General features: G+C 49.4%; 301 protein-coding genes, 6 tRNA genes, 1 other RNA gene and 2 pseudogenes. 134 read left to right on the top strand and 176 right to left on the bottom strand.

Annotation, left to right across the window (positions count from 1 at the left end; translation table 11 throughout):
• Positions 1–181: 181 nt before the first annotated feature.
• From QOL41_RS10375 to QOL41_RS10330, 10 genes are all read right to left on the bottom strand, one after another.
• Positions 182–2,125 carry a preprotein translocase subunit SecA gene (locus tag QOL41_RS10375; protein ID WP_283429696.1) on the bottom strand — a complete coding sequence of 648 codons (1,944 nt, stop codon included), beginning with the start codon at positions 2,123–2,125 and terminating at the stop codon, positions 182–184.
• Entirely contained in the window at positions 2,125–4,173 is a 2,049-nt protein-coding gene (locus QOL41_RS10370) for a hypothetical protein (RefSeq protein ID WP_283429695.1), read from the bottom strand. The genes QOL41_RS10375 and QOL41_RS10370 overlap by 1 nt, the downstream gene beginning before the upstream one ends.
• Before the next feature lie 114 nt (positions 4,174–4,287).
• The gene (locus QOL41_RS10365) at positions 4,288–19,440 is read right to left on the bottom strand and encodes a calcium-binding protein (protein ID WP_283429694.1); all 15,153 of its coding nucleotides are present in this window, start codon (positions 19,438–19,440) and stop codon (positions 4,288–4,290) included.
• Positions 19,441–19,496: 56 nt separating this feature from the next.
• Entirely contained in the window at positions 19,497–20,612 is a 1,116-nt protein-coding gene (locus QOL41_RS10360; protein ID WP_283429693.1) for an FISUMP domain-containing protein, read from the bottom strand.
• Between the two features lie 17 nt (positions 20,613–20,629).
• The gene (locus tag QOL41_RS10355; RefSeq protein WP_283429692.1) at positions 20,630–21,055 is read right to left on the bottom strand and encodes a hypothetical protein; all 426 of its coding nucleotides are present in this window, start codon (positions 21,053–21,055) and stop codon (positions 20,630–20,632) included.
• Between the two features lie 14 nt (positions 21,056–21,069).
• Positions 21,070–21,906: a hypothetical protein gene (locus tag QOL41_RS10350; protein ID WP_283429691.1), complete on the bottom strand. Its 837-nt coding sequence runs from the start codon at positions 21,904–21,906 to the stop codon at positions 21,070–21,072.
• The gene (locus QOL41_RS10345; protein ID WP_283429690.1) at positions 21,903–23,027 is read right to left on the bottom strand and encodes an AAA family ATPase; all 1,125 of its coding nucleotides are present in this window, start codon (positions 23,025–23,027) and stop codon (positions 21,903–21,905) included. Before QOL41_RS10345 ends, QOL41_RS10350 begins: the two co-directional genes overlap by 4 nt.
• Positions 23,020–23,385 carry an HNH endonuclease gene (locus tag QOL41_RS10340; RefSeq protein WP_283429689.1) on the bottom strand — a complete coding sequence of 122 codons (366 nt, stop codon included), beginning with the start codon at positions 23,383–23,385 and terminating at the stop codon, positions 23,020–23,022. The genes QOL41_RS10345 and QOL41_RS10340 overlap by 8 nt, the downstream gene beginning before the upstream one ends.
• Positions 23,386–23,402: 17 nt before the next feature.
• Positions 23,403–26,867 (bottom strand): P-loop NTPase fold protein, encoded by a 3,465-nt coding sequence (locus QOL41_RS10335; protein ID WP_283429688.1) that lies wholly within the window; start codon positions 26,865–26,867, stop codon positions 23,403–23,405.
• A gap of 76 nt (positions 26,868–26,943) precedes the next feature.
• A complete protein-coding gene (locus QOL41_RS10330) occupies positions 26,944–27,282 on the bottom strand; it encodes a DUF3467 domain-containing protein (protein ID WP_283429687.1) in 339 nt (112 codons plus the stop codon).
• A gap of 95 nt (positions 27,283–27,377) precedes the next feature.
• On the opposite strand from QOL41_RS10330, the gene QOL41_RS10325 reads away from it, so the two are divergent.
• The 3 genes from QOL41_RS10325 to QOL41_RS10315 all read left to right on the top strand — a co-directional run bounded on the left by QOL41_RS10325 (position 27,378) and on the right by QOL41_RS10315 (position 31,158).
• Positions 27,378–28,868 (top strand): peptidase associated/transthyretin-like domain-containing protein, encoded by a 1,491-nt coding sequence (locus QOL41_RS10325; RefSeq protein WP_283429686.1) that lies wholly within the window; start codon positions 27,378–27,380, stop codon positions 28,866–28,868.
• The gene (locus QOL41_RS10320; protein WP_283429685.1) at positions 28,868–29,665 is read left to right on the top strand and encodes an efflux RND transporter periplasmic adaptor subunit; all 798 of its coding nucleotides are present in this window, start codon (positions 28,868–28,870) and stop codon (positions 29,663–29,665) included. The genes QOL41_RS10325 and QOL41_RS10320 overlap by 1 nt, the downstream gene beginning before the upstream one ends.
• A gap of 320 nt (positions 29,666–29,985) precedes the next feature.
• On the top strand, positions 29,986–31,158 hold the full coding sequence (locus QOL41_RS10315) for a TolC family protein (protein WP_283429684.1): 1,173 nt from the start codon (positions 29,986–29,988) through the stop codon (positions 31,156–31,158).
• 7 nt (positions 31,159–31,165) lie between these two features.
• Here the strand turns inward: QOL41_RS10315 and QOL41_RS10310 are convergent, their stop codons facing one another.
• From QOL41_RS10310 to QOL41_RS10285, 6 genes are read right to left on the bottom strand one after another with little or no spacing between them, the layout of a single operon-like run.
• Positions 31,166–31,756, bottom strand: a complete 591-nt coding sequence (locus QOL41_RS10310) for a hypothetical protein (RefSeq protein ID WP_283429683.1) — start codon at positions 31,754–31,756, stop codon at positions 31,166–31,168.
• The gene (locus tag QOL41_RS10305) at positions 31,749–32,993 is read right to left on the bottom strand and encodes an ATP-binding protein (RefSeq protein ID WP_283429682.1); all 1,245 of its coding nucleotides are present in this window, start codon (positions 32,991–32,993) and stop codon (positions 31,749–31,751) included. The genes QOL41_RS10310 and QOL41_RS10305 overlap by 8 nt, the downstream gene beginning before the upstream one ends.
• 23 nt (positions 32,994–33,016) lie before the next feature.
• Positions 33,017–47,575 carry a calcium-binding protein gene (locus tag QOL41_RS10300; RefSeq protein WP_283429681.1) on the bottom strand — a complete coding sequence of 4,853 codons (14,559 nt, stop codon included), beginning with the start codon at positions 47,573–47,575 and terminating at the stop codon, positions 33,017–33,019.
• Positions 47,576–47,606: 31 nt separating this feature from the next.
• Positions 47,607–48,752 carry an FISUMP domain-containing protein gene (locus QOL41_RS10295; protein ID WP_283429680.1) on the bottom strand — a complete coding sequence of 382 codons (1,146 nt, stop codon included), beginning with the start codon at positions 48,750–48,752 and terminating at the stop codon, positions 47,607–47,609.
• Between the two features lie 15 nt (positions 48,753–48,767).
• Entirely contained in the window at positions 48,768–51,044 is a 2,277-nt protein-coding gene (locus tag QOL41_RS10290; protein WP_283429679.1) for an NACHT domain-containing protein, read from the bottom strand.
• A gap of 10 nt (positions 51,045–51,054) precedes the next feature.
• Positions 51,055–51,465: a YunG family protein gene (locus QOL41_RS10285; RefSeq protein ID WP_283429678.1), complete on the bottom strand. Its 411-nt coding sequence runs from the start codon at positions 51,463–51,465 to the stop codon at positions 51,055–51,057.
• 303 nt (positions 51,466–51,768) lie between these two features.
• Between QOL41_RS10285 and QOL41_RS10280 the strand changes: the two genes are divergently transcribed.
• From QOL41_RS10280 to QOL41_RS10250, 7 genes are all read left to right on the top strand, one after another.
• The gene (locus QOL41_RS10280) at positions 51,769–52,062 is read left to right on the top strand and encodes a hypothetical protein (RefSeq protein WP_283429677.1); all 294 of its coding nucleotides are present in this window, start codon (positions 51,769–51,771) and stop codon (positions 52,060–52,062) included.
• A gap of 173 nt (positions 52,063–52,235) precedes the next feature.
• A complete protein-coding gene (locus tag QOL41_RS10275; protein ID WP_283429676.1) occupies positions 52,236–52,652 on the top strand; it encodes a hypothetical protein in 417 nt (138 codons plus the stop codon).
• Between the two features lie 44 nt (positions 52,653–52,696).
• Positions 52,697–53,248 carry a uracil-DNA glycosylase family protein gene (locus QOL41_RS10270; protein ID WP_283429675.1) on the top strand — a complete coding sequence of 184 codons (552 nt, stop codon included), beginning with the start codon at positions 52,697–52,699 and terminating at the stop codon, positions 53,246–53,248.
• A 51-nt stretch (positions 53,249–53,299) separates the two neighbouring features.
• Positions 53,300–54,751 carry a GAF domain-containing protein gene (locus QOL41_RS10265; RefSeq protein WP_283429674.1) on the top strand — a complete coding sequence of 484 codons (1,452 nt, stop codon included), beginning with the start codon at positions 53,300–53,302 and terminating at the stop codon, positions 54,749–54,751.
• Positions 54,752–55,811: 1,060 nt separating this feature from the next.
• Positions 55,812–56,102, top strand: coding sequence for a DUF7724 family protein (locus QOL41_RS10260; protein ID WP_072813196.1), 291 nt, complete (start codon positions 55,812–55,814; stop codon positions 56,100–56,102).
• 67 nt (positions 56,103–56,169) lie between these two features.
• Positions 56,170–56,385, top strand: coding sequence for a DUF3791 domain-containing protein (locus QOL41_RS10255; RefSeq protein WP_072801212.1), 216 nt, complete (start codon positions 56,170–56,172; stop codon positions 56,383–56,385).
• 54 nt (positions 56,386–56,439) lie between these two features.
• Positions 56,440–56,670, top strand: a complete 231-nt coding sequence (locus QOL41_RS10250; RefSeq protein ID WP_072801211.1) for a hypothetical protein — start codon at positions 56,440–56,442, stop codon at positions 56,668–56,670.
• A gap of 152 nt (positions 56,671–56,822) precedes the next feature.
• Here the strand turns inward: QOL41_RS10250 and QOL41_RS10245 are convergent, their stop codons facing one another.
• The 12 genes from QOL41_RS10245 to QOL41_RS10190 all read right to left on the bottom strand — a co-directional run bounded on the left by QOL41_RS10245 (position 56,823) and on the right by QOL41_RS10190 (position 67,229).
• On the bottom strand, positions 56,823–57,038 hold the full coding sequence (locus QOL41_RS10245; protein WP_073054022.1) for a hypothetical protein: 216 nt from the start codon (positions 57,036–57,038) through the stop codon (positions 56,823–56,825).
• A 1-nt stretch (position 57,039) separates the two neighbouring features.
• On the bottom strand, positions 57,040–57,525 hold the full coding sequence (locus tag QOL41_RS10240; RefSeq protein WP_073054020.1) for a DUF3990 domain-containing protein: 486 nt from the start codon (positions 57,523–57,525) through the stop codon (positions 57,040–57,042).
• Positions 57,522–57,737 (bottom strand): DUF3791 domain-containing protein, encoded by a 216-nt coding sequence (locus QOL41_RS10235; protein WP_073116476.1) that lies wholly within the window; start codon positions 57,735–57,737, stop codon positions 57,522–57,524. The genes QOL41_RS10240 and QOL41_RS10235 overlap by 4 nt, the downstream gene beginning before the upstream one ends.
• Positions 57,738–57,897: 160 nt before the next feature.
• Positions 57,898–58,353 (bottom strand): ATP synthase subunit C-like protein, encoded by a 456-nt coding sequence (locus tag QOL41_RS10230; RefSeq protein ID WP_072799628.1) that lies wholly within the window; start codon positions 58,351–58,353, stop codon positions 57,898–57,900.
• Positions 58,354–58,371: 18 nt separating this feature from the next.
• Positions 58,372–58,827 carry an ATP synthase subunit C-like protein gene (locus QOL41_RS10225; RefSeq protein WP_088627882.1) on the bottom strand — a complete coding sequence of 152 codons (456 nt, stop codon included), beginning with the start codon at positions 58,825–58,827 and terminating at the stop codon, positions 58,372–58,374.
• Between the two features lie 39 nt (positions 58,828–58,866).
• Positions 58,867–60,795 (bottom strand): V-type ATP synthase subunit I, encoded by a 1,929-nt coding sequence (locus tag QOL41_RS10220; protein ID WP_283429673.1) that lies wholly within the window; start codon positions 60,793–60,795, stop codon positions 58,867–58,869.
• The gene (locus tag QOL41_RS10215; RefSeq protein ID WP_088627880.1) at positions 60,792–61,424 is read right to left on the bottom strand and encodes a V-type ATP synthase subunit D; all 633 of its coding nucleotides are present in this window, start codon (positions 61,422–61,424) and stop codon (positions 60,792–60,794) included. Before QOL41_RS10215 ends, QOL41_RS10220 begins: the two co-directional genes overlap by 4 nt.
• 1 nt (position 61,425) lies before the next feature.
• The gene (locus QOL41_RS10210; protein ID WP_072799621.1) at positions 61,426–62,727 is read right to left on the bottom strand and encodes a V-type ATP synthase subunit B; all 1,302 of its coding nucleotides are present in this window, start codon (positions 62,725–62,727) and stop codon (positions 61,426–61,428) included.
• Positions 62,720–64,477 carry a V-type ATP synthase subunit A gene (locus tag QOL41_RS10205; protein WP_283429672.1) on the bottom strand — a complete coding sequence of 586 codons (1,758 nt, stop codon included), beginning with the start codon at positions 64,475–64,477 and terminating at the stop codon, positions 62,720–62,722. Before QOL41_RS10205 ends, QOL41_RS10210 begins: the two co-directional genes overlap by 8 nt.
• Before the next feature lie 17 nt (positions 64,478–64,494).
• Positions 64,495–65,052 (bottom strand): DUF2764 family protein, encoded by a 558-nt coding sequence (locus QOL41_RS10200; protein WP_283429671.1) that lies wholly within the window; start codon positions 65,050–65,052, stop codon positions 64,495–64,497.
• Between the two features lie 7 nt (positions 65,053–65,059).
• Positions 65,060–65,662 carry an ATPase gene (locus QOL41_RS10195; RefSeq protein WP_173654862.1) on the bottom strand — a complete coding sequence of 201 codons (603 nt, stop codon included), beginning with the start codon at positions 65,660–65,662 and terminating at the stop codon, positions 65,060–65,062.
• A 271-nt stretch (positions 65,663–65,933) separates the two neighbouring features.
• A complete protein-coding gene (locus tag QOL41_RS10190) occupies positions 65,934–67,229 on the bottom strand; it encodes a bifunctional folylpolyglutamate synthase/dihydrofolate synthase (RefSeq protein WP_283429670.1) in 1,296 nt (431 codons plus the stop codon).
• Positions 67,230–67,387: 158 nt separating this feature from the next.
• Between QOL41_RS10190 and QOL41_RS10185 the strand changes: the two genes are divergently transcribed.
• The 3 genes from QOL41_RS10185 to QOL41_RS10175 all read left to right on the top strand — a co-directional run bounded on the left by QOL41_RS10185 (position 67,388) and on the right by QOL41_RS10175 (position 73,034).
• Complete coding sequence (locus QOL41_RS10185; protein ID WP_283429669.1) at positions 67,388–68,113, top strand: endonuclease; 726 nt, start codon at positions 67,388–67,390, stop codon at positions 68,111–68,113.
• Positions 68,114–68,218: 105 nt separating this feature from the next.
• A complete protein-coding gene (locus tag QOL41_RS10180; RefSeq protein WP_283429668.1) occupies positions 68,219–71,293 on the top strand; it encodes a glycosyl hydrolase family 28-related protein in 3,075 nt (1,024 codons plus the stop codon).
• A 13-nt stretch (positions 71,294–71,306) separates the two neighbouring features.
• Positions 71,307–73,034 carry a hypothetical protein gene (locus QOL41_RS10175; protein WP_283429667.1) on the top strand — a complete coding sequence of 576 codons (1,728 nt, stop codon included), beginning with the start codon at positions 71,307–71,309 and terminating at the stop codon, positions 73,032–73,034.
• Here the strand turns inward: QOL41_RS10175 and QOL41_RS10170 are convergent.
• Positions 73,031–73,231, bottom strand: coding sequence for a type II toxin-antitoxin system Phd/YefM family antitoxin (locus tag QOL41_RS10170; protein ID WP_163437251.1), 201 nt, complete (start codon positions 73,229–73,231; stop codon positions 73,031–73,033). The two genes, QOL41_RS10175 and QOL41_RS10170, sit on opposite strands and share 4 nt — an antisense overlap.
• 25 nt (positions 73,232–73,256) lie before the next feature.
• Here QOL41_RS10170 and xseA point away from each other — a divergent pair, with 25 nt between their 5' ends.
• Positions 73,257–74,555, top strand: coding sequence for an exodeoxyribonuclease VII large subunit (gene xseA, locus QOL41_RS10165; protein ID WP_283429666.1), 1,299 nt, complete (start codon positions 73,257–73,259; stop codon positions 74,553–74,555).
• On the opposite strand, the gene QOL41_RS10160 is transcribed toward xseA, so the two are convergent.
• Positions 74,556–74,975 carry a type I restriction enzyme HsdR N-terminal domain-containing protein gene (locus QOL41_RS10160; RefSeq protein ID WP_283429665.1) on the bottom strand — a complete coding sequence of 140 codons (420 nt, stop codon included), beginning with the start codon at positions 74,973–74,975 and terminating at the stop codon, positions 74,556–74,558.
• 348 nt (positions 74,976–75,323) lie between these two features.
• Between QOL41_RS10160 and QOL41_RS10155 the strand changes: the two genes are divergently transcribed.
• From QOL41_RS10155 to QOL41_RS10135, 5 genes are read left to right on the top strand one after another with little or no spacing between them, the layout of a single operon-like run.
• A complete protein-coding gene (locus QOL41_RS10155; RefSeq protein ID WP_173652953.1) occupies positions 75,324–76,625 on the top strand; it encodes a pyridoxal phosphate-dependent aminotransferase in 1,302 nt (433 codons plus the stop codon).
• An 8-nt stretch (positions 76,626–76,633) separates the two neighbouring features.
• On the top strand, positions 76,634–77,698 hold the full coding sequence (locus tag QOL41_RS10150) for an ABC transporter ATP-binding protein (RefSeq protein WP_283429664.1): 1,065 nt from the start codon (positions 76,634–76,636) through the stop codon (positions 77,696–77,698).
• Between the two features lie 4 nt (positions 77,699–77,702).
• Entirely contained in the window at positions 77,703–78,617 is a 915-nt protein-coding gene (locus QOL41_RS10145) for an ABC transporter permease (protein ID WP_173652951.1), read from the top strand.
• The gene (locus QOL41_RS10140; protein ID WP_283429663.1) at positions 78,610–79,446 is read left to right on the top strand and encodes an ABC transporter permease; all 837 of its coding nucleotides are present in this window, start codon (positions 78,610–78,612) and stop codon (positions 79,444–79,446) included. Before QOL41_RS10145 ends, QOL41_RS10140 begins: the two co-directional genes overlap by 8 nt.
• Positions 79,443–80,504, top strand: a complete 1,062-nt coding sequence (locus QOL41_RS10135) for a polyamine ABC transporter substrate-binding protein (RefSeq protein WP_283429662.1) — start codon at positions 79,443–79,445, stop codon at positions 80,502–80,504. Before QOL41_RS10140 ends, QOL41_RS10135 begins: the two co-directional genes overlap by 4 nt.
• Before the next feature lie 100 nt (positions 80,505–80,604).
• Here the strand turns inward: QOL41_RS10135 and QOL41_RS10130 are convergent, their stop codons facing one another.
• Positions 80,605–81,408, bottom strand: coding sequence for an exodeoxyribonuclease III (locus QOL41_RS10130; RefSeq protein ID WP_283429661.1), 804 nt, complete (start codon positions 81,406–81,408; stop codon positions 80,605–80,607).
• Positions 81,409–81,610: 202 nt separating this feature from the next.
• Here QOL41_RS10130 and QOL41_RS10125 point away from each other — a divergent pair, with 202 nt between their 5' ends.
• The 9 genes from QOL41_RS10125 (at position 81,611) to QOL41_RS10085 (ending at position 91,106) form a co-directional block, all read left to right on the top strand.
• Entirely contained in the window at positions 81,611–82,204 is a 594-nt protein-coding gene (locus QOL41_RS10125; protein ID WP_173652948.1) for a hypothetical protein, read from the top strand.
• Positions 82,205–82,340: 136 nt separating this feature from the next.
• Positions 82,341–83,228 carry an MBL fold metallo-hydrolase gene (locus tag QOL41_RS10120; RefSeq protein ID WP_283429660.1) on the top strand — a complete coding sequence of 296 codons (888 nt, stop codon included), beginning with the start codon at positions 82,341–82,343 and terminating at the stop codon, positions 83,226–83,228.
• Positions 83,229–83,269: 41 nt separating this feature from the next.
• On the top strand, positions 83,270–84,013 hold the full coding sequence (gene trmB / locus QOL41_RS10115) for a tRNA (guanine(46)-N(7))-methyltransferase TrmB (protein ID WP_283429659.1): 744 nt from the start codon (positions 83,270–83,272) through the stop codon (positions 84,011–84,013).
• Positions 84,014–84,051: 38 nt separating this feature from the next.
• Entirely contained in the window at positions 84,052–85,695 is a 1,644-nt protein-coding gene (gene recN / locus QOL41_RS10110) for a DNA repair protein RecN (protein ID WP_283429658.1), read from the top strand.
• A 12-nt stretch (positions 85,696–85,707) separates the two neighbouring features.
• Positions 85,708–86,865, top strand: a complete 1,158-nt coding sequence (gene pgsA, locus QOL41_RS10105; protein WP_173652944.1) for a CDP-diacylglycerol--glycerol-3-phosphate 3-phosphatidyltransferase — start codon at positions 85,708–85,710, stop codon at positions 86,863–86,865.
• A gap of 50 nt (positions 86,866–86,915) precedes the next feature.
• A tRNA-Met gene (locus QOL41_RS10100) sits at positions 86,916–86,989 on the top strand.
• A gap of 88 nt (positions 86,990–87,077) precedes the next feature.
• The gene (gene dnaG / locus QOL41_RS10095) at positions 87,078–89,282 is read left to right on the top strand and encodes a DNA primase (protein ID WP_283429657.1); all 2,205 of its coding nucleotides are present in this window, start codon (positions 87,078–87,080) and stop codon (positions 89,280–89,282) included.
• A 103-nt stretch (positions 89,283–89,385) separates the two neighbouring features.
• Positions 89,386–90,132 (top strand): Fe-S cluster assembly ATPase SufC, encoded by a 747-nt coding sequence (gene sufC, locus QOL41_RS10090; protein WP_072799571.1) that lies wholly within the window; start codon positions 89,386–89,388, stop codon positions 90,130–90,132.
• Positions 90,132–91,106: a SufD family Fe-S cluster assembly protein gene (locus QOL41_RS10085; protein WP_283429656.1), complete on the top strand. Its 975-nt coding sequence runs from the start codon at positions 90,132–90,134 to the stop codon at positions 91,104–91,106. Before sufC ends, QOL41_RS10085 begins: the two co-directional genes overlap by 1 nt.
• On the opposite strand, the gene QOL41_RS10080 is transcribed toward QOL41_RS10085, so the two are convergent.
• The 14 genes and pseudogenes from QOL41_RS10080 to surE all read right to left on the bottom strand — a co-directional run bounded on the left by QOL41_RS10080 (position 91,103) and on the right by surE (position 110,076).
• Positions 91,103–92,392, bottom strand: a complete 1,290-nt coding sequence (locus QOL41_RS10080; RefSeq protein ID WP_283429655.1) for a bifunctional diaminohydroxyphosphoribosylaminopyrimidine deaminase/5-amino-6-(5-phosphoribosylamino)uracil reductase — start codon at positions 92,390–92,392, stop codon at positions 91,103–91,105. The genes QOL41_RS10085 and QOL41_RS10080 overlap by 4 nt on opposite strands.
• Before the next feature lie 50 nt (positions 92,393–92,442).
• Entirely contained in the window at positions 92,443–92,889 is a 447-nt protein-coding gene (locus tag QOL41_RS10075) for a rhodanese-like domain-containing protein (RefSeq protein ID WP_283429654.1), read from the bottom strand.
• Positions 92,886–94,145, bottom strand: a complete 1,260-nt coding sequence (locus tag QOL41_RS10070) for a PAS domain-containing protein (RefSeq protein WP_173652940.1) — start codon at positions 94,143–94,145, stop codon at positions 92,886–92,888. Before QOL41_RS10070 ends, QOL41_RS10075 begins: the two co-directional genes overlap by 4 nt.
• A gap of 2 nt (positions 94,146–94,147) precedes the next feature.
• Positions 94,148–94,906: a hypothetical protein gene (locus QOL41_RS10065; RefSeq protein ID WP_283429653.1), complete on the bottom strand. Its 759-nt coding sequence runs from the start codon at positions 94,904–94,906 to the stop codon at positions 94,148–94,150.
• Positions 94,906–95,664: a lamin tail domain-containing protein gene (locus QOL41_RS10060; RefSeq protein ID WP_283429652.1), complete on the bottom strand. Its 759-nt coding sequence runs from the start codon at positions 95,662–95,664 to the stop codon at positions 94,906–94,908. Before QOL41_RS10060 ends, QOL41_RS10065 begins: the two co-directional genes overlap by 1 nt.
• 136 nt (positions 95,665–95,800) lie before the next feature.
• Complete coding sequence (locus QOL41_RS10055; protein ID WP_283429651.1) at positions 95,801–96,721, bottom strand: M23 family metallopeptidase; 921 nt, start codon at positions 96,719–96,721, stop codon at positions 95,801–95,803.
• A 169-nt stretch (positions 96,722–96,890) separates the two neighbouring features.
• Positions 96,891–97,655: a Nif3-like dinuclear metal center hexameric protein gene (locus tag QOL41_RS10050; protein WP_283429650.1), complete on the bottom strand. Its 765-nt coding sequence runs from the start codon at positions 97,653–97,655 to the stop codon at positions 96,891–96,893.
• A 53-nt stretch (positions 97,656–97,708) separates the two neighbouring features.
• Positions 97,709–101,632: an ATP-dependent RNA helicase HrpA gene (hrpA, locus tag QOL41_RS10045; protein ID WP_283429649.1), complete on the bottom strand. Its 3,924-nt coding sequence runs from the start codon at positions 101,630–101,632 to the stop codon at positions 97,709–97,711.
• On the bottom strand, positions 101,629–101,769 hold the full coding sequence (locus QOL41_RS10040) for a hypothetical protein (protein ID WP_012820363.1): 141 nt from the start codon (positions 101,767–101,769) through the stop codon (positions 101,629–101,631). The genes hrpA and QOL41_RS10040 overlap by 4 nt, the downstream gene beginning before the upstream one ends.
• Positions 101,770–101,771: 2 nt before the next feature.
• Positions 101,772–102,686, bottom strand: a complete 915-nt coding sequence (rfbD, locus tag QOL41_RS10035; protein ID WP_283429648.1) for a dTDP-4-dehydrorhamnose reductase — start codon at positions 102,684–102,686, stop codon at positions 101,772–101,774.
• A gap of 320 nt (positions 102,687–103,006) precedes the next feature.
• A pseudogene (locus QOL41_RS10030) lies at positions 103,007–104,284 on the bottom strand (glycoside hydrolase family 11 protein); the annotation flags it as partial.
• Positions 104,285–104,811: 527 nt separating this feature from the next.
• Positions 104,812–106,425, bottom strand: a pseudogene (locus tag QOL41_RS10025) (glycoside hydrolase family 11 protein); the annotation flags it as partial.
• A 151-nt stretch (positions 106,426–106,576) separates the two neighbouring features.
• On the bottom strand, positions 106,577–109,279 hold the full coding sequence (gyrA, locus tag QOL41_RS10020; protein ID WP_283429645.1) for a DNA gyrase subunit A: 2,703 nt from the start codon (positions 109,277–109,279) through the stop codon (positions 106,577–106,579).
• Complete coding sequence (surE, locus tag QOL41_RS10015; RefSeq protein WP_283429644.1) at positions 109,279–110,076, bottom strand: 5'/3'-nucleotidase SurE; 798 nt, start codon at positions 110,074–110,076, stop codon at positions 109,279–109,281. Before surE ends, gyrA begins: the two co-directional genes overlap by 1 nt.
• Before the next feature lie 71 nt (positions 110,077–110,147).
• Here surE and QOL41_RS10010 point away from each other — a divergent pair, with 71 nt between their 5' ends.
• On the top strand, positions 110,148–110,906 hold the full coding sequence (locus QOL41_RS10010) for a TrmH family RNA methyltransferase (RefSeq protein ID WP_283429643.1): 759 nt from the start codon (positions 110,148–110,150) through the stop codon (positions 110,904–110,906).
• Positions 110,907–110,941: 35 nt separating this feature from the next.
• Here QOL41_RS10010 and QOL41_RS10005 read toward each other — a convergent pair whose 3' ends face one another.
• Positions 110,942–112,138 carry a PD40 domain-containing protein gene (locus tag QOL41_RS10005; RefSeq protein ID WP_173652929.1) on the bottom strand — a complete coding sequence of 399 codons (1,197 nt, stop codon included), beginning with the start codon at positions 112,136–112,138 and terminating at the stop codon, positions 110,942–110,944.
• 166 nt (positions 112,139–112,304) lie between these two features.
• Between QOL41_RS10005 and QOL41_RS10000 the strand changes: the two genes are divergently transcribed.
• The gene (locus tag QOL41_RS10000) at positions 112,305–113,696 is read left to right on the top strand and encodes a glycoside hydrolase family 5 protein (protein ID WP_283429642.1); all 1,392 of its coding nucleotides are present in this window, start codon (positions 112,305–112,307) and stop codon (positions 113,694–113,696) included.
• A gap of 50 nt (positions 113,697–113,746) precedes the next feature.
• Here the strand turns inward: QOL41_RS10000 and QOL41_RS09995 are convergent, their stop codons facing one another.
• From QOL41_RS09995 to QOL41_RS09970, 6 genes are read right to left on the bottom strand one after another with little or no spacing between them, the layout of a single operon-like run.
• Positions 113,747–115,180, bottom strand: coding sequence for a hypothetical protein (locus QOL41_RS09995; protein WP_283429641.1), 1,434 nt, complete (start codon positions 115,178–115,180; stop codon positions 113,747–113,749).
• Positions 115,174–117,903 carry a TIGR02171 family lipoprotein gene (locus QOL41_RS09990; RefSeq protein ID WP_502846880.1) on the bottom strand — a complete coding sequence of 910 codons (2,730 nt, stop codon included), beginning with the start codon at positions 117,901–117,903 and terminating at the stop codon, positions 115,174–115,176. Before QOL41_RS09990 ends, QOL41_RS09995 begins: the two co-directional genes overlap by 7 nt.
• Positions 117,904–117,906: 3 nt before the next feature.
• Positions 117,907–120,627 carry a TIGR02171 family lipoprotein gene (locus tag QOL41_RS09985; RefSeq protein WP_283429639.1) on the bottom strand — a complete coding sequence of 907 codons (2,721 nt, stop codon included), beginning with the start codon at positions 120,625–120,627 and terminating at the stop codon, positions 117,907–117,909.
• Between the two features lie 3 nt (positions 120,628–120,630).
• Positions 120,631–123,375, bottom strand: a complete 2,745-nt coding sequence (locus QOL41_RS09980) for a TIGR02171 family lipoprotein (protein ID WP_283429638.1) — start codon at positions 123,373–123,375, stop codon at positions 120,631–120,633.
• Positions 123,376–123,410: 35 nt separating this feature from the next.
• Positions 123,411–124,157, bottom strand: a complete 747-nt coding sequence (locus tag QOL41_RS09975; protein WP_283429637.1) for a transglutaminase family protein — start codon at positions 124,155–124,157, stop codon at positions 123,411–123,413.
• Positions 124,147–126,123 (bottom strand): alginate O-acetyltransferase AlgX-related protein, encoded by a 1,977-nt coding sequence (locus QOL41_RS09970; protein WP_283429636.1) that lies wholly within the window; start codon positions 126,121–126,123, stop codon positions 124,147–124,149. The genes QOL41_RS09975 and QOL41_RS09970 overlap by 11 nt, the downstream gene beginning before the upstream one ends.
• A 170-nt stretch (positions 126,124–126,293) precedes the next feature.
• Between QOL41_RS09970 and QOL41_RS09965 the strand changes: the two genes are divergently transcribed.
• Genes QOL41_RS09965 through QOL41_RS09950 form a run of 4 tightly spaced genes read left to right on the top strand, consistent with a single transcriptional unit; the run spans position 126,294 to position 130,065 of the window.
• Complete coding sequence (locus QOL41_RS09965; RefSeq protein ID WP_502846882.1) at positions 126,294–127,565, top strand: chloride channel protein; 1,272 nt, start codon at positions 126,294–126,296, stop codon at positions 127,563–127,565.
• A gap of 3 nt (positions 127,566–127,568) precedes the next feature.
• On the top strand, positions 127,569–128,477 hold the full coding sequence (locus tag QOL41_RS09960; RefSeq protein ID WP_283429634.1) for a radical SAM/SPASM domain-containing protein: 909 nt from the start codon (positions 127,569–127,571) through the stop codon (positions 128,475–128,477).
• Positions 128,478–128,495: 18 nt separating this feature from the next.
• On the top strand, positions 128,496–129,320 hold the full coding sequence (locus tag QOL41_RS09955) for an arginase family protein (protein WP_283429633.1): 825 nt from the start codon (positions 128,496–128,498) through the stop codon (positions 129,318–129,320).
• Positions 129,307–130,065 (top strand): pseudouridine synthase, encoded by a 759-nt coding sequence (locus QOL41_RS09950; RefSeq protein WP_283429632.1) that lies wholly within the window; start codon positions 129,307–129,309, stop codon positions 130,063–130,065. The genes QOL41_RS09955 and QOL41_RS09950 overlap by 14 nt, the downstream gene beginning before the upstream one ends.
• Here QOL41_RS09950 and ftsE read toward each other — a convergent pair.
• From ftsE to QOL41_RS09880, 14 genes are all read right to left on the bottom strand, one after another.
• Positions 130,062–130,751, bottom strand: a complete 690-nt coding sequence (gene ftsE, locus QOL41_RS09945) for a cell division ATP-binding protein FtsE (RefSeq protein ID WP_283429631.1) — start codon at positions 130,749–130,751, stop codon at positions 130,062–130,064. The two genes, QOL41_RS09950 and ftsE, sit on opposite strands and share 4 nt — an antisense overlap.
• Before the next feature lie 3 nt (positions 130,752–130,754).
• On the bottom strand, positions 130,755–132,050 hold the full coding sequence (locus tag QOL41_RS09940) for a peptidylprolyl isomerase (RefSeq protein ID WP_283429630.1): 1,296 nt from the start codon (positions 132,048–132,050) through the stop codon (positions 130,755–130,757).
• Positions 132,050–132,874, bottom strand: coding sequence for a hypothetical protein (locus QOL41_RS09935; protein WP_173652915.1), 825 nt, complete (start codon positions 132,872–132,874; stop codon positions 132,050–132,052). The genes QOL41_RS09940 and QOL41_RS09935 overlap by 1 nt, the downstream gene beginning before the upstream one ends.
• 47 nt (positions 132,875–132,921) lie before the next feature.
• Positions 132,922–134,340, bottom strand: a complete 1,419-nt coding sequence (locus QOL41_RS09930; protein WP_283429629.1) for an MBOAT family O-acyltransferase — start codon at positions 134,338–134,340, stop codon at positions 132,922–132,924.
• 3 nt (positions 134,341–134,343) lie between these two features.
• The gene (locus tag QOL41_RS09925) at positions 134,344–134,742 is read right to left on the bottom strand and encodes a hypothetical protein (RefSeq protein WP_088628707.1); all 399 of its coding nucleotides are present in this window, start codon (positions 134,740–134,742) and stop codon (positions 134,344–134,346) included.
• A gap of 35 nt (positions 134,743–134,777) precedes the next feature.
• Positions 134,778–135,812: an FISUMP domain-containing protein gene (locus QOL41_RS09920; RefSeq protein ID WP_173652913.1), complete on the bottom strand. Its 1,035-nt coding sequence runs from the start codon at positions 135,810–135,812 to the stop codon at positions 134,778–134,780.
• An 83-nt stretch (positions 135,813–135,895) separates the two neighbouring features.
• Positions 135,896–135,968 (bottom strand) — tRNA-Asn (locus QOL41_RS09915).
• Between the two features lie 133 nt (positions 135,969–136,101).
• The gene (locus QOL41_RS09910) at positions 136,102–137,121 is read right to left on the bottom strand and encodes a pseudouridine synthase (protein WP_283429628.1); all 1,020 of its coding nucleotides are present in this window, start codon (positions 137,119–137,121) and stop codon (positions 136,102–136,104) included.
• A 51-nt stretch (positions 137,122–137,172) separates the two neighbouring features.
• A complete protein-coding gene (locus QOL41_RS09905; RefSeq protein WP_283429627.1) occupies positions 137,173–137,808 on the bottom strand; it encodes a nicotinate-nicotinamide nucleotide adenylyltransferase in 636 nt (211 codons plus the stop codon).
• Positions 137,809–137,831: 23 nt separating this feature from the next.
• Positions 137,832–138,437, bottom strand: a complete 606-nt coding sequence (locus tag QOL41_RS09900; RefSeq protein WP_283429626.1) for a hypothetical protein — start codon at positions 138,435–138,437, stop codon at positions 137,832–137,834.
• Between the two features lie 7 nt (positions 138,438–138,444).
• Complete coding sequence (locus tag QOL41_RS09895; protein ID WP_283429625.1) at positions 138,445–138,852, bottom strand: hypothetical protein; 408 nt, start codon at positions 138,850–138,852, stop codon at positions 138,445–138,447.
• A gap of 14 nt (positions 138,853–138,866) precedes the next feature.
• Positions 138,867–140,027 carry a ribosome small subunit-dependent GTPase A gene (gene rsgA, locus QOL41_RS09890; protein WP_283429624.1) on the bottom strand — a complete coding sequence of 387 codons (1,161 nt, stop codon included), beginning with the start codon at positions 140,025–140,027 and terminating at the stop codon, positions 138,867–138,869.
• Positions 140,017–140,292 (bottom strand): hypothetical protein, encoded by a 276-nt coding sequence (locus QOL41_RS09885; protein ID WP_283429623.1) that lies wholly within the window; start codon positions 140,290–140,292, stop codon positions 140,017–140,019. Before QOL41_RS09885 ends, rsgA begins: the two co-directional genes overlap by 11 nt.
• Before the next feature lie 305 nt (positions 140,293–140,597).
• Entirely contained in the window at positions 140,598–141,677 is a 1,080-nt protein-coding gene (locus tag QOL41_RS09880; RefSeq protein WP_283429622.1) for an FISUMP domain-containing protein, read from the bottom strand.
• A 172-nt stretch (positions 141,678–141,849) separates the two neighbouring features.
• On the opposite strand from QOL41_RS09880, the gene QOL41_RS09875 reads away from it, so the two are divergent.
• From QOL41_RS09875 to purF, 4 genes are all read left to right on the top strand, one after another.
• Entirely contained in the window at positions 141,850–142,743 is an 894-nt protein-coding gene (locus QOL41_RS09875) for a geranylgeranylglycerol-phosphate geranylgeranyltransferase (RefSeq protein WP_283429621.1), read from the top strand.
• A 720-nt stretch (positions 142,744–143,463) separates the two neighbouring features.
• Complete coding sequence (locus QOL41_RS09870; RefSeq protein WP_283429620.1) at positions 143,464–144,621, top strand: hypothetical protein; 1,158 nt, start codon at positions 143,464–143,466, stop codon at positions 144,619–144,621.
• Positions 144,622–144,631: 10 nt separating this feature from the next.
• Complete coding sequence (locus QOL41_RS09865; RefSeq protein ID WP_283429619.1) at positions 144,632–144,775, top strand: hypothetical protein; 144 nt, start codon at positions 144,632–144,634, stop codon at positions 144,773–144,775.
• Positions 144,776–144,987: 212 nt separating this feature from the next.
• The gene (gene purF / locus QOL41_RS09860; protein WP_283429618.1) at positions 144,988–146,373 is read left to right on the top strand and encodes an amidophosphoribosyltransferase; all 1,386 of its coding nucleotides are present in this window, start codon (positions 144,988–144,990) and stop codon (positions 146,371–146,373) included.
• A gap of 55 nt (positions 146,374–146,428) precedes the next feature.
• On the opposite strand, the gene QOL41_RS09855 is transcribed toward purF, so the two are convergent.
• On the bottom strand, positions 146,429–147,349 hold the full coding sequence (locus QOL41_RS09855) for an NAD-dependent epimerase/dehydratase family protein (RefSeq protein WP_283429617.1): 921 nt from the start codon (positions 147,347–147,349) through the stop codon (positions 146,429–146,431).
• Between the two features lie 218 nt (positions 147,350–147,567).
• Here QOL41_RS09855 and QOL41_RS09850 point away from each other — a divergent pair, with 218 nt between their 5' ends.
• The 4 genes from QOL41_RS09850 to QOL41_RS09835 are packed head-to-tail and all read left to right on the top strand — an operon-like array spanning position 147,568 to position 150,548.
• Positions 147,568–148,602 carry a D-alanine--D-alanine ligase family protein gene (locus QOL41_RS09850; protein ID WP_283429616.1) on the top strand — a complete coding sequence of 345 codons (1,035 nt, stop codon included), beginning with the start codon at positions 147,568–147,570 and terminating at the stop codon, positions 148,600–148,602.
• Positions 148,603–148,604: 2 nt separating this feature from the next.
• On the top strand, positions 148,605–149,255 hold the full coding sequence (gene tsaB, locus QOL41_RS09845) for a tRNA (adenosine(37)-N6)-threonylcarbamoyltransferase complex dimerization subunit type 1 TsaB (RefSeq protein ID WP_283429615.1): 651 nt from the start codon (positions 148,605–148,607) through the stop codon (positions 149,253–149,255).
• A gap of 17 nt (positions 149,256–149,272) precedes the next feature.
• The gene (gene rimI, locus QOL41_RS09840; RefSeq protein WP_173652899.1) at positions 149,273–149,716 is read left to right on the top strand and encodes a ribosomal protein S18-alanine N-acetyltransferase; all 444 of its coding nucleotides are present in this window, start codon (positions 149,273–149,275) and stop codon (positions 149,714–149,716) included.
• Complete coding sequence (locus QOL41_RS09835; RefSeq protein WP_283429614.1) at positions 149,709–150,548, top strand: ElyC/SanA/YdcF family protein; 840 nt, start codon at positions 149,709–149,711, stop codon at positions 150,546–150,548. The genes rimI and QOL41_RS09835 overlap by 8 nt, the downstream gene beginning before the upstream one ends.
• 13 nt (positions 150,549–150,561) lie before the next feature.
• Here the strand turns inward: QOL41_RS09835 and QOL41_RS09830 are convergent, their stop codons facing one another.
• From QOL41_RS09830 to QOL41_RS09795, 8 genes are all read right to left on the bottom strand, one after another.
• Positions 150,562–152,346, bottom strand: a complete 1,785-nt coding sequence (locus QOL41_RS09830; RefSeq protein WP_283429613.1) for a glycoside hydrolase family 9 protein — start codon at positions 152,344–152,346, stop codon at positions 150,562–150,564.
• A 65-nt stretch (positions 152,347–152,411) separates the two neighbouring features.
• Positions 152,412–153,239, bottom strand: a complete 828-nt coding sequence (locus QOL41_RS09825) for a deoxyribonuclease IV (protein WP_283429612.1) — start codon at positions 153,237–153,239, stop codon at positions 152,412–152,414.
• A gap of 6 nt (positions 153,240–153,245) precedes the next feature.
• A complete protein-coding gene (locus QOL41_RS09820) occupies positions 153,246–156,323 on the bottom strand; it encodes a hypothetical protein (protein ID WP_283429611.1) in 3,078 nt (1,025 codons plus the stop codon).
• A 35-nt stretch (positions 156,324–156,358) separates the two neighbouring features.
• Positions 156,359–157,960: a FecR family protein gene (locus QOL41_RS09815; protein WP_283429610.1), complete on the bottom strand. Its 1,602-nt coding sequence runs from the start codon at positions 157,958–157,960 to the stop codon at positions 156,359–156,361.
• 131 nt (positions 157,961–158,091) lie between these two features.
• Entirely contained in the window at positions 158,092–158,421 is a 330-nt protein-coding gene (locus tag QOL41_RS09810; protein ID WP_173652894.1) for an SUI1 family translation initiation factor, read from the bottom strand.
• A gap of 9 nt (positions 158,422–158,430) precedes the next feature.
• Complete coding sequence (locus tag QOL41_RS09805; protein ID WP_283429609.1) at positions 158,431–161,883, bottom strand: MFS transporter; 3,453 nt, start codon at positions 161,881–161,883, stop codon at positions 158,431–158,433.
• 104 nt (positions 161,884–161,987) lie between these two features.
• Positions 161,988–169,991 carry a cadherin repeat domain-containing protein gene (locus QOL41_RS09800; protein ID WP_283429608.1) on the bottom strand — a complete coding sequence of 2,668 codons (8,004 nt, stop codon included), beginning with the start codon at positions 169,989–169,991 and terminating at the stop codon, positions 161,988–161,990.
• 434 nt (positions 169,992–170,425) lie between these two features.
• On the bottom strand, positions 170,426–174,982 hold the full coding sequence (locus QOL41_RS09795) for a cadherin repeat domain-containing protein (protein WP_283429607.1): 4,557 nt from the start codon (positions 174,980–174,982) through the stop codon (positions 170,426–170,428).
• A 189-nt stretch (positions 174,983–175,171) separates the two neighbouring features.
• Here QOL41_RS09795 and ffs point away from each other — a divergent pair.
• Both ffs and QOL41_RS09785 read left to right on the top strand, forming a co-directional pair.
• Positions 175,172–175,268: signal recognition particle sRNA small type (ffs, locus tag QOL41_RS09790), an RNA gene on the top strand.
• Positions 175,269–175,312: 44 nt separating this feature from the next.
• A complete protein-coding gene (locus QOL41_RS09785; protein ID WP_283429606.1) occupies positions 175,313–175,930 on the top strand; it encodes a histidine phosphatase family protein in 618 nt (205 codons plus the stop codon).
• Between the two features lie 66 nt (positions 175,931–175,996).
• Here QOL41_RS09785 and QOL41_RS09780 read toward each other — a convergent pair whose 3' ends face one another.
• Together QOL41_RS09780 and QOL41_RS09775 are read right to left on the bottom strand one after the other, a co-directional pair.
• Positions 175,997–177,013: a DUF5683 domain-containing protein gene (locus QOL41_RS09780; RefSeq protein WP_283429605.1), complete on the bottom strand. Its 1,017-nt coding sequence runs from the start codon at positions 177,011–177,013 to the stop codon at positions 175,997–175,999.
• A gap of 27 nt (positions 177,014–177,040) precedes the next feature.
• Entirely contained in the window at positions 177,041–177,802 is a 762-nt protein-coding gene (locus QOL41_RS09775) for an FISUMP domain-containing protein (protein WP_283429604.1), read from the bottom strand.
• Positions 177,803–177,988: 186 nt separating this feature from the next.
• Here QOL41_RS09775 and QOL41_RS09770 point away from each other — a divergent pair, with 186 nt between their 5' ends.
• The 3 genes from QOL41_RS09770 (at position 177,989) to QOL41_RS09760 (ending at position 180,564) form a co-directional block, all read left to right on the top strand.
• Positions 177,989–178,540 carry a CinA family protein gene (locus QOL41_RS09770; protein WP_173652887.1) on the top strand — a complete coding sequence of 184 codons (552 nt, stop codon included), beginning with the start codon at positions 177,989–177,991 and terminating at the stop codon, positions 178,538–178,540.
• Between the two features lie 40 nt (positions 178,541–178,580).
• A complete protein-coding gene (recA, locus tag QOL41_RS09765; protein ID WP_173652886.1) occupies positions 178,581–179,681 on the top strand; it encodes a recombinase RecA in 1,101 nt (366 codons plus the stop codon).
• 112 nt (positions 179,682–179,793) lie between these two features.
• Entirely contained in the window at positions 179,794–180,564 is a 771-nt protein-coding gene (locus QOL41_RS09760) for a hypothetical protein (RefSeq protein ID WP_283429603.1), read from the top strand.
• Here the strand turns inward: QOL41_RS09760 and QOL41_RS09755 are convergent.
• A complete protein-coding gene (locus tag QOL41_RS09755) occupies positions 180,484–181,329 on the bottom strand; it encodes a hypothetical protein (RefSeq protein ID WP_283429602.1) in 846 nt (281 codons plus the stop codon). The genes QOL41_RS09760 and QOL41_RS09755 overlap by 81 nt on opposite strands.
• Positions 181,330–181,540: 211 nt before the next feature.
• On the opposite strand from QOL41_RS09755, the gene QOL41_RS09750 reads away from it, so the two are divergent.
• From QOL41_RS09750 to QOL41_RS09725, 6 genes are all read left to right on the top strand, one after another.
• A complete protein-coding gene (locus tag QOL41_RS09750) occupies positions 181,541–181,981 on the top strand; it encodes a hypothetical protein (RefSeq protein ID WP_088628739.1) in 441 nt (146 codons plus the stop codon).
• Between the two features lie 136 nt (positions 181,982–182,117).
• Positions 182,118–182,879 (top strand): triose-phosphate isomerase, encoded by a 762-nt coding sequence (gene tpiA / locus QOL41_RS09745; protein ID WP_073053882.1) that lies wholly within the window; start codon positions 182,118–182,120, stop codon positions 182,877–182,879.
• 29 nt (positions 182,880–182,908) lie between these two features.
• Positions 182,909–183,292, top strand: a complete 384-nt coding sequence (gene secG, locus QOL41_RS09740; RefSeq protein WP_173652883.1) for a preprotein translocase subunit SecG — start codon at positions 182,909–182,911, stop codon at positions 183,290–183,292.
• A gap of 37 nt (positions 183,293–183,329) precedes the next feature.
• Positions 183,330–183,413, top strand: a tRNA-Leu gene (locus tag QOL41_RS09735).
• A gap of 151 nt (positions 183,414–183,564) precedes the next feature.
• Positions 183,565–184,902 (top strand): UDP-N-acetylmuramoyl-L-alanine--D-glutamate ligase, encoded by a 1,338-nt coding sequence (gene murD / locus QOL41_RS09730; protein WP_283429601.1) that lies wholly within the window; start codon positions 183,565–183,567, stop codon positions 184,900–184,902.
• Between the two features lie 522 nt (positions 184,903–185,424).
• A tRNA-Leu gene (locus QOL41_RS09725) sits at positions 185,425–185,508 on the top strand.
• Between the two features lie 140 nt (positions 185,509–185,648).
• Here QOL41_RS09725 and QOL41_RS09720 read toward each other — a convergent pair.
• Positions 185,649–187,847 carry a carbohydrate-binding protein gene (locus tag QOL41_RS09720; protein ID WP_283429600.1) on the bottom strand — a complete coding sequence of 733 codons (2,199 nt, stop codon included), beginning with the start codon at positions 187,845–187,847 and terminating at the stop codon, positions 185,649–185,651.
• 159 nt (positions 187,848–188,006) lie between these two features.
• Here QOL41_RS09720 and tgt point away from each other — a divergent pair, with 159 nt between their 5' ends.
• Complete coding sequence (tgt, locus tag QOL41_RS09715; protein ID WP_163438496.1) at positions 188,007–189,143, top strand: tRNA guanosine(34) transglycosylase Tgt; 1,137 nt, start codon at positions 188,007–188,009, stop codon at positions 189,141–189,143.
• A 110-nt stretch (positions 189,144–189,253) separates the two neighbouring features.
• Here the strand turns inward: tgt and QOL41_RS09710 are convergent, their stop codons facing one another.
• Together QOL41_RS09710 and QOL41_RS09705 are read right to left on the bottom strand one after the other, a co-directional pair.
• A complete protein-coding gene (locus QOL41_RS09710; protein WP_283429599.1) occupies positions 189,254–191,950 on the bottom strand; it encodes a cellulase family glycosylhydrolase in 2,697 nt (898 codons plus the stop codon).
• 214 nt (positions 191,951–192,164) lie between these two features.
• Positions 192,165–192,899 carry an SDR family NAD(P)-dependent oxidoreductase gene (locus QOL41_RS09705; RefSeq protein ID WP_173652879.1) on the bottom strand — a complete coding sequence of 245 codons (735 nt, stop codon included), beginning with the start codon at positions 192,897–192,899 and terminating at the stop codon, positions 192,165–192,167.
• A 249-nt stretch (positions 192,900–193,148) separates the two neighbouring features.
• Here QOL41_RS09705 and QOL41_RS09700 point away from each other — a divergent pair, with 249 nt between their 5' ends.
• From QOL41_RS09700 to QOL41_RS09670, 7 genes are all read left to right on the top strand, one after another.
• Complete coding sequence (locus tag QOL41_RS09700; protein WP_283429598.1) at positions 193,149–194,801, top strand: SLC5/6 family protein; 1,653 nt, start codon at positions 193,149–193,151, stop codon at positions 194,799–194,801.
• Between the two features lie 220 nt (positions 194,802–195,021).
• Positions 195,022–198,348 carry an MFS transporter gene (locus QOL41_RS09695; protein WP_283429597.1) on the top strand — a complete coding sequence of 1,109 codons (3,327 nt, stop codon included), beginning with the start codon at positions 195,022–195,024 and terminating at the stop codon, positions 198,346–198,348.
• A 116-nt stretch (positions 198,349–198,464) separates the two neighbouring features.
• On the top strand, positions 198,465–198,971 hold the full coding sequence (locus QOL41_RS09690; RefSeq protein ID WP_283429596.1) for a RidA family protein: 507 nt from the start codon (positions 198,465–198,467) through the stop codon (positions 198,969–198,971).
• A gap of 353 nt (positions 198,972–199,324) precedes the next feature.
• Complete coding sequence (ilvB, locus tag QOL41_RS09685; RefSeq protein WP_283429595.1) at positions 199,325–201,043, top strand: biosynthetic-type acetolactate synthase large subunit; 1,719 nt, start codon at positions 199,325–199,327, stop codon at positions 201,041–201,043.
• A gap of 11 nt (positions 201,044–201,054) precedes the next feature.
• Positions 201,055–201,552 (top strand): acetolactate synthase small subunit, encoded by a 498-nt coding sequence (ilvN, locus tag QOL41_RS09680; protein ID WP_072799415.1) that lies wholly within the window; start codon positions 201,055–201,057, stop codon positions 201,550–201,552.
• Between the two features lie 164 nt (positions 201,553–201,716).
• A complete protein-coding gene (locus QOL41_RS09675; RefSeq protein ID WP_283429594.1) occupies positions 201,717–202,403 on the top strand; it encodes a hypothetical protein in 687 nt (228 codons plus the stop codon).
• Entirely contained in the window at positions 202,400–203,491 is a 1,092-nt protein-coding gene (locus tag QOL41_RS09670; RefSeq protein ID WP_283429593.1) for a radical SAM protein, read from the top strand. The genes QOL41_RS09675 and QOL41_RS09670 overlap by 4 nt, the downstream gene beginning before the upstream one ends.
• On the opposite strand, the gene QOL41_RS09665 is transcribed toward QOL41_RS09670, so the two are convergent.
• Positions 203,488–203,901, bottom strand: a complete 414-nt coding sequence (locus QOL41_RS09665; protein WP_072799409.1) for a hypothetical protein — start codon at positions 203,899–203,901, stop codon at positions 203,488–203,490. The genes QOL41_RS09670 and QOL41_RS09665 overlap by 4 nt on opposite strands.
• A gap of 328 nt (positions 203,902–204,229) precedes the next feature.
• Between QOL41_RS09665 and QOL41_RS09660 the strand changes: the two genes are divergently transcribed.
• From QOL41_RS09660 to QOL41_RS09640, 5 genes are all read left to right on the top strand, one after another.
• Complete coding sequence (locus QOL41_RS09660) at positions 204,230–205,543, top strand: CobW family GTP-binding protein (protein ID WP_173652873.1); 1,314 nt, start codon at positions 204,230–204,232, stop codon at positions 205,541–205,543.
• 83 nt (positions 205,544–205,626) lie between these two features.
• Positions 205,627–205,827 carry a twin-arginine translocase TatA/TatE family subunit gene (gene tatA / locus QOL41_RS09655; protein WP_072797201.1) on the top strand — a complete coding sequence of 67 codons (201 nt, stop codon included), beginning with the start codon at positions 205,627–205,629 and terminating at the stop codon, positions 205,825–205,827.
• 11 nt (positions 205,828–205,838) lie between these two features.
• Positions 205,839–206,567 carry a twin-arginine translocase subunit TatC gene (gene tatC, locus QOL41_RS09650; protein WP_283429592.1) on the top strand — a complete coding sequence of 243 codons (729 nt, stop codon included), beginning with the start codon at positions 205,839–205,841 and terminating at the stop codon, positions 206,565–206,567.
• Positions 206,568–206,782: 215 nt separating this feature from the next.
• Positions 206,783–207,616 (top strand): TIGR02147 family protein, encoded by an 834-nt coding sequence (locus tag QOL41_RS09645; protein ID WP_283429591.1) that lies wholly within the window; start codon positions 206,783–206,785, stop codon positions 207,614–207,616.
• A complete protein-coding gene (locus QOL41_RS09640) occupies positions 207,603–209,126 on the top strand; it encodes a hypothetical protein (RefSeq protein WP_283429590.1) in 1,524 nt (507 codons plus the stop codon). Before QOL41_RS09645 ends, QOL41_RS09640 begins: the two co-directional genes overlap by 14 nt.
• 15 nt (positions 209,127–209,141) lie before the next feature.
• On the opposite strand, the gene QOL41_RS09635 is transcribed toward QOL41_RS09640, so the two are convergent.
• The 10 genes from QOL41_RS09635 to QOL41_RS09590 all read right to left on the bottom strand — a co-directional run bounded on the left by QOL41_RS09635 (position 209,142) and on the right by QOL41_RS09590 (position 226,503).
• Positions 209,142–209,807, bottom strand: coding sequence for a radical SAM protein (locus QOL41_RS09635; protein WP_283429589.1), 666 nt, complete (start codon positions 209,805–209,807; stop codon positions 209,142–209,144).
• Positions 209,808–209,816: 9 nt separating this feature from the next.
• On the bottom strand, positions 209,817–210,146 hold the full coding sequence (queD, locus tag QOL41_RS09630; protein WP_173652868.1) for a 6-carboxytetrahydropterin synthase QueD: 330 nt from the start codon (positions 210,144–210,146) through the stop codon (positions 209,817–209,819).
• A 1-nt stretch (position 210,147) separates the two neighbouring features.
• Positions 210,148–210,801 (bottom strand): 7-cyano-7-deazaguanine synthase QueC, encoded by a 654-nt coding sequence (queC, locus tag QOL41_RS09625; protein ID WP_283429588.1) that lies wholly within the window; start codon positions 210,799–210,801, stop codon positions 210,148–210,150.
• Between the two features lie 75 nt (positions 210,802–210,876).
• The gene (locus QOL41_RS09620; RefSeq protein ID WP_283429587.1) at positions 210,877–212,241 is read right to left on the bottom strand and encodes a glutamate synthase subunit beta; all 1,365 of its coding nucleotides are present in this window, start codon (positions 212,239–212,241) and stop codon (positions 210,877–210,879) included.
• A gap of 7 nt (positions 212,242–212,248) precedes the next feature.
• Positions 212,249–216,667, bottom strand: coding sequence for a glutamate synthase large subunit (gene gltB / locus QOL41_RS09615; protein ID WP_283429586.1), 4,419 nt, complete (start codon positions 216,665–216,667; stop codon positions 212,249–212,251).
• A gap of 223 nt (positions 216,668–216,890) precedes the next feature.
• Positions 216,891–219,242 carry a ferrous iron transport protein B gene (gene feoB / locus QOL41_RS09610; RefSeq protein WP_283429585.1) on the bottom strand — a complete coding sequence of 784 codons (2,352 nt, stop codon included), beginning with the start codon at positions 219,240–219,242 and terminating at the stop codon, positions 216,891–216,893.
• Positions 219,242–219,481: a FeoA family protein gene (locus tag QOL41_RS09605; RefSeq protein WP_072799394.1), complete on the bottom strand. Its 240-nt coding sequence runs from the start codon at positions 219,479–219,481 to the stop codon at positions 219,242–219,244. Before QOL41_RS09605 ends, feoB (QOL41_RS09610) begins: the two co-directional genes overlap by 1 nt.
• An 11-nt stretch (positions 219,482–219,492) precedes the next feature.
• Positions 219,493–219,912, bottom strand: a complete 420-nt coding sequence (locus tag QOL41_RS09600) for a metal-dependent transcriptional regulator (RefSeq protein ID WP_283429584.1) — start codon at positions 219,910–219,912, stop codon at positions 219,493–219,495.
• Positions 219,913–220,169: 257 nt separating this feature from the next.
• On the bottom strand, positions 220,170–225,758 hold the full coding sequence (locus QOL41_RS09595; RefSeq protein WP_073053848.1) for a M26 family metallopeptidase: 5,589 nt from the start codon (positions 225,756–225,758) through the stop codon (positions 220,170–220,172).
• Positions 225,759–225,786: 28 nt separating this feature from the next.
• Positions 225,787–226,503 carry a RipA family octameric membrane protein gene (locus QOL41_RS09590; RefSeq protein WP_073053846.1) on the bottom strand — a complete coding sequence of 239 codons (717 nt, stop codon included), beginning with the start codon at positions 226,501–226,503 and terminating at the stop codon, positions 225,787–225,789.
• A 538-nt stretch (positions 226,504–227,041) separates the two neighbouring features.
• On the opposite strand from QOL41_RS09590, the gene QOL41_RS09585 reads away from it, so the two are divergent.
• Complete coding sequence (locus QOL41_RS09585; protein WP_283429583.1) at positions 227,042–228,031, top strand: virulence RhuM family protein; 990 nt, start codon at positions 227,042–227,044, stop codon at positions 228,029–228,031.
• Positions 228,032–228,109: 78 nt separating this feature from the next.
• Here the strand turns inward: QOL41_RS09585 and QOL41_RS09580 are convergent, their stop codons facing one another.
• From QOL41_RS09580 to QOL41_RS09565, 4 genes are all read right to left on the bottom strand, one after another.
• Positions 228,110–229,510, bottom strand: coding sequence for a hypothetical protein (locus tag QOL41_RS09580; protein ID WP_199220933.1), 1,401 nt, complete (start codon positions 229,508–229,510; stop codon positions 228,110–228,112).
• A gap of 233 nt (positions 229,511–229,743) precedes the next feature.
• The gene (feoB, locus tag QOL41_RS09575) at positions 229,744–232,491 is read right to left on the bottom strand and encodes a ferrous iron transport protein B (RefSeq protein WP_283429582.1); all 2,748 of its coding nucleotides are present in this window, start codon (positions 232,489–232,491) and stop codon (positions 229,744–229,746) included.
• On the bottom strand, positions 232,491–232,775 hold the full coding sequence (locus QOL41_RS09570; RefSeq protein ID WP_072799378.1) for a FeoA family protein: 285 nt from the start codon (positions 232,773–232,775) through the stop codon (positions 232,491–232,493). Before QOL41_RS09570 ends, feoB (QOL41_RS09575) begins: the two co-directional genes overlap by 1 nt.
• A 48-nt stretch (positions 232,776–232,823) precedes the next feature.
• Positions 232,824–233,261: a metal-dependent transcriptional regulator gene (locus QOL41_RS09565; protein WP_088628100.1), complete on the bottom strand. Its 438-nt coding sequence runs from the start codon at positions 233,259–233,261 to the stop codon at positions 232,824–232,826.
• 424 nt (positions 233,262–233,685) lie between these two features.
• Here QOL41_RS09565 and QOL41_RS09560 point away from each other — a divergent pair, with 424 nt between their 5' ends.
• From QOL41_RS09560 to QOL41_RS09535, 6 genes are all read left to right on the top strand, one after another.
• Positions 233,686–234,714, top strand: coding sequence for a helix-turn-helix transcriptional regulator (locus QOL41_RS09560; protein WP_283429581.1), 1,029 nt, complete (start codon positions 233,686–233,688; stop codon positions 234,712–234,714).
• Positions 234,715–234,862: 148 nt separating this feature from the next.
• Entirely contained in the window at positions 234,863–235,978 is a 1,116-nt protein-coding gene (locus tag QOL41_RS09555; protein ID WP_283429580.1) for a hypothetical protein, read from the top strand.
• A gap of 49 nt (positions 235,979–236,027) precedes the next feature.
• Entirely contained in the window at positions 236,028–237,110 is a 1,083-nt protein-coding gene (locus QOL41_RS09550; RefSeq protein WP_283429579.1) for a hypothetical protein, read from the top strand.
• Positions 237,095–237,706 (top strand): hypothetical protein, encoded by a 612-nt coding sequence (locus QOL41_RS09545; RefSeq protein WP_283429578.1) that lies wholly within the window; start codon positions 237,095–237,097, stop codon positions 237,704–237,706. The genes QOL41_RS09550 and QOL41_RS09545 overlap by 16 nt, the downstream gene beginning before the upstream one ends.
• 11 nt (positions 237,707–237,717) lie before the next feature.
• Positions 237,718–238,095, top strand: a complete 378-nt coding sequence (locus QOL41_RS09540) for a hypothetical protein (RefSeq protein ID WP_283429577.1) — start codon at positions 237,718–237,720, stop codon at positions 238,093–238,095.
• Positions 238,095–238,505, top strand: a complete 411-nt coding sequence (locus QOL41_RS09535) for a hypothetical protein (RefSeq protein WP_283429576.1) — start codon at positions 238,095–238,097, stop codon at positions 238,503–238,505. The genes QOL41_RS09540 and QOL41_RS09535 overlap by 1 nt, the downstream gene beginning before the upstream one ends.
• On the opposite strand, the gene QOL41_RS09530 is transcribed toward QOL41_RS09535, so the two are convergent.
• Together QOL41_RS09530 and QOL41_RS09525 are read right to left on the bottom strand one after the other, a co-directional pair.
• On the bottom strand, positions 238,489–239,466 hold the full coding sequence (locus tag QOL41_RS09530) for an ORF6N domain-containing protein (RefSeq protein WP_283429575.1): 978 nt from the start codon (positions 239,464–239,466) through the stop codon (positions 238,489–238,491). The genes QOL41_RS09535 and QOL41_RS09530 overlap by 17 nt on opposite strands.
• A gap of 121 nt (positions 239,467–239,587) precedes the next feature.
• Positions 239,588–240,322: a hypothetical protein gene (locus QOL41_RS09525; RefSeq protein WP_283429574.1), complete on the bottom strand. Its 735-nt coding sequence runs from the start codon at positions 240,320–240,322 to the stop codon at positions 239,588–239,590.
• 271 nt (positions 240,323–240,593) lie between these two features.
• On the opposite strand from QOL41_RS09525, the gene QOL41_RS09520 reads away from it, so the two are divergent.
• Positions 240,594–240,914 carry a hypothetical protein gene (locus QOL41_RS09520; RefSeq protein ID WP_283429573.1) on the top strand — a complete coding sequence of 107 codons (321 nt, stop codon included), beginning with the start codon at positions 240,594–240,596 and terminating at the stop codon, positions 240,912–240,914.
• Positions 240,915–240,993: 79 nt separating this feature from the next.
• Here the strand turns inward: QOL41_RS09520 and QOL41_RS09515 are convergent, their stop codons facing one another.
• From QOL41_RS09515 to QOL41_RS09470, 10 genes are all read right to left on the bottom strand, one after another.
• Entirely contained in the window at positions 240,994–242,409 is a 1,416-nt protein-coding gene (locus QOL41_RS09515; protein ID WP_283429572.1) for a phospholipase D-like domain-containing protein, read from the bottom strand.
• A gap of 92 nt (positions 242,410–242,501) precedes the next feature.
• Positions 242,502–242,843: a hypothetical protein gene (locus QOL41_RS09510; RefSeq protein WP_283429571.1), complete on the bottom strand. Its 342-nt coding sequence runs from the start codon at positions 242,841–242,843 to the stop codon at positions 242,502–242,504.
• A 5-nt stretch (positions 242,844–242,848) separates the two neighbouring features.
• The gene (locus QOL41_RS09505) at positions 242,849–244,096 is read right to left on the bottom strand and encodes a VWA-like domain-containing protein (protein WP_283429570.1); all 1,248 of its coding nucleotides are present in this window, start codon (positions 244,094–244,096) and stop codon (positions 242,849–242,851) included.
• Positions 244,093–245,163 carry an AAA family ATPase gene (locus tag QOL41_RS09500; RefSeq protein ID WP_283429569.1) on the bottom strand — a complete coding sequence of 357 codons (1,071 nt, stop codon included), beginning with the start codon at positions 245,161–245,163 and terminating at the stop codon, positions 244,093–244,095. The genes QOL41_RS09505 and QOL41_RS09500 overlap by 4 nt, the downstream gene beginning before the upstream one ends.
• Positions 245,164–245,165: 2 nt before the next feature.
• Positions 245,166–245,825 carry a hypothetical protein gene (locus QOL41_RS09495; protein ID WP_283429568.1) on the bottom strand — a complete coding sequence of 220 codons (660 nt, stop codon included), beginning with the start codon at positions 245,823–245,825 and terminating at the stop codon, positions 245,166–245,168.
• Between the two features lie 16 nt (positions 245,826–245,841).
• Positions 245,842–246,513, bottom strand: coding sequence for a hypothetical protein (locus QOL41_RS09490; RefSeq protein ID WP_283429567.1), 672 nt, complete (start codon positions 246,511–246,513; stop codon positions 245,842–245,844).
• Between the two features lie 154 nt (positions 246,514–246,667).
• Positions 246,668–248,749, bottom strand: coding sequence for a heavy metal translocating P-type ATPase (locus QOL41_RS09485; RefSeq protein WP_283429566.1), 2,082 nt, complete (start codon positions 248,747–248,749; stop codon positions 246,668–246,670).
• Positions 248,750–248,752: 3 nt separating this feature from the next.
• Entirely contained in the window at positions 248,753–248,977 is a 225-nt protein-coding gene (locus QOL41_RS09480) for a DUF1490 domain-containing protein (RefSeq protein WP_072799370.1), read from the bottom strand.
• A 198-nt stretch (positions 248,978–249,175) separates the two neighbouring features.
• Positions 249,176–251,422 (bottom strand): TonB-dependent receptor, encoded by a 2,247-nt coding sequence (locus QOL41_RS09475; protein WP_283429565.1) that lies wholly within the window; start codon positions 251,420–251,422, stop codon positions 249,176–249,178.
• A 320-nt stretch (positions 251,423–251,742) separates the two neighbouring features.
• Complete coding sequence (locus QOL41_RS09470; protein ID WP_283429564.1) at positions 251,743–253,083, bottom strand: DUF4374 domain-containing protein; 1,341 nt, start codon at positions 253,081–253,083, stop codon at positions 251,743–251,745.
• Positions 253,084–253,395: 312 nt separating this feature from the next.
• On the opposite strand from QOL41_RS09470, the gene QOL41_RS09465 reads away from it, so the two are divergent.
• The 10 genes from QOL41_RS09465 (at position 253,396) to QOL41_RS09420 (ending at position 265,291) form a co-directional block, all read left to right on the top strand.
• The gene (locus QOL41_RS09465; RefSeq protein WP_088628104.1) at positions 253,396–254,232 is read left to right on the top strand and encodes a helix-turn-helix domain-containing protein; all 837 of its coding nucleotides are present in this window, start codon (positions 253,396–253,398) and stop codon (positions 254,230–254,232) included.
• Between the two features lie 2 nt (positions 254,233–254,234).
• Positions 254,235–256,019: an ABC transporter ATP-binding protein gene (locus QOL41_RS09460; RefSeq protein WP_283429563.1), complete on the top strand. Its 1,785-nt coding sequence runs from the start codon at positions 254,235–254,237 to the stop codon at positions 256,017–256,019.
• The gene (locus QOL41_RS09455; protein ID WP_283429562.1) at positions 256,012–257,742 is read left to right on the top strand and encodes an ABC transporter ATP-binding protein; all 1,731 of its coding nucleotides are present in this window, start codon (positions 256,012–256,014) and stop codon (positions 257,740–257,742) included. Before QOL41_RS09460 ends, QOL41_RS09455 begins: the two co-directional genes overlap by 8 nt.
• 89 nt (positions 257,743–257,831) lie before the next feature.
• Entirely contained in the window at positions 257,832–258,398 is a 567-nt protein-coding gene (locus QOL41_RS09450) for a DUF3793 family protein (RefSeq protein ID WP_173652852.1), read from the top strand.
• Between the two features lie 41 nt (positions 258,399–258,439).
• On the top strand, positions 258,440–258,868 hold the full coding sequence (locus QOL41_RS09445) for a flavodoxin (RefSeq protein WP_073317487.1): 429 nt from the start codon (positions 258,440–258,442) through the stop codon (positions 258,866–258,868).
• A gap of 104 nt (positions 258,869–258,972) precedes the next feature.
• Complete coding sequence (locus QOL41_RS09440) at positions 258,973–260,094, top strand: cysteine desulfurase family protein (protein ID WP_283429561.1); 1,122 nt, start codon at positions 258,973–258,975, stop codon at positions 260,092–260,094.
• 20 nt (positions 260,095–260,114) lie between these two features.
• Positions 260,115–260,975: a tRNA 2-thiocytidine biosynthesis TtcA family protein gene (locus tag QOL41_RS09435; protein WP_073318846.1), complete on the top strand. Its 861-nt coding sequence runs from the start codon at positions 260,115–260,117 to the stop codon at positions 260,973–260,975.
• Positions 260,976–261,060: 85 nt separating this feature from the next.
• On the top strand, positions 261,061–263,412 hold the full coding sequence (locus QOL41_RS09430; RefSeq protein ID WP_283429560.1) for an efflux RND transporter permease subunit: 2,352 nt from the start codon (positions 261,061–261,063) through the stop codon (positions 263,410–263,412).
• A gap of 93 nt (positions 263,413–263,505) precedes the next feature.
• Positions 263,506–264,483, top strand: coding sequence for a hypothetical protein (locus QOL41_RS09425; protein ID WP_283429559.1), 978 nt, complete (start codon positions 263,506–263,508; stop codon positions 264,481–264,483).
• 19 nt (positions 264,484–264,502) lie between these two features.
• Positions 264,503–265,291, top strand: coding sequence for a ZIP family metal transporter (locus tag QOL41_RS09420; RefSeq protein ID WP_283429558.1), 789 nt, complete (start codon positions 264,503–264,505; stop codon positions 265,289–265,291).
• 8 nt (positions 265,292–265,299) lie between these two features.
• Here the strand turns inward: QOL41_RS09420 and feoB (QOL41_RS09415) are convergent, their stop codons facing one another.
• Together feoB (QOL41_RS09415) and QOL41_RS09410 are read right to left on the bottom strand one after the other, a co-directional pair.
• On the bottom strand, positions 265,300–267,348 hold the full coding sequence (gene feoB / locus QOL41_RS09415) for a ferrous iron transport protein B (protein ID WP_283429557.1): 2,049 nt from the start codon (positions 267,346–267,348) through the stop codon (positions 265,300–265,302).
• Positions 267,349–267,350: 2 nt separating this feature from the next.
• Positions 267,351–267,602, bottom strand: coding sequence for a FeoA family protein (locus tag QOL41_RS09410; RefSeq protein ID WP_283429556.1), 252 nt, complete (start codon positions 267,600–267,602; stop codon positions 267,351–267,353).
• A gap of 158 nt (positions 267,603–267,760) precedes the next feature.
• Between QOL41_RS09410 and QOL41_RS09405 the strand changes: the two genes are divergently transcribed.
• The 3 genes from QOL41_RS09405 to QOL41_RS09395 are packed head-to-tail and all read left to right on the top strand — an operon-like array spanning position 267,761 to position 272,139.
• On the top strand, positions 267,761–270,136 hold the full coding sequence (locus QOL41_RS09405; protein WP_283429555.1) for an efflux RND transporter permease subunit: 2,376 nt from the start codon (positions 267,761–267,763) through the stop codon (positions 270,134–270,136).
• A gap of 15 nt (positions 270,137–270,151) precedes the next feature.
• Positions 270,152–270,928, top strand: coding sequence for an outer membrane lipoprotein-sorting protein (locus tag QOL41_RS09400; protein WP_502846881.1), 777 nt, complete (start codon positions 270,152–270,154; stop codon positions 270,926–270,928).
• 2 nt (positions 270,929–270,930) lie between these two features.
• A complete protein-coding gene (locus tag QOL41_RS09395; RefSeq protein WP_283429553.1) occupies positions 270,931–272,139 on the top strand; it encodes a DUF1302 family protein in 1,209 nt (402 codons plus the stop codon).
• 142 nt (positions 272,140–272,281) lie between these two features.
• Here QOL41_RS09395 and rhuM read toward each other — a convergent pair whose 3' ends face one another.
• Positions 272,282–272,605, bottom strand: coding sequence for a RhuM family protein (rhuM, locus tag QOL41_RS14265; RefSeq protein WP_283429552.1), 324 nt, complete (start codon positions 272,603–272,605; stop codon positions 272,282–272,284).
• 380 nt (positions 272,606–272,985) lie between these two features.
• Between rhuM and QOL41_RS09385 the strand changes: the two genes are divergently transcribed.
• From QOL41_RS09385 to QOL41_RS09365, 5 genes are all read left to right on the top strand, one after another.
• Positions 272,986–273,786 carry a hypothetical protein gene (locus QOL41_RS09385; protein ID WP_283429551.1) on the top strand — a complete coding sequence of 267 codons (801 nt, stop codon included), beginning with the start codon at positions 272,986–272,988 and terminating at the stop codon, positions 273,784–273,786.
• 8 nt (positions 273,787–273,794) lie between these two features.
• Entirely contained in the window at positions 273,795–274,499 is a 705-nt protein-coding gene (locus tag QOL41_RS09380) for an FRG domain-containing protein (protein ID WP_283429550.1), read from the top strand.
• 189 nt (positions 274,500–274,688) lie between these two features.
• Positions 274,689–275,351, top strand: coding sequence for an energy transducer TonB (locus tag QOL41_RS09375; protein ID WP_283429549.1), 663 nt, complete (start codon positions 274,689–274,691; stop codon positions 275,349–275,351).
• Between the two features lie 38 nt (positions 275,352–275,389).
• Complete coding sequence (locus QOL41_RS09370; RefSeq protein ID WP_173652846.1) at positions 275,390–275,971, top strand: MotA/TolQ/ExbB proton channel family protein; 582 nt, start codon at positions 275,390–275,392, stop codon at positions 275,969–275,971.
• The gene (locus tag QOL41_RS09365; RefSeq protein WP_088628117.1) at positions 275,972–276,367 is read left to right on the top strand and encodes an ExbD/TolR family protein; all 396 of its coding nucleotides are present in this window, start codon (positions 275,972–275,974) and stop codon (positions 276,365–276,367) included.
• Positions 276,368–276,395: 28 nt separating this feature from the next.
• Here the strand turns inward: QOL41_RS09365 and QOL41_RS09360 are convergent, their stop codons facing one another.
• Together QOL41_RS09360 and QOL41_RS09355 are read right to left on the bottom strand one after the other, a co-directional pair.
• On the bottom strand, positions 276,396–277,424 hold the full coding sequence (locus QOL41_RS09360) for a nickel/cobalt transporter (RefSeq protein WP_283429548.1): 1,029 nt from the start codon (positions 277,422–277,424) through the stop codon (positions 276,396–276,398).
• A gap of 13 nt (positions 277,425–277,437) precedes the next feature.
• Entirely contained in the window at positions 277,438–277,995 is a 558-nt protein-coding gene (locus QOL41_RS09355) for a DUF1007 family protein (protein WP_173652844.1), read from the bottom strand.
• Between the two features lie 166 nt (positions 277,996–278,161).
• Between QOL41_RS09355 and QOL41_RS09350 the strand changes: the two genes are divergently transcribed.
• From QOL41_RS09350 to carB, 6 genes are all read left to right on the top strand, one after another.
• Positions 278,162–279,400 (top strand): FISUMP domain-containing protein, encoded by a 1,239-nt coding sequence (locus QOL41_RS09350; protein WP_283429547.1) that lies wholly within the window; start codon positions 278,162–278,164, stop codon positions 279,398–279,400.
• Between the two features lie 143 nt (positions 279,401–279,543).
• The gene (locus QOL41_RS09345) at positions 279,544–281,664 is read left to right on the top strand and encodes a glutamine synthetase III family protein (RefSeq protein WP_283429546.1); all 2,121 of its coding nucleotides are present in this window, start codon (positions 279,544–279,546) and stop codon (positions 281,662–281,664) included.
• Positions 281,665–281,842: 178 nt separating this feature from the next.
• Positions 281,843–282,040: a hypothetical protein gene (locus QOL41_RS09340; protein ID WP_283429545.1), complete on the top strand. Its 198-nt coding sequence runs from the start codon at positions 281,843–281,845 to the stop codon at positions 282,038–282,040.
• Complete coding sequence (gene carA, locus QOL41_RS09335; RefSeq protein WP_283429544.1) at positions 282,037–283,215, top strand: glutamine-hydrolyzing carbamoyl-phosphate synthase small subunit; 1,179 nt, start codon at positions 282,037–282,039, stop codon at positions 283,213–283,215. The genes QOL41_RS09340 and carA overlap by 4 nt, the downstream gene beginning before the upstream one ends.
• Positions 283,202–284,866, top strand: coding sequence for a CTP synthase (pyrG, locus tag QOL41_RS09330; protein ID WP_283429543.1), 1,665 nt, complete (start codon positions 283,202–283,204; stop codon positions 284,864–284,866). Before carA ends, pyrG begins: the two co-directional genes overlap by 14 nt.
• Positions 284,859–288,122 (top strand): carbamoyl-phosphate synthase large subunit, encoded by a 3,264-nt coding sequence (carB, locus tag QOL41_RS09325; protein ID WP_283429542.1) that lies wholly within the window; start codon positions 284,859–284,861, stop codon positions 288,120–288,122. Before pyrG ends, carB begins: the two co-directional genes overlap by 8 nt.
• Positions 288,123–288,203: 81 nt before the next feature.
• On the opposite strand, the gene QOL41_RS09320 is transcribed toward carB, so the two are convergent.
• A complete protein-coding gene (locus QOL41_RS09320) occupies positions 288,204–289,697 on the bottom strand; it encodes a glycoside hydrolase (RefSeq protein WP_283429541.1) in 1,494 nt (497 codons plus the stop codon).
• Positions 289,698–289,844: 147 nt separating this feature from the next.
• On the opposite strand from QOL41_RS09320, the gene QOL41_RS09315 reads away from it, so the two are divergent.
• Both QOL41_RS09315 and QOL41_RS09310 read left to right on the top strand, forming a co-directional pair.
• Complete coding sequence (locus tag QOL41_RS09315) at positions 289,845–290,426, top strand: flavodoxin family protein (protein WP_173652836.1); 582 nt, start codon at positions 289,845–289,847, stop codon at positions 290,424–290,426.
• A gap of 10 nt (positions 290,427–290,436) precedes the next feature.
• The gene (locus tag QOL41_RS09310; protein WP_283429540.1) at positions 290,437–291,549 is read left to right on the top strand and encodes a cation diffusion facilitator family transporter; all 1,113 of its coding nucleotides are present in this window, start codon (positions 290,437–290,439) and stop codon (positions 291,547–291,549) included.
• Here QOL41_RS09310 and QOL41_RS09305 read toward each other — a convergent pair.
• From QOL41_RS09305 to QOL41_RS09280, 6 genes are all read right to left on the bottom strand, one after another.
• Complete coding sequence (locus QOL41_RS09305; protein ID WP_283429539.1) at positions 291,524–292,168, bottom strand: DUF4405 domain-containing protein; 645 nt, start codon at positions 292,166–292,168, stop codon at positions 291,524–291,526. The genes QOL41_RS09310 and QOL41_RS09305 overlap by 26 nt on opposite strands.
• Complete coding sequence (locus tag QOL41_RS09300; RefSeq protein ID WP_283429538.1) at positions 292,156–292,668, bottom strand: flavodoxin; 513 nt, start codon at positions 292,666–292,668, stop codon at positions 292,156–292,158. Before QOL41_RS09300 ends, QOL41_RS09305 begins: the two co-directional genes overlap by 13 nt.
• A gap of 72 nt (positions 292,669–292,740) precedes the next feature.
• Positions 292,741–293,976, bottom strand: a complete 1,236-nt coding sequence (locus QOL41_RS09295; protein ID WP_283429537.1) for a carboxymuconolactone decarboxylase family protein — start codon at positions 293,974–293,976, stop codon at positions 292,741–292,743.
• Between the two features lie 8 nt (positions 293,977–293,984).
• Positions 293,985–295,184, bottom strand: a complete 1,200-nt coding sequence (locus tag QOL41_RS09290) for an alpha/beta hydrolase (protein ID WP_283429536.1) — start codon at positions 295,182–295,184, stop codon at positions 293,985–293,987.
• 18 nt (positions 295,185–295,202) lie between these two features.
• Positions 295,203–295,691: a cyclophilin-like fold protein gene (locus tag QOL41_RS09285; protein ID WP_283429535.1), complete on the bottom strand. Its 489-nt coding sequence runs from the start codon at positions 295,689–295,691 to the stop codon at positions 295,203–295,205.
• A 16-nt stretch (positions 295,692–295,707) separates the two neighbouring features.
• On the bottom strand, positions 295,708–296,247 hold the full coding sequence (locus QOL41_RS09280) for a flavodoxin family protein (RefSeq protein WP_283429534.1): 540 nt from the start codon (positions 296,245–296,247) through the stop codon (positions 295,708–295,710).
• A 205-nt stretch (positions 296,248–296,452) separates the two neighbouring features.
• On the opposite strand from QOL41_RS09280, the gene QOL41_RS14260 reads away from it, so the two are divergent.
• The 3 genes from QOL41_RS14260 to QOL41_RS09265 all read left to right on the top strand — a co-directional run bounded on the left by QOL41_RS14260 (position 296,453) and on the right by QOL41_RS09265 (position 298,217).
• A complete protein-coding gene (locus tag QOL41_RS14260; protein WP_283429533.1) occupies positions 296,453–296,674 on the top strand; it encodes a hypothetical protein in 222 nt (73 codons plus the stop codon).
• A gap of 164 nt (positions 296,675–296,838) precedes the next feature.
• The gene (locus QOL41_RS09270; RefSeq protein ID WP_283429532.1) at positions 296,839–297,726 is read left to right on the top strand and encodes a LysR family transcriptional regulator; all 888 of its coding nucleotides are present in this window, start codon (positions 296,839–296,841) and stop codon (positions 297,724–297,726) included.
• 2 nt (positions 297,727–297,728) lie between these two features.
• Positions 297,729–298,217: a GNAT family N-acetyltransferase gene (locus tag QOL41_RS09265; protein WP_283429531.1), complete on the top strand. Its 489-nt coding sequence runs from the start codon at positions 297,729–297,731 to the stop codon at positions 298,215–298,217.
• Here QOL41_RS09265 and bioD read toward each other — a convergent pair.
• The 4 genes from bioD to bioA are packed head-to-tail and all read right to left on the bottom strand — an operon-like array spanning position 298,214 to position 302,236.
• Entirely contained in the window at positions 298,214–298,924 is a 711-nt protein-coding gene (bioD, locus tag QOL41_RS09260; protein ID WP_283429530.1) for a dethiobiotin synthase, read from the bottom strand. The two genes, QOL41_RS09265 and bioD, sit on opposite strands and share 4 nt — an antisense overlap.
• A gap of 8 nt (positions 298,925–298,932) precedes the next feature.
• On the bottom strand, positions 298,933–300,144 hold the full coding sequence (gene bioF, locus QOL41_RS09255) for an 8-amino-7-oxononanoate synthase (RefSeq protein WP_283429529.1): 1,212 nt from the start codon (positions 300,142–300,144) through the stop codon (positions 298,933–298,935).
• On the bottom strand, positions 300,141–300,890 hold the full coding sequence (locus QOL41_RS09250; protein ID WP_283429528.1) for a 6-carboxyhexanoate--CoA ligase: 750 nt from the start codon (positions 300,888–300,890) through the stop codon (positions 300,141–300,143). Before QOL41_RS09250 ends, bioF begins: the two co-directional genes overlap by 4 nt.
• A gap of 35 nt (positions 300,891–300,925) precedes the next feature.
• Complete coding sequence (bioA, locus tag QOL41_RS09245) at positions 300,926–302,236, bottom strand: adenosylmethionine--8-amino-7-oxononanoate transaminase (protein WP_283429527.1); 1,311 nt, start codon at positions 302,234–302,236, stop codon at positions 300,926–300,928.
• A gap of 141 nt (positions 302,237–302,377) precedes the next feature.
• Between bioA and QOL41_RS09240 the strand changes: the two genes are divergently transcribed.
• On the top strand, positions 302,378–303,691 hold the full coding sequence (locus QOL41_RS09240) for a GGDEF domain-containing protein (protein WP_283429526.1): 1,314 nt from the start codon (positions 302,378–302,380) through the stop codon (positions 303,689–303,691).
• 114 nt (positions 303,692–303,805) lie between these two features.
• Positions 303,806–305,245: a vWA domain-containing protein gene (locus QOL41_RS09235; protein ID WP_283429525.1), complete on the top strand. Its 1,440-nt coding sequence runs from the start codon at positions 303,806–303,808 to the stop codon at positions 305,243–305,245.
• Positions 305,246–305,321: 76 nt separating this feature from the next.
• Here QOL41_RS09235 and QOL41_RS09230 read toward each other — a convergent pair whose 3' ends face one another.
• Complete coding sequence (locus QOL41_RS09230; RefSeq protein WP_283429524.1) at positions 305,322–306,242, bottom strand: porin family protein; 921 nt, start codon at positions 306,240–306,242, stop codon at positions 305,322–305,324.
• Between the two features lie 356 nt (positions 306,243–306,598).
• On the opposite strand from QOL41_RS09230, the gene QOL41_RS09225 reads away from it, so the two are divergent.
• Both QOL41_RS09225 and QOL41_RS09220 read left to right on the top strand, forming a co-directional pair.
• On the top strand, positions 306,599–306,940 hold the full coding sequence (locus tag QOL41_RS09225) for a P-II family nitrogen regulator (protein WP_173351032.1): 342 nt from the start codon (positions 306,599–306,601) through the stop codon (positions 306,938–306,940).
• Between the two features lie 31 nt (positions 306,941–306,971).
• Complete coding sequence (locus QOL41_RS09220; RefSeq protein ID WP_173654702.1) at positions 306,972–308,246, top strand: ammonium transporter; 1,275 nt, start codon at positions 306,972–306,974, stop codon at positions 308,244–308,246.
• A gap of 178 nt (positions 308,247–308,424) precedes the next feature.
• On the opposite strand, the gene QOL41_RS09215 is transcribed toward QOL41_RS09220, so the two are convergent.
• The 3 genes from QOL41_RS09215 to QOL41_RS09205 are packed head-to-tail and all read right to left on the bottom strand — an operon-like array spanning position 308,425 to position 309,900.
• A complete protein-coding gene (locus tag QOL41_RS09215; protein ID WP_283429523.1) occupies positions 308,425–308,760 on the bottom strand; it encodes a hypothetical protein in 336 nt (111 codons plus the stop codon).
• A 12-nt stretch (positions 308,761–308,772) separates the two neighbouring features.
• The gene (locus QOL41_RS09210; protein ID WP_283429522.1) at positions 308,773–309,357 is read right to left on the bottom strand and encodes a hypothetical protein; all 585 of its coding nucleotides are present in this window, start codon (positions 309,355–309,357) and stop codon (positions 308,773–308,775) included.
• Positions 309,358–309,369: 12 nt separating this feature from the next.
• A complete protein-coding gene (locus QOL41_RS09205; protein WP_173654704.1) occupies positions 309,370–309,900 on the bottom strand; it encodes a sulfurtransferase TusA family protein in 531 nt (176 codons plus the stop codon).
• A 130-nt stretch (positions 309,901–310,030) separates the two neighbouring features.
• On the opposite strand from QOL41_RS09205, the gene QOL41_RS09200 reads away from it, so the two are divergent.
• Positions 310,031–311,596, top strand: coding sequence for a glycosyltransferase (locus QOL41_RS09200; RefSeq protein ID WP_283429521.1), 1,566 nt, complete (start codon positions 310,031–310,033; stop codon positions 311,594–311,596).
• On the opposite strand, the gene QOL41_RS09195 is transcribed toward QOL41_RS09200, so the two are convergent.
• Positions 311,586–311,795, bottom strand: a complete 210-nt coding sequence (locus QOL41_RS09195; protein ID WP_283429520.1) for a PilW family protein — start codon at positions 311,793–311,795, stop codon at positions 311,586–311,588. The genes QOL41_RS09200 and QOL41_RS09195 overlap by 11 nt on opposite strands.
• 101 nt (positions 311,796–311,896) lie before the next feature.
• On the opposite strand from QOL41_RS09195, the gene QOL41_RS09190 reads away from it, so the two are divergent.
• Positions 311,897–312,100, top strand: a complete 204-nt coding sequence (locus tag QOL41_RS09190) for a hypothetical protein (RefSeq protein WP_283429519.1) — start codon at positions 311,897–311,899, stop codon at positions 312,098–312,100.
• 50 nt (positions 312,101–312,150) lie between these two features.
• Here the strand turns inward: QOL41_RS09190 and QOL41_RS09185 are convergent, their stop codons facing one another.
• The 3 genes from QOL41_RS09185 to QOL41_RS09175 are packed head-to-tail and all read right to left on the bottom strand — an operon-like array spanning position 312,151 to position 315,885.
• On the bottom strand, positions 312,151–313,041 hold the full coding sequence (locus QOL41_RS09185) for a hypothetical protein (protein ID WP_283429518.1): 891 nt from the start codon (positions 313,039–313,041) through the stop codon (positions 312,151–312,153).
• Between the two features lie 22 nt (positions 313,042–313,063).
• Positions 313,064–314,173, bottom strand: coding sequence for a hypothetical protein (locus QOL41_RS09180; RefSeq protein ID WP_283429517.1), 1,110 nt, complete (start codon positions 314,171–314,173; stop codon positions 313,064–313,066).
• Entirely contained in the window at positions 314,170–315,885 is a 1,716-nt protein-coding gene (locus QOL41_RS09175) for a type II secretion system protein GspD (RefSeq protein ID WP_283429516.1), read from the bottom strand. Before QOL41_RS09175 ends, QOL41_RS09180 begins: the two co-directional genes overlap by 4 nt.
• Before the next feature lie 274 nt (positions 315,886–316,159).
• Here QOL41_RS09175 and metK point away from each other — a divergent pair, with 274 nt between their 5' ends.
• A complete protein-coding gene (metK, locus tag QOL41_RS09170; protein ID WP_163438204.1) occupies positions 316,160–317,350 on the top strand; it encodes a methionine adenosyltransferase in 1,191 nt (396 codons plus the stop codon).
• Between the two features lie 73 nt (positions 317,351–317,423).
• Here metK and QOL41_RS09165 read toward each other — a convergent pair whose 3' ends face one another.
• From QOL41_RS09165 to QOL41_RS09150, 4 genes are read right to left on the bottom strand one after another with little or no spacing between them, the layout of a single operon-like run.
• Complete coding sequence (locus QOL41_RS09165; protein WP_283429515.1) at positions 317,424–318,287, bottom strand: hypothetical protein; 864 nt, start codon at positions 318,285–318,287, stop codon at positions 317,424–317,426.
• Between the two features lie 2 nt (positions 318,288–318,289).
• A complete protein-coding gene (locus QOL41_RS09160) occupies positions 318,290–322,384 on the bottom strand; it encodes a C25 family cysteine peptidase (RefSeq protein WP_283429514.1) in 4,095 nt (1,364 codons plus the stop codon).
• A 40-nt stretch (positions 322,385–322,424) separates the two neighbouring features.
• Positions 322,425–323,306 carry a hypothetical protein gene (locus QOL41_RS09155; protein ID WP_283429513.1) on the bottom strand — a complete coding sequence of 294 codons (882 nt, stop codon included), beginning with the start codon at positions 323,304–323,306 and terminating at the stop codon, positions 322,425–322,427.
• A gap of 8 nt (positions 323,307–323,314) precedes the next feature.
• The gene (locus QOL41_RS09150) at positions 323,315–323,989 is read right to left on the bottom strand and encodes a hypothetical protein (protein ID WP_283429512.1); all 675 of its coding nucleotides are present in this window, start codon (positions 323,987–323,989) and stop codon (positions 323,315–323,317) included.
• A gap of 39 nt (positions 323,990–324,028) precedes the next feature.
• Between QOL41_RS09150 and QOL41_RS09145 the strand changes: the two genes are divergently transcribed.
• Together QOL41_RS09145 and QOL41_RS09140 are read left to right on the top strand one after the other, a co-directional pair.
• Complete coding sequence (locus QOL41_RS09145; RefSeq protein ID WP_173652999.1) at positions 324,029–324,520, top strand: peptide chain release factor family protein; 492 nt, start codon at positions 324,029–324,031, stop codon at positions 324,518–324,520.
• Positions 324,521–324,665: 145 nt separating this feature from the next.
• Positions 324,666–325,892: a lamin tail domain-containing protein gene (locus QOL41_RS09140; protein ID WP_283429511.1), complete on the top strand. Its 1,227-nt coding sequence runs from the start codon at positions 324,666–324,668 to the stop codon at positions 325,890–325,892.
• A gap of 53 nt (positions 325,893–325,945) precedes the next feature.
• Here QOL41_RS09140 and QOL41_RS09135 read toward each other — a convergent pair whose 3' ends face one another.
• Positions 325,946–326,401 (bottom strand): hypothetical protein, encoded by a 456-nt coding sequence (locus QOL41_RS09135; protein WP_163438216.1) that lies wholly within the window; start codon positions 326,399–326,401, stop codon positions 325,946–325,948.
• Between the two features lie 100 nt (positions 326,402–326,501).
• Here QOL41_RS09135 and typA point away from each other — a divergent pair, with 100 nt between their 5' ends.
• On the top strand, positions 326,502–328,334 hold the full coding sequence (gene typA, locus QOL41_RS09130; protein WP_173652997.1) for a translational GTPase TypA: 1,833 nt from the start codon (positions 326,502–326,504) through the stop codon (positions 328,332–328,334).
• An 87-nt stretch (positions 328,335–328,421) separates the two neighbouring features.
• Here typA and QOL41_RS09125 read toward each other — a convergent pair whose 3' ends face one another.
• The 10 genes from QOL41_RS09125 to radC all read right to left on the bottom strand — a co-directional run bounded on the left by QOL41_RS09125 (position 328,422) and on the right by radC (position 340,309).
• Complete coding sequence (locus QOL41_RS09125) at positions 328,422–329,306, bottom strand: fibrobacter succinogenes major paralogous domain-containing protein (RefSeq protein WP_283429510.1); 885 nt, start codon at positions 329,304–329,306, stop codon at positions 328,422–328,424.
• A gap of 73 nt (positions 329,307–329,379) precedes the next feature.
• The gene (locus QOL41_RS09120) at positions 329,380–330,123 is read right to left on the bottom strand and encodes a hydroxymethylpyrimidine/phosphomethylpyrimidine kinase (protein WP_283429509.1); all 744 of its coding nucleotides are present in this window, start codon (positions 330,121–330,123) and stop codon (positions 329,380–329,382) included.
• Positions 330,124–330,136: 13 nt separating this feature from the next.
• Positions 330,137–331,444 carry an MgtC/SapB family protein gene (locus QOL41_RS09115; protein WP_283429508.1) on the bottom strand — a complete coding sequence of 436 codons (1,308 nt, stop codon included), beginning with the start codon at positions 331,442–331,444 and terminating at the stop codon, positions 330,137–330,139.
• Positions 331,445–331,508: 64 nt separating this feature from the next.
• Entirely contained in the window at positions 331,509–333,143 is a 1,635-nt protein-coding gene (locus QOL41_RS09110) for a GGDEF domain-containing protein (protein WP_283429507.1), read from the bottom strand.
• An 87-nt stretch (positions 333,144–333,230) separates the two neighbouring features.
• Positions 333,231–333,716, bottom strand: coding sequence for a dihydrofolate reductase (locus tag QOL41_RS09105; RefSeq protein WP_283429506.1), 486 nt, complete (start codon positions 333,714–333,716; stop codon positions 333,231–333,233).
• A gap of 18 nt (positions 333,717–333,734) precedes the next feature.
• Positions 333,735–334,547 carry a thymidylate synthase gene (locus QOL41_RS09100; RefSeq protein WP_173652992.1) on the bottom strand — a complete coding sequence of 271 codons (813 nt, stop codon included), beginning with the start codon at positions 334,545–334,547 and terminating at the stop codon, positions 333,735–333,737.
• A 19-nt stretch (positions 334,548–334,566) separates the two neighbouring features.
• Entirely contained in the window at positions 334,567–334,806 is a 240-nt protein-coding gene (locus QOL41_RS09095) for a hypothetical protein (protein ID WP_173652991.1), read from the bottom strand.
• 26 nt (positions 334,807–334,832) lie between these two features.
• Positions 334,833–336,488, bottom strand: coding sequence for a sensor domain-containing diguanylate cyclase (locus tag QOL41_RS09090; protein WP_283429505.1), 1,656 nt, complete (start codon positions 336,486–336,488; stop codon positions 334,833–334,835).
• Between the two features lie 212 nt (positions 336,489–336,700).
• The gene (locus QOL41_RS09085; protein WP_283429504.1) at positions 336,701–339,424 is read right to left on the bottom strand and encodes an OmpA family protein; all 2,724 of its coding nucleotides are present in this window, start codon (positions 339,422–339,424) and stop codon (positions 336,701–336,703) included.
• Positions 339,425–339,604: 180 nt separating this feature from the next.
• Entirely contained in the window at positions 339,605–340,309 is a 705-nt protein-coding gene (radC, locus tag QOL41_RS09080; RefSeq protein ID WP_283429503.1) for a RadC family protein, read from the bottom strand.
• A gap of 122 nt (positions 340,310–340,431) precedes the next feature.
• Here radC and QOL41_RS09075 point away from each other — a divergent pair, with 122 nt between their 5' ends.
• Positions 340,432–341,265 (top strand): CvfB family protein, encoded by an 834-nt coding sequence (locus tag QOL41_RS09075; protein ID WP_283429502.1) that lies wholly within the window; start codon positions 340,432–340,434, stop codon positions 341,263–341,265.
• Here QOL41_RS09075 and QOL41_RS09070 read toward each other — a convergent pair.
• A complete protein-coding gene (locus QOL41_RS09070) occupies positions 341,262–341,885 on the bottom strand; it encodes an OmpA family protein (protein WP_283429501.1) in 624 nt (207 codons plus the stop codon). The two genes, QOL41_RS09075 and QOL41_RS09070, sit on opposite strands and share 4 nt — an antisense overlap.
• Before the next feature lie 195 nt (positions 341,886–342,080).
• Here QOL41_RS09070 and QOL41_RS09065 point away from each other — a divergent pair, with 195 nt between their 5' ends.
• The 4 genes from QOL41_RS09065 to QOL41_RS09050 all read left to right on the top strand — a co-directional run bounded on the left by QOL41_RS09065 (position 342,081) and on the right by QOL41_RS09050 (position 347,324).
• A complete protein-coding gene (locus QOL41_RS09065; RefSeq protein ID WP_283429500.1) occupies positions 342,081–343,139 on the top strand; it encodes a hypothetical protein in 1,059 nt (352 codons plus the stop codon).
• A gap of 45 nt (positions 343,140–343,184) precedes the next feature.
• Positions 343,185–344,135 (top strand): YihY/virulence factor BrkB family protein, encoded by a 951-nt coding sequence (locus tag QOL41_RS09060; RefSeq protein ID WP_283429499.1) that lies wholly within the window; start codon positions 343,185–343,187, stop codon positions 344,133–344,135.
• A 144-nt stretch (positions 344,136–344,279) separates the two neighbouring features.
• The gene (locus tag QOL41_RS09055; RefSeq protein WP_283429498.1) at positions 344,280–344,864 is read left to right on the top strand and encodes a hypothetical protein; all 585 of its coding nucleotides are present in this window, start codon (positions 344,280–344,282) and stop codon (positions 344,862–344,864) included.
• Positions 344,865–344,942: 78 nt separating this feature from the next.
• Positions 344,943–347,324 carry an excinuclease ABC subunit UvrA gene (locus tag QOL41_RS09050; protein WP_283429497.1) on the top strand — a complete coding sequence of 794 codons (2,382 nt, stop codon included), beginning with the start codon at positions 344,943–344,945 and terminating at the stop codon, positions 347,322–347,324.
• 28 nt (positions 347,325–347,352) lie between these two features.
• Here QOL41_RS09050 and QOL41_RS09045 read toward each other — a convergent pair whose 3' ends face one another.
• From QOL41_RS09045 to argJ, 4 genes are all read right to left on the bottom strand, one after another.
• Positions 347,353–348,093: a hypothetical protein gene (locus tag QOL41_RS09045; RefSeq protein WP_283429496.1), complete on the bottom strand. Its 741-nt coding sequence runs from the start codon at positions 348,091–348,093 to the stop codon at positions 347,353–347,355.
• A 93-nt stretch (positions 348,094–348,186) separates the two neighbouring features.
• Positions 348,187–349,200 (bottom strand): SDR family oxidoreductase, encoded by a 1,014-nt coding sequence (locus tag QOL41_RS09040; protein WP_283429495.1) that lies wholly within the window; start codon positions 349,198–349,200, stop codon positions 348,187–348,189.
• A 20-nt stretch (positions 349,201–349,220) separates the two neighbouring features.
• Entirely contained in the window at positions 349,221–350,399 is a 1,179-nt protein-coding gene (locus tag QOL41_RS09035; RefSeq protein WP_283429494.1) for an iron-containing alcohol dehydrogenase, read from the bottom strand.
• 203 nt (positions 350,400–350,602) lie between these two features.
• Positions 350,603–351,820 carry a bifunctional glutamate N-acetyltransferase/amino-acid acetyltransferase ArgJ gene (argJ, locus tag QOL41_RS09030; RefSeq protein WP_073317811.1) on the bottom strand — a complete coding sequence of 406 codons (1,218 nt, stop codon included), beginning with the start codon at positions 351,818–351,820 and terminating at the stop codon, positions 350,603–350,605.
• A 99-nt stretch (positions 351,821–351,919) separates the two neighbouring features.
• On the opposite strand from argJ, the gene greA reads away from it, so the two are divergent.
• Entirely contained in the window at positions 351,920–352,384 is a 465-nt protein-coding gene (greA, locus tag QOL41_RS09025; protein WP_073317814.1) for a transcription elongation factor GreA, read from the top strand.
• Between the two features lie 3 nt (positions 352,385–352,387).
• Positions 352,388–353,359: a DNA polymerase III subunit delta gene (gene holA / locus QOL41_RS09020; protein ID WP_283429493.1), complete on the top strand. Its 972-nt coding sequence runs from the start codon at positions 352,388–352,390 to the stop codon at positions 353,357–353,359.
• A gap of 92 nt (positions 353,360–353,451) precedes the next feature.
• Here the strand turns inward: holA and QOL41_RS09015 are convergent, their stop codons facing one another.
• From QOL41_RS09015 to pyrR, 9 genes are all read right to left on the bottom strand, one after another.
• The gene (locus QOL41_RS09015; protein WP_283429697.1) at positions 353,452–354,963 is read right to left on the bottom strand and encodes a secretin GspD/PilQ domain-containing protein; all 1,512 of its coding nucleotides are present in this window, start codon (positions 354,961–354,963) and stop codon (positions 353,452–353,454) included.
• A 5-nt stretch (positions 354,964–354,968) separates the two neighbouring features.
• Entirely contained in the window at positions 354,969–356,807 is a 1,839-nt protein-coding gene (locus QOL41_RS09010) for a hypothetical protein (protein WP_283429492.1), read from the bottom strand.
• Positions 356,804–357,403 (bottom strand): type IV pilus inner membrane component PilO, encoded by a 600-nt coding sequence (locus tag QOL41_RS09005; RefSeq protein WP_173652977.1) that lies wholly within the window; start codon positions 357,401–357,403, stop codon positions 356,804–356,806. The genes QOL41_RS09010 and QOL41_RS09005 overlap by 4 nt, the downstream gene beginning before the upstream one ends.
• Positions 357,396–358,019 carry a PilN domain-containing protein gene (locus QOL41_RS09000; RefSeq protein WP_173652976.1) on the bottom strand — a complete coding sequence of 208 codons (624 nt, stop codon included), beginning with the start codon at positions 358,017–358,019 and terminating at the stop codon, positions 357,396–357,398. Before QOL41_RS09000 ends, QOL41_RS09005 begins: the two co-directional genes overlap by 8 nt.
• Entirely contained in the window at positions 358,019–359,164 is a 1,146-nt protein-coding gene (pilM, locus tag QOL41_RS08995) for a pilus assembly protein PilM (RefSeq protein WP_173652975.1), read from the bottom strand. The genes QOL41_RS09000 and pilM overlap by 1 nt, the downstream gene beginning before the upstream one ends.
• 98 nt (positions 359,165–359,262) lie before the next feature.
• Positions 359,263–360,168: a PilZ domain-containing protein gene (locus QOL41_RS08990; protein WP_283429491.1), complete on the bottom strand. Its 906-nt coding sequence runs from the start codon at positions 360,166–360,168 to the stop codon at positions 359,263–359,265.
• A 189-nt stretch (positions 360,169–360,357) separates the two neighbouring features.
• Positions 360,358–361,644, bottom strand: coding sequence for an amidohydrolase family protein (locus QOL41_RS08985; protein WP_283429490.1), 1,287 nt, complete (start codon positions 361,642–361,644; stop codon positions 360,358–360,360).
• Positions 361,631–362,590, bottom strand: coding sequence for an aspartate carbamoyltransferase catalytic subunit (locus tag QOL41_RS08980; RefSeq protein ID WP_173652972.1), 960 nt, complete (start codon positions 362,588–362,590; stop codon positions 361,631–361,633). The genes QOL41_RS08985 and QOL41_RS08980 overlap by 14 nt, the downstream gene beginning before the upstream one ends.
• A gap of 1 nt (position 362,591) precedes the next feature.
• Entirely contained in the window at positions 362,592–363,152 is a 561-nt protein-coding gene (gene pyrR, locus QOL41_RS08975; protein WP_073055677.1) for a bifunctional pyr operon transcriptional regulator/uracil phosphoribosyltransferase PyrR, read from the bottom strand.
• Positions 363,153–363,329: 177 nt separating this feature from the next.
• Here pyrR and QOL41_RS08970 point away from each other — a divergent pair, with 177 nt between their 5' ends.
• From QOL41_RS08970 to mqnE, 4 genes are all read left to right on the top strand, one after another.
• Positions 363,330–363,875 carry a peptidylprolyl isomerase gene (locus QOL41_RS08970; protein ID WP_073317843.1) on the top strand — a complete coding sequence of 182 codons (546 nt, stop codon included), beginning with the start codon at positions 363,330–363,332 and terminating at the stop codon, positions 363,873–363,875.
• An 88-nt stretch (positions 363,876–363,963) separates the two neighbouring features.
• Positions 363,964–364,036: transfer RNA gene (locus tag QOL41_RS08965), tRNA-Ala, on the top strand.
• Positions 364,037–364,157: 121 nt separating this feature from the next.
• Positions 364,158–366,197 carry a M23 family metallopeptidase gene (locus tag QOL41_RS08960; protein ID WP_283429489.1) on the top strand — a complete coding sequence of 680 codons (2,040 nt, stop codon included), beginning with the start codon at positions 364,158–364,160 and terminating at the stop codon, positions 366,195–366,197.
• A gap of 1 nt (position 366,198) precedes the next feature.
• Positions 366,199–367,239 carry an aminofutalosine synthase MqnE gene (mqnE, locus tag QOL41_RS08955; RefSeq protein WP_283429488.1) on the top strand — a complete coding sequence of 347 codons (1,041 nt, stop codon included), beginning with the start codon at positions 366,199–366,201 and terminating at the stop codon, positions 367,237–367,239.
• Between the two features lie 120 nt (positions 367,240–367,359).
• Here the strand turns inward: mqnE and ettA are convergent, their stop codons facing one another.
• Complete coding sequence (ettA, locus tag QOL41_RS08950; RefSeq protein ID WP_072797119.1) at positions 367,360–369,054, bottom strand: energy-dependent translational throttle protein EttA; 1,695 nt, start codon at positions 369,052–369,054, stop codon at positions 367,360–367,362.
• Positions 369,055–369,180: 126 nt separating this feature from the next.
• On the opposite strand from ettA, the gene QOL41_RS08945 reads away from it, so the two are divergent.
• Positions 369,181–370,260, top strand: a complete 1,080-nt coding sequence (locus QOL41_RS08945) for a BamA/TamA family outer membrane protein (RefSeq protein ID WP_283429487.1) — start codon at positions 369,181–369,183, stop codon at positions 370,258–370,260.
• Positions 370,261–370,356: 96 nt separating this feature from the next.
• On the opposite strand, the gene htpG is transcribed toward QOL41_RS08945, so the two are convergent.
• Positions 370,357–372,243, bottom strand: a complete 1,887-nt coding sequence (htpG, locus tag QOL41_RS08940; RefSeq protein WP_283429486.1) for a molecular chaperone HtpG — start codon at positions 372,241–372,243, stop codon at positions 370,357–370,359.
• 184 nt (positions 372,244–372,427) lie between these two features.
• Here htpG and QOL41_RS08935 point away from each other — a divergent pair, with 184 nt between their 5' ends.
• Complete coding sequence (locus QOL41_RS08935) at positions 372,428–373,270, top strand: hypothetical protein (protein WP_283429485.1); 843 nt, start codon at positions 372,428–372,430, stop codon at positions 373,268–373,270.
• Between the two features lie 80 nt (positions 373,271–373,350).
• Here the strand turns inward: QOL41_RS08935 and QOL41_RS08930 are convergent, their stop codons facing one another.
• Entirely contained in the window at positions 373,351–374,193 is an 843-nt protein-coding gene (locus QOL41_RS08930; protein ID WP_283429484.1) for an undecaprenyl-diphosphate phosphatase, read from the bottom strand.
• Positions 374,194–374,228: 35 nt separating this feature from the next.
• Between QOL41_RS08930 and QOL41_RS08925 the strand changes: the two genes are divergently transcribed.
• Together QOL41_RS08925 and QOL41_RS08920 are read left to right on the top strand one after the other, a co-directional pair.
• On the top strand, positions 374,229–374,942 hold the full coding sequence (locus QOL41_RS08925) for a polysaccharide deacetylase family protein (RefSeq protein ID WP_283429483.1): 714 nt from the start codon (positions 374,229–374,231) through the stop codon (positions 374,940–374,942).
• Positions 374,943–375,008: 66 nt separating this feature from the next.
• A complete protein-coding gene (locus QOL41_RS08920; protein ID WP_012820053.1) occupies positions 375,009–375,893 on the top strand; it encodes a phosphoribosylaminoimidazolesuccinocarboxamide synthase in 885 nt (294 codons plus the stop codon).
• A gap of 159 nt (positions 375,894–376,052) precedes the next feature.
• On the opposite strand, the gene QOL41_RS08915 is transcribed toward QOL41_RS08920, so the two are convergent.
• The 6 genes from QOL41_RS08915 to QOL41_RS08890 form a co-directional block, all read right to left on the bottom strand.
• Positions 376,053–376,739, bottom strand: coding sequence for a hypothetical protein (locus QOL41_RS08915; protein ID WP_283429482.1), 687 nt, complete (start codon positions 376,737–376,739; stop codon positions 376,053–376,055).
• Entirely contained in the window at positions 376,705–377,805 is a 1,101-nt protein-coding gene (locus QOL41_RS08910) for a glycosyltransferase (protein WP_283429481.1), read from the bottom strand. The genes QOL41_RS08915 and QOL41_RS08910 overlap by 35 nt, the downstream gene beginning before the upstream one ends.
• Complete coding sequence (locus tag QOL41_RS08905) at positions 377,802–380,291, bottom strand: NPCBM/NEW2 domain-containing protein (protein ID WP_283429480.1); 2,490 nt, start codon at positions 380,289–380,291, stop codon at positions 377,802–377,804. The genes QOL41_RS08910 and QOL41_RS08905 overlap by 4 nt, the downstream gene beginning before the upstream one ends.
• 27 nt (positions 380,292–380,318) lie before the next feature.
• Positions 380,319–381,977, bottom strand: a complete 1,659-nt coding sequence (locus QOL41_RS08900; RefSeq protein WP_283429479.1) for a bifunctional diguanylate cyclase/phosphodiesterase — start codon at positions 381,975–381,977, stop codon at positions 380,319–380,321.
• A complete protein-coding gene (locus QOL41_RS08895; RefSeq protein WP_283429478.1) occupies positions 381,967–383,721 on the bottom strand; it encodes a sensor domain-containing diguanylate cyclase in 1,755 nt (584 codons plus the stop codon). The genes QOL41_RS08900 and QOL41_RS08895 overlap by 11 nt, the downstream gene beginning before the upstream one ends.
• Before the next feature lie 236 nt (positions 383,722–383,957).
• A complete protein-coding gene (locus QOL41_RS08890; RefSeq protein WP_283429477.1) occupies positions 383,958–384,785 on the bottom strand; it encodes an HAD family hydrolase in 828 nt (275 codons plus the stop codon).
• Between the two features lie 59 nt (positions 384,786–384,844).
• Between QOL41_RS08890 and QOL41_RS08885 the strand changes: the two genes are divergently transcribed.
• Positions 384,845–385,804 (top strand): DHH family phosphoesterase, encoded by a 960-nt coding sequence (locus QOL41_RS08885; RefSeq protein WP_283429476.1) that lies wholly within the window; start codon positions 384,845–384,847, stop codon positions 385,802–385,804.
• Here the strand turns inward: QOL41_RS08885 and QOL41_RS08880 are convergent.
• Both QOL41_RS08880 and QOL41_RS08875 read right to left on the bottom strand, forming a co-directional pair.
• Positions 385,799–386,407: a LysE family translocator gene (locus QOL41_RS08880; RefSeq protein ID WP_283429475.1), complete on the bottom strand. Its 609-nt coding sequence runs from the start codon at positions 386,405–386,407 to the stop codon at positions 385,799–385,801. The genes QOL41_RS08885 and QOL41_RS08880 overlap by 6 nt on opposite strands.
• Positions 386,408–386,412: 5 nt before the next feature.
• On the bottom strand, positions 386,413–386,898 hold the full coding sequence (locus QOL41_RS08875; protein ID WP_173654559.1) for a zinc ribbon domain-containing protein: 486 nt from the start codon (positions 386,896–386,898) through the stop codon (positions 386,413–386,415).
• 57 nt (positions 386,899–386,955) lie between these two features.
• Here QOL41_RS08875 and mraY point away from each other — a divergent pair, with 57 nt between their 5' ends.
• From mraY to QOL41_RS08860, 3 genes are read left to right on the top strand one after another with little or no spacing between them, the layout of a single operon-like run.
• A complete protein-coding gene (mraY, locus tag QOL41_RS08870; RefSeq protein ID WP_173654558.1) occupies positions 386,956–388,104 on the top strand; it encodes a phospho-N-acetylmuramoyl-pentapeptide-transferase in 1,149 nt (382 codons plus the stop codon).
• A gap of 5 nt (positions 388,105–388,109) precedes the next feature.
• Complete coding sequence (locus tag QOL41_RS08865) at positions 388,110–389,447, top strand: UTP--glucose-1-phosphate uridylyltransferase (RefSeq protein ID WP_283429474.1); 1,338 nt, start codon at positions 388,110–388,112, stop codon at positions 389,445–389,447.
• A complete protein-coding gene (locus QOL41_RS08860; protein WP_283429473.1) occupies positions 389,434–390,264 on the top strand; it encodes an LpxL/LpxP family acyltransferase in 831 nt (276 codons plus the stop codon). Before QOL41_RS08865 ends, QOL41_RS08860 begins: the two co-directional genes overlap by 14 nt.
• Here the strand turns inward: QOL41_RS08860 and QOL41_RS08855 are convergent.
• Positions 390,261–390,992, bottom strand: a complete 732-nt coding sequence (locus QOL41_RS08855; protein ID WP_283429472.1) for a substrate-binding periplasmic protein — start codon at positions 390,990–390,992, stop codon at positions 390,261–390,263. The two genes, QOL41_RS08860 and QOL41_RS08855, sit on opposite strands and share 4 nt — an antisense overlap.
• A 259-nt stretch (positions 390,993–391,251) precedes the next feature.
• On the opposite strand from QOL41_RS08855, the gene QOL41_RS08850 reads away from it, so the two are divergent.
• Together QOL41_RS08850 and QOL41_RS08845 are read left to right on the top strand one after the other, a co-directional pair.
• Complete coding sequence (locus QOL41_RS08850; RefSeq protein WP_283429471.1) at positions 391,252–391,722, top strand: Smr/MutS family protein; 471 nt, start codon at positions 391,252–391,254, stop codon at positions 391,720–391,722.
• A 78-nt stretch (positions 391,723–391,800) separates the two neighbouring features.
• Positions 391,801–391,874, top strand: a tRNA-Pro gene (locus QOL41_RS08845).
• A 393-nt stretch (positions 391,875–392,267) separates the two neighbouring features.
• Here QOL41_RS08845 and QOL41_RS08840 read toward each other — a convergent pair.
• The 3 genes from QOL41_RS08840 to QOL41_RS08830 all read right to left on the bottom strand — a co-directional run.
• Complete coding sequence (locus QOL41_RS08840; RefSeq protein ID WP_173654553.1) at positions 392,268–392,483, bottom strand: CopG family antitoxin; 216 nt, start codon at positions 392,481–392,483, stop codon at positions 392,268–392,270.
• Complete coding sequence (locus QOL41_RS08835) at positions 392,480–392,794, bottom strand: BrnT family toxin (RefSeq protein ID WP_173654552.1); 315 nt, start codon at positions 392,792–392,794, stop codon at positions 392,480–392,482. The genes QOL41_RS08840 and QOL41_RS08835 overlap by 4 nt, the downstream gene beginning before the upstream one ends.
• A gap of 477 nt (positions 392,795–393,271) precedes the next feature.
• Positions 393,272–393,684, bottom strand: a 413-nt coding sequence (locus QOL41_RS08830; protein ID WP_283429470.1) for a fibrobacter succinogenes major paralogous domain-containing protein, incomplete at its 5' end; no start/stop codon positions are given.

The following is a 393,684-nucleotide window of genomic DNA, read 5'->3' as shown; positions in this document are numbered from 1 at the left end:
CCTTGTCTTCAAAGATACCGCCAAAATTTCAAAAGCGTATCACCCAAAATGCCCGTTTCCGACGAAAAAACAAAAATTAAGGACAAAGTGTAATTGAGTACAAACTAACTAAAAACTTTGTCTGGGTTGCATTATTTTTTGTAAAAGTTGTGTCACGGCGATGTGTAGATTCTACACAGTCCTACACGCCGTTCCCACTGAAGCCGAGAGAATCTTCCAGCCAGGTGTCTGTCCGCTGCACCGAAAGGCGACTTTTCATCGCTTTTCTGCCCGCCGAATACTGCGCCCACCTCACGGCGAGCGCAGAGAGCCGTCCGAGATGCCGCATAAGGGTCCACAGCGGTCCCGGCAGGTTCCGGCGCAGCACATCATCCTCGAAACTTGCGTAGTGGCTTGCGCTGCCGGGGTCGCCCTGCCTTGCGGCGCGCCCGAACAACTGCCGGTCGATTCTGGACGACGGGTTACATTCCGTGGCAATCACGTGCAGTCCACCAAGTTTCTTTACCTTGTCCGGTATCTTGATATCCGTGCCACGCCCGGCCATGTTTGTCGCGACAGTTATCGCGCCCAGGCGTCCGGCACGTTCAATGATCGCGGCCTCGTCGTCGCTACGCACGGCATTTATGACGCGGCATTCAAGCCCGAGAGCCGTAATCATTTCGGCCAGCGTTTCGCTCTCGTCTATATCCTTCGTCCCAATAAGCACGGGGCGGCCCGTCGCATGGACATTCATCACTTCACGGACTATGGCGACTCGCTTGCTTTCCTTTGTAGAGAAAATCCTGAGCATGGAAATCTTGCGAAGACAGCGGCGATGGTTCGGGACGCAGAGGACCGGGGACCCGTAAATAGTCCAGAATTCACCGAGGGCCTCCTTACCGGTCCCCGTCATACCCGAGAAATTCTTGTACAGCCTAAAGAATCGCTGGAAACTCATTCGGGCCTCAGTTTCCTTGAGCCCCGAAAGTTCCAACCCTTCCTTCAGTTCTATCATCTGGTGAAGCCCGCCGTTCCAGGAACGCATGGGCATCTTGCGGCCCGTGGACTCGTCCACGATTACGACCTTACCCTCTTCCACGACATACTGGCGACCGGCTACAAAAAGGTACCGCGCCGTCAGCGCCTGGCGAACCAGGTTCTTCAGGAATGCAGCCTTTGAAAAGCCGCTCGACGCGGGGCCTTCTAGCCATTCGTCCATGTCCGTCAAGAAATGGATTGTGCGCAACTTGCCATCGACAAGGAAGTCGATTCCTTCCTGCAACTTTCCCGAAAGTTCGTAGGCCTGCCTACAGCTTTCGTTAAAGCCCTCGTTCTTGTTTTCCCTAGAAATAATCAACGGGGTCACGGCCTCGTCAATCAACACGTTATCAGCCTCATCGACAATGGCGGTGCATAGCCCCCGCTGCACCACTCCCCTGCCGAACTCCCCGCCCTGCAAGCTAAAACGGTCCAGAAGCCGCTTCGAAAAGTTCTGCATCTTCCCCATAGCGATACGGTCCCGCAAGAAGTCGGCCAGCACTTCCTTCGCCGTAGAGTAGGTAATCGCGGCGGCATAGCCCGCCCTTCGTTCTTCCGGCTTCATCGCACCGGTCACGGCTCCCACGGTAAGGCCACAATAGTCAAACAGCGGCTTCATTATCTGCGCGTCGCGGCTTGCCAGGTAATCATTGGCGGTTATCACATGGCACGGCATACCCGACAAGCCGCGCACCGCGGCACACATGGCGGCGGTAATCGTCTTGCCCTCGCCGGTGGACATCTCGGCGATATAGCCACGATAAAGGCAAAGGGCACCCGCAATCTGCTCCACATAAGGCCTATACCCCATCGTCCGGAAAGCGGCCTCCTGCATCAACGCGAATGCCTCGCAAAGAGTCGAGTCCTTGACGGGGCGCTTGAGCAGGGCGGCAAGCCCTTCTATCCGCCCTTTCAGCTCGGCGTCAGACTTTTCCGAAAGACTGCGGCCAAGGCTGTCTATTTTCCGTGCGGTCCGCAGAATACGCCTGATAACGGAACGACGACTCTTGAAACGGCCGACCAGCCTGAAAACAAAGGCGTCAATACCCACGGGAATCTTCTCCACGCGTTTCAACGAAGTAAGCCTGTAGTCGCCAGTCAAGTCCATCACATCTTATAATACTTTTGCAACGCCTGCCGTACCTTGCGTATCCCCTGGACGGCCAAGGGAGCATAGCCAAGCTGAATACGAATCTTGCCCGTCCTTCCGTGCAGACGGCGAACATCCATCGAATCGGGCATCTCGGCCCTTACAAGGTAAACGGGTTCCGCCGTCTGTTCCGAATACCCGTCGCTCTTCGTCTCGACTTCCCCACCCCCGAGCCAACCCAGCGCATTCGAGGGCAAGCGGTCTTGCGCACTGGGGATAGCCATGGCAGAGACAACCTTCAATTCCTTAAATACATCGCCGTGCAGGCGCACCGACGCGCGAACGGGCTTGTCCGTAAACAACCTTGCGCCATCTTCCTGGTTTACCACTGCCAAAAAATCGAACGCGGTCGTATCAAGCAAGATGCCCAGCGAATCGCCCTTGCCTACCCAGCGCCCCTGATAGTCCTCGATGCCGGGCGCACTCCAGATTCCGTCCATCCCCGCGACAAGTGCAAGTTCGCTCTCGCTCCTTTCGAGTTCCTCGAGTTCCTGCTTCAATACCGAAAGCCGCTTTTCGAGCGGGTGCATGTCCTCGGGGGCCTCGTTCAGTGCACGGTAATACATCTGCCGCGCTTCCTGTATTTCGGAACGCTTCGCCTCGGCGGCATACTTGATTTCCAGATTCTCCAGGAGCACGAGCGTGTCGCCCTTCCTTACCGCACTGTAGCTTTCGCGGTATAGCCTGGTGGCAAAGCCGCCCTCGTTCGCTATGGTGTTCTCGTAATGGCGGGCTTCCAGTACGCCCGGGGCCGTAAACGTATCGGGAACGGGCAAGTAGAACAGCGCCGCAAACAGCAGGGCGAAAAAGGCTACCGTCAAGACTGCCGCACGGTTACGGACCTGCGAAAGCCCCGGCCCCCAAAAGACATACCTGAAAAATTTGCCTACCGGAATAACCACCATGGTAAGGCAAAGCAGCACGCCCATGACAAACGAAAGTATCAGGTAATGCGCCGATATGGCGACGATGAACCCCGCAAAGAGGAAAAACCTGTAGACAGCGCTGGATATCCCGTAAACCGTGTATATCACCTTCTCGCCCGCCCTGAAGGCGACCGGTTCCGCGTCGCGCTTACGGAAGGCATATCGTTCCAGAAGGTACTGCAGATGCCGTACGGAATGCTGTTGCAGGTTCGGCATGTCCAGCAGGTCGGTCAATATGTAGTAGCCGTCAAAGCGCATGAGCGGGTTCACGTTGAACAGCACCGTAGAGACCGAGCAGATGATGAACACGTTGTAGCAGAGCGCGCGGGCCGTGCCGCCGCCCAGGTTCGCCCAGAGTATGAGCGCCACCGAGGCTATAAAGAACTCGAAAAGCATTCCCGCGGCCCCCACAAAGGCACGGTGCCGCTTCTTGCGGAAAGACCAGCTCGCCGTGGCATCTACATACGGCAGCGGCGCAAGGAGCATGAACATCACGCCCAGCGTGTGGACCTCGCCGCCATATTTCTTGACGACGCTCGCATGCCCGAACTCGTGGAACAGCTTCACGAACACGGTACACATGTACACCCAGCCAATGTTCGACGGAGCCAGGAACCCCGCGCTCTGGTCCTTGAGTGCGTCGAAGTTCTCGACACCGTACTTGACGGCGACAATGACCGTCGCAAGCCACACCAGCATCATCGGCGTACTGAGCAGGATGCGGATTAGCCACCGTAAACGGTTCAGGAGCGGGTCGGGGTCGAATACCGGTATTCGCAGGAAAAAGATATTGAGCAAGGTGGACTTGACCTTCTTGCGGGTCTTTTTCTTGTCGCGGTCGAAAAGTTTCGTGCCATCTTCCACGCCGTCATAAAGCAGCATGTTCGCCTGGTAAAGCTGCGCGAGCATCTCGATGACTTCGCCCTGGCCCGGGATGTCGCCCTCGCCGCTTTCCAGCATGCTGTTCCAAATCTCGCCCACGGTCCTACTCACGGAAAGTCGAGAAACAAAGGAATAGGCCCCCTGCGGCAGACGAAAATACTGATTCGTGAACGGCTCGTAGAGCACATACCACAACACGCCCCGATATATCTGGCGGTGAATGCGGACGCTCGAACGGAGAGCTATACGGCTCCCCGCAAGGCGGTACCACGACTCGTGGAAAATCTTGCGCTGACGGTCCTGTATCACTTCTTAGGCCCCGATAGAAATCACGGCGGTGCCTGCGGTGAGTGCAGTCACGCGGATTTCGTAGCGGTTATCGCCATTGGGTGTGTCGGGTATATCCACGGTGAAGTAGTAACCCGGCTGCGTGGTAGCCGTCATGGTAGTGCCGTTCACGTCCCATTTCCACTCGAGAGCGGGAACGCTATGGCCCTGACCATCGGCGACCATCACGATATTCGGGTGCCACCACTGGTTGCCGGGCCAGGTGTCGCTTACCAGCAACACCGTCTCGCCCTCGGCAAAGTTTACCACTTGGGCACCAGAAGAAATGTCAATCGTCTGCGAAATCGTGCCCGGAGTCACTTCCTGCTGTATGGTCCAGTCCTTGTCGGTCGTGTCCGTAAAGGTGTCGGTCGCCCCGTTCTCGGAGGTTTCCGGGGTGACGCCCAGCACATCGCCATCCTCGAACTTGTCCTGGATGTCATCGGCGTCGGCATCGTTGTTGCCCAGGAAAACCTCGGGCGTCGATGTCGTCACCGTATGCTGTTCCAGCATGATTTCCACGCTGGGGGCGAACACGCCCACGGGGTTGTTGTGTTCGAGGATTATCGAGGCGTTGTCGCCAAGGGCAACGTCGTCGCCATCGCCCATGGTAATCGTATCGCCGAAGTCGCCGCCGACAATCACGTCGCGGTCCTTGCCCGTCAAGATGGTGTCGCCCGTCTCGACAGGTTCGTCGTTCTCGTCCAGCGGGATTTCCACTGCCGCGCCGTCATAATACATGCTCTCGGCCTCGATGGCGCGGTTCGCGTAGTCGGCCAGGTTCTCGTTGCGGGCGAACGGCGTGTCTATATCGAAAGTCACGCGGGCGTCGTCACCAAAGACCAGGTCCTTGTCGTGGTCGCCGCCCACGGCGATATCCTCTTCGCGGTTCTCGCCCGCCACCACCTGCACGGCAGTTATCACGGGCAGGTTCAGCGGCCACTGGTTCGTGTCGGTGAACAAGTTGCGGATTCGCACCTCGAAAGTCGAGGAGCTCACACCGTGGAACACCACGTAGTTGCCAACCAGGCGCATGTCGGGCGCAACCTGCGAAAGCAGTTCATCGGCAGTCGGGGCGGTTGCGCATTCCACAAGGCGGTAGTCGCCGTCGAAATGGCTACCGGTCCAGTCGTTCAGGTAGTAGTGCTGGTCGGGCGTAGCACCGCCCACCTGGTGGCCCCATACATCGAACAGGTAGTTGTAGGTGTCCGTGTTCTGCTGGTCGCCGCCGAGGTACACATACACATCGCAGGGTGCACCGTCCGCGAAGGAATCAAGGTTCGTAAGCGTGAGCTTGATTTCCTGCTGCTGTTGGGCCGCATAGTAGGCGTTGAACAGCTTGGAGTTCGAGGTGTCGCCGTCAAGCTGGGCATCATCCTTCGGCATCAGGCTCGAGTTCTGCGTTCCGTCGCCCACGGCAGTATCGTAGGCAACAAGTGAAATGCCTATGCCGTCGTGCGTCACGGGGTCGTTGGTGTAGTTCTCGCCAACGACATGCAGGCCGTTGTTCTTTATGTAGAGGTTCGTCCAGTCGTTATCCGCGACAACACCCGCCGTCTCGTGCGGGATAAAGTCGAACACCTGTTTGTCGTTTTCATAAACGGGTTGATTATTTTCATCAAGCACAGGGATATAATCACCAGGAGCGACTATCTCGCTTGCGGTCGCGTTCTCGCGGGTAAAGTTGAACGATGCCACCTGGATTCCGTCGAGCATCGTTTCTGCGGCGGCTGTCGCGCCGGATTCGATGTGGTCGGCCCCCTGGCCGCCTACCACAACATCGTTGCCGTTACCCGTGTAAATATGGTCGTTGTAGTCGCCCGCCACCGTGCGTGAATCAAGCGACTCGGCAAGCGATAGCGTAGAGGCCGTGGCCTCGGAGCTGTCGCGGTCGGTGAACACCATCTTGGCATTGTCGCCGAACACAACATCGTTGTCGTAGATGCCGTAGCGCTCGTCGCCGTAGGTCGTCAAGGTGTCGCCACCCGTGCCACCCACCACGATATCGTCGCCACCGGAAGTGTAAACCGTGTCGGCTCCGCCATGGGCAATGTCGGTAGAGGCGGCCACATCCTGCGCGTGGAGGGTTCCCTTCACCTGGATGGCGGCTATGCCCGGAATGTCCTTGCCGTTGATGTTGTCGAGCGTGTAGCCGTCCTCGATAATCACGCGGAAGTTGTCGGCGGCAACACCCGCTGGAACCTCGAACACCACGTAGTTGCCCGTGGTGTCTATCAGCACGGCATCATCGCCCGTCAATTCTCCAGAGAGAACCGCCGCATTGTGCGCAAGGTCTGCCAGAATGTCCTCGGCGCTGGTATATTCGGAACGCTTGTAGGTGCCGTTGAAGTTGGAACCGGCGCAGTCGTTCACGTAGAAGCTCTGCAGGGCAACTGTCGAATTCCCTACATACAGGCTCACCTTGCGGATGCTCTGGCCTTCCCAGGAGTTCGCGTCGGGCATGTCTAGGTAAACGGCCACGTGATAGTCGGTAAAGTACTGAGCTAGGCCGTCTACGGCGACTTCGAGCCTGTTGTCGCACTGGTTGCCAGGGGCGGTCGTCATGTAGCCGCTGTTCATGAGTGTCGCATCGGCATCGGTAGAGGCGTTCGCGAAGTTGTGGCCGTAGGCCTGCAGGTTGATACGGTTGTCGGTGCTCGTATTGCGGTGGCTCTCGATGCCGCCGTAGCTTACGCTCACGGCGCTTGCGCGGGTGTTGTCGTCAAAGCGCACAATCTCGCGGTCATCGTTGCCGTAGGTCCCGGCGAGGCTACCGCCCACATTGTTCCAGTTCGCCTTCGCGAAATCTGCCGCACCCGCAACATCTTCCGAAGAAAGCCCCGTCTGCGAGGCACCCATGAAGTTGAACGAGAGCGTTGCCTCGGTGCGGGTTTCGGGAACATTCTCCTGTTCAAGGGCTTCCGCCAGGGCGGCATGACCGCCAAAAGTGGCATAGCCGTCATCACCGAATACAAGGTCGTTGCCATCGCCAGTCGAAATGACTTCATTCTCGTTTTCGTGCTCGCTAATATCCGCAGGAACGGTTCGTGTTGCGTTAACCCCGCCGAAAACGACATTCCTGCCGTCGGCAAGGGTTATCACGTCGTTCCCGCCCTGGTTTTCCGTCACCGTGCGGGCAATGCTCGGGCCGCGGCGAACACCGTCGGTCTGCCAGTAGGCTTCGGAATCCTTGTTCTTGCCTGTAGCATAGTCGGAACCGTTTTCGCTCGGCGTATAGGTATTTCCTTCACCCTTTACCGTCACTCCCGAGCCGTCGTCGCCAAGGCGCGTCACCACATTGCCATTCTCGTCATGATACAGCACCTGGCCACGGTCGCCGAAGACAAGGGAACTGTCGCTGCCTATGTCAATGGTGTCATCACCAAGGCCACCGAACACGATAAGGCCTTCCTTGGTTACGTCCTCGCCGGAAGCATCCACGGTGTCGTTGCCCTCGCCAGCGTTGATCACCAATTGGTCATCTTCACCATTCTGGTAACTGTGGACATTAATCGTGTCGCCACCTTCGCCGCTGTTCATCACAGTAAAGGTCTGGAATCCGTCCTCGCGGTAGATGGACTTGTAGATATCCACCGTGTCCGCGCCCGTACCCAGGTTAATTTCTCCATATTCCATATTGCCAAAAGCAATATTCTTCTTTACATCCTCGGACGTGTTTATATGCTTTTGATCAGTATGTTCAAAATGAATCGATTCTGAATCGGACGCAAGCAAAGCATCTTCTGACAAAATTACCTTCGGATTGCTTACAGACGCAGAATCAGTTTTAGAATCAATCAAGGCTTTTGTTGAACTTTGGGCATCGTAAGGATTATCCATATTGTTCACAAAAATTCGGTCAACACTTCGTGTTTCGTCGAAAGAGTCCTCTTCACTAGTAGAAGAATCCCCCTCAATCGTCTTAACATCATTCTCCGCAGCATCATCAGGATGTTCATTCGAAGGAATAACATACCGCAGCATAGATACAGATTCACCGATTGATTCCGGTTTATACCCGGCGCCATCTTCTAACACTTCTCCCAAAATATTTTCTATAGTTCTTTCACCAATAGGCACCAACGTTGGATTGTCGCTTTCGGCAACATCATCATCGATTGCCCCAACAGTCACAAGAAAATACCCTTTACAACGGTCTTTTGTGAACTCAACATAAATTTCATCAAAAGCCGTATTTCCTGTTGTTGCATTTGTAATCGAGAAAATTTCTGATTCAGCATTTTCTTCAATATACACAATGCGTCGTATTTCTATTTGTTTAGTATACCTTAGATTTTCAGGAGATTGTTTATCTCCCTCCCTATAATATGGTGTCAAAACTGTATTAATGGTAACTTTGACAGTTTCAGTGCCTACAAGGTCTTCACCATCTAGGCTAATGGCATAAGTGTCAACACCGTCGCCTTCTTCAACATCTGTAGAGCCATTCGTTTGCGAAATAACGACTTTTCCACATGTAGAATCAGGATTCTCCTTGGAACCAAGTTCGCTAAAATTAGCCGCACTCAAAGATTCCCAAGCGTATTTTTCATCTGTAACATTTATTTGCTTTCTTTGAGCAACACTCAAGCAACCAGACACCGTTACAGGCAAACCTGTTTTATTAGAACAGATTATAACCTGACTTCCTTCAATTCTATAAAAATAGCCTTCTTCCGAATAGCCTCCATTTCCATCAGCCACTCGATTACTAGAAATAACATGGTCTTCACCCACAAGGAAATCAACCGAACGATTCTCATCTACAAAAAACACTGCATTTTCGGGAGTGATTTTTCCATCTGTTCCACCAACCCAATAAGCTGCACGATACAACAATGTTGCACCATCGAATTGAGATGTAACGTCAAGATTGTTTTCATCGAATATTTTAATAGTATTGTCTATTTGCTTAAAATAATGGCTATGGTTATAAGATTCTTCATAAGTCAAATCATATGATGTTACGTGGTCTGACAACTGTATTTGCAACTCAGATACACCATAAATATTAGACTTGAGTTCTAAAGAATTGGTCTCTTCGTTATAATCCAAGCATTCCTTTATCCAGCAAAGAACAAAGCCGGGTTTACTAGAATCCCACGCATTCAAAGTCAATTCAGAATTGCCGTCGTTAAGGCTATAAGAGAATCCATCTACCGAATCATTTGTATAAGGATTTAATGTAGTCGTTGAGTAATCAGTACCCAAAACTAAATAACCCAAGTTATCAGTTTCATACTTAAGATTAACATAGCTTGTGTTGTCTAACTGCATCGACAAAGCGGTGTAATTGACAAACAATGTTGTCCCTGCGGGAATAGCATTGTTAACCCATCTTACTGTCAAAGCATTTTGCGCCATATGATATTCAAATTCAATATCATCGGGCATCCCTTCATACCAGACATAAAAATCTTCAACTACAGCAGACGAATGTAGGCCTATAGTAAAAGATTTATTATCCGCTTCATCCTGAGAGATAGTTCTTGTTAGAGTTTCTGTAAATGCATTTCTATTTAAATCAATCGAGTTTCCTGATTCATCAAAACGTTCTGTTTTACGATCATCTTCCAGGAATAGAATAACGTTTCGGCACGGATTCACTTTTGTTGTCGGTTCACAAGCAACACCATGCAACAAAGCAATATGATCGTCTCCTTCGCGAATATTATCAGACAAAGCAATCAATCTGACAAACTGAGCACAATTGTAATTTGTTGAATTAAATCTTAGTGTTACCGAACTTGCTAGAGCACCGTCAGCATCAACTAAGAAGACACCACGTTCGGCCTTTGCAAAACTGTCATTAGGCATCTCTGGCGCATAGACTGTAATGGCAATTTCTTCTCCTTGCGCTGGGGCGCGAGAGAGTTTAATTCCATAAACAGTCGTTACACCATTCCCCTCCCTGATAACGGCATGGGGTTCAGAAACTAAATTGCCTTGTTCATCTGTAAAGAGAATATCAACAACAGTCCGAGTTTCAGCAGCATAAATGTCGTTGTCCCGGATATTTACAGCTATCGAATCTGTTTTTTTCTGACGATATTTGTCCGTATTTGATTCAACCGTATGAGAAATTATCCCACTATGTCCCTTATAGTCAATGTTATCAACCATAATATAAGGCAAATCACTCTGCGAACCGCCATTATAGAAACTATCGTTACCTTCATTCCCGTTTAGATAAACAACAGAGTTTTCAAGAGTGTCTAGTACGTAAAATTCATCATCTCCAGCACCACCATAAGCATTTTGATTTTCTATGCTCACGGCCTGTAGATTTACACCGGAAGACTGTATCGAGCCCTCTGAAATCACAAAGGTATCGTCAGCTTCCGTTCCGGCAACACTCATCGTATCGTTGCCGGCACCGCCAAGAAGTGTAACAGGAGCATTTTGCACTATGCCATCAGGATTACCTTCAGCATCGGCCTTTTGGAATGTTGCAACATTAAATGTGTCGTCACCCGTACCGCCAGAAAGTGATATGGCGGCACTAGTATGCAACATATTGAAGGTATCATCTCCAGAGCCTCCATAAATACTTGTCGAATGTTCAACGCCATTACTTAAATACCCTTGTGTTGTTAGCGTTGTAGCGAAACCATCTAGTTGCTGAATATTATTTTCTTCATTCGGCAAACGACCTGTTTGGAAAAGTTGGCCGACATTTATTGTATCATTTCCTGCACCGGCATCAACAGCAATAGCAGTTAGAGTTCCATCTATCGTTATATTGTCTTTTCCAGCACCCGTATTAAGATTCAATTTCTCAACGCCTCCATTATTGCGAACATTCCAGAAATTGATTCTTTCAATTTGGCTTTTTTCTGCTTTCGGATTATCTGTTGGCGATAGTTCTTCCTCATCTGGCAAAAGTGCAACAAAACCCAATTTGGCATTAGTTGAAGCATTTATTTCATTCGGTTCTGATCGACGAACAAGAACATCATCGGCTTCTAAAGTTCCATTTACGGTTAAAATATCGTTGATATCAACACCCGATTCAATGATATTGGTATATGCCCTATTATAACTTCCCATAAAATTAATTTCATAAAGGTCATCACCACTTTGGCCGTCAACGATATCGGAACCATTGCCAGCAATAATGGAATCATTTCCACCAACAGTTTCTGCCAAGGCGTTGAAATCTATTTTGAAATTGTCTAGGAAAGATTTAACTGTTTCACCAAAGACAAGCTTATTATTTTGGCCTTCTGTCCCGAACCAATTTGCAGAGGCGCTTAAAGCCCCAGCATTATACCCAGCCCAACCGTCATCACCAAACACGATATCATTTCCGGCACCACCCTCAAGGGTATCATTCCCCTGACCACCGTAAAGGATATCTTCACCAGAACCACCCATTATACGGTCATCACCGGCATCACCGTCAATAAAATCATTATCGGCACCGCCATCTATCACATCGTTACCGCCAGAAAGCACTTCGTTTTCCAGCAAGTCAACATTATTTTTTCCATCATCACCAAAAATTACATCGGAGCCATTCTCACCATAAATGAAATCAGTGCTGTTGGACAGCATCCCTGAGCTAGATTTCAAAGTTGCACCATATTGGGAAAGCGTACTTATGTAATGTTCCTCAGGTGTTCTCAATGCAATTTCATTATTCGGATCAAATAATGGATGCGAACCTTTCTTGAATTCCTTGGAAACGTAGACATACGGCAGAATTCCACCTTCATCGGTCGCAATAACCATATTAGAATTGTAAGGAGTATCACCGAATATTAAGTCATCTCCGTCGCCACCATGAATCGTATCGATGCCATTGCCTCCAAATACGATATCATTGCCCTGACCTGCAATAATTTCATCATTTCCAGCAAAACCTTCAATCCAGTCGTTACCGGCACCACCATAAATATGGTCATCACCATCACTTCCGTATATCAGGTCGTCTTCACCTTCGTCGAACAGGTCGTAGCGACTTGCCACAGGCAAATCCGCTGCGCTTATTTCAATGCGCCCCCGGTCACCGAACAAATAATTCAAGCCTGTTCCGGCATAGATTATATCCGCTCCTTCGCCTCCAAAGACAAAATTCTTACCAGAGCCTCCAGTCAAGACATTTCCCGAAACGTCTCCGTCAGCAGGAAGAGTTTCTGCAAGAAGTACATTCTTCTTATTCTTGTCCATTACATAGCGGCCGGTTTCGCCGAAAATAAAATTATTTCCGCTACCCACAGCTCCGGTTATGCGGTCAATACCTATACCGCCCACCAGCATAGCATTAAAGCCTTCTGCCAGCTTCAAACTAGAAGCATTGATAACATCATCTCCATCCCCACCATAAACAATGACATCAGCTTCAATCTCCAAAACACCCGATGTAATCGTTATATTATCCTTGCCCTGACCGGCATAAACACAGATTCCCTTCAAGGGTTTATCCGGTTCTTTGTCCAAGTCAAAATCATATGCCTCGGAGTTATTCCAAGAAACAGTCCCCTTTCTTGCGCCGGTAAATGTAATCGTCACATCGTCATTACCATCAGCAAGATTTTCGTGGACACGGTTAGACGCATACTCACCTACATTTACAACAAGGTAATCGCCATTGTCTGAAACAAGGACAGGATTATCGGACTTTCCCGATTTAGACGCTGTATCGAACAATTCGAAGGCTCCGCTGCTCCACAAGGTCCATTTTTTACGACCGAAAAAGTAATCCAGGTAGGCATAGGCCTCTGCATCAATAGTCGCCGATGCATCGAATATGTAAATTGGATTCAATTCCCACATGTCAGCAAGTTCACCCATACGGAGTTTGCCGTCATTATTCGGGTCATTGAAATCAAGATTTACATCAAAGTTCAATCCTACATTGATACCCGCGCGACCGGCAACGCTCGCCCCGGCCACAACACCAGAATGGAATATCACCTCGGCTGTATCCTTGCCGTTTTCGTTCCAGTCGGCAATGTAGAACCCGTCAAGTAATAGGCCCATGTTCTTGTAGCCGCTATCCTTCCAGCGGCTTAGTCCATGAGTATCGTAACCGAATGTCAAGTCGATACAAACACCAAAATTAAAACCGATATCAGCACATAGAGGGCCAACAATCGGATAACTATTTTTCCAGTCGAAATCAAACTTGAGGGGCGACATATTGTAAGTGACAAGCGTGGCATCGCGCCCGAAAAGAAGCCCCCCAATTTCAGTCAACGGATTTTCGAGTATAGGGAAAGCCCACCCCCTACCGCCATTAACCGATAGCGACGATGTAGACATAGCCCCAGTAGTCGAGTCAAAATTAGGCAAATCAAAGCCGTTCAATGCATTTGCAAATTCTTCCAAGCCTCTAATTGAAATTGAATTGCCGCCTAGTGTAAATGTTTCACGCAACTGCTGAACATAGGCATCAATATTCTTGCTAGCACCAGAAAGGAAATCTAGAGAAGCATTATTTGCATTTTCTCTAACACTACGTTCCGTACCCGTATAGGAATTTTCTTTCCACAGTACAAAGTCAGGCAATTCCACAATAAGGTCTTCATTTGTTCCGTTACCGAACTGTTGCACCAGATTATTCAGTTTAACAATGTCATCGATAAATCCGAAATCCATATCATTCTTGGAACCATACATTTTTATTAAGTCCAGCACGGTTATATGCACTTTACCGGCAGGCAACTTATTCAACACTGGTATTTCAGATTGAAGGAATTTAATAAGAGGCTGAATAGGTTCAATGACCTTCTGTATATTTTTCAGCACCGGAGCAAGAGTTTTGTTGATGAATGACCCGCCCTTGAATTTCACTTTCTTGAACGAGAGTTCATTCAAACCATTCGAAGCAGCCCCCGTCTTGGCAGACCAGTCAATGTAAATGTCCACATCCAATTCAGGGAACATTTTTCCTGCCGAAAGTGTAAGCTCCCATGTCTTCTGAAGTTCAGCATCTATTTCCGCTTTCACGGAAATTCCCGAACCAACATTGTGAACGTCGACTTGTTTTCTCTTGCCTTCATTCAAATCAACATTCAGTTCAACTCCAAATCCACCTTCTAAACCATTTTCAGATTCATCGCGCAATTTCATTTTCATGAACCCGAGCGTTCCATCAACCTCAAAGTCATTCTTCGTATTCACGTTCAGCGTAACTTTAAAGTCATTACCGTCGTCAAGCAACAAAAATGCGCCTTTATCCTTCGAAATTCCAAATCCGATATCAAGGCTCCATGTAAGAGAAATCCTAAGTCCTCCTTCAGAGCGCAAACCGAGCCCTGGGAAGCCGAGATCAAAATCAGCATCAGGATCTAGATCATAGTTTCCACAAATTCTAATACGCCAGTAGGCCTCATCAGTGTTTTCATAATACTGAATTCCATTATAGAACTTATTGAAAAACATGCCGGCCCACTTGTATTGTTCCAATTCCGTGTCAGAATCGTTGGAACAATCTTCTAATTCCCCAAGTATATTAGCACCCTTCAACAAGTTGTAAAGTTTGAAAGCCACCATTTCGGCATTCAAATTTTGCGCCTTGTTCACAAAATTTCTAAACGGTTCTATAAAGGACTCATCCAGTTTTGTAAGACTATCCGCAATTCCTACAATTCTGTCCCCAATAAAAGGGATATTACGCACAGAATCACGCAAAACTTCCTTGTTAATACCGCTGATTGCACGACGAAGAACTTGTGACAAGCCATCGGACACAAGCCGAACCTGTTCAAAAAGGGATGTTACATTGAAATCAATATTCACCTGGGTAGCATCCACCCACAAACCGGTTTTACCGACAGGGTTAGATAAAATTCCTACACTCGGAACAAGTTTAGAGACCGCATCTGTTTTTAAATCAACTGAACCTGTTCCGTTTTCACCACAACCAATTTCAATATAGCCGGCTTTTTGCCCCAGTACACTTAGATTTATTTTTCCTTGGGCATTTACATTCGCATTGTCAACTGACAAACCGAATACACTCTCATTTTCATTAAGATTCACACCACACGAAAAATTTAGGAAGATGTTACTTCCCTCAACAATTTCTACCAGCGGGGCCCGCAAGTCGCCTATATACAGATGCAGGTCCCCTGCCAGCGGATTTTTTTCGATGCTGGCAGTAGCATCAATCAGTTTCTGTGCAGTACCATTTATTTCGACGGGAATAAAATTCACCTTTACCTTTCCATCGACAGTCGGATCATATTCCAGCACCATACTAATCTGGAAAGCAAAAGAAACATTGAGATTTACATCCAAGGCTCCCCCAATATGAACTTCATTCGAGCCGATGTCATTTAGGACAAACTTTCCATTCTTGACTTCGTACTTCCAGACAAAATCCATCTGGATGCGGTGTTTTTGTTCCTCACCTTCCGCAACCTGCAATACCTTCAGGTTCGAAACAGACATGCCAATTCTGTCCAGCAACTGGGTCGCAAAATCCTGGACAGTGAGTCCATTGACACTTGCTAGCACACGACGGAATTCATCTAGTTTGGCACTGAAGCCGCACAAATCAGCAATCGACTTTCCTATAAAGGGAATTTCTGCAGTGAGAATATCCGATTTATCAAAAAGGGAGTTTCCAACAACGGGATTTCCTTCCGTATTATACCCCAGTAAATTTTTCGCAAAAACAGAAGCAGCCGTTTTCATTGCACTGCCAAGTTCAACTCCGTTCCACGTTTTTAGCGCTTCCTCAGAAACATTTGTAACATCCCAATTCAGGGCTGTTGCAACGGATAAATCACCGTTCAAATTCTGTATCGTATCATTGACGGCAACAACATTGTTTACTAGTCCAAAACTACCTAGATTAAATTTATCTGTTCCATCAGAATTAATTGTGATGGAATTTGTCGTTCCCAATAAAGGCGTCTTAGTAACCCTCCAGTTACTAACACCAAGAAATGTCTCAATTGAAGAAGAAATATCGGAGAAAAGAGTCTTTATTGATTGGACAAATGTTGAAACTGATGAAGTGAAAATGTGTTCTAAGACATCCCTACATTCATCCAAATTTTGCAGCATCACAACAATTTTTTCCAACGCAGCAGCAGGATTATTCGTAAACTCCAAAAAAACAGAACTATATCCACAAGGTATTTCTCCTAGAATGTCACTAACATCATCTAGCACTCCTTTTTTCTGGTTTTCATACCCCGCTACAATACTCCCGTATTGTTGATTGACATAATTCCATACATTTTCAATTCGGTTACCCAGACCCCTTGTGGCATTAACAAAGCCATCGATTGACGATAGCAAATCAACATAACTACTTATATTGGTTGTAGTCAAGGCCGTTCCGTCAAAGACCTTGTCCAAGCAAGTTGTCAGCGTGTTATATGCATTTTCAAAATCGGTAGCAAGCGTCGCTATACTCTGATGTATTGCAATTACATCGGTATCAGGCAGTTGCGCAAGTCCCTTTGTATCGTCATACTTCAATTCCAGCTGATGCCCCATATTCACGCCGTTTGCAGAGAAATGCTCTCCAAGCATTCCCACGCGGGCATCAATATCCACATCACCTGTGAGTCTATTTTCCAACACAAGGTCAAATTTTTTATACTTGGCGGCATCAAGGGCACTCAAAAGCAAAGCATCCAGTTCGAAACGGGCTCCGTCGTCCGCCCTGCCCACCAAACCAAGAACTGAACCAAGTGTTCCCCCAACCACTTCCACGGAAACAAGATTGCAGCCATCAGCGCCAACAAGGCGTGTTCCATCAAACACTATCTTATTTTGGCAAATTTCACATATTTTTGCAATAATCGCGTTTAAACAAAGGCTAGCCTGTTCTGTTTTGGGCAAACCGTTATACCACAACGCCAAATCAACAAAATATTCTTCAGCTGGGGTAGAGGTATTTTCAATGGTAATTTTCAGGCAAAAGGCTGAACTTATTTTTGAGGTTACTCCAGAAATAAAAAGGTTGTTGTTGCTAAAGAATGTCCCCGACACATCAAACGACATATTATCTTTGCGCTCAATCGCAAACAAGCCGTCTTTGAACGAAGCACTAAATATACCGTTATCAATTCCAGCCAAATTCTCATTTATTTGGCTAACAAATGTTTCACGGTCAAGATTATCGGAAGTTCCAATTGTTATCGTTTCTACATTGCCGTCAAAAGTGAGGACAATGTCTCCACCCTTAACATCAATAGGTGTATTTTCGACAACTTTCACATAGCACGAAGTAAAGGCCGAAGAATCCAATTTGACACTTGTTATATCACATTCACCTTTTTTTACAAGGAAGATTTTGCCACCAACATTATAGACATGAATGTTCACACCATTTTCTATAAATGTTGCCTGAATGGCAGAAACCAACTCCTCTTGGGTTTTCGCATAAAAAGACTCACTCGAAGCATCCCATTCCAGTTTAAATTCTTTATTAATACTAGCGGGCATTGCAAGACTAAAACCGCCAATATACCCTTCGGTCGCCGACACATTTTCATACAAGCTAATTCCAGTACGAGCATCAGAATATGCTAGCGCACCATCGGTCTTTAAGTCAAACCGGTTGTCAACAGCAACAGATTGCCTTCCAAAGAAATCAAGAATATTTTCTTCGGCTACGACATCTTTCAAGAAGGTCGTCCCATCCGCCCTCATTTGCGCGGTCAAGTCGATGGATAAAGTAAACTCCAGAATTGCACTAGTCAGCAAAGCAAGAGACTCATTTCTTGTTACTGTAAATCCAAGCCTACTTAACTCATCAACAGCGATGGATACATTTTGCGGAACTCCCGGTGGCACACTCAATTTGAACGAAAGCAAGAGTTCATCGCCGTTCAATTCTATCGGGGTCGCCACATAACTTTTCATTATTTCATGCAATTCTTGCAACGACTTAGGAGGCTTGTTCAAAAGGTTATTCAGAAGCGTCGGCAGTTTTGCATACTCAGTAGCATTTTGGCTAAGAACCCCCGCAAAGGAATCATACAGCAACGGTACGGGATTATCTGGCGTAACAGACGAATTTCGGTTCAGCCACGCAGAGAGGTCAGAAAGTTTATGCAAGATGAGCCCCATTGTGGCCTGCTCAATACTTTCGACATCGGCAGCCCCCACCCAGGACCATACGTGAGTATTTTCATCACAAACCAGTTTCACACCAGTCGAACTAACTAGCCCGGAAATACGGGACGACTCAACCACATCGAAGTCTAAGTCTGCCTTGAAAATTTCATTTACCCCAGCAGCAGAAAGTCCCAATCCAACAGAGTAATCCGGCACGCTCTCGTCGACATCGGCAATCGATTTGTATTCGAGAACACTCCCATTTGCCTGAAGAAATGCTTCAAGTTCGGCCTTTCTTTCAGAATCAGATTCGTCATCAACATCTTGCTGCGTATATTGTCTAAAATGAGCGGCAACAGAAACAGTCTGATTAATGTATTCTGGATTAGATGCTCCATCAAGTTTTACGGAGAACGAGGCATTTCGGTCAACATTGTGGCCCCCGTCTACATTTACACCCTGCAAGTTTGTTGCCACATTTGCAAATCCAGTCACATTCGCAGCAATATCTGGGTTCGTAGCCATCTCATGTTTTACGATACTGACTACAAGGCTATCAGATTCAGTATCAACACCAAAAACATAACCAGAACTACTTGCCAAAGCATTCAAATACACAGCCATTTCAGCGGCACTAAATTTATGCTGATTTACAGCAGAATCAAGGCTATTTATTAGACTCTGCTTTTCCTCGGCACTTGTATTCGGGTCATTTATACCATTAAAAGGAGCCGTATTCAGCAAGCTTTGTCTATAGCTACTTTTAGCAATTTGGGAAGCAGAGCTCATAACCTGCTTCAAACTTGCAATATCGCTTGCATTTAAAGACAACAGGCTTGCAGCTTGATTTTCGTCAATCAAGTCAGCGGCTTTGGCAACTCTAACTTCTCTCTTAGAAGAATCCTCTACAAACAGGGTGCGGATGTTCGTATTTGCCCATTTTTGATAGTCTGAACTCGAAACAAATATACTTGCGGCATTTACATCCAACTGGAGTGCTTCCTGATTCCAGTCATCTGCCGTAGCATCCATCATCAAACGAGGTTCAAGAGCTTCCGCCCTATAACTGTTGCAAACGTTCTTTTTAGACTCTTTATTCATCTTGGACATACAAACCCCTTAGGTCTTCATGGATAACAATTTTCTGTAAAAAGTAAAAATACTTATCAATAATCCCTTACACAACGGACATAAAAATAATTACCGTTCTTTACAGCAGTACTGCTATGCTTCGCATAATTTTTGCTTAAATCTTCAACAAAAATCCATGACGAATCTCTTTCGACTGGATAATGAAAGGTTGCCAAGCCCCAGTTTTCTCTGTAAGATTTCATCTGGTACAACACCGACATACCTGTTGAATTCACATATTGCTTATTCAAAGTCCAATTCACCTTTGAAGCCAAATCTTCCCCTGCAGATGAAGTGAAGTTTTTCCATTCATAGGCATTCATTATATGCCAACCCTCCGGACACAAACCCTGATGTATCCTAGTGTCTCCACCTACGGTATCCTTCCAAAGCACTGAGTCGTACTTGGCAGACAAGGCCATTGCTTCGCTCCAGGTGTAACGGCCGCCCCAGCCGTTGTTGCAGAACCATTCGTCATTCAAGTCACAATACTTTTCCACCTTAGTGTCATCGTGTATTTTTATACTAGTATCAATCATCTCACCGTAATTCAAGTTCTGGGCGAACACCTCAATTAAAACATCGTCAACAAGTCTTCCGTCATCACCGCGCAAGTGGAGAATCGTCGTCTTATACACCTGATGGTCTCGCGGATCTTCGAATTCACTATAAACAGGTTCGTATTCTGTAGCAAACAAACTATCCATCACAGGGTATTCTTTGGGTTTTTCGATGTAGATTGTTGTATCTAAAACCCAATCGTTGTTTTCACAGCGATAATATTTTACACCCCAATCTTTAACAACAGTATCTCTTTCATTTTCATTACAACGGATATGAACATAAGAACTACTACTTGACAAAGAATCGTCTCTCTGGGATGACGAACTAGTATCGTTTTTTTTACTAGACGAAGACGAACTATTTGATTTGGCATCACTTGATACCATAGCATCCTTTTCATCAGAGGATTCAATCTTTTTAGAAGAACTACTTGATTCATCTTCACAATCTTTACAGATTGAAGATGAAGAATCAACCGCTGCGTTTTCATCCGGTCCGTTGCTAGAGGCAGACGACGAATCGTCACATCCCCAAAGGGCAATTCCGCTAAACACGGCTAAGAAAAGTAGTGTCTTGAACTTGTTCATAATTTGTACTCCTGTTATTAAACTTTCGTGTCGCCCTTGCCGCCCAGGTTGTCCGGGTCTATGGAGAGCAGGGCTTGAATATCCGCAGCGCTCAGCGGTGCGGACTGTTGTATTTCAAAATTTTTCTGTGGGTTTATTATCAAGTCCTTGTTTACGGACTTGACTATTTCGCCGGAATCTTCTGCCACATACAGCCCCGTCTCGGGGTTACGGACAAATTCCGTGTTAGCAAGCTGCCTGATACTCGCCTTGGTCAAGAAGTCGGCGTCGTTTGGGGTCACATTGACGGGCTGTTCTATCTCGCCAATCACCGCCGGGGCCTCGATAACGGCTTCGAGCTGTTCAATGCCGTCCGGTGTCAAGATAACGCCGGGTGCGCCATCCATCATCTGTCGCCGTTCCAGCGACTCGATTATAAAGGGATTTTCTTTGTTCTCTTTCATTCTTGCCAAAACTTTTATGTTCCCTCAAATAGTGAAACATTATTATGATCGGCCCAGCCTTTTAAATCAGAATAAAGGGCAGACTGTTTAAAAGACTCAATGTCGTAGCATTGAGGCAAAAATTCCTTCAAATGAGGAATAGTCGCTAAGCAATCTAATAAAGCAAGAAAATCATGCCCATTACAAACCAACGCGAAATCTTTTAAATCACAAACATCTTTAAGATTATCAAAATCGTTCCTATCTTGCTCCGTTCTTCCTTCAAAAAAGGAACTATCTAGCTCTACTAAAGCGCCCTGTTTAAGAACATGGGCTTTATCGTCTCTAAAACGACCTATTTTTAATTTCTTGTTGAATGAATAACCAAACTCTTTAATGTCATTAAAGATTCGATAACATCCTATAGCTCTAGCAAGCGGCTTGACGTTTTCAATTTTCTGTTCAATACCAGAATCTTTTTGTTTAAGTAACAAAACAACACCATTGGTCTTGAGCATTTGCATTTCAATATCACGCTGATCTGTCAAGAATACATTCTTTTTTAACGTATAAGCAGGCAAGAAGTCGATAGAATCTCTGTCTCTAATTCCTATAATTTTTTCATAATTTTCGTTTAATATTGTATCTACGATTTTTTCAACATTCTTACAACTCTTTCTTTTGTTTATCGATGATGACCGGACATTTAAGCGATCTGTTGAAAAGAATTTGCTATAAACCAAAACATCAGGTTCATCTTCAACAATAACCCACATCGCTTGCATATGCGAATTGATACTTTGGTGAATGGCACCTAAAGTGTCGCCAGGACGGTTTGCTTCCGTCACTTCTTGCAATGGAGCTTGAATCATTCTGCCTTCCTCAGTTGACTCTTTTCAAACAAGTCCTGCGACATATCCCATCTTTGTTCAAAAATGTTGGAATTATGGGTGCAGATAATGAATTGCAAATCACTCCATTTACAAAGTTCCTTGATGACTTTGGGAAACTCAAGAATCCAAGACATATGCATGGAATTTTCAGGTTCATCAACAAGAACTAAAGTATGCTCGTTTGATTCAAATAGCATTTTATAAACAAGCATCAAATATTGGCGTTCGCCAGACGACAAATCATCCAAATCAATAATTGAATTGAATAAATCATTCAGTTTAAACCGAAATCCATCATTCTCGGATATTGAGATTTTCTTGTTGACAAATTCATACCGATTTATAAGTTCCATAAACTTTTCAAGTTTATCAACTTCATGCTTAATAGAATACTCATCGTTCAAGAGATTTTCAACAATTGAACCATATTTTTTGACATCTGTCAAGAATTCAGAATTCAAGCCGAATCCGAGCATTTTGTCAACTAGAGGAAATTTCAAACCTTCGATGGGTTCATTCACCGGGAATTCATTTTTGAGTTTGCTCTTTAGAAAATCCCCTATTTTATCAGAAAGAATCGACAGATACTTAATGAAAGAATCATTACAAGTCTTCACAGGAGACTTTCGGTTTCTTTTGGGAAGATTCTTTTCTATGACACGTGTATCTGGAATGTACAAGATTTTCTTTTGCGAGAGAATCATCTCGACAGAGTGGTCCCCGCTCTTTTTCGGTGTGTAGAACTTACCATCACGCCCCTTTACAGAAACCTGCAATGTTTTTTGGCCTTCAAACAAAATGTCTAAACGAACATCAAGGTCATCTTGTTCATCTGAATCATCATTTTGTATTATCTGCCACTCTTCTTTTGTTACGCTTAAGGTTTTACCGTCCATTACACATTCAAAAGAATCGAACGGCAATGCCGCCATTGTCTTCCAATCGGCACCATACAGAGCGACCAACAGTTTCAAAATTGTCGTTTTACCAAATCCATTCGGTCCCGTAATATACTTTACAGCAGGTCCGTTTTCATTAGTAAAGTCTAATTCATAACTGAACTGATGCAATAAGCCTTTTACTGTCATTTTTTCAAGCATTGGGCGCTCCATACTTAGAGTTCAAGAGTTCCATCTTATTCTTATTCACACGCAATACACGTTCTTGCTCAACATTTTTATTTCCACGAGCAGTCACAACAGATTTATATGAAGGGTAATCAACACCTTTGCTTCGGTTATTCTTAAAATGTAGCGGTCTTTTGTTTTCAGGATCATCGCCGCCGCCTAAAGCCTGGGGATAAATATGGTCAACTTCCCACCCGAATTCGGCATCTGTTTTGCCAAACTGATCTCGCGCAATCCACGCACCGCAGGCATCCTTCCTAAACTTGGAAGGGTCATAGTCCGGCACTTTCCGGCCTTTTTCCCAAACAGCATCAATTTCTTCTTCGGTCATAACAAAAAACCCATCGTTTAAGATTCTTCACCATCATTGTCATCTACGGCATTTTCTAACGAATCAAAATCTACATTAAAAAACTTACATAGCGACTCAACAATTTTCAATTGACCTTCTTCTGCTTTACCTTTTAAAGATTTCAGGAGTTTTATCATAACATTCGCATCATAAACTTTTGGAACAAATCGTTTATCAAGTTTATCTATCAAAGCAACAACAAATTCAAGTTGGCTCCACTTAGCATCTTCGACAAGATCCTTTATAATCTTTTCTGCATCTAGATGTTTTCCGATTAACACATCATAGTCTAACTTTGTGACAAGGAAATCTCTTATTTGAGGGTGCACGACAAAATTTCGCACAATGATTTCATTCACAACTTCGCCAGATACATACCTCTTGAAAGAATCACTCATACAATCATAAAGACCAGCCAAATCTTCCGTTGTTAAACAGTCAGCATTTTCAGCACTCATTGCCGACTTGACATACTCTTTAAAAGCATCTGCAAAATCATTTGATAATTCTTCTAGCGGTTGCTCATCAAGTTCTTTGCACCTTCGTACAATATCCAGAAGTTCGGTATTGCCATTCAATGCATTAGACCAACCATCCTTTTTCGTCGTGGCAAGTTCACGTTTCACCTTTTCAACAACAGTTGTAGAGTATTCGCTTTCCAAAAGAATTTTGCACGCACTTAAACAAGTTGTTATAGGAGTCTCTGCTTTCTGCACATTTGCCACTAAATGTGCAGATTTTTCAAACTCAGCCAACAATCGCATTCTTACGCTTTCATTATCTGAATATTCATATTCAATAGCGTTGGCAAAACATTCAAAAGGTTTATCGGTATTGAAGAACCAATGTTCCTCATCCTTCAACTGCTTTTCAATGATTCCACCAATCAATTGATATGTATGATTCTTCGCAAGGGACCAAATAAAATCAGATTTTTTCGTCGCATTTATTTTTTTGCAAAAATATCTTACAATTTCATCATTCTTCTCTTTAAAGACAGCCTTAGTAGAATTATACCCATTTAGCGACTGTCCCGTAAATTGAACTTGGGGCGAAATCAAATCGTCGGTATATTTAGCCAATAGGTATGCAGCTCTCAATTTCACACGTTCTTTTTGAGACACCGACACATAGTACCAGAAGTCGGGTCTATTCAGTAAAGATTTTATAGCGTCACATTCTTCCTTCAATTCATAACCTTGCAATGCTGATAAAACCTCAACACACTGTACAAAAGCATCCGTATTCAAAACATTATTCTGAGGCCTAAAAACAATCAATTTATTTATCGCCTGCAAAGTTTTATTCCATTGCAAGCAGCCAGAACTGCACGCAAGAATAATAGGAAATTTAGGCAACAGCGCTAATTCTGGGGAGTTCGGTACAATTTTTTGGGAATAATCCTCATCCAAAGAATCTGTACTTCTTACAAATTTTCCGAATTTTGACGATCTTTCTATCCCAACGGCATCCGCGACCTGTTGGAAATGTTTCATTCCTAATTGTCTGTAATCAATATAAATTAAATCATGGTCGTCAACAATGTCATAAACCTGTTCAATAGAATCAACAACTTTTTCTACAGTTGATTTATCTTCATCTCCTTTGAGAAGTTCATGTTGCATTGCAACATATTTTTTTGACAACTGATACAGCGAATCGTTTTCCGAGTTTTCTTTCACAATCTGGAAAATGGCACATAAATCATCAACTGAGGCAATTTTATCCATTTGGTTGCATATTTGGTCGCAATTACGAACAACAAACCGCAACAAATCAGCTTCTAGTTTTCCCTCAAATGTTTTCATTAACAAATGCATATAATTTTTGCAATCATATTTATTCTCTGCCAAAATATTTTCAACAAAAATCTTCACAGCATGTTCATGATTGCGGACTAACTTTTGTAGCTTTTCTTCATTTCTCTCATTCAATGCATTTAGAACAGGATCTTCTATAAGAAGTTCCATTCCTTTTTCACCATTCACATTAAAGAGAATTGCACACAACTCTTTTTCGATATCCGTTTTTTCTTTTACAAAACCAAGCACCTTGTTTTCAGACAAAATACTCCGATCCAACAAACCTTTTTTGATTTCATCTGCCGACTTGGATTTCAAATACTTCAAATCAATATAAAAGCACAAGGATTCTAAAGAGGCATTTCCCTTATGCAAGGGGTATAGAAAACCAACTTGGTTCACATATGTTTTTATTTCGCGGGGACTAGGCGCATCGCTAATGCTTACTCGACCTCGCTTAAGCATTTCCAGCACACACGACATTTGATCTTCACTGAAACTATTTTCTAAAGAATCATGTATAATTTTGTCAGCATAGTTTTCCCATCCTTCAAAAAGCATTTTCGGGACTTCAATTCTTAACTGGAAACTTTTATCAAAAAATGATTTAGAACAAAGAACGTTTTTCTTTTTATCTGTTTCCTTTGAATCACCACTTCCGTTAGGTAATCCTTCTTTCTCGCATTCAGTTTGCGACCTATCTTTTTTATCCCACAACAATCTTAATCCAGACTCGTCATAAGGAACAACAACCCAAACATCACTCTTGCAAGACTTACTTCTTTTTAAGTTATTCGATTCTACAAATATCTGAAGAGTTGACCAAATTTTCAGAGCATCTTCAGGATTTATTCTATCCAAATTATCTATAACACAAACAACATTTTTAAACCCTTTTTCATAAGTTTTTCCAAGGAGTTGTTCAAAAAAATTCTCAAATTCTATAGAGGTCTTTTCCGGTTCCCTTGTTGTTTCATTTGTCATAGATTCAGTAGTATCGGTCGACCAAAAAACAAGCGTAAAATCTTTATTAACTTTTTCCTTTGTTTTTCTTTTCTTCCACAACTGAACAAGCAATTGACCTAAATAAGCGACTAATGCAATTAATGCTGGAAGAAGAACTAATAAAACACCTAATACAAAAAGTATATTTAACGAAGCATCAAGGTCTATCGTTAGATTATCACAACTATTATCTATAAATAAAAATCCTATAGGCACAACAAAGACAAGCAAAAAAGCGCATAGCTTTCCAATACATCCCATTACAGGCTTTGTTTCTATTGTCTTTGTTATAACTCTATTGCTTATTTTATCTTTTAGCTCTTGTATAGAATCATCTTTTTCACAACAATTCTGCAGTTGCTGGGCAAAACTTTCAAGAAATGCTCTGCGCAAGAAATCGCCCTCATGCGCCCACGAATCCATGTAGAAAACGAAAGTCTCTTTCGTTTCTTCCAGTTTCTTTCTTAATAGATTTACAACAGTCGATTTACCAGAACCCCAGCTTCCTTCAAGACCAATGGTCAACCCCTTGGTTGCCGACTTCGTTATCAATTCAAAAAGTCTGTCGGCAATTCTCTGGTGAGTTCCATCTTTTAATAAATCATTATCGGAAGCAGAGTCATCCATAACTCTAAAATCAAATGATTCACTCATTGTAAATCCTCTTAAGAAATTTGCTCCTCCCCCTCCCCCAAAGAGATTGGACCTTGGGGGGCGGTCGGGGCGGGCGTTACTTGGCCGACTTGCCAGTGGCCTTGGCGGCCGCGGAGGCGGCAGGGGCTGCCGCCGGGGCGGTGTTCACGCCGATGTCGAGCGGGCCGTACTTCTTTTCGTAGGCGCGCACGGTGGCGCTGAGCATAATGGCGAGGCGCTTTGCCGTGTAGGGGTTCATCACAATTCGGTCGGAGATGGCGACATCGACCTTTTCCTGGTTCATCTGCCATGCGCGATTCACGCCGAGAATCATCATCACCTCTTCGCGTCCGGCCACCACGTTGGTCGCGTTCACGTAGGTGGTGCGCATGTCCTTGTCGTTCCATTCGATTTGCGGCTGCTTGTTTTCTGCCATTTTGCAATTCCTTTGTTTTTAAGGTTAATGTCTTTTGGATATTTAGTAAAATGGAGGGCCTTTTACTAGATTTCCGAGGCATATCAAGGGGTTTTATGAACCTAGTTAAACTTTGTACATCCTTTGTCACGGTGCTTGCCGTGGCGGCTCTCGTTTCGGGCTGTTCCGTGTCCGATTCCGAGGACGACGAATACTCCAAATGGACCTTCTCGGGCAGTGTCGTAAGCGGCGCAAACGGGCTTGGCCTCGAAGGGGCCACCATAGACTACATGGACGGTTCCGGCAAGCAGAAGACCGCCTATACCGACGAGTCGGGGGCATTCTTCATAGACGGCCTGCCCTACGGCCAGCACACCTTCACCTTCAGCCACTACACGGTTGACAAGAAGGACACGCTTTACTACGCCCCCAAGATTATCACGGTGGCATCCACGGGCGAATCGAGCTACATGGAGGGCGTGGTGGCGAGCGGGTCGCGCGTCGTGCGGCTTTCGCCGCTGAACGCGGGAATTTCCGGCGAACTCTATGTGCAGGAAGAGGCCACGGGCGTAAAGTCGCCCGCCACCAAGGTAAAGCTGCGCCTCGCGCACCAGGACACGGCCTTCGTGAACATCGCCCCCGAAACATTCTCCGCCGCGACGGATTCGCTCGGCCGCTTCACATTCAAGAAACTCCCCGCCGATTCCGGCCTCACGCTCTCGGCGGAACCCTTCACCTACAAGGGCAAGACCTACCGCTTTTCGAACACGGCGCTCCCCCGCCTGCGTTCCGACGCCGTGCACGACATGGGCAGAATCTTCCTCGTCCGCGACACCCTCAAGGAGAGCGCCCCCGTCATCGTATCTTCAAACGTAATGGACAACAACCGCATGGGCTACAAGAACCTCTCGCCGCTCATTACGCCCTACTACGTGTTCAGCGAGGCGCTCAGCAAGGAGAACATTTCCGTAAGCCTCGCGGGCGATTCAGCGACAGTCCTCATGCCCGAAATCAAGGGCGACACGCTGTACCTGCGCCACACTGCCCCCCTTGCCGCCGAGAAGTCCTACTCCGTGAGCATCGTGGGCTACACCAAGAAGGGCGAAAGGCTGACCGTAGACCTTTCGGGCGACGCGGCCTTTACCACGAACCGCGGGCTTTATGCCGTCACGAGCAACGCCTGGGCGGCAAGCAGCCGCTACAAGGCGACATTCTCGGTAAACGACACGCTCTGGGTCAAGTTCTCCGACTCGCTCGCCACGGTCCAGTGGAGCAAGGCTGCAAAGGTCAAGAAGTCCATCTACGCCGACAACGAGTCCCCCAATGCCGACGCCTGGATCAAGGCCGACACGCTGTTCGTCAAGATGTTCGAGACATTCGACGACTCCCTTGCGGCGGGCGACACCGTGGGCATGAACATCACCGCCCACGCAAAGAACGGGCTCTACTTGCAGGGGCTGACGGTGCTCACCGAGCTTTCCAAGGCACCCGAGTCCAGTTCGTCCGAGGCATCCAGCTCTTCCGAGGCTTCAAGTTCGTCGGCAGAGTCCAGTTCATCGGTTGCGTCTAGTTCGTCTTCCAGTTCCTCTAGCGCGGCGGCAGACTGATGCTCGGCAAGGCACTTTTTACAGCACTCGCCCTCGCTGCATTCGCACTTGCGCAGCAGGGGTTCGACGGCGTCACGGAACCCATCAACCAGGCCCGCGTCGGATTTACCGTGTCCGGGAAGATTGACAGCATCTGGGTCAAGGAAGGCGCGTTCGTGCGCAAAGGCGACACGCTCATGAACCTCGTGAACCGCGAGGAACGGCTGCGCGTCCGCATCACGGGTATCACGGCAAACGACTCCTCGGCAGTACTCTCGGCCAGGGCAAAACTCCAGGCCTACAAGAAGGACCTGGACGCGACCCGCAACCTTTTCGAGAACAGCAACTCCGTAAGCGCGGAACAGGTCTGGGAAAAGCAGATGAACCACGACGTGGCCGCAGCCGAACTCACCTCGGCGCAAACCGAGAGGGAACGCGCGAAGCTCGAACACGATGTCGCCCGGGCAGAACTCGAAAAGCGCGTTCTCACCGCCCCCTTCGACGGCGAAATCGTTTCCATATCCAAGAACAAGGGCGAAAGCGTCGAAGCCCTGGAACCCGTCATCGAAATCGCGGACGTGCGCACCTGCCGCATGGTCGCCTATGTGGTGGCGAACAGGGCGGGCAAGCTAAAACCCGGCCAACAGGTAAGCCTTTCGCTCGACGGGCGCAAGCAGGTTCGCCGCAAGAAGGGCACGATCGAGTTCGTGTCGCCCGTGGTGGACAAGTCCAGCATGCTGCGCACCGTGAAGGTCATATTCGACAACACGGACCTGGCCGTCGAGCCGGGTGTCACGGGGAAAATCCTGCTTAAATGAGTTTCCGCGCCGTAAACATCATCGCCACCCTGGCAGTAGTTGCCGCCCTTGCCGCCGAAGAAAAGGGCGACTCGCTGTACCTGGATTTCGGGACTGCCCTGCAGGCCGTGCTCACGAACAACGCCGACGTGACGGAAGCGAAGTTCGCATGGCTCTCGGAATCCGAGGCGGCCACGGGGGCCTACGGCAAGTTCGAGCCAAGGCTCGTGGGCCGCGCGTTCAAGGAGACCGCCGAGCGGCCCGGCGCACTGTTTACGGAAACAAAGGAAGAATACAAGATAGGCGTGCAGGGGGCGCTCCCCACCGGCACCGAATATAACGTGGGGTTCAACCAGGCCACCTATACGCACAGCGACTACACCTCGGAACTCTATTTTGGCGGGGAGCTGCGCCAGCACCTGCTGAAGGACGGCCCGCTGTTCTTCTCGGCCACGAACGAGCTGGAACAGGCAAGGCTCCGCAGGGAACTCGCCTACCAGAAATACCGCGACGCCCTGAACGATGTCCTCGAAAAGTTCTGCGACGCCTACTGGAACTACTACTACGCCGACCGGTTCCTGGCCTCGGCCACCGAGTCGGCCCGCGTGGCAAAGGACATCGTGGAAGATGCGGGCAAGCGGCTCAAGCAGGGTCTGCTTTCGCCCCTTGACTATAGCAAGGCCGTGGCGGAGTATTCCGACCGCGAGTCGGCAAGGCTCGACGCACTCGACAAGCTGCGCGGCGCAAGGCTCACGCTGTTGCTCACGCTGTCGTCCGGCGAATACATCCACGACCCCCGCCCCATCGCCATGCGCCCGGACCTCGCCCCCGATTCGGCGGCAAGGCTAGATTCGCTCACATTCCTGGATTCCATGTCGCTCATGCATCCGGGCTACCTCTCGCAAGGGGCCGAGGTCATGCTCCGCGAATCGGAACTTTCGGCAAGGCGGGCCGACTGGCTCCCCACCGTGGACCTCGTGGGCAATTACGGCATAAGGAGCAGGAACGACAAGGCCCGCGAGGCCGTGAGGAACTTCAAGACCGAGGGCAAGCGCCAGACCGTGCTTGCTGGCGGTATCGAGGTAAACATACCGCTGTTCGGCGGCGTTGCCGAGCGGCACCGCATATCGGCACAGAAATACAGCGTGAGGGCCGCCCGTACAAGGCTCATGCTGTTGCAGGCGCAAATCTTCGAGGAATACAGGATTCTGCAGAATAGGGCGCAAGAAATCCGCGAACAGTGGCGCTACGGGCAGATTGCGGTGGAATACCACCAGAAGGAACTCGAAGAGGAATTCAAGAAACTCGCCATGGGCAAGAGCAACTACCGCGAAATTTTCGAGGTGGAAGAGGACCTGCGCGAAGCGGAGCGCCGACAGCTCGAAAACATGCGAACACTCCGAATCATCGATGTCCGGCTGATGCGGGCCACGGGCAAACTGCTACTGCAGAACGGCCTGGAAACCTGGAAAAACGATAGACTCGTGCTGCGCGAAGACCTAACCGCAGAATAGGGCTAGTCTATATTTCCGTTTCCGGGATTCTGACAACGCCCTTATCAAGAATCAAAAGGTCTTTCTCGCCAAGCAAATTTATCTTATATTTCTTCAGCCACTTCAGTTCTTCATCCTGGCTTGCCGTGAAGGACCTGAAAGGCGATTTATCGCTATGGTCTGGAACAGATATATTGAGAAAACTCTTGCAGTGGTTTCTATCGAAGATTTGCCGGCTTTCCAAAAGCGACCAGGTTGACTTAAGCTGTTCGTAAGCCTTATCGACATTTTCCTCAATGTTATGGGCTCTACAATACTTCAATTCACAAAGAAGTAAAAATCCACCATCGACAACATCTCTCGGTTTGAAAAGGCATTCGCAATTCTTCTTTTTTTTAGGAAAGAAATGTGGATGCTCTTCAAAATTAACACCATAGATTACAACATGTTTGGGATTCTGCAAATGGAATGACTTTATATCGTCAAACTCGGATTCCGAGACGCAGACACCCTTTTTTGCGCTCTCCGGTTCGAAACGCGTCCGTTCCGTATAATCGGCGACCCACACGTCATTTTGATATTCGTGGGCGTGTTCAAATTTATCAACAATGTTAGCCATAGTATGCGGCATAGTTGGAAAATTCGTTCATCACACGCTTCATTACGCGGTCAAAGTAATTGCCTCGAATGAGTCCATCTTCATCTTGTAGCGGGGTTACAGTCCCATCACGTAATTCCCATGCAGCTACATTTTGGGGATCTACAAAACAATCCTTTCGGTCATCATCCTGCAATCTGTCGCGAACAATATATCCAAGCATATAATTGTTAATCGCATATAAAAGGTAGGGACTGTGCGTCGCAATAAACAATCCGTCAGAATGCATCGAAGCATTTTTCAGAAGACTTTGCACAAGTTCAACCTGCGTAAGCGGGAATAGATTCTGCTCGGGTTCTTCCAGGTATATATCCGAATACGCAGTTCGAGTAAAGTTCTCGTATAGTTTCAAACATTCCTTATAGTCTTTTTGAGACTTAAAGGGCAATGTCAAGCGACCGACTTTTCCAAAATATCGATCGTCTTCACTTGCAAGCACTTCCAGGGATTTTTTGTAGCGTTTTTCGTATATATGGAAAAGCACCGATTCGTTTTCACTATCACTTACGATATTGGAAGGCAACTTGGCAGAATACTGTTCATCAAAAAGGAACTTCAGGTAAGCCCACATTGGGATAACGGACTGCAATCCACTAGATGCATTCGTCAAGTTAACCTTGTTCCCATCACCAAGCAAGACATAATCCCTAGATGCTTCCGCATCATAGTAGTATTTGACATTCAAATCTAAAATATCAAGCATATTGCCAGGACTATACATGCCCCTGACACCATTCCAGTCTGCGATAAAGTTTCGGATATTCGTATTATCGAACTTTACCTCAAACCAGTTGGGAATAGCCGCAACAAGATTTCTTTCCGAGGGTATATAAGAAATCTTACTTCGCTTGTATCGCCAACAACCTTCAAATATAGTCAAGTCAAATGTCGATTTACTGAAATCGCAAATAAAATGAACATAATCGGATTTATATTCAATAAGACTTCCATAACGGATATAACCATCCAGTTTATGGAATACGATTAGATTATCAATGACATAGCTAAAGTTTGCAAAGCCATTTTTCCCCTGTTCCAGCAAGATGCGTTTTTCTGCCCAGGCACAGAAACAGGCTATTTTCAAAATGCAGCTTTTTCCTGCACTCTGTGGACCAATTACGACGTTTATCTTTTTCAAGTCCAAAGAAACACTTTGTATCGGACCGATGTCTTTTATTACCAATTTCTTCATATGCATTTGCGCTCCAAAATTAGTAAAAACTACCCGATAGAAATGACGGCGGTGCCTGCGGCGAGTGCGGTCACGCGAATTTCGTAGCGGTTATCGCCATTGGGAGTGTCGGGAATATCTACGGTGAAGTAGTAGCCTTCCTGCGTCGAGGCCGTCATAGTTGTGCCGTTCACGTCCCACTCCCATGCAAGGGCGGGGACGCTATGGCCCAGACCATCAGAAATCAACACGATGTTCGGATTCCACCACGGATTGTCCTTGCCGGGCCAGGTGTCGCTTACCAGCAGCACCGTTTCTCCCTCGGCAAAGGTAATCACCTGCGCACCCGAAGAAATGTCAATCGTGCGCGAAATCGTGCCCGGAGTCACTTCCTGCTGCACGGTCCAGTCCTTGTCGGTCGCATCGGTGAATGTATCCGTGCCGCCGTTTGCAGACGCTTCGAGCGTCACTCCCGGCACATCGCCATCCTCGAACTTGTCCTGGATATCCCCGGCATCCACCGTGGGCGAACCCAGGTATGCCGCAGTGTCGGCCTGGTAGTTGTTGCTTTCGAGCACAGTTTCCACATCGGGGCGGAACACGCCCACGGGGTTGTTGTGCTCCAGCACCAGCGAGGCGTTGTCGCCAAGGGCGACATCGTCGCCCGAGCCGAGTGTCACCGTATCGAGCCCTTCGCCCGCCACCACCACGTCGCGGTCCATGCCCGTGTAAATGGCATCATCGGCACCGAGGGCATAGAGGCCATCGTCAAGCGCCACAGAAGAAGCCCCGTTCACCCGGTTGATGTTCGCGAAGTCCGCGAGGTCTTCCCCGGCAGCATACGGCACATCCATGTCGAAGGTGAGCGCAGCGCTGTCGCCAAATACGAGGTCGCGGTCATGGTCGCCACCCACGGCGGCATCGGCCCTGCCCGAGCCCGCCACCACCTGGATGGCCGCAATCACCGGCATGTTCATAGGCCACTGGCCGCCTTCCGTGTGCAGGTTGCGGATATACAGGTCGAAGGTATCGCCCGCAACACCGTGGAACACGACGTAGTTGCCGATGAGTTCCACCATGGGGGTGGCTCCCACGGCAAGGTTCGCGAGCGCATCGCTACGGTTCCTACAGGTCGCCTCGCGATAGTCGCCGTCAAAGGCGTGACCCTTCCAGTCGTTCAGGTAGCGGCTACCATCCTCGGAACCCTGGATTTCGTAGATGTGGCTGTGGGCGTCCGTGTCGGAGTCGTCAGCACCCAGGTACACATACACATCGCAGGTCCCGCCCGCGCCACGGAACGAAGAAAGGTTCGTGAGCGAAACATGGATGTCCTGCTGTTGCTGGGCGGCCGTGTAGCCCGCGAACAGGCGGCTGTTGGCCGTGTCGCCGTCAAGCTCCGTAGAGGTGCGGAACACGAGGCTCCCGTTCTGGCCCTGGTCAGTCGTTCCCGAATCGTACGATGTCAGGGATATGCCGACGGAACTGTCTGTGACCGTGCCGCCGTCGCTGTAGCGCAGCACGGGCGTAGTCGAGTTCTCGTTACCCTCGTGCGTGTACAGGTGGCCGTTGTACAGGTAGAGGTTGTTCCAGCCCGTATCGTGAACCACGCCCGCATGGCCCGAGGCCGTGGTAGAATCGCCCGCGTCGCGGGTCGTGAAGTTGACGCTCAGCACCTTGCGGCCTTCCACCGTCGTATCCTTGAGCTGTTCCAGGTCGCGGATGGCGGCAGGGCCGTTCGCGGCGTCAAGGCTTTCCACCGTAGCCTCGTCACCATAGAACGCCTGCGCGATGCCCAGCTGCGTGAGTTCGAACTGGCTACCCGCAAGAATCTTGTCGCCACCGAGACCGCCCACAACGGTGTCGTTGCCGTCACCCGTCACGATACGGTCGTCGAACGAGACTCCCTGCACAAGGTCGTCCGCGTCAGGGTCAAGGCTACGGGCAGACGACACCATGGTATCGCCAGTGCCTAGGCGGTCCTCGAAACGCACCTCGGCGCTATCGCCGAACACAAGGTCGTTGTCACGTATGCCGCCCGCAAGTTCGCCGAAGGTCGCCATGTAGTCGCTACCGGCACCGCCCACGACGATGTCGTCGCCGCCACCCGTCGAGACGGTATCGTCACCGCCGAGGTTCAGCTGCGTAGACACGGCCACATCCTGCGCATGCAGGTCGCCGCGCACCTGTATGGCCGCAATGCCCGGCAAGTTCTTGCCGTTGGGGTGCTGGTCGGGGAACGCGTCCTCGATAACCACGCGGAAGTTGTCGGCAAAATTGGCCGCAGACACCGTGAACACGGCGTAGTTCGCGTAGGTTGCCGCGGATGCCGTCGTGGCTGTGGCCCGTTCGTAGCCGCCGTCAAAATTTTCGCCTTCGGCATCGTCCACATAGAAGCTCTGCAGGGCAGCACTGGAGTCGCCCACATACAGGCTCACCTTGCGGACGCTGTGCTCGTACGCGGAATGGGAATCCGGTATATCCAGATAGACCACCACCCTGTATTCCGTAAAGTACTGGGCAAGGCCATCCACCACGACTTCGAGCCTGTTGTCGCACTGGGCGTTCGGGGCCGTGGTCATGAGGCCCGCGTTCATCAGCGCCGCATCCGCGTCGGTAGAGGCGTTCGCGAAGTTGTGGCCGTAGGCCTGCAGGTTGATACGGTTGTCGGTGTCCGTATTGCGGTGGCTCTCGATGCCACCGTAGCTCACGCTCACGGCGCTTGCGCGGGTGCCGTCGTCAAAGCGCACCACCTCGCGGTCGTCGTTGCCGTAGGTGCCCGCAAGGTTCCCGCCCACGTTGTTCCAGTTGGCGCTGCGGTAGTCGTCGCCATGGGTCGCATTCAGGGCACCCGCCACGGCGGCAGAATCAAGCCCAGTCTGCGAAGCTCCCTGGAAGTTGAAACTGAGGGTCGCCTCGGTGCGAACTTCGGGAGCGTTATCCTGCCCGAGGGCTTCGGCAATAGAGGCATGCCCTCCGAAGGTGGCATAGCCGTCATCGCCGAATACAAGGTCGTTGCCATTGCCAGTCGAAATGACTTCATTCTCGTTCTCATGCTCGCTAGCATCCGCAGGAACGGTTCGTGTTGCGTTCACTCCTCCGAAAACGACATTCCTGCCGTCGGCAAGGGTTATCACATCGTTTCCACCCTGGTTCTCAGTCACCGTGCGGGCAATGCTCGGGCCGCGGCGAACACCGTCGGTCTGCCAGTAGGCTTCGGAATCCTTGTTCTTGCCTGTCGCATAGTCGGAACCGCCAGCATTCCATTCTTCATCTTCCTCATCAACGCCGGGTGTACCGGTCCTGTCGTCGCCGAGGCGGGTCACCACGTTGCCGTCATCGTCGTGGTACAGCACCTGGCCACGGTCGCCGAAGACAAGGGAACTGTCGCTGTCTATGTCAATGGAGTCATCACCAAGGCCACCAAACACGATAAGGCCTTCCTTGATCACATTCGCACCGGTAGCAGCCACGGTGTCGTTGCCCTCGCCAGCGTTGATCACCAGCTGGTCGTCTTCGCCATCCTGGTAGCTATGGACATTAATCGTGTCGCCACCTTCGCCGCTGTTCATCACGGTAAAGGTCTGGAATCCGTCCTCGCGGTAGATGGACTTGTAGATATCCACCGTGTCCGCGCCCGTACCCAGGTTGTATTCCCCGTATTCCATGTTGCCGGTGTTGATACGGTTCTCGTCGGTTGCCGCCAGGTCCTTATGGGTAAAGCGGAGCGACTCGGAGTCCGAATTGAACCATTCCGTGTCGGCCTGTTTTTGCACATCGGGCAGGGAATTGAGAATAACCGGCGAACCGCCCGCCACCGGAATCACGGACTGGTCGATGGTCCCGACAGATTCCAAAGCCTGAAGGTCGTTCTTTACGCCCGCCTTGGCATTTCCCATGTTGTTGGTGAAAACACGGTCCACGCTCTGGCTCTCGTCAAATTGCGCTGCGGCCTGGGCAGCCGCGGCCCAGGCGGCAAGGTCTTCGGCGGATGCCGCATTTTTCTCGTCGTTGGTTGTCGGCGTCGTCGAAGTACCGTAACGGAGCATCGCGGGGCCGACATCGCCAAGGCTGAACTCCTTGCCCATGCCGTCTTCGTACAGGGCGCCCTTGATGTTTTCAATCGTGTTGTCCTGCATGTGCTGCGCGATTTCTTCCTTGGAGACATTCTGGAAGGAATTCTCCTCGTCATAAATCGTCACCTGCGGGTAAACGATAGAGCCGTCCACCGGCTGGAATGATACATTCCCCTTGAGGGAAACCGGCTTGAGCGAGACCTTGTCAAGGATAATTATCTGGGTGCCCGCAGTCCTGTAGACATACCTTGCATTGTCCGCGTCTATGGTTCCAAGCAGACTCTCGGCACATACGGAATTTTTCGTCCCATCATCCGCAGACGTAAATTCAAGCATATCGGTCATGCCCTCGGTACTGTAGGCCATCTGGACAATGCTTTCGTCATCCAGCAAGACTTCGCTATGCTGGTAGTTGAAATAAATCCTCGTGCCGGGCGTCAATCCCAGAGAATTTATATTTATTTTCAGCACATCTTCATCGATGGACAATCTCCCCGCATCAATGAAGACGGGTGCCCCGTCCTGCATATACCAGGCACTTATCCCGCTCGTAGCGGGAGGCAATGAAAGGTTATCCACAGCGACTTCATTCCCAGTGGAGGCAGTCACAACGACTTCCTGCGTTACCGAGAACTTGTTGTCAACGGTCGTTTGCGTACCGGGTTCGTCAAGGAACACCAGTGCGTTCTTGCAGGTTTTCACCACGGACGCTTCGACATTCGTCTGTGTCGCGGTCAGCGACACATTGTGCAGCAGCGAGAAGTAGTCGTCCCCTTCGCGTACCGCATCGCCTATGGCCTTCACCTTTACCAACTGCGGGGAATTCCAAGCGACAACGCCGTCGCCCGTCGCCGTGGCGGCGAACTTGAACGAGAGAGACTTGCAAAGATTTCCGCTTCCGTCCACAAGCCAGATTTCGCGGTCGCCGCGTCCATGCGCTTCCGTGGTCGCCCCGGGAGCGAACACCGTCACCGTAACGGTCTCGCCCGCCTTGGGAGCCCTATCAAGTTTCACCCTGTAGGCATCAACCGCATTTCCGTTTTCGGGCAATACGGCCGTAGGCGTGTCAAGCACCTTCGTCGTGTCGTTCGCGTTCACGAACACGACATTGATGGCTCCGGAATCCACCGCGGTCGCCGTCAGGAACGCGGGCATGTCGGCGGAACCCACGCCCCCGTTGTAGAAGCTGTCGTTGCCCTTGTTGCCGTAGAGCTTCGTTATTTCCTTCGTTTCAGAATCAAGCACATAGAAGGAATCGTCGCCGTCGCCACCGTAGACATTCTTGTCCTCGATGCTCACCGTCTGCACATCGATCCCCTCGCCGAAAATCCGCCCATGGGAAATCACAAAGGTGTCGTCCCCTTCGCTTCCGGCGATGCTCATCTTGTCGATACCCGCTCCGCCAATCAGCGTGACCGGGCCGTTCTCGACAATCGACGTGGTTTCGTCTTCATGCTTTTCCTGGAACATGGCGACATTGAACGTGTCGTTGCCAAGGCCACCGGAAAGCGACACCGCCGCCTTGTTGTGCAACACGTTGAAGGTGTCGTTACCTTCACCACCGACAATGGATGTTGCGTGTTCTACGCCGTTGCTCAGGTAGCCCTGGGTCGTCTCCGTCGTCCCGAAAACATCCTTGGGCTGCACGTTGCTGAGATTTGCGTCGGTCGTCCGTTTTGAATCGAACATCTGGCCAACCGTTACCATATCGTTACCGGCGCCAGCATCGATGGAGATTGTAGAAAGTGTCCCGTCAATGGAAATCTTGTCGTCTCCGGCACCGGCATTCACGGCGAGGTTTTCGACGCCGGTCTTTTCGACCCCCACGTTCCAGAAGTTCACGCGCTCGATCTGGGTCCTGCTTGCAGGGCTGTTCGGGTCGGTCTGGATTTCCGGCAGCGATGCCACCATACCCAGGCCGAGGTCCGACGCGCGAATCAGGAATTCGTCGGCATTGACGGTTCCGTTGATGGTCAAGGAATCGGACGCGTCATTTTCACCCGAATCCATCACGTTTGTATAGGCGCGGTTACCGCCCCCCATCATGTTCACGATGTAGGAATCGTCGCCGCTCTGGCCGTCCACGATGTCGCTGCCATTCCCGGCAATAATCGTGTCGGCCCCGCCACTTGTATTCGACTTCGCATCTGCCTTGATTCCGAAATTATTTACGAAAGAATTGATGGTGTCTCCAAATACGAGGCCCTGATTCTTTCTCGCTTCGCTATCTTCCTGATAGGCAAATAAATCCGAAGTCCCCTTCTGGTCTGTCGCAAATCCATTAATTCCGTCATCACCGAACACGATATCATTCCCGGCACCGCCATCGAGAATGTCGTTACCCTGGCCGCCGTAAATGACATCTTCGCCGGAACCGCCCGTTATGCGGTCGTCACCGGCATCGCCATCGATAAAGTCGTTATCGGCGCCACCTTCGATAACATCATTACCACCCGAAGCAGATGCTCCGTCTGCACCGTCATCGCCGAAGATGATGTCAGAACCATTGCCGCCGTAAATGTAATCCGTTGAATTAGACAGGCCCTCATTATCCTGGACTTTGGAAAGTTTACTTAAAATTGCAGATTCTATCTTGGTTGTATCATACGAGTCATTAGTTTTTAGTTCCTCTTCATTTAACCCAAGTATTTTTGATAGAACCGTAAGTTTATTAACGTTTATTTGTTCTCCTGAATAAACAATGCTTTTAATTTTTTCAAAAGGCAGATTAACAAAATGCTGTTGAGGTGTTGTCAGCACCAAGCCTGCACTGGAGAACAACGGGTGAGATGATTTACTATCATAGTAATCCGAAGAAAGATAGTCATAAGGCAGAATACCTACTGTATCACCAGCACCAGCAATCACCATGTTCGGCTCGGCAGGCGTATCGCCAAATATGACATCTGCTCCATCATACCCATAGATTTTATCAGTTCCGTTTCCGCCGATTAAGATATCATTTCCTTGGCCACCATAGATTTCGTCATCACCTTCAAGACCTTCAATCCAGTCTGTTCCGGCACCGCCATACAGTTTATCGTCATTAACGCTACCATATATTAAATCATCGCCGCCTTCGTCAAACAAATCATAACGGCTAACTTCGAGAAGATTGTCTTCGTTGTATTCTATTCTACCACCATCGCCAAACAGATAGTTCGTCGTTTCTGCGAAATCTCCGGCATAGAGTATATCACTACCTGCCCCACCGAAGATGAAGTTTTTCCCCGCTCCACCAAACAAAACATTGGTTTCCGCAGAAGCTACATCGGGATAGGCCTCGGCTAGTTTTACCTTATCGTCGTCCTTTACAAATCGCGCGATCTCTCCAAATATGAAGTTGTTTCCTAAACCACCAGCACCTTTGATAACGTCAAGGCTGCCATTTCCAATCAATATGGCATTTCCATCCGCAGCCAAACTCAATCCGGAAGCATCAATTAAATCCTCACCGTCTCCGCCATAGACAACAACATCGGCAGAAACATTTACATCCTTCGAAGACTTTATTGTGATTGTGTCACGGCCTTTTCCCGCATAAACGCAGATGCCTTTCTTGGGATTACTTGAGTCTTTGTCAAGACTGATTTCTTCGGATGAATAATTTCCCCAAGAAACTTTAAACTTTTTCGCGCCCGTAAATTCAATCGTTACGACATCATCGCCATCGCTCAGATTACCAGAATTCCTACCTGCCGCAAAATCACCAACATTTACAACAAGGTAATCTCCATTGTCTGAAACAAGTGTTGGCGTATTAGATTTTTTAGAAGCGGTATCGAATAATTCAAACGCATCGCTGCTCCACAAGGTCCATTTTTTGCGACCGAAGAAATAATCCAAATATGCATAGGCTTCCACTTCTATATCAGCAGAAGCATCGAATATCATTATCGGGTTCGTCTTGAGCATATCCGCCATTTCACCAAGGCGAATTTTCCCGTCATTATTCGGGTCCTTAAAATCAAGATTCACATCCAGATTCAAGCCTACATTGACACCAGCCCGGCCCGCGATACTGGCTCCAGCCGTAATACCCGAATGGAATACGACCTCAGCAAGATCCTTGCCGTCATCATTCCAGTCAGCAATATAAAAGCCGTCAATTAAAGCCGCATAATTCTTGTAGTCACTCTCTCTCCAACGACGCAATCCGTGTGTATCATACCCAAACTCCAAGTCAATGCAGGCCCCGAAATTAAAACCAATGTCGGCACATAGCGGTCCCACAATCGGGTAACTATTTTTCCAGTCAAAGTCGAACTTTAGCGGTGACATGTCGTATGTCACCAAGGTAGATTCCCTACCCAGGAAAAGACCAACAATTTCAGTCAATGGGTTGGTAAGAATCGGGAAAGCAAACCCGCCGCCACCACTTGTTGAAAAAGAAGCACTCGCAGAAGATGAAGCTCGAGGGTTTTCATTAATAACGCCGTTCAAGCCACTCATAATGTCGTTAAATTTACTTTGATAGTTTCCCCAGTCAAAAGTATTCGTTGCAGAAGAAAGAGTAAACGTTTCTCGAAGCGTTTGTATATACGAATCAAGATTGTCCGAAAATCCATTGAGGAAATTTATGCTGGATATATTTGCATCAGATCTTTTTCGCCTATCTCCATTACTAGAATCATAACCATCAGCATCTTCATATAAAATTAGATCAGGCAACTTCAAGAGCAAATCATTACTCAAATTATTGTTTGAGCCTTCATTGAATAATTTTACAATTCTATTAATTGCGATTATGTCATCCAAGAATCCAAAGTCCATATCGTTCTTGGAGCCATACATCTTGATAAGGTCAAGGACAGTAATCCGAATCTTGCCAGCAGGCAACTTGTTCAAAACAGGGATTTCAGCCTGCAAGAAATCAATTAACGGCTGTATGGGGCCTATTACGCTCTGAATCCTTTTGACCACAGAACCAAAAGTATTCGAAATAAAACTTCCTGCATCAAAGGTGGGATTACTCAGCGACAACAGTTTGAGACCATTATTTTCGCCACCACCAATTGAAGCGGACCAGTCAAGATTCAATTCAGCAGTCAACTTCGGGAATGCACTCGATCCATCCCCTATACCCAATTCTAATTCCAAACCATCAATATTAACACTTGCAAGCAAGTTTGCCTCTACAGAAAGTTCTGATGCGAGGCTATAGATGTTTATTACAGAGTCTTTTCCATAGTCATCTTTGCCATCCGTCTCAGCATCTACTGTTTTGTCATTCCTTCCATCATTCAAATCAACGCCAAGGTATGCAGAAGCCCCTGTAAAATTATGGCCCGTCGCCGTCATCTGTAAAAAGCCCAACGAGCCATCTATTTCAAAGCCATCGTTCGTACTAACTGTAATCCAGACCTTCAAGTCGTCACCGACATGATTCGTTAAACCTTCTTTATTTTCTTCGTAATCGACACCGGATGTAGACCTGTTAAGAGTCTTATTTTCACCTTCTCCACTCCAAAATTCTTTTCCATTGGACAACAGGATAAACGCTCCTGTATTTTTATTGACACCAAATCCAATATCCAGCATCCATCCCAAGGTAATTTTAAGTCCACCTTCTGAACGGAGACCTAATCCAGGGAAACCCAAATCAAAATCAGCATTGCGGTCCAGTTCGTACTGTCCACCTAAACGCAAGCGCCAGCCGGCCTCGTCCTCATTCTTATAATACTGAATTCCATTATAGCAATGAGTAAATTGCTTGTCAGCCCATGTTTCTGTCGCACCATTTTCCAAATTTGCCAAAGGCCTGTCTAATTCCGTTGCAAACAGATTGTATTGACTTAAAATATCATACAACTTCTCGGCAATCACGACTTCATCAACGTTTCGGGTACTATTCAGGAATTTACGGAGCGGCTCCACAAAATCGGAATCCAATCTGGTAAGACAATCCGCAGCGGCAATGATACGGTCCCCGATAAAAGGCACATTTCTCATTGAATCACGCAAGACTTCGCTATTCAAGCCACTAATCGCCTTGCGCAAAAGTTGCGAGAGCCCATCGCCAACCAAAGCCAGGTTGTCGAACAGGTTAAAACGGGAAAGAGATATATCCAATTTATGTAAATCAACATAAATTGGAGAATTACCTTTTATTGTATCGGCTTCTTCGTCCGTTTCGCTTAAGTAAATCAACTGTGGCGTTAGCGAGGACAAGTCACCTAAATTCAGCAGATTTATGGAATTATTCCCGTAACTTGAGCCAATCTCAATGGAACCTGCGTCCGCCCCAAGCAAAGAAAGGTTAAGCAGACCATCAACTTTCAGGGAAGCTTCCTTACATTCAAAGAACGTATTTGTTCCAAAACCAAACTTACAAGATGCTTCGACATCAATATAACTACCTCCCGTTATTTCGAGAAGCGACAAGGATTGTTCTCCATCAATATTAACATTAATCTTACCAGAAAGTGGATTTTGTGCTATCGTAAAAGAGGCATCTACCAACGGATTTGTTTGATCGAAGACAATTGATACGTTTCCATTCGAGTAAACAACTTTCGCCTGCAAATTAAAATTCAAGTGACCGTTTAAAGTCACATCAATTCCGCCTCCAATAAAGGATGAAGGGCCACCGAGATTTCCTAGTGTAATTTTCTTATCCATTATGGCATAGGACCATCCAAAATTCAAAACGACGGCATATGTTTCGTTAGATTCAATCATCGACAAAACACAACCTATACCAGTTCTAGCAGACAACTGTTCCACAAAATCTTGGAGAGTAAGGGATTCAGCCTTGTTCATCAAATTATACAGTTCATACAATTTTGTATCAAGGCCAGCTAGTTCTATAAAGGAATGGTCAATGAATGGAATCTTCGAAGACAACAAACTTTCTGAAACAAGACCATCAAAAGTTGTTGAAGTTTCACCTATTTTAGGTTTACCCAAAAATTTTTCACCAAATTCATTTCCCAACAAGTTTAAAACATCATGAGCAGAAGTAACAGACCAAGCATCTAAAACATTTTGGTTAGCAAGAACACCATTGCTCAATGAAGAAACATTATCAGAAACAAGTTCTTCAACAGAAGATAAATCACGTAAAGAAATTGAGCCCAATTTGCACGAGTCTACTTCTTCAAGAACTAAGGTGCCGCCTTGTGTTTTTGACACGATGACGGAAGCACCTTGTTCATAGTCACTCTTTATTGTTTGAACAACCGACAACAAAGAAGTCTTAACATCATTCAAAATCGTAGAAACATCTAAAGAGTTTATATCCTCAATAATCCCCTCTAGTTCCTCCAAAAGGTTGGAAAGATTTGTTAGATTAAGCGACTGGTTAGAACCAACTGGATTAGCAAGAATCTGTTTAAAAGAATCAACATTTATACACTCGATACACTGACATACATTTTCAAAATCCGTCACAAATCCGTTGTATGATTGCGCTAGAGACTGTATAGCTGAAGTATAGGATTTATATTTTATAGAATTGAGATTATTCCAAGAATTATCAACAATTTGTTTAAAATCATATATTGAACTTTGGAACTGTTCAATAGTGTTTATCAGTTGAAAAAAAGTTTCCAAAGATGAAAGGGTAATTGGGTTTAAACTTAAATTCGATGCCAAGCTGCAAAGATTGTTGTAAGACGATACTACTTCATCAAATTTTTTATTTATTATTTCCTGCGTAGCATTCAATCTATAGTCAGGCAACTCAAAGGATTCATTAGCACCCGGCTCCGCATTTATAGACAATGTAATCGTATGTTCTAAATTCACATTGTCTTTTTTAAACTGGCTACGTATGAGTCCTAGATTAGCGTCTATTTCGGCATTACCAGTCAAAGTCTGTTCAAAACTTAATTCAAAATTCTTGTATAAAATCGATTCTTCTGCATCAAGTTTCCAAACATCAACAGTGAAATCTGCAGGCACATCGGCGGTATTTTCGCCAGCAATCCCAAGCAACGACGCCAAAGAGAACCCATTACAATTTTTTATCGACTTTATAGTATAACTGTTTGTCCCCGCAATTTTAAGTGTATTTTCATCAAAGGACAAAACGTCTGATACAGTCTCTTGGTCACCAACAAAAGATGTTCCACAGATTTTACTTAACAGGTTACCTACCGTTCTTTGTGACAATCCTTCCGATGACAACCACCAATCATCGAAGTTGACATTAGCCTTAAATTCTTTATTATCATTATCTCTTTCGACAATAATTTCTAAACATGAATTATTGGATGTCAGATTTTGAACAAATCCTATTTCACTTAAATTTGAGCCACTGACGGTAAAAGAACTTGCACAATAGGCTCCCGTTGTACGGAACGCGACCTTACCATCCCTAAGTTCTGCCACAAATTTTTTATCATTTCCTTGAAGATCATTTAGACATTGGTTTAATACACGAACCACATCCTCCTCATTTTTCGCCCCTGAAAAGTTTGGACTTATTACTACATCATCTACGCCACTTATACTGAGTGTTATTGTCCCAGCCGAAGGAATTGCTATAGGCATTTTTTTTGAGACTTCAACAAATACCGGTTGCGTGGAGCTTTCATTTATTGTAGCCTTCTCATCATCAACTTCTAGAGATGCTACATAAAAATCTTTCGCCAGATTGGTAATAATAAGATAGTTACCGACATAGCGAACAGTTGCTTTTTTATGTTCTAGATATTTCTCGTTAGTCGCTAATTCAGCCTGAATTGCTGACGCCAATTCTTCTATGGACCCAGAAGCATGGAAGCAGAAAGATTGCTTTACATCGGAATCCCCGTTCTTCTTTAAAATCAGCTCAATTTCCTCATCTTCATTTACAGCTGCTAAAAAATCGCTGTTGAAAGTAATATATGCATCACTATAGGCATATGCATCCTTTGGAGTTGTCGATACGGTAAAATAAATTCCCTGGACATCATCCTTGGCTTTATAGGTAGAACTATCAGGGAATGCAAAACCCAGCCCATTATCAGCAATGACGCAGTTCGTTCCAAAAGTATTTTCAAAAGCATTTTCGTTCAGGAACTCTACGATTTTTGAATCTTTTGACACCTTGCTACTCGAAACATCTCCTAAATCAACAACAAGGTCAAAACTTAATATAATGTTTTTTGTAGTCAGGTCAAGTGATTTATTATCACGGACAACAAAACCACGATCGGTAAGGGCCTTTGTCGCCAACGAAACTACCGTTTCGATTTCCGCATCAACCAGTTGCGTTTGGTCCGTCGATCCAGGCATTTGCAACTTTAATCTAAACGGAATAACTAACTTTTTCGAAGTTGAATCGTATGTTAAAAAAGTGTAAGAAAATTTTTGTGCGCACTGATACAAGCCTACCAATGTCGAAGGTGCTTTTTCAATAACTTCACTCAGCAGTTTCGGTAGACACGCATTCTCAGAGGCGTTTTGGTTCAATATTCCATTGAAGGAATCGTATAGCAAAGGTGTCGGATTCTCGGAAGTTGCAGTAGAATTTAATTGCAACCATTGTGAAAGGTCCGAAAGTTTGCGGAGCACCAACCCCATGTCAAAATTTTCTAAAGCCGCTATAACATTATCATTCCATTTCCAGACCCGTTGCGATTCATCATATATCAATTTGACATAGACATTCGAGAAGAGATTTTCTTCATTGGGGCCTTTAAGAATCTGTGTTGTAGAATCGTTTACAATACCGGTATAAAAATTCAAGTCGCCAGAATGGGTCTTTGTAACTTTTTGAGAAACACTTCCAAGATTCATTCCTACTTTGGCAGAATAATCCGAAACATCGTCATTTGGAGAATCTGCAACTGATATATAATTGAACGCATTCCCCTGTGTTCCGTAGTAAGAAGGATTCTGTTCCAGGCCGTAGTCATCCTCCAAATCTTCTAGGTCAACTTGATTGGATATAATCTGCTTAAAGGCTATTTCTGCATTGAGATTTGGTTTCGTTGTATAGGAAACACTTTCTTGCCCATCAAATTTGCAGCTAAAGGAACCTGTCACATGCAAGGCTTTTTCTGAATCCAGTGGAATAAGTTTAAGGTCTACGCCCGCAAAATTCTTCAAGTCCGCAATAAGGAACGTGTCATCTGGCACCTCATAATACTTGTTGAATGTTGCGCTTACGGTAAAATCATTCGTTCCACAAGATATTGTAAATTGCCACCCATCCTTGTCGTTTAGAGTTCCATCAAGTTCGTCAAAGACATCTGCGGCAGAAACAACAGATGTGGAATCGAGATTATTATCAGCCAACACCCGATTCCATGCAGCACCGACCCTATCCTTGACCCAGTTCATCCCTGTTTCAAGTATATTTTCATTATCCAGAAAATCCTTGATGGACGCAAAACTCATTTCACCCGAGTTTTCGTCCTTAAGTGTTACGGTATCAATTTTGGTAGACTCCCACTTTTCATAACTAGCCGAAGCAGACTCAACAACATCATAACCACTGGACAGAATTTCACTACCCCACTGGTTACCATCCATCATCCAACGGGGTTCAAGTGCCTCTATTTTGTAATTGTTTAGATTCTTGTCGTTCGGATTTTTCTTAGCCATGAGTCTGCTCCGTTCTTTATTTTTCTTGTTTTTACCTTAAAAAAGTATCGCCTTCGTCTTGTACACAGCGAATACTCATAAAACCATACTTTCTTGCTGAACTTACTGTGAAATAATCAATGGCCAAATCAACTACTCCGCCATTACTCTCAGACTTTTCGTAGGGAATCCAAAAACTGGCACCTTTATTATAAGGGTATTCATCGCCTTCTGGCAGAACGGACATTCCATAAGGATTATTCCCGCTCTTCTTTTCCCATACGGCATGTGACAATAGAGAATAAGTCATATTTAGGCCGTTTGTGTAGGCAAAGTGTTTCCATTCGGTTTCCGTCATCACATGCCAACCCGTCGGGCATACCCCCTGAACTTTTTTGCTAAGGTCAATGTTGCACTTGGGGTTATCTGCAACACCAACGCTGTCACACACCTTGGGGAGTCCCATAGCCTCGCTCCAGGTGTAACGGGCACCAAAGTAGTTGTCGCAATACCAGGGGTCATCCTTGTAGCAGCGTTTTTCGACCTTGCTGTCATCAAATACTGTCGTGGTGCTGTCAATCATTATTTCTGCGTAATTCAGGTTCTGAGCCATTACGGTAAAACTGTCTATTACAGTTCCACCATTCTGCTGGAACTTTTCATAATATTTGGTAGTCTTGTAAACATTGTTATCACGCAAATCTTCGTACGTGCCGTACGCTTTAAACTCCGACCCAAATACGCTATCCATATTCGGGTAAACCTTGGGCTGTTCTATTACAATTTTCACAATTGAATCCGTTCTCCACATATCATTTTCGCAATGTTTGTAAAGAGTGCGCGTCTCTTCATACAAGGTATCAAGCATCCCTTCTTGACATCTGCGGTAAGTCTGGGAACTACTGCTACCCGACTTACCACTTGATGAAGAATTCTTCGAATCCGTCGATAAAGCAGAAGAACTAGAAGTCGTTTTCTTACTGCTAGACGACTTGTCTTTTTCCATATTTTCGTTACTAGACCCATTCGACTCCGCTGACGCTCCGCTCAGGGTGACACTCGAATCAGGCGACTCTACAGACGAACTGGAAACACCTGTTTCATCGGAACTAGCCGACGAAGAGTCATCGCAAGCCGAAAGCGCAAACATCGCAAACGCGACAGCACTCACCAGGCCAATTTTCTTAATCGTTTTCATTTCTTACTCCTGTTATTAAACTTTCTTTTTAGCTTTAACCGTTAAAGGTTCATTGTAAAGGGTTTTCAAGAATCCCTTATCGGCAAAACCATTTTTTTTCAATTTGTTAGTCATTTTCTTAATGTAAGTCGTCGCTTTTTCCGACAAGTCCTTTTCGGATTTAACTTCATGGAAAAGCCCCAGCTTAATCTGGGCAGGCAACTTATTTTGCATATCGAACAAGAAATCTGTTGGCTTGTCGATTTTTAATGTCACGCGAATCATAGAAATAAAGAACAGCGTGTAAGCATCGGGTTCGGTAATTTTATTCGAGTCTAAATCCACCAGATATTTTTCGATGGCATCTCTAAAGAAATTGTAGGAATATAGATTCCTCATCAGCATTTGGAAGAACCACAGAAAATTCATCTCCGAAAAACGCAAAAATGGGCAATCGGCATCCTTTTTCATTTCAAGATAGATGTGACCAGACTCATTGAATGCGCTAGACAAAGTTTCAGATATAACATCATATGGTGTATTGTATGCTGCCAAAAGGAAATTCGGCGCAAAAAACAGCTTCATCATTTTTTCAAACGTGTTACTGCATTCGAGATCCTTGAACGCCTTAATTTCATCAGGGCAATCTTTCAGACATCCGTAATAGAAATAATAGACATTTTGCCAATTCAGAGTCAGCATTTGCTTGTTGATAGGGAGAGTCTTTTCCAGAGCCTTCCTTCTAGCATACAGGAATTCCAAAATTGCACGGTGCTTGAACGAAAAACATCCATCATATACCGTCACAATGCCAGAATTATCCACTAAATGTCTATATAGCAGCTCAACAACCAATCCGGTGTTGCGCTCATTTACATATTTTACAAAGAACCCTTTCGCCTCATCTTCGCCTATTTGCGTAAGGGAGTTGTCGAACATGTATATCGCAATATCGGTCGCAATAGCATCGAGAGCTTCATACTGTTTTTGGGCTAGCAAGCCCTTTTCGACATCCCATCTTCCCAAAGACAACTCTACAAATTTCTGGAAAAGTTCGGGCAATGTAGATGGCAAATCTTTCACATCGTTTTTTAATATCTGAGCAAGTAGAATCGCCGTAATGGGGATTTTCGCAATATCCTTAAGCAAATCATTACTGCTTAAATCCGAGAACACCCTATTCGAAAGATTTTCTCTTTTGCAAACATTCAAAATGTAGCGGATTATTTCTGTTGTAGATAAAGGACGTATTTCCAATACACGACAGTCGCTCTTAAGTCTTTCTTCTTTTTGAAATAGCGGCGTTATGTTTCTAGTCGCCAGGACCGCATTCGCATTTTTCGATTCTATTTTTTGATAAAACTTGAATAACTTTTCAGCTTTTTCACGATCAGGAAAGTTTGCTTCGTCAACACCATCTATAAGGAACAGGTACTGGCCATCATCTTGCAGTTCATCCTGAACACTCTTTTCTATTTCATTGAGAACAACTTCGTCTGCATCGAGTCTATATTTGGTGCATAAATCCTGATATGTCAAATAAATCGGAATCAACGGGTGTTCATCATTCTTTTGGTCACACAAATCAAGGCCAATCTGATGGAGCATGCGAGTTTTGCCAGAACCAAATCCCCCCTCAAGCAGAATCATTTTCCTTTTTTTGGCGCACTCCAAGACATTTACCTTCTTCGGCGGGTCATTCTTCTGCTGGTTGCTATTGTATTCGGCCTTTCGTTCAACAACAGTTTGTCTTAAAGAGAATTCTCCTAAATTTTGGGCAAGGGAATTCCTTGACATCATATCCACAAAATACTGCCGTTTCGTCTGCAAGAAGGTATTTGTCGAATGATGCGGTTCCAACCAATCATCACCCATATACAAATCACTTAATCTAACTACTTCTTGATAATCCCAAAATTCAATATTCAAGTTATCGAATTTTTTATTTATATAATCTCTTGCATTCTTTGAGATGGTATTATTTGTAATTACCCAAAAACTACGGACAGAAAACTCTTCACCATTTTGATTTTTTCGGTCTGTTGTCGATTGAGAAATTTGTCGTTCAACAACATCAAGTGAGTTTGTGATAGAACCGGACTTAACAATTACAGCAACAGCATATTCCCTCTTAGTAACACTATTACGTGTCATAACTATAAAATCAGCACCTTGCTCATTATTTCCATGTGTATAATCGTAGGAATCAATAGCAGCCTCTTTTTGCATAGCCGCAAAAAGCCGGTCCCTTAGAAAAGGATGAAACTGTTCAACTTCTTTCTTCAAGGATTGGATATATTCTTGTTTCGTCATAAACAGCCTTTTATTTCCCCTCAGCATTTAAAGGATATTCCATTATAGCAGCAATCTTTCTTTTCAGGTTTTCATAGCGTTGCTTTCGATTAAATCGGCTATGAGTTCTCAGCTGTCGAAGAGCAAGTCCTTCCACCTTATTGCCCTTTCCATAGGCAACAGGACCATCAAACTGAGCGGCAGTCAGGTCAACAATTTTGCCATCAATAACATTGAAAAAATGCGCGCCCTTAGCACCGATTGACTCGTCGCCGACAATCTTGTAAATATCACCGCCAAACAAATCCTGCACGACACATGCCGTCGGCTCACATTGTCCCTTGCATGGGATATTCTTATTCCACGAACCAGGATAACAGGTGTCCTCGGCCCATACCCGATTCAGGACATCCTTCAATTGGTCCAGTTTAGCCGCATCCATAGAATAACAACTCCTACCGCAAAAAGCGATCCAATTAAACATAAAAATAATAAAGAAGTAATCTTTTCCAGCCTCAATCACCCCAAACGAGGGTAAAACACCCCCTTATTCACCCCACACCCCGCCCTGCAGTCCGATTTTTTTTGTATACCGCTGAAACGTGGGCGTATTATAACCGTATTCATTTTTCAATTAGCGTGACACACGTCACACAGCAAAGTTTTTTTGAATAAAGTTATTGGATTTTCATCAATAAAAAGACATTTTTAGACTATAAACTAAACTCAGCAACAAGGAGTATTTATGGCTGAAAAAGTAAGGATGGTTATTACACTTGATTCCGATTCAGATTCTTCAACAACGGATCAAAGGGAAGAAATACTCGCAAGACATGGCTTTTTTAAATTAACTCCAGAAAAGAAAATCCGTCTACCTGAATCAACCTATATAGGTTTAGTTTCTTCGACGGAAGCAGGAAAAAAGAAAGTTGATGCTATATGGAAAGAGCTAGAAGATTTCGGTCTCGAGCCCCGGAGAATTTTCGGGGCAAACATTGGAGAATGGCAAGTATATCGAAGTGAAAAAGACAAAGATTAGTTTTTTCTAAGGCCCTGCTATAGCAGGGTTCTTTTTTCTACCCCCTTGCCATCATACCTGTTTTTTTCTATTATGCGATAGGCTAGTGAGCTGATTGTAATACCACGAAATTGTGGAACAGGGCACACTCCATTAACAGAATCCTATACCTAAATTTATTAGAGAGGTAAAATATGTTTTATGGTATTGGAGCCGCATATTCTAGCGGCACAGAAGACCACACATCAACCTTCATCAGCAAAGGCATCGCTTGTATTGGCTGGGACAGCAAGGACGCTCCGGCGTTTCACGAAATGCTTCGCCAGATAAATATAGGGGATATCGTCTTCCTTAAGTCGTTCAGTCCCAAGGCAGGACTTTATATCAAGGCCATCGGCTTCGTAACATCTTCTAAGATACTGCAACCTAGCGAGACCGATAATCTTGGCTACGCAAGGGAAGTTGCCTGGAAATTTCACGCAACAAGGCAAAGTAACTGGCTATGGCTTGGCCGACTTCAGGACAAATACGATTTCATGCGCGGTGGCACCATGTACATCGAAATGAATCCCGATGTTCAGGCAAGAATCATCGCAGAACTATTGAAATAAAATATAGGGGCTAGTAAACTAGCCCCTAATCTGTCTTAAAAGGAATGGAAATGAAACATCATCCCTATTTCGAAAATTTGAACAGTTCTACAGCAATCACAGCCGTATTCTCCTGTCCTGGTCGGCTTGAAGAGAAAAAGGGACTGCCCTGTGCTGGTAAAACAGGCAAAGCGCTAGACTTTATTCTTAAACATTTACACTTTCAAGGATTTCGCCTCAAACGATCTTTAGTCGGAATAACCAACGCTTGGGATAAAATTGAATACAAACGCAAAACAGAGCGGAGTGAAGCAAGCAATGAAGAAATCGTAGATTCAAACAATATTGCACGCCTTAACAGGGATCTTTTAACAACAAAATATGCAATTGCATTCGGTCAAAAAGCTCTTTTAGCTCTTGAACTTGTCAAAAAGACGTACCGTCCCGATTTGATAATCATTAAATCAATTCACTTATCTCCCCGAAACATCAACTTCATGATAAAAACAGACATTGATGGTAATGAACTAAAAAAAGGCGAAAAAGGCAATACGGAAAAAAGATTGGCCGTAATTACAACAGAAATCAAAAAAAATTCTGGCAACCTATTTTCGTAACACAAATTCGTTTTACTATTATTACCACCCAAACACCCTAACCGACAGCCAATGACCGCAGAAAAACAGGAAAAGCCGCAGTTCGACCAGGGCGCCATCATCAAGGCGCTGCAGAACGCGTTGCGCACAACCAGTTCCAAGATCGGGCAGATGAACGAAGTCCTGGACATCGTGCGGGTTGTCGGCGAGGCGAAGACTTTCAAGACGGCGGCACTCGCACTCGCGGGCGAAATCGCCGACCGCCACCACGCCGAAAGGGTGAGCATCGGCATGGTCAAGCACGACTACGTGGTGCTCGCGGCCATAAGCCACACCGACCATTTCGAGGGCAAGATGCAGGTGGTGCGCGACCTGGAGTGCGCCATGGAAGAGGCCTACGAACAGGACGCCAGCATAGCCTACCCACCCCCAGACGGCGGCACCCCGCTCGCCACCCGAATCCACGAGTACTACAGCAAGACTTACGGCGTGGGGCAAATGCTCTCGGTCCCGGTAAGGCGGGGCGAAGAGACCATCGCGGTAATCACCTGCGAACGCGGGGCGCACCCCTTCGACGACGAGGAGTCCGCCCAGATCCACCTGGTCGCAACGCTCACTAGCGCAAGGATAGACGAACTCTACCGCAAGAGCGGCTGGTTCGGCAAGAGGCTCGCCCGTGCCGCGCGGGAGGGGTTCGCCAAGCTGCTGGGCCACGAACACACCTGGGCAAAACTGCTGGGAATCCTGCTTACGGCGTTCGTGCTTTTCGCGGCACTGGTGCCCATCCCCTACAGGGTAAGCGCCCCGGCCATGCTCAAGACCGACCACATCACCTACCTGAGCGCCCCCTTCGACGGGTTCATCCAGAGCGTGAAGGTGAAGCCGGGCGACATCGTGTACAAGGGCGACGAACTCTTGCGACTCGACCAGAAGGAACTCAAGCTAGAAGAGGCCGACCTAATGGCCCAGGAACAGGACAACCGCCGCGAAATACAGAAGGCCCAGGCGAACAGGCAGCTGGCCGACCTGCGCATACAGCAGGCCAAGCTCTCGCAGACACTGGCGAAATTAAAGACGGTGCGCTACAAGCTCTCTCGCTCGGTGGTGCGCTGCGAATCGGACAGCGCGGTGGTCATCGAGGGCGACCTGCAAAAGCGCGTGGGGTCGCATGTGAACCAGGGCGGCGAGCTGTTCCAGCTGGCATCCATCGAAGAAATCTACATGGAGGCCGACGTAAGCGAACTCGAAGTGAACAACGTGCGGCTTGGCGGCGAGGGCTTCATGGCCATCAAGAGCCGTCCCGATTACGTGTACAGGTTCCGCACCACGCTCATGAACCCGACGGCAAGTGTCAAGGACCAGGAGAACACCTTCGCCGTGCGCGGCGAGTTCGTGCGGGCGACTCCCCCGTGGTTCCGCCCAGGCATGACAGGTATCGCGAAGATTTTCGCCGGAGAACGCACACTCTGGTGGATTCTCTCGCACCAGGCAATCGACTACTTGCGCCTGAAACTCTGGTGGTAAAAGGGGGCAAAAGCCCCGAAAAGCAGCCCAAAAGTGTGGTTGGAGGTCCTGCAAATGTCCAAGTGCCATTGTCACTTTGTATAAGCAGCTTCCGCAAATGCTCAAACAAGAATTTCACATTGTAAATGCAGCTCCAGCAAATGCCCCAGCACCATCACCTAAGCGGTGAAGGTGCTCCAGCAAATGCTCAAGTGCCTTTACACAAGTGGTGTTGCCCCTCGGACGTTTGCCCGAGCCCCTTTACACAAGAATGCAACACGCCCCGGCAAAAGTCCAAGCACCTTCTTCACCTTGTAAAAGCATCTCCCGCAAAAGTTCAAGCGCCTTTGCACAAGTGGAAAAAGCGCTTATGCAATTGTCCGAAGACCTTTGCACAAGTGGTGAAACCACTCGCGCAAAAGCCCAAGCAACTTCATCACCGTGGTAATGCCACTCCTGCAAACGCTCTAGCATGAACCTCACTTTGTAAATGCTGCTCCTGCAAATGCCCCAGCACCATCACCTAAGCGGTGAAGGTGCTCGGCCAAATGTTCAGGCTTCTTCGTATAAGTGTAAAAGACACTCCGGCAAAAGACCGGGCCGTTTTGCACAAGTGACAAAACCGCCCGGACATTTGCCCCCGCAGCTCAACACAAGTGACATTGTAACAAAAGCAAAAGTTCAGGCAACACCCCCACTATGTAAAAGCCGCTCCCGCAAATGCGGAAGCGGCTTTACACAATTGTAGGTGGTTTTTAGGCAAAAATGAGGTTAAACACACCCAGATTTTCAATTACGATTTTTCTCAACATTTTCCGTCCAGATTAAAAAGCGAAGTGGATAATACTCTTCCAACAAAGCGTTTCGTTCAAACAGGTTTTCTGTACGCTGTATAATCTTTGAACGGTAAGCAAGCGCTTCCTTTCGATCAAAATAATCCTTCAAATATTTTTCAAGCCCAGTCAGAATATACCTCTTTTTACCATTGAATATACCTTTTTTACAGGAATCGTGCAAGCGAGCATTTAGTCAGACCCCTAAGGCTATTGACTAAGCCCGCCAATTAAATTACATTTCAAATATGGTCAATTCTAAGGCAATCCTGTCAAATGACGGATGTTACATATCCTTCTCCTTTAACGGACGGACTATACGGTTCAAGGGGCCGTATAGCCTTGTCAAGATTGCAAAGGTGAAGGAATGGGACAACGGCTACCTGGTGGTCGATGCCGTATATAGCCAGAACAAGGACAAACTCGTCGAGGACTATATCGACCTGGTCCCCATCCTTGAAGACCTTTACATCGACCCGAAAATTTTCTTGCAACCGATAACATCTGTCGAGGTGGACAATGTCCGAGCAACAGCTTAATGAAATCGCCAACTACAGTTTCACCGTTACAGACAACGGCGATGTCAAGATGTATATTATCTAAGAAATGGACAAGAAACTGATCAGATATACCGTTGCATGCGTCAACGAGTTCGCCGCAAACAAGAGCCTCACCGAAAAGCAGGCTTTTGATTATCTATGCAATCACGGAGCGATGGATTTCCTTGTCGAATTCTACGATGTGGAGCATACACTCTCATTTGAAGACGCCATCAACGACCTGACGCTAGTCAGCCAACAGAACGGAGGGAAGATACAGTGATTCTCTTCCTCTCAGAAAAAGCGATTGCGTTGTTGAAAAAGAAGGAGTCGGCCTATGTCTAAGCCAAAAATGCTTGCTGAACTCATAACGGGAGACATCATCTCGTATGTGATGGAAGACCAGAAACTCTCTCTCATCGAGGCTATGCGTAGGTTCTACGCTTCTGAAACATTCGCCAAGTTGGTTGACCCGGAAACCGGGCTTTATCTCGAAAGTTCTCCCTATGTCTACGACATATTCAAGGCGGAACAGGAAAACGGGAAACTGACTCAACTCGAAGTCTAGCCTAAGCAGGCTCCTTACGCGGCCAGCCTTTTCAACCTATACTCTACCGGGCTCAGGTACCCGAGCGTGCTATCCGACACCTTTTCCGACATTCTTTCCGAAATTGCCCTAGCGGACAATGACGGATTCGCAGAGATTATCTCCAAGATGGCTTAACCTCCCATATCAACAAGTATCTGCACCAAGACCTTATAGTCCAGATACTGGATTCCATCTTTCCCTTGATGGATTTTGTCAGCCAGTTCGCTGTTATAATACATATCCATCGCCTGTTCTAGCGAACAGTTCTTCACCTGCGCAAGATGCGCAATAATGCGCTCTTCTAAGCGTTCCTGATAGACTTTTTCCAGAACATCTTCGTCTACCATTTTACACCTCTTCGCAACCCTTGTATTTCAGGACCGCATCAATAGCCTTTTGCGTGATAAAGGCGATCTGGTCGTAAGTCGGATAAGCCTTTATTTCCTTCAATGCCCGCGGCATATCCCAGATACCGGAGTGATACATATCCACTACACGGAAAACCTTGTCATTTGCGACCTTGCCCATAATTACATCGTATTGGGCATATTCCAAGGAACCATCGCGACATTTGCACACGAAATCAATCCATTCCTCTAAATCATCGGGGAACGTCTTAACGGAGAGTGCGGCAGGGACATCGTCCATGTCATAGACATTCAATATCGGCTTCAGGTTCCCATCCTTTAGAATATCGATTTTCCTGTGCGCCCAACGGACAGCCTGTTCACGCACCGTCGTGACATAGAATCCCTTTCCGAAATCAAGCGGTCGAAAAGAATGCTCAACATCCGGCTTGTCAACAACAACGTTCGAACCATGATAGACGATCATATGGCCACCTTACGGACGTTCAGATATTCTTCAATATCGCTGACGACGAAATCAGTGCTCTGCGTATGCAAAATTTCGTAATTGGGAACAAGGAATTTCTGAATACAGCCTGATTCAGCCAGCTTTCGATACACAAAAGACGGCAAACGATTCCACTTGTTTGCGCAAGCGTGAATCATATACACGACAAATTCAAAAGATTCCTGAACCATGGTCTAATCCTAATTGTTTTTCGCAGTCCAATTATAAAAAAAGGGTGCGGGGCATTGCCCCGCTATTTTCATTGCTTAGGAGTTCCTTCGACTTCGTTTCCTTCGGCGGTTCGGCAAGCTCACCGACCTTAGGAAACTTCGCTCAGGATGACACTTTGTCCTACGACACCAACATCATCGAGAACACCATGACGAACAGTGCGACGGTTTCGCCGACGCCCAAGACCATCAGGTAGTTCACCAGGCCCTTGCCAGTTTCGCCGAGGGCGTTGCAGGCGTCCGCAGCGGACTTGCCCACGTACCAGGCGCTGGCCATCATGCCGATGCCACCGAAGATGCCGACACCCAGGTATGCAGCCCAGTTGGCCGGGGCCGCCTGGGACTTGTTCAGGATGTACATCATCAGCAACATGCCGTAGATTGTCTGCGCAATCGGCGCGCCCACGAAGATGAGCAGCGTAAACAGCGCGTTCTTACCCTTGAGATACGCCTTCTTCCAGGCCCCGATGGCCGCCATGCCGGCAGTCCCGCAGCCCAGCGCAGAACCCACCGCGGCAAGGCCCAGGGCCGCCACCGCGCCGAGTTTCGCGAGCGTTAAAAGTTGAGCTTGATCCATACGTGTTACCTCGCTGGATTAAAGCACCATCATGGAGAACACGAGAACGAACAGGGCCACGGTTTCCACGATACCGAGCACCATCAAGTAGTTCACCATGCCCTTGCCGGTTTCACCGAGAGCATCGCAAGCCACAGCAGCGGACTTGCCCTGATACCAGGCAGAAGCCATCATGCCGAGACCGCCGAAGATACCGGCGCCGAGGCAGCCGCCCCAGTTGGTAAAGCCGTTTTCGGCTGCCTTGCTCAAGATGAAGTTCATGAGCAACATGCCGTAAATCGTCTGGGAAATCGGGGCACCCACGAACACCAAGAGTGTGAAGAGAGCAGACTTGCCCTGGGCATAAGCCTTCTTCCACATCGTGATGGCGGACATACCGGCCGTTCCGCAACCAAGGGCAGAGCCCATAGCCGCAATGCCAAGCGCAGCTGCAGCACCCATTTTAGCGAGAGTCACCATTGTATTCGGTTCCATTGTTTTTTCCTCATTAAGTAGCGGGAATCATCCCTTGGTTTAATTTTTCTGCTTGGCGAAGGGCGCGAACGCGAATCCGCTCCATTCCTGGCCAAGTCCATTTGAAAATTCGAGTGTATTCAGACGTACCGCGTGGACCGCGACGCCCATGACCGCAAGCGCGATGTTCAGGCCATGCACGAAGAGCAGCAGGAAGGCTGCACCGGCGATACCGACAGCGGAGCCGAACAGCGGCGAAAGCATGTCGTTGAACGCTTCGGCAATGGCCGCACCGGACATGCCCACAGCGAACAGACGGATGTAACTGATCACGTCGGTAAAGCTGTTCACCACGTCAAGCACAAGCATCGGGATGCTGATGAAGTCCTGTTTGAGGCGCTTCGGCGGAACGGTAAAGAGCACCAGGAGAACGGCTTCCACGATGAACATCGGGATGACGAACTTCGGCATATCGATACCGAGCACCATCTGGCACGCAAGGAAGAACATCACCCAACAGCCGATAAGCCAGCCCACCTGCGCCATGAACGTAGAGTCCTTGCGCTTGATGCGCACGCACACGTTCCAGATATGAGCGATACTCAGGTGGACCACGGCGATGCAGAAGCAGAACAGCTGGATATGCTGCATCTGGGAGGCACCTGCTGCCTTCGGCACGAAGCTATCGGGCAGGATCGTGATCGACTGGGCAAAGGCCTTGTAGGCTTCGAACTTCGCAGGGTCAGTCGGGGCACTAGTGCGGATCCAGAGCATCGCGTTCTTCAGCGGTTCAGGCAACCAGCCGTAGTTGGTGATGTCCAGGTAATACGTCCACCCCGCAAGCGCCGGAGAAAGTCCGAGGAAACTTGCGTTGATGACACCCCACACGATGGTGGCGATGCTCATGAGGTAGATAAAGTGGAAACCAGCAGGGTTTGCCTTCGGCATCTTGGAGCGGGCAAAGAGTGCCAGACCGAGGAACAACAGGCCGTAAGCCGAGTCGCCCACAATCATCGCAAAGAAGATGCTGAAGAAGCAAAGGAACACGGCCGACACGTCCACTTCCTTGTACCCCGGCGAAATGCCGATGATGTCGTACAGGAACTGCATGGGACGGCTGAGCTTGCTGTAGGTCAACAGCGTCGGGATATCGTCGTCCTCGGCGGGGTCGTCCACCAGGAGGCCCCAGCCGTGTTCGCGGGCGGCCTTCTCGAGTTCGCCGACACGCGGAGCCGGGCAGAAGCCCTGCACGGCAGCGACGTTCTTGTCGCCCACCATCGAGGCTTCGGCTTCGACCATGCGGTAGTCGTCACCCACTTCGAGGAGTTTGTCTTCGATAGATTCCCTGACGCCCGAAAGTTCACCCAGGCGTTTTTCAACGCGGGCAAGCGTTTCCTTGGCTTTCGCTTCCATTTCGCGGTATTCGGCAAGCGATTTTTGCGGCATCGTGAGTTCGGTGAAGTTACCCTTCACGGCGACAGGGGCTTCTCCCCTGCTCACGACAGCTACATACTTGCCGTTTTCATCCTGACCGAATTCTTCGATGGAACCTTCGCCATCGAGTTCGAACGGGATTTTACCGTCATGGAGCTGGTACAGTTTGACATAGATACCCTTCGCCGCGAGTGCTGCTGCCGTTGCGGGGTCCAGGTTCTTGAACATGGAAAGTTTAGTGAGTTCCTCTTCGGCCTGTTCCTTGTCGATTTCCGCTTGCTTGCTTTCGGCAACCAGGTTCTGGATTTCATCGATAAGGCTTGCTGCCGGAGCGGCTTCCTTCACGGGAGTCACACCCTTCGGGGCCTTTTCGGGCACCACTTCCAAGGCCTTCTGTACGCGGTTCATTTCGCCGCGGGCCTTGTTCAGCTTGGCGCCTGCTGCCGCCTGCAAGGGCGTGAGGTGCAAAATTTCAAGCGTACGGAGCGCCTGGAGCGTCTCTTCAACTGCACTTGCAACCGTCAGCACCGTCACTTTCTTCATAGGAGTAATCATGCGGCGGCCTCCTTCGCGAGTGCATCCTGGGCAGCGGTACGGGCGGTAGCCTTACCCTTAGCAAGCTTGCTGCGGGCAACGCCACTGGTCTGCTGGTCGCCCAGGAAGATGTTGATGACGCGGATATTTTCCTTCGCCTCGGGAATCTTCACCTTTTCGAACAGGTTCACGCGCTGGCTCGTGGTACGCAGTTCCTTAGAAAGAAGCTCGTACTGCTTTTCGAGCACGCGGCGTTCCAGACGCAGCGAAATCAGGCCCTGAAGGCTTCTGATACCGTCGTCTAGCCACACGGGCGTGGTGAAGAAATCCGGAATGGCGATATTAAAGTCTACCCCGTCATATGTCGGAATCTTCACGCCGGCGATGTTACCTTCGCCCTGGCGCACTTCCTTCACCGACAGGTACTTTGACCATTCGATGGGTTCGGCAAACAGCGAAATCCAGGAAGCCATGCTCTTGCGGAGCTTGTCCTCCTCTTCTCGCTTAGCCATCACCCTCTCCTGGAGCGTGCGCATTTCCATCTGCAGCTGCTGCTTTTTCAAGAGCAACGTCGGCAGATAGCGCTGGAAGCGCTTCAATGCGTCGCGTTCCGCCTTGAGGGCGTTTTTAGTTAACTTGACCTTCGCCATATTACCCCTTCTTGGGCCAATATTCGTTGATCATCTTGGTCGGAATACCCGTTTCTTCGGGTGCGAAACAGTCAGCAAGGATTTCCCAGCCAAGGTCCAAAGCCTTTTCCAGCGGAATGTTGACGGAAAGGTCCATCATTTCGCTTTCGAAACGCTGGCCATACTTCAACAGCTTCTGGTCCCAGTTACTCATGTTGAAGCCCATGGACTGCTTTTCCAAAGTTTCCTTGTAGCTTGCGTACAGCTGAATCATGGTGTTCATGATGGTACGGTGGTCGCTACGGGTCTTGCCGTTCACCTGCTGTTTCAAACGAGACAGAGAACCGAACGGTTCGATACGGCCCTTACGCAGGTAGAACTGACCTTCGGTAATGTAACCGGTGTTATCCGGAACCGGGTGGGTCACGTCGTCGCCAGGCATGGTCGTCACAGCCAGAATGGTGATGGAGCCAGAACCTTCGAAGTCCACAGCCTTTTCGTAACGGCTAGCAAGCTGAGAGTAAAGGTCGCCGGGATAACCACGGTTCGACGGAATCTGTTCCATCGTAATGGCGATTTCCTTCATGGCGTCGGCAAAGTTCGTCATGTCGGTGAGAAGCACGAGCACGTTCTTGCCTTCGGTAGCGAACTTTTCAGCCACAGCCAAAGAAGCATCCGGCACGAGCAAGCATTCCACGATCGGGTCAGAGGCGGTGTGCATGAACATCACCGTACGGCTCAAGGCACCATTCTTTTCGAGGAAGTCCTTCAAGTACAGATAGTCATCGTGCTTCAGGCCCATGCCGCCGAGGATAATCACGTCCACTTCGGCCTGCAATGCGATACGGGCCAAGAGTTCGTTATACGGTTCACCGGCGATAGAGAAAATCGGAAGCTTCTGCGAAACCACGAGTGTGTTGAACACGTCGATCATCGGGATACCCGTACGCACCATCGTCTTCGGGATGATACGCTTTGCGGGGTTCACGGAAGGGCCACCGATAGTAATGCGTTCGCCGTCCACTTCGGGGCCGTTATCACGGGGCTTACCGGCACCGTTAAACACGCGGCCAAGCAAGGCTTCGCTGTACGGAACCTTCATCGGTTCGCCAAGGAAGCGTACTTCGGAGTCGGTCGAAATACCACGGGCACCTGCGAACACCTGCAAGTCCACCATGTCGCCGTCAATACGGATCACGCGGGCAAGGGATGTTCCGAACGAACTTGTCACCTGGGCAAGTTCCTGGTTTGCTACACCTTCGGCACGGAGCGTAATCACGGAACCGGCGATGCGTTCAATACGATGGTATGCCACATTATGCATTAGCGGAAACCTCCTTCACGGAAGCAAAAATACTTTGTTCAAGATCCTTGAATTCCTGGGAATCGAACTTGACGCGGTTCCAGTCCTTCGTCGACTGAGTGAGCTTAAGGAAGAACGTACGAGCGACGTCCTTTTCGCTGAACTTCATCGGGGTCTTGAGAATGGTGTAAACCTTGTCGAACACGTACTTCTGACGTTCAGCAGAGCAAGCGGCGTCGATTTCGTTATAGGCGTCCTGCTGCAGGTAAACGGCATCGAGGTATTCGGACTTCAGGTAAATCACGAAGTCGTCGATAGAGGTACCTTCTTCGCCCACCACCTTCATCATGTTGTTCACGTCCACGCCGTTTGCGAGGATGTGACGGGCTTCGGCAACCTTCTTGGAATCGATAATGCCTTCGTACTTGGACCAGGAATCCAGCGGGTGGATTGCCGGGAAGCGGCGCTGGTCGGAACGTTCACGGGAAAGGCCGAGGAATGCGCCCACCACCTTCAAGGTAGCCTGGGTCACCGGTTCTTCGAAGTTACCACCTGCAGGCGACACGGAACCGCAAATCGTCACGGAACCGGTAGAGCCGTCCTTCAGGCGAACCACGCCACCGCGTTCATAGAAGGCAGCGATCACGGATTCGAGGTAAGCCGGGAAGGCTTCTTCGCCCGGAATTTCTTCCAAACGGCCACTCATTTCACGCAGAGCCTGAGCCCAACGGGAAGTCGAGTCAGCCAAGAGGAGCACGTTCAGGCCCATCTGGCGGTAGTATTCGGCGAGAGTCACGCCCGTATACACAGAAGCTTCACGAGCAGCCACCGGCATCGAAGACGTGTTACAAATAATCAGCGTACGTTCCATGAGGGACTTGCCGGTACGCGGGTCAATCAGTTCAGGGAATTCGCGGAGGGTTTCCACCACTTCACCTGCACGTTCACCGCAAGCGGCCAAGATCACGATATCCACGTCAGCGTAGCGGCTCATGAGCTGCTGGAGCACGGTCTTACCGGCACCGAAGGGGCCCGGCGTACAGAACGTACCGCCCTGCATCACGGGGAAGAACGTATCGATAATGCGCTGCTGCATGGTCAGCGGCTTGCTCGGACGGAGACGTTCTTCGAAGGCCTTGATCGGCATCTTCACCGGCCAGGTCTGCACCATGGTCACGTCCTGGGTTTCGCCCTTGTCATTCTTGAGCTTGGCAACCACATCTTCAACCACATGTTCGCCAGCGGCAGCGACCGATTCCACAGTCCACTTGCCGAGCAGGCGGAACGGCACCATAATGCGGTGCGTGAACACGCCTTCGGGAACAGTGCCGAGCGTATCGCCAGCAACAACCACATCGCCCACCTTAGCGACCGGGGTAAATGCCCACTTCTTGTCGCGCGGGAGCGCCTTCAAATACTTACCACGCTGCAGGAAGAAACCGCATTCATCAGCAAGCTTCGGGAGCGGGTTCTGCAAACCGTCAAAGACCTGGGTCAAAAGGCCGGGGCCAAGTTCTACGGACAAAAGTTCGCCAGTGAATTCCACCTCGTCACCCGTCTTGAGCCCCGTGGTGTCTTCGAACACCTGGAGTTCGGCGTAGTCACCGCGAATACGGATGACTTCGCTCTTAAGGGGGATAACTTCGGACTTGCCGTCCTTGTTTTTCTGGGTAAGCTTGGCATACGCCACTTCGTTCTGAGACACGGCGGTTTCGAACTTGACACGGATCAAGTTTCCGTTCACGCCGATGATTTTTCCGATACTAGCCATTGAAAATGGACCTCCGGTCATTCCTGCTCCACCGTAGAGGCGTATGCAGGATCGTTTGCATTAATAACATTCAACACGGCGCTGTCGCCTGCAGCTTCGGTCAGGCGAGCCCAGCGTTCACAAATTTTCAGCTTGATAGCATAAGCGTAAACATGCTTGACGGTACCCTCGCCCACACCTGCAAGCGAGTCCACAAGCCAGAAACGGGCCTTGTCGATATCCTGCTCTTTTTCCATAGGATTCGACTTGGCAAACGCGTCCTGAATCATCTTTGCGAAAGTGACATCGTAGCCCGGGAAGGACTTGTCCGTAAAACGGACATCGGGACCCCACGCCGCAGCGCGGAGCCTACCCGAAACGTTCTTCATCTGGATTTCGTGGGCCTTGTAGGCACGAACGAATTCGTCGTCACATTCTTCGCATTCACCGTCATCGAGAAGGGCGTCCAAAGCGGAGATTTCCGAATCGGACAGCACACCGATGCAGCGGTGACGGAACTCTTCCATGGAGAGAGGCGGAACATCGCCCATCTCAATCATCGGAAGAGAGGCCATCAGGTAAGAAGGAGAGCTCATCGCTAACCTACTTGGCCTGGGCAGCGGCGTTTACAACGCGGGAAAGTTGCGGACGGAGCAGGGCCGAGAGAGCATCGGCCATGGCCGCTTCAGTAAATTCGTGAGTGACTTTGCCGCCATCGAGCTTAACGCGGAAGCCGAACTTGACACCCTTGTCGCTTTCGACCTTAACGCCGGCGGAAAGCTGCTTGGCAAATTCGCCCATCACAAAGGAACTGAGCTTGCGGGCATCGGCGTCAGAGAAATCTACTTCGATGTCGGAAGAATAGTTCTTAGCAAGGGTCAAAAGCATGGACTTCACGGTGGATTCGTCGAGGGACTTTTCCACCTGGAGGTTCAGCAAATCCATAATCATCTTTTCAAGGTTCTTGCCTACCGAAAGCAGGAGGTCGCGGGCAGACTGTTCCAGAGTGCGTTCGCTGCGTTCCGTAAACGCTTCGGCGTCCTTATCGGCCTTTTCGAGCTTGGCGCTCGCTTCGGCTTCTGCCGCCTTTACGATTTCTGCCGCTTTGTCCTTGGCGCGGGCAATGATTGCCGCAGCCTCGGTTTCTGCTTTATCGACAGCATCTTTCTGGATGCGTTCCATAAGGTATTGCAAGTCTTCTGCCATATATATCATCTCCAATGACGTTCCAAAGGATTTTGGATAGCAAAAAATGCACCAAAAGAGCCTTTTGGGAAAATTTTGATACTAATATACAAGTAATTTGGGCAAAAAGACGAAAAAAACGGCAAATTTTTTGAAATAATGGATAAAAATCACGTTTTGGGCGATAAAAACGCAAAAAATGCGAAAACTAAAGTTTACAAGGAAAACTTTTGGATTTACAAGAATTGTTTTGGAGCCAAAACGGTTTACAGAAATTGTTTTCTACGCAAAATTAGCGGTGTTCGTTAGTCGAGGGCTCAAGGCCACGAAAAAACGCCAATCCGTCAAAATCGTCCTTGAGAGCCTGCACCGTTTCACCTATCATATAGAGGCTACCGGTCACCAAAACGGGGACATTTTTATTATCTGCGTAGGCAGTCTCGGCGACCTGATCCAAAAATTCGCGACTGAGTTCGCCTTCGCTAGCCACCTTCAAACCCAAATTCGAAAGTTCTGATCGCAAATCGTCCAATTCACGGAAACGCGGATACGGCGTCTTGGTAATATGCCAGTGGCTTACAAACGGAGACATCAACTTGAGCATCTCGCCCACATCTTTATCCTTGAGAGCCCCGAATACACAATGGAACTGGACTCCCGGATAATATTGAGCGAGCGTTTCGACAAGACGACGCACCGCATGGGAATTATGAGCGCCATCCAGAATGTAGCGGACTTCTCCGTTCTTGTCGGCGAGTTGCTGCATGCGCCCCGCCCAAGAGCGGGTTTCGAGAGTCTTGAGGGCCAAGGCTTCGTCATAAGGACGGCCGGCGCCCTTTATAAAGCTTTCAGCGGCAGCCAAAGAAAGGCTTGCGTTTTCAATGTAATGGCGGCCCAAATTCGGGAGCTTGATGTCAGTCCGAATTTCAGGAACGATACATTCAGCACCAAGTTCACTTGCATAAGCACGGGCTTCTGCCAACAATTCTTCGGAAAGGCCTCCGACCACAAAAGTCTTATTGCGACGACGGTCCGCTTCTACAACAGCCATCTTTTCTTTAAGAATAGCGCTTTCGGTGGGGCCCAAGACTTCGGTGTGTTCAAGCCCGATACTCGTAAGAACCACGATATTACCACATGCCACCGCCGTACTGTCCAAGCGGCCGCCCATACCCGCTTCCATCGAAACAACATCTACACCCTGCTCAGCGTAATACAAAAACGATACAAGCGTCAAGACCTCAAAGAAGGTCGGTTCCACCTGCACTTGTTCTGCAGCGGCCTTCACCTGGAGGAGCAAACGGTTCAAATCAGAATCGCTAATGGGATTGTCGTTTACACGAATACGTTCGCGAAGGCTTACCAGATGCGGGCTCGTGAATAGCCCCGTCTTAAAACCATGTGCCTGCAAAATGCCTGCGAGGTAATAGCTCGTAGAGCCCTTGCCGTTGGTACCGACGATATGGATTGTCTTGAAAGAGCGTTCAGGATTTCCGAGAGCGTTGCAGAGTTTGCGAGTCGATTCAAGCCCCGGCACCATGCCAAACATGAGCCTAGAATTCAAATAATCCATACCAAGCGATTGCATGCGACAAATTTAAAAAATGTGTAATGTGTAATGTGTAATGTGTAATGGCAAAACCACTGCCAACTGTCAACTTCCTACTGTCTACAATTCATTTCACACCTCACATTACACATTAGAATAGTTATCTATATTTCTTTTCGTTACTACATGGTTTTTATATGAAAAGTTTTGGAATTATACTGCTTTTGGCGGTTTTTATCGCTATTGCCTGGTCGCGCGTAGACCCGACAGCAGCCCCGCAGCATTACAACTACCGCGACGCGAGCAAGCAGCTAAGGCGAGTGTACTACGGGGAACTGCAAGAAACCCTTTACTGCGGTTGCAAATACGATGACAAGAAGAACGTCGACTTTTCAAGCTGTAACTTCAAACCCCGCGAAAATCCAAAACGCAAGAGTTTTAAGCGCGCTGAGCGCATTGAATGGGAGCACATGGTAACCGCCCACAACATGGGACAACACCTCCCCTGCTGGCGCGACGGAGGCCGCAAGAACTGCAGCGCGAACGATACGACCTTCAAGATTATGGAAGGCGACATGCACAACCTGTACCCCGCCATTGGCGAAGTCAACGGGGACCGCAACAACTTTATGTACAGCCAGTGGACCAACAATCCCGAACCCATGTACGGCGGTTGCAAGACCATCGTTGATTTCAAACAAAAGAAGGCGCAACCCCGCGAAGAAGCCCGTGGAATCATTGCCCGAGCCCATTTCTACATGGAAAAGACCTATGGCGTTAATTTGTCCAAGCAGGACCGCAAGTTGTTCGAGGCTTGGGACAAATTATACCCGGTAACCCCCAAAGAATGCGAGCGAGACCGCCGTATTTTTAAGGTTCAAGGCGATCACAACCCGTTTGTACACGAAAAATGTCCTAAATAATGAAATTTTATAGTTAAAAAACGAAAAAATACGTTTTTAATTATTGATTTTTCAATTTTAATTCTTATTTACATTTATTTATATATATTTACAATCGAGGTTAGTATGTACAGGACCCTATTTTATTTTATTGTCTTTTTTGCGGTTTCCGTAGTTGCCCAGGTGGAATTCCCCATGGCATCGAATATCGTCAATGTGACCAAAGACCCGTACTATGCAAAGGGCGATGGTAAGACTGACGATACCGAAGCTATCCAGAGGGCTTTGAACGATCACCCCGATGGTGACTATATTATCTATTTGCCGCATGGTATTTACAAAATTACGGACCAGCTGACTTGGCCTGTTACTAAAAAACAGGAATCTTCCAGCCGCCGTACCATTTTGCAGGGGCAAAGCATTGGCGGCACCATTCTACAATTGGCAGACAACACCTTCGGGTTTGATAACCCCGATTTTCCGAAGGCTATGATTTTTACAGGAGAAGGTCCTGGTCCCAAGTACAGAAACGCAATCCGCGATATGACGATCCGTACCGGTAAAGGAAACCCGGGCGCAATTGGTATTCAGTTCAACGCCGGAAACCAAGGAACAATTCACAACGTCAAGATTTATTCTACCGACTCGTTAGGCGTGTACGGTATTGACTTAGGCTTTACCGAAGGTATCGGTCCGCTTCTCATTAAAAATGTTGAAATCCGCGGTTATAACATCGGTATCTACGCCAAGGGCGAAACAGGCACCGCAACGCTTGAACACGTGACCATGGGTGGTCAGAGAAAATACGGTCTCGAAAACGAAAACATGAACCTCGCGGTTCGTGCACTCCGATTCAAAGGCTACGTTCCTGCCGTATTCAACCACGGCGAATTCGCCATGATGAGTTTGATTGATGGTTTGCTGGAATTCGACAGCGGTAACAAGAAGGTTAAGCCCACTACCGCTATCTTGAACGAAAGCCACCTGTTTGCCAGGTCCATGAAGGTTTCTCGCTACAAGACCATGATTCAGTCCAAAAAGAAGGGCTACAACGAAGAAATGATCCAAGGCGAAATCATTGAATTTTCGACCCAGGAAACCAAGCAGCTTTGCCACAGCCCCAAGCAGTCTATGCGTTTGGCTGTTGCAGAAACACCGGCATACCCGGAACAGAAGCCTGACAACTGGATTACCATTGCCGGTGACTACGGTGGAAAATCGAACACCGGTTCCGATGACTCCAAGGCAATTCAAGACGCTATTGATGACGGCGCAGAAACGCTGTACTTCCCGCCGGGAGGTCGCTGGACGATTAACCGCGACATTTATATTCGCAACCGCATTCGCCAGATTATCGGTATCGAAGGCCGCATTGACGGTAAGGGCAAATTCATTATCGAAGCCGGCGCATTCAACGAACTGACGATTGAAAGATTTTCGGAATTCGGCAGCGGCATTATCATGAAGGCCAAGCGCAACCTGCTCCTGAAGAACATGATGGTTCGCTCGCTTGAATCTTCTGAAATTGGCGGCGGTGAAATTTACCTGGAAGACGTAACACTTGGCACCATTCAGTTGAACTACCAGAAGCTGTGGGGACGCCAGGTCGCCTTGATTGGTGATACCAAGGGTCCGAAGATTACCAACAACGGTGGTCACATTTGGATTCTCGGACTTACGGCCAAGAAAGGCAACACAATTATCCAGAACTTCAACAAGGCTCATGCCGAACTGATTGGTGTCGAAATCGTCGCAAGTGACAAGGCCAAAGACCGCCCGATGTTCATTAACGACAACTCCGGTCTTTCGATTTCTGGCCTTCGCGAAACGCTTACCCGCGGTAACGCCTACCCCACGATTGTTGAAGAATCCAGAAAGGCTTCTAACATCAAGTCCTTGTACGGCAAGGATCTGAAGCATACTCCGAATGGCGGTGTATTTATCCCGCTGTTTACCGGTTACGCTCCTAAGCTTGGCGCAAACGAAAAACCGAAGGCATTCATTCCTGACGAAATGGTGATCGTGCAGCCGAACCTGCTCAAGATGAAGGGTTCTGTGATTGACGATGGCCGTGGCGATGGTCTTTGCGAAGACCCGGTGCGCTGGAAGAAAGGCCTTGGACCGGGTAATGTCGTATTCTCTGATAGTATGGCTTACGAGACCGACGTTTCGTTTACCGCGAGCGGACGCTACAACATTATCTTTACGGCCGACGACGGATACCAGACGGGTTCTGACACCGGTAAGGTTTACGTGTTCGACAAGCACTACACCACGCTTGATAACAGCGGCGACGGATTCCCGAGCGGCAAGGGTGCAGCCACCTGGATTTCGGAATTTGACAATTACAGCCCGCACAATACCGACCCGGAACTGCACGTTGCAAACGTGTCTAGCGGAAACGCCGGAAAGATTTATCTGCGATTCGATTTGTCTTCGTTGCCGGGCCCGCTGTTCGACGCAGCCCTCAAGTTGGAATTCAACAAGGATTCCATCAAGAAGCCGATTCAGCTGAACATTTTCGGTCTGAAGGAAACGTCGAAGGACATGAACTTTGGCGACCAGAAGTTGGGCGTCGATTGGGCAAGTTACGAACTCACTTGGGAAAACGCTCCGGCTAACCTTACCCAGCAGAAGGGCGGCCAGTTCAACATCCGCAAGAATTCTGGCGGTGGCGTTGACACCAAGTACGCCGACTACCTCGGCCTTATCACCATTAACCCGAAGGCTCCGCTCGGCGCATTCCTGCGCACTCCGACATTGACCGAATTCTTTAAGCGTAAGCATGCATCGCAGCTTTACACGTTGATTCTTACCGCAGTCGATTCGGGCGAAACGATTCTCCCGTCGGCAGCCATGGGCAAGGAATTCGCACCTTCGCTCTTTGTCGGTTACTTCGATAATTCCCGCTCTGTTGGCGGTAAAGCCATGGACGGCGGTTACACGCTGACCAAGGTAAACATTGACATTTACAGCCTGGAATGCGATTTCGACCTGACGGTCGGTTACCCTCAGTTTGTGCAAATCGAAATCGTGAACGAGTTCGGCAAACGAATGCTTACGGTTGCCGCCCGCGATCTCGATGGCGAAAAGAAAACCCATTTCAAGTTCAAGGCGATGGCCTTCCCCACCGGCAAGTATGTCTTGCGCGTTATTGGCGAAGCATTCACCGCCGAGCAGCAATTCTATATCCTGAACTAGGAGACAATAACCTATGCAGTTCAAGAAATTCTTAAGCCTTAGTGCAGCATTGTTCATGTCCGTCGCCATGACCGCTTGCGGCGACGATTCCGGTTCATCGGCATCTTCGGACGAAGACTCCAGTTCTTCAGTACCCTCGTTCAGGTCGAGCAGTTCCCTAAGCACTCGCGCGGACATCGACTACAAGGACACAATCAAGCTTGGCGACACGCTGCGCCTGTATGTAGACCTGTTCAAAGGCGACAGCTCTAAAATGGACGAAAGCGAAATCTACCTTGACAGTTCGGCAACGACTCTGCCGATGTACTTAGGCGAATTCCCGAAAGGAAGCCGCATCAAGGTGTACGCAACCACTTCTAAAATCAAGAACGAAGCGATTCGCATTAAGAGCGAATATGGCGACTACCTGCAGGCCACCAAGGCTGCCCCCAAGACTGCCGACCGAAAGGATTCCGTTTACAGAAACGCTTTGATTCCTAGTTACGGTGCAGACACCAGTGCCACCTTCAGAGATTCCAACACATTCGTCACCTTCAGCAACAACCACTACTATATTGAAGTCGAAGGTAAATTCAACGATGAATCCAGCTTGAGGCTCAAGGTCCAAGTTGATTCCGCCTACTACAAGTACACTGGCGAAGACGAAAAAGTCTCCATGAAAATGTCTGACACTCTGCGCGGCATTCTCTTGATTGACAATGCTCCCAAGGAAGTGTCTATCGCATTCTCCGCTAGCGAAGGCTACAGCGTAAACCTGACGACCGTTGGCGAAAACATTATCCTGTACAAGCTTACCGATGGCGACAAGGAACTTGGTTCTTCGAAAACCAACCTGGACACCATGCTTGTTCCGAACGATTCGGTCAACTGGTCTATCAAGATTAAGCCCGAAAGTTTCTCTAGCATTTGGACCGGTCCCTTTGCCACATTCGAAGCAACCACTAAGGCCCGCGAATTGGAACAAGGTGAATACTTCTCCAAGCCGGACTCAATCAAGTATCCGGGCGAAGCCTATGAACGCACCCGCCCGAAAGACGACATTGGCATTTACAAGTACAACCTGCGCCAAGAACAATTCGTTTGGATTGGTGACTACAAGAAGGGCGACTCGCTCATTATCAATCACTGGATTGCAAACTATAGCGACAGCAACTACACGAGCCCTGTGACCTACGAAATCTTGGACAAAGACAAAAAGGTTCAAGGAAGCATCAGTAGCGTTTATGGCGGTAGCTTCAAGGTGACCGACAAAATGCCTGAAGGTCCTTACTACCTGCATTACCTGCGCTTAAATTCGAACCCGCTTGACCGTGGTATTCCTGACAGCTTGCTTTATGTATTGCAACTTTACACCATGGTACAGCAGCCGGGTCTTTTGAAATCCATGAACTTCTTCGATCTTGAAAACGAAAAGGTCTTGGAAAAAGAAATTTATGCCGTGGGAGACACGCTGCGATTCAAGGATTTCACATTCCAAATGAATCAGCATTCTAGCAGCAATTGGAAAGAAATCGGTTCGGATATCGACTGGTTTGTGCCTTGCGCATCGCTCGATTTCTTGAACAACAGCAGTAACTATAAGGCTTCTGCTTGCGATGGCGAACAAGAAATTTCGTCGGATTACCTGATTGTCCTTGAAAACGGCATCGGAAATACGGCTGAATTGATTGCCCAGAGTGTTGCCGATCCTTCTATGCGCGACACACTCAAGATTTCGATTATTACAAAAGCAGAAGACTAATCTTCCCAGATTTGATTCGGAAGTTTACCGATATCGCGAAAGTCTAAAAGCCCTGCCGTCGGAGCGTTCACGTTTACCAGACGCGCCAGGGGTTTTCCCGCACGTTCTATGACGATTTCTTCGTCTTTGAGCGAGACTTGGTTCAACATCGAGCCAAAATTCTGGCGGACTTCCATGGCTGAAACAACTTTAGACATGCCCTAAAAATAGTATATTCTGCGCATGGAAACCGAAAACAAGTCCTACTCCGTTACGCAATACATGAAAGCCTTGAAGCAGAAGGTAGAATCTACCCCTGCCGTATGGGTGCGTGGCGTGATTACCCAGATTAACGAAAAATCGAAAGTCGTTTACCTGAGTATTGCGGACTTTGAAGAAGGGAACGTGAACCCGCTCGCGACCGTGCCGCTGTACTGTTTTGCGGCCAAATATGCAGCGATTCGTGCAAAAATTGAGAATTACCCGCAGCCTTTTACCTTGAAAGAACAACTCAAGGTGAGCTTTTTGATCAAGGCTGACCTGTACGTTCCTTACGGCAAGTTGCAGGCCCAAATTTTGGACATTGACCCAGTTTACACGCTGGGCGAACTTGCGCTTACCAAAAGTGCGATTCTAAAAAGGCTTGCGCTCGAAGGCCTGCTCGAAAAGAATAAGGCTTTGGAGCTTGCCGACGTCCCCATTCGCGTGGGCCTGATTACAGGTGAAGGCACTGCCGCTTACAAGGATTTTACCACCAAGCTCGCAGAATCTCCTTTTAACTTCAAGGTGAAAACGGTTTACGCCAAAATGCAAGGTGCCGACACCGAGCCAACGGTTCTTGCCGCCCTCGAAGAACTTGCAAAAGATTCAGAACTTGATGTAGTTTGCATTATCCGAGGTGGTGGAAGCAAGACTGATTTGAACTTTTTCGATAGCGAAGCCTTGTGCCGCGCCGTCGCGAACTTTCCGCTGCCCGTATTCACCGGAATTGGGCATGAAATTGACCGCAGTTTGTTGGATGAAGTCGCTTATCAATCCTGCATTACGCCGACCGATACCGCCAAGCGCTTGATTGACCGCGTTGCAGACAGTTGGAACAAGATGCTTTCGCTTGCTCAAGACATTGCGTTACAGACAAAAGAAACGCTTGTCGCCGTCAACCGCGACTTGACAAACAAAGGCAACCGCTTGCAGCAAAAAGTAAACGCCCTCATTCAAAAAGAAGCAATGAAGTTATCGCTCTACAAGGGCAACTTGCAGAAAGACTTGCAATTTATCTTTAGAGGCGAGCGCGAACGCATTGCCCGCGACAGCGAAGGTCTGCACCAGGGTTCCCGTAAAATTCTAGACCTTGAAAAGTCGAAATTCAGCCTCTTCGAGCTCCGCGTGAAAAGCGCCGACCCTGAAACAACGCTTTCAAAAGGCTACACGCTTACGCTTGATGCCAACGGCAAGTTCATCCGTAACAAGAGCCAGCTCAAGCCCGGCGACACGCTGACAACACGATTCAAAGATGGATGCGTACAGTCAGTTGTAAAGTAGCTACGCCGTAAATTCCGGCAGTTTTTCAATCTTCTTGAAGCGCTTGGTGGTTGCATCCAGCGCAAAGTAGCGTACAGCATCGCCCAAAGAAAGCATCACGTACTTGGGCGTAAGCACCTTTAAATACTTATTCAATTGCACCTGCAAAGCCTCCCAAGTGTATTCGCCAGGAGCCTTGCATTCCACCAAAAGCCACGGGTGCTTTAAATCGCCAGACGCCTTGAAATCTTGCACGAGCAAATCAACACGGTCATCTGTCGAAGGTTCCACCGTCGAAAGCGCAAACTCCACCGCTATCAAATTCTGCGGCACCTTGACCTCGTCCATCAAAAAGCGAATCGTCGCCTGACGCACGTGTTCTTCGGGCGTAGCGGGCACCTCTTTTTGGCGAATGGGGTCGTAAAGCATATCGTGGAGCATGTCTGCAAAAATAAAAAATTACCCACTAAACCTTGACAATTTCGCATAACTGAAAGTATATTTAGGCCATGAACAAAATCTTTGGACAGAACATCGCAGCAGCAGCGAAAGCAGCAAGCCCGGCAGCAGCCCGAGCTATTGTGGGGCTGTCCAGAGAAACCAAAATCTGTAAAGCGTAACGCTAAAATCCAGATAAAAAGTTTCAAGGGCAGCCCCGTAAATGGCTGCCCTAATTTTATACCTAAAACTAACCCCAAAACCAGAAATTAAACGAAAATTCACGATTTTATTATTCTATAATTACGCCGTAAAACAAGTGAATTTTCGACAACTCCACAGGAGCTAAAAATGCGCAGAAGATTATTGAGCGAAGGTGCCAAGGAACTCTCTTACGAAATCCGTGAAATCGTGAAGAAGGCAAACCAGCTCAAAGCACTCGGCCTCCCCATCCACTGGGAAAACATCGGTGACCCGATTGAAAAGAAGTGCCAGATTCCCGATTGGATCAAAGATATCGTTGTTGACCTCGCCCGCACGAACCGTAGCTATGGCTATTGCCCGTCTAAGGGTATGCTCGAAACCCGCGAATTCTTGGTGAAAGAAAACAACAAACTCGGCGGCACACAGATTAACGTGGACGACATCGTGTTCTTTAACGGCCTCGGTGACGCAATCGCTACCATTTACAGCCTTTTGTCGATGAACACCCGCATTATCGGACCTGCCCCGGCTTACAGCACGCATAGCTCTGCCGAAGCGGCACACGCCCACACGGCCCCGATTACCTACCGCTTGCAGCCGGAAAACCACTGGTATCCGGACCTAGAAGAACTTGAAAACAAGGTGAAGTACAACCCGAGCATTGCAGGCATTCTGATCTTGAACCCGGACAATCCGACGGGCATGGTTTACCCGCTCGACATTCTCCAGAAGATTGTTGACATTGCAAAGCGCTACAGCCTGTTCATTATTTGCGACGAAATCTACAACAAGATTACGTACAATGGAGCCCACGCTTACGCTCTCGCCGAATACATCGGTGACGTTCCGGGTATCGCTCTCAAGGGTATTTCTAAGGAATATCCGTGGCCGGGCGCTCGTTGCGGTTGGGCTGAATACTACAACCGTGACAAGGACGAACAGTTTGACGCCTTCTGCCGCGCTATCGATAACGCCAAGATGGTGGAAGTCTGCTCGACCACGCTCCCGCAGATGACGATTCCGCGCGTGCTGGGTGATCCGCGCTTTATGGAACACCGCACGGCCTTGAACGAAAAGATTGGCCGCCGCAGCGCCATCATCAACGAAATCCTTTCGGACATTCCGGAACTGTATTTCAACCCGACCTACGGTGCATTCTACAACACCATCATCTTCCGTGAAGGAACGCTGAACAGCCACCAGACCTTGAAGATTGACAATCCGATTATCAAGAAGAAAGTGGAAGAATGGTGCAGCAAGACCAACAACCTGGACTACCGCTTCGTTTACTACCTGTTAGGTGCGAAGGGCATTTGCGTTGTGCCGAGTACAAGTTTCTGCACTGACCTCAAGGGCTTCCGCGTGACGCTCCTTGAAGAAGACGAAGAAGAACTGCGCGAAGTGTTCACCACGATTCACGACGCGATTGTAGAATACCTGCATTCGTAGTCGGGCGTATGGAATCTTTCGACTTACAGATTAAAGGCGTTAAGAAAAGCTTTGGCGATAAAGCGGTTCTAAAAGACATCAATGTTTTTATTGAAGACGGTCAGTTCGTAACACTGCTCGGCCCTTCGGGTTGTGGCAAGACGACACTGCTCCGCATTATCGCTGGCTTTGAAAAAGCCGACGCCGGTGAAGTGATTCTTGGAGGCAAGGTCATTTCGAGACGTTCTCCGGCCAAGCGCCCGATTAACACGGTGTTCCAGAGCTACGCTCTGTTCCCGCACTTGAACGTTTTCAACAACATTGCCTTCGGTCTTAAAAGCCAGAAGGTCGCCAAAGAGGAAATCGAACGTCGCGTAAATGCGATGATGAAGATTACCAACATTGTCGACCTCGCTAAAGAAATGCCCGCCACCTTGAGCGGCGGCCAAAAGCAGCGTGTAGCACTCGCCCGCGCTCTGGTGAATGAGCCCGACATTCTGTTGCTTGACGAACCGCTTTCGGCACTGGATGCAAACCTGCGCAAGAAATTGCAGGCCGAACTCAAGGAAGTTCAAAAGAAGACGGACACCACGTTCATTATGGTCACACATGACCAAGACGAAGCAATTGCAGTGTCCGATCGTGTGCTTGTAATGTACAACGGAGAAATCATCCAAGATGGAAGTCCCGAAGACGTTTACGAACATCCGGTCAATCGCTTTGTTGCAACGTTCATTGGCGAAGCAAACATTCTGGAATGCGAAAAGGTATCTGACTTCTTTGTGAAAACCGCTTTCGGCGAACTTGCAGTCGATAAGGCTCCCGCCTGGAAAACTGGCGGAGTCGCCATTCGCATGGAAGACATTCATGTATGCACGGCCGGCGAAAATTTTGCAAACAACGTATTTGACGCCAAAATTCTAGAGAGAATCTTCCGTGGCGACTACTGGGAATTAATTGCAGAACTACCTGGAGCAAACGGAAATCAGCCGACTCAACTCCGCGTGATGACCGACCCCGACGAAATTTACAACCCGGGGGACCAGGTAAAGCTCTACATGGAAACGCAATACCTTCAAGTTCTGACGGACTAGCAAAATGGCTTCCAAAACAAAGATCGAGGTTTTCGAAGGCAAGCTCACCACGCGCAAACGCATGCGCCGGTTCGGATTGCTTTTGACGACCCCGGGAATGCTGTGGCTCTTGGTATTCCTTTTGCTCCCGACCTTGTTCCTGATTGTAATGGCATTTGCTCAGCGCGGTTCCTACGGAACCATCGACTGGTCTTTTTCGCTTGACAACCTGAAGAAACTAGTCGGATTCAGTAGTTTCGGCTGGTCAGCAGACAACCTCTTGATTATCTGGCGCAGTCTTAAAATCGCCGTCATTACCACATTGCTTTGCCTGATTATCGGGCTCCCGATGGCATTCTGGATTGGCGCGCACAAAAAAAGCACCGCTACCCTATTGCTTGCACTTGTCATGGTTCCCAGTTGCACGAACCTGGTGATTCGCACGTACGCTTGGATGCTTTTGCTCGGAGCTCAAATGCCCCCGACTTGGTTTGCAAGGACTCTTGGAATCATCGGTGAAGCGGAATCGCTTTACCCGGGAACCTTTGCCGTCTATATCGGCATGGTCAGTTGCATGCTCCCGTTTGCGGTTCTCCCGCTGTACACAAGCGTCGAGCGCTTGGACTGGGGAATCGTGGAAGCAGCCCGAGACCTTTACGCAAAGCCCTTGCGTACCTTCTATCATGGCATTCTTTCGCAAATGATGCCAGGCATTGTCGCCTCGGTGGTGTTAACGCTTGTGCCGACTCTTGGCATGTATGTGGTAAGCGATTTGCTCGGTGGCGCCAAGTTCATTCTGATTGGTAACTTGATTCAGCAACAGTTCTTTGGAACTGCGCTCGACTGGCCTTTTGGCGCTATGCTTGGAATCGTGCTCATTATTTCGAGCGTTGCAAGCCTGATTGTATTCAAGAAGACGGGAGGAAAGAGCTTTGTCTAGAAAAATCCCGCTATACGCCCGTCTGATTGCTTACCTTGGCATGGCACTCTTGTATGTGCCGCTCTTGATGGTTTTAATCCAGAGCTTTAACGCCAACAAGCACGGCCAAACTTGGGGCGGATTCACCTTCGATTGGTACGCCAAGCTCTTTGACAATACGCTTGTGCAGACCGCAACCGTGAATACTATTATTCTGGCGGTTGTCAGTACCCTGATTTCTACACTACTCGGAACGCTCCTTGCCATCGGTATTCACCGTACACCCTGGAGCAAGAAAACGCAGGAATTCTTTGACTTGTCCATCAATATTCCGGTCGTGACGCCGGACATTCTGATGGCCATTGCGCTTGTTTCCGTGTTTGCCCTGTTCCGTAGCCTTACAAGCGTTTTCGATCCAGGCATGTTCACTCTGATTATCGCGCATGTGACTTTCGAAATCAGCTTTGTGGTTCTTGTAGTGCAAAGCAGGCTTTCAAGCATTGGTCGCGACCAGATTGAAGCCGCCCGCGACTTGTACGCTTCGACAGCAGGTGCATGGTTCCGCGTGATTTTGCCGCAGCTTTCAACGGCCATCATCGCTGGAGCGCTCCTCGCCTTTACGCTGTCGCTTGACGACTTTATTATCAGTTTCTTTGTGAGCGGACCGCAATCCCAGACGCTGCCCCTGTTCATTTACGGGTCCCTGAAGCGCGGCGTTTCGCCCCAGATTCACGCCTTGTCAACCATTATTTTTTCTCTGACGCTATTTGCGATGCTTGCAGCAGCCCTCAAGGGACAATGGAAAGAAAAAAAACTAAAATTAAAGAAATCAACGAAGGAGCTCGTATGAAAAACCTTTTTGCATTAGCCCTATTCGCCCTCCTTTCGGTAGGCATTCTTGCGGGTTGCGATGACGAACAGAAGCAACACCCCAAAACTGTCACCGTCATGATTTACAGCGAATATATCGATCCGGAAATGATTACCGATTTCCAGATGAAGACGGGTTACAAGTTGCAGTTGGAACTGTACGAAGCCCAAGAAGAAATGATTGGCAAGCTCCAGGCCGCAGGCACAAGTCAGTACGACGTGATTATCGCCTCGGACGTGGTGATTCAGCAAATGATTCACCTGGGCCTTATCGCTCCGATCGACACAAACAAGATTGCTAACCGCGTGAATGTGGCCGACCAGTTCAAGAGCCCGAGCTACGATCCGACCAACACCTACACGCTCCCCTACCTCTGGGGTACCACCGGTATTCTTTACCGCGACACGACTATCGACCCGAACAACGTCAGCTACAAGATGCTCTTTGATGCCAAGCAGACTAAGGGTAATTTTAGTTTGTTAGAAGAATCCCGTTCCATGCTTTCGATGGCTCTCCAGGCTAAGGGCTTTGATGCCAACAGCGTGAAGCAAGAAGAAATCAACAAGGCTGTCGAACTGATTCTTGACGCCAAGAAGGACCCGCACTTCCTTGGATTTGACGGATCCGTGGGCGGCAAGGACAAAGTGCTTTCGGGCATGGACTGGGCCGCTATCGTATTCAACGGCGAAGCCATGGCCGCCATCGACGAAGATTCGACGCTCCAGTTTGCCATTCCTACCGAAGGCAGCTTTATGTGGGTAGACGCCATGACACTCAGCTCCAAGTCTCCGAACGTCGACGGCGCATACGCCTTCATGAACTACATTCTTGACGCCAAGATTGGCGCACAGCTCGCCAAGTTCATCAACTATGCGACACCGAACAAGGCTTCGCTCCAGGTGATAGATGATGACTTCAAGAACAACCGCGTGATCAACCCCTCCCGCGAAGAAATCGACCGTATGGTCTTCTTGCGCGACCCGGGTGACGCAGCCAAGCTGTTTGACGAAGCTTGGACAATCGTCAAGACGAGATAGTTTTGAGGACGGGCCCAGGGCCCTCTGAATAACGAGCTATGAGCAAAGGGCACCCTAAGGTGCCCTTTATTTTATAGTTATAGCAAAGCCATCAAGCGGCTTAAACTTCATGACTAATGGGAAGCGGCGGGAACGGCGGTTCCAGTTCAATGCTAATCGGGCAATGGTCCGAACCCATCACATCCGGGTGAATTTCGGCATTGAGAACATTGGGGACAAGACCTTCGTCTACAAAGGCATAGTCGATACGCCAGCCCACGTTACGGCTACGAGCGCCAAAACGGTTTGACCACCAGGAATAACGGTCACGTTCTTCGGGGTGCAGCAGGCGGAACGAATCCACAAAGCCGTTTTCGACATACTTGTCCATCCAGGCACGTTCAATCGGCAAGAAACCGCTTATATTCTCGTTTTCCTTGGGGCGAGCAATATCGATTTCCTTGTGGCAGGTATTGTAGTCGCCCAGCGTGACCACATGCTTTCCGTCGTTAATCCAGCGCTTGCAGTTTTCAAGGAAGGCATCGTAAAAGCGCAACTTGTAATCCAGACGATCATCGCCCAGGCCACCATTCGGGAAATAAATCGAATTCAAGACCCAATCCGGGAACACGAGCTGGAGCACGCGGCCTTCTTCATCGAATTCCTCGATATCGAAGCCATAGTTCACGCGGTCAGGTTCAATTTGGGTATAAATGCCTACGCCACTGTAACCTTTCTTGCGACGGCAAGGGTTCCAGTAGGCAAAGTAGCCGTCGGGGTTTGCCACTTCTTCGGGAATCTGGTCTACCTCGGCACGGACTTCTTGCAAGCACAAGATATCCGGCTTCGTTGCAGCAAACCAGTCCGTAAAACCCTTTTTAAGGGCAGAGCGCAACCCGTTCACGTTCCAGCTATAAATATTCATGTTATACCCAATTCTTAATCCGCGGCAAAAATACATTTTTTTAGCAACACTAGAGCGTAAAGATGATTTTAAAGCCCCAAACTCCAATATTTCAGCCTAAAAACGGACTAAAGAAACAAAAAGTTTACAATCAAAAAGTGAAAAAAATCAACTTTCTCAAGAAATTAAATGCAAAACGAAATAATAAAATTATATTTAAAGTATGAAATTCTCATTCTTGCTATTCTCTAGTATCGCTATAGCTACTCTCCTTTCCGCCTGTGCCGGTTCAAACAACAGCAACACTAGCGAAAGCCTGGAAGTTCCTACCAATATGCCCCCCATCTGCCGTGATATCGACTTTGTGGAACAGCCTGACATGCGCGAGATGTGTGGAGTCCGTACGGTGCATACCTTTGCCTATAAGAACATTCCGCAGCAGCGTTACCTGATCAAGCCGCAAGAAACATCGATTGTAAAGACTGGCAACGAATTGGAACTCCGTTTCCAGAACTCCCTTCCCCTCAAATTGGAAGGCCCCATTAACGACGAAATTGAATTTTCCCAGCAAAAACGCCTCGAAAAAATCAAGAATTCCTACGATTATCACGAAATTTACAACAAGGGTGCCCAGCGAATCCGCATTTTCAAGATGGGCATTCCGACCGACAAGGGAAACGTCTACAATTTCTGCTTCCGCATTCCCGAAAAGAAGGGTAACGCCCGTACCCGTAGCGTAGCCATGGGTAACCACATTGAAGCTTTGAGCTGCGAAGACTTCGACAAGCTTATCGCAGAAAACGCAAAGACCAAGTAGTCGACAGAGCTTACTTAGTAGAACTTAGGAAGCCTACAAAAGTGGGCTTTTCTTTTTTATTAAAATAACAGCTTTTTTCTAGGTGCCATGTTCTAAGCTCTAAGCTCTAAATTTCTACATTTGGCGTAGAAAATTCATGGCAGAAAGTAAATACATTCATAACGCCTTAAAGCAGGTGCACGTAAGCACTTCGTGCACGTCTGTTGTCGGTTTTTCGATTTCGGGGCTTGCGACCTACATTCAGCTCCCGGAACTAGATTTTTGCATTGATATGGGCGAATGCCCGCTTTCAGCAACCTCCTTGAATCACGTATTCCTGACGCACGCGCATGGCGATCATGCTCGTTGTCTGATGCGTCACCATAGCCTGCGCAAAATGATGGGCGTGGAACGCGAAAGCATTTATTATATGCCCGAACGCATTTGCGACGGAGCTCGCGACTGGATTCGTGCCGAGGCCATGTTCGAAGGCGTGCCCGAAAACAAATTCCGCTATCCCGAAATTGTCGGCGTGAGCGCAGGTGAACTCCAGTTTTTGGAACACCGTAAAGACTTGGCGCTCGAAGCGTTCGAAGTCAAGCACTCGATTCACGCTATGGGCGCCACCTTGTACCATTACAAGAAAAAGCTCAAGGATGAATACTTGGGAAAGACTCCCGACGAAATCATCAAACTGCGCGAGAGCGGTACTGAAATTACACGCGAAGTGTACGATCCACTGGTCAGCTTTATGGGCGATTGCATGGGAGAAAGCCTGCTGGAAAACCAACGCGTATTCCAGTCGAAAGTGCTGATTACGGAATGCACATTCCTTGCCCCCGAAGACTATGAAATGAGCCACAAGAAGGGCCACACACACATTTGCCAAATTGCAGATGCGCTGAACCGCATGGGCGACCAGGTGAAATGCGAAAAGATTATCCTTGCACATTTTTCGATGAAGTATTCCGAAAAATACATTCGCGAAATGATTGCAAAGGAAATTCCGGAAAAGTTTTTGGATAAGGTTGTAGCGTTTATATAAAATGTGAAATGTGTGATGTGAAATGTGAGATGAAAGAATTTATGGCAAACGAAGAAGTATTGAACGAAAGCGAAGAAAAAGTGGAAAAGGACGTGGTGATTCCTGAATTTTACCGCGACTTGAAAGAAGACCCGGAATCGAAGGGCCTTTGGCATTACGTGTTCCGCACGCACGGCGACCGTAAGCCGATTGCAACGCCTGATGGACTCCCCCACAAGCTGGACTTTAACTGGAAAGACATGTTCCCGAATATGGGCGACCGCGTGGAAGTCGAAATCGGAAGCGGCAAGGGCGGATTCCTTTCGGAATATGCTCCCAAGCACCCGGATACCGTTATCATGGGCAGCGAATGGGACTACACTTGGGCCAAGTTTGCACAGCGTAAGATGGACAAGGCAGGAGCCCTCGCCAACGCCACCATGCTCCGCGGCGACGTGTTCTTCTTTTTGCGTGACTGCGTGAAAGACAACACGGTAGATGCATTCCACATGTATTTCCCGGACCCGTGGCCGAAAGAACGCCACCACAAGAACCGCCTTTTGCGCCCGGACTTTTTGGTAGAAGTCGCCCGCGTGTTAAAGCCCGGCAAGCGCATTTTCTACTGGGGAACCGACCACCAGGAATACAACGAAGTTGCGCTCGAAGTTTTCGACAACTTTAAGGGTTGCAAAATTCTGGAACGAAACACCGCAGAACCTACCGAAGGCATTATGACCGGCTTCGAAAAGAAGTACCGCAAGGAAGGTCGCCCCATCTACCGAAGCGTTGTTGAATTCGAAAAATGACACTTAGTGTCAAGCTAAATTGCTAATTTATTTGCCGTATGTTAAAGCACCTGTCGATTAGTGGATTTACTTTGATTGCTCAAGCGGAAGTTCCGTTCCGCGATGGTTTTACTGCGATTACCGGCGAAACCGGTGCCGGAAAATCGGTGCTTTTAAAGGCGCTCCGCATTGTATGCGGCGACAAAGCGCAATCGACTATGGTGCGTACCGGCGAAGAAAAGGCTGTTGTCGAAGCCACATTCGACATTGCAAACGAGCCGCAGGTCAAGAAAGTCCTTGAAGAACTGGAGCTCGACAGCGACGACGAACTGATTATCCGCCGCGAAATTCAGGAAAACGGCAAGAGCCGCGCCCGTGTGAACGGAGCCGTAGTGGCCCTCCCCGATTTGCAGCGCCTGGGCGAAGAATTAATCCAGATGCACGGTCAGAGCGAACAGCTCTTGCTGCGCGACATTCGCACCCATACGCAGATGCTCGATGACTTTGCCGGAAACGGCGAACTGCTTGCCGAATACACAAGCGAATGGGCCACCTGGAACAAGATTCAAGACGAAATCAAGGCAACCGAAGAACGCGCGAAAAACTTGGCAGCCCAAAAGGACTTTTTGAAGTTCCAATTCGATGAGCTTTCAAAAGCAGCCCTGAAAGAAGGCGAAGAAGAAGCCCTCGAAGAAAAGGTGAACAGCGCAAGCAAGCAAGAAGCCGAAACCCGCTACTTGAACGACATTCAGGGAATGCTCGGTGGCGAAAACGGACTTTTGGACCAAGTGCAGATTTTGCAAGCCAAGATGCGTTCGCTTGCCGCAAAACTCCCGGACTACGAAGATTATCTGAAGTCGCTTGAAGAAGTGACTGACCCGTACGAAAGTGTTTGCAAAGACTTGTTGAGGTTGCACCCTTCGGCAGCCATGAGTGCCGCCGACATTGACCGCGCCAATGCCCGCATTGCCCAAATTCAGAAACTCAAGCGCAAGTACCGCACCGATGTTGCGGGCCTGATTGCCTTGACCGCACAACGCAAAGAAGAACTTTCGAGCCTCGAGAACTTGGACGCCGATTTGGAAGAACTTTCCAGGCAATCCAAGAAGGCACTCGAAGCACTGCAGGCAACCGCCCTCAAGCTGACGACTTCTCGCCAGAATGCAGCAGCCCGTTACGACAAGGCCGTTAGCGACATTCTGAATACACTCGGCATGCCGAAGGCGATTTTTGCAACATCGATTACCATGCAGGCTTTGTCGCCGAACGGTGCCGACAAGATTGAATTTACGCTCGCCCCAAACCCCGGCGAAGGATTCAAGAGCCTGCAAAAAGCGGTTTCGGGCGGCGAACTGTCTCGCGTCCTGCTTTCGATCAAGAGCGTGATGGCCGACCTCGACCGCGTGCCCCTCTTGATTTTCGACGAAGTGGATTCTGGAATCAGCGGCGAAGTCGGCAACAGCATCGGCGAAGCATTAAAGAATTTAGGCCAGCACCACCAAGTGCTCACGATTACGCACTTGCACCAGGTGGCAAGCCGCGCCAAGAACCAACTCGCGGTCAGCAAAGAAGAAATCGATGGCCGCACCTACACGCATGTGGTTGAACTCGACCACGATGGACGCATCAAGGAACTTTCTCGCATGCTCGGCGGCGAATCTGACACGATTCGCGAACATGCAAGACAACTTTTAGAAGTTTGACAGAGGCTTTAAATGACACAAGAACAGACATCCGATATTAGACTTCGCACACGCATTTGGAGCGTTATGCGCGCGATGGTTTTCATAGCCGTCATCGTCTTTATCTGGATGGGCATGGCCAAGACCGCCACCGCCCTAGTAGCAATCGCCCTGATTATGGGCTGGGTTAATTTGTACCAACTGCGTTCGCAAGAAATTGAAAAGCCCTATTATAGACTTTGGCTGAACGTGGTTGACGGTTTTCTTTCGTTCGTGGTGATGACCAGCATTTTCGTGCGCGACTTGCTCCAAAACGATCAAACCGAAAAATTGCTCGCCGTCGGTTGCGTATTCTTGCTTGCCCGCCTTGTCGCCCACACACTCTTTAGCCTCGGCGTTCTTCGCGAAGGAAAGTCTCTCCCCCGCAAGCGTCGCTGGAGCAAATTGTCAAACATTGCGATTACGGTAACGATGGGCGTGTACCTGCTGAACCTCGAAGATTACCAACAAATTTGCATGGTAACCTCAATTCTCTTGATTATCGCCTCGACTGTTGCATATGCCTATTGGTATTACCGCGATCCTGCTCACCGTAAGCCGCTTTCGATTGCAAGCCAGCTGACCATGAGCCGCATTGTGTTGACCCCGTTCTTCTTGTGGGTTTTCTTCTACGATAACGATTTGGATTACAGCAACAACAGCCTCGTTTTCAAGAGCCTTTCGTTGGTGATGGTGCTTGGCTTTATGCTGACCGACTTTTTAGATGGCTACCTCGCCCGCAAACTCGGTGAAGTGAGCACACTCGGCAAGTACTTGGACCCGTTCAGCGACAAGATTTCGAACATGACAATATTCATGTGCTTTATCGCTACAGGGTATGCTCCGGTGTGGATGGTAGCCCTCATTTACTTCCGCGAATCGAGCGTCGAAACTCTCCGTACGCTTGCCGCAAGCGAAGGTTTGATTATGCCGGCTCGCCGTAGTGGCAAATGGAAAACGGCTCTCCAGGGTATCGGTATTGTCGCCATTTTGCTTGGTGCCCTCGATCCGATGGAAGCAATTATCCCCAATTATCAATCATTCTGGGCAATTTTCCCGCAAGCTGTGATGGGCGTCATAACCGCAATTACCATTATTAGCGGTATTGATTATTTCGTCGCTAGCAAGCATATTCTGAAAAAATTCGTGTAAAAAACCCTTGACAGGGCTATAAAAATTTACTATATATGGTGCAACCTCGACGCGGGGTGGAGCAGTTGGTAGCTCGTCGGGCTCATAACCCGAAGGTCGCAGCGTTCAAGTCCTGCCCCCGCTACTAAAAAAGAATCCGGTTCTTCAAGAACGGATTCTTTTTTTATGTTTCTGTCAAAATTTTGACGGCGTTTTCTTGCTAAATTTGGGGCGTGGCGTTCTATTCTAACGAAATCATTCAGCAACTCAAAGCCCACGCAGATATTGCGTTGGTCATTGAGAATTTTGTTCCGCTGAAACGTTCCGGAAATGGCCGCTACTTGGGTGTCTGCCCCTTTCATGATGACAGAAGTCCTTCCATGAACGTCAACCCAAGCTTGGGAATTTATAAATGCTTTGCTTGTGGAGCAGGCGGTGACGTTTTCAAATTCGTGCAAGAACACGAAAAAATGGATTTTAAGGGGGCCGTGGAATGGGTCGCAAACTTTACCGGTTTTGCACTCCCCCAGCTAGGCGCCCCCGAAGACAGCGAAAAGACTGAAGAACGCGCCATGGTCCGCAGGCTGAACGAACTTGCCTGCCAATGGTTCGAGCAGCAACTCGCCCTTTCTCCCAAGGCACTCCAGTATCTTGCCAGCCGCCACATTACCGACGAAACCCGCAAGCTATTCCACATCGGTTACGCACCGGAAGGTCGCGAAGGCTTTATCGGGTATGCGGTCAAGAATGGTTTTTCGCCGCTGGACTGCGTTAAGGCGGGGCTCGCTGTCGAAAAAGAAAATGGCGGAATCTCGGATAAGTTCCGCGATCGCTTAATGATTGCAATTCAGAACCTTTCGGGCGTGATTGTCGCCTTCGGTGGCCGCGACCTCTCCGGAAAGAGCCACGCCAAGTACATGAACAGCCCGGAATCGGCGCTGTACCACAAGAGCGATATTCTATTCGGTTTGCACCAGAGCCGTCAAAGCATTGCAAAAGAAAATGCGGTGATTATCGTAGAAGGCTACTTCGACATGATTAGCCTGTATCAAGGCGGCGTCACGAACGTGGTGGCAGCCTCGGGAACGGCTTTGACCGAAACACACGCGAGCATTCTTGCCCGATACGCCAACACCGCCTACCTGGTATTCGACGGTGACGCTGCCGGCCAGAAGGCTACCCTCAGAAGTTTGGAAATTGTCTTGCCCAAGGGAATTGCACCTCGAGTGTTTGCGCTTTCGCGCCCCGATGGCACCAAGATTGACCCCGACAACTTTGTGAACGAACGCGGTGCCGACGCATTCCGCGCCGCTTTGCGAGATTCCGAAGACTGGCTTTCTTATTTGGCTCGCCAGCACGACATGCAAAGCCCCGAAGAACGCGCCCGCTTTGTGACTTACACCAAGTCGCTTGTAAAAAGCATTACCGACCGCGAACTTCAAAACCAGTATGTGAAGCTGATTGCGGAACGATTCAATACGAGCCGTTCCTTGGCTCAAGTAAAAAGCTTGAAGCCGCAAAAAGGCCCCGAAGAACGCCGACCGATGGCAGTAAACGCCGCCCCCGGCGCACCTGAAGTGATTCCGCAACTAGAGCAGGCCGCATCGCTTGACTGGGCAAGCATTCCGCCCATGGAAATCCGTTTTGCGAACTTGGTGCTTCGAAACCCGACGCTGATGGACCGCGCGCTGGAATACTTTGACATGGACTGGGCCGCAAGCGGAGTCCGCATGTTTGAATCTCCGGTGGTCGAAGAATTCGTGAATTCAGCCATTGCGCTTTACGCCGAAACTGGCGCAGTTTCGCCGCAGCTAATGTACGAAAATGTATCGCCCACGCTCAGGCTCTTTTTGGAAGGCTTGCCCGAAGAAAAGTGGAAGACTCCGCAAGAAATCATCGAATTTTACCAGACGCTAACCGTATTTTCGACCAAGCTTTGCGACAGACAAAAGCACATGATTCCGCTGACCAGCAACGAAGCGGTTGAAACGCGCATGCAGATGTCCAAGTTTACGCAGGGCATGCAAAAGTTGAACGCCCTGTTCAACGCCGAAAAGATTACGATTGACGCCTTCGCCGATCAAGTGGTACGCAGCAAGACTCAGCTGATACTGTTCCAGTCGGTGATTCAGGGCGCCCCGATGCCTGCGGCACCAACCGTGATTACACCGACCTCCATTCAGGCAACGCCCGCACCGGTTCAGACTGCACCTGTCCAAGCAGCCCCTGCACCGCAGTACTCGCAACCGAGTGCCCCTACATTTGCAGAAAATGTGCCGCAACCCCCTGCTGAATTTGCGCCTGAAAATTATTCCGAAGAGCAAATGCCAACCGACGAACCGCCCGAGGGCTTTGAGCCCCCGCCGCCCGAAGACGACGAAGAATATTCTTACGGCGGTGACGACAACATGGGCAATGACTTTGATGACTTCGGGTAATCTGTTCATCTGATTATAAAAAAAATTGATAAGACACAGGCCGCAAGTTTTTCTAAATTTGAGCCGTAAAAAAATGTTCTAGCGCAATAGCGCCGGAGGAATTATGCTGTCCATCAAGAACCTGAAAGCTAGTATCGAAGACGGAACCCAAATTTTGAAGGGTATCAATCTGGAAGTCAAACCGGGCGAAGTCCATGCCATTATGGGCCCCAACGGTTCCGGCAAAAGTACGCTTTCGAAGGTGATTGCAGGCCACCCCGCCTACACCGTGAATGACGGCTCCGTGACGCTCGATGGCAAGGACCTGCTTTCGATGGAAATTTGCGACCGCGCCAATTCCGGCCTGTTCATCAGCACGCAGTATCCGACCGAAATTCCGGGCGTGAACAACGTGGAATTCTTGCAGATGGCGCTCAACTCCAAGCGCGCCTACCTCGGGCTCGAACCGCTCGCCGATGCAGACTTCAAGAAACTCTGCGAAGAAAAGATGGCCATGCTCGAAATGGATGACCGTTACCGTGACCGCGGCGTGAACGACGGCTTTAGCGGTGGCGAAAAGAAGCGCAACGAAATTCTGCAGATGGCTATTTTGGATCCGAAGGTATCGTTCCTCGACGAAACGGACTCGGGTCTCGACATTGACGCTCTCCGCATTGTGGCTCATGGCATCAACCAGATTATGTCGCCCGAAAAGGCCGTGATTCTGGTGACGCACTACCAGAGACTTCTGGACTACATCAAGCCGACTTACGTGCATGTGCTGCGCCACGGCAAGATTATTCTTTCGGGCGGTCCGGAACTCGCCCTCAAGCTCGAAGAACAAGGTTACGACTGGATTGAGGAAAACTAATGGACGCCATTACCCGCATTAAACAATTGGGAATGCCGCGTCGCAATAACGAATTGTGGACGTTTTTCCCGGTCAACAAGATTCAGGCTCCTGAATTCCCGAGTGAATGCACTTGTGACGAAGACTTCGCAAGCGAAGACGACTTTGCCGCCCTTTTGCCGATTGCCTGCAACGCCCGCCAGCTCGTGAAGACTATTGATGACGGCGAAAACGAAATGGCGATGCTCAAGTGCAACAACGACTTCGGTCGCACGGTTTTGAACATCGGCAAGAACGCAAAGGCTAGCATTGAAATCCTTGACAACAAGGTGATGCATGAAATTTGCGCGGAACGCTTCGATATCAATGTCGCTGAAGGCGCCGAACTCGAAATCTTTTTTGCGAACCCCACTAACGACTTGCCTTTGACCTTTAGGCATTTCGACATCAAGCAGGCCGCGAATTCGACGGTGCATTTCGCAAACGTTTTGCAAGACAGCGGCATTGGCCGTATTAGCGCCCACGTGGAACTGAACGGCGAAGGAGCAAACTTCGATTACCGCAGTTTGAATATTCTGAAGGGTACAGCCTCTAAGCACCAACGCCTGACGATTTTGCACAACGCTCCCAGCACGGTGAGCACGCAGTTCGTGCGCAACATTCTCGACGAAAACGCTTACGCCAGCTACGACGGCCAAGTGGTCGTTGGTAACAATTGCAGCCAAGTGAATTCGAGCCAGTTGGTGAATACGATTCTCTTAAGCGACGGCCCCAGCGTTTCCGTGAAGCCGGTGCTCAAGATTTACCACGATGACGTGGAATGTACGCACGGCAATACCGTGGGCGAACTCGACAAGGATCAGATGTTCTATTTGACAAGCCGCGGAATTCCGGCTGACAAGGCCCGCGAAATGCTGACTAAGGCATTTGCGAAGGAATTGTTCCTGGAATTGCCTGATGGGGCCGCGAAGAAACGCTTGATGCAGGCGCTCTAGCGCGAGTACACAGTCAACACGTCGGGCCCGAGCATGAAGGATTCGCGGGCGACGAGGGCTGTGGGAAGTTCGGGATAAGTTAAGCCGTCGGCGCCGCTGGATTCAAGCGCACGATCGACCGCGGGGTCGGAAGATTGCCATAAATCGAGGCGATTCCAGAGACCGCATTTAAAAATTTCATCAGCAAGACGAGCGCCAGGTTCTACCATGAGGCGGTGCATGCCGCGGGCGGAGAGATTCGCATGCATCTCGTGCCAGTTGGCAACGAAGGACGCATTACTTAAAGCGACGACTTCAACTGCGAAATTTTCAGCAGCCGGCGCTGCCCCCACATTCTTTAATTTCTCAAGATTTTTTTCAAGCGCGGGCTGCGGCACGCATGTAAAGACAATGGGAGCCTTGCCTTCTTCTACAGGCGCCTGGAATATGCGAAGGGTAGCCACTTCGGCTGCGGTAAATTCATGATGCCCGGCCCAGATGATTTTGACAGGATTGTTCCCTTGGGCAAAACGGACATCGAGCGAAGGGTTGTCGGCAAGTACGGTGCCTGCGCCCACCAGGATTGCATCGCTCATGGCGCGAAGTTCATGATTCCAGCAATTGGCGCCTTGAGCGGTGATCTTAAGCGACGCATTGCACGCAGCACCCTTTGCACCGCCACCTACAACCGCCCCCATGTAGCCTTCTTGCGAAATGGCGGATTTTAATTCTACAAAAGTCGCCTTGTTGCGCACGAAATAGTCATACGCTTCGAAGAATCGTTCGATTTCGTGAAAGACCATGCGAGCTTCGGCAAGCGCCTCGGCGCGAGTCTCCGGCTCCCCCATGACTGTTGAATTTTCTGAAAGCACCTTGCAGCCGTCATGGGAGCAAGAATCATCCCAGCCACTTTCAACAATAGCACGCTCGCAAGCATCCTGGCCTTCAAAGACCTTGATTCCAGCTTCTTCGAGAATGGCTCGGCTCTTGCCGCGCACCACCGGATTCGGGTCGGCATGCGCGAAGTAGACTTCTTTGATGCCAGCATCGATGATTGCCTTTGTGCAGGGGGGCGTGCGGCCATAATGGCAGCAAGGTTCCAGCGTTACATAGATGGCCGCCCCGCGGGCGAGTTCGCCCGCGTCACGCAGCGCCATCACCTCGGCATGAGCATTCCCAGGGCGCTGTGTACGCCCCTTCCCGACGACGATTCCGTCTTTAACGACAACGGCGCCCACGGCAGGATTCGGTCGGCTAATCCCGACCGAGAAGAGTGAGGTCTCAAACGCTAGCTGTAAATAATTCATATTCAAGATTGCTGATCCCGGCCTTCGCCGGGATGACGAGGGCAACAGGCTTACTTCTTCGGGAATGCGTTGAAGCCTCCGAGGACGTTATACACGCGGGTGTAGCCCTGGTCCATCAGGAACTTGGAGGCAGCTTCGCTACGACGGCCAGAACGGCAGTAAATCAGCAAGTCCTTGTCCTTCGGAAGTTCGCCGAAACGGTTTCTCAGTTCACCCAGCGGAATGTTCACTGCATACGGAGCATAGCCTTCGTTCAATTCTGCAGCATTACGCACATCCACGTAAATACCACCGTTGGCATTCATTTCGATCGCCTTGGCCCAATCAACAGACTGGATACCGGCACGCACCGCCGCATCAGACGGAGCCGGAGCAGGCTTTGCAGCAGGCTGTTCAGCAACCGGCTTTGCTTCCACCTTCACTTCTTCGGCCTTCTTTTCTTCACAACCTGCGAAAATGAACATCGAGGCCACAGCAAGTATCATTAACTTTTTCATTTTTTCTCCATAAGAACGTTATTTACTGAATTAAAATCGTTTTCGTCCAACTGCAAATACACGCCCAACACGCGATACGTGTATCCGTCATCGCGTTTGAGAGGTACTGCATTGAACCACAAAAGACGCTTTCCCACACCGAAAGGACCTTTCCAAGATTTAGAAAGTCCCTTTTCGAAAACTTCTGAAAGAACTCCATGGAACAGCGTGAAATACCGGGGGCGAACCACTTCAAGCAAGCGCTTACCTTCGATTTCTTCGGGATTCGGGCTACCGAACGCAAGCGAAAACGCCTGGTTACAGCCACAAACCTTATAGTCTCTATCAATCCAGAACATGCGAATATCCGGGAACGCAAGGGCTGAAACCTGAGTCGCTTCACTCACGCCGGAACCTTCGACCATCGAATTTTCAAGGTGCATGTCCAAACGACGCGCCGTACCGCGGAATACGATTTTGGCGTTTTCTTCGGTATAAAGGCGACCACAGAACGCATACCAGTCCAACTTGCCGTTTTCACCCAGCAAGCGCAGACGCACCCCGTGATTTTCGCTGGAATTCTGACCCGTGGCACGGAATTCCACAATGCGCGCGTTCAAGTGCTTGTCAAAGAAGGCGTAGTCGTCATCGGGCATCATCGCTCGAATATCCTGAACGCCCTGCGTTCTCGGAATCGCACGACCTTCGTCGTCTACGAGCGGAGTCAAGAAGGTAAACGTACGGGTATCGACATCCATCGACCACAAAAAGTCGCCCGTATTCTGCAAAAGCATGTCGACCTTTTCTTTCAATTCGTCACGCTGGGTTCTCGATTCCACGTCCAAAGTCACGTTCGTGAGCAAAAGCACCATGTGGACATCGGCCCCCTGCTTTTGCATACTTGCACGAATTTCGTACCAGTTGATACCGTCCCCCACGTCTTGCGAAAACACAAACGGAATGTCGGGATAAGCATCCAGGCCTTTGACGTATTCCAAAAAGCGCTTGTACTCCGAAGCCGAAAAAATCTTCTTAAAAGACCTCTGGCGCAAAATGGAATTATAAAGCGGGTCCGAAATATAGGTCGGGGTAGCATCGATCAAACGCCCTTCTTTAGAGACAATCACCAAAAAGTCGCTAAGATAGCTTGCAAAAATGGAATAAATCTTTTGCTTGCTCAGCAAATCCCTAATCAAGAGAACAGATATCACAAATGCTGTTATGACCAACAAACAGAAAAAGGATACAGCAATGAGAATACTTACAGATACCTGCATATTTATAATATAGTCTTTTTTCTTATGGATTTAGAGATAGAAAAGCCAAACCAATCCCATAATGAGCCGGCATTGCCGTACGCCCCCGAAAAGTTCCAGTTCCCAATCGAAAACACAATCGAGACCGACATGGCAAAGTCCGGAAACCGGTATACCGAATAAATTGCGAAATGCTCAAACTTCAGGTAATCACCCACATTGAGCGATTTACCATCGAATTCAACAAACGCCCCAATGCGCGAGCCTTCAAAGCGAAGAGCCAACGCATAATCAAATTCAAAATACGAATCGTGATTCAAAAGAGACAACATCGCCGAAAGCGACAGCGGACTTCTGACCAAAGTAGCCCCCGCCTTGTAACGATTGCTGGTCCACGATTCACCCGCAAAGTCATCCCCTTTTGGCACCCAGTCGATAGAAAGCCCGTAGCCGACTCCCGCGACAAAGCCCACACAATCTTTCGAAAGACTTGCTACCGAGAAATCCCATTCCGAATAAACTTGCCTGTACAAAGAATCCATTTCGAGGTACGAGCCCGAAAAAGCGAGGCGGTAGCGGTCATAGTCGCCGGAGCGCCCCCATCCGAATTCGCCGCCTACCCCCACCACCGAGAGCGAGACCGCTGGCACCTGGGCGTAGGCGACTTCAAAGCCCGGGTCAGCCACCTGTGCCGGATTTTCCATAAGATTTTCCATCAGCAAAAAATCCTTGGCGCAAGCGATACATGCTAGCCAAGCAATCAAAAGAATCAGCCTTCGCATTACGGCCTCACCAAAAATCCGACCAATTGCTCATAGCGGCCCGAAGCGAGTGCGATATAGGCAGCGCCTATACCCACAAGGCGGTCAAGCGGCACATTGACCCAAGCGTTGGAATGCGCTGGCACGGTTGTTTTCCACTGCTCGCGGCCGGCCGAATCTAGCAGCCGAAGTGCGACCGGGAATTCACTTTCGACATAAACCCGAAGCGGAGTCTTGTTTACTCGCACCAAGCGCGTCGATAGCCGGAATGTAAAGGGAGCCTGGTTGCCCGATTGCGTTTTCTCGCCTTTGTCTGCGGACCCACCCCAAAGAATGCTCCGGTCCGAGTCACGAGCGCTTTGGTAGCCCGGCGTGTTTTCGGCCCTGCCGGTGCGCGGGTTAAACCCCGAGGGGCAGGTTACGATCGACTTGTCCCAGGCAACGCTATCGATAATGGAGTCACCCTTGCAAATGGCAAGCGAGCCCGCCGTGTTGTTCAGGTAGCCCATGGCATACTGAATCAGGCGTACATCCTTAAACCCGAGGTATTCGCGCAACAGGAGCGTATCGCGGGTGAGAAGCACGGTTTCGAACGGAGCAATCGAGTCGTGCTTGTTTTTGCCCGTAAGCCAATTCTTGGCCCGGTTGCAAAAGCGGAATTCTTCGAGAGGTTGCGGAGAGTCGGAGGCGTTGTAGACTTCGACCCATTCCGGTTCGGGCTCCGCGGGGCAATGGTGCACCTCGGTAAAGTAGAGTTTTGGAATATCAGAAAACGCCACGCCTACAAAAAGCGCGACAAATAACGCGGTTAGACGCAGACATGCGCCAAATGGATTCATGGGACCCCTAAGGGGTTACTGCTCTTAGCCGACAAGCGGCGCCATATTTTAGGAGCAGGGCGTTACCCAGACACCGTTAGTCAACGGTATATTCGTTGGGCAACATATAGGCAAGCGGGTTAACAGGGCTATTATGAACCCAGACCTCGTAATGGAGGTGCGGACCCACAGAGCGGCCGGTGTTACCCATATAACCAATCACCTGGTAACGATGCACATACTGATCCGGCTGCACAATAGACAGCTGCATGTGACCGTAGCGTGTCTTAATGCCGTTTCCGTGGTCAATCGTGACAAAGTTACCGAAGGTCGAACTCAGCTGGGCAACTTCCACCACGCCATCGGCAGGGGCGTAAATCGGGGTCCAGCGTTCGTTTGCAATATCCACACCCTGGTGCATCTTGCCGACTTCACCCGTCACCGGATGGATACGGGGGCCGAAAGCGGAAGCGTAGCGACCGTTAGTCGGAGAAATGGACGGAATGAAGCGCCACATGTAATGCTTCTGGTCCATGAACTTGTTCAGAGTACGGAAAGACGAGTCGTTGTTCGCAAGCTTGCCCTGGATACGTTCGGCAGTTTCATTCAAAATGGACATGCGTTCGTAAACCGGAGATGTCTTGCGAAGCAAAAGGGAGTTCGGGCTTACAGAACCTCCGGTACCGAGTTCGCGGGAACCCTTGTCCTGGGTCGGCAGTCCAAAGCTTGCGTAAAGGCGGTTTTCGTCGGAGAAGAAAGAAGCCGTGGTGTTCGACAGGTAGTCGAGGGTCCCCTGAATCTGGGACATTTCCTTGTCGAGCTTCTGGCGTTCGTTCAACTGGTGGTTCAGGACGCCATCGTAAATCGTGGTCGAGACCATCTGGACGATAAACAACAATACACCAATCACAACGAAGACACGAAGCACAGGCCATGCCTTGAACAAGAACACCGGCATGTGCACGGTCATCGACTTCGAGGAGTTCTGGAAGTGTATGGTTGTCTTGTATAAATTCACGGGCGAAAAGATAGTAAAAAGGTCTTTCGTGGCAATGTAAAATAGTGTGATGTGGCACACTCAACGGCCTTTTCATGCCAAAAACGCCATTTTTGGGCTAAAATCGCCAAAAATCCGTTAAAAACGGAACAAAAAAGTAATTTTACGAAAGTTGTAAAAACGGCGTTTTTTACACTTCGTTATCGATATCGATGAACTTGGCCGGGATACCCAGTTCGGCCTGAATTTTGGCGGCGAGGGCCCGAACACCGAAAATTTCGGTACGGTGGTGACCGCAACTGAGCAGGTTAAAGCCGAGTTCTTCGCAAGCGATAGGAACGGCTTCCTTGATTTCGCCGGTCACGAAAGCGTCGCAACCGAGGGCGATTGCTTCTTCGATGGCAGGAGCACCTGCCGAACCACTGCAAACGGCCACCTTCTTAATAGAAGACTTTCCGTACATCAGGGCATGCTGCACCCCATGTTCAAACACCGTTTTCGCCTGGTCCACGAAAGATTGGCTAGAAACAGGTTCGGTAAACTCGCCCACGACTCCGATGGTGCGTTCACCTTCCCACAGGAACCCTTCCACATTTTGGAGCCCGAAAGCGTTGGCTATCAAGATGTTATTCCCCACTTCCATGTGGCCGTCAAGCGGCAGGTGGAAGCCGTAAAGCGAGATTCCGTTCTGCATCAGGCGGCGCATGCGCTCGCCAAACTTGCCCACGAGCCTGCAATTTTCGCCCTTCCAAAAGCCATTCGGGTGGTGGACGATAATGCAGTCGGCCTTGTTTTCGATGGCAGCATCGATCAAGCGGTCGCGGAAAGAGACCCCCGTAACGATTCGGCAGACCTTGTCGGAAGCTTCGACGCAAAGTCCGTCGACGCAATAATCCTTGAAGAGCTTGGGTTCAAGCAGGTTGTCTAGCCATGTCGAGAATTCGGAAATTTGCATCGGGGACCTCTTTTTGCTTAAAATATAAATATCGGGCACGGGAGTCGCGGGAACTAGAGTCGTCCGAAGCGGCCCTTGAGTTTCGCGAGGGCATCGACTTCGATTACTTCTTCAGAATCGTCGCCCTTGCGCTTAAACTTGAGCACTTCAAAACTTTCGAGCAAGGCGCTGGCCTGCAGGTAGAGTTCCGGATACTCGGGGTCGTCTTGCGAGAGGCGTTCCATTTTCGAAAGCAGGTCGCGAGCGTTTTTGAGCTCGTGGTCCTTCATGAAGCGAGCCTTGAGGAAGGGCCGGAACTTTTCGCGGAGGGACTTGACCGAAAGGTCTGGGCGGTCCGCAGACTGAGGCGTGACGACGGAAGTACGGCTGTTCTGGCCGTCAGGAGCGCTGATTTGGGAGGCGAGCGCGCCGGCGAGGGCGGAAATTCGCTCGAAAAGCGTGTTTTCTGGGCTATCGGGCGAATAAAGCGCGATGATTTTGGCGATAAACTTGTGGCTCGCGGTCAAAGCGGCGATGGCGTCGCGGGCGTGGTCGCCACCTTGGCGCATGGCGACCGAGAATTCGCGAAGAATGTCCCAATAGGCAACGAAGGATTCGGCGCCGAGCAGGGCCGACTCGTAAGTCGCACGCACTAGGGCGAGGCGCACCTCGTCATCTTCGCTGCGCGAGGTCGCAGCGAGATTCTTGAAATCGTTGATTTTCTTGCCGCGGGAAAATTCCAGGCCGGTAAAGCGCACACAACGGTTAGCATCCAGGTTGTCGGCGGCAAGCGACTTGAGCACCCAGGCCTTCAGGGCCGTCTTGAATCCGTCGGAATAGAGTCCGCCGGTTTCGAGCAGATTCAGGCGGTCGGTAATGAGGGCCTGCGCGGCGGCTTCGGACGCGGTTGCGTCGACCGAGGAATTTGCGCGACCTTCCACCCGCTTGCGGAAGTTCTGCCAGAAGGCGGATTCTGCCGGAGTCATGAGGGCCGATTCGCCGAGACGCCAGCCAAAGCGCATGTCGCCCAGCGCAAAATCGATGCCGAAGGTCACCACAATCGGGCGGACCGCAGCAAACAAATTGAAACTCCCCCATTCCGGATTAATCTCGCAGGCAAATTTCTCCGGGAAGCCAGTCTTGAAAATCTTGGCATGCAAGCGCAGGTGATTTTCCTTTTCGGGCGTCACGGTCGGAATGTCGCAATCGAGTTGCTTGATTCCGGCAAAGACTTCGTACAGCGAGACCATGGGCGACTTGTGCGGAGCCGCCTTCAGGCGGTCACAGAAAGCATCGTCAATGAAAGTCCGGCGATTTTCGAGTTGCTTTTTAGCGGCCTTGGGCATTTCGCGCACGATGGATTCAATCATCCATTCGCGCCATTGGTGAATGGAAAGCGCCAGTTTCGCAGGCGTCAGCTGCGGAATCAAGTCATAAGGCAGGTCCAGCGTAATGCCGTCATATTCCTTGGTCGCATCAAAGACCATCTCGCCCACGACCATGCGACTAGAACCGTCGAGACATTCGATTCGGAACTGTTCAAGGGAACCGCCGAGCTGCGGTTCCTGCGGCTTGGGGCCCTTTTTCTTGTCACCCTTCGCCAAGGCATCGAAGGCGCGATTGCTGAAACCCGAATCTGTGTAGCTGACACCTGTTTCGTTCTGGTCCAGCCAGAATTTGGCGTCGAATTTCAGGAACTGGTCAGTATGTTCGCGAATGTAGTCCTTAAGCGTTTTGATGGAATTGACCCGCGGGGCAATGCGCACGTAGTAATCGACCAGGGCGTCTTCGCTGGGGGCCAACCCGAATTGGCGTTTGCGAGCCTCGAGCCCGTGCAAGTCTTCGACCACGCGCTCGTTGTGGGTCATGAAGGCAAACGGGCGTGCCATTTGCCCGAGCACCACAGCCTCGCGCCAAAAGATTTCGGCACATTCGTCCGGATTCACGCGAGCGTAATCCACTCGGTGCCCGCGACTGATCACAAGGCCCCTGAAGCTTACTTCTTCGACCGCTTCCACAAATCCGCGTTCCTGATTCCAGGTCGGCATGAACCAGCGGCGTGTGCAGAACGGTTCTGCCACCTGCATAATCCATTCGGGCTTGATTTCGGCACCCTTGTTCAAGAAGATGCGGCTCGTTTCGCGAACTTCGGCACTAAAGAGCCATTCCACACTCTTGCCGTAAAGGTCACTGCCCGGGAACACATGGGTTTCGCGCCCGCTCACTAGGCGGTAGCAACCGTTTTCGATATCGCGACGAGCAACGCCCCCAAGGAATCCGGAAAGAAGGGCAATGTGCAAGTTGTCGGCATGGAAACTGTCGAGCGGGCATTCACGCTTGTCGAACTTGACTTCGAGAATGCGGCTGAACTGGTCATACAAATCAATCCATTCGCGACAACGCAAGAAATGCATGCTGAACTTGTCGCAGAATTTGCGAAGCTTGTTCCAAGATTTGCCATCCCATTCGGCGCAGAAGGCATTCCACATGCTTACAAAAGTCAGAAAATCGCTTTTGTGACCCGCAAATTTGCGGTGCAGCTGGCGGATTCGGGTACGTTCCGGCTCTTCGCCGGGGACAACGCGCGGGTCCTGAATGCTAAGGGCCGAGCAGACGATGAGCGCCGGCTGCAAAACGCCGGATTCTCGGGCCCGCAAAAGTACAGCCGAAAGCGAAACGTCCATCGGGAGCCGCGTCATTTCGCGGCCAAGCTTAGTCACATGACCGCTGGAATTGTCCGCAGTCAACGCGCCGAGTTCAAAAAGCGTCTTGTACGCGCCGCGGAATGCCGAATGCGGCGGCGATTGCAGGAACGGGAAATTTTCCAGTTCCAGCCCGAGGCTGCGCAATTGCAAAACGACATTCGCGAGATTACTGCGCCGGATTTCCGGCTCCGTAAACTCGTCTCGCTTCTCGAAATTCTCCGGCGAATAAAGTCGAATACATACGCCAGGCTTTACGCGCCCCGCGCGCCCTGTGCGCTGCCGGGCACTCGCCTTCGAAATTTCTTCGACCGGGAGCCCCTGGATTCTCGACTGCGCATTGTATCGCGAGATGCGGGCCATGCCCGTATCGACCACGTAGGCAATTCCCGGAATCGTGAGTGAAGTTTCAGCAATGTTTGTGGCAAGCACTACACGAGTCTTGCCCGAATTCTTGAAAATGCGGCGCTGTTCTTCGGGACTCATGCGTCCGAAAAGCGGGAGCACGTCGAAAGTTGCGCTATCCAGTTCGTGCGCAAGCTCCCCCGCTAAATCTTGAATGTCGCGTTCGGTCGGCAAGAAGCACAGCAAATGGTCGCGATGGCGAGATTCCAAATCCAAAATCGCGTCGCGGGCTTCTTCAATCAGGCCCGAATCACCCTTGCCCGAAATATCGCGACCGAGCACACCGCCGTCGGCATCAAAATAATACTCGATGTCGACCGGGTACATGCGGCCCTCGGCTTCGAGCACGCAACTGTTGTCGTAAAATTCTTCGAAAAGCTTGGCATCGAGCGTTGCCGAGGCCACAATCAGTTTGAATTCAGGGCGGGCCTGCAAAACCGTCTTGAAAATGCCAAGCAAGATGTCGATATTCAGCGAGCGTTCATGCGCTTCGTCAATCACGACCGCCGAATACTGGTGAAAGAGTCTGTCGCGGCGGAATTCCTGCAGCAAGATACCATCGGTCATGACCTTGATGGGAGCATCGCTCTGGCCTTGTTCCCAGAAACGAATCTTGGTACTCACAAGCGTTTCGTCTTTCAGTTCTTCACGCAAGCGGTCCGCAATCGAGATTGCAGCCAAGCGCCTCGGCTCCGTGACGCCAATTTTGAATGATTGCGTTTTCTCACTCGAGTTTGCGAACCACTCTAACAAAAATTTCGGGAGCTGCGTCGACTTTCCAGAACCGGTGTCTGCCTTAACAATCACCACCTGATGCTTTTCGAGCATCTCAAAAAATTCTTCCCGATGTTCAACGACGGGAAGCTCTGGGTAGTCGATTTTTAGACTCATTCCTTAATATGTCCGCACTTGTCGCAGGTCAGCTTGTAGCTGTTATCGGGGTCAACGACCATCACGCCGTCACATTCCGGCACTTCGCACGGGAGCTCGCCCGGCATGACTTCGCGGTAAGTTTTCTTTTCTTCCATCGTTAGCCTCCGATTTCCTTGAGGTAACGAGCGAGGGCGTCTTGCCAAGTCGGGAGCGGCTTGAAGCCGTTTGCAACGAGTTTGCTCTTGTCGAGGCGGCTGTTGAAGGGGCGCGCGGCCTTGCTCAGACCATATTCAGCTGTGGTTACCGGCAGCACCTTGGTAGAAAGGCCGGCCTGCTTGTAGATTTCGCAGGTAAAGTCGTACCAGCTGATGAATCCGCCTTCGTTGGTGGCGTGATAGTAGCCGTACTTTTCGGTTTCGTTCATGTCGATGAGCAGGCGCGAAAGGTCCAACGTGTAGGTGGGCGTACCGATCTGGTCATTCACCACGCGCACGGTATCGTGAGTCTTGCCCACGTTCAGCATGGTCTTGATAAAATTCTTGCCGTTCAGGCCGAACACCCAGGCGATTCGCACGATGAAATACTTGGAAAGCGTATTGGCGACAGCGAGTTCGCCTTCGAGCTTGGTCTGGCCGTAAACGTTGAGAGGCTTGTAATCCTTGCAATCGGGCTGCCAGGGCTCCGTGCCCTGACCGTTGAACACGTAGTCGGTGCTGATGTAAGTCATCTTGCAACCGAGGCGTTTGCAGGCATCGGCAATGTTCTGCGTACCGCCGGCATTTACCGCGCGGACCTTCGCCACGTTGGCATCGTCTTCGGCCATGTCGACAGCAGTCCATGCGGCACAGTGAATCACGGCATCGGGCTTGATTTCAGAAAGAGCCTTGTCGACGGCGACAGAGTCCGTAATGTCGAGCTGCACGTAAGGCATGGTCGTAACAGCAGAACCGTCGGCGACACCGCTGTAGGCAGGCGCCATATCGGAGCCCACACCCGTGTGCCCACGCTTTGCAAGTTCATTCATTACATCGTGACCCAGCTGGCCACCAACACCTGTCACAAAGAATTTCATGATTTATACCTCTTTGCGCTAATATAGAAAAACACCCCGCATTTGCGGGGCGCCTTTTCATCCACAATATAGGAGCATTTGGATGTTAAGTATTAGCGAGTTACACGCACCAGATTAAGCTTGCTACCCTGCTTCACCATATAGACACCGGTCTGCTGGAACTTAGCAAAGAGAGCGTCAGCGATGGAAGCACCGGCGGCAACATCAACCTTGCCGAGAGCGCGACCCTGCATGTCAAATACCTGATAGGTCTTGCCAGCTGCATTCAGACGGAGGTCAGCTGCGATAGCCAGCGGTTCGCCACCATCCTTGCTGAACTTCACGTAGTCAACGTTGGTGTTGTCGTTGGCAATCGTGATGCGAAGAACATGCTGACCCTTGGTGAGCGTAGCCTTACCGGTAGCGTCTTCATAGGCATCCCAATCGTTGCTTGTACCCGTGAAGGAGAGCGAAGCTATCTGCTTGCCATCGATAGCGAGGTTCAACTTGCCAGCACCGGAACCATTCGAAACAGAAGCCACGATATCGTATTCGCCATCTTCAGCAACATTCACAGTATATTCCATCCACTGGTCAGCAGTCGTGTAACCGAGAACCTTGCCAGTACCGCTAGAAACAATACCGATATTGCTGTAATCAGAGCCACGATAGGATGCATCAATGCCTTCTGCAGTGCTCGGAACACTAGAGCCACCGTAAGTAGAATCCTGGTTACCTTCGTCAAAGTTTTCGGCTTCGATGGTGCCCGGAATAGAAGCCGGGGTACCACCAAACGCCTTGCGTTCGATCGGCTTCGGCGGTTCAGGCGGAACATAGGAACCCACATAAACCCTAGCATGCGGGAAGTCCATGTGACCGCTGCGAACTTCACCATTCACGTTACCAGCTTCACCGAGCACCTTGGCTTCGTAAAGCTTACCCATGGTCAGGCCCATCTTTTCCCACTGTCTCATGTGTTCGGAAATATTGATGGTACCGCAATCGCGCGGAGAAGTACGCACGCTGAAATACTGATAGAACGTGACGTTACCGGAGTTCTTAATAGCCGGACCCGTACGAGTGTTACGATAAACCGTATAGGTACCGCCGTCAACATTAATAGTACCCTTTCTTTCGTTACCAATCCAGCTACCCGGCATATCATTGGCGAGGGTATTGTCAATCACGTAGTATTCCACCAACTGGCTAGCCGTTCCGGGAACGCCTTCCATCCAGCCGTAAATACCGATGTAGGAATAACCCACATTCTGTGCATTGTTCTTGATGAGCTTGAATTCGGCAATCATGTCACCATCAAGCTGATCGTAAGTCTTGTTACTGCCGAGGGAAAGACCCGCGCGGCAGAGATAGTCCTTAGCACCGGAAATGTTACATTCCATGGAACCGTCGCTATAGAAGGTTGCATCACCACCATAGCCGTTTTCGTCCCAAAGTTCGTAACCGATATCACCGATTTGACCGGTCTTGTTCGAAGAGACCTTCACAGACTGACCCGAGTGTGCAGCGGTGCTGCAGAAACTTTCAGTCTGAGCGAAAGCACTGGTTGCAAGCCCAAAGGCAAGCACCAAGCCTGTTTTAACAAAAAGATTGGTTTTCATAATATACTCCTTAAGAAAATCCCGTTCAACCTCTATTCCAAAGTTATATCCATTTGGTCTAATTTGGAATAGTCCCCATATAAATGGCGTTGTTGTAAAAAACAACACCAAATCCACAATTTTTACACAAAAAAGCCAATTTTACGTCAAAATACGGCATTCTTTTCGTGTATATAAAAAACGCCCCACAACAGTGTGTGAGGCGCCTTCTTCCACAAAATTTGGAGTTTTTTTCGGGATTTTCCTGAAGATTGTGGAAAATCTTAGCGGTTGACCCTGACCGTGTTCAGGAAGCTACCCTGCTTGACCATGTACACACCCGGCTTGTGGAACTTGGCGAACAGCACATCCTTCATGTTGCTGCCGGCCTGCACTTCCACATTACCCAAGTAACGGCCCTGCATGTCGAGTACCTGGAACTTGCCGCTGATTTCGTGCACTGCAAATTCCACCGGAGCGATACCGATAGTACCCTTGCTAGAAGAGCTCTTCACCTTTTCGCTAGAGCTAGACTTCTTTTCGTCCTTGCTGGAACTGGACTTCGGAGTTTCAGAAGAGCTGGATTCTTCCACGGCAACTTCAAGAGGATGCTTCTTGTCGGTCATCTTGAAGTAGGAGACGTCGAACGAACCCGAACCGCCACCGGCTTCAACGAGCACCTTGGCTTCGTACATCTTACCCATCTTCATGCCGAGTTCTTCCCACTTCTTGAAGTGAGCGGTAATATCGATATGGCCGCAAGAACGAGCTCCCTTACGCTTGCTGAAGAACTGCGGGAAGGTCTGGTCACCCTTGATAGAGGGGGCGTTGTAGCGCATGTTCTGATAAACTTCATAGGTAGCGCCATCAACCGTGAACTCACCCTTCTTGGAACCCAGAAGATTTGCACCCGGTTCGCTGAACCAGTCGTCCACGATGTAGTATTCTACGAGCGGATCAACCGTCCAACCATAGATACCGATGTAGTTGTAGCCACCGGCATTACCCTGCTTACTCCAATTGAAGTATGCATCGATGGGGCCAACATCACTGTATGTCGATTTTTCGTCATACTTGAAGCCGACACGGGCAAGGAAGTCGTTGGTGCCGTTCCAGCTGGCCTTGTAAGTACCATTGTCGTAGAACGTCATGGAGTTGTTGCCGCCCTGGTACCAGATTTCATAGTGGTACGGAGAGCTGCCGACATTACCCGTCACGCTCGAATTGTTCTGGCCCTGGGTCCTCGTTTCCTTGCCTTCGTGACCCATCTTATCCTTACAGGCGTCAATCTTACCAGAAACAGTGCTGCCACCCTTAGAAGAGCTGGACTTTGCTACAGCAGCAGAAGAGCTAGACTTCGGAGTGTCGCCACCACTGCTGCCATTAGACACATAGACCTTGGCATGGGGGAAGTCCATACGACCGTTGCGGACTTCGCCATTCACGTTACCGGCTTCACCAAGCACCTTGGCTTCGTAAAGCTTACCCATGGTCATGCCCATCTTTTCCCACTGTCTCATGTGTTCGGAAATATTGATGGAACCGCAGTCACGCGGAGAAGTACGCACGCTGAAATACTGATAGAATGTCACGTTGCCGCTATTCTTAATAGCCGGACCCGTACGGGTATTGCGGTAAACCGTGTAGGTACCGCCATCAACCGTAATGGTACCCTTTCTTTCGTTACCAATCCAGCTACCCGGCATGTCATTGGCGAGGGTATTATCAATCACATAGTATTCGACCAGGTTACTAGCAGTTCCGGGAACGCCTTCCATCCAGCCATAAACACCGATGTAGGAGTAACCCACATTTTGAGCCTGAGTCTTCACGAGCTTGAATTCGGCAATCATGTCGCCGCCAAGCTCCTTATAGGTCTTGTTACTGCCGAGGGAAAGACCTGCACGGCAGAGATAGTCCTTGGCGCCCGTAATGGTACAATCCATGGAACCATCGCTATAGAACGTAGCGCTACCGCCATGGCCGTTTTCGTCCCAAAGTTCGTAACCGATATCACCGATTTGACCGACTTTGTTCGAAGAAATCTGCACAGATTGGCCAGAATGTTTAGCGTTGCTGCAGAAGTCCTGAGCATAAGCTCCGGCTACACCCAAGGTCAAAGCCAAACCAACTTTGACGCCAGATTTGAATAGAGTTTTCATTTTAGTCTCCTATCAAAAGATCCTCTAACATCAAAAATATATCCGGCCCCATCTAATTCAACTTTATATATAAGAATTGCCGTTGTTCCTAGAAACAACGGCAAAAGATTTACAAAATGCCGAATCCGGCGTAATTTAGCGGAATTTGAAGCTATTCTTCGTCAGAAGAAGGAACTCCAATCTGCTGTTCCGGCTTGTCTTCGATCTTTTCGACAGAATCGTCGTCGACTTCGACGCCTTCCACCTTGTCGAAGGTTTCCTTCGCCTCGGCGCTATCTTGTTCGATATCCTCGACGCTCGGGAGTGCGGTAGCATCTTGCACCACATCGCCTTCGCGCAGGCTGATGGCCTTGACGCCCTGAGCATTACGGCCCGTGAGGCGGATATCGGCTGCCTTGATACGAATTACCTGGCCTTCGCGGCTGGTAATGATCAAGTCGTAGTCGTCAGCGACACTTTCGACGAATACGGCGGCGCCCACCTTATCGGTCACGTTCAGGTTGCGCACGCCCTTGCTACCGCGACGGGTAATGCGGTAAGTCGAAGGTTCGCTGCGCTTGCCGTAGCCGTTTTCGGTAATGGTCACGATCTTGTTGCCGGCCTTGAGCCACAACAGAGAAATCACTTCGTCGCCTTCGGCCAAGGTAATGCCCTTCACGCCGTGCGTGCCGCGGCCCATGGCGCGGAAGCAGCTGATCGGGAAGGTCACGGCCTGACCGTTCTTGGTCGCAAGCATCAAGAGGTCCTTCGGAATCGGGCGGCCTTCGATATCTTCGGCGTCTTCGGATTCCTCGGCGATGGCGGCCTCGGCAGCCTGTGTTTCGGCTTCAGCATCGGCTTCTTCGCCTTCGGCAGCCTGGCTAGCCTTGAAGTCTTCGGCAGACATGCCCACGAGCTGAACCTTCACCAATTCATCGTCTTCGTCCAAGCTGATGGCGTTCACGCCCGCTTTACGCGGACGGCTGAACAACGTGAGGTCCATCTTGTTGATGACACCCTTCTTAGTCGCAAACACGAGACAGAAGTAACCACCGAACTTGCGCACCGGCACAATCGCCTGTACCTTTTCGCCTTCGGTAAGACCGATAAAGTTGATAATCGGGCGGCCCTTGCCGTTGCGGGTTCCTTCGGGGAGTCGGTAAACCTTGGTCCAGTAAGCGCGACCCTTGTTCGTAAACACCAGCAGGTAGCTGTGGGTGCTTGCGGTAAAGATCTGTTCGACGTTGTCTTCTTCCTTGAGAGTTGCGCCGATAATGCCCTTGCCGCCACGGTTCTGGGCCTTGAAGGTATCGATCGGCAAGCGCTTGATGTAGCCTTCGCGGCTGAGCGTAATCACCTGTTCTTCTTCGGCAATCAGGTCTTCGTAATCGTAGTCATCGACAGCATCTTCGATAGAAGTACGGCGGTCATCGCCACACTTGTCGACGATTGCATCGAGACGGTCGAGCATAATCTTCACGCGGCGTTCGCGCTTTTCCAAAATATCCTTCAAGTCGGCAACGGTAGCAACGAGTTCGTTGTATTCGTTTTCCAACTTTTCCAAGTTCAGGCCCGTGAGCTGAGCAAGACGCATGTCCACGATAGCCTGGGACTGGATTTCGTCGAGGTTGAAGCGGTCCTGCAAGGCAGTCTTCGCAGCTTCGGTCGTCGGACTCGACTTGATAATCTGCACCACTTCATCGATGTTCTGCGTTGCAATACGCAGGCCTTCAATAATGTGGAGTCGTGCTTCGGCCTTGTTCAAGTCAAACTGAGTAGAACGCGTAATCACATCCAAGCGGTGATCCACGTAAACCTGAATGAGTTCCTTAAGCGTCAGGAGCTTCGGCAGGTTGTTGACGAGCGCCAAGTTGTAAATGCTGAACGTCGTCTGCAGCTGCGTATTTTTGAACAAATTGTTCAAAACAACTTCAGCCACCACATCCTTGCGCATTTCAATCACGATGCGCATGCCTTCGCGGCTAGATTCATCGCGGATGTCGGTAATGCCGTCAACGCGCTTGTCCTTCACGAGTTCTGCAATCTTCTTACAGAGTTCGGCCTTATTGACCATGTAAGGAATTTCGCTCACGACAATGCGCGGCTTACCACGGCTATCGACATCGATTTCAGTACGAGCACGCACGCGCACGCGGCCGTGTCCCGTCAAATAAGCATCGCGGATGCCCGCGCGGCCACAAATCACGCCGCCGGTCGGGAAGTCCGGGCCAGACACATACTGCAAAAGATCTTCGCCAGAAATATCCGGATTTTCAGCCACCGCATGAATTGCATTTGCAATTTCGCGCAAGTTATGCGGAGCCATAGAAGTTGCCATACCCACGGCAATACCGGTGGTACCGTTCACCAGCATGTTCGGGAGAGCAGACGGCAAAACCTTCGGTTCTTCCAAAGATTCGTCGAAGTTCGGGCCCATGTCCACGGTATCTTTTTCCAAGTCTTCCAACATGAGCGCACCCATGTTGTTCATCTTGGCTTCGGTGTAACGCATAGCGGCAGCGCCGTCACCGTCGATAGAACCGAAGTTACCTTGACCGAACACCAGCGGGTAGCGCAGCGAGAAGTCCTGCGCCATACGCACCAAGGTTTCGTACACGGCAGAGTCGCCATGCGGGTGGTATTTACCGATCACGTCACCCACGATACGGGCAGACTTCACCGTCGGCTTGTTCGGCACCACGCCGAGCTTATGCATACTGTACATCACACGGCGGTGCACCGGCTTAAAGCCATCACGCGCATCAGGCAAGGCACGTGCAACAATCACGCTCATGGAATAGCGCAAGTAGCAATCCTGCATGTCCTTTTCAATCAAGGACCTGATTTGCGAACCTGGTACCAATTCTTCTGACATTAGTTTTCCTCTATCATTTCACTTATTATTTTCAAACTTTCTTCGTCGGTCTGGTCGATACGGTGGGGCGTAATCGTCGCATAGCCCTGATTCAGCAGATAGTCGTCGCTATCCTTAGGCTGTTCATCCCACAGTTTATCGCCATCCAGTTGCCACAGTCCATTTTCGTGGGAGTAGTGGTCAGTAAACATTCCAAGAGCCATCTTGGTTGCCTTAAACCCTTTAAAGGTTTCGGCGGTAGCCTTTGGAAAATTCACGTTCCAGAAAACGCCTACGGGAATCCGTTCGAACAAGCGGTCCTTGACCACCTTCACGGCAAATTCCTTTGCGGTTTCGAGCATATTTGCAGTCGTGCCACGGAGAGAAAGCGCAATGCCCGGCACACCCCAAAGAGCCGCTTCACGAGCGCCTGCGACCGTACCCGAATAGAGCGACGACACGCCGGAATTTTCGCCGAGATTCACGCCCGAAAAACACACGTCAAAATTACCCGGACCGACCCCCTCGGTGGTTAGCCCATGAGCAGCAAAATGGCCCAACGCAAATTTGACACAATCAGCAGGTGTTCCCGACATGGAATACGCCTCAATTGACGCATTTTCCGGAATTTTCACTTTTTTGACCGAAAGCCCACGCCGAACTGTAAAGGCGTGTCCTACCCCGCTCTGCTCCACTTCGGGCGCAAAAACGCACACATCCGCATAAGGGACAAGCGCACACGCCAAAGCGAGCATATAGCCACTCTGGATTCCGTCATCGTTCGAGATGAGGACACGTGTCTTCGGGTAGTCTTGCATGTAAGATAAAAGATAGAAAATTTACTCAAAAATGGGGGTTAAAAACCGCTCCATTAGCTATCTTTTTGAGCATGTTTTCCGAGAAAAAATTCCTAGCGACAAAAGAGACTTCTAAGGCCAAACGCATGGCCGAATTACTGCGCGTAATCATCCTGCAATTGGGCGATGATGTCCCCCGCGCCAAGCGTGAATTTGATACTTACGCCGAATGGATGAAGCTCCCCGAAAGCGAGCGCCTGACCGGCAAGAATCAGGCCCAAATGATTGACCTGTACAAGACTTTCCGCACTCGTGCCGGGCTCGGGTTTGAACGCGATGTTTACTTGGAACAAGAGCCGGGCGACCGCGAAGTTGCCAACGAAGCCCCGCTCCCGTTTGCCGTACTCGTGCACAATCTGCGCAGCGCCTTCAATGTCGGTTCCATCATTCGCAGCACAGACTGCTTCGGGCTCGAAGGCGTGCACCTGAGCGGTTACAGTTGCGGACCAGACCATGTGACAGTCAAGAGTGCTGCCCGCGGCTGCCAGGAATGGATTCCTATCAAGCGCTGGGAATCGCCCTTCGATTGCGTCAAATGGCACAAGGAAAACGGCTACGAAATCATAGCACTTGAAACCGGCGAAGACATTCCGAGTATAAACAACGTAACATGGCCCGAAAAAGGCCTCATTATCCTCGGAAACGAAGAATTAGGAATCGCTCCGGAACTGATGGCCGAAGCGACAATGAAGGTGACAATCCCGATGGCTGGCCGCAAGGCGAGCATGAATGTCGCCGGCGCCTACGCCATTATGTGCTTTAAGATTCGTTCTGATAACAGTTCGAAGTAAACAGTCTTAAAATTCTTCCTACCGTCTACTGCCTACTACTTAGCCAGCGACTTCACTGCTTCTGTCAAACGATCGATGGCCTGAATCAGTTCGTCCATCTTGGCATCGCTCACGCCACCAGCAATTGCTGTTGCTGCAGCCTTAGAAACGGATTCTACAGCCTTCGCAGATACCGATTCCTTTACCGGAACCTTGCCAAGCCAAATGTCCGGCCAGCGGTCATTACCGGTGTGGTAAGTAATACGCGTTGCCGACTCAACCGGTTCGCCAATCTTCCAGATGTACAGTTCGTAGTCGAACAAGTCGTGATCGTGACCCTTGTCGGTCGCACCCCAAACGAGCCACTTGCCATCCGGAGAGAGACGCGGGAAATATTCGTGACTGCGGCGACCAGGCAGGTCCATCAACTTCACATTCTTCGGAATGCCAAAGAAACCGACCTTTTCAATCTGCTTGCCATCTTTAGCGCTGAACCACAAAATTTCACTCGGAGCAGCCGTGCCACCGTTACCCGTCGGGTTCACGCGGTAAAGCTTGCTGCCGTCAAAGTTCCAGTCAATCTGGCAACCGTCGCCAGACTTAGTCCAAGCATTCTTCGAAAGATCCCACACGCCCGTTTCGCGCATGGAACCGCGAAGCGTAATGGCCAAATGCTTGCCATCGGGGCTCATGTTCGGTTCTTGCAGAATCACGCCGGATTTATTGAAGGCCTTTTCGCCATCAAGCACAAGCGTTTCCTTCTTGCTTGCAAGATCCATCGAGAACACCTTGCCTGCACGGCTAAACACGATAGACTTGCCGTCGGGTCTCCAAGTGCCCCACGTGGCGTTGTCCACAACCTTGCGAGCGTTTTCGCCCGAAATGTCGACCATCCACAAGTCCCACTTTTCCGGATAGTTGGCATCGTTTTCAGGCACCCAACCACCCTTACTGCGGTTAAAGAGCACCGTAGAGCCATCCGGCGAAATGCGCGGGAACCAGTCCACGTTGTCACCCTGCGTAAGGGCACGGGCATTCGTACCGTCGGCATTCATAATCCAAATATCGTGATGGCTATTCGCACGGCTCGTGGCCCATACAATCGCGCCTTCAAGCTTACCCTTGAGGGCCGAAAGAGCCTTTTGTTCGTCAGCGGTAGGATCAACGGCAGCGCCAGTCGGAGCCCCCTGCTGGGCAAATACAGTCGAAAAAGCCAATAAGGCCGGAATAGCAAACTTCATCACATTCTTCATACCTCGCAATCTAGTAATTTCCGCCCCAAAAACCGCGAAAAAATGGCACATTTGGCCTCAAAAAATTGACCACGCTCACATATTACACAGGCGTAAACAAAAAAGAAGTTCTTTTTTCGCCTTTTTCCGCGTTTAAAACCTATTTTCTAAAAAAAGGGATGTTTATATGAAAAAATTACCGCTAATCGCATTTCTGTCGTCGATGGCTCTGTGCACTTCGTTTGCAGCAGCCCAAGACATTACCCCCACCCGCGTGGGCCCTGTTAGCCAATACGGTCAGTTGATGACCGGCAAGAACTCGCAAGGCAAGGGCCGCATTTATGGTAGCTGCGAAGGTGTAAAGGACGGCGCCGAAGTGCAGGTACGCGGTATGAGCCTTTACTGGAGTTTGATGCCGCAGGCCGTCGAATTCTGGAGTGAAGAAGCAATCTCCACCATGGTTCGCGACATGAACATCCAAATTGTGCGTGCCGCCATGGCCACCGGCAACGAAGACTGGAGCAATGGCTATCAGGGCTACGGCAGCGATCCCAACACTCAATTGAGCTTGATGAAAACCGTTGTCGAAGCGGCTATCAAGAACGACATTTATGTGATTATCGACTGGCATTCTCACAATGCAAATGAACAGACCGAAGCGTCCAAGAACTTCTTTAAGCAAATGGCGCAGACCTATGGTAAATATGACCATGTGATTTTCGAGCTGTTCAATGAACCCACCGATATTGCTTGGGGCACCATCAAGACCTACGCAGACCAGGTGGTTTCCGTGATTCGCGAATACTCCGACAACCTGGTTCTTGTGGGCACCCCCAAGTGGGACCAGAACCCGCAAGCAGCCATCGGAAACGAAGTCAACGACCCGAAGAAAAACACAGCCTATACCTTGCACTACTACGCCAATAGCCACTGCTGGAGTGGTCAGTACGACTGGGGTGGAACTTGCGAAGGTACCAACGGCGAAGAAGCCATTAACGCAGGTCTTTCCGTATTCGTTTCGGAATGGGGCACTGCAGATGCTAGCGGCGGCGGAAACCCGGATCAGGGTCGTAACCAGAGCTGGCAGGAATACATTAACAAGCACCAGCTTTCTTGGGCAAACTGGTCTGCATCCAAGATTAGCGAAGGTACTGCCGCATTTGAAGGTTCTTCAACCAAGACTTCGCTTCAGTACACCACTTCCGGTAACCTCGTAAAAGGCTACCTTGCCACCAACCCCACAAGCTACACCAAGTGCGCAGCTAACGGCGGCAACAATGGCAACGAAAACCAGGGTGGCAACAACGGCGAAAACAACGGCAACAATAACGGGAACGGAAATGAAACTCCGATTTTCGTGAAGGCCAATGTGAATTTCAACGTTTCGTTCTCGGACAATGCATTGCACATTGCTGGCGCACCGATGACTGTCGAAATCTACAGTTTGAAGGGTGACAAGCTTATGGCAATCAACAACGTGAGCGGCACGCTTTCGCTCGCCAAGCTCCCTGCAGGCAAGTACTTTGCACGAGTTCATGGAAACGCTACGAACATGGTTCGCGCCTTCCAGATTAAGTAATACCAATCAAACGAGAGAGAAAGGGGTCCGACCTTCGGGTCGGACCTTTTTTATTTATCAAACACAGCGAAGTATTCGTCGCGGTAGGCCAGGTGCCAGCGGGAATCGCTATCAAGGGCAAGCATCAGCTTATCCCAGCGGGCGTAATACTGCAGCGGGAATAGGGCACGGTCAATGCCTAAAGAATCGGCATCATGCATGAACAACGCCGGATCTTGGGCGTAATTCAGATACCGTTCAAATAAATCTGCGGTCTTAAGGATGAACCTGCCATCGATATAAATAGAGTCGGCGGGATTCGTTAGCGCCATGTAACCGCCGGCGCGGTCATCGTTAAAAAGCCTGCCCGAATGAGGATTTTTCGCCATCCATTCTGCGGCTTGCACAGGCACACGCTGGTAAGCAACCATGGAATAGTCGTAAGCCGAAAGCGAACGAGCCCAAAGACCCAAAATAAAAGCAAGAGAAACAAACGCAATCAAATAATGTGGAATGTGAAATGAGTGATGAAAAATGGATTTATTCATTTTTAATTGTTCATTATTCATTGATAACAGCACAGGCAAGAACAGAACAAAGTTGCGTTCGGCAACAAGCGCGAGAATCGCCATGGCAAGCATCCACAAAGATTTTACGGAACGCCAATTCATGCCAGCAAGTATTATCCCAACAAGGCTCAGCACAATCATTGCCGTCGAAACAATCCTATTCTCCCCCGCCATCAAGAGCGTTATAGGAGAACGATTCTCGGCAATTTGACTTGCAAATATCGCAGCAGATTGAGTAAGACCAAGCAAGCGGTCCAACAATCCAAACGGATACAGGAACAACGCCCAGCCTTCGCGATGCAAGAACGGCATTATCCAAAGAAACAACACAAAAGCAACTTGCGGTACTGCAAATTTCGCGCAAAGCCTCCTCTGCTTTTTTGATTCAAGCAAACTGGCGCACAATACTAACGTCGCAAAAATCGGGCCCAAGACATAAAGCCCCTGGCACTTGCACCAAATCCACTGAACAGCAAGAATCAGCGCCGCGCACGCAATCCGCTTTATACCGAACCGAGATTCGCGCCATTCTTTGGCTAGCCACGGAACCGCATTCCAGTAAACGCCAAGGAACAAAAGCGAAAAAAGAACCGGGCGAACCTCGAACTGGTAGCGGAAAATGAACAGTAGGATAATGGTTAAGGCAGAAATTGCCGATGCTGAACCTTGTTCAGCATAACAGTGACGGGGTCGGCGAAGGAAAAGCCAAAAGACGATTCCCCACAAAAGCGCTTTGAAGGCAACCAAAAGCGGTGCGCCTCCCAAACCATAGACAAAGCCTACGACCAGTTGAAAGTACTCATGCACATTCACAACGGGCGTGCGGACAGGCGTCCATGTAGTCACCCACTCGCGAGCACACGCCAAATGCCACCAGATGTCGGTATCAGTCAGCGGGAAAATCGCAAGCAGTATGACAAAAATGGCTATTACCATTTCAACGTTTTCAAAACAGAATCCAGGCGTGCTGTCATTTGAGCGGCACCGAGATAGCTCAAGTGATCACGATTATGCGCCATATCGTCGGTATAATCATGGTCACCCATTTTATTTTCATCCATCAAAACAAAATGCTTGTTTTCTTTGCTATAAGCTTGCAAAGATTCAATCACTTCCTTCGCGACGCTACGCTGCAAGCCATACAAGCCGAGCGCACCCGTCTTTTTGTACTGCGGGGCCTGCGGGAAAATAATACCGATTACATAAATGCCCTTGGCTGACGCCATGTCCACAAAGAACTTCAATTCTTCAATGCGGTCATTGAAGAACTTCATTTGCTTTTTGGTATAGACAGAATCGTAAAAGACTTCAATCGGGTCGGCATCCCAGCCGCGGGAAATGGCCATCGACGTACCTCTATCTGAAATTTGATGTTTCACATCTGTTTCAGCCGGATACGAATTTTCAACAGCAGCAATCAAGTCTTCTGGAACGCCATCCTTCCAGAATTGGTGATTGGCATCGTACATGTAACCGGGTGCAGAATAAAGCATCAGCGAAAGGAAGTCTTCGGTACCGCGCCAGCTATCGATATCAAGCGAGAATACCACGGCCTTCAAATGTTCCGAATGATTCATTCCGTAGTTGGTCGCAAAATACATATCGCGAACAGGGTCGATTCCAGGAATAGCCCAGTTGAACATATTCCATTCCGGGAACATATCGGCATCGATACCCATTTCCATTCTGGAGCTACCCACTAGCAACACATTCGTGGTATTCAAATTTTTCCAATACAATTCCATTTTCACGCGATGCTTGGACTGCGAATTAATATGGTCTTCGGACAAGTACATTCCAGCGCTATCCAAGTCAAGCGACACACCGTCACCCGTAGCAACGCGCTTTTTAAACCAGAATGCAGGGTGCCAAAGTTCATCGCCTTCGGCCAAGTCCACAACACTGCCATCAGACATATCGACAAGTACGATTTTGGTATGAGCGCCATTTGCATTCGTAAGCGTCGCCACCACCAGATTATTGCCGCTAGGAATCCATTCGCTATGGTCAAACGAATAACCCTTCGGGGCAGCTACCGACTGAATCAATTTGCCCGTGCTGTCTGCCACAAGAATGCGTTCATGCGTACCATACTTGGATCCGACAAAATCACGCCCGGTCTTGCCGCCAAAATCAAGGAACAAGGTGCGCTTGCTGCTATCTTGGGCAAGCGAGGCATTACACGCCTGTTCTTCATTATACCAGATAACGCTAGATTTGCCCACTCGTGCGCGAAGGAGTCGAGCGCCAGTGACCGCCAAAGAATTGTCTTCGCTAATGCCACCATGATAAGCACCATCAAACAGCTTCTGCGGTTCGCCAAATTTACCGTTTGCAAAAGTCACCTGCCAAGTCGAAGCTGCTTTGAAATCAGACTCATTCTTGTTGTTTCCGGCGTCAGTCACATATACGATTGCGGTATCACCATTTTCAAGTACACGCCAACGCGGAATTGCCGCACTTTCGACATCAAGCTTTACAAGATTCGAGCCTTCGGCATCCAAGTCGCGGACATAAAGCGCCGACTTGCCAGCAATGCCTTCGAGACCGGTAGAAAAAGCCACCTTTTTGCCATCAGGAGAAATATCCGGATGATAGACACTCAAGGAATCCTGAATTTCTTCAACCGTCAAGGCACCACCCAAATAATCAATATAGGCAAGGTTTCCCGTCAAATCATTTCGGAAAGCAAGCTTCATTGCATAAGTCTTGGTAAACGAGCGCAGTGTAGAAGAATTTGCCAGCGGCACCACGCGACTTACTGCAGCCTTGCCATCAGAACCCATCCACAACGCATTGGGAATGGCGCCATAGGCCAAACGGAAGCCCACATAATTAGCTCTTGTCGAAGACGTTACCGTATATACGTCGCCGCGGCTAAAGAGCGTGATAGAATAGGCCGGATTGCGGTTACTTCCGCCTTTGAGAATTCTCTGACCGAGTGAGCCGCCATCGGGTGCGCCCACATAGTTTGTCACCGTTGTATCGCGGAAATTTCCAAGCCAGTCATTGATCCATTCCATTACGTTTCCCGCCATATCGCAGGTTTCATTTTCAGCCGTATTTTTTCCGCAAACGCGATGCACCTTGTAATCAGAATTTTCGGCTGTCCAAGCCTGCGCCGGATTCCAATTTATGCTAGCCACCAAGACCCATTCCGCTTCGGTCGGCAAGCGATAAGCATTCACTTCGGGATGGAAGGCAAAGCCTTCGAGATTAGAGCAATGTTTGTCAGAATCATAAACGATACTGCTATAGGTGTAAGCGGTATCAAGGCCTTCTTTTTTACTACGTTCATTCGCGAAAAGAACGGCATCATAGTAGCTCACATTCATTATCGGCAAATCATTATGATCACAATCTATAGAATACTCTTGAGATTCCATGAGCGACTTGAATTCACCACAGGTCACTTCGCTTTTGCCAATGGAGAATGGATAATCCAGAATGACCGTCATTTGCGGGCGTTCATTCGACTTGGCCAATTCATTCGTTGTACCGAGAACGACTCGAGCATCGTAAACAGGTATGCGAAGCATTCCCGAAAGAGTGTCAACGGTAATTCCGTTATTGACGGTTTCGGTATAGCCCACAGAATTGGAGCAAGCCGTTACAAGGCAAAGGATACCGCAAATTAAAAGCGAATACATTCGGTACATTTTTTAATCCATTTCCTTTAAAAGTGAATCCAATCTTTCGGTCAATTGACGAGCGCCCAATTCGCTCAGATGATCTGTATTGACAGCCATTTCATCTGAATAATCGTGGTTTCCCATTTTATTTTCATTGAGCAATATAAAATTCGAATGGGATGCTTCCAACTGTTCCAAAGATTTCAAAGTTTTTTTCGCGACGGTTCTTGTCGGGCCGTAACGACCCCATGCGCCTGTATTGCGATATCCCGGATTCTGCGGGAAGATAATGCCAACAACAGCAACATTTTTCTCTTTTGCCTTTTCGACAAACGACTTCAAGCGTTCCAAGTTCCATTCTATCGCTGTCGGCAAAACATACTGCCAAGTCGAATCCTTTTCAACATCGGGATTGCCCCAAGAACCAGACAGATTCGCCGCAAAGCCCATCGTTTTATAATAGGTTGCATAAGCATCGCCACCGACCATAGCGTTATTCACTGCATCGACAAAAGCATACGGGATTTCGTCTTTCCAGAATTGATGATTTGCGTCGTACACAAAACCTGGAGTCACATCAAACATTTCGTGCGTGTATTCCGTTGTCACCTGCCACAAATCAATATCCAGCGAGACAACGACCGCTTTCAATTTGGGCAAATGGAGCAAGCCATAGTTTTCAGCGACATAGAGAGCCGCATTCAAATCATTTCCGGGATGTCCCATATTGAGAGTCTTTCCCGCCGTAACATTCAAGGGAATCAAACCGTCTTCTATTCGGGAACTACCTACGCCCAAGATTTCGATACTATTTATGTTTTTCCAGAAGAGACTCATCTTGATACTCATGACCTGATGGTCCCAACTTTGCCCTTCTACATAGTACACGCCGGCACTATCCAAATCTAACAGCACATCGTCTTCGGGAACAAAACTTTCTTTAAACCAAAAACAAGGGTGCCAGAGTTCGTCGCCTTCGGCAAGTTCTACAAAGCTATAGTCTTCCAGATTGACAAGAGCAATCTTTGTATGCGCACCGCTCGCATTCGTAAACGTTACTATCGCCAGTTTGCCGGAATGCTTGACCCATTCGCTATGATCAAATGCATAACCTGCCGGAGCTGCAACAGACTGAATCAATTTGCCCGTACTGTCAGCCACAAGAATCCGTTCATGCGTGCCGTATTTTTCGCCCACAAAATCACGCCCGGTCTTGCTACCAAAATCAAGGAACAAGGTTCGCTTGGAGCTATCCGACGCAAGCGAGGCATTGCATGCCTGTTCTTCGTTGTACCAGATTGTGCTAGATTTACCCACTCGTGCGCGAAGGAGCCGAGCACCTGTTACCGCCAAAGAGCCGTCTACGCTCAGGCCGCCATGATACGCGCCATCAAACAATTTCTGCGGTTTTCCAAATTTTCCATTCGCGAAAGTCACCTGCCATGTCGAGGTCGCCTTGAAATCAGACTCATTCTTGTTGTTTCCGGCATCACTCACATATACGATTGCGGTGTCGCCATTTTCAAGCACTCGCCAACGCGGTATCGCCGCACTCTTGACATCAAGCTTTACAAGGTTCGAGCCCTCAGCATTCAAGTCGCGAACGTAAAGCGACGATTTGCCAGCAACCCCTTCAAGCCCAGTACAGAACGCCACCTTCTGTCCATCCGGCGAAATTTCAGGATGGTAAGCATCCAAGGTATCCGCAATTTCAATCACTGAAAGAGAGCCACCCGCATAATCGATGTAGGCAAGATTTTTCGTGAGGTCATTCCGGAACACCAACTTGCTGCGATTCGTACCGACCACAGACCGAACCGTCGAAGTTCCAGCCAAAGGAACCACCCTATTTTCAGCAACCTTACCGTCGGAGCCCATCCATAGCGCATCAGGAATCACACCAAAAGCAAGTCTAAAGCCGACATAATTGGCGCGAGTCGAAGACGTCACCATATAGACATCGCCACGGGAATAAAGCGCAACGGAACGAGCCTCATTGCGGAAACTTCCGCCTTTCACCACACGCTGGCCAAGCGAGCCGCCATCGGGTGCGCCCACGTAATTCACCACCATCGTATCACGGAAATTGCCCAACCAGTCGTTGGCCCATTCCATCGCATTTCCTAAAAGGTCACAGGCTTCATTGTCTGCCGAAGCAAACGAGCAAACATCGTGCAACTTGTAATCGGAATTATCAGAAGTCCAGCCCGAAGCCTGATTCCAATTCAGGCCAGCGACATAAACCCATTCCGCTTCGGTCGGCAAGCGATACCCTTGCTTTTCGGGGTGATAAGCAAAACCTTCCAAATTGGTGCAATGCTTTTCCGCATCAAAAGAGGCTGCCGTATACGTGTACACCGAATCAAAGCCTTCCGCCTTGCTGCGCGCATTCGCAAACAAGACAGCATCATAATACGTCACATTAGTTGCCGGAATATTGTCGCCTTCACAATCCAGCAAAGCTCCGACCGACTTCATCAAGGAATTGTATTCGCCGCAAGTTACCTCATGTTTGCCAATCGAAAAATCGTACTGCAGCGACACGCTCATTTGCGGGCGTTCGTTAGTTTTTGTCGCATTATCGTTCGAACCCAGCACAAGATTCTTCTGTTCCATGCGAACAGCAAGCATGCCTTCAAGGGAATCCACTTCAAGAGCTGACCCTGAATTTTGTTGTGAATATACACTTTCAGAATTGGAGCAGGCCGCAAAAAGCGCGCCGAGCAGCAACAACAAAAGCATCCTATTCATCATTTACCTCAAGGTCTTTATGAACTCATAAAGTCGTGTAGATATCTGAGAGGCCCCTTTAATGCACAGATGGTCTGTATCCCCAGCCTTTTCGTCTGCATAATCGTGGTCACCCATTTTATTCTGGTCAAAGACTCTAAAATGCGGATACGTTTTTTGCATATTCTTCAATTCTGCAATCACTTCTTTGGCAAGGCTTCTACGCATACCATAGCGACCAAAGGCACCTGTTTCCTTGTATTTGGGGTTCTGCGGGAAAATAACGCCCACCACAAAAATTTCCCTATCTTCGGCCTTTTGAAGAATATCCTTCAGCACGTTCATGGAATTTTCAAGAGCTTCCGGATGTTCGTCGAAAAACATGGAATCCAATTCGATTTTAACATCTCCCCATGCCTTGCACTTCGAGCCCGTATAAAGGCCTCGTTCATCCAAATAGTACGCTTCCCCTTCGACCGAAAGATAATTGGCAGTACATTCCATCAAACCCTGCGGATATCCGTCTTTCCAATAATCATGATTCTTATCATAGACATAGCCGGCGTACTGCTTGTATTCGCTTTCAAAGAAATTTTCGTCTTTGTCCTTGTACCACAAATCGATATCTAAAGACAGAATAATGTACTTCAAGTTTTTCACATGGGGGAAGATATAGTTGTCCAAATAATCCCTCGACATGTATATGGAATTAGGCGTTTGAGCCAAATTGATGGTGAAGTACTTTCTGCCAAAGAATTTGGGCGAAATAGAAAGCAACGGACGCGAAGAACCTAACACAACCACACTTGCCGAATCACGATACCGCCACAGCAATTCCATGTTGTAGCGCATGTAAATGCCTTCAAGGTTGTCGCCTTCATGCATATACACACCGGCACTATCTTCGTCCACCTCAATCTTAGACCTATCAAAAGCTTCAGGAACCCACAAGCTGGGTTGCCACAAGTCATCACCTTCCACCAAATCCACAATGCTACTGTCAGTCAAGTTCACCAAGGCAATTTTCTTATGCATGCCATTGGCATCGGCCAAAGATACCACCGCAAGGTCAGAACGACCATGAACCCATTCGCTATGATCAAACGAATAACCATCCGGAGACTTCACAGACTGAATGAGTTTACCCGTGCTATCCATCACTAACAGACGTTCATGGACTCCATACGATTCGCCCACAAACTTCCGGCCCGTTTTTCCGCCAAAATCCAAGAACAGCATTTTCTTGGAACCGTCTTGTGCCAGCGACACATTGCAAGCCTGTTCGCCGTTATACAAGAGCGTATCTTTAGCATTCTTCACAGTAGAATTGGAATCTGCAATCTTTGCACGAAGCAAACGCGCCCCTGATACCGCCAAGCGATTGTCAACACTGATTCCGTCATGATAGGCACCATCCATGATTTTTTGCGGTTTTCCAAAGCGGCCCTTCATGAACGTAACCTGCCAAGTAGAAGCCTTCTTGAACGAAGTTTCATCTTTATTATTTCCGGCATCGGTCACATAAACAATCACGGTATCGCCATTGGGCAAAACACGCCAACGCGGAATCGCGGCATTCTTGACATCTAACTTGTTAAGATAATTCTCTGACAACGAAAGCATTCTGACATAAATCGCCGAGCTGCCGGACACGCCTTCCAAGCCTGTACTGTAGGCGACATAACGTCCATTGGGAGAAATTTCCGGATGATACACATCAACACCATCTGCAATTTCTGCGGTATAAATCGTCCCAGAAGAATAATTCAAGTAATCGAGAGCGCTGTTTAGATTGTTTCTAAACGCGAGAATAATTTTGTATGACCCCAAAATCGATTTTAACGTACGCTGATTCACTAACGAAATCACGCGTTTGGAATTCACCAGGCCATTATAGCCCATCCAGACCGCATCAGGAATCGAGCCATATGCCAAACGGAAACCGACATATTCGGCACGAGTCGAAGAAGTCACGGTATAGACATCGGTACGGCTATACAAGTTCATGGCCGACGGCATGTGGCGATAGCTACCGCCTTTCACTATTCTCTTGCCTAGGTTTCCGCCATCGGGAGATCCGGCATAATTGTAAATGGTTGTATCCCTAAAGAATCCGAGCCAGTCATTGACCCATTCCATGGCATTGCCGGCTAAGTCGCAAAAACTGCTAGAATCGTCATTCTTGGTGCAAACTTCATGCAACTTGTATTGAGAATTTTCAGCATTCCAGCTATTTTGCGGATTCCAATCACGGCCAGCCACCAAAACCCATTCTGCTTCGGTCGGCAAGCGGTAAGCATCTACATCGGCATGGAAATTAAAGCCTTCCAAGAAAGTGCAGTGACCGTTACCATCGACCTGTTTGCTCGTATAGGTATACACCGTATCCATGTGCGCTTTCTTGCTTTTTTCATTGGCGTACAAAACGGCATCGTAGTACGTCAAGTCCGTCGCCGGCATTTTTTTGTTTTCACAAGAAAGAGTCAAGCCCTGCGATTTCATCAAGGAATTAAATTCACCGCAAGTGACTTCATGCTTACCCATCGAAAACGAGTAGTCGATTTTCACCCTCATCCGCGGGCGTTCTTCTACATTGGCATTCGTGTCATTGGTTCCCAGCAAAGAATTCGCATTTGATGCGGATACGCGAACCATTCCCTCTAAATCATCGTCAGAAAAATCGAGAAAAGCACTCCCCGAAGTCGAATTGCCATCAAGAGAGCATGCGAAAAAAAGCAAAGATGTCAATAATAAAAAAATGACCCGCATTTGCTAAAAATAGCAATTTCGAGTCCAAAATTCGCTTACAAATGGTCTGGTAAGCGGCTTTTAGCAATCTCTTGGTTGGCCTTGATGCCCGGATATTCCGAAAAGAACTCCTCGGCCATGCGATACCAAGTGAGCGCACGTCGCAAATCGCTGTCTAAGTACAGGTTTCCCATGTTGAAAGCGGCAAGTCCCACAAACTGCGAGGGCGTAAGCGGTTTGAATTCAAGCCCAGTCCAGGGGCCAGCCTTGTACTTTTCTCGGTACTCGGCGTCAGTATAGCTATAGCCTTCGCGGTTGGGTTCCAGATTGATTGCCGTCGAGGAATCCGCGCCGTAGCGCAGGAACACATGCCCCGGGAGCATGATGACAGAAAGTGGCAAGTTCCGCGCTTCGGCAAGCATCATCGCAAGCCAAGAAAGGCCCATGCAGCCGGACTTTTTCATTTGCAGCACATGCAGCGGGAGAATCGCTTCGGCGGAAACGGCAGCATCACCTGCGCCCGCAAATTCAAGTCCCCAGTATGTCCAAAGCAGGCTTTTCAAGCTCCATAAGGTATCGCCGGTAGTCGCAAGCGAACTGTCGAAATACGCAAGTCCCCCATTCCAGAGTTCAAGCGAGTCAAGGCAACCCGGCATGCGGTCCTCAAAAGAACACGCCGCATCGCGAAAGCCCATGGTCTCGGCGCGCCCACTCCAGAGCACTAGCGCTAACGACGCCGCAAAAACGACGATTAGCACAGGCCAGAACAGGCGCTTTGCAAGACGCGATAATTTAGAGAGCATCCCACTCCATGGGAGACTGCCAGAAGTCGCGAGCCGTCATCATGTAAATCACGAGGCGCTTGCTCTGCATATCCTTCTTCATTTTCATCATGCGGTGATACACGCCCGGGCCGCCGCCCCAACTAGTAAGCACCTGCACATCGAGCCCCGTTGCGTAAGCCAAGAGCGAGCCCGGGCCGCCCGATTTTTGGTCGACCGATTCAAACACGCCCGTAAAGGAATCTCCCATCAAGAGAATCGGGGAATTCTTGCCGCCCTTGTAGGCTTCGGTGCCCTTGAAGATTTTCATTGCAGGCAAAGTATCTGCCGGATATTTAGACTTTTCGGCATCGGGCAAATGCGCCACAAGATCGCCTTCACGTACCGTTTTCGTTTCTTGCAGGTTAAGCGAACCAGGTTGTGCTCCCGATTCGGCGTACCAAGAATACTGCGTCACGCGGCTAGCCAAGAGTTCCATGGCAGCAAGCATACCAGGCAAGGACCAGTGCGTATCGTAACGCTGGTAGCTGTAATGCGGCGGTTCATCGCCCGATTTCGCGGCCATCAAGGCCGGGTAAAGGTCAAGCACATCGAGCCCAGCAGCAAGCATTTCGCGAGTGAATTCGCGACCAGCCGGATTCACGCAAAGGTCAGCGGCAGTGCCTTCGACCAAGCGGTCGCCATAAATTTCTTCTTTCACCGGAACCGGCACCACCAAGAGCTGCACATTCAAGGAATCCAGATACTTCTTGAGTTCCAACAGACGCGGGAGCGGATTGTGCAAACTGTCCTGACCGGTTATTTTATCTGCGAGCAGGTAGTTGGCGTTACGTCTGAACCAAAGCATATCGCCACCGGCCCAAGCGTTCTGTTCCTTCGGGAGTTTCTTGAGCTTTTTCGAGAGCGCATCGCGGAACTTTTTCGTGTCCGCATTCACAGGGCACGTTCCTTCGAGCGAAGCAAGCGTTTCGAGCCTGAAAGCAGAACTTGTATCGAGCGTGCGGTTCACCGGCACCACCTCGCCCGCTTCGGCCAAAGAATCTGCCGTACGCTTGGCGCGCAAGGCTTCGTCATTCATGCGGAAAGCAGGCACTTCAAAAGCAATCCACATCGGCGTACCCATCGGGTTTCCGCGCATCACAGCGAAAGGCCTATTCTTGTCACCTTCCCAGGTCGCACCTGCCGTATGGGGTTCCAAGTCCGTATTCAAAGTCGGATACCAGTAAGAAGACAATGTACGAGCCCAGTTCATGGCGTCGTCAATGTTCATTTCGCCAGTCAGATAATAATTCAGGATTTCAGCAGTTTCACCTGTAGAGCTTAACTTCAGTTTGCCGTAGAACACAGAACGTTCTGTCCACATAGCGGGCATCACTTCGACCCACCAATCTACCGAGCCATCGCTCAGAGGAACGCCCCACATGCGGGTTACCGTCTGGAAGGCTCTGAATACATCGGGTTCGTTCCACTTGACCGCTTCAATAGAATTCAACATCTGCGAGAGCGAATCATTTCCGGTCTGTGCGTATAGAATTTTCGCAAGCGGTTCCCAAGCCAAAGGCTGACGGCCCGCAACAGCGGCAGGTTCATATTCCGAAAGGGAATCCAGCATCGGGAAAGGATATTCTGCAAGCTTTGCCGAAGCCATTTTGCCCGTATAGTTTTCAGGCTTTTCTTCTTTGCCCGCCAAGCGAATCGGATTATTGAAATACGCTGCAAAATCAAGCGCCGCAAGAGTGGGCTTGTTAACCACACGCACCTGCTTGTCTACACTCAGAAACTTCATTTCAAACACGGTCACCGGAGTCGAAGGCTGAGGCGGAAGTGCTGCCGGGCGCTCCGCAGACACGCTCTCGGTCGCGGGTGCATTAGCATCAGGCTTGTTCGAAGCGCACGAAGAAAGTGCTGCCACCAAGAGCGACGACGAAAGCATCGCCAAAGAAATCTGAGTCAATGAAAATTTTTTAGAGCGGGATTCCAATTTCATATTTCAAATATACTAAATCTGCTTTTCGGACTAAATTTCTAAATTTACCGCGCAATCAAGGATTATCCATGAATTTTAGAGATTTTGGCAAATACAACCAGTTCAAGGAACAATTCGCCAGCATGTCCTCCGAAATGAAGGAGCAAATGATGCAAATGGCAAAGGAACAAATGAAGGCAAGAATCCGCGCATTTGTTCAAAAATGGCTATCGCTCCCGATTTTAACGGTTGTTGCAGCTGTCATAGGTGCAATTGTTGGAGCTCTTACAGCTTTCTTTGGGCAGGTGCTCTTGGCAGTGAGCGCAGTACGCGATGCCAACCCGCTTTACTGGATTCCGGGACTCGCCTTGATTGGTGTTGTGATTGTACTGGGTTACAAAAAATTTGGCAAAGGCACCGAACGCGGCATGGACATGGTTTTCGGGGTCGCCCACGGTAAAGAAAGGGAAATTCCGCTGCGCATGATCCCGATGGTCGCGGTGAGTACTTGGCTTACTCATTTGTTCGGCGGTAGCGCCGGCCGCGAAGGCGTCGCGATTCAAATTGGCGCAACTCTCGGGCACAACATCAGCAAAAAGATTCATATTGAAAACGCAAGCAAGATTCTGCTGATTGCAAGCATGGCCGCAGGCTTTGCCGGGCTTTTCCAGACACCGCTTGCCGCCATTGCGCTCGCGCTCGAAGTTCTGCTTGTGGGCTACTTGAATCTGTCGGCATTACTCCCCGCAACGGTCGCGGCATTTACAGCCTACAAGGTTTCCGAAATGCTCGGGCTTGAAAAGTTCTCCGTTGATTTGAGCACGCTTTTCCCGGATTGGAATGTCGCCGGACTCCTGTGGAATGAAAACGGATTGAATATTCAATTTGTACTGAAACTTACTTTGCTCGGTGTTCTTTTCGGCATTGTCGGTGGCGGTTTTGCCAAGTTGCTTTCGCTCGCCAAGAATCTCGCCGCAAACAAGTTGCCAAATGCATTCAAGCGCATCGCCTTTGTCGGCATCGCTATTAGCCTTCTTTTGCTGTTGTTCTGGCAGGGCCGCTATGCGGGCCTGGGCACGAACCTGATTGATTTCTGCTTTACAAACGGAGCCGCCGTTGGCACGACGGTTTTTGCCTGCGACTGGATTCTGAAATTTGCACTCACGATTGCAACAATTGCCGTCGGGTTCAAGGGCGGCGAAGTCACGCCGTTGTTCGCCATCGGCGCAACCTTTGGCGCTTGGGTAGCCGCCATGGTAGGCGTGCCCCTGCCGCTCGCAGCTGCCCTTGGTTACGCAGCCGTCTTTGGCGGAGCGACCAACACGCTCTTGGCACCCATCTTCATTGGCGCCGAGATTTTTGGATTTGACACACTGCCCGCATTCTTTATCGTATGCGTATTCGCCTTCGTTTGCAACGGCGGACAAAGCATTTACGCCCAGAAAAAGCTGAGACTCAAGTAAAGCATGAACGCGGTCTATATTGAAATCACAAATGTTTGCAATTTGAATTGCAGCTTTTGCCCCTGCGGAAAGGATTCTTCTGAGAATTCGCAAGGCAAACGTGATTTCATGAGTTCGGAACTATTCGAACGTTGTATTGCAGAATCGGCGACCATAGCTGAAAATGTCTACTTTCATGTGCTTGGCGAACCCACGCTGCATCCGGGATTCGGCCATTTCCTGAAAAAACTAGAGACAACTCCTCTCAAGCTGAACTTGACCACAAACGGCACCACCATTGCACGCACCGGCAAGCTGATTCTTGCCTCCCCCACCGTGCGACAAGTGAATTTTTCAACGCATGCCTATGCGGAACTTACGCCAGAGATAGCCTCGCGCCACCTTCAAGATGTCCTCGACTTTTGTAAGCTCGCAAACGCCGAACGTCCGGACCTGTATATCAATTTAAGACTCTGGAACGTAGGCGACGACGCCAGCGACACATGGAATCGAATCATGATTTCCAAGGTCAACGAAGCTTTCGGAAATGCATCAAGCGGCGCAGAACCTCGCCAACAAATTTCGCTGGAGCATTTCTGCAGTCGGCACAAGAGTTTCCCCGTCGTCGGAAGAATTTACCTGCATCAAGATTCCCGATTTGAATGGCCCGAGTTAGACGAGAGACGCGCCAAATCTACCGCCGGTTCATGCCGCGCCCTCGATACCCACATTGCGATTCTGCACGATGGCCGCGTTGTCGCTTGCTGTCTCGACCATAGCGGGCAAATCACGCTCGGGCACATTGCCGACCAAAGCCTCGCCGAAATTCTCGAATCGCCTGCCGCCAAGAGCCTCCGCGAAGGATTCGAAAAACACGAATTGCGCCACCCGCTTTGTCAAAGTTGCACCTTCTGCAAGCGCTTTGGAAAATAAGTTTATATTTGAGTCAACATGCCAATCGTTACCGTTCAAGATTTCACAGGCGTTTACGCCGAGCAGCCTTTTATACAAGGGTTGCGGGAGTCTGCGGCTACCGACAAGAATATTCATTGGTTTGATTGCACTCAAGTTGACGGCACCGACTGCTACTGCGATGACGAAGCGCAAGCCATTCTCCTTCAACAAATCGAAAGCGTTGGCAACGATTCCTTCGGCATTCACTTTTTCGATAACGGCAATTACCACTACATGAGCAAACTCTGGACAGACCAAGTTCAGGAACCTTTTGACCTAGTGGTATTCGACCACCACCCCGATATGCAACCGCCTAGATTCGAAGGAATCTTGAGTTGCGGTGGTTGGATTAAAGAAGTTCTGGACCACAACAAGTTCGTGCAGAATGTAATCGTTATCGGAGTCGCCGACCACCTAGTCGAAGAAATTCGCGAAGACCTTTCACAAGCAAACTCCGCCGAAATACTGAACCGCGTCACCTTCATCCGCGAAAGCGAACTAAATTCATTCGGGAAAGATCCTTCGGCTTCGCCCTTATGGGCTTCGCTCAGGATGACACTTCCGTGTCACATCAGCATCGACAAAGACGCCCTCTCTACGGCAGAGGCCGCTACCAACTGGGATCAAGGTTCTCTCACCTACGACCAACTGGCCGAAACGCTCCAGATTCTCGCCCAAAATCGAAAAATTCTAGGCATCGACATTTGCGGAGAACGCGCCCGCGACATAGGATTCGAAGACACCGCCACAGCAGACGCTCTCAACAACGCGCTAAACGAGAAACTTTTCCGCTTACTCACGGGACTCCATGGCATTCAATAACCGCAAACCCACAAAGCAAGGCGCCCACGGCGTTGCCCGCGTCATTTCCAAACGCGGCTATTGCAGCCGCAGCCAAGCCGAAAAGTTGGTGCGCGAAGGCCACGTGTTTCTCCGTGGCAAGCCTGTGCGCGACCCCGAATCACCTGCCTACGAAAACGACGAAATTCTCGTTGACGGCGTCCCCGTTACCGCAAGCGAGTTCGTCTACTTCGCCATGAACAAGCCTCGCGGAATCGTCACCACCGCAAGCGACGAAAAGGGCCGCAAGACCGTGATGGATTTATTCCGCGAACAGTTCGCCAAGATGTACCCCGGCAAGCCTATGCCGCACATCGCTCCCGTAGGCCGCCTCGACGCCGCAAGCGAAGGCTTGCTGCTGTTTACTAACGACACAGCCTGGGCGGACCGCGTCCTCACCGACCCCACACACCTCAAAATCTACCGCGTGCAAGTCAAGGGCAAGCCTTCCGCCGCCGAACTTTCACAAATGGAAAAAGGCTTCAACGTTCCGCCCCGCGTCTTCGGCGAAAGCGAAGAATTCATGCACGCCGAACGCGTCACACTCGCAAACGAAGGCGAAAAGAACTGTTGGCTTGAAATTACTTTGTCCGAAGGCAAGAACCGCGAAATCCGTCGCATGCTGGCCCACCTCGGCTATGAAGTCATGCGCCTCATGCGCATTCAATTCGATAAGTACACGCTAGGTGATTTAAAGCCCGGCGAAATCCGCGCCATTCAAGTTTAAATCAAATCTCTATTCAAAAGTTCGCCGTGGTCAAGCACCAAGCGGCGGAACGGGCTATTCAGATAAAAGTCCGGGTTATGGGTTGCCATCACCACAGTTGTACCGCGGGCATTGATTTCCTTGAAAATCTTAAAGACTTCTTCAGCGTTTTTCGGGTCCAAGTTACCCGTCGGTTCGTCAGCCAAAAGCAGGTACGGGTTATGCACCATTGCACGTGCAATCGCCACGCGCTGCTGCTCACCGCCCGAAAGCGTATACGGCATGGCAAAGCGTTTCTGACTAATGCCCACCAAGGCCAAAGCATCGAACACCGCCGCATTGATCAACTTGCTGGGGGTTCCCACAATGCGGAGCGCAAGCGCCACATTTTCAAACACATTGCGGTCCGGCAACAGCTTAAAGTCCTGGAAGATAATTCCCATCTTGCGACGAAGCGCTTGAATCTTGTTATCAGGTGTATTCTTGCTGTCATACAGGCAGTCGCCCGTAAACTTCACCATCACCTGGCCACCGCGTTCTTCGTCCGGACGTTCGTCCATGTAAATCAACTTCAAGAGCGTCGACTTACCAGCACCAGAATGTCCGGTCAAGAAAACAAATTCACCTTTATGAATACGCAACGTCACATTGGAAAGCGCCTTCCAATTATCCTCGTAAGATTTAGTGACGTGGTTAAAGTGAATCATGCGCTACTCAGTCATGCGGATTTCAATATGGACTTCTTCGCGCCACTTTTTCACCAGAGCTTCGAGCTTCTGGTTTTCAAGGTGCGTTGCAGCCATCTGCTCAATCTTGCCGTAATCTTCATCCAAAGTCAAGTCGCGCGTCTGGCGAGAATCATCCAAACGGAACAAATGGTAAGCGCCATCAATCAGCACCGGTTCCGAAATTTCACCCACACTCAAGTTAGCAACCGGTTCCACATAAGCCGGTTCCATTTCATTACGCTGGAACCAACCGAGGCGGCCGCCGGCAAAATTGCTGGACTTGTCTTCACTAAACTTTCTAGCAGCTGCGGCAAAAGCTTCCGTCGTCTTGATTGCATTTTTCAAAGAATCTGCACGAGCAAGAACCTCGGCAGAATCCTTGGCAGTCGGAATCGTGCGAAGCAAAATCTGGGCAGAACGCACACCGTCTTCTTTACGGCCAAGCACGCGGGCAATGTGCCAACCAAGCTTGGTCTTGATCGGGTTCGAAGAATACTGGCCATTCTTCAGCATTTCAAGCGTACGTTCAAACACCGGGTCCAGCTGGCCGCGCTTAAAGTAACCGAGGTCGCCCCCCTTTGCGGCAGACGAATCCTGCGAATGCGCCTTCGCCAAAAGCTCAAAGCTCATACCCAGGTTCAACGTATCAATCAAGGCTTCAGCAACTTTCTTTACCGAATCAACGATCATGGAATCCGGTTCAATCGGGAGCTGAATGTGGCTCAAGAGCACACAGTTAAACTGCTGCGGAATAGAATCCTTGTATTCTGCAAAAAAGGCATCCACTTCTTTCTTGGTCGGAGAAATCGCACCCACATGGCGCTGACGCACGCGAGCCATTTCAATATGGTTACGAATCTGTTTCGAAAGCTGGTCTCGGTACTGCGACATGCTAATACCAAGCTGAGCACGAATCGCCTTTTCAAGCGTAGCAAGGTCCGTATTCTGGCTTGCTGCAAGCTGCGACAAGTGCGCATTCACGCGCTGGTCCACTTCGTTATCGGTAATCACAATGGAATCGCGATCAATACGGCTCAACAAGACCTTTTCTTCTATCATCTGGTCAAGCACATACTTACGCTGGTCAGCTTCGGACATTGCCGAGCCTTCGGGCGTTTCTTGAAAGCGGTACAAATGGTTCAAAAATTCAGAACGCATGATCGGCTTACCGTCGACCACGGCCGCCACCCCTTCCATCAACACGGGTTCAGCCATGGCAAATGCGGCACAAGCACTCAGTACAGAAACAAAAAGTTTCATTCCAGCAGGAAACTTCATTACTTTTCCTTTTCACTAAAAACATTCATCTGCGAGAAAATCGGACGGACCTTTTTCCATTCCTTTTTCAAGCGAGAAAGCACCGTCTTCTGGTGTTCAACCCAGGCGCGGGCAGCCACATCTTCGGCCACTTCGGCGTAGGGCAGCACATCAGCAGAATCGAGTCGAGACAGAATGACAGCGGCCTTGAGCTGACCACCGCAAAGCTTCACCTGAGAAAGCTTGCCGAATTCCACATCGGTAAACGACGGGATAAGGCAGCTATCGGGGCTAACGGCCACTGTATCGAAGTTTTCAATACGCTTGACCATCCAGCTGTTAGCGGCATAGGTTTCATAAGTCAGCTTTCTGTGGCCCTTGTAATACATTTCAGCCATCTGCCAATCCTTAAAGTAAAGGATAGAGCCAGTAAGCAAGTTACGACCGCGGACAAAGAATTCCGGATGGGCGTGATAGTAATCCAACTTTTCGGTATCGCCGAGCATCATGGTGTCGGCAAACGTCTGCAGGTAGTAATCCACCGTCAACTTGCGTTCGGTACGCCTAATCTGTTCCTGCAGGGCAGAATCCTTCCAAAAGCCCTTGGCCATTGCTTCCTGGTAAATGGTTTCTTCGTCGATCCAATGTTCCAGGAAAGTCAACTTTTCGCGGTCAGTCATGTAATCCCATTCAGGGACAAGACGGTAAACGGCAGACTGACGGAGCTTGGACTCCCCTACCGATACGACAACCGGATCATCTTCGGAAAACGGACTGTTACAGCCTGCAAAAACAGAGAGAAATGCAAGGCCGGCTACACTCAAAAAACGGGTTAAATATTTCATGGGCTTAAAAATAGAAAATTAAGTATTCGCTAGACTAGGACATTTGACTAGAATTGGAAATACAAAAACGGATTGTAACTCTGAGTAAACAAAGCAAGGATCGCCACCACAAAAATCACCATGGCCACCGCTACGCGCTGCGGCGACACCTTGTCGCACCAGTCATAGCTGCGGAACTTCCAGAACGAAAGCATAAAGGCTAGCGCCATAAAGAACTGGCAACTCGGCGTAAAGATTTCTGCCGAAAGAATCGCATCGGTCGTGCTCACCGCATTCAAGCCAAGCATGCACTTCCACATGCGCCAAGCTTCGCCAATGCTATCAGCACGGAACAGCACCCAGCCAAACAACACGATAATCTGCGTAAACGTCAGCTGCACTACCTTAGGCAGTTTGTAATAAAGGGCCTGCTTGTTATTCGCGCGTTCCACAATCATAAAGAATGCATGGTAAAGGCCCCAGCAGACAAACGTCCAGTTTGCCCCATGCCATACACCGCTCACGAACATCACTAAGAACAGGTTAAAATAAAGTCGGAACTTGCCCACGCGGTTTCCGCCCAGCGGAATGTACAGGTAATCGCGGAACCAGCTCGTCAAAGAGATATGCCAGCGTTTCCAGAACTCCGTAATGCTTCTGGAGCGATACGGACCATCGAAGTTACGCGGGAAATGGAACCCCAGCATGAGCCCCAGGCCAATCGCCATGTTCGAATAGGCCGAGAAGTCAAAATAAATCTGGAACATGTACGCAAGCGAACCCCACCAGCTGTTGAGTACGCCCGGAGCATCAGCCGCAAAAACGCGGTCAGCAATAATGCCTACTTGGTTTGCAAGGAAAATCTTTTCAGAAAAACCAAAGCAGAAAAACACCATGCCGCGCACAAAGTTTTCAAGCGTATGCGTGCGCGTTTCAAGTTCTTCGGCCACCGTATTGTAACGCACAATCGGGCCTGCCACCAACTGCGGGAACAAGGCCACATAGCAAGCGAAAGTCGCAAAATTCTTGACCGGAGGCGCGGTTCCACGCCACACGTCAATCGCATAACTCATGGACTGGAACGAATAGAACGAAATACCCACCGGCAAAAGGACTGTCATGACCGAGAACGGTTCACAACCAAGCTTGGTCACCACATCATTAATGACCCCCATGCCAAACATGTAGTACTTAAAGTAAGCAAGAGCACCAAGGTTTACCGCAACTGCAACCCCTAGCGCCAAGTTCCGCTGCAACTTACCTGCACCCGGAGCCGAAATAAAACGCCCGGCAATGTACACCACCAAGGTGCAGCTGAACATCAAGAACACAAGCCACGGTTCAAGCCAGCCGTAAAAAATGTAGCTGAAAATCGTGATGAAAAAATTCAGCGTCGAATGCTTTGCATGCAGCTTGTGCAACACAAAGTAGCCGACCAAAAACGTCGGCAAGAAATAGAACAGGAAAATCTGGGAAGAAAAGACCACGAACTACTCGTTTACTTCGATAGCAAGGTAACGCGGAGATTCGTCGTCAAAGTATTCGTCTTCGACAGCGCCGTCCCAATTGCCTTCGAGCGGCACGAGTTTGAGCTTATGCTTGGCCTTGGCCTTGAATTCGCCCACATTGCCCTTAGACTTGTCAGCCATTTTGTCCTTGACCTTACCGCGAGCAATCAGCGGGTTGTAAACGCCAACCAACACATCTTTGGCATCGAGTTTGCCCGATTCCACCTTCAGCACCTTGTACTTGAACACGTACACATAGCTGTACAAGTCGTTACTCGGCATCTTGCCCGGAATTTCGGTCAAGCGGCCTTCAATAGCAATAGGGTCAGCCACGGCAAAAACCGCAGCGGCAAACAGAATGGCAATCAGTTTTTTCAGCATAAAGCCTCCAAAAAACAATATAGAAAATCTTGGAACTAAGAACCCGAATCCTCGCCCGCAACATCGGCGTCTAGAATACAACGGACAGACATTCCCCAATCGACGCTATAAGCCTCCCAATAAGAATACAAATCGCTCCTATCATTCAACAGGCAACGATATTCGCAGTCTTTAGAAGTCCAATACACGCCATGAGCGCCACCACAAATGTAAACCTCACCAAAATAACGGCTTGCAAGGCCCGAAAAGCCAAACAAGTCCGACCCCATTTCATTTGTCCAACTTTTAATGGATTTTAAGCTATTACCCACCTCGGTGCTATCCCCAAGTTCATTAGCCACATAGTCTTCAAGTTCATCCCATTCTTCGGGACTCGGCAAATGCCAGCCTTTCGGGCATACGGTCAAAGCTTCACTCTGGTAATAAAGTCGCCCAAATCGCGAACAATAATAATCGTAATCATAGTAGCATGCGCTTTTTTCAGTGGCGTAGTTCAAGTTCTGCGCCATCCAAGTCTGCGAACCAATTTTCACCGTACGGTACACCTGGCTATCACGCGTATCGAGATACCAGCCATACATACCGCTGCCAAGCATTTTGGAATTCAAGTAATCCGTTGTCACACAATCGTATTCAGCGCAATCGTATATCACAGTCAAATCAATTCCCGCAGAGCCATTCGACGAAGAACTTGATGCCGAAGAGCTTGAATCAGAAGATTCTGAAACCGATGAACTGGAAACCGAAGAACTAGAATCAGACGTGCTAGAATCAGACGGATTAAAACTAGAAGAACTCAGAGTCAACACGCTAGAAGAAGACGAATTCTTTTTCTTATTCGTTTTGCACAAAAAATTCGATTCCCGTTTTTCCACAAGAGTCAGCTTATCATAATACACATCGACACACGAATCCAGACGATAGTAGTCAGGAATAGAATCTAAAGCCAAAGAATCTTGATTATCGCGGTCGCCAACAGGATTACTCGACACAGAAGAACTATCGGAATCGCCACAAGCCACCAAGGCAAGTGCGACCAACAGCATTCCATACCGCAAAAAACGATGCATCCTGTACTCCTTCTTTAAAACGGACATCCCTTCCACAAGCAATATAACAAAAAAGGTTCCGACTTGCATCGGAACCTTTTTCACTGCTTCACTTGGACTCGAACCAAGGACAACGCGATTAACAGTCGCGGGCTCTACCAACTGAGCTATGAAGCAATTTGGTTTTGCCTTTGAGATTGCTCTCATCGACGGCACCAAATATAGATATTCAGAATATTTCGTCAAGGGGTAAGGGCGAATTTTTTGCGTTTTTTTTGAAAAAAATCATTTTCGTGAGATTTTTTTCGACTTAAGCATTCTTTTTTGCGTTTTGGACAAGCTCAGCCATGTCTGCCGGGTAGTCTTCGCAGTCGAAAACGCGAGATTCTTTCCAGTAAGGCAACTGGATTTCGACCTTGTACGCATAAAGCATCTGCGACTTGCCGCCGAGGGCCGCCAGGTCTTCGGCGCTAAGACCTTCTTCGGAATTGTCGACAGAAGGATCGCGTGACCAAGAGCGAGACATTTTCTCGTAGTAAACGCCATCAAAGCTGTATAAGCGGTCGCCCAGAATCGGGAACCCGAGCTCGGCGAGGTGGGCACGAATCTGGTGCTTGCGGCCCGTCAAGAGTTCCGCCTCCACCACCGAGTACTTCGACTCGCCTGCCACCGGCTGCGAAAGCAGTCCCTCGCCCACCTTTCTAAAGCGCGTATGGCAGGGTTTGCCATCGGCAAAGTGGTGCATGCGGAGCCGCAAGCGGTCCGCGGGGTCTTCGCGCAAAGGCATCGTGCAGTCTACAAGTTCAGACGAGAAGTCCCCGCGCACAACCGCCATATAAAACTTTTTTAGCAAAATGCGGTCCAGATTCTTCTGGAATCTTGCCGCCGACTCCGCATACTTCGCAAACAGCATAAGTCCGCCCGTATCGCGGTCCAAGCGATGCATGGGGGTCGCGGTCTCGTAGTCAGTCCCGCGACGCACAATCGCCGTAAAGGTATTGTAGAATATATGGCCCGTATGGTGCACAGGCACGCCCGCAGGCTTTGCCACCAGCATGAATTCGTCGTCTTCGAACACGACTTTAAAATCCGTCGGAACTTCAGGCTCAGTGTAGTTCGTTACGTGGTAAACCACCTTGTCGCCGCGATGCGCAATAGTTTCCAGATTCGCAGTTTCGCCGTTTACCGCCACAAAGCCGTTCGCAATCTTTTCGCCCCACAGTTCACGACTGTGGTAAGTAAAGCGCTTGCAAAGCGAATCGAGCAACAGCCAGCCTTCATGCTCCGGCTGCACAACGCTCTCAAAGTACATATCTGAAGGTACTGGCATAAGAAAAATCAGGCTACAGGGTTCAAATGTGGGATGTGGAACATCACACATCTACTCTCTATACAAATTGTGTTGCTTTATATACTCATACACCTTCGGGTGCAAGCCCTTCGGTTCTTCGCCACACAACAAAGCCTTGCGAATCGCGGTACTCGAATACACGCCTTCAAAGCCCTGCTCGGGGCCAAGCCACAGCAAGTCCGCATAGCCTTTCGCCTTGTGCGCCACCATGTCCGGCTTCGGGTAACCGTTACGCGCAAACACAATCAGTTCAATATCGCGCAAAAGCAAGTGGCCGTTGTAATTCGTGCCGAAAAAGTTCATCGGGTCGCGCCAATGCGGAATGCCATCATACGTATCGGCACCGGTCAGCAAGCGAAAGTTAATGTCCGGGAATTTTTCCTTAAGTCCGCACAAGAACACGTACGAACCACGAAAGTCACCCTGTTCAATTTCCAAGTCCGAAAGAATCAGCCGCGGGTCGCCTTCCATGGCGAGTTCCAACATAGCAAAGCGGTCTTCGGGGCTAGCATTCAGTTTCTTGTCCCAACGGTCAGGGCTTGGCATAAACCAAACCTCGTCACAAAACCCTTTTTGCAGACAAGTCTTTGCAACCCTAATATGGTCCAAATGAACCGGATCGAACGCTCCCCCTAAAACAGCAACATTCTTCTTATAATCAGACAAAACAAATTCCTAAGATAAATTCACTAATACACGTACGCCGAAAAGCCCAAGTTCAACTGAATACGGCCACCATGAACCTTCTTGTCCAAGAACGGATCGTAATGCGTCAGCACCCAGCGGTAAGCGACTTCGGCAAACAACATCGTCTTCGAGAAAATGGAAAACATCGAACCAAAGCCCGCGCCCCATTCATTCCAAGCCACATCGCCCATGTCACTCAGTTCCTTCACGCGCGAATAAGAGCCCATCAAGTAGACTTCACCCAGCAGGTGCATACCCAATTCGAAATCGATTTCCGAATGGTCCACCTGATAATCGTCGTCATCCGATTCCTCTTCGTAGCCGTACATGCCGTAGCCCACGCGCAAGAATGCCAGCCCCGGATACCAGAAACCAATAAACGGTTCAATCTGGCGCAGTCCGATACCGCGGTCAGAGCCAACACCCGTGCCCGAGCCAAAGCCAAGCGCACCGCCCACAACCAACGGCGTACGGATTCCGTTCAGCAATGGTCCTGCCGAAGCTCCCGTGGCAGCACCCGCTGTCGGGGCAACACCGGCATTCGTCTGCGACCAGGCCGGCACACAGGCAAATAGCGCAAATACGAGCAGGGCGATTATCTTTTTCATAGGCACCTCACGATACGGCAATTACCGCCACTCCAAGCCCCATCAAGACATTCACCGCGGCATCTACCTTGGTAATCTTGAAGAACTTCGGACGAATCGAATTTTCCTTGAAAATCTGCGAAATTTCCAAATGCGACAAATACATCGAAACCGCAAGTTTCACAAATACGGCTCCCACGACCCAGTAAGCAAAATCCGAAAGGTAAGTCAGCACGATAAACAAGACCGAAAGGGTTCCCGTCAACACGAAGTTCGAACGCCGTACAGCGCCTTCGTCCGAATCGTTTTCCAGCGCCATCGCCTTGAATTCCTTGACCTTTTCGCAAATTGCCTCGTAACTCGTCACCAACTGGTGAAGGTTATAGCCCACCAGCACAATCGACGCGACCAAGGTAATCTTAATAGCAATATCCATTACAACACCCAAACCTAATTCCTAGAATTCAAAATTCTCAAATAACTCGCATAGCGGGCTCGCGAAAGCTTACCCGATTCCACCGCCGCGCGCACCGAGCAGCCCGGTTCTTTCAGATGCTTGCAATTGCTGTACTTACAAGTAAACAAGTCACCCTCGAAAAATCCCGGGAATATCTTCGCCAAGGTCTCGCCGTCCATGTCATCGTCACCGTCGGCAAGACCAATGCTCCTAATCCCCGGCGTATCGATCACGTAACCGCCACCCGGAAAATCGAACAAGCTCGAAGAAGTCGTCGTATGCCTACCCTTTCCGTCGCGTTCACGCACGGCACCCGTTTCAAGTTCCGCACCCGGCACCAAGGCATTCACCAGCGTCGACTTGCCCACGCCGCTCTGTCCGCTGAACACAGACGACTTGCCCAGGAGTTCCTCGCGCAGGCGTTCCAGGCCCACTCCCGTCTTCACGCTCACGGGAATCACCTTGTCCACAATGCTCATGAAGTCGCGGATATCATCGTTCAGGTCGGCTTCGCCATTCGGTAGCAGGTCCATCTTGGTCAGCACCAGCACGAACGGCAAGTTATTCAGGTTCGCCGCCAGTAAAAAGCGGTCCATAAATCCGTAGTTGAATTCCGGCTGCGTCACGCTCGCGACAATCACCACCTGGTCAATGTTTGCCGCCAGGGTGAGTTTACGCCTAAAGCTATCGCGGGGGCCGGGGCGCTTGAGTTCGCTCTTTCGCGGGAGCACTCGCACCACACAATACTTCTGCGAGCCAACGCCTTCGCCAGAATCTTCATCTTCGTTCACCTGCCCCAAAAGCACGCGGTCACCCACCGCCGGGAATTCCCCCAGCGCCTTCGAAGTCGTCGCACGGTACATGGCCGTGACAGTCCCTTCTTCCGGCAAGCGCACTTCGCATGTGCGGCGGTGCACTTCGACCACCAAGCCCTCGACGCAATCCTTCTCGTCGATCTTTTCGAGCGGGTCCTTGATTTTCTTGATACGGGGATTCTTGAATTCGCGACTGAAACGCTCCTTGACCGGGCGCTCGTCTACCACGCCCGATTCCAATTCACGCATCACGTCAATACGCCTGCTGCGGTGATCGCGGCGGGTCGGCTTTACGCGACGGAGCGGTTCCGGTTCGTCATCGAATTCGTTATTTAGCATCTTTCTTGCAATTTAAAAAATCCGGAAGCGTTTCCTGGAGTTCTTCTTCTGAAACAGGCCTATCCTGACGAATGGACTCCATCAAAAAATGAATCGCCTTGAGTCTTCCATTACATTTTTCGATACAGTTGTCGTAAAAGCCCTTCGTTTTGTAGTCGCCCTCGACCACGCGCTCGGACGCATACAAGAAATGCTCCACGCAAATCGAAAGTTGCTCGGCTTCCGCCCGCAAGTCCACAAGATTGCTTTTGGTAAAAAACGGCATACCGCAAATATAGCAACAAAAGGGGGACGCCTCCTGCCCGATTGTCATGCCGGGCATGGACCCGGCACCTCCTTTGATGAATGAAAAGGGAGAAGTCTCTCCCTGGTTCGCACTTCGTTGCTCTCCACCCTCTCTAGCGGGGGCACCCCGCAACGCCCCGTCCCAATTGTCATGCCGGACCCGATCCGGCACCTCCTTTGATGCTAGCTAAAAAGGCCACACGGATTGGAAATGCCTAACGGCAATTTTTACAATATAATTGTCACACTGATTCGAAATCACTAACGTGATTTCTTGTTAAGACTTTATTGAATGAAAGTGTCGCCTTCATCCATTACGCAACGGACGTAAAGGGACCCATATTTTGAGCTCGCTGAAGAAGTACTGAAACCATTGATCATAAACGCACCGCCCATTTTAGGTTTTTCTTTAAATTCATGGGCCATCCAAAACATGCTGTTTTGAGAATCATACGTTCCATCCCCATAAGGCAACACAGACAATCCACTAGAGTTCGTATTTCTATCGTTCTCCCATACAGCACGGGACAACAATGCATAGCTCACGTCTATGTCTCGTGGGAACGCAAAATGTTTCCATTCAGCTTCATTCATCACATGCCAACCTTCCGGACACACTCCCTGCACCTTGGCATCGTCGCCAAGTTTAACATTGCATTTTGAGTTATCAGCAACACCGACACTATCACACACTTTAGGAAGCCCCAAAGCCTCACTCCAAGTATAAAGTCCACCAAAATAATTGTCACAATACCAAGGATCATCGTTGTAACAACGTTTTTCCACTTTTGAATCGTCAAAAACAGTCGTTGTACTATCGATTATCGTATCAGCGTAATTCAGATTCTGAGTCATCACCGTAAAAGAATCAATGACAGTAGTGTTGCCACTTTGGACCTCCATATAGTATTGAACCGTCTTGTAAACCTTTCCATCACGAGGATCCCTAAACGAGCCATAAGTCACAGCCGGATTAAACACGCTATCCATGTTCGGATAGACCTTGGGTTTCACCACATTCACCGTAGAATCAAGAACCCACTCATTATCTTGACAACGATAATAAAACACTTTAAAAGCCGTTTCACTTATAACAGTATCACCTTCTTCACATTGTTTAAACAAAATCGCAGAACTGCTGCTAGAATTTCGCCCGCTACTACTCGATTCAACCACACTCGAGCTACTATTCTTACCACTTACGGAACTAGAAGATTTCTTTTCTGTTGCCGAGGAACTGGAACCAAGGGCCTCATTGCTACTTGACGAGATTTCACCGATTGGATCGGGAGCGGAGCTACTAGATTCACCACTACAAGCGACAAACAAAACTGCCGAAAGCAACAGCGCAGCAAAATATTTCACAGAAGACCTCCGGTAACCTCATGAATTCGGACTAAGCAAATTTAGTTTAATGTCACACGAATTCGATTTTGTTAACACAAAATCTATTTATTTTCTGAAATGCCGTTAGGCATTTCGAATCAGTGTGATTGTATAGTCATTTCATTTCATCAAATATTTCTATATTCACACCATGCTTCTAGCCCTCGTTAAAATGTCTCGGCCGGTGAACATCGTGATTGCAATGGTCACGCTTGTGATCGGCTACTACCTGCTTTCGGCGTTGCCCACAACGACGGGCGGTATCGAATGGTTTCCGCTTGTTTTGCAGGCTCTCGGTTTTGCATTTGCGATTGCATTTGCGAACATCCAGAACGACATTTGGGACTTGGATAGCGACCGTCTGAATCGCCCGGAGCGTCCGCTGGTGAGTGGAAAGGTTTCGGTGGCGGCGGCGCAGAGGGCGTGGATTATTCTTCTTGTGCTCACGGTTACGGCGGGCCTTGCCGACAGCCTGATGACCAAGACGAACTTCACGGCTTGCATTTTCTTTGTGCTGCTCAGCGCGCTTCTGGTCGCCTACAACAAGTGGCTTAAGCACATCCCGCTTTTAAAGAACATGACGGTCGCCTTTCTTTGCGCGACTCCCCTGATTCTCTGCCTGTTCTACCCCACGGGCCTCAAGGAATCCATCGAATCGACGCTTGGAATTTCGAACAAAATCGGACTTCTCTACCCTGCGATGCTGTTCGCAATACTCCTCACGACCGCCCGCGAAATCTACAAGGACCTGGAAGACGAAACCGGCGACCTCAAGGCAGGCATCATGACGTTCCCGCTGATTGCAGGCGCCCCCACCGCAAGGCGCCTCGCCGGCCTCATTTGCCTTTTCACCTGGGCCATTTTACCGCTGCCTGTCGCGCAGGGTTACTACCCCATGCTCTTCTTGATTATCACCGGAATCGCCTTTACTCCCGCCGTCATCGCGATTCTCGTTTTTGCAAACAAGCGTAACTACCGAAACGCTCAAAAACTGGTGAAAATCGCCATGTTCGCAGGCCTTATCGCCCTCGTCGTGAGCTGTTAAAAGCCTCCTTACTCTAAAAATCAAAAAAAGTACTTTATCCAAAGCCAAAACGGTAAGTTTTTTGTAACTTTTACCCGTATTTCATTATTTTAAGGAGGAAATATGAAAATCACAAAGTTAATCCTGACATTACTGTTTTTACCCCTTGGAGCATTCGCCCTAGACCCCCCGATAGAACCGATCGAAACGGTGAAAGTTTCCAGCGAAGACGATTTTGAACATCGTTCTACCTTTGACGGCTGTTGGTCACTACAAAAAAACACAGACTACATATTAACCCAAGACGTAAAATTGACAAGATGCCTTCACATCGGAGCAACCATTCGCCTAGATCTCAACGGCTACAGGCTATCACGTAATTTAGATAATCTTTTTGTTACAGAAAAAGCATTGATTTTCCGTGTCGATAGGACACTTATCATCGAAGACAGCAACAAGAGCGAGAACAATAGAGGCATAATAGCAGGAGATTTCAACATTAATACCGGCATCCCTGCGATTCTCGTTAATGATAACGGCAGTGCCTTCCTGCTATCAGGAATAATCAATGTTACGGAGGAAAATCTGGCCATCGACTTACACGGGTCCCTTCAAATAGATGGGGGGAGTGTTTATTCCTATGGTACAGGTATAACCGCTCATTCCGGCTCAAAAGTTGAAGTATTCAGCGGATCTGTCAACGGAAACAACAGAGGTATAGTCGCAAAAGAAGGATCCAAAGTGACTCTTGCAGGAGGATCATTCAATACTAACTCAAACTATGCTGTAGAAGCTTTTGAAGACATCAATATTTCTGGCACTCCATATTTTCCCGATTACAACGCGCTGGTTCTCTCTAACGGAAAGAAAATCAATATTGTAGGCGAATTAAAAGATAAAGCCCTCATCAACGTAGATATCGCAGAGTCCTTGACAGACAAAAATCCCAAAATTGCTCTTTCCGGACAATCGGAATACATCACCAATGATGCTATCAACAATGGAATATTCAACCATCTCGTGGCAAAAACAAGCGACTACAAACTTTACGCCTACAACAACACGCTCATGATGAAAAAAGATTATCCCGCCATCCGATACATCACCGAAGACGGAAAAACAATCGCATTCATCGACGGCGACTACTACGGATCCGTCGGCGACGTCGAAGAGAAACACGTAGACTCCGTCGTTTTCGAAAGAAAGTTCCCTCTTTCGGCAAATGGATACTCCACAATCATGCTCCCCTTCGCAGTCAACCTGAATCAACTGAGCGGAGTCAAGAACATCTACGATTTCCAGGGAGTCGAAGAAGTCAACGGAAAATTGGAAGTTCAAGTTAAAAACTTAAAAGATGGATCCGAAGACATCAGCCAAGTAAAAACCGAAGCTTATAGACCGTACCTCATACAGATGGAATCTGAAACCCTCGTAATTAAAGGCGCCGTAGATATAGCTGAAACACCTAAAACACTCACCCCTGCAATCGGTAGAGGAATCTGGTTTATTCTTGCCAGCGATGAATTCATGGAATTTACACCAGAGCATCTTATTAGTGACAATATTTACGGGTTCAACGATCAAGTCACTGAAGATTTTAAAACTGCCGGCCAGTTTGTCAAAGTCGGTGCCGGAGCCACACTCGCCCCCTTCCGTGCATTCATATTCACAAGAGATATTTTCACTCCAGAACTCAAGGAAAAGAATCGCCCTGCCACCATGGACGTGGTCATTGTCGAAAGTACCAACGGCAACGAACATACGACAGCTATCGGGAGCATCAATACTCGTTCCAGCGAATTCAAGATGAACCGCGACTACGATCTTAAGGGCCGCAAGCTGAATGGCACGCACCAGGCCCGCGGCGCTTACTACGGCAAGAAAGTCTTAAAGAAATAAGGAGAACTCCATGAACAAAGAACTAAAGAAAAATTATAGCGCCCCCGAAATGAAAGAAATCAAGCTCAACAACCAGGCCAACTTGTTGCAAGCAAGTTATGCAGGTCCACTTTCTGGACTAGATTCCTCATCGGACAAGACGGACATGGCATAGCCCAGTTTTACATAAAACGTAAATTCTACAGAAAGGTTTTACATCCGTTGTAAAACCTTTCTTCTTTTTATTTAGGAATTTGGCGTTTTTGAGCCAAAATCGCCAAAATGGCACATTTTTTGCTTAACAAGGGCGGCCGTTCCCTTGCTTGCACCCGTCCGGGTGGGCTGTGACCTTCGAGGTAGAGGGGACATACATTTCAAAGAGGCGTTATGCTCGACGAATTGCACGAAGAATGCGGCGTGATCGGCATTTACAATGGCGACACTGTCGTAAGGAATATTACCATGGGGCTTTACGCCCTGCAACACCGCGGGCAGGAAAGTGCCGGATTCGCGGTCACCGACGGAGACAAGATTCGCGTCCGCAAGTCAATGGGACTTGTATCGACCCTTCTCCGAGAACACGACATCAATGAATTTGACGGCTTTGCAGGCATTGGCCACGTGCGTTACAGCACCACAGGCGCCTCAACGCTTGCCAACGCGCAGCCGATTTTGGTGAGTTGCAAATGGGGCCAGATTGCAGTCGCCCACAACGGAAACATCACTAACGCCGCCGAGCTCCGTGCCGAAATGGAAGCCGACGGTCATATTTTTCAGACGACATCCGATTCCGAAATTCTTCTGCATGAAATCGCACGCACCCAGGCCGATGACCTGGGCGATGCCATCAAGAAGGCCGTCGCAAAATTTACCGGCAGTTTCTGCCTCGTTTTCATTAGCAAAGACACCATGTACGTCGCCCGCGACGGATTCGGATTCCGCCCGCTGTCGCTTGCCCGCATGGGTAAAGCCTGGTGCGTCGCCAGCGAAACTTGCGCCTTCGACTTGCTGGGCGCCCACTACATTCGCGACATTCAGGCAGGCGAATTCCTGACCATTACCAAAAACGGGCTGCATTCCGAACGCTTCGTGCAAAAGGATCGCCTCGCCCACTGCATTTTCGAATACATCTACTTTAGCCGCCCCGATTCCAAGATTTTTGAACAGAGCTGCGATAAGGTCCGCCGCAAAATGGGCAAGCAGCTCGCCAAGGAATGCCCGGTGGATGCCGACATCGTCATCTCGGTGCCCGACAGCGCCACTACCGCTGCTCTCGGCTACGCCCAGGCGAGCGGCATCCGCTTTGAAATCGGCTTGCTCCGTAACCACTACGTGGGCCGAACCTTCATTGACCCCACGCAGAACGTGCGCGAACAGAAGGTCAAGCTCAAGTTCAACCCCATCGAGGGCGTGCTCAAGAACAAGCGCGTCTGCGTCGTGGAAGATTCCATTGTGCGCGGCACCACGCTCAAGATCCTTTCCAAGATGCTGCGCGATGCCGGCGCCTTAGAAGTGCATATCCGCATCGCATCGCCTCCGGTGGCACACCCGTGCTTCTTCGGCATGGATTTCCCAAGCCAAGGCGAACTTGCCGCAAGTTCCATGACGCCCCCCGAAATCGCCAAGATGCTCGGTGTCGAAAGCCTCGGCTACCTGAGCGTCGAAGGCATGAAGGAATGTACCGGTGAAGGCGAAAACTACTGCGCCGCCTGCTTTGACAACGACTACCCCGATTACATCGGAATAGACACGACAAAGACCCGCTGCGGTTAAAAAGGAAAAGCGAGAGCATTTGCTCTCGCCTTTTTTATTTCCGTCTAATTCTAAATTAAATCTGGTTATAAGTCCACTTGACGTGATCGAGCATGAACTCGTGAGCATCAAAGACGAGCCCGAACTGTTCCTGAATCTTGCTCACGTCAAAGAGCATGGGTTCGTCACCCCAGCCAAGGTCGCTTTCAATGATTTTGGACTTGCAACCAGGTTTCATCGAAACCATCATTTCGGCGATTTCCTTCCAGCTCATCCAAACTTCACCAAGACCGAGGAAGATTTCTTCGTTCTTGTCGGATTCAAGAAGGCTCAGGTAAAGCTTTGCCTGCTGGCTTGCATGAATGAACTGCGTTCCATCATTCTTGATGATATTGATGTCGCGGTTTTCTTTGACAGCCTGTGCCATCGAGAAGAATCTGCGGTCCGGCTGAGAACAGCCATCGGGCCAAGCAGGGTTTCCAAACGTGTAACCCGGGCGAATAATGTTGCGGGTCATCTTGACTTCAGGGAACTGGGTTCCGTAGCCATGAGTAAAGCCAAGCACAAAGGCTTCGCCAGCGGCCTTGGTGGCACCGTAAAGGTCCATCGGCAAGTTACTCGTCACTTCGCGCATCGAGGGGCGCATACGGCCCATTGCCGCGGTACTGCTAGTATAAATAAACTTTTTGCAACCGGCCTTTGCCGCATTTTCAAGCAGCATCACCGTTGCGCGGGTATCGTTAGCAAGCATCGTGCTCGGGGTATCGCCCCAGCCGAGTGCAATGTGAATGCAGGCGTCGCAGCCCTGCAGGCCTTCTGCCATGATATCGAAATCGGTCAAGGCGCATTCCACGAACGAAACATGGGGATTTGCCTTGAGGGTCGGGACCTTGTTGGGGTGTCTTGTCGCAATGACGACTTCGTGGCCATTTTCCAAAAGGGCCTTGACCACATAATGTCCAATGAACCCTGTTCCACCTGTAACGAATACTCGCATACATATACCTCTCTAATACCTACAAAATACAAACCTTTTGCAATACAGGCAACCTGGTTTATTAAAAAATGTGGAATGAGTGATGTGGAATGAGAAATGAGCTATTCATTGTTCATTATTAATTACTCATCTCACATTTCACATTAACCACCGTCTACCGCCTACTGTCTACTATTTTACTACATTATTCACAAAGATTTTTACTAAAGAGGTTTACGATGGCTCGTATGCGCGTATTGGTTTTAATGGGTGGCCCGTCCACCGAACATGATGTTTCCGTTGTCAGTGGCACCGGCGTTGTTCGTGCCATGAACCCGGACCGTTACAACATCCACCCAGTGCTCATCGACAAAGACGGCACCTGGCACTGGTCTTCCCGCGAACTTTCCCCGTACCAGAAGGACAATTTCTCGGTCAATTACTTCCGCGGACTCGAAGGCTCTGCCGCAAACTGCAAAAAGAACCCCGCCCTTTCTGAACTCCCCGATGCAGACATCGCATTCCTCGCTCTGCACGGCAAGTGGGGCGAAGACGGCCACATTCAGGCTTTGCTCGAAAACTGGGGCATTCCCTACACCGGTTGCGGTCTCCTCGCATCAGCCCTCGCCATGGACAAGGTGAAGTCCAAGGAAATCTATAAGGCCAACGGCATTCCGACCCCGCCGTACCGCGTGATTTGGAAGCACGACTTTACCGGCGACACGCTCGTATCTGTTTCTGACGAACTCGGATTCCCGCTGGTAATCAAGGACCCGCTGGGTGGTTCCTCTATCGGTATCGGCATTGCAAAGGACTTGGACGAAGCCGGCAAGATCGCCCAGGATTTGTTCAAGGATTCCAACCGCCTGCTCTGCGAAAAGTTCATTGCCGGCGAAGAAGCTAGCTGTGGCTACATCGAAGGCGAAAAGCCGCTTCCGCCGACCGAAATGCGCATGACCACCCGCGAATACTTTGACTTTGAAGCCAAGTACAACGGCGAATGCAAGGAAGTCACTCCGGCCGAATTCGATCCCGATTTGACAGCCCGTATTCAGGAACTCGTGAAGAACGCCCACTATGCCTTGGGCGGTGCCGGCTACAGCCGTACCGACGTCCGCATTACCAAGGACAAGCAGCTGTTCGCCATCGAAACAAACACGCTCCCGGGCATGACTCCCACGTCGCTCTTGCCGCAGCAGGCTGCCTGCAACGGCATTACCTACAGCCAGCTGATTGACTTGATTATCGACAAGAGCCTCTACATCAAGCGTTAATCATGACCTTCGACTTATTTGTAGATACTTCGCGCAAGGGAATCTCGATGGCGCTCCTTGAATCGGGCGCCGCCGACCCCCGTTACTTTGAATCCGTCGACGAATCGGCCCGCGGAGAAACGGCATCGGCCATGCTCGACGCACTGCTAGACAAGGCTGGTGCCGCGCTCGACCAAGTCACGCGAGTCATGGTCACGCTCGGCCCGGGCTCTTTCAGCGGACTGCGCACGGGAGTCGCCTTTTGCGAAGGCTTAAGTTTTAGCGGCAAGCGCAAGCTCTACGGCGTTTCTACGCTGCAAGCCCTCGCCTGCTTTGCCGACGCATCCGAAAATGCTGCCGTCGAAAATGCGGCAGTTGTTATCCGCGCCCGCAAGGACTACTGGTACCTGCGCCTTGCCAATAACGAAAGCTTTATCGAAACAAAGCAAGTGGTCGACGCCCTCAAAGCAAGCGCTGTAAAAACAGTCGTGGTCGACGAAGCAGCCCTTGCCGACGAAACGCTCACAGCCGTATTCAAAGAAATCGGAGCTACAACGGTTCTCGACAAAGGCCGCCCGCTAAGCGCCTGGGCCAAACTCTTTGATTCGGTCACCCCTAGCTTGATGCTCGAAGCAAACTACATTCAGCCCTCGTACTTCGAAAAGTTGCACTGAACCGCCTAGGACACGCAATGTCTATTCGCAAAATGAATTCCGCCGACATTCCTGCCGTACTGAGGATTCAGGGCGAACTTGCGTTCCAAGATTGGAACGAACGGCAATACGAGCAAGAAATCAAAGCGCCCTACACCTACGCGGTCGTATACGAAAACGAAGGCGCCATTGAAGGCTACGCCGTATTTCATTTGCTGGGTGCAGATTCCGAGCTCTTATCGATTGCCGTAAGCGAAACGGCACAGCGCAAGGGTATCGGCACGCAGCTTTTGCACGCAGGGCTTTCGCAGCTTGATTTAGACAAGTCCGACTGTTGTTTTCTAGAAGTTCGCGAAAACAATATCAAGGCCCGCAACTTCTACGAAAAACACGGATTTAATTTATTCGGAATCCGAAAGAAATATTACGCCGATGGCGAAAATGCGGCGCTCTACCGCACCGAAGGAGCTCAAATTGGCTAAACTACCCACTAAAAAACAGATTCAAAAAAAGAGAATCATTTACAGCGCCATCGCTGCAGCATTTGTACTCATGGTCATCGTATTCTACATGATTATGACGCATAGCGGCCACTGGCTTGTCGATGACGACGAATTCGAACATGTAAAGTGGGCTGTCGTTCTCGATGGTCAAAGTGCCGACATGGAACGCATCGATTTGGCCGCAGACCTTGTTGCTAGCGGCAAGGTGGACTCCGTGCTGATTCTTGGCCGTCGCATTCTCCGCACACGCAGCAATGCCGAATTCTATCTGGAAGACTTTTTACGCCTCGGACAATTCGATAGCAACGCCGTTTTTATCGCACGACATGATGACCCGTCGACCATTGGCGAAGCATTCACCATTGTTCCCTGGCTCAAAAAGCACAATGCCGACACCGTGTTGCTCATTACGGGCGCCGCCGCCACCCACCGCGTCAAGCGCATTTTCCAAACACTTTCGGGTGACACTCCGATATACTTGACAACCGACGTTCACCATTACCAATACAACGCAGACTCTTGGTATTCAAGCCGCGAATCTCGTAAGGAATGGTTGCGCAACTGGTTGTCCCTTGCAGCCTCTTACTTCGATCTGCTCCCGACAGGGATTCTTACCGCAGCCGATTCGTTCTATTACAGGCCGATTGTGTCTGCCAAGGAATACGAAAACGAAAAAGATCCTATCGTAGACCTGCAATCGCTATTGCCCAAGGTTAAAGAAAAAGCAGAACCGGTTGCAGATACAACCGCAAAAGATACAACTGCAGTCAAGAACGATTCTACTGCAAGTAAGAAAGATTCTAGCAAATAACCCTAAAAGGGAATTAGCAGGAAAGTAACGCAAGAACCGCTGTGAGCGGAGCGTTCCAGTTAATGGCGGTTTCGTTACTTGCAAACGAACAACGTTCATCTGTATACGAAAGGCCAGACTGTTCGCCCGGATAATGCGGCACAATAAGCGGCGAGCGATGCATGTCTTGGCGGTCGCTGTTAATGCCACCCACCAAAAGTCCCGGAATCGGTTCTTCAACGCCATCGGAATGACTCAAGCGGTGATGCGGATCCTTGGGCGAACTCCAAGCAGAACCAGTTACAAAGCTCACGTCTACCGGATTACGGCCATAAATGTAGTTCACCAGTTCGCGGCACCAGAAATCAAGCGATGTTCCGCCCAAACTCGGGGCCCAGCGTTTTACAATCGCAAGCGTCAAGGCATGGTTTGCAATATCGCCATTACTGCCCCAAATGAATTTGCGCATCGGAACGCCATAGGCATCGCTCCGTTGCAAATCAATGATTTCACGGGCTGTCATGTTCAGCGTCGTGCGAGCAAAAAGCCGGAATTCCTTGTCAGTATCCTGCAAGGCAAGCGCTATCCAGCCCAAGTTCTGTGTATCACGCCAGTCCAGAGCAGACTTAGGCGGAATCACTTTCATGTCTTCTAAAAGAATCGGTCGCAAGCTTTCGGCCGAGACGCCTTCAATGGCTTCGCCGCGGGCCAGCAATTCGCGGTAAAGCATAGCGCGGGCCCAGAAAAATTCGTCTTCGGCGTGTTCGTCACCGTAACCGCCACTGCCTTCGGTATTGTGCGGCCAATCCACAAACGGGCGCGACACAGCCCAATTGTAGGCCTTTACCGCGGCTTGCAGGCAGCGTTCTGCGAACGCCGTATCGCATTGGCGATACACGCGCGAAGCCGCCGCCAAAGCTCCTGCAAAATTCAAAGTCGAAGTCGTAGACTTTCCAAGAATCATGCGCTTTTGCGACATGTCAGAATCACTCGGCGAAACAAAGCCATCCCAATGTTCGGGCGTCACCTTGAAGAATACACCGCCATCGGTATCCTGCATGCGCAAGAAGAATTCAAGTTCGAAACGCACTTCGTCCATCAGGCTGTACATTTTTAGACCATCGGGTCCGACAATCGGTTGCGCCGAATGCACAGCCTTATAAGCACGGCTATCGCTTGAAGAAATTTCCATCAATTCGCAAGCAAGCAGCAATGTCGCAACAGACACGCCGCCATTCACAATGTACTTGCCATAATCGCCGGCATCATACCAGCCACCATGAGCATTCCAAGTTCCTTCGCGGTTCATGCTCGGGTGGAACCCAATGCAATCGTCCATGTGTGCAGCAGGTCTCGCCCACTTGCCTGCAAAATCAGCAGTCAAATCGAAACCACTGCGCTGGTAGTAAAAAGACTTGATATTGGCCAACAGCTGGCGATAAATCCATTCCGTCGAAATTTCAAACGGCTCGGTTTCAAAAAGCAGTTTTTCGCCTTCGGCTCCACCCTTACGCAAAATCTGGATCGTAAAGCGTCCCGGTTCGATAACTTTTGAAAAATCACCCGACCAGAGGTTTTCGCCCGTATACTCGCAAGTTCCGATATGGTCAAAGGAATCCTTGGTAAAAGAGCCTTCCCATACGGCGGAAGATTCAGAACAGAGCACATGCCTTATGACACGAAACTTATATGCTTCCAGGCTCCCACAATTAGGTTCAAGCTCCTGGGGGTTCACAAAGAAAATCTTTGCGGAATCAGGAGCGTAACCGACATGGTTATAGCGAACTGGAATCTTCATACCATAAGAATAGATATTCATACGAACAATCCCTAGTTCACGTGTACACAAATCTGTTTACCGCCGAAACCGCACATAAAACACCTCTAGCCTGAGCTCTTTCGAACTATAGCAATTTCCTTGGCATATCCAGGTAATTCATTCGGTGTTTCTAGGTAAAAAGGCAAATTTTTAAGTTTCGGATGATTTACAATCCGTAATAGAGCGTCCAAACCAATAAAACCACCCCCAAGAACCTCATGACGATCCTTATGGCTTCCCATCGGGTTCTTGGAATCGTTCAAATGGATGGCCCGCAAACGATTTAAACCAATCGCCTTATCAAAATCGGCCAAAACATCGTCCAAGTGGTCCACGATATCGTAACCGCCATCAAAAACATGGCAAGTATCCAAACAAACGCCCAGCTTGTCCGAAAGTTCCACGCGGTCAATAATCGCCCGCAGTTCTTCAAAGGTGCGCCCCACCTCGGAGCCCTTCCCGGCCATCGTTTCCAAAAGTACCGTCGTCTTTTGCGTCGGCGTCAAAATCTGATTCAGGGCTTTCGAAATCAGGTCTATTCCCACCTCGACCCCCTGCTTGACGTGGCTTCCCGGATGAAAATTGTACATCGCTCCCGGGAAATGGTCCATACGGAAAAGGTCGTCTTTCATGACGTCAATCGCATACTGCCTAAGGCCTTCGTCTGCAGCGCAGGCATTCAGCGTATACGGCGCATGAGCCAAAATCGGACCAAACTGTTTTGCCTCCAGCAATTTCACCAAGGCCGCAGCATCCGCCTTGTCAAACGGCTTTGCTGCACCACCACGCGGATTACGCGTAAAGAACTGGAATGTATTTGCACCAATAGAAACTGCGGTCTCGCCCATGGCAAGAAAGCCCGCAGACGAAGAAAGATGACAACCGATGTACATAAGTAATTAGAAATCGTAATTCAAGGCCGCTATGATATAGAAATCCTTGTACTGGTCAGCCTTGTTATCCGGACGATAATTGAATAGAACGCCCACAGTCCAATCAGAATACAAGGACTGGGAATGATGCACACGCAGTTTTGTAGAGGCATCTATATCCAATTCCATTTCATCATAATCCGTATCATCGATTTCGTAACTCAAGAAATTCTGACGAATACCGCCACCCATTGAAAGTTCAAGGAGTTTCGGGCAAATCGTAATATCCATGTTGTCCATGAAGTTCCATTCAAATTCACTCATGTCGTTACGATTATAAAGCTTGTACCTAGGTGTCAAGGCCATCGTATTCTTGAAACCTTCGAACGATGTTGTCAACGACATCGGGAAACGCTGTTCCAAGTAATCGCTGCCATGGAAATAATACCCTAAAATACCATAGGTTTCATTCGTGAAGCTAAATCGAGAAATTTTATCCTTCTGCACAAAGTCAGACATATCCTTAAACACGATCAAAGCCGTTCCCAACTTCAGCATATTCTTGCTCATTTTGTAGGACCACCCCAATTCGAGGGTATGCTTCATCAACTTTTCTTCGAACTGAGTCGCCAAATATTCTTCGTTCGAAAGCGCATAATAGTTCGCCCATCGAATCGAATCGATAACAACCGTATCCAAACTATCGGCAACCTCGAAAGTCGAGCGACCAGGAATTTCCTTGAACCACGGATCATTATAAATGCCAGACGAAGCAGAATAGTTGGCATACAGACGCTGCGGAGTATTACGAGTCCTATAGTTGAACGAATACTTGAACGAAAGACCCATTTTTTCATTCAACTTAAAATCATTCTTCAAGTAACCATCATGAATGTAGAGCGTTCTCACCGGGTCTTGTTCATGTTCTTTAAGCCAACCGCTTTCAGCACCCGTAAGTCCTAACTGGGTTCCTTCACCCAAGCCAAATACGTTGTAGTCATCACCTTGACCAGCAGCATTTTCAACATTCATGGTATAACCAAAACCCAAGTCCCAGAATTCATAAACCTTGTGTTTCAAGTTACCGCCAATCATACGCGTATTCTGCAGCAAGCCATCAGAACCGGCGCTGTAATACTCGCTTCCCACATATCTAAAGAAACCTTCAACAAAGGTTTTCGAATTCGACCACTGGTAAGCGCCCGAGAACGCCAAGTGTTCATGTCCCCAGAAATCACCACTTGCAGGGCTAACATCATCGGTATGAATCCCTTTTGCCACATCCGAGGCCTTCGCCAGCAATCTTTTCAATTCAGCACGCATTTCAGTTGGCGTCATCATGGAATTTTCGCCAAAGATTGATTCCAACTGGCTCCTACTCAGCGAATTCACTTCGTTCACATTGTTCATGAGCTTGTTGAGCAATGCAAAATTAGACGCATCCAGTCCGGCTTCTGAAAACACCTGGTTGATCGCACGAATCTTGGCGGCATTCGCCGTATCGGCAGCCCCCATCGCAATTTGACCATTCAACTTGATATCACCTGGGTAAAACAACCAGTTTCCATCAGCAAAGATGTTTCTCGAAGAAATCACCGGGTTCATGGTATTCGTATTCGCATCCATGCCGTCTCTCAGGAACGGGTCTTCCACGTAATCTTTGCTTCCAATAAAGCCCAAGGTTCCATTAAAGCGTCGGTGCATATTCCAACGGACCTTGCCGCCAGCAACCATTCTCTGCGCTTCGGCTTCACCATCGTCAATGTAGTCCTTGTACACATCATAATTGCGTTTACCTGGTAACTTAGGTGCTCTCACTTCACCGGCAAAGACTGACCCAACAAACATCGGATCGTATGCAGTTCTCTTCATCAGGTTTATATCGTAACTAGCACCAAAAGCGCTAACTCCTGCCAAATAAAGGTCACCGCCGTTTGCATAAAAATCACCCAGTACCAATCGTTGCATATCGTCGGTATAGCTGGCCTGCAACTGGTAAATTTTGAAATTGTCCCATGCATCGCTCGATACATCGGCTACAAATTCAAAAGTTGCCCCCGTAGGCGATTTCATCAACAAGTTCGCATTGATGTTGGTAAAGAAACCCGGCACCTGGAAATAGTTGATATAACGTTCGCCCGGCAACACCGAATCCCCTTGCGACTCGTACGTTTTACCCGAAGAATTATGGCGAGTCATCACCTTATGATAGCCAATTTCGATACCCACATTACCCGAAACATTCCAAGAAGAATCCACGGTTTCCTTTTGCAAGGCTGAAAACTTCATGGTATTTGCATAAGGATTATTGGGATGTTCGCGCAATTGGTCAAAATAGTCTTCCACGTTGCTCGAGAATAGCTTCTGGTTGTTCTCTAACGCAGGTCGTACATTTTGAGGAGGAATGTCGGCAGAAACATAACCAATTTCGTTACCTTCAATAGTCGAATTTCTTTGTTTGAAATCGTTGTCACCGAAATCAAGTACAGCCACTTCGTTTACGTTCAGCTGCGAACGTTTTAAATTGACCGAAGAGCCTTCACCCGCAACAATCGCTATGTTGTTACCCGACAGCGTAGACGCATCGATATCGACGGCTGCATCTTGTACCGCCCACACGCCCACATTCGGGCACTTTTCAATTTTGGACCACTGCATATCGAAAGAACCGTTGCGCACATAAACTGCAGCACGTTCTACATTCGAAATGATACCGTCACGAACTTCTAGAGATCCGCTTTCCACAGAATAGCCGTACACCGCATTTTTAAGATGCGTCCCCTGGATTTCAGAAGGTTTAACGCCCGTAATCGAGACACCATTCCACAGAGCACCATCTTCGGCAGAAGTCATCAAAACGGGATTGGCATTTTCACCCATCACGGCAAGCGAGCCCCCGCGAACGTCGATACCCGTTCCTGCAGAAAAATAAAGTACCGTACCGGCTTCTACAATCAAGGCCTTTCCTTCTGGAACCACCAAAGTTTCCTTCACCAAGTACGGAGAACGATCCTTTTTCAAGAATCCGCTGACATCTCCCCCGATAACGCTCCCTTGCCCGGGTTCCCTATCAACGGCAAAAGCACTCACTTGGAGTGCTGCCATAAATATTATCGTTAAGGTCCAATCCCTTAATTTCATTAACGAACCTCGTATTCCTTCTTAGCTCTCGATATGTAGCCACTCTTATGGACGACTTCGATATCGATAATATTTCTCGTGCTACGTGAAAGCGTTACAGGAATCTGGTAATCCAAGGTATGGATTTGCGAGAGCGATTCCTGCAAGATAACCTTCCCGGCTTGTCGGACCGTTACCTTGTATAAATATTCAGGATCGTTTTCGGGAATCCGGATTCTAAACTGCAACGTTTGCGTAATACGGTCAACAAAATCTTGCGGCGGAGGCGGGACCTTCAAGATTTCTTTCGGGCCTCCTAAGACATCAATTGGGAATCGTTTGTTCGGATAGCAACCCATTTTCTTTGAAACTTCGGTTTTGTTTCCAGCCTGGTCTTCAACACGAACCACATATTCATGACGGCCCTTCTGCAATTTCAAACGCTTTTGGGCGTTCTTGGTAACCGTTTCTTCGGACACCTGGCTGCCATCGGATTCAAAAGCCAACAAGGCGGCATCGTTTTTCATTTCACCCACCGACACATTGGCCACGCAACGCAAGGAATCGTACGAAGCAATTACAACCGAAGGAGCCTTGGTGTTCACTTCTGCGCAAGCCTTGTTGACATGCAGGTCTACCGTTTTGGAGCTGGTAATGCCGGCGCCCTTGAATTCAAGCGTAGCCTTGTCTGCAGTCCAAAGTCCGTTTTCATCGCTAATGACAATCTTTTCAGAGAACGAATGGGCTTGGCCATCGGTTGCATGAATCAAGTTGTTCGACGTATAACCCTTTCCGACCTTCAAAACCAACGAAGCGTTTTCATCGGCCGTGCGATACGAACCGTCAATCGAAAGGCCTTCTTCGCAAACATCAGCCGGAGAACCGGTCGTTACAATAAAGCCATTTTCCGGAAGCGTCGTTGCAGCCTTCTTGGCTTCTTCTTTCAGTTCTTCCTGGAACGTGGAGTCAGCCTTCTGCAATTCAGTCTGCAAATCCTTTACAGACTTGGACTTGTCTGCCAAAATCTTGCTCAAGCGCTTGGCAAAGCGAGCTTCACCCGAAGACGCAAGCTTTACGACCACCAGGGAATCCCTGCCGAAAGTCGTTTCACCAGCACCAATCATAACGGACTGGTCAGAGCCGTTGGGCGTAATTTCGAGTTTACCCGTCTTCAAACCGGCAAAGAAAACATCTTCGCCACCAATGTAACCTTCGGTACCGCGGATCGATGCAGTTGCTGTCCCGGTCTTAAAGATAAACTTCGATTTTTTGCTTTTAAGTTTATGAACAGCAAAGTTCAAGAAGCCTTTTTCAACGTCAATCTTGGTTTCAAATCCGCCTTCATCGTTAGGCTCAAAAAGGGTTTCCATTTCAACAACGGATTTTTCGCCGATTCTAATGGCGCTGCCGTCTTGGAGGCCGATAGTAACTTCGGATTCCTCGCCGGTGCGCACCTTATCAGTCTGATAAACCTTAGCGCCGTTTCCGATCGGTTTCCACAGGTCTTGTTTCGCCTTCCAACGTTCAACAGTACCCACCTTCATACGGGCAGTACCCACTGCCGGAGCCGAGAAAACCATTGCCGGAATCACGGCAAGAACCATCATTGTACGTAGAAACATTTTGCCTGAAACAGAAATACTGAACATTATTTTGCCCCTTTCTCTATCAAGACAAAAGATATTCTTTTTTTTTACAAAAAGCACCGACTTTTTTTATTTGGTGATATAAATCATGCCCAAAATAGGCAATTTTAGCCACCGGCGAGTTTTACCGTATACCCGCGCTTTTCAAGCTCCGTTTTAAGCAGATTTCGCTTGTCCCCCTGGATTTCAATCACAAAATCCTTGACCGAGCCGCCTACCCCGCACTTTTGCTTGAGTTCGCGGCCAAGTTCCTTGAGTTCAGGTTCATCAAGCGGTACTCCGGTCACTACACTGGCCATTTTACCGCCGCCTAGGCGCTTTAACTGGATTCGCACCACGCCATCGCCCTGCGGGCGTTCAGCCTTGGGCTTTTCCTGCTTAACGCGGCCACCCAAAGCGGTAGAATAAACCAATGTAGAACGTTCCTCTATACCCATTACCAACCTCTATTCGTTTTTAAGTCCAAGTCTTTCCATAGCAATCTTCTTGCCGGTCTGGAAGTCACACTTTCCGGAGCCCAACTTGGGCAAATCATCGAGTTTGAGCACATAAGACGGCTGCATGAGCGGCGGGAGTCCCACCTGCTTGAGCCTATCCTTGGCCTCGTCTTCAGAAATATCGCCTGCAAACAACAGGGCAATCTTTTCGCCCTTGGAGCCATCGGGCACGGCCACCGTAAAGTGGTCCACGCCCTCAAAGAACGTGGTTTCCGAAATCTTGAAGTCGACCGAGCCCAAGCTCACCATTTCACCGCCGAGCTTTGCAAAGCGGCTGTAGCGGTCCACAATCGTCAGATAGCCGTCTTCGTCCACATGGCCCTTGTCGCCCGTCTTGTACCAACGGCGACCGTTAATGATTGCAATCGCCTGCGCCGTCTTTTCGGGGTTCTTGAGGTAGCCCTTCATAATCTGGGCACCGCCAATCAAAATCAAGCCATCTTCACCAACGGGCAGTTCTTCCATGGTATCGGGGTCCACAATGCGGAACTGCGTACCCGGCAGCGGTGCGCCCACGGTACCCGGCTTGTTGCCCACAAGAACGGTCTTGTAGTCATCCATCAAGGTGTCCTTGGTATTCACGGCAGCCACAGGAGTCGTCTCGGTACAGCCGAAGCCTTCAAAGATTTCAAGTTTGAATTTGGTGCGGTAAAGCTGGCGCACGTCTTCGCGAATCTTTTCGGCACCGGCGTAAATGCGGCGCACGCTTGCAAACATCAGCGGGTGTACCGCGCGGTTCACACCCCACATGCGCAGGAACGTGCCCGTCGCCACCATGAATGACACCTTGAACTGAGCACAAATACGCGACACAAGCTTTGCATCGGTCGGATCAGGGCAGGTGGCCACCGGCACACCTTCAACAAGACAAAGCATCGTCGTAATCGAAAAACCGAACGCATGGAACAGCGGGAGCGAACCCAAGAACACGTCGTCTTGGCAAGGGTTCAGCACGCTTTCGCACTGTTTAATGTTACCCATCAAGTTGTAATGCGTGAGTTCCACGCCCTTCGGCCTACCTTCGGAGCCCGAACTAAAGATAACCGTAGCCACATCATCAAGCGTCACTTTCTTGAAGAATCTTAGTTCCAAGTACCAAGCCGGCAACACGAGCACTCTCAAGAAGTTGAGAATCAAGGCACTCTTCGGAATCATTTCCTTCAGGTCTTCCATGTAGTACACTTTGTACTTCGAAAGCAGAATGTCCATGTTAATGCCCTTCTGCTTCAACTTTTCGACAAAGACCTTCGCGGTAATAATGCTCTTGACTTCGGCAACACCACAGCAATAGTCCATGGTTTCGGGCGTATTGGTGTAGTTCAAGTTGTAAACCGTCTTACCGCGCACCAGACATGCCATGTTTGCAATAATACCCGGGCCCGAAGGCGGAATCAACACACCCACCTGCTTTTCGCCGGTAGTTAATTTATCAATAACCTTGGCAAAAGAAAGAACCGCAGTCGTAAGCGTATGGGCAGACAAGTGCTTGCCGTCGGGGCTATACACCGACGGGCCACTCCCCACCTTCTTTGCCGTACGAATCCAAGCAGAAGCCACCGGACGAAGCTTGCGGATGTAAGTTTCCCAAGCGGTAATAGAAAGTTCCTGCACGGCGCGCTTAATCGTTACGGGGTCCGCTTCAAGCGGGAGTTCGTTACCAAAAGCAACCGTCACAATACGTCCACCCGAATGTACCAAGTCCTTAAAGCCTGCATCGGCCATAGAATACGAACTACCCCACAGGCCCTGCACATAGAACGGCAACAACTTAACCTTAGGCACATCGCGAATAGCCGCCGAATAATCAAGTCTAAAGCGGTTCATGTTACCGGTCGAAGTCATTGCGTTTTCGGGGAACATCACAACAGCTTCACCACGCAACAGCGCACGGCGCGCACTTTCCATCGCAGGAGCCGGGTTCGAAATATCCAAGTTGATCGTCTTCATCTGCGAAAGCAGCAGGCGCACATACCACTTTTCATACGGTCTGCGCGTAATCACAAAGCGCATGGGCCTCGGGCTTGCCATCTGGATCAGAGCCCAGTCGATGTACGAAATATGGTTACCCACCAACAGTACCGGGCCTTCCCACGGAATATTCTGTACGCCCGACACCAAGAACTTGTAGTGAATCGAAAGCGCCGAACGCAGTAACTGACGGAGCAATGTATGCGGCATGGCCCAAAGAGCCCACACCGTGCCAGCCAAGCAGAAAATACCCAAAATAAAGAACAAGTCCATGCGCCCAAAGTTCAGGTACTTGAGCGCCACCATCAAAAGCACGTCAAAAGCGATAATGCAAATGTTCTGCACCGCATTGCTAATCGAAAGCACATGACCAGCCGAGCGCGGCTTGGTATTATACAGGAGCATCGCAAACATCGGGAGCGCATAAAGCCCGCCACAGAAACCGAGCAAGGCAAACGCAACCGCATTGTAGGGTCGCGGAATAAACGGAATAATCAGAATCAGGGCTGCAGCGCCAGCCGTACCCAGCGGAATAAGGCCCATTTCAATAAAAGCCTTGGACATGCGCATAGCGTAGTAAGAACCAACCACCAAGCCCACAATCGTGCCCACAATCGCATAGTTCGCCTTCAAATCCTTATCGAACAGCGAACCCGAGCCGAACATTTCCTGCACAATGAACAACAGCAAGAAGATCATGACCCAGAACATGGAAAGGCCAATAATCGACTGGCGGAGCGCACGGTTCTTCCAAGCCTTCCTGAACTTGCGGCGGGTAAAGGCAAAATTGTAGTAGCGGCTCCAGGGGAATTTCATTTCGGCATCGTAGGCGCCAATCGAGGGCAGCATAAACGCAAACACCACGCCCAAGAGTTCAACACCCGCAATGCCAGCAATAATCGGGAGCACGCCCTGCATCAAATGGGCAAAATCCAACGTCTGCGGAGCAATCTGTTCAAACGCAACCGCGGTCGCCGCTGCCGACAACAGCAAGCTTACAAAGGTAACGATACTGAACCAGCCAGCCCCATTTGCCAGCATACGCACGCCCACCAATTCTTTAAGGTAACCGCTCTTTGCCGGCGAAGCAATCGCTTGCAGCACAAAGAAAAGGGCCGCAGCCGCAAACACAAAAGTCATACTCCCAACATACGACGCAACACCAAACACACCCACAGCAGGCAAAAGCAACAGTGAAATAATGCGCAAAACGCGTTCTTTAGGATATTTATCCGAAAAATAGCCGGCAGGTGTTACAAGCAGCACGCAAGGCAAAAGAATCAAAAGGTGCAAAACTATAAACGAGCTATCGCTTGATTCAAATAAATGTAAACGGTTAAGCACCAATTCCATGAGGGCAACGAGGGCCGTGGTCGAAGCAACCTGTGAAAAAACGACCCCGTAAAAAGCAAAAGAACCTTGATGTTTTTCCATTTCTAATTCCTTGGATTTATGGGGTAAAAGATACACTTTTTGCATGTAAAAAACAGAAAACCCCGGCCTAGCCGGGGTTAAATTCAAGGTCTTTATTTTAGCGATTAATTTCTCGGACGGCGGTAACCGAAGGACTTCAGGAGATCATCGCTATTCTTCACGACATCGCCCTTACGCTTTGCAGAGGAGCTAAAGCCATCACCAGTCTTCTGTTCCTGTTCATAGCTGTAGTCCGAAGCCGGGAGCGTACAACGGAGCTTAGAACGCAGGGATGCTTCAACCTTATAGACGTAGGCACCCGTTGCATACAGCTTACCGTTATCAGCCTTCACATAGCCATCCTTATCCGGTTTCTGTTCAAAGTACATCTGGAGTAAGCCAGCGTCATCAGTGAACGTCGGGTCATTCAGATCCTGCTTGAAGCTGAAGTAATCCACGAAGTTACCGAGCGAGGTGTACACCCAGATCTTGACGCTCAGCTTGGAATCGTACAAGTTGAACTGGCTGAAATCGGTCGGAACCTTGGTACCGTCTTCGCAGTACTTTTCAACGTATTCTTCAGCAGAAATCTTGTGGCTATTCTTGGCATCAACGCCTTCAAGCGGAATCATACCGTCAGAAGTCATCAAGTCATCCATCGTTGCAAGGCCACGAACACCGTACACGACCGGGAGCTTGATATCCATGGCGAGAGTCGGGCCCAAATGCTGGGTATCCTTGCCTGGATACGGTTCCTTGCCGCTACCCTTCTTCGTCTTGAACGAGCCACCGATCAAAGTTTCCACTTCTTCTTCGGTAGTCGGGTTCTTGATGCTCACAGCAAAGGTCTGACCCTTCTTCGGAGCATGATCGGCATAGTATTCTTCAACCTTTTCCTTGTCCATTTCGGTCACCGGATTCACAACAGAGATATCAACACTCTTGCTATCCTTCATGATCACAGCCACCGTATCAGAAGCTTCGTTACCAGCCTTGTCGCGGAAGAAGCGGACAATGGGGTTCAAGCCCTTTTCAAGGCCCTGCATCGTCAAGGTATCCTGCTTGACACCGTTAACAGTCCAAACCACTTCCACGTAGTTGGAACGGATCACCTGGCCCTTACCCGGAGACAAGATTTCGACAACCGGGAAGGTCTGGTCAAGCACGATGAACACAGATTCGATAGCGAAGTTGCCATAGATGTTCTTATAGGTGTAGGTCACGGAGTAACCGATATCGCCTTCGGCGTTCTTGACCATGTTACCCTTTTCGTCGATAGCGTAGGACACCACCGTCGGGCTGCCCAGCTTATCGATGCTTGTGGTAGTCACCGTAAAGATACCTTCGCCCACATTCGGGTTCTTAACGCAGGTCGAATCCTTCTTACACTTCTTCGTAGAGTACTTGGCAGTAGAAGCGCCCTGTACCATGAGTTCGCCGGACGGACCCTTTGCAAGGATTTCACCCGTCATAGCGTCGGCCTGGTAAGAAAGTTCAACTTCACGCTTGCCAATCTTGGTCTTATAGGTAACGGTGATAATTTCGCGAGACTGAGTCTTGCCCTTTTCATTCGTTACCGGAACCAGAATCGGTTCGCCATTCTTGTCGAGCATGTAAGACACCGTCACCGTATCGTTACCGACAACCTGGTTGTAAGAAACCTTCACGGCAGAATCGTTGACCAATGCGCGGGTCACAGGGCCGGTCGGGGTTTCATCAAGCATCAGCTTGCTGTCGGCAATAGAGCTCATCTTATTCAGGAGAGCGTTAGACACGTTAACCGGTTCCAAATCCACTTCGAGAGCGAACGAAGTATCACGCTTGTTGGCAGCATCCTTCACGTGCACGAACACGGAATCACGCGGCTGGTTGACGTAGATTGTAGAATCCTTTTCACCGGTATTTTCAACAATCGTGAACACGTTTTCGGCGTCGATATGCTTGATCTTTGCAGAAACTTCGACAGACGGAACATCGTTGTTGTACATAATGACAACCGTATCCTTGCCCGGGAAGTCCTTCTTCGGATCCTTGTAGGTAATGATAATGACGTTCTTGCCCTTCTTGAGCGTGGTATCCACAGATACGATTTCGTCATCCTGGCGCCAGGTAAGCACACCCTTCTGGACGTTCGTATAGACCGTATCCGGGTAAGTCCAGGTAGAATCAACGTTATCGTACTGAGTGATAATCACCTTAGAGTATTCAGGCACGTTCGTCACGTTAATCTTGACCTTGGCGGTATCGGCAAATTCGCCGTCATCCACCTGGACATAGATTACGTAATCCTTCTTGCTTTCGTAATCCAAGGTATCCTTCAGAACCAGCACACCCGTCTTCGGGTCAATCTGGAATACAGCAGAGTCACCGTCCACAATCGTGTAGGTCAGCTGGCTGAATTCCTTCTTCTTATCCGGATCGGTAGCCTTCACCGTATCAATCACAGACCATACCGTGGTAGATTCCGGCACAGCAATCGTCTTATCCGAAATAGAAGGCGGTTCGTTAATGTCGTGGATGTTGACCACGATAGTCTTCGTGGTGGTAATCGGACCATTCTTGGCAGAAATCAACTGGCACTTGCAGTTATCATCGTACAAGCTGTCCGGAACATTCACCATGTCAGTGATAGCGACATCGATCTTAACAGTCGGATTCTTTTCGTAGTCAAGACCGGCACACTTGTTCTTTTTAACCGTAATTTCACCCGTAATGTTGTCGATTTCGAAGCAACCGGTCGGATCCTTCGCAATCTTGAAGGTCATTACGGTATCGAAACGGTCAACGTCAGACCACTTGATGGTATCGACAACGGTACCCTTCGGCGAATTTTCGTCGACACCGATAGTATCGGTCAGAACCACAGGCGCTTCATCCAAGTCAATCAACTTGACAGGAATCTTCAGGTCAGTGTATACAGTCCTGAGGGTTGTATCGCCATACGTCATGTACACCCAATACATGGAGTCCTGACCGCAGGTATACTGACCGTTTTCGCAGTCAAGCACAACATTCGCGCGAATCATGACACGCATCAAGTCCGTAGAGTCCTTGTCGAGCCAGAACAAAGAGGTATCACCACCCGTCATCTTGAAACCGTTATCGTACAGATCCGGGTTCCTAGACATGGAGTCGATATCGCTCGGGTGTTCCACGTGACCAAGGGAATCATTGATCTTATTGTTTTCGGTAATAACGAGCGGCCATACATCGAACAGCGGCTTTTCATTTTCGTCCGTCACGCGAATCTTACGATAAAGCGTATCGGCCAGGCCCTTCGGGTCAGTCACGACAATACCCATCGTGTATTCCGGATCCGGATCATTACGAGAAGTTGCATTTCTAAGAGCCTCATAGTCAAGCAGCTTTTCGTCCTTGACGCGAACCGTAATCACATGTTTTACAGAGTCGTAAGCAATCGTAAATAGGTCGGAACCCTTCTTGCTCACACTCGAGATAGAAGAACCTGCGTCGAACCAAGTTACCTTAGCACCAGTAGCATGGTTGGTATCTTCGTCGGCAACATGATACTGGAACAAGATCATACCCGTCGGAGTAATAATCTTCTTTGTTCCATTCGGATTGTCGGGGTTTTCCCTGACACCAATGGTAAGAATAGAATCCTTACTCTTGACGCCACGGTCTGTAGTATCGCAGACGGCAACGCAGAGAGTATCGGAATCGTCATCGCCATCCGGGACAGGACCGTCAATGATAATCTTCGGCTTTTCATTGACATCCTGAATGTCAACCGTCACCTTGGCGGTATCGTACAAGCAGGCGCCATCATACTTGCCAGAGGTCGAATCAAATTCGCAGTTTGAAATCAAGACATTGAACACGTACTTATGAACGGCCAATTCGTAGTCCATCTTGGACGGATCATTTACCTTAACCTTGTTGGAATCCATCACGAATGCGAAGGTGGAATCCTTACCGATAATGGAGTATTCCAAGTGGCCAAATTCCCTGACATGCTTGGTATCCGGTTCAGAGACATCCAACTTGCCAATGACCGTACCCTTCGGCAGGTTTTCTTCGGGCTTCAGGTCAGCATCTTTAGCCTTCGGAGCTTCGTTCACGTCGACAACCTCGATAATACGACGGATGGAGTCTCCCATACCGGCCGGATCGTCAGGGTCGCTAACGTAAATCGTAATCGCATGTTTGTCCTTGACCTTTTCGTAGTCGAGCTTGCTGCCATCCTTTACGGATACCACGACTCTCCACTGGCCTCCAACCTTTACCATTGCAATCTTGAACAGGCTGTCAGCACCAGACTTATTTGTATTCTTGAAGGAGGCTACCAGCGTATCCTTGTGGCCAGTTCCAACGTCTTCGTCAGAAACCAAGTAGTCGATAATCTTGTAACCAGTCGGAACATTTTCCTTTACGGCCAGAGTCAAGACAGAATCGTGAGTATGAACACCGGTGCAATTCGGACCCTTGCAGAGCGAATCCACAATGTCGTGGCAATCTGGGCCAGTGCATACGGTGCAGCTGTCACCCTTACAGTCAGGAATAATTTCCGTCTTTTCAGGTTCGTCGGTCACAGAGAGCGTCACCTTGGCGGTGTCATAGAGGCAGGCGCCAGTATACTTGTTCGTCGAAGTATTCAGTTCGCAGTTTGCCACCTGGACATAGAAGGAGAACTTAGCCGTAGGCTGCAGAGCTTCATAATCCAAACGGCTAACATCGGTCACGACAATTTTATTGGATTCCATGTCGAACGGGATATTCTTTGCAACACGGTCAATAATGGAGTATTCGAGGTGACCGAATTCCCTGACATGCTTAATATCCGGGTCAGTAGCCGGCAACGAACCAACAACAGTCTTGTTAGGCGTATTTTCCTTAACAGAAATCGTCGTATCCTTGCTTGCAAAAGCCGGTTTTTCGTTCACATCAACAATATTAATCGTACGGTCAATGTAAGCAGTCTTGCCATCTTTATCCTTAATAGTCACTCTTACATTGTAAATCGTGTCTTTAATTGTTTCATAGTTGATATTGCTCTTCACCACAATCTTCAACGAATCACCACTAGTGACAGCCTTGAAGTAGTCACCAGCCTTGCCACCGCTCTTCCTGTCTGCAAGCCAAACGGAGTCCATGTTTTTAGCCTGGTCCTTATCTGGGTCAACAATCTGGAATGCATGAACGAGAGTGTTCAAAGCCGTATTTTCCTTCACATCATACGGACCGTTACAATTCGTATCGCCCGTATAGCACTGGATTTTCGGATCTTCCGGAACATTCTGAATTTTCACGGTAACCAAAGCAGTGTCATACAAGCAAGACTGCGTATACTTACCCGTCGAAGCGTTCTTCAAGCAGTTGGCAGTTTCCACTTTAAACGAGTACACAATACCATCTTCGTGATTCATCTTTGTAGAATCGCTTACATAGATGGTCGAGTCTGTACTATAGCCTGTACCGCCCTTCATTGTGAACGGAACCGGATTAGAGGCATCAGGAATAATTCTATACTCAAGATGGCCGTACTTCGTAACATTCTTGGTATCAGGATCTTTAGCCTGGACAACGCCAACCGAGGCATTCTTGCCCAAGTTTTCCTTCGGATACAAGGTGAAATCTTCTCTTGTAGTACCGGTAAAGCCATCATTCAATCCACGAACACCCGTGATTTCCGGAGCTTCGTTAACGTCGTTAACGACAAGCTTCTTTGTAACAGAATCCTTTGCACCATCATGATCCGTCACAATAAGTTTTACAGTATAATAAGACTTTACGGTTTCATAATCCAGCAAGCTAGCATCATTAACCGCAACAACTAACACCATTTTTCCGGTCGCAGGATCTTCCGTCGGATGAATCGGTGTTTTGAACAATTCTTCTGCAGTCGGCTTGCCAGTCACATTGTCGATTCCCACCAGGGTAACAGACAATTTCGATGCATCGTCAATCCCGTCAACATCAACGACTTCAATTTTAGCGGAACCACCCGTAGTAACATCGAAAACAAGAGTACCACTCGGCGTATTTTCATCCACTTCGAGATCATGACCATCATCAATGATATGCGGAGGTTCATTGACATCAAGCACCTTAACAATGACATGAGAGATTGTATCCAAGCAATTCAGCGTCCAAGCACCATTACTTGCCTGTTCGCAGTTTTTAACTTTCACATCAAAAGTAAACTTGTAGTCCTGATCTTTCAACGCTTCGTAATCCAACTTTGTAGAATCACGAACAGTAATTACACCCGTCGAGGAACCCACATTAAACGGAACAGAGGTATCAACCAAGACATATTCCAAATGACCGAACTTCGTAGGATTCTTGGTATCAGGATCCGTAGCCTTCACAGTACCAACAGTAGCATTTTTCTTCGGGTTTTCTTTAATGCTAAACGTAGTATCAGAAACAGCCGGCTTTTCGTTCACGTCAATCACGTTAATGGTACGAGTCGTAGAATCACTAATAGTTCCGTTATCATCCAAACGGAATGTAAGCTTGAAAGAAGTTTTCGTCAACTCTTCGTAGTTAAGATCAGCAGTCTTAACAGACATCACAATATAAGCGGTATCATAGACATCAGAATTTTTGATGGCTTTCTTCACCAATTCAAAGTTGAATAAGGATTTTGCCGCAGTCGCGTCACTACCATCAACAATAAGTTTGAAATTATCAATATCAGCAGCGGCGACATCAACATTCTTGATAGGAATCGTTGCAAATACAGTCGTTGCAGCCGTATTTTCATTAACATTATATGAGGACACCTTATCATTAAATTCAGGGCCATTCATGTCTACAATAGTCAATTCAAACGCACCTTCACGCAGTGTGTCACCTGGCATAACAGCGCCAGTCAAATCATAAATTCTTAGGACAAGCTTTTCATCGCCTTCCTTATCGGTATCCTTGGCCACGTTTATATAGACCTTCGTATCCGCAGACGGGACAAGCGAATTCATCGGAATCATAACAGATCCCCTTTCTCCCTTAGAACAAATCGGGAATTTCGCTTTCTGCGTTATATTAAAGTCATTCTTATTAGCATATCCACTTTGATTCATATCTACATCAAAGCAATACTTGAAATGCACATCAACCTGAGCATTAGAATCAAGTTGTATAGGAACTTCGACATCTTCTCCATTTTCAGGGAAACGGCCTTTAGCAAGAGCAGTCGGATCCAATGTATCCGGATCAAACGGAACAAAGCGGAAACCAGTGCCATCAAATTGAGCATCGATCTTAACAGTATTTGCAAGCAATTGACCAGCTAAAGTCATATGCTGTTTGATATAGATTTCCTGAGACGATATAAAGGTTCCTTCCATGGAGTCCTGAGCAACCAAAGCTCCCCATGACAAATTACCGCCTGTATAAATCAGCAAATTACCTGAATAATCCTCATTCTGCACAACGGTTGCATTAGTAGCAGACCACTCTTTTGAATTCGCATTATATGTTGGCAGAGCACCCCACGAACCGTTCCATGTAGCATTCTCATTCATATATACAATACGAATCTTGGGATGCGCAGATCCCATATCTAGGCCATATTCACCCACAAAGATTCGGGTTAAACGGCCACCATGCGGCATTCTTACAACAAGGACACTGTTATTTTCAAACTTAATACCCTTTATGTAGTAATCATACGATGCCGGATCAGAAGCACTTGCTTTAGGAACATCAATAACCCTCAGGTTATTATTCAGAACCATCGAATCATGTTCGGCTATAGGACCAGGAATAGTAGGGATTGTCAGTTTTTCGTTAATATAATACTTGTCTTTTATCGGACAAGAGCTATATGTATTGTAGCCGCCAACAAGCGCAGTGTAATCAGCAAAAACACTGCCATCTAGGCACTGCGTTCCTTTGACAACGTTCGGTGCATCCCAGCTTGCTACAGGCGATTTTTCAATACCTCCGGTAACCAAAACAGGTCCCGTAGAAAGCGTATCTTGACCATTACTTAAAATAATCTTTCCACCAATCAAGACTGGTCCACCAATAGTATGTTTTTTGTTGGCACCACCCATATCAAAGTTGCCGTCAGCGGTACCAAACCAGCCCGAACTATCCGTAACAAAGATTTCACCGCCCAAGAAGGTAATGCCATGGGCGCCGAACACCTTATATTTCATTAAATTGTTCCAAAATGCTTGTTGGGCATCATGAGAAGATCCAGCATTTGCAAAATGGAACGGTTCAAGATCCGCTGCAAGAGCGGGGACCGACATAGCCAGTGCAATGGCTAAATTTATTAGCTTTTTCTTTCCAAACCACATATTTTTACTCCAATAAGGAATGAGTATAATACACCCCTTAAATATTTCCTACATAAAAGATACAAAACTTTTATAATTATTACAATACCATATTTAAATAAATCGTATACAAATCATACATTTTATCAACAGGAAACTCACTTTTTATCAAAAACGCAATATTTTGTGACACGAGGCACGCTTTTTTGCACGTAAAAAGCCTTGCTTTGTAAAAATTTAAAAACAAAATAAACGGGAACCATATAAAAAACCCGGCTGAACCGGGTTCTTTCATTTATTCAGAAAAAGATTTACTTGTTTGCAGGGCGCTTGTAACCGAAGGGTTTCAGGAGTTCGTCATTCGACTTAATGACATCGCCCTTACGCTTGGTCGAAGTACCGAAACCGTCGCCCGAGTTCTTCACCGGATTGTATGACTGGTCCGGAATAGTACAACGTAACTGGTTACGCAGGTTAGCCTCTACTTTATATACATAGGCGCCCGTAGCAAGCAGTTTCTTGTTCTTGGCATGTACGTAACCATCCTTGTCCGGTTTCATTTCAAAGAACATCTGCAGAACGCCAGCTTCGTTCGTATAGTCCGGATCGTTCAATTCCTGAGTGAAATCGAAGAAGTTCACAAAGTTACCCAGCGAGGTATAGACCCAAATCTTCATGCGCAATTTAGACTTGTACAAGTTAAACTGGCTCAAATCGCTCGGAATTTTGGTTCCATCTTCGCAGAAACGGCTCACGTATTCTTCCACAGTGAATTCCTCGTAGAATTCCTTGGCGTTTTGGTCGAGTTTAGACGTATCGATTCCGATACCCTTGCTCGAAATCTTGCCATTCGGGAGGATCAAATCATCCAGTGTTGCAAGACCGCTAACACCATTCACCGTCGGGAGCTTGACATCCATGACAAGGGTCGGTCCCAAATGCTTGGTACCCTTGACACCCGGATACGGTTCCTTACCGCTACCTTCCTTGGTCTTGAAGCTGCCACCAATCAAGGTTTCCACTTCTTCTTCGGTCGTGGGGTTCCTGATGCTCACAGCAAAGGTTTCACCCTTCTTGGGCGGGTTCTTGGCATAGTATTCGTCTACTTTATCCTTGGAAACAGTCGTTACGGGCTGTTCCACCGCAATTTCGATATCCCTACTATCCTTCATAATCACGACTACAGAATCGTAGACTTCGTTACCGGCCTTATCCTTGTAGAAGCGCACAATGGTGTTCACACCCTTTTCAAGCCCCTGCAGAACAAGCGTATCCTGCTCCACGCCATCAACCGTCCACTTGACATTCACGAAGTTGGAACGGATAACCTGCATTCTGGTCGGCGAAAGGATTTCAACCACAGGAACTGTCTGGTCGAGCACCACAAACACAGCCTGCTTGGCCGCATTGCCATACTTATCTACATAGGTGTAAGACACCTGATAGCCGCGGTCGCCATCCGGGTTCTTGACCATGTTGCCCGACTTGTCGACAATGTAAGTCAATTCAACAGAATTTCCCGTTTTGGCGTCAACATATTCATAAGACACCTTGAAGATTCCGCTAGACTTGTCAACGTTCTTAGTCGGAATAAAGCCACCGTTGCCATCGACATACAGAGCTTCACCCGTAACGGCATCGGCCTGGTAAGAAACGGTCACCGTCTTGCCGTCAATCACAGTCTCGTAAGAAACGGTAATGACTTCAATAGAATCAATCTTACCCTTTTCGTTTACAATAGCCTGCTTTACAACGTTACCCTTCTTGTCAGTCACGTAGCTGACCTTAACCTCGGTACCAGCCACCTTGGCAGAATAAGTCTTCTGGATATAGGAGCCGTTAATAGGCGTACTGGTGGTATTCGGGTTGTCGATATCAAGCGAAACAGTCTGTTTTGCCACATTCGAAAGGGCATCGTAAGTCTTTTGCGGAACATCGATTTTCTTGCTCAAGTCAACGGGAATCGTGAAACGAGTCGTATCGCTCTTGCTCTTTTGCGGATCGTTATCCACAATCGTCACAGTAATTTCATTCACGGTGTCCTTGACATACACGTTCGTGTCAGAAGAAGCAGTCTGTTCCACAATCGTATAGATGTTGCCGCCCAAGTTCGCATCGGTTGCAGCAGAGATAGTCACCACCGGCGAAATATCGCTGTAGTACACGATTAGGCAATCTTCAGCACAGCCTTCGAAGCCATCGACATCGCAGACTTCCTTGCAGATTTCGTTTCGGCCCGGCACAAGCGTCGTATCGCCGCAAGTCATGTTTTTACGGTTTACTTCCCAGCAGACATTCAAGCTGTCTTCGTTCGTATAAATCGGGTCTTCCGGTTTAATCCAAGTCGAATCTTCGTTGCTGGCTTCAACAATTTCGACCAGCGGCGACGGGATATCGCGGACATTCACCGTGATAATCTTGGTATCATATCCACCATGCTGGTCTTCGACCTTGACACGAATCGAAATGACCGGAGTCTTTTCGTAATCAATGTCAGAACACTTGAGCGTAACAACGCCGTCTGTAGACAAATCAAAGCATTTGCTCGGATCGTTAATAAGCGTCCATGTCAAGACAGTATCGTCCAAATCATAATCGATAGCCTTCAAAGTATCAACCACGGTACCCTTCGGGCTATTTTCGGTAACGCTGATGGTATCCGTCGTAATCTTCGGATTTTCATTTACGTTACGGATATTGATTACCACAGGCTTGATAACAAAGAGCGTCGGGTCGTTCTTGTCAGCCAGCTTAACTTCGATTGTGTAAGAATCCGGTTCCGTTTCGTAGTCGAATTCCTTCTTGGTCGTAATCACGCCAGTCGGAGAAACAGCGAAGAAAGCGGTATCGCCACCCACTGCAGTGAACACGTCTTGCCTGAATACGGGCACAGAGTCGTTTTCACCCCATTCAAGAGTACCAACAACCGTTCCCGGGGCTCTGTGTTCATCGACTTCAAATTCCTGGTCTTCCAAAATCGGATCTTCGTTGACGTTGCCAATCGGAATAATAATCGTCGTATCGGCCTTCATCTTATTGTCAACATCTTCTACGTGAACTTGAATATCGATATACTGAATCTTTTCGAAATCAAAGATGGTAGAATCCTTGACCAAAACATAACCGGAATCCGTTACCGTTACATAATCGCTATAATGGCTAGTATCGCTTATGCTATACACGCAAGCGGGGCAACCAACAATACCGTGAACACCGCGCAGGGTATCAATCACAGTACCATTCAGCGGATTTTCGTTAACCGCATGCAACGTGTCTTTTTTGAACTTGAGCGGATCAAGGTCAGGATCGCTGATTTCCAGAGTGATGTAACCATCATGAGAACCGTCCTTCAGCGTTGCTGCATTCAGGTTCTGAATGATAATTCTAAAGGTTTCTTTTCCCGGCTTGCTGTCAGTACCTTCATCAATTTTGTCATCGTTGGCGACCAAAATGATGGGGGTTCTCAAATTCTTGCTACCGACATCAAAATAGGCCTTGCCAGGATTGACGCATTCCGTCCCATTGAACAACGGAATATTTTCAGTAGTGATATCAGCGCGAGCGGCAAGACCATTGGGGTCTTTGCCATCTACAGTTCCCTGGAAGTCAAAGCAATATTCGAAATCAATAAGCGTCGTCGCTTCTTTGTCCAGAGCAATCTTAACCGTATCTTGCTTGTGCCCTTCGACCAAGTAAGTCTTTACGCCTTCCGCCGTCTGCAAGACAGGAGGATCGAACGGAACATAGCGGAAGGACTTACCGTCAAATTCATGACCTGTTTCAAGCCAATTTCCCAAAAGCTGACCAGCAAGAGTCAAATTAGAATTGACATTGATGGTGCCTTTCGACAAGAAGGATCCTTGATAGAAAGCAGCATTGCCATTCATTGATGGCCATGTAAGATCATCCTTGCAATGGAATAAAACGTTGCCTGCATAATCTTTGTTTTCAACCATCACAGAGTCGGTTATATTGGACCACGAGCCAATACCTGTTGTATCATACAAGGCTCCTCCGTCTACATAAACAACCTGTATTTGCGAGCCAGAACTTACTTTTACGGTACCATTCATGAAAATGCGTGCAAGACTTTTCGAAGACTGCATACGAATATGCAACTTTGCATTATCCTGCAATACAATGCTTCCATTAATGTACAAGTCAAACATATTCTTAGCATTAGCTTCTGCCGGCACATCAATTGCATAGGTTTTTCCTGCAGGAACAACAAAATCTTCTACATACAACTTTGGTTTAGCGGGAAGCGCAGGAACATCAGGAATCGTAAGATATGTAGGAACTTCAGGAATGCTATCGTATGAACAATAACCGATCTTTGCAGAGCCTCCCTGAGAAAGGCGACCAATTGTAACAACTTCGTCCTTTACAAAAGTCGCTCTACTTTCAACACAATACGTGCCAACGAAGTTACCTCCATTCTGCCCCACAGCGAAATCTCCAGTCGTACGTACGGGGCCACTCAAGAATCTATCCGGACCATCACCAAAATTGATACTACCACCAATGTAAATTGGGCCACCAAGATGATGATCTCCATTTATCAGGTTCATATCTCCATGAGCGGTACCAATGGCGCCATTGACATCAGGTGCTTCAGCATGTCCCATCTTAATGCCAAAAGAACCCCACATCTTGAAGGTCATCAGTTTATCCCAATACTTTTGATGACGAGCCTTCAATGCGGTATCCATCGTAGCTGGATCGCTCACATTTGTGAGATCCGTATAATACGTGGTAAGGCTATCAAAAACCAACGGTTCAACATTTGCAGCAGAGGCAACCCCCGCTACAATCAGAACGAGCCATAACTTGTTTAAAAAGTTTTTCACGTTGTTTACTCTAACCATCTTTTACCCCCTGTTGTATTACAGGATTTCAACTCCCGATTCAAAAAATACATAAAAAAACTTTACACAGGTTACTTTTTTTTCACAAAGCTAGCCTTTTTCATGGACAAATCGTCCACTTTTGTTCCGAAAATTTGTTTTTGCCGCTTTCCCTTGACAAAAATCACGACATATTGCTAAATTGCGGGTTCCTAGGCCCTGCGCAATGACTATTTGCGGGCAACTCGCCAGGGCGAAAGCAGCAACGGACTTGTGAATTTTTATGTGCTCAGGTCGCCTAGGATTTCTTTTTAAGCCCTGCAAAGGGCCTTTTTCTTTTGTAAAGGTTTTATGATTCTTTGGACTATCCGCCACACCAAGCCCTACAATCCGAATGATGTCTGCTATGGCAGGCTCGATTTTGACGTATCCCCCACTTTCGAAGAAGAAAGCGACGGAGCATTGAAGGCTTTGCTGGATGCCGGCGCAAAGCCCACGCGCATGTTCACAAGCCCCCTCAAACGTTGCCTGAGACTCGCCGAAAAGGCCGAAAAAGCGACAGGGCTTACTATGGAAAAGCGCGAAGAAATCATCGAAATGAATTTTGGCACCTGGGAAGGTCAAAAACTGACAGCAGTGCCCCGCAAAGAAATGGAAGCATGGGCACGCGACCTGCGCGGCTACCGCTTTGAAGGCGGAGAATGCTTTTACGACATCGACCGCCGCGTGCAGTCCTTACTGGACACTCTCGACGACGACGGCGAATTCCTGTGGATTTCGCATGCGGGCGTTATCGCCGCCTTGCAGCATTTTGCCTGCGGGCTCCCCGACGACAAGTTCGTGGAAGGCGCATTCAGCTACGCTATGGTGACCCGTTTTGAATTCAAGCGTAACGCCGACGGACATTACCGCGGCACGTTCACGAAGATTCATGACGGCATCCAGATGCAGCCGCTGAAAATTGGATAGAGGAAATGTGGGATGTGAGATGAGAAATGACTAATTACTCATTACACACTTCACATTACACATTGATTAAAAGTCAAAGGACATAAGGGCCTGGACGCCGCCTTCAAGGCGCGGCAATACGGCCAAGTGCATGGGGTTGTCAAAGTCGCTCAACAAGGCGTCGACTGCCGCATCACCCATGGAATACAGATAAAGTAGTGCAAGCGCCCAAATGTACTGGTTACGATTCTTGCGGTAATAGGTCACACGCTCACAGACACGTTCATATTCGTCGGAAGACGTACTTTCGAGTTCTACCACATGCTTGCGGTCTAGGTAGTATTCCACCATGTTCTGCGAGGTCCAAATGCTTGTCGCAGAACCGATGAACGCCATATACAAAAGCCCCTGTTTGCCGAATTCGCGGTTATACATTTGTCCAAAACCGGGAATAATGGACCATAGCAGAGCCGTTTTCATGCTCCTGAGTTCTACGCTGCGATAATTGTTATTGTACCAGATTCCAAAAGCATCAAAGAAACTATACAGGTAAAGGCCGTACATCCAGGCGGTTTCTGCCTTGCGCAGGTCTTCTTGTTCCATTTTCTTGTCGCTTTTTTCATGTACGCGTCCAATAAACTCGCTACGTTTGGAATGGAAATGCGCCAAACTATCGCGATTCTTTTCGTGAAGCATCTTTTCGGTGTAATAGGCCACGGAATCTTTGAAGGGTTCAGCCTGTTCAAGGACTCGCTTATGCTGATAGCTCTTGTTTGCTGTTACTTCGTAAAGCAACAAAAGTTCGATACCCGTGATAAAGCCACCACGTACATAATGTTCCGTATAATACTGGCCACCACCCGGGAATAGCGCAAACAACATGGTAAGCGGCAAAGAATTGCGCTTGGTCGGAATATCCCATTCGTTTACGGTAAGCGTATCGATAGCGACAATGCCCGTTTTACCCTTTTGCAAAGGATCGCTCGCCAAGGTATCGGCAGATTCTTCTGTCTGCGAAGAATCCGCCGGAACCGTCTGCGCACTAGCCCCCGCAGCAAACGCGAGGCATACAAACAAGATTATAGCAAGCAGACGATTTGACATCGGCTTGACAATATAGAAAAAGATGACCTAATCCTTGACGCAGCGAACAGACTTGAAGCTGGCCTTTTCTTCAGGTAACACATAAACGTAATATCCTAAAATAAGCAAATCCGCATAATAGGCTTCATCGACACTGTCGCCAAGCAGATTTACCAAGTATTCCGTAGCTAGCCAAAAATCACTTATGCCACCGACCCCCATAAATTCGCCACCTTTATGCTTTACTCCTGCCGGAAGAGCTGAAAAACCATACGGGTCCGATCCACCCCAACCCTTGGGAATTTTGACAGTCAAGTCAGAATCCATTTGGGATACGATAGAATCTAGAGAAGCAGCGGAGCTTTCGCTTCTAGGCCAACCATTCTTCGAAATAAGGTTTACGGTTGCCGAATCCATTCCACCTGTTTCAGCCAACAACATATTCCACTCCGTTGTATCGGGCAAGTGCCAACCAGACGGGCAAACATCCTTAGCGTCTTTCCACGCATAGAGCCTTCCGTACTTGGAGCAACTGTCGGCGACATTGTTAAAGCAGGCAGAATTCGCCGTTTCGTAGTTCATATTCTGCGCAAGCCAGGTCTGCGAACCAATTGTAGTCGTCTTGTAGACCTGACCGTCACGAGCATCCGTCACCTCCCCATACGGATAGTCGGGATTAAGGTAGTTCGCCGCAACATCAGAAGTTTTAGCCGGATTATCAGGTGTATCAGACGCAGAGGTAGAAGAATCATCTCCGCAAGCAGCAAGAAGTGCCGCGCAGGTCAAGAGCGCGTATTTTAAGCAATTCATCATTGTTCTCCTTTATATTTGTTTGTTCAAATATATGTTTTTTTCAATCTTTGGCAATAATTTTTCATTTTTTAGCAAAGGAACGGCATACCGAGGTTCCAAAAGGTATATTTTCAAAAAAATTTCAGGTTTTTACCTAATTGTCATTTTATGACACAAAATAATTCTAAATTACGGAGTATGAAAATGAGCGATACAAAAGATTTTGATCTTCAAAGCGAAGGCTTCGAAAACAAGATTTCCCTGCTGGTCAAGGCCATCAAGGATGCGCTCATCGCACGGGGCGAAATGATGGCTACCGCCGAATCGCTCACGGGCGGCCTTGTGGCAAGCAGCATCGTGAACGAGGCCGGATCCTCGGCTGTACTTGCCGGCGGCATTGTCGCTTACCAGAACGAGGTTAAGGAAGCCTTGCTTGGGGTACCCCACCAGGTGCTCGAAGAAAAGGGAGCCGTTTCTGCTGAAACCGTAAAGGCTATGGCCGAGGGCGCCCGCAAGAAATTCGGTTGCGAATGGGCAATTGCAACCTCTGGTATTGCAGGGCCCACCGGAGCAGAACCCGGCAAACCTGTTGGTACAGTGTGGATGGCTGTCGCCAATAGTTTGCAAAATGAGGCTTTTTGTAAAATTTTCGAAGGAAACCGCACAGAAGTGCGCCAAAAAAGCGTGTATAGTGTGCTGGGCAAGCTACTTTTTTTATTGAATAACCAAAAAAGCACTTGCACAAGTGAACACTAAATGTTATATTTAAAAACGAAAAAACAAAATGGAGTCAAACATGGCTAAGAAAACAACAAACACCCCGACTAGCAACCTTTCCGCAGACAAGGCCAAGGCAGTAGAAGCCGCCATCGCCCAAATTGAAAAGAATTATGGTAAAGGTTCCATCATGGCACTCGGCCAGCAGCCCGTCGAAGACATTCCCGTTATTCCTACGGGTTGTATCCAGCTCGACATGGCCCTTGGCGTAGGCGGTTTCCCGCGCGGCCGTATTATCGAAATTTACGGACCCGAATCTTCCGGTAAGACAACCCTTACCCTGCACGCCATTGCCGAAGCCCAGAAACTTGGCGGTGTGGCAGCCTTTATTGATGCAGAACACGCTTTTGACGCTGTCTACGCCCGCAAGCTCGGTGTGGATATCGAATCGCTCCTGGTTTCCCAGCCGGATACCGGTGAACAGGCCCTCGACATTGCCGAAACCCTCGTGCGTTCCGGCGCCATCGACATCATCGTGATTGACTCTGTGGCAGCCCTCGTTCCGCAAGCCGAAATCAACGGCGAAATGGGCGACAACCATGTGGGTCTGCAGGCCCGCCTCATGAGCCAGGCCCTCCGTAAGCTCACCGGTATTCTTTCCAAGTCCAACACTTGCATGCTGTTCATTAACCAGCTGCGTATGAAGATTGGCGTGATGTTCGGCAACCCCGAAACCACCACCGGCGGTAACGCCCTGAAGTTCTACGCCACCCAGCGTATCGATATCCGCCGCATTGCAGCCATCAAGGACGGCGAAGAAGTCATCGGTAACCGCACCCGCGTTAAGGTTGTCAAGAACAAGGTGGCCGCTCCGTTTACCCAGTGCGAATTCGACATTCTGTACGGTTGCGGTATTTCTCGCGAAGCTTCTATCCTCGACCTTGCAACCGAGCTCGACATTATCCAGAAGAGCGGATCATGGTTCAGCTACAACAACGAACGCATTGGCCAGGGTCGTGAAAACACCCGCCTGTTCTTGAAGGACAACGTGGACCTCTGCAACGAAATTGAGCAGAAGATCCGCGAAAGCATGAAGGACGTCGAACTGTTCAAGCTGAACGAAGGCGATGCCATCGAAGCTGATGACGACAGCGAAGTCAGCGTAAGCGACGACGCATAGTCCCCTACCCAAACATTTTCTTCCTGAAGAGCAACAAACCCTGGCCTATCCTTTAGCCATTGGGATGGGTCGGGGTTTTCCTTTGTGCAAATAATTTGCTATTTTGTACGCCATGTTCAACAAAATAAGAAGTGCGATGATTGCGGTTGCCGGAGCGGCAGTTTTATGCCAGGCCCAAACCTCTTGCCCGCACTTTTTGTTGGAAAACCCGATGGTCGTGAACATAGAAGGCTTTTTCATTAACGAAAAGCTGTCCCGAGTGTCGCTCGATGTCGAATGGAGACACCATCCCGAAGCGCTCGACACCTTCTTTGTGAACCAGCCTGACCGCCCGCCGTTCAACTTTATTACCGCCGGCGAATACCGTTACATGGAATTCCCGAATATAAAGGTCAAAAGGCAGCTGGGCACGCACCATTTGAAAGAACATATCGGCGAAACACCCCTGAAACTTGACGACATGGAACTTTTGGCCAACGGGCAGTTCCTGTGCCGAGATTCGACAATCCAGAAGCCGAACATCCTTTCGACAGCATTCTCAATGGCCTGGTGGAGCCTTGTCGCAGACAGCCTTCCGCACCCGACAAAGGTGGCCATGAACGGAGTGCATCACGAAAAGCGAATCTTCACGATTCGCCAGTGGCGCAATTATTCTGGAGAAATGCTCCCGACTTTGGTGAAAGTCGAAAATGAAAGATATAGCGGCGAACTATGGATTCGTTCAGCCTACACCGTACAGGCATTGCAGGCCGACCCGCTCAAGAACAGCGTAGAAGGCAAGCCGAAACCGCCACTGCCGGATTTATTTAGAAAAATTCCTGTGAAAGGGGAAAGAAAAATACCCCTGATACTCAAGCTGAACCAAGAACTGCTGCGCGAGTGATCCATCGTAGAAGCGCTTTTCGGTGCGATTCCAACCGCCCACTTCCAAGATTAAATTCTGTAAGCAGTTGTCCCAGAAGAAATGGACACCGAGCATAGCCTTGCCATAACCAAGGGATTCTTTCTGAACCGTATTCTTTTCGCGCAAGAAACCGGTCTTGTAATAATTCGATTCAAACAACGCCGCAAAATGATCGTTTATGGGAATACGTCCGTAAGTATCGAGAACTAGCACAAAATCGCGGCTGAACACGGGAATGTTGCGGCGATAGTCGTAGCTTTTACCCTCGAAATCGGTACTGATATCCGAAAAGATGTAGTGGAACTTAGCACCAATAATGGAGCCTCTCGGGAAAGAATAACTAACGCTCAACGCCATATCAAGCGACTGGGTATAGTCATAGGCGGCATCATCTTCGTAAATATTGTCTACAACATAGTCGGCGTTCCAGGTTTCTGCAATGCGACCCTCGCCTACCACTTCGGCGGTGACCATTTCCAAATTCGAGCGCAGATAGATGTAGCTTTCATAGACGACATTCAATTCAAATTGCGGATTGGTCTTGAACGGGCGAAGGCCAATTCCAGCAAGATAGCCCGCGTAAAACGGGGATATTTCAATAGCGCCATCCATGCGCAGGTATGTCGGCAAGCGCCCTAGGCGTTCACCGTAAGCAAGTTCACTGAGCGGTTCCAACCAGGAATAATGGAGCATGGACGTTGCCTGCGGAAGCCACTGTCCCCACACAAACGGCGTATTGCCCATGATACTCCAAGAAAGGTTTGGCCCATAGCGGAAACCAAAATTCGCATTTTCATTGAAACCATCAGCAAAAGACGCGATGTTACAAGTAAAAAAAATTATAGAAAAGGCCAATAATTTCTTAAAATAAGTCATTTCGGAATAAAATTTAAAATAATTTCCCCATTTGCGCCATAAATTCTTATTTTGTAGGCATTAATTTATAGGAGTCACAATGAAACTCTCTCATATTTGCTTGCTTGGCGTGAGCGCCCTGATGTTCTGGGCCTGTGCCAACCGCTATTCCTCCCCCATTCTGATCGAACGCGGTGAAGGTCGTAACGAATACGAACGCGAATACTTTGCCGTTAAGGAAAGCATGGGTATCGACAAGCGCCTGAAAGACGTGTTCAAGCAGGGCTATATCGAAGAAGGCATGACCAACGACATGGTGAACCTCTTGTGGGGACCTCCTGACCACGAAAAGACCACCGAAAAGCAGAGCATTTGGGAATACTACACCCGCGAAGGCGAACTCATTACCCGCCTCTTTTGGAAGCACCCCGACCAGGCTCGTTTGAAGGGCTACGAAGAAGAATGGATTCTGGAAAAGATCGAAGGCGACCGCTACGGTGGATCCCCGGCTCCGACCTCCAAGCATTCCTCCAACTACTAATTTAAGTGGAGATTCCCGCTTTTACGGGAATGACATAAGCAATTTATGCGAAAAGATACGCCCTCGGACTACCGGGGGCGGTCTTTTTTTACTAAATTTAGGCGCGTTAAATTTTAAACCTCTCAAGGAGTTAATTATGCGTCAGTATATCATCGCTGGTAACTGGAAGATGAACAAGACCGTTAGCGAATCCATTCAGCTCGCTAAGGATATCGTGGAAGCCGTCAAGGACGTGAAGAAGACCGAAGTGGTCATCGCCCCGACTTACCTCGCCGCCGCTAAGGTCGCCGACGTCATCAAGGGTTCCAACGTGAAGCTCGCCATCCAGGACATTCACTGGAAGGACCAGGGCGCATACACTGGTAAGGTTTCTGTGGACATGGTCAAGGAAATCGGTGCTGAATACATCATCATCGGTCACTCCGAACAGCGTCAGTACTTCCACGAAACCGAAGAAACTGTGAACCTCAAGGTCAAGAAGACCCTCGAAGCCGGTCTGAAGCCGATCATCTGCATTGGCGAAACCCTCGACCAGCGTAACGGTGGCATCCTGAAGGAAGTCCTCGGCCTCCAGATCAAGGGCGCTTTCAAGGACGTTTCTGCTGAAGACGCCGCCAAGTGCGTTCTCGCTTACGAACCGGTTTGGGCAATCGGTACCGGCGTTACCGCTACCGACGAACAGGCTCAGGACACCCAGGCCTACGCTCGTTCCGTTGTGAAGGAAATTTACGGCGAAGCTGTTGCTGAAGGCATGCGCATTCAGTACGGTGGTTCCATGAAGGGTGCAAACGCTGCCGGCCTCCTCGCTCAGAAGGATATCGACGGTGGTTTGATCGGTGGTGCAGGCCTCAAGGCTAACACCTTCAAGGAAATCATCGACGCAGCTGAAGCTCGCTAATTAAAACTTAAAACCAAGGTAAAACGACTATGACAACACTCTTTTGGATTGGTATCGTTCTGCACGTGTTCCTGTGCCTCTTCCTCATGTTGCTCGTTCTGGTTCAGAACGACAAGATGGGCGGTCTCGCAGGTCTCGGTGGCATGACTTCCCAGTCTGCTTTCTCTACCGCAGGTGCCGCGACCTTCATCCAGAAGTTGACCCGCGTCGTGGCCGTGATCTTCTTTATCGTCGTGTTCGCCCTCGGCCTGATTACTGCTAAGCAGGACCAGGCTGTCGAAGAATCTTCGATGCAGAAGGCTACCCGCGAAAACGCTGCTCAGCAGCAAGCCCCGGCTCCGGCACTTCCGGCTGACTTTGCAGCACCTGCTGCTCCGGCTACCGAAGCTCCGGCCGCTCCTGCAGCTGAATAAGGATTTGTTTGGCGAAGCTTAGGCTCGCCAACAGCCTGCGGTCGTGGTGGAATTGGTAGACACGCTAGCTTGAGGTGCTAGTGGGAGCGATCCCATGACAGTTCAAGTCTGTCCGACCGCATTACGAAGTCCGCCCTTGTGGCGGACTTTTTCGCTAGGCAAAAATGTTAGATTTCTTGGCATGAAGTGTTTTCTGACAATTATTTGTTTTGTACTGAGCTCTTGCTTTTGCTGGGATATTGCAGAAATCAAATGTATCGACAGAGAAGAATATGAATTCTAATCTTATAGCCCCCGTAGGTGTTTTAGGTTTTGGCGTCGAAGGCCAGAGCACGTTTAATTACCTTGTACGTAGCGGTATCAAAGATATCGTGGTCATGGACAAGAATCCGGTGAACCTGCCGGAAGTACCCGCCGGCGTGAACGTAAAGGTTTGCAGCGGAGAAAACTACATGGACGGTCTTAAGGACTGCGTGACCGTGGTGCGTTCCGCAGGCGTTTACCCGATGAGCCCCGCTCTGTTCAAGTTCCAAATGAACGGCGGCCTGATGACAAGCCAGATTCAGTTATTTTTAGAACAAACTAAATCCAAGAAGGTTGTAGGCGTTACGGGTACGCTCGGCAAGGGCTCTACCGTGAGCATGATTAGCCATATTCTGACCAAGTGCGGCGTAAACAACGAGATTGGCGGCAACTTCGGTGTGCCGGCGCTTGATTTATTGAAGAACGAGACGGCAGACCGAGTGAGCATTCTGGAACTTTCAAGTTTTCAGTTGATGACATTGTCCTTGTCGCCGGACGTAGCTGTGGTGCTGCGCGTGTCGACCGAACACTTGGATTGGCACCAGAGCGTCGAAGAATATCGCGATGCGAAGGCTAACTTGGTTCGCTGGCAAAAGCGTGACGGAGCATGCGTGTACTTGAAGGACGCTGCTCCGACGGCAAAGATTGCAAGCGAAAGCCCGGCTAAGACAAAGTACGCCGTGAGTCTGAACGATGACGGAGATGCAGTGATTGAAGGCGCCACGCTCACGATTGACGGCACAAAGCTTTATCTGTCGGACTGCAAGGTACGCGGCATTTACCAGCTCGAAAATATGGCAGCGGCGACCCTCGCTTGCAAGGCCTTGGGAATCAAGGTGGCAGACGCGTTCGAAGCCCTGAAGAGCTACGAAACACTCCCCTTCCGTATGGAATTCAAGGGCGAAAAGAATGGCATCGAATTCTACAACGACAGCTACGCCACCCGCCCCGACGCGACGATCGCCGCGACCGCAAGCATGAAGCGCCCCTTCGCGCTGATTCTCGGAGGCTCCGAAAAGAATGCAGACTTTACCGAACTCTCGCAGATTCTGGTGAATGAACGCCCGAACCTCAAGCGCATCGCGCTCATCGGCGCCACAGCGCAGCGCATGCTGGACTCCTTGCAGCAGGCCGGGCTCAAAATCACCGCAAACATCTTCCCCACTCTGGAAGAAGCATTTGCAGACAGCTTGCAGATCGGCGAGGGCGGCACCGTTATCATGAGCCCCGCCTGCGCAAGCTTCGGACTGTTCAAGAACTACAAAGTCCGCGGCCAAGTGTTTGACAAGCTCGTCGCAGATTTGTAATTCGGACAAACATGTTCCTCTTCAGACCGCAAGAGGAGATCCCGTCCCCGTTCCGAGGACCATATCCTCTGTGTGGCTCGGCACTTTAGTGCCGCTACCAATTTATTATGACAACACAGCCACCGATGTAACTTGGCTTCATAATACTCCGAACTTTGTTCGGTTAGTATTATGCCAAGGTACTCTAAGCAGCAAAGCTGCAAGTGGCTATTGTCATCTACGTGCGGGAAGACAATATGAAGAAACAGTCTTTTATTAGACTGCTTTTCTTGTAGCGAGATAAATAATAAAGAGAAACAATAACGAACCGTGTAGATAATAAAGCGTCGGCCAACGTAAAGGAGGGTGCAGGGAGGGAACCGTGCGGCCTTCGCAACTCCGAGCTGGGTTCCCTCCCGCATATAAAAAAAGAACTTGTTTTCTTAAAAGAATTTTTTTTGATTTTTTTGAAAAAAATTCATCCTTACCCCTTTACAAGCGGAACGAATTAAACTAAATTTGGGCTGTTCCGCTAAGGACCACGCGGTCGTGGTGGAATTGGTAGACACGCTAGCTTGAGGTGCTAGTGGGAGCGATCCCATGACAGTTCAAGTCTGTCCGACCGCAGAAGAAAGACTCAGTGAAAACTGAGTCTTTTTTCGTTTTATACACCACAACTTTTGAGCCGAACAGTCTCTATACAAAAAATCCTCCCGGCACCGAAGTGCCAGGAAGACTGTTGGAGGTGTATGTAAGCTTGCCGTGAATTACTTAGTCGTATTCACCATGAAAGTCTTGCCGCCCTTTGCCTGCTTGAGCATGTAGACACCCTTGGCAAAGCCAGCAGCGCTGAGAGCCTTCGAAGCATCCATGCGGGACAGGTCAACCGTACCGACCTTCACGCCGGTGAGGCTGAACACGTTGTAGGTCTTTTCAATCTTGTTCTGGAGCTTGACAGCGGTAATAGCAGTCGTATTTTCCGGAGCATCCTTACCCGCCACAAAGTTGAAGTAGTCGATATCGAACCAATCGCCCGTCACTTCGAAGCGGAGGATATGTTCGCCTGCGGGGAGCGTCAGGTTAGCCTTCACCTTGGTAAAGTCATCCCAGCTAGAACCAGAGACCGGAACTTCAGCCACTTCATCGCCATCGATAGAGAGCTTGAAGCCTGCAGTCGAATTGTCAGTGGCAACAGAAGCGTACATGGTGTAATCACCAGCTTCCTTCACGTTCACGGTGTATTCGAGCCATTCGCCAGCCTGGTTGTAACCCACCACTACGCCGGTTTCTTTTTCGTAAAGGTCAACGCCGGTGCCTTTGCGCAATTCGCTATCACCATGGTTGTCAGAATCGTTTTCGGCATAGGAATCGTTGCCTGCGCCATAACCCGGTTCGTCGAAGTTTTCGGCTTCAATCTTGCCCGGAATATCCCAAGCCTTGCCGCCGAAAGCAGTCTGCGGTTCAGGTTCACGCTTGGTGCCCTGGAATTCCCATTCCAGAAGACCCATGGTGGAATCCTTAGAACCCTTGAACACGAAGAAGAGTTCATCGACAACACCAGAAAGGCCGCTCATTTCGCAATCGTTATCAACATAAGAGTTCCAATTGCCGGTCTTAGCGAGTTCGCAGGTACCAGCGAGCGTACCACTCACAGAACCCTTATGGATTTCAACCTTGTTGCCATCGCCCACGTTGGCGGCCTTGATGCGAAGGTTCTGGGCTCCATTACCGAAATCAACGCCAGAAACGCGAATCCAGGATTCCTTGGTAGCAAGCGGAGTCAGCACATGTACAACGGGCTTACCCTTGGTCCAGTCGGTACGGCTGCGCACATTGCGCTGCTTGGAACTGGTGAGAGCCTTGTAGGTATTATAGGGGTCAAAATTCTTGATTTGCTTGGGACCTTCACGGGTAAAGGTCAGCTTGTTCATCCTGTCTCCACTCCAGGTGAGTTCATCAATGGACACGCTTCTGTGGTTTTCCTTGTTCGGGCTATTAGTGCATTGGCCCGACTGGGTGCAGGAACCCGGATGTTCATCCGCAGTCACCAAGCGGCGGTCATGGTACACGGCGTACCACTTGCCCTGGAATTCAGCAAAGCCCTGGTGGTTGTTGCCGCCCTCGTTATGAGCATCGGGCACAGCACTGATTCCGGGGATAACCGTACCAACGAACGTGTAAGGGCCCGTAATCTTGTCAGCCATGCCGTAATCGATCACCTGAGGAGGCGTATTGAAACTCAAGTAGTACTTACTCCCCTTCTTGTGGATATAGGGAGCTTCGAAGGAATTCTGAGCACTGACGCGCGTCAGGGAATTCTTGTCGATGGTAATCTTGCCATTGTTTTCGGTAAACTTGATGATGTCCAGGTTGTTGCCATAGGGGCGCTGACCGTTTTCGCCACCGCCGAAAATCACGTAACCCGTGCCGTCATCTTCAATGAAAATTCCCGGATCGAAACAGTGTGCAATGCCGTCGCAGCCACCAATCACGCTGGAGCCATAGGATGCAGCAATGTAGTTCACGCCATGGGTTTCCTTGACGGGGTCGGTATAAGGGCCGTCGATGCTTGTCGCAGTAAGCATACCCACGCCGCTAGCGCCGTTGGGGTAAACGATGTAGATTCTACCCTTATGGACAGCGATACCAGAAGCCCAAGTATTGTTGGGGTAATCCCCAAATTCGCGCTTGGAGCGGAAAACCATGCCGTGGTCGGTCCAGTTTTTCATGTCCTTGGACGTAAATGCATTAAGGCCCACGATATCGTAGTCGTAATTCTTCTGGGGACTGTAGTCATCCACATCGGTCAAGATGTAGAAGGTACTATCGTCGGCTGCAGCCGAAGGGTCTGCCAGGTAATGGTAAGTTGAAATCGGGTTGTCGGCATAAGCCATTGTAGCCGCTAACCCAAAAGCGGCTGCACCCAAAGAGCGCACCCAGGGGTTCGTTTTAAAAAAACTTAACATATAATCACTCCATGCGGGAGTCCACACACGCGGACCCATCCAAAGGTAAAATTACCCCTTTTTTGCGTAAAAATCCGTTTATTATCAATATTGCTATGGATAAATTGACAATAGCCCTCTATAGGAAAAAACGCCTGATTTTTCTATATTAGCGAACCAATGAACCGTTTTGAACTTCTAAAGACCTCCAAAAAGTCAAAAGCGCGTCTTGGCGTTGTCCACACTGATCATGGAGACGTGACGACCCCCATTTTTATGCCCGTGGGCACCGAAGCGACCGTAAAAGCGGTCACTCCAGCGCAGCTTAAGGACATCAAGGCCGAAATTATCCTTGCAAACACCTACCATTTGTACCTGCGCCCGACCACCCCGCGCATTGCAAAAGCAGGCGGAATTCACAAATTTATGGCCTGGGACGGCCCGGTTCTTACCGATAGCGGTGGATTTCAGGTCTGGAGTTTGAAGGATTTGCGCAAAATTACGCCCGAAGGCGTGGAATTTAGAAGCATTTTAGACGGTTCCAAGCACTTTTTTAGCCCAGCAAGCGTCATGAATGCCCAGCGCGAAATCGGCGCGGACATCATTATGGCCCTCGACGAGTGCACTCCGTACCCGAGTACCGCTAAAGAGGCCGAACATAGCCTGAATTATACCCTGAAATGGACCGCCGAGGCCATGCAATGGCTTAAGGAACACCCGCCCATTCACGGTTACGACCAGCAATTCTTCGGAATTATTCAGGGCGGCATGCACAAAAACCTGCGCAAGCAGGCTATCGAGCGCATTGCAGAGCTCGGCCCCGACGGCTTTGCCATGGGAGGCCTTTCTGTAGGCGAACCGACCGAGACCATGTACGAAATTGCCGACTTCTGCACCGACATTTTGCCGCAGGACCATGCCCGCTACGTGATGGGTGTGGGCACGCCGTGGAACTTGCTCGAGCTCATTGAGCGCGGCGTAGACATGTGCGACTGCGTGATGCCGACCCGTAATGCCCGAAATGGCATGCTGTTTACCAGCGAAGGCGTGTTGCGTTACAAGGCTGCCCGCCATGCCGAAGAATTCGACAAGCCGGTCGACCCGAATTGCGACTGCTACTGCTGCCGTAACTTTAGCCGAGCGTACTTACGCCACCTGCACCACGCAGGCGAATCGCTCGGATTCACGCTGGCAAGCATTCACAACCTGCATTTCTATTTGCACTTGATGCGCGAAGCCAAGCAGCACATCGCCGACGACACCTTCGAGGAATGGAAGAAGGAAAAGTGCGAAATTCTGCAGCGCGATTTGCAGTAATTTCAGGCAAAAAAAGCTGATGCTGAACTATATTCAGCATGACAAAAACCCCGGTTAAAACCGGGGTTTTTGTTAAAAGAGGATTCCCGGCGCTAGGCCGGGGATAAATCTTAGCGGATGCTGATGCGAGCAGTCTTGGCAATGCCAGCAGACTTCACGCGGACAACATAGTTACCGCGGTTCATGCCCTGGAAGGACACCTGATGATTACCGGCGGCACTTTCGACGCGGTTCATCACCATGTTACCCTGCATGTCGAACACCTGGATGCGAGCAGCGCCAGTGGTCACCACGTTCAGCATATCGCCGTTCACAGTGAGCTTGAGGTCGCTTGCAGCCTTGCGAGACACGCGGACACCTGCGGCAGAAGAGACGCACTTCAGGTCATCCACATAGAGGTAGTTGAGTTCCGGCTGGAATTCGTCAGAGTAACCGAGAGCACCGATGACTTCCCAGGAGATTTTCTTGACGTTAGCCCAGTTGAAGTCAACCTTAGTTTCAGTCCAGCTCGGCTGCTTGAATTCGGCCTGAGCGAAGGTAATCGTGGTCCATTCAGCAGCTGTTTCAACCCTACGGTTATGGAAGGCGAAGTCAGTCACCTGACCGTCCTGAAGCTTGATGGTATGACCGTTACCCTTATAGCGGTAGCTGATAGCCGGGCAGTTGGTCAGGTCAACACCCTTAGAGGTGTCAGCGTTCAGGTTAACACCAAGAGCAACGAACGGATCGTACGAGAGCGTACCGTCTTTCCAAGAAATTCCTTCGAGGCCAACAAAGCCCTTCGTGCCGTTAGTAGCATCCTTGGTACCCGGGAACACAACGACATAACCCGGAAGAGCCGGATCATAGGTGTTGGTAATTGCAGACTGTCCACCGCCTTCAACGTCGGTGTAAGCGTACCAAGTACCAGTGGTATTGAGAACTTCATCAACGTCTTCAACGTCATCAATAACCAGAAGGTCAGTAATCACCGGAGCAACAGAAGAAGAAGACAGAGTCGGAGTGCCGCTGGAGCTGGACTTGCCACCCTTGCTGCTGGAGCTAGACTTGCCACCGACAGAAGAGGAAGAAGACTTCGGAGTATCGCCAGCACCACCGCTAATGGCGGAAATGGACATGCCATCGCAACGTACGTCATCCACATAGAGGTAATCGAGAGACGGCTGGTTCTGAGCATCCGGGACATTCAGCACACCCTTGACTTCCCAAGCGAGGCGCATGACCTTGTCGAGGCCCTTGTCCTTGAGGTTGAAGTGCTTGTCGTTATCGCCCCAGTCTTCCTGGTTGAACTGATCCCAAGTGAGTTCCACTTCCTTCCATTCTTCGGAAGCGTCCTTGTTCACGTGGTGGAAGTTCCAGTTGGTCACGAGAGAGGTTTCGAGACGGAAGTTGTGGCTAGCGCCCTTGAACTTGTAGCTGATGGACTTGCAGGACTTCATGTTGAACACGGTGGTGTCCTTCGTGAGGTTCAAGCCGAGGTCAGCATACGGAGCGTATTCGTAGGTACCTCTAGCAAGCTTGATACCCTTCATACCAACCATGTACTTAGAGGTGTTCTTGCCACCATCGGACGGAAGGAGAACGTCATAGACTTCCTTGCCGAAGTCATTTTCCCACTTGGCATTGGTCAAGGTAGACTTACCAACACCATTGGTGCCGCTTTCGCCAGCATCAGTCCATGCAGACCAGAAACCACCAGTATAAGCATAATGGTCATTATCTTCCACGTCATCGATCAAATCGGTCTTTGCGCCGTTAGCAACACCGGTAGAGAAGCCGGAGTTACCAGAGCTGCTACCGTTCTGGAGGCCGCAATCCTTGTAAGACTTGCCCTTGTTCATCCAGCCCTTAACCATGTTACCGGAGGTGGAGTAAGAAAGGCCGTTATCAAGGTTAATCTTGTTAAATGCTGCAGAACCTTCGTTCACAGCAGAAGCGGACCAGTTTGCCCAAGAAATCTTGTTCTGATCCATCCAGGAAATCCACTTTTCGCTTTCACCCTGGTTGGCACCGCCGTTACCATCGGCAGAAACGGTACCCCATTCCGTTGCAAACACCGGAACGCCCTTGCTCATGGCACTTGCTGCAGACTGAGCCTTGTCACCGTTAGCAGGGTGGGTGGCTGCGTAGAAGTGAAGCGTACAGCCGTAGTTTTTATCGCTAAAGGAGCCAGCACATTCAGCAGGATTACTGGACCAACCTGTACTACCGATAAGAATCAGGTTGTCAGAGTGCTTACGAATGGCAGAAATAACCCTATCAGCATGGCTCTTGACTTCGCTCCAGCCACCGGTGGGTTCGTTCCAGACTTCGAAAATCACGTTGTTGTATTCACCGTAGGTTTCTGCGGCATAGTCAAAGAACTTGACAGCATCATCGGTATAGCCCGTAGAGCTTTCGATGTGCCAGTCGATAATCACGTAAATGTCGTTTTCAATGGCAGCGTTCACCACGTTCTTGAGGTAAGCCTTCTGCAGGTCTTCACCGCCAGTGATATAGCCACGACCCTTGTCAAAGCTGTTGCTCACACCCATAGCAAAGCGGAGCACTTCGATGCCCATGTCCTTCACCATGAGGTTCACTGCTTTTTCCGTGTAGAAAGCAGTTGCACTATCAGCAGCGGAACTCCAGAAAAGGCTCATGCCCTTCACCTGGACGGCTTCATTTGCATACTGCGGGCAAGAACCCGAAAGTTTACTGCCATTTGCTTTAAGTTCACCGTAAGTGCTTACAGGACCCACCCTGCTCGCACTGATTGCCATGGCGGACACCGCAGCCATGGCCATGATTGAAAGAATCTTTTTCATTCTTCGTGGCCCTTTTTGGTTTATGTGTAGACCAATCCCTTATAAGTCCCAAAGAAAAAATAGTAAAGCAATGCGTAATTTCCTTGTAATATTTTTTATAACAAAAAATGAGCCCAATAAGCGCCGTTTCCTTAAACATCTTTTTACAAAAGAAAGTCCCACCCGAAGGCCGGACTTTCTCCATTGTAAAATTTCAAACACCTCGATTTTACAATTACTCTACAGACTTGCCCTTTTCAACAGCGTCGGCAAGGGACATGCCTGTAAATTCCTGAGCACTGAACCAGCGGCCACTCTTCTTGTCGTCGAGCAAGACAGACACCATGGAACCCGGAATCACGGTTTCGGGAGCGTTAGGAGCATTCGGGCCACCGAGATCGGTGCGTAACCAACCCGGATCCATCACGTTCATCATGACATCGGTACCGTTCAACTTGCAGGCAAAATCCTTGACAAATTTTGTCAAAGCAGCCTTGGCGCAGGCATACGCCATGAGTTCAGGTTCGTTCGCAATGCCGCTTGTGGTAAGCTGCATACGGCCAAAACCACGCTTGATCATGCCCGGCAAGAAGTGATAGGCAATCTTGATCGGAGCAAGGAAGTTCACGGCGAGAGCCTGGTGGAAGTCTTCCATGGTATTGGTCAGATAATCGGTAAAGTAATGACTCATGAGGCCCGCGTTATTGAACACGATATCGACCTGCACGCCCCAAGAATCAATTTCAGAGAGGGCTGCGTCGATTTCACAAGCGACTTCGAGGTTGCAACCCACTGCACGGCATTCGACACCGTACTTCTTGATTTCGGCCATCACCGGTTCGGCGTGAGTCTTGTCGCGGCCCTGCAGAATAATGTTGGCGCCAAGTTTTGCCATTTCGATAGCAGTAAGGCGGCCTACCCCACGGCAACCACCCGTAATCAAGGCCCATTTGCCCTTAACGTCGATCATAAGTCATCCTTTTTAATGTTTAACGAGGGGTTACCCCACCCTCTCGGTTTATGGATATAAAGATAAACTTCAACGGTACAAAAAGCACCGTTTTTTTCAAGAAATCTGTATACAAGAGTAAATACACTCGATTACTAACGTAAAACAAGCGCTTTTTTATTGTGCCACACGGATTCGAATTTGCTAACGCAAATCAGAGTCAAGCAGAGAAATGCTAAATTTGTTCCAAAAATTTAAAGGATGTGAAAAATGAAAAGCTCTAGAGACAACTGGGGTTCGAAGCTGGGTGTGATTCTCGCGGTCGCGGGTTCCGCCGTCGGACTCGGCAACTTTTTGCGTTTTCCGGTACAGGCAGCCACAAACGGTGGCGGCGCATTCATCATTCCGTACCTCATTGCCTTCTTACTTTTGGGCATTCCCCTTTCTTGGATGGAATGGACGCTTGGCCGCGCTGCCGGTAACAAGCACCATGGTACCGCCCCGGGCGGATTCCACTATATTCTGAATAAGAAGCCCTGGGCCAAGCACCTGGGTTCGCTCGGGCTCTTGCCCCCGCTGTTCATCAGCTTCTACTATATCTTTATCCAGTCCTGGATTTTGGCGTTCACCTACTACTCTGCCACAGGCAAACTGATGGAAGTGGTCGCCGGCGGTTACGAGCCCATGAAGGAATTCTTCGGCAACTACATTATGCTGAACACCAAAGTCGGCCCTGTTCCTGCCGCCATCCTCTTCTTCTTGATTACGTTCGCCTGCAACATGGGACTCCTGTCGTTCGGCGTGCGCAAGGGCATCGAACGCGTGAACAAGATTACCATGCCGATTCTTTTGATCATGGGCATTATCCTCGTGGTGCGCGTGCTTACCATTAGCGATATCGGTAAGGGCCTTGCCTTCGTGTGGAACCCGAACCTTTCTGAAATTCTTAACCCCGCCGTTTGGCTTGCCGCCTCCGGCCAGGTATTCTTTACCATGAGCCTCGGTATGGGCATTGTCTTCTGCTACGCAAGCTACCTGAAGCCCAAGGAAGACCTGGTGCTTTCGTCCTTGACCGCAAGCGCCACCAACGGCTTTGCCGAAATTATCCTCGGCGGAACGATTGTGATTCCGATGGCCGTGCTCATTGCCGGCAACAATATTGAAGAATGCGCGAAGCTCGGCACCTTCGGCCTCGGTTTCCAGACCATGCCGTTCGTGTTCGGCCAGCTACCCTTTGGCGGATTCTTCCAGACGCTTTGGTTTGCGATGCTCTTTATCGCAGGCGTCACCAGCGCCATTTCGATTATCCAGCCGCTGATCAGTTTTTGCGAAGACGACCTGAAGTTTAGCCGCAAGGGCTCCATTACCGCTACCGGTACCGTGACCTTCTTGGGAGGCCTTGTGGGTATTTTCGGCCTTGCCGCAGGCGCGGTCGACGAGCTCGACTTCTGGGGCGGAAGCTTCTTGCTGGTGGTTCTCGGCACGATTCAGGCATTCATCTTCTCGTTTGTGCTCGGTCGCCGCAAGTCCGACGTGATTGGCGAAGACGGCAAGCCGGAATGCGAAGCTTTCGCATTGATGAACGACGGCGCCGCATTGAAACTCCCCCGATTCTTTAGGCCGATCATTATGTACGTGTGCCCGATTTACCTGGCAGTCGTGCTGGTCGCCTGGATAATTCACGATGGCATGGGCGTGCTCTTGTTAAGCAACGTTCCGGCCGATGCCAAGGTGACGTTCCTCGGTAGCGAATTCTCGCAGATTGGCTTTACTTGGGGCGTTCGCGGATTCCTGCTCGCCCTCGTGGTGCTTTTGAACATTGCCATCTACTACGCCTGGAAGGAGAACGGCCCGGCCAGAAAGACAACCGTTCTCCACAAGCAGAACATGACTGTCGGCGATTCCGACAACGAGGAGGCATAACATGGAATTTTCTACGAGCGGCCTGATTTTTATGACCCTTTCGTGGGCAGGCATTATCGGAATGTGCACCTTCTGTTTTTACAAGGTGTTCAAGAAAAAATAGACGAAAGAACGGACCTTCGGTCCTACAGACTAGAGACGAAAGACTACGATGAAACTTACAAAGTACCAGAGTTCCATAGCCTATTTAATTTTTGTTTTTTGTAGCATTTTTGTGCAAATGGGCTTGTTTGTTCATTTCCAGCGGTGGCTTTCGTTCTCGTTCGAGGGGTCTGCCTTCTGGTGGCGCAGCATGCTGTTGCAGGTAGCCATTTTTGCACCGAGCATCTTTATGCTCCCGGCAGCGAGCTACTTTGCGGGCCGATTCCACAAGGGCCGCGTCATGGCGTGGTCTTCGGTGGGCATGCTCGCCTCGGTAATCGCAATCGTGGTTTGCTATGTGGCAGGCGCAGAATGGGTTGCCTACGGGCTTCTCGGTCTGTACGGAATTTTCCTTGCAGTACTCAGCCCGGCTAAGCTCGGCATCATGAAAGAAATGGTCGAAAGCGAAGATTTGGTCAAGATCAACTCTTGGTACATGGCCCTTTCGGTTCTCGGCACCGCTGCCGCAGCCTTCTTTGCCATGGGACTTTCGGGCAGACCCGATTCTCCGGTAAGCATTGATTTAACGCTCTGGATTTATCTTGGCTTAAGCGTCGTGACAACGATTGCGGGATTTTGCATCAAGGTCGGCGAAACCCATGACAGCCTCAAGATGCGCTCCCCCATGCGCAACTTCTCGGCCACCTGGAGCCACCCGATTGTACGCCTTTCAATTCTCGGTCTTGCCGCCTTCTGGGGCGTGACTCAGATTTTCTTGATTTTGATTCAGAACATGGCCGACATGCTCAGCACCGCGGTGATTCCGGTTTCCATGTTCATCGTGACCGCCGGCTACGTGGTTGGCGCCTTCTCTGCGAGCAAGGCATCCAAGGGTTTTGTGGAAACGGGCCTCATTCCGTTCTCTGCTGTAGCCTCCGCCATTACCATGTTCGCGCTCCCGCTGGTACAAAACGGTTGGATTCAAGCGGCCTTATACGGCGTGATTGGTTGGTGCGCCGGTTCCGCCTTCGTGATTCTGCGTACCGTGATTCAAAGCTTTACGCGTCCGGATACCGCAGGCCGTATTCACGCTGTGGCAAACGCAATCCAGATGGCTTTGCTCGTGCTGATTATGGGCGGTCAGACTCTGCTCTTGATCTTTACGCCGATTACGCTTGATTACTGCTTCATGATTTTGGCAGTGATTCTTGCTCTCTGCTTTATCGCAAACCTCAAGAACAACCCGATGGCCCTTTTGCGCGCTACACTCCGCTTTGCATTCTTCTTTGTATTCCGCTACAAAGTGAAGGTGATGGGCGTGCAGAACATTCCTGAATCGGGCCCGGTTCTTTTGGTGGGTCCGCACTTCAGCTTTATTGACTGGGCAGTGCTTCAGATTGCAAGCCCGAGACCGCTCCGTATTGCAAGCAACCGCAACACTTTTGCCGATTGGTACCAGCGTTGGTTCTTCCACGGGAACTTCCTGATTAGCATTAACCGCCGCGATCCGGCGCCCGCTATGGAAGAAATCCACAAGGCTCTTTTGAACGGTGAAGCCGTCGTGATTTTCCCGGAAGGCGAAGTATCGAAGACTCCGTTCGTGTCGACCTTCTCGTTGGACTATTCCAAGGCAATTGAAGGCACCGAAGCTCCGATTATTCCGTTCTACATTCAAGGTCTTTGGGGCAGCCGTTACAGCCACGCCAGCGAAAGCGTGAATCGCCCGCAGTCCTTTAACCGCATCATTAGCGTCGGTTTCTCGAAGCCGCTGCCTACTAACGCAACCGAAAAAGAAATCCGCCACGACCTGGAACTTTTGGATACCGACATTTGGAACATTGCCATGGACCATTCCGCCTCCATTGTTCCGCTGTGGTTCAAGGCCATGCGCAAGCGTCGTAGCCGTATGATTTTGATTGACCCCGCCGGTAACCATGTGAACGGTTACGGAATGATTCGCTTGTGCCACTACCTCGGTAAAGTAATCAAGTCTGTCACCAAGAACGACAAGAATGTGGGCTTCATGATGCCCACCAGCCGCGACGCCGCACTCGGTATCATGTCCATTCTCGGCGTCGGCAAGACGACGGTGAACCTGAACTATTCTGCTCCGGTGGATACGATTCTCGGATGCATTGAAAAGGCCGACCTTTCTACCGTAGTGACGACTCGCCCCTTCTTCGACAAACTTTGCGGCAAGAACCCGGCCTTCAGCCAGATTGCCGGCAAATGCCAGATGATTTATCTGGATGAAGAAGAAGCCAAGATGTCGACGGTTTGCCGTTTTGTTTCGGCATTCATTATCCGTGCATGCCCGGCAGCCATTTTGCGCCGTCTGTGGTTTACCTCGGCCAAGCTCGATGACGATGCCGTGATTCTGTTCAGCTCGGGTTCCGAAGGCACGCCGAAGGGTGTTGAACTCACCCACAAGAACGTGATTTCCAACGCCCAGCAAGGCGACCACATTATCAAGCTGCGTCGTACCGACGTGATGACCACCTTGCTCCCGCTGTTCCATTCCTTCGGCTTCACCATGACCTTCATGATGCCGCTGTTGGATGGCGTGCCCATGGTGCTCTGCCCGGATCCGACGGACATCAAGACGCTCGCCCGCGTGTGCGCCCAGTATAAGACAACCATTATGATGGGTACGCCTACGTTCCTGCGCGCTATCGCCATTAACCGCTGGGTCCACCCGATGTGCTTGGATTCTCTGCGCTATATCATTGCCGGTGCTGAAAAGCTCCGCCCCGAAATGCGCGAAACCTTCAAGCTCAAGTTCGGTAAGGATGTTTACGAAGGCTACGGTTGTACGGAACTTACGCCGCTTGCCACCCTGAACGCCCCGAACGTGTTACTGGACGACTTCTTGACCATGGAAAAGTGCAGCGACAATTCCAGCATCGGGATGTCCGTGCCGGGAGCCATTTGCGCCATCATCGATCCGGAAACCAACGAGTTCTTGCCCAATGGCGAAGAAGGCATGTTGGTGGTGACCGGTCCGCAGGTGATGAAGGGATACCTGAAAGACAAGGAAAAGACCGACGCTGTGGTCATCAACATCAATGGCCGTCGCTGGTACAAGACGGGCGACAAATGCAAACTCACTCCGGACGGATTCGTACAGATTCTCGGCCGTTACAGCCGCTTTGCCAAGCTCGGTGGCGAAATGATTTCGTTGACGGCAGTGGAACTACGCATTGCAGAATCCAAGGTCATGGAAGATTGCGAATTCGCCGTTACAGCCGTGCCGGATTCCGCCAAGGGCGAAAAGATCGTGCTCCTGGTCAAGGGCAACGTGAACGCCGAAGACGTTTCTCGCAACCTCCGCAAGGCAGGCATTCCACCGCTCATGCAACCGGGTGCGGTATTTGTCGTAGACAACATTCCGAAGCTGGGTTCCGGCAAGTGGGACTTCAACGGAATGAAGAAAATGGCCCTGGAGCTTGTCGAAAAGAAAGCCTAGCCCCATATAACGCAGCTCTTACACGGCAATTTGTATACACCATACAAATTGCTGTTCTTTTTTTTAGATAAAATTGTATATTATGGTTCATTGGAGAAGAACGCCAAGGAGAAAAAATGGATCAGATTGTTAAAAAGGTTCAAGAATTAGGACTTACACTTCCCAAATGTCCGGCACCTCTTGCCGCGTACATACCAGCCACCCGCAATGGCGACACTATTTATGTTTCGGGCCAACTGCCCTCGATTAACGGAGACTTTTCAGCTTTCTGTGGCTCTGTTCCGACCGAAGTTTCTGTTGAAAAGGCCGCCGAAGGCGCCGCAATTTGCCTCATGAACAATGTTGCAGCCGCCCTCACGCAACTCGAAGAAGGCGAAACCCTTAGACTCGTGCAGATGCAAGGCTTTGTGCAGTCTGCCGAAGGATTCCACGAACAGCCCGCCGTACTGAACGGCGCCAGCGAACTTGCCGTGAAGATTTTTGGCGAAAACGGAAAGCATGCCCGTACGGCAGTAGGCGTATCGAATTTGCCCAAGAATGTGGCAGTCGAAATCAGCTGCACCTTCCAAGTTTTAAAGGCTGAAGCCAAGTTCAACGGCCGTTACGGCTGGATTGAAGGCTAAAAAAATCGTTTTTTCATAAAAAGCACCCTTTTCAAGACTCTTTCGGCCTCCGAAAGGGTCTTTTTATTTAGACTTTACCACAAAAACGCACGATTTACTTTATTCAAAATTCAAATTTAACCAAACTTGCATCAAAAACACACAGATTTTCACAGTCAAAAGCAAAAGACTTCTCAAAAATACACCTAAAATAGGCAAACTTTTTAGAATGCACAGCACAAAATTTTACAACTTTTCAAAAAATCTTAAAAATTTTTAGATATTTTAGAGTAAATCTCTTGCCACTAGGGGGTATTCGTTCTATATTTCAGCCATATTTTTAAAACAAGAACCTAATTTAGATAGGAAAAGTTATGGCAAATTCTCCATTAAGTGGCGCAGAGGTGATTATTGAATGCCTCAAGCGCGAAGGAATTGATACCATTTTCGGTTATCCCGGTGGATCGGCCATCCCGATGTTCGATGCCATTCTGGATTCCAATATTAAAGTAGTGTTGACCCGCCACGAACAGGGTGCTACCCACATGGCCGACGGTTACGCTCGCCAGACCGGCAAGGTCGGCGTTGCTCTCGTCACTTCTGGTCCGGGCGCCACCAACACCTTTACCGGTATCTACACCGCCCTTATGGATTCTAGCCCGATTGTGGTTCTTGCCGCTCAGACGACTACTCCGAACTTGGGTAAGGACGCCTTCCAGGAATGCGATACCAGCGGTATGACTTTTGCAGCCGTGAAGCATTCTTACTTGGTGAAGGATTCCAACGATTTGCCGCGCATTATGAAGGAAGCCTTCCACATTGCACGCAGCGGCCGTCCGGGCCCCGTGCTTATTGACTTGCCGAAGGATGTGACTGCAGGCCCCTGCACCGCTCCGTTCACCGACAAGATGGACCTTCCGGGTTACAAGATCCCGAGCTACGCTTCTACGGAAAGCATCGAAAAGGCTGCTGAATACTTGAAGAAGTCCAAGAAGCCGCTCTTGCTCGTGGGCCACGGCGCTATGATTTCTGGCGCTAGCCGCCAGGTGAAGGAACTCGCCGAAAAGCTGAACGCCCCGGTGTGCTGCACCTTGCTCGGCCTTGGCACCTTCCCGACCGACCATGAACTTTCTCTCGGTATGCTCGGCATGCACGGCACCGTGTACGCCAACAAGGCCGTTCTCGATTGCGACTTGATTCTTTCGATCGGTAGCCGCTGGGACGACCGTATTACCGGTAAGCTTGACGTTTTCTGTAAGGACGCCATCAAGATGCACATCGATATCGACCCTGCCGAAGAAGGCAAGGTGTTGCAGCCGGATGTGTTCATGTGCGGCGATGCAAAGCTCGTTTTGGAACAGCTCTTGCCGCTGGTGGGTAAGCTCGACACCGCCGAATGGGTGAAGACTTGCCAGTCTTGGAAGAAGCGTTTCCCGCTGACCTACCCGAAGCAGGGCGGTCTGCGTATGCAGCATGTGATTCAGACGGTGAGCGACCTCACTCAGGGCAAGGCCATCGTCACGACCGACGTGGGCCAGCACCAGATGTGGGTGGCACAGTTCTTCCACACCAATTATCCGCGCCAGCTCCACTCCAGTGGCGGCGCAGGCACCATGGGCTTTGGCCTTCCGTCTTGCATTGGCGCCGCTTTCGGCAACGAAACCGGTTGGCCGGTGGTGACCTTCTGCGGTGACGGTGGTTTCCAGATGACCGAAGCAGAACTTGCAACGGCCGCCATCCACAAGCTCCCTATCAAGATTTTCGTGATGGATAACAAGTACCTGGGCATGGTGCGCCAGTGGCAGGACATGTTCTACGACAAGCGTTACAGCTGCGTGGACATGAAGGGCAACCCCGACTTCGTAAAGCTCGCTGAAGCTTACGGCATTCTGGGGCTCCGTATCAAGCGCAGCGCCGACGCCGAACGCGTGATTCAGAAGGCTTTGGAATACAACGAAGGCCCGGTGCTCATCCACTGCGAATGCGAAAAGGAAGACAACGTGTTCCCGATGATTCCGGCCGGTGCTCCGATTACGAGCATGATTACCGAACAGCCGAAGACTCAACTTGAAAAGCCCACGGGATCGACCTAAGGAGATAAGCCATGTTAAAGGATAAAGCACATTCTATTAGTTTGTTAGTTGCAAACCGCCCGGGCGTGCTCGTGCGCATCGCCCTCGTGTTCTCCCGCCGTGGTTACAACATCGATTCTCTGGTGGTCTCCCCCACGCTCGACCCGAACTTTAGCCGCATGAACATCATCGCTCACGGCAATCCCGAGATCTTGATGCAGATTATCAAGCAGCTCGAAAAGCTCGTGGACGTGGTGCAGGCCAAGGACCATACCGATACCGACGCCGTGGAAAAGGAACTCGCACTGATCAAGGTGCGTTGCACTCCGGACCAGCGTACCGAAATTCTGCAGCTTTGCGACCACTTCCACGCCAACACCGTGGACATGACCGCTACTTCGATGATCATCCAGATCACCGGAAACAGCCAGAAGGTCGACACGCTCAAGAGCCTGTTGCAGAAATTCGAAATCGTCGAATACATTCGCACGGGTAAGGTTATCATGTTGCGTGGTGAAGAGCAGACGTAGCGGGAAAAAAAAGACCGCTCGGCTTTCACGCCAAGATTTCAAGAAATCCGCCTCAAAAGGGCGGATTTTCTTGTATTTGGTCACAGGTTTTTGCAAAACAGCTTTTCTTATAGAAATCGGGGGCTAGTTTATATATATTTTGATTTGATGGAAGGAGTTCTGCTATGAAAATCGAGAAGAAAATCGTCAAAAACAGCGCGAAGCTCAGTTTGGCCGCCAAGAGCGCCATTGCCGCCTCGTTCGGCATTGCAGCCGTTGCATTGACCGCTTGTGAAGAAAGCGGCTCCGTCGCGGCTCCAGAGAGACCCGATCTTGAGAATCCCGACACCGGAGCACCCAAAACCGAGACTCCGAGCAGTTCGAGCGTTGTCGATATTCCTCTGAGTCATGAAGCTCTTAGCAGTTCAGCTGTCGAAGCACTTTCGTCTGCAGCAGAACCAGATTTTCCTCCTCAAGCAGGAGTCATTCCTCCAGACGATCTCTACCCAGAATCCAGCTCTTCTTCTGAAGCTAAGCCACTGAGCAGTTCATCTTACGATGAACCGTATCCGCCTCCTGAAGCAGGCGTTATCGAAGCTCCCGATGAAAGCGACTTCGAAAGCAGTTCTTCGAGCGAAGTGAACGCGCAAAGCAGTTCCGCCGAAGAACCGGTACCGCTCGCCGGCGATCCCATTGTAGAAGAAAGTTCTTCGAGCGAAGTAGAACAGCCCTCCAGTTCGTCCACCGGCCAGGAATGCCGCGAAGGAGACCCTTCCTGCATCAACATCCACATATGCACCGATCCTAAAAATCCAAAGTGCTTGATTACGAGCATGGTAACGACCTTCGAACAAGACGACATCATTACATGAACTTAGTTCTATGCCTTACGGAACAGTGCAACTTGCGCTGTTCCTATTGTTATTATAAGGACACGCAATCTGCCCGTCATAACGTGATGGACGACGAAACGCTCGAGCAAGCGATTCGCGTGGGGCTAGAACGCAGCCTGTTTTTCAAGCAAACTTATTTGAACATTACTTTTTTCGGTGGCGAACCGTTACTGCGCAAAGACGCCATTTTCAAAGGCGTGAACATCGCCAAGGCATTCCTTGCCGAAGCCATAGACAAAGGCGAAGCTCCCAGCAACTTTAAGCTCAACTTTGCCGTCAACACGAACGGCACGCTTTTTGACGATTCTTTCTTTGATTTTTGCGAACGCGAACATTTCCGCATTTACCTTTCGCTGGACGGCCCGGAACATCACCACAACATAGCACGCCGTACCGTAAATAACGGCGGCAGTTTCAAGGACATCGAGAAACACATCCCGCGATTCGTAAAGCTAGGTGCAGTCGCCTTAAGCACAGTGACGCGCGCCCACATCGAGACCCTTGCCGAAAGCGTCAAGTGGTTGCACGAGCAAGGATTCAGAAGCCTTACTACAAGCGTCGACTTTGACGGCAAATGGACCGGCGAAGATTTTGACAGGCTTGCCTTACAATACCAGAAGATGGCGTTGTACTGGAAGGAATGCCGCGAAAAAGGCGACAAGATGTTCCTGGGCACGATTCAAGACAAAATAAAGCTGTACCTTTCAAATTTGCGATACAGGCAATATTCTTGCCACGTATACAACGGCGCCATTGGCGTTGCAACCAACGGCAATATGTTCCCGTGCACGAGGTTCATTACCTCGAACGAGAACCCTCCTTACTTACAAGGTAACGTCTTTACCGGATTCGACGAAGACGCATGCGAACAAATTAAGCAGTTCTTGGACAACGACAAAAAAGAATGCGAAGGTTGCGACATACGCTACCGCTGCTGCGCACATGAATGCGCCTGTACTTCTTTTTACAGCACCGGTTCTATCGAAGGCGTATCGCCTGAAGTCTGCACGCACGAAAGAATGCTTGCACAAATCTGCGACAACTTAATGATTAAAAACTTGGATTAGAAGCCGAGAACGGCTTCGGAAATTTCGTTAGCTTCGTCGGAATAATCGTCGGCGTAATCTGGATTAAATTCGCCCCAGCCATCGCTGACTCCGCAACCGACACCAACATCTAACGACGACCACTTGAATGCGGCAAATACACGCTCAAAGCGTTCCATAAGATCAGCAAAGAAGTCTTCGGGGAGTTCATCTTCGATGAGTACGGAACCATCCATTGCCAAGAGTTCGCCTTCGGGCAATTCTTCGAAGCGGCATTCGTACTCGTCCATCATCACGTCGTCTACCGAGTACCAATCGCCACTATCTTCGCTGGGCAGATCCATTTCGGGATACTGCTCCATCAGGGCATCATATACGGCGGAAAGTTCGTCGGTCGTTCCAACGAAACGCATCAGTATTCGACAGTTCATAGAATCTCCATTCTTTAAGCAAATATAGCCGTTTTTGCGCAAAAAACAGAAATTTGGCCACAAAAGGAGTCCCAAACGCCACCAAAACGGCAAAATGGAACTTTTTGTACCATGCAACAAATTCAAATCACACAAAAAATGCAAAAATAATAAAATAATAAGAAAAATTTCAGTTAACCTCTTGTCACACCCCCCAAATTTTTATATCTTATACAATAGAACTCTTTGTTCTCCTCCTAACCCCCAAAAAACTAGTCCGGCTCTGCTGGGCTAGTTTTTTTATGCAAAAAAGCCGAAATTCGCCCATTTTACTAAATTTTAAGGTACTATGAAAAAGTCAGTACCTATTACGCTGCTCACCGGCTACCTCGGAGCCGGAAAAACCACCCTTCTCAATTTTGTTCTCAACAACCAGCAAGGTTACCATGTCGCCGTGATCGTGAACGACATCGGCGAAGTGAACATTGACCAGACGCTCATCGAAAAGGGCGGAAACATCACTAAAGAAGATTCCGGAAAGGTTGTTCCGCTGTCGAACGGCTGCATTTGCTGCTCCCTGAAGACCGACCTTTTGGAACAAATTGCCGAACTGTTGGAAATGAACAAGTTCGACTATATTCTGATTGAAGCGAGCGGTATTTGCGAACCGATTCCTATCGCACAGACCATTTGCATGGCCGGCGCCCAGTTGCAGAGCCGCGACGGTCGCCCGCTCCCCTGCCATCTGGACAACATCGTGTCTGTGGTTGACGTAGCACGCCTTGCCGACGAATTCGCCGGCGGACAGAAACTGCTCGACAAGGATCTCGAAGAAGAAGACATCGCCAACCTACTAATTCAGCAGATTGAATTCTGCAACACCATCGTGATGAACAAGGTTGATAGTTTGTCTAAAACCGACCTTGAACACGTGAAAGCCGTGGTTCGCGCCTTGCAGCCTGAAGCCAAGATGATCGAGACGAATTACGGCAAGGTCGAAATGAAGGATATCTTGGACACCAAGCAGTTCGATTTCGAAAAGGTCGGCAACTCCGCCGCTTGGGCCAAGGAACTCATGAAGGAAACGTCTCCCGAAGACGAAGATGATGACCACGACGAACATGAACATCACCACCATCATGACCATGATGATGACGATGACCATGACGAACACGAACATCATCACCATGACCATGATGAACACGACCACGATCATGAAGACCATAGCCACTGCGACCATGAACACGGCGTGTGCCATTGCGGCCACCACCACGACAAGGACCATCCGCATGGTGACGAATACGGCATCAGTACGTTCGTGTACGAACGCCGCCGTCCGCTGATTCGCGAACGCTTCGAAGTGTTGCTCGACGACTATCCGACCAGCATTATCCGCACCAAGGGTCTCGTGTGGTTCGAAGACGAACGCGATAACAGCTACCTGTTCGAACAGGCCGGCAAGCAGGCTTCTGCCCAGAATTTCGGACCTTGGTTCGCCAGCGAAAGCGAAGCCGAACAGAAGCGCATTCTGCGCGAAAATCCGGACCTGCTCAAGGTGTGGGACGAAAAGTACGGCGACCGTATTATTCGTCTTGTCTTCATTGGCCAGCACATGGACAAGAAGAAGATTATCGCCGCAATGGATTCTTGCTTGGGCGAGTAATCTACTAGAATAAATTAAATTCAAGGCACCCCGATTTTATCGGGGTGTTTTTTATATTATATTTCACAAAAAAGGAAGGTAACATGTCTATCGGAATTCCTGAAATTATCTTGATTGTGGTCGTTGTGCTTTTGCTGTTCGGTGCAAAGCGCATTCCTGAACTCGCCCGCTCGCTCGGCAAGGCCCAGAACGAATACAAGAAGGCAAAGGATGCCCTGAAGGAAGAAGCCGAAGACTTACAGAAGACTGTCGAAAAGGCTGCCGAGGCCGAAGACAAGAAGTAAATTCGCTTAGAATGCAAGACGCGGAATCTAGTTTAGTTTCTCACCTGGAAGCGCTCCGGCGAGCGCTGATCCGTTCTTTTGTAGCGCTTGCGATTGGCATTGTCCCGCTCTTTTTAGCTTCGCCCTACGTCCTAGACTGGTTTTGCGAACAAATTACCTTACAGAGCGGAATCACGCTGCATTACTTTTCTCCGATGGAAGTATTCCTGCTGCAGCTTAAGATTGCAGCTCTTTTGGACGTCGTTTTATTTTCGCCTTATATCGCCTGGAACATTTGGCAGTTCGTGCTGCCAGCACTTTACGAAAAAGAAAAGCGGTTCATTCGCTCGATTGTTTGGCTTACGAGTGTGCTCTTTATAGCGGGCGTCGCGTTTTGCTTGATTGTCTGTTTTCCGTTGATTGTGCAGTTCGGCATGAGCTTTGCGGGCAAAACCCTTACGCCTGTATTTGGCGTTTCGAATTTGATTTCGCTTGCGCTCTGGCTTTCGCTTGCGTTCGGCTGCATGTTCCAATTCCCGCTGGTGACGTACGCCTTAATTCGCGGTGGCATCGTGAGCTACGAAACCGTTTGCGACAAGCGGCCCTACGTTGTCATTGGCATTCTCGTAATAGCGGCATTGCTCACGCCGCCCGATATTTTAAGCCAGATTATTCTGGGCGCACCAACTTACCTGCTTTTTGAAGCCGGACTTTTGGCCGCAAGGCGCTTTAAAAAGAAATCTCCTGACCAAAACGCCTGATTGCGTTTTCTCATTTCGCCGAGGACCATCCAACAAATGTTGCATATAGAAAGCAAGTGATGCATATACAGCTCAAATGTTGCATATAGAAAATAATTTTAGAATAATTGACAAAATCTTGTGATTTTTCTTAAAAAACTTAACTTTTGTTGCATAAAACTATTGACAAGGGTGTAAAAAAGAGATATATTCTTGGTGTAACAGGATGGAAAACAATGAAACCGATAACTGAATACACCGACTTTCGCCAACTGATGTTGGACTACTACGAAGACCGCAAGCGTCGTTCCGCGTTTTCGTGGCGTGATTTTTCGAAGGCCGCTGGATTTACCTCGTCGTCGTACATGAAGGTCGTGTGCGATGGCAAAAGCAAGCTGAGTAAAATCGGCGTGGAACGCACCGGGGTCGCCATGGGCCTCGTGGGATTTGAAATGGAGTATTTCCGAGCCCTCGTGGAATTTGGGCAGGCCGGGACCGAGGCGAAGAAGAAGGCTGCGTACGAGAGCATGCTTTCGATTGCCAAGGTTCACAAAGTCCGCGTGATGGAAGGCGACCTGTTCGAATTCTACGATTCCTGGCAAAACCCGGTGGTACGCGAGCTTGCACCCTTGATGCCAGGAGCAACCCCCGGCGAGATGGCCAAAATGTGCTATCCCGAAGTTTCGGCAGCCGAAGTGCAGCAGAGTCTGAACTTCTTGACCAAAGCGGGTCTCCTAAAGAAGGCCGGAGATTCCTTTACGCTGGCCGAGACATCGATCAAGGGCACACCGGACGCCACGCGACTTGCTTTAAGGGGTATGCATCGCATGATGTCCAAGCTCGCCACGCCCGCGATTGACCTCCCTGCTGACGAACGCAACTTTAGCGGCGTCACCATGGGAGTGTCGCGCGAAAGCTACGACCGCATTGTCAAAGTGTTGGACGAATGCCGTCGACAGATTATTGCGATTGCCGCCGAAGACAAGAGCATCGAACAAGTTTACCGTTTGAATTTACAATTATTCCCGCTTACTAAAAGCATAAAGGAGAGCAACAATGAAGAAGCTTAACATTTGCATTGCGGGCGCACTCGCCCTTCTCTGCACCAACTGCGGAGATTCCAATAGCGTAAACGTTTCGGGCACCTCCGAAGACGTGAACGAAGTCGCTGACAAGGGTTCCTCCAGTTCCGAACAGGACAAGTCCTCTAGCTCCACCGACAAGCTGGCTTTGAGCAGTTCCAGCGGAGAAACCCATACCCCGCCTGCGGGAGGCAATTCGCTGGACGCATACGTGGAAACCTTCGGCCTGCAAAACAAGGTGCGTTTTGACAAGGCTGTGATAGCTGTCAGCACTGGCCCCTACTTGCTCAAGCAGCAGCCAATGGACGGCTCCGATCCTTATACGGAATTTGAAAAGGAGGGCGTTGCCAAGTTCACGCAAGAAAACATCGGTGAAATCGAGGAATACTTCCCGAATGCAGCCGAAACTTACGCCACAACGGTTGACGCCATCAAGAACGGCACCAACGAATGCGCCCTCTATTCTTACAACAGTTACGGTAGCGAAAAGTACACCGGTCTCGTTCTGGAATACGTATCGTCCGACACCTTGAAGGTTACCGGCATTGCCGCCAAGAACTGCGAAGAGACTACTAAAGACATGTTTGTTCGATTCTTGGTCAGCTACTGCGGCGACCTGAACCAGGAACCGGTAATTATCGAAAATACCGTAGAATCTAGTGTTAAGAAGGAGCAGTGCCCCGCAGTTGACAAAACTGAATGGGTTGGCGAGAGTTCTTCTGCGGGTGTCACGAGCTCCTCTTCTGAAGTGGCACCGGGATCTTCCAGCTCCAATGAGGTTGTCGAAACGTGCAGGCACATTTCAGATAACGAAGCATTGAAGCAAGGTGCCAATTGCAACTCCAGTACCGACACCGAAACCGTTATCGATTGCGTTACCGGCAAAGAATACATTTGTGCTGCAAATTACTGGACTTTAGCAGAGATTTGCGCACCGGGCAGCGATTGCGACGGTGACGGCATTCCTGACGGAGTTCGCAGAATCGACTTGGAGCCCTGCGATACCGACACATTGCTCTATTTCTACGGACGCAGTTACCAGTGCATTGAAAACAAGTGGGTGTACCTGCCGCCTCCGGGCCCGGACAGCACCTATTCCCAGGCACGTAACGCCTCCCTGCAGCGCCGTGAAGGCCCAGCCGTAGCCCCGAGCGCCGTAATGGTAAAGAACGAAGACAATACCATTACCATTCGCGATGACGGGTACAACGCTTCCAATAACTTTGTTATTGAAGATGTTTACACGGAACTTTCTGGCGACACCGTAATCGTAGATGTCATTTACCCTGACGGGGCAAACGTAAGTTCCTTTGAAATAGGCGTACTCACGTTCACCGTCAGCAAGGTCTACGCAAACGTCAAGTACGTCAAGTACAAAAACGGAGAAAGAAGCGTCCAAACAATTCGCGAAGTAACAGAATTGCTCCCCTGCGCAAACAACGGATCCTGCCAGACATGCGATCCTGACAAGGATTGCGATCCCATGGTGGCCTGGTAAAATTAACCTAAAACGCTACACACCACGCATGTCGGGGTTCCAGACAACTTTATGGAGTTGCACCTGGAACCTCGCATTGTTTTCGGTCATTATCTTACTGTCAACCATCCATTCGACAATCTGTTCGTTTGGAATGGAGCCAAAAACCGGCGAGATATAAATATGCGGCATCCGTTCAGGCAAAAGTTGCGCCACGACTGATTCCGCTTCTTGCAAGTCTTCGATATTACCGACAACAAATTTCAAGACATCATTTTCGCAAAGTGTCTGCATGTTCTGAATTTTCATTTTCGCCGACATGCCGCTGCTTTTGCATTTCCAGTCCATCGTGTAAAAGAGTCCGGGAAGCCGCCATTTACAAGGAACGGTCCCGTTCGTTTCTACATTGACTTCAAAGCCTGCGTCGCTGAATTTCGAAAGAAGTTCACTCGCACCCTCGTGAATTAACGGTTCGCCACCGGTAAGCGTAACACACTTTACGCCCGATTCAGTACGGTACGATTCTACCGCCATCAAAACCTCATCGGCGCTCATTTGTTTGAAGTCATCGCCTTCGACCGCATACATGGAATCGCAGTAGGCGCAACGCAAGTTGCAGCCGTGTAAGCGTACAAATACAGCGGCTTGCCCTGTTCGAAGACCTTCGCCTTCGATACTTTTAAAAATTTCAGAGACTTTCATGACAAGCCCTTAGCGTTCGTATTCGACGAGATTGCCTTCGCTTTCTTGAATCTGCACCTTGTAGCAATGCGGGACCTGTTCACAAATCCAACGGGCCATATTTTCGGCTGTCGGATTCAAGTCCATTACATCGTTCAAGAACTTGTGATCGAGTTGTCCCTTCACAATTTCCTTGATGTGCGAAAAATCAACCACCATCCCGTTTTCATCGAGCGTTTCGCTTTGGCAAAACACCGTGATAATCCAGTTGTGGCCATGAAGTCCGCGGCACTTGCTTTCGTACGGGAGCGTGAGTTTGTGAGCCCCGGAAATTTCCATTCGTTTGATGACTCTGTACATTCTACGCCTCGTATTCTGTTGTATCGTTTATGCCCGCTTCGGCAAGGGCTTCCTTGCGTTCCAGGCAGGTTCCGCACTTGCCACAATGGATTTTTCCACCCTTGTAGCAAGACCAGGTTTCACTGTAATCGATACCGAGCGATTTACCCTTGCGGGCAATGTCTGTTTTGGAGATATTCGTGTACGGAGCGTCAATCGTAATGCCCGCGTAAGTGCCAGCAGAAATGGCCGCAGACATGTTTTTGACGAACGATTCACGACAATCCGGATAGATTGCGTGGTCGCCAAAATGATTCGCCATCATCACCTTGGAAAGATTACGGCTTTCGGCAAGGCCCGCGGCCACGGAAAGCATAATGCCGTTTCGGAACGGGACCACCGTCGACTTCATATTTTCGCTATCGTAATTGCCCTCGGGAATCGCATCGGCCCCCGACAACAGCGACGACGTGAAATAGTCGTGCATGAACTTGAGCGGAATCGTGATATGCGGGATTCCGAGGCGTTCGCAATGCATGCGAGCGAAAGGGATTTCCTTGTCGTTATGGTTTCCGCCGTAATCAAAAGATACGGCGAGCGCAATTTCTGCGGCTCGCTCGTATAGCAAGGTCACACTGTCCATTCCACCGGACAAGACCAACAAAGCATTTTTCATTGAGGCTCCTAGTTTTGTTTATAGTCAGGATGGATTTCGAACTGACTCGCCTCAAAGATAGTAACTTACATTGCTTTATACAAGTCCGTTTACGACTCGTTTAGCATCGGCCATGGCACGGACCACAAGGGACGCGCCATTTGCGCAGTCGCCGACTGCGTAAATGTGGCGAGCGGGGTCCGGAATGATTGCGGTACGCGGCGTGAGCTGGAGGCCCAAATCGTTCACGATGCCTTCGGCCGGAACCCCGGTAAAGCCCATGGCGAGCACAACTAGGTCGGTTTCGATGACTTCGGTAGAATTCGGGACTTCGTTCGGCTTGAGCGGGCGGCCCTGCGGGGACATTTCCCATTCCACGCGGACAGCTTCGACGCCTGCGACGCGGCCATCTTTCACAATGAACTGCTTGGAAGACACATTCCAGCGGCGTTCGCCACCTTCATGCTGGGCGTAGCTGGTACGCAGCATGTACGGCCAATCCGGCCACGGAGTAGACGGAGAACGTTCCTCAGGCGGCTTGGGCATGAATTCCACCTGGAGCACGCTTTCGCAGCCTTCGCGGATCGCCTTGCCCACACAGTCGTTACCCGTATCGCCACCGCCAATCACCAAGACCTTGCGGCCCTTGGCGCTGAACTTTTCAGGATTCGTTTCGCCAGGCTTGTTTGCGCCGTGCAAGAAGTCGAGCGCAAGGAAGATTCCTTCGGCTTCGCGGCCCGGGATTTTCAAGTCGCGGGCGTTCGGCGTACCGATAGCGAGGAAGACTTCGTCAAAATTCTTGTGGATGTATTCGGCAGAGATGTCCTTGCCGATTTCGGTGCTGCAAACGAACTTGATGCCGGCTTCTTCGAGGAGCTTGACGCGGCGATCGATAACGGACTTGTCGAGTTTCCAGTTCGGAATGCCGTAGCGTAAAAGACCGCCCACCTTTTCGCGTTTTTCGTAAACGGTAACGGCGTAACCCTTGCGGCGGAGCGCTTCGGCAGCAAAGAGGCCTGCAGGACCCGAGCCGATAACTGCAGCGGTTTTACCGTTCCATTCTGCAGTAGGGAGCGTTACGCGGCCTTCTTCGAAGGCGGTTTCGATGATGTACTTTTCGATTTGGCGAACCATCACCGGGTCGTTATGCACATTGCCCGTACAAGCGGATTCGCAAAGTGCGGGGCAAACGCGGCCCGTAAATTCGGGGAAGAACGCCGTCTTGCTGATAACGTTGTAGGCACGTTCCGCATTCCCTGCTGCGACAGCCGCATTGAATTCGGGCACCAGGTTACCAAGCGGGCAACCCGCACCGTGACAGAACGGGATTCCACAACTATGGCAACGTGAACCCTGCTGCACGATTTCGAGAGAAGTCAACTTGCGTTCGACTTCGTTGTTGTCCTTGATTCGCTCTTCGACAGGGCGGTAAACATCTGCAATTCTTTTAATTTCTTCCATATATACCTCAGCCCTTCTTTGCCAATGCGTTACGATAGTCGACCGGGAAGATCTTTACGAACTTCGGACGTTCGCTGTTCCAGTTTTCAAGGATGCGCTTACCCTTTTCGCTACCCGTTGCCTGAACGTGCTGTTCAATAAAGTCAATGAGTTCGCGTTCGCTGTCAGTACCGGCAAGCACACTTTCAAGGTCCACAGAGCCCACGTTGCAGCTCAGGTCGAAGTGACCCGTTTCGTCGTACACGTAAGCAAAGCCACCCGTCATACCTGCGGCGAAGTTCACGCCTACGCGACCGAGCACGACCACGCGGCCACCCGTCATGTATTCGCAGCCGTGGTCGCCCACGCCTTCGCTTACCAGGAGCATACCGGAGTTACGGATACCGAAGCGTTCGCCAGCGAGACCGTTGATGAACACCTTACCGCTAGTACCACCGTAACCGATGACGTTACCGGCAATGACGTTGTCTTCGGCCTTGAAGGTGGCGTTGTGCGGCGGACGCACGATAATCTTACCGCCCGAGAGACCCTTACCCATAAAGTCGTTGGCTTCGCCTTCCAAATCGAGCGTGACACCCGGAGCAAGGAAGGCACCGAAGCTCTGGCCCGCGACACCCTGAAGGTGAATGCGAATCGTATCTTCGGGAAGGCCCTTCACGCCAAAGTGTTCGTCCACTTCGCCAGAAAGTTCCGTACCCACCGTACGGTCGGTGTTGTGCACCACCGTGCAAAGTTCCACGGCAGTACCCTTTTCGAGGGTTTCCTTGACGAACGGCAAGAGTTCGCGGCGGTCGAAGTTGACCAGTTCTTCCTTGACATAGTTCTTGTCGAAGGACTTGACGCCACCCTTGACGGTTTCGAAAATCTTGGAGAAGTCGAGGTTCTTGGCCTTGTAGAAGGCGATGGCAGAATCCTTTTCGAGGAGGTCGCTACGGCCGCAGGCTTCTTCGAGAGAACGGAGACCGAGGCTTGCGAGGATTTCGCGGACTTCGTCGGCGATGAAGAACAGGAAGTTTTCAACGTATTCCGGCTTGCCCGCAAAGCGCTTGCGGAAGTCCGGATCCTGCGTTGCAATACCCATGGGACACTGGTTCGTATGGCACTTGCGGTCCATCACGCAGCCAAGGCTAACGAGAAGGTTCGTAGCAAAGCCGAATTCTTCGGCACCGAGGAGTGCTGCCACCACAATGTCGCGGCCCGTCTTGAGCTGGCCATCGACCTGGAGCTTGATACGACCGCGCAAGTCGTTGAGCACAAGGGTCTGTTCCGCTTCGGCAATACCGAGTTCCCACGGAAGGCCGGCATGCTTAATAGAGGTGAGCGGAGATGCACCCGTACCGCCATCGTGGCCGGAAATGAGCACCACGTCGGCATGAGCCTTGGCAACACCAGCGGCAACCGTACCCACACCCACTTCGGACACGAGCTTTACGGAAACACGAGCCTTCGGGTTGGAGTTACGCAGGTCGTAAATGAGCTGAGCCAAGTCTTCGATAGAGTAAATATCATGGTGCGGCGGCGGAGAAATCAGAGACACATTCGGCGTACTATGACGGATGCGAGCCACAAAGTCGTTCACCTTGTGAGCCGGCAGCTGGCCACCTTCACCGGGCTTTGCTCCCTGAGCCATCTTGATCTGCAAATCCTTTGCATGGCGCAGGTAGTCAATCGTGACACCAAAGCGGCCAGACGCAATCTGACGAATAGCAGAGCTACGAATGTCACCGTTAGGAGCCGGAGTATCGCGATCCGGGTCTTCACCACCTTCACCGCAGTTGCTCATGGCACCGATACGGTTCATGGCGATAGCGATGGTTTCATGAGCTTCAGGGCTCAAAGAACCAAGGCTCATAGCGCCTGCCACAAAGTGCTTGACAATGGATTCACGGCTTTCGACTTCGGAAATGTCGATCGGAGTCGCATCCTTGAACTTGAAGAGGCCGCGGAGCGTTGCCTGACGTTCGGACTGATCGTTAATGAGCTTGCTGTAAACCTTGAACTTTTCGTAGTCGCCGCCCTGCACAGCCTGACGGAATGCAGCCAAGGACTGCGGAGTCCACAAGTGCTTTTCGCCTTCTTTGCGGTAAGCGTACTGGCCGCCGGACTGAAGCACCTTGCTTGCGTCGGCAAAGGCAATCTTCTGGCGTTCGCCCACTTCGGTAGCGATTTCTTCGAGACCGATACCTTCGATGCGGCTTGCGGTACCCGGCAGGAACTTTTCGACGAGTTCCTTGTTCAGGCCAACTGCTTCGAAAATCTGGGCGCTGCGGTAGCTACGGAGGGTAGAAATACCCATCTTCGACATAATCTTGAGGAGGCCCTTGTCAACAGCCTTCACGTAGTTGGCGGCAGCAGTGACCGGATCCACATCGAGGTCGCCGTTGTGGCACATGTTAGTAATGCTCTGGAAGGCCAGATACGGGTTGATGACCGTGGCACCGAAACCGAGCAACAGGGCAAAGTGCATGACTTCGCGGACTTCGCCGGACTGCACCACCAGACCGATTTCAGGACGTACGCCAGCTTCTACGAGGGCGCGGTTCACGCTGGCCGTAGCAAGCAGCGACGGAATAGGCACGTAGCCCCAATCGACGTTCTTGTCGGTAAGCACGATGATATCGAAGCCCTCGTTCACGGCACGCACGGCATCGCCAGCAAGGTTCTGCAAGGCAGCCTCGAGGACTTCCCCATTGCCACCGAGCGGGAACTGCATCTTGAGTTCCTTGGCCTTGAAGGCCTTATCGCCGATGTTTTCAAAGCGGCGGATTTCGTCTTCGGTCACGATCGGGCGCGGAATCTTGATGAGGTGCGCCTGTTCCGGAGTTTCTTCGAGGATGTTGCCGTGGTTACCGATGTAGGTCGTAAGGCTCATCACCAATTCTTCACGAATCGGGTCAATCGGCGGGTTCGTCACCTGAGCGAACAGCTGCTTGAAGTAGTTGAACAGCGGCTGCGGCTTGTCAGAAAGCACGGCGAGAGCGGCGTCGTTACCCATAGAACCGATAGGTTCTGCACCGTTCTTGGCCATGGGCTGCAAGATGATGGAGAGGTCTTCGGCAGAGTAACCAAAGCGCTTCTGCTGCACCAGAATATCGTCAGGAACGTCGGCCGGGTTGATTTCGCTAAAGAGGCCGCGAACGCTCATCTTGTTTTCGGCGACCCAGCGGCGGTACGGCTTGCTACGGGCCACGTAAGCCTTCATTTCGGCGTTCTTCAAGATGTGGTGATTTTCGAGGTCGAGGTAAATGATTTCACCGGGTTTGAGGCGGCCCTTTTCTTCGACTTCGTCATCCTGCAGGTCGAGCACGCCCGTTTCAGAGGCCATCACGAAGAGACCGTCTTTACATAAAGTGTAACGTGCCGGACGAAGGCCGTTGCGGTCGAGGATTGCACCGGCATTCACACCGTCGCTGAACGCGACGGCAGCAGGGCCGTCCCACGGTTCCATAAGCATGGATTCGTATTCAAAGAAGCCACGCACGTCGCGGCCGAGGTAATGCTTTTGACCCCATGCCTGCGGCAAGAGCATCATCATCGCATGCGGGAGGCTACGGCCCGCAGCGACGAGAAGCTCAAACATGTTATCGAGGCTGGCAGAGTCGCTCTGGCCCGGCATAATGAGCGGCAAGAGCTTCGGCAAATCGTCACCGATGACTTCGCTCTTCAGGAGCGGTTCGCGAGCGCGAAGGCTGTTCAGGTTGCCGCGCAGGGTGTTGATTTCACCGTTGTGAGCGAGGTAACGGAACGGATGAGCCAGCGGCCAAGTCGGGAACGTGTTGGTAGAATAACGCTGGTGAACGAGAGCCAAGGGGCTTTCGAAATCGAGATCGTTCAGGTCCTTATAGAAGCCTTCGATCTGGCTTGCGAGCAACAGGCCCTTGTAAACGATGCTCTTGCGGCTGCAGCTGCAAACATACACGCCCTTGCAGGTCTTTTCGACCAAGCGACGCACCACATAAAGCTTGATATCGAATTCTTCGTTGGTCTTGAACTTGGAGCCGTCAAAGAACACCTGGCGAATGTGCGGCAAGGTTTCGCGGGCCGTGTGACCGATGGTAGCGGGGTTCACCGGAACTTCGCGGAACTGAATGACATCTACACCTTCAGATTCGGCAACACGCTTGATTTCGGCATCCAAAGCATCGGCGGCAAGCGTGTTTTCCACAAAGTACATTGCCACGCCGTAACGGGCCGGAAGACTCGGGTACAGCTTGCGGAAGAACTTATGCGGCATAGAAAGCAAAAGGCCAGCGCCGTCACCCGTTTCAGGGTCGCCACCAGCCGCACCGCGGTGCATGAGCCTTTTCAAGACCGTAATACCCTGCAACACAATCTGGTGCGAGGCAACATTATTAATATTGGCAACTAGGCCGACACCGCAGGCGTCGTGTTCGTTGGCCGGATCGTAAAGTGCTTGAGCGTTCATAAATAATCCTTGTTTTTACTTTTTTGCGCTCCGTATTTGCAAAATCCGTGCCAAACAGACAAAACACCCGTCAATTATTGAAAAAGCGGTCAAAAATGTAAAACGAAAGCCGAATCCTAAAATTCAGCTAAATTTTCGATTTCAAAAATTGTAAAGAATTACAGCATTTTTACAAATTTCGTAAACGCCCGTAAATCAGACGCAAATTGCGCGAGAACGGGCGTTATTCGAACACTTTCTTCTTGCGCTGGTCACGGCCAATCAGCACGAGGCTCACGACCACACCGGCGAGGAGTACCACCGAGGTGAAAATCCATGCGGTAGAATGCCCGCAGGTCACCTGGAAGAACAGTACCGAGAGACTCCAGCCGATAACCGTCTGGAAAACCATCATGAGCGTTCCGTAGAAGCGCCCGAGTTCGCGGAAGGCGGTTCCCATGGCGGCAAGGCACGGCACATAGAGCAAGATGAACAGCAGGTAGGCCAGCACCTGAAAACGCCCGAGATTGAAATGCGCCTGCATCGTCTTGTACGCCCCTTCGTTCCCGGCACTTTCGGATTCATCGATGGCATCTTTGACGCCCAGCGGGTTTGCAATCGAGGTAAAGACTTCTACCAGGTTCGCCGGGACACTCACGAGAGCTTCTTTCACCGTCGATTTCAGACTAAAGCCTTCGTCCGCGGCAGTTTCTTCCGGGGCCGCGTCGGCAGCAGCAAGCGCGCCCGCCTCCTCCGCTTTTTCGGCAGCGTTAGCAGCGTCAGCGTCGCCCGTGCCCTCGATGGCATACAGCGAATTGAGCGTTCCGACAATCGCCTCTTTCGCGAAGAGCCCCGTAAAGAGCGCGACAGATGCAGGCCAGTTGTCGCGTTCAACACCGAAGGGTTCGAACACCGGCGTAATCACCGTTCCCACGGCGCTCAGCACCGACTTTTCGTTGTTGTCGTTGCCGAAACTTCCGTCCGTGCCGACGGAGCCCATAAAGCCGAGCACCGTCACCATAATGAGCACGACCTTGCCCGCGCGGAAAACGAATTCCTTGAGGCGGAGCCATGCGTGACGGAAAAGGTTACGCGCCTTGGGCAAATGGTAAGGCGGCAGTTCCATGATGAACGTCGATTCCTTGCCCATGAAAACCGTATGGCGCAAGAGCAGGCCGTAAATCAGCGCAATCACGATGCCCGTCAGGTAAATCCCGAACACGAGCGTGCCTGCGCTTTCGCCGAAGAAAGCCGCACCAAATAGCGCATACACCGGAAGGCGCGCCCCACAACTCATGAACGGCACCAAGAACAAAGTAAGGAACCTTTCGCGCTTGTTTTCGAGCGTACGCGTGCCCATGAGCGCCGGCACCGAACAGCCAAAGCCAACGATCATCGGCACGAAAGCCTTTCCCGGGAGCCCGAGGAACCGCATAAAGCGATCCGCCACAAACGCCGCACGCGACATGTAGCCAGAATCCTCGAGGAACGAAAGGCAAAGGAACATGAAGAAAATGACAGGTATGAACGTCGATACCGTCTGGATACCCGTACCGATGCCGTTCGCCAACAGCGCCACGACAACGCCCGGCGCACCAATCTTCGTCAGAAGTTCCGTCATTCCGTCCACGAAAATTCCGCCGAACAGGATGTCGAAGAAATCGATGAACGCGCTGCCGACCTTCACCGCAAACCAGAACACCAGATACATGGCAATAAGGAAAAGCGGTATTCCTAGAATACGGTTCAGAAATAGTTTGTCGAGCTTGTCGGTCCGCGTGCGCTTGGTAGTATTGTCGCGGATGACGGCCTTCGCGATGTCGCGGGCATAGGAGTAGCGGGAATCGGCCAGTGCAAATTCCACCTCTTCGCCCAAGTCTTCTTCAATCTTGTCGTGCGGGATTTCGACACCGAGTTCGTCGGCAAGTTCCTGCACTCGCCCGCTATGCTCCAGGTACTGCACCGCCGTCCAGCGCGGGCTTGCGCCAAGCTTGTCGGCTACGGGCTTGAGCGGCACCGCAATTTCTTCAATCAGCTTTTCCAGAACTTCGGAATGCTTGACCGCCTTCGGGAGCGGAAGCTCGCGGCTGTTATGCAGCAACTTGTGCAAGTCGTTCACGAATCCTTCGCAGCTCTTGGGCGAAACCGCCGTAAGGCCAATCGCCGTCACGCCGAGAATTTCTTCGAGCTTGTGCAGGTCCACATGGATGCCGCGACTCGCCGCGATATCCATCATGTTCACCGCCAAGACCATCGGCACGCCCTTTTCCATCAGCTGGCTCGTGAGGAACAGGTTGCGTTCCAGGTTCGTAGCATCTAGAATGTTCACGACCAGGTCCGCCTCGCCCTTGAGCAAGTAATCGAGAGCGGCGCGTTCGTCTTCAGAATTCGCAAACAGCGCGTAAATACCCGGCAAGTCCACCACGCGAATCGTGTGGTTGTCGAGCTTGAACTGGCCTTCCTTCTTTTCGACAGTCACGCCAGGCCAGTTGCCCACAATCTGGTTCGAGCCGGTAAGCGAGTTAAAGAGCGCCGTCTTTCCGCAGTTCGGATTGCCTGCAATCGCAATCGTGAAAACTTCTTTCTCGATAGGCATCAGACTCTCCTCAACTTGAGCACATTGGCTTCTTGTTTGCGGAGCGAGAGCCTGTACGAAAGCACGCTCACCTCGACCGGGTCGCCGAGCGGAGCCACCTGCAAAACCTGCAGCACCACGCCACGCACAAGCCCCATCGACAAAAGTTTGGACTTGTATTGAGAATCACCCGTGTTGTATCCAATAATTTCGGCCTTGTCGCCTTTTTTTAGTTCCGAAAACTTCGGTTCGTTATTCATACACCAACGATTTACTTTTTCTTAGATTTAGCGGCGTTCGGCTTTTTCGCCGATTCATTGGGCGTGTTCACAAATTCCTCGATTTTCTCGAGAGTCTCCGCCGAAAGAATGTGTTCCATGCAGCAGGCATCCTTGTCGGCAATCGCCTCGGACACACCGAGCTTAATCAGGAAACCCTTCAGCAGGATGTGACGGTTCAGAATCTGGGACGCCACAAGCGCACCTTCCGACGTGAGTTCGATGCCGCTGTACGGTTCCTGCGTCACAAGGCCCAGCTTCTTGAGTTCGATTACCGCCTTGGCAACCGACGGCATCTTGACCTTGAGCGCCGCCGCAATGTCGCGGACACGGGCAATCCCGTTCGCAAGGCGCAGCATGTGCACCATTTCCAAGTAGTCTTCAAGGCTCTGGCTTAACTTTACTTGTTCCATAGGACGGCTCCGATTAGACGAAAAACACACCTTATATATTAGTCAACGCTAAATTTAGAAAGCCACGGCTAATTAGTAAAGGCTAAGCTATGGAAATTGGGGGTAAAAAGGGGTGTTACCCGGCTCGTCCCTCGCCGGGTCGGGCTATACTCGCTTCGCTCACCGAGCCTTGCAAGCAAGTCTCCGCCCTTCGGGCGACTATCCCTAACGCAAAAGGGCGGACATGACGTCCGCCCAAACTTCGCTTTTGTTGGGAATTATTTTACGCTAATTCTCTGAACATGATTTCCGATTCGTATCATATAATTACCTGCTTGCGGTACGGCAATATTGAAATTGGCAGATTCAACATAGCCGTTCTTCAACACACTCCCCTGCACATCAAAGATTGCATAAACAGAGCCTACCGGAGCAGTTGAAATCTGAATATTGCGAGAAATTACGCTTACAGACATTTCCAAATTAGCAAATTGATTATCCATTATTCCGGCCAACTTCGTACTATCGAATACCGCATGATAGGCAGCCTCGCCAACAACTTTCTCTATCTTAGGGGACCAACCTGTAAATTCATAGCTGTAATTCTTTGTCGAAGCCTTTGTTGGTGTTTTGCCAGTGTATTTTGGCGAATCTCCATAAGCAATAGAATCTTTTTGCAGGGTATCTCTGCCATTCACAAAAGAAATCTGATACATTCTAATTGTACTGTCGAATACAGCCTTGTATTCAGCATCTCCTGCAACGGAAACAAGCGTTGGGAACCATCCCTTGAATTGGTATGTATAAGCCGTACTCATAGCTTTTTTAGGATTAGATGTCTTCAAAACCGGCATTTTTCCATATTCAATTTCAGAAGACTGCAAAAGACTATCTTCGCTATAAAAACTAATGGTGTATTTGCGAATTGTGCTATCATAGACTGCTTTATAAGAAGCGCTACCAGCAACCTTTACAATTTCGGGAGACCACCCTTTGAAGGTATATACATATTGAGCGGATTCTTTCTTTGGCAAATCTCCATCAAATTGAGGTAGATCCCCATATAGCAATGTATCTACCTGTAAAGTATCTTTGCCATATGTAAATACAATCACATTTCTCTTAACTGTTAAAGGAATTATTGCAGTTGCAGTAAGGTGATTTTGTGCATCCGCAGGAACGAATGTAATTTCATAGCCTTTATTTACTACATCCGGAATCACATTGGATTCAGACCAGATAAAAGAGCCATCCACATTGGCATCGCCGCCGTCAATTATCGCATCTGCCAATGTTTGACCGAAATAGACATCCTTTGCAGTCGGTAACTCTAAAATTGTCGAAGGGGCCTTTTCAATAATAAAATCAGCCTTTGCGGAACCAGAGTAATTACCCGTAAGAACGGCCTGAACAGAGCCCTTCCCCGCGTTAATGTTATTAGTGTAAAATAATCGATAATCTATCGGGTTTATCACGGTATCGGCAACTAGCACTGAAATATTTGGCGTTATAGAATCTCCATTATAAACCTGATTATCTATTGCAGCGATAGAAACAGCTACGTTTACTGGAGAAATCTCAAAAGAAACAGGTTTACACCCTGAATACGTCCCAATTCCACAAATATTTATTATAGCAGTTCCAGCATTTACATTATTTTGGTATGAAACCGTATAATCGGTTCCTTCATATAATGCTGTTCCGTACAATGTTATAGACTTCACAGCAGGCTTTTTTTCTTTGCCGTCATAAACAAAATCTTTAAGCGAAGCTGTTTCCACAATCGCCTCGGCAAGAGTTCCTACGAACCATGATAATCTTGGGTAAGACTCTCCGATAATTCTCCATGTATCTATAAAGTCCCAATTTCCATAAGTAGACGATGATTGCATTGCAGCAGTCGTTTGTGCTGGAGAATTAGAAATTGTGGCGATTCCCGTCTTGCCTTCAAACGTAAGATTACATTTTTCGCTATCAAAATAGGAATCCGCTATTTCCATAGAGCCATTTACATAGCCTACAATACAACCTGTATAAACGGGACCATCTTCAATGCCTTTTACCGAGCCACTTACATATGTTTCGGAAACAGACCCCTTTCCATAGCCAATCAAGCCACCGATATAGAAGTTTCCCACTTCATCGGCTGGATTTCCATAATATGAACCAGTTACATTTCCCTGAGCATAACTCTGCGAAATACTTGTTCCATCAAATCGACCGACAAGTCCCCCTAATTTTGTCGTTCCGCTAACATCACCTATAGCCAATGATTTTGAGATAGAGCCTTTATAAGCATACCCGACAAGACCACCCAAGTTATCGTTACCGGCACTAGAATTGTCAACATCGCCAATCACATTACCCGTTGCATACGAACAAGAGATATTTCCATAGGAACTTCCAATCAAACCGCCAACGTTATCGTCACCTTTGACATTTGCAGTCGAATAGGAAGAATCTACTCGACCATTCACGACTCCGACAAGACCTCCCACTTGGTAAATGCCTATTACAGAATCGCCAATAAAGTAGGATTTAAAAATATCACTTTCCGCAGATCCAGCAACGCCACCGACAGAATCTTTTCCAAAAGCATTTCCAATAAAAAAGGAATTTTCAATACTACCACCTTTTCCAACAATCCCTCCCACATTATTTACACCAACAACATTTCCCTGTTTGTGACAAACATTATTTATAATTCGAGAATTTCCTGCTATGCCACCAACAACATCTCCTGAAGCGAAGACATTTCCTTCTGACGACGAATTCGTCACCTCCCGAGCATATCCAGCTAAGCCTCCTACAAGTTTTTCGCCTGTAATATCCCCACCTATATGAGAAGACGAATCAATTTTTGTAACCGCATAGCCAGCAACACCCCCAACATATTCGCCAGATCCTTTAACATCGCCAATAGAATTGGACATTCTTATCGTTCCCGTATATCCCGCGATTCCTCCGACATAATTTCCGCGTCCATACACATTCCCTTTTGAATATGAATTTTTTAAATACGAAGCATGACCGACCAGGCCACCCACATACGAGGCTCCCTTTACATCGCCATTGATATGATAGATTGAATCAATTGGGCTAATGCTGCCAATCAGAGCTTTACCCGCAACTCCACCTACATAATCACCGGAACCAACTACTAGCCCTGAAGAATGAGTATTTCGCAAATACCCTGCCCCATTTTTTGTTTTAGATGAAATAAATCCTACGGCGCCTCCAACATAGTTTCCACCCATCACATCACTCTCTGAAAAACAATCAACTACATATGAAGCATATCCTACGACGCCGCCTACATAATCGGTTACGCCCGAGACATTTCCTTTAGAATAAGAATTCTCAATTTCTCCAAACAATAATCCTGCAACACCACCGACAAATCCCATTCCTTCTATATGTCCTTCTATATGAAACGAAGAATCTATATGCATACTATAATGTTCTTCATCTGGATAATCGGTCCTTCCCAACAATCCTCCGACATAATCATGTTTACCAACAACTCTACCTTTAAAATGTGATTTATAAATTATTCGAATTGGGGTATTTGAAATTTGTTTATAAAGAATAGTATCTGCATAAAAATAATCGGTTCCAACTAATCCACCGACAAAATTTTTACCATATACATCCCCCGTAGCATACGAATTCTGTAAAACTTTGATTTTTCGAGATTCATGAGTTGAGACCGCATTGCCATCTGATTGAAAAGCATAAAAATTCAATCCAACCAAGCCGCCAACATAATCGCATTCGCCAATCACAGATCCTTCCGAAAAGCTATTCGTTATAGATCCGGTCAATTGTCCAGCCAATCCTCCAACGTAGGAGATCCCATTTATACTACCATCCATATGATGTACTGACTCCATCAGCAAGAAGGAGTTTTTGACGCCATAATTATAATTTGATTTTCCAAGAACTCCTCCAACATAATTCCCCTCAGCCGTTACCGTCCCTTTAGAATAAGAATTATACATCACTTTGGTTATTAACGATAATGTTGTTATAGTATCTACGGTCGTCGAATCGCCATTGTAAATAGAGTCTAAACCCACGAGACCTCCCACATAATTTTGTCCTCGAATATCACCTATTGCATATGAGTTTCGCACAACATGAACAATTGTATCTCTGTCTGTTTTGCTATAGAAATAAGAATGTCCAACCAACCCTCCTATATAATTCTCACCCTCGACATTCCCCAATGAATGCGAGTTGAAGATTGTTCCCGACGATTGACCAACTAAACCACCTATGAAATTGTTTAATCCCGAGACATTCCCCTTTGAATAAGATTCTGTTATGGATGCTAAAGCAAAACCAACTAGACCACCAACATAGTCAATACCACCTACATTTCCTTCTGAATATGACGAATCAATCGTTCCACTAGCATAGCCGGCGAGACCACCAACAAAGTTATCTTCGCCCACAACATTTCCTTCTGAATATGACGAACGTATTCGGTTTGCATTTCCTACTAAGCCTCCTACATAGGCATGACCAGTTATGTCACCACCAATATGATAAACTCCATTCAACAAACCTTTTGAAAAACCAACAGAGCCGCCAACATATTCAGTTCCATTTACATTTCCCTTTGAATGCGACGAATCAATCGTCCCTCTAGCATAGCCGGCGAGACCACCAACAAAGTTATCTTCGCCCACAACATTTCCTTCTGAATATGACAAATGTATTCGATTTGTATTTCCAGCTAATCCACCTATATAGGCGCGACCGGTTATGTTACCACCCGTATGATAAACCGTACTTAACAATCCCTTTGCAGATCCAACTACACCACCAACATAACTTGAATCTCCTATAACATCTCCTTCTGCATAGCTAGTATATATTGAATTACTAAAGCCGGCTATTCCGCCAACATAATGACCACTTCCAATTACATTTCCCACGCAATGATGAACATTTTTTATCTCTTCTGAAATTCCCGCAATTCCTCCTACATAAGAAACACCCCTCACAGAACTTTCTGCGAAGCTGTTATTTACAGAAGAACATTGTCCAACCACGCCTCCAATGTAGGAACCTAAGCCAACAACATCACCACCTTCGTGATGGGAACCAGATATCACTGCAGACGCGCCAGCGATTCCACCAACATAATTACGACCTTGAACATATCCTTTGTCGTGAACGCTAGATTCAATTTCATCAACATAACCAGCAACGCCACCAACAGAATCTATTCCCAAAACACGACTTTCCACAGAACTTGCATTTAATTTTCCCGTTGAGAAACCTACTAAGCCTCCAACACAATTGGCTCCTGACACATTCACCTTACTATGTACATTCGTAATGATTGCGTTTATCGCATATCCCGCAACAGCTCCAACATAATTTTGGGCAGTAATACTTCCTGCAACTAAATCAAGGTTACTCACCTTTAAATGTTCTGTGTATCCAAAAAAGCCCGCATAATCATTTCCATTCTTAATGTACAACCCGAATATTTTGCGATTATTTTTCCCTGCTAGCGCATCAAATTCTCCCCTAAAAGGATTTTTTTTAGTTCCAATAGGAGTCCATTCAGTGTGAGAAATATTATACCATGAAGTATCTCCGATTCCTGCAGTATCATTCAAGAAAATATCAAATCCTAAAGTAATTGTTTTACCATCAAAATCAGATGTTCCCTCATTCACAAGCTTTGCAAGACCTGCGAGCTGTTCCGCAGTGGTCAGGTTATAAGCTTGCGCCCCGGGTTCATACCAAGAAATATCGGCTGAACCATCCCAAATTGCGGGTGCAGCATTCAGCACGCCAATCCATGTGGCACAAACCAAGGCAATCTTTTTGATTTTTTGCATCATCATAGAAACCTCTTGTATAAAGGTTAAGCGTTTAGGCTTTGTTGCGACAATTTGGGGGAAGTGGAGACTCCACAGAAAAATGCTCTCTAGTTGTACGCTTCAATTTATAATGATCTTCTACATTGTCTTTTATTTTTTCCCGAATACGCCCACAAACGATTATTGAAGCAAAAACAACGCAGAAAATTATCAGATACACTACAACTGGATAAAAAACGAACAAAAATTGGAAAATTTCTGTAATCTGTTTGGACGCAAACAATAGAATTATCGAAAAGAACCAGCCAATAATCATTAATTCGACAAAAAGCATAGTCAATTTCTGCGTCGAAAAACTTGATGGTTTTGTTAAAATACAGGAATCTTTATTGCAATCATAATACAGCCCATACACAAAACATGCTTCGTGAACAGAGAGACCACTGTTTAAACGTTCTTCATAATATTTAACCACATTAATCCAACTTATAATCCAGGAATAGTACCCTTTTACACTGCACAACCATAAAATGGATGTAATCATTCCCAAACAAGCAACTAACACAGCATATAGTTTGCAATCACCCTTTCCTAACAAGGTATAGAAAGCTACAAACAATGCACCAGTAAATATTGCGTATAAATTCACATATTTAACATAATGGTTATAAAAAGCATTCCTTCCTTCTATAGCCTTTTCGTAAAATTTCCACAATTCTTCACGATTTTTTTCGTTCTCAGATTTCACCATTTCTACTTTGAACGGCATACGGCATTCCCCTTCATTAACGCATAGAGATTAACTCTGGCGCAAAGAACCCAGTCAATTTTAGGAACACAAAAAGGCGTGAGTCGTTGCATTTACCACATTGAGGCTCGGGAAAGGGCCCTTACACGATAAACGCAAACGACCCACGCCCCGAAAGGGCTGTTGCCCATTGGTCATGCAACCAAAGGCCGACTAAAAGTCGGCACAGCAAACTGAAACACACCGCAAAAACGGCGTGCCTGCGTGAGCGTTCGCCTTGTCCTCGTGTAAGTTGAAATTTTCCCGATTTCAATGTGAGAACAAGAGCTAAAACTCTATTTACTTTCAAAAATACATAAATATTTACAAAGTGAGCGATAATTACAGAAGAAAATACCATCTAAGCACAAGAATAGGCAAATTTCGGTAAAATCATCGATTTTGGCATAGTCCAACTTGGAATAGTATTGTATATTTCATTCTGCGTCGGAAGTACTGACGCTTTTTTATATCCCCCGACAGGGGCCCGTTACGGGGCATGCGTTCCATAGGTAAGGCTATGGGAAAAACCAAGGAAAATGGAGATTCGTTGAATCCGATTGCGAAATCGGATTCTGGTGAAATCGTCCTTTACCAGCCGGAAGGTGAAGTCCGCTTGGAGGTGCGCGTTGAAAACGAGACGGTCTGTCTCACGCAGGCACAGATGGCACGATTATTCGAGAGAGATCGTTCCGTTATTGCAAAGCAAATCAAAAACGCGTTCAATGAAGGCGAATTAGATTCCAAAGTGGTATGTGCAAATTTTGCACATACCACTCCGCATGGCGCAATCAAAGGGAAAACACAATCTTCGGAAGTCGTCCTATATAATTTAGATGTCATCATTTCCGTCGGCTATCGAGTCAAGTCCATTGCAGGAACACGTTTTCGCCAGTGGGCAAATAAAATCCTGAAAGACTACATGCTCAAAGGTTATGCCGTAAATCAACGAATGGTTGCGACTGGAATGCAGATCGCCAATCAGTTTCAGGAACAACGGCAATTAATTGAAAACCAGGGAACGAAACTCGAAAATGTGGACAATCGTCTTTCGACCGTTGAAAAACATATTGATTTCTTTGTCAAAGCCGTCCAAACACCCACAGGAGGCATCCTTGCGACAGGAACTCGGTTTGACGGACTTGTTCTGATTGCTGATTTGGTGAAATCCGCGAAGCGGTCCGTGGTGTTTATCGATCCATATGCAAATCTCGAGGTTTTAAAATTTGCCGCAATGCGTGCGAAAGATGTTAAGGCTGTCATTTATTCCGCACGTATCACTCCCGAATTTAAGGCAGCCAAGGACATGCACAATAAGCAATATCCCGACTTAGAACTGAAGACCATGCGCACTATTCACGATCGATTTTTGCTTGTGGATGATACGGTTTATCACTTTGGAGCCTCGTTCAAGGACATGGGTAATGAAATGACGGCTTTCAGCGTTTTGAATTTCGTGACGCCAGAAGAAGTCATCGCCAAAATCCAGGCAAGTATGAAGGGGAAATAAGCCCGCCATTCCCCTTCACATAAAAAAAGGACCGCGGCAAAACGCCACAGTCCCCTTTTTGCGCATTATGCGAGGTAATTAGAAGCTGTACACCGTTTCAAGACCGAAACGCAGAGCGTCATCGTCTTCGTTATCCTGCACGGCAACATCCACCATGCCGAAAGCGGTGATTTCCAGGTTTTCGACCGGAGTGATGTAGACGCGGGCACCGACATCGAACGTAGCAGCGGTATCGTCATCATCATCCAAAGTGTGCGTGTGGTATTCTACAGGAATGCCAACCTTGATGAATTCAGCAAACTTGAAAGCCGGTTCGGCGTACAGGAAGAAGTATTCCGGGATTTCGCCGTTATCAAGGTCGCTAGCATCCTCGGCTGCATCACCTCTGTCGATGAGGGCGTAGAAGGCAGTCGTCTTGATATCAAACATACCCACTTCGAAAGTCGGCTCAACCAAGAAGGCGTGGGCAGTAGAAGTCCAGTCCTGACCTTCCACGACATCACCGTCGTCCATCAGGTAATCAGCATGGAAACCATACACAGCCCTGAAGCCAAAGCCACCGAGAGAGAGGCCCGCTTCTACACCGGCATGGAGTTCGTTATGCTGAGTGGTCTGGAAGCTCTTGTAGTCCACATACGGACGCAAGTGCTGACCGGCATAGTCGAATTCGTAAGCGGCGTGGACATCGTAAACCTTGGCACCATCTTCGTCGGCCCAGTCGTTACCGCCACGACCAAAGCCAAAGCCAAGAATAAAGCCAGCCAAGTCAATTTCAAAACCACGGATATCATGTTCCTTCATGCCAGCAGCATTGTCAGCAGGATCATCGTAGTCATAGTAGGCAACAAATGCACCTTCCGAGAAGGTCAGGTCACCCAGCTTGACGGCGAAGAATTCAGCCGGCTGATACTGAATGTAGGCACCATTGTAAATGGCAAACGGATCCGTCGTTTCACCATCGGCTTCAAGACCCACGAAAGCAGACCACTTTTCATTGAACTTGACTTCAAAATTCAGGTCAAAGGTAGAAGCATAGGAATGGTTCAGGTCTTCATCTTCCAAGACATTGCCCGTGTAGATGTCAAATTCAACTTCGCCATTATACTTAACTTCCATCTTGGCTTCAGAAGTACCTTCGCTCATGCTGGCCTTGAGCATGTCGAAAGCGTTACCGGCAGCGTCGGCCACTTCGCCCGGGTTTGTATTTTCAGCAGGAGCAGATTCAGCGGATTTTTCTTCTTCAGCAGGAGCGGCAGCGACAGGCTGTTCAGCCGGTGTTTCCTGTGCCGGAGCGACGACAGGGGCTTCCTGAGCAGGAGCGGCCTGAGTTTCAGCAGGGGCTGCAGCAGGAGCTTCAGCAACAGGGGCTGCAGCGGGGGCTTCGGCGGCAGGGGCGGCTTCCTGAGCAAATGCAGACACTGCAAAGAAGGAAGCGGCGGCAAGGCCGAACAAAAGATTAGACGTCAAACGATTCTTCATTTTTCTCTCCCTTGACGGATTTATTTTCTGTTTTTGTAACACTCCGTCAGGTTTTTTACAAATAGTGCTACAAAAACGCTTGGCTATCGCCTTCTGTGTGCTATTATTGCAAAATGCGTGCCAAGATGTTTCAGTTTAGTTTCACAAATTAGACAAATCTAATTCAAGCTTTTTAATTAAGGGCTGGCAGGTTTTGGGCCTACCAGCCCTTAATGGTTCTTGATTCTAAAAGGTTAGTCTTCGAATCTCTTTTCCTTATTAGCCTTCATGCCGAAGAGTTTGAGGAAGATTCCCGTACCCACAAGAGCCACGATAGCGGCAACAATCCACTTGGTATCGCCTCCAACCGGCACCTGGTAAAGGAGAACAGCCACAGCCCAAGCAAGAATCGTCTGAACCGTTGCCATAAGGATAGCAAGGCCGAGGCCGATTTCACGGGCTACGACACCCATTGCAGCAAGGCAAGGTACATAGAGCAAGATAAAGATGAGGAATGCGAACACCTGCCAGTTAAAGCCATCCACCGGGTTACCGTTCTTATCCGGATTGTGGAAGTAAGAGCGGAGGTTAGCGTAGATGTCGGCGGTTTCGGAAAGGTCGCCTTCTTCGAGAGCACCCATTTCGTCTTCGTCGAGCGTGATGCCAGCAGCAGCGAGCTTTTCGAACACGGCTTCGCGGGTCTTTTCATCCTCTTCTTCTTCGCCGAAGGTAGCGATGGCAGCAAATTCTTCGCAGGTCAGCACCTTGGCATCAGTAATCTTGTCGAGAGTTTCTTTCTTGAGTTCGGCAGCTTCCTGGCCTTCCAATTCACCGGCGGTTCCGAGAATGTCGGTAAGCGAGCCGATGACTTCAGAGAGATTTGCCGGAATCGAGCCGAGAGCTTCAAGTACGGCACCCTTGATATCGGGAGCGCCACCTTCTTCCTCTTCTTCGGCGGGGCATTCGTCTACACCGGCGATAAGCACCTTTTCTTCTTCAGCCTTTTCTTCAGCAGGTGCTTCGGCAGCTTCTGCAGGAGCAGCGGCACTGTCAGCAACAGCGGCAACCTGTTCCGGAGCCGGGGCTTCAGCAGCCGGAGTTTCTGCAGCAGGTTCTTCTGCCTTCGGCTCTTCTGCAGGAGCTTCTGCATTTTCACCCGCCATAGAATACAGCGAATTCATGGTACCGATAACGGCTTCCTTGGCCAAAAGACCCGTGAACAAGGACACAGAGGCCGGCCAGTTTTCCTTTTCGACACCGAACGGTTCGAACACCGGCGTAATCGCCTTACCGATTACAGAGAGCAAGCTATTTTCGGAATCCCCGTTACCGGCTGTAAATTCAAAACCTGCCGGTTCATCGGCCGGAGCATTTTCGTCCACAGACTTCTCCACAATGCCGAAGCTGTTGAGGAAGCCAAGTATTGCAACGGCAAGCGTAATCACCTTACCAGCACGCCAGATGTAGTCGCGCAGGCGCTGCCAGCAGTGAATCATCAGGGACTTGAACTTGGGCAAGTGATACGGCGGAAGTTCCATCACAAAGTTGCTGGCCTGGCCCTGGAACAGGGACTTCTTCAAGAAGAGACCGTAAGCAACAGCGAACAATACACCAGCAAGGTAAAGCAGGAACACGACCGTGCCAGCCATCTTGCCAAAGAATGCAGCAGCGAACAGCGCATACACAGGAAGGCGAGCGCCGCAGCTCATGAACGGCACCAAGAAGATGGTGAGGAAACGTTCACGCTTGGATTCCAGCACGCGAGAGCCCATAATGCCAGGCACGCCGCAACCAAAGCCCACCATCATCGGCACGAAGGCGCGACCCGGAAGGCCAAGGAATCTCATGAAGCGGTCTGCAACGAAAGCGGCACGAGCCATGTAACCCGAGTCTTCCAAGAACGAAAGGCACAGGAACATGAAGAAGATGACCGGAATGAAGGTCGAAACCGTCTGGATACCGGCACCGATACCGTCGGCGAGAATAGCGGACACAAAGCCCGGCGCATGGAGAACATCCGTGAGCACGTAGCCGAGACCGTCCACAAAAATTGCACCAAACAGTACATCAAAGAAATCAATGAATGCAGAACCGATAGTGACTGCTACCCAGAACACCAAATACATGATGACAAGGAAGATCGGGAGCGCCGCCCAGCGGTTCAAAAGCACAGCATCAAGCTTATCCGAGAAGGTCTTCTTCTCGCGTGCAGCGACAATTGCCTTGCCAGCCACATTGTGCGAAATGGAATAGCGGTTTTCGGCCATTGCAAATTCCGGTTCTTCACCAAGAATCTTTGTAACGTCAGCCTTGTTAATCTTCACGCCAGCTTCGGCAAATTTGTCGGCATAGCTGTTTTGGTTGCCCAAATACATGAGCGAAACCCAACGAGCGTCCGCATCCAAGAGCTTTGCGACCGGAGCCACCTTCGGTTCCAAGACCTTAACGGTTTCTTCAATCTTGTCACCATAAACCATCTGTTTCGGGAGCGGCATCGGAGATGCCAGCACATGGCCCATCTGGCTAATGAAATTGGTGACGCTCTTTTCGCTCACAGCGGAAAGCGGAATGCACGGCACGCCGTAAACGTCAGAAAGCTCATCGAGATCCAGCTGGATTCCACGATTTTCGGCGATATCCATCATATTGACGGCAATCACCATCGGGATATGCATATCGGCAAGCTGACTCGTGAGGAACAGGTTACGTTCCAGGTTCGTGGCATCGACGATGTTGATGATCAAGCTTGCTTCGCGGCTAAGCAAGTAATCGACAGCAGCGCGTTCGTCTTCGGCATTTGCGAACAGAGCGTAAGTACCCGGAAGGTCCACCAGGCGAATCTGACGGTCACCCAGTTCAAAATAACCTTCTTTCTTTTCGACAGTCACGCCGGGCCAGTTACCCACATGCTGACGGGCACCCGTAAGGGCGTTAAAGAGAGCCGTCTTACCGCAGTTCGGGTTACCGGCAATAGCAATCGTCAAAAGTTTTCTAGCAGCCATTATACCCTCCTCAGCTTGAGCACGTTCGCTTCTTCTTTACGGAGCGAGAGTCTATAAGAAAGCACGGCCACTTCGATCGGATCGCCGAGCGGGGCAGCTTGCAAGACTTCGATCTGAACGCCACGCACAAGCCCCATCGAAAGAAGCTTGGACTTGTAGCGAGAATCGCCTTCGTTATAGCCGACGATTTCCACCTTGTCGCCCTTTTTGAGTTCCGAGAACTTGGGCTCGGTACTCCACTTTTTCGTTTGCGACTTTCCGCCGCAACCACAATTACAGCTCATATCATCCTCATATAAAAACGGGAAAACTCTTGAGCGGAGCCTTCCTGTTTACTTTGTGTTTTTGACAACCCTTAGTTTTTTCACCGAAGAAACTTTTGCCGAGGCAATCGCATTCGACGGTTTCACAAAATCTTCAATCTTACCGAGCGTTTCTGCCGAAAGAATATGTTCCATACTGCAGGCATCCTTATCGGCAATCGCCTCGGACACGCCCAGCTTAATCAGGAATCCCTTCAGAAGAATATGACGGTTCAAAATCATGGCGGCAACGCGTTCGCCCTCTTCGGTGAGTTCTACACCGCTGTAGGGTTCCTGCCTTACAAGGCCCATCTTCTTGAGTTCAACCATGGCCTTTGCGACCGACGGCATTTTCACGGCAAGAGCCGCCGCAATATCCTTGACGCGGGCAAGCCCGTTCGCCAAGCGCAACATGTGCACCATTTCCAAGTAGTCTTCTAAACTTTGAGTTAGTTTCGTATGGTCCATTTTAACCAGCCTTATTTAGACGCGGCTAATATAGTTTAATAAATCTAATTAGGCAAGGCTAAAATTATTATAGGAAGCGTATTTATTTAGATTAAACTAATATTATAAAAAAAATTTACATTATTTTCGCGATTTTGCCCTTGTTTTTGTAGTTAGTTTTATCTAACTTTTAGTTAGCCAAGTCTAACTCTGATTGTTGCCATAGCATTCAGATGCGGGCTTGCTAGGTTGAATCAAAAAATCCAATTCCCTCTTTTGTGTCTCTTTGGGAATAAAGGTGCCCCCGCTCAAGTAGCTCTGAGCAGGGGCATTTTTGTTTACTATTCAAGTTGTCCTACATTTTTCACCAAAAAAACGCAAAAGCAGAAGCATCGCGACATCTTTTGTCGCAGTAATAAGATATATTAAGTTTTAGAGGTTTATTATGGCAGAAATTACCCGCGGCGAACGCACCGTCCAGCTTTTTGCGCTCCTGATTTCGAATCCGAGCAGAGCCTACACCATCAACGATTTGATGGCCGCATTGGAGATTCCTGAAAACGAGCGTCGCAATGTGCAACGAGATATGAATTTCCTTGCCTCCATTAATGGAGGCGCCTATATCCGCGTGAGCGGCGACCGACGAGCCTACCTTTATCAATCTGCAATTAAATCGGCGGACAACCTGTTGTTCCCGAATTTTGAAAACACCATGCTGCATTTCGTGTTCCTGCAGCGCATCGCGAATATGTACCCCGCCGCAAGCGAGACTGTCACGGATCTGCTTGAAAAAATCCAGAAAAGTCTGCCTTCGAACGAAAAAAAGGCCGTGGAACAGCTCGCTCAAGACCTGAATTCGCGAATTCTTTTTGCGGGAACCCCTCCCATGTTCGAGGAAGATTCCAGCGAAAAACTCAAGGTGATTCTGCGGGCGATTCACGAACGCCGAAAAATCCTCGTCACCTATATCAGCGAAACTGGGAATATCCCTCATATGCGGATTCCGCTGATGGTCATCTTGTACCAGGGCGAAATCTACATCGGTTGCGAGTCGCAGTCGCATCCTGGCGAGACTTATACACTCAAATTCCGTCGAATTCAGAAGGTCGAACTCACCAAGGAAACCTTTCAGGACAACCCAAAGACTCTTGAAATGTTGCGCAAGCGTGTGCAGCTCGGTTCTGCCATTTTTGGGCCGCAAGACCCGAATGCCGAAGATGTCGAAATCATTTTCAAGGATGATGTGCAGGCCTACCTTGAAGAAAGACCTTTCCAAAGATCCATGAAAGTGGAAAAACTTCGCAATGGTCGCCTACTTGTCACGATGAAAGCTCTCAACGACGATCTTCTTTTCCGCTGGGTACTCTCATACGCCGATAGTGCCGAAGTCATCAAACCTATTTCGCTCCGCAAAAAGCTCCGCGACTTTTCGTTTTTCCTCGACAGCACCTACCGCCAAAACCCCTGGCGGTAAAGCAAAAAAACATTCTAGAGCCTCGCAAAAACAATGGCTTCTACTTATCATGCCCGCCTAATGCGTTTTTTTTCACGCCTTCAAACACGACATTATTTGTCGCAGTAAAAACCTATTTTGATGATATATCAAAATAAGGAGCGCAAACATGAAAAATGCAAAGAAAGTTGACGGCAAGGTTTACGAAGGCAACCCCCTGATGAACCTGATGCATGACTTTTGGGATGCCAACAACGGGGAACGCCTCGTGGCGCTTCCATCGCTGAATGATAATGTCCCAGGGCTTTTTGACGGTTACACATCATTCATTGAAGACGAAGATGACGAAGACCCTGATGATCCTGATTCGTTAGAGATGAGTCGAATTGAAGAAGGTTCTAAAATCCGGATTTTGACGGATGTCCTCAACAATCCAAATTGGAGCACACTTTGGGACTTTTTGCAATATTCTGATATCGAAATCAGACATATCCAAAATCTGAATATGCTTCTATTCGTTCATCTTGGAGAAAAGCAGGCCTTCAGCATCGTGAGCCCAACACCTTGCGACGGTTCTTATGATGATTTCGAAGACAATTCCATTGCCACGAAAACCACAGATTACAAACCATTCCAAAGATTATTCGATAGCTTTTGGGAAGATGCCGAACCGATTACGGGTGAAAAGATTGAGCATTTTAACAGGCTATGGGGCGACGATAGAGAAGATTCTGACAAAGAACTCCTGCAACACACCTATTTCCTTTTGCCTGAGGGGAAAAAGGATGATTCTGAATTATGGGAGGAACGGGATGAAAGCGCAATAAACCGTAGCATCTTCAGCGGCGAAATAGAACGTGGTGACTCCGACATCTATAGTTTCGCCTATTTCGTGGGCATCAAGATTCCCAAAGATGCGGAACAAATCGTCATTTGCCACATGGACACACAGACGAAACATATCAAACACGACCAAACCTTCCGAGTTTTCGGAAACAATCCCATCCGAGAAATAGACGAAACCCTTGAATCCTATTACCCGGAGCATGGCTTTTCCATTGTTCAAAAATGGGACAAAGATTCGTCCGTTGCGGATACTTACCCACGCCCCAAACGCTACTACAGCAAGAATATCTATATGGCAATGGATGTATTTGATTTTCATTTCGAAGAATACACCAAGAAAATCGAAAATGCGCTAACCAAGAAATTCCAAACGGACGCTGCATTTGCCGACTCGCTCAAGGAAACATGTTTCGTAAAATGGAGCGAGGTAATACCGTGATGTATTAAACATTTACGACAGCATTTATCGTAGCAAAAAAGGGGACATTATGAATATCTGTGTAGATGATGACGCCTGCAGTCGATTGGCAAAATTTTTCACGAAGGATGACGAAGAACGAAGGATTTGCATTCCTAGCCTAAATTTGGGAACCTTATCTACACCCGGCAAAGAAAATACTCCCGTTCATCCTGATTACTCTGCAGGAATGACACTTTCGGTTGGCGCTGGGAAATTGCGGATATTGACGGACATTTCAAACAATGTCGATTGGAAACTATTGAGACAATTGATTTCCACGAAAAACGTCGAAGTTCGTCACTGCAGATGCGTTGACATGAGCCTATTTCTTCTTCCGCAAAGAAGATATGGCATGACGCTCGTGAAAAAATATAACGACAGCTATTCGGTGGGTTACTTTGAAGATGAAATAGTCTTATTTGAAAGCGATGCATTTGATGGCGAGAAACACAATCGATTGTTTTCGATGTTCGTTGAATTATGGAATTGGGCAGAAACAATCACGGTACAGAAACTGGAGATGTTTTTGGCTCTTGCTCAGAAATCTCCGAATTTTTCGCTATCAGGAGATGAAGTTCCCGCAGGTACATATTTAATTCTATCTAGTAAAGCGGATGAGGCTTGTTATCATGGTGTATTTTGTTCTCGATTAAAATACGAGTTATCTTCATTAGAGGAAACAGTCTCGTTTCCGTATATGATGGGATTGGATATTCCAAAGAATGCCAAGTATATAATCCACTGCGATTGGATTGCTGAATCAAAGAGATTATCTATCAATTGGATATATGCTGTAAATACGACTAATTCGCTTGATTTTGATAATTTTCTATGGAAGCATGTTGACGGTAAAGAAGGAGAATTTGTTGTCATCAGACCAAATTATATTGATGACGATTCTTCAATATATCCTACTCGAACATACCATTTTGAATTGCCTTCCCCCAAAATGGTTACACAAAAAATTCTCATGCTGCACGAAGTCAATTGCCGAAAGCGGGACGAGAAACGCCTTGAGCTCCTGCTGAACAGAAAGTTTAAGATGGAAAACGGATTTAAGGATTGTCTTTTAAATAAACCATATAGGGGTACACAATGCAATTCGATTTAATTAAATCTTTGGGCGATGGAGAAAATCAAGTTGATTACGGATTCATCTTCGGCGGCAATCGACAGAAAATTCTGCTGATAAAAGCTGGACAAGATGGTTCCATTTACGGGTATCGCAACAAGTACTTGAAACTCGCTTGCGAAATGCGGGACCTGTACGGGTTTTCGGTAGTTTGCGCATCTACTCCATCATCGGACATAATCCAAATGATTCAATTTGCCGAAGTGGTAAAATCTGAATTTGAGATTAGCGGGCAGACACAAATCTATTTTATGGGAATGTCGATGGGCGCATCCATCGGGTGCATAGGCCGAGCGCTGTTCCCAGAAATCAGCCGTTTTCTATTGGTGAACCCTCCGCTCATGATAAACACAACTAGGATATGCCGTAGCGCCAAGGCGTTTGATGGCGACATGATGATATTCGTTTTCGGAAGTCTTGACCCTTCGACACATTTAGCAGGCCTTCTCAAGCTCCACGAACGTGAAAACATGCACGTTGTGGTTGTGCCAGGGCAAGACCATCATTTTTCAAGAAATGAATTTCGACTAATAGAGTTGATGAAGTTGCTAAATTCTGAAGATAAATTAAAATAAGGAGTTCAAATATGAACACTATTATGACATCGACACAAAAATACAACGACTTGAAATCGCTAGTAAAGCGTTCGTATGCAGACGAAAAAGAACGGAACGAGATGTGGGAATATATCGCAGGCTACATTCTTGCGAACAATGGGAACGAGATCCAGGAAAACAATTTAGAGGCGTTTTCGCGGCTTACCGAACATAAAGGGCTCCTTGCCCACATCGACATCGTTGTCGACGCCACGGATCTTGACAAAAGAGCCGTAGAAATGGAAAAAGCCTTCTTAGACGCCATTGACAAGGCGTGGCCAAACCCGTGGGTTCTTATCTGCTATGGTAAAACCATCGGAACCGACCACGAACTTAACCGATTCTTCTATATAAAAAAGGAGGGCTGATGAAAGTTTTCATCTCCGGTTCAAAGTCAATTTCGGCATTGTCCGAAGAAGTGAAATCTTTACTTGACGAACATATTGCCCTGGGTACAGAATTTCTTGTAGGAGATTGTTACGGCGTTGACGTTGCGGTACAAAAGTATTTGGAATCCAAAGGGTGCGGTAACGTGACCATTTATTGCAGCGGTGAAACGCCAAGGAACAACTATGTTACAGGTGCAAAAGTGCGTTCTTGCGCAGAAGCCGCCAAAGGCCTTACAGGAAACGCATTCCAGTATGTGAAAGACATCCAAATGGCGCAAGACTGCGATACGGCTCTCATGGTTTGGGACGGAAAAAGCAAAGGCACCGGCGAAAACATCCGCCGCATAAAGGAATTGAAGAAACCGTACAGAATCATAACTGAGGCTTGACGGATAATTTTTCCACCAAAACATGATAAATTTCCGTGTTTTCAATCTGCATGATGGTAGTGATTTTGTTGCCCGCATCTTTACTTGAAGCGCCGCAGTGGAAAAGTTTTTCTCCTCTTAATCCGTAGTCCAGAAAGATATAGCGGTCGTGGAATTTTTCTTTCGTTTCTTTCTTATTGAATTTAACATCAGGGCGCGCCTTCAAGAAATCCTTCTGAATCTGTTCAGTCAGTGATTCGTAACCATTTTCATCGCTATAGATCGTTACGGAAACGCCCTTGGCGATTCCGCGCAGCAGGTCAAGCGTCTTTACACCGACATAGTCATCGATAATCGTGATGGACTTCTTCGCCATACCGTAAATTTGCGTATAGGCGACATCAGCGTCCAGCCTCCGCCCATCCAAAATCAAGAAATGCTTGAAAGTCGAAGGATCGACAAAATTTTCCATAACCTTCTGAAGGTCGGACTGAATGTCCGCAATATCCTTGGTATTCCGTTCCGTTTGCACGGCAATTTGGGCAATGCCGTCATAACCCAATAAATTCCGATTTTCCGCAATGATGTAGTCCTTCATCTGCTTAAAAAGACGGATAAGAGCCTTGCTTTGCGCCGTCGCTCGCTCACCTTTAAGAACGGTCATAAGCATGTAAATGCCTTGCTCAGTAAAGGCGTAAGGGCTTGTTTTTGAATATTTTCCCTGTTCTAGGGTCAAAAATTTTGACCCTAGAATTTCACGGTATTCATTTCTACACAGCTGAAATCGAAAGTCTTCATCAAATTTTTCGATATTATTCTTAACCTGTTGGTTAAAAGCCTTCGTACTATATCCATAAATTTCCGCCAAGTCGGCATCAAGCATGACCTTGAGCCCGCGAATTGTATATATCCGCGACTTGAGCATATTTTCGTCTATCAGGGAAAATTCGGATTTGGCAATCGCCGTTACATCGTTCTTCATCTAAACTCCTTCTCGTCTACATGCAAAAAAGACGAGACTACACACTTGTTCACTACAAATATAAATTCATGGATGACGATTGTCAAGGGGAACAACAATTAAAGGAGGAAATTTTTGCACCTCAAGATTTTTCTTGTAACTGAATCGTTATCGGGAGCGGAATTTCTTTTAAGAAGTTTTCCGTTTGTTTCAAGATACCTTGCAAAGCCGGGATTCGTTCTAGATAATTTTGAGTGTTGAAATCCATTTCGACGGTGTATTCGTCATTAATTGAGACTTCTAGCGAAAAGGTATTTTCATTTTCGGTCAAATTCCAGGAGTACTTTGAAGATTCCATAATGTGCGAAACCGTCGCACGGATTGTATCCCGTGCGATTTCTTCCAGCTTCCGCTCTTTTTCGATCTCGGTTATGATTCTTGAAGACTGTTCGCAGTAACTTGGAAATTCCTCGATGAAATTTGCGAAATTATCGAGAGTGGCGCCGAGGTCACATTGACAGCGCCGAAAAGGGACGTTGAACGCTTCTATATCCGCATACTCAAAATGAATGCTTAAAAACTCGGCCTCGCAATTCACGATAAGGCCGATAGATCCCCGCCCCTCAAAAGATTTCGAAATGCAGATGGCCTGCGTCTTATCGCATTCGCGATAGCCCCTGGATTCTTGCTTATAAGAAATTTCGAAGCCTCCATTTGGCCGCGTCTTTTGCAAGCGAACAAAAGCCGCATAAACACCATCCTTATCCGGGAAGATTCCGTCGGTATTGCAGGCATAAATCTTCTTGACAAGCGGCTGCCAGAAATTATGACAAGCGTCGGATTTGGACTTGGCGGAATTTTCTGAATGATTATGCATAGAGTAGGTTGGAGAAGTGAATAGACATCTTCAAAATACATACTCTACGCGACAAATAGAGACGTTACGAAAAAAAATGATTATTACTGTTGTAGTTTTAATAAAAATTTTCTATTTTGTATATTAAGCAACAATTAGCTGCTTTAAACATATTAAAATACAAACATATTTAACGACAACTCGTTAAAATCAATATAGCGTTTCAATATAGGATAGCATTTATTTTATGAAATAGATGCTAGTTGTGTAACTTTATATAAAGGGGTCTTTTATGATTGAAACGAATCCGATGAAGTCGGCTATGCAAAGACAAAACGAATATATTCTTCATTTCCATTTTTTGGCTAATGGAAAATCGCAGAATATCAAGGACATGCTTTACAGAAACGAAAAAATTAGAGTAGCATCCATCAACCCAAAGAATCTCGTGTATGCCATCACGACATATCATAAAGAGATGTGGCTCATTTTTGAGAGCCTAAAGAGCCTTATGGAAACGGGCGAAGCGATGGCTTATGAGTGTAAAGATGACAATATGCTTTGTGATTGTTTCGTTAAGCCGAGAAAAGTGGTCACTATTTATATAAATTAGTTCCTTGAGTGCTCGCTATTTTCGAAACGGCAACCAAGATTACCTTGGTTGCCGCTTTAAAGTTAACAAAGACTAATGATTAATCCCAAACTTCATTCAGTTCATTAGACAAATCCATCATTTCATCGCCATCTCCCTTAAAAAGATTATATATATTTTTAGCAATATAGTTTGAATCTCTTCTAAATTGTACATTCTCCCAAAAAGAATCTAGGAACTCCAATTTAGTGGTAGGATCTTCAAAGAAATTCGGCATGGGCGTAATAAAATAACAGCCAGAAAGGTAGAGACTCTTATTTTTTTCATAGTAACGCAACTTTGTTTCTATATGATCAACAATTTTAGCTTCAAAATAATCTCTCCTTGATTCAGCCAATCCGACATCATCAAAAGCTTTCATCAACCTTTTATGCACGTCATCTGTTAGTTTTTTTTGATTGTTTTCAAGCGCTCCTTTAATCACCTCTTTAATTTTTTTGTAATCATCCTCTTTTTGTGGATTTTTTATTAAAGAATATATTTTAGCAATAGCTTCTTGAGGAACCCAATATCCAAAGCATGTTTCTATTGAATTTGCTCTTATTGAAATACGATGTTTCTTTTGTGATGTTGAGTCTGATTTTTTTTCTTCCTCTGAATCATCATTAAATTCATCTAACCCCTCGACACCCAAAACAGCGGCCATATCAAGAGTTTTTTGATTTTTTATATATTCAGTGTTCTCTGTAGTATTATTGATTTCCTTTCTCCAATCGTCATTCGAAAAACCTAAAGAAAAATTACGACTGCACTTAAAAGCCAAATAGCCAGACAACAAGCAATCTAACACACTTGTTGTTTGTTGTCCGTAATTTGTCAAATCAAGTTTAAAGTTTGCCCCTTCCTTTCGTTTTTGGTTTTGCAAAGCCCTAATATCAATAAGGTTGTCTTTATCACTTAAAATGAAATCTATATAGTTTTCAACAGCATTTTTTGTTTCATCATCATATATATCAGCTAAAATTTCCTCGTTGCATTCAAATGCATTTTGACTAAGATTGGCGCTTCCCAAAAGGCATGTAGCCCCATAAGCAGATGAATAGCGAATACTTTTAGAGAAATAGATTTTAGAATGCAATAAAGCAAATTTCGTATACAAGTAAACATTTTGCCGTTGTCCCAATCGAACGCCCATTTTATCATCTAATAACGCTTTCACTTGAACATCCCAATTTTCCTTAGAGACTCCAGTTGCACAAAGAATAACATCAGTAGACCGATTTCTCCCGGTTAAATTTTTTAAGAAATCATTTAATTGATTTATACCATAATAGCAGCTAACAACTTTGACAACTTCCTTTTCTTTCATTCGATTTGTTAATTGTTCAAAAGAAAGACTTTGTATAGTCTTCAATTTTTTGAGTTTCTCCGTTATTAATTCTTTTTTCTGTTCATCCTCATCGGAATTAACGAAGGAATTTATATTGTCTTTATTGAAATTGACACTATAAAGCATGGTAGCACCTCTTTTTCTTCTAAATCTATACTTATTTTCCTCCAAAAACTCAAGAAAATTACTCCAACATGGAATACATTTTGTTCACCATATTAAATCCGCGTATTCCCTGTTTTCCAATCGATGTTTCGGCCACAATTCCTAATGTTCACTGCAAAGGGGACTTTTTCAAACACCTGATAAATTTGAGCGATAATAGTCAACTGTTCGGGAATTATTGTCAGAAAATTATTTTCGTTAAGGTTAATCTCAATCATCTTTCGTCTTTTCAATTTCACCTGTAACACATAATGTTTTCTTGTAACGTCATAATATAGGTTCCATATATACCCAGCAGAAGCCATCATTTGCGGAATGACGGCATTGATATTCTGCTCCATTACATCCACAATTTTCTCTTCCTTTGCCTCTTCCAGTTTTATAGGATTTTGCACTTATTTCATTCATTCCTCGGTATGTAAGTGACTCGGTTCCGTTTTAATTTTCTAATCCATCCGCAGTTATCTTTATACGCATTTTTACTACAAAGGACCCACAATACATCAATAGGGCGCTTAGTTTTGTAAACGGGAAGTTTGGCGTATCCATCGGTAAAGAAAATCAACCCGTCATATTCCGGATGGGCGCAATAGTAATCCGCAGCCGGCTGAAAACTTGTTCCTCCTCGCCCTACAACTTCAATAGCTTTGCAGGCCTTTTTAAAAGGCTTTATGTCACCTTGAATATTTGCATCAAATTGGAGGACATCCACTTTTTCGACACCATACTTGAAAAATCTATTGAGTACCGACAAAAAGAAAGAAATGCTTCTATCTGTTACGGAACCGCTTACATCAATAGCAATGAGCAAATTTGTCGCCAGTTTATAACGATTTCCCATTGCATTGAATCCGAAACGACGATTAGGCCGCATCCGCGTAAGATATCGCTTGCTTGAAATTACCGAAGTTTTAAATGTACTTAACATTTTACGGTAATCCATATCCACTTTTAGGCTCACCTTAATAAGGCTCTGCATTTGACCGGGAACAGTGCCCCACGTATTATTCGCCAAAGCGACTTCAATTAAGTCATTTATAGCGCAGCAAGATTCATCGTCTTCTTCCCAAAGTCCCGCTATTTGTGCATTGTGGATATTTTGCAGATTTTCATTCGAGCCGCATTCTACTTTACCGTTTCCCTTTTCATTGGAATTGATTTCATATTCACTATTTTCACTTTGCGATTGCTTTTTTTCTGCATGGTCTCCAAAATTTGCCCCATTTGTTTTCGTCGAGGGATTTTCTTTTAATAGACAGTAGTATTCTTCAAAACATAAACCAGTTGGCAAAGAATATTCTGTTCCACTCATTTGATCTTTAATTACTTTCGGAACTTCATAAACATCGGCAATAGTAACATTACTCGCCATGGCAAGCAAAGCCTTTTGTGCAAAAGGGGGCTGCCGTTGGTAGGGGTGTTTTAGTAGTATTCGGAATATTTCAATTTTCAAATATTCCTCCAACATTTCGTCAGATGTTTTGTCAAGAATTTGAGGCGAAAACTCAATTTTTCGATTTCCAGTTCGCATAGGAACACTTATCTCAGAATTCTCGCATAATTCATGGCTACAGTATGCGACAAAAAGTAGAGGTTCCGTCAAGAACCACTCTTCACTTATTTTCTTGATTCTTTCAATAGCGGTCATATTGATTTTACGAATGACGTTATTTCTTTGAACAATTCAGGACAATGCATAATGATGAATGTCATTGCAGTGGGATATTGCGAAGATGAAAACTGATTGGCAAAATGAGCCTGAGCCTCTCGTTTTTTCGTGTCTGTCAGAAAAGAAAAATATGCCAACAGATTCTTTGAGACCACACTTTCGTCATTTTCTGCGAAGCCCTTAGTTTCTATAAAGCGGAATAATTCCTCGTTGATGGTCGCTAATTCTGGAGTTGTGCATTTCTTCAGAGTTGATTTGATGTTCGCGAAGGATCCAAGCAATATTTCCTTTGCATTTGGCAAAAGTTTTTGATTAAAGAATGCGAAGAACTTTGATGCCGCAGGCATTCCGATAATTCCCGCAACAACGGTCTTTAACAGTGGTTCCGCTTCGTTTTGCTGCAAAATTTTAGACACTCGCTCCCAACCTCTTCGGTCAGGAGATTTTTCTAGTCCTTGATCTTCTCGCGAGAATTCCTTTCCGTCAAGCATTTCGGGGTATCTTGAAATAAAGTCAAGTACACGCTTATCTAAGCCTGCTTTTGTCGCCCACAACAACCATTCTTGAACAGTGGGCAGAAAATTGTAGATGTTAAAACGACTTACTAAAGCGGGATCGAGGTCGGTTAATTGATACTCCTCACCGTCATTGACCGCGCTGATGACCCGAGAACCTTCAGGAAGTTTGCGACCTGCAAGCGTACAATTTAGCGTCAAATCCATAATCGTCTGCAATACTTCTGGACGGGCACGATTGAGTTCATCTAAAAAGAGAACGACTGGAGTCCCGTCTGTCGGGAACCAATATGGGGGCATAAAATACGTTTTGCCCGTTTTTTCGTCAAGTCGCGGGAGCCCAATCAAATCGCCTGGGTCACTCATCTGACCAAGGAAAAGAATGACAACTTTTTCACCCCGTTCGGCAAAGAATTTCTCCAAAATCTGCGATTTTCCAATACCATGCTTCCCCGTAAGCATGATATTTTGTGATGCTGGAGTAATTTCTAGAATTTTCTGTAACTCTAATGCGTTAATCTGTACAGGCATATTTACGGTTCCAATTTGTTGTAATTCGGGATGGGTAAATCGTAGGGCAGGATGCGGCTGTCATCATCGCCTTTGACTTCGTTGTTGAATGCCCCGATGACGCTCATCCAGTTGTTCGTGCACTTGTCGCTAAAGATGCTTCTGCATTTTGTTTTCAGGAACTTCATGAGCATCTTTTTCTCAACATCGTTCAGGAACCAAATGGATTTGTTGTACGAGGAGCCCAATTCGTATTTGGGTTCTAGAAAGGAGATGCGTGCACACTTGGTCGCGAGTCCTCGGCGCCAATGGTTGTACAGCGTGAAATACGGCTTTTTGCCGGGGCCAATGTCGATGACGGCGCGAAGATCTATATTCAGATTCTTGCTCCAAGCCCCGTTACAAGACATCATGTTGTATTCCGAAAGTTGTAATTTGCCATCGGGCGAATAGACATTGATTTGCCGTTCAGATTCATACTCCAAATCGTCATTGACGGGCAGGAACATGATGGAAAAACTATAGACCGGGCAATAGAAATCTCCGCCCTTGACGTAATCCCGCAGAACTTTTTTGGCGGTGCGTAGCGACGTGAAAATTCCCAGGTCATGGTCAACGGTGTCGTAGCCCAGCCCATTCGGCAGTATCGTTGCCGCCAACTGATAAATGTATCGTCTTCTCATAGCACCTCGCTTTTGTTTAAAATCTCAATGTGTAGCTCACTTCGAATTGTTCCGGTTTCATGTGGACCATGTCGTGGAAGGTGTAGAGGCTTGATTCGCTGTCGTAGAGGAGCGAGTCGAGTTCCCAGGTGACATCGTCTTTGACGAACTTGTCAATGAATTGCAATTGTTTCCAAGCAGGGACGAGGTAGACTTTGTGGCGTTCGGAATAGTGTTCGTTCGTGTTGGAGCAGGTATTGATGGAACCCCAGTTTGCGTACCAGAATAGCAGATCGCTGATGTACTCGTGTTCGCCGGGAATATCCCAGTCGTTCGCAGGGCAGATTTCCGATTCGAGTTCGTATTCCCTGTACCACTTGTGATTTTGCGCGGTGAGTGCGGCGATGTCCCTTTTGGTTGCCTCGAAGGTGCGGGCAATACTTCGATGTAATTCCCGGAAACGCTGGTCGAGCGCGATGAGCTTTTTCATGTTCGAGTAGGTCCAGCGGAATTCCTTGTTCAGCTTTTTGTAGCGGTCATTCAAGAATTCGGTGTGGATTCTGGTTTCGAAAAGTTCCTGTTCGAGCCTGTTTTGGGGCTTTTCCTTTTTCCATTTCTCGACACAACCGCGCTTGCGACCGTTATCGAAGTCGCGGTAGAAATTTTGGAGAATATCCCACCGCGGTGCGCGTGAAAGAATCCTTGTCATTGGAGCTCCCTTTTGGAGTTTTTTAGTGAAATCCGTTATTCACTAAAAATAGCCTGTGACTGCGACAAATAGCGTCGCAAAAGAATGCATCCGTAAACAACACGAAAAAGGTGGTACAACACCACCTTTTGACGAGATTTTATAGATTTCGAGGCTATTTCTGCTTCAACGGCGTCATGCTCTTGGCACAGATTCCCATGGTCGAGAGGTTGTGCAACAAGGCCGAGGTCGAGGGCGCCAAGAAACCGAAGAAGCCTGCCGCCAGTAACGACGTGTTGAAGGCCACAATAAAGCGGTAATTCGCCTGGATACGTTCCATAAGCAGCGTACTCAACGTACGGAGTTCGGCGAGATCGCGCAAATCTTCGCTGCGGAGCGTCACATCTGCCGTTTCGCGGGCAATATCGCTGGCGTCACTCATAGCAACCGACACATTCGCGGCGGCAAGGGCGGGCGCATCGTTAATTCCATCGCCCACCATAATCACGCGGCGGCCTTCCGCCTTCATCTGTTCCACATAGCGGTGCTTGTCTTCGGGCAGCACCTGCGCAAAGAAGGTGTCAATGCCCAAAAGTTGAGCTGTACGTTCAGCAGCTTTCTGGCTATCGCCAGTAATCATCGCCACATGCTTGATTCCGCGTTCGCGGAGCATGCGAACCGCTTCGGCAGCTTCATCACGCGGAGGGTCGCTAATGCAAAGTACGCCCGCAAGGTTTCCGCCAATGGCTAGGTAAATCACAGAAGCGGCTCCGGCGAGTTCGTCAATCTTTTTCTGTTCCGCCTCGCCCACCGCGATTTTTTCGTCTTCGACTACGAAATGCTTGCTACCGATAACAGCGCGTTCGCCATCGAGAGTCGTCGCGATTCCATGTGCCACAATGTACTTCACGTCAGCGTGTTCTTCTTCGTGGTCGATTCCCCTTTCGGCAGCCCCGCGCACAATGGCGCGCGCCATGCTATGCGGGAAATGCTCCTCGATGCAAGCGGCGATGCGAAGGATTTCGTCTTCGCTGCGGTTTCCGAACGGAATAACACGTTCAAGTTTCGGTTCCGCCTTGGTGAGAGTTCCTGTCTTGTCGAAAACAATGGTATCGGCAAGCGCAAATTCTTCCAGGTACTTGCCGCCCTTCACGGTCATGTTGCGGTCAGCGGCTTCGCGCAGCGCAGAAATCACCGAAATCGGGGTCGAAAGCTTGATGGCGCAAGAATAATCCACCATCAGAATCGAGACGGCCTTAGTGATGTTGCGGGTAAACAAGAGCGTGAGCCCGAAACCGAGGAAACTGAACGGCACAATACCATCAGCCAAGCGTTCAGCACGGCTCTGGATAGAAGCCTTCAAGTCCTCGGAGCGATCGATAAGCTCGATAATCTTCTGAATCTTGGTATTGCCACTCACGGCACGCACCGACACGACAATCGAGCCCTCATCTACGATGGTGCCCGCAAAAACGGACTTTCCGACCGTCTTATGAACCGCCTGCGATTCGCCCGTCATGGTCGCTTCGTTCACAAAGGCATCGCCTTCGGTAACGGTTCCATCCACCGGAATCATGCTGCCGGAACGCACACGCACAAGGTCGCCCACCTGAACGTCCTGCATGCGCACCTGAACATCGACACCATCGCGAACAACCCACACCTTGTCCACCTTCACGGCAAGACTTGCAGTAAGGGCGGTGCGGGTACGCGCCTTAGTATAATCTTCCAAAAGGCTACTTACGTTCAGCAAGAACATAATGGTTCCCGCCGATTCGTAATTGCGCTGCAGGATGCTCGCTCCGATAGCGGCTCCATCTAACACCTCGACAGAAAGCTTTCCTTCACCAAGGCAATTCAAGCCCTTAGCCACAAACTTGAGGCCCCTGTAAATCAGGTGCACCGTGCGGATAGGAGCCGGAATAAACAACTTGGCCAAGTAACGCCGCGCAATCATGAACGCGAGCTTATTCTTGAAATCCGTATCAAGAGCCTGCAGCTGATATTCGGTATCGGGTTCGATTTCCGGAAGATTTGCAATGTTCAGATTTCGAACGAAATCAATCACCTGTTCACGATAGCCATCTTCGTATTCCAGCAGAATACCGCCGTTTTCCGAATGGACTACCGCTTTCTGGACATAAGGTTCACTCACGCATACCATGTGGATGCGCGGTTCATGCATTTTTTCAAATGCGTAGGCCCCCGCCCGAAAGCGGATTCGCCCCGGCTGATCGTAAACAATCTTGAATTTCATGGATTACTTCGCTTCTGCTTCTTTCTTTGCGTCGTTGCAGATGTCGGCAGCTTCGTCCTTCATGTCTTGGAAGGTGGCCTTAGCGTCGGCAGTGAACTTCATGCCCTGAGCAAGTCCCTTGACGGCATATTCGCGAGTCTTCGGAGCCTTGAGGATTTTCTTTGCAATAGCGGAGCCTACAGCACCAGCCATCACCAACCAGAACTTTTCATTTTTCCATACGGACATAGTTTACTCCTTTTGTTGATTGTTTGTTACTATAAATCTATCTCTTTTTACTTCAAAAAGCAACTTACACACAAACTAATAAACAGACTTAGAGCCTTAGTCCCATAAGCTTTCCAAGCGACTAACAATGTTGCAAATTTGAAATTTAGTTGACAACTTGCAACTTAGTTAGTAGCGATACAACTTAGTTAGAAAGAACTACCTAAAACTGTATCTAATCTTAGTCGCGAAAGTGCGTCCCGGTTTAGATTCTCCATACTTATCGTAAACGGTTTCGTCCATAAAGTTATCGACTTCAAAGCTCCAGGCGAGTTTGTTTTCCCACACGGAATATTCAATACCTAAATCCTGCGTGAACGACGCATCGATTTTTCTACTCTGGCGGGAACTGACTTTCCAGCCGTAATAGTATTCATCGGTGTAATTTGCAGCCCACCAGAACTTGACAAAATCGTTCTTGTTGAGTATATCACCCATGTGGAATTCGGCCATATAATTCATAAAGAACCGAGGAATGTTCGGGATGATTGCATCTTCAAGAATTCCCTGCTTGGCGTTATAATCTATATTGCGCAAATCCTGGAAAGTCCAGTTCGTTCCGAGCAGCACCCATTCATTCACATCGAGTTTTGCGTCGCCTTCGTAGCCCCAGCCGCGAATCGGGTCCATGTTAAAGTACGGCACCGACATTTGTGAAGTACCCATATAATGGATGCGGTTCTTGTAATAGGAATAAAACACGTCTCCGTCAAATCGGAATCGTGCAAACAACGGGATTTCCTGCAAATCAAGAGACAGTCCCACGTTAAAATTGTCAGCTTCTTCGGGCTTGAGATTTGTCGCGGCACTCACGCGCACCCCATCGCCAAAGAGTTCGTCAGGCGTGGGCAAGCGCACCGCATGCTGGTAAGAGCCCTTGATTGAAAGCGGCTTTACAATCCTAAACATCAAGCTTTCATCGTAACTGAAATCCGTATAATCGTTCGATTCTACAGAAGCCTGCTGCAACAAGCTCGTCGATGTGTTAGAAATTTCAGCCTTCAAGTAGTGAAATTTGAAACCAAGTAAGTTCTGCAACCTAGAATCAAAGAAATTATCTTCAAGCGAAAGGCCCGTCGTCACAGAAATCGTCTTTCCAGGGAAACCGGCCGTATTAAAGCCAACCATTTCGGAGCCCACATCATCTTCAGGGTCTTCCTTATGATACCTAAAAAGCGTATTCCAGTAAACAATCTGATTCTTGAAGAACTGATAATCCAGATTCAGCAAATCATTGAAATCGTACGACTGAACAGTCCTCAATTTTGGGAGTCCCATTGACGAAAGTTCGCCCACATTCTTCTTGGCGGTATCGCAGCTATACCAATTGCGGCAATGCACTCGGCTCGTATCAATGACTTTATTTTCGCCATATCCGAACGAAAAATGATTACCCAAATTCAGGTCCTTCACAAAGATGTTTTTCTTATCGAGCCCAAAAGTCGCACCGAAATTATAACCTTCGGACATTGCGTCCACAATACGATTTACATCGCCTTGAATTTCCTTTTCAAACGCACCGTAGCTTACGCCCAGCGAAACCTGGTCAAACCAAGCATTCATCAAGTTTGCAAAAGCCTGTACATTGTAAGAGGTGTAACGGTCGTGATCGCGAACAATGCTCGTATCTCCGCCCGTAGAACTTTTCATATAAGGCGAAGTAAATTTGTAATCGTTGTCGGAATGGTTAAAATACCCCGACACCCCCACTTCCAAGCCTGCGCCACCCACAATACTATCAATTAAATGGCTCGCCGTTACAGAGGCCTTGTGCGTATTAAAACTCGAAAGGCTGTAAGAAGCATCAATCGAATTGGCAGGACGTTTCTTGGTAATAATATTGATAGCACCGCCAGCACCATCTGTTGCAAAACGCGCCGGAACATAGCCCTTATAGACTTCAATATCGGCAATCTGATCAATAGGAATATCGTCGAGGCCCAAGTTGCCCTGTGTTTCGACAGGGACACCGTTCACGAGCACCTTGATATTCTTGCCTTCCATGCCGCGAATGTTGACTTTGCCTTCGCTACCCATGCCACCCGACTTACGGACCTTCACGCCCGAAGCTGAATTGACCGCCTTCGAAACAGTCTTGCTGGTATTCTGCATTTCAGCAGCATCAATCGTCGCAACCGATTCGGCCTTTTTTGCCTGTTTAGCCTGTTCCGCTTCTATTTCAGATTCCACCGAAAGTTCATCTAGCTGAGTGACCCCCGACGCACTTGTTTGTGCAGGGGCATCTGAATTCGACACATTTGCAGACTCCGAATTTTCTGGAACAGTTTCTTCTAGAAAATCGTCTATCGAGGTAATTTCATCATCTTGAGCACGGACCGAAACCGCACCAACCGTAGCAAATATAAGGGCAAGCGTAGCTGCTTTGTAAATAAACATCTTTTTCATCGCAGCGCAATTGAGCAAATTTTCGCTCAAAATTCTACTCCAAATAGGCTGCTAAAAACCCGAATAGTTTTTTCCTTTTCATAAAGCAAAATTCGCCAAGCCGAGTGTCGCGGGCAAGAGTGCGCAAATTTATTCAAGCATAAGCCATTTATGGACTTATATTTGATAAATGCAGCCACGGACGCGAAGCGTCAACTTTACTTGCACATGACCGAGGCGCAAGATTTTGAATTTGCGAAGCAAATAAAAATCCGCTCTCGCCTGAGCAAGAACGGAAGTTTGTGTTTATGAGGATATTGAGGTTTTATGGAGATTTTTTCTTACTTGAGTGGCACGATCCACATCGGAATCGGTTCCACCGTAGCAATCTTTTCGGCCTTTTCCGTCTTCGGGTCATAACGGAAGTAGGCATTGCCGTCTTCTTCAGTAGACACAGCAAAAATCACGGTACCGTCTTCATCAATGTACTTACCGTAGCTAGCCCAGCTAGAAGAATAGCCGATCGGCAGAGCCTTCATAGTCTTCTTGGCAAGATCGATTTCCACCGGCTTGCAAGTGTTATTGTGGTAGCTATCCATATCGGTCCAAACCTGCTGCAGGTCCACCATCACGTTCAAGAATGCATAAACCTTAGTTCCATTAGCGTAGGTAGTGGGGCTCAGGTACTTGAAGTTACCCTTCTTGGTAACATCATCGATAGCGACTTCCTTAGTTACGAGCCAAGCATAATCCTTATCGAACTTGGTTTCACCCACCTTGATACGCAGGAAACCGTCAACCTGGCCCGGAGCGTAGCCCCAAGAGGCGTTACTGTAGCAGTAAATGTAACCATCAGCGACGATGAATGCCTGATTCTGAGAATCATCAAGAGAGCCCACAGCAGCAACGCGGTCATCTTCGGCCACGGCAATCACGGAATCCTTTTCGACGTCAATAATAGCGACTTGAGCCGTATTACCGGTAGCATAGTCGCTCACGTTCTGCAAGAGACCGACATAGAGGCGACCATCCACAATCACGCCAGTACCCGGGCTCACCACGAGAGCGTCATCACCCTTGTACTTAGAAAGGTCTATTGCGCCAGTGGTTTTCATGGTCTTCGGATTGATGATAAGGAGCGAATCAAGCATGCCGCCCAAATAGGCCTTTTCTTCGTTCACAAAGTAAATGTGGTTCACCCAAACGCCCGGGAGCGTGAGTTCAGCAGACTTTTTACCAATCTTGTTGTTGGCATCGAGGCTGTAGCGGGCAATGGAACCGATGTCAAGGTCTGCAATGAACAGAGATCCATCGTAATAAACGACACCTGCGCGGGTGCCGACTTCAATATAGTCCTTGCCCAAATCACCGGTGTGATCCAGAGACATGGTGCCAATGAACATCGTTTCGCCCGAAGCGATCGATGTAGCGAATTCACGCTTGTATTCGCCCTTGTCTTCTTTCTTAGAGCTGCTGGACTTGTCCTTGCTATCGCTAGATTTAGCTTCGCTGCTGCTGGACTTGCCCTTACTGCTGCTAGATTTGTCCTTGCTATCGCCGGACTTTTCAGTCGAAGAGGAAGAGAGTTCCTTGTCGTTGTCAGAGCTTGCCGAAGAGGAATCGTCGCAAGCAACCAGCATACCGAGCGACACAATGAGCGCCGCCAAGAATCTTTTTTTCATATTAGCTCCTGAAATGGTGCGGAAAAACCGCGTTTGTTAATTTTGCGGAGCATTTTAGAAATGTCTTTGGAGCGGTTCTACTCCAAACGGAGGTGGAAAAATCCGATTGGATTTTTAAGGGGGAAATCGTCTTTTTCGTTTTGTGTTAACTCCATTCAGTCATTTTTCACTCCATTCAGACGCTCTTGCAATAAAATTTTTCTATTGCCGTCACAAAATTAGCCTTGACGAAGTTTCGTTTACTAATTAGATTTGGCTTACTTTTTAAGACTAGACTAACAAAGCCGGTTTAAAGAGATTTTTGAGGGAAATATGTTGAATATTAACGGAATTGAATGGTTGCACAAAGTCGGGTGCTACCATACAACGCTTGAAAGGGATCCGCTCCTGGTTCTTGAATTTTGCCGAAAGGGGCAAATCAGCTGGGCCGGCGGAGCACTCCCCTGCAATCAGCTGAAGGCAGGAGAAATGCTGGTTTACGACGCGTGGACTTCGGGAGCGCTAACGCGTTCCGCCGATTACTGCGGCGACCGCATTTTGTTCTTTGAAGAATCGATAAAGTACATCCGCGAACATTTTGCAGGTTTTCTGATTGACATCAAGATGCTCGCACAGAAAATGTGCCGACCGGGCCGACCGTTTATCGTCCACACTAAAGAAGAAGTGGCCAGCGCCTTCGAAAAGATCGACAACAAGTCAAAGAATTTGCAGGCGGAATATGGCAGGCTCGCCATTTTGGAGCTTTTGCTCACCCTGAAAAACCTAGACACGCAGCGAGAATCCATTTGCCGCGAATGCAATTTATCTTCGATGCAAATTGAAAAAATCTACTGCATCCGTTCTTTTATCTGCGAAAACATGGACAGTCATTTCACCATCGAGGAACTTTCCAACAAGTTTGACATGCCGCCTACCGCAATGAAACTCTGCTTCAAGAACGTGTTCGGTTTGCCGGTATTCACTTACGCTCGCCGCGAGCGCATGAAACTGGCAGCCAAGCAACTTCGCGAGTGCGACCGTGGAATTCTCGAGATCGCAGGCGAAGTCGGTTACAATAACGGGAGCAAGTTCGCCCACGCCTTCCAGGATGTGATGGGCATGACCCCCAAGGAATACAGGAAAAAATACAGGATGACAAACGTCGCATAATTATGAAAAAGACATTCTCTAAACTCTACGCTTACATGGGTTCGCGAAAACCGCTGTTCCCCTTAGCATTGATTCTCTCGGCATTGAGCGCCATCGCGGGGCTCGTGCCGTTTTTACTGATGTGGCTCATTGTCCGCGAGGTGATCTCTGGCGGCGACATGACGAACATCAAGATTTTTGACTACTCCATCGGAGCGGTTCTCGCCTCGGTCACAAGCGTATTGCTCTACTTTGCGGCCCTCGCCTGCTCGCACATGGTAGCATTCAGGCTCGAAGGCGACCTGCGTCGATTCGCCATGAAAAAGTTGATGTCAGCTCCGCTTGGATTTTTCGACAAGAACCCGACGGGCAAACTCCGCAAGATTATCGACGACAATGCTGCAATTACGCACACCTTCGTCGCGCACGAAATGCCCGATATTTCGGGCACCATCCTGATTCCCATCGTGGCGCTTGTGATGATGTTCGTTTTCGATTGGCGACTCGGCCTTGCCTCTTTGGTGCCTATCGCCTACGCCTTGTTCATTTTGGGTACCCTTGGCCGCAGGGGAACCAAGTTCATGGAACGCTACATGCAGGCCCTTGAAGAGATGAACTCCGAAGCAGTGGAATACGTGCGCGGGATTCCCGTAGTCAAGGTTTTCCAGCAGACGATTTTTTCATTCAAGAGTTTCTACAACAGCATCGTGACTTACCACAAGATGGTCACAGCCTATTCCAACAACTGGAAGGTCCCTTACTGCATCTACACGATTCTCGTGAACGGATTCGTGTTGTTCCTGGTGCCGACGGCAGCGCTCATTATCGGTAACGACGGCGATGTAAAACTCACCATCGTGAACATGATGATTTACGTATTGGTTACGCCGCTATTCTCGCAGTGCGTGATGCGCAGCATGTACCTGAGCAATGCCACGAACCAGGCGGGAATCGCGGTTGACCGCATCAACGATATCGCCCGCACCAAAGATTTGGAGGTTTGCGAAAATCCGGTACCGATGCAAAAGTTCGATGTGGAATTCCAGAACGTGAACTTCACCTACCCCGATACCGACAAACAGGTATTGAGCGACATTTCGCTCACGGTACCGGCGGGCCACACGGTAGCACTTGTCGGGCCTTCGGGCGGCGGCAAGAGCACGATCGCAAAACTCCTACCGCGCTTCTTCGATGTCGATAGCGGCGAAATTACTATTGGCGGTATTCCCGTAAAGCAGATTGATCCGAAGGAACTGATGAAGAACGTTTCGTTCGTGTTCCAGAATACGCGCCTTTTCAAGATGAGCATTTTGGACAACGTTCGTTACGGCATGCCCGATGCGACTCTTGAGCAGGTAAACAAGGCGCTTGATCTTGCGCAGTGCCGCGAAATCATTGACAAGTTGCCTGCTGGCATTAATACCGTTATCGGAAGCAAGGGAACTTATCTTTCGGGTGGCGAGCAGCAGCGAGTGGTACTTGCGCGCGCCATTTTGAAGAACGCCCCCATCGTGGTGCTCGACGAGGCAACCGCCTTTGCTGACCCCGAAAACGAACGCCTGATTCAAGAAGCCTTGCACAAACTGGCCGCCGGCAAGACCGTGCTGATGATTGCCCACAGGCTTACAAGCGTGGTGAACGCCGACCAGATTATCGTTGTTGAAGAAGGCGAAATCGCTGAACGCGGAACGCACAGCGAATTACTTGAAAAGAACGGCATTTATGCCAAGATGTGGGCCGAATACCAGCAGTCCGTCACATGGACCCTCGACAATTCCAAGGATAATGAAGGAGGCGAAAATGTATAAGTGGGTTCAGAATACTTTTGCTCTTTCGGAAGAAGGCTCGCGCACGTTTGTCCGTGGCGTCGTCTGGACATTCCTGCACTTTGTTTCGCTAATGTTCCCGATGATGATGCTCTTTTATTTTTTGATGGAGCAGATGGGCATTGGTGAATTTGCAGGCAAAACTCCGCACGGGACCTTGTTCTATGTGGGAATTGCTGCAGTCCTGTTTATCGTGATGCTTGTCATTTACAGGTTCTCGTACAGCGCGACTTACAGTAGCGTGTACGACGAAAGCATGCGCCGCCGCGTCTCGATTGCCGAAAAACTCCGCAAGTTGCCGCTCTCCTTCTTTGGCAAGAAGAACCTTTCGGATTTGACGTCGACCATCATGGACGACTGCAATGCGCTCGAAATGATTTTCTCGCATGCGGTGCCGGAACTTTTCGCCGCCATCGGAAGCGTCACCATAATTGGCATCATGCTGTTCTGCTACAACTGGAAAATGTCTATCGCGCTTTTCTGGGTGGTACCCGCAGCGGCATTGCTCATTGCGCTTTCCAAGAAAATTCAGGACCGCTGGTTCGAAAATTCATATAACGCCCGCCGCGTGATTATGGAAGATATCCAGGAAAGTCTCGAAAACGTGCAGGAAATCCGTTCCTACTCGGGCGAAGCCGCCTACCTCGACCATTTCGACAAGGACTGCATCAAATACGAAAAAACGCAGATGGATTCCGACGTGAAGGTGGGTTCGTTCCTGAATTCGGCGCAGGGCATTCTCAAGATGGGTCTTGCCACGGTGCTGATTACAGGCGCAAGGCTTTGGACCAAGGGCGAAATCGACGTGTTTACCTACCTGGTGTTCATCGTATGCGCGGCGACTGTCTACAATCCGGTTTTCCTCGTATTCAATAACCTCGTCGAACTGTTCTTCGTGAACGTGCGCCTGCGCCGTTTCCGCGAAATGGATCAGATGCCCATACAGCATGGCGACACGGAATTCACTCCCGCCAACTATGACATCGAATTCAAGGATGTCGATTTTAACTACAACGAAAACAAGCAAGTTCTGAAAAAAGTTTCGTTCACCGCAAAGCAGGGCGAAATCACCGCACTTGTGGGGCCGAGCGGTAGCGGAAAGACAACCGCCGCCAAAATTGCCGCACGATTCTGGGACATTCAAGGCGGAACGGTAACGCTCGGCGGCCAAGATATCAGCAAGATTGACCCCGAAACGCTCCTCAAGAACTTCTCCATCGTCTTCCAAGACGTGGTGCTGTTCAACACGAGCATCAAGGACAATATCCGCATCGGTAAGCGCGGAGCAACCGACGAAGAAATCCTGAAAGTCGCAAAACTTGCCGGCTGCGACGATTTCGTGCAGAAAATGCCGCAGGGTTACGATACCGTCATCGGCGAAAATGGCGACACGCTCTCGGGCGGCGAACGCCAGCGCATTTCCATTGCGCGCGCCCTGTTGAAAGACGCTCCGATCATCTTGCTCGACGAAGCAACCGCAAGCCTCGACGTAGAAAACGAATCCAAGATCCAGCGCGGTATTTCGCAGTTGGTAAAGGGCAAGACCGTCATCATCATCGCACACCGCATGCGTACCATCGCAAACGCCAACAAGGTCGTGGTGCTGCAAGACGGTCACATTGCCGAAACAGGCTCCCCCGCCGAACTCAAGGCGAAAGGCGGCCTCTTCAGCAAGATGCTTGAATTGCAAATGAACAAAAATTAATACAAAATTAGCCTTGACAAACTTCAAGGCTTTTTTGTATATTTGTTAGAGAAATCTAACTTTACAATTTATTTGTAGTTTGCAATAAAATGAACCGTCTTTTAGATCACCGTCTCGTTCGCCAATGCGCACCAACACTCGCTGGGCTCAAGGTCGGAAGCCTATTCTGCATGGAATCTTCACCCAGCGAAACGCTGTGCAAACAACTCGCCCACTGGAACAAGGAACTCAACCCTCGCGGCGTGTGCGTGCGCGTTATCGCAGAACGCTGCGGTCGCAGTTTTATCTACGTCTATCGCGAAGACGCCCTGCAAAAGCTTATTGCCGAGCCGGAAATCCGCCATTTTCTCGCCGCCTACGGCTACACAGACTTTAGCACCGACTGTGCACTCGCATACATGACGGCGCGCATCCGCAAATGCCACTGTTTTCCGCACGAAGTCGGACTTTTCTTGGGCTACCCCCTCGAAGACGTGAAAGGGTTCATTATCAACGGCGGCAGGAATAGCAAATATACGGGCTACTGGAAAGTTTACGGCGATGTAACCGAATGCGAAAAACGGTTCGCCTGCTTTCGCAAATGCTTCAACGTGTTCAACAAACTATTTGAAAAAGGCTACTCGCTGCCGATGCTGACCGTCCGAAACGCAGCGTAGCCCATAATCTTAACCTCTTTAAATCACCTAGGAGAATCACAATGGAAAAAATTGCAGTAATCTACTGGAGCGGAACAGGAAACACCGAAATGATGGCAAAATACGTTGCCGAAGGTGCCAAAGCAGCAGGTGCCGAAGCCGACGTGTTCAGCGTTTCGGATTTTTCTCAGAATCAGCTGGCTGAATATGCCCGCTATGCTTTGGGTTGCCCCGCCATGGGCGCCGAGGAACTCGAAGATTCCGAATTCCAGCCCTTCTACGAAGCCGTCAAGCCAGCACTTAACGGCAAGAAAGTTGCCCTGTTCGGCTCTTACGGCTGGGGTGGCGGCGAATGGATGAATCCGTGGAAGGCCGACGCTGAAGCCGCTGGGCTCGTGCTTGTGGCAGATCCCCTCGCCATCGAGAACGCCCCCGATGACGCCGGCAAGACAGCTTGCCAGGAACTCGGCAAGACTCTCGCCACCGCCTAAAATGACATTTTCTTTTTTATAGTGTTTTGGTTAGCTTCAGCCCCGACGGAACAACATTCCGTTGGGGCTTTGCCGTTCCCCATTTTTCTATCTTTTTGGTAGTTATGTCCTACTTCGACTACACGGCAAATACCCCGGCATGCGAAGAAGCCTTGCAACGATTCTGCGAAGTTGAACGCAGGTTTATCGGCAACGCCAATTCGAATCACGAAGCAGGGCATGCAGCAAAAGCATTTCTCGCCCAGGTGACCGATTCCATCGCGAAACTTTTGGGCGTAAACCCCGACGAAATCATTTACACCTCGGGCGCCAGCGAAAGCAACAATACCGCCATCCGCGGCATCGTCCAGGCCAAGCGCCATGTGGGCAAGCACATCGTCACGAACCCGCTGGAACATTCTTCGGTAAGCGCAACGCTCACGGCCCTGCAAGAAGCGGGCTACGAAATCGAGATGGCAAAAATCGGCACCGACGGGAAAATCGACCTGGAAGACTTGAAGAGCCTGCTCCGCAAAGATACGGTGCTTGTGACGGTAAACGCGGTCGATAGCGAACTCGGGACGGTACAACCGCTGGAAGCCATCAGCAAAATTGTCCGCGAGTTCCCGAGCTGCAGCCTTCACGTGGATGCAACGCAAGCCATCGGCAAAACGCCTATAAACCTGAATTTGGCAGACACGGCAAGCATCGGCGCGCACAAGTTCTATGGGCTTTCGGGCAGCGGGCTTTTGTACAAGAAAAGCGGAATCGCCATGGAACCGCTCATTTACGGCGGAGCAAGCACCACCATTTACCGCAGCGGCACCCCGACACTCGCGTTGGACGCATCCCTCGAAACGGCACTGTCGCTTGCCGTGGAGCATTTCGAAGAACGATTTGCCCGAGTCAAGGAGCTGCGAAAGATTTTGCAAGAAAAACTCTGCGGCTATACGAAAGTCCGCATCAATTCCCCCGCAGACGCTGTTCCGCACATTTTAAACCTGAGTGTCGCGGGAGTCCGCGGGAACATTTTCCAGAAAGTTCTTTCCGACAAAGGAATTTACGTGTCGGTCAAATCCGCCTGCAGCGTAGATGCGCTCCCCTCCCGCGCCGTTTTTGCCGTCTGCCGCGACCGCAAAAATGCTTTGAACTCCTGGCGCATAAGCCTTTCGCACCTCACCACCGAAAAAGAAATCGACGAATTCATGGCCGCATTCGACAGCTGCTACAAGGAACTTTGCAAATAAACGCAAAAAAGGTAATGAAAATGGCAAGAGAACTTTCATTTGTCCAAAGCGTAGAACGGAGCATTTCGAAAACATACCGCGAAAGGCTCTGGACGCCATTCATTACCGCCATCAAGAACTACAAGCTCATCGAAGAAGGCGACAAAATCGCCGTCTGCATCTCTGGCGGCAAGGATTCCATGCTCATGGCGAAGCTCATCCAGATGCTTCACCGCCACAGCGACGTGAAATTCGACGTGGAATACCTGGTGATGGACCCCGGTTACAACGAAATCAACCGCCAGAAAATCGAAAGCAACGCAAAGCTCCTGGAAATTCCCATCACCGTTTTCGAGACGAACATTTTCGATGTGGCAAACAACACCGAACGTTCCCCCTGCTACGTTTGCGCCAAGATGCGCCGCGGCCACCTCTACCACAAGGCAAAAGACCTAGGCTGCAACAAGATTGCGCTGGGTCACCACCTCTCCGACGTCATCGAGACCACCGTCATGGCGATGTTCTACGGCTCGCAACTGCAGGGCATGATGCCCAAACTCCACAGCCTGAATTTCGGCGGCATGGAACTCATCCGCCCCATGTATTGCATCAACGAGCAAGACATTATCAACTGGAAAAATTACAACGGGCTGCAGTTTATCCAGTGCGCCTGCCGCTTTACCGAAAGTTGCACCGTCTGTGACAACGGCGGTGGCGGTAGCAAGCGCCAAGAAATCAAGGCGCTCATCAAGCGCCTCAAGCGCGAAAACCCGAACATCGAAAAGAGCATCTTCAACAGCCTGCACTCCGTCTGCATCGAGACGTTCCCCGGCTACAAGGCCGGCGGCGAACTGCATTCGTTCCTGGACGATTACGAGGAACGCTTACCGCAGAAAGGGTAAACGAGCCGTATTTTTTGAGTCCGTCCATTTGGAGTAGAAAAAACAGCGCTAAGGCTCTATTTTTCCCTCAAAATTTGAGGGTTTTATGCAAGTTTCTCGTGTCAATAAGGTTTTTGCCCGAGTAGGGCGTTTTCAGGTCAAGTTTCGCTGGCTGATATTGCTGGCGACGGTTATTGTGACGGTTTTAGCATGTCTCGGCTTGCCTCGACTGCAGATGACGAGCAGCGAAGAGGAATGGTTTGACGACTGGGACAAGGTAAAGATTGACCAAGCGCATTTTAAAGAAAAATTCGGCAGCGATGATACCTACATGGTGATGGTCCGCGCCGACGACGTGTTCGCACCAGAGGTGTTGCAGGCAATTGACAGGCTTTCCCGCAGGCTCGAAAACGAGGTGCCCTATGCCGACCGCGTGGTTTCTCTGACGCACAATTTGTCGATTCCGGTCGCAAACGACGAGGGTTTCGAAGTCAAAGACCCGTTCGAGAGCGGCATTCCCGAGGACCCGCAGGAACTGGAAGCGAAAAAGCAACTGATTCTTTCCCGTGAATCGCTCGTGAACAACATCGTCTCGGACGACGCGAAAGAAACATGGATTATCCTCTCACTGAAATCTTACGAAGGCGGCGTCGATTTCGGCAAGGACAGTATCGCGCCTTTCGCCCGCGAAGTCATTTATTCCGACGAATTCAAGAGCGACAAGTTCGAGATACTCCCGACAGGCATGAGCTACACCGAGATGGAAGAAAACGAGGTCATCTCGCGTGAATGCGCCATGCGTATCGGTTTCGGATTCCTGGTGATGCTCGTATGCCTTATCTTGTTTGTAAGATCGTTGCGCGGCGTGGTGGTGCCCGCGATTGCAACGGTCGGCGGCATCGCCTCGGTACTCGGCATCAACGCCTGGCTCGGTGTTGTTGGCGACGAAAGCATGGTCGCGCTCCCGGTGCTTTTGGGCATGGCACTTTCGGTGGGCTACTCCATCCACTACATCAATTCATTCCGCATGCATTTTAGGCGCACGGGCAACCGCCGCGAATCCGTGATTTGCGCCGTCGAAGAAACGGGCTGGCCCATCCTCTTTACGGTCATTACTACGGTTGCATCGCTGATTTCGTTCCTGTTCGCAGGCATCCGCCCCATCCGTTGGATTGGCGGGATTTCGGCGGGCATCGTCACGATGGTTTATCTGTATGTCATCATCCTAATTCCGATTCTCATGAGTTTCGGCAAAAACGCGAAACCGAACCCGACGCAAGTAAAATCGGCAGGAGCCACCAAGGCAGACATCCTCTTTGAATTTTTCGGGCGCAAGGTTTGCAGACACAGCTGGATTGTCGCAACGATTTCGGCTGCAATTATGCTATTACAAGTTCCGGGCATGATGCACATTGACGTGAACATGGACTACACCGAGACCATGGGCGAAAAGATCCCCTTCGTGACGCGGCTCAAGGACATGCTCAGCGGAAAGCTCGGAAGTCTTTACGACTTTAACGTGATGGTGGAATTCGAGAACGACGATGCGCTCAAGGATCCCGCCAACATGAAGCGCATCGAAGAACTCGAACAAAAGCTCGGTACGCTCCAGCTCACGAAAATTTCGGGCGACAAGCCACGCGTACAATCGGTGACACGCCTCGTGAAAGAGATGAACCGCACTTTGAATGCCGACAGCATCGAATATTACAAGATTCCCGATGCGCAGGACATGCTCACGCAATTGCTGTTCCTGTACGAAATTTCGGACCCGGACGCTCTCTTTGAACGCATGGACGAAAATTACAAGATGACTTACATCCACATAGAGCTTGCAGGCTATGACGCAAATAAAATCGTAGAAGACCTGGATTCCGCCAAAAGCTACGGCGCACAGATTTTCCCCGACGCGAAAGTTTCCGTCGTGGGCGAAGTCGTGAACTACGCCGAAATGAACGGCAAGCTGGTCGGCGGGCTATTGCGCTCCTTCGGCGGGTCGTTCGTGATTATCGCCATCATGATGATTCTTGCATTCGGGAGCATCAAGGCGGGCCTTATCGGGATGATTCCAAACGTCGCGCCCGTCCTCCTGATTGGCGGCGTCATGGGCTATTCGGGCATGCCGCTCGACATGATAACGATGATCGTGATGCCAATGATTCTGGGCATTGCCGTCGACGACACCATCCACATGAACAACCACATCAAATACGGCTTTGAACGCACGGGCAGCTACAGGCACGCGCTACTGCTCTCTTACCGCGAAATCGGAAAGACCATGGGCATGACCACCTTCATTCTTTGCGCAATGTTCTTCGTGTTCATCTTCAGCCCCATGGGCGCGCTCCACAACGTGGGCCTGCTTTCTATCGTGGGCCTCGGTGCCGCACTCATCGCCGACTACACGCTCACCACCGCCCTTGTTTACCTCACAAAACCATACGGAAAAGGACGATAGAACAATAGTTCCCTTTTATTCTTCATAAATGCAAACGATCTGTTTGACAAACAAGTTAAAAAAGCATATTTTTTGGATATAAGGAGGACAAATATGAATCGCTACATTTATCTGTTAGCATCAACTTTATTCTTTTTCGCCTGCACTGACGACAACGGCACAAGTTCACCGGAAAATTCTGAAAAAACAGAATACCAGCAGGTGTCTATAGACAAAGAGAACCACCGCATCACTGTAAACCAGGACGCTCACTCCGAGGAATATTGCATTTTACACCAAGGATCCTTTAACTGGGGCGAAGTTTCTTATGAAGCGAATCAAGACTCAGATGTAACGACCTTCGAGATTCACGGCGACACACTTGTCGTTTTCTTCTATGGCAATACGGATGATCCGCACTACTACCTTGGCGCTTCTACCGATAAAATTTATGGTACATGGAAGAATATTAATTGCTCTAAATATCAAGACAAAACAATTTGTCAGCCTCAAGAGGAGCGCGACTTTAGAGAACAATATGACGAATTCATTTTGACTATTTCCGAAAATAAATTTCAGGAAGAAATTGTATATAAGCCCGCATATTTTAAATATGACGACTACATGAATTCTGTATACCTTCCCAACCTTTATGCGGCTCTTGAAAACGATTACACATGGCCATCTATCGGCATGTTCGGCACTTTGTTTTCTCCCGAACAGACATCCTACATAAAGGTTATAGAAAAAGAACACAACATCGATGTTTTAGAGCAAACAAAAACAGCGAAAAAATTCAAGTTGGGCGGAAAGACATATGAGGTCAAGGTAAAGGATGTAGAACGGGATTCTTTGGACTACAAGGTCGCTATCAGCGTAAAATCGGGTGACAAGGAATGTACGTACGAAGAACGTCAAGTAAACGTGACGAAGAAAAACTGCAAGGACCAGACTACAGAAGGTTTACAAGACTACGATGCCGACAGGGTCTTCAATGAAGAGCTTGCCATCAAGGGAACAATCGTGTACACGAAGGGACTCGATGAATTTGACAAGTGCATTAATGAAATCTCGGTATACTACGGAAGATAAAACATAATATCATTTCAGCATGAACGAGCCCATATTACAAATTGCCCAAGGTCTTGCCATCCCGTTCTTAGGGACGGTTTTCGGAGCCGCCTGCGTATTCTTTATGAAAAAGCAGATGGGGCAAAATCTCAAGCGGGGTCTTCTCTCTTTTGCGGCGGGCGTCATGGTGGCGGCCTCCGTCTGGAGCCTACTTTTGCCCGCCATCAGCGCCAGCGAATCCATGGGAAAACTGGCGTTCATCCCGGCGACGGTCGGATTCTGGGCAGGCATTTTGTTCCTGTTTGTTTTGGATAAAATAACACCTCACTTGCATTTGGGCAGCGCCACGCCCGAAGGCCCCAAGGCAAAACTCAAGCGCACGACCATGCTTACGCTGGCGGTAACTTTGCACAACTTGCCCGAGGGAATGGCCGTCGGCATCGTTTTCGCAGGCTGGCTTTCTGGGAATGTCGCCATCACGCTTTCGGGTGCGTTTGCGCTTGCCATAGGCATCGCCATCCAGAATTTCCCTGAAGGGGCGGTGGTTTCGCTCCCGCTCCGTGCCGAAGGGGCTTCCCGCAAAAAGGCTTTCGCACTTGGCGCGCTTTCCGGAGCGGTAGAACCCGTAGGGGCCTTAATCACGCTGCTTGCGGCTGAGGCGCTCTCGCCGTTCATGCCCTACTTGCTCTCGCTTGCGGCGGGCGCCATGATTTATGTTGTCATCGAAGAAATGCTCCCCGAAGTCAGCGAAGGAGAGCATTTTGACGCGGGCACCATCCTTTTTGCCGTGGGTTTCACGCTCATGATGGTGCTCGACAGCGCGCTATAAAATTTCACTTAGAAAATCAGCAATCCGATGTGGTAGCCGACAAAGGCAAGCCCAAGCGAAAGGGCGAGATAGTAACCCATGATGGTTGCTAGCCACTTGAACGAGCCTGCCTCGCGGTAGGTCGTGCCCATCGCCAGCACGCAGGGAACATTGAACATCGACGCAAACAGGAACGCGAGCGCTTCGGGCTTGGTGATGGTACTTGCAAGTGCCTCGCCCAAGTTTTCGCTTGCAGCCACGCGGGTCACCAGCGAGAACGCCTCTCCAGTGAGGTTGAAGAGCGTGCTCATGATACCGAGCGAAGCTTCCTTACTGAACATACCGCCCAAGTAAGAGACGAACAATTCCCAGCGCATTCCGAAGAACATCGTTACCGGCTCAATCGCATTGCCTATCTTGTACAGGAGCGTATTTTCCACATTCCCGTCGCCTGCGTAAGAGAGCGCCCAGAAAAGAGCCGCCACCATCAGGATCATCTTCAACGCCTTCTTGAAAATTCCCCAGGTGCTGCGCCCCACCATCGCAGCGATCATCTTCCAATGCGGCTTGTGATACGGCGGCAGTTCCATAATCATGCCCACGCGTTCATTCTGCGGGACAAGCTTTTTACCGAACAGGCGCGAAGACAGGTAGAAACTGGCGAAAATCAGTGCCACGTAGCCGATGCCGAACAGCGGTGCGGCCGACCCGAAGAAAGTCGACGCCAGGAACAGCACCACTGCCACCTTGCTCCCGCACGGAATCGCCCACAACAAAACGAGCGCAAGCAGGCGTTGTCCGCGAGTATCAAGCACGCGCGTACCGCAAACTGCACCCGCCGTGCATCCAATTCCAGAGAACAGCGGCATAATCGCCTTACCCTGCAGGCCCAGGCGCGAAAGCCAGTTGTCGAACGCATACGAGAAACGCGCCATGTAGCCGATTTCTTCGAGAATGCGGAATACGAAAATGATGGCGAAAATGAAACTCGTCATACAAATCGTGATGCAAGTTCCACCGACGAGCACCAGATTGATGAACGAAATCACCACAGGCCAGACGCCAAGCGCGTTGCCAACACGTTCTACGAGCGACTGCAATACAGGCTGCATTCCAAAACCGATTCCCATTCCGGGGAACGCGAGAATCATACACGCAATCAGCGACACAACCATGATGCCGAATGCAAAGAACTTGCCCTTGATATGGTGCGTGGCAATGCGGTCCCACTTGCTAAAGACTTTCTCGATGGACTTGGGCGTCGCCGATTCACGCACAATCTTTGAAACCCAGCGATACTTGGCTTCACCAGTAAGAATACCACCGTCACGCCCTTCTTCGCTATCGAGGATTGCATCAATCGCATTCTTCCTAGCGAACGGAAGCATTTCATTCACGACACCGCAAATGAGCTTGTCTTTTTCGAGGAGTTTTTCCACAATCCAGATTTTTTCACATACACCGTATTCAAAATCGCCTAAAGCCGCTTCGATGCGGCTAATGAGACTATCCGTTTTTTCAGCAAGCTCTCCCCCGCCAACGAGTTCCTCGCGCAGGCTCCCGCTATCAAGGCAAACAGGCGTCTTGATGGCCGAAACCATCTTCTTGAAAAATTCAGGATAACGTTCCGTTTCGGCCGCGCTGAAACCGAGCACCGGAACGCCGAGGCGCTTTTCAATCGCAGCCACATCAATTTTCTTGCCCGCCGCTTCAGCCACATCCATCATGTTGAGCACCAACATCACCGGCATACGAATGCCCACAAAATCCGCCAGCATGTAAAGGCTGCGTTCCAGCTGCGAAGCATCCACCAGAATGCACACGAGGTCCGCCTTGCCGCTCTGAATATAGTCGCGGGTAACGACTTCTTCTTCGGAGTTCGCCGAAAGGCCGTAACTACCCGGAAGGTCAACCACCTTGTACGTAACACCATCAAAAACAAAAGAACCTTCGGCCTGTTCCACCGTTTTGCCGGGCCAGTTGCCCACGCGCTGGTGAAGTCCCGTAAGGTTGTTAAAAAGTGTCGATTTACCGGAATTGGGCTGTCCGAGCAAAGCAATAGTCTTGATTTCGCTCATCTTTACGATTCTACCTTGACAAAAATCTGTGAACATTCTTTATGGTTGACAGCGATAACCGTATCGCGGCAAAAAACGAGCACCGGCGAGCGCCCGTCATTCTTGAGGAGCGTAAAGGCGGAACCCGGTGTAAGCCCGATGGAAACGATTCTTGAAATAAAGCGGGAATCGCCCTCGATCTGGGCGACCGTCCCGCAACGGTTTTCGCCCATTTCGGCGAGACTCAAACGGTCAACAAATTCAGCGTTTTTCATGCGCCAAAAGTAGCCGAAAAACGCTCAAAAAACCGCTCCAAATAGGTTTTGAATACTCCGAGGGGATTTACAACCCATTCGGTTTTAAGCAAAACCATTTGGAGTAGAATTTTTAGGCCAATCTCCCTATTTTTGCACCGCAAAAAAAAGAGGATACAATGAGCCTACCAAAGATCAACATTGAAAAAATCAACGAGCGATTCGGCCGTTTTGGCGAATTTTTGCTCGGTCACCGCGCCATTTTGCTGGTGGCGTTTGTCGTTTTGCTTGCGGTTTCGATCGTGGGCATGAAAAAAATCTACGTCGAAGCCTCGTGGGACAGCTACTTTATTGAGGGCGACCCGATGCTTGTCGAAACGGACAAGTTCAAGGAAACTTTCGGTAACGACTATTTCGTGGGCGTGCTGGTCGAAAGCGACCATTCCATCTTGACGCCGGACAACCTGAAGCTTTTGCGCGAACTTTCGAACGAACTGCGCGACAGCCTCTCGTATTCCGACGGCAAGGCGACTTCAATTGTCGATTTGGAATACATGCTCGGCACCGAAGAGGGCATGGAAATCACGCAGATTGTGCCCGAAGAAATCCCGACAGACGAGGCTGGCATTGCTGAAATTGAGAAGCGACTGGCCGACAAGCCGGAACTGGCGAAGAAGCTGATTTCAAGTGACCGCAAGCAGGCCTTCATCAACATCAAGCTGCGCCCCTTCCCTGAAGATTCCGTGTGGAAGGCCGAAGGCGAAGCGAAGGGCGAAAAAGCAGAAGCGCCCGACATGCAGACGGGCCGCGAAACGGCTGAAATCATCGCGAAGGAAAAGTATGCACCGCTGAACCCGCGTGCAACAGGCATGCCTTACTTGAGCTTCGAGAAAATGACCTACATCGGTCAGGAAATGGGCCGCATTTTCATCATGACGATTCTCTGCGCCATCATCGTGATGTTCTTGGTGACGCGTTCGCTGCGCGGAATCGTCTCTCCGTTGATTACGACATTTGCTGGCGTCATTATGACTTTCGGTCTAGTGGGTTACCTTGGCCTTTATATGGACGTAACCAACATCATGGTGCCCGTGATTTTGGCGTTCGCCGTTTCGATTGCATACAACATTCACATCAATTCTTTCTTCCGCAAGAACATGATGCTTACGGGCAAACGCAAGGAATCGGTGCTTTACGCCATGCGTGAAACGGGCTGGTCGGTGCTGTTCTCTGGCCTTACCACCATCGTGGCGTTGCTCTCGTTCCTGTCCGTGATGCTTAAGCCCATTCGCTCTGTGGGCATTCTCTCGTCGATTGCGATTGCATTCATTCTGCTTGTAGCACTGACGGTTTCGCCGATTCTCTTGAGCTTCGGTAAAGACAAGAAGCCGAACGCCAAGGTGCTTGAACGCGGCGACACGCGCATGGGACTCATTCTTGATTCTATCGGCAAGTTCGTACTCGGTCACGGCAAGCCGATTGCGATTGTATTCGCCATCGTAACTGCAATTTCTGCTTTCGGGCTCACCAAGATAGAACCCGCCTTTGACGTGGAACGCACCATGGGCCGCAAGGTCGAATACGTGAACAAGATGCTCTACGTGGCAGAATCGGAAATCGGAAGTTTCTATTCGTACGACCTGGTGATTGACTTTGGTACAAACGACAAAGCCAAGGAAGTCGAGAATCTGAAAAAGCTCGAACAGTTGCAGGATCATGCCGGCAAGTACCCGCTCACCAAGCGTTCCACCTCCATTCTTGACATCGTCAAGGATTTGGACCGCACGCTGAACGAAAACCGTCAGGAAAAATACGCCATTCCCGAAACCGAAGAAGAAGTCGCTCAGTTGCTTTTGCTCTACGAAAACGCGGGCGGCAGCGAAGCGAGCTACTGGATGGATTACGATTACAAGAAGCTCCGCCTGATGATTGAAATTTCGAGCTACAACTCCAACGAACTCCAGAAGGAAATCGAGGACTTGCAGAATTTCGCACGCAAGCTTTACCCGGACGCAAAAGTGACTGCCGTGGGCAACTTGCCGCAGTTCACCGCCATGCAGCAGTACCTGGAAGTCGGCCAGATGACATCGTTCCTGATTTCTGTAGTCATCGTGGCTGTCCTTTTGATGATCGTTTTCGGCAGCATTCGCACGGGCCTTATCGGCATGATTCCGAACATCGCTCCGGGTATTTTCGTGGGCGGCTACCTCGGACTCACGGACATTCCGCTTGACATGATGACCGCGACGCTCATCCCGATGATTATCGGCCTTTCCGTTGACGATACGATTCACTTTATCAACCACGGGCATGTAGAATTTGACCGTACCCACGATTACCGCGAATCGATTCTCAACGTATTCCGCACGGCAGGCCCGGCCCTCGTGATGACGTCGATTATCATGGTGGCGACCTTTGCGGGCTTTACCACCTCGGCCGCAACGCAGATGTTCAACTTCGGCTTCGTGGTGTTTATCGGCCTTGTCTCGGCATTGCTCGCCGACCTGTTCGTAACACCGCTTTTGATTAAGAAATTCAAGATTTTTGGAAAATAGGAGAAAATCATGACAATGAAAATTGCAAAAACAGCCGCGACAATCGTTGTCGCATTAAGCGCCATGGTGTGCGCAGAAACTTTAACCGGCCGCGACATTATACAGAAGGTACACGACCGCCCCGATGGCGACACGCGTAGTTCCGAACTTTCGATGACACTCGTAAACAAGAGCGGCAGCAAGCGCGAACGCAAGATCACCTCGTTTGCTATGGACGTGGGCAAGGACACCAAGCAGATTATGTTTTTCCGCTACCCCAACGACGTGAAGGGCACGGGATTCCTGACTGTCGATTACGACGACATCAACAAGGATGACGACAAGTGGCTTTACCTGCCTGCCATGAAAAAGACGCGCCGCATCAGCGGAAAGAGCTCCAAGACGGACTACTTCATGGGTTCCGACTTTACCTACGACGATGTGGGCCAGCGCAACATTGACGAAGACACGCATACATTCGTGCGCGAAGAAAAAGTCGATGGCATAGACTGCTGGGTCGTGGAATCCGTTCCGAAAAAGGGCGACGAAATTTTTTCGAAGAAAATTTCCTGGATTCGCAAGGATTGCTTGATTGCCGCCAAGGTGGAATACTACGACAAGCTTGGCAAACTGCACCGTTTGCTGAAGGTCGAAAGCGTCGTGCAGGTGGATGGTTTCTGGGCTATCGGCAAGATGACCATGGAAAACGTGCAAGCCAACCACAAGACTATCCTCGAATTTGGCGACATCAAGTTCAACATTCCGGTTGACGCAAAGACATTCACCGTTCCGCGCTTGGAAAGAGGACTCTAGCAATGTCTAAATTCTGGTGGTTAGCGATCGGAATGGCGGCAGCGACCGCCTTCGCCCAAGAAAGTCCGTTTCAATTCAACGGGTTCGTGGATACGTATCATGCGGTGCAGACAAAGCATCCGCACGACTTTACGACGTCGCGGACACGCCTGCGTGCTGAATTACGCGTGGATTACGAGAACGCCTACTTGTTCACCAGCCTAAATGGCGTGCATAACAGCATTCTCGAAGACCGCACCGGAATCCAGCTGCAAGAAGCGTATTTTAACTACCAGAATGACTTCGTAGAATTCAAGGCGGGCCGCCAGATTGTCGTGTGGGGCGTTGCCGACGGACTCCGCGTTACCGACCTGATTTCGCCTGTTGATTACACCGAATTCATGTCCAGCGATTACGACGACATGCGCATGGCCGTCGACGGTTTCCGCATCAAATACCCTGGCGAGCGCGCGAATGCCGAAATCGTTTACGTGCCCGTACCGCGATACTTCCAGATGCCCCTCGGCGAAGACAATCCCTGGCGTCCAAATCTGCCCGAGAAAGCAGGCCTCGATTTTCCTGAAGGCCCCGATGCCAAATTCAAGAACGGAGACTTCGGAACGCGCGTTTCGTTCTTCCTCTCGAATTTGGATTTCTCTATCTCGGCGCTCCATACGCACAACCAGTCGCCCGTTTCTGTCGTAGAACCCGTCAGCATGGATTCTGTCGTCATTCACGGCATTCATGAATCGATGACGATGATCGGCGGCGACATGTCGATGCCTATCGGCGAATTCGTGCTGCGTGCCGAAATCGCAGAATACTTTGGCGAAGCACTCGGTTATGCCAACAGCCTCGATTACGCCCGCAAGAACACGTTCAATGCGCTCGGTGGTATCGATTGGTACGCCGGTGACAACTGGACTTTCATGGTGCAGTATTTGCACAAGTACATCGCCGACTATTCGCACAACTTGGCCGCCGAAAAAAATTCTTCTGAAATGACTTTTCGCATTTCAAAGGAACTGCTGAACAACACGCTCAAACTTTCGCTCTATGGCGTATTCGACATCGACAACCTCGGCTACTACTGCCGCGCCTCGGGCGACTACGCCGTTACCGACCAAGTCATGATTTCGCTCGGTTACGACCACTTTGGCGGCAAGCGCGGGCAACTCGCAGGCTACGACAAGAACCGCGAAATCTGGGCGAAAGCGAAGTATTATTTCTAAATGATTGTGGGGGGAGGGAGTCCCCCTCACTCCAGCCCCCGGCCCCGCCCTCATAGTCGTCCCCTTCGGGAACATGATCAAAACCCGCCCCAGCCGGGTCTTACGCTACCCCCACTGCGGGGACACCCCGCAACGCCCCGTTTTATTTTCCTTTGGTGCTTTCGTTCACTTTTTCAATGATTTCGTCCGGTGTCACAAAGTTCAACACTCTGTACGCCGAAAATTCCACGCCCATACCCTTAAACATATGCCGTTCAACTGAAGAAAGACGGTCATCCACATTGCTTATTCGTGTCTCCTGGTTGTCAATGAGTTGCCTTTGTTCCTGCAGATGTTCTGCAATTTGCAGGTCTGTAGCAATCTTCCGCTGATTCACGGCGTAACCCTTGAGCATGTAATCCTTCAAAACCTGGTTCGCCCAACGCCGGAACTGAATTCCTCGATGTGTATTGACGCGAAATCCCACAGAAATAATATTGCCTTTATCTTTCTCATAGTAGTCCTTTGAAGTTAAAATTCAATTCTTCAGTCCATATACTATACACACTTTTTTAAGCCTACTTTAGACTTTTTTTCGAAAAAATTTTACAATGAATTAAAAATGGCTTGTTTGACAGGGGTGAATTTTCCAATTTGGAATAACTTGATAATACGCCCCCAAAAAACGAGGCAGATTAAATATTTTTGTACAACATCCCCGTTTAGATGTTATATTTAAAGAGTAAAAGAGTTTAACTCTTGTTCTTTGGATGAAATTTCGACAATTTCAATATCCGATAAACAAAACGGATAGAGTTTGTTGTTGAATAAGAAAAACTTCAAAGAATCAAAGCGATGAAGGGTTTTATGACTAAAATATTTACTTGGATTAGGTTTAATAAAAAAAAGGTTTTCTTATTTGGCATATTTATTGTGCAAATAGTTATTATTGGTTTTCAAAATAGTGAACTGAATCTTGTTAAGAAAGAAAAAGACATCTCTGAAAAAATTATCGACAGTCTGACAAAAGACTGTCAAGAAACCAAAATAGATTTTGAAAGGAAGAAACAAAGCTATACGGAATCTATAAATAATCTAAATGAAACCATAATTAATCAAAAGAAAGAAATCGAAAAATTAAACAACATTTTATCAAATAAAGGGATAGGGGCTTTATCGGAAGAAAATCCGTATCAACATTCTGAGAATGCTTTATGGCCCACAGAAATTAAAGGGTACAAAGCTGTAGGAAATCCTACTGTAATTTATCAGGGAACTGACACAACATTCATTTCATATGGCTATAAATTTACTTTAGACAGTGTTTATTTAGCTCTGCAATATACGGATTATTACAGATTAGGCTCCAGCGTTGATTTTGTTCTAACGGCTGCTGATGAAACTTACTTAATAATTCCTGTAAGTGTAGAAGGAAAGTTCAAGTATGATTCATATAGATACCCTTTCCAAACAAAAAATATTGTGGCAAAAACATCTGTAAAACGTAAATGGACTCAATACGAATTGCGATGGATTAAGCAACATTATGATACTATAGCATCTATAAAAATATCGCCATGGCGGTATAGACGATACGGAAGTAAAAGTGATTGTTCGAACCATCAACGAATTCGTGTAAGCGACATTCCCGGATGTGAATACAATTGAATTGTTTTATGCAAATCAAAACTGCGGATATATTAGAAATAAAAAGTATTATTCAACCAAGTTGCAATCGACTCTGTCGAGGACAGTCAAATGAAGAGTGGCCACTAAATTGTTCTTTTTTTAGAAACAATCCAGATGAATATGTTACGTGTCAAGATTTATTTGGCATGACTTGGAATGCTTCAGATGAAAACCTTCTAAAAACCACGTTCCCTTCTATTTTAGATAACAGTGCAATTAAAGCTTTCCCCCATCTTGGTTTTTTGGTGCAATTGCAACAAAATTACAACCGTTCTACGCCATTATTAGATGTATCGTACGACATCTTTATGCCTTTATTTTGTGCATGTGGTGGGGGAAAAGAGAATATGGATAAAAATGGAAAAATTTTTATCATTGAGTATTGCGAATATGCCAGTGTATATGGTAAGCTAGATAATCCTGAAATGAATGTATTAAACAATGAAAATATGCCTATATACAATGATAGAATGCGTATACAATCCGGCGCTATGATTAAAACATGTGTTTTTTTAGGCGGAAAATTACACTTTTGCGATATTTCAAAAGCTAATAATAAGCGAGTGTGTGAGTTCATAATACCTAAAGAATTAAAACCACTAATATTAAAAAATTTGAAATGCGAGTTAAAAACAAATGATTTAGAAGAATACTTTTATGGTTATATAACTAAATCCCCACCTCAAAATTAGATAATCTTCTTTTATAAAAAAATCATCATTTTTTTGTAAGATTCTCTACAATCAATTAGATGTGGATCCCTTCGGATTTTCGCAAGTCTATTTGGAGTAGAAAAAACGGGCTGAATTTGCTCAATTTGGCTCGCGATGAATTTTTTCAAAAAAAATAGCGGTCAAAAAAATCCCTATTCCGCGTTTACGATGCGGCGTGTATTCTGCTTTGGCATTGTTATCGCCGTATTGCTACATGCGGGCTTTTACGCCTGGGGATTCCTGAAGCGAACGCAGGTGGTTACCACCCGCGAAGACGCCGAGGTGATTCATGTGGAGCAATTACTGCTCCAACCGCCTCCACCCCCGCCCGAAGTCAAGAAAATCGTGAAGAAGGTGGTTCGCGCCAAGATTATCCCGAACATCGTGCAAGATACCGTGCCGGAACCTGAACCGGAGCCAAAGCCGGAACCGATCGTGGTGACAGACGCGGAACCTGTTGTCGAAGCACCCGCAGAGCCTGTGGCACCACCCCCGCCGCCACCTCCACCACCACCGAAGCCTTCGAAGGATTCGCTGATGAAGGTGACAAAGGCCTACCTTATCGGGCTTTCCAAGGCTTTTGAAAAGCAAAAGGACTACCCCGCTACAGCCCGCCGCTTAAAGCAAGAAGGTACCGTGCGCGTGCAGTTCACTGTCGCAAAGGATGGAAGCATCAGCGGAGCAACCGTTTCGAAACCGTGCCCCTATTCTTCACTGAACGAAAGTGCGCTTGCCGCCGTGCAGGCCGTGCCCAAATTTGATCCGATTCCAGCTGTACTTGGCAAAGACACCTGGAAAATGGAAATCCCCATTAAATACAACCTTCACTAATAAAGGAGATTCCCGGTCAAGCCGGGAATGACAAAACAATGAACTACATCTTAGACTTTATCCAGCAGGGCGGCGTTATTGCCTACGTACTCGTAGCGATGAATTTCGTCGGTTATTCCATCATCGTATGGAAAATCATTTCGCTGATTCTCTTTAACAGGAGCATCCGCAAGCGCCTTCCGTCCAAAATCCTGCACCGCGTGGTAAGTCACAATACCGACCACCACATCATTATGGAAAGTATCCGCACCGAAATTGCGCTCGCCTTCTCGCCGCTGCAGAAGGGCATGACCACGATTGAAAATATCGCCAGCATTTCTCCATTGCTCGGCCTTTTGGGAACCGTGTTCGGCATTTTCAACGCCTTCAGCGTCATCGCCGTTTCGGGCCTTTCTGACGCAGGTGCATTCGCTACGGGCATCAAGCTCGCCCTCATTACGACGGTGATTGGCCTTGTGGTCGCCATTCCGCACGTTATCGCCTTCAACTACCTGAACGCAAGCATGGAATCGGAACAGGACAACGTAGAAAACGATGTGCTCTTGCAGCTCGGTCGCATTCTCAAGGAGAAGGACCACATTCGTTCTCATAGCGCCGATTCCGCAAACGAGGATGCATAAATGGCCAAGCGCACCCGCCGAATCCGCCCCGACATGACGCCGCTCATCGACTGCGTCTTTTTGCTGCTGGTGTTCTTTTTGGTGACATCGGTATTCAAGCAAGACGAATCGGTGCTCAAGCTGATTCTGCCCGAAACGCAGACCGAAACCAAGCGCGACACGCCCGAGGGCCTGTACATCGAGCTTTCCGAGACAGAACTCGCCTTTAACGGCCAGCGCGGCACACCCGACGAACTCCGCGAAAAAGCCGCTGCGGTGCAGAATAAGAAATCCCCTGTCGCCATCAAGATCGACAAGGGAACCACTTACGAACGCATCGCCGTTATCCTCGATATTTTACAGGTGCAAAAGCTGTACAATATCCAGCTGATCAACGAGATGGAAAGCGCGGAATAGAGCCGTTTGCGGCGCCACTTATAGTTTACTACACGCGGCCCGCGAACTGATTCGTAAACAGCAACAGCCCCGAAATAAAGATAATGACACCGCCTGCGAGAGTCGCGACGGTGTATATTTTTGTAGCGATATGGGTGTGGGCACTCCCCTTGTCAATTCCCTTGCGGAAGGCGACAGCCGCAATACCGAAGGCCACATTCGTAATCGTCATGCCAATGCAAATGACAAGCGCGCCCAAGAGCGAAAGCGCCACCATCGAATTCAGCAGGCAGAAAAGCACAATCAGCGCCACAGCCGGACAAGGCACAATTCCCGTAACGGCGGCAACACCCAGGATTTCACGCCAGCGGGCAATCGGCGGCAATTTAGACTCCGCGCTTTTCCCATCCTGCACAACAACGCCCTCCGCAGACTCAATTCGCGCATCACATCCGCAGCCCTTGTGCGACTTGAACACATCACGAATCGCAAGCACCACCAGCAACACACCCGTGAGCATAATCAACACATAGCTCGCCCGTTCAATTCCGATGCGCCCCGTTTCAAACGCCGAAAACACCGTCGCTTTAAAAATCGCATACAGAATCAGCAGCAAGAGAACCGCACTCATCGTGTGCGTCACCGTAATGCCTGCACCAAGCGCAACGCCCTGCCGCCAGCGACCACGACGCGCAATAAAATATCCGACCACAATCGACTTTCCATGTCCGGGTCCAAGCGCATGCAGCATGCCGTACACCAGGCAAATCGCGAGGAACTTCCAGATGGCATCCCAGTCGCCGCTTTTCATCGCCGAAATCGCCGCCGTCAACTTTTCGCGAAGGACCTTCTGTTCCTCCGCAATCACCGTATAAATAGACCGCGTTTTTTCCGTCTTTTTTTCAGGCACCACAGCAGATTCCGCAGCAATAGGTTCCGCAGGCGCCACCGATTCGACAGTCGCTTCCGTCGCAGCAGGCGCATCTCCCCCGCCCACGTCAAAGCGCTTTTTCTTGACAGCCGCCGAAGCCGCCACCGCAATCAAAAGGACGAGCAAAAATACAATAGACTTTTTCATAAAGCACCAACCATCACTTTTTAAACCTTAAAAAAAGACCTTCCGTATCGCTTCTAAAAGCACGGAACAGTGTCAGCCCGCGAACCTCGTCAGGAAAGAATTCGACATCTAACCCATCAGGCGCATCGACATCCGCATTTTCCATATCCGTTGTCATCTGGATATAATTCGTCTGGTCACTGATTACAATTACAAGCATCGTGTAATCCGAAGTTGCCGGAATCGAGAATACAACCTTAAAGTCCAACACCAGTTTTCCGTTTTTCATTGCAGCAGAAAAGCCTTCGATTTTTCGGACTGGCAGGAACTTACTATCAACCGTTACATAGTTAAAATAGCCGCTTTGCTGCAACGGGTCGAGCACGAGTTTTTTTACCTCGTCAATTTCTTTCCCTGTAATTTTACTGTCGCCATTTTCATCTGCCGAAGCAAACATGGCTGCACTGTACACCTCGTCAAAGGACCAATGATTTTGGACCCCTGTAAAGGCATCTTGACTGAATACAGCCTTAATAGACACATCGGCAAACACGTGCGGATGCGCCTCGGCCATGACAGCCAAGCCAGTCAATAACAGCAAAAAATAAGCTAGACGCCTTCGCAAAATTTAACCTCAATTTCAATCTAAATATATAAAACAAAATTTTACCTTTTTTTAATCTTATTCGCAAAAAATCCTTATATATATTGAATTAGCGTTTTTTATATTTTCCTCCCGTCTTTTAGTTTGGGGTTACATGTTACGTTTTTTGATTACCGTTTTAGTCGCTGTTTCTTTGTCTCATGCGATTACCTCTATCCCCATAAACGGAATCAAGGCGTCTGCCACTTTACCTGACCTTGGCCAAAAGAGCTACCGCCCCGAAAACATGATCATGAAAAAGAACGTACACCCGTTCTTTCAGGTTTGGGCAGCCAAGTTCAATAACAAGCCCATCACTTTGGAATTTCTCGTAGAGGCTCAGGAACTCGACGTCATTACCATTTATAACGGGTACATGCGCGATTCATCGTCTTACACGAACTACAGCCTCGCCCAGAACATCCGAATTTACCAGAACAGCACAGACAATCTTGTAAAGTCGTACACGCTTGCCCAACCCAGATGGGGCGGCTACAAGATCCATCGCCCCGACATCATCGTCTTTGAAAAACCGCTCAAGAACGTTTACAAGATTATCATTGAAATCGAGAGCATTTACCCGGGCAAGCTTTATCAAGACCTCTGCATCGCCTTAGTCAAGTTCTGGGGATTCCCGAGACTCCCGCGCAAGCTAAAAGCAGGCCAAATGACCGACCCGCGCGACGGACACATCTACGGAACAGTCAGCATCGGCGACCAAACCTGGATGTCGGAGGATTTACGCTACAAGACTCCCGGAAGCAGGCCCTTTGCCGACCCCACCAAGCCGAATTTGAGACTGCCTATCGATGCGGGCCTAGAATACCCGGAATCTGACATCGATAACGGAATTTGCCCCGAAGGCTGGAGACTCCCGACCGAAGCCGAATTTGCAAGCATCAAGGACAAGCTCCCTGCATCGGCGACCTATGACGACCTTTTCTCAGCCGCAAACCACAAGCCATTCTACGCGATTTACGAAAAAGGTAAATCCAGCACCGATCCTGCCCTCAAGACCGACGTCGAAGAATTCTTTTATCCGACCAATGTCTACGGCCTGAACTTTTCTAGACTGACACGCCGCTATTACGACCAGCAATGTATCGAAGAAAGCGGTGAATTGTTCGCTTTTGCCTCTTACTGGACCGCAGATGCAAAGGATATCCCCCTTTGGCCCGATGAAAACGGCAATGTCGAGGTCAAGCCCTTAAGGTTTTACAGATTTGGTGGTGCAGACTATTGCGAAGCCATGCTTTGCCCCGAAAACTACCATTTTGTCCGCTGTATCCAGGCAGACGACCCTCCCAGTTTTGAAAAGACGCCTTCCGATTTTACAGATTCCGTAAACGAATAAACAATTTTTCAATTTCTGAAAAACTCCGAATTTTTGTAACAGGCTAAAAAATGGCGATTCTGCAAAGAAATCGCCACTTTTTGACTTTGGCACGCGTTTTGCTTTTATGGCACCGAAAACAAAAAACATAATAGGAGATTGCCATGAGCAACGAATACAGATTAAAAGCTATCAAGGAAATCGCCAGCGAAAACGCTGGTGCCAACCTTCCCGCAGCACCCGCAAACATCGACTTCTACGGCGAAGACGTCTTCAACGCCGAGGCCATGCGCGCATATCTTCCCAAGGACATTTGCAAGAAGCTCTTCGCCACTATCGATGGCGGCGCACCGCTTGACCCGAGCATCGCTGGCGAAGTTGCTCATGCCATGAAAAAGTGGGCTATCGACCGCGGCGCCACCCACTTTACTCACTGGTTCCAGCCTCTTACCGGTTCCACCGCCGAAAAGCATGACTCCTTCCTCGAACCCGAAGATGGCAAGGCAATCCTCGCCTTCAGCGGCAAGAACCTGATCGTCGGCGAACCGGACGCATCTTCTTTCCCGAGCGGCGGCCTCCGTTCTACTTTCGAAGCCCGCGGCTATACCGCTTGGGATCCGACCTCTCCGGCCTTCATCAAGCGTCACGGCAACGGTGCAACGCTCTGCATCCCGACCGCTTTCTGTAGCTATACTGGCGAAGCCTTGGACAAGAAGACTCCGCTTCTCCGTTCTATTCAGGCCCTCCAGAAGTCCGCCGACCGCCTCATGGGTCTCTTCGGCGTTGCCCAGCAGAAGGTCACCGTTACCTTGGGTGCCGAACAGGAATACTTCCTGATTGACAAGCGCTTCTACCTGCAGCGCCCGGACCTGTACCAGGCCGGTCGTACTCTGTTTGGCGCCGCTCCGGCAAAGCACCAGCAGATGGAAGACCACTACTTCGGTAGCATTCCGGCACGCATTTTGAACTTCATGAACGAAGTGGAAAAGGAACTCTGGAAGCTCGGCATTCCGGCAAAGACCCGCCACAACGAAGTCGCTCCGGCCCAGTTCGAACTTGCTCCGATGTTTGAAGAAGTGAACCTCGCTTGCGACCACAACATGCAGATTATGGAAGTGCTCCGCCAGGTTGCTGACCGCAACGGTCTCGTTTGCCTGCTGCACGAAAAGCCGTTTGCCGGCATCAACGGTTCCGGTAAGCACAACAACTGGTCTGTGAACTACGGCAAGACCAACCTCTTGAACCCGGGCAAGGACCCGCACCAGAACGCCATCTTCCTCACCACGCTCTGCGCTGTGATCTACGCTGTCGACACCCACGCCGACTTGCTCCGTATGGCTGTTGCTAGCGCCGGTAACGACCACCGTCTCGGTGCCAACGAAGCTCCTCCGGCAATCATCTCCATGTACCTCGGCGACCAGCTCGCCGACGTTATCGACCAGCTTGAAAAGGGCGATCCGAAATCCAGCAAGCAGGCCGGTGCCCTGAAGCTCGGTTCCGACACGCTCCCGCCGCTCCCCCGCGACGCTACCGACCGCAACCGTACTTCTCCGTTCGCCTTCACCGGCAACAAGTTCGAATTCCGTGCTCCGGGTTCTAGCCAGAGTTGCTCTGAACCGAATGTCATCCTCAACACGATCGTGGCCGAAGCCTTCGACCTCATCGCCGACAAGCTCGCCAATGTTCCGGCCGACAAGTTCCACGAAGAACTGCAGAATCTGTTGCAGAAGATTGTCAAGGAACACAAGCGCGTTATCTTCAACGGCAACGGCTATACCGACGAATGGGTGGAAGAAGCAGCCAAGCGCGGCCTCCCGAACATCCGCACCACCATGGAAGCCCTCCAGGCTCTCAACAAGAAGGAAAATGTGGCCCTGTTCGAAAAGTATGGCGTATTCAACAAGCGCGAACTCGACTCCCGTTACGAAGTCAACATGGAAGATTACCACAAGAAGATTCACATCGAAGGCAAGATTGCATTCGATATCGCGAAGAACGTGGTGCTCCCGCAGGTACTCTGTGCATACACTAACGCATTGAAGACCAACGAGTTAGCTAAGGGCCAGGGCTTCTACGCAGTTGACGGTTACGCTCGCGAACTCGGCGAAAAGCTCAAAGAACTTGATGCCGCAGTCGCCCAGATGGAAACCGCTCTCGGCGAAAAGCACGAAGTCATTCTCGACGCTATGGCAAACCTCCGCATTATCGTGGACAAGATCGAAAGCATCGTGCCCGACGAAAAGTGGCCGCTGCCGAAATATCGTGAAATGTTGTTCATTTACTAATCGTACTCCAGAACCTCATAATAATCCGAACCTCAAAAATGCAATTCGTCGGCCTCGCGCCGGCGGATTGCTTTTAAAAAGGCAAATTTTACAAAAAGTGAAACAGCGTGTGCTCTTAAAAAAATCTTCTAAAATTCCCCTTCAACACAGAATAAAGAATTACTATATTTTGAGCCCGATGAAAACATCGGAATCCATCGAGGCACACATGAGTACCGCCGTTGCAGGAATCTCGCAACGCAACCAGGCGACTCTCTCTGGATTTCACAAAATTTTCCTTTTTTCTGTTTTTTATCGTCTTTATCGTTTGGCAAAAGCTTCTGGCTTTTGCCTTTATTTTTATCCGGATTTTAACTACACAACGAGTACATTATGACTGATAGATTCAACTGGAAAGCGAAACGCGAAAAGAAGGCGTTTCTGGCACTGGCAGACGGAACCGTTTTTAGGGGCTACGCCTTTGGCGCTCCCACCGACACCGTCGGCGAAGCCGTGTTCAACACCGGTATGGCCGGTTACAAGCAGATTTTGACCGACCCCTCTTACGCGGGTCAGTTCGTGGTGTTCACCACTGCCGAAGTCGGCGCCTACGCCGCAAACATTGAAAAGTCCGAATCTCGCGACGTGTTCCTGAACGGAATTGTCGTGAACTCGTTGGATGAAGTCAGCCCGGAACTGAAAGAAGAAAGCTTGCACGAATACATGCGCAAGCACAACAAGCCGGGCATTGCAGGCGTCGATACTCGCGCCCTCACAATCCACCTGCGTGAACATGGCGCCCAGAAGGCTTACCTGCACGTAGACTGTTCCGACATCACTGAAGAAGAAGCCATCAAGAAGGCCCAGGAATGGATCGGTCTGGACGGCCAGGACTACGCAAGTAAGGTTTCTGACCCGAACGGCTACGTTCTCAGCACCGAAGGTGACTTGCAGGTGGTCGCACTCGATTTCGGTATCAAGACGAACATTCTGAGAAACCTGGTAAGCCAGGGCATGAAGGTCACGGTGCTTCCAATTACCGCCACCTACGAACAGATTATGGCCAAGAACCCCGACGGCGTGTTCCTTTCGAACGGTCCTGCCGACCCGAACAGCCTTCCGCAGGTGGTCGCCGTTGTCAAGCAGCTCTTGGGCAAGATTCCTCTGATGGGCATTTGCCTGGGTAACCAGCTGCTCGGCCTCGCCTTGGGCGCAAACGTTTCCAAGCTCAAGTTCGGCCACCACGGCTGCAACCACCCGGTCAAGAATGTGAAGACCGGCGCAGTCGAAATCACGAGCCAGAACCACAACTATGCGATCGATGCTATTACGCTCCCCGAAGAAGTCGAAGTCACTCACATCAACCTGAACGACAACACGGTCGAAGGCATTCGCCACACGCAATTGCCGGCATTCAGCGTGCAGTACCACCCGGAATCTGCTCCGGGCCCGAACGATTCTCTCTACCTGTTTAGTGAATTCAGACAAATGATCGAAGAATTCAAAGCAAAACAAGTCAGCACCCCCAAGCCCGCAGAAGTCCCCAAAGAGGTAAAAAATGTCCTCCTCTAAAGCTGCCGCAAAAAAACAGACCAAGTACATTTTCATTACCGGCGGCGTGGTCAGTTCGCTCGGTAAAGGCATCACCTCCGCTTCGCTCGCACTCCTCCTCAAGAGCCGCGGCTACAAAGTGTTCATGCAGAAGCTCGACCCGTATCTGAACGTAGACCCGGGTACCATGAGCCCCTACCAGCACGGCGAAGTTTTCGTGACCGACGACGGCTACGAAACCGACCTTGACCTCGGCCACTACGAACGCTTCGCTGGCGTGCAGTGCTCCAAGGCATCGAGCTATACCTCAGGCCGCATCTATTCTTCCGTACTCGCGAAGGAACGCGCGGGCAAGTACCTCGGCGGTACGGTGCAGGTCATTCCGCACATTACCAACGAAATCAAGGACGCCTTCCGTTCTGCAGCCGAAAGCGGCGCAGACATCGTGCTCTGCGAAATCGGCGGTGTCGCAGGCGACATCGAATCTCTCCCGTTCCTCGAAGCTGCAAGACAGTTCCGCTTCGAAGTCGGCGTCGAAAACACTTGCTTTGTTCACCTGGTTCTCGTGCCTTACTTGAAGGCTGCAGGCGAACTCAAGACCAAGCCTTCGCAGCACTCAGTTGCCGAGCTCCGCAACATCGGTATTTTCCCGGACATTCTCGTGTGCCGCACCGAAATGACAATTCCGCAAGATCACTTGGACAAGCTCGCGCTCTTCTGCAACGTGAAGCCCGAATGTGTAATCGAAGAAAAGGACGTGAAGGACTCCGTTTACGCAGTTCCCCGCGAACTTTCCAAGCAGGAACTTGACCTCCGCGTGCTTGAACAGCTCCATCTGAGCGTACACCCGATTATCCACTCCGAATGGGACAAGCTCGTCAAGAAGGCAACCCAGCCCAAGTACGAATGCACCATCGCGCTTGTGGGCAAATACATCGCCATCCGCGACGCCTACAAGTCCGTGCACGAAGCCTTGCAGCATGCCGGCATGGAACACAACGCCAAGGTAAAGGTGGAATGCATCGAGGCCGAAGAGCTTGAAAAGAATCCGAACCTCATCAAGAATGCCGACGGCATCTTGATTCCGGGCGGGTTCGGTAGCCGCGGCGTGAACGGCAAGTGTGTTGCCATCAAGTATGCCCGCGAACACAAGATTCCGCTGCTGGGAATTTGTCTCGGCATGCAATGCTGCGTGATTGAATTTGCACGCAACGTACTCGGCTGGAAGGACGCCAACTCCACGGAATTCGACGAAAAGACTGCCCACCCGGTCATCGACCTGATGGACGAACAGAAAAACGTCACCGAAAAGGGCGGCACCATGCGCCTCGGCGCTTACCCGTGCAAGCTCATGAAGGATTCCAATGCTGCCAAGCTCTACAAGAGCGAAAAGATTAGCGAACGTCACCGTCACCGCTACGAATTCAACTACAACAGCGAATTCCGCAAGGAACTCGAAAAGGCCGGCCTGAAAATCGCCGGTACATCGCCCGACGGCAAGCTCGTTGAAATGGTGGAAATCAAGAACCACCCCTACTTTGAAGCCTGCCAGTTCCATCCGGAATTCAAGAGCCGTCCTACGGCACCGCACCCGCTGTTCAGCGGACTTGTAAAAGCAGCACTTGCTCAAAAGAATAAGAAAAATGTGAATGGAGGCAAAAAGAATGCCTAAGCGTACCGACATCAAGAAAATCATGCTCATTGGTTCTGGCCCGATTGTGATTGGCCAGGGCTGCGAATTCGACTACTCCGGCGTGCAGGCCTGCAAGGTGCTGCGCCGCGAAGGTTACGAAGTGGTGCTCGTGAACTCCAACCCGGCCACCATCATGACCGACCCCGAAATGGCCGACCGCACCTACATTGAACCGCTGAGCGTCGATATTCTGCACGAAATCATCCGTCGCGAACGTCCGGACGCATTGCTCCCGACACTCGGTGGCCAGACCGCTTTGAACCTCGCCATGGAACTCAATGAACGCGGCATTTTGGACCGCTACCAGGTGGAACTCATCGGTGCAAAGGCCGAATCCATCCAGCGCGCCGAAGACCGTCACCTGTTCAAGGAAGCCATGCTCAAGATTGGGCTTGACCTCCCGCGTTCCGGTTCCGCACACTCCATGAGCGAAGCAACCGCTATCGCCAACACCATCGGCAGCTGGCCGCTGATTATCCGTCCGGGCTTTACCCTCGGCGGTACGGGCGGTGGTATCGCCCACAATCCCGAAGAATTCGAAACCATCGTGAACCGCGGTCTCGACGCCTCGCTCAACAACGAAGTGCTTATCGAAGAATCGCTCCTCGGCTGGAAGGAATTCGAAATGGAAGTCATGCGCGATAAGAAGGGCAATGCCGTTATCGTGTGCTCTATCGAAAACCTCGACCCCATGGGCGTGCATACAGGCGACTCTATCACGGTTGCTCCGATCCAGACCCTTGATGACCGCGCTTACCAGGCCATGCGTGATGACTCCCTGAAGGTCATGGAAGCTATCGGCGTGGAAACCGGCGGATCTAACGTTCAGTGGGCAATCGAGCCCAAGACCGGCCGCCGCATCATCATCGAAATGAACCCGCGCGTGTCCCGTTCTTCTGCTCTTGCTTCTAAGGCAACGGGCTTCCCCATCGCAAAGATTGCAGCATTGCTCGCTGTGGGCTACACCCTCGACGAACTCCGCAACGACATTACGCAGACGACCCCGAGCTGCTTTGAACCGGCACTCGACTACGTTGTGGTCAAGGTTCCGCGTTTCACCTTCGAAAAGTTCCCGAAGGCCGATTCTACTCTCGGCACCCAGATGAAATCTGTGGGCGAAGCCATGGCTATCGGCACCAACTTCAAGCAGGCCATGCAGAAGGCCCTGCGCTCTCTGGAAACAGGTTACGGTGGATTCGGTTCTTGCGCCAAGTGCGAACAGTTCAAGGCCTACGACAACGAAAAGCTCACCGCCGAAGTGGCACGCCCGAGCGCCGAACGCATCTTCGTGCTGTACGAAGCCTTCCGTCGCGGCTGGAGCATCGAAAAGCTCTACGAACTCACCAAGATTGACCGCTATTTCCTCCGTCACTTGGAAGAACTCGCCTACTTCGAAGACGAAATCAAGGCAGCCAAGTCTCTCGCCGGCCTCGCCAAGAACCTCCCGCTCTTCCGCCAGGCCAAGGAATTCGGCTTTAGCGATATCCAGATTGGCTACATATTCCACAAGCGTCCCGAAGACGTTATGGAAGTGCGTAAGCAGATTGGCCTCAAGCCGAGCTACTACTCCGTAGATACTTGCGCCGGCGAATTCGAAGCCATTACTCCGTATTACTACAGCTGCTACGCCGAAAATACGGAACCGGTTCGCACCATCATGGGCAACCGCGGCAAGAAGCGCATCATGGTGCTCGGCGGTGGCCCGAACAGAATCGGTCAGGGTATCGAATTTGACTACTGCTGCTGCCACGCCGCCTTTACGCTGCGTCGCGAAGGCTACGAAGTCATCATGGTGAACTCGAACCCCGAAACGGTTTCCACCGACTACGACACCTCCGACAAGCTTTACTTTGAACCGCTCACGCTCGAAGACGTGATGGGCATTTACGAACGCGAAAACTGCGCGGGCGTGATTGTGCAATTCGGTGGCCAGACTCCGCTGAACCTCGCCATGCGTCTCAAGAAGGCCGGCGCAAACGTCGTAGGTACAAGTCCCGAAGACATCGACCTCGCCGAAGACCGCGATTTCTTCAAGCAGCTGGTTGACAAGGTCGGCATCAAACAGGCCGAAAGCGGCATCGCCCACAACGTGGAAGAAGCCCTCGCCATCGTCGAGAAAATCGGCTACCCCGTGCTTGTGCGTCCGAGCTTCGTTCTCGGCGGCCGCGGCATGGTGATCGTCTATAAGGAAAAGTACCTCCGCAAGTTCGTGGAAGAAGCCGCCGCCATTGGCGAAGGCAAGCCGATTCTTATCGACCGCTTCCTCGAAGACGCAACCGAACTCGACGTGGACTGCATCAGCGACGGCAAGCACACCGTGGTGGGTGCCATCATGGAACACGTGGAACCCGCAGGCATTCACTCCGGCGACTCCGCAAGCGTGATTCCGCCCATGACGCTCTCCAAGGAAATCCAGGATAAGGTTCGCAAGTACGCCAAGGAATTCGCAAAGGAACTCCACGTGGTCGGCCTCATGAACATGCAGCTCGCCGTGAAGGATGGCGAACTCTACATGATCGAAGTGAACCCGCGCGCATCCCGTACGGTGCCGTTCGTTTCCAAGTCCATCGGCGTCCCGCTCGCAAGCTACGCCAGCCGCTGCATGCTCGGCGAATCCCTCGAACAAATCGGCTTTACCGAAGAAGTCCACGTGCCCTACGTGAGCGTCAAGGAAGCCGTGTTCCCGTTCGTCAAGTTCCCGGGCGTGGATATCACGCTTTCTCCGGAAATGAAGTCCACCGGTGAAGTCATGAGCCTCGATCGCGACCGCGGCCTTGCCTACCTCAAGAGCCAGCTCGCTGCAGGCAACAAGGTGCCGAGCGAAGGCAACATTTTCGTCTCGCTCAAGGACGAAGACAAGCAAAAGGCCGTCCCGCTCATCAAGCGCCTCGTGGACATGGGCTACAACATCTACGCCACCCGCGGCACCTCGACCCTTCTCTACAACGAAGGCATCAAGACCCGCGCCGTGTTCCGCATCTCCCGTGGCCGCCCGAACCTGCTCGACCTTATCCACGATAAGGAAGTGCAGTGGATCGTGAACACCACCGAAACCGGCGCCGAAGCCATGGTCGACGAAATCCAGATGCGCTCCAAGGCTGTGGTCTCGGGCATTCCTATCACCACGACCATCGCCGCCCTCACCTCTACCGTGGAAGGCCTCATGGACAAGCACGACTTCGGCCGCTTCGAAGTCTGCAGCCTCCAAGAATACCATAGACACGTGAAGAAGTAAACCACGCCCTTTAATACCAAAAGCGCAGACTCAATCGAGCCTGCGTTTTTTACTTTAACTAACCCTATATCTTGAATTGGGCTATTTCAAAACCATATGTTGCGTTTTGGTATTGCCACGTTTGACCATGTACACGCCGAAGCTTAAGCCAGCGTTTGTCATGGCGTTGCGGAGTTCACCGAAACATTCGACCTGGAATTCGCCAACAAACGCTCCAAGCGGGCTAAACACCTTATATGTGCTTTGGAGGCTTTGGGGGGCAGAAAATCCGAAGGCGATAGCCTCTGTAGAATCTGCGGGCGGTTCCACCTTTGGTTCCTGCCACAGAATGAATTCGACTGTCGTTGCACTGCGGGCCGGAACGCTGTAACTGCACTTTGTATCGTCAACCTGAACTTCGTCACCTTCCTTGAGGTTATTGTTGTCGTCGGTAACGTAGGGCTTGAAACTTCCAATTTTCGTGTTTCCGAAGTCAAAGTCCGCCTTGAATTCCTCATTCTTGGAATTGAGAATGACGACTGCAATTTTCGTCTTGAGGGAGTCGCGGTAGGCGGTGACTTTTACATCTCTTTCGGGATTCTTTGTGGCATCAATTCTCCAGGAGCCGGGGCGGGCGAAACGGCTGAAGTTCCCCATAACCCAAAGTCGCTTGGTGGGCTCCACGTTGTCGGGGTTGCCTTGTCCTTGCGGCCAGAGGGCTCCGTTGCCACAACTGGCTTCACTGCAGGAATAAATCCACCAGAAATGCCAGGCGTTCATGTTCGCAATAGTCAGGGCGTCATGGATTACACCTGCAACGCGGAGAGCACTTCCCATGCCCACGTCTTCCTTGTTACTTCCAAGATCATAGACTTCGGTTTCCCAGAATTCTTTACCGGCTTCGTGAATTTCAGGGTATGCGGCCGGATCTCCACCGTATTCGTGCGTTCCAAAAATGTCCGTGTATTTCAGGGCAGCGGGATAATTGAAGAAAGCTTTTTTGTAATTGGGAAATCCGTACCAGTTGATGGCTTCGGTACCAATAATTTTGATGCCCGTGGTATCAAGGGTGGGGCCGAGGTAGTCGCCGACCCAACGCGCCAATTCATCGGGTTCATAGTGGTTATCGCCAGTGCCGTCGGGTTCGTTCTGCGACGAAATTGCATATAAGTTAACACCAGCATTTCGCATATCTTGCGTAAACTTCAAGATGGTGTTGGCCCAGTCTTGGGCGTGATTGAAATCCAAATGCTTTTTGTCACCGTCGTAATTTACGGTGTATTTGGATGTCCATGGGGCTGCCCAGACCTTGACGCCGTATTCACTCGCCTTTTTTGCGATACTTGTTTCGGAGGTAGTGCCGTCCGGGGCGATGCGGATACGGTGCAGCGTAAGCCCTGCGCCACTGGTAGAGTCCCAAAGGAAGGCTGCGTTCTTGTCGGTGATAGAGCCAGCCCATGCCGAAGCGGCTCCAAAGCCACTGATACGCTGGTATTCTTTGTCCATGTCAACGTTTATCGTTGCAGCACTAGCAAGAGTACCCCAAAATGCGATGGACCCCGCAAAAAGAGAAAATCCCTTTATTGAAACCGTCATAAAACCTCCCAATTGAACTTTACTTACTATAAAATATGTTGAAAAATTCACTTTATTTACGGCTAAAATCGAATTAGCTTTGATAAAATGACAATAGAATGTTGTATCTTTCAACAGGTATAAAAATCAAGCTCACCGGAGTTTATCATGAAAGTCGTCTTGTTCAACGGCAGCCGTCGCGAAAAGGGCTGCACCTACACCGCACTGAACATTGTCGCGAGCGAACTCAACGCCGCAGGCATCGAAACCGAGATCTTCTTTGTCGGGGGCCGCGTGCTCAAGGGCGAAACGGAAGCTGTTGTCCACGAAGCCAAAGAAATTCTGAAGTCCGCCGACGCGGTGGTCTACGGCTCTCCTGTTTACTACGCCTCACCCAGTGGCGAAATGCTGATGTTCCTCGACAGGCTCTACGGCCTCGCCGAAGCGGAACTGCTTTTCAAGCCCGCCGCCACAGTCGCATCGGCACGCCGCGCAGGCACCAGCGCCACCCTCGACGCACTGAACAAGTACCCCACCTACGCGCAGCAGCCCTTGGTGACCTCGCGCTACTGGAACATGGTCCACGGCTCCAGTCCCGAAGACGTACTCAAGGACGAAGAAGGCGTACAGATTATGCGCGAACTCGGCCGCAACATGGCTTGGCTCCTCAAGAGCATCGAAGCGGGCAAGCAGGCGGGCATTGCGCAGCCTGTTGCCGAAAAGAAAATTTATACGAACTTCATCCGCTAAGAGTTTTCACATGAACGAAGCAGAAAACCGTCAAAAGGTCATTGTCCGGACAAGCATCATCGGCATCGCTGCAAATATCGTGCTGTCGGCATTCAAGGCATTCGTCGGCTTTGCCACAAACTCCATCGCCGTGACTCTTGATGCGGTGAACAACCTTTCCGACGCGCTGTCTTCGGTCATCACAATTGTGGGAGCCAAGCTTTCGAACAAGTTGCCCGACAAGAAGCACCCGCTGGGTTACGGGCGAATCGAATACCTGAGTGCAATGGTGGTCGCGGCAATCGTGCTTTACGCCGGCGGCACCTCGGCAGTAGAATCCGTCAAGAAGATTATCCACCCCGAAACAGCGGACTACTCCACGGCTTCGTTGGTGATTATCGCCTCGGCGGTGGTGGTAAAACTCGTGCTCGGGAAATTCGTGAAGCGCCAGGGCGAGCGCGTGAATTCGGGAGCGCTTGTGGCGTCGGGTGCAGACGCACTGTTCGACGCCATCCTCTCCCTTTCGGTGCTGGCATCGGCCATCGTCTTCATTCTCACGGGAATTTCGCTTGAAGCCTACGTGGGCCTCGTAATTTCAGGATTCATCATCAAGTCGGGCATGGGAATGCTGATCGAAACCCTGGACGACATTCTAGGCAAGCGCGCCGACGGCGACCTGGTCAAGAAAATCAAGGCGTTGCTCACCGAAGAACCGCAAGTCCACGGTGCCTACGATGTCATCCTCAACAATTACGGCCCAGACAAGTTCCTCGGTTCCGTGCACCTGGAACTTCCCGACACCATGACAGTCGAAGAACTCGACGAACTCACCCGCAGGGTGCAGGCTCGCGTGCACAAGGAAACCGGCGTACTTCTGACAGGCGTGGGCGTCTATTCCTACAACACAAAGAACGATGAATCCGCCAAGATCCGCAGTAACGTTTTGAAGCTGGTAAAAGCACATGAATGGGCTTTGCAGCTCCACGGATTTTACGTAAACTTCGAAGAAAAAGCAATCCGTTTCGACGTAGTCATGAATTTCGAAATCAAGCCGCAAGAAGGCCTCGACATCCTTTACAAGGAAATCGGCGAAGCCTACCCCGACTACGACCTGCATATTAACGCCGACATAGACGCGTCGTAACAGCCATTAGGCTTGCGAACAGCGCCATGATGGCGATGTAGTCTAGCGCGAACAGCAAATAGCCGCGTTCCAGATTCAGGAAGAAGAATGGTTGCTGGAGTGTAAGGTATTTCCAGAGGCCGCGGGCCGCAAATGCATATATTCCGTAAGCAGCGAGCGCGAATGTTATGCCCGTTGCGATCTTTCCACGGATAAACAGCGACAAGTGCAGCCCGATATGGAGCGATACAAAAATAAGGTACCAGTGACTCGCAAGCATGTGGGCGTTACGAGCAAAACTTGCTCCACTTTCAATGCCGAGCCAAGAGAATACATGGTTCGAAAGCATCACGCCGCTAATCATCAAGAACAAGACGCACACGATAACGCCTGCGTTAATGACCGTCCGCACGATTCGCAAAGCGTTGTACTTTCCCTTGAGCATTCCCTTAATCCACGCGCGATTCCAAACAATGTGAACCGCCCATAGGATAAACAAGACAACGCCCAAGATTTCGTGAACTAGTCCACTATCCAGCACTTCGCCGAAAGCATTATAAAAAAGACCGTTCCCACCCATCAAAACGAGGGTGAGCACGGCCATTGCGATATCTAATGTACGGCGGGCTATTTTACCCACTTGTCCACTTCCTTCTGCGCTTTTTCGCGTTCATTCTGTGCGACATGCCCGTAGATGGCGAGGCCCGCAGTCACGTTCGCGCCGGTCACCTTCTTGAGCTTGGCGACTCCCGAAAGACCGCTGCCTTCGTGCGTCATGAACGGGTGAATCGTCTTGCCCTTCAGATTGTACTTTTCGAGGAAGGTGAACATGGGCATCGGCATCTCGCCCCACCACACCGGATACCCGATGTAGATTTCGTCGAAGTCCTCGGGATTCACGTTCACGGGCTTAATCGCCGGGCGAGCATCCTGCGTGAGTTCCTTCTTCGCGACATTGATACAGTCGTCGTATTTCTTGGGGTATCCCTTTGCGGGTTCCACGTGCAAGAGCGTGCCGCCCGTCTTTTTCGCAATCATCTCGGCAATGATTTCGGTGTTGCCCTTGGTGATTGTTCCGACACCATAGTTTTCGTCTGCGCGCGAATAATACGCGACCAAGATTTTCTTTTCGGTAGCCATAGTGACTCCAATGAGGAAAGTTAAGAGGATGAGGATTGTGCGTTTCATAATGGTTGCTCGCGGTGAAGGTTACTATTGTAGTTTACTATAATCTTCGTCGCTTACAGGTTCAAGCCATTCATTGCTGGTGCCTTCGCCGGGGGCTTCGAACGCGATATGGCTAAACCAGGAGTTTTTCTTTGCGCCGTGCCAGTGCTTGACATTCGCAGGGATCACTACGGCATCACCCGGATTCAGGCTTACGGGAGCCTGTCCCTCAATTTGATACCAGCCACTCCCTGCCGTTACAATCAGCACCTGACCACCACCCTTTTTTGCATGATGGATATGCCAGTTGTTGCGGCAACCCGGTTCAAACGTGACATTGTTCATCGGGAACCCTGACTTGGCATCCGTAACAGAATTCAAATATGAATTTCCGATAAAGTATTTGGCGTAATTCACATTGGGTACACCAATCCCGAACTTATTCTGCTTTGCAAATTCCACCGAATCGCTAACGATGTTGTCTTTTGCAGATTCAACAGCCAAGACCTTTACACTACCTTCAGCCGCAGCCTCCTTCAAAAGGCGTAGCGCATTCAGAGTACGCGGGTATCCGCAATAGGGCAAACAGGTATAAATCGCCTGTTCCACGTATTCGGCCGTGCGAATCTTGAGGTTCGCACCGATATGCGCCTTGAGCTGCGGTTCTGTTCCCAAGTTCACGAGCATCACCATCGTCAAGAGTTCACGAGTTTCAAGGTCAAGCCCCTTGCGGGTATAGTAATCGCCAAAGCAGTTGCTCGCCAAGAAGTAATTGATAGTCGGCATCCCGTCCTTTCCGTTTTTCGCCATGTCGCGGAAAGTCTGGCCAAACAGCGTCCCCTGCGCATCTGCACCCGCCTCCAGGCGGGACTGCGCCGTCACCGTTGCTCTGTATTCGTCCACCTTCACGTTCTTCGCCTTGAATACGCCACGGACAATTTCCACCGCATCGGCAACACGCGGGAACCCCGAATACGGAGCACACTGGTAAACCGCTTCCAGGATTTCCTCGGGCGAAACCCCCTTGGCAAGTGCCGTCGCGACTTCTTCGGCAAGGAGCGTTCCCGACTGCTGCACCGTAAGCGACACGATGCGGATGAGTTCCACTTCACGCATTTTGACTAGCGGAGTCTTGCCCGGGACCTCACTTTCGATGAAGTTGTCCATAACGGCACGCATTTCGGCATCTTGCGAGAACGCCTTCGATTCGCCCTTGCAACAATCGCATGCGGCAAGCATCGCGCCCAATCCAAGAATTCCCATAATTATTCCTTTTTTCATGCCGCATCCTACTTCAAATTTGCCTTGAAGAATTCTTCCATTTTGTCGTAAGGAATCCTGCCGTTCACATCGTCGTAGAGGTCGGTGTGGACTGCGCCCGGGAGGATCAGGAGTTCCTTGTTGCCGACGGTCAGGCTCCAGTTCTTCGCAGGGTCAAGCTTTGCGGGGACCTTGACCTTCTTGCCGGTCATCTTTTCGAAAGCACCTTCGCTGAAGTAGCGGCTGTGGGCTTTTTCGCCATGAATCACGAGCACGGCACTTTCGATTTCGTTGGCATAAGCGAGCAACTTTGTATTCAACAGAGAAGTTGCAGCAGACTTTATCCAACCAGTATTGCTGTTAAGCGAACGCTTGTGATAGCCACGAGGTGTCTTGTAGTAGTCGTAGTAATCCTTCACAAAGAAGGGGGCGTCAGCCGGGAGCGGGTCTACCACACCGCCAGCGAGTTCGTATTTGCCTTCCTTGAATTCCTTGGTGCGTTGCGCCATCAAAGCCTTGCGCATTTCGTTACGAGCCTTAGCGTTATTGGCAGATTCAAAGTAACCGTTGGCGGTGACGCGGCTCATGTCGTACATGGTTGAAGCGACGGTCGCCTTGACGCGAGTATCGATTCCGGCGGCATTGATTGCCATGCCGCCCCAGCCGCAAATGCCGATGATGCCGATGCGTTCCGGATCAACGTCGTCGCGGGTCGAAAGGAAATCTACGGATGCCATGAAATCTTCGGTATTGATGTCCGGGCTGTTCATGTAGCGCGGCTCGCCGCCCGATTCGCCGGTGAACGACGGGTCGAAAGCGACGGTCAAGAATCCGCGTTCAGCCATGTGCTGCGCGTAAAGCCCAGAGGATTGTTCCTTGATGGCACCGAACGGGCCAGAGACCGCGATTGCGGGGAACTTGCCGTTCACCTTGAGGCTCGTGTCCTTGGGCACGAACATATCGGCGGCGAGTTCAATGCCAAAATGGTTCTTGAAAGTGACCTTGGAATGTTCGACCTTGTCGCTCTTGGGGAAAACCTTGTCCCATTCGGCGGTGAGGTTAAGCTTATTCATATCTTTCTCCGGTGCAGGTTGAGCAGTTTCAGTTGTGGGCTGCGCGGCCGGCGTTGCAGCTCCCTGCGCAGCATTGTTTTCTTTTTCGGGGCAGCACGCCATCAGGGCGCAGGCGGAAACCACGGCAAACGCCGCTTTTAAGAATTTGGATTTCATGTTTTTCTCCTTGTGTTTTTATTTTATTGAAAAAGTTACAGTTGCATTGCCGTCACCAAGAATCTGCTTTAAGCGAGTCTTGTTTACGTTGTCAATTTTACCAAGCCGTGTAAAGTTCCAGAAATTCTTGTCGTAATATATGGTTATGGATTTCCCTTGATACAAGATAATGTCGCCGGCATCGGTGTCGATTTGCGTATCGTTGCGCGGGAAACTTTGCGGTAAATCCGCCACCTTCTCAAAGTTGCCGTAATCATGCATATCAAGCGTCAAGTCGCCCTGCGTAAGGAATTCTGCGAACGCCTGCGCCGAAGAATTTTCTGTAAGCGTCGCGGTAAAAGTCGTGTCGTTCACGCGAATTTTGAGTTTCATCGAGGTTTCCGTTGTTGCTGGAATTTTTTCCACTTGCGCAGATGTAGTTTTCGAATCGGCTTGTGTCGGGCTAGACGCTGCATCGCTGGAACAGGCCGCAAACAGAAGGACAATTATGGTCAACAGGTATTTCATAAAAATGCTCGTTTGACTAAACTTTACTTCCCATTGCGTACACTTTCTTCAAAAGTGTAGTGCGTTCCTTGACATCGCCGGGATTCTCGGCACCGGTAGCGCAGATACCGCCCTTGAACTTCACGCCGTCAAAACAGGCTATCCAACCGCTGATGCCGCGCTTCGCGATGTTCATCGCCTTCTTGTCAGTATCGGCAGCGGATGTAAGCAGGTAAATCTCGCGGAACTTGTAATCACTTACATAAAGGGAATTTGCGCGATCGAGCATCGTCTTGAGCTGACCGCTCATTTCGTAATAGTAAATCGGCGTCGCGAACACAATGACTTCGGCCTTCTTCATCTTCGTAGCGATAGCGTTTGCATCGTCATTGATGACGCACTTGCCCTTCTTCTGGCAGGCAAGGCAACCCGTGCAGAAAGCAATCTTCTTGCCCCGCAGCGAAATGACTTCCACCTTGTTGCCCGCCTCGGCGGCACCCTTCGCAAATTCCTGTGCCATGGCCTCGGAATTGCTCTTGGTACGCAAACTGCTCGAAATCACTAGAACGTTTTTCATAATAATCTTCCTTCGGGATTGTCATGCCCGCGAAGGCGGGCATCTTCCTTTACACTCATAATATAACTTATTTGCCATGCAATAGCAAATACTTATTTACTATCATTTGCTATGCTTTCTAGGCATAGATATAAACAAAAAGAAACCGACCCAATAGTAAACAACCCCGATTTTAATGTTACGGAATTCAGTAACATTAGATTCAATGCCGGTAGCAATGGTTATGTTCTTTCCGCCAAGCAATGGATTGAGCGGACAAATGCAATCGGGCTTATTTCAAGTGCCGGTCATTATCCGTTCTAATCAAGGAAGGTTTGCCTCAGCCGGAGCGATTGCAAAAACTGAATCAGATTGCGATAAGCCAGATGACGGTATTAGAATCCATCGGAGAGAACAAGTTGCTGAAATGAGTGATTGGGTTGACTGATTTCAAACTGTTTAAAGAAAGCCGGGGCTGCAAGCAGGGGGATGCTTCCCCCTCAAAAATCAACCTATGCCTTTTAGGCATAATAATGTATATTGTATAAAAGAAACGCTTAATGGATTCTATCGCCTCTTCGAGGCTCTAGAATGACATTTTAGGAAAAGGCTATGGAACTACGGACTCTTAAATACTTTTTGGCGGTGGCCGAGCAGGAAAGCTTTTCGCAGGCGGCGAACAATGTGCTGTTTGTGACGCAGCCGACGCTTTCGCGCCAGATGCAGGAACTCGAGGAAGAAATCGGGGCGCAGCTCTTTGTGCGCAGTAACAAGAAGACGACGCTGACCGAAGAGGGCTTGCGTTTCAAGAAGCGTGCGCAAGAAATCATGGAGCTCGTGAAGCATACCCAGAAGGAATTTGCCGAATCGAGTAAGGAAGAAATCTCGGGCGATGTGTATATCGGCGGCGGCGAAACGAAGGCGTTCAGCATCATTGCGGCGGCTTGCAAGCGCATGCAAAAGGAGCATCCTAAAATTTGCCTGCACATCACCAGCGGCAACGCCCAGGATGTGACCGAGAAGCTGGACCAGGGGCTCTTGGACTTCGGACTTTTGGTGGAGCCTGTTGACAAGTCGAAATACGAATTCGTGGAACTCCCTGCAAGAGACACGTGGGGGCTGCTTGTCCGTAAAGATCATCCGCTTGCGAAAAAAGGCTTTGTGACGGTACACGATTTGGAAAATATTCCGCTACTGGCCTCGCGACAGACTATGGCGATGCGGGAGTTCTCTGGTCAACTTGGGCGAGATGTCAATTCGCTTAATATCATTGCAACATACAATCTGATTTATAACGCATCTGTTTTTGTGGAACAGGGACTTGGAGCAGCTTTCTCGCTGGAAGGCCTCGTGAATACGGGCGGCAAGAGCAAACTCGCTTTCGTGCCGTTCACGCCATTGCGCACTAGTGGTCTCGTGGTCATATGGAAAAGGAATCCCGTATTCAGCAAGCCCGCCGCGCAGTTCCTCAAGTCCTTGAAAGCGGAATTGGAGAAATAATCATGCTCAAAATCGAAGCCTACAACGAAAAGTATATCAACGAAGCCATTGCAATCTGGAACGACATCGTCGAAGACGGCATCGCATTCCCGCAAAAGGAACCACTTGACGCGCAAACGGGAGACGCCTTTTTCAAGTCGCAGTCGTTTACGGGTATCGCCATCGACACAGACTCCGGCGAAGTGGTCGGACTGTACATTCTTCACCCAAACAACGTGGGACGTTGCGGACACATTTCAAATGCGAGTTACGCCGTCAAGAAGAACAAGCGCGGCCAGCACATCGGCGAATTTCTCGTGAAGGATTGCCTCGCCAAGGCAAAGGAAATCGGCTTCAGGATTTTGCAATTCAACGCCGTCGTCGCGACGAACACCTCGGCGCTCAAACTCTACAAAAAGCTCGGATTTACCCAGCTCGGCGTAATTCCCAAGGGATTCCTGCTCAAGGACGGGAACTACGAGGACATTATCCCGCACTATATCGAACTTTAAAACGGTTGAACGCCTAGGTCAGTGTCGCCGTCTTTGATTTTCACAAGGATTTCAAGGTCCGTCAGGTCTTGCATCATGCGGATGTTATCGTCTTCCATTTCCAGGTTTCCGCTAGAGCCGTAGCGGTTTACGATGAGCCCACGAATGTCTAGGCCGCGGCTACGGGCATATTCTACCGTGAGCACGCAGGCGTTAATGGAGCCGAGCGCCGCCGTCGTCACCACGAGAATCGGGAGGTTCACAGTCTTGATAATGTCTTCAAGGAAAATCTTCTGGTCATCATAGCGGATGGGGCAAATGATTCCCCCGCTGCCTTCGGCAAAAATGAATTCGTGGCGAGCGCAGGCAGCATCAAAATCGGCTTTGACCTTCGTCAACTCCACGGGATTCCCTTCTTTGCGTGCCGCGAGATGCGGAGAGACAGCTTCTTTATAGACATAGCTCACGAGCTGTTCTTGCGAATCAGAGAGACCTGCAATGCGTTTCACGTAATCGGCGTCACCGGCAACCCATTTGCCGTCGCGGAGTTCTGCGCCGCTGAGGGCAGCCTTGTAGTAGCCCGCATCGATGCCGGAATCGCGCCACTTTTTAACGAGAAGGGCGGTCACAAATGTTTTACCGACATCGGTTCCGGTCGCTGTAACGAAATATCCCTTGGATTTAGACGAAAGACGAGAGACGAGAGACGAGAGATTTTTGAGGGTCATATTTTTAATCAAAGCTTTTTTATGATTTGAGCGATGGTTGTTGCTGCGATCTGGAGTTGTTCTCGCGTATGTGTAGCCATCAGGCTTGCACGCAGGCGGGCTTGCCCCTTGGCGACTGTCGGATAACGAATCGCAGGAATCAAGATCCCCTGCTCCTGAAGTTTTGCAGAAATCTGCATCGCCTTCGCTTCGTCACCGATGACAATCGGCACAATCGCCGATGGAGACTGTTCTACGTTCACGCCTTCGCGTTGCAATGCTTCGCAGAAAAATTTCACGTTATCGCGCAAATTTTGAACGCGTTCAGGATGCGTGTCGATGTAGCGCAAGTTATTGCAGGCTGCTGCGGCAACAGCAGGAGCCATCGCGGTCGTGAAAATAAAGCTGCGAGACTTGTTTTTTAGAAATTCAGTCAACTGCTTCGGACCCGCCACGAAGCCGCCTTCGGCGGCGACGGCTTTGCTCAATGTTCCTACGGTTACATCGGCGTGAGCACAGCCGTAGTGTTCGGCAAGTCCGCGACCGGTCTTGCCGAGCACGCCCGTGGCGTGTGCTTCATCAATCATCAAGAGACAATCATTTTCTTTCGCAATGCGTATGAGTTCCGACAGATTCGCAAGGTCGCCGTCCATACTGAAAACAGCATCGGTCACAATAAGCTTACGAGGGGCCGGCAACGCAGACTCGCCCGTTCTAGACTTTTCCGCTTCTTGAATCACCCGCTGCAAATCCGCCATATCATTATGCTTATAGACAAAGCACTTGGCACGAGAAAGGCGAATACCGTCGATAATGCTGGCGTGGTTCAGTTCATCGCTAAAGATAAAGTCGTTCTTGCCGCACAAAGCCGAAATCGTGCCGACGTTCGCCATGTAGCCCGTATTGAACGTAATGGCAGATTCTTCGCCCTTGAATTTGGCGATAAATTCTTCCAGTTCCTGATGCGGAGTTTTGTTGCCCGTCGTAAGCCGAGCGCCGCCGCTACCTGTTCCCCACTCCAAGACAGCCTGGGCCATCGCCTGCTTAAGTTCATCGATGTTGGCAAGATCCAGATAAGAATTGGACGCCAGAAGAATCTGTCCCTGCAAAGCGCCATCGGGCATACGGATTTTCACCCGCGACGATTCAGGCGTCTCCATCAAGCGCATCGAGCGATAAGTGTTATTCGCCCGCGCCGCTTCCAAAGCGTCTTTCGTAAAAATGTCAAGAATGCGACTCATGCTCCGACATCCACCAAAACTTTTTTCTTCTGCAAGTACTCGATGCATTCTTCGGCAGAAGCCTTACGCGAATCAAACAAGAAAATGCGACCTCCGTTTTCGTCGCCCATTTCCTTCATCTTCATGATGCGCACATAGCCGAGTTCCTTGCTCGCGACATAGCCCGTCACATAATTCGGGTCATCACTCACACAAAATTCCGCCACCATTCCGGGCGCATTCGCCACCTTGGTCGCAAGTACAATCGCTTCGTTAAAATGATTCTTGCAACCATCAACTTCGCTTGAACGCAACGCATCCATGTAAGTCGCACGCACACCGCGTTCGTGGTCAGGTTCCAGACGCTCGCCCGTCGCAATGTCGTAAAGCATCGCACCACGCATCGGGAATGTAGCGCGCAAAAGTTCCTGCAACTTTTCGCGAAGCCCGCAACCAGAACCCATCAGCGGGGTAATCAGTCCAAAAGCCTTGTCCAGTCCTTCCTGCCACGTATCTACATCGATACGCGTCACGGGCAAAGCCTTCAAAATCCGGATATCATTTTCGCAAACCTTTTCGATTTTCACGTTGATAAAATCCGGGTCGCCCTTGGAATGCGTCATGGCGCGTCGCACCATCGCCGTACACACAGCCTCTACGGAATCCCGGCCCACAATGCGTTCTGCACCGGAAATATGCTGTTCGTGTTTCTGTTCGCCTTCGCCCACTTGCTGCGAGGCTCGCATTTTCAAGCTATAGTATTCCATTCACTTTGTCATGCCCGGCATGACCGGGCATCTCCTTATTCGTGAAATTCATCTTCACCTTCTACGACAGGCGCGGGTTCACAATCACCAATCATCTTGATGGCTTCGCAAATGCGGTCAACTTCAGAATCGGTCGTAATAAGCGGAGGCATCGTATAAACGTAATTGCAGAAAGGCCTGAGCCACACGCCGGTTTCGCGAATCACGCGCAGAATATCGTTCGCCGAAGGTTTCGCCTTCAATTCCAAGACACCGATAGCGCCAAGCACTCGTACATCGGCCGCATTTTCAAGCGCACGGAGCGGTTCCAGATTCTGCTTCAAGCGCTTTTCGATCCGAGCAACGCTCGTGGCATAATTGCGACTTTCAAACAGCGAAAGCGAAGCGATTCCCGCGGCACACGCCAACGGGTTTGCCATATAAGTGGGGCCATGCATAAAGGCAGGAATTTTGCTATTCGTAATTGTTTCAGCAACCTTCTCGGATGCAACGCAGGCAGCCATCGTAATGCTTCCACCCGTAAGCGCCTTGCCGATACACATAATGTCCGGCTTAATGCCAGCATGCTCCATCGCAAAACGCGGGCCCGTGCGGTAAAATCCCGAAGCAATTTCATCCAGAATCAACAGGATGCCATAACGGTCGCAAAGTTCGCGAAGCGCCTTCAGGTAGCCTGCGTTATAAAGCCACATGCCGTTTCCGCCCTGAAACACGGGCTCGCAAATCACGGCAGCGATTTCATCCTTATGTTCCTCGACAACGCGTTCCATCGAAGCGAAATCAGATAGATTCCAAGCCTCGTCAAAGCGGCAGTTCGGGCGTTCCGCAAAATAATGATGCGGCATGATCCCGCGGAAAAGCGTATGCATTCCGTCAGGGTCAGAAAGCGCCATCGCGCCAGCAGTATCGCCGTGGTAGCCGCCCTTCAAGGCGACCAACTTGCAACGCTCCGAGCGGCCCAGCGAATGCTGGTACTGCACCGCCATCTTGGCGCTACATTCCACGGCGATGCTTCCCGAATCCGCAAAGAAAATCTTGTTGAGACCTTCCGGCAAAAAATTCACCAGTTTTTCGCCGAGTTCAATCGCGGGCTCGTGCGTAAAACCGCCGAACATCACATGGCACATCTTTTCGCTCTGCTTCTGAATCGCCTCGACGATTTCAGGGGCATTATGCCCGTGCGCCATGCACCACCAACTCGATACCGCATCAATCAGTTTCAAACCGTCGGCCGTTTCAATCGTCGTTCCATGAGCGGATTTTGCAAGGAACCTGGCCGGAGTATTCTTCAGCGCCGCATACGGGTGCCACAAATGCTCGCTATCAAAATCAAGTAGCCTGTTCATTTGCGGCCAAATATAGAAATTTCCCTACATTTTCCCCCAAAAAGGACATTATCCCGCATTATATAGAGCTTTAAAACGGTTGCACCCAATTTTCCCCATTGAAATGAATATATTTTTATAGGTATCTGGAGCAATGATTTTATGGACAATTACAAAAAATTTGTAGCAGACCTTCCTGTGAACTCTGCGGAGTTTTTCACAGCTATAACTCACGCCGCCACAGAACTGTACATTTCGATGCATGTACTTGATCTTGAGACCAATACGGCGTTCCCTATCAAGAGTAACGAATTCATCGACAAGTTCATGAAATGCGGTAGCACTCTACAAGAAAGTATTACCAATATCATGACGAACCTTGCCTGCCCAGAAAGTGTTGAAATCATCAAGAACTTTACAATCCTTTCAACATTGCCGGAGCGCCTGAAAGATACAAATGTTATTTCAGAAATTTTCCATGGAAAGATTCACGGTTGGAGCAAGGCGATATTTGTACGCGTTGGTGACGATAAGCCACTACGTCGAGTCCTATACCTTGTCGAAAACGTGAACGCACAAATGACAAAGCTGGAACAAGAGAAAGAACTCTTGGAACAGAACCGAAAGCAACAAAACATGATCAACGCGCTCATGAACGGATACGCCTCCGTTGCCAGTGTCGATTTTGTAACGGACAAGGTGGAAATTTTCCGCACTAGCGATCGAATCAAAAGCGCTATTGGCTCTACGAAAGAACCACCGACCTTCAAAGCACTTGTTGAAAAGCTCCTCAACACGACGGTTCTTGAAGAAGATCGGGACAGTCTCAGAAAAGTGGCTGACGAATCCTATATTAAAGAATACCTGCCAGTCGGCAATAGTTTGTCAAAAATATTTCACAACGAACACGGTCAGTATGTTGAAATGAAGGTGGTGCGAACTGGCGAAGAAACAACCGTATTCGGTTTTACCGACAAAACTAACGAAATCACAGAAATCAACGATAAAATCTACAGGGATTCGTTGACTCAAGTGATGAATCGTAAGTATTTCGACGACAAACTCGCATCACAGAATTGCCAAGCGGTCGTAATGGCAGACATTGACTTTTTCAAAGATGTCAATGATAATCACGGCCACCAGTGTGGTGACGTAGCCCTTACCGCCGTAGCATCGATACTGAGTTCATCGGTTCGTAATTTGGACCACGTCGTACGTTATGGCGGCGACGAATTCTTAATCTCGTTCAAGGGCATCAGTCATGAAGTGCTGAAAGTCAGACTTGAACAGATGCGTGCCAAGGCAGAAAAAATCGTACTGAAAGATTACCCGAACGTAAAGTTAACGATGAGCTTTGGCGGGACATTCGGCGACGGAACCGTTTCGGACATGCTCTCTTTTGCCGACAAGGCGCTCTACATATCAAAGAAAAAACGAAACTGTGTTTCCCTAGTTCCGTTTGAAGAAAAAGGTTAAGTCGCCTTTAGACACATTTCAGTGTCAAAAGTCACGGCATTTTGCATAATGCGGCAAGCATCTTGGACTTCGCCGCTTTTTTATTTAATTTAAAGAAAAAACCGGAGGGAAACCATGCTTACCCGCAAATCCAAATTCTTTTTAATGGCAGGAATTGCCGCCTTGTGCATATCCTGCAGCGACGACAGCAACAGCCTAAACGCTAGCGACTCGGGCAAAGACGACGACAAAGTCGCCGACAAAACAGTCATCCCCAATCCAAACATTGAAACGGCAGACGGCGCCACCTTTGAAACCAAAGGTAAAAGAGCTTACAACGACTATGGCACCTTCGAAGAGGCTACAGTCGCTTACGACTCATACGATGGTGATGCCAAGATGGTCCGCACAGTCGACGTCTATACGACAGACGCGCCTTCCGTCGCTCCCGGAAGTATCGCAGATGAATACATTCCCTCAGACTACGCCCCCGGCGAATATGGCGGAGACATCGGCGGAGAATACGGCGGCGAATTTAACGGAAAAACCTACGGCCTGCTCACGGCTTCTGAATGGAACGATTTGGACAATTGGAGTGCCTGGGGTGAAATCTTGACAGGCGAATTTTCCACCAAAACTGGCTACTGGAAATTCTACCCGCACACACTCGCTGCAGTAAAGGTGGTTGACGAAAACGGCACCGGTTTGGCCAACGTTTCCGTAGAACTTCTTAACGGCGATGACGTAGAATTTGCCACCAAGACCGACAACTCAGGCCTCGCCTACTGCTGGGTAAAATTATTTGAAGACGCTACCCAAGAAACCGTAAATGCCGAAGACTTCTCGTTGAAAGTCAACGGCAAGGTTTCCGAAGCCCCCGTCGAATTTTCCCTCTTAAGCGGCGAATTCAAGATTAACACGATTACCAGCGACGCCAAGCAAGCCGACGCCAAAGCAGATGTAGCCTTTATTGTTGACGCCACCGGCTCCATGGGCGACGAAATCCGATTCCTCCAATCGGACGTGAGCTACATTATAGACCACGCCTCTTCGGAAACCAATGTTGCATTACGTACGGCTGTCGTATTCTACCGTGACGAAGGCGATCAATACCTTACCCGCGGCAAGGACTTTTCCACCGATGTAGCAAACACGCAGGCATTCATCGGTGAACAGAGCGCTAACGGTGGCGGAGACTACCCCGAAGCCGTGCACTCCGCACTCGAAGCCACGTTGCAGAACTTCTCCTGGAACGAATCGGCCCGCGCACGCATCGCCTTCTTGATTCTTGACGCCCCTGCACACCATCAGGACAGCATCATCGAAAGTCTCCAAAAGTCCATTACCTTCTACGCCAAGAACGGCATCAAGATTATCCCCGTAGCCGCAAGCGGCGTCGACAAGGACACTGAATCCATGTTACGATTCTTCGACATTGTCACGGGCGGCACCTACGTATTCCTCACCGACGACAGCGGTATCGGCTATTCCCATATCGAAGCTTCCGTGGGCGATTCCGACGTAGAAAAACTCGCCGACCTGATGTTACGACTGATCAAGAAATACGTAGAATAGTTCAAAATTTACGCAACAACCAAAAAAAAGAAGCCTCCTTTGCGGAGGCTTCTTTTTTGTCAGATACAAGACCTTATTACAGGAACCAGTAGCCAATCACGAGCTGAACGGCCCAAACCTTAGAGTTGTTTTCGATAACAGCGGGCTGGGTAGTAGCGGTAGAATTGGGCGGATAAACCAGATCCTTGTTGTCCTTATGGAGGTTGGTCAAGTCATAGACAACGCGGAGACCGACATCGTAGTTCTTGTTGTGCATTTCGAAGGTTGCACCGAGGCCGAACACCAAGGAAACGAACATCGATTCAGAAGACCAGTTGAAGTCCGTGTCATCAGAAGTGATTTCCTTACCATCGGCATCGCTCCAAGTGCGATCGCTGCCGCTACCCAAGTTGAAGGCGAGCTGAGCACCAGCTTCAACATAGAAGAAGTGAACCGGGTTGAAACGGAAGGTCACCGGAATATCGAGGTCGAAGATGTAAAGGTTCAATTCTTCCTTCACATAACCATAGTACCAGGTGTAGAATTCATCCTGAGTCTGAGAAAGGAAACGGAAGGTGAACTGGAGTTCCGGAACAATGCTGAACATGGAGTTAATGTGAATCTGGGAGAAAAGACCGAGTTCAACATTAGCGCCTGCCCAACCATCGTTGGGGTCTTCCGCGCCAAGCTTAGTGTATTCACTAGCCTCCGGCGTATCGTGCAAGCCGTTAAAGCCGATACCCAAGCGCCAAGCGAGGTTGAAAGCCTTGTCAAAGAAGGGATTGCCAGAAGAAGAATTGCTGGACTGCGTCTGAGTTTCAGTACGCACTGCAGCAGGTTCTTCCTGCGGCTGTACAGGATTGCCGTAACCATCGTCTTCTTCAGTATCATAGGATGCGGTCTTGGTGGCGTATTCGACCTGATCATCCTGATCCTGAGCATAATCGTCATCCTGGGCAAAAGACTGTACCCCCAGGCCAAGAACGGCGACTAACGAGGCGAAAAAGATGTTCTTCATAGGGAACTCCATAAATAGTGTTATTGTTCTTCTATGTTAATTTCTTATGAAATCAACGTGCAAACTAAATGTAACTTTTTTTGCATACAAAATTCAACAGCAAAAGAAAAGTTCTTTAAAATGTTTTTTACAAAACAGGCTTTACATTATTTGAATTCTCTCCCAAATTTGTAAAAGCAAAATCTGTAACCGGCCCCCGATTAGCAGTCCAGCCCATCATTCCATTTTCATTTTCAGGGGCTTTTTTAGTGATTTTTCATCAAAATCGGGCATTTTTCGCCTTTCTCCAAATTTTGGCACGACATTTGCAATAGGTTGGGCAAAACAAGAAACAAACCCTAACAAAGGATAGGAACATGAAGCTAATCACAGCTTACATCCAACCCGAACGATTAAACATCGTAAAGCAAGAACTTTACGAAAACAAGATCTACAAGATGTCTGTCACGAACGTGCTTGGCTGCGGTCAGCAGCGCGGTTACAACCAACGTTTCCGTGGCGTGGTGACCGAGGTTAATCTGCTCAAAAAGATCTGTTTGAAGATTGCAGTGAACGACGAATTTGTCAAGCCCTGTATTGACGCCATCATCAAGGGCGCACGTACAGGCGCCATCGGCGACGGCAAGATTTTCGTCACGGAACTCGAACAGTGCATCCGTATCCGCACCGGCGAAACTGGCCCCGAGGCAATCGGATAATTCAAACAAATCAACACAAGGAATTTAAACAATGAACGAAGCAGCAACTGTCGTACCTGTCAGCGACGCCATCTTTATGACAGAAAACATTTGGATCATGATTAGCGCCATGCTGGTGTTCATCATGGGCCTGGGCTTTGCCTGTGTCGAAGCGGGTCTTGTTCGTGCCAAGTGCGCGGCCAACGTCGCTTTCAAAAACATCGCGGTTCCCGCCATAGGTATCACGATGTACGCCGCCATCGGCTTTGCCCTCATGTACCCCGGAACGTTCAACGCGATCTCCGGTGTACTTGGATTTGCCGGATTCGGCATCGGTGACTGGGCTGACCCCTCTAAGTTCACCGCCGCCTACAACGGTCACTTCACCCTCTTCACCGACTGGTTGTTCCAGGCGATGTTTGCAGCAACCGCGGCTACCATTGTCTCTGGCGCTGTCGCCGAACGTGTGAAGCTGAACTCCTTCCTCGTCTTCACCATCATCTACGTGGCCTTCGTCTACCCCATCGTGGGTAGCTGGACATGGGGCGGTGGCTGGCTTTCTTCCATCGGCAAGGCCGGTTTCCATGACCTCGCCGGTTCTACCCTGGTTCACTCCGTGGGTGGTTGGGCAGCTCTCGCTGGCGTCATGATCCTTGGACCGCGTATCGGTAAGTATGTCGGCGGTAAGGTGCACGCTATTCCGGCCCACAACATTCCGCTCGCAACCATCGGTGTGTTCATGCTGTGGTTCGGTTGGTGGGGATTCAACGCCGGTTCTGCTCTCTCCGGCGACCCGAAGGCTACTAGCTGGATTCTCGTGACCACGAACCTCGCCGCTGTCGCAGGTATCATTACCGCAACGCTCACGAGCTGGATTGTTTCGAAGAAGCCGGACGCCACCATGGCCCTCAACGGCTGCCTTGCAGGCCTCGTCGCTATCACTGCCGGTGCAGACGTGGTTTCCCCGCTTTCTTCTTGGATTATCGGTGCCATCGCTGGTGTGCTCGTAGTCGGTGCAGTCTTCATGTTCGACCGCCTGCACTTGGATGACCCGGTCGGTGCTCTCTCGGTTCACCTGGTAAACGGTGTGTGGGGTACGCTCGCTGTCGGTATCTTCGATATCACTGGCGACTACACCCTCGGCACTCAGGCCATCGGCGTGATCGCTTACGCGGTTCCCTGCTTCGGTGCAGCTAGCCTCATCTTCTACGCCATTAAGAAGACCATGGGCCTCCGCGTTACCGAACGTCAAGAACTCCGCGGCCTCGACCAAAGCGAACACGGCCAAGAATCTTACAGCGGATTCCAAATCTTCAGCAACATGTAATCCATACACTCTAGCAAAACGGATACATCAAACGACCCTGGCGTTTGCCAGGGCCGTTTTTTTATAAAAGCGATAGAATCGAGCGGTCTTTGTGAGCGAAAAACGCCCGGTATTAACCGGGCGTGTTCGCGAGAGCGAGGCGATATCACATTCTTGTTTATGCGATAGAGCCGAGCGGTTATCTTAATGCCTTTCTTGCAGAGCGCATCAAGTTCTTCAGCTGCTTCTTGTCGAGCTGCGGAACCTCGGCATCCTTCTGGGCGCGAGATTTGGGAGCGCAGTCTTCGCAAAGGTGCTTGGTCACGGTTCCAAAGCTTGCAGCACCATTGCTGACGCTCGTTTCCTTAAAGCGGTACGGGCGAAGCAGAGCCTCTTTCTTGCACTTGTCGCAAACACCCATCTTGGGTTCTGCGGGTTCGCGCTTGCGTTCCTTCTTGGGAGCGTCACCGGTGTCTTCCCAGGCCTTGCTCTGGGCTGCAATCTTGCGTGCGAAATGATCGTCTGTCAAGCTCATGGTATCCTTCCTTTATTTCATTTCTTTAATTACACAATCATACAGGTAAAGCGCCATGAACGTGTTGCATATAGAGGTCGGGCCACCGTCTTCGTTATACAGGCTACGGCCGAACTTGCCGCGTTCGAGTTGCTTTTCCTTGAAATCCGCCACATAGGCAGCAAAATCGAAAATTTTCACGCGCTTTTCATCTTTGGCCTGCAAACCACGAATCAGTTCGTTCAACGCCGTCAACTGCGAAGGCGCCACCGGGAACATGTCTTCGGGAATGGTCAAAAAATGCACGGGAACAAGCGTCTTGTTCAAGATTTCGTTCGCAAGCGTTTCGTAGGCGGTAAAGACACCCATGTAGTCCTTTCCGCCGCGCTTGAGTTCCTTGAGCCCAAGACCAACTATAATTCGCCCGGCCTTCTTGCCGATAATGTCGGCCGAGGCTCGGTCATAAAGTTGCTGCAGTGTCTGGGGGGCAGGCGCGTTTATGGAAAACTGGACAGGTCTGTTGGCTTCACGACAGAGGAGTATTTCAGCAAAGCGGTTGGCAGCCTCGCCCTGTTCTCCGAAAAGTTCGTCGCCTATAATCAGTATCCTGTTTTCCATTACATATATAATCTACACTCTTGAAGGCCTTTTGACCACAGAAATCGACCAAAAACCGTCTTTTTTTTGCCTATTTTTGACAATATGACCGTCGGCAACCAATGCTCCCGGTACATTCTCTATAGGCGAACCGTCGTCCAGGTAGATTTCAAGTTCCGCCCCTTCAGGCAGCCCCGACATCACGAGTCGACTCCGCATCGCGTTGTTCGGACAAACTACCCCACGCAGGTCCAGTCGTTCCGGAAACGTTCCCTTTAGAGCCGCCGGCAAGGGGTCAACCTTCGTTTTTTCGCAAAAATCGGCAATTTCGGGGGCGAACCTCGCAGGCGAGTCCAACCATTTTCCAAGAGGGTATTCCGGCAAATCGGTCGCAAGCACGCGCGCAAGGGCCTCGTCCGGGGCTACAGGCACAGCATTATCTCGTCTAAACCACTCCGAACAGGCGAACGAAATTAGCCTCCGGAGGGCTACTTCGAAGCCAGGAGTCCCCTTTTGGGCATCCATCCACTTTTCAAGTGCATGTTTTTCGTTTTTTACAGACATTGGGCGCCTATATTTGATAAATTTTTCATTAAATCTGTGGCTTAATGTAGCAAACTTCGCGTTGGGTTTCTATATTTGGCCCCAAGTTCCGAATGGAGCAAAAGGTTTTACATATAGGTTATACGGTTTTATGGCAATCAGTACAATCCTACTCGACATCATGTTCGTTGTCTATGTGATCGCAGGCATCGGGCTTGTCATTTATGGTTTTAGCTGTTACTATAGCATCTATCTATTCCTCAAGAATAGCCGCACGACACGTCTTTCTGACCGCAAAAAGATCCTGCAGTTCTACCGCGAACACTCCATGGATGAACTCCCGCAGGTCACCACCCAGCTTCCCGTTTTTAACGAAGCAAACTGCGTAGAACGCCTGCTCGAAGCCGTCTGCGCCATCGACTATCCCAAGGACAAGCACGAAATTCAGGTTCTTGACGACTCTACCGACGAATGCTACGAAGTTGCCAAGAAGAAAGTTGCAGAACTCGCCGCCAAGGGCTATGACATTAAGCTGATTCACCGTACCAACCGTTCCGAATTCAAGGCTGGCGCTCTTAAAGAAGCCATGCAGGTTGCCAAGGGTGAATTCCTCGCTATTTTCGACGCCGACTTCGTCCCCGAGAAGGACTTCCTCCTCAAGACCATCCCCTACCTGGTTATGGACGATCAGATTGGCCTGGTCCAGGGTCGCTGGGGCCACTTGAACCGCACCGAATCCGGTCTTACGCTCGCTCAGTCTATCGGTATCGACGGCCACTTCGTGGTGGAACAGTCCGCACGTAGCTGGGGCAAGCTCTTCATGAACTTCAACGGTACCGCAGGCGTATGGCGCAAGCAGGCCATCTACGGCGGTGGCGGCTGGGAAGGCGACACCCTGACCGAAGACATGGACCTTTCTTACCGTTCTCAGCTCGCTGGTTGGAAGATGAAGTTCGTGTTTGACGTGATCGTTCCGGCCGAACTCCCCAACGACATCAACGCCTTCAAGGCACAGCAGTTCCGCTGGGCAAAGGGTTCTATCCAGACCGCAATCAAGATTTTGCCGCGCGTGCTCAAGGCCAAGGTTCCTCTCCGCGTAAAGATTGGCGCCATCCTCCACACGACGCACTACTCCATTCACCCCTGCATGCTCTTTACCGCCCTCTGTGCTTGGCCGTTGCTCGCCTTCTTTGAACCGGTCGCACACCTGCCGACCTGGGCCTACACCGTCGGTTTCAGCTTTATCTTCCTCGCTGCTATTGCCCCTTCTGTTCTTTACTTTGTCGCACAGCGCTGCTCCGGCTACACCGGTTGGAAGATTCGCTTGCTCAGCCTCCCCATCCTCATGGCTCTGGGTGTCGGCATTGCAGTCAGCAACTCCCGCGCCGTGTTCTCTGCCGTAATCGGCGCCAAGGGCAGCTTTGTCCGCACCCCGAAGAGCGGCGGTTCCAAGAAAAAGGCCAAGAGCCACTATGCCCAGAAGTTCCCGTGGCAGGCTGTTGTTGAACTCGGTGTTGGCGTCTACTGCATCTTCGGTCTTTTGGAATACATCGGTGCGCAGAAGTTCATTATCGGACCGTTCCTCGCCCTCTATTCCGTCGGTTTCCTCTCGGTGAGCGTGCTTTCCTTCATGCACTACATCGGCAACCTCTTCGAAATGCACAAGGCTCGCGCCGCTGAAAAGGCTGCCGCCAAGGCAGAAAAGGCTACCGCCTAAGACAAGGCCCTAAATCATACGGATTTATCCGCCGCAAATCTTCAAGGATTGCGGCGGTTTCTTTTTGGTATTCGCCGTACAAGTGCAGGTAAAGCCTGTGGTAGCTCCCATACACCTGGAGCGCTACAAGCGACACGATTGAGGCCGCCACCACCGCAACCAAGAGCTCTATCAGGGTAAAACCATTCACCGAGCGCATCGAACAATCCTCCGAAAAACAGGTGCTTTAGGGGTGGTCCGCACACTAGGCGTGACAACGAACGCATTCAGCCAGACGATTTGCCTCGGGCCTGGGATTGTTTGAAGGGTAACCTGAATCGAGTCTGCAAGCGCCCCGAAAGCAAAGGTCGCATCGCGACATTCCGGCGGATATTGCACGAAATGCTCCACCGCTTGGGCCGCGACAATGGCCGCATTCGCATGCTGGCGTTCCAGCATCCGAACGCGATTAAAGCCGTCCAAGTACCGCCCGAACACAAGAACGCCCGCAGAAAGCACCGCTAGCGCCACGCAAACCTCCATCAAGGTGAAACCCGCTTTCGCATTCTCAGCAATCATTGCAGGCTCCATTGGAAAAGTTGCAAGTCGCCGGCAATAAAGTCAGGAATCAAGACGGAATCCAGTTTTAAGTCTAGCGGCAAGTTCGCCGATTCCGCCGCCATCACAAACGAGGGGTAAAGCATCATCACCTTGTCCGCCCCATTCGGGAAAGCGACTTCGTGCCGCGCGATGGCGACGCCCGAGAATTCCACGCCCGAAGAAATCTCGATGCGGTCTTCGCTAAAGGCTTCGAGGAACCTGATTTTGACAGAGCCTCGCAGAAGAGAACCGCGTATATAAATAGGACCGCGGGCGTACACGCGAAGCGTATCATACTCAGCATTTCCGCGAATCTCGACGGAGCCATCGGCGATGAATCGGCCTGAAGGAATTTTGCCTTCCAAATCGAGCGTTAAATCGCCATCGAGAACTTGCAAAGCCTTCGAAGGAATACGCCCGGCATTTTGATAGGAAATGCGCCGGTTACCCGACTTGATTTCGAGCTTAAGCGGGGGCTTGACCAGCATGATTTCTTGATTCAGCTGTTGCTTGAAGCCCTCATAAATTTCACGCCGGAGTTTAGGTGATTTGAGCATATTGCAGGCGCTGTCGCAGGCAATTCCCGCGAGCACATGAATACTCCGGCTAGAATCTACCGATGCAGACAATTCCGCCCACGGGCCAAGCCTTCCGCGTTCGACCTTCGGGAACTTGAAATAGCCCTCCGGAAAGCCTTCCAGGTACGCGATTAGAGCCGATTCGGCATCGTAGATTCGCTGCTGCTTTTGGACGCTTCGCATGGCAATCCGACGCACGCCGCCCGGCATTTGCAATAGCGATGTCAGCAGGAACGTAACCGCCAACAAGATTCCAAGAACTAGCGGAAGGACAGCCCCCGATTTCACGCTCATCCTCATTTACAACTCCTCATTGGCCGACCCTCCTTACCAGCAAGAAATCACCACAGCCCAATTCTACATGCTCACGCCCGACGGCGTGCACCGCAAACGATTCTAGCGAATCCCCCACTGCAAGCGTTCGCAATTGACCGCCAACAGAAATCATCACCAGCTTTTCGGCCACCACACCCCTCAGCGAGAAATCTGGCAGAGCGCAATTTCGCTTGGGCAGCACAGGAGTGCGAGTAGCCACCGCATCAGAACCTCGGCCCGAATCCCGAACTTCCAGCGATTCTTCCCACTCCGGCGGTAGCGAAAGTTCAATCGGTTCCGGATTCGGAATATTCAAAACCTTGCTCCAGTCGGAATTCAAAAGCTTATAAAACTTGGGCATAAGCAAAGCAATAACTGCAAGCAATACCAACCAAACCCATTTCTGCTGTAAGGCGTTCATCACATTCGCAAACGCCAGCCCGCTATTTTCTTCGGGTTTTCGCAAGTCGCGACCGCGCCAGAAAGCATCGCGTGCAGCAACCTTAAAATGCGACAATGAAAATTCCGGCTCAAAATTTCCTTGCTGGCAGATTTCTTCAAAATGCTTCGCTCGCGAAAACAGAGCATCGCTTTCCAAGAACCGCCTAAAGCGAGAAACCGCCTGTTCCATTCGCGCATCAAGCGTTGCGCGGGAGCAATTTTTCGCAAACGATTCCTCGGACCAATGGCACAGCCGACCTTCAAAGAAAACAAGAACGCAAAGCGTATTTCCGGCATAGCCATAGCACAAATAATTTCCGGCATTATCGCTCTCGGGCAACGAGCGAATCATTTGATCTGCCGCCGCCGAAAGCCAAATCTGCTCGGGCAAGGCTCGCCAACGAACATTCCCAAAACGCTTTTCGACAAGCGCTACCAAAAATCGCGAACGCCTGCCCTCCGACGAATTGAATGAGACCAAATGCCAAATCCGGTAAAAGCCACCGCTTTCCTGCAGGCGGCGGCACGTGCGCGGAAACTCGCTTTCAAACAGCGACTCCAGCGTTTCAAGCGCCGGAATTTCATCGAATGTAGTCGTGCATTCCCAAGTCAAGAGCTTCGCCTCGACCGGAATCACGCGGTGCATACCAAGCCACACCATCATAAGCCCGCCTTTACCACATGGGGCGTGATGAAGATGGCCAATTCATTTTCTTCTTCCTCTTCAGAGGTATAGCTGAACAAGCGTCCGATAACAGGAATGCTCCCGAGGAAAGGCACCGCCGAGCGCACCTCGGATTTGCTTTTTCGAATCAAGCCGCCCAAACAAAGCGTTTCGCCGTCATCGAGAACCACGACCGTTTTCAGGTTCCGCGTGCTGATGTCTCGCGGGCCATCGCCGGAGCTGCGCCCCGCCGTCTTGATTTCAGGCGAAACCTCCAACGTAATCCGGCCTTCTTGCGTCACAGACGGCGTAAGCTCTAGCGAAATGCCATCGTTAAAAGAACGATAATCTGTAATCGGGTAACCGTCGGCAGACACTTGGCTCACCAAGTAGTAGACGGTGTTCGTCACGTTGAGTTCCGCCTTGTTGCCATTGAGCGTGGTCAAGCGCGGGCGCGCGAGCACCTCGGCCCGGTTGTTTTCTTCGAGCGAGGCAAGCTCCAATTCAAAGCGATCTGGCAAGAGCCCGATTTTTCCGAAGGCGCCCGCCACTGAAAAATCCTTGTTCATAAAATCAAAGTAGCCGCGGGCGCCAATGTCATATTCCGCCGTCTTTCGCGCGGCCCCGCTGTGGAGCCCAATTTCAAAACCGCGGCCACGTTTGAATTCCACCACGATGCACGAAAGCGTTACTTGCAACGCCGGCACATCAATCAGTTTGAGCATGTCGACCGCCATCTGAATTTCAAAATGCGAACCAACAAGCAGCAGCGCATTCTGTTCCTTGACTTCGGTCGCGACAAAGTTCGGGCTCGGCGAGAACTTGCCCAAATACGCAAGCGCCTTCTCGCAGTGGATATGCCGCAGCGGGTAAAGCCTGTTTGTCGAAAGTGCATTGCGGGCCCCGCCTTCGGACACATAAAGCGTCTTGTTCTCCAGCACAAAGCTGTAGCGGCGCCCCTTGAATAGCGATTCAAACAAGCTTTCAAGCGAAACCTCATGCAACTTCAACCGCACGGTTTCTCGAATGTCGCCGTACAAAGCGAGATTCAAGCCCGCAGTCTCAGCCAGCAAATCAAGCACTTGCGAAAGCTCTCCGTCATCGATTTCGGCGGTAAACAAATCGCCGTCTTTCCAGAGCCGGATTTTGTCGTTAGTCGCAGCACCCTCACCCTCACGCGCAGGCTTTCCCGCATTAACAGAATTCACTCTTAGAATTCCGTTTTCACGCCAAACCCGAAAACCATGGGAGCTCATGATTGACCGAAATGCAGTCTCCGCCGGCAACGAGCGAAGCTCGCCCGAAATGCGGCCTTCGAGCCCGGGTCCCGCCAAAATATTCAGGCCCGAATTCAAAGCAAACTCGCGCACGAACTCGTTCACATCTTTGTCCTTGACCGAAATCGAAACCAAGGAATCTTGACGCACAAATTCATGCTCGCCACGCACACTTGCACGCCGCACGTGAAAGACCGATTCCTGTTGCACAAGTTCCAGCCCATTTGCCGAACAGAGCTCCGTAAGCGCCTCGAGCACTCCGACTCCATCCAAATGGAAGGTCACCTTGAAATCGAGATTATCGTCGACCAGAACGGGCGTATCGTAGGCCAACGAAACCGAACGCACCACCTCTGCAATCGGGGTATCCACAAAATCAAGCGAAACCACCTTCGCAGGTTCAGCAGCCCGCAACGGCATTAAAATTGCGAGCAAAAACAACAATGTAAAGGGCAAAATTCCCTCGGGAATGGCAATAACCCTGCCGCGGGATATAAAAAAGATTCCCAATTTGGCGAATCGACGCAAAGATACAAAAAAAATTCGCAAAAAGAACAAATTGGTTGCAATCAAAGCTATTTGGAGTTGTCAGAGTTTATGCATTTTTGTACATTTATGCATAGAAAAACATAAACCCCGTTTTTTCAGTGCTTGGGAATGCTCAAAAACGCGACATTCTTTTTGGTGCTGAAAACATTAAGGAGCCTACATGGCACATTATCTCTTTACTTCTGAATCGGTGTCCAAGGGACACCCGGACAAAGTTTGCGACCAGATTTCTGACGCTATCCTCGACGCTTGCCTTGCGCAAGACCCGAATAGTCGCGTCGCTTGCGAAACGCTCGTGAACACGGGCCTCGTCGTGATTTCCGGCGAAATCACCACCAAGGCCGTGATTGACTACCAGCAGATTGCACGCAAGACCATCAAGGGTATCGGCTACGTGAATCCGGAACTCGCCTTCGACTACAAGGGCTGCTCCGTGCTCGTCGCTATGGACAAGCAGTCTCCGGACATCGCTCAAGGCGTGGACGCCAAGGCCGCAGACGGTAAGGAAGATGACAAGCAGGGTGCCGGTGACCAGGGCATGATGTTCGGCTACGCCGTCAACGAAACTAAGGAATTGATGCCGCTCCCGATTAGCCTCGCCCACAAGCTCATGGAAGAAATCCAGAACCTCCGCGAAAAGGGCAAAATCAAGTGGCTCCGCCCGGACGCCAAGTCCCAGGTGACTGTTGAATATGACGAAAACGACAAGCCGGTCCGCGTGGACACGGTCGTGATTTCTACCCAGCACGACGAATTCGTGAACGGCAAGGAACTCAAGCACGCCACGATCGAAAAGGAAATCATCGAAAAGCTCATCAAGAAGGTGATTCCGGCCAAGTTGCTTGACAAGAAGACCCGTTACCTCGTGAACCCGACCGGCAAGTTCGTGGTCGGTGGCCCGCACGGTGACTGCGGCCTCACTGGTCGTAAGATTATCGTCGACACCTACGGCGGCATGGGCCGTCACGGTGGTGGCGCATTCAGTGGCAAGGACCCGTCCAAGGTTGACCGCAGCGCCGCTTACGCCGCTCGCTATGTGGCAAAGAACATTGTGGCTGCAGGCCTCGCCTACCGTTGCGAAGTCCAGCTCGCTTACGCTATCGGTTACTCCAAGCCGGTGTCCGTTCTCGTGAACACCTTCGGCACGGGTAAGATCAGCGACCGCGAAATCGAAGCCATTGTCGCCAAGACCTTCGACCTCTCTCCGGCCGGCATCGTGAAGATGCTCGACCTGAAGAAGCCGGGCTACCAGTCTACTGCCGCTCTCGGCCACTTCGGCCGCACGGGCGCACGCTTCACTTGGGAAAAGACCGACAAGGCCGCCACTTTGAAGAAGCTCGCAAAAATCTAAGCGACACTCGCATTAAGATTGCAAAAAAATCCCCGACTTCATGTCGGGGATTTTTTCTTTAATCAAAACCGAATTACTTCTTCTTTTTAGCGGGAGTTTTCTTCTTGTCCTTCATTTCAACTCGGCGGCTTCCAGAGCGCAAGCGTTCCCACGGAGCAAAGCTCGAGATAGAGAACATGAACACGTAGAACCAAACGGCATACGCCACAAACTGAATTACGGCATAAGCCCAGTTGCGTTCACCCATGTCAAAGGTGATGGCAGCAACGAGCAACAAGGCACCACCCATTACCGGCACCAACAACTGCTTGGCAGCCTTCACCAAGGCCCCCGCCTGCGGCACACCTGCCGCCAAGTGCTTGCCAGCAACCACAGCAAATGCCATTGCACAAGCGAAGGCAAATGCAGAATGCACGCCCCACATAAGGCCAGCCGAAGCGCCAAACTTCGAAGAGACTATCTCAAGTATTCCGCTCAGGAACAGCCAAGAAACCACAAACGGGAACAAAGCGCAGGCCACCGACCATTTGACAAACAGGAACAGCACCAGCGAAACAAGCGCCAAAATGCCAAACATCGGGAGCGGCATACTTTCTGCGCCACCAAGTACATACAACGCCGCAAACGAAAGCACCGCCGACACAGCCGAAGCAATGCCCGCACGCACTCCGCCAAATACGACAAACATCACCAAGCAAGCAATCGCCGCCACACCAATATAGCGGGCAGATTCCCACAAGGCTTTCACGCCTTCCGTTTCGGCAAGCCACATTCCAAACGATTCAGAAGCGCCAATCGGGAGCGATACAATTTCTTGCCAACCCGTCGCCACAAAAGAAACCGTCGCTATCACCATGACCACAAAAGCGATCAAACGAAAACGCAACATCAATTCCAAAAAAGTCTGAACTTTACCAGGCTTTTCACGCAAATCCATAATTACCTCGAAATCAATAATTTCTGTTTTTTAGTCCAAGTTTTCTTTCCGAAATTCTCGGTAGCAGACACGGTGCTACGAACCACGTAGTGGTACAGACCGTTTGCAAGCAGGCGGCCGTGATTGTCGTGGCCGTTCCAATGCGTAACGCCCGAAACCGCATCCTTAATCACGCGAACCAGTTTGCCATTTTGGTTGTAGATAAAGATATCGACCTTGCTGTCGCGATCCACAGCCAAATTCTTGAAGTAGAACGTAGTGCCTTTTTTGCCCACCGGATTCGGAACATTGAATACGTCGGCAAGGCCAGCTTCCATATCGTCAGTAATTTCAACATTGATCATCTTGGTGCTCATATTACCCAAGACATCGTTTGCATACACTCTGAATATGTAATTGCCAGCCGGATACTGCACCGTGCTAAAATTCATGCGCAGTTTTGCACGCTTTGAAGTCTGTTCCAAATAAGGCCACGGGTGGAACGGTTCCTGCATGCCCGGAACTTCAAACGAAATACCTTCGTCAGCCTGTTCCCTAAAGTCAAGCGCAGTCGCATCTTCGACAACCACCTGCAAGCATGCCGGAGATTGCAACTTGACCGTTTCGCCATCGGCAAAGTCCGTCGCCGTTCCGCTACCGTAGCAGGACTGAATCTGAATAGTCGGCGGTACCGTATCGTTCAGAGAATCGGCATAATCCGAAACTCCGCTGACAACTAGCTTCCTAATCCAGGAACGACCAACAGCGTTTTCATTCGAAGAATAAGCCCAAGCGCTGAATTCAGCTGTTGTGTCGCCAATCGAAATCTTGCGGGGAGTCACAAAATCCGTAGTGAATCTTCCACCTTTGACAGGAATTTTTTCGGAATAAATCAAACCGCCATCGTAGAACACGTCGACAGAATCGCTGGAAACATTCAATGCCATACGCTTCATTGTGCGACCTTCGCGAAGTTCCAGGTTCACATAGCCGTTATCCAAACCTTCAACCGTACCCGACAAAGTCATGCGGTCAAGAGCCTTAATCGAATCCAGCGATTTATCCAAAGTAACCTTCAAATCGCTACTCGGCATGCGGATCACAGGTTCACCCAAGAGCACATAACGTTCATTATTGTAGCGTGACGAGCTTTGAATCATACCGACAGCTCTCTTCGACTTGAGCATTGCCGAACCAATGGTTTCCCCATTTCCCGACAAGGCATTTATCAAGAGACTACTTCCAAAATTGAAATTATCCTGAGCAAACGTTTCGCGAGTCGCACCAACCGAGGCAATCGAGCCTACATTAGGAGCCACCAAAAATTCCTCGGACAAAGAACGTGAATTGCCTTCATCAAAACGTCCCACCGTGCAAGAGAACGACCCCAGAATCGTGTAGCGGGATTTATTCGAAAGTTTTGCCAGATAACTCGGTTTCAACAGACCTTCAGAAGCCCAATCGGTCTTGGAACCATGTCCAAAATAAGTCGTGAAAAGGGCTCCTTGGTTCAACAGATTAATAAGGTCATCGGCGGCAGCTTTCTTTTGGCCAGCCGCGTCTTCCGGATAATCAAGCAGATAAACCTTCTTGAAATTCCAGCGTTCACCCTTATAAACGCCCAAGCTGTCAATCTTTCTCACCAGTTTTTCCTGGTACGTCGTATGAGCCGTTTTATCTTCTACTCCGCTATTCTTGGCATCGTCGGCAGCATGCAACAACGTCGAGCGCCATTCTGAATAATCCATGGAGCCCTTCTTTTCATAATCCTTAGCCTTCGTGATATAGTTTTCAAATTCAGTCGTAGTTACAACCGGAAGGCGACCAACAGAAACATCCACATCAAATGTACCATAGGGCACTGTTTCCCCAGAATCTAGCACACCGAAGAAATCTTCGATCACGGCATCTTCTTTTTCAAATGGCGGAATGTACGGTACGCCATATTTCTTGTTGATATCGCGATAATCGAAATGTCCCCCACCCGCAAGCAACACATAGCGGAAATTGGGGCATACAGAATAAACGTAGGCAATGTAGTTACGGATTGCAACCGGCGACATACGGCCAGCCGTATAGCGGTCATAAATATCTTCAGCAACTACAACCGAGGTTGCAAAATTTCCAACAGAAGATCCGTCATTACGGAACTCAGCCAAAGCCTTAGCCTGTGCCACAAATTCAGCCGGAGTAATAATCAAGTATTCCAATTTCGAATTGGGGCGAGACAAATCCTTGAGCACGCCATCACCATAATTCGGGATACCTTCAACAACCAGATTCGAATGGAATACATTTTCTCGTACGGCAAGATACCGGACATCTTCACCGGCAGAAATATTGTCCTTGGCAAAATTTCCCGATGCAGCCAAGAATCCGACCGGTCGCATATTCGAGAACTTCATAACCATCGTATTCGAAGGAATCGGAACATTGATTACCCCCGAAATAGAAGCACCGGGCAAAAGCCATTCCGCAGAATCAACCACCGGATTCCACTGGTATGCAACCGTATATCCGTCGAATCGGTCATATTGTCTAATATTCGGAAGCATTTCAAGGCGATACTGGTTACCATCCGCGACTAACCCCGGATTGTCCATACGGAAGTTTCCTGCCGGCATGAGTTCCATTTGCGACCTATCAACGCGATTGCCATTCACTTCCATTGCGAAATTGATAGCATCCATACGGGTCTTGTAGCTATATCCCGAAAGTTCCTGATCTGCAGATTGGTCTTCTAATCCAGTCGCAACAGCAGCCCAAATGGAGCGGTGCGGGAAATACGACACGGCAACATACTGTTTGCCACCTTCAATTAATCCAGGCAATCGAACCGTCTCGTTATCACCAAACGAAATAGAGGTTGTATCCTTGCGAGAATGCCAATGCCAGAACCATTCCTTACCTGTGGCCTTTTCCCAATCCAGCTCTTTTCCGAAATAGGTGTCACGCAAAATAAGGTCTTGTTCGGCACGCACGTAGCGCATCCAAGCCACATCTTTTCCTTCTCCCGAAGGGGCGCTCACTTTTTGGTCGAATCGAAGTCCCTTTCCTGATTCCGAATAACCCAGCAAGAACTTCTGGTAGAACGAATAGGGAGAATACGAATGGAAATAATCCATTTTTCCATTCAAGAACATGCTGTTTTCACTGTCGCAGCGTTTCCAGAAGCTGTTTCCGTACCCTACAAATATAATGGAGTCGCCTTCATTAAAGAGTTTATCCGGATTGCTGCTGGCCGAAGAGCCATGACCTGCCGGAGTATGGTCACGGATTTCAATCGGAATTTCAAAAATCTGGTTCGGAATACGTTCGCTCGAGCCAGGAGCCATGTCAGCCAAGGTATCAGGCGATGCTCCATAAAGGCGAATCCAATCAACCGGAATACCGTCTAAATCTTTGGAATTCGGCAAAGCATTACGGATCGCAGAATAACTGACAGCATACAAGCCGTCTTCGCTATTGCTTGCAACATTCTGGTCACCCACGCGGAACTTGGCAATAAACGTCGGCAATTCGCTACCGGCGGCTTCAGAGCGCAAAGCCCTAATAGCCTTAGCCTTTGACGTTCCAAAACGCGAAGCCGCAATCGGGTTTTCAACCCTCGAAAGAGCTCGCTTTCCAGGATTGACACCATTCTTTGAACCGCTAAACTGAACCTTCAGGCGGAAATTCTTGCGTAGCGAAACCGACGAACCGTTCTTGACATACAGAGGCACACGGATTTGGGTCATCCAGAGCCCATCGCGCAAAATAGGGTCAGAAACACCGACTGAATAAACCCAGGCAGAATCCGTTCTGATATCATGGCGTTCTGCACACAGGGATTTTCCTAACGGAACGGTCTTAGAATCGGTGACAGAAACAGAAGGCTTCTGGTTAGACGGTAACGCCACCCAGTAATACCTGTACGGCATGTCATGGCCGTCAAGATAAGTCGCTTTTTCGGGCAAGAACTTTGCACCGGACAAACCAACAGAATCGCACGGATAAACGCTCGATTCAACGACAACATCATCCAAGACAAAACGGCTCTTGGAATCTTCGACCACTCCGGCGAATGAACACATCGCCCCTAGGGCCACAAAAAGAGAAATAAGAACTTTGGGCTTCACGTTCCTAAAATAGCAAATAACGCTCGCCCAGATTTATAGTTTACTTACGAATTTCTAGTTCCGAATAGCCATTTCCATTCGTTCGAAATTCAACCGTTTCTCCGGCGGGTGTTTTAGCCTTGAATAGCCTAAAAAACGAGGGAGCGACACCGCGAACCAGAATTGCTTCCAATTCAGAACGTGTAATCATGAATTTAGAATTCCAGCTAGCCATGTACCAGTGCCAAGGCTGCCAATTGAACACACCGCGAACCGACTGCACAAAAGCGCGAAGCATCAGCGAATATTCATACTTAAAGTAGTCTTCGTAATCGGTCAAAATGGAATTCTTTTCGGCAAAATCCCTTGTCGCATAATCGGACACCATGTACAGGGGATCCTCCCCCTTCTTTTCGTAAGAGAAAATCATTCCCGACGGGAGCAATTTTACCTTCAGATTATCCTTGTCGCGGTGCACGTATTCCTTTTCAGAAACCTGCTTGTAATCACGGAAAACGACTTCGGGGCTAAGAACCGGATTGATTGACAGGGGTACCGGCTTTGCATCGAGAGACTGCAATTCATAAAACAGAATAGCCTCCCCTTTTCCCTTGGGCAACAACACCGCAACTAGCGGTTTTGCTCGTTCCGTTATCACCCATACCATTTCAGGTTTATTCGAGCTTTTGAGCATAGGGTCAAGAATTTGCATCAAGGACGGATCCTTGACTCCGTTCACATCCCATTCCATCCAGGTGCCCGTACCACCCACGGAATCAAGCGTAGCAAAAAGTCTATCTCCGCTATAGGGCGTTTTAGACTCTACCGCACCAATAACCTTGGCAGAACCGGCCGTGTAAGGGGCTCCATTCGCTTTAGGAGCGGCCCACACCGCAGACAACGTACAAACTAACAGTACAAGAACGGTTTTAAAAATTTTCATGGAAAGCACTAGAAGCCAATCGGTTCGCAAAGGGAATCGTCAAGTCTTGAATACGTCATGTGGTATTCGCGGTCAAGCCAATAAAGCGCAAGTTTCTTGTTGCTCCAGCTCTTCTTGACCGCAGTCGCTTCGAGACCCTTGGTAATCAAGGGAACCGTTTCGCCCAAGTCCAATTTCCAGGATTTGTCGTCCCATTCAAAAATCATGATAGGCACTTCGGGGCTCTGTTCAAGGCCAATGCTTCCACGGTCGTTCTTGACCTTCATGGGACCCAATTTCAACTTGGTAAAGTTGTGCATAATTCCAGCCTTCGACATATAGAGCCAAAGCATGCGGTCTTCGGGAACAGTCCACAAGTGTTCGCGTTCATAAAGGCGATAAAGCAGAATCGAGTAAATTTCATAGAACGGGCAAGTTTCCAACTGCTCAGGACCAAAAGTCCTGGCATGATGTTCCAGCGTATCAAGCCAGTATTCCGAAGAATCTGTCAGCATTGCATAAAGTTCATCGGCGGGCGTATCTTCATGAATGGCGTTCAAGAGGTTCTTGAACATGGATTCAAGCATAGCCTGTTTGTCGCTTTCCTGAAGCACCACCTTTTCATTTTTCACATTGGCCGGGGCATCGAGGCCGGCATCGTCTTTTGCAGACGAACCTGCACAAGCCCCAAAGAAAACACTCATCCCTACTGCAAGGGCCATAACAATTGTATTTTTAAGAGTATGCATCGCGATACCTATTTAAAAATGACACTCGACGAACTGCTCCGCGCCTGTAGCCTCAAGGGTTTCCAGGGTTCGGGCCCCGGCGGTCAGCACCGCAACAAGACCAATACGGGAGTTCTCCTCAGTTTACGTGAGTTCAATTTAGAAATCAAATCGTGCGAAGGGAGATCCGCGCACGAAAACAAGGTGCATGCATTACACAGAATGCAAATGGCACTCGCCCTGCAAGTCCGCGAACCCCCAGCAAACCCCGAAATGCCCTTCCCGGGGAGCAACGGACACCTGCAACCGAGTAATGCGCTGTTTCCGCTGTTTGTAGCCCACGTTTTCGACATCATGGCTACCAAGAACGGCGATACCAAGGCCGCAGCAGCCGCATTCAACTTGACTCCGAGCGCTCTGGTGAAAATTTTGCGCCAAGACAAGGCCTGCGCCACCAAGTTGCAAGGCAACCGCAAGCAGAATGGACAGAAGGCTCTCAAGCTTTAAACTGCCGATTTTGGCCTAAATTCGCCAATTTTCATTTGTATCAAAAATTTTTCACGAAAATTCCTCAAAACAAGGGGTAAAATCAAACACTTTGGCCAAAAATGGCGTGTTAGTGAATAGGACCACTCAACCAAATGGAGGTATCATGAGTCCTATTAAAACAAAACACGCAAACACCGCCACCGCATTCCTGTGCGCACTCGCCCTCTGGAACTGCGGAAGCGATTCCCACGAAACAAGCGCAACCATCAGCAAGGCAGGCACGGCTTCAGTCGCACTCAGCCTGCAGTACAACACGCCACCCCTGCTCGATAGCCTGGTGCTAGACTGCTACGGCGCAGACACGCTCCACTACGTGCATTCCGCCGACAGCGCCCTCTTTAACATGGATCTTTTCCCGAGCGACAACTGGACGTTCAAGGCCAAGATTTATGCGAATGGAGCACTCATGCAAATGGGCGAACTTTCGACCAAGCTTGAAGCAGGCGCCGTCGTAGACATCCCCATCCAGATGCACCCGATTGTGGGCTTTGTACTTGTCGAAGTGCCAATCGGGCTCAAGAACGAAAGCGGCATCGCAAGCGGAATCATGACGCTAGTCTCCGAAGACGAGCGCATTGAAATTCCCATGGAAGAATCCACAGGCAAGCTCATTTTCAACAGCGGCATGCTCAAGCTCGGCGTCGAATACGATGTTCAAATCACGCTGTACGATGCCGACGGCAATGCCATCTACGACTTGAGCGACAAGTTCTTGCTCACCGAAGACAGCCCGGTGCCAAACCTCTCGCTGAATTCGCTCCGCAGCAAGATTGCGATTTCCGTAAAGCCCGCCGACGAGCGCCGTGTGGCAATCACACTCCCGCTCAAGGCCGGACTCCGAAAACCCAAGACCGACGACTTGCTGATAACGGAATACTTCTCCGCTCCTGGCACCAAAGACAGTTCGCTGTACGAGTTCGTCGAAATCTACAACGGCAGCCTCGACACGCTACTTCTGGACGATTGCACCCTCGGGCTCGGAAGCGCCACCAGCATCAAGCAATTCGCACTGACCGTAAGCGAAATCCTTCCGGGTCAGGTGCTTGTGTTAGGCGATGCCGCCTCCGAAAACACGCCCGCTATCCATATCAACACCGATGGCTGGAGTGCCATGTCCAACAGCAAGGGTACTGTCGTACTGCAATGCGACGGAGAAACGCTCGATTCCCTGTACTACGCTAGCTCCCCCGATTCACTGCACACCAACGTGGTGCCCGCAGTCGGTTCGGGTAAATACAATCAAAGTGGCCAATTGAACATTGACCACTGGAATATGCGTTCGGATTCCTCGGCGTGGAGCCTTGACGCACCCACTCCGGGAAAAATTTAGTTGGTTGAACTTAGTTGATAGAACTTAGAAGATAATCTAAGTTCTATAATCTACTATGCGTGAATCTGCGTATTAGCGCGTTCAACATCAAACAGCCTGCGCAGTAATTCTGTGCGGGCTGGATCGCGTTCTTCGGCAAGAGTCAGCGGACCCATGTTCAGGGCAACCAGAATGGAACCCGGATAGTTGTTTGCGCTCTTGATGAAATCGCTTGCGGAAACGCCTTCGGTGTAGAAATCGACAACGAAAGTGTCCCAGTCGTCGTTTTCCAGCTGTTCCTGGGCTTCGGCCTCGGTTTTTACAGCCTTGATGGTAGCACCCACCAGAAGGTCTGTCAACACGGTCAGGCAAGCTTCGCGATGGGAATCATCTTCTTCCCAAATCAGGATACGGCGGTCGCTATAATCACGGACCACAGGAGTCTGGGCAAGGGAGTCCTCGGAATCGAACTTCTCGAGGGCGGCTTCGTCCATTTCTTCATCGTCAAAATTGTCGAGTTCTTTTGCCATAGTAGCCCAAATATAGTAAACTTGCCCCCAAAACATTGCCATAATCGGCTATAATTTCTAAATTTGCGCGCAAAAATAAACGTCAATCAAAAGAGCCATTATGGATACATCTAAAATCAGAAACGTCGCCATTATCGCCCACGTTGACCACGGTAAAACTACCCTGGTGGACCAGCTCCTCAAGCAGTGCGGAACCTTCCACGAAAACGAAGAAGTGAACGAACGCGTGATGGATAGCGACAACCTGGAACGCGAACGCGGCATCACCATCCTCTCCAAGAACACGAGCGTCATGTACAAGGGCTATCGCGTGAACATCGTCGATACCCCGGGGCACGCCGACTTCGGTGGCCAGGTGGAACGCGTGCTCGGCACGGTGGACGGCGTGATTCTGGTGGTGGACGCCTTCGAAGGCCCCATGGCTCAGACCCGCTTCGTGACCCAGAAGGCCCTTGAAATGGGACTTATTCCTATCGTGGTCGTGAACAAGATCGACCGTGACGGTTGTAACCCGCACGGCGCCCTCGACAAGGTGTTCGATCTGTTCTGCGAACTCGACGCCAACGAACAGCAGCTCGACTTCGACAAGGTGTTCGGTTCTGGCCGTAAGGGCATCTGCAAGGCCGAAATGGAAGACCCGGATGGCGACTTCCACATTTTGATGGACAAGATTATCGAACGCATCCCGGCTCCGAAGGGCGATCCGAATGCAGAACCGCTTCTGCAGATTGCCTCCCTCGAATACTCGGGCTTCCTTGGCCGCTTGGCCGTGGGCCGCGTGCAGCAGGGTACCTTCAAGCCGAACATGACCGTTGCCCAGGCTATGACCGACGGGAAGGTCAAGAACATCCGTATTCAGAAGATTCTGCGCTACGAAGGTCTGACTCCGCAGCCGATCGAAGAAGCCGGTCCGGGCGACATCATTTTGATTGCCGGTCTCGACAACTTCGACATCGGTGATACGCTCTCTTCTACGAGCAATCCGGTGCACCTCCCCCGCATCCATATTGACCCGCCGACCATTTCTATGCTCTTCACCGTGAACACCTCGCCCCTGGCCGGTAAGTACGGTGGAAAGTTCATGACGGGTAACCAGCTCCAGGAACGTCTGGAACGCGCCCACATGGCTGACCCCGCCCTCTTGGTCGAAAAGGTCGACGGCGCTTCTACCTTCAAGGTGTCTGGCCGTGGTATTTTGCACCTCACCATCCTCGTCGAAAACATGCGTCGTGAACTCTACGAATTCACCATCGGAAGCCCGCAGGTGATTTTCAAGAACGACGAAAACGGCAAGCTCCTCGAACCGATCGAAGAATTCAAGGTCGAAGTGCCGAGCGAATTCAGCGGCGCCTGCATTCAGGAAATCAACACCCGTAAGGGCGAAATGGTCAACATGACCACCGACGAAAACGACCGCGTCACTCTCGAATACCTCGTTCCGAGCCGTGGCCTTATCGGTATCCGCCCGAAGCTGTTGTCCCTTTCCAAGGGTTACGCCATCAGCCAGTCCATCTTCAAGGACTACGAACCGTACAAGGGCGAAATTCCGGCCCGCGTGAACGGCGTGCTCATCGCGAAGGAACCGGGCGAAGCTGCAAGCTATGCTCTTTCCAACCTGGAAGACCGCGGTTACCTCATCATCGGACCGGGTGCCGAAGTTTATCCGGGCATGATCGTGGGTGAACACAACCGCGACGTCGACATTATCGTGAACGTGACCAAGGGTAAGCACCTTACCAACATGCGTTCTAAGTCTGCCGACGACATGATTCAGCTGACTCCGTACCGCCGCCTGACTTTGGAAGAATGCGTCACCTTCATCAACGAAGACGAATGCATCGAAGTCACGCCGGAAGTGCTGCGCCTGCGCAAGACCGAGCTCGACCCGATCAAGCGTAAGCAGCTCTCCAAGCGCCCGGCTGAAGAAGATTAATTCTTACTTCATAAAAAATTTAAGGCACCCTGCGGGGTGCCTTTTTTTGTCACACGGATGGGAAATGCCTAACGGCATTTCACCATTTTAGTCCTTTACACAACGAACAGAGAGTGCGCTGTACTTATCAGTGCAGTTCAGGTTCACAGATTCGCGATTATAGTACAATTTCACAAAGTACGCATCGAGGCTTAAGTCTTCAAAAGAACTCCAGAATTTCGCGTAGTAGCCTTCGTTTTCAAAATAGCCATCTTCGTTCCTTTCTCCAGCGGGCAACGCAGAAAAGCCGAAGGCGTCCGTGCCATTGCCGTCACTATAATTGCCGTTGCTATACTCCCACATCCACCCCGTCTGCGACTTGAGAAACTTGCCTGCCGTAGATTCACCGCCCACAGCCATGAAAAAGGCTTTCCATTCGTTCGGGCTCGGCAAATGCCAACCACTCGGGCAAATACCCTGGATTAAGGTCGCTGAGCCATCCGAATCGAAAGCGAGGCCGCATTCCTCGAGGCGGCCGCATTTCTGCGGATGGTCTACATCAGTAGCGAGTTTGACAGAGTCGATTGCCGCAGCCCAAGTGTACAGGCGCCCAGTAACATCGCAATTTTTATCCGCATTATTGTAGCACCAGCTTTTGCCCTTCAAACTCGCAGTCTTTGCACTGTCAGCGTAGTTCAAGTTCTCTGCCATCCAGGTTTGCTCACCAATCTTTACTGTCTTATAGATTTTGCCATCGCGTGCATCAGTCATGTTACCGTAATTAATTTCAGGATTCAGACGGCATTCTTTTGGAACATCCCTATTCCAGTCCGTATACCCTTCCATAAGAGCCAAACAGTCTACACCAGCAGAGTTACTGCCAGAAGACTCCAACTCAGATTCAGAATTCTGTTCCGTAGAACTCGTACCAGAACCATCACAGGCAACCAAACCTAACGCGAATATCGCCAACGCTATCGAAATTTTATCCATAAATACTAACCCATATAAAACAGATTTTACGTTAGTAAAATCGAATCCGTGTGGCACCTTAAAAGAATCTTGCTTAAACTAAAAACCCTAAGCGGCCTTCGCCGGTTTGCAGGTATTCGTTCATGTACTGCTTGGCAATTTCGCAGGCGGTGGGAACGTCTTTGCCAAGGGCCACGTTTGCAAGGATTGCAGAGCTGAGCACGCAGCCGGTGCCGTGCTTGCCTTTGCCGGGGAGACGCGGGCTAATAAACTTGAACTGTTCTTCGTTATACCACAAGGTATCGATCGATTCCTTGCCGCGGGCATGGCCACCCTTCAGGAGTACGGCAAAGTCGCGGCCCATCTTGATTTGTCCGCGGGATTCCGCAAGCCCCAGGCCCAAGTAGGCAAATTCATCTTGGTTCGGCGTGACCAAGTCAATCGACTTCATGATTGGCAAGAACTTTTCGGCATCGCGCATAAAGTGGAACCCAGCGCTTGCACTTGCAATCGGATCCCACACAATGAATGCATCCGGAGACTTTGCTCGCACGAAGTCTACAATGCGATTTAAGGTGCGGGCCTTTTCGACAAGCCCGATTTTCACGAACTTGAAAGTATGCTTTTTAAAGAGAGTTTCAAGCTGAGCTTCGATACGGTCCCAAATCACCCAGCCAGGCGCAACGAATTCTTCTTCGTTTTGCTGCGTGAGCGCCGTGCAGACCGCTTGGCCATACACGCCAAAATGAGCCATTGTCTTAATGTCAGACACAAAGCCTGCACCCGCCGAGCCGTCAAAGCCTGCCACTGTCAAAGCGTGAATCAGTTTTTCACCCATACCCTATCCTTTTTTATAAGACCGCATAATATCCAATCAAACCTGCCGTCACCAAGCAAATCAAGATTACAGCAGGCAAAATCGGACGACGCATCGCCTTTGCACCCAAGAAAATCACCATGCCGCCCTTCGTGATTGTATTGGCGAGGCTTGCAAACAACAGCGCCAGCACCAATTCACGCACCGGGAGTCCGGCCTTCAAGTTCATATCGATTACCGAGAATGCCACCGCATCCATTTCGGCGGCGCCTCCCAAAAAACTACAGGCCAACAGCGCGCCGGCGCCCAAATACACGCGAGCCGCATTGGCGATAAACATCACGCAGGTAAAAATCACGCCAAACTTAATCGCCGGCAAAAGCTTGAACGGGTTCGAAAAATCCGAAGACTTTTGCTTGTGGTCACGGAACTCGCGAATCTTGAGGAACAGCGCATACCCAAGCGCAGGAACCACGGGCAACAACAGCGGCAAAGCAAGCGGTGCCGCAAGTGCGCCACTCAAGAAAATGCAAATCAGGTATAGGCGCACATACATCACCGCCCAACTCAGCACAATACCAAGCGTAAAGTCAGACGCGTAATCCTCGTTTTCACGACTGCGCCCGGCCAAATTCAAGGTCAACGCTGTACTGCTGGCAAGGCCACCCAGCAAACCCGTAAGCCAAATGCCTTTGCCCGGGCCCACCAGTTTAATGAGCACATAGCCAACAAAACCGATACCGCTAATGAACACCACAAACAGCCAAATCGTATGCGGGTTCAATACTTCAAGCCCAGCAGGGCCGTAAGCTTGGTTCGGCAAGAACGGCAAAATCAAAGCCGAAATCACCGCAAACTTGACCGTCGCCAAAATATCTTCTTTGGAAAGCTTTTGCGCGAAAGTATGCAACTGCTCCTTTGCCGAAAGCACCCAGAGAATCACTACCACAATCACGCAAGATTCTAGCAAGCGTCCGTACCAGCAAATACCGCCGAGCAAATACACAATCACAACCGCAACGCTTGTGGTAATGCCATCGCCACCGGGCAAATGACCCGCAGTAGAATCATCTTGCTTACGATGACCAATCGCAAAAGACACATGCATGGCCATCAAAAGCATGCCCACAACAACAAATCCGGTAATAAAAGGCGCTACACCACCCATTTGGTCCGAAAGGAGTGCCGCCATGGCACCCGCAAGCCCAACAAGGGTAAAAGTACGAACACCGGCCGGATGTCTATCCGACTGGTCATAATAAGTGTGCTCGCGCTGCAGGCCAATAATCAGGCCAATGCCAATCGCAGCCGCCAAACGATAAAAAACGTTAAAGTCTAGCATGTCTTTAATATATATTAAAGACGAAAGACGGGAATCGAAAGAGGATAGAAAATATCAAAAAAAACTATTCTTTCCGTGCCAATTTCGACTTCATCGAAGCTTTCATGGCATACATGCGTTCATCGGCCAAATGATAGACTTTTTCGGCCTCAATACGGTTTTCTTCAACAATGCTAAACCCGTTTTTCAAGAATTCATGCTTATAGGCAACGCCATACGCCGAATTCAAAGGTTCAGGCAGTTCTTCGCTACGAGCACTCTGAAGATCTTTCATTTTAGTAATCGCATCCGAAACATCGGCCACATGTTCGCTACGAACAATAGCCATGAATTCATCACCACCCACACGAATGGCAGTTCCAATTCCAGCAAAAGCTTCTTTAAAGACCTCGGCAAACGCTTTAATGAGTTTATCGCCTTCGTTATGGCCATACTTGTCATTCACGGCCTTAAGACCATTCATATCAATACTGACAATGGCATAATCGCCAAAATTCTTGTCGAGAATTTCAAAAATTTGCTGGCACTTGGCTCGGTTATAAAGTCCCGTCAAAGCATCCAAGAATGCCATAGTCGCTAAAATTCCCTTTTCAGCACGATCTTCCAGAATGTAAATCAGGTACACGATATAGCTTTGGACAAGCAAAAGCACAAAGCCAAGCATACCAACAGGCGTCCAAGTTGAATCCAACAAAGGAATATCTACTGACACAAAGCGGGCAATATTAAAGCGAATCAAATCCAGAACAACAAATATCGCAAAGAACAGCACCCCTCGCGTAAGAAGCTTTCCGGATATATCCATTTTCTTGTTGTAGAGAAAGCCGGCAAAAACAAAGTAAATCAAGCCTGCAAATACCGAGGCATGGAAAAACACCAAGGTTTTCGGGAAATCGCACAGGCCCGAAAAATGAAGGAACGAAGTCACTGTCATGAAAGCGATTTCGTAGCCCACCAAAAACTTCATCACCAGGGTTTTCTGGCGACCGAGATGCATACGCTGCATATTCCAAAGCAACAACGTAAACGGAAGCGGCGAGAAATAAAGGCACAAATATTCAAGCGTCGTGTTGAGAGTCAAATTGAAAGACACCAACTGGATGAGTTTCGTATAGCACATCGTCCAGACGCCAAACGTAAACGACAGGGCTCCAATCATCAGCAGACGGAAATAATTGACTCCGTAAATCCGCATGATAAATCCTATCAAAACAGCAATTCCACCAAACAGAATCAGGAATATACCGATGACAAGAGCAAAAATATGTCTCGACGAATAATCGCTTAAGGCATATTTCCCAGGCAAGAGCGAATAATTCGAAATGTGAACGATTCTATTGTCGACTTTTTCAACAAGAACTACTTTCAGTTTTTGGACATCGCTTGGATCCAAGTAAACATAATGGTAGCCGCTTCCCGGGAAATCGCTATCTTTCCCATATTCATACAAACTCTTTCCGTTTTCAAAGACTTCAACCGCGCAATGGTTCGTTTTAAACCTAAACACCGGATGCGCAATTGGAGAATTTGCGGGAACAGAACCTTCCAATATAAGGGTATCGCCGGTCATCAGTCTCTTGGGGAACGTGAAGTTCCTTAAAGACACAATCGGAGTTTTTTCACCTTTGTATGTAACGGTCCAGCCTTTATCAAAGCGAACTTGTTGCGGAGAAACCCCATTGGAGCGCACCGCACCCATAAAAATGACAAACAATAATAGTATCGCGACGACGAAAACCGACGTCACAAATATATACTGCTTGTGAATTTTTACAGGGTCTACCAATTAGCGCTCCCAGACTTCAAATGTGGTCGGATAATCGTTCTTTTCGTCGGCTTCAAAGCGTTCTTCGCTTACCTTGTGCCAGCCATCGCCCCATTCCGGGAACAGTACATCGCCGTCTACATCGGCCAGCACGCGAGTCACATAAAGCTTTTGCACTAGGGGCATGGCTTCGCGGTAAACCGCCGCGCCGCCAATAATAAAGCATTCTGTTTCATGGGCGGCGCGAGCAGATTCTATCGCCTGCGAAAGATTGCTACAGACAACGCAGCCCGGAGCTTCGAATGCAGGATTGCGCGTAAGCACGTAATTCGTGCGATTCGGAAGCGGGCGTCCGATATCGTCGTAATTCTTGCGACCAAGAACAATAGAATGCCCAGTCGTAATCGCCTTAAAACGCTTGAGGTCAGCGGACAAATGCCAAGGCAAGTGACCGTCGCGACCGATCACATTATTCTGAGAAATTGCAACAATTGCAGAAATCAGCATCTTTGCCTCCCCCTTCGATTACACCGCAATCGGTGCTTTAATCGTCGGCCACGGATCGTAATCGACCAGTTCAAAATCTTCAAACTTGAATTCAAACAGGTCCTTGATTGCCGGATTCAACTTCATGGTCGGCAACTTGCGCGGCGTGCGCGTCAACTGTTCGCGGGCCTGTTCAAAATGATTCGAATACAGGTGCGTGTCGCCCAAGGTATGAATGAATTCGCCCGGTTCATAATCGCAAACCTGAGCAAGCATCAAAGTCAACAGCGCATAAGATGCGATATTGAACGGCACCCCGAGGAACGTATCGGCACTGCGCTGGTACAGTTGGCAGCTCAGTTTACGCTTACCCGATGCACCTACACCGCCCACATAAAATTGGAACAGGCAGTGGCAAGGCGGCAAGGCCATCTTGTCGACTTCGGCCACATTCCATGCGCACACCAGGTGCCTGCGGGAATCCGGATTGTTCTTGAGGCTGTTAATCAAATTCTGAATCTGGTCGATATGTCCACCATCAGGGGTCGGCCAGCTACGCCACTGGTGACCGTAAACCGGACCCAGGTCGCCGTTTTCATCGGCCCATTCGTCCCAAATGGTCACCTTGTTGTCATGCAAGTACTTAATGTTCGTATCACCCTTCAAGAACCACAATAATTCATGGATAATCGAGCGAAGGTGAAGTTTTTTCGTAGTCAAGCAAGGGAATCCCTTGGACAAATCATAACGGCACTGGCGGCCAAAAACAGAGCGCGTTCCCGTACCCGTACGGTCAGAACGGTCCACCCCATTTTCCAAAATATCCTTGAGCAAGTCTAAATATTGTTGCATATGAGTAATTTAATAAAAGTTATTCCCCGAATATTTCGACGCGCTTGTACTGCTTCACCTTTTTGTCTTCGGTAACCGCTTTTTCGCGCAAAAGGGCGTTAACGGCCTGCAAAATGAGGTCTTGGGTATGCTTGGGCACAGGCTTTTTGCCGAGGCGAGCCTTCTGCACCATTTTATGATTCAAATTTGCCGGGAGCATTTCCACGAGATCGTGGTTGGAGGCATCAAGGGACTGGAGAATTTCATCGAGTTTAGTCATAAACCCTAATATAAAAATCCCCGGTCCTACTTCCTTACCAAATCCGATTTCATTGACACTTTCATGGCGTACATACGCTCATCGGCCAAATGGTATACGTCTTCCGTTCCGGCTAGTTTGCGAACCTCGGAGCCAGCCATGCCCTTTGAAAGTTCATGCCTATAGGCAATGCCATAAGCTACTTCCAGCGGAATCGGCAACTTCGCGCTACGTTCCTTCTGCAGGTCCGCCATCATCACTAGGGATTCCTTTACATCTTCGACATGTTCGTTACGCACAATCACCAAGAATTCATCGCCACCGACACGAATAGCCGAACCGATTCCCATAAAGGCTTCCTTAAGCACTTCGGCAAAAGCCTTTATCAACTTATCGCCAGCTCTGTGACCATGATTGTCATTCACGAGTTTCAAGCCATTCATGTCAAAACTCACAATAGCGTAGTCGCTATCGCCTTTATCGAGCACTCCAAAAATCTGCAAGCACTTGGTTCGATTATATAGCCCGGTGAGTGCATCTTTGTAAGCAATTTCCGACAAGGCATCTTTTTCAGCCTTTTCCGTAAGCAGCTGGTATATATAAACTAAATAACTCAGCACAAGCAGCAATACAAACGCAGACGTTCCAATCGGAAGCAACGTCATTTCGAGAACGGAATGTTCCATATGTATATACTTGGCCACGTAAAAACGGACAAGGTCTATCACCGCAAAGCCACCGAATACAGATACTCCGGCCGAAAGGATTTTACCCGGGGTATCGAAATGACGGTTATATAGAATTCCCGTACAAATCATATAGCCCAGTCCAATCATCGCATAAAGATGGAAGACCCACAATGTCCTGGGGAAACGCAATATATGCGTTCCATTCAAAATGGTAGTCGTTACAAGAAGAACGATGCCTACGGCAGTAATAATGAACAACCCCCACCAGCGCACATTACTAATCTTTTTGTAATGCATATGCAACAACAACAAGCACAACGGAATTGGGGCCGAATAAAGGCATATATATTCTAGGCAAGTATTGAACGAAAAATCAAGCGAAAAGATTTGGATTACCCTCGTATAACATATCGTCCACAAGCCCAAGCAAAAAGAAAGTATCCCCGTCATCAGGATACGGAAAAATTTCATTCTATAATAGAATGCGCCCAAGCAACAGAACAGGGACAAAGACCCAAATAAAAGCGAAAACACCCCTACAGCCAAAGGCATGGAATGTCTAGCAAAGAAATCCCCATAAGCATACCGAGCCGGCAACACCTCCATTATCGGCAAAGCGTCCCACGCATCGTCTTCTGCCATATGGAACCGGAGCTCAAACATCTTGTTCTTATACAGAACAACACCCAAATACACAAAATGGAGACTGCTTCCAACAATGTTTCCTTCCTTGAAATCCTTTTGACCGCTTGAATACAGCAAGGATTTTTCACGGTAAGCTTCGACAAAAGCATGGTAGGTTTCAAAACGCAGCACCGGGTTTTCCGGAAAATTCGTTCCGAGTCGCCGCCTCAAGATAACGGAATCGCCTCTTTTTATGCTATGGTCTTCAAACGCAAAATCTTTGATAGAGGGAATTTCAGTCGTGTCGCCATGGAAAATAAGCGTCCAGCCTTCATCCAGATTCAGGATGGATTCGCATTTGCCTTGCTTGAGAATATTCGCAACACCCATGTTGATTATAAAAATCAACGCAATGGCGAGTATACAAGTCAATATTTTCCGACGTTTATCCACTATAAACCTCAGGCTCCCTTATAAAAAAAAATCTAATAAAAGAAATCCGAAAAAGACCTAAAATATTTCGTTTTTCATTGTTACCAAAACTACACAAAAAATCCCCGGCCCTACCGGGTCGGGGATAATTTCAACGTTTTACAGATTGATTACTGCACCAAGTTGCTTTCGCACTGAGTACCGTCGTTATCCGGCGTTACGAAGTGCATTTCGATACGGCGGTTCATTTCGCGGCCTTCAGCAGTGCTGTTGTCATCGATCGGGCAGCTAGAGCCCATACCGATAGCCTTGATACGATCCTTCTTCACGCCAGCCTTGGTGAGGGTCTTCATCACTTCCTTAGCGCGGTTTTCGGAAAGTTTCTGGTTGGTCTTTTCCTTACCCACGTTGTCGGTGTGACCCTGGATCACAATCTTCAGATCCTTATAGCTGTCGTCTTCGACGAGCTTCTTGGCGACACCCTGGAGGATCTTGCGTGCGTTGCTTTCCAAGGTAGCCTTACCACTCTTGAAGGTCACGCCATCGAGCTTTTCAGCAGCCTTCTTCGGGCAACCATGGCCGTCGTCACCCGGTTCATCCGGGCAGCGGTCGATACCGGTACAGACGCTTTCAAATTCCTTCTGGAGTTTCTTGGTTGCAACCCATTCAGAGCAGACACCGTCCTTATCCGGGTCCGGATCATCTTCAATCGGGCAACCCTTGTTCCATTCAGGACCAGCTTCGAGTTCGCAACGGTCGTAGCCGCGGCACATTTCCTTGAACTGGTCAAGCATCTTCTGCTTGGTAACCCACGGAGAGCAGAGGGAGTCACCATCCGGGTCCGGGCTTTCCATCGGGCAACCCTGAGCAAATGCTTCACCGGCTTCGGTCGGGCACTTGTCAACGCCAGCGCAGATACCTTCATACTGGTCAAGCATGTTCTTTTCGGTCACCCACGGATCGCAGAGGCCATCCTGGTCAGTATCCGGGTTGCCGAGCGGGCAGCCTTCATTCGTTGCCGGGCCGAGTTCGGTCGGGCACTTATCGATACCCTTACAAGACTTGTCAATGAACCATTCCTTAGCCATTGCTTCGTCTTCAGCAGCCTTTTCGAAGTAGAAGCCCATCTTCTTTTCGGTTACCCACGGGTCGCAGAGGCCGTCGTTATCGGCATCCGGATCATCCCATGCACAACCCTTGTTAGCGGCAGAACCAGCTTCACCCGGGCACATGTCGTAACCCTTACAGATGTCGGCGAATTCGTTCATGACACCTTCATCGGTAATCCACGGAGAGCAGAGACCGTCACCATCCGGGTCCGGCTGCTTAGTCGGGCAACCATTGAATGCCGGAGAACCAGCCTGAGCCGGGCAATCGTCAATGCCTTCGCAAACGTTCGCAAACTTCTTGAGCATCTTCTTCTGAGATACCCAGGCATCGCAAACGCCATCACCATCAGCATCCGGATTGTCAAGCGGGCAACCGTCGTCGCCTTCGCCTGCTTCGTTCGGGCATTCATCAACGCCTTCGCAAACTTCAGCAAATTCAGATTCAAAGCCCTTTTCGGCAACCCAGGCATCGCAAACGCCGTCTTCGTCGGCATCCGGATTACCCAGCGGGCAGCCCTGATTCAAGCGGTGACCGATATCGTCCGGGCACTTGTCTTCGTCATCCGTAATGCCATCGCCATCGCGGTCCTGAGCAAGCAGGAAGCCGCTCCAAGTGATACCGCCATAAATCGCAAGATTCGGGTTCACGCGAATGCGATCAGCACGAACGGCGTCCTTGTCAGCGTATTCATACAAATTAAGGTCATACATGCCGGATTCATTAATCCCGTTCACATAAGTGAAGCTTCCGTTACGGTCACCATCTCTCAGGACTTCGACATCATTCAAATACTTGTCGCCGCCCAGGTAGAAAGATGCACCCATGTGGATATCAACGCCCACCGGCAAGTGGAACACCAAGGCAGTTGTCAACTGCATCATGTCAAGCTTGTCAGTTTGTTCACCACAAACCTTCAGTCCGCTAAATTTATCCAACTGACAAGACACAAGGTCATCCGTCTGGATATCCCAATAGAATTCAGCAAACAGCGACATGAAATCCATAAAGTAGATTTCAGCGGCGGCACTCATGAACGGGAGCGACATATATTCATCGCTCATCACATAGCGATAACCACCATTCAAGTGCAACAATAACGGAACACCATCACCGCCATCGAGCTTACTAATATCCATTGTGATAGCAAGGCCACCCTTAAGGGTCATCGCATTTATACCAAACGGAGAAGCAACGCCGTTTGTCTTGTTGATGTATTCCGGTTCACGAATCCAGAGACCCTGTTTTTCAGCATTTGCCGTCTTAAAGGTAAGACCGCCAAACACAGCGATATCGAACACCTGGTCTTCAGGAAGCGGGAAACGAGCCTTCAAATCGGCCTTGAGGTTACCAATATATCCAACCTTCGTATTGGAAATAACGCCGTTATGATTGATGTCTTCGGCGGTAAACTGGTCATAGTAAACCGGCAAGGTAAAGCCCAAATCAAAGTAGTGCCAAATGCCAATGGCAAAGCCGACATAAGCAGAAGCACCCAAGAAGTCCTTCACTTCTGCATCACGTTCTAGCCCATACATATAGCCATTAGTCATATCAGCATCAGCATAACTTTCTTTTAGAGCTATACCATTATCGTTATTCGGGAACATGTCGTTACCGAAGGTCATATCGCCCAAAAGGGTAAACACTAGTTTGGAATGGCCAAGGGACTGAGCAGACTGGGTCTTATTCACACCCACAAAGCCTTCCTTGTTTATCGTCTGGGGATGACCAGCAAAGGCGGAAGCCGCCAAAGCAAGGGCAAGGCCCATAGCTACCTTATTCATAGCATCTCCTTATAATGGGCGACTACCAAACAAAGCCACCCGATTCTACTATTGTAAATATAACTTATTACTCAAAAAAGCAACAAAAAAATGCGTTTTTTTTTGAAAAACCCCTTGAGAATCACACAACCAGCACTTTGTAACATTTTTGTAATATCATGAATTTTGTAGGCTAGAAACCTAAACCGGGCAGAACGTTTTCTCGAACAGCTCCGGATTTTTTCTGCAAATGCTCGTAAAGCCGCCCTTGCCCACAATGATATGGTCGAGCACCGGAATCTGAAGAATTCGCCCCGAAGCACAGAGAACCCGCGTAATCGCCATGTCATCGAGACTCGGCTCGACAGATCCAGAAGGGTGATTGTGTGCAAACACAACTGAAACAGCACGGTCTTCAATCGCTTTTGCAAAGGCCTCGCGCGGGTGTACCGGAGTCTTGTTGACAAGCCCCGTCGTAATTTCATGAACACGAATCACGCCATTCACCGAATTGAGCGTAACCACTACCAAGTGTTCCTGCTCCTCGTATTTCAAGAACGATAACCTAGACACAAGGTCTTCTGGCGAAACAATCGGATTTGACTTGTTGCTCAAGATATAGCGCCCCGAAAGTTCCAAACAGGCAAGCACCTGTGCCGCCTTCACCTTGCCAAGGCCGCGAATTTCCCGAATTTGGGCAAGTGTCGGCACCTGAGTCTGGTTCGAAAGAAAGTCCGAAAGGCGCCGCGACAGTTCAAAAACATTGCAGTCTTGGTTCCCGCTCCCCAAAATCAGGGCGAGCAGGTCTTCGTTCGTGAGTGCTGAAGCCCCGAACTTTTCGATTTTTTCGCGCGGTAAGTAACGAGTCGACATTTTTTCGTGAAGCATCATTGTATTTTGATTCATGGCGTATCCTTTTTAGAGAGTGGTTATACCTTCTATACGCCAAAATCGGGAAAACAGTCTGATTTCGTCCCTTATTTTTCTCACATTTTCTAATTTTGGGTAAAAATGAACGGAAGGTCCCCATGGAATTAGGCAAATTTAACCGCGCCCGAGTAGAAGAAATCATGCCCCAGGGCTATTACCTGGAACTAGAAACCGGCGGACGCGTACTGCTCCCCGGCAAAAAAGAAGAATTCAGCCTCCAAGAAGGCGAAGTTCTTGACGTATTTGTCTATACCGATTCAGAAGACCGCCCCATTGCAACGCTCGACAAGCCCTACGCAACTGTCGGCGAATTTGCCGTGCTCGAAGTCAAGGACGTAAACCGCTTTGGCGCATTCCTGGATTGGGGTCTGAACAAGGACTTGTTCCTCCCCTACAAGCAGCAGCTCGGTGAACTCCGCCGCGGAGACCGTTGCGTCGTATTCATTCTCGAAGACGACAAGAGCAACCGCATTGTCGCGACCGAAAAAATCAAGAGTTTCTTGGACCCCGACACTTCGGAACTGCACCTGGGTCAAAAGGTACAGCTCGCCGCCTACGAAGTTACCCGCGACCATATCGATTTTTTGGTGGACTACCGCTACACGGGCCGCCTTATGATTACGCCCAATACGCCGCGCATTTATATCGGCGACACCATGGCAGGCTATATCCAGCGCTTTACCGAAGATGGCAAGATTACCTTGAACCTCACTCCCGTGGGCTACAAGGGAATCATGAAGAGCGAAAGCCCCGCCGCTATTATGCAAAAGCTCGAAGAAGCGGGCGGATTCTTGCCGTACGGCGACCACAGCGATCCCGAAGAAATCCGCCGCGAATTCGGCATGTCCAAGAAGACCTTCAAGAAAATTCTTGGTACGCTTTTCCGCGAAGGTCGGATTATCCTTTCCGACGACGGCTTCCGAAAGAATTAATTGACGTATTCTACAGGAACTTCGTTTTCGTTCAATACGCGAAGTTCAATGCGGCGGTTCTTAATGCGACCCGCTTCAGTGGCATTCGATGCCCTCGGCTGGCTAGAGCCGTAACCGCTTGCCGAAAGGCGACCGCGGTCAATGCCGTGTTCAACCATGTAAAGGAATACCGTGTAAGCGCGCTGTTCAGAAAGCGTCTGGTTAAACGCATCGCCGCCTTCGGAACTGGTATGTCCCTGAATTTCGATACGGGCATCGGGATTTCTTTTTAGGCCTTCAACAGCCTTATCCAGAATTTCCATGGACTGCGATTCCAGTTCAGCGCTTCCCGCCTTAAAATTCACACCGACCAATTCGACTCGCGTGTCGTCGAAAACAACCGTCATGCCACCCGTACTTGCCGTGAGAGACACATAAGGAGTAGAGCCACATTCAAAAGGCCCAGTCACGCTTTCACAGAAAATCGAATAAGCATCTTCACGCGGAATATGGAATGTTGCTTCGCCTTCGGCATCGGTCGTAACAGTCAATTTATTATTAGGATTGTTCTGGCCAACAAACGAAAGTTTTTTATGCGCCTGGGGGACATCGTCATTATTGGTGTATGTCACTGTAAGCACAGCATGTGTCTTATTGGGGAGAATATCGCGAGCCCAAGCAGGTTTGGCCAAAAGATTTACACACAAAACAGCGAAAAAAACGTAAAAAAAGCAAAAATGAAACAATTTCACGGAACACTCCTTAAAAGCGGGCCGAAATTTAGAAAATTATTTCTAAATTTGGACACGAAAAACAAAACCCTCCAAGGAGTAAACATGAAGTTCAGGAAAATCGCAGTGGCCGCCCTTGCCATGAGCATTTCGGCATTTGCCGGAGATCTCACAGACAATATGGCCCTCAAGGGTAACGTACAGACCCAGGCCACCAAGTCCATCGCCGACGATGACAACAACTTCAGCAGCGGCTGGATTCGTGCCAACATCGGTGGCCAGTACAAGAGCGAAAACCTGGACGGTACGATCATGCTCCGTATTTTTGCCCCGGAATTCGGCAACAAGGTCAAGGACGGCGACGGTAAGGTCACCTACTACGACAAAATTCTGGCCGACCTCTACTGGGTAAACTACAAGTGGGCTCTTAACGAAAACAACCAGATGAATTTGAAGATCGGTCGCTGGAAGACCGACTGGTCGCAGTCTACCAACTTCGGTACCTATGTCGACAAGGATTTGACCAAGCGCGGCCTCTGGATGCGCGATTATAGCCACAACGCTGTCGAACTCGGCTGGAAGAGCGGCCTCAATCAACTGAACGCCATGGTTGCCGCCAAGAACGGAACCGCAAACCAGGGCTATGTTCGTATCGAAGACGACATGAAGTTCACCTTCCCGCTCGAAGTCAAGGTTGCCTACCGTGCAAACCTGGTTGACGTCGTGCAGAACACGGCCTACGTGACTCACCGTCTTGCCGCCTACGCCAGCTACGAATTTCTCCCGATCCTCCGTGCCTATGGTGAATATGCCTGCATTTACACGCAAGATGACGACCTGGATACCGGCGCAGACAACTATCTCGCTCCCGAATCCAAGTACTTCCAGCCGGGCATCTATTACCAGCCGTTCTACCTGGGTCTCGATTTTGCCCCGGACAGCAAGATCCTGAGCACCATCATGAGCCACCTCATGGTTGAATGGGAATACATCAACAAGCGCGACAACCTTTATGGCGCCCCGAAGGGCACCTACGACGACTGGGCATGGACCGTCGCTTATGTCAAGAGCATCGGCAAGTCCAAGATTCAATTCAGCGTCTATAGCGAAAACGAACTGAGCGATGTAGGTCTCGCCTTCCGCCTGACCAGCACCATCAAGTAATCCGTTTTGATGCCAAACTGGTTTAAAGATTTTTCTTGGGAAAGGATGTTCGACTATATAGCCGAACGTTCTGTCACACCCGTAAAGGTTGCCATCATTGCAGGCAAGTCCTTCTTGTACTTCCATGGACTTACCCGTGCTGCAGCCCTTACCTATACGACGTTCTTGGCTGTGGTGCCGCTCCTGATCCTTTTGACCTCGATTACAATCGCGGTCGGATTCGGTAACTTTTTCTCGGACTACCTGCCGCACTTGCTCACGTTCTTGGATCTCGACTGGCCTGTCGACCCGATTATCACCATCGTGAAGAACGCAGAACACGTGCCTATCGGTAAGCTCGGATTTATCGGTGCCATGGGTCTTTTCATCACGTTCATTCTCGCTTTCGGCAGCTTGGAATCGAACTTTAATGTAGTGTGGGAAAACAAAGTGTCTCGTCCGCTGCACAAGCAGATTCGCATCTATACCCCACTTCTGCTTATCTTTGCAGGCATTATCGGTCTTTATGCCGGCTTCGTGAACTACCTCCAGAACGCGCTTTCAGTCATTGTGGTCGACGGATTGCACTTTGACCCGTCGGTACTCAAGAGGCTTATTAATGCCTTCTGGTACCTGACATTCCATGGTGCATTCCTCCTGGTTATTTTCTTGACCCTATACGCGCTCCCCGCAAGACCGGACCCCAAGAACTACACCAAGAAGAAGTTGCTTGTTTCCTCCATCGGCATTACCGTTCTTGCATGGATTTGCATCATCATCTACGTAAAAATCCTGATGCTTATCCAGACCATGCTCGTGACCCGTATGTCTATTTTCTACGGATCGCTCGCCTTCATTCCTCTCATTCTTTTCTTGGTTTTCGGTATTTGGACCATAGTCCTTTGCGGTAATTCCGTGGTGTGGACGATTTGCACCTGGCCCGAATCCAAGGACCGCATCTGGAACTGGGAAGGAAGCCCTGCTGAAGGCCTGAACATGACCAAGGACCGCCTTTAATTTTTAAAGGGGGATGTCTCCCCCTAGTTTCAGCCCCGACTCAGCCGGGTCATACACAACCCCCTCAAACAGGGCCTCAATCACCGGCCCCGTAACGCCCCGCTTGAATTCATTTAGTAAATTTTATACAAAACGAGGTATAAAATGATAAAGAAAATCTTTGTTTTCCTGATAGTCCTCACCGCTTTTGCAAGCGCTGAACTGCAAAGCGTACAGTTCACGCCTGAAGAAAAATCCAATGGAGGTCTGAAGGCGTTCATTGGCGTGAGCGGCGGTAACGTACTCGTGGCCGACGATGGGGCGATTTTTGCAAACCTCCGCATCGGTCTGGACCTCAATCCTTTGCTTTCCACAGGTGTCTGGGTGTCTAGACTTTTGAGTGACGTGCGCAACTATAACGTGTCCGAAAAGCAGATGATCAAATATATGTCTGTAGGCGGTTTCGTGGAACTGTTCCCGGTGCGTGTCAATGACTTTTCCATTTCTGTTCCTATTCAAATCGGTGGCGGTGCCCTCTATGTGATGGAACCGGACGACGAAGCTTTTGAATCCGAAGATTACTTCTTTACCGCCGACATGGCAGTGCACTTTAACTATCGTGTCACGAAGATGCTCGAAATCTCTATTGGTGGCGGTTACCGCATGTTCACGGGTATCGAAACCAACAACCTCGAGAACCTGGATTTCTGCACCCCGTTTGGCGAACTGAGATTTACCATCAGAGAATAAAAAATGTGAAGTGTGAGATGTGAAGTCATCCATTTCACATTACACATTCCACACTACACATTACCAACTGGGTAACTAGTGGCTGGTTTAAGTTTCATATCCGTACGCGGCTGCAGGCTGCACAACCTGAAGAATATCGATGCCCAGTTCCCGCTGGGCAAGATTTCTGTGGTATGCGGACCTTCGGGTTGCGGAAAGTCGACGCTTGTGCTTGACACCCTGCACGGGGAATCCAAGCGCCGCTATTTGGAAACGCTTTCGCCGTTTGCGGCGGAACTACTAGGCGGTCGTCGCATTATTCCGCTGGATAGCGCCGAAGGTTTACCCGCAAGCCTAGCCGTTGGCCCAAGCCACGGTGAAACGCCAGCAAAGGCTTACGCCTTGAGCATTTCGGAATGCGATTCGACTTTACGCGCCTTGTTTGCGGCATATGCGAAGCCCGCTTGCCCCGTTTGCGGAAAGCCCATGGAAAGCATGAGCCGCGAAGACATGATTCGCGAAATTGCGAGTTTGCCGCAAGGGAGCAAGTTGCAGTTCTTTGCAAGAGTTGACGCCGAGAAACGCGCGAACCTCGATAAGTTGGCGGCGGTGTTCCTGGCGCAAGGCTTTACGCGCGCCATGGCAGATGATGTCAGCTATTCGCTTGCAGACTTGACTGAAAACGAAAAGAAGATTGTCCCGAAGGAATTCTTTATTGTCGTGGACCGCGTGATTGTTCGCGAGAACACGCGCACCCGCATTGCCGAAGCAGTCGATGGAGTCTTGAAGCTCACACACGGCGAATTGATTCTAGACATCAACGGGAGCCGCAAACTTTTCAGCACGGTGCCGCGCTGCCCGGAACATGGGGCACAGCTTTCTAGACCGCTCGCACCTGAAGACTTGTCGCCGTATTCCCGCACGAGCGTTTGCGAAAAATGTGGCGGCACCGGAATCATCGAAGACGGCGACAACAGCGAAGAATGCCCGGATTGCAAGGGACTTCGACTCAAGCAGAATTTTTTGAACGCGGCGATTGAAAGCATTTCAAGCGAAGATGAGCCGCGCAAAATCCGTACCACTTGGCAAGACATTTTAAGCACGCCTTTCGCGGAACTCGAAAGCCGGCTGCACACCCTGTTCGACAATCGACTGTCGGCAAAGCAGCAACCCGCATTCCGCACGCTCGTAGACCGTATTCAGGCGATTGTCGACCTTGATATCGGCTACCTTACGGCAGGGCGTGCAGGCGCCACCCTATCGGGTGGCGAAGTCCAAAGACTTCGGCTTTCGAGCCTCAGCACCGGGCACTTGAACAATCTCTTGATAGTCCTCGACGAACCCGCCAGCGGTTTGCACCAGAGCGATGTCGAAGCCCTCTGGAAAGTCCTCAAGAAGGTTCAGTCCCGTGGAAACACGCTTGTGCTCATCGACCACAATCCCGCCCTCATCAAGAAAGCCGACTGGATTATTGAAATGGGGCCTGGCGCAGGTGAAAAAGGCGGCGAAATATTGTTGCAAGGAACTGCGAAAGAAGTTCTCGGCAACCCGGCATCGCCCACAGGGAATTGGATCAAGTTACTAGACGAGAGACGAAAGACGAGAGACGAGAGAACGTCGAAGGATCCAAAGAAGAAAACCGCGACTATCGATGTTGAGAACTTCGCGATGTTCGATATGAAGCCGGTCACCGCACATTTCCCGGTGCAAAAGTTCAGCGTCATCACGGGTCAGAGCGGTAGCGGCAAGTCTACGATTTTCTTCAGGAACTTGGCGCCGCGTGCTACCAAGGGAGAATTCGGAAGCCTCGGCATCCAGGCGCTATCGATTCTTTCGACAGGTGACTTCCACGGGAACCGACGCAGTACCGTCGCCTCGGCCATCAACCTGAACACGATTCTCCGCGACCTATTCGCAAAACTTCCCGAGAGCAAGGTCCGCGGCTACACCGCCGCCAAGTTCGCGACGCACGCCCCCGGAGGCCGCTGCGAAAACTGCAAGGGCGAAGGCGTCATCCTCGACCCCGCGGGCTACGAAGAATCCGAATGCCCCGTGTGCCTCGGCAGACGTTTCAAAGATGAAATTCTCGAAGTCCGCTTCAAGTCGCTTTCCATCGCCGACATCTATGACCTAGAAGTCGGCTACGCCTACAAATTGTTCATTAATATGAAGCCTTTCGCCGACAAGCTCAAACCGCTTGTAGATACGGGCCTCGACTACCTGAAACTCGGACAGACTACGACGCACCTCTCCGGCGGTGAACGCGCACGCTTGCGTCTTTCCATCGCCCTCGCTCGCGCGAAGGCGCCGAATACGCTATTCCTTTTCGACGAACCCGCACGTGGTCTCCATCAAAAGGACATCCAGCACCTACTCGACCTGATTCGCGGCCTCACCGAAGCGGGCCACACCGTCATCGCCATCGAGCATGCACAAGACTTCGTGAACGCCGCTGACTACGCCGTAGAACTTTCAAGATAAGCAGTCAAAGCCTTCTAAAAAAAGCGATTTAATCCTCTTCCATCGTAACGAAAGTCGTCACTTCTAAAGAATCCTCGACACCGTACATATCGGTGTAATATGCCATCCACGTAATCGTGGTATCCTTTTCTAGCGGTTCTTCAAGAAACATGTACAAACGAGTTTCTATATCTTTAGGTATCAGCGGATAATTCGTATAAGTGGTATCCCCACAACCTAAAAGCGTTACAATCCTTTCCGTATTAGAAGAAACTCCAAATCCATCGGGCAAGTCTTTGCCATCAATATAATAGTTGCTCAAGAAATGATCTGTATGCCCATAATAGGAATAATACTTGCTATCATAGGGCTTGAGTATCAACGTGTCGAACAAGTCTTGCAATTTCTTTTCCGACAACTTGGGAACTTCAACATAGGCCGGCACGTAATCAATCAAGCGTTTTTTGCCATAATTGATGTAGGTCGTGTCGACTCGCGTCACATTTACCGTTAAATGCTTGGCAGAATCCTTTACGATACCATTTGCGCTTGCCACGCTATAACTATAGGAAAAACACCCATGAATAAACATCAAGGAACAATGAAAATTATCATCCTCGATATCACAAGTCATCCTATCCGTTGTCGCCGTCACCGTATCTAGGGAATCTTTGCCCACATAGTAAACAAAGCTATAGACCCTCACATCGGTGTAGATTGTATCGCAAATATAATTTTCAGGGCAATCGTCTCTAGAACTTGCAGAACTTGTATTATCTCCGCAAGCCACAAAAGTAATGATTAACTCAGCTAAAACAAAAAAACTAAAAACGCATTTGAACAAATGTTTTTTCATAGTTCAAATGTAGTTTATATTTCGAGGTTAAAAAGATTTCTTCGCGGTTTCCAGCGTCACAATCACTTTATCGCACCAAGCATCGAATTCGGGATCTTCCTTCTGGAATTCCGGATGCGCAAGCACATAGTCAATCGTGCGGCGAATTCCTTGGTCAAAACGGACCTCGGTACGGAAAGTCGGCACAGCGCGCTTGAGCTTGGAATTGTCAAACACCACGGAATTCGCCTTGTCGCCAATCAGACTCCCGAGCAAATCGTAATCACTTACGTCTGCAAGGAACTGCGAAGACACGTAATACGGCTTGAGTTCAACACCGAGGGCGTCGGCAACCGCCTTGTAAATCTGATTCCAGGTGAGCGTTTCGTCGCTTGTAATCTGGAACGATTCACCGATAGCATGCACATTGCCCATCAGGCCCACAAAGCCGCGGGCAAAATCAGTGTTGAAAGTCATGGTCCAAAGGCTCGTGCCGTCACCGTGAATGATGACGGGCTTGCCTTCGAGCATGCGCTTTGCAACTTGCCAGCTACCGTTTTTGCCGTGAACGCCCAGTGGAATGTGGCGTTCATCGTAGGTATGGCTCGGGCGCACAATCGTAATCGGGAAACCGTCCTCACGGTACTTGCGCATTAGGAATTCCTCCCCCGCAATCTTGTTGCGGGAATATTCCCAGTACGGATTCGCGAGAGGCGTGCCCTCGGTAATGCGATAATCCGAAAGCGGTTTCTGGTAAGCGCTCGCAGAACTGATGTACATGAACTGTTTGGTTTTATCCTTAAACAAGCGGTAATCGCGTTCAAGCGCACTCGGATGAAATACGATGAAGTCGCAGACCACATCGAACTGCATGCCCTTGATTTTTTCAGCAACAGCAGCTTCGTCGTAGATATCTGCCTGAATGATTTCGACTCCCGCAGGAATGTCTTCTGCAGGGCGGTTTCCGCGATTGAGCAGGTAGAGTTTCCAGCCCTGGGCCACAGCAAGCCGCGTGATGGCCATGCTGATAGTTCCTGTACCGCCGATGAATAAAGCTTTCATACGCTAGACCAAACTGCAAGCTATTCGAGAGAGGCGTGCGCAGCGATGGTGTAAATCGCGGTCACATCCTTCGCCTTGAGCGGAACAAAGCCCCAGCCATCACCAGGATTGAGCTTTTCAACCAGTTTCGGGATATCTTCTTCCTTGGCGCCGAGTTCTGCAAAGTTGATGGGCATACCGATAGAATGCAGGAACTTGCGGAAAGCCTTGATGCCCTCAAGGGCAGTCGCCTTCGGGTTTTCGAAATTCATCTGGCAGCCGAAAACACGCGTCGCCATCTGCGCAAAACGCATCACGTTATGGTCGACTACGTATTCCATCCATGCCGGCATAATGACAGCGAGACCCGCGCCATGGGCGCAGTCGTAAAGTGCCGAAAGTTCATGCTCGATGGCGTGACTGTTCCAGTCTTGACTGCGCCCGCAGCCCACAATATCATTGTGGGCTACCGTACCCGCCCACATGATGTTGGCGCGAACCTGATAATTGGTCGGGTCGGCAATGGCGCGCGGGCCTTCCTTGAGCATGGCCAAGAGCAGGCCTTCGCAAAGACGGTCTGTGGTTTCGACTTCGAGCGTATTCGTGAAATAGCGTTCAAAAATGTGGGCAATAATGTCGGTAATGCCGCAAGCAGTCTGGTAAGCAGGCAACGTGCAAAGGAGCGCCGGATTCTGCACCGCGAACTTCGGGCGAATATGTTCGCTGCTTGCACCGCGCTTGAGCATGCCATCTTCCCTGGTCACCACGGAATCGCCGCTGCCCTCGGAACCGGCCGCCGCAATGGTCTGCACCACGCCAATCGGGAGCGCACATGCAGCCGAAGCCTTGCCCTCGTAAAAATCCCAGAAATCGCCCTTATAAGGAACCCCCATCGCAATGGCCTTGGAGCTATCAATCGTGGAGCCGCCGCCCACCGCCAAAATAAAATCAATCCCATTTTCGCGGACAATTTCAATACCCTTGTACACGAGCGAATCGTGCGGGTTCGGCTTCACGCCGCCGAGTTCCACATGCGGAATTCCTGCAGCATCGAGCGATGCCTTCACGCGGTCAATCAAGCCCGAACGCACCGCAGAGCCCCCACCGTAATGAATCAACACCTTGGTGCCACCATACTTTTTAACGAGTTCACCGCATTCATTTTCGCGGTTCATGCCAAATACGAATTCTGTGGGGCTGTAGAAGTTGAAATTATCCATGTTTATCCTCTTGTTTCTCCTAAAAATACAAGAAAATCCCGCCCGAAAGCAGGATTTTCTACTAAATGTTGTTCACGCTAGAAAACAAAGCCTTAAGGATTTTAAGGATTCCGTGAGCAACAAACGCCTAGTATTGACTAGGCGTGGTTGCGAGAGCGAGGCGATATCACATTCTTGTTTATGTGATAGAGCCGAGCAGTCTGTTACGTTGTGTATTCAGCGTTGATCTTAACGTAGTCGTAGCTCAAGTCGCAAGTGAATGCGCTAGCGCTAGCATGACCAATGTTAAGAACGAGCGTTACTTTGTATTCACGCTGGCGGACTACCGCACGCAGAGCCTTGGTCTGTTCTTCGTCGAGCTGTACCGGGCGGCCATTAGAAAGCACCTGCACGTCGCCAAAGAAAAGGTCCGTCTGTTCGGCGATCATATTGCAGCCGCTGGAACCAGCGCTGCTCAAAATGCGACCCCAGTTCGGGTCTTCGCCGAACATAGCGCACTTAGCCAAGTTAGACGTACCAATGAAGCGGGCCATGCGCAAAGCCTCTTCGTGACTTTCGGCCTTTTCGATGCAGAGTTCAATCAGCTTGGTTGCACCTTCGCCGTCGCGAACGATATCCTTAGCCAGTTCCTTCATCACGAGCATCAATGCTGCGCGGAATTCACCCTGTTCAGAGAGCGTCAAGTCTTCGTACTTGAGGCCGCTCATGCCGTTAGCCAAGAGAATGCAAGTGTCGTTCGTGCTGGTATCGCCATCAACCGTAATCGCATTGAAGGAATCAGCGATGTCGGCGCGGAATTCAGCAAAGAAATCAATCGGCAAAGCAAGGTCAGTGGTAATAAAGGCAAGCATCGTGGCCATGTTCGGGTGAATCATGCCCGAACCCTTGCAGGCGCCACCAATCGTCACCACACCCTTTTCGGTCTGGATTTCAACGGCATGGCTCTTGAGCGCAAGGTCAGTCGTCAGAATGGCACGGCCAAATTCTTCGGAAGCGTCGGCGTGGAGCTTTTCAACAAGCTTCGGGATACCGGCTTCAATCTTATCCATCGGCATCAGGTGGCCAATCACACCGGTGCTGCAAACGAGCACGCTCTTCGGAGTAAGCTTCAAAGCTTCTTCGGTAAGGACAGCCATGCGTTCTGCATCGCGCAGGCCCTGTTCGCCGGTACAGGCGTTTGCGTTACCGCTGTTCACCACAACAGCAGAAGCAAAGTGGGCATGTTCAAGAGCAGCTTTGTCATAAAGCACCGGAGCAGCCTTCACCTTGTTCGTTGTAAACACGGCAAAGCAACGTGCAGCCTTTTCGCTCTTCAAAAGAGCCATGTCAGCGTTACCACTGGCCTTAATGCCTGCACAAATACCAGATGCGGTGAATCCCTTCGGGGAACAAACGCCGCCTTTTTCCAATACAGTGTACATAGAATCTCCTATTGTTTTCTTCGTCATAAATTATAGAAAAATGCAACAATGTTGAACAGCCCCCGCTTCTGCTCCACAAAAAAATTCTAATTTAAGGTCATGGCTAAAACACCCTGTACTAAAGAAACTTACGACAAATTGGTTGAACGTTACACCTTCCTCAAAAAGGTCGAACGTCCCCGCGTTGTAGATGAAATGGAAGAAGCCCGCAAGCAAGGCGACTTGAGCGAAAACGCTGAATACCACGCCGCCAAGGAAATGCTGGCTCATATCGATCTGGAAATTCCCAAGCTGGAAGACCAGATTTCTAATGCAATTATCGTTGAATTTGACGCTAACTCCGACACCGTCCGCTTTGGCGCTACCGTCACCGCTAAAAACCTCGCTACCAAGAAGGAAGTGGTCTATCAGCTGGTGAGCCCCGAAGGCGTCGATCCGATGAACGGCAAGATCAGTTTCAAGAGCCCCATGGGTTCTGCCTTCATGGGCAAAAAGAAGGGCGAAATCGTCGAAGTTGTAACCCCGAAGGGCAAAAACCGCTTCGAAATCGTCGACTTCAAGTAAGCTATGATTCTAGCCCTCATCGGCAAAGACCAGTTCTCCAAGGATAAGCAGGTCGACAAGTTCCTGACAGACTCTCTCGGAGACCGCAAAGACGACCCGCTATCCAAGCAGGTCGTGTATGCCTCTGATACAAACATTCCATCGGTTGCCGGGCTCATTATGGAAAGCTGCGGCGCCGTCTCTATGTTTGCACCAGAACAGGCAGTGGTCGTCCGCAATGCCGACGCCATGAAGGCCGATGAAACCAAGGCTCTCGCCCGCTGGCTCAAGGACGCCCCCGATTGCAAACTCCTGCTCGACTTTGACGAACTCCGCGCGAATTCGGAACTCTACAAAATCCTGCAGAAGGTCGGCAAAATCGAAAAGTACGAAGAACCCAAGCAGTACAAGATGCAAGAATGGATTGCATCGAACGTACCCGCTCACTTCGGAAAGCCGATCGAGCCCGCCGCCAGCCAGTACCTGGCCGACGCCTTGGGCACCAACACCAAGCTCGTTTGCGAAGAACTGGAAAAGGTCTTGATTTACGAACCGGACTGTCCAAAAATCACGTTCGACCTCGTTAAGACTTTGATTACGCCCCGCCGCGAAATCCCGCCTTACGAAATTCTGAACTATTTTGGGATGCGTGATGCCGTAGGCTATACGCGCAAGCTGCACGAAATTCTTTACGGCAACAAGGACAACGACGCCATCCGCATCGTAAATGCCCTTTACAGCCACGCCGTAGACTTGCTCAACTTCATGTCGCTTACCGCCAAGAAGATGAGCGCCGAAGATGCAGCGCAGGCAATCGGCAAGAACTATTTCATGTTCTGCAAGCAAGGCAATGCCGCTGAATGTTGCCGCCGTTGGGGCAAACCGCTCCTCTGTCGCGTAATTCGCCGCCTTGCCGACCTCAATTACGAATTCAAGAGCAGTAGCTGGACCGTTACCAGTCAAGAACTCGCCCTCGCCGCACTCGTGGTGAGATAGCTCGCTAGAACTTAGTTGGTAGAACTTAGAAAGCCTCGAACAAAGTTCGAGGCTTTTTTCTAAGCTCTAAGTTCTAAGCTCTGTGAACTAGATTAATTCCAGCCGCCTTCATCTTCTTCGATAGCCGGGGCTGCCGGAGCTTCAGACGGTTCAGAAGATCTTTGCTGAGCAGGTTCCTGCTTCGGCTTGGGTTCCACAATCGGAGTTTCGCCGTCCGTCGGTTCAGCAGAAGTCTGAGTCTTCTTTGCAGTCGGAGTTCCATTGACATCGGCAGAAGCTTCAGAGAGCTCCACAGAACCCACATAGTTGCGAATGATTCGCGGAGTCACGAAGATAATCAGGTCACGCTTGGTAACAGCCTTACGGGTGTACTTGAAGAGGTTACCCAGCAGCGGAATATCCTTGAGGAACGGAATACCGGATTCGCTTTCCGTATTTTCGTTACGGGTCAAGCCACCGATAACAACCGTTTCACCATCAGCCACCACGACCTTGGTCTTGGCTTCCTGAGTACTGATCACCACCTGGCCCTTTTCATCATAGCCATAGGAGTTGTTTTCCGGATGCAGGTCAAGCAAAATGCGGTTGTCGCCAGAAACATGCGGAGTCACGGTCAGCTTGATACCGGTTTCCACGAGCTGAGTCGAAGATTCGCCGCTATCGTCAATCACGCGGATAGACACCTTGTCGCCCATGAACACCTGAGCTTCCGTGTTATCGAGCGTAGAAACCTGCGGAGAAGCAAGCACTTCAGTAGAAGCGTCACCCATGATGTTCGAAATAGCAATCTGCAAGTTGTTGTCCAACAGGCTAGCAGTAATAGCAGTCGTTGCAGAACCCACAGCCGGCGAAGCACCGCCGTTCGGCAGAGAATGAATGGCTGCACTGGTACGGGAATCACCTGCACCGCTACCCTGCGGAGTCGTAACCGTACCCGGAGTCAGAGCAGTCGTACCCATTCTTGCGGTCCAGTCCACACCGAGTTCGCGAGCGCGTTCGCTGTTCACGACCACAAGCTTTGCCGTAATCATAATCTGGAGCGTTTCCACGTCAAGTTCGGTCAGAGCCTTTTCCATCTGTTCGATCTTGCCGTCGGTATCGTACACGATAATCGAGTTCGTGCGTTCCACCGTCGTAATGCGGCCGCGGTTAGACTTCATGCTTTCAAGCACTTTCACCAATTCTTCGGCCTTGGCGTGATGAACCTGGAAGTTCTTACGGACAAGCGGTGCATTCTGTTCAGCCTGGGCTTCTTCGTCGGCAATCTTCTTCTGCTTTGCCTGATAAGTTGCGGAGCGCTGGATCAAGATGTACTTGTCTTCGATGATCCAAGTCAAGTCGTTCATGCTACAAACGATGTCGAGCGTTTCTTGCCAGGTCTTCTTGGTCACCTTGAGGCTTGTCTTACCCTTGACTTCGGGAGCAAGGATAATGTCCACACCGGCAATCACGGAGATCGAGCTAAACACGGCTTCGAAGTTCATGTCGACGAAACTGAAGTCATACAATTTCTTGTTGGGGGTTTGCACCGAACCTTCGGCAGGAGCGCTCCATGCAGTAGTGAGACCCACCACCAAGAGAAGAACAGTAAGGATTTTTGTCATCTTTTTCACTTTTGACCCCCAAGTTTATCGGGAAGACCCATGGAGTAGCGACGGCTCACCCCGAATTCCTGGATCAGGAAGAGAACGTCAGTTTGTGTGATTTTAAGTACTTTACCGTTGAGAATCTTGTCGCCTTCTTTGACGGTGTACGAAATAGACGGATTCTTGGATTCAACAAGAATGGCTACCGGCACATCCGATTCCCAAATGATACCCACCAGTTCAACCTGGTCGATATTGATACCATCTTCGACTAGGCCGTCCACTTCGACAAACGGGTCGCGACGGCCAAAGGAACTATAGGTAACGCGATCTTCGTAAAGACCGTCAAGCTGGCTTCCGATCATCGCCGAATTAGCCGAAAGATTATTTGTGCCACGATCCTTATCGACCTGTTTCAGGCGTTCTTCTTGCACAGAAGAAAGTTCGTCAAAGAATCCAACAGCGCGGCGGTCCACATAACCGACCTTGTTGCCATACTGCACCTTGCGATACAAGCCCTTCATATCGAGGCTCACCAAACGGTCGCCAAATACAAGACGCTGCATCACCTGAGAATTTTCATTCGGAGCAGCATAGAATTCTGTTTCGTCGGCAACCACAATCAGTTCGCGAACGACAGGGCGCAGGTGGAAGGTCTGGGAACCAGAAATAATCTTCTTGCTGCCCTTATCAAGATTCTTGACAAAGACATCGAAGTTCGGCTTTTCGTCGACAGCCTTCATCCAGTCGCGAATGAAGATGCCCTTGGGCTGTGCAGACCAGAACATAAAGCCATCTCTGTTGAGGCCCTTTTCAGCAATCTGCATAACGAATGCGCCGTCCTGCACCAAGATGACCGGCTGGATAGAACCCTTCAGCTGAACCTTAAGGCCGTTAGCGCCCCAAGTCACAGACTTGACCAAAGAACCGGCACCAATTCTAAACACCGGCGACTTCTGCGGGCCGGCAAGACCAATCGTAATCGTATTGTTCTTGTCGATGGTAGACACATTGCGGATTTCAATCGGTTCTTCGGCAACCAGACGGAACTGTTCCATGCCAGAACCAATGAGGACCGTCATTTCCTTAAGCTTCGGAAGCAGAGCAGAAATCACACCGCCTTCGGCAACAGCCTTATCAATTTGCTTCTGCTGTTCAGCAAAGAGCTTTGCCTGTTCCTTGGCAGCCTTTTCTGCAGCCTTCTTTTCTTCGGCAAGACGCTTCTTTTCTTCGAGAGCAGCCTTCTGTGCGGCCTTCTTCTCTTCAGCTAAGCGTTTCTTATCTTCAAGAGCCTGTCTTTGAGCAGCCTTCTTTTCTTCGGCCAAGCGCTTCTTTTCTTCGAGAGCAGCCCTCTGGGCAGCCTTTTTCTCTTCAAGAGCAGCCTTGGCAGCGGCCTTCTTGTCAAGCTTATCAGCAGCCTTCTTGCGGTCTGCAAAAAGCTTCGAAAGCGTCCAGGACTTTCCGCCCTTGCTCTTGAGCTTAATCAAGAAGTTGGACTTGTCCAAGGCGATTTCATTCTTGTCAGAATTAATCGAGGCGCCCACATCCATTTCAATTTTCAAGAACGGCACACCCTTGTATGCATCCTTGTAAACTCTCATGGACTTCACAAACTTGGAATTCGCATCGACATCGTAATTGCCTTCGCCAAGAGCGAACGACGTTTCTGAGAAACCAACCGTCAACTTCTTAGAAGACGCATCGTACTTCTGGAAGAATGTCGGCAAGTTCTGCGAAGAAGCAAAGGCGAACACCACTTGGCAACCCTTTGCATTGCAATCGAAACGCACATCCTTAATCTGGGCGGCACTAGCAAATGCGGTAAAGGCAAGCAACAAAAGAAGAATTTTCATTTTCATCATTTGCCTACCTTTTTCGATGTGTATGTCGTCAGGTTGAACGTCACCGACATAGTAATCGGAGTCCAACCGTGAGTTTCAGACTTTTCAACTTCGGCCTTGATGCCCGAATAACGGTTCAAGCGAAGGTTCGTAATTGCCGTCGGGTAATTGAAGTTTGCAATTTCTGCAAACAGGTAGCCCAACATGTGGTAACCCGAATTAACCGCAATCGAATAACGGTTTTCGACGTAGTGTTCCTTTTCGGCACGACCTTCGGGGTTGAACTTCTGGATCTGAACCATGGAGCTGCGAATCACAGCATAAAGGTCTTGCAAACGCAGCGGAACCTTTTCTTCTTCAGGGAACATTTCCTTCAGCTTTTCAAAGTCCTTCTCTGCTTGAACAAGCTGCATTTCGAGTTCAGCCACACGATGCTTCTTGGCGTTAATCTTATCCAATTCAGCCTGAGCCGACTGGAGATCACGTTCCAATGCTTCGCGCTGATACGTAAACGGATCCCACATATAGTTATATACTAGATGTGCGGCTACCATCATCAAAAGGCAAATGACGATGGCATAGACGTTTCGTTTGTCTTTAAGATCTATCTTACCCATTATCACCCTCCCCAAGACCAAGGTCCCGTTTAAGGACTATCTTGATGGTGAAACTATAGGCTTCTTTCCCGTCCTGTTTAGAGGTCGAGATGGTCACCAGCGAAACCGTTTGGACACTCACCTGCTTTTCGAGTTTCACCATGTATTCGGCAACTTCCGAAAAGTCGTAAGTGACACCACGCATTTCGAGATCGAATTCACCCATCTGGTTAATGCTTGTGAGCCACATGTTGGGCGGAAGCACAGACGAGATGTTTTCGAACAAAATAACCCAGCGTTTCTTGCTCACCTGAATCGACTTGAGAGCATTGATCTTTGTGTTGATGACGCCCTGCTTTTGTTCCAAGTCGCTGATCTTGGAAAGCAACGGACGTTCGCGTTCCACTTCTTCTTGAACACGCGTCAGTTCGGTGCTCAAGCCGCTAATGGTTTCGCTGATATAACCTTGCAGCATAACAATGGCAACAATTGCGACAATCAGTCCAACTGTCGGCCAAATAATGCGACGGTCAGTTATCCATGTAAAGTCTTTCTGCTTCTTGCGGTATTCCGGAGGAAGCAGGTTAATGGAAATGGCCAAGGCATTTCTTGTGGATTCTTTTTTCGTAGACGCCATTAGAATTTCCTCATCGCCAAGCCCAACGCAGGGGCGTAAATATTAGACAAGGCAATAGAAAGCCCGCTTTCGCCAAACACCTTGGAATCACAAGGCACGAGCCTGAACGGGTTCACCGTATCAGTTTCAATACCGGAATGTTCCGCGATGAATTCCTTCAGACCAGGGGCGGCGGCTCCACCTCCACCCAACAAGATTTTGTCGAGCGGTTTAGAATCTTCCGAAGACGAGAAGTAGCGGATACCGATGTCGATCTGCGCCATCAGGTCCTCGTATGCCAGTCGGAGCGCAGCTTCAACTTCTGCTTCAGAAAACCCGTCCACCACAGACAGATCGCCCTTACTTAAAATTTCGTGACATTTTTCTGAATCAACACCTAAGTTCATGCAGGTCTTACTGATAACCATATCCAAGGAACCACCGGCCATAGCACGCATAGAATGGAACTGGCCGTCCTGCACGAAGGCAACACTCATCTTCTTTTCACCGATATTGAAGATTGCGACGGTCTTGTCTTTTTCGGAGTCTTCGACTGTTGCAATGTATGCATTCAGCATACCAAAAATATCGACATCCAGCGCCGACAGTTTGAGCCCACGGCGATTGAAGAACTGAGCCCAAGAGTCCAAAAGCGCGCTCTTTGCGGCCACCACGTTCACTTTAACGTCGTCACCTTCGCGAGAATAGACTTCGTAGTCAATCACGTTATCCTGGTCATCGAAGGGAGGACGGGACTGGGCGGTCTGAAGAATAATAGCGGCTTCGTTACCGTTTTTCGGAACTTTGACAGAGACTCGGTCCACCAGCACACCACCGGCGCCAGCTCCACAGTTTACCGAGGCGACAATATCGCAGGAATCGTCGATCGGGTGACGAATCAGAAGCTTCGCCATTGCTTCGGCGAGCAGTTCGGCACCATCTTTTTCGCGTTTGCCGTCCTGATCGGTCGGGGCATCCCCTTCACGCACCTGGATTTCACCGTTTACGATGCATCCGTCCGGTACGCGTTCAAAGTCGGCGTCCATAACAATCTTGTTTCCGCTCGCGCCATGCAAGACCTTCACGTACTTGATGCTGTAATGACCAACATCAATACCAACAGTCTCCCGCAAGCCACGGATTTTAGAAATCAATCCTAAAGCCAAAGTTAACTCCGATTGTAAAACATTTCCTTACTAATTCTACCTTTATAAAAGGAGAATGTCAAGAGAAAAATCAATCTAAGTCATTGAAAATGAACTACTTAGGCCTGTTTGACCCACTTTTTTGCCTGTTTTTTCGACTTACCTAGCTCAAACAGGTACTGAAGCACCCTTTCCTGGGTCCAACCGAACTTTCCACGGAAAGATGCTGTAAGGCAATAGTAGTTGGGGAAATCCTTGTTTTTCTGCCCCAAATTGCGCAAAATCTCAATTTCAACGTCTTCGTCACCGAAGCTCGGGAGCTCAAACTGGATACGCATGTGCTGCCCAGGATAGCACTCCTTAGGCAGCCCAATCATGATACCGCCAGCAGAAAGGTCCAGCAAAGTACCACCCAAGGTATCCCCATTTTCAAAAACAGCGATAACCGGGAAAACTACCTGTTCACGAACCCAGCGACGTAGCTGACGTTTGTCCAAGCTTGAAGAATGATGTAAAACAAAATTTGCAGAATCGTCTAAACGGCGGATAGAAAGTGTCGTCGAATAAATAGCATCGTCCGGGCGAGTCCAACGGATGCGGAGGTCTCGTCCGACAAAGGACTTGGCCGGGCCGTCACTACCATCGTAAGAGATTGCCCATTCCTTTTCGGTACGCCAAATTATCTCGGACCTCTTGATCAAGGTCCCGTTTTCCGGGAGCATGTCAATTCGGTCACCCACATTAAATTGTCTGGTCGAATAAATTTCAGACAAAGGATTAGACGCTGTAAAGTTCATCTTGTTGCGCAAGCGCTCTACAGCTTCAGTGGTTTCATCGCGAACATCGAACACATTGCGAACATCGTAGAACGTTGAAACAGCCTGTTCGAAAAGCCCTGACGAATTCAAAATGGCATCCTTGTTTTCAAAGGATGACATTCTGATTATTTTGTCCAAAGTTCTTTTTTCTTTGTCCGAAAAACCAAACGCAGCAACCTTCACGTCAAAGACCTGAGTGCCAAACATTTCTTCTGTATCACGACGTTGGTTGATACGACGAATTTGAAGTAACACAATCAGAGCAAGGAATAAACAAATGAACCCCACAATCCCAACCAAATAAATCGGTTCGGGCGGGAATTTGGACGGCCAAAAAGGCAGCCAATCAGATAGCCATTCGGATATTCCTTTAAGAAGGTCGAGCATCTAAGGACCCTAGAACTTGGTCAATGCACCGCTTATGAACGTTCCAAGAATCGAAGACTGAAGAGTCTTGCCAAGCAACGGAGAATTGCTCACGTGTCCGGCAAAGTCCTTCTTGGTAACCACATGCGTCTTGTTCGGGTCGAGAACGACCAAGTCAGACATTTTCTTGGAGTTCTTATCAAAAGCAGACTTTGCGCCAACGAGCTTTGCCGGAGCATCCGACAACAGTTCAATTGCACGAGCATTTCCCACTCTGGAACTCAGATCATTCCAAATTGCAGGGAGAGCAATTTCAAGAGAGAGTGCACCCGGCACAGAATCTTCAAAGTTCACTTCGGTATCTTGCCCAAGCACCGGTGTATGGTTCATGCTGATTGCATTCACCGTACCGTCTTCAATTCCCTTCCACAGAGCTTCGCGGTCTGCGGCCGAACGAATCGGAGGCAGAATATGGTAAGCGGAATCCAGAGTTTCCAGGCAAGAATCATCCAGAAGCAAATGGTACAAGCCTACATCGCAAGTGACATCGATACCCTTCTTGCGGGCATCGCGTACAAGGTCAAGCGTTTCGCCGCAAGTCACCTGCTTAAAGTGCACAGGCACCTGCAAGAAACGAGCCATTTCAAGCACCGTATGGGCAGCAATGGTTTCTGCAATACGCGGGATTCCCTTCATGCCGAGCATGTCGGAATAAGCACCTTCGTGAACGCAGCCATGCTTGCGCAACGACTTGTCCATGGGCTGGAAGAAGAAACGCTTGCCCGTCATTTTGCCGTATTCCATGGCAAGGCGAATAAAGCGAGTCGACGGAATTGCTTCGCCGCCATCGCCAAAGCCTGCAACGGAATCGTCTTCGGCAAGTTCCATCATTTCGGCGAGACTATCGGAACCAAAGCCCTTGCTGTAAGCGCCCAGGAACTTGATGTCGAAACGGTTAGCAAAGTTGTATTCCAAATCAGGCGAATTCACGCGGAACTTCATTGCCGAAAGTTTGTCAGCATCGTCAATCGGATTGGCAGCACTTTCGTACAACGCGCCGCTAAAGCCACCACGGTGCAAGGCATCGAGGCCATCAGCAAACGTGTAGACGTCATCGCGCAGCGGTTCCATAAAGTCAACGCCCAAGCCAAACAAGGCAGGCATCACCAGAGCACCGTTACAGTCAAATTCTTCAGTAGCTAAATCTTTTCCCTGAACAACGGCAAATTCATCGCGGTTTTCAAAGTTGTCGCCATTCCAGACTTTCGCATTCTTGAAAACGACATTCTTGATATTCAATTCCTTATGCATTTTCATTTGCACGACCTCCAGCCAAAAGGTAAAGCACAGCCATACGTACGGCAACGCCGTTTGTCACCTGATCCAAAATCACGGAATGCTCACCGTCAGCGATATCGCTATCCAGTTCCACACCGCGGTTGATCGGACCCGGGTGCATCAAGATGACCTTGTCCTTGGCTTCAGAAAGAACCTTTTCGGTGATACCGAAGAAGTTGCGGTATTCGCGCATGCTCGGAAGGAGTGCATCATCCATGCGTTCCTTTTGCAGGCGGAGCGCAATCACGGCGTCGGCGTCTTCGACTGCCTTATAGACATCGGTTTCCCAAGAGACGCTGCCAGCCAGTTCCTTATACTGCAGAAGTTCGGTATTGCGAGGAACCAAGGTGCTCGGGCCGCAAAGCGTCACATGAGCACCCATGGTGGTCATGCCCCAAATGTTACTGCGGGCCACGCGGCTGTGGCGAATATCGCCCACAATCGCAACCTTCTTGCCTTCAAGCGTTCCAAGTTTTTCTTCGACCGTGAGCATGTCCAAGAGGGACTGCGTCGGATGTTCGTGAGCGCCATCGCCGGCATTCACGATAATGGCGTTGCTGTGTTCAGCGAGGAACTTGGGAACGCCCGTCCCCTTGTGGCGGACCACCACGATATCAATCTTCATCGATTCGATATTGCGGAGCGTATCGACCAGCGTTTCACCCTTCTTGACGCTCGAATTAGAACTTGCGAAGTTCACCGTGTCTGCAGAAAGGCGCTTTTCGGCGAGTTCAAAACTCGTGCGCGTACGGGTGCTGTTTTCAAAGAACAGGTTCACCACCGTAAGGCCGCGGAGAGACGGGACCTTCTTGATGGGGCGTTCCAAAATTTCGCGGAACTGCTTGGCATTGTCCAAAATGGTACGGATATCCTGCTTGGACACGCCCTGGAGTCCAAACAAGTGCTTGATCTGAAGTGCGCTCACCTTAAGCCTCCACCTCTACGAGGTATACAGAATTTTCTTTGTCAATCGGTTCGATTTGCACGCGGACTTCCTGGTCCTGTGCAGTCTCGACCGTAAGTCCGACGCAATCGGGTGCAATCGGGAGTTCGCGGTGTCCGCGGTCCACAAGCACGCAAAGGCGAATCGCGGCCGGGCGCCCGAGGTCGAGGATAGCCTGCATGGCTGCACGCACCGAACGGCCCGTGTAAAGCACGTCGTCCACGAGGATTACCGTTTTGCCTTCAACCGAAGCGGGCATTTCAGTAATGCGCATTTCGCTCGAACCCATGTGGGTGCGATAATGGAAGTCGTCGCGGTAGAAAGTCGCATCGAGGCTTCCCATGGGGACAGTCTTGTTAAACTTTTGACTTAAGCGCTCGCAAATCTTTTTGGCGAGAGGGATTCCGCGGCTTGCCATGCCGAGCACCACCATGTCATCGGCAGTCGGGTGCATTTTGGCAAGCTTTGCCGCCATTTCGTCGAGGGCGAATTCCATCGCCTGCGCAGACAGCAATTCTCTGATCTTTTTGCAGTTGTCTTTCATATAGGTATCGTTTCAGGTAACAGGTTTTCAGCCTTGCCTTAGTTTTCACACTTGAATGTAGCATTTTTTATGGTTTTTCACCTTTAATTACAGAAATTGACCCCATATTTTTGTATATATAAGAAAAGAAACATTAAACCCCGGCAGCGCCCTGTCGGGACATTAATAGGAGATTTTATGTTCAATCAGTTGGGTAAACCGGAAGCAGGCGAAACCATCGCCATCATGAAGACAAACCACGGCACCATGAAGTTGCGCATTTTCGAAGATATCGTTGGCGAATGCGCTACGAACTTCGTTGAACTCGCCAAGCAGGGCAAGTATGACGGCGCTCCTTTCCACCGCATTATCAAGGACTTCATGATCCAGGGCGGTGACTTTACCCGTAGAAACGGCACGGGTGGCCACTCTGCCAAGGGCCCCGGCACCACGATTGGCGACAAGTATGACCCGCGTCTCACCCACATGCGTGGCGCTCTGAGCTGGGCAAAGACTGCTATGCCGAACTCCATCGGTAGCCAGTTCTTTATTGTTCACGGCGACAACGTGCATTTCTTGGACCACGACCAGGTTGGCCCCGGCCCCGCTGACGGCTACTCTGTATTCGGTCAGCTTTACGAAGGTTTCGAAGTTCTCGACGAAATCGCTGGCGTCAAAACCGACCGCCGCGACGCCCCGTACGAAGACGTGATTATCGAATCCGTGACGATCGAAAAGGCATAAAAACATCGGGTCGTAAAAAAATTTCACTTTTTTTTATGACCCACCCTTGACAAGTCAAATTAGTTTTTCTATATTTGGCTCGTCCTTCGGGGTTATAGCTCAGTTGGTAGAGCGCCTGCATGGCATGCAGGAGGTCAGGAGTTCGACTCTCCTTAGCTCCACTAGACAAGAACCGTTTGCAAAAGCAAACGGTTCTTTTTTTATTCCTTTCAGACATCACATAAAACCTGCAAAAGCGCCAACCTCTCCCGCTAGTTTGTAATAATTTTGTATTTTTGTGGTATGGATACTACAATCTTGAACAAACTCGCTAAAATCACCCGCAAGGGAATGTTCTTGGGTACTATGGCAAGTTTCGCCATGATGCCTTCCACATTTGCCGCCGAATGCAACGAAAAGACCATGGACGCCTTCGCTTACGAAGACTGTATCAAGGCCCAATCCGGCGAAAAAGTATCTAACGACAACTTCGGTGCAAGCGCCGAAGCGAACAAAGTCAATAACGCCGACGGCATGGCGCAAAAGAAGGTTCTTAAAGCAGACGAACCGACTTACCGCCCGTTCGACCGCGACGCTTACCTGACATCGAGCTTTGGCGAGAACCGTGGCACGCGTTACCACGCAGGCTTTGACTATTCCACACAAATGGAAGAAGGCTGGCCCATTTACGCACCCGAAGACGGCAAGGTTGTAGAACTTCGAGTTTCTCCGTTCCACTACGGAAAGCTAATGCTCTTCAAGGGCAACAGCGGCAAGACCTGGGCATTCGCACACCAAAGCAGCTTTGGCAAGCTCGATGACCAGATTATCAAGAAACAGTATGCCTCCAAGAAGAACGACGTCACTATCAAGACGAACGCTAGCTACAAGAAGGGCGACACGCTCACCTTCTCGGGCAGCACCGGCATTGGTAACCCGCACTTGCACTTGGAAGTTCGTTTGGACAACGACCGCATCGTGAACCCCGTGCAGGCAGGCGTCGTAATTACCGACACTTTGGCACCGCAGATTTTCGGCATTGCCGTGTGGCAGGGCAACCACCTCGCCGTCACGAACCCGGAAGCCATCAACAAGGGCTGCGTCGAAACTCCGGTGAAAAACGAATTCAACTTGAGCATGGCCGTAAAGATTGCAGACTACAGCCGCGAGCCCAAGGACAATCCGATGTCTATACGCCGTCTTACAGTGTGGCGTTACGACGAAAAGATTTTTGAAGAAATTCTCGACACCCTGCGCTACAGCAAGATGTCCTTGATTCGCGACCAGCTCCTGTGGGCCGAAGAAGCAGACACCGCCGGCGACTGGCATTTTGTGAACGCCAAGCTCGCTCCGCTTTCGACCTACACCGTCGAAGCCGAAGACTTTAGCGGAAACAAGGTCAGCAAGAAGTTCACGTTCCACCCGCGCTGCAAGAGCGACAAGCCCATGCAGTTGTACAAGGATCAGGCTTCCCCGCTGTTCACGTTCCTTAGCCGTCCGATGCTTGACTTGTTCCGCTGCAAGAACGGCATGAAATTTACCGCCATGACCGGCGACCAAATTATTGAAGAAGACATGTGTAAGGCATTCAAGCCCGCACCGATTACGATTGGCCGCCTGCTTGAAATCTACCCCGAAATGACAAGCATCCACTACACCGCTGACTCTCGTTCTACGGGCGACGGCGTCGCAGCCGATGCAAGCATTGAACTCTACGCCTTCAACCAGTACCAGAGAAGCGTAAACTGGTCTACCAAGGTCGGAAACGTAGGTATCACACAGAAGCTCACCGGCATTCCGACGGGCCGCGACACCACCAAGAAAATTCTGGCAGTTACCCGCACGCATACCGACAGCTTGGATTACTTTGAATTCCATCCGAAGGGCATGCAGCTCGGCAACTGGACCGTTTGCATCGACAATCCGGAAAACAATCAACCGCTTTACTGGCTCGGCGAAACAACCCGCAACTGGTTCTACTTTAGCAAGCAGACCAAGGGCAAGAACCGCTGCGCTACCATGAACGAAATTCGCGACATCGCAAACATCGAAAACACCGAAGCTCCGACGCTTGGATTCCCCTACTGGTCTGACATGATGATCAGCGGCGTCCGCCAGCCGGCCCTCAAGATTCCGGTATTGTTCAAGTACGACGGCATTCCTGACGGCAACGCCATTACGGTGCAAGTCGGCAAGAAATGGGTCGCCGCCGAATACGATTCTGAACCGCGCGAAATCGTGATTGAAGGAGCCCAGCTCCCCGAAGAAGGTTCCTTCACCATCAAGATTGTGGACGAAGCCGGTCACAAGGCAAGCTATAACGTAGACATCCCTGAGATGTAACATGGCACGCCTGACCGAAGCCGAAGCTCTAGACTTGTTTTTAAACGCCCCGCTCGACGAACTCTGTGCCCGCGCAAATGCCGAAAAGGAACGCAGGCACGGCAAATCCGTGTATTGGGTGAACAATCGCCAGATCAACTACACCAACGTGTGCGTGTTGCACTGCAAGTTCTGCGCGTTTTCTAAAATCAAGAAAGACAGCCCCACCGCTTACGATTGGGACTACGATACCATTCGTAACAAGGCTGCCGAAGCAATTGCGGGCGGCGCCCGCGAATTGCACATTGTAGGCGGTCTGCATCCGGATCACCCGTTCGATTACTACATCGAAATGCTGCGCAAGCTGCGCGTGGAATTTCCGAAGGTGAACTTGAAGGCGTTTACCGCCGTGGAAATTTGCCACTTCGCGAAAATTTCAGGTCAGACTCCGCTGCAGATTATGAGCACGCTGAAAGAAGCAGGCCTTGATGCTCTGCCCGGTGGCGGTGCCGAAATTCTAGTGCAAGATGTTCGCGACCAGATTTGCCCGGGCAAGGAAACTGGCGAAGAATGGCTCGACGTTCACCGCGCAGCCCACAAGATTGGAATTCCGACGAATGCGACCATGCTGTTTGGCCACATCGAGAAGATTGAAGACCGTATTGCCCACATGAAAATGCTGCGCGATTTGCAGGACGAAGCTCCGGGCTTTTTCGCCTTCATTCCGCTGGTATACCATCCAGAACATAATGCGTTGCACAAGATTGTTCCGAATATCACCAGCGAAGAAGACGTTTTGCGCACGGTCGCTGTCGCAAGACTTTTTCTCGACAACTTCCCGCACATTAAGGCGTACTGGATTCAGATGGGAATTGAGACCGCGATGAAGGCGCTCCACGCCGGCGCGTCGGATTTGGACGGTACGATTATCGAAGAGAAGATTACGCACGCCGCCGGCGCCACGGTTCCCGTGGGCATGAGCCCCGAGCGCATGAAGAGCCTTATCTTGAACGAAAGCTTGGAACCGGTCGAACGCGATGCACTATACGAACGATTTTCTTAACGAAAATCGTTCTATGACAAGGAGAGGCTCCGCCCCTCCTAAAACCTTCCTTTTCCCAATGCGGACATCGATTCTCTTAACGAGATATAAAAATGGCGGCTCGATGGCCGCCCTTTTTAATTACTGTCTCGTGAGCGTCTTGTACTTGATGGGCTTCGGATTGTCCGCATCTTCGCCAAGACGCTTGCGGCGATCGGCTTCGTATTCACTCCAGTTGCCTTCGAACCACACCACCTTGGAATCGCCTTCGTAAGCGAGGATGTGGGTTGCGATACGGTCCAGGAACCAGCGGTCATGGGAGATAATCACGGCGCAGCCAGCGAACTTGAGGATAGCCTGTTCCAAAGCCTGCAGCGTTTCGATGTCCAAGTCGTTCGTCGGTTCGTCGAGGAACAGCACGTTGCCCGGCTTCTGCAAGTTCTTGGCCATGAGCACGCGGTTGCGTTCACCACCGGAGAGCGCGGTGAGTTTCTTCTGCTGGGCAGCACCAGTGAAGTTAAAGAGTCCGCAGTAGGCGCGGCCATTCATCTTGCGGTCGCCCACCATGATTTCATCGTTACCGCCGGTAATTTCTTCCCACACGGTCTTGGAATCGTCGAGGCTTTCGCGGCCCTGTTCCATACTGATGATTTCGACGGTTTCGCCAATCTTGAGCGTACCGGCATCGGGCTTTTCCTGACCCATAATCATCTTGAACAAAGTCGTCTTACCCGCACCGTTCGGACCGATAATACCCACGATGCCCGAACGCGGCAGGCTGAAGTTCAAATCGTCGAAGAGCACCTTGTCGCCAAAGGCCTTCTGCAAGTGTTCCGCCTGAATCACGATATCGCCAAGGCGTTTGCCGTTTGCAATATGAATCTGGGCCACCTTGATCTGTTCGCGAGAATCTTCGGCGAGCAAGTCTTCGTAAGCCTTCAAACGGGCCTTGCTCTTGGCCTGGCGAGCCTTCGGAGAAGCCTTCACCCATTCCTGTTCGCGAGCGAGGCGCTTCTGACGGTCAGATTCGCCCTTTTCTTCGTTCTTCATGCGTTCAAGTTTCTGGTCAAGCCACTGGGCGTAATTGCCTTCCCAAGGAATGCCGCGACCGCGATCGATTTCCAGAATCCAGTTCGTCACATTGTCGAGGAAGTAACGGTCATGGGTCACCAAAATCACGGAGCCTTTGTATTCGCGGAGGTGGCGTTCGAGCCAGGCAACCGTTTCGGCATCCAAGTGGTTCGTCGGTTCGTCAAGGAGCAACAAATCCGGTTCTTCGAGGAGCAGGCGGCAGAGGGCCACGCGGCGCTTTTCACCACCGGAAAGGTTCGTCACCGGCCAGTCGCCCGGCGGGCAGCGGAGAGCATCCATCGCAATTTCGATATTGCGGTCAAGGCTCCACAGGTCCTGCGCGTCGATGATATCCTGAAGTTTTGCCTGTTCGTCGAGGAGCTTGTTCATCTCGTCGTCTTCCATGGGTTCTGCAAACTTCATGGAGATTTCGTTGAAGCGGTCAAGAATTGCCTGCTTCTTGGCCACCGCCTGCATCACGTTTTCCTTGACGGTGAGGTTCGGGTCAAGCTGCGGTTCCTGCGGCAAGTAACCAGCAGTGCGACCCGGTTCAATCCAAGCTTCGCCTTGGAATTCCTTGTCAATGCCCGCCATGATGCGGAGGAGGGTCGACTTACCGGCACCGTTCTGGCCGATAATACCAATCTTTGCGCCATAGTAGAAGCTCAAAGAAATGTCCTTCAGCACCTCTTTGTTAGGCGGATAGGACTTGGTCATTTTGTACATGTAGAAAACGAATTTTTCTGCTTTATTCTGTTCGGCCATATTTGCTCGCTTCGCTTCGAGGTGTGAGCGCGGACCAAAGGTCCTTTGAGGTGAGAGGTTATAAATTGTTGGGACAAATGATTCTTTCCATAAATATAATAAAAAAGTTTTCTATACTTATGTCATATGAAGTTGTTCAACACCATTATCGTGTGCCTTGCACTTACCGTTTTCGCACGCGCCGCAGACAGCACGGCCGTTTCTAGCGACACGACAACCAGAGACAACTTCCAACGATTCTCGGTACTGCCCTTTGGCGCCTACACTGAAGAAACCAAAATCCAATATGGTGCGGTATTCGTCTTATTCTTCAGACCATTCCAAGACGGAGTAAATATTTCTTCGATGGACTTTATCGCACGCGGAACCACGCGCGGACAGTTCCAATTCCAGTACGCCCCGAACATTTGGCTACTCGGCGACCACTTGCACATTCCCGCAAAACTCAACTTGAACAAGTGGCAATACTCGCTGTTTGAACGAGGCGCCCGCGGAGATTTTGAACCGGTTGACGAATACAAGAGCACCTTTGTCTACAGCCGCATTCCCTTCGAAATGAACTTCGGCATTCCGAACAACATTCCTTTGCGCTACGGCGTTGTATTAGAAGGCGAAGCCCGCAACAACGAACTCGGCGACGATGTTCCCAAGAATTATCAAGACGGCTTTTATTTGGGCGGTGGCTACCTGTTTGTTCTCGACAAAAAAGACAACGACAACTGGCCTACCAAAGGCTACTACGCAAGCTTCGAAGAAATCTTTTTCGGCGGAGACTTTAGCTTCCATACCGAAACGCTCGACGCCAGGTTCTATGCATCCCTGTTTTGGGAAACCTCCATCGCACTTGGGCTTTACGCAAAACAAAGCCGCGGCGACAACGTTCCTCTCGGACGCCTTTCAGGCCCCGACGGCACCAAGCGTTTCCGCGGCGTAGAATCCGGCATTTGGAGCGACACACAGGCCCTAATTTGGCAAATGGAACTCCGCCGTCCGCTTTTCTGGCGATTCGCCGGCGTTATCTTTGGCGAAACCTTGCAATCGGCGCCCTACTTTAGCGAGCTCTTCAAACGGCAAGTGCATTACGCCGTTGGCTTTGGCGGGCGTCTCGCGCTCAACAAAACGGAAAAGCTACACGCCCGCGGAGACATTTCGCTTGTCGACGGCAAGCATATCGGCATTACGATTGACTTGAGAGAATCGTTCTAGCAATAAGTTTGAACAACGAAAAAAGGCCGCGATTGATTCGCGGTCTTTTTAGATCCTTCGCGACCTGAGGTCGCTCAGGATGACACTGTAGTGTGATTACTTCACGCTTGCAGTCAGCAACTTGGTAATCGCGGCGACGTATTCAGCCGGGTTCGGGAGCGGAGAGCCTTCGGCAAGCAGAGCCTGACCGTAGAGCGCCTTCGGCCAATCGCCAAGATCTTCCTTGGCTTCGGCTTTCTTCTTGAGCATTTCGCAAATCGGGTGCGTCGGGTTGATTTCCAGAATGCGCTTGCTCTTCGGCAAGTTCTTCTGGCCCATGGCTTTCATCATGCGTTCCATCTGAGCGCTCATGGCGTCTTCGCTGGTCACGAGGCAGCAGGGGCTATCCTTCAGGCGGCTAGACACGCGGACTTCCTTGATGTCTTCGTCCAAGACCTTCTGCAAGTCTTCGCAGAGGCCCTTGAAGATGCCCTTGTTTTCTTCTTCGGCCTTCTTTTCGTCTTCGGTCTTTTCGAAGTCCACATCGCCGCGGGCGATGTCGTGGAACTTCTTGTCGCCGAATTCCTGGAGGCTAGACATCATGAATTCGTCGATGCCGTCGCTCATGAGCAAGACTTCGTAGCCCTTGGCCTTGAAGGCTTCGAGCATCGGGTTGGACTTCACGGCATTCTTGTCGCCGATGAGGTAGTAGATTTCCTTCTGGCCTTCGGGCATGCGCTTCACGTATTCGTCGAGGCCCACGAGAGCGTCGCCTTCGGTCTTGGTGCTTTCGAAACGGAGCAACTTCTTGAGTTCGTCAAGATGTTCCCAGTTCATGTAGAAGCCTTCCTTAAGGACCATACCGAGTTCACGCCACCAGGCGTTATACTTAGCAGCATCCTTGTCGGCCATGTTCTGCAAGGTATCGAGCACCTTCTTAATGACGTGCTTACGGATGTTGGTGATGATCTTGTTGTTCTGCAAGATTTCACGGGACACGTTCAGCGGCAAATCTTCGCTATCGACCACGCCGCGCACAAAGCGGAGCCAAGGCGGCAGCAAGTCCTTGCAATCATCCATGATAAAGACTTTCTTCACATAGAGCTTGAGGCCGTGCAATGCGTCGTTGTGCCAGATGTTGAACGGGGCCTTGGACGGAATGTACACGAGGCTCCAGAATTCCTGGGAACCTTCGGCGTGGCTGTGGCTCCAGGCGGCCGGTTCGTCGGCTTCGTGGCTGATGACGTTGTAGAAATCCTTGTACTGTTCTTCGGTGACTTCTTTTTCGCTCTGGCGCCACAGAGCCTGCTTTTCGTTCAGGCGTTCTTCGGGCTTTTCTTCGATTTCGCCCTTGTCGTTCTTGGTCGGTTCCGGGTGGAAGTAGATGCCGTAGCTCACGAAGCCGCTGTACTTTTGGACAATGTCCTTGATTTTCCATTCGCTGGCAAAGTCTTCGGCGTCTTCGTCATCCTTCAGGTACAAGGTAATCTTGGTGCCCACCTTGTCGCGCGGGGCTTCGGAAATTTCGAATTCGCCCGTACCTTCGGAGGACCACATATAGCCCTGAGTTTCGCCGGCCTTCAATGTCAACACTTCGACCTTCTTCGCAACCATGAACACGGAGTAGAAACCTACACCGAACTGGCCGATGAGATCGACGCTGCCCTTGTCGCCTTCTTTCAGATTCTTGATGAAGTTCTTGGTGCCGCTACGGGCGATGGTACCCAGGCAGTTGATCAAGTCTTCCTTGTTCATGCCGATACCGTTGTCTTCCACGACGATGCGCTTGCCTTCCTTGTTCACGGAAAGGTCGATACGGAGCTGTGTGCCCTGCGGAAGCAAGTCGGCGTTCGAAAGCGAGAGGAAACGGCGCTTGTCCAGGGCGTCCGCCGCGTTCGAAACGAGTTCGCGGAGGAAGATTTCCTTGTTGCTATAAAGGGAGTTGATCATCAAGTTCAGCATGTCGCGAACTTCGGTCTGGAATTCCATCTTCTCTGTTGCCATTATTTATCTCCATTTATCGTTAAAATTTGAAGCGAATCAGCAAAATTACGTTTCATTTTGAAACGGAATCTACTTTTCGCTTTGTTTTCGCACTAGTATCTGCAAGAACCATGCCAAACAAGACGAGAGAGGGATGGGTTAAATTTTCCTTTTTTATATTGCTGTTCGCTTATCTGGAAAAATTATGCGATTTGGAACGCTTTTTGTTTTATTATTCTCGCTCGTGTTGACAGGGTGTTTTGGTTCACCAGGCATTTCCCTTTCTAAGGGGGATTACGATATTGAACCTCCGCCGAGCATTCATGGCGCCATGCGACATGTCGGGAAAGGCGATACATTGAAAGCCGTAGTGGCTGGTTTCGGGGCAGGCCAAAAAAAATCTTTTTCGGGTAAAATCCATAACGATTCGCAAAAGGCGGGCGCGAATAACAGCACAACACTCCCTGCAATGGATGGGAGAATAACTTATAATTTGCCACTCTACAGTTATTTTCTGGAATGGCATGAAATTAATGGTACCGCTCAAGACAACGAATGGGGTGCTGGATTTGGATTGTATCCTTATCCCTATGTGGATTTTTTCAGTTCGATAAATACATCTATTTCGGAAGTGGGCGTTTTTGCTTTGTTTAGCGCCAGCTTCGAATTGGTGGATTATGAAGGGATTGCTGTCGACGCACCGAACACTTACAAGGATGCCTGGCAGGGCGATTATGATCCCGAGTACGTTCAAGCAGAAGATAAATATATAGGACACGGCAACGTTGAAATTGGAGTATTCTTGAATTTCTTTATCAAGAATTTTACGATTTCTTACGTTCCCTCAATTTACTTTCCATGGCTCTTTTTGGATGATCTTGGAAGATACAACACAACGTTCTTTTATCCGATGCTTATGATCCAAGATGTCCAATTGAACTATAACTTTGCCAAATGGAGTATAGGCGCAGGTTTTAAGGATATTGTATCCAACCGTCTTTCGGGCAATTATTGGCAAGTCCATTTGAATGCCATATATTATCTGTAATACGCAGATAGAATTGTTTTATTAATACAAAAAATACCCGCGCTTAAAAGCGCGGGCTACTTCGTCAAAAAAACTTTTGATTAAATAAAAATCAGTCCGAGGATACCCACGGCCCAGACGTACCAGGCGAAGTGCTGGAACTTGCCCTTCTGCAAGAAGGTCATGAGCCACTTGAGGGCGATAATGCCAAAGATAAACGACACGACCATGCCCACCAAAAGTTCGGGGGTAAAGCCACCGGCATCGGCACACTTCAAAGCCTTTTCCGGGTCGAGGAGTGCTTTTTCCGGAGTCATGGACTGGCACTTGATCCACTTGATGCAGTCGAGGAGTGCGGCACCGCCCACGGCAGGGATGCTCATGAGGAAGCTGAATTCGCCGGCGTACTTGCGGTTCACACCCATGAACATCATGGCGCTGATGGTAGAACCGCTGCGGCTGATGCCCGGAATGCAGGCAATGCCCTGCACAGTACCGGTCACAAGTGCACGCCACCAGTTCATCTTGACGCCTTCGTTATCCGGATGCTTGGCTCCAGTTGCGCCCCACTGCGAGGTAAACAGGAGCAAGCCCGTAAAGAGTTCGGCGACGCACACGGCACGCGGATTTTCGAACAGGCCTTCGAGGGCATCCTTGAAGCCGAGGCCAATCAAAGCCGTCGGAATGCTAGCCAAAATAATGTAGCCCGCTTCGCGGAGCTGGTCCGGATTTCTGCGGAGGCAACCCACGATGATGTCAGTAATCTTCTTGTGGAACACCACGAAGATAGAAAGCAATGTGCCGGCATGGAGCATGATGTCGAAAAACATGCCCGCTTCGTTCATGCCTAAAAGTTCGTGCCCAAGCACAAGATGGCCGGAGCTAGAAATGGGGAGGAATTCAGCGAGGCCCTGCAACAGGCCGAGAATGATAGATTCTAACATGACGGGAAAGATAGTAAATTACTATCTTCAAAGTCATGGCTCGCAAATTTCTCTTGTGCTTTCACGATTTCAGCGTCTGGAACTACCAGAAAGTCGCCCCGATTCTTGAAGAACTCAAGGACCTTGCCGGGGGACCTTTCAGCGTGCTTGTCATCCCGGATACCGAAAAGGCCCCGTCCGACATGGTCAAGGGCTTTCGCGAAACACTCCAGAAACTTAAAGAAGACGGATTCGAGCTCGCGCTCCACGGCTACAAGCACCAAGCCGAATTCAGCCAGGGCCGCAGCTACGCAGGCCTTATCGGAATGAACCTGACCGGTGGCGAAGCCGAATTTGCAGGCCTTAGCGAATTTGAATCGAGCAGGCTTTTGCACTTAGGACTAGACGCCTGGAAAGAATTAATCGGAGACTCCGAAAAGCCCACCGCATTTGTTCCGCCGACTTGGTACAGCAACAAGTTCCTGCCGAGCCAGGTACACGCCGAAAAAATGCTCTACGAAGAACGTTTCGCCCTGGTGACCGCCAAAGGCAAGCGCTACGCCTCCCCTGTCGCAAGTTTCGCGGGCATTCCCGACTTTTTGATCAAGGCCGCCTTCAAGTTTGGCGCATTCGCCCTGAAGATTCCTGTCGGGCTCCCCCGCATCGCTCTCCACCCGGTGGATTTCCCTGCCCGGACCGAAAAAATCCACGATTTGATCCGCACCGCCTTGAACAGCGGGCGCAAGCTTTCGCAGTACAGAGACCTGTAAGCCGGTCATTTTTCCTGCCGACTGCATAGTGCCAACAGCCCACTATTTTCCTATATTTGGGCTACTATGAGCTTAAAATTCGAAACCCCCATTACCGAAGTTCCGCTGTTCCACCAGGGTAAAGTACGTGACATGTACGACCTGGGCGACAGTTTCCTGATGGTCGCCAGCGACCGTCTTTCCGCTTTTGACGTGGTGCTCCCCACCCCGATTCCTGGTAAGGGCAAAATCCTCAACCAGCTTTCGCTGTTCTGGTTCAAGCACCTCGGCATGAAGAACCACCTCATCACCGCCGACGTGAACGAATACCCGGCCGTGCTCAAGAAGCACGCCGACTACCTCCGCGGCCGTTCCATGATCGTGAAGAAGGCTAACCGCCATTCCGTGGAATGCATCGTGCGCGGATACATCGTGGGTTCTGGCTGGAAGGACTACCAGAAGACCGGTAAGATCTGCGGTCACGTTCTCCCCGAAGGCCTGCAGCTCTGCCAGAAGCTCGAAAAGCCGCTCTACACGCCGAGCACCAAGCCCGACGTTGGTCACGACGAAAACATCAGCTTCGAACAGACTTTCGATATCGTTGGCGAAAAGGTTGCAACGACGCTCCGTGACATGTCCCTCGACATCTACACGAAGGCCCGCGACTACGCAGCCTCCAAGGGCATCATCCTCGCTGACACCAAGTTCGAATTCGGTGAAATCGATGGCGAAACCATCTTGATCGACGAAGTGCTAACTCCGGACTCCAGCCGCTACTGGCCGGCAGACAAGTACCAGGTGGGCAAGAACCAGGAAAGCTTCGACAAGCAGTACGTTCGCGACTGGCTCGAAACTCTCGACTGGGGCAAGACCTATCCGGGTCCAGAAATTCCGCCTGAAGTCGTGAAGAATACGCTCGCCAAGTACGAAGAAATCTTCGTGCGCCTCACCGGCAAGCAACCCGAACTTTAAGAGACTGCTCGGCTCTATCGCATAAGCAAGAATGTGATATCGCCGACCGATTATCTCTATCATAAAAAAGGAAACTGGCTTCAAACCAGTTTCTTTTTTTCAAATTTTCCGTTAGGAAAATAAAATCCGTGTGGCAACAAAACCACCTACCGTCTGCATTTACTTTTTGATCAGCCTCAAGATTCCCTGCTTGTTGTATTCAGGGGCGTCCTTCGGGAACGGGTTCTTGGCTTCGGCGCGGAGCACGTAATGTACGCCTTCGCCGAGGTCCACTTCGGAGCCAGACTTTGCCGGAACGCCATCGCCGAACAAGGAATCTGCCGCCATCAGCAATGCTTCTTGCGGGTCTTCGGCACTAGCCGCGATGCACAAATCCGGCAACACAAATGTTGCAAGCCCGAGCGTATAAATCGTATCACCCGCTTCCACGAAATTAATCCACGGATCCATCGGGTATTCGCCATCACCCACTTCTTCACGGAAACCATCTGCCGTCCATGCTGCACCAGACTGCTGCATATAAACGCCAAGGGCGCCTGCATTAAAGACTTTCAACGCAGCCAAGTTCACCTGAGTCACTTCTTCTATGCTCTTGACTTCGCCGAGCAAGAACAGCAGTGACTTGTGCGCTTCGATGGCCGCAGCGGTTTCAGCAGAAATATCCTGATGTTCCTTGAAAATATCGGCAAGGCCAGCCACACGTTCCTTGCGGATAACCTTAAACATCACGCTACAACCCGGAATGATTGCAGACGTTGCATCGGCGGCAAGCGTCATGGTTTCGGTTAAAGCGAGCGGTTCGTTAATTTCTTTAGTGAGAGGAAATGCGAGAATGAATTGCGGCATAAACAGCATCCTTTAGTAGGTTATTTTCATCTTCGGGTTTCGGAAGAGCTACGCGGGCCTTTTCGCTAATCGCAGCAAGCAAGGTTTCAGTCGACAACTTGGATTCATCGATAGCAACAGCATAGCCTTCGTGGGCCAAATCGCGACCCAAGATAATCTGCTCATACTGCCCTGGAGTCGGCACGAATACGCAACGGGCGCCAAGGACAGCCATATCCATCACGGTACTGTAACCGCCGCGCGAAACAACCCATTCCGCATTTTTCACGACCGCAGCAAATTGTTCATCGGGCAAATGCGTAAACAAATCCAAGTTCTGTTCGTTAGAACTTTTCACGCCAAGAGACGGCTTTCCAAGAATAACCGCATGGCGACCAGGAATCTTGACAAGAGTCTTGCGCAACAATTCTTCAAAGCGAGTTCTAGCAGGTTCTACACCCGAAACGACAGCGACAAATCGATAACGGACATCTGATTTCTCGGTCAGTTTTTCGCCTTCAAAGCGAGAAAGCGCACCCACATATTTAATAGGCACGGGGCATTTTTTCACATGCGAAAGCGTTCCTGCATACCCCGGGAGATCCGGCACATCTGGCACCCAGACTTCATCAAAGCGCTTCATGACAGAGGCATGCCAAAGCATTCCAACCGGTTCAAATGCCGACAGTACGCGCGGAAACGCAATCCGGCGTTGGTGAGTCATGTAAATCGACTTCGCATTCCGGCTATAAAATCCAAAGCGGTTATCAGACACCAACACATCATAATGATAGCGATCCACAACCTCTTCAGCAAAGCTGTGCTCGTAATTCATGACCGTCCGCAAATGCGCGCCATTTTTTACAAGCCAAAGGCCCATATTGTAGCCATGCTTCGGGTACACAATGTTGTAAGACGGAGCCAAACGCTGACGAAGTTCCGGAAAAATATTCCGCAGTAAAGCCGCATTGGAACGCACAACTGCAAGTTCAACCTCGGCTCCCTGATTCAGAAATTCTCGAACCACGGGCACGCATCGTGTCGCATGTCCAAGTCCCCAATCAAGCGGTGCGACTAGAACTTTCAACGCACAGCCTCCAACCAAGCATTTGCCCAATCGCCGTGGTCATAGTCCTTATCATGCTTGTCGCCTTCATCCAAGCGAAGTTCAAGCACGCGAACGCCCGTCACATCAACAGCAATCGTCTGCTTTTCAGTCGAATACAAGCGCTTGCTGCGGAAAAGTTCACGGTTATCGCCCATCACAATGAACGAGGCGCCATCACCGCCGACACTTTCGTCATCAAGACCAATCGTCGCATGGAACTTGTTGAACGAACGCGGGAGTGTAAACCTTAAGTACGACGGCGCATGCGAACCAATTCCGTAACGGAAAACTTCTTTGTCAATCGTAATCTTATGATGTTCGACCGACGCATTCTTTTGCGGCTGGCCCCAAGCCTGTTCAAAGCCATCCATCTTGAGTTCCGAAAGCAATGCCACCTCAGGAGATTCAACAAAGAAATCCTTGGCCAGCTTCAGCGTATCGGAATCCGGCATAATGCATTCGAATGTCACGCGATTCATGCCTGCATGGATCTTGGAAGAATCCAGCAACAAGGTATCCGATTCCATCGACAGCATCAATTCTTCTTGCAGTTCGCCATTCAGAGAATAATTGCAAGTGATAGTTTCGGGGAATCGCTTGTTCACGACCATGGCATTGTTTTCCATATCGCTCACAAAGAAATTCTGCAAGTAAGTCGACACACCCTTCTTTGCCGCAATCTTATAAACGGCAAGCGGGTATCCGAACAGTTTCGGTTCAATCAGAACTCGTTCGCTCTTGTAGTCCTTCAAAATTTCATCGACCTGATCGGTCGTCTTGAAGCCCACCACGCGAGACTTGCGGTTCAGTTCTCCATAGCCGTCTTGACCGCGCACCATGTAAATGTTGCCGCCCGACACCTGCTGCCACTTGGCAAAGGTTTCGTTGTCCCAGTTCATAAAGGAACGTTCACTGAAGGAACTATGGCCCGAAGCAAGCATCTGCCAGGGGCGAGCGTAAATAAAGATGGAATTCTTTGGATAGCTTTCAAGCGCCTTATCCAAGTAATCTTCTTCACCCAAGAGCTTATTCTTGTAATAAAGCATGTTGTTACGGTAGCTGTCGCCATGATAAATCATGAGGCCTACCGATAACGCCGTTGCCACAGCCAGAATAATCTTGCCAGCAGCATCGGGCTTCATCTTGGTCGAAAATTCGAGGGCGTCGTAAAGACCGAGCGCCATAATCAACGCAAACAGCGGGAGCGCCACCAACACATAACGCTGGTTGATATCGATGGTAAACGTACCCGACACGTTCAAGAGAATCACAAAAATCTGCAGGCAGAACGTAATGCCCAGCAATGCGCCGCGCCAATACCTGCGGGAATAAATCAAACGGAACAGGAGCCAAGCCGTTGCCGCAAGCAAAATAATCGTGAAAGTCGTGTAGAACGGATTCTGCATGATACCGCCAAACGACGGATCCTGATCCAAGTTCATCATGATTTCGATATTGGTCTTCAGGTTAAACCAGAAGTTTTCTAACGAATGTGCCGCATGTTCGCCGCCCTGGAAATCATAACCACGGTAAGCCGCCATGGTATTCACCGAAGGCCAGCTCACAGCAATCACTGAAGCCACAAACAGCGGAAGCCTATGCGGCTTTTCAAAGAAATACTTGTAGTAGTAAAGGGCGAACGGAATAAATGCAAACACGGTCTCTTGGCGAGTCTGCGCAAAAAAGCCGAGCAGAGGAACCGTCAAAAGGAAATGTTTCCAGTTCACCTTATTTGCCGGCACAAAAGCATACCACGCCATCAGTACGGCAAGCAAGAAGATATAGAGAACTTCGGTCGAGGCAGAGCGTGCCTGCAACAAGTAAATCGGCATACCGCCCAAGAACGCCGTCGCCGCAAGCGCAGCCCATTCATTCTTGAACCACTTAGAAAGCGCAAAGAAGAAGAACAATAGGCTGAGCAAATAGAACGGGTAGTTCACCAGCAAGGCCGTATCGCGGTTAGGCTCCATAAAGTTGAACACCAAGGAATACACAAAGCCGAGAGCCTTGCCCTTGAAGTTGTTCACTTCGGTCTTGCAATCAAGAACCCCATTGCTCCATACACCTTCGTTACAGATACCGCCCGTATGTTCAAAGTACATCTGGAGTCCCATGGACTCCCAGCTCGTTTCATCACTCAGCACGCGGTGCGTGTTACTGATGTTTCCGAACATGAACACCGAAAATACAAGCGCAATGCCAGCGAAAGCACAAATGCTCTTGCCCGACGGCTTAAAGCCTTTCCACCCCTGCGCAATGACCGGAATGTTGACGGCGACGCCAACAACCAGCAAAATGAACGTCGAAAGGATAGCGTAATAGCCCCAATCAATATCCCAGCGACGGGCATACGAAACGGTCAAGTTGTTGAAAATAAGGAATGCGACTACCAAAACGGCAAGCGTAATTCCAATTACTGCAAAATGCCTGCGGCCAATGCCCAGACGTTCAAGAATATTCTTCATGCGTAGAAATATAGTAAGAACTATATCCTACACATTCACGTATTTGTCCATAAACTCGTCAACAGGGAGCGGTTTCGAATAATAGAACCCCTGCAAGCTCTTGATTTTAAAGCGAAGCAAGAATTCACGCATTTCAGGCGTTTCGATACCTTCAGCCGTCACCGACGACGAGAAGGAATCAGCCAGTTCCGAAATAAAACGTACCGTCTTCTGGTCAGAAGGATCCTGTTCGATATTCATGACAAAGCTACGGTCAATTTTCACCGTGGTCACCGGGATTTCACGCAACACGCCAATGGAGCTAAATCCTGTGCCGAAATCGTCAAGAGCCACCTTGATACCACGATTACGAAGCTGTGTGAAAATATCCTTCAGAAGCGTCATGTCCAAAAGGCGGCAGCGTTCCGTTATTTCCAAGCACAAATTCTGTGGCGGGAACTTTTCTTGATCTAGAATATAAAGCACACTTTCGACAAAGTCCGGCTTTTCAAGCTGCGTGTACGAAAGGTTCACATTGATTACAAAGTTTGGGTAAGCATCTAGGAATTTTTTAGCATCTCTGATAGAGGTTCTTAAAATCCATTTACCCAGTTCCGGGAACAAGTTATCTTGTTCCAAAACATCTACAAACTGTACAGGCGGGACAACGCCGTACTCATCGTTTTTCCAGCGGATCAAGGCTTCGGCACCGATAATCTTTTCGGAGTCTGCATCGACAATCGGCTGGTAGCACAAGTAGAAGCCTTCGCAATTGTTCACGATGCTGTTGCGGATCACATTGATTCGTTCAATGGCAAAACGCTTGTCATCGTTCACATCGTTCTTAAGAACGTACAACTCGCCCAAATGATTGTTCTTGGATTCGTAATAGGCAAAGCGCAAGCAAGAATAAACCGTTTCTACGCTGACATCAAATTTGTCCAAATTAACAGCGCCAGCTACGAACGAAAGAACCACGCGGGATCCGTCCACATTAAATTCGTGCAAGGAATTGTACTGAATTCGTTTGTACAAATTCTGAAGGTCATCGACAGAAGCCTTCTTACAGATGATGGCGAACTTGGTTCCATCCATTCGGTACCAATCGCCCATGCCATGAGCTTCGACCTTAATCATCTTCGAAAAATCTTGGAGCACGCGGTTTCCGAACGTGTAGCCGTAAATTTCATTCAGGCGAGAAAAATCATTAATGCCCAAAATCATAATCTGCAAGCTTTCGCCACGCCAACTCGTCGACTGCAGGTCTTCTAAAAAGCCATAAAGGCTTCTCATATTGGAAACATCGTCAAAATAGCTCAGGGTGTCATTATTCTTGATTATCCCGCCGAAGTAGTCCGGAGTACCATTTTCGTTACGGAGCAATACACCTCGGCATGTGCAAACAATGTAGCGGCCATCTTTGGTCAGCACACGGTATTGAAGATTATGTTCGTTCGTCTCGCCGGACATAACCTTATCAATGTTTTCTTTATAGGCGGCTCGGTCATCCGGATGGATTCTTTCCATCCAGGTATAGGCAACCCCCTGCATATATTCATCTGGTAAGTCAAAATAGTGAACAGCCTCTTTAGACCAACGGGTCCAATCGGTCTTCATATCGGTAACATAAGTATACGCCCCGTTTGCAAGAACAGAGAACGCCCCATACAGGGAATCAATTTTTCGCTTGACAACGCTATCCATCATTTTCTCCTTCAGACACCACAACGCAGTTCTTGCCATTTTTCTTGGCCCTGTAAAGAGCCTTATCGACGCGAACTAATGCGGTATCAGCGCTTTCGCCCCTCCGAAGTTCGGTTACACCGGCACTCACGGAACGACGTCCAGCTTTTTCAAATGTAATATCATTGAACGCGACACGCACCCTATCAGCAAAATCTATAGCCGTTTTTAACGAGGAATCCTGCAAAAGCACCATGAATTCTTCGCCTCCCCAACGGCCAATAGGAGATTTCACATCCATAATTACCGGTACAGGCCGCAAGGCATTACCACCATGAAGTTCAAATTCCTTTGCACACATGGCCCGGAAATCAACCATATCAAAATTGGCGGCTTCAACCCCGGATACACCGGTTTCATCGGCAACCCTTCGCAAGACATGGCTAATTTCTTGAATGACAACATCGCCTTCCTTGTGGCCCCAGATATCGTTAATTTGTTTAAAATTATCGATATCAAGCATCACCAGGCAACCAGGCCGCCCTAATTCCACACATCTGGTAATTCGGCGTTGGATTTCACCTCGGTTAAACACCTCTGACAAGGAATCCGTAATAGAGGTCAACTGCAGTTTCGCATAAGTTTCGGCTTGTTCCTGAGCCGTCACGTCAATAAAGGTGGCCAGGCGGTTAATCATGGAAACCTTGCCCGAGAAAGCCTCCTGAGGCATTTCAAAATCGTAACGGTCCCCGCCACTGCCTTCGCGCATTCCCGCTATCACAAGGGTTGCATTATGCTGATTCACGCAACAGCCCGTACGCAAGAATTCGCTAGAGGAATAAAAGCCCGAAGTAGACGCAATGCTCTGTAGCGGGAGCGTTTCACCGCTAATTTCTTCTTTGCCCCAGAAAATTCGACGAACCACACAAGAAAAGACCTTGATAATTTCAGGGCTAAACACCCCGACATCGCGGCCATCTTTCCGGACACTCGCAAGAATCGTCCACGGGTCACCATAGGCAAGGCGCACTTTCACGCCTTCTTCGATATCCGACGACATGACCACAGAACCGTCTTCATTACAGGCCACAGGCGAACGCATGATATCGATTCCGTTGCGCTTGTAGAACAGCGGGAATTCCAACGTGTTATAAATAAAATGTTCGTCGTTCGGAATATTCAAATAGCGATGATAAATTTCATAAGCAGGCATGCCATCCAATTCATAAAGCACGGGGCCTACAGCCTTAGTCACGACAAATTCACGGCCAAGGGGTTTCCAGCCAATCACGTGAGAAGTATGGACAAAAAAGTCATCACCGCCCATCAACAAAACAAGCATTCCCTTTCCAGAATACCCTCCCACATTCGAAAACACGCAGGTTTCTGTACTAGTCAAACTCGGATTAATGGCGCCACCGCCAAAAATTGCAATCGAAGGATCCACATCTTTGAACGCATCGCAGAACGGAGTCATGGATACACCAAGAGTCGTCAGTTGCAATTCAACAGCCTTCGCCCATGGATTCGCCTTGATTTCTTCTTTTATGCTCTCAACCACATCAACGACATTATCTGCACTAATGGTATACTGCAACAACTTCAGCTGTGTCGTTGGATATTCAAAAATCGTACAAATAACCGAAATTTCGGCATTAGACATTCGCCCATCTACAATATTGCCGCCCGTAGAGCAGCCCATGTAAATGGAATCCGGGAAATTCTGCGAAATAACGTCGCAGACAAGATCAATTTGCCCCTTATCCATAGAATTGGAATAAATCTGAAATACCACATGAGAAAACACTCTTGACTTGCACCAAAGGCTAATCTTGTCAAGGTCCCGTTTCAGCGAAGTTATGCTATGGTAATCAAATTGAAATTGTTTCATATAATTGGAGCATCCCCTATAACATTTATATAGAAGATACTCCAAAGAATACTTTTTTGTTCAAAAAAAATTACCACCAATATTCCAAGTTGGAATATTTGAGATAAAAATGCCTAAATCACGAATTTTTCAATAACTTCAGCAATTCCACCGTGGTTATTGTCAACCGTAGTCACGTAATTGGCAGCTTTTTTGGCAACCGGAGAGGCATTCAGCATTGCCACCCCCACCCCAGCGGCCTCGATCATGGGGCAATCGTTTTCTTCGTCGCCCACGGCAATAGTGTCCGAAAGCGGGACCTTGTAAAAATCGGCCATAAACAGCACCGCATCGCCCTTGTTAGACTGCATGTGCGAAAATTCGAGCATTTCAGGCTTGCTGAACACGTCAAAGAGTTTGCCCGCCGTAGTCTTGCGCATTTCGGTGCGGAAATCCAGCAGGCTATCGTGATCGAAAGGCGTAATGATATTCACCTTGATAGGCGGCTTGACGACCACATTGATGAATTCGCCGTAGTAGTCGCGAATATCCTTGACGACCACGTAATCCATCTTCATTAGCCGGCAGTAGGTTTTGAGCTGTTCCGTTTCGTATTCCGAAACCACCAAGTCGCCCGAGTAGGTGTGCGCATGCATGCCCGCACGGTGAGCTGCATCCATAATGAACTTGACCGATTCTACCGGGATGTAACGCGTTAGAATAGACTGTTCGGTGGCGTAATCGTAAATGAGCCCGCCGTTGAAACTCACCAGGAAAAAGCCCGGCTTGTCGAAGCCGTACTTTTGCGCAAGCTGTTTTGCACTCGTGAGCGGACGCCCGGTGCAGAGCACCAGTTTGTGCCCGCGTTCAAGCATACCCTCGATAGCCTTCATGTCCACATCGAGAATCTGCTTGTCGTCGGTCAGGAGCGTACCATCAAGATCTGTAAAAAGGAGTTTCATGCGACGCAATATAGAAAACCATCACACATTACACATTATTCATTGCTATATTCATTAGCATGAAGATCGATGAATTATTAAGCGAAGCGAAGACTGTGGCCATTTTCGGGCATGTGCGCCCGGACGGCGACTGCGTGGGTTCTACCACGGGCATTTACAACTACATCAAGGACAACTATCCGGGCATTAGCGTGGATCTGTACCTTGAAAACTTCCCCGACAGCTACAAGATTTTGCGTGGGGCAAGCGATGCCCAATCCACCTGGACAGCCGAAAGCAATGGCGGCAAGCCTTACGACTTGGCATTCCTGATGGACACCCCAAGCTTTGAACGCGTAGGCGCAGGCGGTGCCGAATGTATCAAGGCCGCCAAGAAGACCATCAACATCGACCACCATATTTCTAACCCGCTGAATCTTTGCACCCTGAACCTGGTAGAGCCCGAAGCAAGCTCCGCCAGCGAGGTTCTATACGTAAACCTCGACAAGGCTAAAATCAGCCGCGACACCGCCAGTTCCCTGTACCTCGGAATTGTACACGACACCGGCGCCTTCAAGTACAGCTGCACCGGCAAGCGCACCATGCAGGTGGTGGGTGACTTGATTGAAGCTGGCGTCGACTTCGCAAAAATCGTGAACGAGACTTACTACACCCGCACCTACAAGCAGACGCTCATTACGGGCTATGCCATGCAACAATGCAAGCTCGGCTTGGGCGGCAAAGTCGTTTACAGCTACATCACGCCCGAAGACATGGAACGCTTCGGTGTCACGCCCGTGGAACTTTCCACCGTCATTGACACCATCCGCGAAGTCGGCGGCACCGAAGTGGCCTTGCTTTTGTACCCCGTAAACGGGAAGTACAAAATCAGCCTCCGCAGCAACTACTTTGTAGACGTAAACGCTATCGCCAAGGAATTCGGCGGAGGCGGCCACACCCGAGCCGCCGGCGGTGACACCAGCGACGCCCCCGAAGTGGCCATCGAAAAAATTCTGAAGCTGATTGAAAAGCAATTATAGTGCGAACAACGCGACTGCGAGAAGCACGAATACGACACCGCTGAACCAATTGAGGTTGCGGTTCGCCTTCGGGCTCTTGAGCATAAACTTCTTGACGGCACCCGCCAAAAGCGCTACCGAGCCGAACACAATAAAAGTCGCCAGAATAAATTCCGCCCCGAGAATCGCCATTTGAACGGTCGGATTCAACGGGCTATCCATTTTAACAGCCGGCGGAATGAACGAAAGCGCGAACAACACCGCCTTCGGGTTCGTGATGTTCATGATAATGCCGCGCAAGTAGAGTTTGCGAAGAGGCAAACGCTCGCCATTTTCATTTAATTTCACGGTTCCGGCACGCACCCGGAAACTCTTGTACGCCAAATAAAGCAGGTAAGTCGCACCCAGGCACTGCATGACAAAGAACGCTTTCGGGCTTGCGGCAATTAAAGCCGAAACACCAAGCACCAGCAAGGTCACCTGGATGACAATACCCGTGCAAAGGCCGCAAATTACGCAAAAACCCGCTTTGGCACCATGAGTTGCACTTTGCGCAAGCACAAACAGGTTATCGGGGCCGGGAGCAACCGCCACCACAAGCGCAGCAATGAAAAATTCAAGCATAGGAACTACAGCTTATCCAAGAAGCTGTCGACATCGAGTTCGTCGAGGTCTTTCTGCAAATCGGCAAGCACATCGTCCGAAATGACTGCCGGTTGGACCGGTTCATTCGAAGCAATCGCTCCGGCAATGTTTTCAGCAGCGGCATCGAATTCCGACGGGGCAGAACCTTCACGCGGGTTGGGCAGGCTTTCGCCTTTTTCGGCAGAGCGTTCTTCGGCCAGAGCCTCGGAGGCTTCCACCATCTTCTTGAGGGCCTCGGCCACCGCACCCATTGCACCACCGTTGCTGACAACGGCGTCAATTGCACGGGTCAGCTTTTGGCGCAGCCCTGCAAATTCGTCACGATCCAGTTCAGCAACCTCACCATGGTAATACATCAAAGGTGTTTTGCAGCGAGCGCAGCAAAACACCATCATGTTGGCGCCATCACCTTGAATCTGGGCGTCGAAAGATGTACCGCAATGGGGGCAGTCAATATGGAATTCACTCATGCCCTATAATTTAGAAATTTTACAGCGAATCCGCCTATATTTTTTTATTATTGCAACATGCTTTGTCAGTGGCTTTATCATTTAACCAGTATTGATCTTTTTGATGGCCGTCTGTTCCGCGCAGGTGCAGCTGCCATGCTCTCAATCATTCTCGTCATGACCTTCATGCCGATTTACATCCGAAAACTCCAGAGCCTCGATGCGACCTCTGACTTCGATAAAGACGGCAAATCCAAGTCTCCCCCGATTATGGGCGGTCTTCTTCTTGTTGTTGTGGTTGAAATCGTGTCGCTCCTGGTATGCAAGATGAACGGCTATACCATTTCGACCCTGATTGTGCTTGCAGCATTTTCTGCGGTGGGCGCCATTGACGACATCGCGAAAGTCAAAGCCAAGCGCCTGATCAAGCTTGGCAAGCTCAAGGCCGCCGACTACATGGACAAGGCCGACGGTATTTCCAGCAGTCTTCGTTTGTTCCTCTATTTCTTGTTTAGCCTGGTCGTTGCCATATTCTGCTATAAGTTCATTCCCGAACTCAAAGGCGACCTGACTATCCCCTTCTGCCCCATTAGCGTTTTCCAGATTCACCTGCCCAACTGGATTTTCGTTGGATTCATGACTTTTGTGATTGCCGCCTCGGCCAACGGTACAAACTTTACTGACGGTCTCGACAGCCTTGTTTCTGTACCCATTCTTTCGAGCATGATTTTCGTGGGCCTTGTGGCTTACGTAAGCGGCAACTTTATCTTTAGCCAGTACCTGAGCGTTCCTTATCTGCCGGGCTGCGACGAACTATTCCCGCTCGCCATGTCGATTGCTGGAGCGCTCCTCGCCTACTTGTGGTTCAACAGCCCTCCGGCCGAAATCTACATGGGCGACGCCGGTTCCGTGGGCTTTGGTGCCGCTATTGGCATTATGTTCATCTTGGTGCAGGCAGGGCTCTTCCTCCCCATCGTGTGCATCATCATCATCGCCGAGGCTTGCTCTGTTTTGCTCCAGATTAGCTGGTTCAAGTTCACCAAGAAAACCACCGGCGAAGGCAAGCGAATCTTCCTTTGCGCACCGCTCCACCACCACTACCAAAAGAAGTGGGAAGGCCGTTTCCCGAGCAAGCCGCTCATGAATTCCAAAATCGTGTGGCGCATGCACCTGATTAGCATCTTCGCGCTCATCGTAAGCATGGTGATTTTCTTCGGTATTAGGTAGAATATATGGACATCATCGAAACTTTGAATGCGGCGGGCCAGCAAGAGTTGGTCGCCAAACTTGAATCTTTGAGCGGCGACGCTCGCAAGAATTTAGAACGCGACATTTCTACCCAAGACTGGGAAGAACTCAAAGCGCTTTATACTGAAAAATCGAACGCATCGCTCGACGACAACGTTTCGGGCGACTTGAAGCCGATGCCGTTCAAGATTGCAACCGACGACTTACGTTACGACTTCTGGAAAGAAACCGGTGAAATTCTCTTGGGCAAGGGCCAGGTGGCCGCATTCCTCGTTGCAGGCGGACAAGGTTCTCGCCTCGGTTTCGATGGCCCGAAGGGCATGTTCGATATCGGCCTTCCGAGTCACAAGAGCTTATTCCAGCTGCAGGCAGAACGCTTGCAGAACTTGGCCGCCCAAGTGGGTCATGCAATTCCGTGGTGCATTATGACGAGCCCGCTGAACCACGAAGCGACTGTCAACTTCTTTACTGAACACAACTTTTTCGGTTACGCCCGCGAAAACATCCGATTCTTTGAACAGGGCACAATTTGCGCTCTTGACCCGAACGGGAAGGCCGTCGTTGACGAAAACAACCGTTTGGCCTTGGTACCCGATGGCAATGGCGGGTGCTTTAGAGCACTCGCCCAGAGCGGTACTCTCGCTTGGTTGATTGAAAAAGGCGTTCGCTATGTATTCCTTTACAGCGTCGATAACGCACTTTGCCGCATTTGCGATCCGGCTTTCGTTGGTGCACTTGCAAGCGAAGGCCGCAGCATGTCTGCATCCAAGGTGGTGCACAAGGCTGGCCCGAATGAAAAGGTGGGCATTTTTGCCTTGCAGAACAACAAGCCCGGCGTGGTCGAATACAGCGACTTGCCCGAAAGCTACCGCGACATGACGAATGCCGACGGAAGCCTTACTTTCGATGGCGGAAACATCGCTATTCACTTGTTCAAAACGGAAGGTCTCCGCAAGTTGCAGACGAGCAAGCTCCCGTGGCACACCGCCCGCAAGACCGTTTGCGGTATCGAAAAGTGCTGGAAGTTCGAACAGTTCTTGTTCGATGCATTCCCGCAATTGGGCACAATGATGCCGTTTGGTGTGGTTCGCGAAGAAGAATTCTCGCCCGTGAAAAACGCCGAAGGAAATGACAGCCCGAAGACGGCTCGCACCATGATTGGTCGCCTTCACCGCGAATGGTTGCGCAAGGCTCATGTCGAAGTGAAGCCGGGTAAGCTTTACGAGGTGTCGCCCACGCTGAGCTACGCTGGCGAAGGGCTTAGCCGCCGCGTATTCGAACGAGAACTCGGAAGAAATATTCTAGAATTTGACGAAGAGTAAGACATATAAGATTCTTGTTCATAGTTTGCTTCGGGTGCCGGATGTTTTCTATTCGGCACTTTTTGCAGTTGCGTTCCCCGTCTACAAGGCACTACATACCAAGCGCGCTTACGGGCGCACGGTAAAACACCTTGCAAACGCGAAAGCCTATTTAAAAACAAGCGTAAGCGCACGCGACATGTTCAAGGGAATCTTCTGGAACGCGCTCGATTCTTACCGCGGACTCGCCCGTTTTAAAAGCGTCGAAAGCCGAATTGTCTACGAAAACGAAGAAATCATTCGCGAAGCCCTAAAGCACGGGCCTGTTGCTGGCATCAGCATTCACCAGGGCGCATTCGAACTGTTGCACCGCGCTCTTTGCCGCTACAGCGAACACGTGCACCTGATTACCGATTCCGTGGGCAACGAGGATTTCCGCGAAGTGCTCAAAGAACTCCGCAGCGACCCGCACCTGACCGAATATCACCCCGAAGAAACCGGCAAACTCATTCGCGATTTGTTCAAGACCAAGGGAATCCTTGCGATGGTTTTTGACCAAGGCAAGAACACCAAAGGCAACACCGTTGAACTCTTTGGGCAAGCGAGCACGCTCTACTTACGACTCCCGCAAAAATTGAACCAGATGGGAGCTTCCGTCGTCACGTTCCGCACGTGGACCAACACAAAGCGGCAAATCGTTATCCGTTTTGAAAGCGTCTACCCGCCCAAAACCAATCCCGAAGAACTCGTCGAAAATATTGCAAAAGAAACGGAGCGGTGGATTTCAGAACACCCCGAACAGTGGAGCTGGAATTACCACGGAAATTTTAGGGTTTAGCCGCCCAGCAGCGTATCCTTGATACGCTGGAAAGTCGATTCTTCTTCGCCACTACGCACCATAATCACGATTTTTGACGTGGCGTAGTGATCTGTGAAATTGACAATCTGCCCACGTTCTTCGGTCACCGAAAAAGCGGCAAGGCCGAGGTCTGCTTTACCGGCCTTCACAGAATCAATAATATCGTCAAAATCCATATCGATGATTTCGAGATTGCGGCCCAGATAATTGGCCACATAACGGGCAATTTCAATATCGATACCCACGATTCCGCGTTTTTTGCAACGAAATTCAAACGGCGGGAATTCGGCATTGGTCGCCACTCTAAGAACAGGACCTGTCACCGAATCAGTCTTAACGTGATACTTGGATTGTCCGCCGATATAGGCATCAAAAATCGAATCGTAAACGCCCATCGCACGCATTTGAATCAAAGCGATGTTCACAGAATCCAGCAAGCCCATATTTTCTTTTGCGACAACGCCTGCATACGATTCTTCTTTAAAGACTTCGTTCAGGATTCTAAGCGAGGGATTTTTGCGGGCGAAAACCTTGGCGGGAGCATCGTCCGTGAGCACGGCATCAATGGAACCTTCCAACAAGGCGTCCACCGCCTGAGACAGCGTTTCAAACTTTTCTGCATGGAGTCGAGTAGAATCGGTACCGTAATCGGCGGCATAAATTTCGCCCGTTGTGCCGACAAGAACTCCTACTTTTTTGTTCGCCAAGTCGTCAATAGAAAACACCCTGTTTTCGGGAATTTCAGTTTTACTGCAACCCACAAGAGACAAAAACAGGAGAAGAGTAGCTATTTTCCAGAAGCGGCTCATTTTTTACAAAAATCTCAACTTTTTATTACAATATAAGAAAAAAGAACCTGAATTCAATGCAAAAAATTGTAATAATTGACGATTAGAAGGCAAAAACGGATTCAAAAACAGCAATTTCGGCAAAAAAATCTATTTTTTACCGCAAAAAGAGAGAATCATGGCGCTAAACGAAGAAGAAGAATTCCAACTGCAGTGGATTAACAACCACCACATGGAAGACAAGGACAAGGAAATGCAGAAGGCAGCCGAAGAGCAAGCCGCCGCACGCCCCGCGCGCTCCCCGCGCGGGCGTAAGATGCGCCGTAGCCCCAGCGCCTGGGAACTGCCCGTACCCGAAGACGAAATCGACCTGCACGGCATGACCTCGGACGAGGCCGCAGAAGCTGTAGAACGGCGCATCGATGACCTGATGATTGCAGGCCTCAAGATTCTCAGGGTCATCCACGGCGGCGGGAATCCTAGCTACGGCAACGTGAAGCGAATTATCGATCGCAAGGTGCGTTCTGAATGGAGCAACCGCATTCAGCTGTACAAAGTCGAGCCCGACAACGCCGGATCGAGCATCATGATCCTCGGAAAACCGCGCCCAGCCCCGACAAAAGCCCCCAGAAAGCCCGCCAAGAAATAAAAATTCGATTTTTTTCATTTTTTTGCGCCTTTCCCCTTTAAATTCTTTCCGTTTTTTTCTATTATTGGACCACCGAACCGGAATATAGCTCAGCCTGGTAGAGCGCTTGCTTCGGGAGCAAGAGGTCGTGAGTTCGAATCTCGCTATTCCGATAAGACAAAAAGACACCTTCTAGGGTGTCTTTTTTGTCTTATATGGATTTGGAGGGATTGAGAACGAACGACGAAGTCGTGAGTTCGAAAGCGTGCGAGGCGAGCGTCGCGACAGACCGCTCGCGGGCTGTCATGACAGAGCCGATGCCGCGGACGCCGAAGGCGTCAATCTCGCTATTCCGATAAAAACGAAAAGGACACCATTTGGGTGTCCTTTCGTTTTTTATTGCAAATAGAGCGAGATGAAGAACTCACGAAGTGAGTTCGATTACGCTCTAAGTGAACGAAGTGAAACGCTGAGCGGAAGCCTTGACCTGCAACAAAGTTGCAGGCAAGCCCGAAGGGCGAAACGGGAATAACAAGACCGTTTCGGCAATCTCGCTATTCCGCCCCCTACTTCCAACTCATGTTCAGTTTGCGTTTCGTATTCGCACAATCCGTCAAATACGAATCAATCAGTACCTGGTACGGAATACCGAGTTCCGCAGCCATATTTTTGAAATAATCGATTGTATCAGAATTCAATCTTATGGTTATTTGTTTCTTGAGAAGCTTTGCATAAGGATTCTTCTTGGCCTTCATTTTTGAGAAATCATATTCCTTCTTCATAAGCAATCTCCTTTTCTTGCGTTCCAATAATATTGAAATTCCTTTCTTGTCGCTTTTCGGGCACTGATGATGCGATTTATCAACTGTTCGGAAACAATCCCGCTTCGTTCTGTAAATACAACAACCAAAGTCCTCAATTGATTTGACAATCCGATAAGAATTGACCTGTCTTCTTGCGCAGAATGTTCAACATCAAAGAAAACTCTTGCATGGTCATCTTCGAAACAGGTTTTAGCCTCCTCAAACGAAACACCATGTTTCTTTTGATTTGATGTATTTTTCTTGTCATCCCAGACGAATTCTACTTGCATATAGATTTCCTCTGGATAATTATAATATAATTATAAAAATGAAAATGAGCAACACTTTCTCTAATCATTTATAGCCTTTAAGCGTTTCATCACGGGACATTCCGTAATGAGACAGAGCCACTGTCTGTACTACACACGCTTTTTTAGGGCGTTTTGTTGCCAATTTCGCGAAAATTTATTTCTTTTTACAAAAGAGCCACACGGATCGAAAAAGCCCACGGCTCCAGAAAGTAAACGAAACTTGGCAACTTGTTGCCTTAGTTGAGTTATGCTCTATGAGTATAAGCTCGCCTCGCTCACATGGATTCGGCCTTCGGCCTCTAATGTTCGCTCGCCGACTTACTTTCCTCCGCCTTTGGGCATTCCTCTCCCGTTGTCTTCCCGGCGAAGGCCGGGACCTCCTTTGATGCACGCTAAAAAGGCCACACGGATTGGAAATCACTAACGTGATTTCTGTTTAGACATTGATAATGGTGGTTACTCAACCATTACACAACGGACAGAGAAACCATTCGTTTTGTATGTATCCTGAGTACTATTTGAAGTCGAACTTTTTGTTTGGTATCCAACAAAAGAAGCGATATTCACATCATTAGAACGTCCTTCTTCTGGATAATGCCAATAAGTCGATTCATCTTTACGACTAAACTTATAACCCCAATTGTATCCGGCCCCAATCAAGCTATACCCACTGTAATTGTGCCCACCGAAAGCCCTGGCGCGGACCCCTTCCACAAGGGGGTCAACATTCTCATCAGCATGAACCACGATGTAATAATCATCGTATGTCAGCAATCGCCAACCGTTCGGGCAAATTCCTTGATGATTAGGCTTAATCAAATCAGCACAGCTTTTTGTGTTACACTCACTAGGCAGCTGCATCGCTTCTG

It is taken from the genome of Fibrobacter sp. UWB10 (assembly GCF_900182935.1).
Taxonomy (GTDB): Bacteria; Fibrobacterota; Fibrobacteria; order Fibrobacterales; family Fibrobacteraceae; genus Fibrobacter; species Fibrobacter succinogenes_O.
This window is presented reverse-complemented; position numbering and strand designations above follow the sequence as displayed.

What these genes read in the sequence shown, in the direction of transcription:
- QOL41_RS10375 (WP_283429696.1), bottom strand. Translation starts at nt 2,125, where the DNA reads ATGGACTTGACTGGCGACTACAGGCTTACTTCGTTGAAACGCGTGGAG.
- QOL41_RS10365 (WP_283429694.1), bottom strand. Translation starts at nt 19,440, where the DNA reads ATGTCCAAGATGAATAAAGAGTCTAAAAAGAACGTTTGCAACAGTTAT.
- QOL41_RS10360 (WP_283429693.1), bottom strand. Translation starts at nt 20,612, where the DNA reads ATGAACAAGTTCAAGACACTACTTTTCTTAGCCGTGTTTAGCGGAATT.
- QOL41_RS10355 (WP_283429692.1), bottom strand. Translation starts at nt 21,055, where the DNA reads ATGAAAGAGAACAAAGAAAATCCCTTTATAATCGAGTCGCTGGAACGG.
- QOL41_RS10350 (WP_283429691.1), bottom strand. Translation starts at nt 21,906, where the DNA reads ATGATTCAAGCTCCATTGCAAGAAGTGACGGAAGCAAACCGTCCTGGC.
- QOL41_RS10345 (WP_283429690.1), bottom strand. Translation starts at nt 23,027, where the DNA reads ATGCTTGAAAAAATGACAGTAAAAGGCTTATTGCATCAGTTCAGTTAT.
- QOL41_RS10340 (WP_283429689.1), bottom strand. Translation starts at nt 23,385, where the DNA reads ATGACCGAAGAAGAAATTGATGCTGTTTGGGAAAAAGGCCGGAAAGTG.
- QOL41_RS10335 (WP_283429688.1), bottom strand. Translation starts at nt 26,867, where the DNA reads ATGAGTGAATCATTTGATTTTAGAGTTATGGATGACTCTGCTTCCGAT.
- QOL41_RS10330 (WP_283429687.1), bottom strand. Translation starts at nt 27,282, where the DNA reads ATGGCAGAAAACAAGCAGCCGCAAATCGAATGGAACGACAAGGACATG.
- QOL41_RS10325 (WP_283429686.1), top strand. Translation starts at nt 27,378, where the DNA reads ATGAACCTAGTTAAACTTTGTACATCCTTTGTCACGGTGCTTGCCGTG.
- QOL41_RS10320 (WP_283429685.1), top strand. Translation starts at nt 28,868, where the DNA reads ATGCTCGGCAAGGCACTTTTTACAGCACTCGCCCTCGCTGCATTCGCA.
- QOL41_RS10310 (WP_283429683.1), bottom strand. Translation starts at nt 31,756, where the DNA reads ATGGCTAACATTGTTGATAAATTTGAACACGCCCACGAATATCAAAAT.
- QOL41_RS10305 (WP_283429682.1), bottom strand. Translation starts at nt 32,993, where the DNA reads ATGCATATGAAGAAATTGGTAATAAAAGACATCGGTCCGATACAAAGT.
- QOL41_RS10300 (WP_283429681.1), bottom strand. Translation starts at nt 47,575, where the DNA reads ATGGCTAAGAAAAATCCGAACGACAAGAATCTAAACAATTACAAAATA.
- QOL41_RS10295 (WP_283429680.1), bottom strand. Translation starts at nt 48,752, where the DNA reads ATGAAAACGATTAAGAAAATTGGCCTGGTGAGTGCTGTCGCGTTTGCG.
- QOL41_RS10290 (WP_283429679.1), bottom strand. Translation starts at nt 51,044, where the DNA reads ATGACGAAACAAGAATATATCCAATCCTTGAAGAAAGAAGTTGAACAG.
- QOL41_RS10285 (WP_283429678.1), bottom strand. Translation starts at nt 51,465, where the DNA reads ATGGATGCGGCTAAACTGGACCAATTGAAGGATGTCCTGAATCGGGTA.
- QOL41_RS10280 (WP_283429677.1), top strand. Translation starts at nt 51,769, where the DNA reads ATGGCTGAAAAAGTAAGGATGGTTATTACACTTGATTCCGATTCAGAT.
- QOL41_RS10275 (WP_283429676.1), top strand. Translation starts at nt 52,236, where the DNA reads ATGTTTTATGGTATTGGAGCCGCATATTCTAGCGGCACAGAAGACCAC.
- QOL41_RS10270 (WP_283429675.1), top strand. Translation starts at nt 52,697, where the DNA reads ATGGAAATGAAACATCATCCCTATTTCGAAAATTTGAACAGTTCTACA.
- QOL41_RS10265 (WP_283429674.1), top strand. Translation starts at nt 53,300, where the DNA reads ATGACCGCAGAAAAACAGGAAAAGCCGCAGTTCGACCAGGGCGCCATC.
- QOL41_RS10260 (WP_072813196.1), top strand. Translation starts at nt 55,812, where the DNA reads ATGGTCAATTCTAAGGCAATCCTGTCAAATGACGGATGTTACATATCC.
- QOL41_RS10255 (WP_072801212.1), top strand. Translation starts at nt 56,170, where the DNA reads ATGGACAAGAAACTGATCAGATATACCGTTGCATGCGTCAACGAGTTC.
- QOL41_RS10250 (WP_072801211.1), top strand. Translation starts at nt 56,440, where the DNA reads ATGTCTAAGCCAAAAATGCTTGCTGAACTCATAACGGGAGACATCATC.
- QOL41_RS10245 (WP_073054022.1), bottom strand. Translation starts at nt 57,038, where the DNA reads ATGGTAGACGAAGATGTTCTGGAAAAAGTCTATCAGGAACGCTTAGAA.
- QOL41_RS10240 (WP_073054020.1), bottom strand. Translation starts at nt 57,525, where the DNA reads ATGATCGTCTATCATGGTTCGAACGTTGTTGTTGACAAGCCGGATGTT.
- QOL41_RS10235 (WP_073116476.1), bottom strand. Translation starts at nt 57,737, where the DNA reads ATGGTTCAGGAATCTTTTGAATTTGTCGTGTATATGATTCACGCTTGC.
- QOL41_RS10230 (WP_072799628.1), bottom strand. Translation starts at nt 58,353, where the DNA reads ATGGATCAAGCTCAACTTTTAACGCTCGCGAAACTCGGCGCGGTGGCG.
- QOL41_RS10225 (WP_088627882.1), bottom strand. Translation starts at nt 58,827, where the DNA reads ATGGAACCGAATACAATGGTGACTCTCGCTAAAATGGGTGCTGCAGCT.
- QOL41_RS10220 (WP_283429673.1), bottom strand. Translation starts at nt 60,795, where the DNA reads ATGATTACTCCTATGAAGAAAGTGACGGTGCTGACGGTTGCAAGTGCA.
- QOL41_RS10215 (WP_088627880.1), bottom strand. Translation starts at nt 61,424, where the DNA reads ATGGCGAAGGTCAAGTTAACTAAAAACGCCCTCAAGGCGGAACGCGAC.
- QOL41_RS10210 (WP_072799621.1), bottom strand. Translation starts at nt 62,727, where the DNA reads ATGCATAATGTGGCATACCATCGTATTGAACGCATCGCCGGTTCCGTG.
- QOL41_RS10205 (WP_283429672.1), bottom strand. Translation starts at nt 64,477, where the DNA reads ATGGCTAGTATCGGAAAAATCATCGGCGTGAACGGAAACTTGATCCGT.
- QOL41_RS10200 (WP_283429671.1), bottom strand. Translation starts at nt 65,052, where the DNA reads ATGAGCTCTCCTTCTTACCTGATGGCCTCTCTTCCGATGATTGAGATG.
- QOL41_RS10195 (WP_173654862.1), bottom strand. Translation starts at nt 65,662, where the DNA reads ATGGCAGAAGACTTGCAATACCTTATGGAACGCATCCAGAAAGATGCT.
- QOL41_RS10190 (WP_283429670.1), bottom strand. Translation starts at nt 67,229, where the DNA reads ATGCAATCGCTTGGTATGGATTATTTGAATTCTAGGCTCATGTTTGGC.
- QOL41_RS10185 (WP_283429669.1), top strand. Translation starts at nt 67,388, where the DNA reads ATGAAAAGTTTTGGAATTATACTGCTTTTGGCGGTTTTTATCGCTATT.
- QOL41_RS10180 (WP_283429668.1), top strand. Translation starts at nt 68,219, where the DNA reads ATGTACAGGACCCTATTTTATTTTATTGTCTTTTTTGCGGTTTCCGTA.
- QOL41_RS10175 (WP_283429667.1), top strand. Translation starts at nt 71,307, where the DNA reads ATGCAGTTCAAGAAATTCTTAAGCCTTAGTGCAGCATTGTTCATGTCC.
- QOL41_RS10170 (WP_163437251.1), bottom strand. Translation starts at nt 73,231, where the DNA reads ATGTCTAAAGTTGTTTCAGCCATGGAAGTCCGCCAGAATTTTGGCTCG.
- xseA (WP_283429666.1), top strand. Translation starts at nt 73,257, where the DNA reads ATGGAAACCGAAAACAAGTCCTACTCCGTTACGCAATACATGAAAGCC.
- QOL41_RS10160 (WP_283429665.1), bottom strand. Translation starts at nt 74,975, where the DNA reads ATGCTCCACGATATGCTTTACGACCCCATTCGCCAAAAAGAGGTGCCC.
- QOL41_RS10155 (WP_173652953.1), top strand. Translation starts at nt 75,324, where the DNA reads ATGCGCAGAAGATTATTGAGCGAAGGTGCCAAGGAACTCTCTTACGAA.
- QOL41_RS10150 (WP_283429664.1), top strand. Translation starts at nt 76,634, where the DNA reads ATGGAATCTTTCGACTTACAGATTAAAGGCGTTAAGAAAAGCTTTGGC.
- QOL41_RS10145 (WP_173652951.1), top strand. Translation starts at nt 77,703, where the DNA reads ATGGCTTCCAAAACAAAGATCGAGGTTTTCGAAGGCAAGCTCACCACG.
- QOL41_RS10135 (WP_283429662.1), top strand. Translation starts at nt 79,443, where the DNA reads ATGAAAAACCTTTTTGCATTAGCCCTATTCGCCCTCCTTTCGGTAGGC.
- QOL41_RS10130 (WP_283429661.1), bottom strand. Translation starts at nt 81,408, where the DNA reads ATGAATATTTATAGCTGGAACGTGAACGGGTTGCGCTCTGCCCTTAAA.
- QOL41_RS10125 (WP_173652948.1), top strand. Translation starts at nt 81,611, where the DNA reads ATGAAATTCTCATTCTTGCTATTCTCTAGTATCGCTATAGCTACTCTC.
- QOL41_RS10120 (WP_283429660.1), top strand. Translation starts at nt 82,341, where the DNA reads ATGGCAGAAAGTAAATACATTCATAACGCCTTAAAGCAGGTGCACGTA.
- trmB (WP_283429659.1), top strand. Translation starts at nt 83,270, where the DNA reads ATGGCAAACGAAGAAGTATTGAACGAAAGCGAAGAAAAAGTGGAAAAG.
- recN (WP_283429658.1), top strand. Translation starts at nt 84,052, where the DNA reads ATGTTAAAGCACCTGTCGATTAGTGGATTTACTTTGATTGCTCAAGCG.
- pgsA (WP_173652944.1), top strand. Translation starts at nt 85,708, where the DNA reads ATGACACAAGAACAGACATCCGATATTAGACTTCGCACACGCATTTGG.
- sufC (WP_072799571.1), top strand. Translation starts at nt 89,386, where the DNA reads ATGCTGTCCATCAAGAACCTGAAAGCTAGTATCGAAGACGGAACCCAA.
- QOL41_RS10085 (WP_283429656.1), top strand. Translation starts at nt 90,132, where the DNA reads ATGGACGCCATTACCCGCATTAAACAATTGGGAATGCCGCGTCGCAAT.
- QOL41_RS10080 (WP_283429655.1), bottom strand. Translation starts at nt 92,392, where the DNA reads ATGAATTATTTACAGCTAGCGTTTGAGACCTCACTCTTCTCGGTCGGG.
- QOL41_RS10075 (WP_283429654.1), bottom strand. Translation starts at nt 92,889, where the DNA reads ATGAAAAAGTTAATGATACTTGCTGTGGCCTCGATGTTCATTTTCGCA.
- QOL41_RS10070 (WP_173652940.1), bottom strand. Translation starts at nt 94,145, where the DNA reads ATGCAGGTATCTGTAAGTATTCTCATTGCTGTATCCTTTTTCTGTTTG.
- QOL41_RS10065 (WP_283429653.1), bottom strand. Translation starts at nt 94,906, where the DNA reads ATGCGAAGGCTGATTCTTTTGATTGCTTGGCTAGCATGTATCGCTTGC.
- QOL41_RS10050 (WP_283429650.1), bottom strand. Translation starts at nt 97,655, where the DNA reads ATGCAAATTTCCGAATTCTCGACATGGCTAGACAACCTGCTTGAACCC.
- hrpA (WP_283429649.1), bottom strand. Translation starts at nt 101,632, where the DNA reads ATGAGTCTAAAAATCGACTACCCAGAGCTTCCCGTCGTTGAACATCGG.
- QOL41_RS10040 (WP_012820363.1), bottom strand. Translation starts at nt 101,769, where the DNA reads ATGGAAGAAAAGAAAACTTACCGCGAAGTCATGCCGGGCGAGCTCCCG.
- rfbD (WP_283429648.1), bottom strand. Translation starts at nt 102,686, where the DNA reads ATGAAATTCTTTGTGACAGGTGTTGGTGGCCAGCTGGGTCACGATGTA.
- gyrA (WP_283429645.1), bottom strand. Translation starts at nt 109,279, where the DNA reads ATGTCAGAAGAATTGGTACCAGGTTCGCAAATCAGGTCCTTGATTGAA.
- surE (WP_283429644.1), bottom strand. Translation starts at nt 110,076, where the DNA reads ATGCAAGACTACCCGAAGACACGTGTCCTCATCTCGAACGATGACGGA.
- QOL41_RS10010 (WP_283429643.1), top strand. Translation starts at nt 110,148, where the DNA reads ATGTTTTCCGAGAAAAAATTCCTAGCGACAAAAGAGACTTCTAAGGCC.
- QOL41_RS10005 (WP_173652929.1), bottom strand. Translation starts at nt 112,138, where the DNA reads ATGAAGAATGTGATGAAGTTTGCTATTCCGGCCTTATTGGCTTTTTCG.
- QOL41_RS10000 (WP_283429642.1), top strand. Translation starts at nt 112,305, where the DNA reads ATGAAAAAATTACCGCTAATCGCATTTCTGTCGTCGATGGCTCTGTGC.
- QOL41_RS09995 (WP_283429641.1), bottom strand. Translation starts at nt 115,180, where the DNA reads ATGGTAATAGCCATTTTTGTCATACTGCTTGCGATTTTCCCGCTGACT.
- QOL41_RS09990 (WP_502846880.1), bottom strand. Translation starts at nt 117,903, where the DNA reads ATGTACCGAATGTATTCGCTTTTAATTTGCGGTATCCTTTGCCTTGTA.
- QOL41_RS09985 (WP_283429639.1), bottom strand. Translation starts at nt 120,627, where the DNA reads ATGAATAGGATGCTTTTGTTGTTGCTGCTCGGCGCGCTTTTTGCGGCC.
- QOL41_RS09980 (WP_283429638.1), bottom strand. Translation starts at nt 123,375, where the DNA reads ATGCGGGTCATTTTTTTATTATTGACATCTTTGCTTTTTTTCGCATGC.
- QOL41_RS09975 (WP_283429637.1), bottom strand. Translation starts at nt 124,157, where the DNA reads ATGCTCTCTAAATTATCGCGTCTTGCAAAGCGCCTGTTCTGGCCTGTG.
- QOL41_RS09970 (WP_283429636.1), bottom strand. Translation starts at nt 126,123, where the DNA reads ATGAAATTGGAATCCCGCTCTAAAAAATTTTCATTGACTCAGATTTCT.
- QOL41_RS09965 (WP_502846882.1), top strand. Translation starts at nt 126,294, where the DNA reads ATGAAGGCAAGAATCCGCGCATTTGTTCAAAAATGGCTATCGCTCCCG.
- QOL41_RS09960 (WP_283429634.1), top strand. Translation starts at nt 127,569, where the DNA reads ATGAACGCGGTCTATATTGAAATCACAAATGTTTGCAATTTGAATTGC.
- QOL41_RS09955 (WP_283429633.1), top strand. Translation starts at nt 128,496, where the DNA reads ATGCCAATCGTTACCGTTCAAGATTTCACAGGCGTTTACGCCGAGCAG.
- QOL41_RS09950 (WP_283429632.1), top strand. Translation starts at nt 129,307, where the DNA reads ATGGCATTCAATAACCGCAAACCCACAAAGCAAGGCGCCCACGGCGTT.
- ftsE (WP_283429631.1), bottom strand. Translation starts at nt 130,751, where the DNA reads ATGATTCACTTTAACCACGTCACTAAATCTTACGAGGATAATTGGAAG.
- QOL41_RS09940 (WP_283429630.1), bottom strand. Translation starts at nt 132,050, where the DNA reads ATGAAGTTTCCTGCTGGAATGAAACTTTTTGTTTCTGTACTGAGTGCT.
- QOL41_RS09935 (WP_173652915.1), bottom strand. Translation starts at nt 132,874, where the DNA reads ATGAAATATTTAACCCGTTTTTTGAGTGTAGCCGGCCTTGCATTTCTC.
- QOL41_RS09925 (WP_088628707.1), bottom strand. Translation starts at nt 134,742, where the DNA reads ATGCTGAAAAAACTGATTGCCATTCTGTTTGCCGCTGCGGTTTTTGCC.
- QOL41_RS09920 (WP_173652913.1), bottom strand. Translation starts at nt 135,812, where the DNA reads ATGCATCGTTTTTTGCGGTATGGAATGCTGTTGGTCGCACTTGCCTTG.
- QOL41_RS09910 (WP_283429628.1), bottom strand. Translation starts at nt 137,121, where the DNA reads ATGCCAGTACCTTCAGATATGTACTTTGAGAGCGTTGTGCAGCCGGAG.
- QOL41_RS09900 (WP_283429626.1), bottom strand. Translation starts at nt 138,437, where the DNA reads ATGAAAAAGATAATCGCCCTGCTCGTATTTGCGCTATTTGCCTGTGTG.
- QOL41_RS09895 (WP_283429625.1), bottom strand. Translation starts at nt 138,852, where the DNA reads ATGGATATTGCTATTAAGATTACCTTGGTCGCGTCGATTGTGCTGGTG.
- rsgA (WP_283429624.1), bottom strand. Translation starts at nt 140,027, where the DNA reads ATGCTAAATAACGAATTCGATGACGAACCGGAACCGCTCCGTCGCGTA.
- QOL41_RS09885 (WP_283429623.1), bottom strand. Translation starts at nt 140,292, where the DNA reads ATGCCGTTTTTTACCAAAAGCAATCTTGTGGACTTGCGGGCGGAAGCC.
- QOL41_RS09875 (WP_283429621.1), top strand. Translation starts at nt 141,850, where the DNA reads ATGCTTCTAGCCCTCGTTAAAATGTCTCGGCCGGTGAACATCGTGATT.
- QOL41_RS09865 (WP_283429619.1), top strand. Translation starts at nt 144,632, where the DNA reads ATGAACAAAGAACTAAAGAAAAATTATAGCGCCCCCGAAATGAAAGAA.
- purF (WP_283429618.1), top strand. Translation starts at nt 144,988, where the DNA reads ATGCTCGACGAATTGCACGAAGAATGCGGCGTGATCGGCATTTACAAT.
- QOL41_RS09855 (WP_283429617.1), bottom strand. Translation starts at nt 147,349, where the DNA reads ATGCGAGTATTCGTTACAGGTGGAACAGGGTTCATTGGACATTATGTG.
- QOL41_RS09850 (WP_283429616.1), top strand. Translation starts at nt 147,568, where the DNA reads ATGGCTCGTATGCGCGTATTGGTTTTAATGGGTGGCCCGTCCACCGAA.
- tsaB (WP_283429615.1), top strand. Translation starts at nt 148,605, where the DNA reads ATGACCTTCGACTTATTTGTAGATACTTCGCGCAAGGGAATCTCGATG.
- rimI (WP_173652899.1), top strand. Translation starts at nt 149,273, where the DNA reads ATGTCTATTCGCAAAATGAATTCCGCCGACATTCCTGCCGTACTGAGG.
- QOL41_RS09830 (WP_283429613.1), bottom strand. Translation starts at nt 152,346, where the DNA reads ATGAATATCTATTCTTATGGTATGAAGATTCCAGTTCGCTATAACCAT.
- QOL41_RS09825 (WP_283429612.1), bottom strand. Translation starts at nt 153,239, where the DNA reads ATGTACATCGGTTGTCATCTTTCTTCGTCTGCGGGCTTTCTTGCCATG.
- QOL41_RS09820 (WP_283429611.1), bottom strand. Translation starts at nt 156,323, where the DNA reads ATGGCAGCACTCCAAGTGAGTGCTTTTGCCGTTGATAGGGAACCCGGG.
- QOL41_RS09815 (WP_283429610.1), bottom strand. Translation starts at nt 157,960, where the DNA reads ATGTTTCTACGTACAATGATGGTTCTTGCCGTGATTCCGGCAATGGTT.
- QOL41_RS09810 (WP_173652894.1), bottom strand. Translation starts at nt 158,421, where the DNA reads ATGGGTATAGAGGAACGTTCTACATTGGTTTATTCTACCGCTTTGGGT.
- QOL41_RS09805 (WP_283429609.1), bottom strand. Translation starts at nt 161,883, where the DNA reads ATGGAAAAACATCAAGGTTCTTTTGCTTTTTACGGGGTCGTTTTTTCA.
- QOL41_RS09800 (WP_283429608.1), bottom strand. Translation starts at nt 169,991, where the DNA reads ATGAAATATAAGGTGTTCGGCGCCCATGGCATTACCTTCTTGGGCGGT.
- QOL41_RS09795 (WP_283429607.1), bottom strand. Translation starts at nt 174,982, where the DNA reads ATGGTTAGAGTAAACAACGTGAAAAACTTTTTAAACAAGTTATGGCTC.
- QOL41_RS09785 (WP_283429606.1), top strand. Translation starts at nt 175,313, where the DNA reads ATGATTCTTTGGACTATCCGCCACACCAAGCCCTACAATCCGAATGAT.
- QOL41_RS09780 (WP_283429605.1), bottom strand. Translation starts at nt 177,013, where the DNA reads ATGTCAAATCGTCTGCTTGCTATAATCTTGTTTGTATGCCTCGCGTTT.
- QOL41_RS09775 (WP_283429604.1), bottom strand. Translation starts at nt 177,802, where the DNA reads ATGAATTGCTTAAAATACGCGCTCTTGACCTGCGCGGCACTTCTTGCT.
- QOL41_RS09770 (WP_173652887.1), top strand. Translation starts at nt 177,989, where the DNA reads ATGAGCGATACAAAAGATTTTGATCTTCAAAGCGAAGGCTTCGAAAAC.
- recA (WP_173652886.1), top strand. Translation starts at nt 178,581, where the DNA reads ATGGCTAAGAAAACAACAAACACCCCGACTAGCAACCTTTCCGCAGAC.
- QOL41_RS09760 (WP_283429603.1), top strand. Translation starts at nt 179,794, where the DNA reads ATGTTCAACAAAATAAGAAGTGCGATGATTGCGGTTGCCGGAGCGGCA.
- QOL41_RS09755 (WP_283429602.1), bottom strand. Translation starts at nt 181,329, where the DNA reads ATGGGCAATACGCCGTTTGTGTGGGGACAGTGGCTTCCGCAGGCAACG.
- QOL41_RS09750 (WP_088628739.1), top strand. Translation starts at nt 181,541, where the DNA reads ATGAAACTCTCTCATATTTGCTTGCTTGGCGTGAGCGCCCTGATGTTC.
- tpiA (WP_073053882.1), top strand. Translation starts at nt 182,118, where the DNA reads ATGCGTCAGTATATCATCGCTGGTAACTGGAAGATGAACAAGACCGTT.
- secG (WP_173652883.1), top strand. Translation starts at nt 182,909, where the DNA reads ATGACAACACTCTTTTGGATTGGTATCGTTCTGCACGTGTTCCTGTGC.
- murD (WP_283429601.1), top strand. Translation starts at nt 183,565, where the DNA reads ATGAATTCTAATCTTATAGCCCCCGTAGGTGTTTTAGGTTTTGGCGTC.
- QOL41_RS09720 (WP_283429600.1), bottom strand. Translation starts at nt 187,847, where the DNA reads ATGTTAAGTTTTTTTAAAACGAACCCCTGGGTGCGCTCTTTGGGTGCA.
- tgt (WP_163438496.1), top strand. Translation starts at nt 188,007, where the DNA reads ATGAACCGTTTTGAACTTCTAAAGACCTCCAAAAAGTCAAAAGCGCGT.
- QOL41_RS09710 (WP_283429599.1), bottom strand. Translation starts at nt 191,950, where the DNA reads ATGAAAAAGATTCTTTCAATCATGGCCATGGCTGCGGTGTCCGCCATG.
- QOL41_RS09705 (WP_173652879.1), bottom strand. Translation starts at nt 192,899, where the DNA reads ATGATCGACGTTAAGGGCAAATGGGCCTTGATTACGGGTGGTTGCCGT.
- QOL41_RS09700 (WP_283429598.1), top strand. Translation starts at nt 193,149, where the DNA reads ATGAAAAGCTCTAGAGACAACTGGGGTTCGAAGCTGGGTGTGATTCTC.
- QOL41_RS09695 (WP_283429597.1), top strand. Translation starts at nt 195,022, where the DNA reads ATGGGCTTGTTTGTTCATTTCCAGCGGTGGCTTTCGTTCTCGTTCGAG.
- QOL41_RS09690 (WP_283429596.1), top strand. Translation starts at nt 198,465, where the DNA reads ATGGATCAGATTGTTAAAAAGGTTCAAGAATTAGGACTTACACTTCCC.
- ilvB (WP_283429595.1), top strand. Translation starts at nt 199,325, where the DNA reads ATGGCAAATTCTCCATTAAGTGGCGCAGAGGTGATTATTGAATGCCTC.
- ilvN (WP_072799415.1), top strand. Translation starts at nt 201,055, where the DNA reads ATGTTAAAGGATAAAGCACATTCTATTAGTTTGTTAGTTGCAAACCGC.
- QOL41_RS09675 (WP_283429594.1), top strand. Translation starts at nt 201,717, where the DNA reads ATGAAAATCGAGAAGAAAATCGTCAAAAACAGCGCGAAGCTCAGTTTG.
- QOL41_RS09670 (WP_283429593.1), top strand. Translation starts at nt 202,400, where the DNA reads ATGAACTTAGTTCTATGCCTTACGGAACAGTGCAACTTGCGCTGTTCC.
- QOL41_RS09665 (WP_072799409.1), bottom strand. Translation starts at nt 203,901, where the DNA reads ATGAACTGTCGAATACTGATGCGTTTCGTTGGAACGACCGACGAACTT.
- QOL41_RS09660 (WP_173652873.1), top strand. Translation starts at nt 204,230, where the DNA reads ATGAAAAAGTCAGTACCTATTACGCTGCTCACCGGCTACCTCGGAGCC.
- tatA (WP_072797201.1), top strand. Translation starts at nt 205,627, where the DNA reads ATGTCTATCGGAATTCCTGAAATTATCTTGATTGTGGTCGTTGTGCTT.
- tatC (WP_283429592.1), top strand. Translation starts at nt 205,839, where the DNA reads ATGCAAGACGCGGAATCTAGTTTAGTTTCTCACCTGGAAGCGCTCCGG.
- QOL41_RS09645 (WP_283429591.1), top strand. Translation starts at nt 206,783, where the DNA reads ATGAAACCGATAACTGAATACACCGACTTTCGCCAACTGATGTTGGAC.
- QOL41_RS09640 (WP_283429590.1), top strand. Translation starts at nt 207,603, where the DNA reads ATGAAGAAGCTTAACATTTGCATTGCGGGCGCACTCGCCCTTCTCTGC.
- QOL41_RS09635 (WP_283429589.1), bottom strand. Translation starts at nt 209,807, where the DNA reads ATGAAAGTCTCTGAAATTTTTAAAAGTATCGAAGGCGAAGGTCTTCGA.
- queD (WP_173652868.1), bottom strand. Translation starts at nt 210,146, where the DNA reads ATGTACAGAGTCATCAAACGAATGGAAATTTCCGGGGCTCACAAACTC.
- queC (WP_283429588.1), bottom strand. Translation starts at nt 210,801, where the DNA reads ATGAAAAATGCTTTGTTGGTCTTGTCCGGTGGAATGGACAGTGTGACC.
- QOL41_RS09620 (WP_283429587.1), bottom strand. Translation starts at nt 212,241, where the DNA reads ATGGAAGAAATTAAAAGAATTGCAGATGTTTACCGCCCTGTCGAAGAG.
- gltB (WP_283429586.1), bottom strand. Translation starts at nt 216,667, where the DNA reads ATGAACGCTCAAGCACTTTACGATCCGGCCAACGAACACGACGCCTGC.
- feoB (WP_283429585.1), bottom strand. Translation starts at nt 219,242, where the DNA reads ATGCCTATCGAGAAAGAAGTTTTCACGATTGCGATTGCAGGCAATCCG.
- QOL41_RS09605 (WP_072799394.1), bottom strand. Translation starts at nt 219,481, where the DNA reads ATGAATAACGAACCGAAGTTTTCGGAACTAAAAAAAGGCGACAAGGCC.
- QOL41_RS09600 (WP_283429584.1), bottom strand. Translation starts at nt 219,912, where the DNA reads ATGGAACAAGTAAAGTTAAGCCAGAGCCTTGAAGACTACTTGGAAATG.
- QOL41_RS09595 (WP_073053848.1), bottom strand. Translation starts at nt 225,758, where the DNA reads ATGATGATGCAAAAAATCAAAAAGATTGCCTTGGTTTGTGCCACATGG.
- QOL41_RS09590 (WP_073053846.1), bottom strand. Translation starts at nt 226,503, where the DNA reads ATGCCGTTCAAAGTAGAAATGGTGAAATCTGAGAACGAAAAAAATCGT.
- QOL41_RS09585 (WP_283429583.1), top strand. Translation starts at nt 227,042, where the DNA reads ATGGGAAAAACCAAGGAAAATGGAGATTCGTTGAATCCGATTGCGAAA.
- QOL41_RS09580 (WP_199220933.1), bottom strand. Translation starts at nt 229,510, where the DNA reads ATGAAGAATCGTTTGACGTCTAATCTTTTGTTCGGCCTTGCCGCCGCT.
- feoB (WP_283429582.1), bottom strand. Translation starts at nt 232,491, where the DNA reads ATGGCTGCTAGAAAACTTTTGACGATTGCTATTGCCGGTAACCCGAAC.
- QOL41_RS09570 (WP_072799378.1), bottom strand. Translation starts at nt 232,775, where the DNA reads ATGAGCTGTAATTGTGGTTGCGGCGGAAAGTCGCAAACGAAAAAGTGG.
- QOL41_RS09565 (WP_088628100.1), bottom strand. Translation starts at nt 233,261, where the DNA reads ATGGACCATACGAAACTAACTCAAAGTTTAGAAGACTACTTGGAAATG.
- QOL41_RS09560 (WP_283429581.1), top strand. Translation starts at nt 233,686, where the DNA reads ATGGCAGAAATTACCCGCGGCGAACGCACCGTCCAGCTTTTTGCGCTC.
- QOL41_RS09555 (WP_283429580.1), top strand. Translation starts at nt 234,863, where the DNA reads ATGAAAAATGCAAAGAAAGTTGACGGCAAGGTTTACGAAGGCAACCCC.
- QOL41_RS09550 (WP_283429579.1), top strand. Translation starts at nt 236,028, where the DNA reads ATGAATATCTGTGTAGATGATGACGCCTGCAGTCGATTGGCAAAATTT.
- QOL41_RS09545 (WP_283429578.1), top strand. Translation starts at nt 237,095, where the DNA reads ATGCAATTCGATTTAATTAAATCTTTGGGCGATGGAGAAAATCAAGTT.
- QOL41_RS09540 (WP_283429577.1), top strand. Translation starts at nt 237,718, where the DNA reads ATGAACACTATTATGACATCGACACAAAAATACAACGACTTGAAATCG.
- QOL41_RS09535 (WP_283429576.1), top strand. Translation starts at nt 238,095, where the DNA reads ATGAAAGTTTTCATCTCCGGTTCAAAGTCAATTTCGGCATTGTCCGAA.
- QOL41_RS09530 (WP_283429575.1), bottom strand. Translation starts at nt 239,466, where the DNA reads ATGAAGAACGATGTAACGGCGATTGCCAAATCCGAATTTTCCCTGATA.
- QOL41_RS09525 (WP_283429574.1), bottom strand. Translation starts at nt 240,322, where the DNA reads ATGCATAATCATTCAGAAAATTCCGCCAAGTCCAAATCCGACGCTTGT.
- QOL41_RS09520 (WP_283429573.1), top strand. Translation starts at nt 240,594, where the DNA reads ATGATTGAAACGAATCCGATGAAGTCGGCTATGCAAAGACAAAACGAA.
- QOL41_RS09515 (WP_283429572.1), bottom strand. Translation starts at nt 242,409, where the DNA reads ATGCTTTATAGTGTCAATTTCAATAAAGACAATATAAATTCCTTCGTT.
- QOL41_RS09505 (WP_283429570.1), bottom strand. Translation starts at nt 244,096, where the DNA reads ATGACCGCTATTGAAAGAATCAAGAAAATAAGTGAAGAGTGGTTCTTG.
- QOL41_RS09500 (WP_283429569.1), bottom strand. Translation starts at nt 245,163, where the DNA reads ATGCCTGTACAGATTAACGCATTAGAGTTACAGAAAATTCTAGAAATT.
- QOL41_RS09495 (WP_283429568.1), bottom strand. Translation starts at nt 245,825, where the DNA reads ATGAGAAGACGATACATTTATCAGTTGGCGGCAACGATACTGCCGAAT.
- QOL41_RS09490 (WP_283429567.1), bottom strand. Translation starts at nt 246,513, where the DNA reads ATGACAAGGATTCTTTCACGCGCACCGCGGTGGGATATTCTCCAAAAT.
- QOL41_RS09485 (WP_283429566.1), bottom strand. Translation starts at nt 248,749, where the DNA reads ATGAAATTCAAGATTGTTTACGATCAGCCGGGGCGAATCCGCTTTCGG.
- QOL41_RS09480 (WP_072799370.1), bottom strand. Translation starts at nt 248,977, where the DNA reads ATGTCCGTATGGAAAAATGAAAAGTTCTGGTTGGTGATGGCTGGTGCT.
- QOL41_RS09475 (WP_283429565.1), bottom strand. Translation starts at nt 251,422, where the DNA reads ATGAAAAAGATGTTTATTTACAAAGCAGCTACGCTTGCCCTTATATTT.
- QOL41_RS09470 (WP_283429564.1), bottom strand. Translation starts at nt 253,083, where the DNA reads ATGAAAAAAAGATTCTTGGCGGCGCTCATTGTGTCGCTCGGTATGCTG.
- QOL41_RS09465 (WP_088628104.1), top strand. Translation starts at nt 253,396, where the DNA reads ATGTTGAATATTAACGGAATTGAATGGTTGCACAAAGTCGGGTGCTAC.
- QOL41_RS09460 (WP_283429563.1), top strand. Translation starts at nt 254,235, where the DNA reads ATGAAAAAGACATTCTCTAAACTCTACGCTTACATGGGTTCGCGAAAA.
- QOL41_RS09455 (WP_283429562.1), top strand. Translation starts at nt 256,012, where the DNA reads ATGTATAAGTGGGTTCAGAATACTTTTGCTCTTTCGGAAGAAGGCTCG.
- QOL41_RS09450 (WP_173652852.1), top strand. Translation starts at nt 257,832, where the DNA reads ATGAACCGTCTTTTAGATCACCGTCTCGTTCGCCAATGCGCACCAACA.
- QOL41_RS09445 (WP_073317487.1), top strand. Translation starts at nt 258,440, where the DNA reads ATGGAAAAAATTGCAGTAATCTACTGGAGCGGAACAGGAAACACCGAA.
- QOL41_RS09440 (WP_283429561.1), top strand. Translation starts at nt 258,973, where the DNA reads ATGTCCTACTTCGACTACACGGCAAATACCCCGGCATGCGAAGAAGCC.
- QOL41_RS09435 (WP_073318846.1), top strand. Translation starts at nt 260,115, where the DNA reads ATGGCAAGAGAACTTTCATTTGTCCAAAGCGTAGAACGGAGCATTTCG.
- QOL41_RS09430 (WP_283429560.1), top strand. Translation starts at nt 261,061, where the DNA reads ATGCAAGTTTCTCGTGTCAATAAGGTTTTTGCCCGAGTAGGGCGTTTT.
- QOL41_RS09425 (WP_283429559.1), top strand. Translation starts at nt 263,506, where the DNA reads ATGAATCGCTACATTTATCTGTTAGCATCAACTTTATTCTTTTTCGCC.
- QOL41_RS09420 (WP_283429558.1), top strand. Translation starts at nt 264,503, where the DNA reads ATGAACGAGCCCATATTACAAATTGCCCAAGGTCTTGCCATCCCGTTC.
- feoB (WP_283429557.1), bottom strand. Translation starts at nt 267,348, where the DNA reads ATGAGCGAAATCAAGACTATTGCTTTGCTCGGACAGCCCAATTCCGGT.
- QOL41_RS09410 (WP_283429556.1), bottom strand. Translation starts at nt 267,602, where the DNA reads ATGAAAAACGCTGAATTTGTTGACCGTTTGAGTCTCGCCGAAATGGGC.
- QOL41_RS09405 (WP_283429555.1), top strand. Translation starts at nt 267,761, where the DNA reads ATGAGCCTACCAAAGATCAACATTGAAAAAATCAACGAGCGATTCGGC.
- QOL41_RS09400 (WP_502846881.1), top strand. Translation starts at nt 270,152, where the DNA reads ATGAAAATTGCAAAAACAGCCGCGACAATCGTTGTCGCATTAAGCGCC.
- QOL41_RS09395 (WP_283429553.1), top strand. Translation starts at nt 270,931, where the DNA reads ATGTCTAAATTCTGGTGGTTAGCGATCGGAATGGCGGCAGCGACCGCC.
- QOL41_RS09385 (WP_283429551.1), top strand. Translation starts at nt 272,986, where the DNA reads ATGACTAAAATATTTACTTGGATTAGGTTTAATAAAAAAAAGGTTTTC.
- QOL41_RS09380 (WP_283429550.1), top strand. Translation starts at nt 273,795, where the DNA reads ATGCAAATCAAAACTGCGGATATATTAGAAATAAAAAGTATTATTCAA.
- QOL41_RS09375 (WP_283429549.1), top strand. Translation starts at nt 274,689, where the DNA reads ATGCGGCGTGTATTCTGCTTTGGCATTGTTATCGCCGTATTGCTACAT.
- QOL41_RS09370 (WP_173652846.1), top strand. Translation starts at nt 275,390, where the DNA reads ATGAACTACATCTTAGACTTTATCCAGCAGGGCGGCGTTATTGCCTAC.
- QOL41_RS09365 (WP_088628117.1), top strand. Translation starts at nt 275,972, where the DNA reads ATGGCCAAGCGCACCCGCCGAATCCGCCCCGACATGACGCCGCTCATC.
- QOL41_RS09360 (WP_283429548.1), bottom strand. Translation starts at nt 277,424, where the DNA reads ATGAAAAAGTCTATTGTATTTTTGCTCGTCCTTTTGATTGCGGTGGCG.
- QOL41_RS09350 (WP_283429547.1), top strand. Translation starts at nt 278,162, where the DNA reads ATGTTACGTTTTTTGATTACCGTTTTAGTCGCTGTTTCTTTGTCTCAT.
- QOL41_RS09345 (WP_283429546.1), top strand. Translation starts at nt 279,544, where the DNA reads ATGAGCAACGAATACAGATTAAAAGCTATCAAGGAAATCGCCAGCGAA.
- QOL41_RS09340 (WP_283429545.1), top strand. Translation starts at nt 281,843, where the DNA reads ATGAAAACATCGGAATCCATCGAGGCACACATGAGTACCGCCGTTGCA.
- carA (WP_283429544.1), top strand. Translation starts at nt 282,037, where the DNA reads ATGACTGATAGATTCAACTGGAAAGCGAAACGCGAAAAGAAGGCGTTT.
- pyrG (WP_283429543.1), top strand. Translation starts at nt 283,202, where the DNA reads ATGTCCTCCTCTAAAGCTGCCGCAAAAAAACAGACCAAGTACATTTTC.
- carB (WP_283429542.1), top strand. Translation starts at nt 284,859, where the DNA reads ATGCCTAAGCGTACCGACATCAAGAAAATCATGCTCATTGGTTCTGGC.
- QOL41_RS09320 (WP_283429541.1), bottom strand. Translation starts at nt 289,697, where the DNA reads ATGACGGTTTCAATAAAGGGATTTTCTCTTTTTGCGGGGTCCATCGCA.
- QOL41_RS09315 (WP_173652836.1), top strand. Translation starts at nt 289,845, where the DNA reads ATGAAAGTCGTCTTGTTCAACGGCAGCCGTCGCGAAAAGGGCTGCACC.
- QOL41_RS09310 (WP_283429540.1), top strand. Translation starts at nt 290,437, where the DNA reads ATGAACGAAGCAGAAAACCGTCAAAAGGTCATTGTCCGGACAAGCATC.
- QOL41_RS09300 (WP_283429538.1), bottom strand. Translation starts at nt 292,668, where the DNA reads ATGGCTACCGAAAAGAAAATCTTGGTCGCGTATTATTCGCGCGCAGAC.
- QOL41_RS09295 (WP_283429537.1), bottom strand. Translation starts at nt 293,976, where the DNA reads ATGAAAAAAGGAATAATTATGGGAATTCTTGGATTGGGCGCGATGCTT.
- QOL41_RS09290 (WP_283429536.1), bottom strand. Translation starts at nt 295,184, where the DNA reads ATGAAATCCAAATTCTTAAAAGCGGCGTTTGCCGTGGTTTCCGCCTGC.
- QOL41_RS09285 (WP_283429535.1), bottom strand. Translation starts at nt 295,691, where the DNA reads ATGAAATACCTGTTGACCATAATTGTCCTTCTGTTTGCGGCCTGTTCC.
- QOL41_RS09280 (WP_283429534.1), bottom strand. Translation starts at nt 296,247, where the DNA reads ATGAAAAACGTTCTAGTGATTTCGAGCAGTTTGCGTACCAAGAGCAAT.
- QOL41_RS14260 (WP_283429533.1), top strand. Translation starts at nt 296,453, where the DNA reads ATGCCGGTAGCAATGGTTATGTTCTTTCCGCCAAGCAATGGATTGAGC.
- QOL41_RS09270 (WP_283429532.1), top strand. Translation starts at nt 296,839, where the DNA reads ATGGAACTACGGACTCTTAAATACTTTTTGGCGGTGGCCGAGCAGGAA.
- QOL41_RS09265 (WP_283429531.1), top strand. Translation starts at nt 297,729, where the DNA reads ATGCTCAAAATCGAAGCCTACAACGAAAAGTATATCAACGAAGCCATT.
- bioD (WP_283429530.1), bottom strand. Translation starts at nt 298,924, where the DNA reads ATGACCCTCAAAAATCTCTCGTCTCTCGTCTCTCGTCTTTCGTCTAAA.
- bioF (WP_283429529.1), bottom strand. Translation starts at nt 300,144, where the DNA reads ATGAGTCGCATTCTTGACATTTTTACGAAAGACGCTTTGGAAGCGGCG.
- QOL41_RS09250 (WP_283429528.1), bottom strand. Translation starts at nt 300,890, where the DNA reads ATGGAATACTATAGCTTGAAAATGCGAGCCTCGCAGCAAGTGGGCGAA.
- bioA (WP_283429527.1), bottom strand. Translation starts at nt 302,236, where the DNA reads ATGAACAGGCTACTTGATTTTGATAGCGAGCATTTGTGGCACCCGTAT.
- QOL41_RS09240 (WP_283429526.1), top strand. Translation starts at nt 302,378, where the DNA reads ATGGACAATTACAAAAAATTTGTAGCAGACCTTCCTGTGAACTCTGCG.
- QOL41_RS09235 (WP_283429525.1), top strand. Translation starts at nt 303,806, where the DNA reads ATGCTTACCCGCAAATCCAAATTCTTTTTAATGGCAGGAATTGCCGCC.
- QOL41_RS09230 (WP_283429524.1), bottom strand. Translation starts at nt 306,242, where the DNA reads ATGAAGAACATCTTTTTCGCCTCGTTAGTCGCCGTTCTTGGCCTGGGG.
- QOL41_RS09225 (WP_173351032.1), top strand. Translation starts at nt 306,599, where the DNA reads ATGAAGCTAATCACAGCTTACATCCAACCCGAACGATTAAACATCGTA.
- QOL41_RS09220 (WP_173654702.1), top strand. Translation starts at nt 306,972, where the DNA reads ATGAACGAAGCAGCAACTGTCGTACCTGTCAGCGACGCCATCTTTATG.
- QOL41_RS09215 (WP_283429523.1), bottom strand. Translation starts at nt 308,760, where the DNA reads ATGAGCTTGACAGACGATCATTTCGCACGCAAGATTGCAGCCCAGAGC.
- QOL41_RS09210 (WP_283429522.1), bottom strand. Translation starts at nt 309,357, where the DNA reads ATGGAAAACAGGATACTGATTATAGGCGACGAACTTTTCGGAGAACAG.
- QOL41_RS09205 (WP_173654704.1), bottom strand. Translation starts at nt 309,900, where the DNA reads ATGTCTGTAAAAAACGAAAAACATGCACTTGAAAAGTGGATGGATGCC.
- QOL41_RS09200 (WP_283429521.1), top strand. Translation starts at nt 310,031, where the DNA reads ATGGCAATCAGTACAATCCTACTCGACATCATGTTCGTTGTCTATGTG.
- QOL41_RS09195 (WP_283429520.1), bottom strand. Translation starts at nt 311,795, where the DNA reads ATGCGCTCGGTGAATGGTTTTACCCTGATAGAGCTCTTGGTTGCGGTG.
- QOL41_RS09180 (WP_283429517.1), bottom strand. Translation starts at nt 314,173, where the DNA reads ATGATGGTGTGGCTTGGTATGCACCGCGTGATTCCGGTCGAGGCGAAG.
- metK (WP_163438204.1), top strand. Translation starts at nt 316,160, where the DNA reads ATGGCACATTATCTCTTTACTTCTGAATCGGTGTCCAAGGGACACCCG.
- QOL41_RS09165 (WP_283429515.1), bottom strand. Translation starts at nt 318,287, where the DNA reads ATGGATTTGCGTGAAAAGCCTGGTAAAGTTCAGACTTTTTTGGAATTG.
- QOL41_RS09155 (WP_283429513.1), bottom strand. Translation starts at nt 323,306, where the DNA reads ATGAAAATTTTTAAAACCGTTCTTGTACTGTTAGTTTGTACGTTGTCT.
- QOL41_RS09150 (WP_283429512.1), bottom strand. Translation starts at nt 323,989, where the DNA reads ATGAGTGTTTTCTTTGGGGCTTGTGCAGGTTCGTCTGCAAAAGACGAT.
- QOL41_RS09145 (WP_173652999.1), top strand. Translation starts at nt 324,029, where the DNA reads ATGCATCGCGATACCTATTTAAAAATGACACTCGACGAACTGCTCCGC.
- QOL41_RS09140 (WP_283429511.1), top strand. Translation starts at nt 324,666, where the DNA reads ATGAGTCCTATTAAAACAAAACACGCAAACACCGCCACCGCATTCCTG.
- QOL41_RS09135 (WP_163438216.1), bottom strand. Translation starts at nt 326,401, where the DNA reads ATGGCAAAAGAACTCGACAATTTTGACGATGAAGAAATGGACGAAGCC.
- typA (WP_173652997.1), top strand. Translation starts at nt 326,502, where the DNA reads ATGGATACATCTAAAATCAGAAACGTCGCCATTATCGCCCACGTTGAC.
- QOL41_RS09125 (WP_283429510.1), bottom strand. Translation starts at nt 329,306, where the DNA reads ATGGATAAAATTTCGATAGCGTTGGCGATATTCGCGTTAGGTTTGGTT.
- QOL41_RS09120 (WP_283429509.1), bottom strand. Translation starts at nt 330,123, where the DNA reads ATGGGTGAAAAACTGATTCACGCTTTGACAGTGGCAGGCTTTGACGGC.
- QOL41_RS09115 (WP_283429508.1), bottom strand. Translation starts at nt 331,444, where the DNA reads ATGCTAGACTTTAACGTTTTTTATCGTTTGGCGGCTGCGATTGGCATT.
- QOL41_RS09110 (WP_283429507.1), bottom strand. Translation starts at nt 333,143, where the DNA reads ATGGGTGCGGTGCGCTCCAATGGGGTTTCTCCGCAACAAGTTCGCTTT.
- QOL41_RS09105 (WP_283429506.1), bottom strand. Translation starts at nt 333,716, where the DNA reads ATGCTGATTTCTGCAATTGTTGCAATTTCTCAGAATAATGTGATCGGT.
- QOL41_RS09100 (WP_173652992.1), bottom strand. Translation starts at nt 334,547, where the DNA reads ATGCAACAATATTTAGACTTGCTCAAGGATATTTTGGAAAATGGGGTG.
- QOL41_RS09095 (WP_173652991.1), bottom strand. Translation starts at nt 334,806, where the DNA reads ATGACTAAACTCGATGAAATTCTCCAGTCCCTTGATGCCTCCAACCAC.
- QOL41_RS09090 (WP_283429505.1), bottom strand. Translation starts at nt 336,488, where the DNA reads ATGGGTGTTGCGAATATTCTCAAGCAAGGCAAATGCGAATCCATCCTG.
- QOL41_RS09085 (WP_283429504.1), bottom strand. Translation starts at nt 339,424, where the DNA reads ATGAATAAGGTAGCTATGGGCCTTGCCCTTGCTTTGGCGGCTTCCGCC.
- radC (WP_283429503.1), bottom strand. Translation starts at nt 340,309, where the DNA reads ATGAATCAAAATACAATGATGCTTCACGAAAAAATGTCGACTCGTTAC.
- QOL41_RS09075 (WP_283429502.1), top strand. Translation starts at nt 340,432, where the DNA reads ATGGAATTAGGCAAATTTAACCGCGCCCGAGTAGAAGAAATCATGCCC.
- QOL41_RS09065 (WP_283429500.1), top strand. Translation starts at nt 342,081, where the DNA reads ATGAAGTTCAGGAAAATCGCAGTGGCCGCCCTTGCCATGAGCATTTCG.
- QOL41_RS09060 (WP_283429499.1), top strand. Translation starts at nt 343,185, where the DNA reads ATGTTCGACTATATAGCCGAACGTTCTGTCACACCCGTAAAGGTTGCC.
- QOL41_RS09055 (WP_283429498.1), top strand. Translation starts at nt 344,280, where the DNA reads ATGATAAAGAAAATCTTTGTTTTCCTGATAGTCCTCACCGCTTTTGCA.
- QOL41_RS09040 (WP_283429495.1), bottom strand. Translation starts at nt 349,200, where the DNA reads ATGAAAGCTTTATTCATCGGCGGTACAGGAACTATCAGCATGGCCATC.
- QOL41_RS09035 (WP_283429494.1), bottom strand. Translation starts at nt 350,399, where the DNA reads ATGGATAATTTCAACTTCTACAGCCCCACAGAATTCGTATTTGGCATG.
- argJ (WP_073317811.1), bottom strand. Translation starts at nt 351,820, where the DNA reads ATGTACACTGTATTGGAAAAAGGCGGCGTTTGTTCCCCGAAGGGATTC.
- greA (WP_073317814.1), top strand. Translation starts at nt 351,920, where the DNA reads ATGGCTAAAACACCCTGTACTAAAGAAACTTACGACAAATTGGTTGAA.
- holA (WP_283429493.1), top strand. Translation starts at nt 352,388, where the DNA reads ATGATTCTAGCCCTCATCGGCAAAGACCAGTTCTCCAAGGATAAGCAG.
- QOL41_RS09015 (WP_283429697.1), bottom strand. Translation starts at nt 354,963, where the DNA reads ATGACAAAAATCCTTACTGTTCTTCTCTTGGTGGTGGGTCTCACTACT.
- QOL41_RS09010 (WP_283429492.1), bottom strand. Translation starts at nt 356,807, where the DNA reads ATGATGAAAATGAAAATTCTTCTTTTGTTGCTTGCCTTTACCGCATTT.
- QOL41_RS09005 (WP_173652977.1), bottom strand. Translation starts at nt 357,403, where the DNA reads ATGGGTAAGATAGATCTTAAAGACAAACGAAACGTCTATGCCATCGTC.
- QOL41_RS09000 (WP_173652976.1), bottom strand. Translation starts at nt 358,019, where the DNA reads ATGGCGTCTACGAAAAAAGAATCCACAAGAAATGCCTTGGCCATTTCC.
- QOL41_RS08990 (WP_283429491.1), bottom strand. Translation starts at nt 360,168, where the DNA reads ATGTTTGGCACTCAGGTCTTTGACGTGAAGGTTGCTGCGTTTGGTTTT.
- QOL41_RS08985 (WP_283429490.1), bottom strand. Translation starts at nt 361,644, where the DNA reads ATGAAAATGCATAAGGAATTGAATATCAAGAATGTCGTTTTCAAGAAT.
- pyrR (WP_073055677.1), bottom strand. Translation starts at nt 363,152, where the DNA reads ATGAAAGACAACTGCAAAAAGATCAGAGAATTGCTGTCTGCGCAGGCG.
- QOL41_RS08970 (WP_073317843.1), top strand. Translation starts at nt 363,330, where the DNA reads ATGTTCAATCAGTTGGGTAAACCGGAAGCAGGCGAAACCATCGCCATC.
- QOL41_RS08960 (WP_283429489.1), top strand. Translation starts at nt 364,158, where the DNA reads ATGGATACTACAATCTTGAACAAACTCGCTAAAATCACCCGCAAGGGA.
- mqnE (WP_283429488.1), top strand. Translation starts at nt 366,199, where the DNA reads ATGGCACGCCTGACCGAAGCCGAAGCTCTAGACTTGTTTTTAAACGCC.
- ettA (WP_072797119.1), bottom strand. Translation starts at nt 369,054, where the DNA reads ATGGCCGAACAGAATAAAGCAGAAAAATTCGTTTTCTACATGTACAAA.
- QOL41_RS08945 (WP_283429487.1), top strand. Translation starts at nt 369,181, where the DNA reads ATGAAGTTGTTCAACACCATTATCGTGTGCCTTGCACTTACCGTTTTC.
- htpG (WP_283429486.1), bottom strand. Translation starts at nt 372,243, where the DNA reads ATGGCAACAGAGAAGATGGAATTCCAGACCGAAGTTCGCGACATGCTG.
- QOL41_RS08935 (WP_283429485.1), top strand. Translation starts at nt 372,428, where the DNA reads ATGCGATTTGGAACGCTTTTTGTTTTATTATTCTCGCTCGTGTTGACA.
- QOL41_RS08930 (WP_283429484.1), bottom strand. Translation starts at nt 374,193, where the DNA reads ATGTTAGAATCTATCATTCTCGGCCTGTTGCAGGGCCTCGCTGAATTC.
- QOL41_RS08925 (WP_283429483.1), top strand. Translation starts at nt 374,229, where the DNA reads ATGGCTCGCAAATTTCTCTTGTGCTTTCACGATTTCAGCGTCTGGAAC.
- QOL41_RS08920 (WP_012820053.1), top strand. Translation starts at nt 375,009, where the DNA reads ATGAGCTTAAAATTCGAAACCCCCATTACCGAAGTTCCGCTGTTCCAC.
- QOL41_RS08915 (WP_283429482.1), bottom strand. Translation starts at nt 376,739, where the DNA reads ATGCCGCAATTCATTCTCGCATTTCCTCTCACTAAAGAAATTAACGAA.
- QOL41_RS08905 (WP_283429480.1), bottom strand. Translation starts at nt 380,291, where the DNA reads ATGAAGAATATTCTTGAACGTCTGGGCATTGGCCGCAGGCATTTTGCA.
- QOL41_RS08900 (WP_283429479.1), bottom strand. Translation starts at nt 381,977, where the DNA reads ATGATGGATAGCGTTGTCAAGCGAAAAATTGATTCCCTGTATGGGGCG.
- QOL41_RS08895 (WP_283429478.1), bottom strand. Translation starts at nt 383,721, where the DNA reads ATGGATAAGGGGCAAATTGATCTTGTCTGCGACGTTATTTCGCAGAAT.
- QOL41_RS08890 (WP_283429477.1), bottom strand. Translation starts at nt 384,785, where the DNA reads ATGAAACTCCTTTTTACAGATCTTGATGGTACGCTCCTGACCGACGAC.
- QOL41_RS08885 (WP_283429476.1), top strand. Translation starts at nt 384,845, where the DNA reads ATGAAGATCGATGAATTATTAAGCGAAGCGAAGACTGTGGCCATTTTC.
- QOL41_RS08880 (WP_283429475.1), bottom strand. Translation starts at nt 386,407, where the DNA reads ATGCTTGAATTTTTCATTGCTGCGCTTGTGGTGGCGGTTGCTCCCGGC.
- QOL41_RS08875 (WP_173654559.1), bottom strand. Translation starts at nt 386,898, where the DNA reads ATGAGTGAATTCCATATTGACTGCCCCCATTGCGGTACATCTTTCGAC.
- mraY (WP_173654558.1), top strand. Translation starts at nt 386,956, where the DNA reads ATGCTTTGTCAGTGGCTTTATCATTTAACCAGTATTGATCTTTTTGAT.
- QOL41_RS08865 (WP_283429474.1), top strand. Translation starts at nt 388,110, where the DNA reads ATGGACATCATCGAAACTTTGAATGCGGCGGGCCAGCAAGAGTTGGTC.
- QOL41_RS08850 (WP_283429471.1), top strand. Translation starts at nt 391,252, where the DNA reads ATGGCGCTAAACGAAGAAGAAGAATTCCAACTGCAGTGGATTAACAAC.
- QOL41_RS08840 (WP_173654553.1), bottom strand. Translation starts at nt 392,483, where the DNA reads ATGAAGAAGGAATATGATTTCTCAAAAATGAAGGCCAAGAAGAATCCT.
- QOL41_RS08835 (WP_173654552.1), bottom strand. Translation starts at nt 392,794, where the DNA reads ATGCAAGTAGAATTCGTCTGGGATGACAAGAAAAATACATCAAATCAA.